This is a genomic window from Paraburkholderia agricolaris (assembly GCF_009455635.1).
GTDB lineage: Bacteria > Pseudomonadota > Gammaproteobacteria > Burkholderiales > Burkholderiaceae > Paraburkholderia > Paraburkholderia agricolaris.
The window spans coordinates 1,831,055-2,292,427 of record NZ_QPER01000002.1 but is presented as its reverse complement, the minus strand read 5'-3'; the positions used below and the strand labels follow the sequence as shown (position 1 = coordinate 2,292,427).

The window sequence follows — 461,373 nt, the reverse complement described above, 5'->3', positions numbered from 1 at the left end:
GTGCGTCTGGTGTGTCGAGAGTCAGTACGTCGGTGCCGAGCACCTGCGACGCTTCATCGAGCGCATCGGTCACGGCGTGGTGCTGCGGCAGACGATGCAGAAATCCGTCCGATTGCGCCCCCTGGCCGGGAAACAGAAGGGCGAGCATCACGCGTCGACGTGAGCGGGCGCCCACGGATCACGAACCAGTTGAGGGCCGCGCGCATGGCGCGCCATCACACGAGCTTTGCCCGCTGCCCACTCTGTCAGGGCAACGCCGCCCGCGGGCGTTTCCAGTTGCGCGTCCACGCGAATGCCGGCGCATTGTGCGATGGCTTGCAACTGGTGCAGCAACTGAATAGCCATGTCGTGCGAGAGTTTGTCCGGCGCGCGGATCAGCAGATCAAGATCGCTCGATAACGTAACGGTGGGTATCTGGGTGGCCAGTTCGAAGCCCGTGCTGCCGGTTGGTCCCCAGACGAATTCAGACAATGCGCCGCCGGCCGCGTCGCGTTGCAAGACGGCAAGGGCCGCAAAAGCGGGCAACGCATTGCGCCCCGCAAGAGGACTGCGCCCGGCTAACGCCTCCGGCGAAATGGCAGTTTCGATATCGTCCAGATGCACCCACGTGCCGTAACGCTGCGGCCGTTCCATACCGCGCACGCCGATCGCCACGAAGCCGTCCGCGGCCAGCGCGCGTCTCACGACCGCGTATGGCGCGCGCTCGAAAGATTCGCGCACCCATGCCGGTTCGTTATCGAAGCGCGGTAAGCGGTTCAGACGCAACAGATCATGCGGCCGCCAACGCGCATCGCACGACAGCGCGTGAGCGGCCGCGAACGGTGGCGTTGCGCAGACCTGCATTACGCAGCGTCCCATTGTTCGGCCAGACGCCGCCGCACTTCGATCGACGCCGCGCGATTCTTCTGCGCCGCTGCCGATTCGAGGCGGTGCGAAAGATCGCGCCGACCTTCGCGGGCGCTGCGAATCTGCCCAGTGAGCACCTGACGCACGTGCTCGATCTGCGCGGCATCCGGTGCATCGGCGTCGACGTTTTCGATCAGTTGATCGAGCAGGCCAAGCTTGGCAAACGACGTCATCGAGTACGACATCGGCACAATCGTTTCGCCGAGCGCGTCGAGGGCTTCGACGGTGCGCCGCGTGACCCGGGCGGCTGCTTCCTTGCCCATCGCATGAACCATCGTGCCCGGCGCGTCGAGGGCGACGATCCGGTTGGCCTGATAGCCGTGCGCGAGGAACGCGCCGGACATGGCGGGCCCGACGATCAGCGCGATCACCGGATGCCCGGCGTCGCGCGCCGTCGCGTACGCATCGACCGCGGCCGCGCACGCGAGGTGAATGCCGAGCATCTCTTCGCGGTAGCCATACGCCTGACTTTTGACGTCGACGATCGCGACGATCGGGCGGCGCGTGCCGCTCGTTTCGTCCTGCGCGATGGCCTCGCGTACCGCGCGCGCGAGCTGCCAGCCTTGTTCGAGACCGACGACATTGTCGGTGGCGCGCGCAAAGCGATTGTCGGGATCGGGGACCACCGCAATGAAGCGCGCGGTCTCACCGCCGAGCGACGCATCGGCGCTCCATACGGGCGCCTTGCTGGACGGTTCGCCGGCCAGCGCATGGAACCAGCGCGCGCCGCGGCTGAGGGAGGTATCGCTCATGCCTGCTCCTTGCGCGCGTTGTTTTGCGCAGATGGGTTGTACACGTCACGCATCGTTTCAGGTGTCACACTGGCCGGGTCGATCTGCGCGAGGCGCTCGAGGAAAATATCGACCTGTTCGCTGCGGTGCGCGGTTGGCAGTCCCTGGCTGAACGCGGCGTGCACGGCTGCGCGCACGGTGTCTGTAGCGTCGTCGACCAGTTGATCGGCGAGCGCGGTCGCGGCTCTTTGTTCGCCGCCGATCAATTGCCACACGCGGCGCCGGTCGCTCGAGTCGAGTTCTTCGATACCGGCTTCCTGTTCGATGACTTCGGGACCGTTCATGCCGAGCCGTCCTTGCCTCGTCACGACCAGATACGAACACAAGGCCGCCGCCAGCGACATGCCGCCAAAGCAACCGACCATTCCCGCGATCACACCGACTACCGGCACATGCCGGCGCAACGCGACGATCGCGGCCTGAATCTCGGCGATTACCGCGAGGCCGAGATTGGCTTCCTGAAGCCGCACGCCACCGGTCTCGAACAGCACGACGGGGCGGACGATCTTGCCGCGTTCGCAGTCGCGCAAGGCCATGGTGAGCGCAGCGGCGATCTTGCTGCCCGAGACTTCGCCGATACTGCCGCCCTGGAACGCGGACTCGATCGCGGCGACCACGGCCGGTTCGCCGTCAATGGTGCCGCGCGCGATCACGCAGCCGTCATCCGCCTGGCAGACGACACCTTGCAGCGGCAGCCATGGCGATTCGATTTTGTCGAACGGTCCGAGCAGTTCGCGGAACGTGCCCGCGTCGAGCAGCGCGCGGGCACGTTCGCGCGCGGGCAGTTCAATGAAGCTGTCAAGCAGCATGGGCGCGGAACGCGCGGTGGCGGCGGTGTTCATGCGTCGTCCCCCTGTTGCGCCGCTTCGATGGCTTCCGCGAGCCGCAGCGCCACGACGCCGGGTGTCGCGCCGAAGTCGTTGATTTCGATTTGCGCGGCACCGTCGTAACGGCTGAAGAAGCGGTCGAGCACGCTCTTCCAGATGTGGCTGTAACCGTCGACGCTGGTCCGCACAACCACATGCGCGCTCAGGGCCGCACTGGTTTCGGCAGGCGACAGCAGGACTTCCAGATCGCCCGAGCCGACTACGCCGACATGCGCGCGGGTCGTGACGGCGCGTTGCGCCGGATAGTCGAAGGTTAGATGTTCCATGAGGCTGAGCTCCCAGCGGCGTCGTGATGCGCCAGCATGTCGAGAAAGAGAGTGGCGGCGAGCAGATCGGCTGCGCCGCCAGGGGATGCGTTGAGCGACAGCAGTGCGTGTTCCAGTGCCACGAAGGCGGCCTGGCCGTCCGGCGTCGAACTTCCGCCGGCCTCCAGCACACGGTGAGCGCCGTGCTGCGCAGCGTGCAAACCAGGCAAACCCGCGCGATGCAGCAGGCAGGTGTCGTCGAGTGAGGCCATGATCGAGAGCAGGGCGTCGATGCGCGCGGCGTTTTCGTCGACACCGTTGGCTCGCGCCGCGTGCAACGCGGGCAAACCGATATCGATGACGTGCGGGAAACCGTCCTGTGCCTCACGGCGCGCGCCACCCACCTGATAGCGCTGCCGCGCGCGTTCGCCGTGACTATCGGTGGGAGCGGCGAAGCGATCCGGGAAGCACGCAATCCGCGCGGCGAGCGTGCAAATCTTGGGCGCGTTCAAACGCGTGGCACTGCTTGACATCGATGCACCTGCCACCAGCAAGCCGACAATCCAGATTGCGCCGCGATGTGCGTTGCTGCCGCCAGTGGCATGCAACATGTTCTGCTCGCCGGCGCGGCCGATTTGCGCGAGTTCGGCACGCAACAGCGCGGAGGGTTCGCGGCGCTGGCGTGCTGCGCGTGCCAGCGCCGCGAAGGTCGGTTCGAGCGTGTGTGCCGAGCGCAGCATGGTGGCGAGATCGAGGTCGCGATGCGCGCCGCTGCCGCGCCGGTCGACTAACGCGGGCTTCGGCGTAAGTTGCGCTTCTTCGATTAGCGCGGTGACGGCGTAGTGCGCAAGTTGCGTATCGGAGAGTGCCGTGCGTATTCCGACGCCGGCCGTCTTTCGGTCAGTCAATGCAGCGGTGCGGGGCATGCATTCAGCTTGCATCGCCGGCATGGCGCCGGCCTCGCGTTCGAGCAAAGCAGCAGGCGCCATTGTTACCAGCTCCTGAAGCGGGCCGGCGGCGCGTACAGGCCACCCGACCACGTCACCAGATCGTCGATGCTGCGTGCCGCCAGCAGCGAACGCTTCGCTTCGCCGCGCCGAATGCCGAGGTCCTCCGGATACGCGACGATGCCGCGCCGACGTAACTCGGCCGTCTTCTCCGGCTTCGCGCGCAACCCGATCGGCGTCACACCGGCCACCGCAGCCAGCGCCGCACGCCGCTCGTCGATTCCTTCGGCCTTGTGCAGATACGCGATGCCTTCCTCCGTGACGACATGGCTCACGTCGTCGCCGTAGATCATCACAGGTGCAATCGGCATGCCGCTTTTCGCGCCGACAGCGACCGCGTCGAGTTCATCGACGAAAGTCGGTTCGCCGCCTTTCTTGTACGTTTCGGCCATCTGCACGACCAGCTTTTGCCCGCGCGAGACCGGACCCTGGTTCTTCAGCAGCTTGAGCCATGCTTCGCTCGAATGACGCCGGCCGCGCGGATCGTGGCCCATGTTCGGCGCACCGCCGAAACCGGCAAGACGTCCGCGCGTGACCGTCGATGAATTCGCGTCCGCGTCGATCTGCAAGGTCGAGCCGATAAACAGATCGACACCGTATTGACCGGCCAGTTGGCACAGCACGCGGTTCGAGCGCAGGCTGCCGTCGTTGCCCGTGAAAAATACGTCAGGACGCGCTTCGATATACGCCTCCATGCCGACTTCGCTACCGAAGCAATGGATGCTGTCGACCCATCCCGATTCGATCGCGGGGATCATGGTGGGATGCGGATTAAGGGTCCAGTTGCGGCAGATTTTGCCTTTCAGGCCGAGCGATTCGCCATACGTGGGCAGCAACAATTCGATCGCCGCGGTATCGAAGCCGATACCGTGATTCAACGAACTCACGCCGTACGGTTCGTAGATGCCGCGAATCACCATCATCGCGGTGAGCACCTGCAGATCGCCGATATGCCGCGGGTCGCGCGTGAACAGCGGTTCGACCGCGAAGGGCCGATCCGCCTGCACGACCACATCGACCCACGAACCCGGGATATCGACGCGCGGCAGTTCGTCGACGATCTCATTGACCTGCACGATCACGATGCCATGCCGGAACGCGGCGGCTTCGGCAATGGTCGGCGTGTCTTCGGTGTTCGGACCGGTGTACAGGTTGCCGTGACGGTCGGCCTTCTCCGCGCACAGCAGCGCGACGTGCGGCGTGAGGTCGACGAACATGCGTGCGTACAACTCGACGTACGTATAGATCGCGCCGATTTCCAGTTGGCCATCTTCGAGCAACTGCGCGACGCGCAAACTCTGCGGCCCGGCAAACGAGAAATCGACCTTGTGCGTGATACCGCGTTCGAACAGTGTTAGATGCTCAGGACGACTGATGCTCGAAATCAGCAGATGCACGTCGTGGATCTTTTGCGGATCGACCTTGGCAAACGAGCGGGACAGGAAGTCGGCCTGTTTCTGGTTGTCGCCTTCGAGTGCGACGCGGTCTCCAGGTTGAATCAGTGTTTCGAGTGCATCGACGATGCGGTTGGTCGGCAGGATGCCGTCTTCCAGCCACGGTGCAATGGCCGCGAGGCGACGGTTCTTTTCGTCGCGGCGGGTCGTCCAGGAGCGCGTGGCGATGGACGCTTCAGTGGCTTCGGCGGGGTGGTTCATCGGCGGATTCAGCTCCCGGTGGTGCGCGTGCGTCTGGCGCGCGGCTTGGGTTGATTCGCAAGCGCGGCTTCCGCTTGCGCGCGTTCGGTCAGAAAACGATGGAGCAGCTCGCCGGTGCCGAGCAGATGCGCGACAACCAGCGACTGTGCAGCAGGAATATCGCGGCGCTGTACCGCATCGAGCAGGGCGACGTGTTCATTGTCCGACTCGCCCTTGTACGACGGCAAACCGAACTTCAGGCGCAGATACCGTTCGCCGCGCCGGTGCAGGGTGCCGATCATGTCCTCGAGTTGCGGACGGACGGCGGGCGCATACAGGCTCATATGAAAGGCCACATTACGCGCGACGTACAGCGACGGGTCCGGCTCGCGCTCGGCGGCGCGGCAGAGCGCGGCGGATTCGCGCAGCGTGGCGGCGGTGTGATTCGGAATCGCGAGGCCGATGGCGAGGCTCTCCAGCGCGGAGCGGATCTCATAGATCTCGCGTGCTTCGTCCGCCGATAAAGGGGCGACGCTCGCGCCTTTGTGCACGGCAGTTCTCGTCCAGCCTTCGCTTTCGAGCTGGCGCAAGGCTTCGCGCACGGGAATTGCGCTGACCGAGAAATGCCGGGCGATCGCGTCCTGCCGCAGCGGCGCACCAGGCGCCAGGCTGCCGTCGACAATCGCCGCGCGCAGCGCCTCCGCGATCACGTGGGACATGCTCTCACGGGGCGCTGCTACCGGTAGAAGCGGGCTGCGCGCCTGGGCGTCCAGGGGAAAACCATCTGTTGCATCGTTCATGATATCAAATATTATATATGAAAATGCGTCATTTACAGGCGGGCAAACCCGGAAAGTTTTTGACCACCGGCCGGCTGCGATGCTCTTCCTGCGTTGTATCTCTCGACGTTATACGAGGCGAATCGAGTCATCGGCAAGCGCACCATCCCGTCGTTTCCTTTATGTCAGACACGTACGTCAACCGCAGGGCTGGAGGAGCATGATGAGTTCACTAACCGACCGCACGTCGGCCGCGCGGCGCCGTACGCCGCTCAATCGTTCGCAGATCGCGGGGTTTTGGGGCGCGTGGGCCGGCTGGACGCTCGACGGGATGGATTCGTTCATCTACGCGCTTGTGTTGACGCCGGCGTTGACCGAACTGCTGCCGCGCTCGGGCTATGCGGCGACGCCCGCGAATGTCGGCCTTGCCGGTTCGATTCTGTTTGCGCTATTCCTGGTCGGCTGGGGGCTGTCGTTCATCTGGGGGCCGTTGGCGGATCGCTTCGGCCGCACCAAGGTGCTGGCGGGCACCATTTTCACCTTCGCCATTTTCACGGGACTGGCTGCGACGTCGCACAACGTATGGGAACTCGCCATCTATCGCTTCATTGCCGGCGTGGGGATCGGCGGCGAGTGGGCGCTGGCGGGCACGTATGTGGCCGAGGCATGGCCGGAAGATCGCCGCAAGATGGGCGCCGGGTATCTGCAAACGGGCTACTACGCGGGGTTCTTTCTGGCGGCGGCGCTCAACTACACGATCGGCGTGCATTTCGGCTGGCGCGCGATGTTCCTGACCGGCGCGGTGCCGGTCGTGGTCGCGATTCTGGTGCTGCTGCGTGTGAAGGAATCGGAGAAGTGGCAGAAGGCCGAGGAGCGCACCGTGCGTGCCAAACCGCTGCGCGAAATCCTCGGGCCGACGTATCGGCGCCGCACATGGGTTGCGTGCATTCTGTTGACGATCGCGATCGTCGGTTTGTGGGCGGGTGCGGTCTACGAGCCCTCAGCGGTGATTCAGCTGGCCACCAAGGCCGGTATGACGAAGAACGACGCAATCAGGACGGCCTCGCTGGCAACCGGCTTGCTGTCGATCGCAACGATTCTCGGTTGTCTCGCGTTGCCGCCGCTCGCGGAACGGATTGGGCGTAAGAAGACGCTGGCGATTTATTTCGTCGGCATGGCGGTAGCGATTGCCGGCAGTTTCGGCTGGGCGTTCTATCTGCCGAATGGACTTGCGCCGTTTATCGCGTGGCTCTTTGTGCTGGGCTTCTTCGGCGGCAATTTTGCGCTGTTCAGCCTGTGGTTGCCAGAGCAGTTCGAGACCCGCGTCCGGGCCACAGCGTTCGCGTTCTGCACTTCGTTCGGACGGTTTATCGGGGCGGGTGTCAACTTTCTGCTCGGCGCAGCGGTGCTGCATATGCATACGCTCGGCGTGCCGGTGGCGCTCACGGCGCTGGCGTTTGTTGCTGGTTTGTTCGTGATTCCGTTTGCACCGGAGACTAAGGGCGAGGTGCTGCCGCAGTGATGCTGGACGAAAAAACCGGGCGCGCTGCCCGGTTTTTCGTTCAACGCATCAACGCATCACAGCGCTCACATATGCCACCTTGCCGACACCGTCAGCGTGCGCGGCGCACCCGGCATGTTGTACATATCCGCGTTACCGTGTGCGGCGATGAAGTACTTGCGGTCGAACAGGTTATCCAGCGTCAACGCCACGTCCACGTTCTTGCCGTGATATCCCGCACCGAGATCGAACGTCACGAAAGAAGGTAGCGTGACCGCGTCGCTGGCCGACGTATAGCGCGCCGACTGGAATTGCGCACCGCCGGCCGCGTAGAACCCGTACTTCAGATCGCGTTTGATCCACACGCTCGCGCTATGCCGCGGCATCAGGCCCGGCGTATTGTTGTGCAGCACCAGCCCGGCTGAACTCGCTTGCGGCGAGCCGTCGACGTTGCCGTTCAGATACGCATAGCCCGCGTACACCGACCACTTCGGCGCGATCTCACCGGTGGTGGACAGTTCCAGTCCGCGTACGTGCTGCGTGCCGATCGGCAGAGCGTAAGTCGGGTTGGACGGATCGGCGATCTGCTGATTGGTCTGCTTCATGTCGAACAGCGCGATGCTCGCGCTCGCGCGGCCCAGATCGAACTTCGAGCCGACTTCGAAGCTGGTGGTCTTCTGGGGCGCCAGCGCGGAGCCGTTCGCGAACGCGCCGCTGCTGATCAACGTATCGGCAAGCGGGGAGAACGACTGACTATACGACGCGTACAGCGACACCCAATCGAGCGGCTCGTAAATCAGACCGACACGCGGACTCCACGCGCGATCCGTGCGATCCAGATTCACGTGCGCCGACGTGTAGTCGTTGCGGGTTTGCGTCAGATAGTCGAAGCGCAGGCCGGCAAGAATCTTCCAGTGCTCGGTCAGCGAGATCAGGTCTTGCGCGTAGACGCCGGCGAGTCCTAGCACGGTGGATGCATTCGTCTTTGCCGCCGTGCCCGGGGTAACACCCGGCAAGTTGACGAGTTGCGGATCGTACAGGCTGTACGTGGCGACCTTGCTGGTCGAGTAGATGGTGTCGAATTTTTGCTGTTGCGACAGCTCGACGCCGTACAGCAGCTCGTGTTTCATGCCGAACAGCGTGGTTTTCTGCGTCAGCTCGAAGAGGCCATCCACGCCATGATCCTGGCGAAAGCGGGTGCTTTGATCGAGTGTGACGACCGGGTTCTGCGCCGTCCTGATCGGCTCATACGTCACATAGTTTTTGCGTTCGAGCGAGAAGTCGTATGCACGCACGGCCGTGTGCAGCGACAGCGAATCGTTGAAGCGGTGATCGAGCGACACGGTCGCGCTCTTCGCGTCCACGTCGTTATAGGACGTGCTCGCAGCGTTGGCCGAACCGTAATACGTGTTGATCGGCACGTTGACCGGGCGGCCGAGATAGGCGGGCAGACCTTGATCCGAAGTGCGGCGGTCGTGCAGATAATCGGCTTCGATATTGAGGATGGTGTCCTTATCGATGCGGAATTGCGCGGATGGCGCCACCGCCTGGCGATTCAACTGGAACTGGTCGCGAAAGCTATTCGAGTTTTCGGCGGCACCGGTAATGCGAAAACGCGCGGCGTCGTTCGCATTCCAGCCGAGATCGAATTCGCCGCGCCGTTCGCCTTCGGTGCCGAGCGTTACGCCTACCGCCTGCTGGGGATTGGCCGTCGGCTTTTTCAGCACGCGGTTGATCAGGCCGCCGGCCGAGCCGCGTCCATAGAGCACGGCCGCGGGACCCTTCAGGACGTCGACACGTTCAACGTTCGACAGATCGCGATAGTAGAGCGCGTCGTCGCGAATGCCGTCGACGTACTGATCGGTGATGTTGTTGAAGCCGCGCAAGGTGATCTGATCGCGCTGACCGTCGCCGACCGAAAAGCCGACGCCGGGCACGTTGCGCAACGCGTCCTGCAGCGAGGTCGCGTTCTGTTCGTCGAGCAGCGCGCGCGGCACGACGTTGACCGTTTGCGGCACGTCCATCAGCGACATGTTCATCTTCGTCGCGGTGTTCGAGGTGCTCGAGTCGTAGGAGCGATCGGCTGCGGCCTGGACGGCGATGGCAGGCAGCGTGTTGTCGGGCGCGCCGGTGGCGGGTGTTGCTTGCTGCGCCAGCAAAGGTTTGGCGCTGGCGAGAGAAGTGGCGAGCAGTAGTGCGCGATACGTATTCTTTTTGACGTTCATGGCAACGTTCTTCGAGTGTGGATCGGTGGTGTTATTGGTTTTTGGGGGGGGGCAGCAAAAGCGGTCATGCAAAAGCGCCAGGCGGGTGCGAGGAGGACGCAGGCTGGCGCGCACGATCAGGCAGAAATCGTGTGGTCGGTCAGGCGAGACGAAGTGATGAATTCCCCTGTTGCTGTCGAATGAATCCGGAAATTGAAACGGCCGGGGCACCATGCGTCAGTGCGCGAAATGCACAGACGTGACATCGGCTGCCTCGGATTGGCATGTCGATGTGGGAACGGGAGGTACAACGAAAGCCGGGTCAATGCCCGGCTTGTAATATTCAGAAATTATAAACGAGAACTATTCGCGATTGTGCGAAATGAATGGAAAATGCGGGGTTTTTGCAGGGATTTTTTCGACGAAATGAAAGCTGAGGTGGTCCGCGAGCCGCCGCTGCGATGGCGGTAAGCGATAAACGGCAAGCGGCGGGCGACTGCTCAGTAAGCAGCCGCCCGCGGCTCAGCGATCAACCGTCAGTCCGCGTGATGCCGCGCACGTCCACCGGGGCGCAACACCGACAGTAGCGGCCAGCCCAGATTCACGCCGAGGCTGGCGATCACGATCAAGGCCATGCCCGCGAGTTGCGGCAGCGAGAGCGCCCGCCCATACACAACGGCATCGACCACGATCGCGGTCAGCGGATAGACGAACAGCAGCACGGCGATGATGGGCGTGGTCAGCTTCGGCAGCGCGCCGTAGATCAGCACATACGAGAGCCCCGTATGCAGCACGCCCATGCCGACCAGCCAGAACCATTGCATCGGCCCGATATGTACGGCAGTGAGGGGCGCAATGAACGGCAGGCACACCACGCCCACTGCGCATTGCGCGAGCGTCAGCAGATGTGGCCGCAGATTGCCGAGTCCCTTGGCGATCAGTGTGACGCTCGCGTATAGCACCGAGCCCACCAATGCCTCGGCGATACCGATCAGATAGCTGGTATGTCCCTGCAGATTCTCGGTAGCCGCAACGCCCGAGGCCAGCACGAGCCCGACGAAGGCCGTCGCGATCCAGCCGAGCCGGTCGGCGCCGAGGCGTTCGTGGAACAGTGCCGCGCCCATCAACACGACCCAGAACGGCTGCACGTGAAACACCACCGTCGCCACCGCAATGCTGGTGCGATGAATTGCGTCGAAGAAACCGACCCACTGCGTGACCATCAGGACGCCGGAGATCAGCGCGAGCGCGACGGTGCGCCGGGTGAAATGCGCACGCGTGAAGAAGCCTTTCCACGAGCAATACGCGGCGAGCGAGAGGAAGCCGAACAGGCAGCGAAAGAACACCAGCGTCAGCGCGCCGAGCCGCGCTTCCTCGACGAAAATGCCGAGCGTGCCCATCAGAAGGCCGCCGCTGGCCAGCGTAATGGCGCCTTGCTGACGTTGGGTGAGGGACATGCGAAACCGCTCCTTAAGGTGGGGTCGCGTAGGTGGAGTCACATAAGGGAGTCCCAGTATTGCGCCGCTTGCCTTGCATCGACAAACGAATTAAATTGAGAAATTCCATAAGCTGGATTGATAAATCATGCACCCCGAATTCGACGTCGATTTGCTGCGCACCTTCGTCGCGGTGGTGGAAACGGGCAGCTTCACGAAAGCTTCGACCACCGTGCACCGTTCGCAGGCGGCGGTCAGCATGCAGATCAAGCGGCTCGAAACCATGCTTGGCACCACGCTGTTCGCCCGCAACACGCGCAATCTCTCACTCACCCGGCCAGGCAATACCTTGCTCGAATACGCCCGGCGCGTGCTGGCGTTGCACGAGGAGGCGTGGTCGGCGATCGTGCGGCCCGAAGTGACCGGGCGCGTGGTGCTCGGCGCGCCGGACGATTACGTGTCGTCGTTGCTCTCGCCAGTGTTGCGGCGCTTTTCGAATCTGTATCCGCACGTGGAGATCGAGATCGTCTGCGCGCAGAGCACATCGCTCGCGCCGATGCTGGCCGATAACAAGATCGATCTCGCCTTCGTCACGCGCGACCGCAAACTGCGCGGTGAATTCGTGCGCAGCGAGCCGATGGTATGGGTGGGGGCGTCGCTGGATACGCCGGTGCTGGCGGCGTCGCCGTTGCCGGTCGGGCTTTATGAGCCGGGCTGTATCGCGCGCCACCATACGCTGGCGGCGCTCGACGGTGCGCGGATCCGCTATCGGGCGGCGTTTAGCAGCGCAAGCTTGATGGGTTTGGTGGCAACCGTGGATGCGGGGTTGTCGGTGATCGCGCTCACGCGTTGCAGCGTGCCGCCGCGGCTCGCGATACTCGGTGAGGCGCAAGGCTTGCCGAAGATCGCACCGCTGGAAATCGTGGTGGCGCGCAGCGCCAAATCGGACCGGCCGACGTGCGATTATCTGGCCGCGCAGATGGTGCAGGATTTGTCGCTGCGTCCGCAAACGCCAATGCGGGGAGCGGCTGCTGCATGAGCGACTGCATGAGCGACTGCATGAGCGACTGACCAGCGCGCCCCGCTCAAGCCCGCGGATAAGCCGTCACTGCGCCATCCACGGCAAGCCGCACGTTTTCGCCTGGCTGTGGCGACAGATACCCCGGCACACGAGCGCGCACCATCGTCTGCGCGCCGGACTGCAATTGCAGCGCGACGCCCGCGTCCTGCCCCTGGAAAATCACCTCGCGCACCACGGCGGCATACGACGCCGCGCCATCCGGCATGGTTTCTTCGGCACGCAACAGACGAATCTGTTCAGGCCGGACCATGACGTCGACCGCGCCGTTGCCCATCGGCTCGCACAGCGGCAAATCGCCGAGCTCGCAGTTGACGCGATCCTGCCTGACCGTGCCCGGCAACAACACCGCTTCACCGACGAAGGAGGCAAGCTCGCGCGTCACCGGCCTGCGGTACAGCGTCTCCGGCGTCGCGGTCTGGATCAGCCGGCCGTTCCACAGCACCGCGACCTCGTGGCCGAGCGACAAGGCCTCCGATTGATCGTGCGTGACGAGCACGGCGGTCGCGCCGGCTGCGGCCAACGCGCTGGCCACCGCCTGGCGCGTTTCGAGCCGCAAAGCCGCGTCGAGCGATGAAAAGGGCTCATCAAGCATCACCAGGGTCGGCGACGGCGCAAGCGCGCGGGCCAGTGCGACACGCTGCTGCTGGCCGCCTGACAACTGCTGCGGCGCGCGTTCGGCAAAGTTCGCCGGCAAGCCGACCAGTTCCAGCAATTCGGCCACACGATGCCGCGCGCGGCGCTGCGTGCGCGGCAGGCCGAATACGATGTTGTCCGCCACGGAAAGATGTGGAAACAGTGCGCCTTCCTGCGGCACATAGCCGATGCGGCGCTGTTCGGAAGGCACATGCAGGTTGTCGCCGACGACGCGGCGGCCGTCGATTTCGACGCTGCCGCCATCCGCGCGTTCGAAGCCGCACAGGAGGCGCAGCAAGGTGGTCTTGCCGCTGCCGGACGGTCCGAGCAGCGCGAGCAGCGTGCCGCGCTCGACGGAGAGATCGATGCCGTGCAGCACCGGATGGCCGTCGAACGATTTTTGCAGTCCGCGGATACGAAGTTCGCTCATGAAAATCCGATGGAAAAAGCGGGCGAGAGTGCGCGAAATTTAGCTACGTTCGCCGAGCAACGCCGACTTGCCGAGCAACGCGAACAGGAGACCGGAGGCGAACAGCGAAATGCCGGTGAGCAGCGCCGCATAGGGTGCTGCGGCGGCGAACGCCATGGTCGAGGTGTCGGCCCAGACCTGGGTTGCGAGGGTTTGCGTGTCGATCGGCGAGAGCAGCAGGGTGGCATTCAACTCGGTAACGACGGAGATGAACACCATCGCCGCTGCCGCGCCGAGTCCGGGACCCGCCAGCGGCAACACTACGCGCAACAGCGTCTGCGTCCAGCTCAGGCCGAGCGCGCGAGCGGTTTCTTCGAGGCGCGGCTGCGCCTGCATGAAGGCCGCCCGCACGCTCACCAGCGCCACCGGCATGAACAGCATCGCGTAGGCGATCACCAGCAGCGTCGCGCTTTGATAAAGCGGTTGCAGCGCATGCACCGCGAGCGACACGATCGCCAGTGCGATCACCAGCCCCGGGATGCCCTGCGCCAGAAACACGGTGCGTTCGAACAGCGTCGCGAAGCGGGTCGGATAACGTACCAGCAGGAAGGCGAGCGGCACGACCAGCAGCGTGGTCAGCAGGGCGGCAGCGAGTCCGAACCCGAGCGACGAGATCGTCGCGTTGAATAGCAGTTCGGGCGACACGTCGGCCGGTGTGACGGCAGCCGCGCCTGGCTGCGTGAGCCAGTAGCCGATCATGCCGAGCGGCACGCCGAGCGTGGTGATCGCCAGCGCGGCGAAGCCGGCGACGACGATCCAGCGCCATGCGCCGAGGTCGTAGCGCAATACCGCGCGACGCGTACCGCGATCGACGCGTTCATAACGCGCCGCGCCGCGTACCCGAAACTCGAATGCCAGCACGACGAGGCAGATCACGATCAGCAGGCACGCGAGCAACGAAGCGCCGCCGCCGTCGAAACTGGTGCGGAACTCCGCGTAGATTTGCGTGGTGAAGGTATGAAAGCGCAGCAGCGTAAACGCACCGAATTCAGACAGCACGCCGAGCGCGACCAGCAGCATGCCGCCGAGCAGCGCCGGACGCAGTTGCGGCAGCACGACGCGCAGGAACGTGGTCCAGCGGTTGCAGCCGAGCGCGCGCGCACTTTCTTCCAGCGCCGGGTCCATGCTGCGCAACGCGGCGGCCACGGGCAGGTAGACGAGCGGGAAATAGGCGGAGCTCAGCACCAGCAGCGCGCCGTTGAAGTCCTGCAAATCCTGACTCAGCGACACCCATGCATAGCTCGAAATGAAGGCGGGCATCGCGAGCGGAGCGGCGGCGAGCACGGCCCAGATGCGACGCCCCGGCAAATGCGTGCGTTCGACAAACCACGCGGCCGCCGTACCGACGACGGCGCAAACGAGTGTGGCCGACACGGTGATCAATAGCGTGTTGATCAGCAGTTCGCCGACGAGCGGCCGGAAGATCAGATCGACCGCTTCACCGAGACCGAAGCTCGCCGCACGCCAGAAGGTAAACGCAATCGGCAGCAACACCAGCAAAGCGCTGAGTGCTGCTGCCGCGAACAACCCGCGCGGCGCGCGCAGACGGGCGCGCGCCGGGGCGGAGGTTACAGCCGGGGGGCCGGCTGATACGGCATCGCTCATTTACAGCAAACCTGCCTGGCGCAGCAGCTTGCCGGCCTGGCTGTCGTCGCCGAGTTGCTGGATGGTCAGTGCCGGCGGGTTCAGTTCAGCGAACGGTTTGAGGATCGGGTCCGGTGCCACGCCTGCGCGCAGCGGATACTCGAACATGACGTGGCTGTTCGCCATCAACTGCTGGGCGCGCTCGCTAACCAGGTAGGCCAGAAACTTCTGTGCGCCGTCCGCGTTGTGGGCCGACTTCAGCACCGCTGCGCCCGACACGTTCACCGTCGCGCCGGCATCGCCGTTGCCGAAGTGATAGATCGCGCTGCGGGTCTTCGAATCGCCGATTTCGGCGTGCAGACGTGCCCAGTAGTAGTTGTTGATCAGGCCGGTTGCAACACCGCCGCGATTGACGGCGGCCACTACGCCTTCGTCGTCGTCGAAAATCTGCGCGTTGGCTTTCAGGCCCTTCAGCCATGCGACGGTTTGCGCTTCGCCCTTCAGGGCGAGCACGGCGCTCACCAGCGGCAGGAAGTCGCCGTCGCTAGGCGCAATGCCGACTTTGCCTTTCCATTCCGGCTTGGCCAGATCGAACAGAGACTGCGGCAGTTGCGACGGTTGCAGCTTGGTGGTGTTGTAGGCCAGCACGTTTTCGCGCGCGGTCACGCCCACCCATGCACCGGTCGGCGAGCTGAAGCGCGCCGGCACGGTGGCGAGCGTCGAGCTGTCCACCTTGCTCAGCAGGCCTTTCTCTTCGAGCAGCATCAGCTCGGGCGAGTTTTCCGTGAAATACACGTCGGCGGGCGTCGCTGCGCCTTCCGCGACGATTTGCGCCGCCATTGCCGGGCCTTCGCCATTACGGATCTTCACCGAAATGCCGGACTGCTTTTCGAAGTCCTTGGCGAGCAGATTGACGACCTGTTCGTGCTGCGCGTTGTACAGCGTGATCGACGCAGCGTGAGCCGCCGAGGGTACGGTTGCGAACGCGGCCAGCGTGAGGGCGGCAGCGCTGCTGACGAGGCGCAGGCGGGTGCCAAACCAGGAATGAGCCATGATCCTAAAATCCGTTAGTAATGTTGTTGTTGGTCTTCAAAGCGCCGCCTGCCTCATGGCCGGCGGCTTGCTGCGCGGCTTGCATTACGTCTCGAACAGCCCTGCGCCGATATACGAACCCGGTTTCGCGCCAGGCGGCACCGCGAATACCGCGCTGCCTACGTGCGTCGTGAACTGGTTCATCATGTCGAACTTCGAGAGCTTTTCGTTGATCGGAATGAAGCCGGTACGCGGGTCGCTCTGATGAGCGAGGAAAATCAGCCCCGCGTCGTATTCGGTTTCCTGACGCCATGGCGGCCAGCGCTCGATGTAGAAGTTCGTGCCGTCGTTGTACGAATAGGAGCGGCGCAGAATCTGCGCACCGTTGTTGCTGGCCTGATTCGACAGACGCACGTGCGAGTTCTCCGGGATCACCGGATTGCCGTCCTTGTCTTCTTCCTTCAGGTTCACCGGATCGAACTCGTTCTTCTTGCCGATCGGCGCGCCGCTATATTTGTGACGGCCGAACACCTGTTCCTGGAAGTCGACTTCGGTGTTGTCCCAGTGCTCGAGCGTGATGCGGATGCGGCGTACCACGGTGTAGGTGCCGCCTTCCATCCACGGTGCGTCGGCAGTGGCGCCGGCCCAGACGAATTCGTTCATCAACTGCGGCTTCGCGGTCGACGGGTTGTTCGTGCCGTCCTTGAAACCCATCAGATTACGCGGCGTCTGACCGCGCGGACCGGACAGGAAACCGGATTGGCCCCAGCGCATCGCGGCGGTGCCGTAAGCGAGGCGCGCCAATTGCCGGACCGCGTGAAACGCGACCTGCTGATCGTTCGCGCAGGCCTGGATGAACAGGTCGCCGCCGGTCTTCTGCTCGATCAACTGGTCGCCGTTGAAACGCGGCAGATCGACGAGCGCAGCGGGGCGTCGCGCGGCGAGGCCGTAGCGGTCCTTGCCGTCCTTCGTGAACAGACCCGGGCCGAAACCGAACGTGATCGTCAGGCCGCACGGGCCGAGACCGAGCACGTCGCCGGAATCGGGCGCGGCTTTGGTGTTGGTCGGGCTGTAGGCCGTGTCGTTGGCCGTGCTGTCGGCGGGCTTGTCGGCGGTGCTGCCAGTCTTCGCATCGGCCTTCGTGCTGACCGGCGTATCAGCCTTGGTGTCGGTCAGCTCGGTTCTGGCCGCGGCGCCGGTCGGCAGCGGGGCTGCCGTGTTGCCTTGCGTCATGCGCGCGGCGGCGTCGGTCCACGCACGCAGCAGCGCGATCACGTCGTCGCGGTTCGCGGTTGTCAGATCGAGCGCGGCCACATACGTGTGGCTCTGCTGCGGGGTGACAATGCCGCCTTGATGCAAGCCGTAGAACGGTTCGACTGCCTGGGTCGGATCGGCGGCGTGTGCCGGCGTCTTGCCAAGCGCGGCCTGGGCGACGCCGGTCGCACCCAGGCTCGCGCCCGCTGCGACCGCCGCACTGCCGGCCTTCAGAAAACCGCGCCGGGAGGGCCGCGGGGGTTGATCGTTTGCCATGGTTACTTCACCTTCAGTTGGCCGTGGGGTGTGCCGCAAGCGCGTCCGGCTCGCCGGCCGGATTTGCGCCTGTCTGATTTACTTCGCGAGGACCAGCGTGTTCACGTCGTCCTGCACGTAATAGAAACCGTCGCCTTCGGGCGTCAGGGCGAGACCGAACAGGTCGCCGTTGCCGGGGGGCGATTGGGCCTTGTCAGTGTCGATCCAGCGCGCGTAGATCTGCTTGCCGCTGGCCGGGTCGATTTCGACGATCTGGCCGTTCAACGCATTGGTGACGAGCAGGTGGCCATTCGGTGCGGTGACCATGGCGAGCGGGCGATGCAGCAGACCGTCGGCGGTCAGCTGGCGGCCCACGCCGGCGCTGGTGTCGCGCGTCATCGGTTCGTCGATTTCGGTGATGCGGTTGCCGATTGCATCGGATACGTACAGCAGTTTCTGATCGCCCGACAGCGCGAGGCCGGTCGGACCGACGAGGAACACGCCCTTGTCCGCCTGCGCGCCGAAGCCGCTGCCGATCACCGTTTCCTTCTTCACGACCGGCGCCTTGCCGGCCGGCACGTCGAGGTCCAGACGCAGGACGGTGGCCTGCTTGAACACCGGCGGATTGCCTTCCGCACCGCCCACGCCGAAACCGGCATTGCTGACGAACAGCGTCGCGCTCGTGCCGTTGTCGACGACCGCCATGTTGCCCCACGGATCGTTGATGTTCGGGCTGGTGATGGTCGATGCGATCTTGCCGTTCGGATCGATCACGATCAGGCAGCCGGCGCCCTTCGTGCCGGTGGTGCCGTCATTGCTCGGCGTGCTGCCGACGATCACGTAGCCCGATTTGAGCATGGTCATCGCGGTCGACAGTCCGATGCCGCCCGGACATTCCTTCAGATCGCGCGGCACCGTCGCGAACACCGTCATCTGTTTGGTGTCCGGATGATAGTTGATGATCGTGCTGCCGGTGCCTTGCAGATTGGTCGAGTTATTGAAATTCCCGACCAGCACGTCGCCTTGCTTGACGGTGCCTGCCGTGACCGGCGCAACCACTACCGCGTACGGATTCTGGTCGCCGTTCTCCGGCACGGTGTTGATCAGCGTGGTGTGATGCTTGATGGTTTCGAGGAACCCTTGCGGCTCGGCCTGTGCAACGCCGGCCGTCACGAACGCAGCGGCGCTGACGGTTGCGGCAATCAGGGCCCGCGCGGTGCGCGGCGAAAATTTGCGCGTGGGATAGTTCATGAGTGTGCCTCCGTGCCTGAGCACAAAGCGGTAGTTGCGGTCATGATCGAAAGCATGGAGTTCGATTTAACTTGGGTATGCGAATCTGCGTGGGTAGTCATGGCGAACGGCATCAGAACGTGATGTTGGTCCGCAGGCCGACCACGAACGTATTGCGCAGCGGTTGCGTCGGCGCGCTCGGGTTCTGGCCGGCGCCGGCATTGAACGTGTATTGCGCATCGGCTTGCAATTGCCACCACGGGTTGACCTGATACTGGTAGGTCGCTTCAAGTGTGGTTTCGCTGGTGCGCACGCCATAGGGGCCGCCACTGAATACCTGGTTATCCTGATCGAGGCCGTTCGCGTGGTTGCCGATCTTGATGTAGGTGAGCGCGATGCCGGCGCTGTCGTTGTCGCGGCCGGCGAACGGCGCTTTCAGCACGATGCCGAGGTTGGCGGAGAGACTCACCAGATTGCGGTCGCCCGGTGCGCCCATCACTCGTCCGAAAACGCTGAGGCTGCGCGGCTCGTCCGGATCCGGGCGCCAGATCATCTGGTCGGCTACCGCGTAGATGCTGTAGTCGCCGTGATGGTTCTGCGCGACGCCGGTGCTCGCCGGGTTCGCAAGCGAAAGGCCGGTGTTGTCGAAGCGCTGATCGGCGAAGCTGCCGTTGTTGTACCAGAGGCCGAGCTTGTAGGTGCCGGGCAGACCGCCGCCGCCCGCGCCGACCATTTCACCGTCGGCCGGCTGATTGATCGCGTACTGCAGCTCGCCGATGTACAACGTGCCGTTATGCAGGTTGAAGTTGGTGCCGCTCTTGTTGTTCGGATTGTTGCCGAGCGGATCGCCGTCAAATACGCCGACGAGCGCCGTCAACGAAGGTGTGATCTGTCCGCGCACGCGCACGCCGAGATCGGACAGCGGATAGGCGGGACCGCCGGAGGGCATGTCGTATGACGGCAGGGCGGGCCAGCCGAACATCGTGTTGACGAACAGTGCCGCGTTCGAACTGGTGATGAACTCCTGGTCGATACTCTGCTGACCGATCTTGATGTCGACACGCTTGTTCAGGAACGATTGCTGATACCACAATTCCCACAGGCGGGTGGCGTCGTCGGCTTCGATACCGCTCGCCGTGTTCAGCGTACCCAGCTTGTTGGCGCTGAGGTTGGCGCCGTGGATCTGCAACGCGCTAACGTTGAACAGGCCGCCCGGCAAACCGAACGCCTTTTGCGTATCCATCTGCAAGGTCGCAGTCGTGAGGCCGTCGTAATCCGCGCCGCGCGCAAGGCCGCCGCGCAGGTTGTCGAGCACTTCACTGGTTTCGGTGAGCGCGAACGTCACGCCGTATTTGCCGAGCCAGGGGCGCAGGCCGCCGATGTCGCCGAGCAACGTCGCGCGATTCCACACGCCGGTCCATTGATTCGTTTGAGTCGCCTTGATGTTCAGGTCGGCTTCGGGCGCTTCCGGTGCGGCATCGGGATTGGCGTCGGCCATGGCTACGCCGGCGGTCAACGAGGCCCAGGCGAAAGCGGTGCAGAGCGCAAGGCGCCGCATCGAAGGCAAACGCGAACGGCGCGCGGTGCCGGCGTCGCGAAGCCAACGCACCTGGCCGGTGCGTTCAGTTGATTGGGCGAACTTCATCGAAATCCTTATTTGTGTTGTATCGACTGATCTAACCATCGCGGCATTACGTTGCCGTAAGCTTGCGAGTTGCCACATCGGTTCGCGACGCCGGATGCAGCAGATGGCGAGATCGTACGCACGCGGCATAGGTGCGTCAACACAAATGAGAACGATTCGCATCAATATTACTAGGGTGTAATTTCGAGCTTTACGGACTGCTACTAAAGGTTGTTTGTATGTAAATTAAACCGAATAAATATGTAATGCTTTAGTATGAATTTGGTCATATCGAATGGCTGCTGGGCGGAGCGGGGGCGAAGAGCCGGAGTAACTCGAAAGCTCAATGTCAGGAAGCAGATATGAACAGGCAGGCGGCGAGTCGTGGGATTCGTGTTCCGTCGAGCGGGTAACAAAAGAAGCTATGATCATCTTCCGATGTCGCGCCATGGCGCGAAGCACTTCTCAAGCGCGCACCAGGTGCACATCAGGCGCACAATTTCCAAACCCTACCGGGACGACACCGATGTCACATACCGTGAATCTGGAAAATTACTTCACCCGCATAGGCTACCAAGGGCCTCGCGCGGCGACGTTGGAAGTGCTTCAGGAACTCCATAAGCTGCACCCCCGATCGATCCCTTTCGAGAACCTGAACCCGCTCACGCATCGCGCGGTGAAACTCGATCTCGAATCAATCGAACACAAGCTGATTACGCAAAAACGCGGCGGCTATTGCTTCGAACAGAACGCACTGTTCGCGAATGTCCTGATGCAGTTGGGCTTCGACGTAACGCCTTTGCTCGGCCGGGTTCTTTGGGGCCGCGAATCCGGCGCGATTCCGCCGCGTACGCACATGGTCCTGCGTGTCGACATCAGGAACGAAGCGTGGATCGCCGACGTCGGTTTCGGCAGCGTGACGCTGACCGCTCCGCTGCGGCTCGTCGCCGGCAGCGCGCAGCCCACGCAGCTGGGCACGTTCCGTCTGGCCGATGCGGCGCGCGGTGCGCTCTATCTCGAAGTGCAGTCTCGCGATGAATCCTGGGCTCGCGTCTACCGTTTCGACCTGCACCCGGTCGAATGGATCGACTACGAGACGTCGAACTGGTACACCTCGACCGCACCGGAATCCGTGTTCCTGAATCACCTGATCGTTTGCCTCGTCCTGCCGGAATCGCGCCTGACCTTGCTCGACAACCAGTTGAACGAACGCGCGGCGGATGGCCAGGTCATCAGCGAGCGGCAACTGAAGAGTGCGGACGAACTCGCGGCTTGCCTGCACGATCAATTCGGCCTGAACACGGGCGACATCGACATTGCGGACGTATTCGGGCGCGTCAGTTCGGCTTCCGCCTGAGGCCGGGGCATAACGAGCGCCCAGGCGGCGCTCCTTTCACCCACAACCACTTACAAGCGCCACGACCCAACCATGATCACGCGCCTCATCCTCCAAACGTCGCTCTGGCTGGCATGCATGGGCGCGCTGCTGTTCGGCGCCGCGGGCACGTTCGCCTGGCCTGCGGGGTGGTGGTATCTGATCGAGACAGGCGGGCTGAGTCTGTGGGTTGGTTTGTGGCTGGCGCGCCACGACCCTGGTCTGCTTGCCGAGCGTCTCGCGCCGATCGTTCAGGCGCAACAAAGCCACTGGGATCGGATTTTCATGATGGCGGTGACGGTGGCCTGGGGCGCCTGGCTCGTCCTGATGGGACTCGATGCCATGCGTTATCGCTGGTCGGCGCCGTTTCCGGTTTGGCTGGTGAGTCTCGGCTCGCTGTGCATTCTCGTTTGCCTGCTCCTGTGTGTGATCGTTTTCCGGGCCAATAGCTATGCCGCACCGGTTGTGAAGATTCAGACAGGCCGCGGCCATAAAGTCATCGACACCGGCCTGTATGCCCATGTCCGTCATCCCATGTACTCGGCCGCGTTGTTGCTGTTCATCGGCACGCCGTTGCTGCTTGGTTCATGGTGGGGGCTTGCCTGCGTGCCGGTGATGGTGATCGGTATCGGCTGGCGCGCGGTACGTGAGGAGCGCGTACTGGCGGAACAACTCGACGGCTATACCGGCTACATCGCACGCGTGCGTTACCGCTTCGTGCCGTTCATCTGGTAGGGCGCGCAACGCGCCGATTCGAAGTGCGCCAGCACTTCAGACGCCAACCTGTCTAGACAAAAGAAATCGAATTGGTGCACCCGGCTACGCTCGGTGCGCCATCTTCGTGCGGTCGAAGCACCCTTTAAAGCCTTGTCACACGGCATCTTATAGGGGCTTACCCGATGATCTGCGTGATTTCAAACAAATCCTCTTGCGATGGCTTTTTGACTCATGCAGACTTGTCTATACAAATTAAGGTGCAGTTAGAAGATCCAGTTCGACGGTTTCCCCAATCCAAGGAGTTTCGACGTGAAAGTGAAGCGCACGACGTTAGCAAAAGCAGTGATGGGTGCCGTTCTCGGTGCCGCGACGATTTTCGCGGCACCGGTGCAGGCCAAAGACTGGAAGACGGTGACGATCGCCCTGGAGGGCGGTTACGCACCATGGAACCTGACGCTGCCGGGCGGCAAGCTGGGCGGCTTCGAACCTGAGCTGGTCGCCAATCTGTGCGAGCGCATCAAGCTGCAATGCAACCTCGTGGCGCAAGACTGGGACGGCATGATTCCCGGTCTGCAGGCGGGCAAGTTCGACGTGCTGATGGACGCGATTTCGATCACGCCGGAACGCGAAAAGATCATTGCGTTCTCCAGGCCCTACGCCGCCACGCCGGCCACGTTCGCCGTGACCGACGCGAAGGTGTTGCCCAAGGCTGCGCCGGGCGCGCCGGTCGTCAAGCTGTCGGGCGATCCGAAAACCGATCAACCCACCGTCGACGCGTTGCGCAAGCAACTGAAGGGCAAGACCATCGGCATTCAGTCAGGCACGGTCTACACCAAGTTCATCAACGACGGTTTCAAGGACGTCTCCACGATCCGTGTCTACAAGACCTCGCCTGAGCGCGACCTCGATCTGGCCAACGGCCGTATCGACGCCTCGTTCGACGACGTGACTTACTACGCCGCCAACATGGACAAGAAGGACAACGCGTCGGTCGTCATGGCCGGCCCGAAGATCGGCGGCCCGATCTGGGGTCCGGGTGAAGGTCTCGCGTTCCGCAAGCAGGACGCTGACCTGAAAGCGAAATTCGACACCGCGATTGGCGCCGCGCTTGCAGACGGCACCGTCAAGAAGCTCTCCACCAAGTGGTTCAAGACCGACGTCACGCCTTGATTCGCTCCTGATCTGCTTGAGCGTTCAGAAGTAACGGCCTGCGCGGTGTGAAGAAACCGGGCAGGCCGGCTGGTTCGATCCGTCGCAATGGATGAGGGGTAGGGAATGGCTCTGATAGAGATGCTCGGCTTCGGGCCGGAGGGCTGGGGCGGCGTGTTGCTGCTCGCGGCATTGATGACGGTCGCGCTCACGCTGGCAGCGCTCGCGGTCGGCGCCGTATTCGGCGCGCTGGTCGCGGCGGCCAAGCTGTCGCGGTTTCGCACGCTGCGCGTGATCGGTGATACGTACACCACGGTGTTTCGTGGCGTACCTGAGTTGCTCGTCATCTATCTGTTCTATTTTGGCGGCTCGACGCTTGTAACCACGATCGGTCAATGGTTCGGCGCGGACGGCTTTGTCGGCGTGCCGCCGTTCGTGGTGGGCGCGCTCGCGGTCGGCATGATTTCCGGCGCGTATCAGGCCGAGGTGTACCGCTCGGCGGTGCTCGCGGTATCGCGCGGCGAGCTCGAAGCGGCGCGTTCGATCGGCATGCCCACCATGACCATGGCGCGCCGCATTCTGATTCCGCAAGTGCTGCGTTTCGCGTTGCCGGGCATCGGCAATGTCTGGCAATTGAGCCTGAAAGACTCGGCGCTGATTTCCGTCACGGGGCTCGCCGAATTGCTGCGCGTGAGCCAGGTGGCGGCGGGTTCGACGCATCAATACTTCACGTTCTTCGTGGTGGGCGGCGCGTTGTATCTGCTGATGACCAGCATTTCGAACCGGGTCTTCAACCGCGCCGAAGCGCGCGTGGGCCGATCCTTCAAGCGCAACTTCGCGCGCAACTGACGAGGACCGGACATCATGCATTTCGACTTCGATTTCCTGCTCGATACGCTGCGGCAACTGATCGCGGCCGTGCCGACCACACTCGGGCTGTTTTTCTGCTCGCTGATTCTGGGTGGCCTGCTTTCGCTCGTGATCGTCACGATGCGCGTGTCGCCTCACTGGCTGCCGAACCGCTTCGCGCGTGCTTATATCCTTGTGTTCCGCGGCTCGCCGCTGCTGATCCAGATGTTCCTGGTGTACTACGGCATGGGCCAGTTCGGCGTGATTCGCGAGAGCTTTCTGTGGCCGGTGTTGCGCGAGCCGTACATGTGCGCGGTTTTGTCGTTGGCGCTGTGCACCGCTGGATATACCGCCGAGATTATTCGCGGTGGCTTGATGGCCGTGCCGGTCGGCCAGATCGAAGCGGGCTATTCGATCGGCTTGTCGGGTTTCGCGCTGCTGCGCCGTGTGATCGGTCCGATTGCGTTGCGTCAGTGTCTGCCCGCGTACTCCACCGAGGCCGTGCTGCTCGTCAAATCCACCGCGCTCGCAAGTCTCGTCACCGTGTGGGAAGTGACCGGTGTCGCGCAGCAGATCATTCAGCAAACGTACCGCACTACGGAAGTATTCATCTGCGCCGCGTTGATCTATCTGTTCCTGAATTTCGTCATCGTGCGGTTGCTCGGTTTCCTCGAGACGCGCCTGTCGCGCCATTTGCGTGCGGCGCCCGCGCAAAGCGCGCCGAGCCGGCCGGTTTCGACCACGACCGAAGCGCGCCGCGCTACGCCCTGAACGATCGCACTTCTTGCAGAATCTGGAGAACCCTATGAATGCTACGGCACCCGTTGCACTGTCGGTCAAGAACATCCATAAGTCGTTCGGCGACCACCATGTGCTCAAAGGCATTTCGCTGGACGCCCATCAAGGCGACGTGATTTCGATTCTCGGCGCGAGCGGTTCCGGCAAGAGCACCTTCCTGCGCTGCCTGAATCTGCTCGAAACGCCGGATGACGGCTCGGTCGCGCTCGGCGGCGAAGAACTGAAAATGAAGCGGCGCGGTGACGGCAAGCTGCAACCGAGCGACCGCCGCCAGGTGGACCGGGTGCGTTCGCAACTCGGCATGGTGTTTCAGAACTTCAACCTGTGGTCGCATATGACCGTGCTGGAGAACCTGATCGAAGGGCCGATGCGTGTCCAAAAGCGCAGCCGAGCCGAATCGGTTGAAGAGGCGGAAGCGTTGCTCGCGAAAGTCGGCCTGGCGGAAAAGCGCGGCCACTATCCGGCGCATCTGTCCGGCGGCCAGCAGCAGCGCGTGGCGATCGCGCGCGCTTTGGCGATGCATCCGAAGGTGATGCTGTTCGACGAACCGACCTCGGCGCTCGATCCGGAACTGGTTGGTGAAGTGCTGCGTGTGATGCGCTCGCTCGCCGAAGAAGGCCGCACGATGCTGGTCGTCACGCACGAGATGGGCTTCGCGCGGCACGTGTCGAATCGCGTGATGTTCCTGCATCAAGGTCAGGTCGAAGCCGATGGTACGCCGGACGAAGTGTTCGTCGAGTGCAAGTCGGACCGGTTCCGCCAGTTCGTGTCGAGTCACCAGGATCGCACGACTAATTAATTCATCAGCATTCGCTGCTTATTCCTTCGTCACTTCACCGCACCGGGCACTACCATGGCTGTGATCCGCTCCGATCGTCCTCTCGACTGGGTTCAGGTGGCGGCGATCGCCGCCGGTGAACCGCTCGAACTTTCCGCTGAAGCCCGTTCGCGTATCGCGGCGGCGCGCGTGCTTGTTGAACAGATCGTCGAGCGCGGGATGCGCGCGTATGGCGTGAATACCGGCGTCGGCGCGTTGTGCGATGTGATCGTGTCGCCGTCCGAACAACGCACCCTGTCGCGCAACATTCTGATGAGCCACGCGGTAGGCGTGGGCGCGCCACTCGGTGTCGCTGAGACGCGCGCGATCATGGCGGCCGCCGTCAACAACTTTGCGCACGGGCATTCGGGGATTCGCCTCGAAGTTGCGGATCGACTGGTCGCATTGCTCAATGCCGATTGCCTGCCGGAAGTCCCGGCGTTCGGCTCGGTCGGTTATCTGAGTCATATGGCGCATATCGCGCTGGTTTGTATTGGCGAGGGCCATGCGCGCTATCGCGGCGAACGCATCAAAGGGCGTGATGCTTTGCAACAACTCGGCCTCGAACCGCTGGTGCTCGACGCGAAAGAGGGCTTATGCCTCGTCAACGGCACGCCGTGCGTGACGGGCCTCGCCGCGTTGGCGCTGGCGCGTGCCGCACGCCTGCTCGACTGGACCGATGTGGTCGCCGCGATGAGCTTCGAGAACCTGCGCGGCCAGATCGCGGCTTTCGATGAAGACTCGCTGGCGTTGCGCATTTCGCCGGGCCTGAATCTGGTTGGAGAACGGATGCGCATCGCGCTCGCCGACAGCGGCATTCTCGCCGCAGTGATCGGCCAGCGCACGCAAGACCCGTTGAGCATGCGGACCATTCCGCACGTACATGGCGCCGCGCGCGACGTGCTCACCGCGACCGCCGACGTGGTCAATCGCGAACTCGCATCGATTACCGATAACCCGATCGTCGCCGGCACGCCTGAAGCGCCACGTGTCTATTCGCAGGCGCATGCGGTGGGGGCGTCGATCGCACTGGCGATGGACAGCCTTGCCACCGCGATCGCGCAAGTCGCGGCGATGGCCGAGCGGCGCCTCGACCGCCTCGTCAATCCGCTCGTGAGCGGCTTGCCGGCGTTTCTCGCGGAGCCGGGCGGCACCTGTTCCGGCTTCATGATCGCGCAGTACACGGCGGCTTCGCTGGTGGCGCAGAACCGGCGCCTCGCGATGCCGGCGAGTCTCGACGGCGGTATCACGTCCGGTTTGCAGGAGGACCACCTGTGCCATGCCACGCCTGCCGCGCTCAAGGCGCTGGAGATTCTCGACAATGCCGGGCGCATTGTTGCTATCGAATTGCTGGCGGCGGCACAGGCTTACGATCTGCAGAGCGTCGATGCGCCGCGCGCGCCGCACACGGATGCGCTCTGGCATCGCGTACGCCGTGTCGTGCCGACTTACCGCGACGACCGGCCGCTCGCGGACGACATGGCGATTGCGTTTCGCATGATCGCCGACGGAATGCCGCCACCGCTGCCAAACCCGGGTAATATTCGGCCCGGGCCGGATGCTTTGACCAGCGGCGCGAGTCTTGCTGCTTTGGCAAGTGTGACGAGTGTTGCTGCCGCGGACCGGCTCGGCGCCGATCCGGCGGCCAATGATGGCAGCGCGGCCGCCCATGCAGGTTGAAGGGCCGCTTGCCGGGCCCGAATCGATGGGCCCGGAGTTGACAGACTGGACAGGCTGGACTGGCAGATTGCATGAACGGATTGCATGAACGGATTGCATGAACGGAGACAGAGCCGGTGAGCGGGCTACCCGCCAGTGAGCTGGCCAAAAATGTGTACCACCCGCGTACCACCCACGAGGTCGACGTGAACACTATTACAAACACACACCCGCAAACCGCAGAGACGCAGGACCCGCCTGGCCGTACCCAGCAGACACCCGCCAAGGCGATGCCCGCCTACGAGCAGATCAAGCGCTATGTACTCAGGCGCATTAGCGAAGGGGACTGGAAGCCGGGCGGCTTGATTCCATCCGAAACGGAACTGGTCAAGGAATTCGGCGTCGCGCGCATGACCGTGTCGCGCGCTTTGCGCGAGCTCACCACCGAACGCGTGCTGACGCGCGTGCAAGGTTCCGGCACGTTCGTCGCGCCGCAGCGCTACGAATCGACGGTACTGGAAATCCGCAATATTGCCGACGAAATCGCCGCGCGCGGTCATCGTCATTCAGCGCGTGTGCTGATGCTCGAACCCAGCGACGATCCACACGCGCTCGAAGCGCTCGGCCTCGCCAGCGGCCCTGCGTTTCACTCGTGCATTGTGCATAGCGAGGAGGGCGAGCCGATTCAGTACGAAGATCGCTACGTCAATCCGAAGGTGTTTCCCGACTACCTGCAACAGGACTTCACCGTCGAGACGCCGAATCATTACATGGTGCGGCTCGCGCCGATCCAGCGCGCGGAGTTTCGCATCTATGCGCAGAAGCCCGACGCATATGTGCGACGGCATCTGATGATGGATATCGGCGAGCCATGCTTGCAGCTATGGCGCCGCACCTGGGTGGGCGACGATGTGGCGACGTCGGTGCAGTTGTGGCATCCGGCATCGCGTTTTCATCTGGCGGGCAACGTATAAGCCGCGCAATAAGAGCGAGGGCGGGCGGCGTGTGCGCCGCTAGCCCTGGCGCTGCGACAGGTCCGGCGTGAACCGGCAACCCAGCCGGTACCGCGAACCCGGATGCACGAAGCGTGCGAACGTGACCGCAACGCCGCTCGTCCAGGTGCGGCGCATCAGCGTCAGGCACGGTTCGTCGGCGTGAATTTCCAGCAATTCGGCCTCAGTGCGCGTCGGCAGGCCCGCGTCGACGACATGCTCGACGTCGTGCGCCGGCACCGTCACGAACAGATACTCGGACGGCCTCGTCGTGGCGAAGTCCTGCTTCAGGAAGTCGGGCGCGGTTACCGGATTGACGTAACGGTCTTCGAGCTGCACCGGCAAGCCGTTCTCGCGATGCACGCAAATCACATGAAACACGGACGCTCCGGGCGCCAGCCCTAGTGCGTTCGACACAGTCACCGGCGCGGTTTCGCGTTGCGCGAGAACCGTGTCGTAGCTGTATTCGTGACCCCGCGAGCGGATTTCGTCGCCGATATGGGCGATCATCAGCAGCGTGGATTGCGGCTTGGTTTGCGCGACGAAGGTGCCGACGCCGGACACGCGGGTGACGAGGCCTTCATCGGCCAGTTCGCGCAGCGCGCGATTCGCCGTCATGCGCGACACGCCGAGTGTCGTGACCAGTTCCTGTTCGGACGGCAGCCGTTCGCCCGCTTGCCGGCCGCCCGATTCGATGATCTGGCGGATATGGTTCTTGACCTGTTCGTAGCGGGCGGCGGGCGGCTCAATCGCCGTGTGCATGGTCTTCATTGCGGTTCCACGTCGTCAGGGCCGCGTGTCCAGAACGCATTGCGGTCGAAATAGTTTTGCAGGAACTGCCGCAAACGCGGCTGCCCCGCATCGTGAAAGACTTCGCGCGGCTTGCCTTGCACGGCGATATGTCCCTGGTCGATGAACATGACCTTGTCGGCCACCTGCGCGGCAAAACCCATTTCGTGCGTGACCACGGCCATCGTCATGCCGTCGCGCGCAAGCTGCTTCATTACCTGCAACACTTCGCCGACCAGCTCGGGATCGAGTGCCGAGGTCGGTTCGTCGAACAGCATGATGTGCGGCTCCATCGCCAGCGCGCGTGCAATCGCAACGCGTTGCTGCTGGCCGCCCGAGAGTTTCGCAGGATAGGCGTCGCCCTTATGCGCGAGGCCGACGGTTTCCAGCATCGCATTGGCGCGGCGGCGCGCTTCGTCATGCGACAGATGGCGCACGCGCAGCAAGGCTTCCATCACATTGCCGAGCGCTGTCATGTGCGGCCACAGATTGAATTGCTGAAACACCATACCGACGTTGCGCCGCACGCGATTGATCTCGTTCTGCGACGCTCGCACGCGTTTTCCATTGCGCTCGCTATAGCCTAGCAATTCGCCTTCGATGCGCACGTCGCCCTGATCGTAGGTTTCGAGCGCGGCCAGGCAGCGCAGCAGTGTGCTTTTACCCGAACCCGACGGGCCGATGATGCAGACCACTTCGGAGCGGGCGATCTCGAGATCGACGCCGCGCAGCACCTCGACTTCGCCGAAGCGTTTTTTCAGGCCGCGCACTTCGATGAGCGGCGCGCCTGTCGGCGTATCGAAGGCGGCGGTGGACGCGGAGGAGGGCATGTCGGCGATAGCGTTCATAGGGAGGTCCGGATTGCGTTCATGCCATGAAGCGCGCGATGCGGGTTTCTGCCCACATACCCACGCGCGAGGTCAATTCAACCAGCGCGAGATAGCACACGCATAGCACCAGCAGCGTCTCGACGAAAGCGAAGGTGGCCGAACCAATGCCGGTCAGCACGAAGGTGAGTTCGGGGACGGTGACGATCGACAGCACGGCGGTTTCCTTGCTCAGCACAATAATCAGGTTGGTGAGCGCGGGCACGATCAGCACCAGCATTTGCGGTACCTGAATGCGCAGGATCGCTTGCCAGCGGGTGAGCCCGAGACAGGAGGCCGCTTCGAGATGACCCGGTGGCACCGATTGAAAGCCGGAGCGAAACGCCTCGGCGAAATACGCGCTGCCGTAGAGACCCAGGCCGAGTACGCCGGCCGTCATCGGTTCGAGCGTGAGGCCGAAGGAAGGGCCGCCGTAGTACAGCAAAAACAGTTGCACCAGGAATGGCGTGCCGCGGAAGAGTTCGATATAGAAGCGTAACAGGCCGCGCACCCAGCGTCCGCAAAAGAGTTGCAGCACGGCGATCAGAAAGCCGATCAGGATGCCGATCACCACGCCGGCAGCCCAGGTGCCGAGCGTGGTCGCGAGGCCGGCGGCAATCGGCTGCAGATTGTGCGTGATGACGGTGGGGTCGAGCGTTTGCATGACTTATTCGATCTCAGGCTCAGGGGCGTTCACGCATGCTGCAAACGGTATTCGGCGGCGTGCGCAACGAGCGCGAGGCAGCCGCAGATCACGAAGTAAATCAGCCCGGCGGCGACGTAGGCTTCGAGCGGCCGATAGGTGCTGGCCGCAATGTTCTGCGCGGTACGCGTCAGTTCGGCCACACCGACCACCGAGATCAGGGACGAAGCCTTGATCAGCAGCACCATTTCATTGACAAGCGAGGGCAGCGTCAAGCGAAACGCCTGCGGCACCAAAATGCGCCGCAGCATATCGAACGGTGAAAGACCGAGCATGCGCGCGGCCTCGAGATGACCCGGCGGAATACTGAGGAAACCGCCGCGCAGAATCTCGGCGATGTACGAGGCGGAGCATAGCGACACGGCGCTGATCGCCGCAACGATGGGCGAGACATTGATTCCGGCGAACGGCAGCAGGTAGTACACCAGCAGCAGTTGCACCAGCATCGGCACGCCGCGGAAGAAAAACACATAAGCGCCGCCGAACATGCGCGCGGTGCGCCTCGCCGAGAGGCGCGCGGCACATACGCCGATCGCGACAAAAAAGCCGATCAGCAGACCTGTCAGCGAAATGCCGATGGTGGCGAGTGCCGCGTGCAATAGCAGCGGCAAACCCTGGAGGAAGACGGTCGTGCTGAACATAGGCGGCCCCTCCGTGCGTCAAACCGTCAATAGTTCGGCGACGGCATCGTGGTCGGCGCGTCCATCGCGACACCGAACCACTTCTTCTGCAACGCCGCGAGGCGCCCGTCGTTGTGCATCTTCACGAGCGCCGCGTTGAAGGCATCGGCAAGCGGCTTGCTATCCGCGTCTTTGCGCAGGCAATAAGCAAAGTACACCTTCGCGCCGAACGGCGGCTGTACCACGGCGAAGGCCTCGGGACGCTGTTTGGCGACATACGCGATATTCGTCATCGAATTCGCGACCGCCGCGATGCGGCCGGCGGCAAGGTCGGCGTAAGCCTGATTGTTGTCGACGTATTCGCGGATTTCAGGCGGCTTCGGCAAGGTGGCGACGTACGCCTTCAACTGGTCGAGTTGGGCCGAGCCTTTGCCCGCGCCGACAGTCTTGCCGGCAATATCCGACGACTGCTTGAGCGCGGTGTCGTTGGCGCGCTTGAGCAGCGCGTCGGTGGCGTCCGCGACCGGCAGCGTGTACGTGTAGCGTTCCATGCGCGCCTTGGTGACTGTCAACGGCCCGCCCACCATATCGAACTTGCCGGCTTCGAGACCCGGCAGCACGCTTGGCCACGGCAAGTCGATGAAGTGCACCTTCACGCCCAGTTCCTTGCCCACCTCGGCGAACAGATCCTTATTGAAGCCCGCTTGCTGGCCGTTTTCAAGGAAGTCGAAAGGCGCGAACTGCATCTCGGTGCCGACCACCAGTTCGCCGGCTTTCTTCACTTTGGCGAGTTGATCGTCCGCGTGGGCGGTGATGCTTGCCGCGCACAACGCCAGCATGACCAAACGACACTTCCATCCTGCAAGGATGCTCATGGGATTCTCCGGTTGGCAAAATGGTGTCGCGCGAAAGCGGTTCGTCAGCAGACTCTGCGCGATTCATTCGAGGCAGTATATACCGCAGTTTTCGCGCGAAATAAATAAACGCGCGAGTAGAGAAAAGCCCTTATGTGAGGCTACGCGAAGCAACTTGCGGGAGCGCTTTTGGCGGTATATACAACGAAGAAGCAACGAAGAGGCACGCGAGCGTGTCGCGAGTGGAGCGATTCGCAAGCCGACTCACAAGTCTCTTTTATCAGTTGAATCGACCGGCCTTCCAGGGAGCAGCGCAATGCCCGTGACCCGTATTCCGATCATCGATCTTGCCGGCGTTCGCGCGGGCGACCCGCGGGCCTTGACCCGCGTGGCACATGAAATCCGCGAAGCGTGCACCACGATCGGCTTCTTCTATATCGTCAATCACGGCGTGCCACAAACGGCAATCGATGCAGCCGCCCAGGCGGCGCGCACGTTCTTTGCGTTTCCTGTCGAGACGAAGCGGCGCGCGGCGGTCAATCATCGGCATCGAGGTTTCAACGCGCTCGGCGACGCCACCATGTATCAGGCGAAGCGCCCCGACTACAAGGAGTTCTTCAGCATCGGCCTCGAATTGCCGGAGGACGATCCCGATGTGCGCGCGGGTCAGGCGTTGCGTGGACCGAACAACTGGCCGGATTTCATGCCTGAATTGCGGCCCGCGCTTTATGGTTATTACGAAGCGGTGGCCGCATGCGGCGCCGATCTGCTGCGGGCGGTGGCGGTGAGTCTCGGCGTCGACGAGCATTTCTTCACGCCGCGCTATACGAAGCGGATGCAGCGCACGCAGATGGTCTACTATCCGCCGCAGCCGCCTCAATCGGACGCGGATCAGTTCGGCGTTGCACCGCATACCGACTACGGCTGCATTACCCTGCTATGGCAGGATCAGGTAGGGGGCTTGCAGGTGCGCGAGATCGCCAATGACACGTGGGTCGACGCGCCGCCGATCGAGGGCAGCTTCGTGGTGAACGTTGGCGATCTGCTGGCGCGCTGGACCAACGATCGCTTCCGCTCCACCTTGCATCGTGTGATCAATGCATCGGGGCGCGAGCGCTATTCGATCGCGACGTTTTATGATCCCACTTACGGCGCGACGGTCGATCCGCGTGAACTCGGTACGAGCGACGCCGACCTCAAGTATCAGCCGGTCGCCGCGGGCGATTACATCCTCGGCCGGATCAACGATTCGATGGGTTATCGGAAGAAAACGGCCGTTTAAGGAATGCAAGGAACCACTGCATGACAGATAAGAGTTTGGCAAATGGCGCAGCGAGCAGCGCAACCCATAGCGTCGCACCGCTTTCGGCTACGCTCGATGCGCTACGTGCCGCGCTCGGCGCCGACGCGGTGCGCACCGGCGAGCAGATCGGCGAACATGCGATGTCCGACTGGACACGCCACGATCCAACGCGTCCCGCCGCGCTGCTTTTGCCTCGCAGCACCGAAGAAGTCTCGCACGCGCTGGCGATTTGCCACGCAGCGTATCAGCCCGTCGTGCCGCAGGGCGGTATGACCGGACTCGCGGGTGGCGCGATTGCCCGCGCGACCGATATCGCGCTGTCGCTCGAGCGGCTCACCGGCGTTGAAGAAATCGATGCCGCCTCGGCCACGCTCACCGTGCGCGCCGGCACCACCTTGCAAACCGCACAGGAAGCCGCCGCCGAAGCCGGCTTCGAACTTGCCCTCGATCTGGGCGCACGCGGCTCGTGCCAGATCGGCGGCAACCTCGCGACCAATGCGGGCGGCAATCGCGTGATCCAGTCAGGCACCGCGCGCGACCAGGTGCTCGGCCTCGAAGTCGTGCTCGCCAACGGCGACGTGCTGACGTCGCTCGGCAAGATGGTCAAGAACAATACCGGCTACGACCTGAAACACTGGTTCATCGGTTCGGAAGGCACGCTCGGCGTGATTACGCGCGCGGTGCTGCGGCTCCATCCGCCGCGCGCGGCGCGTCACACGGCGCTCGTCGCCCTCGACGGTTACGACGCGGCCGTGAATCTGCTGCGCCGACTGTCGACGCGCTTTGGCAACGACATTGGCGCGTTCGAGATCATGTGGCCGGATTTCTACGATTTCGGCGTGAAACTGACGGGCACGCGTTCGCCGTTCGCCGACCCGCACCCGCTTTATGCACTGATCGAACACGCGAGTTTCGACGCGGGCGACGACGGCGAACGCTTCTCCGCCGCGCTGACCGAAGCGCTCGACGCAGAAGCGATCCGCGACGCGGTGATCGCTCAATCGGTGGCCGACGCGCGCGCGTTATGGGCGATTCGCGAATGCACCGCCGAATTTCCGGTGCGGCTCGATGCGATCAACTTCGACGTGAGTTTGCCGATCGGCGAGATCGGCGCTTTCGTCGACCGTTGCCGCGCGGCGCTCGATCAACGCTGGCCGGGCAACGCGTCGTATTTCTTCGGCCATATCGGCGATTCGAATCTGCACGTCACCGTGGATGGCCATTCGATCCCCGGTGTCGATCACGGTACGGTGTATGCCTTCGTCTACGAGATGCTGGGGCCCTTGCACGGCTCGGTGTCGGCGGAACACGGGATCGGCTTGCTCAAGCGCGAGTTCTTGCCGATCTCGCGCTCGCCGGCTGAATTGGCTGCAATGGCCGCGATCAAACACGCTTTGGACCCGCATGGGATCCTGAATCCCGGCAAGCTGTTCTGAGCCACGGCGGGCCGCGCGATTTAGCGCGGTGCCTCTTCGGCGTGCGTCAGCAGTTCGTTGGCGTAGCGGCGGTACAGCCACGAAAGCGAGGCTGCGGCGAACACGACGAAAACAGCATTGAGCAGCGCCTGAATAATCGCGAAGACGGCGAGGCCCTGGGTCTGGTGCGCGGCCATCATCTTCGGGCCGACCAGCATGAATATCAGGGCGGTGACCACAAAGAGCGGCACATAAGTCACGAAGCCCACGCCGATGATGCTCCATACGTGTCCACGGCTGTCCCGCCACGCTGCCCGCAGCGCAACCCGGCTGCCGAGCGCGATGGACGGATAAAGCAGGCTCAGACGGATAAGCACGAACAGATAAACGAGCAGCAGCGGCACATAGATCAGGAACCCCATCTTCAGCGCGCGCATGGCGAAAAAGGTGAATCCTGTAATCGCCAGCGCGATCAGCATGATGGCGAGCCATACCAGCGCATAGCGCAAGAGCGGCTTGCCGTTGAGCGGCACGAGCGGCTGCGTGCCTTCGCCAAGCAGCACGAAACGATGAACCTTGATGGTCAGCGTGCCGGATACCGCCAGTTGCAGAAAGAACCAGACCAGCGAGAGCAGGCCGTGGCCGACACGCGTCGTCGCATCCATCGTGTCAGTGACGGCGGGGCGTTGTCCTGTCAGTAGCGAGGTGCAGGCCAATACGATGCAGACGCCGAGGAACAACCAGGGCATCTGTGTGACGGCTTGCCACGAACTGATCCAGCCTTTTTTGACGCAAGCCCCGAAGGTCAACTGTTCCATAGTTTTCTTTGAAATCGTCCTGAAGTGTGAAGGCCACAGCCCTGCTTCTATTGATGGTGAGGGTTGCTTATGTCTGGCCGCGCAAAGTGGACGGGCTGGCCGGACGCGTTTTCCGGCCAGCCCGAGGCCGCTTCGTCAATGCGTTGCGACAGAATCCAGGCCGGTTGACGTTACCACGGGCTGTACGGCGGGTGAGGCGAGATAGTCGAGCAATGCCTTTGCTTCTTTCGGATGTTCGGCGCCCACCGGGATGCCGGCAGCAAAGCGCGTAACCGATTGCACCGACTCCGGAATCTTTCCGACGAAGGTGGCGCCCGGCACCGGCAGCAACTCACTGACCTGCTGGAATCCCAGTTCGTAATCGCCATTGGCAACCACCGATGCGACCGGAATTTTCGGAATCATCTTCGCCTTGCTCTTTACCTGAGCTTCGATGCCAAGCTTGCTGAAGAGCTCGCGCTCGATATAGACACCGCTCGCGCTGTCCGAGTAGGCGATCGATCTGGCATGGAGCAAGGTCTCCTTTAGCGCATCGACCGAGCTGATATCCGGTTTCGGCGCGCCGTTGCGCACGACCATGCCAATGCGGGAAGCGGCAAGCTCGACGCGCGATCCGGGAATCACCTTGCCTTGCTTGATCAGCTCGTCGAGCGCGTAGCCGACCATGATGACCACGTCCGCGTGTTCGCCCCGCTCGAGGCGGTTCGGAATGGCTTCCGGCGATTTGCCCATCGACGGTCCGAGGATCGTGTCGAGCGTGTTGCCGGTTGCGGCCGCGAATTTGGGGCCGAGCAATTTATAGGCGGCGGTGAAGCCGCCCGACGTCATCACGTGGAGTTCGGCGGCCTGTACGTTTGCTGTTGCAACGGTGCTGGCCAGCAGTCCGGCGGCCAACGTAGTCAGAAAAAAGGTTTTCATCCGGATAAGCGTGGCAGTTCGATGTGGATAAGGGCGTGATGGACTCACGGCGCCAGGTGCGCTGGCCGCAACCGCGGCGACCCGCCCCCTTATACATACCATACCTGAACAGCAGCCCGAATAGCGCGCGGCGTGCAACCCGGGTACGCTGCCGCCGGATTCTCCGATCCTGTAGCGGCGGCGCGTTGCGGCATTCGTCAATGCGCGTTCAGATACCGTGCAATCACCGGATACACGTCCACCGCCGAGTTCTTGCCGAAGATACAGTCGATATGCCCGTAGCCGGGAATCAGATGGCGCTCATATGGCTGCTCGGGGAAGTGCCTGACCAGCAGGTCGAATGTGAACTCGGTACTCTCCGGCAGATAGGTTTCATTCTTTTCGCCGTGGATGAAGCCGATCGGCAGACGCATGCCCTCCAGACCTTTCATGCCGTCCGTTCCGGTGAGGTAAACGTCTTTGCCGGCCGCATCGACAACCTTGCCCGCTCGCACCATGGCGGCCAGATGCCTGAATACCTCGATGTCGTGCACGCCGAATAATTCCTGCAGGTTCGAGTGAAGCGTCTCGCTCAGTTTGTCATGCTCATAGAGCAGGCCGTAAAGGAAGGTTGTCCGGTGGCAGATCGGGCTGCCGCAACCCTGCTTGTGATTGAGCGGGTAGAGCCGCAACGCTTCATCGAGCAGATTTTCAGGCCATGCCCCGCGTTCCGTGAAGGCCGTCAGATCGTGTACGCCGAGATGCGCCATGATGTCCGGGATATGCAGCCCGCACTTGATCTTTTCCAGCGTGCCCGGCACCGGATGCGCCGAGACCTGCGAGATGACCGCCGAGCGCACGCCCTCGAGGCCACCTAGCAGCGACATGGTCAACGCCATGCCGCCCATGCAGTGGCCCAGCACCTGAATCTCCGGCAGGCCGGTCAACGCGCGCACTTTGGCGACCGCGGCCGGAATGTCCTCGCGAGCGACCTTGTCGACATTGGTCGGCACCAGCACGCTCGGCATTTCGATGCTGACGCGCAGATCGACGAGCCACACGTCGTAGCCGGCCGCACAGAGATATTCGACCAGATTGGTGCCTGTCAGATCGGTGGAAAAGATCCGGCTCGACACGCCCGAACCGTGAATCAGCAGCACGGGGCGCAGGGGTGCATTGGACGGCCCGGCGTAGCGCGTGAGTCGCAGCGTGGTGCCGTCGGGCGTGTCGAAAAAAACTACTTGCGGCACCGGTGCGCGCAGCGCGCGCTTCAGGCGCGGCGACGCTTGCGGATCATAAAACTGCAAGGGCGCGGCCACGCCGCCGTATTCGGTGAACAGCACACCCGCGAAAAACTTGCCGAACTTCAGGGTCCATTCAAGGCGCGTTTCCAGATCGGGTGCGTTGGTGACTTCGAGCGTGCGTTGCTGCTTGAGGAAATTCTCGGGTGTGATGATCAGCGTTGCCGTACCGATCGGCGGTGCATCCGCTTGCGCCGACTCGCGGATTTCTGCGTAGAGCGTGTTGGTCTGTTCCCACAGGTTGATCGGCGAGGTCCGGGTGATGATCTTCTGTCCGCTCAGGTAGTGCGTCTTGCCTTCGGTGGCGTTGAGCGTCATGTGGTAATTCATGTTGCGCTCGTCTACATCCGATTGATTGACCACGAACAGGTTGAAGGTGCCGTCGGCGATCGTCATGGGTTGCGCGCTGAGCGCGAGGCAAGTCAGCGTGCCGGTGGTGTGGGCGAGATGCTGTGGATTGCTCAGCATATCGGCCAGATTGTCCGATTCGACCGTGAGTGTGAATTCGATCGGACTGGCGGTGGCATCGCCCACGACGGTCGGCGTATAGGTGCCGATCATCGTTTCGGTGAAGCGCAGGCCGATCTGCTGGGGCGCCGGGGCGGCGGCCGCACCCTTGGCCTGGTAGTCGATGTTCCAGCCTCGCGCCTTGGCGAGCAGCGCGCAATTGCGTTCCGCCAGCGCGGAAATCGTCAGCAGCGGATTGACGCCGAGCGACATCGGCATCACAGCGCCATCCATCACATACAGGCCATCGTGCACGGCATTGCCTGCGGTATCGCTGAAAACGCGGCCTTGATGGTCGACGACACCGCGCGTTGCGTCCTCACCCATCCCGCAGCCGCCGAGCGGATGCACGGTGACGATGCGGTTATCGAGCAGGCTGGTGGAGATCGGGTTGCGCAGGTATTTGCCGCCGAGCGGTGCCTGGGCTTTCTTGAGCGTTTCTTCGACGGTCTGGAAGATCGGCTGCTTGCCGGCGTTCGGCCAGTCGATGCGCGGCCTGCCTTTATCGCCTACGGTAATCTGGCCGCTTTCGTCGTCATGCGCCATCACCAGGTAGGTTTGCGTGTGGTTGAGGGCGCCGTGATAGGGACCGCGCAGGAAGCTCTCGATCACGCGCGCATCGTAGCCGAGCGGTTCCCCGGCGGCGCGCGGCGCGGGAATGTCGACGCCTTCGAGCGGCGCCGCGCCGCCGAGCAGGGCGACCATCGCGGCGCCGACCGCCCCGGCGAGCGAGCCTTCTTCGATCACGAAGCCGTCTTTCACCTCGGGCGTATTGCGGTGGTCGATGATGCCGGTAATGGTCGGTCCGACAGCAGGAATCTCGCCTTGCTCGTGCGCGCCCCAGCCGATGCCGTTGATCGCTTCCTCGGTGTTGTACGCGAAGGCGAGGACGTCGCCGTTGCCGGTGAAGTGCTGGCCGAGCCTGCCCGAAACGCTCAGACCCGCCTCGCGCGAACGCAGCAGCAGGGCGGTCGAACCGATCGTGCCGGCCGACACGATGACGATATCGGCACTCACGAACAGATCGGGCGCGTCATAGCTCTCACGGCCCAGCGAGACCTCCTGAAAGCGCACGATCCACTTTTGCGTGGCGGTGTCGCGCAGCACCGAATGCACGGCCGTGCCCGTGAAAATATGGGCGCCGTGCGCGACGGCATCGGGCAAATAGTTCATGTGCGTGGAATTCTTCGCGTCGTAATTGCAACCCGAGTTGCAATCGCCGCAACCGACGCAGGCCTTCTGTTCGACGCCCGCCGCGTTCACGCGGTCCTCGAAGGTGACGGTGATCTCCGGCGGGTAAAAGCGATCTGCCATGCCGAGCGCCTGCGCGGACTGTTTGAGCGCCTGCAGTTTCGGCAACTGCAAAAAATCGCCGGACACCGCCGACGGCTGCAGCATCGCGTGGGCGAGTTCGTAGCCTTTGTCGCGTCCCGCCTGGTCGGCGCGCAGCGCCTCGGGCCAGCGTTCGTCATCCCATAGGCGCGGGTCGGCCTTAAGCGCGACGTTCGCGTTGATCAGCGAGGTGCCGCCCAGGCCGCAGCCGACCACCGCATTCACGTCGTCATTCACGTGGACTTCGAGCAGCGCGAGCGGCGAGCCGATTTGCGCGAGGGCGGTGTTGTATTGAATCTGCGCGGCGCCTTCGATTGGCGTGCGCGGATACTCGCCGGCCATGAATTCGCGCCCGCGCTCCAGTACGCACACGCTTCTGCCGGCGCGCGCCATACGGCTCGCGGCGATCGCACCGCCATAACCCGAACCCACCACCACGACATCGTAATGCGGCTGCATGGCTGTCAGGACGCTCGATAAGCGGTTCATCAGGACCACCTCGTCAGGAAGGAGATGCCGGGTAGGGGAACCCGGACTTCGGAAGGAAGACGGCGTGCGGCAGCGGCTTTTTTATCGCAGGCGGTGCGCGATGTCAAAAAAAGGCGCATCGTACGAGGCGCGTGCGTGGAGCCGGCCCCGATTTCCGCAAGCAAGAAGAAACCCGCCGCCGCCCCACGCCGGTCCGTGAAGAGGCTATTAGGCGGCTACTTCATTCATTTCGCTGTCGCTCGATTCGGCGGCGAGCAGGTTCAGGGCGAGCAGAATCACGGCGCGATTGTCGACGTCGATTTCGATGCCGAGCGCGTCGGTCAACCAGCGGCCGATCTTGGTATTGGAAAATTCGGCGGCGCCGGCCGTCTTTTTCATGGTGACGCCAAGTTTGACGGCGCGATAGTGATATGAGGGCACCCGATGCTGAGCTGCGACTGCCGACAAGCCACCTTTGCCTTCCGAGCACCAGCCGAGACTGCCGGCCAGCACGATGCGCTCCGGCTCGTCGAGGCTGTCGATGAAGGCGCGCGCCGCGAGCCGCACGCCGTGTTCGTCGAGACCGTATTGCAGCAACACGCTTTCGACCGGGTCTTCCAGTGCTTGCGCGTGCAGATCGATTTCCTGCGCCATGCCTTCGTTTTCCATCGACACATTGCGTTGATGGCCGGCGCTGCGCAGGCAGTCGATCAGGTAACGGCGAAAATACGCGCACAGTGCGTAGCCGTTGGACGGCGCGCTGTCTGCGCAGGCGTTGGTCTCCGTGTGGCCGGGTGCGAGGCGCAGTACTTTCGCGTAGATAAACTGCGCGACCAGTTCTTCCTTGTCCTCGCCGAGGGCCTGGAGTTCAAGCGGGTGATAGGTACGCAGCGCCCGCTTGACCAGATCGACCATCGACACCATTTCGTCGCCGGACAACTGGGTGCGGCGGCGCCACAGGTCGGGCAGGATCGCATCGTCGAGATTGCGGACGAACGCGTGGCTCGGAACTGCGCCCATGAAAACCTCCATAAAGGGAAAGACCAGGAGCGCGGGGAGCCTCGACTGCAGGCAAGGAAGGCAAGCTGGAATTGTTAAACCGCGCTTGAAAGTGACGTCAGTATGGTTTCCGGCGACGGCTTCGCCTATATGGATTAAGTGGTAGCTGATGGGTAAACTGTCGGGTAAACCATTCGTACGTCCGCCGGGTTTTGCCTGTTTGCCTTCTGAAAGCCGTGGGTTGCACCGAAAGGCCGCAACGGCGCGGTCGAGTACCGCAATACCTGATGCGGCACCTTCCGCGCGCCGGGCCTGCACGATGCCCGCGTCGCTGAGCTTCCGTCCAACGTCATCGAATCTGCCGTGCCCGACCAAGAGGAGACCGCATGATGCGGGCCGCACCCATCCAGCGTGCAATCGACGAAGACCTGGTGCGCGTGCTTTACGCGCAAGATCCGATCGCCTTCTTTTCCCACTGGTTCTCGATCGCGGTGCTGGTGGCGATCTACTGGCCGAACATCCCGTCGCCGCGGCTGTTCGTGGCGTGCTTCGGGTTTTATGCGGTGGCCAATTGCGCCGGCCTCGCGTTATGGATCTGTCATCGCCGCTACCCGCAGCTGGTCACGCCGCGCGGCTGGATCAACCTGCATGCGGTGCGCGGCATGTTGCTGTATAGCGGGCCGGGGCTGGCGGTGTGGTTCGCGTTCCAGAGCCCGCAAACCGACTTGCCGCTGCTGCATACGGTGATGCTCGTCACGCTGGCCGCCGGTGTGTTCATGTCGAACGGCTTCGATCTGCTGAACTTTTCGACCTCGATTCCGTTTCTGCTGCTTCCCTCGATCGTGCTGCACTTCGGCACCCATACGTTCGACCGCACGGTTCTCGCGGTCGTCCTCGCCTTCTTCTTCGGCGCGATCAACGTCTACGCGCTGAGCTACCGCAAGCTGTTCCATCAGGTGGTGCAGGCGCGTGTCGATCAGCAATACCTGGCCGAGTCGCTGGCGGCGCAAAAGCGTGTCGCCGAAGAGGCGAGTCTTGCCAAAACGCGATTTTTTGCGGCCGCGAGCCACGATTTGCGCCAGCCGCTGCATGCGATCGGACTGCTGGCGGCTTCGCTCAACGACACGGCGGCGACGCCCGTGCAGCATGCGAAGACGGCCCAGCACATCGTTTATAACGTCGAAGCGTTGAACCAGTTGTTCAACCAGGTGCTCGATCTCGCCAGGCTCGAAAGCGGCGTGACCCAGGTGATCCGTCTGCATTTCCGGCTGTCCGAACTGTTCGAACGGGTCGGCAGCCAGTACCGCCCGCAAGCCGCGGCCAAGGGCCTGGCGTTGCGGATCGCGCCGGCCTCGGCGGTCGTGCACGACGATCCCGTGTTGATCGAACGCGTCCTGAGCAATCTGCTCTCGAACGCGGTGCGCTATACCGACGAAGGCGCGATCTGGGTGGGGTACCGCCGCGCCGGGCGGGCTTCGGGCGGCTATATCGAGGTACGCGATTCCGGTGTCGGTATTCCGGCCGAGGAACACGAACGCATCTTCGAAGAGTTCTATCAGGTCGCCAATCCGCAGCGCGACGCGCGCCAGGGGCATGGTTTGGGCTTGCCGACGGTGAAGCGCCTGGTCGAGATGCTTGGGGGCGAGTTGCAATTCCGCTCGGCGCCGGGCCGTGGTTCGACGTTTCGTTTTCCGGTGCGGCCGGGCGACGCCGGCGGGATTGTCGCGAGCCTGAACGAGACGGTGGGGGGCGGCACCTCGGCGCAAGGGCGGCACGTGCTATGTATCGACGACGAACCGTCGATACTCGAAGGTCTCGCGAGTCTGCTGGGGCGCTGGGGGTGTATCGTGCGTGGCGCGCGCGACGAGGTCGACGCGCTGGTCGCGCTGGAAGACGGTTTCGTGCCGGATGCCGTGCTATGCGACTATCAGCTGGCCAATCACCGGACCGGCGCGCAAGCGCTCGCGGCCGTGCGCCATGTGCTCGCACGGGCGGGGCACGAAAGCGTGGTGACGCTGTTGATCACGGGCGATATGGCGTCGGCGGAACTGGCGGCGCTGGCCTTGCAGGGGATTCCGGTACTGCACAAACCGGTCACGCCGGCGCGCTTGCGGCGCACTCTGGAAATGCTGTGGCAGCAGGCGGAACTGGATAAGGGGCGGGCGGCATAAAGGACGGGCGACATGCAGGGCGGCCCGAGCGCCGCCCGTCGATCCGTCGATCCATCGTTACAGGGTTTTCCCAGCTTCGAGCCAGCCGTTGATCACGGCGATCGCCATGGACCGGTTGTGCACGCCGAGCGCCCGGAAGATCACCGACAGGTGGACCTTGACCGTCCCTTCCGCCACGCCCAGTTCGCGCGCGATCATCTTGTTGGTCCAGCCGCGGTGCACGAGCCGCATGATGTCCTGCTGCCTGGGCGACAGGTTCTCCAGCAAATGCTGCTGGTGCGGTTGCAGCGCATGGAATTGCGCGATCGGCTCGGTGAGTGTGGCGCCGCCTTGAGCCGGGGCATGGATCGCGCCCGGAGCGGCCAGTTCGGCCGCCGCGTCGGCATGCACAGGGGCGGGCGTCTCGCGCGAGCCCAGCAGGCTGAGCGCTTCCATCGGCACATAGGCCCCGCCTGACAGAACCAGTTCGATCGCCTTGAGCATCACGCTGGCGGGCTGCCGCTTGGGCACGAAGCCGAGCGCGCCGGCGGCCAGCACCGCGCGCATTTCGTCGGGCGATTCTTCAGCGGAGAGGACGACGACCGGCAGCGCGGGGTTCGCCTTCAACAGCATTTCCAGCGACGAAGCGCCGCCCATGCCGGGCATGTGCAGATCGACGATCGCGAGGTCGTGGTCGGCGTCGGGCCGCGCGGCGGCGGCAAGTGTTTCCCAGCTATCGGCTTCGTCGAATTGCGCGTCGGGATCGAGACCGCGCAACAATCCTTTGACGCCTTGCCGGATCAGTTCATGGTCGTCGGCCACAAGAAACTTCATAATGTCTCCGCGAGTCGGACCTGCGCGTTGTGGACTACCACCGCCGTGCTTCTGGCTGCTCTTCCCGTTTTACTTCTATTTTCGTTTGGCGTCATTGCCCGTTACCCCGCGATCATATGCCGATCGATGGCGCGGCGGGCGTTGCGGCCCGCCGCATAATTTGACAGTCTATTTATATGATCGCCGGCTGGTTCGATGCACCAGCTTATTGTGTAAGGCAGGTCTCCCGCGCATAGGTTCCGGCTTGGTAGGAAGACGAGCCGAATGACACAATTTTGAAGCGTTCTACACAGGAACCCGCAGGTTATGCGCACCGGATTGGATCACACCAATACATGATTCATTTGACCGCAAATAACGTCGCATTCATCAGAAGCTTGAACGCGAAGCCGAGCGACACCGCCGAGCCCACGCCGAAGCACCACAGCGCGACGAACCACAGCCAGCCAGGCAGCCGGCGCGCGGGCGGGTGAGAGGCGTTGCGGGCGGTGTCGGCGCCCGTGTCCTTAGTGATAATGATGTTGGTCGCCATGACGCACCTTGCCACGAAATACCCAATAACCCATCGTCGTATAAGCGATGATGACCGGCAGAATGACCGCCGCGCCGACTAGTGTGAACATCTGGCTCGAACGTGGCGCGGCGGCTTCCCAGAGGGTCATGCTCGACGGAATCGCATACGGCCACAAGCTCACCAGCAGCCCGGCATAGCCGAGCAGCACCAGCAAAAGCGCCAGCACGAACGGCGTGTTGTGATGCCGCGCGCGTACCGCGCGATGCATGAAGAACGCGCAGACCGCGACAAGGAACGGCACCGGCAGCAGACGGTAGAACAGGTTGTCGTGGAACCAGCGTTGCGCGATATTCGGATCTTGCAGCGGTGTCCACAGGCTGACCATCGCGATGAACCCGAGCAGCACGAGCGTCAGCGGCCACACCACGCGATGCAGGCGGCGTTGCAGATCGCCTTCGGTTTTCGCGACCAGCCAGCAGCAACCGAGCAAGGCGTAGGTAATCACCAGACCGAGGCCTGTCAGCAGACTGAACGGCGTGAGCCAGCCGAAGGCGTCGCCCGCATAGCCGCCGTCGATCACCGGGATGCCTTGCAGGAACGCACCCAGCACGATGCCCTGAAAGAAGGTGGCGCCCGCCGATCCGCCAATGAATGCCAGGTCCCACAGATGTTTCGTGCGCTTGGCCTTGGCGCGAATCTCGAACGATACGCCGCGGAAAATCAGGCACACGAGCATGAAGATCAGCGGCAGATACAGGGCGGACAGCACGGTCGAGTAGACCACCGGAAACACCGCGAACAACGCCGCGCCACCCAGCACCAGCCAGGTCTCGTTGCCGTCCCACACGGGCGCGACGGTGTTCATCATCAGGTCGCGTTCCTTCTCGTCGGGGAAGAACGGGAAGACGATGCCGATGCCCAGATCGAAGCCGTCGAGCACCACGTACATGAAGAGGCCCAGTGCGATGATCGCGGCCCACGCTACGGTTACGTCCATTTTCTTTCTCTTTCTGGCAAGTGAAGTCAGGCGGCGTCGATCATCTGATCGGCGGCGGACAGCGGGCGGCGCGCGGTTTGATCCGGTGTGTGTTCCGGTACGCCGTGCGGGGTGTGTCCCGGCAGCGCCGGACCCGCGCGCATCAGCTTGAGCATGTAGTAGATGCCGGTGCCGAACACGAGGAAATAGACCACCACGAACGCCATCAGCGAGATACCGACCTGCTGCGTGGTGAGCGGTGACACCGCCTGCGAGGTGCGCATCACGCCATACACCACCCACGGCTGACGGCCTGCTTCCGTGGTGACCCAACCCGCCAGCAACGTGATGAAACCGCTCGGGCCCATTACGACGGCCACGCGCTGGAACCACTTCGCTTCGAACAGGCGTTGGCGGCGGCGCAGCACCCATGCAGCCACCGACATCAGGATCATCAGCACGCCGAGCCCGGCCATGATGCGGAAGCTCCAGAACACCACCGTCGAGTTCGGCCGGTCTTCCGGCGGGAATTCCTTCAGGCCGCGAATCTCGCCGTCCCAGCTATGCGTGAGGATCAGGCTGCCGAGGTGCGGAATCGACACGGCATAACGCGTGGTCTCCGCTTGCATGTCAGGAATGCCGAACAGATTCAGCGGGGTACCGCCTTTCTCGGTTTCCCACAGACCTTCGATCGCGGCAATCTTGGCCGGCTGATACTTGCGCGTGTTCAGACCATGCTGATCGCCCACGAAGGCCTGAATCGGCGTGAGGATCAGGAGCAGCCAGAGCGCCATCGAGAACATCTTCCTGACGGCCGGATCGCGCCGGCCGCGCAGCAGATGCCATGCGCCCACCGCCGCCACCACCAGCGCCGCGACGATGAACGCAGCCAGCGCCATATGTGCGAGGCGGTATGGGAACGAGGGATTGAAAATGATCTTGAACCAGTCGAGCGGCACCACATGGCCGTTCACGACTTCGAAGCCTTGCGGCGTTTGCATCCAGCTATTGGACGCGAGAATCCAGAAGGTCGAGATCAGCGTGCCGATCGCTACCATCAAGGTGGCGCCGAAGTGGGCGCGTGGACTCACGCGCTGCCAGCCGAACAGCATGATGCCGAGGAAGCCCGCTTCGAGGAAGAACGCGGTCATCACCTCGTACATCAGCAGCGGTCCGGTGATGGGCCCGGCGAAACTGGAGAAGCCCGACCAGTTGGTACCGAACTGATAGCTCATCACGACGCCGGAGACGACACCCATACCGAAGGCGACTGCGAAGATCTTCGACCAGAACAGGCAAAGATCTTTGTAGTACGCCTTGCCGGTTTTCAACCAGCGCCATTCAAGGACGGCGATGAAGCTGGCGAGGCCGATGCTGAGCGCCGGAAAAACAATGTGGAACGAAACGGTGAACGCAAACTGAATGCGGGCGAGATCGAATGCCGAGATTGCGGAGTTCATGAGCGTGAAGTGGCTTAGGTGCGTCGTGCCCGAAGGCGGACTACGCGCGTCGACCGTTGTCGGTGCGCACTGCGCTGGGCAGATGGCGCAAGAGTAGGGGAAGGCGAAGTTTTTTGCTGCGACGCGACGTGCGTCAAAAAACCACCTTGTTTCACGCGAATTTTCGATTTTGAGACGGCAAATCATTGATAGGTATCAAGTTTTCCTAATTGCGTGCTTGCCTGCGTTTCGCGTGGTTGTTACGAAACTGCGGCAATAGACCGCGCTGCAACAATGGGCGCGGCGCCTTTGTAATCGATGGCAGCGATACGGTGTTGCCTCGCAAGCTGCTTGACTTCAATATTTTCTGAGCATAAAGTTTTATTCATGTGCAGGAATAAACGGCCGGAGCATATGCTTCGGCCACTCAGGAGACAAGCCTTGCTCAATCTCACACCCGGTTCGCTCGCGGGGCTCCGCATCATCGATCTGTCACGCGTGCTGGGTGGTCCGTACTGCACGCAAATCCTCGCCGATCACGGCGCCGAGGTCGTCAAGGTCGAACCGCCTAACGGCGACGAAACCCGCACCTGGGGGCCGCCGTTCGACGGCGATACGGCCTCGTATTTCGTCGGCGTGAATCGCAACAAGCTCGGCGTCACACTCGATCTGACGCAGGAGCCGGACCGTCGGAAACTGCTCACGCTGCTCGAGACGGCCGACGTGCTCGTCGAAAACTTCAAGATCGGCACCCTGGAACGCTGGGGGCTTGGCTATGACGCGTTGCAGGCGCGTTTTCCGCGGCTCGTGCATTGCCGCGTGTCCGGCTTCGGCGCGGATGGCCCGCTCGGCGTGTTGCCGGGCTATGACGCGGCGGTCCAGGCGCTCACCGGTTTGATGAGCGTGAACGGCGAGGCGGGCGGCGCGCCGTTGCGCATCGGCGTGCCGATCGTCGATCTGGTCACCGGACTGAACGCGGCGCTCGGTATCCTGATGGCGCTGCGCGAACGCGAGACGAGCGGGCGCGGTCAGTTCGTCGAGTCGACCTTGTTCGATAGTGCGCTGTCGATTCTGCATCCGCATACGCCGAACTGGTTTTACTCGGGCAAAGAGCCGCAACGCAGTGGCAATGCGCATCCCAACATCACGCCGTACGACATGTTTCATACCGGCAGCGTCGATATTTTTCTGGCCGTGGGCAACAACTCGCAGTTCGCGGGACTGTGCGCCGTGATCGATGCGCAGGCGCTCGTGGACGATCCGCGTTTTGCCAGCAACAAGGAGCGCAGCGCGCATCGCCGCGAATTGCGCGCGGAACTCGAGAAACACTTTGCGTCATGGGAAGGCGAGTTGCTCGCCGACACGCTGATTCGCCGTGGCGTGCCGTGCGCGCCGGTGCTCGGATTGGGTGCGGCGCTGGAGCATCCGCATACGGCGCATCGCGGCATGCGCGTGGAGATGGGCACGTACAGAGGCATCGCGTCGCCGATCAAGCTGAGCCGCACGCCGGCCAGTTACCGCAGCACGCCTCCGACGCTCAATGAGCACGCCGAGCAGGTCTTCGGCAAGCCGGGTGCGAACGACTGACGTTTTCGGAGCACCTCGCTCAATCTGGATTCACCCCGTCGATACAACCAAGAGCGGCCGCGTGCCGCCAAGGAGACAGTATGTGCATTGATCGCGCAGGACGACGCTCGCCGTCGGGTTTTACGTCTTGTTTCATCAGGGCCGATGAGTGGACGCACAGCACGCAAGGAGCCACGCAATGCTCGCGCTGATCGGCACGGTTGCCATTGTCGCGTTGTTCGGGCTGATCATCACGAAGCGCCTTTCGCCGCTGGTCGCACTGATCGTCGTGCCGATCGTGGCGGCGCTCGTCGCCGGCTTTGGGCTGTCGACGGGCAAGTACATCGTGCACGGCGTGCAGAACATCGGGCCGGTGGCCGGTATGTTCGTTTTTGCGATTCTATTCTTCGGCATCCTGACGGATGCGGGCATGCTCGATCCGATCATCAACGGCGTATTGCGCGTGGTCGGCTGCCATCCGACGCGGATTGTGATGGGCTCGGCGTTGCTCGCGCTACTGATTCACCTGGATGGTTCCGGTGCGGTGACGTTCCTTGTCACGTTGCCCGCGATGCTGCCTTTGTACACACGCCTCGGCATCGACAAGCGGATTCTTGCGTGTGTGGCATCGATGGCGGCGGGTGTCAATTTTCTGCCGTGGGTCGGGCCGATGCTGCGCGCCTCGGCCGCCTTGCATATTCCCGGCACGGTGATTTTCTATCCGATGATTCCGGTGCAGATCGTCGGCCTGATTTTCGTGTTCGGCACTGCATATGTGCTCGGCAAACGCGAAGAAAAACGCCTCGGTCTCGATCGTGCGAGTGCGGCAACGGTTTCGGTAACGCCTCGCGAACTCACGCCTGAGGAACTGGCGCTGCGCCGCCCCGGCCGCTTCTGGATCAACCTTGCGTTGACGCTGATCGTGCTGGTCACGCTGGTGTCGGGCATTGTCGACCCGATGGTGATGTTCATGCTGGGCACGGTTGCCGCGTTGATCGTCAACTATCCGGACGTCAGGCAGCAGCGCGAGCGTATCGACGCGCACGCCAAAGCCGCGTTGATGATGGCGAGCGTTCTGCTCGCGGCGGGCGCGTTCACCGGCATCATGTCCGGCACCGGCATGCTCACGGCGATGGCGCAGGTCGTGGTGCAGCACGTGCCGGTCGACCATGCGCGCCATATGCCGTTCGTGCTCGGGCTCGTCTCGATGCCGTTGAGCCTGTTGTTCGATCCCGATTCGTTCTACTTCGGCATTCTGCCGGTACTGGCCGAGAGCGCAAAGATACTCGGTGTGCCGCCGGTGCAGATGGCGCAGGCCGCCTTGCTTGGCCAGATGACGACCGGTTTTCCGGTTAGCCCGTTGACGCCCGCGACGTTTCTGATCGTCGGCCTGACCGGCGTCGAACTCGCCGAGCACCAGAAATTCACGATTCCCTTTCTGTTCGCCGCCACCATCATCATGGTGTTGACCGCGGTGCTGGTTGGCGTGTTTCCGCTTTGAATGGGCTTTGAGCGCGTCTCGCAGATGGTTGGCGAGGCGCAGGTACTAAACAGTATTGATCCAGCAGTAACGACCCAGGACGTAGATATGAATTTCGATCTCACCGAAGACCAGCAATCGATCCAGGCCGCGATCGAAAAGATCTGCGAAAAATACGACGACGAGTACTGGCTCGCCCGTGATCGCGACGGCGGCTTCCCGCACGACTTTCATCGCACGCTGGCCGATGCCGGCTGGCTGGGGATTGCGATGTCGCCGGAATATGGCGGCTCCGGTCTCGGCATGACCGAGGCCGCGCTGATGATGCGCACGATCAGCGGCTCGGGCGCAGGCTTGTCGGGGGCCTCGGCGGTGCATATGAATATCTTCGGGCTGAACCCGGTGCAGGTATTCGGCAGCGACGAACAGAAGCGCCGTTTTTTGCCGCCGCTGATCGAGGGCCGGGACAAAGCCTGCTTTGCGGTAACCGAACCGGACGCCGGGCTCGATACCACGCATCTGAAAACCCAGGCCGTGCGCGACGGCGACCACTATGTGCTGACCGGCCGCAAGATCTGGATCTCCACGGCGCAGGTTGCAAGCAAGATGCTGATCATCGCGCGGACCACGCCGCTCGAGCAGGCCGCCAAACCGACCGACGGCCTTACACTGTTCTATACCGACCTCGACCGTGAGCACGTGGAGGTGCGCGAGATCGAGAAGATGGGCCGCAAGGCGGTCGATTCGAACATGCTGTTCATCGACAACCTGCGCGTGCCGGTGCAGGACCGTATCGGCGACGAAGGTGCGGGTTTCCGCTATCTGCTGCACGGGCTGAACCCCGAGCGCATCCTGATTGCCGCCGAAGCCATCGGTCTCGGCCAGGCGGCTTTGAGGCGCGCGACGCAGTACGCGAAGGAACGTGTAGTGTTTGGCCGGCCGATCGGCCAGAACCAGGCCATTCAACATCCACTGGCTCAAGCCTGGATGCAACTCGAAGCGGCCAACCTGATGGTGTTCAAAGCCGCCTCGCTCTACGACGCCGGCCAGCCCTGCGGCGCCGAAGCCAACGCAGCCAAGTACCTCGCCGCGGAAGCCGCCTTCCAGTCATGCCAGACGGCGATCGCCACGCTTGGCGGGATGGGCTATGCGAAGGAATATCACGTCGAACGTTATCTGCGGGAGTGTATGATTCCGAGGCTCGCGCCCGTGAGCCCGCAGATGATCATGTGTTTCATCGCGGAGAAAGTGCTGGGCCTGCCGAAGTCGTACTGAGCATTTCACCTCGCCGCCATGGATGTCAAACTCGTTGCCCGCACCTTAGACCTGTTCGAACTGTTCGCCGCCGAACAACGGCCGCTGCCGCTCACCGAACTCGCGCGTTTGCTGAACGTGCCGGTGTCGAGTTGCCTCGCGCTCGCCCGCACGCTGGTGAGCCGCGGCTATCTGTACGAGGTCAGAAAACGGGGCGGCTACTATCCGACGCGTCGCTTGCAGTTGCTTGCAAGCGCGATCAATGCGGTCGATCCGATTGTCGAGATGGTGCATCCGCGTCTCGTCGAATTGCGCGACGCGAGCGGCGAGACGGCGGTGCTCGGCAAGATTCACGGTACCGCCGTGGTGTATCTCGATGTGGTCGAGTCGACCAAGGCGATTCGCTATACGCGCGCGCCCGGCGAGTTGCGTCCGTTGCATGCGAACTCGATCGGCAAGGCGATTTTTGGTGAACTGGATGCCGCCGCGCAGCAGTCACTCGGCACGCAACTGTCGTTCGAACGTTTCACGGCTGCGACCGTTGCCGATCTGCCTGGGCTTGTCGCGCAAGCGGCGGCAGCAAAGGCGCTAGGCTGGTGCGCCAATCTCGGCGAGAGCGCGCCGGAGTTGTCGGCGATCGCGGTTGCCGTGACGATAGGTGGAGAGTTGTACGGCCTTTCGGTGGTGGGCCCCACCGAGCGCATACAGAAAGATCAGAAAGCCCATGCGGTCGAATTGATGCGCGTGAAGCAGGCGATCGAGCTTCAGGAGCAGCAGGAGCCGCAGGAATAAGACGCCGCTCAGGCCGTCGGCCAGCCGATGCGCGCCGCCCGGCGCAACGATGAGCGAACCACCAGGCGGTGGAACGGGGCGATGGCGAGGATATAGAAACGACCGAGCCCGTTGTGGCAATGCACGACGGTAGACAGGATCAGATAGCGCGTGCCGCCCTCGTGCGTATCGCGCGTTTGCTGCAACAGCGAAAGCCTGAAGTCGAGATGGCTGTCGTTCTCGCCGAGGATGATCTCGCGCGCGCTGCGCGTGTAGATTCTGAAGATGTCGACGCGTTCTCTCGTGCTGGACGAACCAGCCGCGCGCAGCTCCTTTGCCGTCTTGATTCCGAAATGGGCGACTAGCGCATCGCGCAGGCTCAGGAGTTTCGCCACCCATCGCGGCTGGTGCGCAAACAGAAAACGCGCGAGTAATTCCGGGTCGTCAATGGTGCCGTCCGGCAAGCGGACGGCGTACGCATCCGCGAGGTCCGGGGCATCGTAAAGGCGGCCTACGCCGGATTCGGCCGGCACAGCGACGCAAAGCACGGAACGGCTGGTATCTGGCATGGGAAGCGGCGGAGCTGAAGATAGATCGTGATAAAGGGACGGCGTCGCTGCGGGCTCGCCGCGGTTCGATCGCGCGAATACGCGCCAAGTCTACGCGCGTCGGCCGGCGCGCGCTCGAGCACCGGTGTCATTCAACCTACCGGGCATCTTGTTCAGGTGGCGTATGAGTTCGCGTCAATTCACGCGAAGTGTTATATGACGTCATATAAATAGAGGCGGCAACACGTCTTTGATTGCTAACAATAATTTACCATTTATCGAGAATTACTAGGGGTAAATGCCTGGTTGAAATCCATCCGCAGATTGTAAATAGTACGTTATCGTACAACCAAGGGATCAATCCGGTCCCATGCCGTCGCGGCTCCTCTGCTTGCCGTCCTCCGGCTCAATCGCGCGCAGCGCTGTAAAGGAATCTTATGAAGAAAATTGCCCTGAGTGGGGCCGGTGGCCAACTCGGCTCCGTAGTGCGCGCGGCATTGATCGCACGCGGGATCCCCTTGCGGTCGGCCGCGGGTTCAAAGGCTCTGGTGCCATTGGTGGAAGGTGAGGACGTCATGCATGGCGACCTGCGCGATCCCGCCGTCGTCGATCGCTTGCTGGCCGGCGTCGATATGCTGATTCATTTCGCCGGCACGAGCGTGGAGCGCCCGCTCCCGGAAATCATCGACAACAACCTGCGCGCGCTGGTCGAAGTGTACGAAGGCGCGCGCCGGCAGGGCGTTCGCCGTGTGGTGTTTGCCAGCTCGAATCACGCGATCGGCATGTATCCGGTCACCGAACATCTCAGTCTCGATTGCGCACTGCGCCCGGACGGTTTCTACGGTCTGAGCAAGGTGTGGGGCGAAGCGCTTGCGCGCATGTATTGGGACAAGCACGGCATCGAGAGTATTTGCGTGCGCATTGGTAGTTGCCTCGAGCGGCCGACCGAGCAGCGGCACCTGAGCACCTGGTTCGGTCATGACGACCTGCTGCATTTCCTCGACCGCTGTGTCGAAGCAGAGGACGTCGGATTCATCACCGTGTGGGGTGTGTCAGCCAACCAGCGTAGCTGGTGGGACAACAGCGGTGCCGAGCGTTTGGGTTATCGGCCGACGCAGGACGCCGAGGTCTACGCCGAGGCAATCCTGGCGCAGCCGAACCCGCTCGATGCATTGGGTCAGCGTTACCAGGGCGGCAGCTTCGTCGGCATCGATTACTCGCGCGACGACGGCGTCGCCGTCGCCGCGGGCCGGCCGTCCTGATTGGTTAAGCAATACGAGGAGACGCAGTCATGAAAATCAAAGGCATCCGCTGGTGGATGGTCAGCCTGGTCGCGGCCGGCCTGATCATCAATTACCTTGCGCGCAATACGTTGTCGGTGGCCGCGCCGACGTTGATGAAGGACCTCAACATCACGACCGCGCAGTATTCGCACGTGGTGGTGGCGTGGCAGCTTTGCTACGCGTTCATGCAGCCGGTCGCGGGCTATGTGCTCGACACGGTCGGCACCAAGCTCGGCTTTGCGGCGTTTGCGCTGGCCTGGTCGCTCGCCTGCGCGGCGGCGGCCTGGTCGACGGGCTGGCGCAGCCTGGCGTTGTTTCGCGGCGTGCTTGGCATTGCCGAAGCGGCCGGCATCCCGGCCGGCGTCAAGGCGACGAGCGAGTGGTTCCCGGCGAAGGAGCGCTCAGTTGCGATTGGCTGGTTCAATATCGGCTCGTCCGTGGGGGCGCTGCTGGCGCCGCCGCTGGTTGTCTGGGCGTTGCTGCACGGCCAATGGCAATGGGCGTTTCTGATCGTCGGCGTGGCGGGGATTGTCTGGAGCGTGCTATGGATGCTGCTGTACAAGCACCCGCAGAAACAGAAGCTGTTGAGCGACGCCGAGCGCGAATACATCCTCAGCGGGCAGGAGGCGAAGCACAGTGAATTCGGCGCGGTCAAACGCAGTTGGACTGCCATGCTCGGCAGCCGCGATTTCTGGGCAATCGGTATTCCGCGGATTCTCTCCGAGCCGGCGTGGCAAACCTTCAACGCGTGGATTCCGCTCTACATGATGACCGAGCGGCACATGAACCTGAAGGAAGTCGCGCTGTACGCGTGGATGCCGTTTCTGGCGGCGGATATCGGCTGCGTACTCGGCGGCTACCTGAGCCCGCTGTTTCATAAGTATGTGAAGGTCTCGCTGTTCACGTCGCGCAAGCTGGTTTTCGTGGTTGGCGCGCTCTGCATGATCGGCCCGGCCTGCGTCGGGCTGGTGGCGAGTCCTTATGCTGCCGTTGCGTTGCTGTGTGTCGGCGGCTTTGCCCACCAGACCCTGTCGGGTGCGCTGTACGCGATCACCTCCGACATGTTCGGCAAGAACGAAGTCGCTACCGCCACCGGCATGGGCGGCATGGCGGGTTATCTGGGCGCGGCGGCATTCACAGCGCTGTTTGGCGTGCTGGTCACGCAGATCGGCTACAGCCCGTTGTTTGTGGTGCTGGCGGTGTTCGACATCATCGCGGCGGGTGTGGTGTGTCTGTTGGCCCGAAGCAGCGACAAGACACCCGAGCCGCGCTGGACGGCAGTGAGTGCGGTGGCCAAGTGAGTAGCAAAGTGAATAACGTTTAAAGTCGGCTCGCGAAGCACGCCGGTTAATGAAAAATGGCGGCGCCCGAGGGCGCCGCCATTTGTTTTACCTCCCGCCTATCCGTCAGCCAATCAGCGAGCTGTTATACGTGACGCCGCCAATCACCACGTTGCTGAGCGTGATGGCTTTTACGTTGTTCACGAAGACCGGTCCCGGCGTGTTTGTGGTTGCCGGTCCCGTGCAGATCGGCGTCCCCAGGTTGCAGTTCGAGATCGTCACGCCGGTAATCGGCTGTATCGCCGGTACCGGCAGCGGGCCGTTGTAGTCCGCTGCCACGGGACCCTGCGCGACGATCGCCTGGAAGCATGAAGCCGACGTCGCGGAGAAGCCTGCGGGCATCGCGTAGCTCACCGAACCCGAGGTGTTGGTCGCGTTCACATTCGAAATGTTCACGTTGTTGATCGTTGCCGGGTTCCAGCGGACCGCATCGCCCGAGGGGCTGTAGTCGCAGTCGAACGTGATCAGGCCGCCCTGGCCGGTGGACGGGTTGGCCGTGAGGCCGACCGTGCCGGTGCCGGGAACCGAGCCCGGAACGCTCGCGCCCAGCGCGCCGCCGCCGTATTTGCCCGCCAGGTTCACGCCGTTGGGCAGCGTCACACCGTTGATCCACACGTTATTGATGAAGCCGCCACGATTCATGTTGGTCTTGAAGCGCAACGCGATGTTCAGCGGATTGCTCGCCCAGTTCTCGTTTTGCATCGTCAGATTGCGGGCGTAGACGTTTTCCACGCCCGCGCTCATTTCGCTACCGATCGTGAGCCCGCCATGACCGCTTTGCATCGTGCAGTTCTGGACCACGATGTTCTGCATGGGGCCATATTCCGTGTCGAGGCATTTGCCGGACTTGATCGCGATGCAGTCGTCGCCGGTATTGAACTGGACGTTCTGCACCAGCACGTAGTTACATGCATCCGGATCGAAGCCGTCGTTGTTCGGGCCGATGCTGTCCGCGAACACGCCGTCGATCACCACGTTCGTGCAATCGGTCGGGTGATGCTGCCAGAACGGTGTGTTCTGTGTGTGGTAGTTCTGCAGCAGCACGTTGGTGCAGCCGATGAATTCGACCATGCACGGACGCAGAAAGTGACCGAGGCCGAAGACGCGATTCATAACGGGCACGCCGAGTTCAGACAGGGCGGGCAGGTAGTTCTGATCCTGATTCCAGCCCGAAACCGTGAGCAGATTCATCAGCGTTGTCGTCGTACCGTCCTGATTCGTGAACGACACATTAGCCTGCGGATTCGTGACCTGGGCCGCGGGCAGACTCGTCAAGGCAACGCTGGCCGGGTAGGTGGCGGAGTTGGCCGGATAGGCGGAGGTGCCTGTGTTCGCGTCGGCCTGCGAAACCGGCGCGCCTCCGGAAGCCGGTTTCACGTAACCGTACTCGTTGCTCGAGCCTTTCCATGTCCACCAGCACGAGGTCGGCGCCCTGGTGCTCAACTGCATCGGTGTCATCGCCTGGCCGTTCAGGACGCAGGTGTTGTCGTCGGCGGTCAGCGCGATGTTGTTCTGCTGGTACGCATAGATCGGCGAGCCGAAGTTCAGGCAGTCGTTCGCCTGCCAGCGCGTCCAGTACAGATTCCCGTTCGCCGTCGCATACGGGCCGTTCTTCGCGTAGTCGGCCGGGTTCGGGCTGAAATAGATCGTGCAACCGGAACTCAGATGAAAATTCACATTGCTCAGGAGTACGATCGGGCCGCCGCAATACCAGTTGCCGGCCGGCACCACCACCCGGCCGCCACCCGCCGCGTGCGCGGCCTGAATCGCGGCATTGAATGGCGAGCAGGAATCGTACACCGTGTCCGTCATATCCCACGGCACCATCACGTTCGAGCCGGGGCTTTGCGGCGACGTCGCGGCTTGCGAGCCGGTTACCCATGAGATCGTGCCGCCGGGCCACGCGCTCGCCTGGATCAACGCAGACGCCGGCAGCGTGCGCGCGCCGTAGCTCGTCACCTGAAAATCAGTAGCCGGGAACGTCGACGGGGTGATGGCGGCAAGCCTGTTGATGATGGCCGTTGCCTGGCCGGTAGGGCCCCAGATCGGGTCCGCCGCCGCGGTGGGTGGCGTCGACGCCGGCGGCGTGGCGTTCACGGAGCCGCTGCCGCCGCCGCACCCGGGCAAGGTGCCTAGCAGGGTGGCGCCCGCGGAGGTTCCTGCGAGCAGGATAAACGCTCTGCGTTTAGGTGAATTCGGTTCGCTTCGGCCGGCGGTTCTCGATACTGCCTGCCTGCCGTTGTTTTTATCGTGGGTTGCCACGGATGTCTCCTTTCCCTTGGCGGGAGTTGTGAATGATCGTCAGAACTCTTCGGGGCGCGGTGGAACGCGGTTCTTCCATCCGTCGCCTGAATCAGCGATGAACTTAGGAACGATCTTTCTATCTGTCAGTCATCCTTAATATTTGTAATAAAACTGCACCGACAGTGAAGCTGTTGCTGATAAGACTCGTTGGCTCAGGCCGTGAACGTGGGGAAGCGCCGCTCCCACTTTTCTATTTGCATAGAGAGTGGGGCGGCGCTGGGAGCCGGGTCGGTTGGGTTAGGCGGTTTGCTGGCCGATTTCGTGATTGGCGAGTATTTCGAGCGCACGAACCATGGCCGAGTGATCCCATGCTTTACCGCCATGCGCCACGCAGGCGTTGAAGAGCGCCTGGCAGGTGGCCGTATTCGGCAAGGAGACGCCAAGTGCCTGAGCAGTCGAGAGCGCGAGATTCAGGTCCTTCTGGTGAAGCTCGATGCGAAAACCCGGGTCGAAGGTGCGCTTCGTCATCCGTTCGCCGTGTACTTCGAGAATGCGCGAGGACGCAAAGCCGCCCATCAACGCTTCGCGCACGCGTGCCGGATCGACGCCGGCCTTGGAAGCGAGCAACAGCGCTTCGCCGACAGCTTCAATCGTCGCGGCGACGATCACCTGATTGGCCACCTTGCACACCTGGCCCGCGCCGACGCCGCCGATCAGCGTGACGTTCTTGCCCATCATGTCGAAGAGCGGCTTGACGCTCTCGAAGGTGGCTGTTTCGCCGCCTACCATGATGGTCAGCGAGCCGGCCTTGGCGCCGACCTCGCCACCGGAAACCGGTGCGTCGAGATAGTCCGCGCCGTGCTCACGCACGCGGGCCGCGAAGTCGCGCGTGGCCATCGGCGAAATCGAGCTCATGTCGACCACGATCTGTCCGGGGCGCAACGCATCCGCGAGTCCCTGTTCGCCAAACAGCACGCGTTCGACGTCCGGCGTGTCCGGCACCATGACGAAGATCACGTCGGCATGCGCGGCCACGGCGGCCGGGCTGTCGCATGCGATCGCGCCGGCTTGGGTGAGTTCATCGGGCACGCCGCTGCGCGTGAACGCGGCAAGGGCGACGCCGTTCTTGAGAAGGTTGGCGGCCATGGGCTTGCCCATGATGCCGAGTCCGATAAAGCCTGCTTTTTGCATGGAATGCTCCGTGGATGTCATGGCGGCCGTCTTTACTTGCGGTCCGCCTGTTTCTGCATGAAGTGTTGTTGAACCGTCTGTGCGGCGGTTTTTAGCAGCCCCATATCCGCACAGACCGCGACGACGCGGCAACCCATCGAGAGATAGCGCTCCGCGTCGGCCTGCACGGGGGCGAGGATGCCGCTCGGCTTGCCGGCCGCCTGAGCGCGTTCGAAGACGTGCGCGATTGCTTGCTGCACGTCGGGGTGGTTCGGGTTGCCGATATGGCCGTAGGCGACCGCGAGATCGGACGGTCCGACGAAAACGGCATCGACGCCGTCCACGGCGAGAATCTCGTCAATGTTGTCGATGGCCTTGCGGCTTTCGATCTGAACGATCACGCAGACGTTGTCGTTGGCGACGTCGAAGTAGTTGGCGACCGTTCCATAGCGGTTGCCCCGGTGACTCACCGAGACGCCGCGGATACCTTGCGGCGGGTAACGCGTCGCGGCGACGGCGCGCTGCGCGTCTTCGGCGCTATCGACGAATGGCACCAGAAAATTCGAAAAGCCGCTATCCAGCAGCCGCTTGATGAATACGCTGTCGTTGGCAGGCGGCCGTACCACCGGCGCGCTCGGGCTGTCCTTGAGCGCCATCAACTGGGGGATCAAAGTGAGAACGTCGTTCGGCGCGTGTTCCGCATCGAGCAGCATCCAGTCGAAGCCGATGACGCCGAGCAGTTCCGTGACAATCGGGCTGGCAAGCGAGGCCCAGCAGCCGATCAGGGTTTCGCCGCCGCACACGGCGTGGCGAAAGCTATTGGGTAGGGGCTGATAAGGGGTGGCGGCTGTCATGGGGATGATGTCTCCTTGAACTGCGATTAAGAGGGGCAAGCACCGACAGTTGCTGAAGCGAATGTTATAAGTTGTCGTACGTCTTGGCAAAGATTAGCATCGGCCCGTTCGCTTGTAACTGCCACGTAAACCCGAATTCCTCATCTGACAAGGGTTTCTGGTTGCGCGAGGGGTACTCAATGTTGTAGGATGACCTATATCTGAGACGTCCATCCAAGGAAAGCAAAATGTCTATTACCGGCGAAATGCTGATTGGCCGCAAAGCAGTGCGCGGCGAGGAAAAACCCTTGCGCGCGTTCAATCCCGCCACGGGCGCCGAGATCGCCGAGCCGGTGTTCGGCAGCGGCTCGGTCGCGAATGTCGAACGCGCCTGCGAACTCGCGCAGCAAGCGTTCGACCCCTACCGGCATCTGCCGCTCACGGTGCGTGCCGAGTTTCTCGAGCGTATCGCGGATGGCATCACGGCGCTCGGCGACACGCTGATCCAGCGCGCGCACGAAGAATCGGGCCTGCCGAAAGCGCGTCTCGAAGGCGAGCGTGGCCGCACGACGGGCCAGCTCAAACTGTTCGCACAAGTCGTACGCGCCGGCCAATGGCTTGCCGCCACGCTCGATTCGCCGTTGCCCGAGCGCAAGCCTTTGCCGCGCTCCGATCTGCGGATGCAAAAAATCCCGCTGGGCCCGGTCGCGGTGTTCGGCGCAAGCAACTTCCCGCTCGCGTTTTCGGTGGCGGGCGGCGATACCGCAGCGGCGCTCGCGGCGGGTTGTCCGGTGGTGGTGAAGGCACATCGCGCACACCTCGGTACCTCGGAGATGGTCGGCCGTGTGATTCAACAGGTCGCAAAGGATATGGACTTGCCGGAAGGCGTGTTCTCGCTGATCGTCGGCGCGGGCAATTCCGTCGGTGAAGCGCTGGTCGCGCATCCGGCCATCAAGGCGGTGGGCTTCACGGGTTCGCGCGCGGGCGGTACGTCGCTGATGCGCGTCGCGGCTGCCCGGGCCGAGCCGATTCCGGTTTACGCGGAAATGAGCAGCATCAACCCGGTGTTTCTTCTGTCGAATGCACTGTCGAAACGCGGCGATGCCATCGCGCGTGGCTTTGTCGATTCGCTGGTGTTGGGCGCAGGGCAGTTCTGTACCAACCCGGGGCTCGCGATCGCCGTGGATAGCGACGCGCTCAAAGGCTTCATTGCCACGGCATCCGAAGCACTGAGCGGCAAGCCGGCGCAGACCATGCTCACGGCCGGCATTCACGCCGCTTATGAGGAGGGCGAGGGCAAACTGGCGGCAACCCGCGGTGTCGAAACGCTTGCGCAAGGCGTTGATGCAACGGGTCCCACGCAGGCGCGCGCGGCGTTGTTCGTGACCGATGCGCTGACGTTCCTCTCTACACCGGCGCTGGAGGACGAGGTTTTCGGACCGGCGTCGACCATCGTGCGTTGCAAGGACGAGCAGGAATTGCTCGCGGTGGCCGAGCACTTTGCTGGTCAGTTGACCGCCACGGTGCAAATGGATAGCGCGGATCTGCCGGCGGCGAAGAAGCTGGTGCCGATTCTCGAGCGCAAGGCGGGCCGGATTCTGGTCAATGGTTTCCCGACCGGCGTCGAGGTTTCGCACGCGATGGTGCACGGCGGGCCGTTCCCGGCCACCTCCGATAGCCGTGCGACGTCAGTGGGGACGACCTCGATCGAGCGCTTCCTGCGGCCGGTGTGCTATCAGGATTTCCCGGCCGATCTGCTGCCGGTGGCGCTGGCCGACAGCAATCCGCTGGATTTGTGGCGTCGTCGCGATGGCGAGATTACGCGCAGTTAAGTGGCGCAGTTAAGTGCTGTAGTTAAGTGGCATAGCTAAGTGATGTGTGAGCGGCGCCTGAGGAGTGGGCGCCGGCGCGCAAGATAAAAAAATGGACGGGATATCCCGTCCATTTTCTTTTACGTGCAGCGCAACGTTTCAGCTATTTGCTTCCGCGTTTTCATTGGCGCGCCGCAGCCGCTCGCGGCTATTGGACAGATGCATGCGCATCGCGGCACGCGCGCCTTCGGCGTCGTGGCGCGTGATCGCTTCGAGAATGCTCTCGTGTTCCAGATTGACGAGCGACAGATACGCATCGGGTTCGGCCCGCGCGATTCCCGCCGAATCGAGCCGGTTGCGCGGGATCAGCGCGCTGCCCATTTGCGTGAGGATGTCGACGAAATACCGGTTGCCGGTTGCGCGCGCCACGGAGATATGGAATTGCAGGTCGGCGTCGACGCTATCCAGCCCGTTGTGGCGGGTGGCTTCGATCGCGTCGAGCGCGGTGCGCATGCGCGCGAGGTCGTCCGGCTTGGCCCGTTGAGCGGCAAGGCCGGCGCATTCCGTTTCGAGGCTGATGCGCAGTTCCAGGATCGACAGCACGTCGCGCAAGGTGGTGGCGGGCACCATGTCGATGCCCAGCTTTTCGCGCTGCGGCTCCAGCACGAAACTGCCGATGCCGTGACGCGTCTCAATGATCTTGCCCGCCTGCAAGCGTGAAATTGCCTCGCGGATGACGGTGCGGCTCACGCTCAGCGTGACCATCAGTTGCGACTCGGTCGGCAGCTTGTCGCCGGGCTTCAAGGCGTTGGACGCGATTTGCTCGGTGACGTAGCTGACGACAAACTCGGCAAGATTGCGCGCGCGTCGTGGCGGTGCCGCGGATGCCAGTGGTGTAGCCATCGAAAACGCCCCTCGAATCAGATAGTTGCAGATACTTCCTGCGATTCATTATACCGTCGTCTGACGACTGATTATATAAATGCCGGATCATTTTCGGCATCGGCGTCAGACGCGTTGCCGATGCCCGGTTTCAGACGCCGGGCGGCCAGGCCGCTTTGTCTGCACTGCACCGGGAAGTACGATAACAGCCTGAGCGCTAGCTCAGGCGCAGTTCGACCCGTTTGATGTCTTTCACGATCACGAGGTAGCTGAACACCGTCAGCAACGCATTCAGGCCGACGAAAACCAGCGCGCCGTTGAACGAGCCGGTCTTCGCGACGAGGTAGCCGATCACGATGGGCGTCACGATGCCGGCGACGTTGCCGAACATATTGAAGATGGCGCCCGACAGACCGAGCGCTTCCTTCGGCGAAGTATCCGCCACGACGGCCCAGCCGAGCGCGCCGATGCCCTTGCCGAAAAACGCCAGCGACATGAGCGCGACGACGATCCAGTCGGTCGACACGTAGTTGCAGCCGATAATGCACACCGACAGCAGCATGCCGCCGACAATCGGCACCTTGCGTGCAATGGTGAGCGAATGCCCGCGCCGGATCAGCCCGTCGGACAGAATGCCGCCGAGCACGCCGCCAGAGAATCCGCAGATCGCAGGCAGCGACGCGACGAGACCCGCTTGCAGAATCGTCATACCGCGCGCCTGGACGAGGTAGATCGGAAACCACGTCAGGAAGAAGTAGGTCAGCACATTGATGCAGTACTGCGCGAGATAGACCCCGAGCAGCATGCGGTTGCCTAGCAGTTGACGCACCAGCGACCAGCCGCCGGCGCCGGCGATGTCCTCGGTCTGGACTGCTTTCCTGTGCCCGTTCACCACGCCGCCGCCCTGTTCGATGTAGTCGAGTTCGGCGCGCGAGACGCGTGGGTGGTCGGCGGGGTTCTTCATCACCTTCAGCCAGGTGAGGGCGAGCAACAGGCCGGCCGCGCCCATCACGAGATAGACCGTATGCCAGCCGAACGCGTGGGTCAGCCATGCCATCAGCGGCGTGAAAATAACCGCCGCGAAGTATTGCGCCGAATTGAAAATGGCTGAGGCGGTGCCGCGTTCGTTGGTCGGGAACCAGCTGGCCACGACCTTCGCATTGGCCGGGAAGGCCGGCGATTCGGCCGCGCCCATTGCGAAGCGCAGCACGAACAGCGCGATGACGGCGGCCGCCGCGCTGCCCAGCAAACCGATCGAGCCTTGCAGCAGCGTAAACAACGACCACAGGAAAATGCTCGCCGCGTAGACGCGCCGTGCGCCGAAGCGGTCGAGCAGCCAGCCTGCGGGCAGTTGCGACAGCACGTAGGCCCAACTGAATGCGGAGAAGATGTAGCCCATCCGGATCGCATCGAGCCCGAACTCGGCGCGCATCGCGGACCCGGTGACCGAGAGCGTGGCGCGGTCCGCGTAATTGAATGTCGTGATCAGAAAGATCAGCAGCAGAATCGCGTAGCGGACTTTGGTGCGCTTTGCGACATGCGCAGCGCTCGCGGTGCGGCTTATTTCCATCGCCATCTCCAGAATTTTTATCAGTGAAAAAGCGCCCGGCGACGTTGCCGTCCCGGGCGCTCTTTGCGGTGCCTTGTGCGCGATCCGGCTTCACACGGCCTGGCGCCTTACTGCGTCATTGCAGTGCGCTGCTGCATGCGTTACTGCATGTGCAACGCGATGCGCGGCTACATACGTTATTGCGCGCCGAGCTTCTTGATCAGCACGTCGAGTTGCGCCATTTCTTCTTCGGTCAGATCGGTCAGCGGCGCACGCACCGGACCCGCGCTGTGACCGACGAGTTTCGCGCCGGCCTTTACGATGCTGACCGCGTAGCCCTGGCGGCGGTTGCGGATCTTCAGATACGGCAGGAAGAATTCGTCGATCAGCTTGCCGACGCTCGCGTGGTCGTCCGCGGCGATCGCGCGGTAGAAGTCCATCGCGGTCTTCGGGATGAAGTTGAACACGGCCGACGAGTACACCGGCACGCCCAGCGCCTTGTAGGCCGCGGCATAGACTTCAGCGGTCGGCAGGCCGCCGAGGTACGAGAAACGGTCGCCGAGACGCCGGCGGATCGACACCATGTTCTCGATCTCGCCCACGCCGTCCTTGAAGCCGATCAGATTGGGGCAGCGCTCGGCCAACCCTTCGAGCATGTCGGCGTTAAGCTTGGAGTTGGCGCGGTTGTAGATGATCACGCCCATGTTCGGCACCGACTTGCAGACTTCTTCCGCGTGCGCCGCGATGCCTTCCTGACAAGCTTCGGTCAGGTAGTGCGGCATCAGCAGAATGCCGTTTGCACCGTGGCGTTCCGCTTCCTGGGCGTAGGCGATCGCCACACGGGTCGGGCCGCCGGCGCCGGCGAGAATCGGCACCTTGCCCTTGCAGACTTCAGTGGCAGTGCGCACGACATTCGAGTAGTCGTTATGCGTGAGCGAGAAGAATTCACCCGTGCCGCCGGCAACGAACAGTGCCGAAGCGCCGTACGGCGCGAGCCATTCGAGGCGCTCGGCATAGGTATCGGCGCGAAAATCGCCTTGTTCGTCGAAGTCGGTAACGGGGAAGGACAGAAGGCCTTCGGAAACGATCTGCTTCAGTTCCTGCGGTGTCGTCATGATGAATATCCAGGGCGTCGAATAGGGGCCGTAAGAGGGGGCCGTAAGAGGTTGTACTTGGAAATTGAGATTTCTTATACGTCATCGTACAACAACGAATCGACTAACTCAACGGGGTTTTCACGGCATAATGCTCGTCATAGGGTAAATACGGAACTCTGGGCAATCTTTCGTGTTGTAGGATGACGTATGAATGATTGCCGTAGCAGGCGTGAAATCGCCACAAGGATCGATGTAATGGAACAAACCCCGCTCTACATTCGCGTTCACCCCAATGACAATGTCGCGATCGTCGTCAACGACGGCGGTCTGGGAGAGGGCGCCGTGTTTCCCGATGGCCTTGCACTGCGCGAGCGTGTTCCGCAAGGGCACAAAGTCGCGCTGGCCGATTTCGCGGAAGGCGACGAGGTCATCCGCTATAACGTGGTGATCGGTTATGCGCTCAAGGCGCTGCCGAAGGGCAGCTGGATCAACGAGCACGTGATCCGCATGCCGAGTCCGCCCGGGCTCGAAGATCTGCCGATCGCCACCATCAAGGCGCCGGACATGCCGCCGCTGGAAGGCTTCACCTTCGAGGGTTATCGCAATGCCGACGGCTCGGTCGGGTCGCGCAACATTCTGGCGATCACGACCACGGTGCAATGCGTGGCCGACGTGGTTCAGCATGCGGTCACGCGTATCAAGGCTGAACTGCTGCCGCTCTATCCGAATGTCGACGATGTCGTGAGCCTCGGGCACACCTATGGCTGCGGCGTCGCGATCGACGCGCCGGACGCGATGGTGCCGATCCGTACCGTACGCAACATCAGCCTGAATCCGAACTTCGGCGGCGAGGTGATGATGGTCAGCCTCGGTTGCGAGAAGCTGCAGCCCGAACGCCTGATGCCGCCGGGTACGATTCCGATTGCCGCGGCGGCGAATGTCGCCGAAGTGGCCGACATCGGCGACGTCGAAGCCGACCTGAACGGCGGCGTGGTAGTGCTTCAGGACGACGCGCACGTCGGCTTCCAGTCGATGATCGAGTCGATCATGAGAATGGCCGATGGCCATCTGAAGCGGCTCAACAATCGCCGCCGCGAAACCTGCCCGGCTGCCGATCTGGTGGTTGGCGTGCAATGTGGCGGCAGTGACGCATTTTCCGGGCTGACCGCGAATCCCGCTGTGGGTTTCGCCACCGATCTGCTGGTGCGCGCGGGCGCGACGGTGATGTTCTCCGAAGTGACCGAAGTGCGCGACGGGGTCGATCAACTGACCGCGCGCGCGGCCAACCCGGACGTGGCTGCCGCGATCATCCGCGAGATGCAGTGGTACGACGATTATCTGAAGCGCGGCGGCGCGGACCGCAGCGCCAACACCACGCCGGGCAACAAGAAGGGCGGCTTGTCGAACATCGTTGAAAAGGCGATGGGCTCGATCATCAAGTCGGGCAACTCGGCCATCTCCGGCGTGTTGTCGCCCGGTGAAAAGGTCCGGCAGAAAGGCCTGATTTACGCCGCCACGCCGGCCAGCGATTTCATCTGCGGCACGCTGCAGGTTGCCGCGGGCATCAACCTGCATGTGTTCACGACTGGCCGCGGCACGCCGTACAGCCTCGCGGAAGTGCCCGTCATCAAGGTCGCGACGCGCTCCGATCTCGCGCGCCGCTGGCACGATCTGATGGATATCAACGCCGGTACTATTGCAACCGGCGCAGCGACAATTGAGGACGTGGGTTGGGAGTTGTTCCGCCTGATGCTCGACGTCGCAAGCGGACGTAAAGAGACTTGCGCGGAGAAGCTCAAGCTCCACAATGCGTTGACGCTGTTCAATCCGGCGCCGGTGACCTGATAGATCCGCCAGACCTCATCGTACTGCTGGCAATCACGACAAAGACTGAGATATGACTGACTCGAACCCTGACCGCACGGCGGCGCAAAAGCCTTTCCGCCGTCTTCTGCTCACCGGCGCTGCCGGTAATCTCGGCCAGCAAGTGCGCGGCGCGCTCGCCGCGTGGGCCGATATCGTGCGCGTTACCGATATCGCGCCGCTGGGAGACGTGGCGGCGCATGAAGAGGCCTCGATTGTCGACCTCGCCGATGAAGCCGCGGTTCACGCGCTGCTCGAAGGTGTGGACGCGGTCGTTCATCTTGGCGGCATTTCCGTCGAGGCGCCGTTCGAAGATCTGCTCGAAGCGAATATTCGCGGCCTGTACAACCTCTATTCGGCCGCGCAGAAGCAGGGCGTGAAGCGCATCGTGTATGCGAGCTCGAATCATGCCGTGGGTTTTCATCCCACCACGTCGGTACTGGATATCGATGCGCCGCTGCGTCCCGACAGCCTGTATGGCGTGACGAAGTGCTTCGGCGAATCGTTGTCGCGCTATTACTTCGACCGCTTCGGTCTCGAGACGGTGTGCTTGCGGATCGGCTCGTCGTTCGAGCAGCCGAAAAATCCGCGCATGCTCGTCACCTATCTGAGCTTTCGTGACCTTATCGAACTGGTGCGCTGCTCACTGTTCACCAACCGGGTCGGGCACGCAATCGTTTATGGCGTTTCCGACAACCGGACCAAGTGGGTCGACAACACCAAGGCGGCGTTTCTTGGTTTTCGCCCGCAGGACAGTTCGATCGAATTCGAGCATCTCTTCCCGGTCGCGGCGCCCACTGCCGAGCTCGACGATCCGACCCAGCGTTTCCAGGGCGGCCCGTTTGTGCTGGCGGGCCCGATGGAGCCTAAGCGATGAGCGGCGTGGCAAACCCGCGCGTGGAGCGTGTCGAAGCGGCAAACCAGGCGCCCGCGTCGGTCGGCGAGAGCCCGGTGTGGCGCGCGGCGGAGCAGGCGCTCTACTGGGTGGATATTCCGGCGCAAAAGATTGTGCGGCTGCGGCCCGATTCGGCGGAGCGCACCGAGTGGCAATTGCCGGAGAAAGTAGCCTGTCTGGCGTTCGATCGGCACGGTACGGTGCTGGCGGGCTGCGAGACGGGGCTTTTCGCGGTCACGCTAACCAAGGGTGCGTCCGGTACCGAACCGCTGGCCGTGACGCCAAGGAGGCTTGCCGCACCGGTCTTCCCGTTTGCCGATATGCGTTTCAACGACGGCCGGTGTGATCGGCAAGGGCGCTTCTGGTCCGGCACGATGGTGCAGGACATGGCAGCGGCAAATCCCGCCGGTGCGCTTTATCGCTTCGATGAGCGCGGCGTATTGTCGGGGCCTGTTGTCGACGCCTTGATCACGCAAAACGGTCTGGCGTGGTCGCCCGATGGGACCACGATGTATCTGTCGGACTCGCATCCCCTGCGCCGGCAGATCTGGGCATTCGACTACGACATCGAGACGGGCGAGCCGCGCAACCGGCGCGTATTCGCCGACCTGCACGATTACGCCGGGCGTCCCGACGGCGCGGCGGTGGACGCGGATGGCTGCTACTGGATCTGCGCGAACGACGCGGGCCTGCTGCTTCGCTTTACCCCGCAAGGCAAGCTCGATCGGCAGATTGCCGTGCCGGCCATCAAGCCGTCGATGTGCGCATTCGGCGGCAACAACCTCGATACGCTGTTCGTGACGTCGATTCGTCCCGCGACCGGCGCGAGCGAACACGACGGCCATCTGTTCGCCGTCCGCCCTGGTGTGGCGGGGTTGCCCGAGCCTGAGTACGCAGGCGAACTGTGAAGGAATGACGTCCATGTGACTGGGCGCCGGGGTATTAGCACGTCGGTGCCCAACAGTAGTCATTATTTATTCATCGCTTGTCGTACAACATAGTGGCATAAATGCCACTTTCGAGTCATCTTCCCCTCTACGAAAAATATAAACCCACAAGATATGGGATCGACTCGAATCCCTTTCTGTATTGGCTTTGCGACGAATTTAAATTCGGAAACTCTTACGTTCAAGTCGCCTTCGTGCGGGTAAATACCGGCTGTACAACTTAGTTTACGTTTTATAGACTTCATATGTCGTCGTACAACATGTGAGGCCAAACAAATTCATTTCGAGACACGTTTGGCCGCTGCACAAGGAGAGCGGCGTTCTCCCCGCGCGCGATCGACGCGCGCGAGGTTCACGCCGATGCAGTTGAAGCAAGGAAGTCTGATTGTCAGAGAGGAGTGCTGAGTATCTGTGCCGGGGAAAAACGCGCAGATCCACACGTTATCACTCTCTCCCCGAAAGTGGGGTGATCGTACGGCAGAGAAAAAGCGCGGCATTTTTTGAAGCCGGGAGACGCATTAAAACCATGTCGCAACATCCGCACGCGGCCCGCCGCAATCGATTGGATGATCTATTTTTCAAGGAATGTCACGATGAACAAGAAGTTTGCCTCTTCCCGTGTCTCGATGATTGTCGCGGCCTCCGTGCTGGCGTTCAGCACCGTGTCGGCACACGCTCGCGTGTTCCGCGTGTCGGACGTGCATGGCGACACCTATCCGACCAATATGGCCGTGAAGTACATGGGCGAAGAAATCAGCAAGGCAACCGGTGGCAAGGATTCCGTGAAGGTCTTCGGTAACAGCGCGCTGGGCTCCGAAAACGACACGATCGATCAGGTGCGTATTGGCGCACTGGATATGGCACGCGCCAACGGCGCCGCGTTCAACGAGATCGTACCTGAATCGATGATCCCGTCGCTGCCATTCCTGTTTCGCGACATCGACCATTTCCGCAAAGTGATGTACGGCCCGGAAGGCCAGAAGATTCTCGACGCTTTTTCGGCGAAGGGCATGATCGCGCTGACGTTCTATGAGAGCGGCGCGCGTTCGATGTACGCGAAGAAGGCGATCCATTCGCCTGCCGACATGAAGGGCCTCAAGGTGCGCGTGCAGCCTTCGGACCTGATGGTCGACGAAATCAAGGCGATGGGCGGCACGCCGACGCCGATGCCGTTCGCCGAAGTCTATACCGGCCTGAAGACGGGCCTGGTGGATGGCGCGGAGAACAACCTGCCGTCGTACGAAGAGACCAAGCACTTCGAGGTCGCGCAGGTCTATTCCGAAACCCAGCATTCGATGACACCGGAAGTTCTGGTGTTCTCCAAGAAGGTGTGGGACACGCTGACGCCGCAGGAGCAGACCATCATCAAGAAGGCTGCGGCCGACTCGGTGCCGTACTACCAGAAGCTGTGGACCGCGCGCGAAGCTGACGCGGCCAAGACGGTCACCAAGGGCGGCGCGACGATCATCCCCGCGTCGCAGATCGACCGTCCGGCTTTCGTGAAGGCGATGCAGCCGGTCTGGGCGAAGTATGAAAAGACCCCGCAAATGAAGCAGCTCGTCGACGAAATCCAGGCGATCAAATAAGTTCGGAAGTAACGCGGTGGCGAAAGACCTGGCAGCACGTGCTGCGGGTCTTTCGTGCCGTGCGGTTTCCCGATCTGTCTCGTGACAGTTGGCAGGATTCCTGAAGATTAAAACTAGGTCCGATGTAGGCAAGGATGGGGTCAATGAGTTTCATGAAGCGCCCAAATGATGTTCTCTTTCGCGTGCTGGTTGTCGTGGCGTCGGCGAGTCTCGCCACGCTGTGCCTGCTGGTGATCTATAGCGTTGTGATGCGCTATGTTTTCAGCGATGCACCGGATTTCGTCGAACCCATTGCGCTCCTGCTGGTGATCGTGATCGCCATGTTCGGCGCCGCGCTCAAGGTTCGCGAAGGCGGCCATATCGGGCTTGACTCGCTAGTCAAGAAATTGCCGCCGAAAGGCCAGGTGGTCGCCCATGCGTTCCAGCATCTTTGTCTGATCGTGCTGGCCGTGGCGATTTTCTTCGGCTGCCTGCAGATGGCGGAGACGACGATGGACGACAAGATTCCAATTCTCGGTCTTCCGGAAGCGCTTCGTTATGTGATCCCGGTTATCGCCAGCGCCTGCATCGCTCTGTTCTCGCTTGAGAACCTGCTGGGGCTTTTCGCACAGAAACACAAATAGAAGAATCATGGAACTTGCCATCCTCTCAGTTAGTTTCCTCGTTTTCCTCGTATTCGGGGTTCCTGTTTCGTTTGCGCTGGGACTTTCGTGCGTCCTGACTTATCTGTATGAAGGCTTGCCGGCGGCCACCGCCATGCAGTCGATGATTTCGGGAATGAATGCGTTTTCGTTTCTCGCAGTCCCATTCTTCATTTTCTCCGGCGAGTTGATGTTGCACGGCGGTATCGCCGACCGCATCCTGCGTTTCGCGCAGGCCACCGTGGGCCATTTCCGCGGCGGACTGGGCATGGCTAACGTGGTTGCGTGCACGTTGTTCGGTGGCGTGTCCGGTTCGCCGACGGCAGACACGTCCGCGATGGGCGGCGTGGTCATTCCGCTGATGAAGCGTGAAGGCTACAGCGCGGCCTATGCGGTCAACGTGACGACCCATTCGTCGCTCGCAGGCGCGTTGATGCCCACCTCGACGAACATGATCATCTATGCGTTCGCGGCCCAGGGCATTACCGGCACGTTGAACGGTCAGCAGATGAGCGGCGTGTCGATCGGCGACCTGCTGTTCTCCGGTCTGTTGCCGGTGCTGTGGGTGATGGGTTTCGTGCTCATCGCCGCGTACTGGCAGGCGGTCAAGTTCGGCTATCCGCGCCGTCCTGACGGCTCGACCGAATTGCAGCGTTTTCCCGGCTGGTTCGCGGTGGTCCGCACGTTCTTCGGTGCGTTGCCGGGCTTGATGGTGATCGCGATCATTCTGTTCTGCGTGGCGAGGGGGATTGCCACCGCGACGGAAGCGGCAGCCATTGCCGTGGCTTATTCACTGGTGTTGACCATCGTCGTGTATCGCACGATGACGAGGCAGAAGCTCTTTCATGCGCTGTCCAAGGCGGCTAAAACAACCGGCGTGGTGCTGCTGCTGATCGGCGTGTCGAACATGCTGCGCTACCAGATGGCCTATCTGGAGATTCCCGACGCAATCGAACACATGCTCGACGGTGCAACGAGTCACGCCTGGCTGATGCTGCTTTACATCAACATCATCCAGATCTTCCTCGGCACCTTCGTCGACATGGCGGCGCACATCCTGATCACGACACCGTTGTTCCTGCCGATGGCGATGCACGCCGGCGTGGGCCCGGTGCAGTTCGGGATCATGATCCTGCTGAACTGTGCGTTGGGTCTCGTGCATCCGCCGATTGGCTCGGTGCAGTTCATCGGTTGCGCGATCGGCAATGTGTCGATCGGTGAAACGACCAAGGTGGCGTGGCCTTACTACCTGGCGATCTTCAGCGCGATCAACATTGTGACGTACGTACCGATGTTTTCGACGTGGTTGCCTAGCCTGATCAATGGCCACCCGGTGTTTTAACGCTTGATCAAGAGTCGGCGCCGGTAAAGGACTGCCAGACACAAAGAATAAGTTTTTTTACAGAGGAGCAGAAATGAAAAAGGCAATAGCAACCTCGGCCCTTGGGTTGGTCGCCCTTGGCGCGCACGCTCAGAGCAGCGTGACGTTGTACGGTATCGTCGATACGGGGATCGGCTATCAGAGCAGCCAGACGTCGCTTGGTTCGACGACGGGTGGCCGCTCGGCGGTCAAGATGGTGAACGGCATCTGGGCGGGCAGCCGCTTCGGCCTGAAGGGCAGCGAAGATCTGGGCGGTGGCACGAAGGCAATCTTCCAGTTGGAAGAAGGCTTTAACAGTGCAACCGGCGCGCAGTCCGTTTCCGGCCTGGCGTTCAATCGGCAAGCGTATGTCGGTGTGGCCAATGCCAGCTACGGTACGCTGACGGCAGGCCGCCAGTACACCTCGTACTACACGCTGCTGTCGCCCTATAGCCCGACCACGTGGCTGACGGGCGCTTACGGTGCACACCCGGGCGATATCGATTCGCTGGATACGCTGTACCGCGCGAATAACTCGCTGGTGTACACCTCGCCGAACATGCATGGCCTGACGGTGAGCGGTTCGTATTCGCTGGGCGGTGTGGCAGGCAGCACGAATGCCGGCTCGACGATTAGCGCGGCGGTTCAGTACCTGAACGGTCCGTTCGGGATCGCGGCAGGCTATCAGCGCATCAACAACTCGACGCCGGGCGGCGGGGCATGGGGTGCTGATTCCACGACCTCGAATGCCGGCGCGCAGACGGCTGTGTCGGGTATCAACAACGGCTACCAGACGGCACAGGCGCAGCAGCGCGTGGCGGTGACGGGCGGCTATGCGTTCAGCTCGCAATGGGACATCTCGTTCTCGTACTCGAACGTGCAATACATCCCGGGTGTGAACTCGGCGTTCCACAACGAGGCGATCTTCAATACGGCTGGCGCCGTGCTGCACTACAAGCCGCTGACGGCGCTGGACCTGGCTGCCGGCTATAGCTACACGCGCGCAACGCAGTCGAATGGCATTACGAGCGCGGCGAGCTATCAGCAGTTCAATCTCTCGCAGTACTACAGCCTGTCCAAGCGGACCGGCCTGTACGCGCTGGAAGCTTACCAACGTGCGGGCGGCCAGACTTTGGCTCCGAACAAGGCGGGTACGTCCACGAGCATCATCAACGCAACGGCCGACATCGGCGACGGTCAGAACGGCGCACCGTCCTCGTCGCGCAGCCAGTTTGCGGCAGGTGTGGGCATCATCCACCGTTTCTGATTGGTCTGGTGGCGTGGCGGCGTCTGCTGACGCCGCCACAGCGACGCGTGTCGAATACGCGTCGCCGGAATGACCTGCTGCGCGTGCAATGCGCGCAGCATTGGTGTTTATCTCATGCGTCCGCGTCGGACCACAAACGCCCACCTGTTGCCCAGTTCTCGCGCTTGACGTCGGTCAGAATGATGTCCACTGAGTTCGGCTCGACGCCGAGCGATTCGCAGGTTGCCCTGGTAATGGCTTCGACAAACTGACGTTTCTGTTCCAGCGAGCGGCCTTCGAAGAGTTCGATATGAAACGTGGGCATTGCGTGACTCCGTGGTGAGTAGCGTTGAAAAATGAATTTAATCCCGGTACGTACGATCGAGCCGGTCGAGCTTGCGTAGCAAGGCGGGCCATTCCAGCGCGCCTTCGATTGCGCCGCCGTCAAACAGTTGCTCGGCTGTGCGAGCGGCTACGGCATCGCTCGGCACGACGAGTTCGCTGCCGCACGCCTGTGCCTGCAACTGGATTTCGCAAGCCTTGATCAGCGTCGCCATCAACACATAAGCTTCGGCAATCGTGCGGCCGGTGGTGAGCGTGCCGTGATTGCGCAACAGCATGGCCGGTTTGCCGGCGAGATGCGCGACGAGTCGTTCGCCCTCGGTCGGCGTAAAGGCGAGGCCTTCATAATCGTGATACGCGAGGTGGCCGTAAAAGCGCAGTGCGTGCTGCGACGCCGGCAGCAATCCGGCCGGTTGAGCGGAGACTGCCACGCCTGCGGTGTTGTGCAAGTGCATCACGCAGAACGCGTCGGCGCGGGCCGCATGCACGGCGGCGTGCAGCGCAAAACCGGTGGCGTTGACCGGATGTTCGCTCGCGCCCACGACGTTGCCTTCAATATCGATCTTCACCAGGTTTGACGCGCACACTTCGTCGAACGCAAGACCGAACGGATTGATCAGGAAGTGGCCGGGTTCGCCGGGAACGCTGGCCGAGATATGCGTATAGACGAGATCGTCCCAGCCGTTGAGCGCCGCGAGGCGATACGCGGCGGCCAGGTCGACGCGGGTCTGCTGTTCGGCTTCGGACCTCGGCCCTGCCTCGGTGACACGGCCGGTGGGCGTGTGGGTGAACGACATGTGTGTCTCCTGAGATTGCCTGGTGGGTTGGGGCTGTGGTTGCGCCTAACCCGCGCGTCTGACCGATGCAGACGACGTCCCGGCCGAAGCCGGCAACGTGACACGCCGTCCGGTTCCGCCATGCGCGGCCGGTTCGGGCACTGCCGCGGCACGCGCGAATCGGCCAGCGAGCCACTGCATGCTCCACGTCGCGAGTACGAACGGTGCAGTCATGGCCGGCAACGCATAGTAGGTGGCGGCCATTTGCAGCGCCACGGAAAGCATCACGCCCCCGAGCGTCACCGCGATGCCGGAATCGGCCAGTGCGATCGCCGTTAGCACGCCATTGAATCCTAACAGGCCCGCGTCGAACGAGCCCGGGCTCGCGCCGAGCAACAGATGCGCGGCGCTTGCGAGGGCCGCGCCGGCCAGCGCCCACAACGCATGCCGTCTTGAAGCAGCCGCAATTCCGATCAACACAAGCAAGCCCGGCAGCGCGCCAGACGCAAAACCGGTTTGGGCGAATCCGGCGAGTACGCCGCTGCTCAATTGCGCAGCCCGAGGTGCGTGCTCTGTAAGGGAGGGTGTTTGCTGCGTGACGCGTGTCGCCAGCGGCAACCAGAGCCACGTGACGATCAGACAGGGACTTGAGAAATAGCCGAGCCCACGTGCACGCAGCCAGCGCGACCACGGTTCCAGCAGCCACGCAGCCCCCGTCGCGGCCAGAATCGCCACAGCGGCGGCGGTCGCGTTGTCGGCGATGAAGCTGAATGCGGCGAGACCGGCTAGCGCGCCATTAAAGCCGTGCAGGCCGGCCTGCGTGTCGTCTTCCCGAGAGCCGGCCAACACCGCACTGACGTTGGCCGCGACTGCGCCCATCAACGCCGCGCAGGCGAGGCGCGGATCGCATAGCAGCCATGCAGCCAGCAGGCACGCGCCGGTGAACGCGTTCGGCTGCAGCACGATCTGGCCGAAACTGCGCAACAAGGTGCGCAAAGCGGCGGATTGTGCTTCGGTTGCAGGGGCGAGCATGATCAGGGGCGGCGAATTCGAGGCGGCGTGACGCTGCCGCGTGCGGTTCAGACGCGCGCGGCGAGCCAGGTTGACGGTGAACCGCGAGCATAGGCCACTTGCCTCACATCAGGCATCGTCAGATGTTGATAGTGGCTATTTGCGACACATATGCTGCATGGCGCCATGAGCCGGAAAACTGCGCGTCGGCGAACCGAAAGCTTTCGCGCTAGGATAAGAACCCGGCGCGCATGCCGTTCCGGTTCATTTCATTCCAGAAGGAGACTGACTGATGCGTGAACTACGGTGGGCATCGGAAGAGGGCGACGGTTTCGAACATCTTGCGTTCGACGCGCGCGCGGACGGCTTTGCGGTGGAAAGCGTCGTGGTCGGGCAGCGCTACGGCAAAGCATACGGCCTGCACTACAAGGTACGCAGCGACGAGCAATGGCGTACGACCTATGCGTGGCTGAAGATCGTCGGCGGCGCCGAGCTGGAACTGCACGGCGACGGCGCCGGCCATTGGCGCGACGGCCATGGCCACGTGCTGAAGGCGATTGAAGGGTGCATCGATATCGATATCGCCGCCACGCCCTATACGAACACATTGCCGATCCGCCGTCTGCAACTGGCCGAAGGCGAGCGCGAACCGATTTCCGTCGCCTATATTTCGACGCCGGATTTGCAGGTCACGCGGGCCGAACAGGCGTATTCGTGCATCGAGTTGAATCGGGTGTATCGCTACGAAGGCATCTTCCGCAATTTCACCGCGGACCTGACGGTGGATGAGGACGGCCTCGTGATCGACTATCCGACGCTATTTACACGCCTGCCGCGCGAGCGTTGACCTTCGTCGAGGTGCCGGGACCGCCGCCTTCCGATGGACGCTGGACCCGGTGCAGTTCCACGAAGCGCTCGATGCCTGCCGCGATGCGTTCGGGTTCGCGCAATACGACCCAGTGACCGGCATCGATTTCGGTGCGGCTGTACGCACCGAGCCAGCCTTCGAGCCCCACGGAGAGCTCGGGCCCGACGTAGCGATCGCGCAGCGGCACGATGAACTGCACGGGCGCATGTGCATGGCGTGCGCGTGGGTGCAGCAGCCTGTCGATGAAATTGGCGCGGTAGAGATTCAGGCCGTTGATCGCGTTGCGCATTTGCGCGGGGTCCCGCTCGGGGCGCACCCGTTCCGTCAGGCGCAACCATAACGGCCACATGCGTGCGCCGCCGGTACGCCACACCAACTCCGGCAGCAACGGCAGGTGAAAGAAAAAGATGTACCAGGATTTGAGCGTTTGCCGAAGACCGCTGCCGAATGGGCGCTTCGTTGTCTGATGTATTCCGGGCTGTTCCGCACGCTCAACGCCGGCGGCTGAACTCGCGCCGCGTAAGCCGAACGACGCATGATCGAGGCACGGTCCGGAGATTGACGTATACGACGCAATACGGCCTTTGAAGTCCGGGTCGGTGACGGCTTCCCAGCTTTGAATCGACCCCCAGTCGTGACCGACCAGGTGAAACGGCCGTGTGCCGCAGGTTGCATCGGCGACGGCTGCGAGATCGGCGGCGAGCCGCTCGAGCCGGTAAGCCGCGCGCGTTTCTGGCGCATCGGACGCGCCGGCCCCGCGCACGTCGTAGCTGATGACACGGTAGCGCGCGTCGAGTTGCGCGCGCACCGGTTCCCACACCGCGGCCGAATCCGGATAACCGTGCACCAGCACGAGCGGCGGTGCGTCGCGCGGTCCGCTCACATACACCGCGAGCCGCACGTCGCCGGCTTCGACCGACAGTGTGTCGCGTATCACGCGGCCGCCTGCACGCCGCGCCGGGCGGCTTTGCGGGCGCTCGGCGTAGCCGCGTTGGTGGCGTCGACCGCGGCGATGAGCCCGTCGATGCGCGACAGTTGCGCGCGATTGTCGTGATCCCACGGATGGAAGCCCGGCCGGAAAAAGCTCAGCCATTCACCGGCAATACGCGGAAACACGCCATGACGCGGGCCGTACAGATACTTCACGACACGCCACATGCCGCGGATATGGCCGCCGCGTTTGCGATCGGCGATCAGCAGGCGCACGTGGAAGTCGAACACGATCAGCCAGAAGGTCAGCGTCGTGGCGAGCATCGTGCCGGTGCGCAGCAGATAGCGTCCGAGGCCTGGCTTCAGCACCGTATTCCATACGTCGTACGAAACCGACTTGTGTTCGGTTTCCTCGAGCGCATGCCACGTCCACATCTGCGTATAGCCTTCGACCGAACCGCCGATACGCGATGCGTCCTCCAGCAGCAGGCCCGCCAGCATCGCCGTGTAATGTTCGAGGCAGACCGTGACCGCGAGTTGATACGAATGCGGCAGGATCTTGCGGCCGAAGTTGAGAATCGCCCACAGGCGCTTGTCGAGCTTATGCGCGGGTAAGCCGGCTTCCTGCAGCAGATCGTTGTATTCGATGTGCTCGCGCGTATGCATCGCTTCCTGGCCGATGAAACCGAGCACCTGCTTCTTCAGCACGGGGTCGTCGATCTGGTCGCGGTAGTTGCGCACGCTGTCCATGAAAAAGCGCTCACCGGCTGGGAACAGCAGTGAAAGCGCGTTGAAGAAGTGGGTTACGTGCGAGCCCTGCACGTGCCAATCGCAGGCACGTTCCTGCGGTAAATTGAAACGGAGGTCGCGGCGAACCGGCATCATGGCCTTTCTCCTTGTGATCCTTTATATGCTGCCGAGTGTGCTGAATGTGCTGATCGGACGGTCTGCATGGTGTGAGATGACGGCCTGCGCATCAGGCACGCCGGCCGTCGACTTGCGCGGCGCGGCGCGCGCGCTTTTCCGCAATGCGCTTCATGCGGCGCGTCTGCATCACGACCAGCGCCTGGTAGGCCGCCGGCAACGTACGCGCGAGCCAGTCGGCGGCGCGCGCGTCGCGGCCGATCAGCACGCGCCGCTTGTTCCTGCGCACGCCGTCGAGAATCACGCGTGCGGCTTCGTCGGCGGTGGTGATGAAAAACTTCTCGAAGTCGTCCTTGCCTTGCTGTTCGTTTTCCAGCATGAAGCCGACCATGTTCGACGAGATCCGGCTCGACTGCGCGATGCTCGTGCGAATGCCGCCCGGGTGCACGCAGGTCGCCGACACGCCGCACTTCATCAGATCGAGTTCCTGGCGCAGTGCTTCTGTAAAGCCGCGCACGGCGAATTTGGTCGCGTTGTAGCCGCTCATGCCCGGTTGCGAGAACAGGCCGAACACGCTTGACGTATTGACGATGTGCCCCGCGCCCGACGCCTTGATATACGGCAGAAATGCCTTCGTGCCGTGCACCACGCCCCAGAAATTGATGCCGACAATCCACTCCAGGTCGGCGTACTCCATGCCTTCGATGGTGCTCGACAGCGCCACGCCCGCGTTATTGAACACAAGGTTCACACGCTGATGCTGCGCGGCCGTTTCGGCGGCCCAGTCGAACATCGCGGCGCGGTCCGACACGTCGAGCACGCGCGTGGTGATGCGTAGCGGCGAGCCGACCACATGCGGTGCGGCGGCCTGCGCGAGTTGCGCGGTTTCGGCGAGGCTCGTGGCATTGCGGTCGGCAAGCGCGAGGTGGCAGCCTTCGCGCGCCAGCCGGATCGCGAGCGAACGGCCCATGCCCGAGCCCGCGCCGGTGATGGCGGCCACTCTGTCGGTGAAGTTCTTCATTGGCTTATCTCCTGTCCTCTCTGAACGGTGCCTTGTCGTTATCGTTTTTCAGGTTGCTTCCGCCGACGTTGTAGCCGCATTGCCGTGCGCATGCACTGGCTGCGGTTGCGAGCCCGCGTGTCCGCCCAGCGGCTGCGCCGTGGGCGAATACGCGAGGTAGTCGTCCATGCTGAAGGTGCGGGTTGCCTGGCGGAATTTGTAGGCGAATCCTGGCCACAGCGTGGTGTTCTTGCCGGTCTTCGGATCGAGATACCAGCTCTTGCAACCGCCCGTCGACCAGATCGCGCGGCCGAGTCTCTGCTGGATCTGTTCGTTGTAGGCGCGCTCGACATGTGGGCGTACTTCGATCGCAGCGGCGCGTTCCGTGTTCATCGTCTTCAGCGCGCGCAGCACGTATTCGACCTGCGATTCGATCATGAACACCATCGAGTTGTGGCCGAGGCCGGTGTTCGGGCCGACGATCATGAAGAAGTTCGGATAACCAGGCAAGGTCGTACCGAGATACGCATGCGCTCCATCGCGCCACGTATCGACGATATCGATGCCGCCACGGCCACGCACCACGCCCGCCGGAAACGGATCGGCCACCTGAAAGCCGGTGCCGAAGATCAGGCAATCGGCCGGATGACGCGCGCCGTCGGTCGTGATCACCGCATCTTCTTCCACACGGGCGATGCCGGTGGTTGTCACCGAGACGTTCTGGCGCGACAGCGCGGGGAAGTAGTCGTTCGAGATCAGGATGCGCTTGCAGCCCATCGTGTAGTTCGGTGTGAGCGTAGCGCGCAGTTGCGGATCGGGCACCTGGCGGCGCAAGTGCCGCTCAGCGACTTTCTGCGCGGTCTTCATCAGCGAAGGATGAATCGCGAAGCCGAAGGCGCGCGATTCGAGCATGCAGTAGAGCGCCGAACGCATGATCTTCTGCGTGAAAGGCAGATGCCTGAACAGCCACTGCTCGAACGGCTTCACCGCGCGGTCGGCCTTCGGCATGATCCACGGTGGTGTGCGCTGGAACAGGTTCAGATGCGAGACACGCGGCGCGATCTGCGGCACGAACTGGATCGCGCTCGCCCCGGTGCCGATCACCGCAACGCGTTTGCCTTCGAGTGGATACGTGTGGTCCCAGTGCTGGGAATGGAACGCTTTACCCTTGAATTTCTCGATGCCCGGAATGTTCGGAATGGCCGCGCGCGAGAGTCCGCCCATTCCCGAGATCAGCACGCGGGCGGACCAGCGCTGGCCGTTTGCGAACGTCAGTTGCCAGCGGTGGCGGGTTTCGTCGTAGATCGCGGAGGCAAGTTCATGCCCGAAGCGCAGATGACGCTGAATGCCGAACTGTTGCGTGCACGCTTCCAGATACGCGCGAATTTCCGGCTGACGCGCGAACATGCGGGTCCAGCGCGGATTCGGGGCGAAGGAGAACGAATAGACGTGGGATTGCACGTCGCAAGCGCAACCGGGGTAGTGGTTGTCACGCCAGGTGCCGCCCACCGACTCGGCCTTTTCCGCGACGATGAAATCGGTCATGCCGGCCTGGCGCAGCCGGATCGCCATGCCCAGGCCGGCGAAGCCCGAGCCGATGATGGCGATATCGGTTTCGATGGGCGCGGATGCGGTGGGCGCCGCGTCGTCGAGGGGCATCATGCGTGCGTTCATCCGATCCGTCTCCTTTTATTCGCTCTTAACTGTTACATTGGTTGATGTGACAATAGAGGCTGTCAACGGATGACGCAAGCAGCGGGTTAGACGGGAAACTCTATGGAGCGGAGAAGGCCGCGGCGTAAGGCTCAGGCGGATATGCCGCCAGCCTGGCAGGGAATCGGGACCGACGCGGAAAGGGGTGTTATTCCGCCATGTGAAAAATTCCGGGCGATGGCCGCCCGGCGTGCTGACTTAAGGGGTTACTGCGCCGGGGGTTACTGCACTGGCGCTTGCGGCGTGGCAGCAGTCAAGCGGGCGGCCGCGGACTCGCCGGTGTCGTTGTTCTGCACGATATGCAGTTCACGAGTGCGCACCGGCAAGCCGCATTGCGCGTTGTTGAGCGTTTGACGGACCTGACGAGCGAGGTCCCAGCGCATGTCCCAGAACGTATCGATGTTGGCCCACACGCGGATATTCAGCACCGCGGTGCTGTCGTCGAAACGGGCCACCATGACCTGCGGCGCGGGATTTTCGAGCGCGCGCGGGTCGGCCGCGGCAAGCTTGCGCAGGGCGGCCAGTGCCTGGTCGACGTCGTCACGCACGGAGATTTCCACTTCCAGATCGAGGCGGCGGGTCGGATTGCGGCTGTAATTGCGGATTGAATTGCTCCACAGCGCGCTGTTCGGTACGTATTCGCAGATGCCGTCGGCTTTGGTGAGACGCGTTGTGAACAGGCTGATTTCGTCGACCGTGCCCGCGACGTTACCCGCGCCGCCATCGATGTAGTCGCCCACCTTGAACGGCCGCAGCAGCAGAAGCATGATGCCGGCCGCGATGTTTTGCATCGTCCCCTGCAGCGCGAGACCGATAGCGAGGCCGGCGGCGCCGAGCACGGCAACGATGCTGGCCGTCTGGATACCCAGTTGCGACAGCGCGCCGATGATCGCGACAACCCGAATACTCCACAGACACATATCGCAGATCACCGGGCGCAGCGTGGCGTCCATGCGCGACTGTCTTGTCAGCAGGCGGTTGAGCGAGCGTGCGGCGCGGCGGGCGACCCACCAGCCCACCACCAGGATCAATGCGGCCGCGCACAGGCGCATCGAGATCGTGGTGAGCGCATCCCAAAGGAAAGACCACCGGGAAGGGTGAATCTCTGCGAGTAGATTTTGCATGGCCTTGACGATCCTGATTATTTCAGAGGTGGCGTATTGTTTGCCGTTTGCCGCATGGTTTGTGAAAAGCATGAGACCCGCGCGTTCGCGCAGCGCGGGTGACGAGCGTGACGAGCGGGTATCTGGAGAAGGACGCGATTGACGCGTGCGTAGAAGGGACTGTTTCGTGAAAGGAAAGTTCTACCGATGCAAGCTTTTTGACAGATTGCGTTTCCGGATGCGGAAAGGGCGAGCGGTGCGGGATGGCGGCGAGAGGGGGCGTGTTGTTGTTGTTGTTGTTGTGGCCCCGTCAGGCCTTGAATGACGGGGCCACTGAAACGTAGCGTTGACCCGGGAAATTATTCCTCAAGCCGACGCAGTGTCATAGTGCCTATTTGCTACGGATAGCGAAGCAACGAATCCTTCTTCGTTTTCAAACTGCCAATGCCTATTTTCCCGCAAGACTGGCTGCCACCTCGCGGTTTTGCCAGACGTTGTCCTTCACGGTGATTTTTTGCGGAATCAGATGTGCGCCGTAAAACGCGTCGGCAACGATCTGCTGCGAGCGCACGATTTCGTCAGTCACGGCGGTGGTGCCATACGGATAGCGGCGCACCCAGGTTTCGACCAGCTTCTGATCCAGACCGACCTTCGGTGCGATCAGCGCGGCGGTTTCCACGGGATGGTCGTTGACCCACAGGCCGGTGATGCGCAATTGCCCGAGAATCGCGCCGATCACGTCGGGATGCTGCTGGGCGAACTCGCTCGTGGCTTCATAGAAGTTATAGGGACTGTTGAGCTCCGAGTAATCGACCAGCGCGCGTGCCTTTAGCGTCTGTTGTGCGGAGGCGTAGTAAGGGTCCCAGATCGCCCATGCGTCGACCGTGCCGCTTTCGAAGGCGGCGCGCGCGTCGGCGGGGGCGAGGTACACCGGGCGAACGTCTTCGTAACGCAGGCCGGCTTTCTTCAGTGCCTCGAGTAGCAGATAGTTCGAACTCGAACCCTTCTGCAACGCGACGCGCTTACCCTTCAATTCCGCCACGCTATCCAGCGTCGAATCGCCTCGGACCAGAATCGCTTCGGCATGACGCCCCGAGGGCTCCGCGCCGACGTACACGAAGCGCACGCCGCCGGCCTGCGCGAACACGGGCGGCGGCGCGCCGGTATAGCCGAAGTCGAGGCTGTTCGCGTTCAGCGCTTCGAGCAATTGCGGGCCGGCCGGAAATTCGAACCACTTGATGCTGTAGCCGAGCGGTTTAAGCTTTTCGTCGAGTGAGCCTTGTGCCTTGAGGATCGCGAGCAGGCCCGACTTCTGATAACCAATGCGCAGCACGTTGGCCGGCTCGTTAGCCTTGCCATTGCTGCTCTGCGCGTTCGCGCTCAAGGTGGCGAGCGCCGCCAGCAAGGTGGCGGCGATGTGAAGCGAAATACGGGTATGACGGGCCATCCTGCGAATCTCCATTGCGTTCGATCGATCGAAGATCGTCGCACGGACATCCCGCCGATCAAACGAAGCAATGCAGATTTGAATATGACGCGCGCGCGAACGCGGAGTGACTATTTTCTGGATTTATCTTTCTTCGCCGCGGTGGCTTCGGCCGGATGACCGAGCTTCTTTTCCATGATTGCCGCGACGCGGTCGCCGAGGTAATCGCCGGAAGCCTCTTCCAGCGCGCGGTTCATTTCGCTTTCGACCAGCACCATCGCCAGCGGCCGCACCCGCCAGATTGCGTCGACGAGGGCGGGCACGTCGGCAGGCGGGGGCAGCGCGTCGGCGTCGTAGCGGTCCAGTTGGCGGACCACCAGGTCGACCAGTGCCTTGGCGACCGCATGGAAATGCGGTCTGGCGACGCCCACGGCGTCGAGCAGGTCGGCGAGCGGAATGCCTTCCTTGGCCATGGTCGCGCCGGCGGCAAGCGCGGTGGGGTTGCCGGACACGAAGGAGAGGCCGTCGCGCTCCAGCAAACCGAGATCGACCGCTTTGCCAAGCGCGCTCGGCGAGGCTTTGTCGCCGAACATGTGCAGCAGTTCGAGCAGCGAGTATTTCTTTGGCCGTTCGCGCGACCAGCGTCCGCCGATCGCGGTTTCAAGGCCGAGGATCGAACGCAGATCGTGGCCTTCGTCCACCGCCATGATCAGATCCTGAATGTTCGCGAGCGTGTAGCCGCGCGTGAGCAGATGGTTGATCAGCTTCAGACGCGACACATGCGTGTCGTCATATACGCCGACGCGGCCGCGCTTTTCCGGTGGCGCAAGCAGGCCGCGGTCCTGATAGGCGCGCACGTTGCGCACCGTGGTATCGGTGACGCGCGCGAGTTCGTCGACCGTGTATTCGTTGCGCGGCGCGGCGCCTGACGGGACGCTCGAGGCGTCGGGCAAGGGCGGAAAGGGGGGCGGCGTATTGGGCATGGGGGGATTTTAACGCGGTGGCCAACCCGGCGGCGAGTTCGGCGGCGAGTTTGGCGGGCAACGCGATGGTTTGCATGGCTCCGGCGCGGTGCGCCGCGATATGAATCTTCAGGCGAATTCACTTATATTCTCATTCTCGCCGCTGACCGGCCGCCGGATTTTCGTCCAGAACATGAAAACATCATTGCGTTGTTTCTCCGCGACCGTTGCCGCCAGCCTCGGTTTGTGCGGCGCGCTGATCACGAGCGGCGCGTCTGCGGGCGAGCTGAAGGAGTTCAAGGACTGGGCGGTCGGCTGCGACAATCTACGCAACTGCACCGCCATCGGTTTCGTTGCCGACGAAGCGCAAGCCGGCACATACATCAGGATTTCGCGCGGCGGTGATCGCGATGCGCAGCCCGTGGTACGGATCGCGTCGATGCCCGACAGCGACGTTCATGCGCCGTCGCTGCAACTCTCGCTATCGGGCGTGCCGAACGGCGCCGCGCCGCAACGGCTGGCGGCACACGTCGTTTATGACTTCGTGGATGCCGATCTCAATGGCGGCGCGGCGATGAAGCTGATCGACGATCTGCGCAACGCACAGAGCCTCTCGGTCGAACTGTTCGACGGCGCTTCATCGAAGGGGGCAAAGACGGTTTCGTTGTCGGGCGCTGCCGCCGCGCTTCGTTACATGGACGCTCAGCAGTTGCGCGTCGGCACCGTCACGGCGCTCGTCGCCAAAGGGCCGGCGGCGGCGAGCACGATTCGCGACGTGCTCGCCGTGCCGCACTTCGTAGGCAAGGTCTTGAGCCCTATGAACGCGCCAAAGCGATTGCCGCCGGGCGTCGGTAAGCCGGACGAAACGTGTGATGCGGGCGAAGCATCGGTGATCGCTTTCAAGGCGCCGGACGGCGTCTCGCTGATCGGCGTCTGCCAGTCGTCCGGGGCCTACAACACCAGTTATTCGTTCTGGGTCGTACGTGCAGGCAGCCAGAAAGCCGTGGCCGCCGATTTCGACAGCGGTGGCGGAGAGGTGGTGAATCCGGGCCTGTCGAAAGACGGCCTGACCCTCTCCACTTTCGACAAGGGCCGCGGCGTCGGCGATTGCGGCGACAGCGCGGAATTCACATGGGACGGCACGGCGTTCAGGACACTGACGGAAAGTGAAATGCCGGAATGCCTGGGCGTGCCGTCGGACGACTGGCCGGTGACTTACACCGCGGTGCTGCGCAACCGGCCCTGACCTTGAGGACGTATTGAAACGAAGGGCCGGGCTTCAGTCGCGTTCCTGCGCGATGTCGTCCGGCGCGGTCGAATCTCCGGCCCCCAAGGTCCGCTGCATCAGCGTGGTGTCGAGCCAGCGGCCGTGCTTGAAGCCCACCGCCTTTAACGTGCCGGTCAATTCGAAACCCAGTTGCGCATGCAGGGATAGCGAGCCGCCGCTGCCGCCGTCGGCGATCACGGCGACCATCTGGCGCCAAGGTCCGGTTTCGCAGCGTTCGATCAGCGCCTGCAACAGCACGCGTCCCAGGCCTCGTCCGCGATACGCGTCGTTCACGTAGATCGAATCCTCGATCGTGTTCCGATACGCGGCGCGCGGCCGGTACGGCGTCGCGTAGCAATAGCCGGCGACTTCGCCGTCGATCTCGGCCACCATGTACGGCAACCCATGGCTGCGCACCGACGCGAGCCGCGTGCGCAGATCGTCGACGGAAGGCGGGATTTCCTCAAACGAAGCGACGCCTGTCAACACATGGTGGGCGTAGATCGCCTGGATCGCGGGTAGATCGGCTTCGGTGGCGTCGCGGATCAACGGGGCGGTCAGTGGCGTCGGGGCGGCTGAATCGGTCGAATGGGGTGTGGATGGGGCGGGGCGGGGGGTGCTCATACGTGTTCCTGTCGTGGCCGGTGAATCTATGAATACGTTTTACTATGCCCGCCGCGCGCGCGAATTTGAAGCGCGTCAAAAATCGCCGCGATTTATGGGCAGTATGGGCAGTATTGGCGTATGCATAGGCGACTGGGCGCGATCCGCGCCTGGCGTGGCGTGCCCGGCCATGTGTCGCGGCCGGGCGCGACGGATTTTCGTCGCGAATCTACCTGCGTGCGCCGGTCAGTTGTGCGAGTAGGTATCCGGTTGTTTCACCTGCCCGCGGTAATGCCGGTGGCGCTTTGCCTTGTGCTTTGGCCTGGCCCTGGCGTTGCTTTTGGCCGCGGCATGTTCAGCGGGCTGCGGTTGCTGCTGGGCTTGCATCGGTTGCGGCTGTTGGGCCTGCGTGCCCGGCGTGGGTGCCGGATGGCCATTGCCGGACGGCAGCGTGCTCTGGCCTTCGCCGAAGCGAAAGGTTTGCGATGTTTGCGCGTACGCGGTGGCGGACAGCGTCAGGGCGGCGAGTGCCACGCAAATCGAAAACTTCATGAATCCATCCTCCTTCTGAACGAGCCGCTGAGGATACCGCAATGCGGCCTTTGGCCTCTTCGGCGCGTACAGGCTGTCGCGGCTGGATGCGGTGGGCCGCTGCGCCCGCACATCACGCGTCCGCTTGCGGAAACACCGGTTCGCCAAGCGTGAGCATCAACCGGTTGGCCCACGCAAAGATCGCGATCGCGTGAGTCAGGTCGAGAATCTCCGCTTGCGTCAGGCCATTGGCTTCGAGGCGCCTGATAGCGTCTGCGTCGACATTTTCAGGGTGATCGGTCAATTCGATCGCGTACTGGACGATCGCTCGCTCGCGCGGCGTGGTGCCGGCGCTCGACGGGTCTTCGAAAACATCTTCGATCGCGTCGGTCCGTTTCGCGAGCTGGCCGAATCGTTGCGCATGCACCGAAGCGCAATACACGCAGCCGTTCACGCGCGAGACCACGGTGCTGGCGAGTTCACGCTCGGCGCGCGGCAGGCCGCCCGGCGCATACATGATCGCGTTGAAAACGCCGGAGCGTTGCCGCAGGATTTCCGCCTGCTGGACCAGCAGGAGATAGTAGTCGGAGGTCTTCGCGTGCGGATGGCTTTCTTCGAGCACGGCGATCTGCCCGGGCGTGGCGTTCTCGAGGCTGACCGTGTCGAGCCATGCGCGCCAGCCAAGCGTATCGAAGGTAAAGCCGTTGAACCGGTCAGCCGGCAATGCACTGGTGTTCACCTGGGTCATGCTGCCTCCTGGGCGGCGCGCAATGCCTTCAGGCCCGCTATCACGCGCAATTGATAAGTGACGAATGCAATCAGCTGGGACAACGCGACGATGCCGCGTGTCGTGATCCCGGCTTGTTGCAGCGTCCGCAGATGCTCGGGGCGTGCTTGGACCGGCTTCAGAGTCAATAGCTTAACGTGAGAAAGGATGGCGATCAGGCGCGCGTCGGCGGCGGGGTCGAGCGTACCCGCTTCGATTGCATCGAGCGTCACCGGCTGTGCGCCGGCGGCGATGAGCTTCGCCGTGTAGGCGTCGGCGAGATCGTCGGCCAGCGAGAGACGGGCGGCATACCATGCGGCAAACAAGCGCTCGTGCAGCGACAGATCGGGCAACGCGGGATCGAACAGTGCGTCTTCGCTGCGTTGCGTGTGCAGCGCGACCTTGTCGCGGGTGTGGCGGACCGATGCGAGCGGGCTGCCGGCTTGCAGGCCGGCGAGGGTGTCGACGGTATCGACGGTGGCGGTGTCGGCGACGTCTGAAAGTGCGGACGATTGGGTCTGTGACGCGAGGTCGGTCATATCTGCTCCGGCGGGTTAATCAGTGTTTTCTGCGGTGTTTTCGGCGGGATTGTCAGCGGCGTGCTCTGCTTGCAGATGAGCGCGCGCAGTGCCGGACGATGCATCCGCATCGGTCCATTCATCCCCTTGTAACTCCGCTTTGTCGAAGGCGACCAGCGCCTCGTAGTGGCGCTCGCGATCCGCGTCGAACAGGCGGCTCGCGATGCCGCGTGCGAGGCGCTGCGCGCCTTCGCTGATCGCCGGGATGTCGCCGGACAGTTTTCCATGGCTAAGGCTCGCCGCGTGATTGAAACAATGAATCTGCGTTAGCGCCGCACAGGTGCCGGGTTCGCGCTCCTGAAACGCGAACGCGTCGCCGAGATCCGGCGACTCCGCCAGTTCGTGCGAAGGCAGCGACGGGTCCGCCCGATAGCGGTCTTTCCAGCGCCGTACAAAACCGGCGAACGGCGCAAACTCGGTACGCGTGGCGATATCCGAGTGAAAGCCGGTCGCGAAAATCAGAAAGTCCACCACGTAACGGCCTTTGGGTGTTGTTACCGCGAGCGCGCCGTCGAGTTCCTCGATCGCTGCCACCGGACTGCCGACATGAAAACGTGCATTGGCATGGCGTGAAACCCGCAGCACGCTGTCTCGCGGCGGAGGCGTCTGCTCGGTCTGTGCGTAGTGCAGAAAGCGCCATCTGGATGCGTCGTCAAGATCGGCGAAACCATGCACGAGACCCGGACTGCCGATGCCGGTCAACTTGTTCACGCGTGGAATGTCGTCGCGGCGGATAAACAGATCGACGCCGGCCGCCCCCGCTTCGAGTGCGGTTGCCGCATTGTCGAAGGCGGACGCCCCCGCGCCGACGACACCGACACGTTTGCCGGCCAGCGCAGCGAAATCGATTGCCTCCGCGGAATGGGCCCAGTAGCGGCGCGCAACCGTATTGGCGATAACCGGTACGGATGGGCCGCCCAACCCGTCGCGGCCAGTGGCGAGCACGACATGCCGCGCGAGCACCGTGCGCTGTGCGTCTGCTTTCGAGAGATCGTGCAGATCGAGTTCAAGCAGACCGTCGTCGCGCGGACGCAGCGAGGTGAGCGCGGTGTCGTTTTGCACCGGCAGATCGAGCACCTCGCGATACCAGCGCAGATAGTCCATCCACTGGGTGCGCGGAATCTTGTAGAGCGCATCCCACGCGGGGTTGCCGAATTGCGCTTCGTACCACGCGCGAAATGTGAGGGCCGGCATGCGCAGGGCGGGACCCGTGAGTTGCTTGGGCGAGCGCAGCGTTTCCATGCGCGCGAACGATACCCAGGGACCTTCGCGTCCCGATGGTGCGCGATCGAATATGCGCAGATTGTCGATACCCAGCCAGCGCAGTTCGGCCGCCGCGGCGAGCCCCGCCATGCCGCCACCGATCACGGCGACATCGAGTACGCGTTCGGCAGCGGCGAAACGTGGCGGGACCCAGGAGGGCGCGGGTAATTCCAGCCAGCGCAGATCTTCACGCAAGCGGGTTTCGAGATCGGCAAGGCGATTCATGCTGTGTGTTCCGGATGTTTGGTGCGCGTACGAGGGGCACGCGTTTCGCGTTGCAGCAGTGCGTCGTGTTGCTGGGCCGGATGCAGGACCACACCGTCGAGCAGTTCGCGGGTCGCATGTTCGATGGCTTGCAGCAACGCGTCGACGGCGGCGCGACGCGGTTTGCCCGCCGGCGTGACGACGCCGAAGAAGAAAGGAATCGCGCAATCGAGCGGCCGCGCCGTCACGCCTTCGATAGGCAGGCCGAGTCCGGTGGCGGGGTCGACGATTGCGACGCAGGCGCCCGCGCGAGCGGCCATCACCGCGTTCAACGATGCATTGGTTTCGAGAAACACGTCGGCGGCGATGCGCGCGGCCGCGAACGCTGCGTCGATCCGATGCCGTAGCCGGAAACGGTTCGCCACGGTGACGATGCGCCGCTTCGCCAGATCGCGCAGCGCGATATGGGGCAGTGTGGCGAGCGGGTCGCCGCTCTGCACCAGTGCCACGCAAGGCGCCTCGGCGATCCAGTGGATGTCGAGCTCCGCATGCCCGATGGGCAAGGTGACCAGACCGATATCCGCGGTGCGGGTCAGCACTTCATGCACGACGTGTTCCGCCGACAGGCTGCGTAACTGGAATTGCGGCGCGTGGCCGAGCGGCGGCAGCATCGCGATGGCAGGTGGCACGATCGACGCGGCCAGCGCGGGCGTGGCCGCCACACGCAGCGGTTCCGCTTCGCCGAGACCGATGGCGCGCGCCCGCTGCTCGATGGTCTTCAGTCCGACCAGCGAACGCTCGACTTCTTCGTAAAGCAGAAACGCACGATGCGTCGGCGTGACACGCGGGCCGTTGCGATTGAACAGCGCATAGCCGAGATCCGCTTCGAGCTCCTGAATCTGGCGTGTGACGGCCGGCTGCGAGCGTTCGAGCAAACGTCCCGCACCGGTGATGCTGCCGGCGGACATGACCGCCGAAAAGGCTTCGAGTTGATGCAGCTCCATGACGCGCCCTGGCAATTCGATCTGCGCATTGTAGGGTCGTCTGAATGCACGATTTATATAATGAATTTCGATATCGACAGCAAAAAAAATGCGAAGCGAATCGTTGTGCGAGCGCGTGGCGCCTCGAGTTTTCTTCTCGGTGGCATCTGTCAAAAGCAAGAAAAGTCAATTGCGTCAATGAGATGCCCTGACGCGTCGGCGAGTGACAGCGAACCCACGCTCGCCGCGTCGCCTTGCGCGAGCAGAGGCATGCTCGCCGACGTGATAACCATATTCCCAAAACTTCGTTGGGCCGCCGGAATTCACCGTGGTTACATGGCCTCACTTTGAAGATGACAGTCGGGGCAAACATGAAACACGTATCCAAATCGTCGCGAACCAGCTGGTCGCGCTGGCTGAAAACGCTGCCGGTGCTCGCCGCAGTGATGGGTATCACCGCAAGCTTGCCGGCTCATGCCGGCGCCGCGGCGGGCGAGCCGTATCTGATCGGCGTAAGCGGGCCGCTTACCGGACAGGACGCGCAATACGGCACGCAGTGGAAGCGCGGCTTCGATCTTGCGCTTGAGCAGATCAACAGCCAGGGCGGCATCAAGGGCCGGCCACTCGCCTACGACTTCGAGGACAGCCGTGGCGACCCGCGCCAGGCGGTCTCGATCGCACAGAAGTTTGTCGGCGACCCGCGCATTCTGCTGGAGTTAGGCGATCTCTCAAGCACGACTTCGATGGCGGCCTCGCCGATTTATCAGCGTGGGCAACTTGTGCAATTCGGCTTCACCAATTCGCACCCGGACTTCACGAAGGGTGGCGACTACATGTGGAGCACCGCGCTCAGCCAGGCTGAGGAGCAACCGCTGCTCGCGCACTACGCAACGAAGGAACTCGGCTTCAGGCGCATCGCCGTGCTCTATCTGAATACCGACTGGGGCCGCACCAGCAAGGACATTTTCGCGAAGGCCGCGGCGCAGGACGGCGCGCAGGTCGTCGCCGCAGAAGGCTATCAGCCGACTGAAAAAGATTTTCGCGCGACGCTGGTGCGGGTGAACGAAGCGAAACCCGATTCGCTCGTGCTGATCTCGTACTACGCGGACGGCGCGCAGATCGTGCGTCAGGCGCGTTCGTCGGGTTTGACGCAGCCGATCGCGGCCGTGGGCTCGGTCTATTCGCCGAAATTTCTCGAACTCGGCGGCGAGGCAGTAAATGGCGTGTTCACCGAATCGAATTTCTTCCCCGGCGACAAGCGGCCTGAGGTACAGGATTTCGTGCAGCGTTATCGCGCGAAGTACAACGGCGAGCCCGATACGTTCGCCGCGCGTGCGTACGACGCGATGATCGTCTCGGCGGAAGTCATGCGCCGCTACGGCGTGACCCGTCAGGCGGTGCACGACGGTCTGAAGCAGATCAGGGATGTGCCGAGCCTGATCTTCGGCAAGGTGCAGTTCGATCCGCAGACACGCCGTGTGGCCGGCGCGCGCAGCGTGTATCTGGTCGTCAAGGACAACCAGTTCACGCAATGGGACGGTGCGAAGCCACTGGTCGCTTCGAAATAACACTTCGGCAATGCACAGGCAACGCACAAGCAACGTCTGAGCGACGCTTACGTGTCGGCTTGTGTGTCTGTCTGTTTGTCTGTTTTCACCGGATCTGAATGCTATGGCCTCATGGCTCGACTACACGATCAATGGACTGATCGTCGGCAATATCTACGCGTTGCTGGCGGTCGGGCTCGCGCTGATCTTCGGCGTGTCGCATCTGATCAACTTTGCACACGGCTCGGTGTACATGATCGGCAGCTTCATCGGCTGGCTGTGTCTGACGCGGCTCGGGTTGCCGTTGCCGCTCGCCTTGCTGGCGGTGGTGCTCGGCTGCGGGCTGCTTGGCATCGCGATCGAGCGGATCGGCTTGCGGCCGCTGCAAGGCGCCGCGCGTATCGCTCCGTTGCTCGCCACGATCGGCATAAGCTTCGTGCTCGATCAGTGCGCGCAGTTGCTGTTCGGCGCCGATCCCCGGCCGGTGCCGAGCACGTTGCCCGATTGGCACTTTCGGGTTGGCGGTGCGACGATCGGCTCGCTGGATCTGCTGATTGCCGGCATCGGCGTGACGGCGGCAGCCGTGCTCTATGTGTTTTTGCGTTTCACCCGGTTGGGCTGGGCCGTACGCGCAACGGCGCAGGACCGCGACGCGGCGCAACAGATGGGCGTCAACGTCAATGGCGTCAATCAGGCGGTATTTGCGATCGCATGCGCGCTCGGCGGCGTGAGCGGCTTGCTGGTCGGCATGTACTACAACAGCATCGATCCGGCGATGGGCTTCCAGGCCACGCTCAAGGGCGTGGTGGCCTTGCTGATCGGCGGTCTGGGCAATGTGCCGGGCGCGATTGTCGGCAGCCTGTTGCTGGGCCTGGTCGAGAGCTATGGCGTGGCGATCTTCGGCACCAGCTACCGCGATCTGTTCGCGTTCGTTCTGCTCCTGCTGTTTCTGGTGTGGCGTCCCAATGGACTCTTTAGCGGCAGCCGCCGTTTGCCGCCGGAGCCGATGACCGGCACCTTCCTGTCCGCGGGCAAAGCGGTAAAAGTGCCACGCGCCGTGGTGATTGTTCTCGCGCTGGCTGCGCTTGCGTTGCCGTTCGCCGCCACGTCGTCCTATCTCCTGCAAACACTCACCAATGCCTGGCTGTACGGAATGTTGGCGTTGAGCCTGACCCTGGTGGCGGGCACGGTCGGACAGATTTCGCTTGGCCATGCCGCATTACTGGTGATTGGTGCGTATGCGTCGGCGTTGCTGTCGATGAACCTCGGCTGGTCGCCGGTCGTGACGATTTTTTGCGCCGGTTTGATCACCGCCGCACTCGGCACGCTGCTGGTCTATCCGGCGTTCCGTTTGCGCGGCCACTACGTGTCGATCGCGACGCTGGGCATTGGCGAAGTCGTGAGCCTCGTGATCCTCAACTGGGACAGCCTGACGCGTGGCCCGCTCGGCATCGCGGGCATTGCGCCGCTGTCGGTGTTCGGCTGGACGCCGGACAGTGCCCGCGCGATTTACTGGTTCGCGCTAGGCGTGCTGATCGTGCTGGCACTGCTGCAAACGCGGCTGTTGAGCTCGCATCTGGGCCGCACGCTGCGTGCGATTCGCGAAGACGAAGTAGCGGCGCGTTCGCACGGGATTCGCCCGAACCGCTACAAGGCGATCGCGTTTGCGTTCGGCGGTCTGGCCGCCGGGATTAGCGGCGGGATCGCAGCGCATCTGTATAGCTACATCAACAACCAGACCTTCGACTCGCAAGTGTCGATCCTCGCCTTGACCATGGTGATTCTCGGGGGGCTCGGCAACGTGCTGGGCGGCATTGTCGGCGCGGTGGCGCTGATCGGTTTGCCGGAGATTTTCCGCTGGGCCGCCGACTACCGGATGCTGATCTACGGGCTGGTTTTGCTGCTGCTCGTGCGGTTCAGACCGCAGGGTTTGCTGGGAACGGTATGACGGAGCGCACATGACACAGACTCTTCTCGACGTGCGCGGCGTGACGCGGCGCTTTGGCGGACTGACTGCGGTGAACGGAGTCGATCTGTCGATTTCGGAAGGCGAACTGATCAGCGTGATCGGGCCGAACGGCGCGGGCAAGTCGACGCTGTTCAATCTGATCACCGGGCTCGATACGCCGGACGCGGGCAGCGTGCGTTTCGACGGCCGCGACATCACCGGCGTGCGGCCGGAAAAGCTGGCCGCGCTCGGACTGGCGAGGACCTTTCAACATGGCCGGGTATTCGGCAATCTCAGCGTGCTCGATAACGTGTTGATCGGCGCGCATGCGCGTTTGCGTGTCGCGCGTACGGGTTGGCCGATCGTGGGCGCTATTGCCGAAGTCGCGCGCGCGCTCGTCGGACCGGCTTCGGTTCGCCGTGAAGATGCGGCGCTGCGCGACGAAGTGCGCGAGATTATTGCCGGATTCGGTGAACGCCTGACGCCGCGCATCGATCATCCGGCTCACAGCCTGTCGTATGCGAACCGGCGGCGGGTCGAGATTGCCCGCGCGCTCGCGTTGCATCCGCGCATTCTGCTGCTCGACGAGCCGACCGCCGGCATGAACGAGTCCGAAACCGCCGAAATGCTGGTGCTGATTCAACAACTGAAAGCGCGCGGGCTGACCATCCTGCTGATCGAACACAAACTCGACATGGTGATGCGGCTGTCGGATCGCGTGATCGTGCTCGACAACGGCGGGAAAATCGCCGAAGGCCTGCCACGCGAGGTGCGCAACGATCCGCGTGTGATCGAGGCATATCTGGGCCATCGCAATGTCGGCGGCGCGGCGACCGTGCGCGTGGCCGCCTGAACTTTTGCTGGAATATCGACGATGAGCGATGCTTTACTGAAACTCGAACATATCGAAACGTTCTACGGCCCCGTCCAGGTGCATTTCGACGTCAATTTTCAAGTGCGGCGCGGGCAGATCGTGAGTCTGCTCGGCGGCAACGCGAGCGGCAAGTCGACCACGATGAAGCTGATTCTCGGTCTGCACAAGCCGCGTGCCGGCAGCATCACGTTCGAAGGCGAGGCGATCGGCGGCCTCAGCACGCCGCAGATCGTGAGGCGCGGTGTCGGCTCGGTGCCGGAAGCGCGGCGGCTGTTCGGCGACATGACGGTGCGTGAAAATCTGCTGATGGGCGCCTATACGCGGCGCGACCGCGCGGCGATCGACGAAGACTATGAGCGCGTGCTGGGTCTTTTCCCGCGTGTGAAAGAGCGTCTGACGCAAAAGGCCGGCACGCTCTCAGGCGGCGAACAGCAGATGCTGGCCATGGCGCGCGCGCTGATGAGCCGGCCCAAGCTGATCTGCATGGACGAACCCACCATGGGTTTGTCACCGCTCTACGTCGACAAGGTGCTGGAACTGATCGACACGATCAACCGGCAGGGCGTGACCTTCTTCATGGTCGAGCAGAACGCCAGCCTTGCACTGGAGATCGCGCATTACGGCTATGTGTTGCAGACCGGCCGTGTCGTACTTGAAGGCACGGCCGAATCGCTGCTCGGCGACGAGCGGATTCGCGACGCGTATCTCGGCGGTGAAGCGGCGGCCACGACGGCATCCTGACGGCGATCGAGGTACGCGAGTACGGTGACAGCCGCTTCAAAGATCGAACTGATCGAATTCGCTTTGCAGTTCGCGATTGCGTGCAACACGTTCGTCGATACCCGGCCCGAGCCGTTCGACAATCGCCGAGATCAGCAGGTTGAACAGGCAGGTGAGCGGCGCCAGCGAATCCCAGAACTGGCCGACATCGGTCTTCACCTGCAAAAGATCGCCGTCGAACTCGCGTGCCCACGGACAGTAAATATCGGTGACGAGCGCGAAGGGCAGGCCGCGGCGCGTGGCGGCTTCGCAATAACGGCGCGCGATCATCGAGTAGGCGCGTGTATCGGTGACGATCAGATAGGGCGACTTGAACTCGGAGTTCAGTGAATCGACATACGAACCCGACATGCCGTCGGAATAGAACACGCGTGGGCGGAGGTACTCGAGGTAGCTGTAGAACGCGTTGCTGATGCCGCGCGTGGACTGAATGCCGAGAATATAGACAGCGTCCGCATTCGAAATGCGTTCGGCTACGCGGGCAAACACCGGCGACTGCGCGAGCTGATAGACATACTGGATCGCGCCGATTTCAAGTTCGAGCGATTGGGCGAGAGCCGGATTCGGAGCGAGATGGGCGATGTCGGGCCCGTTTGCCGCGGGTGGCGTTTCGCCGTGCTGGCCGGAGGTGCGGCGAAACGCGTCGAGCCGGTCGGTGATCAGCCACGGGCGCTCCTGGGCGCCGCGCAGTTCGCGCTTCAGATCGTCGAGATTCTGGTAGCCGATGCTGCGCAGGAACCGGCCCACCGAAATGCCACTGGTGCCGGCTTGCTGGGCGATCTGGTCGGCGGTTTCAAGGCCGAGCCGTTCGAGATTCGCCAGCATGTAACTGGCGACACGCTTGGAGGTGGGCGTGAGTTCGGCAAAGCGGGCTTCGACGGTTTGTGCAAAAGCGGTCGGCATCGTAGTCGCGGTGCGGGTAGTGGATCGATCATCGGGATGATGACATATTCAACCCGCATTCAACGAATACCCAGGCGTTGCGCGGTCCTGAAAATGAGGATGCGCACGCGTGGACGAGCCACCGGCGAGACTTCGCTCAGACTGCCGGCCGCACCGGCGTGGCCCGCGAGAAGCGCCGGGCGCCCGCCACACACGCCACCACCACGACGGTCACCAGAATCATCGCGGGCGGTATCTGTTCGTGCAGCAGCAGACCGGCGAGCAGCAGGCCGAAGAACGGCTGCAGCAACTGCAACTGCCCGACCCCCGCGATGCCGCCGAGCGCCAGCCCGCGATACCAGAACACGAAGCCGATCAGCATGCTAAAGAGCGACACATAGGCGAGCCCCCACAGCGCCGCGTGGCTTACTCCTTCAAATGATGCCGGGCGCGTCCACCAGGCGAGCGGCAGCATCAAGGGCAGCGACAGTACCAGCGCCCAAGAAATGACCTGCCAGCCGCCGAGATGACGCGACAGCCGTGCGCCTTCTGCATAACCAAGGCCGCAGACGATGATTGCCGCCAGCATTAGCGCATCGCCGAGCGGCGACGCGTCGAGGCCGTGGCGCAACGCGAACGCGACCACCGCGCCGCTGCCGAGCGCCGAGAACAGCCAGAACGCCGCTTGCGGGCGCTCGCCGCCGCGCAGCACGCCGAAGATCGCGGTGGACAGCGGCAGGAGTCCGACGAACACCACGGCGTGCGCGGCGTTCACGTGGCGCAGCGCGAGGGCGGTCAGGAGTGGAAAGCCGACCACCACGCCGAGCGCGACCACCACCAGTGGAATGAGATCGCGCCTGGCGGGCCGGGCCTCGCGAAACACCAGCAGTAGCAATAGCCCCAGCGTGCCGGCGATGGTCGCGCGGGCGACCGTCAGAAACACCGGATCGAGGCCCTGCACGGCGATGCGGGTGGCGGGCAGCGAGCCGCTGAAAATCAGTACGCCCACCATGCCGCTCACCCAGCCGTTTGTTGTCTTGTCCATTGGAAGAGTCCATGCGGATTGCAAATAATACGCCTAGCATCCGCTTTTGGACGATAAAGGGTAAGCTACGGATCAGTACAATTCGTACAAACTGTACCGAACATGGAGCAGTACAGATGGCGGAAAGTGATAGCAGCCGGATGAGCCCGGGCGCGCCGGCCGGCACGCGGGTCGGCGCGGTGATGGACAGCCTGCGCGAGCGCATTGCCGGCCGTTCGTTGATGCCGGGCGCGCGTGTGCCGTCGATCCGCGCGATGACGGAAACACTCGGTGTGTCGAAGTCGACCGTGGTGGAAGCGTACGACCGGCTGGTCGCGGAAGGGGTGATCGTGGCGCGGCGCGGTTCCGGTTTTTTCGTGTCCGGCCATGCGCCGCCGCTCGCGCTCTCCGATCTCGGGCCGCGGCTGGATCGCGAGGTCGATCCGTTGTGGCTTACGCGGCAGTCGCTGGAGGCCGGTGCAAAGGTGTTCAAACCCGGCTGCGGCTGGATGCCGTCGTCATGGCTGCCGGAAGACGGTGTGCGCCGCGCTTTGCGCGCCCTGGCGCGCGATCCGCAGGCGCCGCTGGCCGACTATGCGAGCCCGCTCGGCCTGCCCGCGCTGCGCCAGCAACTCGCCTGGCGGCTCGCGCAGCATGGCGTGGAAGCGCCGCCAGAGCAGATCGTGCTGACCGACGGCGGCACGCACGCGCTCGATCTCGTCTGCCGCTTTCTGCTGGAACCCGGCGACACGGTCCTGATCGACGATCCGTGCTACTTCAACTTTCAGGCGCTGCTGCGCGCGCATCGCGCCCGCATCGTCGGTGTGCCTTATACGCCGAACGGGCCGGATCTGGCGGCATTCGAGCGGGCGCTGATCGAGCATCGGCCGCGGCTCTACGTGACCAATTCCGCGATCCACAATCCGACGGGCGCCACGCTGGCGCCGGCTATCGCGCACCGCTTGCTGAAACTGGCGGGCGAGCACGATCTGCTGATCGTCGAGGACGATATCTTCGCCGACTTCGAGGACGAACCGGCACCGCGTCTCGCAGCGTTCGACGGGCTCGCGCGGGTGGTCTCGATCGGCAGTTTTTCGAAGACGTTGTCCGCGGCCGTGCGCTGCGGCTACATCGCGGCGCGCAGCGAGTGGGTCGAACCGCTGGTCGATCTGAAGCTGGCCACTTCGTTCGGCAATGGCCAACTGGCGGCGAGCGTGGTGCATCGTCTGCTGGTGGACGGCACGTACCGGCGGCATCTGGAATCGATGCGCGCGAAACTCGCGGACGCCATGGGCGAAACAATCAGGCGGCTGGGCTATGCAGGTCTTGAAGTGTGGACCCGGCCACGGGCCGGTATTTTCGTTTGGGCGTGCCTGCCGGATGCGCTCGACGCCGCCGACGTCGCGCGTCACGCGTTAGCCGAGAGCGTCGTGTTCGCACCGGGTAATGTGTTCAGCGCATCGCAATCGGCGGCCGGCTTCCTGCGCTTTAACGTGTCGCAATGCAACCGGCCCAAGGTGTACGAGGCGCTGCAACGGGCGATGGAGGTGTCGGCCGTATCGAAGGCGCATGCCTGAATGCACAGTTCTCGCCACCAGCACGCGGCCTTACTTGCACAGCAGAAGCAGCCGCTCCTGATCCGTGCAGGCTGAACGCGGTTTTTGCGCAGCCTGCGCTGCGGTCGCGCTGATCGCCGCGCTCCGGTTCGCGAGGCACGCGCGCAAATGTTTCTCCACGGGGCCGTAGTATTTCCATCCCCGTACGAGCGTGGGCAATTCGAGTTTGACCTGCTTCCACTTGGGATGCCCGTGCTCCTGAAGATTGTCGAAGTTGGCGCACAGCGAGTCGGCAAAATGATTCAGATTGCCGACGGTGTCGCGCAGACCATAGTCGTAGGTGACGAGAAAGGCCTTCACCGTCAACGTCGGGACGTCTTCCTTCAGCCAGTTCGGATAGCTGGTGGCGCGGATTGTGGCAGGAAAATAGGTCTGTTTGGCGCGGGCGGTTTCGGGCGCGGCGGGATCGGCCTTCAGCAGGCGGATCTGTTGCAGCAATTCAGGGTTCATTTCGTTGAACAGGTTGGCCGGCTGTCCGACCACGATGATCGCCACATCCACCTTCCTGACGATCAGCGCGGCCAGAGCGTCTTCGTTGCTCAGGTGCTGGATGTTCTGCTCGGGAATGGTCTGTCCAAACATCAGGTGATAGAGGGTCGTGGCCGATTGAGCGGTGCCGCTGCCGATCAGGCCCACGCTGATGCTCTTGTCCTTGATGTCGGCGAGGGTTTTCATCGGCGAGTCGGCACGGACCACGACGTTAATTTCCTCGTCGTACAGCGGCATGATCAGTCGTAGCGGCCGGATTGCCGTGCCGGCGTCGGCGTTGCCCGCGTTGGCCATATCGATGTAAGCCTGATACACATCGGACTGCACCAGCGCGAGCTTCACGCCCGGCTCGAAGCGCATGCGCTGCACGTTTTCGGCCGAGCCTTTCGAGGCCAGTACTTCCAGGTCGATGCCGGCCGGTTGCGCCACCCATTTCGACAGATCCTGGCCGATCTGAATATACGTGCCCCGTTCCGGGCCGGTGACGATCTTGTAGTGCGCGGGTTCGGCACTCGCCAACGATGACATGACCGTCAGCAACAGCCCAAGGCATCCCGCCAAAAGTGTCTTCAGCATGGTCTATCTACCTATCGGTCAAGGTTGAACTGCCTGGCGCGCCGGCACCTGTGAGACACCGGTGAACCCGCCTGCCATCACATGTTTATGCGCTGTGCGTGCCGTGTCCGTCTGTTGCCGCTCAGAGGCCGCTCGATCGCCGGTGAAATCGGTCTGGTGATGCTTCGGGCGGTTTCAAAAACAGCTATGTAATTCGGTATCCAAACGATTGATCGCCGACCGGACTGTCTATCGCAGCGTGCGGCTTGAGCGGTGCCCAACCTGTCTCGCGAATCACGAGTGCGAGGATCGTCTTCGCGGTGTCGTTGCCGGTGTCGATAGAGAGTGCCTCGTTGGCGTGCTGACGTGCGCAGTTCCACGACTGCTGCGCCGCACACGCTTGCGCTGCCTGCAACGCGGCGTCGCGATGCGCGGCGAGGGGTTTCAATTCCGTCGCCAGATCTTGCGCGTCGGCGTTGCCGGGTTGCAATGTTTGCACTGCGCCGAGCGCCGCTTGTGCCGCGGACAGATCGTTGGCGTGGAGCGCCAGACGTGCTGCCTGTAGCGCTTGCGCGGCATCGCGGAACTGCGGCGCCAGTGGTTTTGCGGGCACGGCCATCGGCGGCGCGATTGGTGTGACTGGAATCGCCGGTGCGGTCTTCGAGGGATTGGCAGGATTCGCGAGAGCAGTGGACTTGCTCGCGGCAGCCGGGTTCGTCGACGGTGCAGATGTGGCAGGCGGGGCAGGCGTGTATAGCGCAATCGTGCCGGTCGCCGTTCTGGCGTCCTGGGGATTATCTGCCGTTTGCTCGGTGTTGCCGTTCTGCGATTCGTGGTCGCCGCTGAATAGCGCATAAGCGACATACGCTAGCCCGATTGCGCCAATGACCGCGATCGCGATCAGTACCCGGCGCATCGGGAACATGCCGCGGCCGTCAGAATGCGGCGGCTCGGCGAGTGGCGGGTCGCCGCGCGGGGGCAGCGTCGCCAGTACCGGCGCTTGCATTGGCGCTTGCATTGGCGGCTCGATAGGCGTGGCTTCGTCGGTGAGCGCCGTCTGCGCAGCGAGTCCGGTTCCGCTTGGCTTTGTCGGATCGAAGCTGCTTTTTTGCGCGCTCTTGCTCATCGCGCTGGCGCGGCTGCCGGGAATCACGACGCGTTTGTGCGGATCTGCGTCGAGTGGATGCACCGCGCCGCAATACGGACAATAGTCGACCTGCCGGTACAGAGCGCCGCCACAGCGTCTGCAGGGCATCGGGAAATCCTGGCCGAGTATTGTCTGGGTGGACATGCTGTGGACCCACCTGTGGAAAACAACGTCGTTACGGCATGCTCCAGATCGGTTTGAGGCAGGTGAAACGCCTGCGAAAATCACGATCCACATGCACTGGAGAACCTTGGGGCGCAAGTCCTCGCTTGCGATTCCGCTGCTTGCAATATGTGGCGTTTCGCGGAGAACGTCAATCGACGTTCTCACCTACTTCAGATGCCGGAGCGCTCATTTGTAGGTACGACGAAACACTTCATATGTCGGCAGAACGAACGGGTGGCGTGTTTTTTTCATACGCGCTTGCAAGTTCACGATGTGCAGGCAATGACGCGAAAGCGCGATCGGCAAAAACGGCAGGGGAGATGAAACAGAACGAGGTCGAAGCCCACGGCGTTCGACCTCGTCATCAAGCGCTTGCAGAAAACACGCGCGGCAGACGTGATACGGGATCAGTGCTTGCGCAGCGGATGATCCTTCAGAAGCCACGCGAGCACGAAGGCCAGTACAACCACGCAGGCCGCCGACAGATAAACCGTGTGCAACGCGCCGGCAAACGCCAGCAGATAATCGTCGCGCAACGCTTCAGGCAACTGATGGATGGCGGCCGGCCCGAGCGCGTGCGGCAATTCGGTATTGGGCGGAATCAGCGTTGCCAGGCGCGCGGCCAGGCCGTTCGAAAACACCGCACCAAAACTGGCGACGCCGATCGAGCCGCCGATCGAACGGAACAGCGTTGCGCCCGACGTGGCGACACCCATATGTTTGAACTCGACCGTATTCTGCACGGCGAGAATCAGCACCTGCATCACCATGCCTAGGCCACAGCCGAGTATGCCCATATCGACATACATCACATGAATCGGTGTGCCGATCTGCAGGCGCGCGAGTAGCAGCATTGCCACGGCCACGAGGAACGTGCCGGCGATCGGGAACATGCGGTACTTGCCGATCCTGCTGATCAAACGGCCGGTTACCATCGACATCACGAACAGACCGCCCATCATCGGCAGCATTTGCATGCCGGCCTGTGACGGTGTCGAGCCTTTGACTACCTGCAAGTACAGCGGCAGGAAAGTGACCGAACCGAACAGCGATACGCCGATGATGAAACCGATCAGACTGCTCAACAAAAACGTGCGCTGTTTGAAGAGTTCGAGCGGCATGATCGGTTCGGCGGCAGTGCGCTCTTCGTGGATGAAACCCCAGATTGCCACGAGCCCCATTCCGAGCGTGAACCACAACTGCGGCGACGACCACGGCAGGATCGTGCCGCCCTGGCTCGTAAACAGGATGATGCAGGTGAGCGCGCCGGCGAGAAACGCGGCGCCCATGTAGTCGATGGTGTGCTTCACGTGCCGCACGTGCGGTTTGAAGACTGCGCCGATCACCACCAGCGAAATGACGCCGAGCGGCAGGTTGATGTAGAAAATCCAGCGCCATGACAGGTGCTCGACAAGAAAGCCGCCAAGCAGCGGTCCGATCACCGTTGCGAGACCGAATACGCCGCCGAATACGCCCTGGTAGCGGCCGCGTTCGGCCGGTGGAATCACGTCCCCGATCGCCGCCATCGTGACGACCAGCAGACCGCCGCCGCCGAGCCCTTGCAGCGCGCGCAGCAGAATCAGCTGGGTCATGTTCTGGGCGATGCCGCACAGCGCGGAACCGACGAGGAACACCACGATCGCGGTCTGCAGCACGATCTTACGGCCGAACAGATCGCCGAACTTGCCGTACAGCGGTACGACGATGGTGGAGGTGAGGAGGTAGGCGGTCACCACCCATGACAGGTTGTTGAGCCCGCCGAGTTCTCCAACGATGGTCGGCAGCGCGGTCGAAACGATCGTCTGATCGAGCGCGGCGAGCAGCATGACCAGCAGTAACGCCGGAAACAGCAGGCGGATCGGCGGATGGTCGGCGGCCTGAGGGCCAGACTGCACGTCCGGTTGCGCACCGGGCTGCATGAGCACGGCGGGTTGAGTCGTTGTCGATTGGTTCATGGCACCACGGTGTTGAAATTAATTAATTTGGAGATTAATATATGCGACATTGAGTCAACCGTCAAACTGAATGCAATGGCAAGGATTTCGTCAGATGAACAGCAAGTGAAGCGCGCGCCGCGCAACACGGCGGCCGCGAAGGCGCGCAAGCTTGCGGAGCCGGCCGCGTCAACCGCGTCAACCGCGTCAACTGTTGTGGGCGAACCGGAGAAGGCCGCGCCGGCGCGGCGCCCGGGCCGGCCTTCGGGCTCGGCGCGTGGCCCGGAGCAGCGCAGCCGTCTGCTGGATGCCGCGCTTGCCTTGTTTGCGCGGCAGGGCATCGTCGATACGACGCTTGGGGAGATTGCCCGCGAGGCGGGTTTCACGCCGGCGATGATGCATTACTACTTCAAGACGCGCGAGCAACTGCTCGACGTGCTGATCGACGAGCGTTTCGCTCCGCTACGCGCAACATTCGGCGTGCCGTTTCAGGAAAATCCCGACGATCCGGTTGCGGCCATCACGCAGCTCACGCGGCGTTTGATGCAGGTGGCGCACGAGCACCCGTGGTTTCCGTCGCTGTGGGTGCGCGAAGTGATCAGCGACGGCGGCCTGCTTCGCCAACGCATGCATGAACGGTTCGGCGACGCGAACCAGAAGGCGTCGCTGTCAGCCATCGCGCGCTGGCAGAAGGAAGGGCGCCTGAATGCGGGGCTTGAACCTTCGCTGGTATTCGTCACGCTGCTAGGTCTGACGATTTTGCCGCTAGCCGCCTCGAAGCTTTGGCGTAACGATCCCGTGCGGCGCAACATCGGCGGCGAGGAAATCACCCGGCATGTGGTGGCCTTGCTGATGCATGGCGTCGGTCCCGGCAAAGCGGACTGACACGCCAGCCAGCTCATTCAGATGTCGTTTGCTGCAGTGGCTGAACGCAGCCGCTGCGATTTCGCGCGCACGATGCGGGCGCCGCGCGTGAACGACAGGACTGATGGACCCAATGGGAGCGCTGAGGCACGCCACGTGCTACCTAAGCGGTGGATGCAAACGCCGCGCGGAAAAACGCAACAGGAGCGCAACACGACCGGCGTCGCAAGGAACACGGATATCAGGAAAGACGCCGGATGGGCAACGCGATGCACATGGGTTTGCAGCGGTGGCCACGGCGGATCGGGTGTCGGCATCTATCTGCCGGAGCAGGGGTGTCGAAGGTGGTTTTTTCATCGGCGTGCAATTTTGGCACGTTACCGTGCGCACGCATTGTGCTCAGGTCACGTTTTACAATCGCGGGCCTGCATGCAACTCGACGCACGAAATCGAGTCGGAGCCATGGACAGCAAGATCGCGGCCGCGAAAATCGGCGGCACACAGCAGGACGATACGTTGGCCGCGTCTAACGGCCTAACCGGTTTTATTGAGCAACAACAGAACATGAACGGAGTATTGAGACTCGATCAGGCCACGATCGTGCTCGTCGAAGACGACCCGGCTAGCCGGGAATCGCTGACCTTGTTACTCGAGGGGGAAGGGGCGCATGTCGTCGCGGTGGCGGATGCGGAAGCGGGCGTCGAAGCGGCGCTGCGGTTGTTGCCTGATGCCGTGGTGTGTGACCTGGAATTACCGGCGATGGACGGTTTTTACCTGATCCAGCGGCTGCGCGATCACGAGATTCGTGGCGATCACGCGCCTGCGGTGGCCGTGGCGCTCACGGGCCATACCGACGACGCTTACCGCTTGCGTAGCATTGGCGAAGGCTTCCAGCATTTCATGACCAAGCCGGCGTTGCCGGAAGACCTCGTGACCCTGCTGCACGACGCGATCGACGCCCGCGCGGCGGGCTGATCGATATCTTGGAAGCGGGCGGCAGTTGCCTGCCGCCGGATCTTCGGCGGCGGTTTTTCGCGCGGCAGCAAACCTGCTTGCAGCGACTGCTGCTATTTGGCGGCAACGACCGGTGCTGCGGCGTTGGCACTGGCAGCCTCCGCGGCCTGACAGGCGGAACACAATCCCTTCAATTCGATCTCGTCGCTGGCAAGGCGGTAGCCCGCGTCTTCGATTTGCGCGACGAGCGCCTGGCGCAGTTTGGGCTGATGCAGTTCGGTGACGTTGCCGCATTGCTGGCAGACCACCAGAATGCCGTGCTGGCATTGCGTGAGGTCGTGGCAAACGGTGAACGCATTGATCGATTCGATGCGGTGGACGAGTCCGGCCGAGAGCAGAAAATCGAGCGCCCGGTAAACCGTAGGCGGCGCCGAACCGGGATGGATCTGGCGCATGTCGTCGAGCAACGAATACGCCTTGGTGGCGCGCCCGGAATTTAGCAGCAATTCGAGCACTTTGCGGCGGATTGGCGTGAGTTTCTCGCCGCGTTCGCGGCAATATTCTTCTGCGAGGGTCAGGGCGGCTTCCTGCGATGCACCGTGGCCACCGTGTACGTGCCCCGGCTCATGATGATGAGCGGAGGTGGCAAGGGTGGCTTTTTCAGCAGTCGCGGCGGGCTTGGCGGTCTTCATGTGTCGATTATAAAGGCCATCGTGCTTTGCTGTGCCCGGTGCCGTGCCGGTGTGCGGTGCGCTTGCCGGTCGAGGCAACGCGCCGCCACCACGCATGAGGCCGCCGGACTCAATCGAGCTTCACGGCGAAGCCGCGCTGCACGCCGGGCCGTGCGAACAGTGTCTCGTACCAGCGTTGCACATTCGGATAGGTGGCGAGGTCGACTTTGTGTCGTTCGTGACGCCACGCCCAGCCGAGAATCGCGAAATCCGCCACCGACAATTCTCCCGCCACGAACTCCGTTTGTGCGAGGCGCCGGTCGAGCACGCCGTATAAACGGTTGGTTTCGTCCAGATAGCGCTTGAGACCATAGGCGCGCTCGGTGACAGACTCGAGGGCGGCGAAGTGGTGCACCTGACCCGGTATTGGCCCGAAACCGCCCATTTGCCACATCAGCCATTCAAGCACCGGGACACGTTCGCGCAGCGTCTTCGGCAGGAATTTACCGGTTTTTTCGGCGAGATACAGCAGCACCGCACCTGATTCGAACACACTGATCGGCTGGCCGTCCGGCCCGTCCGTGTCGACGATTGCAGGGATCTTGTTGTTTGGGCTGATCTGCAGAAAGTCAGGCTGGAACTGCTCGCCACGGCCAATGTTGACCGGTTGCACCGTGTACGGCAGTTCCATTTCTTCGAGCGCGACGCTGACCTTGCGGCCATTCGGCGTGCCCCATGCGTAGAGCTTGATCGTCATGTTTTCGGGTGGTAGCCGGATGGGTCAGGTCAGCGCGAAATCGACGTATTTCTTGAAACCCGCGCGCGTCGCAATTCGCGAATACCAGCGTTCCAGATTCGGCAGCGGCGGCCGTTCGATGCCTTCCAGTCCGAACCAGCGTTTCGCGTATGCGCCGATCACGATATCGGCGAGTGTGAACTTCTCCCCTTCAAGGAAGAACCGGCCTTGCAGATGGTTATCCAGCAAGCGCCACAGCAACGTGACCGCCGCAAGGTCGGTGACGAGCTTGCCCGCATTGCGCTCGGCGGCGGGCGTACGCACGAGAGCCCAGAACACCGGTTTTTCCGTGGGTTGCAGCGTGGTGAGCGACCAGTCGAGCCAGCGGTCGATACTTGAGCGCAGTTTCGGCTCGGACGGATAGAGGAGGCTCGATTCCCCGTATTGCAGCACCAGATAGCGCAGGATCGAGTTCGATTCCCACAGCACGAAGTCGTCGTCGACCAGCGTCGGAATCTTGCCGGTCGGGTTCATGGCCAGATAGTCGGGCTCATTATTGCGGCCGAATTGCAACCCTGCGTCGATGCGTTCGTACGGCAGCACCAGTTCGTCGCAACACCACAAGACTTTCTGCACGTTGACCGAGTTGGCGCGTCCCCAGATTGTAATCATCCGGTAAATCCTTTTTAACATTGACAGGTGGCAAGCCGCGCGCGGCGCGCGGCGTTCAGCCAGTAACGATACACGATGCGAGTGGGTTTGAGCGCCGGCAACGCGTGGCCGTTGCGTACAATGGGCGCACCCGAATACGACGAGGCACCGCATGGCCCGCATTGTCCCCGACGACTGGAAGAGCCTCGCCGCCACCGGCGCGGCGGCCCGCGAACGCGAAACCCTCGCATTACTGGAAGAAGCGCTGCCTGACGGCTACACCGTCTATCACGGCGTGCACTGGACCCGCCTGAACCAGAATTTTTCGGTGTTCGGCGAGGCCGATTTTGTGATCGTCAGCCCGGCCGGACGCGTGATGATCGTCGAACAGAAAACCGGTTTCCTGCGCGAAACACCGAAGGGTCTCGTCAAGGTCTATCTTCAAACGGAGCGCAACGTGGCGATCGCGCTCGCGCATACCGTCGAAACGCTGCACCGGCGCTTTACCGCAGCGTTCGGCGCGGGCACTTATTTCATCGAAGAACTGCTGTATTGCCCGGACCACATCGTCAAGGACACGGCCATTGCTGGCGTCAATCCCGCGCGGATCGTCGACGCAACGCGTAAAGACCGGCTGGCCGCGATCATTCGCGAAGCCTTGCCGGCCGACGAACCGCGTCTTGCCTGCGCACCGAAGATCCACCACTTTTTCGCCGACGAACTCGCGCTCGCACCCGACGCCAGCGCGCTGGTCGGCCAGGCCGGCACGCTCGTGACGCGGCTGGCGGGCGGCCTCGCTACCTGGGCGCGGCGGCTCGAGTTTTCGCCGTTCCGGCTGCGCGTGATCGGCACGGCCGGCTCCGGTAAAACGCAACTCGCGGTGCAGGTGATGAAAGACGCGGTGGCGCGCGGGCAGCGGCCTTTGTACGTGTGTTTCAACCGGCCGCTCGCGGATCACATCGCGCGGGTCGCGCCGTCCGAGGCGAAGGTGGCGAACTATCACCAGCTATGCGACTGGGTCGCGCGCGACGCGGGCCGCGAGCCGGATTTTCAGTCCGGCGACGTGTTCAACCAGCTTGAAACGATTTTTGCCGAAACGCCGATCGACGCGCGCTGGCAATTCGACGTGCTGATCGTCGACGAAGGGCAGGATTTCCAGCAGCCCTGGGTGGCTGCCCTCGAGCGGCTGTTGCGGCCGGGCGCCGCGTGGTGGTGGCTCGAAGATCCGCTGCAGAATCTCTATATGCGTGAGCCGGTTGAACTGCCCGGCTGGACCACGTTGAAGGAAACCACCAACTACCGCAGTCCGCGTGACATTCTCGACTACGTGCGCGACGTGGTCGGCACGTCGGTACCGGTCGCGGCGGGACTGGCGTCGGGCAGTCCGTTCGACGGCTCCGATATTTCGCTTTCCGTCTACGACGAAGCGAATGCTACCGAAAGCAGCATCGATGCGACCAAGCGGGCGATTACGCAGGCGTTGTCGCTCGGCTTTCGCAAACAGGACATTGCGGTGCTGTCGTTTCGCGGCCGCGAAGGCTCGGCGATGACCGGGCAGGACCATCTCGGTCCACATCGGCTGCGCAGTTTCACGGGTAAATACGATCTGTTCGGCAACCCGGCCTACCGCGAAGGGGACGTGCTGTTCGAGTCGATCTATCGCTTCAAGGGGCAGGCGGCGCCGTGCGTGATTCTCACCGAAGTCGATTTCGAATCATTCGACGAGCGTATTGCACGCAAGCTGTTCGTCGGCGCCACGCGTGCGACCATGAAGCTGATTATCGTCGCGTCGCAGCGGGCGGCGCGGCATCTGCATCTGCGGGAAGGAAAGGAAATCAGAGAAGCAAAAGAAGTGTGAACGAAGCCCGGCGCGCCATCAGGTCCACGCACGCGCCCCGACCAGCATTCCCGTTTGCGTGAGCGCGTTCCACCAGATCACGCGCAGCAGCGGCGCCTGCTGCGCGATCAGCAGTGCCTGCACCGGGTCGCTTTCGACAAAATGCGTGACGCCGCCGCGCAATGCCGCCGCGGCCTTGTGAGCGGCCGCGCCGGCGGTGCTTTCATCGTGCGTGCCGGGCGTGCGCATCACCAGTTGCATATGACCGAAGTCGTGCCGCGCGAGCCACGCTTCGGTGCGCGCGCGATCCGCTTCCGGCCGGCCGGTGATGATCGTACGCACGCGTTGCAGATCGATGCCCGGCAGCACCTCGAACGGCAGCAGCGCGTCGCGTTCGGCGAGCGCGGCGGCCAGATCCTCGTCGTAGCGCGCGAGCGGCACGTCGGGCAGCAGAATGCCGTCGAGGTCGATTGCGTAGGTGGCGTATTCGTGATCGTTCGCCATGGCGGGCGCGGCGCCCGCTTCAACGCGCTCCCAGTCCGCGCGATAACGCTCGGTGTAGGCCTGGCGCTCCCATGGAAACAGCGCGAAGTAGCCGCGCGCGTCGATTGCATAATCGGGCTGTGTACGGCTCAAATCGTCGACCGCGGCGGTCAGTGTCCGGACCTCGAGTCCCTGTTGCTGAAGGAAGGCGATGCAATCGGTCAGCGTAAAGCCGCGCCCCGCGATGTCTTCGCACAGCAGCACTTTCGAACCCGCGGGCGGGATCGGCAGCGTCGAATCCCAGGCGGCCGTGCGCGACTGACGGTCGTAGCGCAGAAAGGCAACCGGCGTGCCGACCGCATGCGAAACCATCAGCGCAAGCGGCGCGCCGCCGCGCAGAATGCCGATCGCCAGCGTGAACCGCTCCGCCAGCAAGGCGGGTTGCAGCGACTCGATCCAGTGATCGAGTTGTTCGTACGTCAGGGGCAAAACCGGCTTGTTCATGACTCTCAGGGCGCTGCATTGCGCGCGTAGGGCAGATGTCCTGTAGACGGAGAACGGCGCGCGGTGCAGCGCGGCGGCAGATATCCGTTTTTGAGACAAAGAATTTTGGCGATATTATGCATGCGGATCAAAGATCGCGCGTCGGGGTGACACGCGTCGCCGTCCGAAAAAATAACAAACGATGGAATAACCAGGCAGATGACCAAGCTGAGCGGCAGCAAAGGCGGGAACTGGAGTGCATGGTGGGGGCTGGGTCTGCTCCTCGCATGCGTTGCGTGGAGCATGCAGGCACAGGCGCAGGCGGAGCTGTTGCCGTTATCGCTCGACGTGACGGGCAAGATCAGCAAGACCAACGATGCCGCGCACAAGTCGTATCACTTCACCGAGGCGCAACTGCTGGCGCTGCCGGCCCATTCGATTACGACCGCCACCACCTGGACGCCGCGCTCCACCTTCACAGGACCGCTGCTGGCGGATATCCTGAAGATAGTCGGCGCATCCGGCAGCGCGGTCGAGATCCATACGCTCGACGACTATACGTACACCATTCCGGTGTCGGACTGCGCTCGCTACGGCGTGGTCGTTGCGTACAGCATGAACGGCCAGCGCCTGAAGATCAGCGACTTCGGGCCGCTGTTTCTTATCTATCCGCGCGACGCATTCCCCGATGAACTCATGGGCGCGGCGGGCGACTCGAAATTCGTATGGCAGATCAAGGCACTCATCGTCAAATAACACGCCGCCCCTGGCGTCGTGTCCTCTATGTGCTGATCTGGCTGACCGCGCTTGCGGCGCCGGCCGGCGCAATCGGCTATCTGTTGTACGCGAACCTGCTCAATCCGCGCGTGACCGAGCCGCTGACCGGTCAGTACGACGGTTTCTATTGGGACGCCGCGCAACTGCAGATCGCCTACGCCCGTTTCGAGAACCAGTTGCTGCTGTATCAATCGGGCGTCGACGACGACTATCCGCGGCTCATGCTGCGCTATCAATTGCTGCAATCAAAGCTGCATGTGATGGCCGGTTCGACACGCAGGCTGACCACGCAGCTCGCGCTGCTGCAACGGCAAATGGACGAGATCCACTCGATCGATCATTTGCTGGACGGAATCCAGCCTGAAGTCGACGCTTTGCCGAAGGACCGCAGCCGCGCCAGTCAGATCGTCGAGGAGCTGCGCCAGCATTGGAATGAGGTCAACGATCTTGCGTTGAGCCGCCGTTTCGCCGACGTGGCCGACCGTGAGGCGATGAACCGCGATTTCATCGACAAGCGCCGCATGCTGTTTGCGGGCGGCCTGTTGCTGCTGCTGCTCTCGGCAGCCGCGACCACGCTGCTGGTGCTCAACGGCCGGCGCCGTACGCGTCTGATGCGTCAGCAGCATGCCGCACTCGAAGCGGAGCACCAGGCGAGCCGCGCGGCGCGCGAGGCGAGTCTCGCGAAGGACGCGTTTCTCGGCATGATCAGCCACGAACTGCGCACGCCCTTGCACGCGATCGTGTCGTCGATCGAGTTACTCGGTTTCAACTATCACTCCGAGGCCGATCGCAAGGTGATCCAGCGGCTCGAAACCGCGGCGCGGCATCTGGAAGCCCAGATGAAAGACCTGACTGACTATGCGCGCCTTGGCGCCGGCAAGCTCGAGCTGCGTCACGAGCATTTCGAGCCGCGTGAGCTGCTGGCCTCGATCGTCGACGAACACGCGATGTCGGCCGCCGCGCGCGGCCTCAAGCTGGAAAGCGAGGCGAGCGGCATGAGCGGCCTCGTCGATTCCGATCCGCACCGCATTCGCCAGATCGTCAACAACCTGGTCACCAACGCGATCCGTTACACCGAAACCGGCACGGTGCGCGTGCAGTTGAGGCAGCGGCCGGCACTGCTGATCTTTGTTGTCAGCGATACGGGACCGGGCGTGCCGCATGCGCAGATTCCGCTGATCTTCCAGGAGTTCACGCAGTTGGACGCGTCGCGTACGCGCCGCTTCGAGGGCGCGGGGATGGGACTCACGATCGTGCAGGGGCTCGTCAGGCTGTTCGGCGGTACCGTCGAGGTGGCGAGCACCGTGGGCAAGGGCACCACCTTTACGGTGACGATTCCGGTCTCGTCCGTCGCGGCCACCGCGCCGTCCGGCGTGGCGGCGCATGCCGAACCGGTCGGCGCGCGCCCGTGCGTGCTGATCGTCGACGACAACCGGCTGATTCGCGAGTCGCTCAGCGAAATGATCGCGCACATGGATTTCGACGCGCACGCGGTCTCCAGTGCCAATGACGCGCTCGCGTGGCTCGACGCGCATCGCTGCGACGTGGTGCTGCTCGATCTGCATATGCCGGATCGCGACGGCTATACGTTTCTTGCGGATTTCGCGGCGCGTGGCGGGCCTTCGTCGGGTGTGCCGGTGATCGTGGTGAGCGCCTATGCGCCGGAGGCAACGGGTGCGGCTAGTTCAGCCAATGCGGGGAGTGCAGGCAGTGTGGCAGGAGAAGCGGGAGAAGCCGGTACGCAGCCGTTTTTCGACGCGTTATTAAAGCCGGTACATTACGAGGAACTGCGCAACGCGTTGCAGCGTGCTTTGGTTTCCCGGCATACGGTGTGACGCAATATCCAGGAAGAACCCAGGAAGAACTCTGGAAGAAGCAGATGGAGGAGGGCTCAACCTGAGCACACACCTTCAGCCGCTTGCCGGCAAGTCAGGGCCGGTTGAGACGTTTGGACAGATCGGCGACCAGGATCGCCATACGCGCGGGTTTTTCATAACACGCGACATCGTAATTGCGGATGACCTGGCTGATCTCCGATTCGCTGGCCTTGCCGGTCAGTAATTCGCCGGTCAGCACGAAAATCGGCGCATCCGGATTTTCCGACGCCCGCACCGCGCGAATCGCCTCGGCCGAGGTCTGCGAGCCGAATAACCAGTCGATCACAACGCCGTCGAAAACCTGCGTTTGCAGTTGCTCGGCAAATGCCGCAAGGCCGTATATCGCAACCGCTGCGAAACCGCTGCGTTCGAGATAGTCGCGCAGGTTGTCGGCGGAAGCCTGGTCGTCGTCGACCACCGCGATGGTCGGCTTGTCGGTTTCGACGCGGCGCGGATAAATCTCGATCTTGTGGACTTCGTAGGCGCTTTGGTAAAGCGTGCCGTCGTGGCGTGCCACGCGCCATTGGCCGAGCTTCGGGTATGCCACGAATTCAGGGCGGCTGCCCGGTTCGAGCGCGGCGCCGACCCATGCGGTGCAGGCCAGCTCGATCGCGCCGATGCTGAACACCGCTTCCTGGGCGATAGCGCCGACCATGCCCGGATCGAGCGACTGTGCACCGAATAGCTGGGCCGCAGGTTCGCCGAACACCTCGGCGACCTTCTTGATCTGCGAGAGGGTCCATGGGCTGTTGCCACGCAGCTTGCGGTGCCCCTGCGAAAAACTCAGATCGAGGATGCGGCATAGCTCAGTGGTTTGCTGGCGTTTGCCGATCCCATGCCGGCTCATCAACTCGCGCACGCGCTCGGCAACCGCGATGGCGTCAGGTGAGTGTGTTTCGTTGGTCATGCTGCGTGAGAATCTGCCTTATTGAAAGGTGGCTGTAGGGCGTGCGATACGACTTGCGTAGCGCGGCCATGCACGTTGGATGCACTTGACGCGGCGGCGCAGGGGACAGCAAATGTACCGTAAAAAGTATCGCGGCCTGTTTTGTATGACCGTTGCCGAGTGTGTCAGTGCGAGTGCGAACGGAAAAAATCGGCAATCTGTTTTATGCTTTTAGCATTAAGTCAGTCTATTTTACCGATGAAACCGCACGGTATCTGTAAAGAAATATCACCAGGCGGGGTATCCAGTGTATTTCCGGAGGATTCTGATGGATCCTTGATGTGAGCCTAGGCTGACGGCATGGCGTCGAGCCTGGCCGCCGAGCTTTTCAGGCCTTTGAAAATCCGCTCGGCGACCTTGCCCGGAAACCGCTCGGGTAACCCGGCCGAGACCCGCGCGATAACCTCAGGTGTCTGTTCGATCAGCCGCTGGATCAACGGTTCGGCGTTCGCGCCGTACGAGCACCGCAGCGCCATGGCGTTGAAATGGCGCCGCTGTACATCGCGGAAAGCGTCGTGTTTGCTGCGCGACCACATTGCCATGGCGAGTTTGGCCTTGAACCACGACCATTGATTCGGGCCGTTGCCTTCCACCGGCCAGATCGACATCACGTCGTAAAGCGGCGTCAGACGATACTGACCGCCCGCCAGCAGGCGAATGCTGAAGTTCTTCGCGTGGCCGTCAGGCGCCGCCAGCATCCAGAACAGAATCTGGCTTGCCAGCAGCGTTTCGATGTCCTGCTGCGCCGACACCGACTGCTGAAGAATCCGCGCGAGATCGAGCACGCCCGGACCGCCTTCGTTTTCGTACTTGCGATGCGAGGGCACGCCGTACACCTGGCAGAAGTCCTCCTGCGGCAGGCGCAGCAGCCATTGCCCGCCCGAATGCAATTGCCGGTCGAAGCGCTCGACGCTCAGTACCCGCTGCTTGCCGAAGGTCATGATCTCGGTGTTGGCCACCGGCAGGCCGTACGCGCGCAAAATTTGCAGACACAGCCATTCGTTTTCAACCGAGGTGCTGAGGTCGGCGAGCTTGTTGCCGACCAGTCCGAGCGGCAGCTTGAAGATATGTGTGGTGGGCGTGGCGCCATGCGGACGTTGCCACTTGCCGTCGTGCCATAGCAGCGCGGTTTTCTCCTGCGCGCCGGCGAGCGAGATGCGGAAATCGTCCGCTTCGTCGCGCGTGCCGAGCGTGGGGTTGCTGACGGCGCGCGCCAGCATGGCCTCGATCTCGCTGTCAGAGAGCGGCGTGCCTTCAATGCGTTCGACGCCGGCCGGTGCGTCGTCTTCGGCCAGCAACTGGACCGCGCCCACGCAATCGCGGCCGATGGCTTGCAGCAGGTCGAACGCGTCGAGCGTATCGGTCTGGTAGCGTTGGGCGATGCGCTTTCTGATTGCCTCGCTGTCGGGCAGTAGATTGTCGAAATAGTTGAGCACCCGTGGCCCTTTGTTCGCCGCGTTGTTCGGCGCGAACGGCAGCGAGAGCGAAAGCGGCCGGCCCGCGGGCGAGGCGATCCATGCCGGGTCGTAAGCGAATTCCATAGGGCCGCGGGTGGGCAGGCGCCAGACGCCGACGCGCTCGCCGTTGGCCCACACCGAAAGCGCCCGTGAATGCGTTTGCCGGCCCATGCTTACCACTCGACCAGAGGCGCCGGTTCAGGCACCGGCTGGTTCTTGTCGCGCACTTGCAATTGCAGGCCGTAGGCGCCGCACAGCGCCAGCAATTGTGCGAGAGTGAGGGCGCTGGCATCGGTTTCGAGCGCCGAGATGCGGCTTTGGCTGATGCCGATGCGCGCGGCGGCTTCGGCCTGGGTAAAGCCGGCCTGGCGCCGCCCGGCGCTCAGCAGTTGGGCCATCTGGTCCGGCGTGGCGACGAGGTGGATCATGGTGAATTATCCGCAAGACGAATAAATGCACTTTATGCGTCACACAGATATTTGTCAAATATTCGTGTGACGCATATTCGGTAAATATCTGTCTGGCGAATAAATGACAAATATTTGTGCCGCGAATAAATTTCCTCTGCCTGTCTCTCTCACGGATGGCCGTGTAGCATGCGGTCAAAACATCTTCTACCGACCGCGCGAGATTCATGAACTCACCGACGCTACGCCACACCGACGTGCCGTACTACACGCAATGGGGCAGCCCCGACTGGGTGGGCCACATCGTCGAACATCAGGCGGACCCGTGCGACGACCCACACTGGCAGCGCAGCGGTTTCGCCGACCCGGAGCGTTACCGTTTCTGGGCCAAACGCCTGTGCGGTCTGACCTGCCTCGAATCCGCGCTCGATTACTGGGGCATCGAACACGCCCCGCGCGCCGCACTGCTCGATGAAGCATTGCGTCACGGCGTGTACCGGCTGCGCGATGACGGCGGCGTCGACGGCCTGATCTACCGGCCGTTCGCCGATTGGGTCGGCGAGGCATTCGGCATTCAGGTCGAGGTGCTGCCGCAGGCGCCGCTCGAAGAGATCGCCGTGCGCATCGACGGCGACACGTTGGCGATTGCTTCCGTGAGCCCCGAAATCCGCTATCCGGAGCGGCCGAATCAGCACCAGGGCGGCCATCTGATCCTGCTGCACGGACGCGATCGCGATGGCGTATGGTTTCATAACCCGTCGGGCATAGCGCCTCACCAGGCGGATGTGTACCTGCCGTTCGCAACGATGGCGCGTTTCTACGCAGGGCGTGGCATGACGCTCACTCGAGTCGTGCGCAAGGCAGGGCAGCAGGCAAGCGATACGCCCGATATGCCCGATACGCCCGATATGCCCGATATGCCCGATATGCCCGATATGCCCGATATGCCCGATATGCCCGATATGCCCGATATGCCCGATATGCCGGCGAACTGATCGGGCCCGTTTTCTGCTGCGGGACTTGACACCGACCTTAGCGATACTGGAACGAGTCATGAACCGAACCTTCGCCTTGCTCGCCGCGAGCCTTGCCGTGTTCAGCGCTGTCAACGCGGCGAGTGCCGCCACCGAGGACGATCAGGCCAAAGCCTGTCGCGGCGACGCGATGCATTTTTGCGCCGCTGATATTCCGAACAAGGAAAAAATCACCGCCTGCATGAAGCAGCACGTCGACGAACTCAGCCCCGCGTGCCGGGCGATGTTCAAGGGCGGCAAGAAAGACGGCGCCAAGGCTAACGCCGCCTCGCAGTGAACCCGGCGGCGGCGCGCTGCCGCTTGCCGATGAATCACCGCTAACCTCTGCGTTGCGGCCGCGATCCCGCGATCCGGCCCCACGGCGCGCCGGGCGTCGTAGAATCGCTTGTTCCCGATTCCCGGAGTAGCCGCGTGTCTGATCAGCCACACCCGCAGCCACGCCCACCGCGCTTTCGTCTGCCGCGCCGTGCCCGCACCCCCTGGCAGCCGCCGCGCGCCCGCACGCTGTTCACGCGTCCCGCAGCGTCGCCGCAACGCGTGCTGCTGCAGCGTATCTACCTCGTGCTTGGCCTGTGCGTGCTGGCCTTTGCCGTGCTTTATCTCGATCGCGACGGCCTGCGCGATGCCAATCGCAAGGTGCTCGGCATCGTCGACCTGATGTACTTCACGATGGTCACCGTTGCCACCGTCGGCTATGGCGATATCGTGCCGGTCACTGCCCGCGCGCGGCTCATCGATGCCTTCTTCATCGTGCCGATCCGTATCGTTATCTGGTTCGTGTTTCTGGGCACCGCTTATCAGTTCGTCATTCAACGCGTCATCGAGGAATTCCGCATGAAACGCCTGCAAAAACAACTGCGCGATCACGTCGTGGTGTGCGGCTACGGATTGAGCGGTTCGGTCGCGGTGCGCGAGTTGCTGGAAAGCGGCTTTGCGGCGGACGCGATCGTCGTCATCGATTCCCAGCAGGACGCGCTCGAAGCGGCCACCGCGCTGGGCGTGGCGGGCCTGCTCGGCGATCCGTCGCGCGAAGATCTGTTGCAGCAGGCGCAGGTGCGCATCGCCAAGGCGGTGATCATCGCGGTCAGCGACGACGCCATCGCGATCCTGCTCACGCTGACTGTGCGCAGCGTTGCGCCGGATACGAAGATCGTCGTGCGGATTCAGGAGCAAACCTACCAGCGCCAGTTGCGCCAGGCCGGCGCCGACGTGATCGTGTCGTCGACCAAGATCGGCGGCCTGTTGCTCGCCGACGCGGTGGACAGCAACTACATCGTGCCGTTCATCAACGATCTGCTGTCGGCTCGCGGCCGGGTTAATCTGGTGGAACGTCCGGCCACCGCGCTGGAAGTCGGCCGCTGGAGCAATGCGCTGCCGGGCGCGGTGGTGGTCGGGCTGATCCGGGCGGGGCGCATGCTGTCGTTCTATGAAGACGAACCGTGTCCGATCGAACCGGGCGATCTGCTGATGGTGATCCAGTCGGCGCGCCATGTGGACGAAACGTGAACCGCCTACGAGCCGGATCTGAGCGAAATGTCCGGCGGCGAGTGCATGCTGCCAGAAGCACGACAGGGTTCATTCGCTGAAGTTTTCCCTTCTCTACACGCAGGAAGGTTGCCAACATGAAGCTGAACCGCATGATCAGCACGGTCGAAGTGCACACCGCCGGCGAACCGTTTCGCATTGTCACGAGCGGCTTGCCGAAGTTTCCGGGCAAGACCATTGTCGAGCGGCGCGCGTGGCTCAAGGAGCACGCCGATCACCTGCGCCGCGCGTTGATGCTCGAACCGCGCGGCCACGCCGATATGTACGGCGGTTACCTGACGGAACCGGTAAGCGAAAGCGCCGACTTCGGCGTGATCTTCGTGCACAACGAAGGCTACAGCGATCATTGCGGCCACGGCGTGATCGCGCTTGCGACCGCGGCTGTTGCGCTTGGCTGGATCGAGCGCAGCGAGCCGGAAACCCGTGTCGGTATCGACGCGCCGTGCGGCTTCATCGAAGCGTTCGTGCAATGGGACGGCGAGCAGGCGGGGCACGTGCGCTTCGTCAACGTGCCTTCGTTCATCTGGCAGCGCGACGTGACGGTGCACACGCCCAGTTTCGGCGAGGTGCGCGGCGATATCGCGTTCGGCGGCGCGTTCTATTTCTACACGTCGGGCAAGCCCTTCGATCTGAACGTGCGCGAGACTGAGATCGACCGGTTGATCCAGTTCGGCGATGAAGTCAAACGCGCGGCGAACGCGGCCTTCAAGGTCGAGCACCCGCTGATTCCGGAAATCAACCACATCTACGCCACGATCATCGACAACGTGCCGCGGCATGCCGGTTCGACGCAGGCCAATTGCTGTGTGTTCGCCGACCGGGAAGTGGACCGCTCGCCGACCGGTTCCGGCACCGCCGGCCGCGTTGCGCAACTTTATCTGCGCGGCGAGTTGGGCCGCAATGAGACGTTGGTCAACGAATCGGTGATCGGCACGATTTTTCGCGGCCGCGTGTTGTCCGAGACGAAACTCGGCCGCTTCGACGCGGTGATCCCGGAGATCGAAGGCGAGGCGCATGTGCTTGGCTTTGCAAACTGGATCATCGACGAACGCGATCCGCTGACTTACGGTTTTCTGGTGCGCTGAATCGAACATACCAACTTGCCTGGACAGGAAACGCCTGCTTATGACCCACCCGACCATGCCGATTTTCGATGCCGCCGCCACTACGCGGCTGATCCCCTATGCAACGCTTGTCGACGCGTTGAAGCGCGCGAGCATCGACTATGCACAGCAACGCATCGTGAGTCCTGAGCGGCTCGTCGTGCCGCTCAACGAGGGCGGCATCATGCTGTCGATGCCGGCAACCGCGCCCGATCTCGCGATCCACAAGCTGGTCAACGTATGCGCGAGCAATGGGCCGCGCGGCATCCCGACCATCCATGGCCAGGTGATGGCCTTCGACGCCGATACCGGCGAGACGCTTTTCATCCTCGACGGCCCGACGGTGACCGGGCGTCGCACGGCGGCGATGTCGATGCTCGGCGTACTCACTTTCGCGCCGGCGAGGCCGCGTGAATTCCTGCTGATCGGCACCGGCACGCAGGCAGCGAACCATCTGGAAGCGATCGGCGACCTGTTCCCCGACGCGCGCGTGTGGGTGAAGGGCAGTGCGCCCGCGCGCGCCGCGGCGTTCTGCGCCGCCCATCGGGTCCAGGGTGCGCAAGGTTGCAAGGTACGCGACCTGCAGCCACTGGCCGACCCTGAAGCAGCCATCCCCACCGCGATCGACGTGGTGATTGCGCTCACCACCAGCAAGCAGGCCGTCTACGACGAAGCGGCGCGCCCGAACCGGCTCGTGATCGGCGTCGGTGCGTTCACGCCGGCCATGGTCGAGATCGGCGCGCGCACGATCGAGGGCAGCGCGCTGTTCGTCGACGACGAAGCTGGCGCGAGGCACGAAGCCGGTGACTTCATTCAGGCCGGCGTCGATTGGGCACGGGTCGGTGGAATTGCAGCCGTGGTAGGGAACGCTGCATTGTTGCCGGCGGAACAAGCGATTGTTTTTAAAAGTGTCGGCTGCGCGGCGTGGGATCTGGCGGCCTGCCGGGTGGCGCGCGAAGCCTTGTCGGGCGGCTGATCGCAGGCCGTTTGCCGCGCCGGCGGATGATGGCAAGCAGGGCCGGGTTGGCATCTTGCGCCAACCTGCGGCACATGTTGCCGTGCAAACAATCTCAAAACGTTGCACCATAGGCGTTTGCCAGAAAAAAGGCGCCGGTCCGCCGGCATCTTTTGCCCTTTGTCCTTTGACTTGACGCCTATCACGACGCTGCGACCGCGCTATGACGACCCAATCCGCTTCAGCTACTCCCGACCTGCCGCTCGACATGATCATCTTCGGCGGCACCGGCGACCTGTCGTTTCGCAAGCTGCTGCCCGCGCTCTACATGGCGCATCTGCACTGCAATCTGCCGCCGGATACCCGCATTCTCACGATCGGCCGCAAGCCGTGGTCGCGTGAGGAGTACATCACCGAATTCATGGAAGCGAAGGCGAAGCCCTTCATCGAAAAGAAAGCGTTCGATGCCGCCGCCTGGGACAAATTCCTCGCGCTGTTCGAATACGTGCGCATGGACGTCGATTCGATCGAGGACTACCAGCGCCTGAAAGAGACATCGCGCGAAGATGTGCGGCGGGTGTTTTATCTCGCGACCTCGCCGGATCTGTTCACGAATATTTGCGACAACCTTTCGGCGGCCGGACTGATCGACGGGAATTCGCGGGTCGTCCTCGAGAAACCGCTGGGCCACGATCTGGCCTCCGCGCAGGAGATCAACACGGCGGTCGGCAAGCATTTCAGCGAAGCGCAGATCTACCGGATCGACCACTACCTTGGTAAGGAAACCGTGCAGAACCTGATGGTGCTGCGCTTCGGTAATCCGATTTTCGGCCCGCTGTGGCAGGCGCCGTATATCAAGAGCGTGCAGATCACGGTGGCGGAAACGGTCGGCGTAGGCAGCCGTGCGGGCTTCTACGACAAAACCGGCGCGCTGCGCGACATGGTGCAGAACCACTTGCTGCAATTGCTGTGCATCGTTGCCATGGAGCCGCCGGTGTCGCTCGACCCGGATGCGGTGCGCGACGAAAAACTCAAGGTGCTGCGTTCGCTACGGCCCATGACGCCCGAGGACATCGCACGCGATACCGTGCGCGGCCAGTACACCGCGGGCGCCGTGGACGGCGAGGCGGTGAAGGGTTATCAGGAAGAAGACAATGTGCCGGCCGGCAGCCGTGCCGAGACTTTCGTCGCGTTGCGCGCGCATATCAACAACTGGCGCTGGGCTCACGTGCCGTTTTTCCTGCGCACCGGCAAGCGGATGCAAAAGAAGGTGTCGGAGATCGTCATCGAGTTTTCCGAGCTGCCTTTCTCGATCATCCCGAACGGCAATAGCGGGCGCAATTACGGCAACCGGCTTGTGATCCAGTTGCAGCCCGAAGAGTCGATCCAGTTGCAGGTGCTCGCGAAGGAACCGGGTAGTGGCATGCACATGCTGCCGGTGAACCTGAATCTCGACTTGCAGCAGGCTTTCACCGAGCGCCGCGCGGAAGCGTACGAGCGTTTGCTGATCGACGTGATTCGCGGACGCCTCACGCACTTCATGCGCCGTGACGAACTCGAAGCGGCATGGGCGTGGGCGGAGCCGATTCTGGAAGGCTGGGCCAAGTCGGGCGATAAACCGCGTGGCTATACGGCTGGCACGTTTGGACCGGCTGCATCGACGGCGCTGATGGCGCGTGAAAACGCGGTGTGGGCGGAAGAATCGCAGTAAGCGGGCAGTGCTGAAGCGTCGGCGGGTAGGTCGACGCTTTGAAGCGTTTGTCTGGCATTAAAAAAGGCGGTCCGTTTTGCGGACCGCCTTTTTTTCTTCAAGTGCAGCCGTCCTGATTTACGGCAACGAAATCGTCAACGTGGCCGATTGCGGGCCAAGCTTGACCACCTGCGAATACGGCGCGAGTGTGCGCAACGTCTGATCGCGCAGATAGGTGTTCAGCCCGAGATAGGCGAGCAGGCCGACCAGAGCGAACACCGCGCCGATCGACCACAACGGCACCTCGCGTTTGAGGCGGTGAGCGACCTGATCCGGCAGCGGCCAGTGCGGCGCGAACGGCGCGCGCTTGCCCTTCATATGCGCGATTTCGTCGCCGATGCGCGCGGTCAGATAGGCGAGCTTCTCCGGTCCTTCGAGCAGATACTTGCCCTGGAAGCCGAGCAGCAGGCACATGTGGAACACTTCGAGCGACTGCAAACGCGCGGCACCCTGTGCGCGGCATTCCTCCAGATACTGGAAGAATTTCTCGCCCGCCAGTTGCTCGCCGAACAGCACCAGTTGCAACGGCCGGCGCTCCCATTCAGTGCGGATCTTGAAGGTCGACGACAACACTGATTCGTCGATGGCCGCGCAGAACGCAAACTTGGATGCGTAGACGTCTTCCGCCGACGCATTGAGTTTTTTCGCGCCGCGCTCGAAGTCGCCGAGAAACTGCTGGATACGCTGGCTGAACTCGTGCGCGTCGCCGGGCTCGCGGCCATTCTTCAACAAAAACAGCATGAAGAAGCCGTCGTACAGCAGATCGAGCAGCGAGCGGACCTGGTAGCTCGGCTCGGTCATGGGGGCGGGCGTCGCGGCAGGCGTGCTGCCGCCAAACAGGGAAGGCGCGTAGCTCATGATGTGACGGCGATCAGTTCGAGTTGAAGATCGTTGATGCCCGACGGCGTGTAGATCATTGCCGATTGGGCCTGCAACATACGGTCATACAATGCGCCGCGCGATTCGCACGAGAAGTAGCACGCACCCGGGCGCACCGGAATGGCGGGCGGTACTTGCGGGGTGTAGACGAGACGCACGCCGGGCATGGCCGAGAGCACCAGCTTGTCGACGTCGTCCGGCGCACCGACCTTGAAGCGGGCCGGTACGGCTTCGACGAGTTCCGCGGTCGGCATGTCTGCGGAGACCGCGATGTAGAACTGGGTCTTGTCGTCGATCTTGCCCGAGTCGAGGCGGCCCGCATGGAACGACGGACGGACTTCTTCGAGCGCGATCGCGAAGTAGCGCGTGGAGATCACGGTTTCGAGCAGATCGCGCAGGATCGTGTCGAGGCGCGCAAAACCGGGGCCCGGATCGTCATGCCGGTAAGCCGGCAGGTCGGACAAGGCGTAGCCCTTCGAAAACGTCATGAGCTGGCCGGCCAGACGCAGCAATTCCTGAAACAGACGTTCCGGATGCAGCGCCGAATGCTGATAAAGATGCGCAAGCGAAGCAAACGCGGCGCTCGCGGTATGCAGCAGCCAGAACGAAGCGATGTCGCCCGAACGGAACTCGATGATGTTCTTGGTCGGCTCGCGGTGAAAACCATACAGCGCGTTGACCTTGGCTTGCAGCGCGTCGATCAGCTGACGCAGCCGTTGATGCAGGATCGGCGACGCGTCGATCGCGAGGCAGGGCGGCACGAACGTGTCGTCGATTTCAAAACCGGACGTGGCGGTGCGGCGCACGCGCACGAGCGGCACCGACAGCAACTGGTCGCGCGGCTCACTATGCGCAATGAGTTTGACGCTGGTCTTCAGGAAGGTGATGTCGGCTTCGGCGGCGTCAGTGAAATGATCGGCCACCGGTGTCTGCTCGCTGACGTAGCGCGACACGAAGCCCGCGTTGCTGTCTTGCGAATAGTTCGCGCCGGTTTCTCGCAGCGGATGCAGTGCCAGATAAAACGTGAATTCATTGATGCCGTCGGGCAGCGTGTCGAGCGCGATCGGCGGCGGCAGGTCGTCGGCTTGCGGCGCGGAGTAGAGCGCCCCGTCAGGAAACACCAGCGAGAGTTCGCTCACGCGCAGCACGTTGCTGCCGAGCGCGTCGCGGTCCAGACGCGCCGACCGTACGCCCCAGTTGTATGGCTGGATCGCCTGGATCGATTCGAACAGGCGCGCCTCGTGATAGGCGTCCTGACGCTGAAAATGCTGCGGCCTTAGAAACAGGCCTTCCCCCCAAAGCACTTTTGCGGAATAACTCATCTCAAACCTGTTATATGCGTTCAGCGTGTGGCGCGCCCGGAGATAACCGATTCGAGCGCCGCATTGTTAATTCTCTAAAAACTGTTAAATCGTATATGCCCGGCATCTTTAACCACAACTTACCGAAGAAAGCATATTCAGCGGCTGGGCGGGCAATCCCTGTTCAGGTGGGATCACGGTGCCGTTAGTCACCGTCATTGCACAGTTATGCAGGCCAATCATTATGCCGGATTTCTCCGACTTCGCCGGGTCGAAGGCGAATTTCCAACGCTGCATGGCCGGGTCGCGGAATAGCGCGACGATACCGAATGCCTGAGCTTCGCGCGAGACTTTTTCGGTGACGGTGTAACGTTGACCGGGGATCAGCGTCACTTCGCGCACGCCCAGCAGATCGCCGCCCAGAGTGGTCTTTTCCTTGGCCGGATCGGTAAAGGCGTCGAATGGCGCCTGCTGGAATGAGGTGGGGTCTTTCAACACATAAAGCCGCACGATCAGCGCCAATGGGCGGTTGTCATTGGCGGCATTCAGATTCTGCGCCGCGTATAAGGTCAGGCCGACATTGCGGGGCGGTTTCTGGGCGTCCGGCACCTCGGGTTTGCCGAGCCCGCTCGCCTGCAAAACCGCGTTGGCTGCGGCTCCCAGCGCCGGCACGGCGGCCGCGCAGCCGCCCAGCAGCGCGCACACCGCGAGGCTGGCAATCAATACCGATGCATGGCGAACAAGACGCGAATTCATATACATCGACCGGCTCGGCGCCGTCCCCCGTCAGAACATCAATAACGAAATCAATCCGGTAATTTTGCAATCACGCTATAGCGCCTAATGCCGTTTGATGCAAAGCGCATTGCGCCCCGGCACTCACGCGTCCGCATGTCTTGCGCGCGGAAATTTTTTCCGCTTCTCGCATTTCCACTATTGCACCAGGAAACAATTTCTGCATGTTTCGTTTAAATCATCCACATGCATTTTTTTTGTGCAATGCTTCTTCACACGAAAGTTGAATTATCGAAAATTGGCCTGTACTATACCCGCGCAGTTGAAGCAAAGCAAAACCCGGTTTCTCCTTGAATTAAAAAAATCGCACGTCGGTGAAAAACGATGAATCAGCGTCTGTTAGTAAAACTATCTGGGGTAGTGTTGGCATGCGGCGTGATTGCCGGTTGCGCGACACAGGGCAACAACGTGGCGACCACACCGGAGGCTTTTAATAAGCAACTCGCGGACGCGGACACCGTCGCGAAGGGTGGTGACCAGGACCGCGCCATCTCGCTTTATCAGCAATTAGCCAAATCCGATCCGACGCGTGAGGAACCGTGGTCGCGCATTGCGCAGATCCAGTTCACGCAGGGTCATTACGGCCAGGCTATTGTCGCCGCGCAAGAAGCGCTGCAGCGCGACCAGACCGATCGTCAGGCCAAGAGCGTGCTGGCTGTCGCCGGCCTGCGCGTGGCTACGCAGTCGCTTGGCGAACTGCGTCAGGATGCGTCGCTCGCGGGCGATGCGAAGTCGGACGCGCAAGCGCTCGCCAAGCAGTTGCGCGACACACTCGGCGAAGCCACGTTGTTCCCGCCTGACCCGAACGACAAGCCCGTCGTGAAGAAGAAGCGCGTTATTCACCGCGTCGCCAAGGGTAAGACCACGGATACGCCGGAAGCAACCCCCGGCGCCGCGGCTCCGGCCGCCACGGCGGCAGCTCCCGCCGCGCCGGCACCGGCCGCGCCTGCCGCGCCCGCCAAAGCAGCGCAAAGCGGCGGCGCGTCCGATCCGTTCAGCGCGCTGCGCTGATCCACACGCCTGATCTATCTGCATCCGGGAGCCGACGATGGCGAAGAAAGAAAGTATTCAAAAACGTTTGCAAAAAGTGCGGCCGCCGCGCGTTCAACTCACGTATGAAGTTGAGCGTGGCGATGCGATCGAGGTGAAAGAACTGCCGTTCGTCGTCGGCGTGGTTGCCGATCTGGCCGGACAGTCCGAAGTCGAGCAGCCGAAGCTGCGCGATCGCAAGTTCGTCAACATCGACCGCGACAATTTTGACGACGTGATGAAGGCGATCGAGCCGCGCGCCGCATTTCAGGTGGAAAACCGCCTGAGCGAAGTGGGTGGCAAATTTGCGGTCGACCTGCGTTTCAAGTCGATGGCCGATTTCAGTCCGGATGAGGTGGTCGCACAGATCGAACCGCTGCGCCGTCTGCTCGAAGCGCGTTCGAAGCTGGCCGATCTGCGCAACAAGCTGGCCGGCAACGACAAGCTCGAAGACCTGTTGAGCGAAGTGCTCAACAACACGCAGCAGTTGCAAACGCTGGCGAAAGACCAGGGCAACGCAGCAGACCAGCACGCCGGCGCGCCGGACCACGACAAGCAGGGCGAATAAGTACGCACGGGGTGTGAGATGAATCAGCAAACGGCAGCAGCCCAACTCGCCGCCGCGCAGAGCGGCACGGAATCCACGCTGCTCGACGAGATCGTCGAGAAAAGCCGCGTGGCCAAGTCCGAGTCCGAACACGCGCGCGCAAAAGACCTGATCGGTGAACTCGTACACCAGGTGCTCGACGGCACGGTGGTGGTGTCCGACAACCTGTCTGCCACGATCGACGCGCGCGTCGCGGAACTCGACCGCCTGATTTCCGCGCAACTGAGCGCGGTGATGCATGCGCCGCAATTCCAGCGCATGGAAAGCACGTGGCGCGGTCTGGACTATCTGTGCAAGGAAAGCAATACCGGTTCGACGGTCAAGATCAAGGCGCTGCACGCGCCGAAGCGCGACCTCGTGCGCGATTTCAAGAACGCGATTGAATTCGATCAGAGCGCGCTCTTCAAGAAGGTTTATGAGGAAGAGTTCGGTACGTTCGGCGGTGCACCGTTCGGCACGATCATCGGCGACTTCGAGGTGACGCGTCAGCCTGAAGACGTGTATTTCATCGAACAGATGGCACACGTCGCGGCTGCGGCGCATGCCCCTTTCATCGCCTCGGCGTCGCCTGAACTGATGGGCCTTGAAACGTTTGCCGACCTCGGCAAGCCGCGCGATCTCGGCAAGGTGTTCGACACCGTCGAATATGCGAAGTGGAAGTCGTTCCGCGATTCCGAAGACTCGCGTTATGTTGGTTTGACCCTGCCGCGTTTTCTCGGCCGCCTGCCTTTTAATCCGAAAGACGGCGCCACCGCGGAAGGTTTCAACTTCGTTGAAGACGTGGATGGCACGGATCACAGCAAATATCTGTGGTGTAACGCAGCGTGGGCATTTGCCGCCCGCCTGACGGCCGCCTTCGACGATTTCGGCTGGTGCGCGGCGATTCGCGGCGTGGAAGGCGGCGGTCTGGTAGAAGACCTGCCCACCCACACGTTCAAGACCGACGACGGCGAAGTCGCGCTGAAATGCCCAACGGAAATCGCGATTACCGATCGCCGTGAAAAGGAGCTGAGCGACCTGGGTTTCATTCCGCTCGTGCACTGCAAGAACTCGGATTACGCCGCGTTTTTCGCCGCGCAATCGGTGCAAAAACCCAAGAAATACAGCACCGATAGCGCGAATGCGAACGCCGTGCTGTCCGCGCAGCTGCAGTACATCTTCTCGGTGTCGCGCGTGGCGCACTACCTGAAGGCGATGATGCGCGACAAGATCGGTAGTTTCGCATCGGCACAGAACGTCGAAGTTTTCCTGAATCGTTGGATCTCGCAGTACGTGCTGCTGGACGACAACGCGACTCAGGAGCAGAAAGCGCAGTTCCCGCTGCGCGAGGCATCGATCCAGGTCTCGGAAATTCCGGGCAAGCCTGGTTCGTATCGTTCGGTCGCTTTCCTACGCCCGCACTTCCAGCTAGACGAGTTGTCGATCTCGTTGCGGCTTGTTGCTGACCTGCCGAAACCGGCAAATTCATAAACGAAGTCAGAAAACCCGTGCGGGCCGCACGGGTTAGCTGTTAAAACCACCTCTTTGGGGAGTCGATGAGTTATGAAGGACATCTATTTAAAATTCGGCAATCCGGCGATCAAAGGCGAGTCTGCCGATAAGGATCATGCTGGCTGGATCGAAATCGATTCATGGAGCCACTCGATTACGCAACCGCGTTCGGCAACGGCTTCGACGGCGGGCGGTCACACGTCCGAGCGTTGCGAGCACGCCGACATGCAGTTCACGAAAGATATCGACGTGGTCAGCCCGCTGATCTATCAACACGCATCGGGCGGCACGACGTTCGACGAAGTGACGATCGACTTCATGCGTTCGGACGGCGAAGGCAACCGCATCAAGTATCTGGAAGTGAAGCTCAAGTACGTGATCATCTCGAGCGCTACGCCGAGCGTGGTGGGCGAAGGTCTGCCGACCGAACAGTTCTCGCTGAAGTACGCTGCTGTGCAGTGGAAGTACACGCAGCAGAAGATCGGCGGCAACCAGGGCGGCAACGCGCAAGGCGCGTGGAGCCTGACGAAGAACGACAAGACGTACGCGGTCTGATGCCGGGGTGCACGCGCGGCGCGCGGCCTGCAAGGGCTGACGCGCGCCGCGTGCGCTTCGCGTCTAACCGGTTTTTCGGACGCTGATGAAACGCTTCGAACCCAGCTTTCTCGACAAGCTGTTCGACGACGAACCGCATCTGCCGGCTTCCCCGGCAATGCGGCAATTGTCGTTGGACGAGTTGAAGGCCACCGTCGCGCGCGACGTCGAGGCGATCCTGAACACCCGGATCGCCCTGACCGAACATGAACTGGCGGCGCTGCCGGAATGTCAGCGCTCGTTGCTGACTTACGGCCTGAACGATTTCGCGGGCTTAAGCCTTGCGAGTCACTACGACCGTACGTTTATCTGCAAATCGATTCAACAGGCAATCGCACGTCATGAGCCGCGCTTGCAGCAAGTGGCGGTTACGCTCGAATTGAACGAACAGTCCACCAATGCGCTGAACTTTGCGATTCAGGCGTTGCTGGTCGTGCACCCGGCGGAAGAACCGGTGAGTTTCGATGCAATGCTGCAGCCATCCACGCTGCAATACTCGGTGTCGCGCGCACGCGCGAAGCTTTAGCACCTGATTATGGTGGCTGAGTTGTAGTACCTGTGTTTTAGTATCTTGAGTACCGCTTTGCCGCCGCTTACGCGCAACGGTGGCGATGAATCAAGCGGAGAGGGTTCAGGTCCGGGGATAGATTGATGGAAGAATTGCTGCCGTATTACGAGCGCGAATTATCATTTCTGCGGCGCTATTCACGCGATTTCGCTGAACGCTACCCGAAAATCGCGGCGCGCCTGGCGATGTCCGGCGAGCACTGCGAAGATCCGCATGTCGAGCGGATGATCGAATCGTTCGCGCTATTGGGCGCGCGCATCAACAAGAAGCTCGACGACGATTACCCCGAATTCACCGAAGCGCTGCTGGAAGTGCTGTATCCGCACTACCTGCGGCCGTTCCCGTCGTGCTCGATCGCACAACTGGGCACGTCGGCCGCGCTCAGTCATCTGACCGAACCGGTTCTGGTCGAGCGCGGCACCGAACTCAAGTCGCGCCCGATTCGCGGCGTGCAATGCCGTTTCCGAACCGCCTACGATGTGACGCTGGCGCCGATCCGTATCTCGGAGGCGAAATACACGTCGGTAGCCATGGCGCCGAGTGCGACCGTTCTGCCCGGCAACGCCACGGCGATCGTGTCGATCACATTCGAATCGACCGCCGCGCAACTCGATCTCTCCGCACTGAAGGTCGGTACGTTGCGCGCGCACCTGCACGGCGAGCAATCGTTTATCGCGGCGCTGGCGGACTGCCTGTTCGTCAACGCGATGGCTACTTATGTCGAAGCCGACCGCCGCGGCGTGTGGAAGCAACTGCGCGAGCCCGCGGTCGTACAAGCCGGGTTCGACGAAGACGATGCGCTGATCGACTATCCGGCCAAATCGCATCCGGCGTACCGCTTGCTGACCGAATACTTCGCGTTCCCCGAAAAATTCAATTTTGCCGATTTCGATCTGACCGCAATGACGCGCGCGAGCGGACGTTGCCAGCGCCTGACCTTGCACGTCGTGCTCAAGGAAGTGCGTAGCGATTCGCACATCGCGCGCTTGCTGGATTCGTTGTCCGCGCATCATTTCCGTCTGTTCTGCACGCCGGTCGTGAATCTGTTCGAACAGCACGGCGAGCCGATCCGGATCAGCCATCAGGCGGTTTCGTATCCGGTGATCGCCGAAGCGCGCCGCGCATTCGCGTACGAGGTTTATTCGATCGACTCGGTGAAACTCGTCCGGCAGCAGGCGCATGAAGAATCGGTGATCGAGTTCCGCCCGTTTTATTCGCTGCATCACGGCGAAGCGGCGCGCGCGGGGCACTACTGGTTTGCGCGGCGCAACGATTGGGTTGCGCAGAAAAGCCCCGGTTACGAGACCGAAATCTCGATTGTCGATATCGACTTCGAACCGGCCGCGCCGCAAACCGATACGCTGAGTCTCGATCTGACGTGTACCAATCGGGACCTGCCTGCCGGCCTCGCGGTGGGTCTCGAAGGCGGCGATCTGTTTCTGGAGGGCGGCTCGCTGACCGGCAGCATCACAATGCTGCGGCGGCCGACACCCAGTGTGCGTTTCGAGCGCGGGCGCGCTTCACACTGGCGGCTGATTTCGCATCTGGCGTTGAATCATATGTCGTTGGCCAGTAGCGGTCTGTCGGCGCTCAAGGAAATGCTGGTGCTTTACGACTTGCGGCGCACGGCAGTGTCGGCACGGCATATCGACGGCCTCGTGGGCATCGAGCAGCGTGCCGCGGTGCAATGGCTGCCGGGCAAGCCGTTCGCGACTTTCGTGCGCGGCATCGAGATTCGTTTGACGATCGACGAGGAGCATTTCGTCGGCACGAGTCTCGCGTCGTTCGTGCGGGTGATCGATACGTTTTTCGGGCTGTACGTGCATCTGAACAGCTTTGTGCAACTGGTCGTCGTGTCGAAGCGCACTGGCGAGGAGATTTTGCGATGCAAACCGCGCAGCGGCGAATCGATCCTGGCGTAGTCGAGCAACTTCTCGACGAACCGCATCGCTTCGAATTTTTTCAGGCGGTGCGGATTCTCGAGAAGTGGTTCGCGCAGCAGGCACCGTCGAGTAACGGACGTCCCGGCGAAATCGTCGCGCAGCGGATTGCTTTTCGCAATTCGCTGTCGATGTCGTTTCCGCCCAGCGAAATTCACAGCGCGCAGTCCTATGACAACGAAGGCGCGGCGCTGAAAGAGAAGCCGCAACGCACCGCCGCGCTCGCAGCCGGTTCGCTACACAAGGTCGATATCACGCCGGCGTTTTTCGGTTTACTCGGCGGGCAGGGCGCGTTGCCGCTGCATTACACCGAGCAGATCATTGCGCGCGAGCAGATCAAGCGCGACCGCGCGGCACGCGAATTCTTCGATGTATTTTCGAATCGCGCGACCGCACTGTTCTACGCGGCGTGGAAGAAGTACCGGCTGCCGTTTCATTACGAACTGGATCGCGACGAACGCTATCTGCCGCTGTTGCTCGCGCTGGCAGGCGTTGCCGACGACGACACGCGCAACAGTCTGCAAAGCGGCGATGGCGCGCTGTTCGACGAAGCGATTGCCGGCTACGCATTGGCCGCGCGGCACCGGCCGGTTTCCGCGGCCTATCTGCAACGCACGCTCTCCGAATACTTCAAGGTGCGGGTGCGCGTCGAACAGTTCGTCGGCAAATGGTACGACGTGCCGCGCGATCAACTGACCGTGCTCGGCGGTGTCAATGCCACGCTCGGCGCCACGGCGCTGGCGGGCGAGCGGGTCTGGCAGCGCGACATGCGTGCGCGGCTCGTGATCGGACCGCTCGACAAGGCCGACTATGAAGCGTTTTTGCCGGGTGCCGACCGCGCTGTGGCGCTCGAACGCATGCTGACGCTGCTTGCCGGCGTGACGCTCGAATATGAGGTCTCGCTGGTGCTGCGCCGCAAGGAAGTGGGGCCAAGCACGCTGAGCGGCGGCGCACGCCTCGGCTGGGACGCATTTCTGTGCACGAGAGAAGCCGACCATGATCGGGCTGATGCCCGCTACGAATTGCACGTGATTCACTGACCATAACGATAGAACCAGGACCCGGATCGCACGACATGAGCACGTCCCTCAATACCCTGATCGCCAAACTGAATCCGACCTGCCGTCAGGCGGCTTTGCTCGCGGCCAACAACTGTCTCGCGCGCGGTCACTATGAGGTCGACCTCGAGCATCTGTTGCTGGCGCTGCTCGAAGAACCGGCGAGCGACGTCACACTGGCGCTGCGCGCAAGCAGGGTCGATGCGCATGCGTTGCGTGCGGATGTCGAGCGCGAATTGCAGCGCTTGAAGACCGGCAATACGCGTACGCCGGTGTTCTCGAAGCACCTGATCGATTTGCTCGAGCAGGCATGGTTGATCGCGTCGCTCGATTCGCGGATTGGGCGGATTCGCTCCGGGCATCTGCTGCTCGCGCTGTTGACGGCGCCGGATCTTGCCCAGTTTGCCGAGCGTATGTCGCCGCTGCTGCGCGACGTGCGGGTGACGGATCTGAAGCACAAGTTCGACGAATTGACCGCGGGGTCGCGAGAAGTCGAGCGGAGTAACGACGCGGAGAACGAAGCAGAAGGCGCGAGTGATGCAGCCGCTGCCGACTCGGCACCCGGCGCGCCCTCGAAAACGCCCGCGCTCGATACCTACACCAGCAATCTCACGCAGCGTGCGCGTGAAGGCAAGATCGATCCGGTGATCGGCCGCGAAGGCGAGATTCGCCAGACGATCGACATTCTGATGCGCCGCCGGCAAAACAATCCGATCATGACGGGCGAGGCGGGTGTCGGTAAAACGGCGGTGGTGGAAGGCCTCGCGCTGCGCATTGCGGCTGACGACGTGCCTGCGCCGCTAAAGGGCGTCGCGCTGCATGTACTCGACATGGGGCTGCTGCAAGCCGGCGCGAGCGTCAAGGGCGAGTTCGAGAACCGCCTGAAAAACGTGATCGACGAGGTGAAGAAGAGTCCGCATCCGATCATTCTGTTTATCGACGAGGCGCATACGATCATCGGCGCCGGTGGCCAGGCCGGCCAGAACGACGCGGCGAATCTGCTGAAGCCGGCGTTGGCGCGCGGCGAATTGCGCACCATCGCGGCGACCACGTGGAGCGAATACAAAAAGTACTTCGAGAAAGATGCGGCGCTGGCACGACGTTTCCAGGTCGTGAAGATCGAAGAGCCGAGCGAGACGCTCGCCGCGGCAATGTTGCGCGGCATGGCCGCGTTGATGGAAAAGCATTTCAACGTCCGGGTGCTGGACGATGCGATCACTGAAGCGGTGCGTCTGTCGCATCGCTACATCAGCGGCCGTCAACTGCCGGACAAGGCGATCAGCGTGCTCGACACCGCCTGCGCGAAAGTCGCGCTCGCGCATAGCTCGACCCCTGCCGCGATCGACGACACCAAGAAGCGACTGGAGCGTATCGACGCCGAAATTGCCGCATTGGAGCGCGAAGTGGCGAGCGGTGCGCTGCACGACGAACGGCTCGCGGCGCTGCGCGACCTGCGCGAAGAAGATGTGAAAGACCTCGCGGAAGATGAAGCGCGCTACGACAAGGAGCGTGCTCTCGTCACGGAGATCGTCGGACTGCGCGCTGAAATCGACGCAGCGCGTGTGAGCAGCGCGGATGCCGCGCAAGCCGACAAGGCGCAGCAGGCACGCGACACGCTGGCCACGCGCGTGGCGGAGTTGCACGCCTTGCAAGGCGGCCAGCCGATGGTCCCGTTGCAGGTCGACGGCCACGTGGTTGCCGAAATCGTCGCTTCATGGACCGGCATTCCGCTCGGCCGCATGATCAAGGACGAAATCCAGACCGTGCTGAATCTGCAGCCGTTGCTGGCCGCCCGCGTGATCGGGCAGGACCACGCACTCGATGCGATCGCGCAACGCGTGCGTACCGCCAGCGCGAATCTCGAGGACCCGAACAAGCCGCGCGGCGTGTTCATGTTCGTCGGGCCGTCGGGCGTCGGCAAGACCGAAACCGCGCTGGCGCTCGCCGACGTGCTGTACGGCGGCGAACGCAAGATGGTCACGATCAACATGAGCGAGTACCAGGAAGCGCACAGCGTGTCGGGCCTGAAGGGTTCGCCGCCGGGCTACGTCGGTTACGGCGAAGGCGGGGTGCTGACCGAAGCTGTGCGTCGCAATCCGTATTCGGTGGTGCTGCTCGACGAGGTGGAAAAGGCACACCCCGACGTGCTGGAAATGTTCTTCCAGGTGTTCGACAAAGGCACGATGGACGACGCCGAAGGGCGCGAGATCGATTTCCGTAACACGCTGATCATTCTGACCTCGAACGTCGGCTCGCAGGCGGTGATGCAGGCCTGCCTGAACAAGAGCGCGGAAGAACTGCCGGATGCGGATGAACTCGCGGAGACGCTGCGTCCACAGTTGTACAAGGCGTTCAAACCAGCGTTCCTCGGGCGCATGAAAGTAGTGCCGTACTACCCGATCACCGACGACGTGCTCGCCGAAATCATCGACTTGAAGCTGGAGCGGATTCGCCGCCGCATCGAATCGAATCACAAGGCGGTGTTCGAGTGGGACGAATCGCTCGTCGACGCTGTGCTGGCGCGTTGCACCGAAGTGGATTCCGGTGCGCGCAATGTCGACCACATTCTGAACGGCACGCTATTGCCCGAAGTTGCGCAGCAGGTGCTCGAGCGCATTGCCAATGGTACCGAGATCGAACGCATCACGGTGCGCGCGAGCGAAGCGGGCGAGTTCGAATACAACGTTGTGTGAGCAGGTATGCCCCAGCTGCTTGCCGATCTGTTTTAATGCCGTACCGGAACCTTATTGCTTTCTGTCATGCCGACTAACCTGAACACGCTGCTGGCGCCGATCAGCGAAACCTCGCCTTGCGGCGAAGACCTGCTGTTTTCAGCGGATTTCGACGCGATCCAGCACGCGCGCCGTTTTGAAGACCCGTCGCTGGATCAGGGCGAATGGGTCACGGATATCAAGGAAGCCGACTGGCCGTTCGTGGTCGAACGCTCGAGCAGCCTGCTGCAGACGCAGACGAAGGATTTACGTCTCGCGGTCTGGCTCACTGAGGCGCTTGCCATCGAGGAAGGCGTAACCGGTCTCACGCAAGGTTATGCGCTGCTCACGGGGCTGTGCGAAAAGTACTGGGATCACGTTCATCCGCTGCCCGAAGGCGACGATACCGAGTACCGGCTCGGCAACGTCGCGTGGCTGGTCGGACGCACCGGCGATCTGCTGCGGGCCACGCCTCTCACGTCGTCGCAAGGCAGTTCGTACAGCACGATCGATTGGGACGTCGCCACGCATGTCGCGCAAGCGGTCAAGCGCGATCCGGATCACGCCGACGATATCGCGCGCGGCAAACCTTCCATTGAGCAGATCGACGCATCGAAACGCGCTACCCCGGTCGCGTTCTATTCGACGTTGCTGGCCGATCTGAAAGCATTCGAAGCGGCGATGCTCGCGCTCGAACAGGAACTGGACCAACGCGCGGCCGATTCGGCACCGAGTTTCCGGCAGGCGAAAGATGCGTATGAGAGCGTCTACCGGCTGGCGGAACGCTTCGCCCGCGAACTGGGCGTCAGCGCTGACGCACCGGCGCCGAAAGCGCCGAAGCCGGAAGAACACGAGCGCGCCGAGCCTATCTTCAAGACTTCACCGCAACGCGAGGAACCCGTGTTGACGACCAGCCCGATCAGCCCGACCGTCCAGACCAGTTCGATCGCAGGCATCCAGAGCCGTGCGCAAGCCGTCGCGCAGTTGCGTGCGGTGGCCAGATTCTTTCGCAGCACTGAGCCGCACAATCCGGCTGCATACTTCGCCGACAAAGCGGCTGAATGCGCGGATATGCCTTTGCATCAGTGGCTTTCATCTGTCGTAAAGGACGATGGTTCGCTCGCGCATATTCGCGAACTGCTGGGCGTGAAGCCCGAGGAAAACAGCTAGAACATCTATCGCACAAGTAAAAAAAGCCTGGTATCGATTTCCGATGCCAGGCTTTTTTTTAATCACACGCTCAAGCTCAAACTCAAACTCAGACCAGCGGCAACTCAGGATCCCGCGCGAAACTCAATGCGCCGGTTACGTGCGCGTCCGTCGTTCGTATCGTTGGTCGCAATTGGCTGATCCGGACCGACCCCTGTGGTCGTCATCTGTTCGGGCGGGATGCCCTTGGCGACCAGATAACCCTTCACCGCGTCCGCGCGCGCCTGGCTCAGGGCGATATTCGAGGTGCGATTGCCCGAGTTGTCGGTATGGCCGATGATCGCGACCGTCCTCGTCTGCATCTTCGAGAGGACCGCGGCCATCTGATCGAGAATCGCGCGGCCTTGCGGCGTAAGCGTCGCGCTGCCCGTCTCGAACTCGATCGTGCGATTCGCCAGGGTCTGATCGAGCAGGCCCTGTTCCGATGCGCTCACACGCAGGCCGTTCTTGATCGTGTAGGTCGGATTCAGTGCATTCGCCATATCGCTGGCGAGTTGCTGGCGCTGCGATTCGTTGCGGACTTCGCCTTTTACGTCGATCTGCGTGCCGTCGATTTTCAACTGACCTTTGCTGATCTGCTTCAACTGCGGGCCGATCAGTTTTTGCACGTTGGCGGACCAGTTCGGCGGCGTCGCGACGTCGGCGACTTCGATCTGATCGACCACGTTGGCCGCGCCGTAGGTGTCGCGCAGCCGTGCGAGCACCGCGGCCTTGGTCGCTTCATCCGGCACTTTGCCGCCGACCACGACCTGGCCCGGCGTTGCATTGGCGGGCGGCGGCGACGCGCTGATCGCACCGGTACCGGCGCCCGTGGTGCCGCTGGCGAGTCCGGCTGTATTGACCGCCGGCCCGGCATTGCCCGGTTGCGCTGACGCAGGCGCGGGCAAAACCGTCGTGCGAATCGCAATGCCGCTATTGTCGACCGGTGTGACGCGTGCCGGGCCGTCGTTGTCGGCATGGGCAAACGCACTGATGAGAAGGCCCGCCACAAGTGACGCAATGCGCATAGGTTGGCTCAACATCGTGTCACGCTCCCGTGAATGCTTCGCGGAACGTGTCGATGCTGACACGCAACGACAGTTGCGGTTGGTCGAGATAGCTGACGAGCTTGCTGATGCCATGATCGTTTTGTGCGTGTTCGTCGATCCATTCGGGATCGTCGATATCGATGTTATGCGCCGCGTACGCCTGCGGATCGACCACGCTATGCAGCGTTTTGGCCGAGGCGCCGTTAAAGCCGATGATGAGCCGTTCGCGTTCGGCAATCGTGCCGATAAAAATCGCCAGTTCGAAATCGGCCTGCGAGACGAATGGCGCGATCAGTTCGAGCCAGAATGCCGCGACGAGCGAGCGATAAAACGGATCGTTCGGCAGCGGCAGTGTCAGCCCGCGTTCGAGATGCGATGAACCGCTTTGCATCACCGGACGCAGCAGCGAACCGAGCGCCAGCATGGCCCCGCGCAGGCGCACCGGATGGCCGCTCGCCAGCAGCATCTGTTCGAGGCCGGAGAGTGTCTGGTGCTCGACGAAGTCGTTGAAGGTGCCGTCGTGCGGATTGCCCGGACCACCGCCGATCTCGATCGGCACTTGCGTTTCGCCGAGCGCCTGCAGCGCGCCGGCTGGTTCGCTCACGCCGAGCAGCGGCTTCATCTGCGAGGCGATGCGTGACCACAGACGCGCAAAGGCCAGCGGACTGTGCGCCAGAAACGTCAGCGGTTTTTCGACTTCCAGCGCGGTGGCGGCAAGAAACGGAAAGCGCCGCGACGATTGATCCTGGCTGGCCACCATGTGTCCGGCAATGGCCAGCTTGCTGCGTGAACCGAGGAACGCGAAATGCATCGGCTTGGCGTTCTCGTAGACGATTTTCCAGCGCGGATCGTCGGTGAGCAATTCCATGGCCTCGGCGATCCAGCGGTCGAGCGTGGCCAGCAACTGCGGGTTATGCGCGCTTTTGACGAAGTCGCCACGCGACGGGATTTTGCCGAAGTAGGCGATTTGCGCCTGCACGGTTTGCGTCATTGCGCACCCCCTGTGTTCGAAACCGCGGCGGCGGCCGTCGCCGGCCGTGCCACTGGTAGTGCCGGTGCGGCGCCCGTTGTTCCTGTTGGTGGCGGGCCACCCGCGGCCGTCGCGTTGACCGAATTCGCCGCCGCGCTCACGTCCGCCACCGAGGACGGCAGCCGCAAGCCGCGCAGGCTTTGCTGTTGCGGCGCGTCGCTGCTGCCGCCGCCCGATGCCTGCGAGGTGCTGATGATGCGCATGCTGACCGCCACGGTGATATTGCCTTGGGTCCACGACAGATCGAAAGTGCCATCCGGACGGCGCTTGCGTTGCGCCGAATTGATCAGCTTCTCCAGACCGTAGCGGCCCGGTTCGTTGACCAGTTGCAGCGTACGGCCATCGAAGGTCGTGGCACTCAGCGTCGCGCCCGGCGAGCCCGACGGATTCGGCCACACGAAGTTGGTCCACTGCGGCGGCGTATTGCGGTAACGCATCTGCTGGCCGTCGATCGCGAGCGTGTATTCCGTGGTGCCGCTGCTAGGCTGCGGCAGGATCTGGAACACGGTCTGCGGTTCGGCCGAGCTTTGACCCGACGAGCTCGCCGCGCCGCCGGCAAGCGGCGCCACCCAGCGCGCGAAACCGCTGGTGAAGTCAGGCGTCAGCGCGAGACCCATATCGCCCCACGTGCGCGAGGTCAGCGTGTCGCCGCGGCGCACCGCGAGCGGTCCGAGCGTGGTGCCGACGAACTTGGCGATCGCACCATCCGGCCCGAACACCTGGGCGATTTCGCCGGCGCCGGCTTCGACCTTCGCATCGCTGGCAAACGGATACTTGTTGGCAAGCGAGCTCTGGAAGGTCTGATAGACCTGCGCGTTCCACACCTTGTTGACTTCGACGCTGGCCGGCTGGATCACCACCGCATACGCCGCCATCAGCGGACGCACCAGTAGCGGACGCAGTGCCTTGCGTTGCGAATCGGTGAGGCCCGTCAACATCTGCTCATCGACGTACTTCAGCGAATCGGCCAGCTCGGAGCCGCTGCCGTCGAGCGTCTGCTGCATCAGCTGACGCGCGCCCGGTCCCGGATCGCCCTGGTTCTTGATCACGTTAAAGCGCGTACGAACCTTCGAGAGCGTGTCCATGTAGCCCTTCAGCATCGAGCCGTTGTCGCCGGAGACGACGATGCGGCCCAGCGCCGAGAACTCCTGGCCGATCGGCCCCATCGGCACTTCAACCGGATTGCCGTTGATGTCGATGTTGGCGTTCAACTGGCCCGTCGGCGCACGCGAGAACCAGTTCTTGAACCAGCTGGTCACGCCGGTTTGCGCGCGTTTCAGGTTTGCGTTGAAGAGCGACGGGTTGTCCCACGAAGTCTGGTCGTATGCGGTTTCGAGGATCTTGCGGATCGGCGAATCCTGCGGATCGCCCAGACGGTTCATCGCATCCACGGCCTGGCTGAAACTGCCGAAGTTCTGCACGGCAATGCCTTGCATGAACTTCTGCCAGTGCATTGCGTATTCCGTCTTGTACATCGCGACGAGCGCCTTCTGGATCTGTTCGGGGCTGCCTTCCAGCGTCAGGTCGTCGTGCGCGGAGGTGTTGAGCACCCAGTCCTTGGCCTGCAATTCCTTGGTGGCGGCATCGCGAATCGCCGGTTGCACGTACTGGAACCACGCTTCACGCGTGAAGGTGCCGGGGATCGCGTAGCTGCCGGCCACCAGCGCCGTATTGCTGTCGCCGACAATGCGCGCGATCGTCATCGGCGCGAAACGGGTCGACGCACGCGCCTTGATTTCTTCGTAGACGCGTTGGCGGGCCGGCATGCCGCGCACCACGCGGCGCAGATTTTCACGGGTCTGGTCGACGAGGCCGAGGTTCTGGTCGATCATCGGCCAGTCGTTGTCGGATACGCGCGACAGATAGAAGGTGATCATGCGCTCGGCGCTGCGGATCATCTCGTCGCGAGGCATGTTGCCGCGATTCGTCTCGAGCCAGCCGCGCCAGAAGCGGGCGACCTGGTCGGTCAGGTGAGCGGTTTCCACATGGCGCTTGTCGCTCAGCATCAGGTAGGTCTTGAGCGCGTTGTACGCATCTTCGACGTTGGTCGGCGATGCGTCGCTATACAGGCCGCCCTGGTTGTTTGCCGCCATCGCCGCGTGTGCGGATACCGGAATCGCGGCCGCGTCCGGCGTGCGGTTCAGCGGAGCGAGCTGGTCGGGGTGCGCGTTGACGTCTTTCAGGAACGATGCGAGATTCTGCGAGACAGGGTCGAGCAGGATCTGGCGTACGCCGTTGTAGTACTCGGTGAGCAAGTGCTGTTCGAGACGGTCGCCCTGATACAACCCGAGCGACACCGCAAGCGGCTTGTCGCGGCGGAATTGCTCGAGCTGGTCGATGCGGTCTTCCAGAATGTCCATGGCCTGCAAGCGCGATTGCAGGTCGTTGCGGTTCTGCTGCAGGCGCACCACGTTATCGAGGTCGGCCTTGACGTTGTCGGCGAGCTGCTGATTGCCGATCGTCGACCACGTCCAGCCACCGAGCGCCAACGCCAGCACCGCGACAAAGCCGAAGAACGTCGCATAGCGCATGCGCGTCTTGGCGGGGCTGGCGAACTGCTTGACGGTCTGCCGGTCGGCGAAAATCACCTTGGAGAACAGATCGCGCAGGAAGAAGCCGTTCTTCGAGAACGCGCTGTGCGGCTTGGGCAGGCTATCTGCGGAGAGGCCGAAACGGTTGGCGATGCGGGTGGCGGCGGCGCTGTTGGTTTCGCCTTCCTGCAACGCGCTCGTGAAGTAGAAGCCGCGGAAAATCGGCTTGTGCTGGAACGGGTTGGTTTCGAACAGCGTGGCGAGGAACGCGCGCAACGCGGGCTTGATCGTCGAGAATTCGAGCGGGAAGCTCAACTGGCCCGGCGAAAGCTTGTTGCCGCGGTTGATCGACATCTGTGCAACGCTGATTTCTTTCAGGCCGTCATAGAGCTCTTCAAAATGCTCGTCGAACAGGCCGACCACGTCGCGCTTTTCGTCCGGCTCGTAGGGCAGGGTGGCGCCCCACACACGGTCGTATTCATGACGGTCGCTGCCGCTGAAGAATTCGGTGAAGCCCGTGATCAGGTCGGCCTTGGTGAACATCACATACACCGGCGCGAATACTTCGAGCTTCTCGGTCAACTCCTGCACGCGCTGGCGCAGATTCTTCGCGAGATTGATCGCGAACTCGGGTTTGCTGCCAGTCAACTCAGCAATGCTTGCCGTGACGATGATGCCGTTGATCGGCGCCTTCGGCCGGAAACGCTTGAGCAGGCCAAGAAAGCCGAGCCATTCGGTGCGGTCTTCTTCGTGTACGGAATAGCGGCCGGCGGTATCGAGCAGAATGCCTTCGGTCGTGAAGAACCAGTCGCAATTCCGTGTGCCGCCAATGCCATGAATCACTGCGTTGTTCTTGTCGGCGAAAGGAAACTGCAGGCCGGAATTCAGCACGGCGCTGCTTTTGCCCGCAGCCGGGTTGCCGATCACGATGTACCAGGGCAATTCATACAGCGCCGAGCCGCCGGACATCTGACCGATCTTCGAGGTCTTGATCGTTTTCACCGCATCCACGAGGCGCGTGCGCAGTACGTCGAGTTCGGCCTGGCGCGCGGGCGTGGGCGCGGGGCCGGTTTCGGTCTGCTTCTCGGCCTGTTGCTCGAGCATTTCACCGAGCTTGTTATTCGCGCGCCGCGCGCGCAGGCGGCGCACCACCCAGACCAGCAGCCACAGCGCGACCACCGCGCCGAGCACGATGGCAGGCCACATCAGGTCGATCTGCAAGGTGTCGGCGCCGATGAATAAAACAGCAGCGAGCGCTAGCAAGCCGATGATCGAGAGCGTGCGTGTGTGGGTCAACACGTTAAGAATGCGTCGCATAAGCCGTTCAGGTCTTGGTGATGTGTGTTGTGGCGCGAGTGTGGCAAACAACATGACGCGAGCGCGGGCAAAGTCTGCCCGCGCCGCGTTTGAAACAAAACGAAAGCATATTCAGACGAAGATGAATATGGCCGGATTGTTAAATCCGCCATGGAGTGTTCCGCCGATGGCGTCTGGGCGAATGCCGTTATGCATGCGGCATTGCCGATTCTTGCCGGAAAAATTGATTGAACGCCCCATTGCAACCTCTTTATTACCTGCTTCGCCTTAATGACCGCGCCCCAGGACGAAGCCGGGTTTGTGATATTCAACGTGCCCGAGATCCATCATTTTCCAACGGCCACCCCACGTCAGGCCGACCTGTTCGGCCGTCTGTCCATATAACTGATAGCCTCGCATGGCCCAGGGATCTTTTTCTGAAATGACGAGCTTGCCGTCGCGCAAAAACGCATTGTCCGCGGCAAGACCGTATTGGTGATAGCTCTGAAATGCTGCGGCATTCGTGACGTTGCCCCCCATTTGCGCCAGGCGGTTTTGCCGCTCCGGACTGCGATAACCTTCCAGCAATGCCATTTCATACCCGTACTGCTCGTGCATGATTTTGTAAACGAGCAATAAACGCGTTCTGAAATCGGCGTCGAGCAAATTCCAGTCGCGGCTCGCGTCTTTCAGCGCAGGCCGAATCTGCTCCACTTCCTGCGTTGCAAATACTTCTGGCGGCAGCGGCGGCGGGGGCACAAGCTGTTCGCCATTCAATAACGCGGCAATTTTCTCGTCCGGTACTCGTGCAGTGTCATCGAATTGGAATAATTGCCGGCCGCGTAAAGCCAATGCCACCAATGGCGGCGTCGCAAGAATACCTGTGGTGGTAAAAATCAGCAAGCGCCGCTTTGCCAGTAACTTTTGCATATCGACTGCAGTCGATTGCGAAATTTTTGCCGAACGCGCTAATTGACTTCGAGCACGTGATGCGCCTTGCGATGCCCGACGCATCACGCGGCCATGAATGGCGAGCGCGGCGCCTAATAAAGAGGCGCGTACCGCTGGCAATAGCAGCATTGCAGCGATCACAACGGCGATGGCGAAATAGGCGAGAAGTACTACGGCAATCAAAGTCGACCCCGGAAATTGGAAACAATTGTATTTTGTAATGCTTGCTCTTAGAATCAGGCCTGCTCGGAGAGGAGCCGGAACGGTATTATCACGGCGAAATAATCCAGGATTCAATGAGACAGTGAATGAGTGCGCCGGAAAGTTCGAATTCCAAAGCCCCACCTAGCCTGTTATCCGATAAGGCTAAGGGTGCCGATGGCAATGGTTCGCGAATTCTTGCGAACCTGGAAGGCCGCGTCGCGCCGCCTACCGAAAAACCACGCCGGTCGAAAACGCCGCTTGTGCTGGTCGCCTTGCTGGTGATCGCGGCGGGCGGCTGGGGCGCGTGGCATATGCAGCAGCGTGTGCAGTCGGAGTCTTTGGCATCCGCCACGCCCGCCAACGCCGAGAAAGCCGCCGTGCCGGCGTCCGCCGCCAGCGGCGCGCCTCAGGTCGCGGCGAAAGCGGAAGCGCCGGCTGCAGCGTCGTCGCAGGCGGCCACGATCGTTGCCGACGATAGCGACAGCAAGACACCGGCGGCATCCGCGAGTGCGCCCGCGAGCGGTGACGGGAGCCGCTTGTCGCGCGCGCTCGCCGATGGTGCCGAGCCCAGCAATGCATCTGCACCGGTTGCATCCGCAACGGCTGCGTCGGCGGTCACGGTGCCGGCTGCAAAGCATGGCAAGAGCGCGACGGCTGTGGCCAGCAATGAGAAACGCGAGTTGACGGCGCACGGCAAGAAGGAAAGCACGAGCGCAAGCAATCATCACGCGAGCGCACCGACCGCGGTCGCCCAGGCGAAGAAATCGCGTGCGGCCGGTAATGCTTCGAAAGATGATTCGGATGCCGATCTGTTGGCTGCGCTCGTGGCGCGCACGAAGCCGGCCGATGCGAAAGCGACCGACGGCAAAACGGCCACCAAGGTCAGTGCATCGGCTACGCCTGGCAACGTCAAGCTGGCAGAACGCGTAAAAGAATGCGGGCAGCGTGGTTTCTTTGAAGACCAACTGTGCCGCTGGCGCGTCTGTGACGGGCATTGGGGTAAGGACCCCGCCTGTCCGGGGGCGGCGCCTCAGGCACGCCAGCCGTAAGTCCAAAATGTGCGTCCTGGTGACGCACAATCCCATCAAGCACGACGCCAGGTTGATTTGAGTCAATCCTGCGTCGTGTCTTATCTTGCTGTGGCGCATAGAATCTTTGAATGCGCTCCATCTCCTCCTGGCCTCTCGCCACCAAACTCGCTGCTCTTGTCGCTACGTTGCTTACGTTGGCGCTCGCATCGATTGGTTTGACGCTCTGGATTACCTGGCAACTCGACGGCGGTGCGGCCGCGATCAACGAGGCCGGGCGCATGCGGATGCAAACCTACCGCGTCGCGCTGCTGCTGCGCGATTCCCCGTCTCAGGTCGGCGCGCTCGCCCACCAGTTCGATGAAAGTCTCACGTTGCTTGAGAAGGGCGATCCAGCACGTCCGTTGTTCGTGCCGTGGAACGCCGAGGCGCGCGCGCGTTTTGCCCAGGTGCAAGCGCAATGGCAGGCGTTGCGCCCGGTTTGGAGCGGGCCAAATCCACCCGCCGCTGCTGAGGTGGAACGGCAAGCCAGGCAATTTGTTTTACTGATCGATTCGTTCGACAGTTCGATCGAAGCGCAGCTTGCGCGCTGGACTTCGATCCTCAATGCCGTGCAACTGGCACTGCTGGTGCTGGCGATCGGCAGTGCGCTGGCGTTGCTATACGTGGGGCATTTGAGCGTACTTGCTCCGGTTCTCAGACTAACCGGTGGTCTGTCGCGAGTCGAGCGCGGAGACTTCGGCACGCGTGTCGAAGTTGTGACGCAAGATGAATTCGGTGAGTTGTCCACGGGTTTCAACCGGATGGCGCAGAACCTGCAACAGCTTTATGCCGGTCTGGAGCAGAAGGTCAGCGAGAAAACCGCCAGCCTCGAGACGGAGCGTGCGCGTCTTGCCGCGCTCTATGAAGTAAGCGCGTTTCTCGCGAACGCCAGTACGCTGGATGCACTTGCGCAGGGCTTCGCGCAACGCATTCGCCGGATTGCCGCCGCGGATTCGGTGGCAATCCGCTGGTCGGGCGAGGCCAACGAACGTTACCTGTTGCTGGCGGGAGCCAGCCTGCCGCGCTTCATGGTTGAAGACGAGCAATGTCTCACGTCGCGCAGTTGCCTGTGTGGTCATCCACAGAGCGTGCCTGGCGCGCGAGTGATCCCCGTGCTGGCCGCAGGACCCGGCGCGGCGACACTCGGTCATTGCGCGCGCGCGGGCTATGCCACGCTCGTGTCAGTGCCTGTGATTCTGCATCAGCGCACGCTTGGCGAGATCGACCTGTTCTTTAGCGAGGCGCTTCAGTTGTCCGCCCAGGACCGCGATCTGCTCGACACGCTGGCGAGCCATCTGGCAGGCGCGATGGAGAATTTGCGCGTGAGTGCGCTGGAACGGGAAACCGCGGTATCCGATGAACGCGCGTTGCTCGCGAGCGAACTGCACGACTCGATCGCGCAGTCGCTGGCGTTTCTGAAAATACAGGTGCAGTTGCTGCGTGATGCATTGCCGACCCCTGCCGATTCATCTGTCGCGCGTATCGTCGACGAACTGGACGCGGGTGTGCGCGAAAGCACCGGCGACGTGCGCGAGTTGCTGATGCATTTCCGCACGCGCGGCAACACCGAGGATATCGAACCTGCGTTGCGCACCACGCTGCGCAAGTTCGAACACCAGACGGGGCTGTCCACGAATCTCCTGATCGAAGGCCATGGCCTGCCGCTCGACGCGGACGTGCAGGTGCAGGTGTTGCATGTATTGCAGGAAGCGTTGTCGAACGTACGCAAACATGCGTGCGCGCGTGAGGTCTGGCTGGAGGTGCAGCAGAGTCCGGTATGGAGTTTTGAAGTTCGCGACGACGGCGAGGGCTTCGACGCACAGCAACACTCGCCCGGCGAGACACACGTGGGAATGCGCATCATGCGCGAACGCGCGGCGCGGATTGGTGCGGCAGTGGTGGTCGACTCAGTGCCCGGCGCCGGAACGTGTGTCACGTTGACGTTGGCGCCGTCCCAGCGCGGTGCTCCAGAAGCGGTTCATGAAGATCAGGTCGAAGCTGCCTAGGCATCGGCCCGTAAAGGGGAGCATAGATGATGATTCCAATTCGTTTGCTGGTGGTCGATGACCATACGTTGTTCCGGCGTGGGTTGATCTCCCTGCTGCATGAAGACGCACGATTCCAGGTGGTCGGCGAAGCGGCCGATGCCGGCGAGGCGCAACGGCGTGCCGGTGAACTGCAACCCGATCTGATCCTGCTGGATAACCATCTGCCCGGCGTAAGCGGAATCGATGCGCTCAAGGATTTGCATGAGGCCGCGCCACAGGCCCGGGTGTTGATGCTGACCGTAAGCGAAGACGAACGCGATCTGGGTGCCGCGTTGCGCTGCGGCGCGCAGGGGTATCTGCTGAAGACCGTCGATGCGAACACGCTCGCCGAGTCGATCGTGCGAACCATGCGGGACGAGGCGGTAGTGAGTCCCGAGATGACGGGCAAGCTGGTCTCGGCGTATCGGGCTGCGGCGGCGAACGACACGTCGGCGGCCGTGAGAGCCGCGCCTGAGGTCATGGCGGCGCCACCGGTCGTTGTCGACGCAGCGCAGGCACAGCTTGCGCCGGGTATTGTGCTATCGGCCCGGGAGCAGGAAATCCTTGCGCATATCGCTCTGGGCGCGAGCAACAAGGAGATCGCTCGCGCGCTGGCAATTGCGGAGACCACGGTCAAGATTCATGTACAGCATATTTTGCGCAAGTTGAAGTTGGGCTCGAGGGTGCAAGCTGCTGTGTATGCGACGGTGAATTCGATCGTGGTCGATTAACAACCGACTAACAATCGATTAACAACCGATTCGCAATACTCCGAAAGAACTACCCCTAAGAATCTTCCTACTCCTTCTGCACCCAACCAAACTTCCTTCGGAAGGATACCGAACCCGCGCCTAAAACGGCAAAGTCAGAGTCATGGAAAAGGAGTAGTTCCCATGACAAAGACCGCGGTCGGCATCGGCGCCGCAACCCCACCCAAAGCCTGGTCGGTTCTGATCGCGAGCACCTTCGCGTTTACCGTGTGTTTTATGGTGTGGATGATGTTCGGCGTGATCGGCATCCCGATCCGTCAATCCCTTCATCTGAACGAAACCGAGTTTGGCATGCTGGCCGCGCTGCCGGTCCTGACCGGCTCGCTCGTGCGCGTGCCGCTCGGCATCTGGACCGATCGCTATGGCGGTCGCGTCGTCATGGCCAGTCTGATGCTTGCCACCGTGCCGGCAATCTGGTTGATGAGCTATGCGACTGCCTATTGGCATTTTCTCGTCATCGGTCTGTTCGTCGGGTTGGCCGGAGGATCGTTCTCGGTTGGCACGCCGTATGTGGCCCGCTGGTTTCCGCAGGAGCGCCGTGGTTTTGCCATGGGCATCTTCGGTGCGGGCAATTCAGGTGCGGCCGTCAACAAGTTCATCGCGCCCGCCATCCTCGTTGCCTTCGGTTGGGGCATGGTCGCGAAAACCTACGCGGTTGCCATGCTTGCCGCCGTGGTTCTGTTCTGGCTTTTTACCGCGAGCGATCCTTCACATCGCGTGCCGAACAACCAGCGTTTCGTCGATCAGCTCCGGGCGCTCAAGGATCCACGCGTCCTCAAGTATTGCCAGTACTACAGCATCGTGTTCGGCGGCTATGTCGGGCTCTCGTTGTGGATGGTGCAGTACTACGTCGGTGAGTATGGGCTCGACATTCGCGTTGCTGCTTTGCTTGCGGCGTGCTTCTCGCTGCCTGGCGGTGTCCTGCGCGCGATGGGTGGCTGGCTCTCGGATCGCTATGGCGCGCATCGCGTGACGTGGTGGGTGATGTGGGTGAGCTGGATATGCCTGTTCCTGCTCAGCTATCCACAAACCGTTTTCACGATTGCGACCGTCGACGGTCCCAAGGTATTCCATCTCGGTCCCAACGTCGTCTGGTTCACGGTGCTGATGTTCGTGCTCGGTATTGCTTTCGCGTTCGGCAAGGCCAGCACCTTCAAGTACATCGGCGATGAGTTTCCGAACAACATTGGAGCGATCTCCGGCATCGTCGGCCTCGCCGGCGGTCTGGGCGGCTTCGCGTTGCCGATTCTGTTCGGCGTACTGGTCGATCTCACCGGCATCCGTTCGAGCGCCTTCATGCTGCTTTACGGTGTCGTGTGGGTGTCGCTGATCTGGATGTATCTCACCGAAGTCCGCCATACCGACGTGATGACCGCAGGTGCAATCCCCGCCGACGTCACGCGCAATCAGGCTTCGAATCAGGCTTCGACCCAAGTTTCTTCTCAAGCAGGAACCCCATCATGAATATCTCGACAGCACGCGCGAGAGCCGGCCGTACGCTGACTCTCTGGACGCCTGAAGACAAAGCTTTCTGGAAGCAGGAGGGCGAGTCCGTTGCCAAACTCAATCTATGGATATCGGTGCCTGCGCTATTCCTCGCATTCGCGATCTGGCAGGTGTGGAGCGTCGTGGCGGTCACCTTGCCGTCACTCGGTTTTCGCTATTCGACCAATCAGTTGTTCTGGCTCGCCGCGGCGCCGGCGCTCTCCGGCGCAACGCTGCGTATTTTCTACTCGTTCATGGTGCCGATTTTCGGCGGACGTCGCTGGACGGCGCTCTCCACCGCGTCCTTGCTGATTCCCGCGGTCGGTATCGGCTTTGCGGTGCAGGACAACACCACAAGCTATCCGACCATGTTGCTGCTCGCGCTGCTGTGCGGTTTCGGCGGCGGTAATTTCAGTTCCAGCATGGCCAACATCAGCTTCTTCTTTCCGAAGGAGCGCAAGGGTTCTGCGCTTGGTGTGAACGGTGGATTCGGCAACCTCGGTGTATCCGCGGTGCAGTTCTTGTCGCCACTGGTCATTACGGCCGGCGTGTTCGGCATTTTCGGCGGCGAGCCGCAACTGATGACGAAGTCCGGTCATGTATCTCAGGTGTGGATGCAGAACGCCGCGTTCATCTGGGTGCCATGGATCGCCATCTCCGCGGTCGCCGCATGGTTCGGCATGAACGATCTGGCCGACGCCAAGGCATCTTTCGCCGCGCAAGCAAGCATCTTCCGTAGCCGTCACAACTGGCTGATGTGCACGTTGTATCTCGGCACCTTCGGCTCGTTTATCGGTTATTCCGCTGGTTTTCCGTTGCTCATCAAGAGCCAGTTCCCGGACCTCAATCCCTTGACGTACGCATGGGTCGGACCCTTCGTCGGCGCGGCGATCCGTCCAGTAGGCGGTTGGCTTGCCGACAAGCTAGGCGGCGCGCGTGTCACGTTCTGGAATTTCGTCGTGATGGTGCTTGCGGTTGTGGGGGTTCTGTACTTCCTGCCGAAAACCGGCAGTGCCGCGTTCCCGTGGGGGCCGCATGCAGGGGCGTTCGGTGGATTCTTCGCGATGTTCATGCTGCTTTTCCTGACCACCGGCGTCGGCAACGGCTCCACGTTCCGCATGATTCCGGTGATTTTCCTGAACCTGCGACTGCGCGGCGTACCGCCCAACGACAAGGAAGCGCTCGTCCATGCAAATCGCGAAGGCAATACAGAGGGCGCGGCCGCGATTGGCTTTGCCGGCGCGATCGGCGCATACGGCGGGTTCTTCATTCCGAAAAGCTACGGCAGCTCGATTCTCGCCAGCGGCGGCCCCGAACTGGCGTTGTACGGGTTCATCGCCTTTTACGTGCTGTGTGTCGGACTGACCTGGTGGTTTTACGCGCGGCGCAATGCCGGGATGCCGTGTTGAGCGCGGCGCTGAAAAGCATTAGACAAGGATTGAAATCATGAGTCACTTTCTGGACAGACTGAAATACTTCGCGCAGTCGCGCGAGCGTTTCGCCAAAGGTCACGGCGTAACCACGGGGGAAGACCGCACGTGGGAGGACGCGTACCGTGCGCGCTGGCAGCACGACAAGATCGTACGTTCGACGCATGGGGTGAATTGCACGGGCTCATGCTCGTGGAAGATTCATGTGAAGGGCGGCATTGTCACCTGGGAAACGCAGCAGACCGACTACCCACGTACGCGTGCCGACCTGCCGAACCATGAGCCGCGTGGTTGCGCACGCGGCGCGAGCTATAGCTGGTATCTGTACAGCGCCAATCGCGTCAAGTATCCGCTGGTGCGCGCACGCCTGCTCAAGCATTGGCGCGCAGCGCGCGCGGTGGCCGCGAGCCCTGTCGACGCATGGGCCAGCATCGTCGAGAACGACGCGCAACGCCGCGACTACCAAAGTCAGCGCGGTTTGGGTGGTTTCGTGCGGGCCGACTGGAACGAGGTCAACGAGATTGTCGCGGCGGCCAACGTTTATACGATCAGGAAGCATGGACCCGACCGCGTCGTCGGCTTCTCGCCGATTCCGGCGATGTCCATGGTCAGCTACGCGGCGGGGAGCCGTTATCTGAGTCTGATCGGCGGCGTCTGCATGAGTTTTTACGACTGGTACTGCGATTTGCCGCCGTCGAGCCCGCAGGTATGGGGAGAGCAAACGGACGTGCCGGAATCGGCGGACTGGTACAACTCGAGCTACATCATTGCGTGGGGTTCGAATGTGCCGCAAACGCGCACACCCGACGCGCATTTCTTCACTGAGGTGCGCTATCGCGGCACCAAGACGGTTGCGGTGACGCCGGACTATTCAGAAGTCGCCAAGCTCGCCGATCTGTGGATGCATCCGCGCCAGGGCACCGACGCGGCGCTGGCAATGGCAATGGGCCACGTGATCCTGCGCGAGTTCTACTTCAACAAACGCAGCGCGTATTTCGACGACTACGCACGCCGTTACACCGATCTGCCGCTACTCGTGCAATTGAAGCCGCGTACGCTGCCGGATGGCCGCGAGGTGCTGGTGCCGGACCGCTATGTCCGTGCCGACGACTTCAACGGCAAACTCGGGCAGGACAACAATCCCGACTGGAAAACAGTGGCCTTTGACGAGCACGGCAAGGTTGTTTTGCCGCAGGGCTCGATCGGCTTCCGCTGGGGGCCGGACGGCCGCGCCGATGCCGGCCGCTGGAACCTCGAAGCGAAAGAAGGGCGCCATGGCGACGCCGTGAAGCTCAAGCTTTCGGTGCTGGAAGACGGCGCGCAGCAACATGAGGTCGTGACGGTCGGTTTCCCGTATTTCGGCGGCATCGACACGCCGCACTTCACGGCCAGCAAGCAGGACGACGTGCTGGCGCGCCCGGTGCCCGCGGTACGCATCCCGTTGGGCAAGGCCGGTGACGAGCGCGAGGTGCTGGTCGCCACCGTATTCGATCTGCTGGCTGCGAACTATGGCGTGGATCGCGGTTTCGGCGGCGCCGTGGACTATCACGACGACGTGCCGTACACACCTGCATGGCAGGAAAAGATCACGGGCGTTTCGCGCGACCAGGTGATCACTGTCGCGCGTGAGTTCGCGGAGAACGCGGACAAGACGCACGGAAAGTCGATGGTAATCATCGGCGCGGCGATGAACCATTGGTATCACGCCGACATGAACTACCGTGGCGTGATCAATATGCTGATGCTGTGCGGTTGCATCGGCCAAAGCGGCGGCGGCTGGGCGCACTACGTGGGCCAGGAGAAACTGCGGCCGCAAACCGGCTGGACAGCGCTTGCATTTGCGCTCGACTGGATTCGGCCGCCGCGGCAGATGAATTCCACCAGCTTCTTCTACGCGCACACCGATCAATGGCGCTATGAAAAGCTGGGCGTCGACGAAATTCTGTCGCCGCTCGCGGATAAACAGCAATACAGCGGGTCGTTGATCGATTACAACGTGCGCGCCGAGCGCATGGGGTGGCTGCCTTCAGCACCTCAGTTGCAAACCAATCCCTTGCAGGTAGCCGCCGACGCACAAGCCGCGGGACTCGACGCGAAGGATTACGTGGCGCGCACGCTGAAAGACGGTTCGCTGAAGATGAGTTGCGAGGATCCCGATCATCCGGCCAACTGGCCGCGCAACATGTTCGTATGGCGTTCGAACCTGCTGGGCTCGTCGGGCAAGGGTCACGAGTACTTCCTCAAACATTTGCTCGGTACCAGCCACGGCGTGCAAGGCCGCGATCTCGGCGACGACGATGCCAGGCCGCATGAGGTCACCTGGCATGACAAGGCGCCCGAAGGCAAACTCGATTTGCTGGTGACGCTCGACTTCCGCATGAGCACCACGTGTCTGTACTCCGACATCGTATTGCCGACAGCGACCTGGTACGAGAAAAACGATCTGAACACGAGCGACATGCATCCGTTCATCCACCCGCTTTCGAGTGCGGTCGATCCGGCATGGCAGGCGCGTAGCGATTGGGATATCTACAAAGGCTTCGCGCAGAAGTTTAGCGAAGTCTGCGTTGGCCATCTGGGTGTCGAGAAAGAAGTGGTGCTGACACCGCTGATGCATGACACCCCGGCTGAACTTGCGCAGCCCTACGACGTGCGCGACTGGAAGCGTGGCGAATGCGAACTGATTCCAGGCAAGACCGCACCGCAAGTCAATGTGGTCGAGCGTGATTATCCGAATGTGTATCGGCGCTTCACGGCCTTGGGGCCGCTGATGGACAAAGTCGGCAATGGCGGCAAGGGTATCGCATGGAACACCCAGACGGAAGTCGGGCAACTGGCCGAACTAAACGGCACGGTGCGCGACGCCGGCGCGACCCAGGGCATGGTGAAGATCGACAGCGACATCGACGCATGCGAAGTGCTGTTGATGCTCGCGCCTGAAACCAATGGACACGTCGCGGTGAAAGCATGGGACGCCCTGTCGAAAATCACCGGTCGCGAGCATACCCATCTGGCGATGCATCGCGAGGACGAGAAGATCCGCTATCGCGACGTGCAGGCGCAACCGCGCAAGATCATTTCGTCGCCTACATGGAGTGGTCTGGAAAGCGAGAAGGTGTCGTACAACGCCGGCTATACCAACGTGCACGAGCTGATTCCATGGCGCACGCTGACGGGCCGCCAGCAGTTCTATCAGGATCATCCGTGGATGCGCGATTTCGGCGAAGGCTTCGTCAGCTATCGGCCGCCGGTCGATCTGAAGGCTGCGTCGCCAATGCATGGCCGCAAGCCGAATGGACACAAGGAAATCGCGCTGAACTTCATTACACCGCATCAGAAATGGGGTATTCACAGCACCTACACCGATAACCTGATCATGCTCACGCTCAACCGCGGCGGGCCGGTGATCTGGCTGAGCGAAGACGATGCGAAAGAGGCGGGTATCGAAGACAACGATTGGGTCGAACTGTTCAACATCAACGGTGCGATCGCGGCGCGTGCGGTGGTCAGCCAGCGCGTCAATCCGGGCATGGTGATGATGTATCACGCGCAGGAAAAGATTGTGAACGTGCCGGGCTCGGAAATCACCGGCACGCGCGGCGGCATTCATAACTCGGTGACGCGCATCGTGCTCAAACCCACGCACATGATCGGCGGCTATGCGCAGCTTAGCTACGGTTTTAACTACTACGGAACCATCGGCACCAATCGCGACGAATTCGTCCTCGTGCGCAAGATGGCGAAGGTGGACTGGCTCGACGATGAGCCGGTGCTCGCAGCAAACGGAGGTCGGCAATGAAAATTCGCGCACAGATCGGCATGGTGCTCAATCTGGACAAGTGCATCGGCTGTCACACCTGTTCGGTGACGTGCAAGAACGTCTGGACCAATCGCGAAGGCGTTGAGTACGCGTGGTTCAACAACGTCGAGACGAAACCCGGCATTGGCTATCCGAAGCAGTGGGAGAACCAGGACAAATGGAACGGCGGCTGGAAGCGGAACGCGGACGGCTCGATCGAGCCGCGCCAGGGCAGCCGGATGAAGGTGCTCTCGCGCATCTTTGCGAATCCGAATCTGCCGCAGATCGACGACTACTACGAACCGTTCACGTTCGATTATGAACATCTGCAGGCCGCGCCGGAAAGCAAGGCGCCCCCCGTCGCACGACCGCGCAGCCTGTTGACCGGCAAGCGGATGGAGAAGATCGAGTGGGGGCCGAACTGGGAAGAGATTCTTGGTGGCGAGTTCGAGAAGCGCAGCAAGGACAAGAATTTCGACGATGTGCAGAAGGACATCTACGGCCAGTTCGAAAACACCTTCATGATGTATTTGCCGCGGCTTTGCGAGCACTGCCTGAATCCGGCCTGCGTTGCGAGTTGCCCGTCGGGCTCGATCTACAAGCGCGAGGAAGATGGCATCGTGCTGATCGATCAGGACAAGTGCCGCGGCTGGCGCATGTGCGTTTCCGGCTGTCCGTACAAGAAGATTTACTACAACTGGCAGTCCGGCAAGGCCGAGAAGTGCATTTTCTGCTACCCGCGTATCGAAAGCGGTCAACCGACCGTGTGTTCGGAAACCTGTGTGGGCCGGATTCGCTACCTCGGCGTGTTGCTGTACGACGCGGATCGTATTGAGGAAGCAGCATCTGTCGAACGCGAAACCGATCTGTATCAGGCGCAGCTCGATGTATTCCTGGATCCGAACGACCCGAAGGTGATCGAGCAGGCGCGGGCCGACGGTGTGCCGCAGGCATGGCTTGATGCGGCAAAAAATAGTCCCGTCTACAAGATGGCGATGGAATGGCGCGTCGCCTTGCCGCTGCATCCGGAGTACCGCACGCTGCCGATGGTGTGGTACGTGCCACCGCTTTCACCGATCACCACGGCGGCGAGCGAAGGGCATATGAGCCTGAACGGCGAAATTCCGGACGTCACGCAGTTGCGTATTCCCGTCAAGTATCTGGCGAATCTGCTGACTGCCGGTGACGAGGCGCCCGTGATCAGCGCACTCGAGCGGATGCTTGCAATGCGCACCTATCAGCGTGAGAAACATGTGGACGGTCGTGAAAACGCGGCGGTGCTCGCACAAGTGGGCATGACCCAGCCGGAAGTGGAGGACATGTACCGCGTGATGGCGCTCGCGAACTACGAGGACCGCTTCGTGGTGCCGAGCACGCACCGCGAATATGCGGAGAACCTGTACGACCTGAAGGGCGGTTGCGGCTTTTCGTTCGGTAACGGTTGCTCGGATGGCGCGAGCGAAACGAGTCTGTTCGGTGGGAAGAAGCGCCGCACGATTCCGATCAAGGCAAAGGTGTGAGAGGTGGAATGATGAACAACGAGCCCATTTATGAACCCCACAGCACGGCGGCACGTGTACTTGCCGCGTTGCTGAGCTACCCGGATGCCCAGTTGCGTGCATTACTGCCGGAGCTGGCAATTACCTTGCTTGGCGACACGGCGCTGTCGGCTGAGCGTCGCGCAGCGGTCTTTGCGCTGACAGCCGATTTGCAGCACAGCGATCCTCTCGAAGCGGAAGCTCGCTATGTCGATACGTTCGACCGCAGCCGCCGCACGTCGCTCCATTTGTTCGAGCATGTGCATGGCGATTCGCGTGAGCGCGGCCCGGCAATGATCGATCTTCAGCAAACCTATGAGCAGCAAGGATTGTTGCTTGCGCCCGGCGAGTTGCCGGACTACCTGCCCGTGGTGCTGGAGTTTGCGTCCACGCAGCCTCACGAAGTCGCGCGCGAATTCCTTGCTGAGATGGCGCATCTGCTGCAATCGATTCATGCCGCGCTCGCGCGCCAGGACAGCCCTTATGCGGCAGCCGTTGCTGCCGCGCTCGATCTCGCGGGCGAACCGGTGCAAGCGCCTGAGACCGTACCGGAGGCACCACCCGAGGCTCCGCTCGACGAGCAATGGGCCGAGCCTGTGGTTTTCGACGGCTGCTCCGTGGCAGGCCAGTACGCCGCGCCTGCTGTGCAACCCATCCAGATCGTTCGGCGCAACGCTGCATCGCCACGCCGACCTAAGGAGGTCACGGTATGAACTACCTCGATACGTTCTTATTCGGCATCTACCCGTACCTATGTCTGGTGGTGTTCCTGGTCGGCAGTCTGTTGCGTTACGACCGCGATCAGTACACCTGGAAAAGCGATTCGTCGCAGATGCTGCGCACCGGTACTTTACGTTGGGGCAGCAATCTGTTTCACGTCGGTGTGCTGTTCCTGATGTTCGGCCATTTCTTCGGCATGCTGACGCCGCACGTGCTCTACGAATCGTTCATCAGTGCCGGCGCGAAGCAGGTCGTGGCGATGGTGTCGGGCGGTATGGCGGGCACGCTGGCGTTTGTCGGCGTAACCATGCTGCTGGTCCGCCGGCTCGGCGACGCGCGCATTCGTGCTAATTCGAAAACCAGCGACATCGTGCTGCTGGTGTTGTTGTGGGTGCAACTGGTCCTGGGCCTCGGCACGATCCCGATGTCAGCGCAGCATCTGGACGGCAGCATGATGATGAAACTCGCCGGCTGGGCACAGCACATCGTCACCTTCCAGGGCGGCGCCGCTGTGCTCATCGCTGAAGCGAGCTGGGTGTTCAAGGCCCACATGTTCCTTGGCATGACGCTGTTTCTGGTGTTTCCGTTCACGCGCCTCGTGCATGTCTGGAGCGGTTTTGCATCGTTGGCGTATCTGGTACGGCCGTGGCAGGTGGTGCGCGATCGGCGTCTGAACCTGCCGGCGGGGCAGAATACGCCGCCGCGGCGTTCGTGACTTTGCCGTCCGGGTTGCGGGCGATGCGCGTCAATCGACGCGCATCCGTTCCACCAGAAAGTCGAGCAACGCACGCACGCGGGCGGGCAGGTGGCCGCCCTGGCCCAGATAAAGCGCGCTGACCGGTTCGGTTTCACCGGGATCGAATGCTTCGAGTAGCACGGTGAGGCGGCCGGCGGCCACGTCGTCGCGCACCTGAAAAGCGGCCAGCCGCGCCAGGCCCACGCCGGCGAGCGTGAGTTGGCGCAGCGTTTCCCCGTCGCTGACCTGCGCATTACCTTCTACAGGCACGTCGATCCGGCGTCGCGCTTCATCGAGCAGCGGCCAGCCGCTCGCCGCCCTTGCAAAGCCAAATCCCAGCCGGTTGTGCGTTGCCAGATCAGCCGGTGTTTGGGGCGTGCCGTGGCGGGCCAGATAGGCCGGTGCAGCGACAATCACCATCTTCGCGTCACCCAGCCTGCGCGCCACCAGTTGCGAATCCTTGAGCGGACCGCTGCGCAGCGCGACATCGGTGCGTTGTTCGAGCAGGTCGACCACCTGATCGGTCAACACGATATCGAGTGTAATTTCGGGATGGGCGGCGAGAAATTCAGGCACGAGCGGCAACAGATAGTGCCGACCGAGCGGCACATTCGCATGCACACGCAGGCGACCGCGGGGCGTTGAGCCAGTGGCCGCGCCGCGTTCGGTTTCGTCGAGCTCGGCGAGCACGCGCACACCGCGTTCGTAGAACACGCAGCCTTCCGGCGTGAGTTGCAGATTGCGCGTCGAGCGGTTCACCAGCCGCGCGCCCAGCCGGGCCTCAAGACGCGACACCAGCTTGCTGACAGCCGAAGGCGTCATTCCCAGCGCACGTGCCGCTGCCGAAAACCCGCCTAGCTCGACCGCGCGGACGAACACTTCGAGTTCGCCGGAGCGGTTCACATCCAAACGTGCCATCGTGAGTTCAGTTCACAGGTGATATGCCATCCGGCAGTCTACCGAAAGCACTGTCGCGCCGATATCTTTCAGTTACCGGACGGCGTGGGCCGTCGCAACGAAATGAGCGATGGGAGCATGGTCATGAACGCAGTAAAGAAGGTGGCTTTGGTGGTCGGCGCACAGGGTGTGATCGGCCGCAATCTGGTCGATCATCTCGCCACGCTTGACGATTGGACGGTCATTGGCCTCGCGCGCCGTGGCGGCGAAGCCAGGGAGCGGGTGCAATACATCGCGGCCGACCTGCTGGATGAGACCGACACCCGATCGAAACTGGGTGCTTTGAATCACGTCACGCACGTGTTCTATGCCGCGTATCAGGATCGTCCGACCTGGGCCGAACTGGTGCCCCCCAATCTGGCGATGCTGGTCAACGTGCTCGACGCCATCGAGCCGGCCGCGGCGGGCTTGCAGCATGTGAGCCTGATGCAGGGCTACAAGGTCTACGGCGGCCATCTCGGGCCGTTCAAGACCCCCGCGCGCGAAGATGACGCGCACTTCATGCCGCCTGAGTTCATGTTCGACCAGCAGACGCTCCTGAGCTCGCGCCAGCAGGGCAAGCGCTGGACCTGGTCGGCGATCCGCCCTTCCGTGGTGGGCGGTTTTGCATTGGGTAACCCGATGAATCTGGCGGTGGCGATCGCCGTGTATGCATCGATGTCGAAAGAACTCGGCTTGCCTTTGCGCTTTCCCGGCAAACCCGGTGCTTACGACAAACTGCTGGAAATGACCGACGCCGGTTTGCTTGCGCGCGCAACGGTGTGGGCCGCGACGGAGCCGCGCGCCGCGAATCAGGCGTTCAACATCAACAATGGCGACCTGTTCCGCTGGAACGATATGTGGCCGAAGATAGCCCGCTACTTCGCGCTCGACGTGGCGCCGCCGCTGCCCATGTCGCTCGATACGATCATGGCCGACAAAGCTTCGTTGTGGACGGGGATGGCGGCCCAGCACGGCTTGCAGCCGGTTCCCTATCAGGACGTTTCTGCATGGCGCTTTGCGGATTTCGTTTTTTCGTGGGATTACGACATGTTCGGCGACGGCTCGAAAGCTCGGCGTTTCGGTTTTCACGAATTTGTCGATACCGAGGCGATGTTTACCGCCATTTTCGATGACTTAAGAAGCAGAAAGCTGATTCCATGAATTACGCATTAAATCTGACGATTTTATTTCATTAAGTTTACGTCTATGATGAGCCTCCTTATTCGAGCACTACGATTGCATATAAAAGGAGACATCGGTGAAGAGGCTTTTTGTGGCATTGACATGCGTGGCAAGTGTGGCGGCCGTCTCGGTACTTTCGGCGTGTGGCGGGAGCGATCTCAATGCGCAGACGAATCCGCCCAAAGTAATTATCGACAGTGACTACAACACGCTGAGCGACGACGGCCAGTTAGGCGTAATGGCTGCGCAATTGCAGGCGCAAGGCTCGTTGAAAGTATTGGGCATTACGGTGGTGTCCGGTAATCAATGGTTGAAGCAGGGCGTATCGGACGCATTGAAATCGGTTGAACGCCTTGGCGTTGAAAATCAGATTGGCGTCTATGCGGGCGCCAATTACGCGTTGTCGCACGATTTCGCCACGATCCAGGCCGAGCAGAAGCAATTCCCCGGCGGCGACGGTTATCTCGGCGCGTGGAATACGCCCGAACCGAAATCGGACAGCGACCTGATCGCGCCGCCGGACGGCTTCGCCACGCATACGAAGGTGCAGAGCAGGAGCGCGGTGGATTTCATCGTCGATTCGGTGAAGCAGTATCCGGGCGAGGTGACGATTCTGGCGATCGGCCCGCTGACGAACATTGCGCTCGCCACGCGTCAGCATCCCGAGATCGTTCCGTTGATCAAGCAGATCATTTACATGGGCGGTGCGATCGATGTGCCTGGCAACACCACGCCGACAGCCGAATTCAACTGGTGGTTCGATCCGGAGGCGGCGAAGACCGTGCTGCGCCTGCCGATCAAACAGGTAGTGATTCCGCTCGACGTGACCGATACCGTGAAGATGGACAAGGCGTTGTACGACCGCGTCGCGCACGATCCGACGAAGCAGACCATCATTACGCAACTGTTCAAGACGCTGAACGGCTATGGTTTCGACGGCAAGAACGGCTTCGAAACGAATCCGAACTACACCACGAACATCTGGGATACGTTGACGCTCGCGTATCTGATGCATCCGTCGTTTGCCACGCAGACGGTGGACGAATGGGTGGACGTGGATACGAGCTTCGGCGCCAATGACGGCAAGTCGACGGGTTACACCAGTTCACCGCCGGCGGGTTTGCAGAAGATGACGATCGTCAAACGCTTCGATAACCCGAGTTTTTTCAATTTTTACGTTGACCTGCTGACACGTCCGGTGCCGGTCACGCTGCCGAACTAACGCTTGCTGTGTGTTGCGCGCCTGCGTGAAACCCGCCTCAGGCGGGGTGCAGGCCGCGCAACAGTTGGCGAACGCGCGACAGGTCCTGATCGACGTGTTCGGTTTGCTCGAACAGCTCTGCGAGCCAGTCGACGAAGGCTCGCACGCGGGGCGACACCCGGCGATTCTTCACATACGCGACCGAGACCGGCATCGGCACGGGTTTCCATTGCGGCAGCACTTCGCGCAGCAGTCCCGAGTCGAGGTAGGGTTGCGCGGCGATTCGCGCGGGCTGGATCAGACCGAGGCCTTGCAATCCGCAGGTGAGGTACGCCTGCTCGTCGCTCACTTTGACGAAGCCTCTGACCTTGACGTTTTGCGCTTCGCCGTCCACTTCGAAATCGAAGTCGACTTCGCGGCCGTTGTGCGGCGACATGCAGTTGACGGCAGCGTGTCCGCGCAAGTCGTCCAGGTCGAAAGGCGTGCCGTGGCGGGCCAGATATGCCGGGCTGGCGCATGTCACGTGCTCGAGCGTGCCTAACTGCCGCGCGACCAGGTTTGAATCCGGCAATTCGCCTAGCTGGATACTGCAGTCGATGGCTTCCGAGATCAGGTCGACTGTCCGGTTGCTGATGCCGATCGCCAGGTCGAGATTCGGGTAGCGGGTGTGGAAGTCGTCCAGTGCCGGCAGGACGATGGCGCTCGCTACCGCGCCGGGTATTTCAATGCGCAGGCGGCCGGTCAGGTTATCCGTCGAGTGACGGAGGCTGGCTTCCATTTCGTCGATGTCGGCGAGGATTTGCGCACAGCGTTCATAGTAGGCTGCGCCTTCTGGTGTGATGCTCAGACGGCGTGTTGTGCGTGTTAATAGGGCGGTGCCCAGTAAGGCCTCCAGGTTCTGGACGATCGTTGTCGCTGTCGCGCGGGGGATGTTGAGGGATTCCGCTGCGCGGGTGAAGCTGTTTGTGTCCACGATTCGGATGAATGTCCGCATTGCCGTTATTCTGTCGATCACGATTTGGACTCCACGTTGGTGTTAAGAGTTGGGTTTTGGCCTGCTCGGCGGTTTTGTTGTTGGTCTGGGTCTTTGGCCTTTCCTTGCTGTGTTAGTGGTCTATTAGCGTTGCCCCTGTGCGGGGCGGCACCTACTTTTCTTTGCCTGCCGCAAAGAAAAGTAGGCAAAAGAAAGCGGCTCACACCGCTAGCTCATAAGCGGGTCCCCCGCACAGCCACGGTAGTGGTGCATCTGGAATCTGTGTTCTCTCACATTTCGCCTCAGTGACAAGGCCGTCATACCTCCGGCGGCGCTGCGCGCGCCGACGCCTGGTTCATAAGGCATCCGATGGTTTTGTGTCCAGGTACTTCGCAACGTGCGGGTGGCAAGTCATACTGCGGCACTCCACGAACTGCATGTCGTACTCAGTGTTTCGGCAGTTCTCCGAACCGCCTGCGGTATTTGATTTTCAAGGGCGTCAAAGGGTTGATTGTCGTTTTCAGCGCCGGTCGCGCTTATCGCGTCACTAGTTAGTAGTTATATTTCGCCTCGCAGGTGCTTCGAAGCGCTGGCTCTGCCGGCACTCGCGGAGACGAGACCAACGCCTCCCACCGCGCCGGGCGAACACCCGCGGGTTTGCAGATGGTCCCTTCCGGCGAGCACGTAGTGCGGGGCGGGAGGTATGACTGCCTTGTCGCTAACGCGGAGTGTGCGAGGCGACAGATTCCAGATGCACCACTACCGCGGCTGTGCGGGGGACCCGCTTATGAGCTAGCGGTTTAAGCCGCTTTCTTTTGCCTACTTTTCTTTGCGGCAGGCAAAGAAAAGTAGGTGCCGCCCCGCACAGGGGCAACGCTAATAGACCACTAACAAATCAAGGAAAGGCCAAGAAAACCCAGATCAACAAAAAAAACCGCCAACCAGGCAAAAACCAAAAAAATCACTTCCGTAAGGAATCCAGATCAACCACAAACCGATACTTAACATCACTCTTAAGCATCCGTTCATAAGCCTCATTAATCCCCTGCATAGGAATCACCTCAATATCCGAAGTAATCCCATGCTCGCCACAGAAATCCAGCATTTCCTGCGTCTCAGCAATCCCGCCAATCAGCGAACCAGCCAGGCGGCGACGCTTGAAAATCAGATTGAACACCTGCGGCGACGGATGATCGTGCTCGGGCGCCCCAACCAGCGTCATCGTCCCATCGCGCTTGAGCAGATTCAAAAACGGATTCAAATCATGCTGCGCAGCAACCGTATTCAGAATGAAATCGAAGCTATTGACATGCGCGCCCATCTCGTCAGCATTCTTCGAGATGACAACCTCATGCGCACCAAGCCGCCTGGCATCTTCGATCTTCGACGGCGACGTCGTAAACAGCACCACATGCGCGCCCATCGCACGGGCCAACTTCACGCCCATGTGACCCAGACCGCCAAGACCGACGATCCCGACCTTCTTGCCAGGACCGGCACCCCAGGTGCGCAGCGGCGAATACGTCGTGATACCCGCGCACAACAAAGGCGCCACGCCCGCCGGGTCGAGATTCTCCGGCACTCGTAGCGTGAATGCCTCATCCACCACCAGTTGCGTCGAATAACCGCCGTAGGTAATCTGACCGTCAACCCGGTCCACACCGTTATACGTGCCGACAAAACCGTTTTCGCAATACTGTTCGAGATTTTCTTCGCAACTCGCGCAAGTGCGGCACGAATCGACCAGGCAGCCCACGCCCACCAGATCGCCCGCCTTGTATTTGGTCACGCCCGGACCCACCGCCGTCACGCGGCCGACAATCTCATGGCCGGGTACCACCGGGAACACCGTGTTCTTCCATTCGTTGCGTGCCTGATGCAAGTCGGAATGGCACACACCGCAAAACAGGACTTCCATCTGCACGTCATGGGCGCGCAGTTCGCGGCGCTGGATTTCGAACGGGGCGAGCGGCGCGGTAGCGTCGGTCGCTGCATAGGCATAAGTCGTGCTCATGGGTAACTCCAGCAAAGAGGGTGATGTCGCAAGGCGCCGGCGATGGGCGACGCGCGTCGCCGATACGGCCAAACCTTGTAATGAACCAGGATCACGGCGCAGGCGGTGGCTGACATATTCACGAAAGCAGTGAACGGACAACCGCGCCCGGCGCAGCGCGGAAATAGATGATCCGGTAGGGTTCCCATAGTAGAAGCCGGGAGCGAGCCGGGGAATACCTGAATGTCTTGAAGGTTTGCCTAAAACTCCTGATGACGAGCGCAGTAGGTCGTTTGGTGCTAAATTTCAAGCATTATTCTCTTGCTCGTCACTATATCGTCATGTCAACCCGCTTCGTCGAACCCGCACCGGCCGATCATGGCCCGGTCCTCGATAGCCTCGCCGATCCCGCGCAGCAACGCCTGGTCGAATTGTTCGACAAGCTCGCACCGAATCCGGGCATCACGCGCTCGAGCTTCGAAGGGGTCAATCTGATGCGCGCCAACAGGCCGATGCCGCGTATGCCGGTGATGTACGAGCCGAGCATCGTGATCGTCTGCCAGGGGCGCAAGCGCGGTTATCTCGGCGATCAGGTATTCCAGTACGACGCGCAGCAGTACCTGGTGCTGTCGGTACCGCTGCCGTTCGAATGCGAAACCGAGGCGAGCCCGGACAAGCCGTTCCTCGGCATCTCGGTGCGCGTCGATCTGAGCATGGTGGCTGAGTTGCTGATGGCGTTGAATGAAACGCAGGGCACCGCGCAGAACGAGCCGCTCGGCATCTATTCGACGCCGCTCGATCCGGCCTTGAGCAACGCCGTGCAGCGTTTGATGGACGCGTTGGCCTCGCCGCTCGACGCGCGCATTCTCGCGCCAGGGGTGGTCCGCGAAATTTGCTATCGCGTGTTGACAGGTGAGCAGGGCGACGCGATTCGCGCGGCCCTCACGCATCAAAATCATTTCGGCCGCATTGCCAAGGCGTTACGGCGGATTCATGCCGACTACCATGGGCAACTCGACGTCGATACGCTGGCCTCAGAGGCGGGGATGAGCCTCGCCGTTTTTCATGCGCAATTCAAGGCGGTGACCGCGACTTCGCCGATGCAGTACGTGAAGACCACGCGTTTGCATCATGCGCGTTTGCTGATGGTGCAGGATGGGCTGAATGCAGGTGCGGCCGCGGCGCGCGTCGGTTACGAAAGCGCGTCGCAGTTCAGCCGCGAGTTCAAGCGTCTGTTCGGCCTGAGCCCGGTCGATGAAGTCAAACGCATGCGCACGGTGTACGATGCGCCGCCACCCCGCGTGGCCAAGCCGGCCGCGCGCTACGTGACCGCGGTGTAGGCGCGCTCCAACCGCAAGCGTTATAGCCCGCTAAACCAGTTGTACCCCTGGTCTTCCCAATAGCCGCCGGGGTTCGTGTTGGTCACGAAGATCGCCGCGATGTGCTTCGGATTCTTGAAGCCCAGTTTGGTCGGTACGCGCAGCTTCAGCGGGTAGCCGTATTTGGCCGGTAGCGGCGCGTCGCGGAAATCGAGTGTCAGTTGGGTTTGCGGATGCAAGGCCGTGGCCATGTCGAGGCTCGAGTAATAACGGTCCGCGCATTTGAAGCCGACATAGCGTGCGTTCAGATCGGCGCCGACGCGTTCGAGGAACGTGCGAAACGGCACGCCTCGCCATTGCCCGATCGCGCTCCATCCTTCAATGCAGATGTGCCGCGTAATCTGCGAAGCCTGCGGCAACGCGCGCAGCTGGTCGAGCGTCCAGGTGCGCTTGTCCGACACCAGGCCCGACACTTCCAGCTGGAACGTCGAACCGTCGATATCCGGCGCGTCGAACTCCGGATAGAACGCGTTGAACGGGAACGGGTCGGTGATCTGGCTCGCCGAATAGGTTGGCGCGAGCTTGTTGCGATCGAATAACCATGCTTGCACGCGATCGTTCCAGCGCGACATGGCCCACAACACCTTGTCGACGGAATCGCCGTCCTGCATGTTGCAGCCGGAGAGCATCGCCAGCGCGCCGATCGAAAGCGACGAGCGCAGAAACAGACGCCGTTGCAGGCGCTCGATTTGCGGTTTGTGGTCGGCGAGAACAATATTCGTGTTGCGCGAGTCCCGGCGCTTTGATTCGCTCATGCCTCGTTCCTTTCGTGCGCGGTGATACGGGCGCGGCCCGTTAGCATCGGCAGTAGCGTGCGCGGCACCAGCAGCACCAGCGCTAGATGCACGACGACAAAACCGACCACGCCCGCCATCGCGACAAAATGCACGCGACGTGCGAAATCGAAGCCGCCGAAGAGCGCGGTCAGCCACGAGAACTGCACCGGTTTCCAGATCGAGAGTCCCGACGCGACCAGCAACACGCCAAGAAAAAATACGAAGAGATAGAGCGCGCGCTGCACCGCGTTGTATTTGCCGGTGTCGTGCGGCAGTTTGAACTGCATCGCGAGAGCAGCATCGTGAATGACGTCGCGCGGATGGACGGGCAGCAGTTTGCGCCGGAAATGTCCACGTCCGATGCCATACGCCAGATACAGCAGGCCGTTCGCGCACAGCAGCCACATCGCCGCGAAATGCCAGGCAATCGAGCCGCCCAGCCAGCCGCCGACGGTGGCCCACACCGGAAATCTGAACGGAAAGAAGGGCGACGCGTTATAGATCGCCCAGCCGCTCATCACCATGCACACCATCGCAAAGGCGTTGATCCAGTGCGTGATTCGTACGACGAGTGGGTGGACGATAAAGCGTGCTGGCGGTTTAGGCATGGTGAGCGGTGATGAAACAGGCAGAAATCTGCAAGCCGCGTCGTTGAGGCACGCGGCTGTCCGGATGGCCGGGAAAGCGCGCGGTTGAAACGCGCCGCCTTACATCAGATCACATCGGCGGCGTGACACCGTGCTCGCCGGCGGAGATGAAATTCGCCGCCATCGAACCGTCGGCTTCCTTGTGGGCGAACAGTACGACCTTCGCGCCCGGCACCAGCAGCGAGCGGTCACCCGGTTCGAGCGCGACGATGGGCACATCTTGCGGAATCACGATTTTCTTTTCGCCGTCCTTGTACTTGACCGTGATGGTGCGGCCGTTGCTGACCACGAGCGAGCCCACCGTGCCGTTGGTCATCGTGCTGTTCGAGCCGAGATCCCACGGGCGATGACCTTCGCCGGAGCCACGCATGCTGGCCGGGAAGACGTGCACTTCCAGCGCTTTCAACGTGCCGTCGGGCTGCGGAATCGCGGCGGTGCCGACATAGCTGTCCGGCTTGATGTCGTTCACATTGGCGAGCGTAACGCCACGAATCGGCGTGTCCTTCGCAAGTTTCACATCGACGTCTTTACCGTCGCGCGTGTGGACTTTGAGCAGGTCGCCCGAAAGCGCGGTCACGGTGCCACGTACGCCCGTGGGCATGGAACTTTGGGCTTGTGCGGCGGATCCTGCGGCAAACAGCGAGACAGCAACGAGCGCGGGGGCGACGACGGCGCGAATCGCATTGGCGGAAACGATCTTCATGAGTCTGCTCTGGGTGGGTGAGGGATAGGGGCAGATTAGGCGCGCGAGTGGCTCCGGCGGGTGACAGACGGATGACAAAAACGTAATGAACGGCGCGGCGCGGCCACGTAGAATGGCCGCCATACCCACGTCCATATTCATGACCCGCGCCCATGGCGGCGCTCGGGTCGGAAACCAGGCACCATGAGCATCCTCGTCATCGAAGACGATCCGAAAACCGGCGATTACCTGAAAAAAGGGCTGCGTGAAAGCGGCTACGCGGTCGACCTCGCGCGCACCGGCACCGATGGCCTGCACATGGCGCTCGAACATGCGTACGACCTGGTGGTGCTGGACGTGATGCTGCCCGGCATCGACGGCTGGGAGATCATGCGTGCGCTGCGCGCGCGGCGCGATCTGCCGGTCATTTTCCTGACCGCGCGCGATCATGTCAGCGACCGCATTCGCGGCCTCGAACTCGGTGCCGACGATTACCTCGTCAAACCGTTCTCCTTCACCGAACTGGTGTTGCGCATCCGCACGCTGCTGCGCCGCGGCGTGATCCGCGAGCACGACGTGTTCGAAATCGCCGACCTCAAACTCGACGTCCTGCGCCGCAAGGTCACGCGCGAAGGCGTGGAGATTCCACTGACCAACAAGGAATTCATGCTGTTGCATCTGCTGGTGCGCCGGCAGGGCGAAGCGTTATCGCGAACGCAGATCGCCTCGGAAGTGTGGGACATGAACTTCGACAGCGACACCAACGTGGTCGACGTCGCGATCAAACGGCTGCGCGCGAAGGTCGATCATCCGTTCGAGAAGAAGCTGATTCATACGGTGCGCAGCATCGGCTACACCTTCGGCGACGGCTCATGAAGCTGTGGACCGACCGTTCGTTGACCGCGCGCACCACGGTGCTGTTCGCCGCGATCGCATGCGTGGTGATCGGCACATTGGGCGCGTATTTCTATCACTCCGCGCAGGTGTCGCTGGAGCAGCGTGCTGACGTGGTGCTTACCGCCCGGGTCGAGCATTTCAGCCGCATCGTGCGCGATCTCTACTCAGTCAGCGAATTGAAGAACCGGCCTGTGCTGTTCGAGAGCATGCTCGGCGCGGAGGAAGACGTGCTGTTGTTCCGCCGTCCGGGCGAGGCACCGTTTATCGACGTGAACCCTGCCGGCATTGCGGTGCCGGTCCTCCAGGCCGGTGTCCAGAATCGCTTGCCGACGCTCCCGGACATCCGCCAGACCCTGTTGCCCGACGGCGTGCCGGTCCATTGGGCGATCGCCACGGTCAAGGCGCGCGAGGACGGTAGCGAGGTCGAAGTGATCGCCGCGCATCCCATGACCCAGGAAGTGCGGATGCTGGCCGCGTACCGCAATCGCATCGTGCTGGCCACGCTGACCGGCATGCTGGCCGCGACGCTGCTAGCGTACTACGTGCTGCGCCGAACCTTCCGGCCGGTGCGCGAGATCGCCACGCGGGCAGCGCAGATCAGTCCGGCAAGTTTGTCGGTGCGGCTCGACAGTGAGGCTGCGCCGGTCGAACTCCGCCAGCTCACGCACGCTTTCAACGCGATGCTTGACCGTCTTGCCGACGGCTATCAGCGCCTCTCGCAGTTTTCCGCCGATCTGGCGCATGAAATTCGCACGCCGGTGGGCGCTTTGATCGGCCAGACCCAGGTGACGCTCGCCAAATCGCGCGACGCCGATGAATATCAGCAAGTGCTCGAATCGAATCTCGAAGAGCTGAGCCGCTTGAGCCACATCGCGGAAAACATCCTGTTTCTCGCGCACGCGGACCACGCCGCGTTGTCCATCGACCGTGAGCCGGTCGATCTGCGCGATGAACTCGTCAGGATTGCGGACTATTTCGAAGGCCCCGCCGACGAACGCGGGATGTGCTTTACCGTCGACGCTCAGGGCATGGCGTCGGTCAATCCGATGCTGTGCCGGCGCGCGATCAACAATCTCGTGGTCAACGCGGTGCGATACGGCGCGAACAATACGGTGGTGCGCTTGAGCGGCACACAGGACGAACGGGGCGCGACGGTGGTGGTGGAAAACGACGGTGCGCCGATTCCTGACGAGCAACTGAACCGTCTGTTCGATCGCTTCTATCGCGCGGATGCAGCACGCAGCGCTTTCACCGAATCGAGCGGGCTGGGGCTCGCAATCGTCAGGGCGATCATGCATCTGCACGGCGGCACGGCGCGTGTGGTGTGTCCGGTGCCGGGCGTGGTGCGCTTCGAATTGCGCTTTCCAGGTGTCTAGCGGGCGGCCTGCGTGCTTGAGTTCGGGTCCGGCTCATGGCAACACACACAGAGCTTGTTGCCGTCGGGATCGCGAAAGTACGCGCCGTAATAGTCCGCGTGATAGTGAGGGCGCAAACCCGGTGGGCCTTCACAGACACCGCCGTGAGCGAGCGCCACAGCATGCGCTCGATCGACCGTGGCGCGGTCTTTAGCGAGGAGCGCCAACATCTGGCCGTTGCCTGCGGTGGCGGCCCGGCCGTCGTAGGGCCTGCTGATGACGAACAGGGGCCGTGGCGCACCGGCCGGCATCCAGCCGGCCCAGCACGTATCGTTGTCGCGGAACTTGAGCCGCAGCTCTAACGTCTCCATCAGCACGCTATAAAAGCCGAACGCGCGCTCGAAATCCGAAATGCCGACGAATACGTGGGAAAGCATCAGAATCGCTCCTCGTTTGCACTGCACGCACAGGCCGGTGAGTATAGCGAAGCCTGGTCTGGCCGCATTCATCTTGCGCGCGGCAAGCTGTTTTAGCGCAAACCGGTAATGGCGATACCGGGATGATTGCGCAACTGGTTACGGCGGTGCTTCGCCGATACGATGAAAACACCTCATCCTCATCCTGACTGTCAGGACAACCGCTATGAAACGTTTCCATATTGCTTTGGCCGTCGCTAACCTCGACGCGTCCGTCGAAGATTACACCCGCCGTCTCGATCAGCCGCCCACGGCGGTCGTACCTGGCCGTTACGCGATGTGGCGCACGGATCTGCTCAACTTCTCGATCAACGAGATGCCGGAGAAAGCGGGGCAGCTTCGGCACGTCGGCTTCGAGGACGATGCGGTAGAAGGGTACTCGAGCAGCAAGGACGTGAACGGGCTCGAATGGGAGCTGTTTTCGGTCGAGGAGCAGGATCGGCGGATCGTCAGCACCTACGGCGAGGCACTGCGGACCGATAAAGGCTGAGCCGGGCAGATCGCCTGATCGAGCTTGTAACCGCGCGTCTGGCGCAGCGTCTAATCCGCTGCCGCAACGCGGCCTTTTCATAATCGAAACGCGCCGCGCCAACGTGTGGCGCGCTGCAATGTCAGTCGCCCGGCGTGTTCGCAGCCGGAAGGTTCGCATAGTGCGCGCGCTTTTCTTCATACATCAGCAGATCGGCGCGTTGCACACCGGCTTCGAGCCGGTCCCCGCGCTGACAGGTCGCCGCGCCCATCGAAAAACTCAGCAGCGAACCCGGATAAAACTGGTTGTTCAGTTCGACCAGTTGGCGGATCGCATCGACCATCGCGGCGCCGCCGCGCTCGTCGGTGTCCGGCAGAAGGATCGCGAACTCGTCGCCGCCGATGCGCGCCGCATGAAAGGGCGCGTCCATCGCCTTGGCGAGGACTTCACCGGCGCGTCGCAGCAAGGCGTCGCCGGCCGCATGGCCAAGCTGGTCGTTCACGCGTTTGAGGCCGTTCAGATCGGCCATGATGATCGTCACCGGCCATGGACCCTTGCGTTCCAGCCGGTTCAGTTCGTCCACGTAGAACGAGCGGTTGCGCAGCTTGGTCAGTACGTCGTGCTTGCCGAGGAACTCCAGGTACGCTTCGGCCTTCTTGCGCGCCGTGATGTCGGTGAGGGCCACCAGCACCAGGTCCCAGTTGTGCTCATGGCCCGGCAGAACGGAAAACTGCAGATGTACATGCACCTCGTTGCCGTCGAGCGAGTAATTGAGCACTTCGCGCTGCTGAAACAGCTTGCCGTCCCACAGGTCGAGCAACTGTTCGCGGAAATGTGCTCGCATGTCGTCGCGGAACACGTCTGCCAGGTGAGCCAGCAGCGTTATTTTGTTTTTCGCCCCGAACATGTCGAGGGTGTGCTGGTTCACGTCGAGCACGTGAATTTCCTGCATGCAGCGTTCGACAAACTCGGGATGCACGTCGGTGAACACCCGAAAATCGCTGATGCCGGCCGAGCGTGCTCCGTCGAGCAGACGCTTGACCGCGCTGAAATCCTCCACCCACAGCGATACCGGCGAATATTCGAACAGGCCGCGCGCATATTGTTCAGCAAGTGTCACGCGATGCCGCGCGCCTTCGAGTTCGGTAATGTCTTCGACCGAAACGAGCACGCGGTCCCAACGGTCTTCATGGCTGGGCAGTACGGCGCCCTTGAGCAGCACATCCAGGCGCCGGCCGCCGAGCGTGTAGTTGACCGTCTGGCTCGTGAACTGGGTTTGTCCGGCCCATAACTGACACAGCTCTTCAAGATGAGTCTTGAGCATGTCGTCGCGGAACACGGCGGCGAGATTGCTGGTGAGCGCGTCGAAATCCGCGGCCTCGAATTGCGTCAGCGTTTTCTGGTTGACCTTGATGACGCGGATGCTGTGCGCGCATTCGGCGACCAGCGCCGGATACTCGGCAAAATGAGCGCGCAGGTCAGTCACGCCTTGCGTGCGCCACCTGTCGAATAGCGTGCGCACGCCGCTGAAGTCTTCGAGCCATAGCGACACAGGCGCAAGTTCGAACATCTGGGAATCGTCCCCGGATCCCTCAAGGGGACTTCCTTCGGGGCGAGAGACTTCCTGCGGGTCGTCGTTAGCGGGCGCTGGGCCGCGCGGGGGGGTGTCCAGCATGGGATTTCCGTGGTCGGCGTTCAGGCTATTCTAAAGCGGCTTGGATCGGGCTCAAAAGAAAGACGCATGGCGCATGGTATTTGCGTCAGTCCATTCACGAAGATAACGGCGTGGCTCGGGTGGACTTTAGGCCTGGCGGCAGCAGGTTCGCAACAGGACTTTTCGCTCACGGTTGTTTTTCGGCCGTTTTTTTCGTCCGTTTTTCGTCCGTTCGCGACGGCGCTCACGATCGTTTGCGATTGCTCACGATTGCTCGCCAGCAGGGCTGCACGCGGCTTGCTACACTCACTCGTCGTGTCTTCCGCCCATCACCGCCTTAAGAAAAAACGCCCGTCATGAAGCCTTCCCTGCTGGTTTTGATTCCCTTGAAAGATGCAAGCCGCGCGAGTGTCGAGACCGCCTTCGACGTCGTCCATGCGCCCGATGCCACGGCGCGGGCCGCCGCGATCGCGGGGCATGGCGAGACGATCCGCGCCGTGCTGACCAATGGCACAACCGGGCTGACGGCCGCTGAAATCGACCGGCTGCCGAAACTGGAGTTTGTCAGCGTGCTTGGCGCGGGCTATGAGAACCTTGCCGTCGACCACGCCCGCTCGCGCGGCATTGTGCTCGTCAGTGGCGCCGGCACCAACGATCATTGCGTGGCCGATCACGCGTTCGCGTTACTCCTCGCGGTGGTGCGCGACGTGCCGCAACTCGATCAGGCTACCCGCAAGGGCGCCTGGCGCGACACCTTGCCGATGCGCCCGAACGTGTCCGGCAAGCGGCTCGGCATCGTCGGGCTCGGCCATATCGGCGAGAAGATCGCGCGGCGCGGCGCCGGATTCGAGATGGAAATCGGTTACCACAACCGCAAACCACGCGACGGCTCGGCGCTGCGCTATTTCGACAGCGTGCAGGACCTCGCGCAATGGTGCGATTTTCTGCTGGTGGCGACGCCCGGCGGCGCCGGTACGCGTCATCTGATCGACAAAGCGGTGCTGGACGCACTTGGGCCGAACGGCTTCGTGGTCAATGTGTCCCGCGGCAGCGTGGTGGATACCGCCGCGTTGGCCGGCGCGCTCACGGCCGGCACGATCGCCGGCGCGGCGCTGGACGTCTACGAGAGTGAGCCGCATCCGCCCGAAGCCTTGCTGGCGTTACACAACGTCGTCCTGACGCCGCATGTGGGCGGGCGCTCGCCGGAGGCGATCACGGCTTCGGTCGACAATTTCCTCGCTAATGCCTCGCGCCATTTCGCAGGCGAGGCGGTTTTGACGCCGATCTGAGCGCCGAAGGCAAGCAAAGCCAACTGAATATAACTGAAGGCAAACTGAAACTATCGGCACAGCGGATAGTTTCAGTCGTAAATCGTGATTTCCCTTGTGGGCCGGCGACGAATAGGATGATCGGTATCGAACCCACATCGCTTCGACATAGCCGGAGCCGCGACGGAGATCCCGTATGGAACACCACGCCCGCACGCAGGACGAACGGCTCGAAATCAAGACGACCACCTGCTATATGTGTGCCTGCCGCTGTGGCATTCGCGTGCATTTGCGTGAAGGCGAGGTGCGCTATATCGACGGCAACCCCGAACATCCGCTGAATCAGGGCGTGATCTGCGCCAAAGGCGCCTCGGGCATCATGAAGCAGTACTCGCCCGCGCGTCTGACCCAGCCATTGATGCGCAAAGCGGGCGCGGAGCGGGGCAGCGCGCAGTTCGAGCCGGTGTCGTGGGAGGTCGCGTTCGACGTGCTCGAAAAGCGTCTTGCGACGATTCGCGCCACGGACCCAAAGAAATTTGCGCTGTTCACCGGCCGCGACCAGATGCAGGCGCTCACCGGCCTGTTCGCCAAGCAGTTCGGCACGCCTAATTACGCGGCCCATGGCGGCTTCTGTTCGGCGAACATGGCGGCCGGCATGATCTATACGATCGGCGGCTCGTTCTGGGAGTTTGGCGGCCCGGATCTCGACAGCGCCAAACTCTTCTTCATGATCGGCACGGCGGAAGATCATCATTCGAATCCGCTCAAGATCGCTATTTCGAAGTTCAAGCGCGCGGGCGGCCGCTTCATCGCGATCAATCCGATTCGCACCGGCTATGCCGCGATCGCCGACGAGTGGGTGCCCATCAAGCCCGGCACCGACGGCGCACTGTTCATGGCGTTCCTGCATGAACTGATCGCCGCCGACGCCTGGGATCATGAGTTCGTGCAGCGCTATACCAACGCGGCGGAACTCGTGGACCTGGACGAAGCCAGCGAAAACTTCGGCCTGTTTGTGCGCGACCCGGATCGGCCGGTGGGCAATCCGCTGTTTCCGCAAAATCATCTCTGGTGGGATGCCGCGACCGCGCGCGCCGTGCCGCACCATGCCGCTGGCGTGACCCCGGCACTCGAGGGCCGCTATACGCTTGACGACGGCACGCCGGTCACGCCGTCGTTCGCCTTGCTGCGCGAACGCGTGGCCGATTGCACGCCCGAATGGGCTGCTGGGATCACCGGCATTGCAGCCGACACGATTCGCCGCCTCGCCGCGGAAATGATCCAGACGAGCCGCGACCACCGGATCACGCTGCCGATCCCCTGGACCGACGCATGGGGCGAGAAGCACGAGACCGTCACCGGCAACCCGGTTGCCTTTCACGCGATGCGCGGGTTGGCCGCGCATTCCAACGGCTTCCAGTCGATCCGCGCGCTCGCGGTGCTGATGTCGATGCTCGGCACAATCGACTGCCCGGGCGGTTTTCGTCATAAATCGCCGTTCCCCCGCGCGGTGCCGCCGTCGGCCAAACCGCCGAACAGTCCCGACGCCGTCAAGCCGAACACGCCGCTCGCCACCGGGCCGCTCGGCTGGCCCGCCGCGCCGGAAGATCTGTTCATCGACGAAAACGGCGGCCCGGTGCGGATCGACAAGGCGTTCTCCTGGGAATACCCGCTTGCCGTTCACGGCTTGATGCATAGCGTGATCACCAATGCATGGCGCGGCGATCCGTATCCCATCGACACCTTGCTGATTTTCATGGCCAACATGGCCTGGAATTCGTCGATGAACACGGTGAAGGTGCGCGAGATGCTCGCCGACAAGCACGCGAATGGCGAGTACAAGATTCCGTTCCTGGTGGTGTGCGATGCGTTCCAGTCGGAGATGACGGCGTTCGCCGATCTGATCCTGCCAGATACCACCTATCTCGAGCGGCACGACGCGATGTCGATGCTCGACCGGCCGATCTCGGAGTTCGATGGCCCGGTGGATTCCGTGCGCGTGCCGGTCGTGCCGCCGACGGGCGAATGCAAGCCGTTCCAGGAGGTGCTGATCGAACTCGCTTCGCGCCTCAAGTTTCCGGCCTTTACCACGGCCGAGGGCACGCGGCGCTTTCGCGATTACCCGGACTTCATCATCAATCACACGACGACGCCTGATTCCGGCGTGGGCTTTCTGATTGGCTGGCGTGGCAAGGACGGTGACAAGGCGCTCGTAGGCGAGCCGAATCCGCAGCAGTGGGAACAATACGCAAAGAACAACTGCGTGTTTCATTACCGCTTGCCGGAGACGCTCCAGTACATGCGCAACTGCAACGGACCGTATCTCGACTGGGCGGTAAAAAACGGCTTCCGCAAATTCAGCGAACCGATCCTGATCCAGTTGTACTCCGACGTCATGCAGAAGTTCAGGCTCGCCGCACAAGGCCGCACGAGCGGCAGGCAACCGCCGGATCACCTGCGTGCACGCGTCGAGAAGTATTTCGATCCGCTGCCGTTCTGGTATGCGCCGCTCGAAAGCGACTCCACCGATCTCGCGCGTTTTCCGCTTGCCGCGGTGACGCAGCGGCCGATGGCGATGTATCACTCGTGGGATTCGCAGAACGCGTGGTTGCGGCAGATTCACGGCGAGAACTACCTCTACATGAATCCGCTGATGGCGGCGGAAAACGGCATCGCCGACGGCAGCTGGATCTACGCCGAATCGCAATGGGGGCGCGTGCGTTGCATGGCGCGCTTTAGCGAGACCGTCGAGCCGGGCACGGTGTGGACCTGGAATGCGATTGGCAAGGCCTCGGGTGCGTGGAATCTCGGCGCCGGCGCGAACGAATCGCAGCGCGGCTTTCTGCTCAACCACCTGATCACCGACGAGTTACCCGGCAGCGACGAAGCGGCCGCGCGCCTCTCGAACTCGGACCCGGTGACGGGCCAGGCCGCGTGGTACGACGTGCGCGTGCGCCTCTATCCGGCGGAAGCGGACGCGAACCATACGCTGCCGCAGTTCGACGCGATGCCCGCTTTGCCGGGATCGAACGGCGTGATCTCGCGGATCGTGCAGACCTACTTTGCGGGGCGCGGTGAATTCGCGGCGCGCTTACGTGGCGCGACGGGGCGAAAGTGACACACGGCGAAGCATGCGAACAACGCAATAAAGCAGTAAGGAGCCTTTGATGACTCAGATGGCATTGGTAATCGACCTGAACGTCTGCGTAGGGTGCCAGGCTTGCGTGACGAGTTGCAAGGAGTGGAACACGTCGGGCGAATCGGGCAGTCTCGCCGACCTGAATCCCTACGACGCGGACCCGTCCGGCACATTCTTCAACCGTGTCCAGAGCTTCGAGGCCGGCAGCTACCCCAATGCCGACACGATTCATTTCCCCAAGTCGTGCCTGCACTGCGAAGACCCGCCGTGCGTGCCGGTGTGTCCGACCGGCGCGAGCTACAAGCGCAAGGAAGACGGCCTCGTGCTGGTCGATTTCGACAAATGCATTGGCTGCAAATACTGCGCGTGGGCGTGCCCTTACGGCGCACGCGAACTCGACGAAGCGCGCAAGGAGATGACGAAATGCACGTTGTGCGTCGACCGTATTCATGACGAAAACCTCTCCGCGCGCGATCGCCAACCGGCATGCGTGCTCGCGTGCCCGACCTCCGCGCGGCTGTTTGGCGATATCCACGATCCGGAGTCGGTGGTGTCGAAGGCGATCGAGGAGCGTGGCGGTTATCAACTGATGCCCGAGTGGAACACGCGGCCGGCGAACCACTATCTGCCGCGCATCACGACATCGGCCTCGGGTTGCGGCAGCGGTTCCTGCTCGTGCAAGGACACGGGTACGGCTCTGGAGGCGCACGAATCGCTCGAATCGCGGCTCGAGCGCGGCGAACTGCATCTTGCGTCGATGGCGACGCGCATCTAAAGGACCTCGCGATGAATCCGGCATTTTCGGTGGTTTTTCTCACGACCTTGAGCGGCGCGGCGCAGGGCCTGCTGATCGCGCTCGTCGGCGTGGAGACGGCGGCGCATCTTGGACTCGTCACTGCGCCGGCGGATGCGTTCTATATGATCGGCGCGGGCGTGTCGGTCGTGCTGGGCCTGCTGGGGCTGATCGCCTCGTTCTTCCATCTTGGGCATCCGGAGCGCGCGTGGCGCGCAATTGCAATGTGGCGGACCTCGTGGCTGTCGCGCGAGTGCCTGTGCCTGCCGGCGTTTCTCGCCTGCGCGTTTTTCTATGGCGTCGCGCACGGCTTCGGCTCGCCGTGGTCGCTTGCGATCGGATGGCTTGGCGTACTGGCAAGCGCGACGCTGTTCGTCTGCACGGCGATGATCTACGCGTGCCTGCGTTTTCTTCAGGAATGGGCCACGCCGCTCACGCTGGTCAACTTTGTGCTGCTAGGCTGCGCGTCCGGTTTCACGCTGGCGACGGCGCTGACCGCGTGGTTCGCGCCGGGGTTGACCGCGGAGCTTGCCGTCTGTGCCTGCGTGCTGACGCTCGCCGGTTGTGCAAGCCGCTGCGCGTCGCTGATGCGTAACGCGCGGTTGCGGCCGAAGTCGACTGTGCAGAGCGCAACCGGCATCAACAACCCGAAGCTCGTGCAGGTTTCGCGCGGTTTCACCGCCGGGGCGTTCAATCTGCGCGAGTTCTTTCACGGTAAATCGGCGGGGACGCTACGCGGCATCAAGTGGGCTTTCCTCGTGGCCGCGTTTGCCGTGCCGGTTGTGCTGATCGCGCTGGGCGCGGGCTTGCATCCGATTGGCGCGTCGCTCGGCTTGCTGGCGGCCGCCTGTCTTGTACAGTACGCCGGCCTTGTGGCGGAACGCTGGTTCTTCTTCGCCGAAGCGAAGCACCCGCAGAATCTGTATTACGCGAGAGTCGGTTGAGGGGCGCCCTGCGTTGCTGATACGGGTAGATCCTGCAACCGGGCAGGATCGACCGGAACACAGCCGCTCCGGTGGTGGCGTCTAGCCACTCATCCGCACGCGCCGACTTCGCCGCACGCGGTACAGAAGTCACACCCATCCTTGCGAATCACCGCATTCGCTCCACACGAGCCACACTTGCGTCCGAGCATGGTGTGCAAGCCTTGCATGCTGCCGGGCTGCGTCAAGCTGGCGGCGTCAGCGTCGCCAGGCGGCGGACGGATGCCGAAGTCTGCCGGCAACGCGGTTTCGGCCTTCATCTGCCCACGCGGCAAACGCGCCAGCAGGCGCGACGGCACCTGGTTGCCTTCGGCGTCCAGAAAGCCGCGCCGATGCAGAATCTGCTGGATCGCAAAGGCGAGCGCCGCCACTTCGGAATCGTGCCAGCGCGGCGTGCGATGACCGTCGAGACGCTGCACCTCGCCGAGCCGCACTTGCCCGCGATCCCATGACACCTTGCGCATATCCTGCAGGTTGCGCGCGACAAAGCCGCCGCGTGCCGCCAGCGACAGCGAACGCATGGTCGCCGTGATCCATTGCTGCGACTCGTCACGCTGACCGGTCGGAATGAAGAACTCGATGGGGCGCTCGATCGTGACGTCTTCGCCGCCGAGTCGTCCGGTCACTTCGATGAACGACACCGCCACGTAAAGCGACTTCTTGCCCGCTTGCGTCAGGTACTCGACTTTCTCGATGATCGCCGGCAATTCGCCTTTGGGCCGATGATCGATGGCGATCCGCAGCGGATCCTGATCGGTTTCGGCCAGCGTATCGTCCGCTTGCGGCGGCGGACTCACACTCAGCACCGCGCCGAGCGTTTCATTGGGACGGTAGGTGGCGAGACCCTTGAGACCGTTTTTCCACGCGTCGAAGTAGAGGCTTTCGAATGCTTCGAACGGATAGTCGGCCGGCACGTTCACCGTCTTCGAGATCGACGTGTCCACGTATGGCTGCACGGCGGCCATCATGTCGAGGTGATCGCGCGCCGACATCTCGAGCGCGCTGACGAAGTAGTCCGGCAGCTTGTCCACATCGCCGCCGAGCTCGCGATAAAGACGGTACGCGTAGTCTTCGACATCGAACGATTCGCGACCGCCGTCGGCCATCACCTTCATGCGGGTGTAGGTCCATGAGAAGGCCGGCTCGATGCCGTTCGACGCGTTGTCGGCGAATGCGAGGCTGACCGTGCCGGTCGGCGCGATCGACAGCAAATGACTGTTGCGGATGCCGTCGCGGCGGATCGCCTCCTTGATGTCGTCGGGCAGGCGCGAGGCGAACGTGCCCGCTTCCAGATAACGCGCGGCGTCGAACAACTCGAACGCGCCGCGCTCGCGAGCCAGTTCCACCGAAGCCCGATAGGCTTCGTCGCGCATCAGCCGCGCGATGCGCACGGCGAAGTCGCGGCCTTCCTGCGAGTTGTAGCGCAGACCGAGCATCACCAGCGTATCGCCGAGGCCGGTGAAGCCGACGCCGATGCGCCGCTTGGCGCGCGATTCGTCATATTGCTGCGGCAGCGGCCACAGCGTGACGTCGAGCACGTCGTCGAGAAAACGGACCTGGATGCGGGTGCGTTTGGCGAGAGCGTCCCAGTCGAACGAAGGCTTGCCGCCCTTCATTTGCGCGAATGGATCGAGCACGAAGCGCGTGAGGTTCAACGGCCCGAGGTTGCAGCAGCCGTAGGCCGGCAGCGGTTGTTCGCCACACGGATTGGTGGCGCGGATGGTTTCGACGGCGCGTAGGTTGTTGTCCTCGTTCATGCGGGAAATGAACACGATGCCGGGCTCGGCAACGTCGTAGGTGGAGCGCATGATGCGCTCCCAGATCTCGCGTGCGGGCCTTTCGCTGTAGACCCACAGACCGTCTTCGCGTTGCCGCACGTCGCCTGCCGCGCGCAGCGCCGGCGACGGTTCGGCGCGGTGCACGAGCGGCCAGGGCTGATCTTCTTCGACTGCGCGCATGAATTCGTCGGTGACGCCGACCGATACGTTGAAGTTGTTCCAGCGGCCCTTCGAATGTTTCGCCTCGATGAACTCGATCAGATCGGGGTGACTGCAGTCGAGCACGGCCATTTGCGCGCCGCGCCGCGAACCGGCGCTTTCCACGGTCCGGCATGACGCGTCGAATACGTCCATATAGCTGCACGGTCCGGACGCCGCCGAACTGGTGGTGTGAACGCGCGCGCCCTTGGGCCGGATCGCGGAGAAGTTATAGCCGACGCCACCGCCGCGGCGCATGGTTTCGGCGGCTTGCAGCAGCGCCACATAGATGCCGGGCAGGCCTTCTTCGTCAACGCCCTGAATCGCATCGCCGACCGGCTGCACAAAGCAGTTGATCAGCGTGGCGGCGATACCCGTGCCTGCCGCGCTCATGATGCGCCCGGCGCCGAGCGCACCGTGCCGCAGATTGTCGACAAAGAGCGCTTCCACCGACTCGCGCAGGGCCTCCGGTTCCGCCTGAGCGACGCCGTGGGCGACGCGTTTGAACACCTCGTCCGCCGATTGCTCGCCACCTTTCGCATATTTCTCGAGTAGGACGTCCAGCGAGAATTGCTGCGGTGCAACTAATTGATCCGGAAGAGCTGCTGTGACGCGAGTGCCGGGGGTGTCTTCTGCCATGGTGTCGCCTCTCGTTTGCCGCCAGACGGGCTGCGGCGGGTTCGATGGGAGTTGAGGGCATTCATTTAAGCGTGCGCGTTTGGCAGGCGCGGTGACCTGGCGCAACGAGGATCACCTTAGCGCACGTGGCGAAGGGCCGCAATCAGGCTTTTGAGGACCGGGCCGCCGATTGAAGGCACGCGCCGCCGCGGCCTTTTGCCGTGGCTTGTATCAGGCAGAAAGCCGGCGAGCGCTGCAGGGCGTGAGTGGGTGCCGATGGGGAAGAGGGGCGCGGCCGCAGGGAGCCGGAGCAAACAAATCGCGAGGGGGCAAACAACAATAAACGACGGCAAACGTTTCCGGCGTATTCCAGGCATACGTCAGCAACGTGCCGTCCAGGCAAGAACCTCAGGCTTCAACCAGTTCGCCCAACACCTCGGCACAGATCATCGCGGAAGCATTCGAAGGCGCCGGCCGTTCAGCCGGTTTGAAGACAGCGTCGCCGCGGCGAATCTTGCGACGCGTCACCGCGCAGGTGCCCGACGTATGCGCCGAGCGTCGCCGCCACCGTTGCTCGCCATAATGGCAGCGCCCCGGTTCGACCCAGCGGATCACCAGCGTCGTGTCGGAGCGCTCGAGAATTTCGATACGTACGCCATTGGTTCCGTCAAGGGGGATGGACTCTAAGGTCATCATCGTCGGCTCCGTATTGTGGTGTGCCGAATGTAGTCCCGCGAGCGCTGGATAGCCATTGTGCCGCAGTTGAAACACTGTTCTCCAAATAGCAACAATGAAACTTGACATTCACGACGGTACGAAACGACGGGGCTTTGCGGGCGATATGCGCCGTGAATTTGCGATAGCGTGGATTTTTGCAACGCAGTGTTGTACGCAGTGAGACAAGCATGCCGCCTGCGAAGGGCGCCGGTGCTTCCTTTAAGATGTGGTTATTGATGAGCGACCGTGCAGCGTAAGTGTAGCGGGTTTGCATTTTTCTGGACGGCTCGCGCACATATCCACAAGATCCTAAGAGCCTTCATGATTTCACGCCCACCCGAATCGCCAAGCGCGCCTGATTGCCCCAAGAAGCAGAAAGCGGCATCACTCGTCCTGTATATCGCACTCGTGCTGCTGGCGCTGTGGGTCGTACGCGATTTCATTGCGGCGATAGCCTGGGCAGGCGTCGTTGCCATCGCCCTGTGGCCGCTTTTGCAAAAGGTGGAGGGCAGCCGCTGGTTATCGGGCCGCACCACGCTGATCGCCGTGGTGCTGACATGCGCGGTCGCGTTGCTGGTGGTGCTGCCGTTCGGGATCGGCATTTCGCAGGCACTGCATGAAGCCCATGACATGAACGAGTGGTTCAAGACCGTGCAGGAAAACGGCATTCCGATGCCGGACTTCATTCAACGGTTGCCGTTCGGCGTGCAACAGATTTCAGCCTGGTGGCAGGCCAATCTCGCTCAACCGCTGCGCGACTCGGCGGCAATGAAGGGGCTGCACAGCACCACCGTGATGACGCTCGGCCGCCACTTCGGCGCGCGCGCGGCGCATGGCTTGATGGTGTTTGCCTTCATGCTGGTCACGCTGTTCGTGATCTTTCAGGCCGGGCCGCGTCTGTCCGGCTCGCTGATGACCGGCGTGCGGCGCGGCTTCGGCAACGACGGCGCACAGTTGCTCGAGCGCATGGCCACCGCTGTGCGCGGCACGGTGTCGGGGCTGGTCGTGGTCGGGCTTGGCGAGGGCGTGTTGATGGGCGTGGCCTATTTCGTGACCGGGTTGCCGCACGTCGCGCTGCTCGCGTTCATCACGGCGATCGCGGCGATGCTGCCGTTCTGCGCACCGATCACATTCGGCCTCGCGGCCTTGTGGCTGTTCTCGCAAGGCTCGGTGGCCGGGGCCATTGGGCTGGCGGTGTTCGGTTCAATTGTGGTGTTCGTCGCTGAACATTTCGTGCGGCCGGTGCTGATCGGCAACTCCACACGACTGCCTTTCCTGCTGGTGCTATTCGGAATTCTCGGCGGGGCGGAGACGTTCGGTTTGCTCGGCCTCTTCATCGGACCCGCGCTCATGACTGTGCTGGTCGTACTGTGGACTGACCTCGTGCAATAGTTGCACGCAATGTGCCGGCGAAATCAGGACTGCTGATTCGCCGGTCCACTCGTTCTGATTCACTTGTCCTGATCGTGCGCCGTCTGTTTGACGCAGCCCAGCGTATATTTCAGCGCCGCGGGCAGCAGCGCGCTCCAGACCTCCCAGGTATGGCCGCCGTCGATGATGCGCAGCGCCGCCGGATTCCCCGCCAGCCGAAGATGCGTATAAAGCGAAGACGCGTCGGCCTGGATCGTGAGGTCGTCGTCGCCGGCAGCGATGAACATCGGCAGACGATACGGCCGGCTCATGTAACGCTCCCATTGCGCTGGATAGTTGAGCGCATGCCAGACGTGCGGATCGAACTGCCGGTCGCCGAACACACCCACGCGACGTGCCGCCGAACCGGGCGGCGGCTCATTCGCATAGACCGCGGGACTCAGCAGGAGCGCGCCGCAAAAAAGCTCGGGTTGCGTCATCGCATAGCGCAGCGCGCCGAAACCGCCCATCGAAACGCCGCCGATCATCCGTCCGCCACGCTGCGTCGCGACCGCATAGTGCGTTTCGATTTCGGGCAGCAGGTCGGTGAAGAACGCGGTCTCCATCTTCTCCTTGCGATCGACATACCAGTCGGTACCGCCTTGCGGCATCACGATTGCGACCGGTGGTATCTCCTTGTGCTCGATCAGCGTGTCGGCGGCGGCTTGCAGGTGGCCCTGCGTGAGCCAGTCATTGGCGTCGCCGTTGTTGCCGTGCAGGAGGTAGAGCACGGGAATGCGAGGGGCGTCGTGGCGATAGCCGGTAGGCAGATAGATCGTGTAGGACCAGTCGCGGCCGAGTGCTTCGGAATGGAAGCTTCGGCTGATGACCGTGCTGGCGCTAGCCGTCGTGCCGACAGCGGCGCACAGCGCGAGGAGTGCGGAATGTAGGAATAGACGCATGTCAAAGTAAGAGGCCGCCGCGCAGGTCGCGCGCGGCCGTCATGCTATCAGGATCGGCAGTGGAAATCGGCAGGCACCGCGCGTGCATCCGCACGCTGCTCCCTCAGGGCGACGTTCTGAGGCGCAAGCTCCAGATACGCGTGGTGAAGCGCTTGAGCGGCTCGGAGGCTCTCGCGACCGCGAACAGTGCGCCGACTGCACAGGCATCCGCCACCAGGCCGAGGGGATAGTTCAGATAGCCGTCGGTCGCTGCATACAGCACCGAATCGACGACCAGCGAAATCACCGCGCCCGCGATAAAACACAATAACCCTTGGCGGCCGATCATGCCGACCCATGGCAACCATTGCGCGAGTTTTTTTGCCCAGCCGAGCTGGATCAGGTTCGCGACGAGCCAGGCAATGGCCAGAAAATTGACCGCGCGCAGGTAAGAGAGATTTTGCTTGAGGCTGCCATCGAGCGGCTCGCGTTCGATAAACAGCTTGTAGTAGGCCGCGGCAGCGACGACGGCGAACGCCAGCACGCTGATCAGCCAGCCGAGGCGGTGTGCGCTGATCCGCTGATAAACCGGCTGGCAACGCGCCAGCACGCCGAGCACGAACAGCAACTGCCAGGCAAACGGGTTGAAATCCCAGTGCATGTCCGGCGCGGCGGGCAGATAGGCGTCGATAGCCGGCGCGCCTGCCCACAACGCGACGCTGCCGGCCAGCAACAGCCATGGCTTGCGGCGTGCGAGCGGCAGGATCATGGGCACCAGCAGGGCGAAGAACGTGTACATCGGCAGCACGGACGCGAGGTATGGCTGACGGCGGAATAACAGGATGTCGCGCAGGGCGGCCACGGGGGTGGCGATCAGATCGTCGAGGTCGGTGGTGGCGAGATTCGGGCCGTCGATACTGAACGCGCTCAGCACGGCGCTGACCAGCAGCATCAAACCGGCCGTGATGAGGAACGCGCGATAGATTTCGAGCGAGCGCCGCAGGAAGCGGCTACGCGCGGTCGCCTCGTTGCGCCGTTCGGCGAGCGCCGCGTACGCCGTTGCAGTGGCGAAGCCGCCGAGGAACACGAAGACTTCAGCCGCGTCGCACAGCGCATACGCATGCAGCGTGACGCGCGAGAGAATGCTGCCGCCGATATGGTCGACGACAATGATCAGAAGGACCAGCCCACGAAAAAAATCGAGTTCAATCAGGCGGGATTGCGACTTTTGCATTGTGTGGTGTCAAAAGCAGCCCCGTGCGACGGCGCGCTAGTCCAGCGCGGCGGCGTCTCACAAAGCTATTGAAATTGGATTGGGTGCGGCGGCGGCCGGCTGCCCCCGCAGGGGACCGGCCGTGGATCGCAGCGTGAACCAGCCATGCGAGGCTCGGTTGTAGAGGCCAGTAAAAATGACCCGTTCGACGGCGCGGAGTTCCGCTGCGGCGCCGCAAAAGCTTTCAATTATATTTCCTTTTATGACAAAGACGCCACGGGACGGGCAGGGTCGCCGTGGCCGATGCGGCAGCCGGCCAGGGGCCGGGCGCCGCTGCGCGGTTTACCTGAAACGGCGCAGCGAAAAAAGGGGCTGCCCCACGCAGTGGAGATTTCGCAACGTTTTGAGATATGGGCGTGACACCCGATGGACGGCGACGTAACGGCGTGTGAGGATTTCCTCAAAGCGCGTCGGGGTCGATAAACGCCTTGAGAAGCGCCAAGAAGAAAGCGGTCGGATCGAGTTGTCCCATTACTCGAGCTCAGGGAGATCTTCATGAACAAGCAAGTGTTCGCGCTGGCTGTCTCCACCGTTTTGTCCGCGACTTCGCTAGCCATTTTCTCCCCACCCGCGTGTGCCCAGACGAGTGTCACGCTGTACGGCGTACTCGATGAAGGTATCAACTACACCAACAATGTCGGCCGTGGCCATGTCTATGAACTCGCAAGCGGCGATGCGCAAGGCAGCCGCTGGGGCCTGAAAGGCGACGAGGATCTGGGCGGCGGCCTGAAGGCGATTTTCCAGTTGGAAAACGGTTTCGACGTGAGCTCCGGGCGGCTTAATCAGGGCGGCCGGATGTTCGGCCGTCAGGCGTTCGTCGGCTTGAGTTCGGCGCCATACGGCACATTGACGTTCGGCCGCCAGTACGATTCGGTGGTCGACTATCTGGCGCAGACCACGGCCAACGGCAACTGGGCCGGTGCGCTGTTCTCGCATCCCTACGATAACGACAACACCGACAACTCATTCCGTCTCGACAACAGCGTCAAGTACACCAGTCCGTCGATTTCGGGCTTCCAGTTCGGCGGTGTCTATAGTTTCAGCAACGACACGAATTTCGCCAACAATCGCGCGTACAGTTTCGGCGGCCAGTACGCCTATGGCGGATTGCTGGTGGCCGCGGCGTATCTGCAGGCCGATAACCCTGGCAACGGCTCAAACGGCGCGATCACCGCGAACGACGCCAGCTTTATCGCCGCCCGCATGCGCGTGTTCGGCGGCGGCATCACCTATACCTTCGGTCCGGCCACGGCCGGCTTCGTGTACACCAATTCGAACTACCTGGACCCGACCGGCAACGGCTATCTCGGCGTGACGCCGCTCGTGCCGCCCGGCATCTTGCTGAACTCGCTCAAGTATCAGAACTTCGAGGTGAACGGCAAGTATCAGATTTCGCCGATGCTGTTCGTCGGCGCGCAGTACGTCTACACCATGGAAAGCTACGATGCCTCGAACGGTGGCGTGAAACCGAAGATTCATTCGTTTGGTTTGATGGCGGACTACAACCTGTCCAAGCGCACCGACGTGTACATACAGGGCGAATATCAGCAGGTGAGCGGCGACTCGACCTATACGATTCTGGACTACGCCTTCACGCCCGGTACCCAGTCGCCGTCATCGACATCGAAGCAGGTCGTGGTGCGCGCGGCGATACGGCATAAGTTCTGAATACGCCGCGCCGAAATTGCGCGGTTGTGCTGGGGCGCCGCGAGTGGCAAGGAATAGTCGCCGCGGCGCTGAGTATCATGAGTTGTGAACTCACGTGGTTCCGTGTCAATTCATCACGTAGTTCTGAATCAGTATTCCGATTATCACGCCGGCCGGAATGCCGCACGTTCTGCCGCGAATAGTTGCGGTCAGATCTTCATCGAGTACGAAGCTGCAGCGGCGTTCACGCCAGACGGTTTTATAGGCCAACGGTTTTGCATCGACAATAACAAGGGCAATGAGCGCGCTCAGAACGACCTGCTCCAAAGCATGCAGCTTTGCGATAAACGGCGAAAATTCACCGGCATTGCACAGCGACACCATGACGACGGCAGCGATCAGGGCGCCGAAAAAGAAACCACCCATGAACCTGTTCGCTGAATTAAGAGAATCCACTTAAACCTCAAATCATTCGCCGACTTTATCGAGCGGGCGAAATAAAAAAATACACTGACGGAGATGGCTTTCCTGTTTAAAAACCCGCCTTACTTTGGCTGCTAGGCAAACAGTCTTCAAAAGGACCCGTAAGGATATTTTTTTGACCTTCTTCAACCTATCGTCTTTTTCCTAATGTGGCGTGGGATCAGTCAGAAATGGCTGGCAGATGACGAAGCCGCCGACAGAATCGCTGTCGCGGCGCGGCCATAGCAGCGGCAGGGCGCTTGCCGCATCTGGCGTGCGCCGATGCCTGCTCCAATCGATCTCGCCCAACGACCTGCGAAGCTGCCGCTTACGCGCCGAACAGATTCAACGTGGCGTACTGCAACAACATGATCGTCTTCCCGTCGACGATCTCGCCGCGCTCGATCATCGCCAGTGCTTCGTCCACCGGCAGTTCCAGCACTTCGATATCTTCGCCTTCGTCGACAATCCCGCCGCCCGCGCCGACCTTGGCCACCGCATCGTATTCGGCGACGAAAAAGTGCAGCTTTTCCGTGACGGAGCCCGGACTCATGAAGGCTTCAAATACCTTGCGCACGTCATGCACGCGGTAGCCGGTTTCCTCTTCGACTTCGGCGCGGATGCGTTCCTCGGGTGAGGCCGCCTCCAGCAGGCCTGCCGGCGCCTCGATCAGCATGCCGTGATGACCGTTGACGAACGCCGGCAGGCGGAATTGCCGCGTCAGCACGACCGTACGGCGGCGCGCGTCGTACAGCAGCAGCGTCGCGCCATTGCCGCGATCATAGGTTTCGCGGCTCTGACGTTGCCAACTGCCGTCCGCACGTTGGTAGTCGAAGGTGGTCTTCTTCAGCACGTACCAGTCGTCCGATAACACTTTCACGTCGATGATCCGCACCCGTTCGGCGATTTCGTTCATGACTCGCATCCTCTTTTATTGGGAACCGCGGCCTGCACCGCATGCGATTCATGGTATCGTGCAGTATCGTGTAAAAACAAGAAATTTCGTGCAAATGGTCAAATCAACCGGAACACTGACAGGATCGGCGTCGTGCTGACATCGCAAAGAAAACAGTTGATTCTCGACACGCTCGAGCGTGACGGGCAGGTCATTGCCAAGACCTTGAGCCTGACGTTCGACGTCTCGGAGGACACCATCCGGCGCGACCTGCGCGAACTTGCCGCCGAAGGGCAGCTTCAGCGCGTGCATGGCGGCGCGTTGCCGGCCTCGCCGGCGGCGGTGGATTTTGCCGGGCGCGAACAGATTGAATCGGCGTCGAAGGCGGCGATCGGCCGGGCAGCGGCAGGGCTGATCGGGCGCGGCCAGATTGCCTTCATCGACGGTGGCACCACCGCCGTGCAACTGGCGCGTCACCTCCCGCGCGACTTGCAGGCGACGATCGTCACGCACAGTCCGAGCATCGCCGTCGAACTGGCGGAGCACGCGGCGCTCGAGGTCATCATGATCGGTGGACGCCTGTTCCGCCATTCGATGGTCAACGTGGGCGCGGCCGCGATTGAAGCGCTCAGCCACATTCGCGCCGACCTCTATTTCATGGGCGTCACCGGTGTGCATCCGCAAGCGGGTCTGAGCACCGGCGATATGGAGGAGGCTTACGTGAAGCGCGCACTCGTGGAGCATGCGGCGGAAACGGTGGTGCTGGCGTCGGCGGAAAAACTCAATGCGGCGTCGGCGTACAGGATTGCGGATGTGTCGGCGGCCAGCACGATCGTCGTCGAGAAGAACACGCCCGAGGTGCTCACTGCGCCGTTCGACGCACTGGGCATCACGATCCTGCGGGCCTGATAAAGCGCTATAAAGCGCTCGCCATAACGATTTATATGCAATCCGTTATTTTCGAGATAGAGAACAAAAATTGACGCACCCTATTGCGATTCAGCGCGATAATCCCTCGCCTTTGCTCTATGTAGGGCAGGAAGAAGGCAACTCACGGTAGTTCAAGGTAAATCAGATCGACTGCGGCATGGACGAAGTGATGGCCGCCGCACGTCGCCGGTACACCCGGGCGCACGCCAGCGCCTGCGGTTCGAACACCTCCCTCGTGGTTTACAGCCGTTGAACGCAGGTCCGCCACGTATAAGCTGATAGGCAGGCGTGCCGCGCCGGCCTGTGTTCCGCGTTCGTTCTGCCAATGGGTTGCCGCCGTGTTCACTAAAGGAGAAGTCCATGGGGAAACTCGACCTTTCGCGTCGTAGTTTTCTGAAGGCCAGCGTATTGGCGGGTGTGTCGGTGTATATCGCGCCGATGGGCAGCCGCGCATTCGCTGCGTTGTTCGAAGAAAAAATTCTGACGCCGGTTCAGTGGGATGCCGCCCGCGGCCAGGCGAAATTCCGTATCGACGGGATCGCCAAAGTGACTGGCTCGAAGGTGTTCGCGCGCGACGTCCGCGCCACCGACATGCCGCACTGGCCGCAGCAACAATCGCACGCCTTCATCCTGCGCACGACGCAAGCCGATCGCAGCTACGAAGGTTTCGACCTGAGCTTGCTCGGCGACGAGTTGAAGCCTGACCGGGTGGTCACGGCGGCGGACCTGACGCGCGACGGCCTGATCTTCCCGGCCTTCTATGGCGACGACATGTTGTTGCCGCAGGGCAAGACGCCCGCGTATCTCGGCCAGGCGGTCGCGATCCTGATCTATCACGACTTCGCGCGCTTCCGCTTCGCGAAAGACAAACTGAAGTTCCAGGATCAGATCATCCGTTACGGTGCACAAACCGGGCCGCTCGAACGCGACCCGTGGGGCACGTTCCGTTTCGTGCGCGTCGGCGGCAAGACGCCGTACGACGACGACATCTTCTCCAGTCTGAAAGACGCACCGGTGTTTCCGAGCATGATGCGCAAGCATCAGCCGGTATGGCCGGACGGCGTCGAACACGGCAAGCTCGACGAGCAGGGCATGTACCACGCGGGCGAGATCCAGCAGGAACTGGATCATCCGTCGGCGGACTGGCTTGTGATGCAGCGCGAATACAACACGCAGTCGATCGACACGGCCGCGCTCGAACCCGACAACGCGAACTGCTGGTACGACGCGGCGACCCAATCGCTGCACATGGTCGTGCCGACCCAGGCGCCGTCTGAAGTTGCCGACAGTGCTGCCGGCATGGTCGCGAAGTGCGCGTTCCCGGTGAAGAACCTGTTCATTCACCCGTGCTACACGGTCGGCTATGGTTCGAAGGACCACTTCAACGTGCCGTTCTACGGCCTCGTCTGCGCAATGTATGCGGACGGCCGTCCGGTGCGTCTTGCCAACGACCGCTACGAGCAGTTCCAGACCTCCTTGAAACGCCATGCGTTCAAGATGAATTACCGGATCGCCGTCGATAAGAACACCGGTTTGATGCAATCGTTCAAGGCCGAGATGGAAGCGAATGGCGGCGGGCGCTGCAACTTTTCGCCGTCGGTGGCGATGGTGGGTGCGACGGCCGCGCAATCGATCTATTACTTCCCGAAGAACGATCTGTCGTCGGTGGCGATTGCCTCGCGCGCGATCGACGCCGGTTCGGCGCGCGGCTACGGCACGCTGCAAAGCATGGCCGCGACCGAGATGATGGTCGACGAAATTGCCGCGCAACTGAATCTCGATCCGATCGACTTCCGCCTGAAAAACGCGCTGCGTTCGGGCATGAAGAACACCCAGGGCGCGGTGCCCGCCGGCGCGATTCGCGTCGACGACGTGCTGCAGAGGGCGAAGGTTCATCCGCTATGGGTGAATCGCGCGAAGCGTAAGGCCGAGTTCGAAACCGCGCATCCGGGTACGCGTTATGGCGTTGGTTTCGCGTGTGTGCAGAAGGACTTCGGTACGGGCGCGGAAACCTCGTTCGCGAAGGTCGAGTTCAGCGCCGACGGCAAGATCGGGCTGCAACACACGGCGGCCGAAATCGGCACCGGCATGTCGACCTCGCAGGCGGTCGCGGTTGCGAAGTGGCTCGGCATGCCGGCCACCGACGTGCATGTCGCGATCACCGATTGGCCCGATCTGCCGGTCGTCACGAGCGGCGATCCGTACATGATGTCGCAAGCGGACCAGGACAAGCTGGCCGCGAATCCGCGCTGGTCGCCGGGTTATGCGTCGCCGTCGAGCGCGACGAATTCGGCGTTCTACTTTACGCACAGCACACGCGAAGCGGCCCGCGTCGTCTTCGCGCACGGCTTGTGGCCGGCGGCGATGGCGATCTGGAGCCAGGGGCTGGGCGGCGGTCAGGCCGCGCCGCTGGTGGTGCGCATGGAGGACGCGCGTTGGGTCGACGGCAAGCTGTCCGCGGCCGGGCTCGAAGCGCTGCCGTTCGAACAGCTCGCGAAGAAGGCGCACGAGTTGGGTCTGGTCACGGGTGCGACCGTGCACGTGTTCAATCGCTGGCAATGGACCGAATCGGACTTCGAGATCGACGGCAGCGTCGAGCGTCTGCCGCTCGACGGCCTCGCGCTGCGATATGGCGACAACGCTTCGGCCGACAAGAAGAAACTGCAAACCACGGCGAACCATTACCGCGTGCTCGATCGTCAACGCGTGTTCTATCCGCCGGTTCAGCGTAACAACGCGGCGGTGACGTACTACAGCGCGGTCGGCACCCTGGTCGAACTGTCGGTGCATGAAGCGAGCGGCAAGGTGAATGTGCTCGCGCATCACTCGATCATGGAGTGTGGCAATCAGCTCTCGCCGCAACTCGTGTCGGGGCAGTTGCAAGGCGGCCTCGCAATGGGTATCGGCCACGCGCTGCACGAGTATTTGCCGCTTTACGAGGACGGCCCGGGCAACGGCACGTGGAACTTCAATCGCTACCATTTGCCGCGCGCGACGGACGTCGCCGTCTGGGCCCAGACCGGCGAAGTGCTGCCGCCGCTGACCGAGACCGACCCGCCGAAGGGCATCGCCGAAGTGGTGATGATTCCGGTGGTCGGCGCCATCGTGAACGGTATCGCGCATGCGATCGGCCATCGCTTTACCGACCTGCCGGTCACCCCGCAACTTATTCAGAAGGTGCTCGCATGACGGCCCCCACTCAAACTTCCGCTAATGCCGCGAGCGGTGCGGCGAGCGCTGCCGTTGCTTCAGGCAAAATCTCCGGCGCCTCTGCCGCAGCGGCATCCGCTACTGTTGGTGCTTCGGGCGCTGCCGCCGCTAACCCGGCTTCCGCGGCCTCCGGCGCGACAGCATCCGCCGGTGTTCCGGCCAGCGCGCCGGCTGCACCGGCGGTCGAGCGTCCATTGACGCATTTCCGCACGCTGCCGGTTTCGGTCAAGGTGAATGGCGAGATCGTCGGCCCAACCGACGTGCCCGCCGGTCTGATGATGATCGATTATCTGCACGAATACCTGCATCTGACCGGCTCGCGCCTCGGCTGCGGCCAGGGCATCTGCCACGCGTGCGTCGTGATCGTCGACAAGCCGGACGGCACCAGCGAAGAAGTGCGCACCTGCATCACGGGCGCGAACTTCTTCAACGGCAAAACCATCCGCACGATCGAAGGGCACGCGAAACGCAACGAAGCAGGCGAGGTCGTCGAACTGTCGCCGATCCAGCAGAAGTTTCTCGAGCACTTCAGTTTTCAGTGCGGCTACTGTACGCCCGGGTTCGTCAATGCGGCGACGGTGCTGATCGAGCGGCTGAAGCGCCAGCCGGTTGCGAAGAATCAGGTCGAGCAAACCATCACCGATGCGTTGAACGACCATATCTGCCGTTGCACGGGCTACGTGCGCTACTACGAGGCCGTGAAGGAGGTCGTGATGACTACGCCGGGTCTCGTAAAGGACGCCGCATGATGAGCGCTTCCATGAATGTGCGCCGCGCGCTGCTGTTGCTCGGCACGGCGGCTTTGCTCAGCGCGTGTGGCAAGCAGGACGACTCCGCCGCTGCGATGCAGGCTGCCGCCGCACTGGGCCCGCAAGCCACCGCCGCCGATCCGCTCGCGCGTGGCCGTTACCTCGTCAAGGCCGCCGACTGCGCCGCCTGCCACACCACGGCGGATGGCGCGCCGTTCGCCGGCGGCGTGAAGCTGGCTTCGCCGTTCGGCACTTTCTACGGCACCAACATCACGCCGGACAAGGACCACGGTATCGGCAACTGGAGCGCGGACGATCTCTACAAGGCGCTGCACGACGGCGTTACGCCGACCAAGCACCTGTATCCGGCCATGCCGTACACGTCGTACCGCCAGTTGTCGCGCGCGGATAGCGACGCGATCTACGCGTATCTGATGGCGCAGAAGCCGGCCGCCGTGGCGAACCACGAACCGGAGCTGTCGTTCCCGTTCAACATGCGTTTTGGCGTGCGCTTCTGGGACTGGGTGTTCCTGAAGGACGTGTTGCCCGATGCGTCGAAGGGACAATCGGCTGACTGGAATCGCGGGCGCTATCTGGCGAGCGCACTCGGCCATTGCGCCGAATGCCACACGCCGCGCGGCACATTCGGCCAGCTCGACGGCGCGAAGCCATTGACCGGCGCGGCGCTCGGCCGGATTGCCGCACCCGACATCACGCCGCATGGTTTGGCGGCGCGTGGCTGGACGGCTGCGGACCTGCAGACCTTCTTCGCCACCGGCATCGCGCCGCAAGGCTCGGCGTTCGGCGAGATGTATCCGGTTGTGCATCTGAGCAGCCAGTACATGACGCATGACGACCTGCGTGCGATGTCGACCTATCTGCTCGGCGACGCGGCCCCGGCGCCGCAACCCTTGCAATCGGTCTCGGCCGATGCGGCGCAACTCGAGGCCGGGCGCAATGTGTATCTCGCGGTGTGTGCCGGCTGTCACGGCCTCGGCGGTGAGGGCAAGCCACACGTCGCGGTGCCGATGCACGGCAACTCGACGGTACGTCAGAGCGACGCGCATAACCTGATCGTGGCGATGCTCGACGGCATCGGCGCACAGGATTTCCCGGGCCTCGAGCGGATGCAGGAGATGCCGGGCTTCGCCACGCAACTCAGCGACACGGAACTCGCCCAACTGGCGAATTATCTGCGCGCGACGTACGGCGGCCAGGCTGCCGACGTGACGGCCGATGCGGTGAAAGCGCTGCGATAAGACCTGCCCTGCGCCGGGGGCGCTGCCAGTCCGGCGCCCCGTCTCTCCAGTGAATGGCGCGCAATGAACTCGCGCGTGCTGGCTGGCTCAAATGGTATCGCGCCGTTGCGCCCTGGCGGCGCGCGCTACGTTTCGCCGTAGACCCATCTGATTGTCTTCCCGGAGATTTCATGAGTAATCGCGCGACGCAAACCGTTCCCCAACCTCCTGCCGCGCAGTCGCAGAGCGCGCCGCTCGCTTGCGTGCAAGGCACGATCAGCAAGGTGTTCCTCAACCCGGAGTTCCACAACAACGCCAATCATCAGCACTTCGTCATCAGGATCGACAAGGTGCTGAAGTTCGAAGGTACGCAGAATCTGGTCGGCACGGAGGTGTTCGTCGCGGTGCGTTTCGGCGACAGCGAAGGGTTGGCGCATGAAATTCCCGGCTTGCAGGCGGGCCAGCCAATCGAGGCTCAAGGCGAATATATCTCCGACGCCAGTGCTTATCCGACCCAGGACAACTCCAACCCCGTCCTGCCGGTATTGCACTTCACGCATCATCCGGTCGGCTACGTGAAGTATCAAGGCCAGACCTACAGCTAGTCGTCACTCAGTCTTATTGAACGGATGGGCATGGCGCCTGTCCGCTTGCCCACGCGTTTTTCTCCTACGCTCGCCGTCGCGGCGAGCGCTCATTCAAGTTTTGACCACGCTTTGCCGTTAAAGAAAACGTTACCAGCCGATTGTCCGGCGGCGTAGCCGCCGGCGGATTTTCGCGGGTCTTTGCGACCGTGCGTGTAGCGGCCTCAGGCCAATACCACGCATGAGGCGCGACCCGGGTCTGCATCACCGTGCGTAATGTTTGTATCAGAGTGTGTGATGCGGAGCGTTTTTTGCAAAACGCACTTTACAATTCCGCGTGAATTTTAATCGGCAATCTGGCCCTTTTCGCGGAAGATCGCCTGTTTGTCGGGCATCTGGGCATCCGGCAGCGCGCAAGGGATTGGGTTGGACGGCAGGACCTGGGTGAGCGCCGCACGAGGCGGCCTCGCTGTGTCGCGAGAGAAAGCAGCGCTTCGTCAGAATGCGCGCCTCGCACGCGACAAGGCAGCACTCGGCCTGCCAATAAAAAAGCAGGAGTCGAACATGTTGGGAAAGCGTTTCGACAGAACACTGATGGCCAGTCTGGCTGGCGTGTCGGTTGCGCTGGTGGTCAGCGGCTGTGCGAATGTGGGACAGCAGGGCGGTCAAACTGGCGCGGCAGCGGCGACGCCGGCTGCCTCGGCTGCGTCCGGTGTGCCGGCAGCGGCTGCAGCGCCGGCCTCCGACGCGCTCGCAGTCCCAGCGGTCAAGCTAGCCGCGGACGACGGCACGCCGCTTAAGAACGCTCCGCCTCTGGTGTATCGCGTCAGGCGTGGCGATACCCTGGCGCGCATCGCCCAGCGTCATCATTGCAGTGTCAGGCAGTTACAGGCGTGGAATGGCCTCAAGTCTTCCTCGCGGTTGAAGCAGGGGCAGGTGCTGCACGTCGCTTCGCCGGAAACGGTGCGCGCGGTTAATCAGGCCAACGCGGCGGCGAAGGCTGCGGCAGCGGCCGCGCCGGCTGTTCCGCTCGCCGCGCAGCAAGCGCCGGTGGCGGCCAATGCGCAGGCAAGCGCGCAATCGCCCGCGCCCAGCGCGGCCGAGGTGCGTGAAGTTGCGCATGAGACTTCGCGACATGCGAACGGTGTGTCGCTGGTATGGCCTGCGGGTGGCCGAGTCGTCGAGGCGTTCCAGCCGGGCGAAACGCGCGGCATCGAAATCGGCGGCAAACCCGGCGATCCGGTGCGGGCCGCGGCCGACGGCAAGGTGATGTACGCCGGCACGGGTCTGAACAGCTACGGCAGCCTGATCATCGTCCAGCACAACAAGGACTTTCTGACTGCCTACTCGCATAACCGCAAGCTGTTGGTGAAAATCGGCGACATCGTGCGGCAGGGGCAGCAGATTGCCGAAATGGGCGACGAAAATAACTCGCGCGTCTCCGTAGGCTTCGAGTTGCGCCGTGACGGCAAGCCGGTCGATCCGATGCCGTATCTGCCGCAAGGCCGCGGCTAGCTAACGCGCGCCGTCAGTCGAGCCAACGCAGCGCTGCCGCGACGATCGCTTCAGGCGCGTCTTCCTGCATCAGATGACCGGCCTTTGGCACGGGCTGAAAGCGTGCCTCGGGGATGACGGCCGCCAGTTGCCGCCCGCGTTCGAGCGGAATCCACTGGTCGTCTTCACCCCACAGAATCTGCGTTGGACACCGCATCTGCGCATAACGCGCTTCGACCTCGTCGGTGTAGCGCTGGTCCATCTGGGCGATCTGGCGATAGAACGCGGCTTGTCCCGTTGTGCCGAGCCATGGCGTCACATAAGGCGCGAGTTCCTCGTCCGGAATGTCGCGGGCAATCGCGCCGCGCACGTAGGCCTTCACCACGGCTTCGTGGATATACGGCGGCAGGCCGGCGAAGGCCGCGCCATGTTCGCGCACGTGCCGCACGAACGGCGAACCCCACGGCGCGACGGCGACCGGATCGATCAGCGTCAGACTGCGATAGTCGCATCCCTCGATCAGATGCGCGCGCAAGGAGGTTGCACCGCCGAAATCGTGTGCGATGACGTCCGGGCTCTTCAGTTGCCAATGCGCGAGCAATTCCGCCAGCAGCACGTTCTGCACGCCAAGCGAAACGTCCTGAGCATCGCGTTGCTCGGACTGGCCGTAGCCAAGCAGATCGTAGTAATAGACGGTGCGAATCTGCGCGAGATGCAAAGCGATGCGATGCCACACATACGACGAAAACGGCGTGCCGTGAACCAGCACCAGTGGCGGACCGTTGCCCGTCACGCGAAAGCGCACGGTTTGATCACGGAACGTATAGCTTTCCGGAAGTGGCCAGTTTTGCATAGCGAAGGGGCGTTTTGAGTAAGTCCGCTTACCTTAGCAGGGCGCGCTAAAGCGTGCTGTCCGGCTTCTCGTGGCATCTTCCGAATACCTCCCGCAAAAGCTCACCTTTGTTTTATTCAGCAAAGCCAGGCAAATTCAAAAGATCGCGACTCATGGTGTTGCCGGATTGAGCGGCGAGTAGGGCGCACATCGCGCACTGTTGCGAAACGTGCATAAATCACCTTGAAATAAGGTGTCGTTGTGTCGGCTGAATTCGGAAAGCCTGGTAATCGCCGGGGTGCCGCAGGGAGGCGTCAATTCGGTATTCAACGAATACGACGTGTGAATGACCGAAATTCACGGCTGGCTATGGTGAGGGAATTCGGGAGCCGAAGACGCAACGCTCACCGGAGGCCGCGCTTAACCTCAGCGACGCCGTCCGGCTAACATCAACGAAGCCTGCGAACTAAAGCGCCGCCAGCTACTTCGACTCAATACCGCGCAGCAGTTGGGAAACCTGACCGTGATGGTGCAGGATCGCCGGGTCGGCTTGCAGAAGCGGCAAGTAGCGCGGCAGAAACGCATTGTCGGGTTGGTCGGAAGAAAACAGGCCGGTAATGGCTTCGGCCGCGGCAAGCCGGTCGGCCGCGTCCGCTTCCTTGTCGTCGAGAATTTCGTCGACGTTCGCGATCACGGTGGAGAGCGGCGTGAGCCAGCGGAACGCCGAGCCGTTGATGAGCACTTGCAGGAAGGCCGCCGGCGTCACGGGGCCGAATTCCTTTTCGTACGACGCGCGCTCGTGATCGAGTATCGACTTATGCAGTGCCAACAGCGGCTTGCGAATTTCCGAAAGGAATTGAATGCATTGCTGGTCGTTCATCTTGCCGCTCCTTCGGGTAGTCATGCCGGATCAAGCCAACGCGGCAATGGTAGCGCATCGGTTTGACTCCCGTTTCACTTTTCCGGCGGCCGCCGTGGCTGGGTCGTCCCCGTCGTGCGGATACGCTGCGGACATGCCCGCTTGGTCTGCGGACTTCTTTATGCAAGACTACAATTTCCACGTCCCTTCCAGCGCGCTCGCGCTGCGCACTGCCTGCTGCACCCATTGAACTGTAGCCGCATCGCGTATTAGCACGGCTTGTCGAATAAACACCGCAAGTTTTTGCGTTTTGGTTCGACGTCTCAGCCCAAACAGTCTGACTGAGCAGCCTGATAAGCAGTCTGACAAGCAGCTTGTACAAGCATCCCGACAAACAATAAACCCCACTCGGAGCCGCCTATGACAACGTTCAACATCAACGGCCAGACTCATACTGTCGACGCACCCCCCGATATGCCTCTGTTGTGGGTGTTGCGCGATCTCGTCGGCTTGACCGGCACCAAGTTCGGTTGCGGCATCGCCCAATGCGGCGCATGCACCGTGCATCTCGACGGCGTCGCGGTGCGCTCGTGCGTACTGCCGGCGGCGGCTGTCGGCGACAAGAAAATCACCACTATTGAAGCGGTCGGCGACACACCCGCCGGGCAAAAGGTCCAGCAGGCATGGCGCCAACTGGACGTTGTGCAGTGCGGCTACTGTCAGTCGGGGCAGGTCATGTCGGCGGCTTCGCTGATCGCGGGCAATCCCAGTCCGACCGACGCGGACATTGACGCCGCCATGGCCGGTAACATCTGCCGCTGTGGGACGTATAACCGCATCCGCGCGGCGATCAAGCAAGCCGCGAAGGGGGCCTGACATGTCCCAGGGATTGCTCGATGCACAAAACGGCGCGCAGCCTCCGAAGCGTGGCAAAAGCGGCATCACACGCCGCACGTTCCTGAAGTTCAGCGTCACGGTCGGGGCGGCAACCGGCGGCGGCTTGCTGCTCGGTTTCAGCATGCCGGCAGCCAGTCAGGATCAGAAGGCCGGCAAATCGGTGATCGGCGGCGATGGAGATGAGGCGCCGCAGAACGGCGTGTTCGCGCCGAACGCCTTCATCCAGATCGACACGGCGGGCAAGGTCACGCTGGTGATTCCGAAAGTCGAAATGGGGCAAGGCGTCTACACGTCGATCCCAATGCTGATCGCGGAAGAGCTTGAAGTGCCGCTCGACTCGGTCACGCTCGACCACGCTCCGCCAAACGAAAAGCTCTTCATGGACCCGCTGCTCGGCGGCCAGCTCACCGGCGGTTCGACGTCGATCCGCTATGCGTGGGAACCGATGCGCCGGGCCGGCGCGGCCGCGCGCACGCTCCTGATCGGCGCCGCCGCACAGCAATGGCAGGTCGATCCGGCAAGCTGCCATGCGCAAGCCGGTCAGGTGATTCATGCGGCGAGCAATCGCAGCATCGGTTACGGACAGTTGGCGAGCGCCGCGGCGAAGCTGCCCGCGCCGCAGAACGTGCCGTTGAAAGATCCGAAAGATTTCAAGGTGATCGGCACCGCGGTGAAGCGTCTCGATTCGCCCGAGAAGGTCGACGGCACGGCCATGTTCGGACTGGACGTGCGTGTGCCCGATATGGTCTACGCGGCCATTGCGAACTGCCCGGTATTCGGCGGCACGCTCGCCAGCGTCGACGATACCAACGCGAAGAAGATTCCCGGCGTGCGCCAGGTCGTCAAGATCGACAACGCGGTTGCCGTGATCGGCGACCATACGTGGGCCGCCAAACGCGGTTTGCAGGCGCTGGATATCAAATGGAACGAAGGCGCGGGCGCGCAGATCGGCATGAAGCAGATCGTCGACGATCTCGCCAACGCCTCGCAACGCAACGGCGCGGTGGCGCGTAAAGAAGGCGACGTGAGCAACGCGTTTTCAAACGCGAAGACACGGGTCGACGCCGTGTATCAGCAACCGTTCCTCGCGCATGCCACGATGGAACCGATCAACTGCACGGTACACGTGCGGCCCGACGGCTGCGATATCTGGCTCGGCTCGCAAGTGCCGACGCGGGTGGTGGATGCGGCGGTTGCTGTAACCGGTTTACCCGCGGACAAGATCGTCGTGCATAACCATCTGATCGGCGGCGGCTTTGGCCGAAGGCTCGAATTCGACATGGTCACGCAGTCGGTCAAGATCGGCAAACAGGTGTCGACGCCGGTAAAGGTGCTGTGGACACGTGAAGAAGATATCCAGCACGACATGTACCGGCCGTACTACTACGACAAGATTTCCGCCGGGCTCGACGCGAACGGCAAACCGGTCGCGTGGCAGCATCGGATTGTCGGCTCGTCGATCATGGCGCGCTTTGCGCCGCCCGCGTTCCAGCATGGGCTCGATCCCGATGCCGTGGAAGTTGCCGCTGATCTGCCCTATGACCTGCCGAATCAGTTGGTCGACTACGTTCGCCAGGAACCACATGCCATTCCCACCGCATTCTGGCGGGGCGTAGGACCGACACGCGGTACCTTCGTAGTCGAGAGTTTTATCGACGAACTCGCCGCGCAGGCGAAAGTCGATCCGGTCAAATACCGCCAGGATCTGCTGGGCAAAACACCCCGCGCGCTGAACGTGCTCAACACTGCCGCGCAGGCGGCGGGCTGGGGCAGTGCGGTGCCGAACGGGCAAGGGCGCGGGGTGTCGGTGATGCATGCATTCGGCAGCTTCTTCTCGATGGTCGTCGACGTTGCCGTCGAGCAGGGCGAGGTATCGGTCAAGCGCGTGGTGTGCGCGGTCGATTGCGGGATGGTGGTGAATCCGAACACGATCGAAGCCCAGGTGCAAGGCGGCATCATCTTCGGCATCACGGCCGCGCTCTATAGCCAGATCACGATCAAGGACGGCCGCGTGGAGCAGAACAACTTCACCGACTACCGGATGCTGCGGATCGATCAGACGCCGCCCATCGAGGTGCATATCGTGAAGAGCAGCGAGGCGCCGGGCGGTATCGGCGAGCCCGGCACGGCAGCACTCGCGCCAGCTCTCACAAACGCGATTTACGCGGCCACCGGCAAGCGGCTGCGCCAGTTGCCGGTCGGCAGCCAACTGCAAACCGCCTGACTGAAGGGAGCCCAACATGAAAAACACACTCAAGGGTTTCGGCGCGGCGCTCTGCATGGCTTTGCCGTTCCTGACACAGACCCAGGCGCAAGCCGCGGATCAAGACCTGGTGCAGCGCGGCGCCTATCTGGCGAAGGTCGGCGATTGCGTTGCTTGCCATACAGCGCCGAAGGGCAAGCCGTTCGCCGGCGGCCTGCCGATGGTCACGCCGATGGGCCGGATCTACACCACCAACATCACGCCGGATCAGCAAACCGGCATCGGCAACTACACGGAAGAGGACTTTGCCAGAGCGATGCGCGAAGGCGTCGCGAAAGACGGTCACAACCTGTATCCGGCGATGCCGTACCCGTCCTATGCGAAGGTCAACGACGACGACATGAAAGCGCTGTACGCATACTTCATGAGCGGCGTCGCGCCGGTGCAGCAGGCGAATCGCGAGCCGGACATCAAATGGCCGTTGAACATGCGCTGGCCGTTGAAGTTCTGGAATATGGTGTTCCTGGAGAAGGGCGTCTATCAGGACAAGCCCGGCAAGGAGGTGGCGTGGAATCGTGGCGCGTACCTCATCCAGGGCCTCGGGCACTGCGGCTCGTGCCATACGCCACGCGGCATTGCGTTCCAGGAAAAGGCGCTGGATGAAAGTGGCAGCGCGTTCCTGACCGGCGGCCTGCTCGACGGCTGGTTCGCGGCAAACCTGACGGGCGAGCACAACCTCGGCCTCGGTCGCTGGAACGATCAGGACTTGCAGGCGTTCCTGAAAACCGGCGCCAATCGCCATGCATCGGCGTTCGGTTCGATGACCAGCGTGATCAACAACAGCACGCAAGGCATGAACGACACCGACATCGCCGCGATGTCGACGTACCTGAAGTCGCTGCCGCCGGCGGGTGGCAGTGGCGCGCCGCCTTACTCGTACGATCCACAGGCGACGAAAGTGTCGTTGAACCGTCCCGCGAACGATGCCGGTGCGCGCGTTTATACGGCGTATTGCATGCACTGTCATGGTGTCGACGGACGCGGTTTTGCGCCGATGCTGGCGCCGCTGGCCGGCAATCCGAACGTGCTGGAAAAGGATCCGTCCTCGCTGATCAACGTGACGTTGAACGGCACGGAGGACCTGGTGATCGGTGGCATTCCCGCGCCGTATCCGATGCCGAAGTACGCTCCGGTGCTCAACGACCAGCAGATCGCCGATGTGCTCACCTTCGTGCGCGCCGGGTGGAATAACGGTGGACCGGCGGTTACGGCGGCCGACGTGGCGAAGCTGCGCAAGTCGACTCAGGCGGCTCGCTAGCGGCGTCGCGCTCAAGGTTCGCAACGAAAAAAAGCGGCAACCGTTTTGCACGGTTGCCGCTTTTTTATCGACCAGGGGGAAGCCTCAACGGTGCTGTCCCACCTTCTGCCGTTTCTCCAGCACGCGGGCGTACCACGTCAACGGGAAGCACATCGCGAAGTAAATCATCGCGACCATGCCGTAGATTGGAAACGGGCGGAAGGCGGCGTTGGTGATCATCGTGCCGGTCTTTGTCAATTCCGTGAAGCCGATGATCGACGCCAGCGCCGTGCTCTTTACCACCTGCACGAGGAAACCGACTGTCGGCGCGACGGCGATTTTCAGTGCCTGCGGCCAGACGATGTAGCGCAGTTGCTGGCCGAACGTCATGCCCAGACTCGCCCCCGCGGACCACTGGCCGCGCGGCACGGCTTCCACGCAACCGCGCCAGATATCGACCAGATACGCGCTGGTATAAAGCGTCAGCGTAACGGTTGCCGCGACCCAGGGCGACACATCGACGCCCAGCAAGGGCAGGCCGAAAAACGCCAGAAACAGTTGCATCAGCAGCGGTGTGCCCTGAAACACTTCCACGTACACCACCACGATGCGCCGCAGCCACGGCAACGGCGACACGCGCATCGCGAGCAGAATCAGCCCGACAATGCCGCCGCCGACAAACGCGATCAGCGACAACAACACCGTCCAGCGGGCGGCGAGCAACAGATTGCGGGCGATGTCCCACAGCGTGAATTCGACCATGATCAACGCTCCGTCGGCAGGGTGCGGGCGCCGCGCCACATCAGGCGGGTACGCCAGTTGCGCGGCGCGCTGCCGCTATTGCCGCCACGAGCCACGCGGCCCGCAAAGAGATTGCGGCCGAGCCGGTTCATGAGTTGCCGCAACACGATCGACAACACCAGGTACGTCGCGGTGATGATCAGGTAGCTCTCGAACGAGCGGAAGTTGCGCGACTGGATGAAGTTGGCCGCGTAAGTCAGATCGGGGACCGAGATTTGCGAAACCACCGCCGAGCCAAGCATCACGATCAGCACCTGGCTCAACAAGGCGGGAAACACGTTGGCGAGCGCCTGCGGCAGCACGACGTAGCGAAACACCTGGCGCCCATGCAGGCCGAGCGCCTGCGCCGCCTGCACCTGGCCGCGCGAAATCGAATCGATCCCGGCGCGCACGATTTCGATCGCGTAGGCGCCGAGATTGACAGTCATCGCCAGAATCGCGGCCTGTACCTCGTCGATATGAATGCCGAGGCTCGGCAAGCCGAAGAAGATGAAGAACAACTGCACGATGAAGGGCGTGTTGCGGATCAATTCGACGTAAGTCGCGACCACCCAGCGCGCCCACTTTGGCCCGGCCACCGCGATGCTCGCGCCGCCAATGCCGACGACACCGCCGAGCACGGTGGACACGGCGGTCAGTCCCAGTGTGACGGCAACGCCGCGCGCGAGCAGCCCCGCATAGAGGCCGAAGCCGCTGAAATCGAACGCGTAGGTCATGACGTGGCGCTCATCGTGAGGTCAAACTCCGGCGTGGACGTTCCGAAGGCGTCCGTGCAATAAGGGTTTAGAGATCGGCCGGCAGGGGCGCGCGCAGCCATTTCTGCGAAATCGCGTTCATGGTGCCGTCCTTGCGGGCCTTGGCAATCGTTTCGTCGACTTTCTGCTTCAGACGCGGCTCGTTCTTGTTCAAGCCGACGTGATCCGGCGAGCTGAACAGCGAGAACTTCTGCTCGGGATCGTTCGCCGGATGACGCGCGAGAATGGTTGCGCCGACGTCGTTGCCGACTACCATCAACTGTACCTGACCAGAAAGAAACGCCGAAATTGCGCCGTTAGGATCGTCGAATCTTTTTATGGTCGCGCTGGGCGGCGCGATTTTGGTCACACTCAGGTCTTCCAGCGTGCCCCGCGCGACCGAAATCGTCTTGCCGGCGAGGTCGGCGGCGTTCTTCACGGGCAGTGCCTTCGGGCCGAAGACGGCGAGGTAGTAGGGCGCGTAGGGCTGTGAGAAGTCGATCACCTTTTCGCGCTCCGGCGTCTGGCCGACTGAAAGCAGCATGTCAGCCTTGTGGTCGGCGAGGTAGGCCATGCGGTTGTCGCCCGTCACCTGCACGAGTTCGACCTTCGCGTTGAGCGCACGGCCGATCAGGTTGGCAACGTCGATGTCGTAGCCCATCGGCTTCATGTCCGGGCCGATCGAGCCGAACGGCGGATAGTCCTCGAATACGCCGATGCGCACCGTGCCGGTCTTGGCGATGTTGTCGAGCGCGTCGGCATGCGCGGCCGGCGACGCAAGGGCGCACAGTGCGCCGAGGCCGGTGAAGGCGAGCGTGGCGGCAAGGGTGGCGAAGACGCGGCGCGCGTTCGATCGGGCAACTTGGGGCTGATTCATGGTCTTTCCTCTGTCGAAAACTCGGTGCTGGAATGTTTTTTCTGGATGAGCGTTTCAATGCGCCGCGCGGGCAGCGATCAGTTTGCACGCGTGCGGTGGCAATTCCGCGAGCACCGGCATGCCGAGCGCCAGTCCCGGCGTTTCTCGCGGGGTAGTGGCGGCCGTCAGCGTGAAACCCGCGCAATCGATCGTCGCTTCGAGTGAGGCTCCCACGTCGCGGATAAAGGTTACCGTGCCCGCGAGGCGGTTCGGCCCTGCATGGTCGGACGCCGATTTGACGCACACATCTTCCGGCCGGATCAACAGACGGATGTCGCTGCTGGATTGCGGCACGCGTGCCGGCTGCGCCACCGCAATGCGCCTGCCCCCCGGCAGGCTGACGCCCCCCGCGCCGTCGTAAGTGACCGGCAGGATATTGCCGAGCCCGATGAAGTCAGCGACGAATTCGCTGACCGGGTCGCGATAAATATCGAGCGGTTTGCCGACTTGCGCAATCCGGCCTTTCTCCATCACGACGATTTCGTCGGCCATTGTCATCGCCTCGCGCTGGTCGTGCGTGACCATGATCGTCGTGATGCCGAGACGCTGTTGCAGCAGGCGGATCTCCACCTGCATCGCTTCGCGCAGCTTGGCGTCGAGCGCGGAGAGCGGTTCGTCGAGCAGCAGCAGTTTCGGTTGCGATGCGATTGCGCGCGCAATCGCCACGCGTTGCCGCTGGCCGCCGGAGAGTTGCGTGACGGGCCGGTTCGCCATATGCGGTAACTGGATCAGATCCAGCAACTCAGCGACGCGGCGCGCTTGCGCATCTTTCGCGGTCTTGCGCAGCTTGAGCGGATACGCGACGTTTTGCGCCACTGTCATGTGCGGAAACAGTGCGAGCGACTGGAACACCATGCCGAAGTCGCGCTGGTTCGCCGGCAGATGCGTGATATCGCGGCCTGCAAAATTGATGCTGCCCGCGCTCGGCGTTTCCAGCCCTGCGATCATCCGCAGGAGCGTGGTCTTGCCGCAGCCGGACGGCCCGAGAAAGCACACCAGCTTGCCGTCGGGCACGCTCAGATCGACGCTGTCGACGGCATAGGCCGCATTGAAGCGCTTGGTCACGGCCTGCAAGGTCAGATGGGTCATCGAATGCTCCAGCAAAAAGGCATCAGCGCAGCGCGGATCGAAAGGCAAAGGGCGGTCAAAGCGCCACCCCTTCGTCGCCGATCAGCTTTTCGAGCAGCCAGATCAGCGCGAAGTCGATCGCGACGATAAATACGGCGAAGCAGAATACAGTCGGATCGAGCGACGACACCGTGCGGCTATAGAGCCACACGGGCAGCGTCATCGTGTCGATGCCGTACAGAAAGAACGTCACTGTGAATTCGTTGAACGAGACGATGAACGCGAACAGCATGCCGGCGAGAATACCGGGGCGCATCAGCGGCAGGATCACGTCGATCAGCGCGCGGCCTGGGCTTGCACCCATCACACAGGCCGCTTCCTCGAACTCCGGGCCGATCGACGCTACCGATGCCGCGCAGTTCTTCACCGTGAACGGCAGCGCCAGAATCACGTGCGCGATGATCAGGCGAAATACGCCGAGCTCGACCGGCAGCACGTTGAATACCAGCAGCAGCGACAAGCCGAGCATCACCAGCGGATAGACGAGCGGCAGCGCGACCAGTTGTTCGACTGCCGGTTTGCCGCGAAAACGGTAGCGGCTCAGTGCGTACGCGGCCGGCACCGAGACGAGGGTGGCGATAACCATCGTCGAGAGCGCGACGATCAGGCTTGTGCTGAGCGCGGCGCCCATCGAGAGCGAGTCGCTCGCATCCGGCGAGACAAAGCTGTGCCATGCCGCGCGGTACCAATGCAGGCCGTAGGCGTGCGGCGGGAATTCGAGCGTGTCGGCCGCGCTGAACGACATGGTGATCATCGTCAGGATCGGCAGCGCGGCGAGGAACAGCACGACGGCGGCGAGCAGCGCGGTGGCCTTGCCGAGCTGGCCGGGCATGGTGGTCGGCAAACGCGGCAGGCGCGGCGAGCGTGGCAAACGCGGCAGGCGCGGAGTCCGGATCGGCGTGCTCATGGGTGCGGTTCCTCGGCGAGACGTTGCGTACGGCGTACGAGCCGTTGCGACAGCGCCATCACGGTAAGCGTCGCGATCATCAATACGACGCCCGACGCGGATGCTGCGGGCCAGTTCAGCAGAGGCGCGACTTGATCGTGAACCAGTACGGCCAGCATCGGCACGCGACGTCCGCCGAGTAACAGGGGTACGGCGAACGCACTGGCGTTGTAGGCGAACACGAGCAACGCGCCGGACACGAGCCCCGGCATGGCAAGCGGCAGCAATACGTGACGCAACGTTTGCCAACGCGTCGCGCCGAGCGTGGCCGCGGCTTCTTCATACGAGCTCGAGACCGCACGCATCGCGCTCGACAACGGCAGCACAGCCAGAGGAAACGCGGTCTGAATCAAGCCGAGCAACACGCCGTGTTCGCGATACAGCCACATCACCGGGCGCTCGACCAGGCCGCTGCCGAGCAGCGCGTGATTGAGCAGGCCAGCCGGACCAAGAATGATCAGCCAGCCGTAACCTTGCAGCAGCAGATTGACGAGCAAGGGCAGCAGCACGCCCGCGAGCAGCAGCCGCCGCGCGAGCCGCGACTTGGTGCGCGCCATCGCGAGAGCGACGGGAATCGCCAGCAGCACGGCGCAGACCATGCTTTGAAATGCGAGCTTCAGCGTGAGCCACAGCGACTTCAGGAAGTAGCCGTCGAGGAGATCGGCGTAGTTCTGTAGCGTGAAGCCATGCCATTCGTTGCCTTGCGTACCGAAGCTCATTCGCAGTACGACGAGCGCCGCCGCGCCGAGAATGGCGAGAAACAGCAGGATTGGCGCGAGCAGAAGCCAGGGGCGCGCTTTCGCGAGCGCCGTGGACGCCGGCTCGCCCGGTGCACCGGAGGCCGCGCCGGGCGAGCCGGGTGCTGTGTCCGGCGCGTCACCCGACCCAGCGTCCGACGCCGACGATGCACGCCGCGAAAACCGCGCGAGCATCGCGGTCATGCCGAGAAAATTTCGGTGTAGCGCTTGATCCACGCCGGCTGCACGACGGCGAGCGCCTTGTCGTCATGCAGGATCGCTTTCTCGGCGATCTGCTGCGGGCTCGGCACGAACGCGCGGCTCTCCGCCGGAATCACCGCTTTCGAATTGACGGGGCCGTTCAGCACGTCGGCAGCCATGCGGCCTTGCACGCCGGCATCGAGCGAATGGTTGATGAAGGCGTGGATCAGATCGCTGTCGGCGGGATGCGACTTCGGGATCACCGTGAACATCAGCTGCGTGGCGAAGCCTTCCTTCATGCCGTAGGTCACGCCCATCTTGTATTCGGGCTTGCGGATCTGGTCGGGGAAAAAGGCCGGCGAATAGATGCCGCCGATATCGAGCGAACCGGTGCGGAACAGATCGGCCACCTGATTCGGGTTCTCGCCGAGCGTCATCACGCGGTCTTTCAACTGCATCAGCTTCTTGAAGCCGGGTTCGATATTCTGTTGCGAGCCGCCGTTCATTTTTGCGGCGATGATTGCGAGGTCTACCGCTTCGGCCCATTCGGGCGGCGGCAGGAACAGGCGTCCGGCGTATTTCGGATCCCACAGTGCTTCGTACGAAGACGGCGCCGTCCTGACTGTTGACGTGTTGTAGATCAAGCCGTCCGACCACAGCAGATAACCCACGCCGAAGCCGTTCGCGCCCGTGCGGTATTGCGGTGCGACGTCCTTCAGGTTCGGTAGCTTGTCGAGATCGGGCTTCATGAGCAGGCCCGCGTCGCCGAGGCCCGCCGCGCCGACGCCGGCCAGGGTGATGACGTCGTAAGTGGGGCGATCACTCGCGGCCTTGACCTTGGCGACCATGCCGGACGTGCCGTCGGCGCGGTCGGCGATCACCTTCGCGCCGGTCTTCGCCGTGAACGTGGCGGCGATATTGCGCAAGGCAGCGGCGCCGGTGTCGTCCGACCAGGTCAGCAAGCGCAGTGTTTTGCCGGAGAAGTTGTGCTCTTGCGCTCTGAGATTGATAAACGGCATCGGCAATGTGGACGCCGCGAGTGCCGTGCCGATCGCCTTGATGGCCTGCCTTCTACCCCGTTTGATCTCTTGCATGGCGGTCTCCTGTGTTGAACGCCTGTTGCCTTGTGAGTTTCGCTCTGACCGCTGCCGTTGCATCGCCCATTTGCGCTGCTTGTGGTGCCCAACCTTTTGTTCCCGACCTCACGCGATACCCGATGCGTTGCGTGTGGATGCACTCTAGATTTGCCAAAATCCCCCAACAAACGAAATATGCGCATGGAGCGCATGACAGAATCTCATGGGTTGGCTGCCGCGCGACGCTAGCGGAGGCTTTGCTTCGATCCTTGCGAGCCCCAATCCAGTGGCGTATCGGGGTTAACGTCCATGATTTTCTGGCGTAGAGGGGCCTGAGGAGGTATGAGGAAAGCTCGGTTCTGGTGCGATGTCCGGCAGGATTTGCCCTGAGTCGGTGCAAGCGGGTGTGCCAAGGCTTGAATTGACGGCCGGGTCATGAGTGAAATGCATGCGGTTTGCCCGAGCGCACCGCGTGCGAGAACTTCTGATCGCGTATCCTGTGGGCTCACAGGGCGTGACGGCGTACAACGCCGCCATCCACGCAATGATTTTTCCTGATTCCGGATTGGACTACTCCGATGCGACGTCTCCCTCCGCTCAACGCGTTGCAGATTTTCGAAACCGTCGCACGGCATCGCAGCTTCACGCGTGCCGCGGATCACCTATGCCTGACGCAAGGCGCGGTGAGCCGGCAGATCATCGCGCTCGAGGACTATTACAAGTTTCCCCTCTTCAAACGCCACGCCAAAGGTCTGACGCTGACCGCCGAAGGCGAGTTGCTGCTGCCGGCCGTGAAGGAGAGCTTCGCGCGTATCGAGGAGATATCGCTGCGCCTCACGCGGCAGCGCACCGACCTCGCACTGAAGGTGCCGACCTGCGTGATGCGCTGGATGTTGCCGAAGATCATGCGCTTCCAGGCCGAGTATCCCGAGCTGCACGTTCAGATCACGACGACCTGGCAGCACGACGTCGATTTCCAGCTCGAGCCGTTCGATGCGGCGATCATCTATGGTTCGTCTCCGGGTGTGGGCGTGCAGGCGGTGCCTCTGTTCGAGGAGCGTTTGACGCCGGTGTGCGCGCCCGATCTGCTGAAAGACAAACCGCTCGACCAGGTCGCGGATCTGGCGCGCCACACGCTGCTGCATCCGACGCGCGATCATCGCGACTGGAAGATGTGGCTTGCCAGAGTGAGCGAGGTAGATGCAGCGAATGCGCAAGCTATCGACGCCGAGCACGGCCCGAGCTTCGACACGCTCGACATGGCGACCAACGCCGCGCTGCAGGGCTTCGGTGTCGCCATCAGCGACCTTGCGTTGATCGACGAAGACGTCGCGGCCAGGCGCCTCGTGCGGCCATTCGAGACAGTGCTCAAGACCGGCTGGCGCTATTACTTTGTGTATCCGGATTCAGTCGCGCATCAGCAGAAGCTGAATCTGTTTCGCAACTGGATCGCGGCGCATTGGGAAGAGTAGGACGAGCAGGCGGCGCCCGGTGTCTGGGCGGGGCGCAAGGCCCCAGACCTTAGACCCGAGACCCACCGTCAGGGCGCGAAGGACAGAAACAGATACGCCGCGAACAACGACAGATGCACGGCGCCTTGCAGGATCGTCGTGCGTCCGGAGCTCAGCGTCAGGGTGCCGACTACCAGCGTGAGCATCAGCAGTACGGTTTCTTTGCCGTCGATACCGAGGATGAGCGGCTGGGCGGTCCATAAGAACACGGCGGCAACCGTTGGAATGGTCAACCCGATACTGGCCAGCGCCGAGCCGAGCGCGAGATTCAGGCTGTTCTGCAAACGGTCGGCGCGCGCCGCGCGCACGGCGGCAAGTCCTTCCGGCAGCAGCACCAGCGCGGCGATGATAATGCCGACCACCGCCGGCGGCGCGCCCGCGTTCTTCACCGCGGTTTCGACCACGGGCGAGAGCACTTTCGCCAGCAACACGACAGCGACCAGGCACACCACCAGCAAACCGCCGGCCGCCAGCGCGACACCGATGCTTGGCGGGGCGGCATGGACGTCCTCGTCGGGGACGTCGGCGAGAAAGTAGTCGCGATGCCGCACGGTCTGGACGAACACGAACACCCCGTACAGCACCAGCGACGAGACACCCGCGAACGCCAGTTGCGACGACGACAGAAGCGGGCCGGCGCTGGTCGTCGTGTAATTCGGCATCACCAGCGTCAATACAGACAAGGACGCAAGCACTGCCAGCGCGGCCGCGGCGCCACGGCTCTGAAAGTCCTGCTCGCGATGCCGGATGCCGCCCACCAGCAGACAAATACCCACGATCCCATTGCAGACGATCATGACCGCGGCAAACACCGTGTCGCGTGCGAGACCGGCTTTTTCCGGACCGGACGTCAACATCACCGAAACGATGAGGGCAACTTCGATCACCGTCACGGCCACCGCCAGCACCAGGGTGCCGAACGGTTCGCCGACACGATGCGCCACCACTTCCGCATGGTGCACCGCTGTGAACACGGCAGCGCACAGTGCGACCCCGATCAGCGCGAGCAGCAGCCCATTACCCGGAAGGGCATACGCGGCGCCCAGCACGATCCAGGCGACGAAAGGCGCGGCGATGGTCCAGCGGGGCAAGGCGGTCGCGGTCGTGGTCATTCGGGGCTTCCTTTCGTTGCGGGTTCTTGTTGCCTGTAGCTGACTGGCGCGAGATGAACAGGTGGGCGCCGGCAAGACCTGCGAGCGAGCGTAAGTTGCTAAACCATCCTGTCAACAACGCGTCCTAACGCATTAAATTATAAAGGATAGTTTGCGGCGGGCGAGGCTTTGTGAGCCCGCGGGACGGATTGTGCCGACGCAGTGGCGAAGGTGCGCAACCGCCGGATTTGGCAATTGCGGGGAAATTCAGGGGAAACAGGCTGGATGTTTCAGTCCGGACGCGCCGCCTTGCGAGAAGCATTGCGCCCGGCGTAGCACTAAGGCTGCTTGATGCGGTTTTACTGTCCGACCGGACGGATCGATAGTGCGTTCTTGACCGACGTCACGCCCGGCACGGCTTGCGCGGCCTGAGTGGCCAGGTCGACTTGCGGCTGTTCAGGCACCGTGCCGGCCAACGTCACTGCACCGCTACGTGCGCGCACCGTGATATTGGTCACCGTCAGGCCCTTGGTCTTCGACAGCGCGCTGCGCACTTTGCGTCCCAATGCACGGTCGGCTTTCTTGACCGACTTGGCGTTAGGCGCCGCCGAAGCAGCCGTGGGGGCTGCCGTAGCCGCGGCATCGCTGGTTTGCGCGTACGCACTGACGGATGCCAGAACGATCAGCGCGCCGCCGACCATCTTGATTGCCTGGAATGCTTTCATTCAACTCTCTCCTATTGTCATGAACACGACGGCCCGTGGATGGGCCGGTGTACTACGCCAGCGGTACTTCGGGATCAAATCTGAATGGAACGTTGCTGCGGATCGTGCGACTTCTTGCAAACTGTAAGTTGATCAGGTGCGCTTGAACACACGCATGCCGGCAAGGGCTGTGCTGCAGGCCGGAAACACACGATACTCCAATTAGTGCCATGGTGATTGCGCCGCTGCCCGGAAGTGAGGTTTTGGTACAACGAATGGGCGGATGAATGCGGGCCGATGGCGCTTTATGGCGCTTTATCGCTTGATGCGGCGCGGCGACACGCTCGTGCGTGTCCGCTGAGTGCCCAACTCGCGCCTGCGTCGACCTTGCGCCTCGCGCCTAAAGATCCATCCGGACCGCATGCAGAAACAACCGCTACCCATCTTCCCATTGCTTCGTGACGATTTGCCGCCGGATGCAACCGCGTTGGCGCGCTTCATGGTTGGCAAATACCTGGTGCACGATCTTCCCGAAGGCCGTATGAGCGGCCGGATTGTCGAAACCGAAGCGTATCCGGTCGGCGACTCGACCAGCCACGCGTTTATAGGCCGCCGTCCGTATAACGGCTCGATGTTTCTTGCCCCCGGCCACGCTTATATCCGGCTCACGTACGGGCTCTCGTACATGCTGAACATGTCCGCGGAAGCGGAGGATATCGGCGCCGGTATTCTGCTGCGCGCCATCGAACCGCTGGAAGGCTTGCCGCTGATGGAAGCGCGGCGGCCTGGCGTGCCGCTGCGCGACCTTGCGCGCGGCCCTGGCCGGCTCACCATGGCCCTGGGCATCGGTCAGTCGTTCGACGGCCGCGATCTTTGCACCGGGCGTGACCTGTGGATTGGCGTGATAGAGAAGGATGTGCCGATCGGCGTGACGACACGCATCGGCTTATCGCGCGAAATGCATCGGCCATTGCGGTTTTTTGAACCAGGCAGTGCGTTCGTCAGCGGACCACGAAAGCTTCTGCTGCCTCCGCATGCCGAAACGTTGACCCACGCGCCGGATTGATCACTAGCGACATGCGATGCGGTGAACATGCGTAGTGGGTGAAATTGTCGGAACATCAAACAGAAGGGTTACGATCCCGACAATTATTACGGCAAGAACGGGACTTCAATCGCGCTCATGCGTAAGTTCCGCTGCATTCTTGCGAATCGAACAATTATGTATCTCGTAATTAAGGGTTTTCCCTCGATGATCGGGTGACTAGACTGGAATCACTCGCTTCTCACATGGTGTGGCAAGCGAAGCAAAAAACCAGATCTGGAGGTAAATCATCATGAACTCGCTCATCAAGGCAGTCGCTATTGCGGCCATTCTGGCCGCCCCGGTCGCTTCGTTCGCTCAATCGAGCCAACAACCCCTGACCCGCGCGGAAGTTCGCAGTCAGTTGATCCAGCTGGAACAGGCGGGCTACAACCCGGCCACCAGCAACGACACAAACTATCCGTCTGACATTCAGGCCGCCGAAAGCCGTGTGCAGGCGCAAAATCCGGCCGTCGCGCAGACGCAGGAACCGGTCGCGAATACCAGTGGTTACGGCGGCGCGGTGAGCGGTTCGTCGCAAGCGGGTGGCGTGGTCCAGCCGATGTCCGGCCCGAAGTCGGTTTATTTCGGTAACTGATTGATTGGGTGCAATGAGGGGCTGCAGGTGCGTAGCCCCATGAGTTTGGCCGAGCGTGCGTCGAACAAATGCACGCTCGGCAATCAGCAAGCAGTCAGCAGTTCGCCAGGAATATGACAATGCGCGCCGTATGCGGCGCGCATTGATGAAACAGGAACCTCCGCTGCCGCAAGGTAGCTTCGCCCAACCTCTTTCAAGGATTGGGCTTTTTTTGCGCCCGCTTGTGCCCGGTTACGCCCGGTTACGCCCGGCAGCGAGTCACACCCGGCGTGCGGCGAATCTCAGGGCCGTTCGCCGTGGATATAGAACTCCAGTTGCTGGATGGTGAATTGCTGCTCGGCGATGATGTTCTTCACCAGGTCGCCGATCGATACCATGCCCACCAGCCGGTCGTTTTCGATCACCGGCAAGTGGCGCATACGCCGTTCGGTCATCAGCGCCATGCAGTCGTCGGTGCTCTGGTCGGGGCGGACGAAGCGCACGGCTTTGCTCATGATGTCGCGCACTGGCGTGGCCTTCGACGAACGGTCCATCAGCACGACCTTGCGCGCATAGTCGCGCTCCGTCACGATCCCGGCGATGCTGTCGCCCTCGGTCACGACCAGTGCACCGATGCCTTTTTCAGCCATTAGCTTGATCGCGTCGTAGACGGAATCGTCGGCCTCGACAGTAAAAACGGTGGTGTGATTGGGTTTTGTTTTAAGAAGCTGTGCAACGCTTGTCATGGAGCGGCTCCGTTTCGCAGTGCAGCACGCCGATGCGGCGCGCTGTCGTGAGGGACAGGCCATTCCAGTATAGGCGCGCAGCGCCGCTGGAAGTACTCCGGGAATACCTGTGGCGTGCAGCATGTCCGGCATGGGTTAGCGTTCGGGAGCGGCGCGGCGCCACGGCGGTTCCTTGCGCGGCGCATGGACATCCGGGTGCGTTGCGCCGATTAGCGGTAAACTCCCAGTCCGTACTTGTCCGTACCTTATCCCCGGTTTGATCGGGTTCATGTCAGCACCATTGTCCAACGCCATGCTCACGTCTCACGATCCGTCGCCAGCAGCAGACGGCGCAATCAACGGCGAATGCGTCATCCTCGACGCTACCGCCACGCTCCCCACGCGCTACGGCACGTTCACCTCATACGTGTTTCGCGTGTGTGAAAGCGGCGCCGAACATCTCGCGCTCGTGATGGGCGACGTCGCCAACAAGTCGTCCGTATTGACGCGCCTGCACTCCGAGTGCCTGACGGGCGACGTGCTCGGCTCGTACCGCTGCGATTGCGGCGAGCAGCTCGATCTGGCGCTGCGTTATATCGCGGCCGAAGGCTGCGGTGTGCTGCTCTATCTGCGTGGCCACGAAGGGCGCGGCATTGGCCTGTCGAACAAGATTCGCGCGTATGCGCTGCAGGAGCAGGGTCGTGACACCGTCGAGGCCAATCTCGATCTTGGCTTGCCCGACGACTCGCGCGAATACGATTCGGCGGCGGGCATTCTGCGCACGCTCAAGGTGACCTCGGTGCGCCTGATGAGCAACAATCCGGAGAAGTTCGACACGCTGTCGAAGCACGGTATTCCGGTATGCGAGCGGGTTGCGCTGGCGATTCCGATGCGCGAGGAAAACGAGCGCTATATCCGCACCAAGCAATCGAAGTTTGGGCACTACTTCGACGAAAACGAATGAGCGACGCATAGACGCCGGCCGCCTCCTGCAAACGGCGGCCGGCGCTAACACGTCGTTTTCGTCAATAGAGTGCGGCCTCAGGTTGGCTGGCTTCGCCGGAGCTGCGGCGCGCCCACGGCGCGCAGGTGGTTCGTCGGGGCCGGTGAGTCAGAACAAACTGAAGTCGTCGTTACTGTCGGGAATCGCGTTGAGCACGTCCTGAAGCGCTCGCCAGCCGACTAGTCCCGCAAGGCCAGCCGAAATCTCCAGAATCGCCGTCCAGTCGCGGCTGCTCGTCGTTCCGCGCGCGTGCAGTGGACGCCGCACGGCGATTTTCCGCGATTTCATCGATGCGCGCAGCAATGGGCAGGTATGCATGCCGTTTCTCCTATCGCGAGTGCCGTTCAGCGTGCGGCGGCGCTTGCCGTCGACGTTGCGGCGACGCGTGCCAGGATCGCCGCGAAGACGTCCGCGAGCGCGGTCGAGCCGAAGCGCCGCTCGCTGATCCCGGTTTCGACGTCGATGCGGCCCGCGTTGTGTGCGTCGTACAGATCCGTGATGAGACGCGCGTGATTCTCGCCGAGTCCCGCACCCTGGAGCATCGCGGCCCATTCGCCGCGGGGCACTTCGTAGGCCGTAATCTGACGGTGCGTCAATGCACCGAGCGTATGTGCGAGGTCTAACGCGCTGACGCGCGTTTCGCCTTCGATACTGACCACACGCGGCGCCTCTTTCGCTGGCCTCTCATCGAGCAGGAATTCGGCGGCCAGCAGTCCGACGTCCTCGGCGGCGACCGTCGGAAACAGCTTGGTCAACGGATGATGCAAGCTCGGCAGGACGCCTCTCGCGAGCGCGACAGGTAAGATGCGGGCCCAGTTATGCATGTGTTCCGCTGCACGCAGAAACGTCAATTGCGCGGGAATGGGCGCGAGCCGCATTTCGAGGGTGTGAAACAGCGTCGTAATGCCCGTGCCGCTCGGATGTTCCGCGCCGTAGTCCGAGAGCGCGAGCACGCGTTGTGGCGGGTCGGCGCGCAATACGTTTGCGCTCACGTCGATCATGCGGCGCATCGTGGTTGCGGGATCGGCGTCGGCGCGCGGCACCGGGCACAGTATCTGTACCGCGTATGCGCCTTCGATAGCGCGCGCGACCGAGGCGGCGTCGAGCAGATCGGCAATGGCGATTTCGCAGCCGATTTCCTCCAGCACCGCACCTTGCTCGGCGCTACGGACTACCGCGCGCACGTCACAGCCCGCCCGGCGCAATGCCGCCGCGCTCACTCTACCTACATTGCCTGCTGCTCCAAAGATCACAAACACGTTCGGCTCCTGGCTGGATCGGTATGTCGTCATCTTAGGGAAGCGGGGCGCGAGAAACGCGCGGGCGCGGATCGTCGTGCGCAGATTCGGATGATTGTTTTCTGCTGCGGCGACGCAGCATGCCGATTGTGGCAGCGCGAGCTCAAGCAAAGCGGCGAAAAACGCAGCACAATGCACACACGTTGGCCGTCATCCACGAGGGAAAGCAATGAATGCCGTGACACCGATACTGCAACCGCACAGTGGTTCCCGCCTGGTATTGCGTTCCAGCAAGGCGCTCGGCTGGCAGGGTTTCGGTGCGGAACTGGTCAATGTGTCAGCCGGACTGCACCGGATCCCGGCGCTCAAGCATCATCGCGTGGGCGTGCATGTTGGCGCGCCGGTCAAGGCGCGTTGCATGTGCAGCGAGCGGCGCTACTCGCGGATTCAGGCGCATGGCGACGCCGATGTGATTCCCGCAGGCGTCGACGGGCAGTGGACCGATGAAGCCGCCTGCACGATTTTCAGCGTGTGGATCGGCGAGGACTTCGCGCAGCGGACCGTCGAGCAACTGGAACTGAAAACGAGCGAAGCGCGGCTGCGTCCGCAGCTCCAGATGCGCGATCCGCGCTTTCAGCATCTGGCCTGGGCTTTGCGTGCTGAACTCGAAGCGGATGATGCGTCCGATCCGCTTTACGCTGAAAGCCTGTGTACGGCGATGGTGGTGCGGCTGATCGGCAGCGCGCCGATACTCGACAAGCTCGAAAACAAACGCCGTACGCTTGCGCCGAAAACCGCCGCGCGCGTGATCGAGTTTATCGAAGCGCACCTGGATCAACGTCTCACGCTTGGCGAACTGGCCGCGCACGCCGAGTTGAGCGTGCCGCATTTCAAGGTGCTGTTTCGCGAGACGCTCGGTATGCCGGTGCATCAGTACGTGGTGCAGCGGCGCGTGGAGCGGGCCCGTGCGCTCCTGCTTCAAGGCCGGTTGAGCGCGAGTCAGATCGCGCTGGAGACGGGCTTTGCGCATCAGAGTCATATGGCGCACTGGATGGGGCGGTTGCTGGGGGTGACACCGCGGGAGCTGGTCAAGTCAAGCGCGAATCCAGACAGCATGATCGAACTCGAACTCTTCAATGCCCGCCGCATCGCAACGCTGCGATAGAGCTTGGCAACGCACTGCAGCATAGCCAGTTTGGAGTTCCCGCTCTATTGCCCTCAACCGATTTCCATAGCTAAATGCGGACTTCGCAACCGGAGGCCGTCATATGTCGAAATCGAAGGGTTCTCGCATCGTCGCCTGGGCGATCGCTGCTGCTGTTGCCAATGCGCCGCTCGCCGTGCTTCTGACACTCGCCACGCCGACCGGAATCGATCGCGCGGTTGCCGCGACATCGAACACCGCCGGCGACGACTACGCGGCAACCCGCTATCCGATCATCCTTGTGCATGGCCTTACCGGCACCGACAAGTATCTCGGCGTGCTCGACTACTGGTACGGCATTCAGTCGGATCTCCAGCAGCACGGTGCAACCGTGTATGTGGCAAATCTTTCTGGTTTTCAAAGCGATGACGGTCCGAACGGCCGTGGCGAACAGTTGCTCGCTTACGTGAAGCAGGTTCTGGCGGCAACCGGTGCGCAGAAGGTAAACCTGATCGGTCACAGCCAGGGCGGCTTGACGTCGCGCTATGTCGCGGCGGTCGCGCCGGAACTCGTCGCGTCGGTGACCACCATCGGCACGCCGCATCGCGGCTCGGAGTTCGCCGACTTCGTGCAGGACGCGTTGAAAAAAGACCCGACCGGTCTTTCGACGCCGATCATCGGTGCCTTTGCGAATATCTTCGGCATCCTGACGAGTAGCAATCACAACACCAACCAGAACGCGGTAGCCGCGCTGCAAACGCTGACCACAGCGAACGCCGCCGCCTACAACCTGCGCTATCCGAGCGCGGGTCTCGGCGCACCGGGTTCGTGTCAAACCGGCGCGGCGACTGAAACCGTCAACGGCAACACGCATCTGTTGTATTCGTGGGCGGGCAGCGCGATTCAACCCACGTCGATACTGGGCATTCCAGGTGCTACCGACACCAGTGTCGCTCCGCTCGATGCCGCCGACGTCCTCGATCCGTCGACGCTCGTTTTATACGGCACCGGCGCTATCATGCTGAGCCGCCAGTCGGGACAGAACGACGGCCTCGTCTCGGTGTGCAGCGCGCTCTACGGCAAGGTGCTCAGTACCAGCTACAAGTGGAACCACCTCGACGAAATCAACCAGTTGCTCGGCGTGCGCGGCGCGAATGCAGCGGATCCGGTTGCGGTGATCCGTACGCAGGCTAACCGGTTGAAGACGCAAGGCGTGTGAGCGGATGCGGCGATTGGGGCGATTGGGGCGGCAATGGGGCAGTGCGCGGAGCCAGTGGCTGGCTTTCATCGCGGTGGGCGTGCTGTCGGCGGGCGCCGCGTTATGGCTGAGCCGTACGCCGCTCACGCATGAAGCGTCGGCACAAAAAACTGGGCGTGCCGCGAGTTCTGCGCAACAGGCGCCTGCTGTGAGTAAAACCCCGACCGCCGACGCATCGATGGCCGGGGCATTGCCCGCTTCGCTCGACGGGTCATCGCCGCCGCGCTTGCCAACCGATGGCCATGGCCACCTCGCGCGTACGCGTGCGGTACGCGATTTCTTCGATTACTTCCTGACGACGCAAAATGAAATTTCAGCGGCGACGCTCGACGCAGTGGTGCGTCGTCAGATCGCGGCACAACTCGACGGCACGTCGGCCGCTGACGAAGCGCTGACCGTCTGGCAGCGCTACAACGCGTATCTCAAGGCGCTCGCGCAATTACCGGACAGTTCCCCGACCCAGAGCCAAAGCCAGAACCCGGGCGGCGCAAAGCCGAACTTCGACGCGCTGCAACTCTCGCTCGATCAGCGCGACGCGTTGGGCGCGCGATTGATGGGAGACTGGAACGAGCCGTTCTTCGGCACTGAATCGCAGCGGCAACACACCGATCTGGCACGCCTGCGCATCGCTTCGGATAACTCGCTCAGCGACGCGCAGAAAGCGGCCCGCCTCGCCGCGCTGGACGCCGCACTCCCGCCGGAAGTACGCGCGGCCCACGAGCGTGCACGCCAGCAGCAGGCCGCGCTCGACGCGATCGCTCAGGCGCAGAAGCAAGGCGGTTCGCTCGATGCAACGCGTGCGCAGATCACACAAACACTTGGGCCTGAAGCAGCGGAGCGCGTCGTGCAGATGCAGCAAGCCGACGACGCCTGGCAAGCCCGCTACGCGGACTACGCAAGCCAGCGCGCGCAGATCGACAAACAGGATTTGCCGCCTCAGCAACACGACGCGCAGGTCGCCCAACTGCGTCAGCAGTTCTTCAGCAATCCGGGCGACGCCATGCGCGCGGCGTCGCTCGATCGCGGCAGCGGTTCAGCCAACTGAGCCCGCTATTGCAGTTCGGCGCGGCCTCTCAACCCGGCGCCACGCCCGTCAACTGCGAATACACGTCGTGCGAGAGTTGCAACAGCACCTTGCGATCGATCCCGCCCGACACGGCATAACCAAAGTCGCCATCGACCCAGTAGAACACGTTCACCGGCCCGTCCTGATACAGCTTGAACGCCGTGGTGTTCGAACTCACCTGACGATGCGAAATGCACAGCGTCACGCGTTCGCCGTTTGGCCCGCGATACATGAATTGGGCAGTCGGCCCGTCGGCGCCCGGCAACAGGCGGCCGCCCGACAGGTTGAAACCGCTCTTCGACAGCATCGGCGGATGCACGTTGGTGCCGAGCCGGTTGGACAGCCATTGCACGAAATCCTGTTCGTGATCCGCGGTCATGTCGGCCGGACGGTCGATAGCGGGCATATAAACCACATGCGCCAGCGCGGCTTGCCGTGCAAACATTTCCGAACTGTCCGCACTGACGGGGCGCGTGTCCGCTTGACCTGCAATCGGCGCGACGACGTCCCGCCCCATGTGCGTGCCCATGCCGATGCCCACACCCATCACCAGCGCCGCTGCCATGCCGGCAACCTGCGGCCAGTTGGCAGCAATCTGCCAGCGGCGCTTGCCGGCCGCCGGCGTTTGCAGACGTTTGGGCACGGGCTCGCTCAGCACGCGGTCATAGCGTTCATGGAACATGTTGTTCAGCGAGAAATAGTCGCTGACGCGGGCGGCCAGCTCGGGGTTCTGTTCGAGCGCGCGCTCCACCTCGACGCGCCGTTCGTCGGACAGGGTTCCGTCCACGTAGGCGTGCAGGTCTTCTTCGCCGATCGGCGTATGTTGGTCGCTCATCGCACCACCTGTAATTTTGCACCGGGCTGCGTGCCCGCCATCAACGCCCGAAGCCGCTCGCGTCCGCGCGAAAGACGCGACATCACCGTGCCGAGCGGAATGTTCAGTGCGAGGGCCACGTCGGCATAGCTCATTTCCTCAAGACCGACCAGCAACACGACTTCGCGCTGCTCGATGGGCAGGCGCTGCAACGCATAATCAAGGTCACGCATTTCCAGCGAACGGGTTTGATCGGACGGCACCGCAAATTCGCTTTCGTGGACGCTGGCATCGTCGACCGCCACGTGGACGGCGCGTGCCGAGGCCTTACGCGCCTGATTGGCGAACACGTTATGCATGATCGTAAACAGCCATGCGCGCAGGTCGGTGCCGGGCTGGAACATGCCGGTGCGGCCGAGCGCGCGTTCAAGCGTGTCTTGCACCAGATCGTCGGCGAGATCGCGATTGTTGATCAGCGCTCGCGCATAGCGCCGCAAGCGCGGCACATGCTCCATCAACTCGTCACGGACATCCATTTTTCATCCCGATCGTGGGGCTTCTCGTGAGGCGCCGGGTGGGCGGCGGTCGATTGAACCGCCACGCGTATTCAAAGTGCGAACACGCGTGGGCGCATTTTATTCCGATGTTTTTTGCAGCGTGGCGAGAAAAGTCAGCGCACGGCTTAGCGCGTGGTTTAGCGCATGGTCATCACGTCGGCGGCACGCATCAGGCGACGAGTACGAGCGTCGCCCGCGACGACAAAGTGCTGGCGCTGCGCCGTCCACGTCAGCAACCGGATCTCGCCGATACGACGGGCGATCCACTGCGGCTGCGCCTGTGCAAACAGTGCCAGGGTGGACATCACCACGACGGGCTGGTTGTCTTCGTTCAGATAGACGAATTCATTGGCGCGTTGGAACGGGCCGAGCGATAGGGCCCTTTGATCCACGAGCCGCAGGCCTATCGCGGCGAGTCTGGGTGCGGACCCGTCGGTTCGCGTCGGCGACGCGGCGGAATACGGCGCGGCGGCGATTTCCGCCAACGCCATCACGGCGGCATTGTTGAGCGCCTGGCCGGACACCTGGGTGGCGGCAAGCCAGCCGCTCGTGGCCGTCAGCGCCAGAACGAGCGCCGCGAGCGTATTGAATACCTTGCCCGGACGCTGCGCGGCCTTTAGCCGGCCGGGCGCGCCGCGCGCTCCTTCTGCGCGGTTCGAAACGGGTTCGCCGGTTGTCTGGAAGGCTTGCTGCATCTGTGCGTTCAATCTGCCGTAGAACGCCACCCGGCGTGCCTCCGCCGGATCCTTGCCCAGATAGTCCCGCAGAAACGCCGTGCGTTCCGGCGTTAGCGTGCCATCGGCGTAGGCCTGAATGTCGGCTTCGGAAAGCGGCGAGTCGGAGGGGGCGTCGGTTGAGGTCATGGTGTCGGCGTGCGTCGGATTTCAGCTAGCAAACGGCAAACACGCGCTGAGGCGGGTTTATTCCACGTTTGAAGTTTGTTTTTTTCGAAGCGTCAAAGCAGGAATAAAAACCGCCGGCCCGTGGTTTTCCCTCATGCGAACCCGCACAAAACTCTCTGGAGTTCATCATGAAGAAGATCGCTTTTGCCGCATTGTCCGTTGTGATTCTTGCCGCTTCATCGAGCGTTTTTGCCGAAGGCAAGACACGTGCTCAGGTGTACCAGGAATTGATCGAAGCCCAACAGAACGGCCTTGACTACGTCACCGATGCATCGTACCCGGATGTGAGTCCCGTCTTCGCCCAGCAGGTCGAGCACAACAAGCAGGCACTTGCCGCAAAGGCGGCCGCCGCGAGCCACGTCGCGGGCGGCAGCGCGGCGACGGGTAACGTCAATTGAAGGGATCGATATCCGGCGCGAACGGACGCGCCGGATATCGAATGGAATAGATCGCTGAATTCGGTGTTCACCGATGAGTGCATCTTTCCGGGCGTCAAGGAGTCGTTGTGACAAAACCATCCGTTCCCAATTCTGAACCCTTATGCGTGCCATGCCGGCTCGCCGCGATCGGCACGGTCGTCGCTGTCCTTGCCGGTGGCTTCGCTTATACCGCGGGCTGGCTGACGCCCGCACGGCTCACAGCGCCGCGTTTCATCAATACCTTCGAGGCGGTGGCCGGGCAGCCCCATCCGGGCTACCGCCGCAACCATGCAAAAGGCCTGTGCGTGGCAGGCTATTTCGACAGTAACGGCAACGGCACGGCGCTATCGCGCGCCGCCGTGTTCGCCGCCGGCCGCACGCCGGTCACGGGCCGCTTTGCGGTGCCGGGCGGTAACCCGTCGGCGCCCGACACCAGCTCTCCGGTGCGCAGTATGGCCTTGCTGTTTGAATTGCAGAACGGTGAGCAATGGCGTACGGGAATGAATTCCACACCCGTATTCGCGGTTCATACGCCCGAGCAGTTTTATCAGCAACTGGTCGCGGCGAAACCTGATGCCGCGACCGGCAAACCGAATCCAGCCACCCTGAAAGCGTTTTACGACGCGAATCCGGAAACCAGGCCCTTTCAGGCGTGGGTGAAAGCGCATCCGCCGTCATCGAGTCTGGCGAACGCCGCGTACTACAGCATCAACGCATTCTGGTTTGCCGACAGTGCCGGCGACAAGCGTGCCGTGCGTTGGGCCATGGTGCCCGAAACACCGTATGAGCCGATTACCGATGCACAAAAGGCTGGGAAGAATTTTCTCGCGGCCGACCTCGATCAACGCCTGCAAAACGGACCGCTGCGCTGGCATCTGATCCTGACAGTCGCGCAGCCGGGCGACCCCATCGACGACGCGACGATGCAATGGCCCGACGATCGTCAGCATATCGATGCCGGCACGCTGGTGATCGATCGTTCGACGTCGCAGGAAAACGGTACGTGCCGCGACGTCAATTTCGATCCAACCATCTTGCCGACGGGTATTCGTCCCTCGAACGATCCGCTGCTCGCGGCACGCTCGGCGGCTTACGCGTTGTCCTATAAGCGACGCACGCTCGAAGAAACGCTGCATCCCGCGATCCATCAAACACAGAAAAACGGAGGCCAGTCATGAAGCAGACGCACGCACATTTCAGTCCGCTCGCGCGCGTTCTGCACTGGACGATGGCGCCGCTGATTGTCGCGATGCTGTTTATCGGGGTGGGGATGGTCGCGACGGTGTCGCATGCGCATAACACGTTGATCGCAATTCACAAGCCGCTTGGCATTGCGTTGCTGCTGCTGGTGGTGCTGCGCGCGAGCGTGCGTATGAGGCGCGGCACGCCACCGCTGCCGCAGGATATGCCGGCGCCGCAGCGCATCGCCGCCAGGCTGTCGCATCTCGTCCTCTATGCGCTGATGGCGGCGATGCCATTGATCGGCTGGGCGATGTTGTCCGCAGCGGGCTATCCGGTCACGCTATATGGCCCGCTGCATTTGCCGCCGATCGCGCCGCACAACGTCGAACTGTTCGCGGTACTGCGCGCGTTGCACACGTGGCTCGCATTCGCGCTGTTTGCCACCGTGCTGCTGCATCTCGCGGCAGCGCTGTTGCATGGGTTGATCCGCCGCGACGGGGTGTTCTCGAGTATGGCGCGCGGCGGGCGTTAGCCCTTCACCCGTTCCGAGCGCGGATCATAAGGCGCCTTCAGATGCACGGTGGCCGGCAGCAGATCGCCGGCGACGTCGATCATGTATTGACCGCCGTTCAGATACGCCGCATCGGCGACGCCGTCCGGATTGTTGATGTAGCCCATCGCAACAGGACAGCCGAGCGTGTGCCCGAACGCCGCCGAACTGACGAAGCCGACGGGCTTGCCGTCACGCAGAATCGCTTCGCCGCCCCACAGCATGCGATCGGCGGCGCCATCGGCGGTGAGCACCACCATACGGCGGCGCAGCGGTTCGGCGCGTAATTTCAGCAAAGCATCGCGGCCACGGAACGGAATGTCCTTGTTCAGCTTGCAGGCAAACGAAAGACCGGCTTCGAACGGATTGGTGTCCGGCGTCAACTCGCGGCTCCACGCGCGATAGCCTTTCTCGATACGCAGCGAATCGATGGCGTAATAGCCTGCGTTGACGAGACCGAACGCGTTGCCCGCGGCGTGCAGTGTTTCGTAGACGCCCACCGCGAATTCCACGGGCACGTACAACTCCCAGCCCAGTTCGCCGACGTAGGTGAGACGCGTGGCGCGCACCGTCGCGTAGCCGAGATCGATCTCGCGGCTCTGGCCGAACGCAAACGCCTCGTTGCTCCAGTCCGCCTTCGATACGCTTTGCAGCAGTTCGCGCGAGCGCGGGCCCATCACGGCCAGCACCGCGTACTGGCCGGTGACGTCGACCAGCGTGCAGTGTTTGTCGTGGGGGATCGACTTCTCGATGTAGTCGAAATCGCGCGTAGTCTGCGCCGAGCCGGAGACGATCAGATACTGGTCGTCGGCAAGGCGGCTCAGCGTGAAGTCGGACTCGTACGTGCCACGCTCGTTGAGCATGCCGGTATAGACGGTGGTGCCGGGCGGTACGGCAACGTCGTTGGTGAGGATGCCTTGCAGCACGCTTTCCGCGTCGCGTCCCTTGACCAGAAATTTGGAGAACGACGTCATGTCGAACAGCACGACGCCTTCACGGCACGCGCGATGTTCGGCGCCGCTCCACGGCAGCCAGTTCTGCTGGCCGAACGCGTAATCGATCTGAGCTTCCGCGGGTGTCGGCGCGAAGAAGTTGGCACGTTCCCAGCCCATCTTGCTGCCGAAACAGGCGCCATTGTCACGCAGCAGCGAATACAGGGGCGAGCGGCGAAATGGCCGCGCGCTGTCGAGTTCACGATTTGGCCACGGCATTGCGTAGTGCAGGCCAAGCGTTTCCTTCACGCGATCGTGCAGCCACGTGTCGTTGCCGTTAAAACGCGCAAAGCGGCGGATGTCGACCGGCCACAGGTCCATCGTAGGTTCGCCTGCGACGATCCATTCGGCGAGCGCCATGCCCGCGCCGCCCGCCGACGCAATTCCCATCGAATTGAAACCCGCGCCGACAAAAAAGCGCCGCAATTCGGGTGCTTCGCCAAGCATGAAGTTGTTGTCCGGCGTGAACGACTCCGGGCCGTTGTAGAACTGTTTAACCTGCGCTGTCTGGAGCGCGGGCACGCGTTGCAGCGCATTTTCCATCAGGATTTCGAACTGATCCCAATCATCGGGCAGCAACTGGAATTCGAAATTCTCCGGGATGCCGTTCATGCCCCACGGCTTCGCATTCGGCTCGAAACCGCCCATCACGAGGCCGCCCACTTCTTCCTTGAAGTAGATGAAGCCGTCCGGGTCACGCATCACCGGCAGGTCCGGATGCACGCCGGCAATGCGCTCGGTGACGATGTAGTAGTGCTCGGCCGAATGTAGCGGCACGGTCACGCCGCACAGGCGGCCAACCGCCTTGGCCCACTGGCCCGCGCAATTCACGACGATATCCGCGCTGAGCGTGCCTTCTTCACCATCCTTGTTACGCCACGCGAGGCCGCTGACTTCGCGTGCACCGGTTGTGCCATTGGCCTTGTCTTCGAGCGCGGTGCGCGTATGGATCGCCGTGACGCGGGTGTTCTCGACGATGCGTGCGCCGCGTGTGCGCGCACCGCGGGCGAGGGCCTGGGTCAAATCGGTGGGGTTCGCTTTACCGTCGCCTGGCAGCCAGACGGCGCCGAGCAGGTCGTCGGTGCGCATCACCGGCCATAGAGCGCCGGCTTCCTGTGGGCTGATCACGTCGCACGCCACGCCGTAGGCGCGCGCGACGGCGGCAGTGCGCTTGAGTTGCGTCATCCGCTCGGCCGTGCGGGCCACCGAGAGCGAACCGCATTGCTTCCAGCCGGTGGCGAGACCGGTGTCGGTTTCGAGTTCGGCGTAGAGCGCAGTCGAGTAGCGGATCAGTTTGGTCATGCTTTCCTGCGCGCGCAGTTGGCCGACGAGGCCGGCCGCGTGCCAGGTCGTACCGCACGACAGTTGACCCTGTTCCAGCAGCACCACATCGGTCCAACCCAGCTTGGTGAGGTGATAGGCGACCGAACAGCCAATAATGCCGCCCCCGACAATGACGACGCGAGCGTGGGTGGGGATGGGTGTGGACATATGTGGAAATTGGTTGAATTAACGCGCGTAGATTGCAACAAATCTTGGCAAAAAGCAACGATCAATTTGGCTTACAAGGGATCAAAGGATGCGGGTGATGCGTCGGTAATAGACAGCAAAACTACCCTTTAATAACCAAGTAGGTTAATATCGATTGGAGGCGAGATTGGAAAAAAGTACGCCTCATTGCAAGTTGGCCGAGGTTCAAAGCCTCGCGCGTGCGGGGAACATCAGAATCACGAAATCGGCCGTGATTGGAGCTGCAGCACTTGGCCTCGGGCCTGCGGCAATCATCGAGACATTGCTGTCGCTTGAGCGCGGGAATTTTCGAAAAAGCATGACCACGTACGCGGACCATCGGGTCTGGCAGGACGTCTACTGTGCCGTCACGGAAGCAGGCATGGTCTATTTGAAATTGACGGTGATCGACGACGTTCTTGTCGTGTCATTCAAGGAGTGGTGAGCATGAAATGCCCGACCTGCGGCGCGGCCGAACTGGTGCGCGATACGCGCAATATGCGCTATGTCTACAAGGGCGAGACGGCTGTATTCGAAGCAGTCACGGGCGACTATTGTCCGGCGTGCGACGAGGCGGTGCTCGACATGGACGAAGCCACGCGCACCGGGCAAATGATGCTGGCTTTCAACAAAGAAGTGAATGCCTCGCAAGTGGATCCTGCATTCATTGCCGCTGTGCGCAAGAAGCTCGATCTGGACCAGCGTGAGGCAGCGGAGATTTTTGGCGGGGGGGTGAACGCCTTTTCGCGTTACGAAAATGGCAAGACCCGGCCGCCGCTCGCTCTGATCAAACTGTTGAAAGTGCTGGACCGGCATCCGGAGTTGCTGGAAGAAGTCAGGGCGAGTTGAGCGTTGCCATCCGGATTGTGGGTTTGTATGGAAATGCGTTGGGTTTTCTTGGCGAATAATGAGGGTGTTTGCTAGACTGGGCGCTGCCATCCCGATCCGTACCCTATGTTCTCCACCCAACGCCAAGCCGAAATACTGCGACTCGTCCGCGAGCAGCGCACCTGCACGATTACCGATCTCGCCGGCCGTTTCGAGGTTTCCGATGAAACCATCCGCCGCAATATCAAGCCGCTGATCGCCGACGGCCTGCTCATCAAGGTTCATGGCGGCATCATGGTGCCCGAGCGTCTCGACGAGCCGCCGTTCCAGCGGCGCATGGTGGCAAGCCGCGAAGGCAAGCACGCGATTGGCGCGCGCATTGCTGAACTGGTGCGGGACGGTGACTCGCTGATCCTTGAGGGCGGCACCACCTGTCTGCATATCGCTCAGGCGCTCACTGCGCGTTCTCGCCTCACGGTGGTGACCAATTCAATCGAAGTGGCTCGCGTGCTGGCGCCGCGCAACGGCAACCGTGTGTTCATCGCGGGAGGCGAACTGCGTCCCGACGACTCCGCCTCCTTCGGCGACAGCGTGCTGGCGTTCCTGCGCCAGTTCCACGTGCGCTACGCGATCGTCTCGGTCACGGCGATCGACATGCAGGGCCGTTTCATGGACGCGCTGCCAGGCGACGTCGCGTTTTCGCTCGCGGCCTTTGCGCAGGCCGAGCAGCGCGTGGTCGCGGCGGATCACGCGAAATTCGGCCATAGCGCGCTAGTGCACGCATTCGGCGCAGACACGGTCGATCTGCTGGTGACCGACGAGGCACCGGCGCCCGCACTCGCTCAGGTGTTCGCGGCGGCGGGCCTGGAGGTCCGTATCGGGGCGTCAATCGATCCCTCGTGCTAGGCGAAGCCAGGCCATCGGCCCTTCGCGCCGCGTTCAAAGCCGTCTCCACAGCCCATTGCCGTCAACGCGTAAAATGGCCGGTTATCACGGGCAATCGTGCCGGGCCGCGATCGCGCCGGCAGGCGCCGTACACCGTCTGCCGCGTCCGCGCATGGTTGCCCCCGCCGGCTTGAATAGGGATGGGTCCTGATGTCGTCAGTTTTCTTTGATCGGGAAAGGATTACGGAATGGCTGGGTGACCAGACTGTCGCGAAGGCGCGTTCGGTCGGCGCCGTCACGAACGTGAAATGGAACGGCGCCACGCTCAGCGGCTACGTGCAAGGCACCCGTGTGTTGCCCTATCACACGCGGGTGCGGTTTCGCACCGATGGCAGCAAACCATGGGCGCAGAGCGACTGCAGTTGTCCGGTCGGGCGCAACTGCAAGCATGTCGCCGCGCTGCTGCTCGCCGAGCTCGAGTATCACGACGAGATGGACCACATCACCAATGTCGAGATCGACGCTGGCGTCGACATCGATGCACACCCGTCCACCAGCTACCCGCGCTCGCCGCAGTCGTGGTCTGGGCCCGCAGCGCAGTCGCCATCCGGCGTGCGCCCCGAACTGGTCAGCTGGCTGGAGCGTTTTCGCGCGCGCGCCGAGGCCGCCGATGCGGTCGCCCAGAAGTCGGGCGGCACGCGTACCCAAACCCTGGCTTATCTGCTGAACTGGTCCAAATTCCACATGCGCCATGAGGTCGTGTTGTACCGGGCACGCTGCACGCCCGACGGCACGATCGTCGAAGTCGACGAGCCTTGGGGCAACGTGGAAGCGGCCCTGCTCAAGCAGCCCCGATTCGTCTCCGACGAAGACCTGTCGATCCTGCGTGGCCTGTGGCTCGGCCGTTCGCGCGAGGACTTCGGCCAGTTCGTTCTGCGCGGCACGAGCGGCGCGGAGATGCTGCAAAAACTGATCCTCACGGGCCGCCTGTTCTTCGAGCTCAAGCCGGCGCCGGGACAGGACGGGCCGACGCCGCTGTCGCGCGGTGCCGACCGGCCCGGCCGGATCGAATGGGAGCCACTCGCGGACGAACGCCTGCGGCCCGTGCTGTGCACCGAGCCGCGCGCCAGCATGGTGCTCCCCACCGAGCCGGTCTGGTACGTGGACGGCGTCGCCAATGAAGCGGGCATCGTCGAGTCGTCGCTGCCGTTCCAGCAGTTGCCCGATTACCTCGCGATGCCGCCGATCTCGCTCGCCGAAGCACCGCTTGTCGCCTCGGTGCTGCGCGAGATCGCGCCCGACCTGCCGCTGCCGCCCACGCACGAAGCGTCCGCGATCCGCGTGATCGATGTCGACCCCGTGCCGGTGCTCACGCTCAATAGTCACGCGCTGCCGTCAAGCGGCAAGGCGGGGCAGCGCAAGTCCGAGGCTGTTGAGCTGGCCGGTGTCAGCTTCGATTACGACGGCGTGAGTATCAATGTCGACAGCAGCGTCACGCTGGTGCCGATGCCGGGTGGCGACGTCATCCATATCCGCCGGCGCTATGACGCCGAAAAGAAGCGCTTGCTCGAACTGCGCAAGACCGGGCTGCAGAAAGTCCCGACCAGCCGGGTCTACGCATCGCGGCTTTTGCCCGATACGATGCTCGGCCTGCCCGACGCCGACTCCTGGTCGGCCTTCGTCAACGACGCCGTGCCGGAGCTCGTGAGCCAGGGCTGGCGGGTGACGATGGCGCCGGAGTTCCGCTACAACATCATCGAGATCGACGCGATCGACGGCACCGCGCAGCAGGCGGGCGACGGCTGGTTCGATCTGGAGATGGGCATCCGCATCGGCGAGCGGAATGTGCGGCTCGAGCCACTGCTCGCCGATCTGTTCCGCCGCGACCGGCGCTGGCTGGGCGGCGCGCTCGAAGCCATCGCCGACGACGAGCCGATCGAGCTGAAGACGGAAGAAAACAAGCGTCTGCGTCTGCGCGCCGACCGCCTGAAGCCGGTGGTGCGCGTGCTGGTGGACCTGTTCGACGCGCTCGGCGGCACGCTGGCCGAAGGCGCGCCGCTGCGCGTGCCCTCGGTCGACGCCGGCCGGCTCGAAGCACTGAATAGCACGGGCCGCTGGCAGTTCCAGGGCGACGACTCGATTCGCCAACTGGCGCAGCGTCTGCAGGCCGGCCCGGGCTTGCACGAGGTGCCGGTGCCGCGTGGCCTGAAGGCGGAGCTGCGCGCGTATCAGCAGCAGGGACTGAACTGGATGCAGTTTCTGCGCGAACACGATCTGGCCGGCGTGCTCGCCGACGACATGGGTCTCGGCAAGACCGTGCAGACGCTCGCGCACATCCTCGCGGAGAAAGAAGCCGGGCGGCTCAAGCGGCCTGCGCTGATCGTCGTGCCCACCACGCTCGTGCACAACTGGCGCGAGGAAGCGCGCCGCTTCGCACCCGATTTGAAAGTGCTGGTGCTGAACGGCCCGCAGCGCAAGGAGCGCTTCGAGCAGATCGGCGAGCACGAACTGATTCTCACGACCTACGCGCTACTGTGGCGCGATCAGAAGGTACTCGCCGAGCATGACTATCACCTGCTGATTCTCGACGAGGCGCAGTATGTGAAGAATGCAACGACCAAAGCCGCGCAGGCGATCCGCGGCTTGCGCGCCCGGCATCGGTTGTGTTTGACGGGAACGCCGCTGGAGAATCACCTCGGCGAACTGTGGTCGCAGTTCGATTTTCTGCTGCCGGGCTTTCTCGGCAGTCAGAAAGATTTCACTAAACGCTGGCGCAATCCCATCGAGAAAAATGGCGACGGCGTGCGCCGCGCGCTGCTGGCGCGCCGCATCCGGCCGTTCATGCTGCGCCGTCGTAAGGACGAGGTCGCCAAGGAGCTGCCGGCCAAGACCACCATCATCTGTTCGGTCGATCTGGAGGGCGCGCAGCGCGACCTCTACGAAACCGTGCGTACGGCGATGCAGGAGCGGGTGCGGGCGGCAGTCAGCGCGCAGGGTCTCGCGCGCAGCCACATCATCGTGCTCGATGCGTTGCTGAAGCTGCGCCAGGTTTGCTGCGATCCGCGTCTCGTGCGGAAAGTCCAGCTTGAGGGAAAAGAGGGCGAACCGGACGAGAAGCGCGGCAAGCCGGAAAAAACCGAAAAGGCGACGCGCGTGACGCGCTCGGCCAAGCTCGATTTGCTGCTGTCGATGCTGCCCGAATTGATCGAGGAAGGCCGGCGCGTGCTGCTGTTCTCGCAGTTCACCGGCATGTTGGCGCTGATTGCCGAAGCGCTGGAGGAGGCCGCGATTCCCTATGTGATCCTGACCGGCGACACGGCGGACCGCGTCACACCGGTCGAGCGTTTCCAGCAAGGCGAAGTGCCGCTGTTCCTGATCAGCCTGAAGGCGGGTGGCGTGGGCCTGAATCTGACTGCTGCCGACACGGTGATTCACTACGATCCGTGGTGGAACCCCGCTGCCGAGAATCAGGCAACCGACCGTGCGCATCGGCTGGGGCAGGACAAGCCGGTGTTCGTCTACAAGCTGATCGCCGCGGGCAGCATCGAAGAAAAAATCGTGGAATTGCAGGAACAGAAGGCGGGACTTGCCGACAGCATTCTTTCTGAAGACGCCGCCGGCGCCGCCAAGTTCTCGGACGACGATCTCGATGCGCTATTCGCGCCGATGCCGGAGATTGAAGGCGGGCGGTGAGGTTTTAGAGCCGGCGCATCCACTCCAAAGTGCCGGATTCCTCGCCAATCAGGCAAAAGCCGGGTTTCAATCAATCGATCTAACAATCTTTAAACGATTTATTTTGAGACTGTTCCTATACTGACTCGCAAATTGTCAAATCGCTGGGGGCGGGGCCACCTACGACGAAGAGCAGACGGGGCCAATCACCGTGCGAGCGAGACCAGCCGACCCGAATGACGATCCACCGAGGTCGATTTTAATAGCGGGCGGAACCTGAGAGACCTTTGGGGAAAATCCCATTGAACGGTTCGCAATGACCGAACCGTGCCGGATGGATAGCCGCATGATTGCATCCGGGAAAGAGCAGGGTCGTTTTCGATTATCATGATCTACCCCCTCAATAATTAGCGCGCTAAAGCCAAAAATACGCGCTAATTTTGAGACAGTAAGACAGCAGAACGAACGGGGTGCGAGGCAAGGGACCATTAATCGAAAAAATGTGCAGCCGAAGATGAAGACTGGAAGCTGGATCGTCGGTGCTAGCGCCGTCATCCCGGTCATCTGCCGGTTCACCGGCCGTTAGTTACCAAGGACCATGTCGCGTTGCGGGGTTTTATGAGAATTGCAGTTCTGGATGACGATTCGGCGCAAGCCGATCTTGTTTGCCAAACGCTGTCGGCGGCCGGCCACGTCTGTCACGCTTTCGGAGCGGGCCGCGAACTGGTGCGGCAATTGCGGCGACAGACCTTCGACCTTCTGGTGCTGGACTGGAACGTGCCTGACATGTCGGGCGAAGAGGTGTTGCGCTGGGTGCGCGAAAGCCTCTCCGAGCGTTTGCCGGTGCTGTTCATGACGAGCCGCGGCCGCGAAACCGATATCACCTCGATCCTCAACACGGGCGCGGACGATTACGTCGTCAAGCCGGTCTCCGCGGCGGTTCTGCTGGCGCGCGTCGGCTCATTGCTGCGCCGGGCCTATCACCTGAAGCCGCCGGCGTCGAAAGAGGTTTTCGGCGAATTCGAATTCGATCTGGGCGCGAAGCACGTGGTGGTGCGCGGCGCGACCGTCGCCGTCACGCAGAAGGAGTTCGAACTCGCGCTGCTGCTATTCCAGCACCTGAGCCGGCCTTTGTCGCGCGCACATATTCTCGACGTGATCTGGAAGCAGGCCACGGATATTCCGTCGCGCACCATGGACACGCACGTGTCGATGCTGCGCAGCAAGCTTGGCTTGCGCCCGGAGCACGGCTACCGTCTGACACCGATCTATGGCTATGGGTACCGGCTCGAGCGGATCGAATCCGGCACGCCGCCGGCGGTGGCCGAACAGCAGCGCCCCGAATTGGGGGACGCGTGACGGTTTCTTTCGAGGCGGTAGCGCCCGGTTGCGCAGGCTTACCGGGGCGCCGTGCCGGCGCGCTGCTGGCCGCGGCCGGCCTGATCGCGCTGACGTGCTTTGCGCCGCTGTCGGCGGATGCGCAATCGTCCCGCGCGCCGAAGCAACGCGCCCGAACGACGGCGCCGGTTTACGTGTCCTACGTGACCCACGAGGGTGACACACTGTATGAAATCGCTGGCCGCTATCTACGCGACGCCGGCGATTGGGCCATGTTGAGCCGTTTGAATCATGTGCCCGCACCACGCCGCATGCCGGCCGGAATCTCGCTGCGGCTGCCGGCCGACCGGCTCAAACAGGATCCCGAGTCGGCCCGCGTGATCGCGACGAGTGGTCCGGCCGAGCGCGCTTCTGGCAATAATCCTTACACACCGCTCGCAGCCGGCACGACGCTTGGCGAGGGGGACCGCATCCGTACGGGCCACAACGGTTTTGTCACGCTGGAGTTGCCGGACGGCTCGCACGTCACCATGTCGCCGGACGGCCTGCTCGACATCGACAAGCTGCGGCGCACAGTACTGACCGGCTCGGGAGATCGCGTACTCGGTCTGCGGCGCGGCGAAGTCGCCAGCGAAGTCACGCATGCCACCAAAAAGGACGACCGCTTCCAGATCCGTTCGCCGTCGGTTGTAGCCGGCGTGCGCGGAACGCGTTTCAAGGTCGCCTACGATGGCGACGAGCAAACCACCGCAGTGGAAGTGCTGGACGGCGCGGTCGGCGTCGATCCGGCCGCAGCCGGCGGCGAGGCCTATGCGCCGCCACCCGGCGTGCCGCTGCAGGCGTCCGCGCAACTCGTCAAGGCACGCTTTGGCAGTGTCACGCGGGCAGGCAGCGCGATTGGCGCGCCGGTGCAATTGCTGGCCGCGCCGGCGCTCGTCGACCCGGCCAAAGTACAGGACGGCAAAACCGTCGCTTTCGACCTCGTACCCGCCAGCCCCGCCGTGGCTTATCGCGTGCAGATTGCGCGCGATGCCGATCAGCTCGATCTGATCCGCGATCTGCGCGTGAGTGCGCCGCATGCGGACTTCGGCGAACTGGCCGACGGCACGTATTTCGTCCGGATTGCCGCGATCGATGCGAACGGTCTCGAAGGCCTGCCTCAGGTATATGGTTTCGAGCGGCGTCAACTGGGTCTGGCTGCGTCGGCGGGACCGCGTGCCGGCAGCCGCGATTACGAGTTCCGCTGGTTCGTCAGCCGTTCCACGGTCGAAACGCGCTTTCGCTTCGTGCTGGCTACGAGCGCCGATCTGCACCATCCGCTCGTCGACCGGACCGATCTGAGCGGCGGCGAGATCGTGGTAAGCGATCTGTCGGCCGGTGTCTACTACTGGACGGTCGTCGCCGAGCAGTTCGAGAACGGCCGCTTCTACGAGAAGAGCAGTTCGGTCCGCTCGTTTACGCTTGCACGCTGACGCTGGTAGATTCACGGGACCGCGCCGGCAACCCGCCGGTCCCTTAGCCCTCAACCACGCCACGCTTTGCCGAACCCACCCACGCGCCTGAGTCTCGACCCGCGCGCCCGCCTCGGGCGGCGCGCCGGGCGCCGCTTCCTGCTGGAATGGGCCGGTATCGGTTGCCTCGGCATTGCGGTGATTCTGCTCAGCTCGCTCGGCCGTTTGACCGCCAGCGTCGACAACCTGGTCTACGACCGCTTTCTTAGCCTGCGCGCGCAACCGTTGCTGCGCGACATCGTGGTGGTCGAAATCGACAACGCCAGCATCGCGCAGCTTGGCCGCTGGCCATGGCCGCGCAGCGTCCACGCGCGGCTGCTCGAACAGATCGCGAAGGCGAAGCCCGCCGCGGTGATCTACGACGTGCTCTTCACCGAAGCCAATCCGGAAGACGACCAGCTCGCCCGCGCGATCGCCCTGAGCCCCACCTATCTGCCCATGCTGCTTACACCGCCGGACAGCACGGGCCGGCACGCCGTGGTCGAACCGGTGGCGCCGCTTGCGCATGCGGCGGCCGGCATGGGGCATATCAATCTTGAAGTCGACAACGACGGTATCGTGCGCAGCGTCGCCCGGTTCGAGGGCGATGCCGATTCACGCTGGCCGCAATTGATGGTGCCGGTCGCACGGGACGTCGAGCGTGGCACGCTGCGCGTCGACGACTGGCCGCGCAGGCAGTCGTCCGGCGAGGCGGCGGCCTCATCCAGCAACGATGACAATGATGAAGGCGAAGGCCGCTTCCTGATCCCCTTCGGTCCGAACGCGCAGAATTTCGCGAAGCTGAGTTTTGCCAGCGTGCTCGCCGGCGACGTGCCGGCGGACAAGCTGCGCGGGCGCATCGTATTGATCGGCGTGACCGCCTCCGGCCTGTACGACCGCTTTGCGACGCCGGTGTCCGGCGAGTTAGGGCCGCTGCCCGGCGTCTATATCCACGCCAACGTGCTCGATACGCTGCTGACCGGCCGTGAGATCGAGCCCGCCGAGCCGTGGATGCTGTTCGCGGTGTCGCTGGCACCGCTCGCCGCGCTGCTCGCCGGCTTTCTGGTGTTGTCGCCGCGCCGCTCGTTGCTGCTGACCGTGGCGTTGGGCATGGTCGCCACCGCCGGCAGCGCGGTCTTGCTGTACGGCGCGCGGCTCTGGATGTCGCCGGTACCGGCGATCTTCAGCCTGCTCGTGGTGTATCCGATCTGGAACTGGCGGCGCCTCGAAATGACGATGGCGTATCTGCGCGGCGAACTGCAACGCCTTGCGGACGAGCCTCACCTCCTGCCGGAAACGCCGCAACGCCGCCGCGAGTTCGGCGGCGACGTGCTGGAACAGCATATGGCGCTGATGGCGCAGGCCGCGCAGCGCGTGCAGGACATGAAGCGCTTTGTGTGGGACAGCCTGGACAGCATGCCTGAGCCGATTCTCGTGAGCGACGTGCAGGGTATCGTGCTGATCGCGAACCATGCGGCCAAGGCGCATTTCGCGCGCCTCGGTGCGCCGTTGCCGGAAGGCCGGCCGATGCGGGAGGTGCTGGGCGGCCTGACGCTGGTCAAGACCATCGACAGCGGCACGGCCTCGGACGCCGAAAACAATCTGCTGGCGCATGCCCAGTGGCCGGCGCTGCTCGATCCCGCGCGCCGCGAGTTCGCCGCGCTGATGGCGCAAGGCGTCGAGGTGCGCGATACCCATGCGCGCGACCATCTGCTGCGCTATGCGAACTGCACGAACGAGCAAGGTGAGACCACAGGGTGGATCGCGGGTCTGGTCGACGTGTCTGCCTTGCATGCAGCTGAGCGCCAGCGGGAAGACGCGTTGCGGCTGCTGTCGCACGATATGCGCTCGCCGCAGGCTTCGATTCTGGCGCTGGTGGAGATCGAACGGGCGCGCAGCGAGCCGGTGCTGGCGCGTGGCCTGCTGGAGCGCATCGAGCGCTATGCGCAGCGTGCGCTGACACTCGCCGACGATTTCGTGCAGCTTGCGCGCGCCGAATCGCAGACTTACGCGCTCGAACCGGTGAGCATGACCGAGCTGATGATCGACGCCAGCGACGAGGTCTGGCCGCAGGCGCACGCCAAACGCATCACGCTGCAAACCGATACGCACGGCGAGGCGGCGGGCGCGGAGGACGACGGTCACTGGATCTGCGCCGACCGCTCGCTGATGACCCGCGCACTCGTGAACATTCTGAACAATGCGGTCAAGTACAGTCCGCCGGACACGCGAATCACGTATAGCCTGACGAGTCTCAATGCAGCAGGCGGGCAGGTTCGGGCGGGTGCGCCCGGCGCGGCGAAGCGCGTGTCGTGTACGATTCGCGACGAAGGCTACGGTATTCCGAAGGAGCAGCAGGCAGGTCTGTTCGAGCGCTTCCGGCGCTTTCACGAGACGGAGCGGCCGGAAGTGGGTGGTGCGGGATTGGGCATGGCGTTCGTCAAGACGGTCGTGACGCGGCATGGCGGCGATGTCGAAGTGGTCAGCGCGCCTGGCGAGGGCACGGCTTTCACGATTTCCCTGCCGGCGCTCGACGACGCGCAGTCCGAGTTCGCCGCAACCGGGCGCTGACGACCTATGAACATTGACCTTATCGAAGCGAGAAGCTGGTGAAAGCGATATTGATCTGTGCCGTGCTGGCCGCGGCGAGTCTGACCGGATGCGCGGGTCTGAACGCCAACGTGCACACGGCGAACCCTTCAGCCGCGCTGCAGGGTGAGCGTACTTATACGATTGCGCGGATGCCGTCGCAGGACGCCGGCGCGGATCATCCGCAATTTGAAACCATGCTGCACGATGAGCTGGCGAAGAACGGCCTTGTCGATACGGCGGACAAGCCCGCGCACTATTTATTGTCGATTGCGTATGACACGCGGCCGGCAGCGGTCGGCGTGGGCACGAAGGATTGCGCGCCGGGCGTGTGCGAACGCTCGCCCGAAGCGCCGTTTTCGCTGTTCGGCGGACGCGCCTATCAGCACACGTTGACGCTGCGGTTTTTCGAGCGATCGAGCGGACGGGAAGTCTACAAAGTGAGCGCGGCCAGCAGCGATCGCGATGCCGATCCCTTGCACGCCATGCCGCTGCTCGTGAAGAGCGCGCTGGCTAAATTTCCGTTCGATGCACCGCCCGAATGGCGCGTGAAACTGCGTACCGAGAAGACGGGTGGCGTGCCGGAGGTGGTTTCAGTCAAGCCGCTTCAGCCGTAAAGCCTGGCGTTATTCCGGCGTTTTATCGTCTTGCGGCCAGCGGTTTTCAAACACGCAATCGGCGAGCGGCATGCGGCTTGCCCAGCGCTCGGTTTCCAGCATCGGCTCGCAATAGAACTGATCGACGTGGCCGAGACACAGGATGGCCACCGGCCGCGCGCCCTCGGGCATATGCAGCAATTGGCGCACCGCGTCGACATCGAATAGCGACACCCAGCCCATCCCCAGACCTTCCGCGCGCGCGGCCAGCCACATGTTCTGGATCGCGCATGCCACGGACGCCAGGTCCATCTCCGGCAAGGTGCGGCGTCCAAAGATGTGCCGCTCGCGGCCGTCCATCAGTGCCATCACCAGCAGTTCGCCGCACTCCAGCATGCCTTCCACTTTCAGCTTCATGAACTCTTCGCGACGCTTGCCGAGTGCGTCGGCGGTAGCGAGCCGTTCGCTTTCGACGGTCGCGTGCAAGGCCGTACGCAAGGCCGGATCGGTGACGCGCGCGATACGCCAGGGCTGCATGAAACCGACGCTCGGCGCGTGATGTGCCGCGTCGAGCAAGCGTTGCAGCACGGCAGGGTCGACCGGGTCGCGCACGAAATGGCGCATGTCGCGCCGTTCGTAAATCGCGCGGTAGACGGCTGCGCGTTCGGAATCGTTAAAAGGCTTCGCCATGGAACAGGGCGGCCGTGAAGGCCGGGTTGGAGGGCCAATAAGTGTGCATATAGGTTGCCACGATCGACCCGGCGCGGAACACGGCCTCGCCCGGGGCATCGCCGGGTGGCCGGGTGGCCGAGCGCAGCGGCGTGAGCGGTGTGGTCAGCTTCGAGTAGTGAAACGTGTGGCCGGTCATTGGACCATGCAGGCTGTCGATCTGTTGCATGCCGAGCGCCGTGAAGCGCTTTTGCATGCTTGCATGGCCGGGCATCAGGCCGAGCATTGGCGTGCTGGTACCGTGCGTGTCGGTGAGCTGCTCGAGCAGGTAGAGCATGCCGCCGCATTCGGCGACGATCGGTTTGCTGGCTGCCGCGTGCGCGCGAATCGTTGCGGCACTGCGCGTGTTGCCTGCCAGCAAGGGTGCATGCAGTTCGGGATAGCCGCCTGGCAGGTACAGGGCGTCGGCATGCTCGGGCAGCGCTTCGTCGGCAAGCGGTGAGAAGTAGTCGACGTGCGCGCCGAGCGTTTCTAACAGTGTGACGTTGGCCGGATAGATGAACGAGAACGCGGCGTCGCGCGCAATGGCGATACGCTTGCCTTCCAGAATACGCGGCAGTGCTTCCGGCGCTGGCGCGCCGAATTCGACCGGCGGCGGCAGTTCCGCCAGCGCGGTGTGCGCGAGCGCATCGGCGGCGCGCTCCAGACGCGTGTCCAGATCGTCGATCTCGGCGGCCTGATGCAAGCCGAGATGGCGATCGGGCAACTCGATGCCGTCATGACTGGTGATGTGCCCGCACCAGCGCAGCGCTGGCGGTAAAGCCTCTTCGAGCATTTGCGCGTGTCTTGGCGAGCCGACGCGATTGGCGAGCACACCGTAAAACGGCACTTGCGGCCTGAATTGCGCGAGACCGAAGGCGACCGCGCCGAAGGTCTGCGCCATTGCTTTCGCCGAAATCACCGCGAGTACCGGCACGCCGAACGTGGTGGCCAGATCGGCGCTGCTCGGCGTGCCGTCGAACAGACCCATGACGCCTTCGATCAGAATCAGATCCGCTTCGGCCGCCGCCTGCGCGAGCAGGTTCCGGCAGGCCGTCTCGCCCACCATCCATAGATCGAGCGACAGTACCGGCGCGCCGCTGGCTCGCGCCAGAATCATCGGGTCGAGAAAGTCGGGACCCGTCTTGAAGACGCGCACGCGTCGCCCCAGCCGCCGGTGGTAGCGCGCCAGACCCGCGGTAATCGTGGTCTTGCCTTGACCCGACGCGGGCGCGCTAATGAACAGGGCGGGGCACGCGGACATCGCCTAGAACTCCACGCCGCGCTGCGCTTTCACGCCTTGCTCGCGATACGGGTGCTTGACGATGCGCATTTCGGTGACGAGGTCGGCGGCTTCGATCAGCGCATCGGGCGCGTGGCGGCCGGTTACCACCACGTGCAGCATCGGCGCGCGCGCGTTCAATACCGACAGCACTTCGTCGAGCGGCAGGTATTCGTACTTGAGAACGGTGTTCAGTTCGTCGAGGATCACCATCTGATAATCGCTGCTCTCGATCATCCGGCGCGCTTCGTCCCAGCCCTTGCGCGCGGTGGCGATGTCGGCGTCGCGATTCTGGGTGTTCCAGGTGTAGCCGTCACCCATCGTGACGAAGTCGCATTGGGCGATCGCACCGAGGAAGTCGCGCTCCGAGGTATGCAGCGCGCCCTTGATGAATTGCACGACGCCAAGGCGCATACCGTGCCCGAGCACGCGCACGGCCATGCCGAATGCCGCAGTGGTTTTGCCTTTACCGGTGCCGGTGTTGACGATCAGCAGACCTTTTTCGACGGTAGCGTTGGCCTGTTTTTTTTCGTGGCCTTCGCGCCGGCGTTCGGTCATGCGTTGATGCGATTCGGGATCGGTCTTCATTGCAGGTCCTGTTCTGGAGAGTCGTTATTTGTCTGTTCGCCGACGGCCTGGGCGCTGCCCGAGGAGGCTATCGCCACCGTGACGCCACTGTGTACGGTTTTACGCACGAGCAGCCGCGTGTTGTGGGCATCGGCCACATCGGCCACATCGAACGCGCCGGCCGCAGCGAGCAGCGCGCATGGCTCGCAGACGCCGTCTATGCCGAGATGTTCGCGCACCGCCGCCGACGGATCGTCCACGGATATCGCCGCAATTTGCGCGCGGCTGAACAACTTCAGCGGCAGCGCGTGGCGTGTGCAGAATTCGAGCAAACCGGCTTCGTGGGCTTTGGTGTCGACCGAGGCAATCGCAGCGATTTCGCCGAATGTATGCGAGCGGAGCGTGGCGCGCACAGCCGCTTCGATCTGCTCAGCCGAACTGTGCAAGCGACAACCGATGCCGATGCTGAGTGTTTTCATGAAGGGTCTGCGAGAGTTGCGGTGGTCCAGGCGGCCCGTAGGGGCGGGCACCCAACGCGCGCATACAATAGCACACGGCAGGTCGCGCCGGCATGGCGAAAAGGCCCTGCTACACCCCGTGTTTCCTTGACGGCATGGGGCTCTCGGCCTAAACTCGCACGCACTTTGGTGCTCGTGTGCGCGCTCGTGCGCATGCAGTTAAACGGGAAACAGGGTGCCCACCTGCCATGGACCGGGCTAACCTGTGCTGCCCCCGCAACGGTAAGCGAAATGCGGTTCCAGATTGATTGTCTGGCGCCGCGGAGCCGGCTTCGATGTCCACGCGCAAGGCCGCGTCGGCATATGACCACTGGACGAGAAACCACTCGTCCGGGAAGGGGAAGCGGCGCTTTCGCCAGCCCGGATACCGGCCAGACGACGAAGAACGACCCCGCGGGGATGCGGCGGTGCGTTCATGACCGCATTTCTGTTTTCTGTTGCCCCGGCAACGCCGTTGTTCGTCCCCGTGTTTTGCCATTGTTATCGTTATTGCCTGCAGGGCGCGGCCCCGTTTGCATGACCGATACAGACAAAACGCGCAAACGCGCCGGCGTGCACCTGCAACTCCTACGGATGGACCTCACGATGCAAATTCAAATGCGCAAGATTCCCGTCACCATCGTCACGGGTTTTCTCGGCAGCGGCAAGACCACGCTGCTGCGGCACATTCTTCAGAACGCGGGCGGCAAGCGCATCGCGGTGATCGTCAACGAGTTCGGCGAACTCGGCATCGACGGGGAAATCCTCAAGGGTTGCGGCATCGGCTGCGATGAAAACGGCGTCGAAACCGAAGGCCAACTGTATGAACTCGCGAACGGCTGCCTGTGCTGCACCGTGCAGGAAGAGTTTTTCCCGGTGATGGAAAAGCTGGTGGAGCGCCGCGAGCAGATCGATCACGTGCTGATCGAAACCTCCGGTCTCGCGTTGCCGAAGCCGCTCGTGCAGGCTTTCAACTGGCCGCAGATCAAGAATAGCTTTACCGTCGACGCGGTCGTTACCGTGGTTGACGGGCCGGCCGCGGCGAGCGGCCAGTTCGCCGACAATCCGGTTGCGGTGGACGCGCAGCGCAAGGCCGATCCAAACCTCGATCACGAATCGCCGCTGCACGAACTGTTCGAAGATCAATTGTCGGCGGCCGATCTGGTGATTCTGAACAAAACCGACCTGCTTGACGAATCGCATCAGGCTTCGGTCGAAGCGCTTATTCGTGAAGAAATTCCGGCGCAGGTGAAGATCGTACGCGCGCAGATGGGCCAGCTCGACCTGCATACGCTGCTGGGTCTCGAAGCGGCCTCGGAGGAAACGATCCACTTGCGCCACGATCACCATGGTTCGGCTGACGACGCCGATCACCACCATGACGAGTTCGATTCGGTGGTGGTGCAGGCGAATGTTTCGTCGCGTGAGGCGGTGATCGCCGCGTTGCAAGGGCTGGTCGAAACGAACACGATTTACCGCGTCAAGGGTTTCGCTGCGCTGCCGGGCGCGGCGATGCGCCTCGTGATCCAGGGCGTGGGCCGTCGTTTCGATAGTTACTTCGACCGCCGCTGGCAAGCCGGGGAAGTGGGCGAAGGTCTGCAAAGCCGCTTCGTGCTGATCGGCGAAGACCTCGACCAGGCCGCGCTGCAACAGGCACTCGACGCCGCCCTGGGCGTCGCAGCGAGCGTCCAGCCGCAACAGGCGTAAGCGCTCATGCATCTGCTGCGCACCACGCCGGGCGGTTTTGTCGACGATACGCAAGGCGTGATCCGTATCGATCAGCAGCCTGCCGATATCGTGGTGCTCAGTTCTGCCGATACCACGCTGTCGCTGCTGGCGAGCGTGTTTCCCCGCTTGGGCGATGGGTTTCCGAGTGTACGGCTTGCGAACGTCACGTATTTGCGGCAGCCGGCTTCGGTCGATTTCTATATCGAAGACGTGCTGCAGCATGCGCGCGTGGTGGTGGTCGATCATCTTGGCGGCGAGGCGTACTGGCCGTACGGAATCGAACAGGTCGTCGCTCTCGCTGAGCGCAAGCAGCAGACGCTCGCGATGTTTTCGGGCGATCTGCAGGAAGACCCGAATCTGCTCGCGCGCAGCACCGCCGACGCCGATTTGTGCCATCAGCTATGGCGCTATCTGCGTGAAGGCGGCCCGCAGAATGCCGAAGCGTTCCTGCGCTGCATTGCGTACCGCTCATTTGGCTGGGGACGCGAACCTGCGCCGCCGCGCGCGTTGCCTGCCGCGACGCTCTACCATCCGGAACGCGACACGCCTACGATGGCCGACTGGCAGTCGCGCTGGCGCGAGGGCGCGCCGGTTGCCGCGATTCTGTTCTATAAGGCACATCTTCAGGCGGCCAATACCGCCGTATTCGACGCGCTAATCGATGCGCTCGAAGCGCAAGGCCTGAACCCGCTGCCGATCGCGATTACGTCGCTGAAAGATGCAATGAGCCGCGAAGTCGTGCAGCAGTTGTGCGCGCAACACCACGTCGCGCTGGTGCTGAATACGACCGCATTCGCCGCATCCGCGATCGACGACCCCGAGCCGCTTGCGCTGGCCGGCGACGCGCCGGTGATGCAGGTGATCCTGAGCGGCGGCAATCGCGACGATTGGCTCAAGGACAATCAGGGCCTCAACTCGCGTGATATCGCCATGCATATCGCGCTGCCGGAAGTGGACGGCCGCATCATCACGCGCGCGATCAGCTTCAAGGGGCTCGCGTATCGTTGTCCGCACACGCAGGTCGATGTGGTCCGTTATCAGCCGGACCTGGAGCGTGTCGGCTTTCTGGCCGAACTGAGCCGTCGCTGGTGCCGTCTGCGCACGCTCGATAACGCGCAGAAGAAACTCGCGCTGATCCTCGCCAACTATCCGATGAGCGAAGGGCGGATTGGCAATGGCGTGGGGCTCGATACGCCGGCCTCGGTGGTCGGCATTCTGTCGATGTTGCGCGACGACGGATATCGCGTCGCAGACTTGCCGACCGACGGCGACGCTTTGTTAAAGCAGCTCACCGAAGGCGTGACCAACGATCCGGTCGTGCGTGACTTGCGGCCCGCGTTGCAAAGCCTCGCGCTCGACGACTACCTTCTGTACTTCAACGCGTTGCCCGCGGAGGCCCGCCAGGCGCTGAACGCACGCTGGGGCTCGCCCGAACAGGATCCGACGTTGCGGCGCGGCCGCTTCATGATCGCAGGCTGGCGTTGCGGGCAGGTGTTCGTCGGTATTCAGCCTTCGCGTTCACGCGAGCAGGGCGATTACGCGAGCTATCACGATGCCGAACTCGTGCCGCCACATGCGTATCTGGCGTTCTATTTCTGGTTGCGTCATCAGTTCTGCATCGACGCGGTCGTGCATGTCGGCAAGCATGGCAATCTCGAATGGCTGCCGGGCAAGAGTGTCGCGTTGAGCGATGCCTGTTGGCCCGATCTGATTCTCGGACCGATGCCGCATCTGTATCCGTTCATCGTCAACGATCCGGGCGAGGGCAGTCAGGCCAAGCGCCGCGCGCAGGCGGTCATCATCGATCACCTGATGCCGCCGCTTACACGCGCCGAAACTTACGGACCCTTGCAGGATCTCGAGCGCCAGGTCGACGAATACTATGAGGCGCTGATGGTCGATCCGCGCCGCTCGAAGCTGTTGAGGCGCACGATTCTCGAAACCATCGTCGAGCACCGGTTGCATGACGAACTGAGTCTCGCGGAACCGAACGGTCAGGACGATGAAGATGTGCTGCTGACGCGTGTCGATGCGTGGTTGTGCGAGTTGAAGGAAGCGCAGATTCGCGACGGCTTGCACACGTTCGGGCAATCGCCCGCAGGGGTGCAGCGGCGCGATACGTTGCTGGCTTTGGGGCGCTTCCCGGTCGGCGATGGCCAGGGCGGCAAGGCCGGATTGATCGATGCATTGGCGCGCGATCTGGAGATGGATCATCTGTTCGACCCGCTTTCGGTGGATTGGTCGGCGGCGTGGGACGGTCCTCGTCCTGACGTGTTGCAGCAGGTCAGCGATGCGCCCTGGCGGCACTGTGGCGATACACGCGAGCGTCTGGAACTGCTGGCCTCTGACATGTTGCGTGAGGTATGCGGCGATGAAGCGTCCAATATGGCGCTCGTGAACGGGACGTTGCCGCAGGCCGAGCGTGTGATCGAACGCCTGCGTCATGATGTATTGCCGCGGCTCGACGCTTGCGGTCCGCAGGAAATGCTTCATCTGAAGCGTGGCCTCGAGGGCCGTTTCGTGCCTCCGGGGCCGAGCGGTTCGCCATCACGTGGACGGCCCGACGTATTGCCCACCGGCCGCAACTTTTATTCCGTCGATACGCGCGCCATTCCGACGCAAGCGGCGTGGTCGCTCGGGTTGAAATCGGCGCAACAGTTGATCGAACGGCATTTGCAGGAGAAGGGCGACTATCCGCGTGCGATTGGCCTCTCGGTATGGGGCACGGCCACCATGCGCACGGGCGGCGACGATATCGCCCAGGCACTCGCGCTGCTCGGCGTACGGCCGAAGTGGGCGCCGGGCAGTCATCGCGTGACCGACTTCGAGATCATGCCGATCGAGGTATTCGACAGGCCCCGTATCGACGTCACGTTGCGCGTATCCGGCTTTTTCCGAGATGCCTTCGCGAACGTGATGCATCTGTTCGATGCTGCCGTGCAGGCGGTGGCCGAACTCGACGAGCCCGAAGACCTGAACCCGATCCGCGCGCGTGTGCTGCGCGAACGCGACGCGCTGATTGCGCGCGGCATGGACGCCGCCGAAGCGCGCAAGCGTGCCGGCTGGCGCGTGTTCAGCGCGCGTCCCGGTGCCTATGGCGCGGGTCTGCAAGACATGATCGACTCGCAGCAATGGCAAACCGACGCCGATCTCGCCAACGCGTATCAGGCGTGGGGCGGTTATGCCTACACGCAGAAAAGCGCCGGCGAGGAAGCGCGCCACGCGTTCGGCACACGCCTCGCCGCGATGGATGTCGTGCTGCAGAACCAGGACAACCGCGAACACGACCTGCTCGATTCGAACGATTACTATCAGTTCCAGGGCGGCATGGTCGCCGCGGTGCGGCATCTGGCGGGCAATCAGCCTCAGGTTTATCACGCCGACCACAGCAATCCGGCAGCGCCGCGCGTGCGTACGCTGCATGAAGAGATCGCGCGGGTGATCCGCTCGCGCGTGGTCAATCCGAAATGGCTCGATGGCGTGAAGCGTCACGGCTACAAAGGCGCGGCCGAAATCGCGGCGACGGTCGACTATCTGTACGGCTACGACGCTACCGCGCGCGTGGTCGCCGATCATCAATATGCGCTTGTCACCGAGGCTTATCTGAACGACGCCGATACGCGCGAGTTCTTGCAGCGACACAATCCGCACGCGCTGCATTCGATCTGCGAGCGTTTGCTCGAAGCGATGCAGCGCGGATTGTGGCAGGCGCCCGGCGATTATCGTGCGCAAGTCGAACAGCATCTGCTTGCAAGCGAGCAGCAGATCGAAGGGATGCAAACATGAACGCTGCGATCCAACGACCCATTTTTCCTTTTGCCGCGCTGATCGGCCAGACGCCGTTGCAGCAGGCGCTATTGCTGGCCGCCGTCGATCCGGGTTTGGGCGGGGTGCTGGTGAGCGGACCGCGCGGCACGGCGAAATCGACCGCGGCGCGCGCGCTTGCCGAATTGCTGCCGGAAGGGCAATGGGTGAATCTGCCGCTTGGCGCGAGCGAAGATCGTTTGATCGGTACGCTCGATATCGAAACCGTACTGCGCGATGGTTCCGTGCGTTTTTCACCTGGCCTGCTGGCGAAAGCACATCGCGGCGTGCTGTATGTCGACGAAGTGAATCTGTTGCCCGACGCGCTCGTCGATGCGTTACTCGATGCCGCCGCCAGTGGCGTGAATACGGTCGAACGCGATGGTGTTTCGCATAGTCACGAGGCGAACTTCGTGCTGATCGGCACGATGAATCCGGAAGAAGGTGAGTTGCGGCCGCAACTGATCGATCGTTTCGGTTTGATGGTCGAGTTGCAGAACTGTTTTGAGCCGCAGGTGCGTCAGCAGATCGTCAAGGCACGGCTGGGGTTCGATCTCGATCCACAGGGTTTTCGTGCTCGCTATACGCAGCAACAGGAAACGTATGTCCAGCGGATTCGTGCGGCGCGTGAAGCGTTGCCGCGACTGGACTTCGACGACGCCGTGCATGCGCATGTCAGCGCGCTATGCATTGACGCGGTGGTCGATGGTTTGCGTGCCGATCTTGTGATGCTGCGCGCAGCGCGGGCATTGGCGGCGCTGGAGCAGGCGGCTGCGGTCACGACGGAGCATGTCGGGCGGGTTGCGGAGGCGGTACTGGCGCATCGGCGCCACGATCGCGAGACGCGTGCGGGTGGCGAGACACCAGAGCGCGAAGTGCCGCAGCAGGCTGCTGACAATGCGGATGCTGAGCCTTCGCGGTCCTCGCAAGAGGCAATGCCAGGTGTCGCTGCCGTCGATAACGATTGGGGTTACTTGCCACCGGAGCCCGCGGGTGTCGCGCAGGTCAAAGGCGTCGTCCCGCTCAACGCAAAAAAATGCTAAGCCATCGGAAGGGTGCCGCCGCTGACTCGCGCAGCGGTTTTCGATGGCGGCAAGGTGCTGGCGCAGGTTTGCGTGGCCGTTTGCAAGGCACAGCGGGCAAGCGTATTGCTTGGCTGCCGACGCTTGCCGCGAGGCGCCAGGACGCGCTGCGCACGGAGCATCTGCGCTTCGTGCGCGAGGCGCCGCGGGGCGGCGTGCTGCATTGCTTCGTGCTCGATTGTTCCGGGTCGATGCTTGGCGGGCAGCGCCTTGCACTTGCCAAAGGTCTGCTGATTGCGTTGTTCGATCGCGCCAGTGCCGCGCGCGCCGAGGCGGCGCTGGTGTGTTTTGGCGGTGCCGGTGCCACTCTGCGTTTCGGTCCTGCCGTGCCGCGCTGGTGGAACGAGCGGTGGCTAGGACCGGTGGGCGGAGGCGGCGGCACGCCGCTGGCGTCCGGTGTGCGCGAGGCTGCCCAGGTGCTGGCGCGCAGCGCCCGGCGCAAGCCCGCACAGCAGCGCTGGTTGTGGATTCTGAGCGACGGCCGCAGTGGCGATCAGCCGGCGCGGCCGCGTCACGCGGACGAGGTGGTGTTCGTCGATTTCGAGCGTGAGGCGATACGGCTGGGCCGCTGCCGCGCGCTTGCCGATGCGTGGGGGGCGGCGCTGCTTACGCCGGACGAGTTGATCGCCTGACTGCCCTCATTGCCTGAGTAGCACACACGCGCCGTGCGGCGCGTTTTCGTGCGTTTATTTCAAACTGTTGGACCAGTACTGCACGTCGTCCTGGCGGTCGAATACGAAGACCTTCATCGCCATCTGTTGCGCGACGTCGAGTTGGTCGAATTCGAGGCCGTGGGTCGAGGGCTCGCCTGGCGTACTGCCTTTCTGCACATTGCGGATCACGGCGGTCGTTTCGATCTCGGTCGGCAGCACCGCCGATCTGAGGCAGAAAGCGACGCGTAGCCGTTCACCGACTTCACCCAGCGTCCACGGAGTGGTCAGCGACATACCTAATGCGCTGATGCTTTTGGCGAGGCCCAGACCTTCATATGAATCGCCCGTTTCGCCGATGCCGAAGCGCACCGCGAGATGCGCATGGACGCGGATCGATTTGCGTTCGCGCAGGCGGCGGATCACGCCGGGTTTCGATAGCACCACGTAATCGAATGGGGCACGGCAAACTGACTCGACCGTGCAGACAAAACGAAAAAACGGCATGGCTTGCTATGGCGACGATCTCGATGTTTTCACCGAGGCGCAGCGGCAGGATGCGGCCATCCTGTAGCGGCGGCGTGACGAAGAGCGCGTGGTTGGGTGCGAAGCCGATGATGCGGCATGGATGCATCGGGGCGCCGCTGCCGAGTTGGGAGCGTACGCCGATTAATGCACCTATCGTTAGGTGCATGTCTTTCAGGGTGAGGTTGTCGGCGGTGTTGGCTGGGTGATCGGTTGGCGGTTCGGGTTGCGTGGCCGTGTCCAGCAGGTCGCCGCGGTGCGGGTGGAAGTTGTCGAACAGGAATTTGCGCTCGTCCGTGGTCGCCAGGATGGTGCCGGCGGCGAAGAGGAGTGTGCCGTCGGAGTCGGCGATCGGCCAGTCCAATGGGCTGCCTGTGGGGACTGCTTCTAACGTTAGAAGCGGCGACTGGCTTTGGGGTTGAGATTCTGCTTGGGCCTCTGGCTGGTCTTCTGCTGGGTTTTCCATGGTCGGCTGCTAAATATGTGGCTGGATTGCTTGTTTACGGCTGCGCCGGGTGGGGGCTTTAGGGTTTGTGCTGGTCTTGGCGTTCTTTTATGTTGGTTGCATGGTGAGAGGGGCGGTTTTGCTTTTGCTTTGGCCTTTCCTTGCTTTGTTAGTGGTCTATTAGCGTTGCCCCTGTGCGGGGCGGCACTTACTTTCTTTGCCGCCGTGTATAGACCGGAGACATGGTTGACAAACGTGCGGAGACATCATTGACACTTTATGGTCAGTGATTGTCGCTCCTCAGGTCAAGGGTGAGGATGCGGTGATGGGCAAACCAGAATTCAAATACGCCGTCTTCGCCCGGCTTTGCGCGTGCCGCAACCGGCAGTCCATAAAGTGCATTCGAGACCTTGAGGTGCCGTCCTTCAAAGCGTAGCCGGCCATCCGATTTAACCAGCAGCACCACGTCATCCGGGCCGTACTCCGGCTCCGGCAGGATCGATGGATACGCCCGGGGGCTCGGCCGGTAACGGCTGATGGGCGTGTCCATGCCGATCGCCTCATGCGGGCGCTCGCAGTTATATACGGTGCGCCAGCGGTCCAGTTCCTGTTGCACGTGCTGCTGGGTAGCGAAGCTTCGTCCGTTCAGTACTTCAGCCTTCAGCGTACGGTGAAACCGTTCGTCCTTGCCGTTGGTCTGCGGGTGATAAGGCCGGCTGTAACTGATGCGGATACCCAGCCGGATCAGCCAGACGGCCAGTTCGGTGAGTTGCCCCGGACTGCCAGGCGAACCCCACGGCGAGCCGTTATCGGTATTGATGCGTAACGGCAGGCCATAGTGTCCAAACGCCTCCCGTAATCCTGTCTGCACGGTAGCGGTGTCGGTGGGTCCACAGGCGCGCAGCAGGATGCTGAAGCGCGAGTGGTCGTCGAGTACCGTCAGGGGGCTGCAGCGCTCCTTCCCGAGGGTCTCAAAGTGCCCCTTGAAGTCCATCTGCCAGAGTACGTTAGGCTGCTCGTGCTCAAAACGCTTCCAGGGTTGGCTCATCGCTGAATCGGCCGGCAGGATCAGGTTGTGCCGGTGCAGGATGTCGGTCACGGTGCCGGGCTGCGGCACCGCCTCAAGGCCCAGATCACGCAGGCGCCGGCTGATCTTGCGGCCGCCCCAGCGCGGATGGGCCTGGCGCAGTCGCACCACTTCCTGCTCCATCGCAGCGGGGGTCTTCGACGGACTGCTGAGCGGGCGTCGGGATTGATCTGCCAGCGCATGCTCGCCGCGATTGAGCCATTTGTAGCCGGTCTGCCGGCTGATGTTAAAGCGCTGGCACAGCTCGGTCATCGTCAGCGTGTCCTGACTGGCCAGATGAACAAATTCCTGTCGGAGGCTCATGGTGTCTCTTGCGTTCCAGGGCATGGTCGGGACCGGGCGTTTTAGTACCCGGAAGTGTCAACCATGTCCCCGCACACCTGTCAGCTATGTCTCCGGTCTATACACCGCCGCAAAGAAAGATAAGCAAAGAAAGCGGCTCACCCCGCCAGCTCATAAGCAGGTCCCCCGCACAGCCGCGGTAGTGGTGCATCTGGAATCTGTGTTCTCGCACATTCCGCGTTAGTGACAAGGCCGTCATACCTCCGGCGGCGCTGCGCGCGCCGAAGAGCATCTCTTGAAACCACTCTTCGTATTCACACTTGGTGGTGTTCTTTCGTTGCCGGTCTTTTGTCGGGTTCTTGCTTGTCTTTATCGGTTGTGTTCCGTTTCTATCGTGCAGGCTCTGTTCGCTTGTTTCTTCTGCTGCTTTCGTGTTCCCGCGTCTCGGTGTTTCTCTCGGTATCTCTCGATCGAGATTGCGTCTCTCGCTTGCAAAAAGTTGCGATCACTGGTATTGCCCGTTTATTAGATCGGATGACTAAGTATTTTTCGATGCCTGGACGGAGCTGTTTTGGGGAGGCTCAGCTTTTTGAAAATAATTGCGCAAGGGGGATTGACGACAGGCGGGCCGATCTCCATAATCTCGTTTCTCTGCTGCTGATGCAGCGACGCAGAACGAAGCGGTACCGGTGGTTGAGCAGGTGGGCGACACGGTGCGGATTCGGTGGTGAATGCGTATTTGATCTTTAAAAATTAACAGCCGATAAGTGTGGGCGCTTGATGCGCGACGCGCGGTGGACTCTTCGGGGTCTGCCGGAAGCGAAAGTATCAAGTCTCACACGAGTATTAAAGGAAGGTTTTCCTGTCGGGGTGGATTCACACCGGCAGGTTAATCATTCGTCAGTACGTTGAGTGAGCGACCGGTTTCGAAAGAGACCGAAAAACAGTAACAGGTTTGAACTGAAGAGTTTGATCCTGGCTCAGATTGAACGCTGGCGGCATGCCTTACACATGCAAGTCGAACGGCAGCACGGGGGCAACCCTGGTGGCGAGTGGCGAACGGGTGAGTAATACATCGGAACGTGTCCTGTAGTGGGGGATAGCCCGGCGAAAGCCGGATTAATACCGCATACGCTCTACGGAGGAAAGGGGGGGATCTTAGGACCTCTCGCTACAGGGGCGGCCGATGGCAGATTAGCTAGTTGGTGGGGTAAAGGCCTACCAAGGCGACGATCTGTAGCTGGTCTGAGAGGACGACCAGCCACACTGGGACTGAGACACGGCCCAGACTCCTACGGGAGGCAGCAGTGGGGAATTTTGGACAATGGGGGCAACCCTGATCCAGCAATGCCGCGTGTGTGAAGAAGGCCTTCGGGTTGTAAAGCACTTTTGTCCGGAAAGAAAACGCTCTGGTTAATACCCGGGGCGGATGACGGTACCGGAAGAATAAGCACCGGCTAACTACGTGCCAGCAGCCGCGGTAATACGTAGGGTGCAAGCGTTAATCGGAATTACTGGGCGTAAAGCGTGCGCAGGCGGTCCGCTAAGACAGATGTGAAATCCCCGGGCTTAACCTGGGAACTGCATTTGTGACTGGCGGGCTAGAGTATGGCAGAGGGGGGTAGAATTCCACGTGTAGCAGTGAAATGCGTAGAGATGTGGAGGAATACCGATGGCGAAGGCAGCCCCCTGGGCCAATACTGACGCTCATGCACGAAAGCGTGGGGAGCAAACAGGATTAGATACCCTGGTAGTCCACGCCCTAAACGATGTCAACTAGTTGTCGGGTCTTCATTGACTTGGTAACGTAGCTAACGCGTGAAGTTGACCGCCTGGGGAGTACGGTCGCAAGATTAAAACTCAAAGGAATTGACGGGGACCCGCACAAGCGGTGGATGATGTGGATTAATTCGATGCAACGCGAAAAACCTTACCTACCCTTGACATGTATGGAATCCTGCTGAGAGGTGGGAGTGCCCGAAAGGGAGCCATAACACAGGTGCTGCATGGCTGTCGTCAGCTCGTGTCGTGAGATGTTGGGTTAAGTCCCGCAACGAGCGCAACCCTTGTCCCTAGTTGCTACGCAAGAGCACTCTAGGGAGACTGCCGGTGACAAACCGGAGGAAGGTGGGGATGACGTCAAGTCCTCATGGCCCTTATGGGTAGGGCTTCACACGTCATACAATGGTCGGAACAGAGGGTCGCCAACCCGCGAGGGGGAGCCAATCCCAGAAAACCGATCGTAGTCCGGATCGCACTCTGCAACTCGAGTGCGTGAAGCTGGAATCGCTAGTAATCGCGGATCAGCATGCCGCGGTGAATACGTTCCCGGGTCTTGTACACACCGCCCGTCACACCATGGGAGTGGGTTTTACCAGAAGTGGCTAGTCTAACCGCAAGGAGGACGGTCACCACGGTAGGATTCATGACTGGGGTGAAGTCGTAACAAGGTAGCCGTATCGGAAGGTGCGGCTGGATCACCTCCTTTCTCGAGCTAACGTGTCGAACGTTGAGCGCTCACGCTTATCGGCTGTGAAATTAGACAGTAAGTCAGACAGACTGAGGGGTCTGTAGCTCAGTCGGTTAGAGCACCGTCTTGATAAGGCGGGGGTCGATGGTTCGAATCCATCCAGACCCACCATTGTCTTGTCTGCGATGGCTGCGCTAGTCGATGAACCCCGAGGTGTGATGATGGTCTGTGCATGACTGGGGGATTAGCTCAGCTGGGAGAGCACCTGCTTTGCAAGCAGGGGGTCGTCGGTTCGATCCCGTCATCCTCCACCAATCTTCAATGCCGGTTTTACTGCGGCAAACCTTGAAAGGGGTTTGCGGTGTAGTGAAACAGGCATTGGCGATTGAGCCAGTCAGAGTGATACGCGGTTATAGCAACTGCGATATCGGCTGTCGTTCTTTAACAATCAGGAAGAAGTAGTAAAGAGATTCACGAAAGCGTGTCTAGAGATGGGCATGTGAGTAGGTGAATCAGGGTTGTGATTGTATCAATGTATGAAAAGGTGATCGAAAGATTGCTTTGGAATACGGCGCAACACGAATACTCAACCTGTAACGATGTGACTGAGGTCCAGGCATTCCCTGTGAATGTCCCTGTCCCCTTCGGGGATGGGACCAGAGTAAGCGCTAAAGCGCTAACTCTGGGTCGACAGAGACACACCCGTTATAGGGTCAAGCGAACAAGTGCATGTGGTGGATGCCTTGGCGATCACAGGCGATGAAGGACGCGGTAGCCTGCGAAAAGCTACGGGGAGCTGGCAAACGAGCTTTGATCCGTAGATGTCCGAATGGGGAAACCCGGCCCGTATGGGTCATCCGTAACTGAATACATAGGTTACGAGAAGCGAACGCGGTGAACTGAAACATCTAAGTAACCGCAGGAAAAGAAATCAACCGAGATTCCCAGAGTAGTGGCGAGCGAAATGGGACCAGCCTGTACTCTTTATCTTCATTGTTAGTCGAAGGCTCTGGAAAGTGCTGCCATAGCAGGTGATAGCCCTGTAGACGAAAACAGCGAGGAAGAACTAGGTGTACGGAAAGTAGGGCGGGACACGTGAAATCCTGTCTGAAGATGGGGGGACCATCCTCCAAGGCTAAATACTCGTGATCGACCGATAGTGAACCAGTACCGTGAGGGAAAGGCGAAAAGAACCCCGGGAGGGGAGTGAAATAGATCCTGAAACCGCATGCATACAAACAGTCGGAGCCTCGCGAGGGGTGACGGCGTACCTTTTGTATAATGGGTCAGCGACTTACATTCAGTGGCAAGCTTAACCGATTAGGGCAGGCGTAGCGAAAGCGAGTCCGAACAGGGCGATTCAGTCGCTGGGTGTAGACCCGAAACCAGGTGATCTATCCATGGCCAGGATGAAGGTGCGGTAACACGTACTGGAGGTCCGAACCCACTAACGTTGAAAAGTTAGGGGATGAGCTGTGGATAGGGGTGAAAGGCTAAACAAACCTGGAAATAGCTGGTTCTCTCCGAAAACTATTTAGGTAGTGCCTCGTGTATCACCTTCGGGGGTAGAGCACTGTCATGGTTGTGGGGTCCATTGCGGATTACTACGCCATAGCAAACTCCGAATACCGAAGAGTGCAATCACGGGAGACAGACATCGGGTGCTAACGTCCGGTGTCAAGAGGGAAACAACCCAGACCGCCAGCTAAGGTCCCCAAATATTGCTAAGTGGGAAACGAAGTGGGAAGGCTAAAACAGTCAGGAGGTTGGCTTAGAAGCAGCCATCCTTTAAAGAAAGCGTAATAGCTCACTGATCGAGTCGTCCTGCGCGGAAGATGTAACGGGGCTAAGCAATATACCGAAGCTGCGGATGCACATTTATGTGCATGGTAGGAGAGCGTTCCGTAAGCCTGCGAAGGTGCATTGAAAAGTGCGCTGGAGGTATCGGAAGTGCGAATGCTGACATGAGTAGCGATAAAGGGGGTGAAAGGCCCCCTCGCCGTAAGCCCAAGGTTTCCTACGCAACGTTCATCGGCGTAGGGTGAGTCGGCCCCTAAGGCGAGGCAGAAATGCGTAGCTGATGGGAAGCAGGTTAATATTCCTGCACCATTGTTAAATGCGATGGGGGGACGGATCGCGGAAGGTTGTCCGGGTGTTGGAAGTCCCGGTCCTTGCATTGGAGAAGGCGCTTAGGCAAATCCGGGCGCGGAATTCAAGGGTGCGAGGCCATTCACCTAGGTGAAGAAGCAATCGGAAGTGGTTCCAAGAAAAGCCTCTAAGCTTCAGTTTAACAAGACCGTACCGCAAACCGACACAGGTGGGCGAGATGAGTATTCTAAGGCGCTTGAGAGAACTCGGGAGAAGGAACTCGGCAAATTGGTACCGTAACTTCGGGATAAGGTACGCCCCTGTAGCCTGACTGGCCTGCGCCAGGAGGGTGAAGGGGTTGCAATAAACTGGTGGCTGCGACTGTTTAATAAAAACACAGCACTCTGCAAACACGAAAGTGGACGTATAGGGTGTGACGCCTGCCCGGTGCCGGAAGATTAAATGATGGGGTGCAAGCTCTTGATTGAAGTCCCGGTAAACGGCGGCCGTAACTATAACGGTCCTAAGGTAGCGAAATTCCTTGTCGGGTAAGTTCCGACCTGCACGAATGGCGTAACGATGGCCACACTGTCTCCTCCCGAGACTCAGCGAAGTTGAAGTGTTTGTGATGATGCAATCTCCCCGCGGCTAGACGGAAAGACCCCATGAACCTTTACTGTAGCTTTGCATTGGACTTTGAACCGATCTGTGTAGGATAGGTGGGAGGCTATGAAGCGTGGACGCCAGTCTGCGTGGAGCCGTCCTTGAAATACCACCCTGGTTTGTTTGAGGTTCTAACCTTGGTCCGTTATCCGGACTGGGGACAGTGCATGGTAGGCAGTTTGACTGGGGCGGTCTCCTCCCAAAGTGTAACGGAGGAGTACGAAGGTACGCTAGGTACGGTCGGAAATCGTGCTGATAGTGCAATGGCATAAGCGTGCTTAACTGCGAGACCGACAAGTCGAGCAGGTGCGAAAGCAGGTCATAGTGATCCGGTGGTTCTGTATGGAAGGGCCATCGCTCAACGGATAAAAGGTACTCTGGGGATAACAGGCTGATACCGCCCAAGAGTTCATATCGACGGCGGTGTTTGGCACCTCGATGTCGGCTCATCTCATCCTGGGGCTGTAGCCGGTCCCAAGGGTATGGCTGTTCGCCATTTAAAGAGGTACGTGAGCTGGGTTTAAAACGTCGTGAGACAGTTTGGTCCCTATCTGCCGTGGGCGCTGGATATTTGAAGGGGGCTGCTCCTAGTACGAGAGGACCGGAGTGGACGAACCTCTGGTGTACCGGTTGTCACGCCAGTGGCATCGCCGGGTAGCTATGTTCGGAAGAGATAACCGCTGAAAGCATCTAAGCGGGAAACTCGCCTTAAGATGAGATATCCCCGGGGCTTCGAGCCCCTTGAAGGGTCGTTCAAGACCAGGACGTTGATAGGTCAGGTGTGGAAGCGCAGTAATGCGTTAAGCTAACTGATACTAATTGCCCGTAAGGCTTGATCCTATAACAGGTGTGTGTCGGCAGCCGTGAGTGCTTCAGCACTTATGGATGCCCCACCCTGCGCCACGCGCAGGGTCTTATGCAGACCACACACAGGTTGAGATCAGTGTTGTGCCAGAAACAACACAACCCCCGAATCTCCCTCTGGTGAGCATCACCAGAAACTACTTCTTCCAGATTGGTTGTGCCGCCCCCCAGGGCGACACGACAACAAGTCATGCCTGATGACCATAGCGAGTCGGTCCCACCCCTTCCCATCCCGAACAGGACCGTGAAACGACTCCACGCCGATGATAGTGCGGATTCCCGTGTGAAAGTAGGTAATCGTCAGGCTCCCTAGCAGCAACAGAAACCCCGCCCCATCAAGGTGGGGTTTCTGCGTTTACGCACCCCCGGAAATCCCCTCAGGCACGCCGCTCACTCCTTGCCGATCCGCAGCGCGTTCGCGTAACCCGTCAACTCCAGATACGCACGGCCCACGTCCGCACCGTCGCGGCTCACCCGCACTGCACCTTCCCAGTACACCGCGCCGGTCGACTCGCGCGAATCAAGTTCCTGATCGTCCATCAACGGATCGAGGCGCCACGTAAGCTCGCCGGTTTTGACTGTCATAGAGACGGGATAAGACGTGTTCGTGCGTGGCGACCGCCATGTGAGAACCGGAATGAAGTCGACCTGATCCTGATTGAATGTCGTCACTCGACCATCGCGATTTCTGAGTGCCGCATGTGCCCATATCGCATGTCCGTCGCGACTGCGAACCTTGAAAGCCATCAAGGCCGAACCATCCGTCAAATTGGCGCCGAGCCAATCCCATCCGACTGCGTCGCTATCGAGCAGCGTGCTCGACCATTCGTGATCGAGCCACGCCGCGCCGGTCACGACCGTTTCCCCTGTCGATTTGCTGCCTGCCGCGACCGGTCGAACGACGCTGCCGGTCACGCGCAATTGCGGCTCGCTGTAGTAGTAGCTCGCCTGCTCGGGCCGCGGACCTTTGCGGGAATAGCCGCGCTCACCCTGGATTAGCGGTGCCTGGGTCGGCGTCAGCGCGAGGTGCAGCGCGAATCCGTTAGCGTCCGCTGTAACGTCGTAGTGGCCATCAGCGGCACGGATGATTTTCCAGGCGTCGAGTTTGGCATCGGTATTGTCCGGCTTTGCATACGCCAATCCGAAGCCCTGGCGGGCAATACGCTGATCGTGGGCAAGACGACCGAGCGCGGGATCGCTCAACGCGGCATGCGCAATGATCAATTGCGATGGCGCGAACGCACTCGGATCGGCAGGGTCGTGACCGGTTGCCGAACGAAAGAAGGTGATCTGGAAACCGAGCGGCCGGTTGTCCGGCGTAGTGAGCCAGCCGGTTGCGTACCACCATTCGGTGCGAAAAGCCGGGTGTGCGCCGGTGTCTTGCGGAAAGACGATCGGATGATCCGGCGTGACCGCAGTGAACCCGGGTGCCGCGGCGAACGCCGGCGCGATGGCCAGAAGGCCCATGCAAAGCAATGCAGCGCGCGCCTTGGCGCTTAGCCGCCGCGCACTCACAACGCGAGCCGTCATCTCACGCGGCAATCCCTTCATCACCAATCCTCCTTCACCGCGCGCACCGCATCCACCGATACCGCGCCGCGTCCCGCAATCACCGCCGTCGAACACGACGAGGCCAGCATCACCAGCGCGACCGTGCCGAGCACGGTCCATGGAACGTGTAATGACATGCTCCAATGAAACGACTGCGGATTGACGACGAATACGAGGATCAGACTGATCGCGAATCCAAGAACAAAACCCATCGCGATACCGCAAGCGGTGAGCATGCCGCCTTCGAGTGCAAGGATCGCGAGAACCTGCGAGCGGGTCACACCTACGTGTCGCAGCATGCCGAACTCGCGGGCCCGTGCGAGCGTCTGCGCGGAAAACGTCGCCGCCACGCCGAACAGGCCGATAACGATTGCGACTCCCTCGAGAAGATAAGTGACGGCAAAACTTCGATCGAAAATAACCAGCGTATGCGCGCGAATTTCACCCGGCTGCGACAGCTCCAGCGATGCACGGAAGGGCAGTGCACGCAGGCCGCTCATCACGCGCTCGACACTCGTCCCCGGTTGAACCGTGACAGCCACATCCGTCGCATTCGTGTCGCCGGTCAGGCGCCGGTAATCCGCAAGCCGTATCTGGATTGCGCCGGTCTGGCGCGCGTAATCACGCCAGATACCGGCCACGACAAACACGTGGCCGCGCTCGCCGAGCGGCAACTGCAAGCGCTGGCCAAGCTTATATCCATACAGATCGACCATTGCTTCGGAGACCCAAACAGGTGTTTCCCCGTCATGAAGTTGGGAGGGGGGCAATACCGCTCCGGTCATCTGCAGATTCGCGCCCGGATCGGCGGCATCGATTTTACGCGCGAGCAGGGCGACGTCAGGGCGTGCCGGGTCGAGCGTGAGATGCGAGAAGCGCGCGAACGCAGCGGTCCTGATGCCGGGCACACTGGCAAGCAGCGTCTGTTCGTCCGGGCGCAAGCCGCCTGTGTCGCCATTCGGCGCCACGCGAACGTACAGATCGGCGGAGAGCAAGTGGCCCAACCAGTCTTCGACAGAAACACGGAAGCTGGCCACCATGATCGCCATCGCGACGATCAGCGCAAAGCTCGACAGCACGCCGCCCATTGCGATCGATGCGTGGCCCGGCGCATTCGCGAGACGCGCCAATGCCAAAGTGTTCGCCGCGCCGGCGCGACGCCGCGCGCCAAGCGCACGGTTCGCTGCACCAAAGATCAAAGCGGTCACGCGCGGCATCAGCGCAATCCCACCGATCAGTAGTAGAGCAACGGCCAGATAGCCGCCGATCGGCGTGTCGAGCAAAGGCGGCGCCTGCGTGAGAGCGCCGGCAACCAGCAGACAGCTCAGCGCGGGCCACGGTGTAGCCAGTTGCGCCAAGGCGCCTTCTTCGGCACCGGCTTTGAGCGCCGCCGCGGGTCGCGCACGCGCGGCCTCCAATGCGGGGGCAAGACTGCCTAATACCGACACGGCGACGCCGAGCGTCAGAAACAGTGCGCTGGCCAGTGGTTCGAAGCCGACGTGCGGTTGCACGCCGGGAAAGTAGCCGCCGCCCAGGTCGCTGCCGAAAAAACGCAACGCGCCGCTCGCCAGCGCATAGCCGAGCGCAAGTCCGGACAGTGAACCGAGCAGGCCGAGCAGCGCGCCTTCCATCAGGATCTGGCGCAGCAACCGACCACGCGTCAAGCCAAGCACCCGCAGCATCGCAAACTGTGCGCGGCGCCGCACGACACCCAGCGCCTGCGTCGAAAACACGAGGAACGCGCCAGTGAAAAGCGCCACCAGTGCGAGCACATTCATGTTGATCCGATAAGCGCGCGACAGACGATCGGTGCGGCTTTCGGCATCGCGTGTCTCGCCGATCACCCACCGGTTGCCGAGTCGCACCTGCAGATCACGCTTGAAGCGTTCGCGATCGACACCGCGTTCGAGTTGCACGTCGACGCGCGACAGCTTGCCGAGCTTGCCGAACTGCCATTGCGCGGCGGCAATATCCATCACAGCGAGCCGCTGCCCAGGCCGGGTTCTCACAAGGCCGCCGGCCACGCGCAAGTGCACGATCGACGTGCCGTTTTGCAGTGCCACGTTATCGCCGATCCTCACCTTCAGCCATTGCTGCGCCGCGGTCGAAAGAAATACCGTATTAGCGGCGAGCGTATCGAACGGCCGCTCCGGCGCCGGCACGCCGATCAGCTCAGGCGCAATGCGGCTTGCCTTGAACACGTCGATGCCGAGCACGGGTAGCGCGGCATTCCGATCCGGCACCGTGACATCGAGAGCGAGTACCGGACTCGCCAGCGCGACACCCGGCTCGGTCGACAGGCGCGGATAGATGGACTCGTCGATTAAGGGCTGGGCGCCGCGCACCTGCAGATCGGCCTCGCCCGAGAGACTGCGGGCCGCCGCCGAGAATTCATTGAAGGCCGCGCTGTTGATCAACTGAACGGCATAGCCCAGCGCGACACCGAGCGCGATCGTCGCGATTGCAACCAGGGCGCGGCCGCGATGACTGCGCCACTCGGCGCTCAACAGCCAGCGCGCGAGCAGGCGATGGCCTCGAATTCGCTGTAGCGGGCGTGGATCAGCGTGCATCGTCGGCTGAACGCGCGGTGGATCGAGTAGCGGGTGGCGAGCCGGAAACGGTGTTGCGTCCCGGTGACGCGTGCAAACCGCCGTCGCTCAGAATCAGGATGCGGTCTGCGACGGCCGCGGCTGCTTCCGAGTGCGTGACCATGATAGTGGCCGCACCCGTAGCTTTGCTTTGCGCGCGGAACAGGCCGAGCACGTCGTGGGCGGTATCGGGATCGAGGTTGCCGGTGGGTTCGTCGGCGAGAATCAGTTTCGGATGATGCACGAGCGCCCGCGCAATGGCGACGCGCTGCAACTCGCCGCCCGACAGCTGCCGTGGAAAATCATCGCCACGGCCACCCAGGCCGACGGCCGCGAGCATATCGAGCGCGCCGGCCGTGGGCAGGTCGTTTAGCAGCAACGGCAGCGCGACGTTCTGCGCCAGCGTCAGATGGGGCAGAACATGAAACGCCTGGAACACGAAGCCCAGCTTTTGCCGGCGCAGACGCGTTGCCGCGTTGTCATCCAGTTGCGAGACCGTGCTGCCGTCGATGATCACGTCGCCGCTATCCGCGCTGTCCAAGCCCGCAATCAGATTGAGCAGCGTCGATTTGCCGACGCCTGAGTCTCCCATGATCGCGACGAATTCACCCGGTGCGAGCTTGAAATCGAGGTGCGCCAGCACAATGCGGCCGGCGCCGTAGGTCTTGCCAAGTTCGCGGCATTCGAGCGCGGGAACGACACCTTCATCACAAAGCGGCATGCGGTATCCGATAGGTCTGACCGGCGAGGGCGGCATCCAGCCGTGCGAAGAAACTGCGCTGCTGCGCACGTATGCCGGCCCCTGAACCGCCGAAGTATATTCGGGTTCTGTAAGGCTCGCAGGCTACGTTGCCATCGCCTGATACCTGTCTGAAAGCAGGCGGGCGAGTGGGCCGTGCAGGCCTTTTTGAGCGCATACCGGCGTTTCTTTAGAGTGCCGGATCAAAAAAATTTTCTGTTCGCGGCCGCGCTAAATTTTTGCCGGCGGCTCGAAATCAGGCCTGAAGGCATGTTATGCGCTTGCATGAACTATTCCGGTGCAAGCCTCGCGCGGAAGCGTTCCTGCAAGAGTGCTTAATTGGCAGACTATTGCTTTCTTCTGCATGCAAAAAGCATGGCGAATAACCTGTTGGAACGAATTTGTGCGTTTGCACATTTCCCGCTATTTCGCAAGCGTGGACGTGACAACAATGCATTGCCAAGGGCGTTGCAGCGTTGTTGCGCTGCAAAAGTATTCTTATCTTGGTAATCTCCCACCCTTGGTCATTCGACTGCGGGTAAACGCGAGGCGGGCAGCACCGCTTCGGCGTCAAATTCAGCGAAATCCAGCCTACAGATCCATTTCAATGCTTTCGTTTTCGAAGGCGTTGGAGCGGCGTTTTGTATTTCAAGTTTTCAACAGAACACATGCCATTGCCTCCGCTTCTTAGCCTACTCATCTGGATCCCTATTGTCGCCGGCCTGGTGGTTTTGCGTGCCGGATCTGACGCGGCACGTAGTCGCACGCGATGGCTCGCGCTGATCGGCGCGGTGGCAGGCTTCCTGCCGGTGATCCCGCTCGTGTCGAACTTCCGCAATGACGTGACGTCGATGCAGTTCGTCGAGAATGTCCGCTGGTCGCCTACGTTCGATATCGCATGGCATGTGGGCGTGGACGGGATTTCGCTGTGGCTCGTCGCGCTGACCGCGCTGACCACGATCATAATCGTGGTCGCTTCATGGGAGTCGATCACCGAGCGTACCGCGCAGTATTTCGGCTCCTTCCTGATGCTGTCGGGTTTCATGCAGGGCGTATTCACGTCGATGGACGGCATGCTGTTCTTCATCTCGTTCGAAGCGACGCTGATTCCGCTGTACCTGCTGATCGGAACGTGGGGCAATTCGAACCGCTCGTATGCCGCGGTGAAGTTCTTCTTTGTCTCGTTCCTCGGCTCGCTGATGATGCTGATGTCGATGCTGTACCTGTACAGCCAGACGCATAGCTTCGATCTCGCGCTGTGGCGCGAAACGCATCTGGGCACCTGGGCGCAGGTGCTGGTGTTCCTCGGTTTCCTGGCCGCGTTTGGCGTCAAGGTGCCGATGTGGCCGCTGCATACGTGGCTGCCGGACGTCCACCTCGACGGCCCGACCGGCGCCGCCGTGATGATCGGCATGCTCAAGCTGGGCGGTTACGGTCTGTTGCGTTTCGCGTTGCCGATCGCCCCGCAGGCCAGCCATTTCTTCGCGCCGATGATGATCACGCTCTCGCTGGTGGCGGTGATCTATTCGAGCCTGCTGGCGCTCGTGCAGACCGACATGCGCCGCCTGCTCGCGTATTCGACGATCGCCCACATGGGGCTCGTGACGCTCGGCCTGTTCGTCTTCAACCGCATCGGCCAGGCGGGTGCAATTGTGCAGATGCTGTCGTACGGCGTGGTTTCCGGCGCGATGCTGCTGTGCACGGGTATGCTCTACGACCGCACCAAGACCGCTTCGATTGCGGAATACGGCGGCGTCGCCAATACCATGCCGCGCTTCGCCGCCTTCGTGATGCTGTTCTCGATGGCCAATATCGGCCTGCCGGGCACCTCGGGTTTTGTCGGCGAATTCATGGTGTTGATGGGGGCGATCCGTTTCAATTTCTGGATCGGCGCAATCGCGGCCACGACGCTGGTGCTGAGCGCGGCCTACACGCTGTGGATGTACAAACGCGTGATTTTCGGCGCGATTGCCAACGCACGTGTCGCGAAGCTGCAGGACCTCGGCAAGCGCGAGTTCGTGCTGCTCGGCGCGATGGCTTTGCTGGTGCTGGCCATCGGTATCAATCCGAAGCCGTTCACCGATGCGATCGATCCGTCGGTCGGTACGCTGCTGGCTCAATCGGAACGGAGCGCACATCCTTCGGATTCCGTACCGGTTGACGGTGGCGAACACCTGCAGGCGGCGGCGCCCGCAACCGTGGCGGCACGCACGCCAGGCTGATCAGGATGGGCGATTGAGCAGGTGCAGCATTCGTTGCATGAGTGCGGCCTTTTCCTGACGCGTTCTTCGCTCCGATAAACGTCCCTTTTCGAGCATCCGGCGCAGCACGATCATTCAGATCGTGCTGCGTTTTATCGCTTGTTTAAAGGGACTTTCGTGATCCGGCGACTTCGCCGGCAGCGTGCGATTGAGCATGGCAGATCACCACGTGCACTTGGACCTGCGACAACATGTCGCGCGGTGCTGCGACGCAATAGATTGTTGCAAAACTGTGTGTTTATATCCCCTCGACGACCCCTTATTATGCGATCGCTTATAAAAAGGAGAGCGGTCGAATGACGTTCGTTGAAGTCGTAGAAAGAAGGCAATGGATATGAAAGGAAAGACTCTGCGAGGGTCGACAAGTTTCCTTTCCACCGGCCTCATGTTGTTGCTCTCGGGTTGCAGCAACCTCGATATTTTGAATCCGAAGGGGAGTGTGGGGCTGGCCGAACGTGAGCTGATCGCCACGTCGACCTGGGCCATGCTGATTGTGGTGGTTCCGGTTATCGCGCTTACGCTGCTGTTCGCATGGCGCTACCGCGCTTCGAACAAAAATGCTGAATACCGTCCGGGCTGGGTGCATTCAACCGGTATCGAAATCGCCATCTGGACGATCCCGACGCTGATCATTCTGTTTCTCGCCGTGCTGACGTGGAAGAGCACGCATGAGCTCGACCCGTACAAGCCGCTCGAGTCGCAGGTGAAGCCGATCAACGTCGAAGTCGTCGCGCTCGACTGGAAGTGGCTCTTCATCTATCCCGACCTCGGCATTGCCTCGGTGAACCAGCTGGCGTTCCCGGTCGGCACGCCGGTCAACTTTGTCATCACGTCCGATACGGTGATGAACTCCTTCTTCATTCCGCAACTCGGCGGCCAGATCTACGCGATGGCGGGTATGCAAACGCGTCTGCATCTGATCGCCGACGAAGCCGGCAATTACGCGGGCACTGCGGCGAACTTCAGCGGCCGGGGATTTTCGGACATGAAGTTCCGCGCGCTCGCCACCTCGCCTGAAGAGTTCAATGCGTGGGTCGCCAAGGTACGCGCCTCGTCCGACCGTCTCGACATGGACCGCTATCACGCGGTATCGGCGCCTACCGAGAAGGAGCCGGTGCGGTACTTCTCGTCGGTCGATCCGAAGCTCTTTCACAACATCGTTGCCCGATACAACAACGGTAACGTCCTCGACAACATGAAAGACGCTAACTGTGCGCCAAAGGGTAAGGGGTAACGCATGTTCGGAAAACTTTCACTAGACTCGATTCCGTACCACGAGCCGATCATCATGGTGACGGCTGCCGGGATCGCCCTCGGCGGTGCGCTCGTTCTGGGTCTGATCACCTACTTTGGCAAGTGGCGCTACCTGTGGACCGAATGGCTCACCTCGGTCGACCACAAGAAGCTGGGCGTGATGTACATCGTGGTTGCGCTCATCATGCTGTTCCGCGGCTTCGCGGACGCGATCATGATGCGTACCCAGCTGGCGCTGTCGTATAACGCGCCAGGCTTCCTGCCGCCGCACCATTACGACCAGATCTTTACCGCGCACGGCGTCATCATGATTTTCTTCATGGCGATGGCGTTCATGGTCGGCCTGATGAACATCATCGTGCCGTTGCAGATCGGTGCCCGCGATGTTGCGTTCCCGTTCCTCAACTCGTTGAGCTTCTGGATGACCGCGATCAGCGCGATCCTGATCAACATCTCGCTGGTGATCGGTGAATTCGCGCAAACGGGCTGGCTGGCTTATCCGCCACTCTCCGAATTGCAGTTCAGTCCAGGTGTCGGGGTCGATTACTACCTGTGGAGTCTGCAGCTATCCGGTATCGGTACGTTGCTGACTGGCGTGAACTTCTTCGTGACCATCGTCAAGATGCGCGCGCCTGGCATGACCTGGATGAAAATGCCGGTGTTCACGTGGACTGCCCTGTGCACGAACGTGCTGATCATGGCCGCGTTCCCGATCCTGACCGTCACGCTCGCGCTGCTCGGTCTGGACCGCTACCTCGGCATGCACTTCTTCACGAACGACGGCGGCGGCAACGCCATGCTGTACCTGAACCTGATCTGGGCATGGGGTCACCCTGAGGTGTACATCCTGATCCTGCCTGCGTTCGGTATCTTCTCGGAAGTCGTCGCGACGTTCGCCAAGAAGCCGCTGTTCGGCTACAAGACGATGGTGTGGGCAACCTGCGCGATCATGGTGCTGTCGTTCCTCGTGTGGCTGCACCACTTCTTCACGATGGGTTCGGGCGCTGACGTCAATGCGTTCTTCGGTATCGCGACGATGGTCATTGCGATTCCGACCGGCGTGAAAGTGTTCAACTGGCTGTTCACGATCTACAAGGGCCGTCTGCAGTTCACGACGCCGATCCTGTGGACCCTCGGCTTCATGGTCACCTTCACGATCGGCGGTATGACCGGCGTGATGATGGCGATTCCTGGCGCGGACTTCGTGCTGCATAACAGCCTGTTTCTGATCGCTCACTTCCACAACGTGATTATTGGTGGCGTGCTGTTCGGCTACCTGGCCGGTTTCAACTACTGGTTCCCGAAGGCCTTCGGCTTCAAGCTCAATGAGAAGTGGGGCAAGGCGTCGTTCTGGTTCTGGCAGATCGGTTTTTGGGTCGCGTTCACGCCGTTGTACGTGCTGGGCTTCATGGGCATGACGCGTCGTCTGAATCACTATGACAATCCGGATTGGCATCCGTGGCTGATCTTCGCGTGGGTCGGCGCTGTGCTGATCGCCATCGGTATCGCTTGCCAGGTGCTGCAACTGGTCGTCAGCATCCGCGATCGCAACCTGCCGCAAAACCGCGACGTGACGGGCGATCCGTGGGACGGTCACACGCTGGAATGGGCAACGAGCTCGCCGCCGGCGTCGTACAACTTCGCGATCATTCCGGACGTGCGTGAACTGGACGCATTCGCTGAAATGAAGTTGCGCAAGAATCGGCCGAAGCCGGTGTATCGCGACATTCACATGCCGTCGAACACGTCTGCGGGTCTGGTTGTGGCGATGTTCTCGCTGGTGCTGGGTTTTGCCGCTGTGTGGCACATCTGGTGGCTCGCGATTGTCGGTCTGGTCGGTTCGATCGGTACTGTGATCATTTACAGCTTCCAGAAGAACGACGGCTTTTACATCCCGGCTGCCACGGTAGCGGCGATTGAACAACAACGCTCCGGCGCCGGTGCGCAGGTCGCGATTGAAGAAAAACGCTCCGGCGCCGATGCGCAGGTCGCGTTGGAGGTGGATTGATGTCAAACAACACTCTTGCGGCGAGCCTGCATCATCACGATGCGCATCATGCCGATCACCCGCCGTCGCATTCGGTATTCGGCTTCTGGCTGTACCTGATGACGGACTGCATCATCTTCGCGTCGCTGTTCGCGGTGTTCGCGGTGATGCAGCACCAGTTCGCGGGTGGTCCGACCGGCAAGGATCTGTTCGAGATCCCGGGCGTCGCGCTTGAAACGTCGATGCTGCTGCTGAGCAGCATCACGTATGGTTTCGCGATGCTGGGTGCGCACAAGAACAGGAAGGGCGTGCTGCTGTTCTGGCTCGGCGTGACGTTCCTGCTGGGCCTCGCGTTTCTCGTGCTGGAAATGCGCGAGTTCTCGCATCTGATCGCGCAAGGTGCGGGCCCGAGCCGCAGTGCGTTCCTGTCGTCGTTCTTTACACTGGTCGGCACGCACGGTTTGCACGTGACGTGCGGTCTGATCTGGATGGCGGTGCTCGCCGTGCAGGTGATGCGTCATCGCGATCTGACCGAGCGCGACATGATCCGCCTGACGTGCCTGAGCCTTTTCTGGCACTTTCTGGACGTCGTGTGGATTGGCGTCTTCACCTTTGTCTACCTTGCGAGCGTGATCTAAATGGACCATAGCCATCACTCACACCTGGCACATCCGGATAAAGGTCATAGCGGCGAAAGTCACGGCAGCTTCGGCAGCTATACGGTGGGTTTCATTCTCTCCGTCGTATTGACGGCGGCCGCATTCGGCCTCGTGCTAACCGGCACGTTGACGGGCGAGAACGCATTGCTCGCGATCGCGGGTCTCGCATTCGTGCAGATCGTCGTGCATCTGATTTTCTTCCTGCACATGAATGCCTCGTCGTCACAGCGCTGGAACGTCATGGCGTTCGGCTTCACCGTACTGACGGCCGTGATTCTGATCGTCGGTTCGTTGTGGATCATGCATAACGTCAGCATGCACATGATGTCCCGCTAGCCGGATAACGCAGCAGATTGAGAAAAACCCCCGCAAGGCGAAAGTCTTGCGGGGGTTTTTTCATCTGCGCCCAGGACATGCCATGCCGGCACTATCCGGCGATTCGCGATTGACCCGCCTCGAAACAGACGGTAGCATCGTTTCCATGATCGCTTCTATCCGTTCCCGTTCGCATTCTTTGCACGCATGCTGTTGCAGCCTGCCAAGGGGAGCCCGCGTTTAGCGAGTCGATCTGTACCGTCCGTATCCCTGAGGCCACCCGTCACAAGACCGGTGGCTTTTTTGTTTTGGTTTTTTTGTTTTGGCCGTTCTGCTCTGCATTTTTACGCGTTTAACACCACGGGAGTTCACATGCCGCTCGTCCTGTACGACACCTGGTCGCGCACCTTGCGCGCTTTCTCGCCGATTCAGGCGGACCACGTCGGTCTGTATTGCTGCGGCCCTACCGTGTACGACCACGCGCACATCGGCAACCTGCGAACCTACGTATTCGAAGACGTGCTGCGACGCGTACTGGTATTGAACGGCTACAGCGTGCGGCACGTTGTCAATATCACCGACGTGGGTCATCTGGTCTCCGATGCCGACGAAGGCGAAGACAAAATGGAGAAGGGCAGCCGGCGCACCGGCGAGTCGGCATGGGCAATCGCGGAACGCTATACCGCGGCGCTCATGAACGACTGGCGCGCGTTGAACCTGCTGGAACCCTCCCTGTGGTGCCGGGCGACCGATCACATAGCCGAACAGATCGATTTCATTGCCGGGATCGAGCGCAACGGCTATGCCTACCGCACGGCCGACGGCATCTACTTCGACACGAGCAAACAGGACGATTACGGCTTTCTCGCGCGTCTCGATGCAGCGGGGCTGCAACCGGGCAAACGCGTTGCACCAGGCGAGAAGCGGCACGCGACCGACTTCGCACTGTGGAAATTCAGCCCTCCGGATACCGAGCGGCAGATGGAGTGGGATAGTCCATGGGGCCGGGGCTTTCCGGGGTGGCATATCGAATGCTCGGCAATGTCGGCGAAATACCTGAGCCCGTGGTTCGACATTCATTGCGGCGGAGAAGATCACATCGCCGTGCATCACAGCAATGAAATCGCGCAAACTCTGGCATGCCATGGAACCCGTCTCGCCAACTTCTGGATGCACGGTCATTTCCTCATGCTGGATGCCGGCAAGATGTCCAAGTCGGGTGGCGACTTCGTGCGCCTCGCGACATTGACCGGGCGGGGCATCGATCCGCTTGCGTATCGTTACTTATGCCTGAGTGCGCATTACCGCAGCAACCTGCGTTTCAGCATGGAGGCGCTCGATGCTGCGCAAGCCGCGTTGGACCGTTTGCGCCGCGCGTACGTGCAATGGCCGGAAGGGGGAGCACCCGATGACGTCTACGTCGATCGTTTCAAGCTCGAGGTCGATCAGGACCTGAATCTGCCACGTGCGCTCGCCGTGCTGTGGGACGTGGTGAGAAGCGATCTTCCGGCGGCCACGCGGCGGGCAACGGTCGATTGCTTCGACGCCGTGCTCGGACTTCGGCTTGCCGACTGGAAGGAGGACGTGTCGGCGATTCCCGCCGATATCGGGCGTCTCGCCGCTGAACGCGAAAGGGCCCGCGCGGCTAAGGACTGGAACGCGGCCGACCGTTTGCGCGACCGTTTGAAAACCGAAGGCTGGCAGGTGGAAGACAGCGCGAGCGGGCAGGTACTGCGTCGGCTGGACAAGGCGCAATAGGAACAGGCGTGCGTTGACAGCCCTCCATCGCGCGGGCACACTTCATCGTCATGCGAAACTTCACGTCAACCGCGATTACGATCCACCGTCATGCACAAGCCCATTCGGCTTGGTCATCGGGGGCGTGTACGCGTTAGGAGTTCGCAGGAGCGCAAGTCACATAGCCCCGCCGGCAACGGTTGGGGCTTTTTTGTTGGTAGCGCCTCTTCCGCCCGCTGGCTCACCCAAGGAGCAGCACATGACGGACACGATTGTGATCGACTGGTCGACGCTACCGGTACCCATTGACGATGGTGCAGCAAACCATCTGGAAGGGACAAGCCTGCCGGATTTCGCATTGACCTCGACGAGCGGCGAGGCGGTGCATCTCAGCAGCCTTGCGGGGCGAACGGTCATCTACGCCTATCCGTGGAAGAAACGGCCGGACGCCCCGCTTCTGGATGGCTGGCTCGCAATTCCCGGCGCCCCGGGATGCACGCCGCAATCCTGTGCCTTCCGTGACTATGCGGATGAACTCCGGGAGGCCGGGGCGGAGTATCTGTTCGGACTTTCTACCCAGGACCCGGCCCGTCAGCGCGAGGCCGTGGAGCGCCTTCACCTGTCGTTTCCGTTATTGTCCGACGTGGATCTGCGCTTCACCGAGGCACTGTCCTTGCCGACCTTCGAAACGGCCGGCATGACCTTGCTTAAGCGGCTCGCGATGATCGTCAGCCACGGTGTCATCGAAAAGGTCTTCTATCCCGTGTTTCCGCCCGATCGGAATGCGGCCGACGTGCTCGCGTGGCTGAAAGCGCATCGGCAGGATTGAACGCCGGTCGGCGCATGACAGGCGTGTCTTCAGCCCTGCACGCCGTGCCATCCGGCGAGCAGGGCGGGCAATTCGGCCATGTCCCGAAAGACGTGAACCGCGCCCGCGCCGTGCAGCGCAGTCGCGCTGCTGTGGCTCAATTCTTTCGGGCAGTAGCCGAACACCGTGGCGCCGGCGGCCACACCGGCCGTCACGCCCGTGACCGTATCGTCCACCACGGCGCAACGCTGCGGGTCTACACCCAAGCCTGCGGCTGCGGCGAGATAGACATCGGGATAGGGCTTGTTGCGCGGCGTTTCGTGACCACTGGAAATACGCCCTGTGAAGCAGTCGAGAATACCGGCCTTGGCCAGTTGCAACTCGACCTTGACGCGATCGGCGCCTGAAGCAACGGCAATGCGGCCGTCGAGTGTCGCGTAAAGCGCGCGCACGGCCGAGGCCGCGCCGTCAATCGCCACCAGTTCGCGGTCGAGCGCCTCATTGCGGCGCGCGCGAAACTGCATGAGCCAGTCCGCGGTAATTGCGAAACCCGTGCGCGCCTCGATGAGTGCGGCTTCATCTCGAACGGCCTTGCCGACAAAAATCTGCATCGCCTCTTCGACGCTCAATTGCCAGCCCAACTCGCCGAGCATTTCGGTGAGCACGCGGTTGGTGATGGGTTCGGAGTCGACGAGCACGCCGTCGCAGTCGAAAAGTACGGCGTCGAAAGGGAAATCAGCCATCGGGCAGGGTACGGAAAGTGGTCGCGGAGCCGGCAAGGATACCTCACCGGCTCGCGCGGCGCCGCGCAAGCCGCCGCGCAAACACTATGCAAGCGCTACGCAACCGTTGCCCCTAAGCGCTCAGGAACCGGACTTGTACCCGTCACTCAGCGTTTTCATAAACGCAATGATGTCCTGAATATCCTGATCCGTCATGGCCGGCTGATCGCCGAATTTACGATCGAACGGCGCGTCGGCGACGTCGACATTGGCGTGATACTGCGGCGGCAGATCGTTGTATTTCTGTACCTTGCCCGACGCATCCCGCGGATAGATCTTCTCGGGCGCCGTATTGCGCAGGTTGTAGAAATCCATGACCTGTTTGAGGTCGTGATAAACGCCGTTATGGAAGAACACCTTGCGTTCGGCAACGTTACGCAGGGTCGGCGTCAGGAACATCCCACAGTACTGCGTCTCCGTCTTCATGTCGTCGCGGAACGGCCCGCACACGCCCATATCGAAGAACTTCGGATCCTTGTTGATCGGAATGGCCGGATTGCGCGGCACACCAAGCGCCTCGTACTGCGTATCGGTAAACACCGGCGGCAGACCGTCCTTGCTGGGCTGACTCAGGTGACAACCGGCGCAGTTAGCCTTGTCCTTATCGTTGAACAACTGCAAACCATGCAACTCCGCATGCGTCAGGCGCGCCTTACCTTCGAGCCAGTAGTCGTACTTGCTGGTAAAGGCATGAAACGACTGGTCCTCGGTCTGATACCGTCCCACTGCGAACATGGCTTCCGAAATCAGCAGACTCGGATTGCTGACGATGCCCGGCCCGAAGATCTGTTTGAACTGGTCCAGATACTTCGTTTGCAGCAGCTTGCGCGCGACATCTTCTTGCGTCGCATTGGCCATTTCCACCGGATTCATCAGCGGACCGATTGCCTGGATTTGCAGCGTATCGGCGCGGCCATCCCAGAACAAGCCACCTTGCGGCACCATTGCCGGAGCGGCCGGCGCGGCGAGCGCCGTCTTCTGTGCACGCTGTACGCCGGCGGCCTGTGAGGCCAGTTGCGTCATATCCACCGGCACGTCGGTATCGCCCTGATCCGGCCCGATGCTGAACGGGGCCTGGCGATACAGATAGGCCAGCGACGGCGGCGGCCGGTAGCCGGCCTGATTCATGTGCGCGCCGCCCAGTTGCACCGGAAACGCGTTATCCGGTGCGTACGAATGCTGTGGCGAGTGGCACGACGCACACGACTGCGTACCCGAAGCCGATAGCGACGCGTCGAAAAAAATCTGTTTGCCGAGCAGCGCAACCGCGCTCAGCGGCGCGTCTTGCGGACGCATCAGTTGAACCGGATTCGGATTCGCGCCGGTGATTTCTTCGACGATCGCGCCGACGGCGGGCGGCATCCGTTCCGGATAGACGAGCGCGTACGCGCAAACCACGACGAGCGCAAACACGATGCCGGCAGCGCTCCACGCGAGCAGCCGGAGCCACGAGCGACGGGTAATGACGGGACCCGGCTCACCGCCGGCAGGCAGGTGCGAGGGCAGGACGGCGTCTGAAGGATGATTCATGGCGGTAGTGACAAATAATTCGATCGGGTGCGATCAAAAAGCAAATCGAGCCAGCACGTTTGCACTGGCTCGACGCCCAACTACAGCTTGATGTGCTTCATACCCTGCTGGTGCCTTGCTTCGTCAGGTCACGCACGAACAGCGCGCGTGCATGACCTGAGGTTGAATCCATCAGAAGCGCACCAGAAGAGCCATTCACACGTGTCGCTCAGCTCGCCGGCGGAGCCGACAGCCTGGTACCCAGGTTCTGATCCAGATACACCGTCGGATTGTTGCCGGAGCCCGAGAAGTTGAACATGTTCATGATGCTGCCAGCGGCTGCATCGAACGAACCGTTGCCAAGGCGTTGACCGCCAAGCCAGTTGTCCTCGATGAACTTGACCACGGAGGCCTGGGTGATCGGCGTATCGTCGACGAAGTTGACCTTCGCCCACGGTGACACCACGATAAACGGCGTACGCGTACCCGGGCCGCAACGGCCGTTCACTGCGCCGCCATTCACACCCTGCGGTTGAACCGCGCCCGTTGCCGTGCACTGACCCGTACCGCTCAGGTTGTCGGTGCCGGCCACCGTCACGCCGCCCGCGGATTGCGCCGTGGTCGAATCGAACGACGAGTTCTTCGGCGCCATGAAGCGGTGATCGTACCAACCGTCCGAATCGTCGTAAGCGATGATCACGGCGGTGTTCTTCCAGTCAGGCTGTTGCTGCAGGAAGTTGATCACCTTCGTGACGAAAGCCTGCTCGTCGATCGGGTCCGAGTTGCCCGGGTGACCGTCGCTGATCGCCGGCGCCTTCAGGAAGCTCACCGACGGATAGTTGCCGGCCTTCACCGCGGCGAAGAAGTCGTCGGTGTCGTACTGGTGGTGAACCGGCGTAGCCGAGTTGTCCAGCGGATCGGTCATGCCGATCACTGTCGTCGACGTCGGACGCGTGTGCGCGAGGTTGGCCGTGGTCGGGTAGTACTGGAACCAGTTGTGATGCTGCACGTAGTCGGCCTTGGTCGCGTTCAGCACTTGCGAGAAGGTCGAACGTGCGCAGCCGGTGGTGCCGTTGGCGTTCACCGTGCTCAGGTTGAAGCCGCCCATGAAGCCGCCCCACGAGAGACCCTTCGCGTTGAGCAGGTCGCCGATGTTCTTGTTGGCAGACGACATCGCGGCCGTCGGCGAGCTCTTTGCCGCGATCGTGCAGGCGTCGCCGGTCGGGTCCAGGTCGCCGACCAGCGTGAAGCCGCCGGTCGAATCCGGAATCGCGTTGGCCGAGGTACCGCCCGTCACCACCACGCCGTTGTTCTGGCCCGAGACCACTTCAATCGCGCCCGGCGTCGACGGACCATACGTGTCCGTGTACGCGTTCTGGTTCAGCGCGAAGTTCTGCGCGTAGTTCCACATTGCCGTGACCGTGTTGCCGTCGAAGTAGCCAAGCACCTGGCCCTTCGTGGCGAACGCGCCGGTGCTGCCGGCAATCGTCGAACCTGCCGCCGTGAACAGCGGGAACGAATCCATCGCGCCGTTGTTATACGCGAGCTGTTCCGCGGCATACGCGTGATTCTGGCTCGACGTATTGGCTTGCGAACGATCGAGACGGAACGGCAGCAGATCGGCAGCCGGCAGACCAAGGCCCGCGACCGCTACGGAGCCGACCGTGCGGCCTGCCGTGTTCGGCGAGGTCGACAGCGCGTTCGGGTTCGCGGTGATCAGGTTGTTGTTGGCGAGGTTGTTGACCGTGGGCGTGCCCGCCGCTGCGGTGAACTGCGGCTCGCCGACCGGGTTGGAGGCCTGCGGGTAGGTGGCGAAGTAGTGGTCGAACGAAACGTTCTCGCCGAAGATCACCACCACGTGTTTGATCGGCGTGGCCGTCGTGACGGCATCCTGCGCCGATACCGTTGCTGCCGGCGTCGAAGCGGTAGCCGGCGAGGACGCCGGCGTGCTCACGTTATTGTTGCCGCATGCTGCGAGCGCAAGCATCGCGGCAAACGGGATGGGTAAGAGGGTTCTACGGAACATGTGACTGGCTCCAGATTCGACTTCGCCGTTCAGCGTTTCCAGTGATGCACGTGTGGATGTTCGCTGGGGATATTGTTAGAAAGTTAGAAGTACAGCTGAGACGTCTTACCGCTAGAAACAGCGCGCATTGAAACATCGGCTGATTAAGATTTCGGGGCGCGAACATTACGTTGCCTATCGGTTGTCATTCATTTGAATAACTTTTGCTGTCGTTCTACTTTCTGCGAGTCGCAAAGTGAGGGCGGTGCTGCCGGTCACGACTCGCACGTCACATTGCGTTTCTTTCAGTGCAAATCAAAACGACGGATTTCTCCGGCTGTTGCGTTCAAGAAGAAACGCAGCCGCTTCTGGCTTCGGCACTTTTCGGCACTTAGGGAGAAACCAGCATGACATCGACCAAACCGGTCCGCCTTCTGACTTCCGTTCTCGCTGCGGCGCTCACGTGTGTTGCAGCGCTGACGGCCGTGCCCGCTTTGGCGCAAGCGGTGATCGTCGCACCCATGGCGCCGCCGCCGCCGCGCGTCGAGGTGATGCCGGCGCCGCGTGCCGGCTACGTCTGGGATCAGGGCCGTTGGCGCTGGGATCACGGCCGTTACGTGTGGGTGCCCGGCCACTGGCAGCCGGTTCGGGTCGGCTATCGCTGGGTCCCGGGGCATTGGGTGCAGCGCGGCCCGAACTGGCGCTGGGTCGAAGGGCATTGGGCCTGAACGTCGAGCGCCGTGGCGCGCTTTGTAATCCAACCGGACAGGTTGCCATGAAAACGCTTGTGATCATTCTGCTGGCGGCTACACTCGCCGGTTGTGTCGTTTACCCGGCGCGGCCGGCCTACTATCGACCGGCGGTCGTCGTATATTGAGCGCAATGCACCCTGCCATCCGCCCGGCGCGCACTGTTCGTAGCGGTGCGCGCACAACCGATCGATCCGCGCTTCGCATCTTGCGTGCGCCGTGGAGCCGCATGCCTTGAGCGAACGCGATCCTGATGCGGAGCTGCTGGCGGGAGTTGCCCGGCAGGACCCGGCCGCCGTCCGTTCGCTCGTCGCGCGCAAGCTGCCGCGTCTGCTCGCGCTCGCCACGCGCATGCTGGGAGATCGCATGGAAGCGGAAGACGTGGCGCAGGAGGTCTTCGTGCGGATCTGGAAACAGGCCCCGCGCTGGCGGGAAGGTGAGGCGAAGGTCGATACGTGGGTGCACCGCGTAGCGCTCAATCTTTGCTATGACCGGTTGCGCGGCCGCCGTGAAGTCCCTGACGACGACCTGCCCGACGAAGTCGACCCCGCCGCATTACCCGATGCCACCCTCGAAGCGCGCGCCCAGGACGAGCGCGTTCGCGAGGCGCTCGCCGCATTGCCCGCACGACAGCGCGAGGCACTGGTGCTCAATTATTACCAGGAGATGTCGAACATCGACGCTGCCGCCCTGATGGGCATCACGGTCGATGCGTTGGAAAGTCTGCTGGCACGTGCGCGCCGCAATCTGCGCGCCCAACTGGCCGGCAGCGGCCTTAGCAAGGACAAGTCATGACGCCCGAAAGATTCCATCAGATCGTCGAGGCCTACGGCGCCGATCCGCGCCGCTGGCCGCAACAGGAACGCGCAGCGGGGCAGGCGTGGGCCGCGGCGCACCCTGCCGAGGCCGATGCGATGCTGGCGGACGCGGCCGGCATCGATGCGTGGCTCGCGGCCGACAAGGTCGATCCGCCGGGTGCGGCATTGCAGCAGCGCATCATCGGCAGCGCGCCGGCGCGGCGGCCCAGTGTGCCGCGCAAGCGGTTATGGTGGTCGGGCGCGGCGGTGGCGGGCGTCGGACTGCTGGGCGGCGTGGCCGGCGCTTTTGCGGTGTCGTTCTTCGTGTTGACGTGGACGGCTCCGCCTGTGCATGAGTCTTCTTATTTAACTTCGAGCTTCGGTGGTTCATCCGCCGATTGGAGCGGCGAATGAACGGCCGGTCATGGAAAATCGTGCTGGTGGCTTCGCTGGTGCTCAACGTGTTCCTGGTGGGTGCGATTGTCGGTGGTGCTTATCAATGGTTCGCGGCACATGGTGCGATGACGCCGGTGCAGGCGCAGCAGCGCACAGCGTTGCGTTTTGCGGCCGAAACGCTGTCGGCCGAGCGTCAGAAGGCCTTTCTCGACGGCTTGAAGAAAGCGCGCCGCGAGGGCCGCGATTTTGCCCGCGATGCCCGCGAAGGGCGACACGAAGTGTTGCGGCTGCTCGCCGCGCCACAGTTCGATCGCGCGGCGCTGGATGCCGCGCTGGCACGCACGCGTGAAGCGGACAGCAGCTTGCGCGCGCAAGTGGAGGGCAGTGTGGCGGATTTTGCGGCCACGCTGTCGCCCGAGGAGCGCGTCGAATTCGCCGACAGCCTGAAGCTGCGCGGTCAATGGCGTGAACCGCAAGCGGCCGCCAATGCGAAAAAACCGCCGCAGCCGGCGGCCTCCAGGCCGACCTCGAGCGATGCTTCGAGTACAGCATCAGGTGCCGCTTCGGGTGGATAAAAATTTCTGGGCGAGCGCGACGGATTTCATCGTCGCACTCGTTTAAAGAAATATCCAACGCCGAAGAGGACGGTATGTCTACCTCACCGAACATGAATGCCGCGGCGATTGCACTGAACCGCTTTGGCCTTGGCGCGCGTGTCGACGACACGCCGCCCGCCGACCCGAAGGCGTGGCTGCTCGCGCAGTTCGAACAGTATCAGGCGCGGCCTGCCGCATGGGCGAACCAGCCTGACTCGGTGACGCTGTCCACCGAACTGATCCAGCAGCGCATGGAACTGAACCAGATGGTCCGGCAGAATCCGCAGAACGCCGGCGTGGGTGCGCCCGCTAGTCAGACGAATGCGCAAACGAGCACGTCAACCACCGGACAGGCTGCAACAGAAACTCCGGCCCAAACTGCTAAGCAAGCCGAACGAAAAGCGCTGCGCGGTGAGATTGCCGCGATGTACCGTGCCTCGGTGAACGCGCGTGTCGCAAGCGCGCTGACCACGCCGACGCCTTTCGTCGAGCGGTTGGTTCATTTCTGGGCGAACCACTTCGCGGTGTCCACGGAAAAACCCGGCGTCGCGGCGCTGGCCGGCTCATTCGAAGCGGAAGCGATCCGTCCGCACGTGCTCGGCCGTTTCGAAGACATGCTGGTCGCGGTCGAACGTCATCCGGCCATGCAGCTGTTTCTCGACCAGACGCGCTCGGTCGGACCGGACAGCGTAGCGGCGATGCGCGCCGAGCAGCGCAATCCAAACGTCAAACGCGGGCTGAATGAGAACCTCGCGCGTGAAATCATGGAACTGCACACGCTCGGTGTGCGCAGCGGCTATAGCCAGGACGACGTCACCGAATTCGCCCGCGCGCTGACCGGCTGGAGCCTCGCTGGCAATCCTGGCAGTCCCGGTAATGCGGGTAATCGGGGCCGGTTTGGCACGCAGCCGGACGCGGCCCCTGGCACCTTCGTGTTTCGCGTCGCGCTGCACGAGCCGGGCTCGCGAACCATCATGGGCCGCCGCTATGACCAGCCCGGAGAAGAGCAGGCCCTGGCGGTCCTGCACGACCTCGCGAGTTCGCCGGCGACGGCGCAGCATATCGGCGGCAAGCTCGCCCGTCACTTCGTCGCGGACAATCCGCCGCCTGAAGTGAGCGAGCGGCTGGCGAACGCATTCGAGCGCAGTGGCGGCGATCTGCCGACCGTGTACCGGACGCTGATCGACATGCCGCAGGCGTGGTCGCCCGTTGCCGCGAAGTTCAAGACGCCGTGGGAGTGGACTATTTCTTCGATGCGCGGGCTCGGCTGGCAGGACCTGGGCAATCTGCAGACTGCCCCCATCCTGACGCAACTCGGCCAGCCGGTATGGCGACCGGGTTCACCCGCCGGTTATGACGACATTGCCGCGAGTTGGGCGGCGCCCGATGCACTCGTGCGCCGGGTCGATGTCGCGCAGCGCTTCGCGGCCCGGGTCGGCGACCGGCTCGATGCGCGCTCGCTCGGCCAGACCTTGCTGGCCGGCTCGCTCAGCGCGCCGACCGCCACGGCTGTGTCGCGCGCCGACAGCGCGTCGACGGCGATCGCGCTGCTGCTGGTCTCGCCGGATTTTCAACGGAGATGAATGCCATGCTTTCACGCCGCAAGTTTTTGAGCATTGCCGCCGCAGGCGCGGGCGCGATTCTGGTGTCGCCGCAGATCGCTTTTGCAAGCGTTGCAACCGACCGCCGCTTCGTATTCGTCATCCAGCGCGGCGCGGCTGACGGCCTGAGCATCGTCATGCCGTACGCCGAGCCCACCTACGCGTCGTTGCGCGGCGCACTCGCGCTCGATACCAGCAACGCGACAAAGCTCGACGGCACGTTCGCGCTGCATCCCGCGCTTGTGCAGACCGCCGCGATGTATGCGAATCGTCAGGCGCTGTTCGTCCACGCGGTGGCGTCGCCGTACCGCGACCGCTCGCACTTCGACGGGCAGAACGTGCTGGAGACCGGCGGCACCTCGCCGTATCAGATGAAGGACGGCTGGCTGAACCGGCTCGTCGCGTCGATGCCGGCCACGCGCGAGAACGCGATTGCCTTCGCGCCGACCGTGCCGATGGCGCTGCGCGGCAAGGCGGCGGTGACGTCGTATGCGCCCTCGGGGTTGCCGCCCGCGCCTGACGATCTGCTGATGCGAGTCTCGCAACTGTACGACCAGGACGCGCAATTGCGCCCGCTGTGGGAATCGGCCATGACCGCGCGCGGGCTCGCGGGCGAGGCCGGTGCGCGTCAGGACCCGGCGAGCCTGGGCAAGCTTGCCGCTGGCTTTCTGTCGCGCGACGACGGCCCGCGGATCGCGATGATCGAAACCGGCGGTTGGGACACGCATACGGCTCAAAACGCGCGTCTTGCCAATCAGTTGAAAGCGCTCGATACGATGCTCGCGGCGCTGCGTGACGGCATGGGTCCGCTGTGGAACAAGACCACCGTGGTGGTGGCCACCGAGTTCGGCAGAACTGTCGCCGTCAACGGCACGGGCGGCACCGATCATGGCACCGGCTCGGTGGCGATGGTACTGGGCGGATCGGTGGCGGGCGGACGCGTGCTGGCCGACTGGCCCGGCCTGAAACCGGGCGACCTCTACGAAGCGCGCGATCTCAAGCCGACCATTTCGCTGGATGCGCTGATTGCCGGTGCCGCCAGCGAAAGTCTCGGACTCGATCCGCAGCGTACGGCGAACACGCTGTTCGGCCAGATCGCGGGAATGCGGCCAACTACCGGGCTCGTGCGTGCATAACTTGAAAATTACCAGGGAGAGCATATGAAAATCAGATCGACTATTCGTGCCGTATCGCTTGCAGGTCTGAGTGCTGCCTTGTTGTCAGCCTGCGTCGTCGAACCGGCGCGGCCGCCGCAGCCCGCTCCGCTCGTCGAAGTGATGCCGCCGGCACCCGCGCCGGGTTATCACTGGGTGAAAGGCCACTATCGCTGGGAAGGCAATCACTGGGCGTGGGTGCCGGGACACTGGGCGGGTTGAGCGAGCGTTGCCGGCGCGCAGCGCGTGCCGACCCGATGAAAACTGCGGCCGTAGTAGATCAGCGCATCGCCGCCGACATGCGTATGCGCGGCCTTCACCGCGCAAAAGAACACCGTATGCGTGCCGACTTCGGTGACTGATTCGATCTCGCAGTCGAGCGAGGCAAGCGCGCCGAGCAGGACGGGCGCGCCTGTCGCGAGCGTGTTCCATTGCGCGGCGGCAAAGCGCTCGGTCATGGGCAGCGAGCCCGTGGCGAAATGCGCCGCAAGGGCTTGCTGATCCGCGCTCAAGACGTTGACGCACAGCGCGCCGTTGGCGCGGAAGGCCGCGTTGTTGCGGCTGCCGCGATTGATGCAGACGAGCAGGGTAGGCGGCTCGTCCGTCACGCCGCATACCGCGGAGGCCGTGCAGCCTGCGAGACCTGCGACGCCGTCGCTGCTGATGATGTTGACGGCGGCGCCAAGGCCGGCCATGGCGTCGCGAAAGATGTGCTTGTCAAGCATGGGAATCCGCGCCTCCGCGAAACCGGGCCGCCGTGTGGCTGGCAGGCAAACGCGCGTGGCCGAATAGTTTTTCGCGCAATGTGCCGTCGCGATACGCGTGTTTATAGGCACCACGTTCCTGCAGAATCGGCACCACGAGTGCGATGAAATCGTCGAAGCATTCCGGCGCGACGGTGCGCGAGAGATTAAAACCGTCCACGCCGGTTGCTTCGGTCCATGCGATGAGTTCGTGGGCAATGTATTCAGCCGACCCGACGAGCGGCGCCTGACGGCTGCCGAGCACCATCTGTTCGAGCAGCTTGCGCCTGGTCCATTGCGGGCCGGCGGCGCGCGTCATCGCTTCGACGTTCGAGACGATGGCCTGGCTCTTGCCGGTGTCGATCGGCTCGTCGAGGTCATAGCGCGCGAAGTCGATACCGAGCGACGCCGCCGCATGCACGAGCGCAGCCTCGCTGCTCACATAGCGCCGGTACTCGGCGTACTTCTCCTGTGCCTCGCGATCCGTCCGGCCCGTGATTACCGTTTGCCCGAGCAGCACCTTGATATCGTTCGCATGGCGCCCGTGCGCCACGGCGTGAGCGCGAACGTCGTCGACGATGGTTTTCACGGCGGGCTTCGCCTGGCCGTTGACGAACACGCACTCCGCGTGCGCTGCGGCGAACTGCTTGCCGCGCGCTGACGAACCCGCCTGGTAGAGTACCGGCGTGCGTTGCGGCGACGGTTCGCTCAGATGCATGGCGTCCACCCGATACTGCTTGCCGTGATGATGAATCACGTGGACTTTCGATGCATCCGCATAGATGCCTTGGGTTTTGTCACGCAGCACCGCGCTGTCTTCCCAACTCCCTTCCCACAGTTTGTAGACGAGTTCCATATATTCGTCGGCGAGATCGTAGCGGTCGTCATGGGCCATTTGCCCGGACAGACCGATCGCGCGCGACGCGCTGTCCAGATAGCCCGTCACGATGTTCCAGCCGACCCGGCCGCGGGTCAGATGATCGAGCGTCGACATGCGCCGCGCGAACAGATAGGGCTGCTCGACGGTGAGATTGGACGTGACGCCGAACGACAGGTGACGCGTAACGGCGGCCATGGCCGGAATCAGCAGCGTCGGATCGTTCACCGGCACCTGCACCGCACCGCGAATCGCCGCGTCAGGATTGCCGCCGTAGACGTCGTAGACACCCACCACGTCGGCGAAAAAAATGCCGTCGAACAGACCTGCCTCGAGCGAGCGCGCATAGTCGGTCCAGTACTGAAGATCGGTATAGCGGATGGACTGATCGCGCGGATGGGTCCACATGCCTTGCTGGATGTGGCCGACGCAGTTCATGTCAAAAGCGTTGAGAACAATTTCCTTCGGCATGGTGTCTTCCGGCTGAGGTGGACGGATGCTTGCGGTTGCAGTTCAGAACAGGCGATCACGCAGTGAGGTTGTGCGGGAATCGTTCGTTTAATATAGTGGACGAAAAATCACTATGCAAGACATTGATTCTGGCCTTTAATGAGGGCTCAAAGTGGACGTGCTCACGGTAAGCTCACCTTTTTCCGGTTCCGATCCTTTCATGTCCGAATCCTCTGCTATCGATTTGACCGAGGCGATTTCTTCACGCGTGAAGACCGAGCGCGAAGCGCGTAACTGGTCGCTGAGCGAACTGGCGGAGCGCTCGGGGGTGTCGAAGGCGATGATCAGCAAGATCGAGCGGGGCGAGGCGAGTCCAACGGCGACCGTGCTCGGCCGTCTCTCGGGCGCCTTCGGTTTGACCTTGTCGACCCTGCTGGCGCTTGCCGAACAGAGTGGCGAGCGATTGGTGCGGCGGGCCGGGCAGCCTGTGTGGCAGGACCCGGAAACGGGTTATACGCGGCGGCGGATTTCACCGCCCACCGGCGGGGTGCTCGAGTTGCTGGAGATCGAGTTGCCGGTGGGCGTGCGGGTGCCTTATCCGCCGGATGCCTTTGCGTTTCAGCATCAGCAGATCTGGGTGACGCGAGGGGTCCTGACTTTTCGTGAAGGCCGGCAGGTGTATCAGCTTGCAGAAGGGGATTGCCTGCAGCTCGGCGCGCCGCTCGAGTGCGAGTTCTTCAACGGCTGGAACACAGTTTGCTGCTATGTCGTCGGCCTGGTTCGACGCTGACGGTTTCGTCAAATACCAGAGCGGATCGGGACGGGGCGGGACGACAGGCAGCGCCGCAACTTGACGCTTGCGACGCTCTCTATCGCAACCTGCCGCCGCTGATCAATTGCGCGGCGCGATCAACCCCCACCGCCGCCCTGCGTGCCGAGTGTCAGCTTGTTGTTCACCGATTTCACCCCGGCAACACCCTTGGCGACGTCCTCCGCTTGCGAAATCTGTCCGCTGTCGGGCACCGTTCCAGTTAGCGTCACCGCGCCGCCACGCGCGCGGACAAACACGTTCGACACATCAAAACCCTGCGCTTTCGACAAAGCCCTGCGTACGTCCAGACCCAACTTGCGATCCACCTTCTTGACGGTTTTAGGGCTGGTAGCCGGGGCCGCCATGCTGCCGGATGCCATCGCATCGCTCGCCTGGGCATAGGCGCTGGATGCCGTCGCCACACACAATGCGATGCCGAGTACCTTCAATAGATTGACTGTTTTCACGTTTTCTCCATTCCTCGAAAAGTTGATGTCGCATCGTTGCATGCAAAAAACACGCGCCTGCAAGCACTTTTCCGCCTGCACGGAGCCCCCTGTCTTGTAGAAGAGTGACGTCGTGAAGCTCCCAGCGCGTTTAAACAATACTCCAGCAAACGCGCAAGTGCTGAAAAAACTCACCCGGCGGCCCGTTGCCGGTTGGCCTATCATGGCGGCTTCGATCATCAAAGGCGCACCGCAGATGTCTGATGGCGTACAGCAACAATTACACGAAACACGCACGGAACCTGCCAGATCGTCGATCGATTACGGCTTGTGGGCATTGACCTTCAGCTACGTGCTCAGTCAGTTTTTTCGCAGCTACATCGCCGTGATTTCCACTCAGCTGATCGGCGATTTTCATTTCTCGCCGCAAATGTTCGGCTGGTTCGCGGGTTCGTTCTTTCTCGTGTTCGCGATCGCGCAACTGCCGGTCGGTCTGATGTTCGACCGCTACGGCGTGCGCGGACCCACCGCGCTTCTGATGGGCATCGGTGCCGCGTGCGCCGGCGTCCTTTCGATGACAACGAGCGCAACCGTGGCGCTTGTCGCGCAAGCCGGCATCGGGCTCGGTTGCGCGCCCATCTTCATGGGACTGCTCAATTACGTGCTGCGTAGCGGCCACGGCACGCGCAATGTGCGCGCGGTCACGATGGCGAGTGCGATCGGCATGGCGGGTGCGTTGCTGGCCGCGTTTCCGCTGAGCCGGGCAACGGCCAGCTTCGGCTGGCGTCCGGTTATGGTCACCGCCGCGCTCGCCATGCTATGCGCAACGCTGGGTGTCGTGGGTTTCGTGCAGCGGCGCGACGCCGCCGAGCATGAGCGAAGCCTCGCTGCACCGCAGCACGCGGCAGGCGCGGTGAAACGGCGCACGGGTTTCTGGACCTTGATGCCCGCCTGCCTCGCGCTCTCGGTCGGCAGCACGTTTCGCACGTCATGGGGTGGACCGTATCTTGCCGACGTCTACGGCTTCGACGTCATTGCGCGCGGCAACGCGATGACCGTCACCAGCGTGATCGGAATCGCCGCGTCGTTTGGCATCCCGCTCGCCGTGCGATTCTGCGCGCCCAAGCTGATCTCGTTGCTGTGGCTGATCGCCGGCGTGCTGGCGGCACTCGTGCTTGCGCTCGTTCCGGACGGCAACTGGGTACTCAGTGTCGCGTTGATCTGCGTGTTGTTCTCGGTCGGCTCGATCCATCCGCTCGTGATGTCGCAAGCGCGTGCCATCATCGCGCCGCGCCGGCTCGGGCTTGGCCTGGGCTTGCTCAATAGCCTGGTTTTTCTCGGCGTAGCGCTAACCAGCAGTTGTTTCGGCTGGATCGCGGGCGCCGCAAAACGGGCGCATCTATCGGACGCGGGAACCTACTCGGCGCTGTTCGCCGTGACCGTCGCGCCGCTTGCGATCGGCGCGATCGTTTATTTCTTCAGCCCAGTGGTGGCTGCGCCGAAAGAAGAGGCCTGAGCGGCGGCTTGCGTTTGTCTATAATTCCGCAGCCCGGATCCCTCGCGATCCGGGCCACGGTTTGTCTTTCAGATGGTGCCGTTTCGCAGGAGCGCGTTTCATTTTGAGCAAAACCAATCAGAGCCCAATCGATAATCCGGCCGAAGACCTGCGCGCCGGCGACACTGCGCCATCGCCCGCGGCATCCGCGAGGACAAATTCAGTCCTCGCGAGCCGGACGGCACACGAGGCGCATAAGGACGACCGGCATTTCGTCACGGCGCTCGCGCGTGGACTCGAGGTGCTGGCGTGTTTCCGCTCGGGCGACAAGTCACTGAGCAATCAGGAACTCGCCTTGCGTTGCAAGCTGCCGAAATCGACGGTATCGCGCCTCACTCATACGCTCACGCTGCTCGGCTATCTGATTCATCTGAAAGAGAGCGGTAAATACCGGCTTGGCACGGCCTCGCTTGCGTTGGGCAGCGCGATGCTGGCGCGGCTCGATGTGCGCAAGATTGCGCGGCCGGTGATGCAGGAATTGGCCGAGACCATCGGCGCGAGCGTGTCGTTGGGCACGCGCGATCGACTCTCGATGATCTACGTGGAAAATTGCCGGGGCTCGGTAGCGCTTGCGTTGACCCTGGAAGTCGGTTCGCGTATTCCGGTCGCCACGTCGGCGATTGGCCGTGCATGGCTTGCGGCAATTCCTGAACACGATCGTCTCAGCTTCATGGAGCAGGTGCGTGAGCTCGATCACGTGGCGTGGCCGAAAACCCGCCGCGGTATTGAGAGCGCGCTCGAAGATTACCGCACGCTCGGCGTTACGACTTCGTTTGGAGACTGGCAGAAAGACGTGAACGGCATCGCGCGCGCTTTCCAGCCGGGCGGAGAATTGCCGATCATGGCGATCAATGTCGGCGGCCCCTCATTCAAGCTCTCAAAGGAATTCCTGCTTGAGGAGGTGCGCCCACGCCTGATCGACGTGGTGACGCAACTGGAAAGCGCACTGTCGCATTGAGCAAACGAAGGCGTTCAGAACCACTGGGGCGCCATGCTGAGCGTCGTATCGTCGAGACCGCGCAGTGTGGCAAGCATTAGCGACACGCGCGGCAATTCCCAACGGAAGAACCACTGGCACGCATGCAGCTTGCCGCGATAGAAGTCGCCGTCAGTCTGGTTCTTCGCTTCAGCTTCTGGTAAGGCCGCGCTCGCAACGAGCGCCTGCCGCAACCATGTCCACGCAAGCACGATATGACCGAACGCTTCGAGAAAAGCGTTTGCGTTGGCGAGCGCGCGTTCGCTTTCGCTCGCCAGGGTGGGCAATAACGCTTCGACGGTGCCGGTCAACTCGCTCCATGCGTTGCTGAGTGAATCCGCGTGCGCTTGCAGCGCCGGATGAGCGCGCGCCACCTCGATACTGCGCTGTATTTCACGCCCCAGCAGTTTGAGCGCCGCGCCTTGTTTCATCACGACTTTGCGGCCGAGCAGATCGAGCGCCTGGATACCGTGCGTGCCCTCGTGAATCATGTTCAGGCGGTTGTCGCGGTAGAACTGTTCGACCGGATATTCACGCGTATAGCCGTAACCGCCGTGAATCTGGATCGCGAGGCTATTCGCTTCGAGGCACCACTGTGAGGGCCATGACTTCACTATCGGCGTCAACAGATCGAGCAGCAGGCCCGCTTCGGCGCGCGCGGTGTCGCTCTCGCCAGTGTTCTGTTCATCGACGAGGCGCGCCGCGTACAGGCACAGCGCGTAGGCGCCTTCCACATACGCTTTTTGGGCGAGCAGCATGCGGCGCACGTCGGCATGTTCGATCAGCGGCAATTGCGGATCGAGCGGGTTCTTGTTGTCCGGGCGCCGTCCTTGCGGCCGTTCGCGTGCGTAATCGAGCGAGGCGAGGTAGCCGCGATAGCCGAGCATGACCGCGCCGAGGCCGACGCCGATGCGCGCCTCGTTCATCATGTGGAACATATACGCCAAACCATGATGCGGTTCGCCCACCAGTTCGCCGATGCATTCGCCGCGTTCGCCGAACGACAGCATCGTCGACGTGGTGCCGCGCCAACCCATCTTGTGAATCAGCCCCGCCAGCGCGACGTCGTTGCGCGCGCCGGGACTGCCGTCGTCATTCACGTGGAATTTCGGCACCGTGAAGAGCGAGATCCCTTTGACGCCCGGCGGCCCGCCAGGAATGCGCGCCAACACCAGGTGGACAATGTTCTCGCTCAGCTCGTGATCGCCGCCCGAAATAAAAATCTTGTTGCCGCGGATCGAATAGGTGCCGTCTTCATTGGGCACCGCACTCGTGACGAGATCCGACAGGCTCGAGCCTGCTTGCGGCTCGGTCAGCGCCATCGTGCCGAACGCGCGGCCTTCCAGTAATGCCTGCAGATACTTGCGCTTTTGCGCCGCGCTGCCAAACCGTTCGATGACGTTTGCATTCGCCGTGGTCAGCATCGCATAAGACGAGGTGGCGATGTTGGCGCTCTTGAAGAGCGACAGGCACGCAAAGGAAATCACCGCGGGCAACTGCATGCCGCCCCATTCGTAATCTTTGCCGGCAGCAAGAAAGCCTGCGGAGCGGAACGCGTCGAGCGCTTCCTTTACCGCGGCGGGCATCGTCACGCGCTGACCGTCGAATTGCGGTTCATGTTCGTCGGAGAGGCGGTTGTGCGGTGCGAATTTTTCGGTGGCGACCGCGTGCGCTGTTTCGAGCGCCGCGTTGAAGGTCTCGCGGCTATGGTCGGCGTGGCGCGCGCGCTGTGTGAGCGTCTCGGCCTCGAGCACTTCAAACAGCTGGAATTCCAGATCACGCGAGTTGATGATCAGCGCATCTTGCATGGGAGAAGACCCGTCCAGAAGTGAGCCACTATGCAGAACAACTACGCCGCACGCGTGTCAACACGCACGGGTCGCATGGGCGCGGCTCGATTGAAAAGTGCGGTATTCGGGTAAGTCCCGATGATCCGCCCATCGGCGATGCGTGTCAGTTTAAATCAAAAGTGAATGAGCGTGCTTTTATTTACACGGCGAATTTCGGCACGTATGATGGTTGAAAAATCTGGAATGAAAGTCTGCATTGCAGAACAACCTGGAGGAGCGGCGTAATGTCTGTGAAAGACCTGTTTCAACTGGACGGCAAGGTTGCACTGATCACCGGCGGCTCTCGCGGGTTGGGCCTGCAAATGGCCGAAGCGCTGGGGGAAATGGGTTGCCGTGTGGCGATCACCGCGCGCAAGGCCGACGAACTCGCCGAGGCGAAAACGCATCTGCAAAGCCGCGGGATCGAGGTGCAGACGCTGGTCAACGACCTGCAGCGCTTCGAGGGTATCCCCGGCCTCGTGGAAGAAGTGATCGGCGCGCATGGCCACATCGACATTCTCGTGAACAACGCGGGCGCGACATGGGGCGCACCGGCTGAGGACTATCCGGACGAAGCGTGGCACAAGGTGATGAACCTGAATGTCCATGCACCGTTTTTCGTCGCTCGCGAAGTCGGCAAGCGCAGCATGATTCCACGCCGTGCCGGCAAGATCATCAACATCGCTTCGGTGGCAGGGCTGAAGGGGTCGCCGCCCGGTATGAACACGATTGCGTACAACACGTCCAAAGCCGCGGCGATCAACTTCACGCGGGCGCTCGCGGCGGAATGGGGCAAGTACAACATCAACGTCAACGCGATCTGCCCGGGATTCTTCCCCTCGAAAATGTCGGCAGGACTGCTCGACAAACTCGAAGGCGCCATCGTGGCGCGCACGCCGTTGCAGCGTCTCGGCGGCGAGGAGGATCTCGAAGGCCCGGTCGTGTTCCTCGCGAGTGAGGCGTCGCGTCACATCACAGGCCAGTATTTCGCGGTGGACGGCGGCTCGATCATCGTCTGACTCATGGTCCAACGGAGCGGTTCCGAGGCACTGCGCGTGGGTTCAGGCGCGCCGGGCCCACGCACACAACAGCTTTGCATGAGACAGGAGACGCCGCATGGATTTTCAGCACTCGGACAAAGTCAAGAATTTGCAGCAACGCCTGAACGCTTTCATGGACGAATACGTGTATCCGGCCGAGGCGGTTTTCGACGCGCAGATGGATGCCGCGCGTGAATCCGGCAACCGTTGGCAGCCCGCGCCGGTGATCGAGGATCTGAAAAAGAAAGCGAAGGCCGTGGGTTTGTGGAACCTGTTTCTGCCCGAGTCGAAATACGGGGCTGGGCTCACCAACCTGGAATACGCGCCACTGTGCGAAATCATGGGGCGCTCGCATATCGGCGCGGAGCCGTTCAATTGCTCCGCACCCGACACCGGCAACATGGAAACGCTGGTGCGTTACGCCACGCCCGAGCAGCAGGAGCAATGGTTGTTACCGCTGCTCGACGGCACGATCCGCTCGGCCTTTGCGATGACCGAGCCGGAAGTCGCCTCATCGGACGCGACCAATATCGAAGCGCGCATTGAGCGCGACGGCGGCGACTACCTCCTCAACGGCCGCAAATGGTGGACCTCGGGCGCCAACGATCCGCGCTGCACGGTGCTGATCTTCATGGGCAAGTCCAATCCGGATCACCCGAACCGGCATCAGCAGCAGTCGATGATCCTCGTACCGATCGACACACCGGGCGTGAAAGTGCTGCGCCATCTACCGGTATTCGGCTATGACGACGCTCCGCACGGCCACGCTGAAATCGCTTTTGAAAACGTGCGAGTACCGGCCGGCAACATGCTGCTCGGCGAGGGGCGCGGCTTTGAGATCGCGCAAGGGCGGCTCGGACCGGGCCGCATCCATCACTGCATGCGTTTGATCGGGCGTGCTGAGCGCGCACTCGAGGCGATGTGCCGCCGCTCGCTGGAACGTGTGGCGTTTGGCCGGCCGATCGCCGATCAGGGGGTGACGCGTGAGCGGATCGCGAATGCCCGCATCATGATTGACCAGACGCGTTTTCTGGTGCTGAACGCGGCGCACAAGATGGATACGGTCGGCAACAAAGATGCGCGCCAGGAGATCGCGATGATCAAGGTGGCCGCGCCGAGCATGGCGTGCCAGGTGATCGATTGGGCCATGCAGGTGCACGGCGGCGGCGCGGTCAGCGACGACTTAGGCCTCGCGCGCGCGTACGCGAGCTCACGCACGCTGCGTTTTGCGGATGGGCCCGACGAAGTGCACCGTAATGCGATCGCGAAGATGGAGCTTGGGCGTCACCTCGGGCGTTTGTGACGCCACCGGCGGCCACCTCTGATTCACCGGATTCATCAGTTGGTCGCATCCGTCACGCGGCGGATGTGAACGAAGCGCGTGCTCAGTGAAACGCGCACAGACAGTCAGGCAGGAGACGCCTATGAACGAACGCCATTATCCGAATTGGCCGCCGCACGTGCCAAAGCATCTGACGCTGCCCGAAACCAATATCTTCTACAACGCCGAGGTGTCGGCGGCGCGTTTTCCCAACAAACCGTTCATCGTCTTCTACGACACGCCGGTCACGTTCGCCGGGTTCAAGGACGAAGCCGAGCGCGTTGCGGGATTTCTGCAGCAGGAGTGCCATGTCAAGGCAGGCGACCGCGTGCTGCTCTATATGCAGAACAGCCCGCAATGGATCATCGCCTACTACGGCATCTTGCGCGCAAACGCCGTCGTGGTGCCGGTCAACCCGATGAATATGAGCGGTGAACTGGCGCATTACGTCGAGGACAGTGGCGCAACCACGATCTTTGCACCGCAATGTCTGTTCGCAAACGTCGAGCCGCTGATCGGCACAGGCCCAGGTCGAGGTATCGAGCATGCAATCGTCGCGACCTATAGCGATTATGTGAAGGGGCCATCGTCGATTCCCGTGCCGGAACTGGTGGCCGCGCCGCGCAAGACCGTCAATATTCCGGGCGTCACGCCGTGGCGTGAGGCGCTCGAAAAACATCTCGCGCCGGGCCCGCTCACCACCGGTCCAGACGATCTGTGCGTGATGCCTTACACCTCCGGCACTACCGGTAAGCCAAAGGGCTGCATGCACACGCACCGCAGCGTAATGAGCACGCTGCTGGGCGGTTGCGTGTGGTTCTCGGCGCCGTCGGACGGTGTGTATCTATCGGTATTGCCGTTGTTTCACGTGACCGGCATGCAAGGCGGCATGAACAGCGCGGTGTTCTCCGGGGCAACCATCGTTGTATTGCCTCGCTGGGATCGGGAAGCGGCGGCGCTATGCATGCAGAAATATCGCGTGAGCGCGTGGCAGTCGATCACGGCCATGATGGTCGATTTTCTGTCCAACCCAAAACTGGACGAATACGATCTGTCGAGCCTGACAGGCGCGCGCGGTGGTGGTGCGGCGATGCCGGAGGCCATCGCCAGAAAGCTCAAGTCACTTACCGGGCTCGATTATGTCGAAGGCTATGGCATGTCCGAGACGATCGCCGGCACGCACATCAATCCTCCACATCGGCCGAAGCCGCAGTGTCTAGGCATTCCGGTGTTTGACGTGGATTCGCGCGTGATCGATCCGGTCACGCTGCAGGAACTCCCGCAAGGTGAAACCGGCGAGATCATCGTGAACGCGCCGCAGGTGATGCAAGGCTACTGGCGCAATCCCAAGGCGACGGAAGAAGCGTTTATCCAACTCGACGGCAAGCGTTTTCTCCGCACCGGGGATCTCGGTCATATCGACGAGGACGGGTATTTCTTCATGACGGACCGCCTTAAACGTATGATCAACGCATCGGGCTACAAGGTCTGGCCGGCGGAAGTCGAGGCGCTGATGTACCGGCATCCCGCGATTCACGAAGTGTGCGTGATCGGCGTGAAGGACGCTAAACGCGGAGAAACCGTCAAGGCACTGGTGGTGCCCGCTGCGTCTCATGCCGGTGCAATCAGCGAGCAGGAGATCATCGACTGGTCGCACGAACAGATGGCGTCTTACAAGGCGCCACGCATCGTCGAATTCGTGACGTCGCTGCCCAAGTCGGGTAGCGGCAAGATTCTGTGGCGCAAGCTGCAGGAAGAGGATGCGGCGCGCACGGCCGCGGCCAGTCAGAGCAGCGCAAACACCGGTAGCGGTGGCGGCACGGGAGGCACGTCGTCATGACATGGCTCGAAACGCTAATGGACGAACCGTTCGTCTGCATTACCGACATGCTCCGCCGCTTCGCCAAAGAACGCGCTGAGCACGCAGCGCTGATCTGCGACGGCGAGATCGTGACTTACGCCGCGCTGGACGCGCGAGTCGATCGCTTTGCCGCCGCCTTGCAGCGCGACGGCGTCAAACCATGCGATGCGATTGCGTTGTGCGCGGCCGCCTCGGTGGAGTACGTGGTGGCGTTTCTCGGTGGCCTGCGGGCAGGGGCCGCGGTGGCGCCGCTTGCGCCGTCGTCGAGCGCGGCGAGTCTCGTCAGCATGATCGGCAACTCGGGCGCGCGGCTGCTGTTCCTCGATGCCGACGTCAAACGTTTGCTTGAACCGGTGGCCGGCGAGATCGACGCCATTCCCATCGCGCTCGACGCGCATGCAGGCAGCACCCCGCTTGAAGCGTGGCTCGCCCCGAAGGGAACCACGCCTGAAACCGTGACGATCGATCCGGCGTGGCCGTTCAACATCATCTATTCGTCGGGCACCACGGGTACACCGAAGGGTATCGTGCAGCCGCATGGCATGCGCTGGGCCTATGCGGCGCGCAGCATTCAGCGCGGCTACGGTCCTGACGCCACGACGCTGATCTCCACGCCGCTGTATTCGAACACGACGCTCGTGAGTTTCATGCCGACGCTGACATTCGGCGGCACAGTTGTGTTGATGCCGAAATTCGACGCCATACGCTATCTCGAACTGGCGCACCAGTACCGCGTCACCCACACGATGCTGGTGCCGGTTCAGTATCAACGCCTGATGGCGCACCCGGACTTCGACCGTTACGATCTTTCCAGCTTTCAGGCCAAGTTCTGCACCAGTGCGCCGTTCGCGGCGAGCGTGAAAGCGGACGTAGTGCGTCGCTGGCCCGGCAAGCTCACCGAGTACTATGGCATGACGGAAGGCGGCGGTTCGTGCCAGTTGGAGGCCGATGAATTTCCGGCCAAGCTGCATACGGTCGGCAAACCGGCGGAAGGTCACGATATCCGTCTGATCGACGAACTCGGCAACGAGGTCGCTGCAGGTGAAGTGGGCGAAATCGTCGGCCATTCGCCGGCGATGATGACCGGCTATTACCGGCAGCCGGACAAGACTGCCGAGGCGGAATGGCATGACCCGAGCGGTAAGCGTTTTATCCGTACGGGCGACATGGGGCGCTTCGATGCAGACGGATTTTTGACGCTGCTCGATCGCAAGAAGGACATGATCATTTCGGGCGGCTTCAACATCTATCCCAGCGACCTCGAGGCTGAACTGGGTTCGCACCCCGATGTCGCGGATGTGGCCGTGGTGGGTATGCACTCGGCGCAGTGGGGCGAGACACCGGTCGCGTTCGTGGTGCGCCGGACCGATGCATCGATCGGAGCCGAGACGCTGCTTGCCTGGGTCAACGCGCGGCTGGGGAAAATGCAACGGCTTTCCGCGCTGATCTTCGTCGATGCGTTGCCGCGCAGTCCGATTGGCAAGGTGCTGAAAAGGGAGTTGCGCGAGCGGCACGATCCTGCCGCGCGCTAACGCGGTGAATATCGGGGCGTAACAGCGTCGCGCAGGCGAGCCACGACATCTGACTGGACGTACCAACTGGAAACGGGACAAGGCATGGACAATTTTGCAGGCAACGTCGCGGTGATCACCGGTGCGGGCTCCGGATTTGGCCGGGAGTTTGCACGGCTCGGCACGAAACTGGGTATGCGCCTCGTACTCGCCGACGTGCAGCAGGACGCACTCGACGAAACGTTCGCCGAGGTGAGCGCGGCCGGCGCGCAGGCTATCGCGCGCCGTGTCGACGTGGCGAGAGGCGAAGAGATCGACGCGCTGGCGCGCGCCACGCTCGACGCTTACGGCGGCGTGCATCTGGTCTTCAACAATGCGGGCGTGGGCGGCAGCGGCGGCCTCGTGTGGGAGAACACCGAGCGCGACTGGCAATGGCTGCTCGGCGTCAACCTGTGGGGGGTGATTCATGGCGTGCGGGTTTTCACGCCGCTCATGCTCGAAGCGGCCAAACGCGATCCGGACTATCGCGGGCACATCGTCAATACCGCGTCGATGGCCGGCATGCTCAATCCGCCGATGATGGGCCCGTACAACGTGTCGAAGCATGCGGTGGTGTCGTTGACCGAATCGCTGTATCAGGACCTTTCGCTGGTCACGCAGCAGGTGGCGTGTTCGGTGCTGTGCCCGTACTTTGTGCCGACGGGGATTGCGAAGGCGCATCGCAACCGGCCGTCCGAACTTGCCAACGACACGCCGCCGACCTTATCGCAACGGGTGTCGCGTGTGATGAGCGAGAAGGCAGTGAGTTCGGGGAAGGTGAGCGCGCAGGAGGTCGCGGACATGGTGTTCGATGCGATCCGCGAAGAGCAGTTCTATATCTTTTCGCATCCGCACGCGTTAGGCGCTGTCAAAACGCGTGCCGAGGATATCGTCATGCCGCGTAATCCGACGGACCCGTTTGCGGAGCGGCCTGAAGTGCGTGCGCAGATCATCGAAGCGTTGAAGGGGTAGCCGGGCGTCGGCGGACGCTTCACAAAGAGGTCTGGGATACGCAAGGCTTCGAAAATTCAGGGCGCCGTGAAAATCACGGCGCCGTTCTTGAATCCTTCTTTATTACTATTGCGTCATTGCTTCGCCGCGGCCAACGAACTCAATCCCGCCGACTTCAACTGTCCGCCCTGAACCACCGCCGCCAGCGGATTGCCGAGCACAAAGCCGCCGTGGTCGTCGACCCCGCTCACGCCGTTCGGATTGGCCTGCGGCGGCAGCGCCTTCACGGCCTTGTCGAACTGATTGCGGATCGCGGTCGCGTCGCTGACCGTGCCTGCCAGCTTCATCGCGAGGGCCGTTGCGTAAACCGCGGTGTAGTTCAGCGAGACCTCCTGGCTCGGATCACGGCCGCCGTGGCTCTTGCGGAAGCGTTCCACAAACGCCTTGGCGTTTGGCGTCTCGTCGTTGGCTAAGGGCAGTACCCCGATCGCGCCGTTCAGTGGCGCGTAGCCGCCGGTGACCTTGGCCACTTCGTCGAGCTTGGCCTGGTCCATCACGATAAAGCCGCCCTTGAAGCCCAGTTCGCGCGCCTGCTGCGCAATCAGTCCGGTCGGTTCGGACGGGCCGCCGATAAACATCACGTCGGGTTTGGCCGCCAGTACGCGGCTTACGCCGCTGTAGAAATCGGTGGCGCGGTTATACGACATTGCATTGTCCGCGACGACCGTGCCGCCGGCCGCCTCCCACGCGGGTTTGAATGCGGCGACCCAGACCTTGCCGTAGTCGGTATCGGTGGCGGCGAGCGCCACTTTCTTGCCGTACGTCGCCATTTCGTATTTGATGAACGAGTTCAGATACGAGGTGAACGCGGGCGGAATACGCACGGTGAGCTTGTTGCCGCGCTCGCTGATCTGCGGCACGCTGGTGTAGGAGAGCAGCAGTAGTTTCTGCTGTTCGTTGCTGGTCTGCACAGCGAAGCCGCCACCCGAATGCGGTACGAGCACGACCGCGGCCTGCTGCTCCTGCGCGAGACGCCGTGCGTTGATCGCGGTTTCGGCGGGGTTGTACTTGTCGTCGAGCGGCACGATTTCGAACTTGATCTTCTTGCCGGCCACTTCGATGCCGGCCTGATTGACATCGGCCGCCGCCATCTGCATCCCGTCGAGCACTTCTTGACCGTACTTCGCCGCGCCGCCGCTCAGCGGGCCCGAGTAGCCGATATGGACCACCTGTTGCGCCATTGCGGTGCCCGCGCTCAGTAGCGCAGTCGTCGCGACAGCCGCGCACAGAGCCGCCCGTGCGTACAAGCGTTTGATCGTCATGCGTGTCTCCTTTGGGATTGTTCGAATCGGCCTGGCGCATGATCTTCATACGGCGGGCCATGCGTCAATTTCGTTCAGCCGCCGACGTAAGCGCGCCGGATCGCTTCGTTGTTCATCAGACTCGCGTGATCGCCTTCCAGCACGATGCGGCCGTTCTCGATCACGTACGCACGGTGCGCGATTTTCAGTGCCGCGAATGCGTTCTGTTCGGCGAGCAGCACAGTCGTGCCCGCGCGATTGATCTGCTGGATGACCTCGAATACCTGTTTGACCACGAGTGGCGCGAGACCGAGGGAAGGTTCGTCGAGCAGCAGCACCTTGGGCCGCGCCATCATCGCGCGGCCGATCGCCACCATCTGTTGCTGGCCGCCCGACAGCGAACCCGCCGGATGGTCCTTGCGTTCGGCGAGAAGCGGGAAGAGTGCGAACACCTGATCCAGATTGCGCTGATTGCCGGCTTTGTCGCCGCGATGCACGTATGCGCCGAGCGTGAGGTTCTTCAGCACCGACATACCCGGGAACAGCTTGCGGCCTTCGGGGCATTGGATCACACCGTTCTTGACGATCTGCGCGGGCGTCATGCCGAGCAGCTCGCGCGTGCCCAGGCGCAGGCTGCCGCTCGCGGCGCGCCGCAGGCCGCTCGTGGCGAGAAAGATCGAACTCTTGCCCGCGCCGTTTGCGCCAAGCAGCACCACCAGCTCACCGTCGTTCGCGTGCAGATTGATGCCGTCCAGTGCGCGGAAGCTGCCGTAATCGAGCGAGACGTTGTCAAACTTCAGCATGCTCGCTCCCCAGGTAGGCGTCGATCACGGCCGGGGTCGCGCGAATTTCGGCGGGCGTGCCTTCGGCGATTTTCTTGCCGTAGTTCAGCACCATGATGCGGTCGGCGAGCTTCATGATCATATTCATCTTGTGCTCAACAAGGCACACCGTCACGCCGTGTTTCACCAGCTTGCGGATCAGTTCGGCAAGCCCTTCGGTCTCTTCCGGATTCACGCCGCCCGCCGGTTCGTCGAGCAGCATCAGACTCGGTTCAGTGGCAAGCGCGAGTGCCACGGCCGCGCGTTTGCGCTCTTCCTGCGAGATGTCGCCCGCCATCCGTTCCGCGATCGCCGACAAGCCGACGAAGTCCAGCGCCTCGCGCGCCTTGTCGCGGCAGATGCGTTCTTCCTGCTTGAGCCGCGCCGAATGAGTCAGTACGTCCCATAGCCCCGAGCGCGTACGCAGCCGGTGACCGACGATCAGGTTGTCGAGCACGCTGGCCCGATCGAACAGCGCGGTTGATTGAAAGGTGCGCGCGACACCGAGGCGCGCCATCCGATCGGCGCCCAGCTTTGTTACATCCTGGCCTTTGAAGAGGATGCGTCCTGAACTCGGCAGATGGGTGCCGCTGATCAGATTGAAGAAGGTGGTTTTGCCCGCGCCGTTCGGCCCAATGATCGCGTTGATCTTGCCGGCTTCGATATGCGTGCTGACGTCGTCCACCGCGACGAGGCCGCCGAAGCGTTTGCTGAGCGAGTCGATTTCAAGCATGGCGGTCTCCGCGCGCGGCTTGCGGTTGACGTGCGGCCATGCCGTTCTTCGGCGAAGCCGATTTCGCATGCCGGTTTTTTCTTGCGATATACAAACCGACGATACCGTTCGGTAGAAAGATCACCAGCAGAATCAGGATCGGCCCGAACACGACGAAGCGGTACGCCTGCAGGAACTGCAGATACTGTGTGAGCCATGGTATGGCGAGCGCACCGAGCAGCGGGCCGGCGAGGGTGCCGATACCGCCTACCAGCATGTACATGGTCATGTCGAAGGTGTGCTCGACGCCGGCCAGATCCGGGCCGAGAAAGCGCACGGCGCCCGCATAGAGACCGCCTGCGAACCCGGCATAGACGACCGACAACACGAAGGCCAGCACCTTGTTGCGCATCAGATTGATGCCGAGCGATTGCGCGAGGCCGTCGCTATTGCGGATCGCCATGAAGGTCCGGCCGAGCAGCGAATTGACGATGCGATGCATCAGCCATACACCGAGCACGAGGAACGCAAACACCAGGTAATAGAGCGGCAGCGGGTTCTCAAACGACACGATGCCGAAGCCCGACGGCGCCGGAATGCCGACGATGTCCGAGACGCCATGCGTGAGGCTGTCCCATTTCTCGATCACGAGAAACATGATGTAGCCGACGCACAGGGTGAAAATGGAAAAGTAATGACCACGCAGACGCAACGAAACGAGACCGACCAGCGCGCCCAGTATCGCGACAACCACACCTGAGGCAATGAACGCGAGCCAGAATGGCACCTGATGGTCGACCGTCAGAATGCCCGCGGTGTATGCGCCCACCGCCATGAAGCTGCCGTGCGCGAGATTGAACTGTCCCGTATAGCCGGTGATCAGATTCAGCCCGACGGTGGCCAGCGCGAAGATGTAGGCGGTGGACATCACCGTGAGCATGTAGTCGTTGGTGGCCAGAAACGGGAACACGAGGCCCAGCACGAACAACAGCGTCCATCCACGCTTGCCCTCGAATATTTTCATGACTGATTTCACGATGCGCGCAGTTCCCTGGTGAACAGTCCTTGAGGACGAACCGACAGAATCACCACCAGCAGCACGAAGGCGATGATGTCCTTGTAGTCGGTCGAAATGTAGAACGCGCCGAAGCTCTCGGCCATGCCGATGATCAGGCCGCCAACGATCGCGCCCGGCACGCTGCCCATGCCGCCGAGAATGATGATGACGAAGGCCTTCAGGATCACCAGTTGACCCATCGCCGGATAGACGAGGTTGATCGGCGCGTACAGTGTGGCCGCCACGGCGGCAAGCAGGCCCGAGATGCCGAAGGTCAGCATCGTCACCTTGTTGGCGTCGATGCCCATCAGCGACGCGCCTTCGCGGTCCTGCGCCATCGCGATGATGCTCGAGCCGATCACCGTGTATCGGAGGAAGAGTTGCAGCAGCACCACCAATGCGAACGCCGCGCCGATGATCAGCAGACGCTGCAACGGTGCGGTTACGCCGCCGAGGTCGACGATCCCGGCGTAGGGCGTGGCCATGCGATGAAAATCCGCGCCCCAGATCGCCTGCGCACCCGCTTCGAGAAACAGCAGGAGGCCGATCGCGGCGATCATCGGATGCAGTTCGGAAGATTTGCGCAGCGGATGGAACACCAGTCTCTCGGCGAGGATCGCGAGTACCGCGACCGCGAGGCCCGAGCCGATCATGGCAAGCCAGTAGTTCCAGCCGAGCCGGCTCATCAGGTAGAACGAGACGAACGCGCCAACCATGTAGAACGCGCCGTGGGCGAAGTTCGGCACCGCGAGAATGCCGTAGACCAGCGTGAGTCCGAGCGCGACGAGGCTGTAAATGCCGCCCAGCGTCAACCCGTTGAGAACCTGCTGCAAAAACATATCCACGCTTTTACACCCTCCAACGGAAGGCGTGCCGCGCAATGCTTACCCTGGGTTCAGGGGATGCATCGCCACACGCCTGACTACGGACGGGACAACAGCCGCTGCCTGAATCCGGCGACCGGTATCGACGTTTGTCGACGTTTGTCGCCGTTTGTCGACGGTTTGAAACACGCGCGCATCGGCGTAAATTGCAAAGGCGGCGCGAGAGAAATTTGGCACGGGCGTTCGCTTTTCGTCAATAGGTTTTTCCATTTGATTGTTCTGCAATGCAGATTATTAGGGAAGTCACTTAGATGGCACATGCACTGAGCCAGTGCGTTTGACGAAGCCGTGAACATCGCCCGGGAGCCGCGCCGTTACTTGTATTCGGCATAGATAGAAGGTTTATCCGCTGCGCTCACGAGCAGCGTTGGTGAAAAGGGAAGTCAGCTTGACTTCGCTTTGTGCGGCCCAGTATTCTGCAATGCAGAAATCATTCCACCGCTAATGCGCTCCCCACATCCGCGCGTGAATGCTTCACAAAGCGGCCGTCAACATGATGTTCATCGCTTGGCTCAAGGTGTCCTCCATGAACTCCGCACTTGATATCCCCAGCGTTCGTCAGATGGTGTCGCCAGAAGAGTGGCAGGTCCGTGTCGAGCTTGCTGCTGCCTACCGGCTAGTCGCGTTGTTCGGTTGGGACGACCTGGTGTTCACGCATATTTCGGCACGTGTACCAGGCCGCGAGCATGAGTTTCTGATCAACCCGTACGGCCTGTTCTTCGAAGAAATCACGGCATCGAGTCTGGTCAAGGTGGACCATGAGGGGCAACCTGTCATGCCGACCCCGTTCGACGTGAATCCTGCCGGCTTCGTGATTCATAGCGCCGTGCACGAAGCGCGGCCCAACGTGAACTGCGTGCTGCACACACATACGGCGCATGGCATCGCGGTCGCCGCGCAAGAGGCCGGCTTGCTGCCGTTGTCGCAACAATCCGGTTTCGTGCTGACGAATCTCGCCTATCACGACTATGAAGGCGTCGCGCTGCGCGATGCGGAGAAGGCGAGGTTGGTCGCCGATCTCGGTGAGGCCAATTACATGATGCTGCGCAATCACGGACTACTGACCTGTGGACGCACCGTCGCCGAAGCATTTCAGGCGATGTATCTGTTCGAAACGTCATGTCGTATCCAGATTCTCGCGCAAGCAGGCGGCAAGCTGATCGAAGTACCGCAATCGATTATCGAAACGATGGGTGAGCAGGCGCGTCAAGTGAGCAAAGGCAAGGGCGCCGATCTGGTGTGGCCCGGCCTGCTGCGGCGTCTGACACGGCGCAATCCCGGCTACGATCTGTAGTGCATCGCTCCGCATGATCCGTCCGGCGCACCGCTTCGCGCGGCACGCCGGCCTCTCTCGTTGCGCACCTGCGTGCTAGAACATGTGCCGGATACCGAGGTTCACACCGGCAGTTGTGCCGGTCGCTTCGTTCAGCGCATTGTTGACGGACAAACCGGTGTGCATCGCGCCGTGGTTGGTGACGAAGCCCGCTTGCCCATACACCACGGTAGCCTTCGACAACGAGTAATCGAGCCCGGTGGATGCAAGTATCGAATTGTTCGACGAGTTGTTGCCGTCGCGCGTGACCCACACGCCCGCATCGACGGTCAGCGCGGGGGTGATGCGATAGCTGGCGCCGCCTGAATAGACTCGATCGTTGAACGAGCCCGCCACCTTGTACTGCACGTAGGACGCTTTCACGGTCAGGTTGTTGAACACGTAGCTGGCGCCGATTGCGCGGCCGTCGAATTCGACCACGCTCGGAATGGCGATCGATGCCGCGCTGCCGCCGGCGTTGCCGCTGTAAAGCGCGGCATCGACGGTCAGCGAGCCGAGGTGATAACGCAGGCTCGCCGAGTACTGGCGGCCCGCCTGAAAATCCCCGGCTGTGCCGCCTAGCGCCATCATCGCGCTGGCTTGCAATCCAGCGATTTCCGGCGACGTGTACGAAATGCCGTTCGGGTTGAACAGGCCGGTCACGTAGACGTTATTGAGGTAGGTGACCAGACCGCTGCCGAAATACGACATCTCGCGCGGATCGAAGTCGTACACCGCGAGGAAGAAGGGCGAGAATTGCAGGCCGGCCTTGACCGTACCGTAGCGGCTATCGATGCCGACCCATGCCTGACGGCCGAATTCGTTGCCGTTCGAATTGCTGAGCGAGCCGTTGGCGATGCTGATGCCGCTTTCGAGTTCGAAGATCGCGCGCGTGCTGCCGCCGAGATCTTCCGCGCCACGCATGCCGAAGCGCGAACCAGACAGGCCGCTGTCGGTAAACGAGTACTGATGCCCGGCGCTCTGGCCGGTCGCCGGGTTGAGTGTTTTGCTGGTGTAGAGCAGGGAGCCGTCGACGATACCGTACAGCGTGACGCTGCTTTGCGCATGGGCGCTTTGAGCGGCGCCTAGCGCGCATGCGCCGACTAATCCAAGAATGGTTCCAAGCCGATTGCGATAACTTGCCTGCATGCTTCGTGTCTCCTTGTTTATTGGAATCGGGTGAACGGGCGAAGTAATGCGTGTGCTGCAAGGTTCTGGCGATCTGTTGCGCGATACGATTTCAATGGGCGACGAAACGCCTTCGCAATCTGCTAAGGATTGCAAAATAATAGATCTGCTGGAGGGCACCTCGAGTCCGGTTGCCTGCTGGCTTGTCTCCTGATCTGTGGGGCGGCTCGGCGCGGCTATGAGTTCATTGGTCGCGTGCTTGCGCACAGGATGCAGGCGCAATTTGGCACGACCGTTCGTTCTGTGTCAACGGGGGAAATCGCTTGATTGGACTGCAATGCAGGCCAGACTAGGGAAAACACCAGGCGTTTTCGGTGTGCTTGATTCGCGCCGTAAGGCTATGTAATACAAGGAAATTGCGGGAATTACCCGGTTTGAATTGTCACCTGTCCGCTTGACATAGATGTTCTGCATTGCAGAACTAGCCGGAAATCGATTCAGCGCGCACCGAGCGCCTCGATCAGCATGTCGACGAATGCCTTGACCCGCGCGGTCATTTGCAACTGTTGCGGATACACCGCGTAAATATCGGCGCCCGGTGTGCGGTATTCCGGCAGGACGTGGATCAGGCGGCCATCGGCGAGATACTCCGCGATATCCCATTCCGCCCGCATCAGAATGCCGTGGCCGTCCAGCGCCCACTTCACTGCGATCTCGCCGTCATTGGTGGTGAGGTTGCCTCGCACGCGAACCGTCTCGGTTTTTTCGGCCGAACCGCGTCCGCTGGTTAGGCGCCATAGCCCATAGCCGTCGTCGCCCTGACGGATGCCGATGCAGTTGTGTTGCGATAACTCCGCCGGACTGCGCGGCGTGCGCCGTTTGGCGAAATACGCGGGCGATGCGCAAAGCAGCCGCCGATTGGACGCAACCCGCCGAGCAATCACGCGAGCATCCGGCGGTTCGCCGAAACGCACGCACACGTCGAATGCATCGTCGCTGATCGGCGGTGGGTCGACGGAGAGTTGCAGTTGCACGTCCACTTCGGGAAAGCGCCGCACGAACTGCGAAATCAGCGGCGCCACGTGACTGCGGCCAAAGCCGAGGGTCGCGTTCACGCGCAGCAAACCTTTCGGCGCGGCCTGCGAACCGCCGAGCAATTGGGCCAGGTCGTCCATTTCACTCAGGATGCGCCGTGCGCGGGTCAGATAAAGTTCGCCCTCCGGCGTGAGACTCATGCGCCGCGTTGTGCGGTTGACGAGCGACACGCCCGCACGCGATTCCATTTGCGCCAGATGCTTGCTCACGGCCGCGGTGCTCAAACCGAGTTCGCGCGCAGCCGCGGTCAGGCTGCCGCTTGCGGCGAGCGTGGAGAAGAAGGCGAGGTCGTCCGGGTGTATCGCTGAGGTCATCTTGGTTGGGCAATGAACTGGCTAGTGAGCAGACCAATGAGCCGCTCTGACCGGAGTCCATTGTTAACTTCAGGTTAAGGATGCTTTGAGTCTAGCAGCGTTTTCGCGAGCGGTCCTCGTTCTAGGATGCAGTCAACCATTCAACATCCAGGAGACGCCAGTGAAGACCTACCGCATCGCAACCATTCCCGGCGACGGCATCGGCAAGGAAGTCGTGCCGGCAGGCCAACGGGTTCTCGAAGCCATCGCCGCGCGCAGCGACGCCTTCCAGTTCGAGTTCGAGAACTTCGCCTGGGGCGGCGATTTCTACCGCGAACATGGCGTGATGATGCCGGCTGACGGGCTCGACGCCATCCGCAATAAAGACGCCATTCTGTTCGGCTCGGCGGGCGACCCGCATATTCCCGATCACGTGACGCTGTGGGGGCTGCGCCTGAAAATCTGTCAGGGCTTCGATCAATACGCGAACGTGCGTCCCACCCGTATCCTTGCCGGTATCGACGCGCCGTTAAAGCGCTGCGGGCCGAAGGATCTCGACTGGGTGATCGTTCGCGAGAACTCGGAGGGCGAGTACTCCGGCGTAGGTGGGCGCGCGCATCAGGGCCATCCGATCGAAGTGGCGACGGATGTTTCGATGATGACCCGCGCGGGTGTCGAGCGCATTCTTCGATTCGCATTCCGCCTCTCCCAGTCGCGGCCGCGCAAGCTGCTGACGGTAATTACCAAGAGCAATGCGCAACGTCACGCGATGGTGATGTGGGACGAGATCGCGCTCGAAGTCTCAAAGGAATTTCCCGACGTCAAATGGGACAAGGAACTGGTCGACGCCGCCACCGCGCGCATGGTCAATCGTCCTGCAACGCTCGATACGATCGTCGCGACCAACCTTCACGCGGACATTCTTAGCGATCTGGCCGCGGCGCTGGCCGGCAGCCTCGGCATTGCGCCGACCGCGAATCTGGATCCCGAGCGGCGCTATCCGTCGATGTTCGAACCGATTCACGGCTCCGCTTTCGACATCATGGGCAAGGGGCTCGCCAATCCGGTCGGCACGTTCTGGTCGGTGGTGATGATGCTCGAGCACCTGGGCGAGGCGGCCGCCGCGCAGCAATTGATGAGCGCGATCGAACGCATCACCGCTGATCCGGCGTTGCACACCGGCGACCTTGGCGGCACGGCGACGACTGTGCAGGTGACCGATGCCGTCTGCGCAATTCTCGCAGCGGAACCGGCGGCGCAGTTCAAGGCAGCCTGAACCCGGAACCCTGCAACGCGCAACGCGCAACGCACAACACGCAACGCACAACACGCAACGCACAACACGCAACGCACGCATTTCACAAGAACATAACGCCCGGACGAGCACGTCACGGGCGATTCAAAGAATGGAGACTCGCATGGCCAATGAATTGCAAGCCCGTGTGGTTCGCAAGCTGACGTGGCGCATTTTGCCGTTCGTCATGTTGCTTTACTTCGTCAGCTTTCTCGATCGTGTGAACGTCGGTTTCGCCGCGCTCACGATGAATAAGGATCTGGGCCTTTCGCCGACCATGTTCGGACTCGGCGGCGGCATCTTCTTTCTTGGGTACTTCCTGTTCGAGGTGCCGTCGAACCTTATTCTGAACAAGGTCGGTGCGCGTATCTGGATTGCGCGCGTGATGGTGACGTGGGGGCTGGTGTCGGCGGCGTCCGCGTTTGTCGTTGGGCCGAACTCGTTCTACGTGCTGCGGTTTTTGCTCGGGGTCGCGGAAGCCGGTTTCTTTCCCGGCATCATTCTCTATCTCAGCCAGTGGTTTCCCGCGCGTCAACGTGCAGTCGCGGCCGCGGCGTTCATGGCGGCCGCGCCTCTGTCGACGGCAATCGGTTCCCCCATCTCAGGCGCCATCATGCAGATGCCGGCGCTGCTCGGGCTGAAAGACTGGCAATGGCTGTTCATCATCGAAGCGATTCCAGCCGTCATTCTCGGTTTCGTGGTGTTGAAAGCGCTTACCGATTCACCTGAGAAAGCGGCATGGCTCGCCGCGGATGAGAAAGCGTGGCTGATCGCGACCTTGCGGGAGGAACGTGCGGGACGTGAGTCGCAAGCAGGCCACGCGGCAGGCGCACTTGCCGCGCTGCGCGACCCGCGTGTGTGGATCATGTCGATGATTTACTTCGGCACGTCCGCGGGTCTTTATACGCTCGGCTTATGGGCGCCGCTGATCATTCGTCAATTTGGCTTTAGCGCACTCGGCACGGGTGCATTGAATGCAATTCCCAGCGTGCTGGCCGTGGTCGGCATGGTGATGTGGGCGCGCCACTCGGATCGCACGGGAGAGCGCACGTGGCATGTGGTGATTCCATGCGTCGCGGCAGGTGTCGGGCTCGCATGGGCTGGTTTTGCGGACACCGTCGTCGCGGTGGTACTTGCGCTGATCGTCGTGAACGTGGGCATTAGTGCGGCCAAGGCGCCGTTGTGGGCCATGCCGAGTACCTTTCTCTCGGGCGCCGGCGCGGCGGCCGGTATCGCCATGATCAATTCGATCGGCAACCTCGGCGGTTTCGTCGGGCCGTTCGCGATCGGCTGGCTGAAGAGCGTGACAGGAGGATATGCGGCCGGACTCTATGTCGTGGCAGCGAGTCTCGCGGTGTCGGCCATGCTCGCTCTGGCTATCGGCCGGCGCGGATATCGGGCGGCGCCCGCGCCGCAATGAACTCGCGGGTGCTCATGGGCGTGTCAATCTCGTGACAGCAGCGTTGGGGCGGGAGCCGATATGGCTAACCCGAAGTGACGTCGGCCGCCCTTAAGACTAATGTAATGAAAGTCGTGCACCATGGATCGTGTGCACGGCTCGTTTTTCCTCTGTCGGGTGCAACCCTCAGCATTTTTCGGCCTGAACCGGCAACTTGTAGCCAGATCGCGCCATTTCGAATTTTTGCCGACGAACCTCCACCCTGGGCGGTCAATGCAATGAGCTTTTCTGCTGAGGTTTGGTCGCTCGCGCGCTTGTGCTGCATGTATCCGGTGCTGGGCGGCCTTGCGATCTGGTATTTTTCGCGGGCGGATCGTCTGTTGCACGCGATCTTGAGCATCGAGCATTGATCATCGGGGACGGCCACGGCTGCGCAATCGCGCCCGCTGAGCGGCAGTGTGCTTGCTGCATCGCCGCAAGTTTGCCGGCAACGTCTTCCATGCACGTCTTTTTTCCACCGGAGCACGCCCACTTGCTCTGGCGCGACACGCCCGGCTGATCCCTCCGACACCTCGCAAACCCTTGCCCAACAGGGCTTTGATCGCCGCTTGCCGGCATCCGCGCGAGAGCGGTGTCGTATTTCCACATGTGGTTGTCGCAAATAGTCGGCTAGGCGTACTTTTTTCTGGCAACTATGTATGCACAGCGCGGACAGACGTCCGCCACTGCAGCAATTGGCTTGCATGGGACCGGAGTAGGCGCTAAAGCGCTAACTCGGGTCGACAGCTTTGCATGGGACCACAGTAAGCGCTGAAGCGCTAACTGCGGTCGACAGCTTTGCATGGGACCACAGTAAGCGCTGAAGCGCTAACTGTGGTCGACAGCTTTGCATGGGACCGCAGTAAGCGCTAAAGCGCTAACTGCGGTCGACAAAGGAGAGCGTTCAATGAATTCACCCAAGGTCGTGGTTGAAGGGCTGTGCAAGGTGTTCGGCACCAGTCCGAAACAGGCGCTCGGCATGCTGGCAGGTGGCGCAACCAAAGAGGAAGTGTTCGCGCGCACCGGTCAGATAGTCGGTGTCCACAACGTATCGTTCGAAGTCAAGGAAGGCGAGATCTTCGTGCTGATGGGCCTGTCCGGTTCCGGCAAGTCGACGCTGATTCGCCTGATCAACCGGCTCGTCGAACCGACCGCCGGCAAAGTCCTGATCGACGGCCGCGACGTGGCGAGCGTGCCGCGCTCGGAACTCACCGCGTTGCGCCGCAAGGACATGAGCATGGTGTTCCAGTCCTTCGCGTTGATGCCGCAGCGCACGGTGCTCTCCAACGCGGCGTTCGGGCTGGAAGTGGCGGGCGTCGGCAAGAAGGAGCGCGAGAAGCGCGCCATGGCCGTGCTCGAACAGGTCGGCCTCGCGCCGTTTGCGGAAAAGTTGCCGGCCCAACTGTCCGGCGGCATGCAGCAGCGCGTGGGTCTGGCACGGGCGCTGGCAGTCAATCCGTCGCTGATGATCATGGACGAAGCGTTCTCGGCGCTCGATCCGCTCAAGCGCAAGGAAATGCAGAACGTGCTGCTCGATCTGCAGCGCGAGCAGCAACGCACCATCCTGTTCGTCTCGCACGATCTGGAAGAGGCGATGCGCATCGGCACCCGGATCGCGATCATGGAAGGCGGCAAGGTGGTGCAGATCGGCACCCCGCAGGAAATCATCACGAACCCCGCCGACGACTATGTCCGCGCGTTCTTCGAAGGCATCGACACCAGCCGCTATCTGACAGCGGGCGATCTGATGCAAACGGATGCGGTGCCGCTCATGCAGCATTCGCCGCAGATCGACGCCTCGAGCGTGGCCGCGACGCTCAACGGCAGCGCGGAATACGCGTTCGTGCTCGACGCCGAACGCAAGATTCGCGGCTTCGTGTGCCGCGATGCGACGGGTAGCGCTTCGCCACAACTCAATCACGTTGAATGCATCCGTCGCACCACGCCGCTGGACGACGTCGTCGAGCGCGTAGTCGCGAGCCGGGCGCCGCTGCCGGTTGTGGAAGCGGATGGCTCCTACTGCGGTTCGGTCAACAAGACGAACGTGTTGCATGTTCTCACGCGCCATAGAGGTTCTCATGTCTGAAATCATTCCACTTGGCGCCTGGGTCGATCACGGCGTTCACTATCTGCTCGACCACGACGCGAAAACCTTCGACTCCATCGGCAAGGTCATCGAGAGTTTTGCCGCGCTGATCGAACACAGCCTGCAAGCAGTGCCGATGTGGGCGTTGATGGCGTTTTTTGTCGGCGTCGGTCTGTGGCGAGTGGGTTGGCGTTTCGCGCTGTTCACCTTGCTCGCGATGCTGCTGATCTACGGCACCGGGTTCTGGGATCAGATGGTGATTACACTCGGCCTCACGCTCTCGTCGACCTTGATCAGCTTGCTGCTCGGCGTGCCGCTGGGCATCTGGACCGCGAAGAGCCGCACCGTGGAAACGATCGTGCGCCCTGTGCTCGACCTGATGCAGACCATGCCCGCGTTCGTCTACCTGATTCCGGCCGCGATGCTGTTCGGTCTCGGCCGCGTGCCGGGGATTCTCTCCACGGTGATCTTCGCGATGCCGCCCGCCGTGCGTCTCACCTCGCTCGGTATCAAGCATGTGAATCGCGAGATCGTCGAAGCAGGGCAGGCGTTCGGCTGCACGCCGCTGCAATTGCTGTACAAGGTGCAGTTTCCGAATGCACTGCCGTCGATCATGACGGGTGTGAACCAGACCATCATGATGGCGCTCTCGATGGTGATCATCGCTTCGATGGTGGGCGCCGGCGGTCTCGGCAACGACGTGCTGGCGAGTATTCAGCGGCTCGATATCGGTCTTGGCTTTGAAAGCGGTCTCTCGGTGGTGATGCTGGCGATCATTCTCGACCGCATCACGGAGAGCTTCGGCCGCTCGCCGGGCACGGTGCGCGCACCGTTATTGTCAGGTCTGCGCAGCGTCATGAAGGTGCGCCGGGCACCGACGGCGCAGCACAGCTGAGCCGCCTATGAAGCGCGATGCGATTCCTACTGTCGAGGCCCCGGCCGATTCGCAGTTGTCCGGGCTCGCGCACTTCGGCTTTCTGACGCTGCCGAACTTTTCGATGATCGCGTTCACGAGCGCGGTCGAAGTGCTACGCATGGCCAATTACGTGGGCCGCGCGCAGCACTACACATGGTCGGTGATTACACCGGACGGCGAGCCGGCGCGAGCGAGCAACGGCATCACCGTGAAGCCGACCACGACGCTCGCCGAAGCGGGTATGCCGGATGTACTGATCGTCTGCGCCGGCTGGCATGTGCGCGATTACGTGAACGATACGGTGATCGCGTTGCTGCGGGACGTTGCGTCCAAAGGGATTCCGCTTGGCGGACTGTGTACCGGGCCCTACGCGCTGCTGGCCGCGAACCTGCTCGACGGTTATCGCTGTACCGTGCATTGGGAAGATATGTCGCCGTTGCACAAAAGTTACCCGCATGTGCGTTTCGCCGACGAGCTGTTCGTGATCGACCGCGACCGGCTGACTTGCACGGGCGGTACCGCGCCGCTCGATCTGATGTTGAACCTGGTGGGCATGCGCCTCGGCCATGCGGTCGCGGCACAGGTGTCCGAGCAGTTCATTGTCGAGCGGATTCGTGGTTCGACCGACTATCAGCATATTCCGGTCGATGCGCGGGTGGGCTTCTCACGGGCGGAATTGATCGAGGTCGTGCGCTTGATGGAGGCGAATATCGAAGAGCCGTTATCGCTCGATGAACTTGCGCGGCTCGTGCATCTGTCGCAACGTCATTTGCAGCGCATGTTCAAGATGTTCCTGAGCGTATCGCCAACGCACTACTACCTGACCTTGCGCTTGCGCCGTGCACGCGAACTGCTGCGCAACACGGACGCATCGATTGCACGCGTAACGGCCGTGTGCGGCTTTCATTCGCCGTGTCATTTCAGCAAGGCCTATCGTGCGCAGTTTGGTCACGCGCCGAGCGTCGAGCGGCGGCTGTCGGCGTGAACAGGTTGGCGTAAATGAGTTGGCATCAAGAAAGTCGGTGCGATTAATCGCGCCTGGAAAATCCGGTTGATAAAACCAGTCTAGCTTCAATCACCCTGAGGGAACGCCATGAAACGTTTGTGGGCTGCGTCGTTGTGCGCGCTGTCGGTGTCGTCTGTCTTTGCCGTGGAACCTGCCACTTGCCGGGACGTCCGGTTCGCCGACGTCGGCTGGACCGATATCGCGGCAACTACCGGTCTCGCTTCGACGGTGCTCGAAGGGCTCGGCTACAAGCCGACCAAAACCATCGCCTCGGTGCCGATCACCTTTGCCGGCGTGAAGAGCAAGCAGATCGACGTGTTTCTCGGTTACTGGTCGCCGACCATGGATCCGATCATCGATCCGTTCAGGAAGGCCGGTCAGCTCACCGTGCTGCCCACGCCGAACCTGACCGGCGCGAAATACACGCTGGCGGTGCCGGATTACGCGTATCAGGCGGGCATCAAAAACTTTGCCGACATTGCGAAGAACTACGACAAGCTCGACGGCAAGATCTACGGTATCGAACCGGGCAACGACGGCAATGCGCTGATCAAGAAGATGATCGACAGCAACCAGTACGGCCTTGGCAAGTTCAAGCTGGTGGAGTCGAGCGAGGCGGGCATGCTGGTCGAAGTGAATCGCGCGATTCGCGACAAGAAGCCGATCGTGTTTCTCGGCTGGGAACCGCATCCGATGAACGTGCAGATGAAGATCGACTATCTGTCCGGTGGCGACGACGTGTTCGGGCCGAACTACGGCGAAGCCAAAGTGATGACGGTCGTCCCGACCGATTACTCGACGCGTTGCCCGAACGTCGCGAAACTCGTATCGAACCTGCACTTCACGACCGATATCGAGAACCACGTGATGCTGCCGATCATGAACAAGACCGATCCGAACAAGGCGGCAAAGGATTGGCTGAAGGCGAATCCGGGCGTGCTCGACAAGTGGCTTGCCGGTGTCAAGACGTTTGATGGCAAGGACGGCTTGCCGGCGGTGAAGGCGTACGTGGCAGGGCAGTAAGAGGGACCCGGGCCGTGATCCTGAGCCGTCATGTAGCCGGGTCTAGATCGCCTGGGCCCGCCCCGGAAACGTCTCGTCGTATCCCGAGCCGTCATCCACTTCCGCCGCCGTGCCACGTTGCTCGCGGTACATCATCGGCGGCAAGCCGAACTGCTTGCGGAACTCGCGGCCCAGATGCGAGGCGTCGGAAAAGCCGCAGCTGGAGGCAATGTCCGCCACCGTCTTATCCGAACTCGTCAGCAGCCACGCGGCGGTGCGCAAGCGCACCTGCTTCGCGTAGGCCTGCGGCGCCTTGCCGGTTTCCGCCTTGAAGAGCCGCTCGAGTTGACGCGGCGACAGATCGAGCTTGCGCGCCAGTTCATCGAGCGACAGCGAGCGGCCCACGTGCTGTTCCATTAGCAGAATCGCGCGCTTCACCTTCGGATGCGCGGCGGGTGCAAGTCCGGGCGGATGCGGCTGTGGCGCATTGCCTTTCTGCATATCGTCGACCAGCAGAATCCGCAGCGCCTTCTGTACCGTGGCCGTTTCAAAGTGGCGCAACAGGATCGCTGCCGCCACGTCGATCGACGCCCGTCCACCCGAACACGTAATGCGCCGGCGGTCGATCACGAACAGCCTGTCTGCTACCAGCGTCTCCTCATTGACCGCTGGAAAGCGTTCAATGAAATCCCAGTAGTGAAACCAGCTCACGCAGATGCGGTGGCCGTCCAGCACGCCCGCGCGCATCAGCGAAAACACACTGGTGCACATGCCGACCAGGGTTGCATCGGTGGCGGCGGCGCGGCGGATGAAGGCCAGCGTTGCGTCGTTCGCGGCCGGCCCGGAATGCAGCAGGCCGCCTACCACCACGACGTAATCGAACGGCTCGGCCTTGTCGAAGGTTTCCCACGGCGTGATCTGAATCCCGCAACTCGCGCGCACGGGGGCGAGGGTTTCCCCTATCACGCTCCACGAACAGCGCACGGGTTTGCTGAAGTCGCCTTCGTCAGCGGACAGGCGCAACAGGTCGACGAACCCGGAGAACGCCGTCAGCGTGAAGTTCGGCAGCAGGATGATGCCGAAGCGGATGCGCTGCTTCGAGGGGCCGTCGATCGATTGAAGGGGACGCGGTTCAGCGGAATTCATGCATGCAGCCAGCAAAAGAAAAGAGTTGAATCAAGCATAGCACCGGGGCTAGCGAGCCATTCAGCGTTGTTTCGAGCATCGCGAGCCGCAAACCCGGCGCCTGTCGAAAATGCGTCAGAAGTCATCGCAAATCCGCCGCTGCGCGTGACCGGCGCTCCGCTTGACGCCACTATCCCACTGTCATGCCGTTTTTATTCTATCGGTCCAATTTGACGTGCGGTGCAATAGCGGCTAGTTCAAGCCAAACCCGGCAACCCAGCTAATGCTGGTATCGCAACGTACAAGGCACACCATGAACGTCAGCGTTTTCGATCTGTTCAAGATCGGCATCGGTCCCTCCAGCTCGCACACCGTCGGGCCGATGATCGCTGCGTGCCGCTTCGCCTCGCATATCGAGGACGCCAATCTGCTTGGCTTCGTGCGCCGCGTCAAGGTCGAACTGTTCGGCTCGCTTGGCGCGACCGGCAAGGGGCATGGCACGGACAAAGCGGTGCTGCTCGGCCTCGAAGGCAATCTGCCCGATCTGATCGACCCGGACGTGATCGAACCGCGCTTGCGGGCGATTCGCGAAACAAAGCAACTGATGCTGCTCGGCAAGCACCCGGTCAAATTCGACGAGCGCGAACAACTGGGCTTCTTCCGCAAGCTGATGCCTGGCGCGCCGGGTTCGAGCATCGTGCATCCGAACGGCATGCGTTTTCAGGCTTTCGACGAAAACGGCCAACTGCTGGTGGAGAAAGAGTATTACTCGATCGGCGGCGGCTTTGTGATCAATCGCGAAGGCGATCGCGTCAACGGACTGCGCGCCGGCGTGGACGTGCCGTATCCGTTTCGCACCGGCGACGATCTGATGCGGGTGTGCCGTGAAACCGGCTTGTCGATCGCGGAGGTGACGCTGCGCAACGAATGCGCGTCGCGCTCCGAACAGGACGTGCGCGAAGGCTTGCTGACGATCTGGCGCGTCATGTCGGCGTGTGTCGAGCGTGGCTGCAAGGTGCGTGGCGAACTGCCGGGTCCGATGCACGTAAAGCGCCGCGCCGCCGATCTCTGCGCGCAATTGCGTTCGCGCTCGGAAGAGTCGTTGCGCGATCCGCTGTCAATGCTCGACTGGGTCAATCTCTACGCGATGGCCGTGAACGAAGAAAACGCGGCGGGCGGGCGCGTCGTCACGGCGCCGACCAACGGCGCGGCCGGCGTGATTCCCGCGGTGCTGCATTACTACGTGAAGTTCATGCATGCATCGAACGACGAAGGCATCGTCACCTTCCTGCTGACGGCTGCCGCGATCGGCATCATCTACAAGGAAACCGCCTCGATCTCGGGTGCGGAAGTGGGCTGCCAGGGCGAGGTGGGTGTGGCCTGTTCGATGGCCGCGGCCGCGCTCGCCGCCGTGATGGGCGGCACGCCGACGCAAGTGGAAAACGCTGCCGAAATCGGCATGGAACACAACCTCGGCATGACCTGCGACCCGGTTGGCGGCCTCGTGCAGATTCCCTGCATCGAGCGCAACGCCATGGGCGCGATCAAGGCGCTAAACGCCGCGCGCATGGCGATGAAGGGCGACGGCCAGCACTATGTGTCGCTCGACAACGTGATCAAGACCATGCGCGAAACCGGCGCGGATATGAAGACCAAATACAAGGAGACGTCGCGCGGCGGTCTTGCCGTGAACGTCATCGAGTGTTGAGCGAATCAGGAATCAAAGAGTAACAACAGGACCCAAAGGACCAACGATGAGCCGCTATTCGATATTCAGCCTGTTGCGCAACGGGATGTCGTATCACGAGAACTGGGAGCGTCAGTGGAAGAGCCCGGAGCCCAGGCGCGAGTACGACGTCGTGATCGTCGGCGGCGGCGGGCATGGTCTCGCCACTGCCTATTACCTCGCGAAAGAGCACGGCGTGCGCAATATCGCCGTGCTGGAGAAAGGCTGGATCGGCGGCGGCAACACTGCGCGCAATACGACGATCGTGCGCTCGAATTATCTGTGGGACGAATCGGCCGCGCTCTACGAAAAGGCGATGAAGCTGTGGGAGGGTCTGTCGCAAGACCTCAACTACAACGTGATGTTCAGCCAGCGCGGTGTGATGAATCTTGCGCATACGCTGCAGGACGTGCGCGATACAGAACGGCGTGTGAATGCAAACCGGCTGAACGGTGTGGATGCCGAGTTCCTGACGCCGGAGCAGATCAAGGAAATCGAGCCGACCATCAATCTGAATAGCCGCTACCCGGTGCTCGGAGCGTCGATCCAGCGGCGCGGCGGTGTGGCTCGGCATGATGCGGTGGCCTGGGGTTTTGCACGCGGCGCGGATCAGCATGGTGTCGACATCGTGCAGAACTGCCAGGTCACGGGGATTCGCCGCGACGGCAGCCAGGTGGTCGGTGTGGATACCACCAAGGGCTTCATCAAGGCGAAGAAGGTCGCCGTGGTGGCGGCAGGCAATACGTCCACGCTCGCCGACATGGCCGGCATCCGCTTGCCGCTCGAGAGCCATCCGTTGCAGGCGCTGGTGTCGGAGCCGATCAAACCGGTCGTCAATACGGTGGTGATGTCGAACGCGGTGCATGCCTACATCAGTCAATCCGACAAGGGCGATCTGGTGATCGGTGCGGGCGTCGATCAATACACGGGCTTTGGTCAGCGCGGCAGTTTCCAGATTATCGAAGGCACGCTCGAAGCGATCGTCGAAATGTTCCCGGTGTTCTCGCGCGTGCGGATGAACCGCCAGTGGGGCGGCATCGTGGACGTGTCGCCGGATGCGTGCCCGATCATCAGCAAGACCGACGTCAAGGGGCTTTATTTCAATTGCGGCTGGGGTACGGGCGGCTTCAAGGCGACGCCCGGCTCGGGTTGGGCCTATGCGCACACGATCGCGAAAGATGAACCGCATCCGCTGAATGCGCCGTTCTCGCTGGACCGGTTCTACACCGGCCACCTGATCGACGAACACGGCGCTGCCGCTGTTGCCCACTAACGCTGACGCCGAGGAAAACCAGATGCTGCTGATCGAATGCCCATGGTGCGGGCCGCGCGCCGAAACCGAATTTTCTTGCGGCGGCGAAGCGGATATTGCCCGTCCGCTCGATACGGAAAAACTCACCGACAAGGAATGGGGCGACTACCTGTTCATGCGCAAGAATCCGCGCGGCGTGCATCACGAGCAATGGATGCACGCGCAAGGATGCCGCCGCTGGTTCAAGGCGCAGCGCGACACGGTGAGCTACGAGATTCAGGGCTACGAGACCTTCGAGCGTCCGCTGCTCACGCTGGACGTCAATGAGGCAAACGCACAAGGCAAGGCAAACGAGGGCAAGGCACCATGAGCCAGCAAGACCGACTCCCCAGCGGCGGGCGCATCAACCGCGCGATCGTACTGAACTTCACGTTCAACGGGCGCAAATACCAGGGCTATCAGGGCGACACGCTCGCCTCCGCGCTGCTCGCGAACGGTGAACACTTCGTGGCGCGCAGCTGGAAGTATCACCGGCCGCGCGGCATCGTGACGGCGGGTGTGGAAGAGCCGAATGCGATCGTGCAGCTCGAAACCGACGCGTATACGGTGCCGAACGCGCGTGCGACCGAAGTGGAGCTGTATCAGGGACTCGTCGCGACCAGCGTGAACGCGAAGCCGAGCATCGAGAAAGATCGCATGGCGATCAACCAGAAGTTCGCTCGCTTCATTCCGGCGGGCTTCTACTACAAGACCTTCATGTGGCCGCGCAAATTCTGGCCGAAGTACGAAGAAGTGATCCGCGATGCGGCCGGCCTCGGCAAGGCGCCCGAGCAAACCGATGCGGATCGTTACGACAAGTGCTTTGCGCATTGCGACGTGCTGGTGGTCGGCGGCGGCCCGACGGGTCTGGCGGCCGCGCATGCGGCGGCATTGTCCGGCGCACGCGTGACGCTGATCGACGATCAGCCGGAACTCGGCGGCTCGCTGCTGTCGTGCCGCGCGGAGATCGACGGCAAGCCGGCGCTGCAATGGGTTCACAAGATCGAGGACGAACTGCGGCAGATGCCCGACGTGAAAATCCTGTGCCGCAGCACGGCATTCGGTTATCAGGACCACAACCTCATCACCGTCACGCAGCGGCTCACGGAACATCTGCCGGTTTCGCAGAGAAAGGGCACGCGCGAACTGATGTGGAAGATCCGCGCGAAACGCGTGATTCTCGCAACCGGCGCGCATGAGCGGCCGATCGTGTTCGGCAACAACGATCTGCCGGGCGTGATGCTGGCTTCGGCGGTGTCGACCTACCTGCATCGCTATGCGGTACTGCCGGGCCGCAATGCCGTCGTGTTCACGAACAACGACGACGGTTATCAATGCGCGCTCGATCTGAAAGCGGCCGGCGCTCAGGTGACGGTCGTCGATCCGCGTCCGGGTGAATCGAAGGGTTCGTTGCCCGCGCTCGCGCGCCGCTATGGCGTCAAGGTGATGAACGGTGTGGCCGTGACCGCGGCGCACGGCAAGCTGCGGGTCGCCTCGGTCGAGGTGGCCTCGTATTCGAACGGACAGGTTGGCGCGAAGCAGAGCGATCTGCCTTGCGATCTGCTGGCGATGTCCGGTGGCTGGAGCCCGGTGCTGCACCTGTTCGCCCAGTCGGGCGGCAAGGCGCACTGGCATGACGGCAAGGCCTGCTTCGTGCCGGGCAAGGCGATGCAGGCGGAGACGAGCGTCGGTGCATGTGCCGGCGACTTCACACTGGGACAGGGCATCCGCTTTGCCGTCGACGCCGGTGTCGAGGCGGCGCGTGCGGCGGGCCATATCGTTGCGCGGCCGAATCCGGTGCAGATCGCCGAGATTACCGAAGCGAAGATGCAACCGCTGTGGCTCGTCGGCGGCCGCGAGCTCGCAACGCGCGGACCGAAGCAGTTCGTCGACTTTCAGAACGACGTCTCGGCAGCCGATATCTTTCTGGCTGCGCGTGAAGGCTTCGAATCGGTCGAACACGTGAAGCGCTACACGGCGATGGGCTTCGGTACCGATCAGGGCAAGCTCGGCAATATCAACGGCATGGCGATTCTCGCGCAGGCGCTCGGCAAGACGATTCCCGAAACCGGCACGACGACCTTCCGTCCGAATTACACGCCGGTGACGTTCGGCACATTCGCCGGCCGCGAACTGGGTGAGTTTCTCGATCCGGTACGCAAGACGGCAGTACACGAATGGCACGTGGAGAACGGTGCGGCGTTCGAGGACGTCGGCAACTGGAAGCGCCCGTGGTACTTCCCGAAACCGGGTGAGGACATGCATGCCGCCGTGGCGCGCGAATCGCTGGCGGTACGGACAAGCGTGGGGATTCTCGACGCCTCGACGCTCGGCAAGATCGACATTCAGGGGCCCGATTCGGCCAAGCTGTTGAATTGGGTCTATACGAATCCGTGGAGCAAGCTGGAAGTCGGCAAGTGCCGCTACGGTCTGATGCTCGACGAAAACGGCATGATCTTCGACGACGGCGTGACCGTGCGACTCGCCGACCAGCACTACATGATGACCACCACCACCGGCGGCGCGGCACGCGTGCTCACGTGGCTCGAACGCTGGCTGCAAACCGAGTGGCCGGACATGCGCGTGCGGCTTGCTTCCGTGACGGATCACTGGGCAACTTTTGCCGTGGTCGGTCCGAACAGCCGCAAGGTCTTGCAGAAGGTGTGCCAGGACATCGACTTCGCGAATGCGGCCTTTCCGTTCATGAGCTATCGCGAAGGTACCGTGGCGGGCGCGGCGTCGCGCGTCATGCGGATCAGTTTCTCCGGCGAGCTGGCTTATGAAGTGAACGTACCCGCGAATGTGGGCCGCGCGGTGTGGGAAGCGCTGATGGCTGCCGGCGCGGAGTTCGACATCACGCCGTATGGCACGGAAACCATGCACGTGCTGCGTGCGGAGAAGGGCTACATCATCGTGGGCCAGGACACGGACGGTTCGATGACGCCGTATGACGTGGGAATGGGTGGGCTGGTCGCGAAGTCGAAAGATTTTCTCGGCAAGCGTTCATTGACGCGAACGGACACCGCAAAGGCGGGGCGCAAGCAACTGGTCGGGCTGCTCCCGGACGATCCCTCGTTCGTGATTCCCGAGGGCTCGCAGATCGTCGCCGGTCCGTTCCAGGGCGATACCGCGCCGATGCTCGGCCACGTCACGTCGAGCTACTACAGCCCGATTCTGAAGCGCTCGATTGCCATGGCCGTGGTGAAGGGCGGTCTCGACAAGATTGGCGAAACGGTCACGATCCCGCTCGCCAGCGGCAAGCAGATTGCAGCCAGAATCACCAGCTCGGTGTTCTACGACAGCGAAGGAGCACGTCAACATGTGGAATGAAACAAGAGGAACGGTGTCGGCGGTGAGCCGCGCTGTCGGCGAGCAAACGGGCGTGTGGCAGGAGTCGCCGCTGGTGGGTGTGGATGCGCTGCTGAAGAAGCATCAGGCAACGGCGTCGGCTGCGTTCCGCCTGAATGAGCGGCCATTCCTGGAACTGGTGAGTGTGCGTGGCGACACGCGCGACGCGGCGTTCGTGAGCGCGGTGGAAAGCGTGCTCGGCTGCCGGCCGCCCGAGAAGGCGAACACCCTGGCGCGCGGCAATGGCTACGACATGCTGTGGCTCGGTCCGGACGAATGGCTGGTGCGTTCGGCGACAGCGCACGACGCAACCCGCACCGCACCCTTGCAGGCTAAGCTCGGCTCGGCATTCACGGGCGTGTTCGCGTCGGCGGTGGATATCGGCAGCGGCTATACGGTGCTCGAAATCAGCGGCACGCGCACGCGTGAAGTGCTGGCACGCGGTTGTCCGCTCGATCTGCACCCGAAACTGTTCGATGAAGGGCAGTGCGCGCAGAGCCACTATTTCAAGGCCTCGATGACGCTGTTGCCCACCGGCGCCGACAGCTTCGATATCGTTGTGCGCCGCAGCTTCGCGGACTATTTCGTCAAGATGATGCTCGACGCGGCTGAGCCGCTCATGTCGTGATGTGCGGCGAACGGTGTCTTATCAGGGCACCGTTCGCGGTTCTTCCGGACACCGACTGACATGACGTCGACACGTCTAGCCACCGCGCGTCTCACCGAGCGCGCGTGTCAACAGGGCGATGCCCACGCCGCACTCGCGCTGCTCGATCAGAGTATCGAGTTGCGGCACCGGCGCATCGCCTTGATCCGTTATCTCCTCGCGCAGCAACTGGGTGCGCCGCTACAGTCGCGGCATCACGAATACGTCGAGAAAATTGCCGCTCGCCTGAGTGCGGACGTGCTCGCGCGTATTGCCGGCGCAGCGCGTGCACGGCTTCGGCCGTAGCGGGCGCGCCTGCACCCCCGTGCCTGAACGCACGCATTGAGCGGACGTATTGAGCGGACGTATTGAGCGAACGACGTCCCCGTTCCATCCCGATGACGTATTTCTTCTATGTGGCCGAATTATGTCGGCGTCTACTGAAATGCACTGATCGGAACGTCCACGCGGCAACTGCCGCATCAACGAGGGGATGACATGTCTACCGCTTTTCAGCCTCGCGCGAGCGCAGCCGCCAGACTCGAGCGACTGCCGTTCTCCGGATATCACCGGACCATCTTCATCATCATCGCGATCGCATTCTTTTTCGACTCCGTCGATCTCGGCACGATGACCTTCGTGCTCGGCTCGATCAAAAGCGAATTCCATTTGTCGAGTGCGACGACAGGGCTGGTTGCGAGTGCGAGCTTCTTCGGCATGGTGATCGGCGCGGCCGTCGCCGGATTGCTGGCCGACCGCTTCGGCCGGCGTCCGGTGTTTCAGTGGAGCATGGTGCTGTGGGGGCTGGCGTCATATCTGTGCTCGACCGCGCAGAGTGTCGAGGCACTGATTTTCTATCGCGTGCTGCTGGGCTTTGGCATGGGCATGGAGTTTCCCATTGCGCAGACGCTGTTGTCCGAGTTTGTGCCGGCAATCTCGCGGGGCCGGCTGATCGCGCTGATGGATGGCTTCTGGCCGCTTGGTTTCATCACAGCGGGCGTGGTGTCGTATTTCGTGTTGCCGACGTTCGGTTGGCGTACCGAGTTCGCGTTGCTGGCGATTCCCGCCGTGTTCGTGCTGATCGTGCGCCGCGTCGTGCCGGAATCGCCGCGCTGGCTCGAACATCGCGGGCGCCTCGCCGAAGCGGACAAGATCCTCGCCGAGGTTGAAGTAAAGGTCATGAAAGCGGCCGGCCTGAGCCAGTTGCGCGCGCCGGTGATGTTGCAGGAACCGCCGGCCGCGAAGGGCACGAGCGCGTTCCGCGAGATCTGGAGCGCGGCCTACCGGCGCCGCACGATCATGGTGTGGACGCTATGGTTTTTCGCATTACTCGGATTTTATGGGCTCACGTCGTGGCTCGGCGCCTTGATGCAACAGGCAGGCTTTGCAGTGACGAAGTCGGTGCTGTATACGGTGCTGATTTCGCTCGGCGGGATTCCCGGCTTCATCTGCGCGGCGTGGCTGGTCGAACGCTGGGGAAGGAAGCCGACCTGTATCGCGTCGCTGGCCGGCAGCGCGGTGATGGCCTACGTCTATGGACAAACCGCGCTGCACGCGCAAACGCCGACCTTGCTGATCTGTGCCGGTCTTGCGATGCAGTTTTTTATGTTTGCGATGTGGGCAGTCCTTTACACCTATACGCCGGAGCTTTATGGCACGGGCGCGCGGGCGACAGGTTCAGGCTTTGCATCGGCGATTGGTCGCGTGGGGTCGCTGATCGGCCCTTATGTAGTCGGCGTGGTGCTGCCGATGTTCGGGCAAGGTGGCGTGTTCTCGCTTGGCGCGATGTGCTTCGTGATCGCCGCGGCGGCAGTGTGGATCATGGGCATCGAGACGCGTGGGCTGGCGCTGGAGACGCTGGTGTCCGAAGCCGAAGAGGCGGACGCGCAGGGGATGTTGAGTCCTGCGCGCGAGTGATTGATTGTCCTGGCGGGGACTAAACCACCGCAGCTTCGCGTTTTCTCGACGCCACGCCGCGAGCCACGAAGTACGGCGTCTCCACCCGCGCTAGCGCATCCCGTCCGCGAATCCGGTCGGCGATCTTCTCCGCCAGCATGATCGTCGGCGCGTTCAGATTGCCGGTTGTGATCTGCGGCATGATCGACGCGTCGACGACGCGCAGCGCTTGCATGCCGTGCACGCGGCCCTCGCTATCCACCACGGCCATATCGTCATAACCCATCTTGCACGAGCACGACGGATGAAATGCCGTCTCCGCCCGCATCCGCACAAACGTGTCGAGTTGCTCGTCGGTGGTCAGCTCCGCGCCCGGATTCAGCTCGCGGCCGCGGTAACGATCGAGCGCCGGCTGCCGCATGATTTCGCGCGTAATGCGGATGCCGTCGCGGAATTCACGCCAGTCGAGCGGATCGGCCATGTAATTGAACAGAATACTCGGATGCGCGGCAGGATCACGCGATTTGAGCTTCACGCGGCCACGGCTTGGCGAGCGCATCGAACCGACATGCGCCTGGAAGCCGTGCATCCTGATGGCGTTCGAACCGTTGTAGTTGATCGCCACAGGCAGGAAGTGATACTGGATGTTCGGCCACAAATCGTCGTCGCGGGTACGGATGAAGCCGCCTGCTTCGAACTGATTGCTCGCGCCGATACCCGTGCCGTTAAGCATCCATTCAAGACCGATGGCGGGCTGATTCCACCATTGCAACGCGGGATATAGCGAGACCGGTTCCTTGCATTCGTACTGGATGTACATCTCCAGATGATCTTGCAGATTTTCGCCGACGCCAGGCAGATCGTGCACCAGCGGCACGTCGAGTTCGCGCAGCCACGTCGAGCGGCCAACGCCTGAGCGTTGCAGCAATTGCGGCGAAGCGATCGCGCCGCTGCATACCAGCACCTCGCGGCGTGCGTGCGCAGTGACGGCATTGCCATGATGCAGATACGCTACGCCAATCGCACGCTTGCCCGAGAACAGCACGCGATCGGTCATGGCATGCGTCACGATGGTCAGATTCGGACGGGTCTTCGCGCGATCCAGATAGCCGCGCGCGGTGCTGGCGCGTCTGCCGTTCGCCGTAACCGTGCGATCCATCGGGCCGAAGCCCTCCTGCTGATAGCCGTTGAGGTCGTCGGTACGCGGGAAACCCGCCTGCACGCCGGCTTCGACCATCGCGGCGAACAAGGGATTATTGCCCGGCTTGCTGGTCGTCACATGGACCGGGCCGTCGCCGCCGTGATACGCGTTTGCGCCGACATCGCGCGTCTCGGCTTTGCGGAAATACGGCAGACAATCCAGATAGGTCCAGTTTTCCAGTCCGGGGCGTGCTGCCCAGTTGTCGTAATCGAGCGCATTGCCGCGGATATAGCACATGCCGTTGATCAGCGACGAACCGCCGAGCCCCTTGCCGCGCCCGCACTCCATGCGCCGGTTGTTCATATGCGGCTCGGGATCGGTTTCGTACGCCCAGTTATAGCGCCGGCCCTGCAACGGATAGGCGAGGGCCGCGGGCATCTGCGTGCGAAAATCGAAACGGTAGTCGGGGCCGCCTGCTTCGAGCAGCAGCACGGTCACGTCCGCGTCTTCGGTCAGCCGCGAGGCGAGCACGTTGCCCGCCGACCCTGCGCCGACGATGATGTAGTCGTATTCGTTCGAAGCCATTGCCACCTCTCCTTAGAACACCGGTTGATACGGGCCGAGTTCGACCTGCACGGACTTGGTGCGCGTGTAGTGTTCGAGCGTGGTGATGCCGTTCTCACGGCCCACGCCCGACTGCTTGTAGCCGCCCGCCGGCATTTCCGCCGGCGACTCGCCCCACGTATTGATCCAGCAGATACCCGCTTCGAGACGATGAATCACGCGATGCGCGCGCGCCAGGTTCTCGGTGACGACGCCCGCGGCAAGACCGTAAGCGGTGTGGTTCGCTCGCGAGATCGCTTCGTCTTCGTCGTCGAAAACGAGAATGCTCATAACGGGGCCGAAGATTTCTTCACGCACGATCCGCATCTCGTCATGGCAGCCGGTGAACACCGTCGGCTCGACATACTGGCCGTTGCCGAAATGGCCTTGTGTGAGCCGCTTGCCGCCGGCAAGCAGCCGCGCGCCTTCCTGTACGCCGCTTTCGATGTAGCCCAGCACTTTCTGCAATTGCGCGGCGCTGACCAACGGACCGAAGTTGGTATCGGCGTCAGTGGGCGCGCCGACGCGAATCCGCTTGACGCGCTCCAGCACCAGCGCTTCGAACCGTTCCAGCACGCTGCGCTGCACGAAGACACGTGTGCCGTTGGTACACACCTGACCGGAGCTGAAAAAGTTGGCGCTCATTGCGATGTCGGCGGCGCGTTCGAGGTTGGCGTCGTCGAAGACCAGCAGGGGGGATTTGCCGCCCAGTTCCATCGTCACCTCTTTGAGCGACGAGGCGCCTGCCAGCGACATCACTTTCTTGCCGGTTTCAACGCCGCCGGTGAACGAGATCTTTTCGATGTCGGGATGCGCGGCGAGCATCGCACCCACGCGTCCGTCGCCTTGTACGACGTTGAAGACGCCGGCCGGTACGCCGGCCTCGGTATAAATCTCGGCGAGTTTCAAGGCGGACAGCGGCGTGACCTCACTCGGCTTGAAGATCATCGCGTTGCCGGCCGCTAGCGCGGGTGCCGATTTCCAGCAGGCGATCTGGATCGGGTAATTCCATGCGCCGATGCCGGCGCATACGCCCAAAGGTTCACGCCGCGTATAAACAAACGACGACGGCCGCAACGGAATCTGCTGGCCTTCGATCGCGGTAGCCAGGCCCGCGTAGTACTCGATCACGTCCGCGCCGGTGACGATATCGACCGCCAGGGTCTCCGCGATCGCCTTGCCGGTGTCGCGAGTTTCGAGCATGGCGAGTTCGTCGTTGCGCTCGCGCAGCAGTTCGACCGCGCGGCGCAGAATGCGCGAACGCTGCATTGCCGTGAGCGCGGCCCATTCGCGTTGACCGGCACGCGCGGATTGCACGGCGCGATCCACGTCGGCTGCCGAGGCCTGTTGCACGGTCGCGAGCGTTTCGCCGGTGGCGGGGTCGACCGTATCGAAAGTTTCGCCACCGGTCGCGTCGACGTAGCCGCCGCCTATGTAAAGACGTTGCGTTGCGAATACCGCCATGACTTGCTCCTTTTCTGAAAATGTCGCCGCTCTGGACGTGTGCTAGTCGCGTGCTTCCAGCAGCAGATCGATGTAGTCGTTTGCCACGCGCAGCGCGGCCTTTGTATCGAAGGGCTCGCCGGACAACGCGCCGCGCAGCCATAGCCCGTCGATCAGCGCCGCGAGGCCGCTTGCCGCGCGGCGCGCCGCCGGACGGGGCAACGCCTTGGAAAAGTCCGCGCACAGGTTCGAATTCAGGCGCCGGGTGTTCACGTATTGAAGCCGCCGCAAGTGCGGCTTGTGCATGCTCTCGGACCAGAACGCGAGCCAGGTTTTCATGACCGGGCCGCTGGTCTGTTCGGCGTCGAAATTCGCCGCAACGACCGCGCGCAGTTTCGAGCGGGGATCCGCCTTTGCCGCACTGCGCCGCCTCGACGTGGCTTGCCACAGATCGCGCAGCACATGGCGCATGGTGGCTTCGAGCAAGCCGTCCTTGTCGCCGAAGTAATGGCTGACGATGCCGGTGGAAATGCTCGCGCGCTGCGCAACCGACGCGAGCGTGGCGCCGGCCAGACCGGTTTGGTCGATGGTCAGCAGGGTGGCGTCGATCAGTTGAGCGCGGCGGATTTCGCGCATTCCGAGTTTGGGCATGGTGCTGGAGGCGGCGGGCGCAGGCAGCCCACCCAGGTATTCGATTGGGGCATGTTAGTTTTTTTATATTGAACGGTCAATCAATAAAAAACGGGTTGCATCAGCGCGCGCACGGGTTGCGCCCGGCGTGTCGGTTCCAGCCAAACCCGTGTCGCGTTCGGTACATGTCCTTTGTTTCAGCGGGCGCTACGCTCGTTGAACGGCGCGCCACATCGAATCGGGCGCGCCGCTCACAGAACATGGAGACAGGCAAATGAGCAGCAATCGCGGTGTCGTGTATCTAGGGCAGGGCAAGGTGGAGGTGCAATCGATCGACTTTCCGAAGATGGTCGATCCGCGTGGCCGGTCAATCGGCCATGGCGTGATCCTGAAGGTGGTCAGCACGAATATTTGCGGTTCCGATCAGCACATGGTGCGTGGCCGCACGACGGCCGAGGTCGGCCTCGTGCTCGGTCACGAGATCACCGGCGAGGTGATCGAGGTGGGCCGCGACGTCGAAACCTTGAAGGTCGGCGATCTGGTGTCGGTGCCTTTCAACGTTGCTTGCGGACGCTGCCCGACCTGCAAGGCGCAACATACCGGCGTGTGCCTGAACGTGAATCCGTCACGGGCCGGCGGCGCCTACGGCTACGTCGACATGGGCGGCTGGATCGGCGGCCAGGCCGAGTACGTGCTGGTGCCGTACGCGGACTTCAATCTGCTGAAATTCCCCGACTACGCGCAAGCGATGTCGAAAATCCGCGATCTGACGTGCCTGTCCGACATTCTGCCGACCGGCTATCACGGCGCGGTGATGGCAGGCGTGAAGCCTGGCGCGACCGTCTACATTGCGGGTGCCGGACCGGTGGGCATGGCGGCGGCCGCTTCCGCGCGTTTGCTGGGCGCGGCCTGCACGATCGTTGGCGATATGAACGAGGCGCGGCTCGCGCATGCTCGCAAGATGGGTTTCCAGACCATCGACCTGTCGAAGGACGCTACGCTCGGCGAGCAGATCGAACAGATTCTCGGCAAGCCGGAAGTGGACTGCGCGGTGGACTGCGTCGGCTTCGAGGCACACGGTCACGGCAGCAGCGGTTCGCATGAGGAAGCGCCGGCCACCGTGCTCAATTCGCTGATGGAAATCACCCGGGCCGCGGGTGCGATCGGGATTCCGGGCCTTTACGTGACGGACGATCCGGGCGCCACCGACGCCGCTGCGCGCAAAGGCAGTCTGAGCATCCGCTTCGGTCTCGGCTGGGCCAAGTCACACTCGTTCCACACGGGGCAGACACCGGTGATGAAGTACAACCACAATCTGATGCAGGCGATCTTGTGGGACCGCTTGCCGATTGCGGATATCGTCAACGTGACGGTCGTTTCGCTCGACCAGGCCCCGGACGGTTACCGGCAATTTGATGGCGGTGCGCCGAAGAAGTTTGTGATCGACCCGCATGGGCTGTTGAAAGCGGCCTGACGTCGGCGTCGCGGTGTATGCCTTGTTTGTTCTTCAACGCATGCACAACGACGGCGATACGATCCGGCGCGCACGTCTGGCCAGCCGTGCCGCCTTTAACTGAAACGCCGACCGCGAATCACGCCGCCATGACAGGCGCGGCGGCGAGGGAGGGGGCCTGCTTGCGCCGTTCGCGCGTCGGCGCGGTGCCGAACGCGTCGCGATAGCTCTTCGAGAAGTGGCAAGCCGACTGGAAGCCGCAAGCCATCGTGATATGCATGATCGACATGTCGGTCTGCAGCAGCAATTCACGGGCGCGCCGCAGGCGCAGCGTCAGATAGTAATGCGTGGGAGTCATGCCCAGATGCTCGCGGAACAGGCGCTGCAATTGCCGTTGCGACATGCCGGCGAGCCGTGCGAGCTCTTCGCGCGAAAGCGGCTCTTCGATATTGTTCTCCATCAGCGCGATCACTTCGAAGAGCGACTTGTTGGCCGAACCGAGCCGCGCCACCAGCGGCATTTTCTGTTGTGCGCTCGTATCGCGCACATGTTCGACGATGAACTGCTCGGCGATCTGCGTGACCCGTGCCGTGCCGACGCGCGGCGCGATCAGGTTGAGCATCATGTCGAGCGGGGCGACACCGCCCGTGCAGGTCACGCGATCGCGATCGATCACGAACAGTTCTTTCAGAAAGCGCGTGTCGGGAAACTCCTCCTTGAGCGCCGACATGTTTTCCCAGTGAATCGCACACGCGTAACCGGCCAGCAAGCCGGCACGCGCCAGCGCGTAAGTGCCGGTGCACAGGCTGCCGAGCACGCTGCCCATGCGGGCGAAGCGGCGCAGTGCGATCAGATGCTCGGCGGTGGTCGCGCGCTGCACGTCGATACCGCCAACCACGAATACGATATCCGGTTGACCGACGCATTCGACCGGTCCGGTATCGACCGCGAGGCCATTGCTCGCCGTCACCGGGCCGCCTGTGGGGCTCACGATCGACCAGCGGTAAAGTGTTTGCCCTGTCAGGTAGTTCGCCATGCGGAGAACTTCGATCGCGTTGGTAAACGCGATCATCGTGAAGTTCGGCACCGGCATGAATGCAAAGTGCGACAACGACGCCGTGCGATCGGTGGACATGGGGGAAATGATTCCTTCGAATCTGTAATGTCGCGTCGCCGTGGGGAGCAGCGACTGCTGCAATTTTGAGGACGGGCGCAACTAACGTGCCATCAGGCTAAACCCTCAGTTGCCCATCAATAAAGACGGATAGCTAAACAAACGGCACCAGAACGGAGCCGTCAGCGCCCGCCTACGCACCCGAACCGCGCACGACGGTCAGTTGCAGTGCAGCAAAAACGCGAATCGCTAACGACCGTTCGAAACCTCTCATCGCGACTTGTCGAAAAAGGACGCGAATGGCGGAAAAGGCAAAGAACGCGTCTGAATTCGTAAATTGGCGCGCGGGGCTAACGTCAAGAATAGACCCAATGCAGAGCGGTGACAGCAGGGCTTGTTAGCCCGCCCGAGAGCCGCTTGCGGCCCATCGCCAACCTCCTCACGGACCTACCATGTCGAACCCGAATCCTTTCTTCGAAGAATCGCTCGCCACGCGTGATGCGGCGGTGCGCGGCGCCATTTTGAAAGAGCTGGAGCGCCAGCAGTCGCAAGTCGAACTGATCGCGTCGGAAAACATCGTGTCGCGCGCGGTGCTCGAAGCGCAGGGTTCGGTGCTGACCAACAAGTACGCGGAAGGGTATCCGGGCAAGCGCTACTACGGTGGTTGCGAATACGCCGACGTGATCGAAACGCTGGCCCTCGACCGGATCAAGCAACTGTTCAACGCGAAATTCGCCAACGTGCAGCCGCATTCGGGCGCCCAGGCTAACGGAGCGGTGATGCTCGCGCTGGTCAAGCCCGGCGACACGGTGCTCGGCATGTCGCTCGATGCCGGCGGCCACCTGACCCACGGCGCCAAGCCGGCGATGTCGGGCAAGTGGTTCAACGCGGTCCAGTACGGCGTGAATCGCGACACGATGCTGATCGATTACGAGCAGATCGAGGAACTCGCGCAGCAGCATAAACCGGCGCTGCTGATCGCCGGCTTCTCGGCTTATCCGCGTGAACTGGATTTCGCCCGGCTGCGCGCGATCGCCGACGGTGTGGGCGCGAAGCTGATGGTGGATATGGCACACATCGCCGGGGTGATCGCGGCCGGGCGTCACCAGAATCCGGTCGAGCACGCACACGTCGTTACGTCGACCACGCACAAGACGTTGCGCGGTCCGCGAGGCGGCTTTGTCCTGACGAATGACGAAGAGATTGCCAAAAAGATCAACTCTGCCGTGTTCCCCGGCCTGCAAGGCGGCCCGCTGATGCATGTGATCGCCGGCAAGGCGGTGGCGTTCGGCGAGGCGCTGCAACCGGGCTTCAAGACCTACATCGACAACGTGCTGGCCAATGCGAAGGTGCTCGGCGAGGTGCTGAAAGCGGGCGGCGTCGATCTGGTGACGGGCGGCACGGATAACCATCTGTTGCTGGTCGATCTTCGTCCAAAGGGCCTCAAGGGCAATCAGGTCGAGCAGGCGCTGGAACGCGCGGGCATCACCTGCAACAAGAACGGTATTCCTTTCGACAGCGAGAAGCCGACCGTCACCTCCGGCGTTCGCCTCGGCACACCGGCGGCCACGACGCGCGGCTTCGGCGTGAGCGAGTTCCGCGAAGTCGGGCGGCTGATCGTCGAGGTGTTCGACGCGCTGCGAGATCACCCGGAAGGTCATGCCGCCACCGAACAACGCGTGCGCCGCGAGATTTTCGCGCTGTGCGAACGCTTTCCCATCTACTAAGCACGCCTGGAGCAAACGATGAGCACTCTGCACGACAACAGCATCATCATCGACGGTCTGAACATTTCGAAGTTCGAGCGCTCGGTGTTCGAAGACATGCGCAAGGGCGGCGTGACCGCGGTGAACTGCACGGTGTCGGTCTGGGAAAGCTTCCAGAAGACCGTCGACAACATCGCCGAGATGAAGCAGCAGATCCGCGAGTTCGGCGAAATCCTGACGCTCGTGCGCACCACCGACGACATCCTTCGCGCGAAGAAAGAGAACAAGACCGGCATCATTTTCGGTTTTCAGAACGCGCATGCGTTCGAAGACAACCTCGGCTATATCGAGGCGTTCAAAGACCTTGGCGTGAACGTGGTCCAGCTTTGCTACAACACGCAGAACCTGGTCGGCACAGGTTGCTATGAACGCGACGGCGGTTTGTCGGGCTATGGCCGCGAGGTGATTCAGGAGATGAACCGCGTCGGCATCATGGTCGATCTCTCGCATGTGGGCGGCAAGACGTCGTCTGAGGCGATCGCGGCCTCGAACAAGCCGGTGTGCTACTCGCATTGCTGCCCGTCGGGGCTGAAAGAGCATCCGCGCAACAAGAGCGACGAGCAGCTGAAAGAGATCGCCGACGCAGGCGGATTCGTCGGCGTGACGATGTTCGCCCCGTTCCTGAAGCGCGGCCCGGACGCGACCGTCGAAGACTATATCGAAGCAATCGAATACGTGGTGAATCTGATCGGCGAAGATCAGGTCGGTATCGGCACGGACTTCACGCAAGGCTATAGCACCGAGTTCTTCGACTGGATCACGCACGATAAGGGCCGTTATCGCCAACTGACGAACTTCGGCAAGGTGGTGAACCCGGAAGGCATTCGCACGATTGGCGAGTTTCCGAACCTGACCGCCGCGATGGAGCGTGCCGGCTGGAGCGAAACCCGCATCAAGAAGATCATGGGTGAAAACTGGGTGCGGGTGTTCGGCGAAGTGTGGAAGGTCTGATTCTTCATTCACCGAACTTGAACCTATAAAAACGGAGCCCCCACATGCAACCCCAACTGCCTATCGACGTCGATCCGAACACCGGCGTCTGGACTACTGATGCGCTGCCGATGCTGTACGTGCCGCGCCACTTCTTCACGAACAATCACACGGCCGTCGAGGAAGCACTCGGCCGCGACGCGTACGCCGGGATTCTCTACAAGGCCGGCTACAAGTCCGCATATTTCTGGTGCGACAAGGAAGCAAAACAGCACGGCATTGCCGGCATGGCGGTGTTCGAGCACTACCTGAACCGTCTGTCGCAACGCGGCTGGGGTCTCTTCAAGATCACGGAAGCCGATCCGTCCAGCTCGCGGGCCCGCATTGAATTGCACCACTCGTCGTTCGTGCTCGCGCAGCCGGGCAAGGAGGGCAAGCTTTGCTACATGTTCGCGGGCTGGTTCGCGGGCGCGATGGACTGGGTCAACGATACCGCGCCGGCTGGGCAGCGCAAGGGTCCGCCGTCCCATTCGCAGGAAGCGCGCTGCGCGGCCGAAGGCCACGATCACTGCGTGTTCGAAGTGGCGCCGCTCGCGTCGTAACCGCAACGCGCACCAAGCCGCACACTGCCTATTCATTCCGAGGTCGATCGCGATGCGTTACCCGAACCTTTTCAAGCCTCTCACGCTGAACCAGCTGACACTGCGCAACCGCATTGTCAGCACCGCGCACGCGGAGGTGTATGCGGAGCCGGGTGGTCTGCCCGGCGACCGTTATATCCGTTACTACGAAGAGAAGGCCAAGGGTGGCGTCGGCCTTGCCGTGTGCGGTGGTTCGAGCCCGGTGTCGATCGACAGCCCGCAAGGCTGGTGGAAGTCGGTGAATCTCTCGACCGACAAGATCGTCGATCCGCTCGCGCGGCTGGCCGAAGCGATGCACCGGCATGGCGCGAAGATCATGATTCAGGCGACGCATATGGGCCGCCGTTCGGCGTTTCATGGCGAACACTGGCCGCATCTGATGTCGCCTTCCGGCGTGCGCGAGCCGGTGCATCGCGGCAACGCGAAGATCATTGAAGTGGAAGAGATTCGCCGCATCATCTCGGACTTTGCCGCGGCCGCGAAGCGCGTGAAGGACGCGGGGATGGACGGCATCGAGATTTCGGCGGCCCACCAGCATCTGATCGATCAGTTCTGGAGTCCGCGCACGAATTTCCGCACCGACGAATGGGGCGGCTCGCTCGAAAACCGTCTGCGTTTCGGCACCGAAGTGTTGAAGGCCGTGCGCGAAGCGGTGGGCGCGGATTTCTGCGTCGGTCTGCGCATGTGCGGCGATGAATTCCACGAGGACGGTCTCGATCACGAGCAACTGAAAGAGATCGCCCAGGCGATGAGCGAAACCGGCCTGATCGATTACCTCGGTGTGATCGGTTCCGGCGCGGATACGCACAACACGCTGGCGAACTGCATGCCGCCGATGGCGCTGCCGCCCGAACCGTTCGTGCATCTCGCGGCGGGGATCAAGTCGGTGGTGAAATTGCCGGTAATGCACGCGCAAAGTATTCGCGACGCGGGTCAGGCGGAGCGCCTGCTGGCGAGTGGCATGGTCGATCTGGTCGGTATGACGCGCGCGCAGATCGCCGATCCGCATATGGTCATCAAGATTCGCGATGGCCGCGAGGACGAGATCAAGCAATGCGTCGGCGCGAACTATTGCATCGACCGCCAGTACAACGGACTGGACGTGCTGTGCGTGCAGAACGCCGCGACCTCGCGTGAAGAAACCATGCCGCACGTGATCGCGAAGACGCGTGGGCCGAAGCGCAAAGTGGTCGTGGTCGGTGCGGGGCCGGCCGGACTGGAGGCGGCGCGCGTGGCGAAATCGCGCGGTCATGACGTGGTGCTGTTCGAGAAGAACGACTACGTGGGCGGCCAGATCATGCTGGCGGCGAAAGCGCCACAACGCGAGCAGATGGCAGGCATTGTGCGCTGGTTCGATATGGAGACGAAGCGTCTTGGCGTCGATCGCCGCCTCGGGGTTGCCGCCGACGAAAAAACCATCATGGCCGAGAAACCGGACATCGTCGTGCTGGCCACGGGCGGTTCGTCGTTCACGTCGCAAGTCGCGGCATGGGGTGTCGAAGAGGGGCTCGCGGTCAGTTCATGGGACGTGCTGTCGGGCAAGGTCGAACCGGGCAAGAACGTGCTGGTGTATGACGGCGTCAGCACCCACGCCGGTGCGGGCGTCGCGGATTTCATGTCGAGCCGCGGCTCGAACGTCGAGATCGTGACGCCTGACGTGAAGGTCGCCGATGACGTCGGCGGCACCACGTTCCCGATCTTCTATCGCCGCCTCTACGCGCAAGGCGTGATTCATACGCCGAACTACTGGCTCGACAAGGTCTACGAGGAAGACGGCAAGAAGATCGCCGTGATCCGCAACGAGTACACCGAAGAGCAGGAAGAGCGCGCGGTCGATCAGGTGGTGATCGAGAACGGCAGCACGCCGAACGACCAGCTCTACTGGGCGCTCAAGCCCGAATCGGTGAATCGCGGCCAGGTGGATGTGCACAAGCTCTTCGCGTCCGAGCCGCAACCGTCGCTCAGCGAAGAACTCGGCAACGGCCGCTTCCTGCTGTTCCGCGTCGGCGACTGCATTTCCATGCACAACATTCACGGCGCGATCTACGACGCGCTGCGCCTTTGCAAGGATTTCTGACGATGAGCCCCGTGTTTGTCATCACCGTCCTGTTGTGGTTGTCGGTGGCGGGTCTGGCGTTCGCGCTCGTCAAGCGCGCCGCGTACTGGCGCGAAGGCCGCGCCACGGCGGCGGGCGCGTACGGCTGGACCAATCTGCTGGCAATTCCGAAGCGTTACTTTGTCGACCTGCACCATGTGGTTGCGCGCGACCCGTACATCGCGAAGACGCACGTGGCGACCGCGGGCGGCGCGATCCTGGCGATGGCGCTGGTGTTCGTCAACTATGGTCTCGCGATCTATTCGCCGTGGCTCGACAAGCTGATCTTTCTGGCGGCGCTGGTGATGCTGGTCGGCGCAGTGTTCGTCTGGCGCCGGCGGCATGGTGCGAAGGCCGTGCCGGCAAGACTCTCCCGCGGACCCTGGGATCATCTGCCGCTGCTGCTCGGGTCGTTCGCGCTCGGCTTGGCGTTGTTTATCGCGCTGCCGGCCGCGGCGATGTCGGGAGCGCTCGCAATTATCGTCGCGCTGCTGATCGCGGTGGGCGCGTTCACGATGACGTTCGGCGCAGCACGCGGCGGCCCGATGAAGCATGCGCTCGCCGGTCTGCTGCACCTCGCGTTTCACCCGCGTCAGGAGCGCTTCGCCGAGCGTAACGACAACGACGTCGTGCCGCCGACCGCATTGAAGGTGCCGCAGCTTGACGCGAAGGAATACGGCGTGGGCAAACCGGTCGAATTCCGCTGGAACCAGTTGCTGAGCTTCGACGCCTGCGTGCAGTGCGGCAAGTGCGAAGCGGCATGCCCCGCGTTTGCCGCTGGGCAGCCGCTCAATCCGAAGAAGCTGATTCAGGATCTGGTCACCGGCATGGTCGGCGGCACGGACGAGGCCTACGCGGGCAGTCCGACCCCCGGCATTCCCGTTGGCAAACACGGCGGTGCGCCGGGCAAACCGCTCGTGTCGAGCCTGATCGAAGCGGATACCTTGTGGTCGTGCACCACCTGCCGTGCCTGCGTGCAGGAATGCCCGATGTTGATCGAGCACGTCGACGCGATTGTGGATATGCGCCGCAACCAGACGTTGGTCGAAGGCAACGTACCTGGCAAAGGCCCCATCACGCTCGCGAATCTGCGTGAGACCGGCAGTTCGAACGGTTATGACATCGGTGCGCGTTACGACTGGGCCGTCGATCTGCAAGTCCAGGTCGCGCAACCCGGGCGCCCGGTAGATGTGCTGCTGATCGCCGGCGAAGGTGCGTTCGACATGCGCTATCAGCGTACGTTGCGCGCGCTGGTCAAGGTGCTGAATCGGGCGGGAATCGACTACGCGGTGCTCGGTGGCGTCGAAACCGATACCGGCGACACGGCCCGGCGTCTGGGCGAAGAAGCCACTTTCCAGCAACTCGCAGCGAAACTGATCGGCACGCTCTCGCAGTACGCATTCCGCAAGATCGTTACCGCCGATCCGCACGTGCTGCACAGCCTACGCAACGAATACCGCGCACTCGGTGGTTTCTACGAGGTGCAGCACCATACCGCGCTGATCGAAGAACTGGTGGCGAGCGGCAAGCTGTCGCCCAAGGCGGTTGCCGCGTTCGCGGACCGCAAGATCACGTATCACGACCCGTGCTATCTGGGCCGCTATAACGGCGAGACCGAAGCACCGCGCCGGTTGCTGAAGAGCATCGGCATCAAGGTGGTCGAAATGGAACGCAACGGCCTGCGCGGACGGTGCTGCGGAGGCGGTGGCGGTGCGCCGTTGACCGACATTCCCGGCAAGAAACGCATTCCGGACATCCGTATCGACGACGCCCGCACGATAGGCGCCGAGATCGTTGCGGTGGGCTGCCCGAATTGCACGGCGATGCTCGAAGGCGTGGTTGGCCCCCGTCCGGAAGTGCTGGACGTCGCCGAACTGGTTGCGGCAGCGCTGGAGTAACGCCATGAACATGCTCAAACGAATCGACCCGCGCCGGCCGTTCACGATCACAGCCGACGGACTCAGGCGCATCACGCTCGGCATGACGGGCGTCGCCGGCGCGACGGAATTTGCGGTGCACGGCGCCTCGGGGCCGGCGCATCGCGAGCATGCGAAGCCGCGCCGTACGACGGCTGTGGCGCAGCGCGTGCTGCTGGTCGCCGCGCACGCGGATCGCGGCGCACTGGACGATCACGCACGCCAGGCGCTGGCCGCCGCCGCGCTGATCGCGAACCCAACGACCGAAGTCGTGCTGCTTGTATTCGGCGAATTCACGGGTGATGCCGCCGCGCTCGGCGCAGACAAGCTGATCGAGTTACCCATGTTCGATCGCCGTGTTTTTGCGCCGCTGGACGAACTGAACGCACTGGCGGCGTGTGTCGCGGCCTATGCGCCGGCGCACATTTTTCTGCCCGACAACGTCACCGGCGACGGCGATCTTGGCCGCCGCTATGCGGCAGCCGCGAACGCGAGCGTCGCGACGCATGTGGTTGAAATCGATGCCGCACATGTCGCGGCTTATATTCAGACGAATACGGCGTTCGCCGTGCGTGCGTTGCCTGAGGTTGTGCTGCTCGCACCGAATGCGGTCGATCCGAAGTTACCGTTCGTCGGCGCGGGCGAGCGCGTGGTGTGGCGTTTCGATGGCGAAGCGGCTTCCTCGAAAGGCATCGTGCGCGATCTTGGAATCGAGGAGATGGACGCGGCCCAGCTCGCGCTCGAGGAAGCGGATTTCATCGTCTCGGCGGGCAATGGGGTTAGCGATGTGCCGGCCTTCGAACGTCTGGCGGCTACGTTGGGCGCCGCGATTGGCGCAAGCCGCGTCGCCGTGGACGACGGCAAGTTCACCCGCGACAAGCAGATTGGCGCGACCGGCAAGACCGTCGAGGCGAGCGTCTATATCGCGTTCGGTATTTCCGGCGCGGTGCAGCATCTGCAAGGCATCAAGGATTGCCGGCATGTGATCGCCGTGAATCTCGACGCCAGTGCGCCGATCGCCAAACGCGCGAATCTGACCGTTATCGGCGACGCGGGGGAAACCATCGCGGCGCTGAATGAAGCCGCGGCGGCCGCGCGTAGCGCACGCGGCACCGGTGCGGCGATATTGAATTCAACGGCTGTTGCGGAAGGAGCACTGGCATGAAGATCGCCGTACTGGTTTCCGTGGGGCGGCACCCGGTCAGCGGCACCGCGCGTTACAGCCGTAACGACGCCGCCGCGCTGACAATGGCGCTTGCCCTCGCCAGAACGCACGGCGCGACACTCGAGGTGCTGCATGCGGGCGACCCGGCCAATCCGGCGTTGAAGGAGTATCTCGCGCTCGGCGCACACACGGTCGAGGTGCTGGAAGTGCCTGCTTCTGCTGGACTGCCAGGTGACGCGACAGCGCCACTTGCCGCGCGGCTGCGCGGTTACGACCTTGTGTTGACCGGCACCCGCGCCGAAGGCGCATTCGACAGCGGCATGCTGCCGTATCGCGTCGCCAGTGCGCTGGAGATGCCCTTGGTCGGTGCCGCCGTCGATCTGACACTCCGCGACGGCTGCGCGGAAGTCCGGCAATTCATGCCGAAAGGCCTGCGCCGGCGCGTTGAAGTGCGGTTGCCGGCTGTGATCGCCGTGCACCCGATGGCCAACGCGGCACCCACCTACGCCTATGCAAGGTTGCGCGAAGGCACGATCCGTCCGATCGTGGAGAAAACACCCGGAAGCCCGGACGCTGCCAATGCCGACGCGCTCGCCTGGGCGACCCGTCCCGCGACCGCCAAACCGGTGCGCCTGGCCGCTGCCGAGAAGCGCTCGGGGCATGCCCGCATGCTCTCGGCGACGACCACGGAAAGCCGTGGCGGCAGCGTCGTAATTGAAGGGAGTTGCGTCGAAAAAGCACAAGTGATCCTTGCGTATTTGCGCGAGCATCAACTCGTGGATTACTGATTTCCGGTTCGGGCGAACATGCGGCCAGGAGGGCCTGGCGCGGCGCCAGACGTGACATGCAACGGAGCACACAATGAAAGTTTCGGCAGACGTTCGCGCGATGATCGAACGCCGCAAAAGGAATCACACGCTGGAAGCGCCGTTCTATACGGGCGAGGAAATTTTCGCGCTCGACATGGAAGCGATTTTCCGCAAGCACTGGATTCAGGTCGCGGTGGAACCGGACGTACCGGAACCAGGCGACTACATCACAGTGGAAATCGGCAGCGATTCGATTCTGATCGTGCGCGACGACGACATGCAGGTGCGGGCGTTCCATAACGTCTGCCGCCATCGCGGCGCGCGCCTGTGCAATACGGACAAAGGCTCGCTCGGCAATATTGTTTGCCCGTATCACAGCTGGACCTATAACCTGAACGGCGATCTGATGTTCGCCGAGCATATGGGCGATCAGTTCGACCGCTGCAAGCACAGCCTGAAAGCGGTGCGTGTAGAGAATCTGGCCGGGCTCATCTTCATCTGTCTCGCGGACGATCCGCCCGCCGACTTCGCCGTGATGCGCGCCGCGATGGAACCGTACCTGTTGCCGCACGATCTGGCCGGCTGCAAGGTCGCGGCGTCGATCGACATCATCGAAGAGGGTAACTGGAAGCTCACGATGGAGAACAATCGCGAGTGCTACCACTGCGTCGCGAACCATCCGGAGTTGACGATTTCGCTTTACGAATACGGTTTCGGCTATCAACGCACGCCCGCCAATGAAGAAGGCATGGCCGCGTTCGAAGCAACCGTGGCGCGCCGTACCGCGCAATGGGAGGCGATGAAGCTGCCGTCGGCGGAGATCGACCGGCTGGCGGATCTGGTGACGGGTTTCCGCACGCAACGCTTACCGCTCGATCGCGACGGCGAGTCGCAGACGATGGACGCGAAGGTGGCATCGAAGAAACTGCTCGGCGGTTTTGAGCAGGCCGATCTGGGTGGTCTCTCGTTCTGGACGCAGCCGAATTCGTGGCATCACTTCATGAGCGACCATATCGTCAGCTTCTCGGTGATTCCGTTGTCGGCGGGTAAAACGCTGGTGCGTACCAAGTGGCTCGTCCACAAGGATGCGCGTGAGGGCATCGATTACGACGTGAACAATCTTACGGCCGTGTGGCGCGCCACCAATGACCAGGACCGTGCGCTCGTGGAGTACTCGCAACGCGGCGCGACCAGCAGCGCCTACGAACCGGGTCCGTATTCGCCGTTCACCGAAGGCCTCGTCGAGAAATTCTGCGAGTGGTATATCGGCCGCATTGCGGAGTACAGCAATGCACCCCAAACCCATGATGCCGGCGATGCGCCGGTTTCGCACGGCGAAAAAGTCGTGTCTTTCATGCGCTGAGCGCGATACCGCAACCAGGAGCGGGAGAAAACAATGATGCGCGATCAGGCGACGCTTCAGCTCAGTCCCGAGCCGGCTGCGAACCGTGAAAATTCAGGCGGCGAGACTTCAAGCCGCGTGACGCAGCCGCGGTTCTGGGAGACCTTGCCGGCGCGCTGGAACAGCGATACCGACGACACGCTGGTGTGCTGCCTGGTCCGCCAGGAAACGCACGACGTCAAGAGCTTTTTCTTTCGTGCACCGTCCGAACGGGCGTTTGTGTTCGAACCCGGGCAGTTCATTACGCTGGAACTGGAGATCGATGGCGAGGCCGTGAATCGCTGCTATACGATCTCGTCGCCGCCCACCCGTCCGCACACCATTTCCATCACTGTGAAGCGCGTGCCGGGTGGCACCGTGTCGAACTGGCTGCACGACAATCTGCACGCGGGCATGCAGGTTCGCGTGCTGGGGCCGTCCGGCGAGTTCACCTGTGCCCGGCATCCGGCTCGTAAGTTTCTGTTTCTGTCGGCAGGATCGGGCGTGACGCCGCTGATGTCGATGAGCCGCGCGCATCATGAACTCGGCGAAGATAGCGACATCGTATTCGTGCACAGCGCCCGGACCCCGGACGACATCATCTTCGCGCGCGAGCTCGATCTGATTGCATCGAATCAGGCTAATTTTCGCACCGCGTTCGTCTGTGAACGGCTTGGTGCACGGACCAATTGGCCAGGCATCACCGGCTTTCTGAGCTTGCCCTTGCTTAAACTCATTGCGCCAGATTTCCTGGATCGCGAGATTTTCACCTGCGGTCCCGCGCCTTATATGCAGGCCGTCCGAAACCTGCTGGCCGAAGGCGGCTTCGATCGCAGCCATTACCACGAGGAAAGCTTCTCGTTCGAGACGATCAGCGAGGTGGCCGCGCAACTGACAACCGCGCATGTCGCGGACGCGTTACAGGCACCGACAGTCGCCGCGGAGCGTTTTGCCGAAACACGTGAACAGGCGACCGGGTTCACGCCGGCAGCAATACCGCTCGAGACGGAAACGAAATTCAAGGTGAGCTTCGTCAAAAGCAACCGCGAGATCGAATGTGGCAGCGGCCAGCACGTACTGGATGCGGCAAAAAAGGCGGGCGTGCGGCTCGCAGCCTCGTGCACGCAAGGCATGTGCGGCACCTGCAAGGTCAAGCTGGTGTCGGGCGAAGTCGCCATGAAACACGCGGGCGGCATTCGTCAGCGCGAAATCGATCAGGGCATGGTGCTGCTGTGTTGCAGCAAGCCCCTGAGCGATCTCGTCGTGGATAAGTAAGACAAGAGCAGGGCTCAGACTCTGACTCTCGCCCAAAGTCGCCTGCGGACAACTGGATGTCGGAAAACGACGCTACCTGGCAATTCTGGCTGGCGATTCTAAATGCTCAATGGGTACGGGTTGTTTGGATGGCAAACGGGAGAACGGCGATGAGACTGGTCAGAAAGATATTCATGTTGAGTGTGTTGAGCACGGCGCTGGCGGCGAGCAGCGTAAGCGTGTCGGCCGATACCAAGCCGACCATCAAGATCGGTTACGTGGAGGGTTGGGACGACAGCGTCGCGACCTCGAACGTGGCCGCGCGCGTGATCGAAAAGCGCCTTGGCTATCAGGTGCAGCTCGTGCCGGTCGCGGCCGGTGTGATGTGGCAAGGCGTGGCGCGCGGCGACCTCGATGCGACGCTGTCCGCATGGTTGCCGGTCACGCACGGCGCGTACTGGAACAACTTCAAGGATAAGGTCGTCGACCTCGGTCCCAACTTCAACGATGCGAAGATCGGCCTGATCGTGCCGGAGAACGCCGACGTGAAGAGCGTTGGGGATCTCGAAGCGAAGAAAACGGAATTCGGCTCGCGTATCGTCGGTATCGACGCCGGCGCCGGCGTGATGCAGAAAACCAGCGAAGCAATCAAGGCATACGGGCTCGACTATCAGTTGATGCCGAGTTCGGGCAGTGCGATGACTGCCGAGCTGGCTCGTTCGGAGGCGGCGAGCAAGCCGATCATCGTAACGGGCTGGAAACCGCACTGGATGTTCGCAAAGTACAAGCTCAAATTCCTCGACGATCCGAAAAAGGTGTTCGGCGAGGCGGAGCATGTGGATAGCGTCGTCAATCCTCAACTGGAGACGAAGGCGCCCACGGTCGTCGCGTTCCTGAAGAAGTTTCAATGGAAACCGGGCGAGATCGACAGCGTGATGCTGGCCGCGCAAAACGGCGAAAAGCCGACAGCCGCCGCCGATGCCTGGATCAGTGCGCATGGGGATCGTGTGGATAGCTGGCTGAAGTGATTTCGTGCTTTGTATGAATGAGGCGCCGCTCACATTGAGCGGCGTTTTCTTTGGCGACTATGGCGGCTATTGCAGTACCACGGTCCGATCGCCGTTGATGAATACCCGCCGCTCGATAAATGCCTTCACGGCGCGTGCAAGCGTGATGCATTCGACGTCGCGTCCTGTCGCGAGCAGGCGCTCCGGGCTATATGAGTGATCGACGCGCTCCACGACCTGTTCGATGATGGGACCTTCGTCGAGATCGTCGGTAACGAAGTGCGCGGTGGCGCCGATCAGCTTCACGCCGCGCGCATGCGCCTGGTGATAGGGCTTCGCGCCTTTGAAGCCGGGTAGAAACGAATGATGAATGTTGATCGCGCGGGCTGCGAGCGCGCGGCTCGTCTCGCCAGAAAGAATCTGCATGTAGCGGGCAAGGATCATCAATTCGGCGCCTGAGGTGTCGAACAGGTCGAGCAAACGCGCCTCCTGCTGCGGCTTGGTATCGGCACTGATCGGCAAATGATGGAACGGCAGGCCGTGCTGTTGCGCGAGCGGCTCCAGATCGCGATGGTTCGAGCCGATACCGACAATATCCATCTTCAACTCGCCCATTCGCCAACGGAACAGCAGATCGGCGAGACAATGTTCGAGCTTCGACACCATGATCAGCACCTTCGGCCGCGTGCCGACGTCATGCATTGCCCAGCTCATCCGGAAACGCTCGGCGATCGCTTCGAATTCGCGCTTGAGTGCCGCGATGTGCAGGGTCTCTTTGGTATCGACGCCATGAAACACGCAGCGTACGAAGAAGCGCTCGCTGAGGTCGTCGTCGAAAACGGTCAATTCGTCGATATAGCAATGATGCCGGTCGAGAAAACCGACGACGGCGGCAACCTGGCCGGCCGCACTCGGACAGGCGACCGTGAGAACCAGTTGATCGGGACGGGAATCGACGGACATGCGCACTCCACTTGGGGCGATAGGGGCACGCCGCGGGGCGCGGCATGCATCATCGCAGTAGAGCAAATCGGCGGGGTACGCGGATAGAAGCTAAACGCCGTCGCGCTGGAATGGGAGCGTCAGAGGTGGGCGGTGGAGGCCCGGAACGCCCCGGGCACAAGTCAATTTCAGGCGTGAGCAGGCGCCGCGTGCAACTCCAGACCGAGGGCGCGGATCACCTTGATGATCGTCGCGAAGCTGGGGTTGCCATCTTCGGACAGTGCCTTGTACAGGCCCTCGCGCGAGATCCCGGTATCGCGGGCAAGTTGCGCCATGCCACGCGCACGCGCGATCACGCCCAACGCATGCGCGAGGAATGCAGGATCGTCGCCGCCTTCGAGCAGACAGGCCTCGAAATATTCTGCCATGTCCGTTTCGGTCTTCAGGTGTTCGGCCGAATCCCACGACCGGGTTTTGATTTTTTCCATTGTTCACTCCGATTCAAGGTTCGCCAGCATCTTGTGTGCGGCTTTGATATCTGCGGGTTGAGTCGACTTGTCACCACCACACAGCAGGATCACCAGCACTGCGCCGCGCTGCACGTAGTAGACGCGATAGCCGGGACCGTGATCGATCCGCAGTTCGATAATTGGCGCACCGGCGGAGTTCGTGTCGCCGGGGTTGCCCATCGCCAGACGGTCGATGCGGGCCTGAATGCGGCGCCTGGCGATCCGGTCTTTCAAACCGTCGAACCAGGCGTCAAATGTCTCAGTGGTGCGGATATTCAACATTCAGAAAGTGTAATCCATGGACTACATATGTGTCAACCATGGTTCACGCCCCGTCTCCGGCTCCCTGAGGCTCGGCCCTCATTCTGCGTCGAGCCCGCATTCACCGATTAACCATTGGCGGAATGCGCTGACCGCCGGTGTCGCCGCGCGCTGTGTGACGAGCAGATAGCCGCGCTCCGTGACCACGGGTGTGTCGAACGGTTCGACGAGTTGGCCGGTGGCGAGCAGTTCGTCGATCAGCGGCGCCCAGCCGAGCGCGACACCCTGGCCCATGATCGCTGCATGGGCGACCAGCGTAAAGCTGTTGAAGGTGATGCCGCGATGCGCGGCGGGCGCATCCAGGCCGTGTGCCGTAAACCAGTCGGCCCACGACAGCCAGCGCGCCGGCTGGGTGGGTTCGAGATGCAGCAGCGGCAAGCTCGTCAGATCGGACGGCGTACGCAACTGCGGATGCGCCGCCAGAAACGCCGGACTGCACACCGGCGTGACACGTTCCGGAAATAGCTTGAGCGCGCCTCGCGCGGTCCAGTCCGCATCCTCGTCGCCGAACGCAATCACAACGTCCGCCTGATCGTGTGAGGGATCGAATACGGTTTGCGACGTGATGATCTTGACGTCGACGTCCGGCATCAACGCCTTGAACTGCGACAGGCGCGGCATCAACCAGTAGGTAGCGAAACCGAAATCGGTGGAGAGCGTGAGGGTTTGCGGCGTGCGCCGTGCGCGGATCTCGGCGGTGGCCACGCGGATAGTGTCGAGCGCGTTGCGTACTGCTTCGAAGAGGCACGCGCCGTCTTCCGTCAGCGTGACGCCACGATGGCCGCGTTCGAAAAGCGGTGCGCCAACGGCTTCTTCGAGTTGCACCACGCGCTGACTGACCGCCGGCTGCGTCGAGCCGAGTTCGCGCGCGGCCGCCGTGAAACTCGCAAGCCGCGCGGCGGATTCGAACATTGTCAATGCCTGCATTGGCGGCAAACGATCCTGCCTCGACATAAGGCCCCCTTATAGGCACATAACGATTTGCCGTCTTCACAGCTTCGAATTGGACAGCAATAGTGGTGTTCATGCGGGGCCGGCGTGCCGGCTATTCCGCTTGCAACGACACCTGCATCCGCATTTGCGATTCTATTCGAGGCGCGCCCCAATGCTTGAAACGAAACAGAATATCCTCATTCTGATGGCCGATCAGATGACGCCGTTTGCGCTGGCCGCATATGGACATCGTCTGACGAAGACCCCCAATCTCGATCGCCTCGCCAAACAGGGCGTGGTATTCGACTCGGCGTATTGCGCCAGTCCTCTATGTGCGCCGTCGCGCTTTTCCTTTTTGTCGGGCAAGCTGCCGTCCGCGATCGGCGCCTATGACAATGCAGCAGAATTTCCGTCGCAAACGCTGACGTTCGCGCACTATCTTCGCGCCGTTGGGTATCGCACGATCCTGTCCGGCAAAATGCATTTCTGCGGGGCCGATCAGTTGCATGGTTTCGAAGAACGGCTCACCACCGACATCTATCCCGCCGATTTCGGCTGGACGCCGAACTGGGACGATTTCGAAACGCGTCCTACGTGGTACCACAACATGAGTTCGGTGATCGACGCCGGCCCCTGCGTGCGTACCAATCAACTGGATTTCGACGATGAAGTCACCTTCACCACGCGCCAGAAGCTTTTCGATATCGCGCGTGAGCGCCATGCAGGCAAAGATGAGCGGCCGTTCTGCCTGGTCGCTTCGCTGACGCATCCGCACGACCCTTACGCGATTCCTCAGAAATACTGGGACCTGTATGCGGATGAAGACATCGAACTGCCCACGCATCGCGATTCGCTCGATGAAGCCGATCCGCATTCGAAGCGTTTGCGGCATGTGTGCGAAACCGACCGCACGCCGCCAACCGACCAGCAGATCCGTCATGCACGGCGTGCTTATTACGGCGCGATTTCCTACGTCGACGACCAGTTCGGTGCGATTCTCGACGCGCTCGAACAAGCGGGGCTTGCCGAAGATACCATCATCGTGGTGACGTCGGATCACGGCGAGATGCTCGGCGAGCGCGGACTCTGGTACAAGATGACGTTTTTCGAAGGCGGCTGCCGGGTCCCATTGATCGTGCATGCGCCGCAGCAGTTCGACGCGCATCGGGTACGCGAGTCGGTCTCGCACCTCGATCTGTTGCCCACACTGGTGGAAATGGCGCGCGGCGAACAGCCGGCGCTCTGGCCGGATTCGCTCGACGGTCAGAGTCTCGTCCCGCACCTGCTCGGCACCCAAGACACCCATGATGGCCACGACGAAGCGATTGGCGAATACCTGGCGGAAGGCGCCATTGCGCCGATCGTGATGCTGCGGCGCGGGCGCTTCAAGTTCATCCATACACCGGCCGATCCTGATCAGCTCTACGACGTGGCAGCGGACCCGCTCGAACGCGAGAACCTCGCGACGCACGCCGGCTATGCAACCCAGGTCGCGGCATTGCGCGAGGAGATCGCGCGACGCTGGGATCTCGCCGCGCTGCACAACGAAGTACTCCGAAGCCAGCGCCGCCGCCGTTTCCATTTCGAGGCTACGACACAAGGCACCGTCGCATCATGGGACTGGCAGCCGCATGTCGATGCGAGCCAGCGCTATATGCGCAATCACATCGATCTCGACACGCTCGAAGCAATGGCCCGTTTTCCCGCTGTGACGCGTTGATTCTCCATTTACGATTCAATCCACTTATCCTCCCAGCACCCTCTCAGCTACAGGAAGCCGACATGATGAAAAAGCTCTTCAAACAGGCTGTATCCGGAGTTGCGCTGCTATGCGCGGCGGCCACCTTCGCCATGGCGGCCGAGCCGCAATCCTGTACGCAGGTGAACATGGCGGGGCCTGGCTGGACCGACATCGACGCCACCAATGCGATGACCGGCGTGCTGCTGAAGGCGCTCGGTTACCATCAGAACGTGGCGAACCTGTCAGTGCCGATTACCTATCAGGGCCTTAAGAAAGGGCAGATCGACGTGTTTCTCGGCAACTGGATGCCGGCCCAGGCACCGCTCGTCAAGCCGTTCGAAGAAGACAAATCGATCGAAGTCGTGCATCCGAATCTGAGCAATGCGAAGTTCACGCTCGCCGTGCCCGATTACGTCGCCGCTGCGGGGGTGCATTCATTCGCGGATCTCGCAAAGAACGCCGACAGGTTCGATAGCAAGATCTATGGCATCGAACCGGGTGCGCCGGCCAATCAGAACATCAAGAAGATGGTCGACGACAAGGCCTACGGGCTCGGCAACTGGAAGCTGGTCGAATCGAGTGAGACCGGCATGCTCACGCAGGTCGAGCGCGCCGTGCGGGACAAGAAGTGGATCGTGTTCCTTGCATGGGAGCCGCATCTGATGAACACGAAATTCAAGCTGACCTACCTGGACGGCGGCGACAAGTACTTCGGGCCGAACTACGGCGGCGCCACGGTCAATACCGTTGCGCGTAACGGGTACGCCGAGCAGTGTCCGAATGTGGGCCGCCTGTTCAGGCAGCTCACATTCAATGTCGATCTGGAGAACGGCGTGATTACCGAGGTGCTGGAAAAGAAGACCGGTGTCGATGCGGCCGCCACCGAGGCACTCAAGCGCCACCCCGAATTGCTGAAATCATGGCTCGACGGCGTGAACACTGTCAGTGGCGCCAATGGCTTGCAAGCCGTGCAAACCGCACTCGGCGTGAAATAAGCGCGGTGTTTCACACTTCGAGGTCGCTACTCGACAGATTCATGTCGCATCCGGTCGAATCTTCATAAATCTGGACTCGTATTCTTGAGCCGTCGATGCAGACATGACAGATCGTTACATGCATTGCCGATAGCTTCAATTCGTTTCAACCAGTCTCAGCCGATTTCGAACTGCCCGTCATGCGAGAAGCGCTGCGCGTTGCAAGACAACGCGCGGCGGGGATCGCTTTATCCAACGAAATACGCAGGCAAAGAGCAGGGGAGAATTAGATGAAGAAGAGAAATGCCGTTAGTCTTTCGGGACTTGCTCTCGCGGCAAGCGCGGTATGTGCGCCGACGGTGGCCCATGCGCAAAGCAGTGTCACCCTGTACGGGATTCTGGATGCCGGCATCACGTACGTGAACAATGCCGGGGGCGCACATCAGTTCAAATTCGACGACGGCATTTCCTACGGCAACCGGATCGGCTTTAAAGGCGTAGAAGATCTGGGCGGCGGTTTGCAAGCGGTCTTCGTACTCGAATCGGGTTTTCACCTGGGCAATGGCCAACTGGGATTCGGCGGTGCTGAATTCGGACGCCAGGCTTACGTGGGTATCAAGAACGGCTGGGGCACTTTCTCGTTCGGCAATCAGCTCGATATGACGGAAGAGTTCGTCTACCTGTACAACATTTCCGCATGGGCGAGCGGTTACGCGATTCACCAGGGCGACTTCGACCGGATGAACGGCGACCGTCTGCCGAATTCAGTGAAGTTCCTGTCGAACGATTTCTCCGGCTTCACCTTTGGCGGCATGTACTCGTTCGGCAACACCGCTGGCGACTTCCATCAGAAGAGCGCATGGAGCGTCGGCGCGCATTATGACCACGGTCCGTTCAACATGGGCCTCGCGTATACGCAGTTGAACAATCCGTACGGTATCTATGGTTTCGACCCGTACGCGATGATCGGCACGCGAACCTTCCTCGGCCAACCGACCGTGTCCGTCGATCCGGCCACGGGTGCTGTAACCGATCTGTATAGCGCGTCGGCATTCCCGGTGGATAAGCAAGGTGCGTTCGCGGTCGGCGCCGCCTATACGATCGGCAACCTGATGCTCTCGGGCGACTTCACCTATACGACGATCAAGGGCTTCGGGCAGACTTCGCATATGCAGGTGTATGAAGCGGGCGCGTCGTATAACTTCACGCCCGCGTTGTCGCTATACGGCGGCTATCAGCACACGAGCTTCGAAGGCAATCACTGGAACCAGGGCTCGCTCGGGTTGCATTACCTGTTGTCCAAACGTACCGATGTCTATGTTTCCGGCGACTATCTGCGCGCCTCGAATGGCGTGAACGCGGTGATCGGCTACAGCTTCGCACCGTCGACGTCGAATACGCAATCCGACGTGCGGATCGGCATGCGGCATTCGTTCTAAGGGTTTTCAGCGGATTGACGCGGGCGGCTTCCCGGATGGCGGGAGCCGCCCGCTGTCGTTTCGGCGGTCAATGAGGTGGCCGCCGTTATGCATCCGCGTTTTCCTTACTCCAGAAATCCGGCCGCGCGCCGATATGCAGCCAGCCACCGCGAATCGATCGCGTCTTGTCGGGCGGAAAGTATCGGGAGAATGGAGTGAGGCGTCTCAGTTTGAACACCAAGTTATGGCTGGCGCTGCTGATTACGTGGCTGGGCCTGCTGTTCCTGGGCGGCTGGGCCGCGTGGGAGTCGCGTGAAAGAACGATGGCGGATCGTCAGAGCGCAGTTCGGAACGTTGTGGAGTCGGCGGCCGGAATCGTTGCGGATTACGCCGGGAAAGTCGATGCTCACCAGTTGACGCTCGAGCAGGCGCAGGAGCAGGCAAAGGCGAGACTTTCCGTCATGCGCTATCCGGGCAATGGTTACATGATCATTACGACGGCGCACCCGGTGGTCATCATGCATCCCGTGCTCGCGGACCTGCGGATGAAAGACGTCAGCGACTACAAGGACACGGACGGCAAGCTGCTATTCGTGGAGATGGTGAAAGTCGCGCAGGCACAGGGCCAGGGTTTTGTACGCTATATGGGCCGCTTGCCCGGCAAGCCGGACCGGCTGGAGAAAATCAGCTTCGTTAAACGGTTTGTCCCCTGGGACTGGTATCTGATCTCAGGGGTATACGTCAACGATATCAATGAGGCATTCAAGGCCGATCTGCTGCGCTACCTGATCGTCGTTCTGTTGATCGGCGCCCTCAGTTCAACGGCACTGATCCTGATCATCCGCAATGTGACGCACAGTCTCGGTGGCGATCCGGTGTACGCGGCCGCTGTCGCCGAGCGTATCGCGAACGGCGATCTGTCGCGCGAGGTAGCGTTGCAGCGGACAGACGCCGACAGCATGTTGTCGGCGATGGAGCGGATGCAGCGCCGTCTGGTGGACACGCTGCGCGCCATTCGCGGGGGAACCGAAACGATTACCGTGGCGGCGCAGCAGATCGCGGCCGGCAATCAGGATCTCTCGGCGCGCACGGAACAGCAGGCAGCGTCGATCAGCGAAACCGCCGCCACCATGGAACAACTCACGGCGACCGTGAAGCAGAACGCGCACAATGCCCACGAGGCCAGCAGGATGGCCGCGGACGCGTCCAGTATCGCGGGTGAAGGCGGCGTTGCGGTGCAGCAGGTGGTGACGACGATGCAAGGCATCGCGGCCAGTTCGTCGCGCGTCGTCGACATCATTTCGGTGATCGAAAGCATTGCGTTCCAAACCAACATCCTGGCGCTCAACGCCGCGGTGGAAGCGGCCCGCGCGGGCGAGGAGGGCCGGGGGTTCGCCGTCGTGGCGGGCGAGGTGCGCAATCTGGCGCGCCGCAGCGCGGAAGCGGCGAAGGAGATCAAGTCTCTGATCGAGGATTCGACCGGCAAGGTGGATAGCGGCAAGCTGCAGGTTGAACGCGCGGGCACCACGATGGCGTCGCTGGTCCAGTCCGTCAGGCGCGTAACGAGCATCATCGCGGAGATTTCGTCGGCATCCGAGGAGCAAAGTCGCGGCATCGAGCAGGTGAACGTGGCGATTGCCCAGATGGACCAGACGACACAGCAGAACGCCGCAATGGTCGAACAGGCCGCCGCGGCCGCCCAGTCGATGCAGGAGCAGGCGCAAAGCCTGCGCGATGCGGTCAACGTGTTCCAGTTCTCGCACGCGGCAACGGACTGAGCGCTCCTGTGGACCTGCGCACATCTCGGTACTGACACGCATTGCGTCCGCTCGTGAATATGTGCGAGATTGCCGTCCAGATCCCGGCGATGAATCGAGTTGCGGACCGGTTGCCGCAGCCTTATACGAAAGTGCCGGGATTTCAACGCCGATGGTGCGGATAACGCAAAGCGAGAGATCCTATGTCCCAGCAGAAAGCAGCCGAAATTGCCGCGCGGCTCGACCGTTTGCCGCCATCGCGCACCATCTGGACGATGGTGATCCTGATCTCGCTTGGCGGCGTGTTCGAGTTCTACGACCTGTTCTTTACGGGTTACGTTGCGCCGGGTATGAACGAGTCCGGGCTTTTCAAGCCTGAATCGCTGGGATTTCTCGCCTCGCTTCAACCGCTGGCCGTGTCCGGCTTTGGCACCTTCGTGTTCGCGACGTTCGCCGGTCTGTGGGTCGGCACGCTGATGTTCGGTTATGTCGCCGACCGGTTTGGCCGCCGCCTGATCTTCACGTGGTCGCTGATCTGGTACATGGTGTGCACGATCATCATGGCCTTCCAGTCGTCCGGGCTGGGCCTCGATATCTGGCGTTTCGTTGCCGGAATAGGTATCGGGGTCGAGCTGGTGACCATCGATACTTATATTTCCGAGCTGATTTCAAGCGGGCAGCGAGGCCGCGCCTACGCCGTCAATCAGTTCATCACGTTCTCCGTTGTGCCGGTGGTGGCATTCCTTGCCTTCGCCTTGAAAGGCACCCGGCCGCTAGGGCTCGACTACTGGCGCGTCGTGATCCTGATTGGCTCGGTAGGTGCAATCGTGGTCTGGATCCTGCGGCGCCACATTCCTGAAAGTCCGCGCTGGCTGGCGCGGCATGGAAAGGTCGACGAAGCCGAGCGCATTGTCGCGGATATCGAGCGCCGCGTGGTCGCGGAGAAAGGCATTCAACTCGCCGCACCGCAGGCCGTCATGCCGGAGAGTCAGGCGGCAGGCACGTTGGGGGAAATTTTTACGTCCCAGTATCGCCGCCGCACGATCATCCTGTCGATTTTCAACATGGCTCAGGTGATCGGCTTCTACGGCTTCGCGGCGTGGGTGCCGACGCTGCTGATTCACCGCGGTATTCATGTGACTGCCAGCCTCGGCTACGCCTTCGTCATTGCCATTGCCAACCCCTTCGGCCCGCTGCTCGGCACCTGGTTTGCAGACCGGGTGGAACGCAAGGTTCAGATCATTGGCGGTCTCGTCGTCATGGGCGTGGTGATTGCGGTGTTCTCGCAAGCTTCCGAACCCTGGCTGCTGATTGCGCTCGGCGTTCTATTCACGCTGTCGTCGAACATCATGTCCTACGCGTACCACGGTTACCAGGCCGAGCTTTACCCGACTCGGGTTCGCGCGCGCGCCATCGGGTTCGTCTACTCGTGGAGCCGGATTTCCGCGGCTTTCGCCGGTCTTGCGATCGGGGTTTTGCTGCACGGCTATGGCGTACCCGGCGTCGCGGTCTTTATCGGTATTTCGATGATTGTCGCGATCTGCATGATTCTGCTCGGACCGCCCACTCGCGGGCTGGCTTTGGAGGCGATTAGTCACTGAGTTTCGGGCACTTTCCTCCTGGAGGGGCATCCCTGCGTCGTCTCGCGGCGTTCGCCAAGGGTTTGTCTCTAGACATATCCGCACCGCCCATGTCGATAAACAGATCGGGTAGCCGTGTTCAGGCAACGGCTCGCCGGTCCCTGGGGCGCAGCAGCACGGCCGTAACGAGACCTGGGGCGAACCCTCGATAGCGTTGTGGAGCGTGCATGCACCGATTCAGTTTCACGCAAAAGCTCTGGCTGCCTCTGATCGTCAGTCTGATGGCACTCCTCGTGGTGTCCGTGTCGGCAGCATGGTTGTCCCGTCAGACCCGCATCGAAGAGCGCAAGAACGATCTGGTCAACGTCGCGCATGTAGGGCTCAGCATCGTGAAGGAATACGCGACACTTGCGCAGAGCGGCGCGCTCCCCGAGGCGGATGCCCGCAAACAGGCACTCGAGCGGCTGCGCAATATCCGCTATGGCGAAGACGGTTATTTTCTCGTGATCGATTCCAAACCGCGGATGGTCATGCATGCGATGAAACCCGCATTGAATGGAAAAGACCTGGCGGGGGCCGCCGATGCCGATGGCCGCCATCATTACGTGACCTTCGCTTCGGTCGCGCAGGCGCCGAACGGTGGTTTCGTCGATTACGTGTTCCCGCATCCACACGATCCGGCCAATGCAGCGGTCGACAAGATCGGCTATGTTGTGCGATATGCGCCGTGGGACTGGATTATCGCTACGGGCGCTTATGTGGACGATATCGACGCGGCGTTCAAAGAATCGCTCTATCTCGTGGGCGGTATATTTGCCGGACTGGCGGTGCTGCTGTCCACGCTGGTCTCGTTGACCAACCGCAGCATCCAGCGCACGATCGGCGGCGATCCGGCCTATGCGGTCCAGGTGGCCGGCGAGATCACGTTGGGTAACCTTGCCATCGACATCGACACCCGCCGGGCCGACGATTCCAGTCTGCTGCATGTCATGCAGAGTATGCGCGACGGGCTCGCCGACACGATTGGACAGATCAAGGACGCCGCCAGCAAGGTGGCGATGGGCGCGGGTGAGATTGCCGAGGGCAACGCCGATCTGTCCGCGCGTACCGAGAATCAGGCCGCCTCGCTCGAGGAAACCGCTGCCAGCATGGAGCAAATGACCGCGATGGTCAGACAGACGGCCGAGAACGCTCAAACGGCAAGTGAAATGACGGCGAATGCGGAGGAAATCGTCAATCGCGGTGGCGAGATGGCAACGGCAGCGGCGTCGACCATGCAGGAGGTGTCGAGCGAATCGCACAGGATGGTGGAGATCATTTCAGTGATCGAGGGCATTGCATTTCAGACCAATATCCTCGCACTCAATGCCGCGGTAGAGGCGGCGCGGGCAGGAGACGAGGGACGCGGTTTCGCTGTTGTGGCCGGTGAAGTGCGTACGCTGGCGCAGCGCAGTGCGAGTGCAGCAAAAGAAATTCGGGTTCTGATCAATCGCGCGGTGGGAAAGGTGCAGAACGGCGTTGAACTCGTCGATAAAACCGGGCAGACAATCGAGGCTGCGCGCGATGCGATCGCGAGAGTGTCAGGGGTCGTACACGAGATCACGGCGGCCGCCAAAGAGCAGAGCGCCGGCATCAATCAGGTCAACATTGCTGTTACGCAGATGGATAGCATGACGCAGCAAAACGCCGCGCTGGTCGAACAGGCAGCGGCAGCGGCGCAGTCGTTGACCGAGCTGGCGCAACTGCTGCATGTCTCGACAGATAAATTTCATCTGCGGGAAGCGCCTGGCGGGGTAAGTCGGCCGGAGATGAAGGTTCGGACGGAAAGCCGCGCGTCGCGCGGGCTGTCGGCGGTGTCATGATTGCGGCGTCACGGCACAGGACGTGCTTCGCATATTGGCAAACCACGCCAGCGTGAGTCCTGCGTTCTGGGCTGCGCTCTGGCCGGCGCCTTCTCAGGAGAGAAGGGCTGCATGACAAACGCTCACGAGTCCGTGCCCGCAGCGCGTCAGCGTTTGTAAATGATGCGCGCAGCGATGTAAGGTTTTCCGCCGAGGTTCGTCGTGCATCGTCGAGCAAGACGATGCTTGCGGGCACACAGCTTCGCAAGCAGGGAGTCATATGCGATACGAGCGGCAGATAGAACGGGGATATTACGAAGCGTTCACGCTGGCGCCACGCGACTGGGTGCCGAACAACAGCAAACTCGCCGTAGCGATATACCGAACGGCGATACCGGGTGCAGGCGGCGATCTGGTCGCCGAATTCGAAGCGCTTTTCGAGCATAACCAATGGCCGCCGCAATGGCGCGACGGTATCTTCGACTACCATCATTTTCATTCGACCGCGCACGAAGTGCTGGGCGTCGCGTCGGGTTCGGCCGATGTCATCATTGGCGGCCCGGGCGGATGCGTGGTCACCCTGCATCCGGGCGACGCGCTGCTGCTGCCTGCCGGCACCGGACATTGCCTGCAGGCGTTCAACGGCAATCTGCGCGTGGTGGGCGCGTACCCGGCGGGGCAGCAATGGGACATCAGGCGCGACAAGCTGACCCCGGAAGAACTCGCTGCAATGGAGTCGCTGCCGTTTCCGCCCAGCGATCCGGTGCTGGGTGAGCGTGGTCCCGTTATCGAGCAATGGCTCGGCATGGCTTGAGCCCACAAGTCTTACGGCGGTCTCCCCGGAAAGAGCGCGACGCGCTGGAGATCGCGCGGCAGGGAAGGATTTCGCGAGATGGCAACGGACGCTAATCACTCAGCGGGTCACACCACGCAAACGCTGATACCAGTTCATCAACGGCGTTGCGGAGACACCGTGCACGATCACTGACGCGGTTACCACCGCCAGTGCGAGTGGCACGAGAGGCAGCACGTCGGCGCGCGGGCCATGTTCGAGTGCGTACGCGAGGTAGTAAAACGAGCCGATCCCGCGAATCCCGAACCAGCTCATCAAGCGCCGCTGCGCGGGTGAGGCCGGTGAGCCGATCAGCGACGCTTCGACGGCGAGCGGCCGCACAAGCACAAACAATACGACAATAAGCGCCGCGCTCGACCAGGTGAAGAGCGCCACAGGGAGCGACGAAAGGACGTTGCCGATGATCATCATCGTGGCCATTTCGGCGATCCGTTCGAGTTCGATCGTGAAGCCCAGCACCGATTCGGCGATATATGCATGCGCTTTGCGCGGATGCGCGGCAGTCGCCTGGATATCGCCCGGATCGACGGCCCCGATGGCGGCGGGTGCCGAGCGCTTGCCGCTCGCGCGGTGTTCGGCCCGGCGCATCGCGACACCCGCCGCGAACACGGCGAGAAATCCGAACGTGTGGAGCAGTTGCGCAGCGCCGTACGAGAGTGCGATCAATCCAAGCGCAAAGAAACCTTCGAGGCCAAGGGCCTGGGCGTGATGAGTACGCAGCCAGGCTACCGCGTGCGTAGTCGTCCAGCTCAGCAGTGCGCCCACGGCTATTGCGCCGACGATACCCCATACCGTCATGCCCAGAAAACCGATCGAAAACACCTGCTCGACGCCTGCTCGCGGGTCTGAACACAGCGCGAGGCCGGCGAGTACGAACGGTAGAGCGACGCCGTCGTTCAGACCGCCTTCACCGGAGAGTGCGAAGCGCACCCGGTCGAGATCGCCGGAATGGCGGACTTGCACATCGTGCGCAAGCACTGGATCGGTCGGCGCCAGAATGGCGGCAAGCAGCAGCGCGGGTCCCCAGCCAAGCTTCAATATGCCGACGCCAGCCAGCGTCAGGAGCGGCACGGTGACGATCATCGCGAGCAATCCGAGCCGCAGCGGCAGGCTCCACATCGCGTCGAGCACCGGCACCCTCAAGCGTAAGCCGATCGCGAACAGCGACACCAGCAGCGCGATCTGCGTGAGGATGCGCAGCAGGGCGGCGTCGTGGGGAAGGGACAGCGCAAGCAGCCCGACGCCTGTCGGGCCGAGCACGAAGCCAGCAGCCAGATAGAACATCGCCGTGCTGCATGGCAGGCGCTCGAACATTGAACTCGCAATGCCCATGGCGACGAAGATGCCGCCGGCGATCAGAAAGGACGCTGTCTCGTGCATGCCGCTGAACCAGGATGGTCGTGTCAGCGGTACGCGCAATGCCTATGCCTGGGCTTTATTCGAGTAATCGTAGCGTCGCAAAGCTTCTGCGAGGCGAGGGGATAGCAGATCTACGGCTGCTCAACTGCCACCGGTGAGCACGCCGGATTCTGTCTGGTGACGACGATACATTTCGAGCGTCAGCGCTTCGGCGTCGTGTGACAGAAACGTCGCGGCGCCTTCGGCCGAACCTTCGGCGGACTCGACGACACGCACGAACATCAATGTTTCATACTCCGAAATAGCGTCGTCCCACGATGAGTGCGTAGCTAGCAGCCGCGCAAGTTCGGCCGCGTCGAGCATCGCATTGTTCACGCCTTCGCCACCGAATGGCGACATCACATGCGCCGCATCACCGATCAGCGTGAGGCCAGTGCGGTGCGTCCAGCAATGCCCTACAGGCAGGGCATGAATCGGCCGTACGGCAAATTGATCGTTGCTGGCGCGAAACAGATCCAGGATGCCGTCGGCGAAGCCCGCGTATTCGCGTATCAAGCCTTCCCGGACCGCTTTCGGCGAGGTGAAATCGAAGCGCCGTTCCACCCAGCCAAGCGGAACGCGGAAGATCGCGTAGCCGCGCAAATGCGCGTTACCGTTGCGCTGGACGATCAGCCCCTTGCCGTCGCTTTCCACGCCCATCTTGCCGCGACCGACCAGGCGCGCCAGAACGGGATGAGAGCGGTCGACGTCGTCGATGCCGAATTCGACGAAACACAGACCGCTATATTGAGGCATGTATGGCGACAGCAGTGGCCGTACGCGTGACCATGTGCCGTCGGCACCGATCACAAGATCGAATGGACCTTCAATACCGGCGTCAAACAGCAGGTTCCAGCGTCCGTCGCCATTGTCCAGTACTTCGCGCAGCGGCCGGTTCCACTGAACCATGCCGTCCGGCAGGGCACCGAGCAGCATGGCGCGCAAGGCCGTGCGGTCGACCTCGGGGCGATTCCCGCTCGCGGTGTCGGGATCTTCAAAAAGTACCTGCCCGTGTTTGTCTAGCAGACGTGTGCCTTGATCCTCATAGCGGGCGAACGCCTGGAATGCATCGGTCAAGCCGGCACGTTGCAGCGCCAGCAGACCGGACTCTTCGTGCAGGTCCAACGTGCCGCCTTGCGGTCGTTCGAGCGGATGCGTGTCGCGCTCGAATATCGTGGCGGCAATCCCTTGAAGATGAAGCAGACGTGCAAGCGTGAGTCCCGCGGGCCCACCGCCGACAATGGCAATTCTGGGGTTTGCATTCATGAGAGATTTCATTAATATAGGCACCTATGCAATATATATAGGTACCTATTGATATGTCAAGCGAATCGCACGCCGAAGATCCGGGTCGGCCCATGAGGCTGATCGGCCAGGTGTATCGAAGCTTTGCGAGGCTGGTCGACACGCCGCTGCGTCAGTTGGGGTTTGCTTATGGCCAGTTGCCCGTTCTGGTGACGCTGAAAAAAGCCGGCGCCCTGTCTCAGGCAGAGTTGGCGCGTACGGCGCAGGTGGAGCAGTCCAGCATGGCGCAACTTTTGAGCCGGATGGAACGCGACGGGTTAGTCAAACGCGTGCCCGATCCGGCCGATGGCCGAAGCAGGCTCATCTCGCTGACTCCCCATGCCGCGAAGCAGATGCCCAACGGCAAGCGGGTCATGGACGAGGTTTGCGAAACAGCCTTGAGCGGCTTTACTTCCGAAGAACGAACGCAATTACTGGAGTTGTTGCTGAGGATCGACGCTAATCTGGAACGGTCGCTCATCGATAGGGATAATGGCTGATACGCAGACGTATCGGGAGAGGGCGATGATAGAACGGCATAGGGTTACAACAGCGTTTGAGCTTCCGGGGCACCGGATCGAGCGGTCCTTCGGCGTCGCTCGTGGGATCGTCGTTCGGTCCCGATCCATCGTTGGCTCGCTTGGCGCATCGCTGCAGACAATTTTCGGCGGCAACATCTCGCTGTACACGTCGCTGTGTGAGCGAACGCGGCAGGACGCTTATGAACGGATGCTTGCCCAGGCCGCGGAGTTGGGGGCGAACAGCATCATCGGCATGCGATACGACGCGACCGAGATTGCGAGAGGTATTACTGAGGTGCTGTGTTACGGGACCGCAGTCGACGCAACCGTGCTGGACTGACGCGTATGTGACGGGCGAGGCTGACGGCCCGGACACGCGGTTATGTTTAGCGCGCGGCGTGCCGTAGCGAAGAGACGCCCGCTGCAGCCCGCATCTGGGTCAGCAGCGCTTCGCCCGACCATGACGGCCGCAGGTCGCTTCGCTCGGCCTCGCGCACGAGCTCGCATAGCCGTTCGTTCACCGGCGCCGTCCGGCCAAGGCGGTCAGCGAGGCGCACGACTTCGCCATTGATCCAGTCGATTTCCGTGGTGCGGCCCGCGGCCAGATCGTCGGACATCGACGAGCGCGCGAGCGGATCGATCGTCAGCATCGTGCGGCCGAGCCGTTCGAACAACGCGTCAGGCACGCCGAGAACACGCGGTATCCAGGTGGCGGGAAGCGGCGTCACTTTGGCCGGCCGTATGTTGGCCAGCTTCAGAAGCACGAGTGCTTCTTTCTGCGCCATGCCGAGGCAGATCCGGTAGGCGCGCTGCGAGAGTTCCTCCTTCAGCGGCCGGTTGGACAGCGCGTTGATCGCGTTGTTGAGATTGAGCAGCAGCTTGGCCCACTGCACCGGCAACATGTCGGCGTGCTGGATCAGCGGCAGATCTGCATTTCTGAAATCGTCGACGAACGGCTGCAAGGCCGGTGTTTGCCGGACCTCCAGTTTCCCCGCCGAACCTTGATGAAACGCAGCTGGGCTGCGTTCGACAACATTGAATGGCACCATCCCCTCCAGCACTGTGTGATGCGGCAGCGCCGCGCGCAGCACCTCCGCATTACCGACGCCGTTCTGGAAGCTGACGACCACGGCGTCCGGACGAAGCACGCTCGCCAGTTCCACCGCGGCGGTGGGTGTCGCGGCGGACTTGACGGTCACCAGCACGAGGTCGGCTGCGGCTGCCTTTACTGCCTGCGTGGATATGTCGATCCGCTCTGGCGGTACGAACCAGTGTCGATTGTCGTAGTGCGACAGGGTAATGCCTTGCTGCTGCAACAGATCGGCGATACGGGCACGCCCGACAAAATCCACCTCGCTGCCGGCGGCAAGCAACCGTCCACCGATATAGCAACCAATGGACCCCGCGCCGTAGATACAGATTTTCGCCATGTAGATTCTCGAGTGATCCGTCCGATTACAACAGAATCGCTACAGGAAGCGAGTCGTGGCAAGTACTTTTCTCTGTCACCGGGCAGTCGGTGAGTGCCGGCATTGACCGCATCGGCGTCGTCAATCCGCCCCGCGTGAAGGAAGTGGGGGAACCAGAGCTTTCTTCATTGATGGCGCGGCGTGTAGCACATAGTTCTCGCGCTCATAGAACGGAATGGCGTCCGGCCGCGCGTCAAGAAAAATCGCGCTCATACCGCGAGCACGGGCGTCGGCTTCGGCATATTCCATCAAGGATCGACCGACGCCGCTCCCTCGGCCCGCCGCATCGACCACGAGGTCATCGATATGCAGATGCGCCCCGCGCGCCAGAGTGTGAACGGGCCGCATGCCCATTACCCCGACAATCTTCCCATCATCGAATGCGGCCACAAGCTCATAGCCCGAATGCGATTGCCGGCCGGCTCGCTCCATGAATTCGGCCTCTTCAAGAGACCGAAGTTGAGTGATGACAGGGTATGCGTGCATCCATTCCGGTGGCGATAGTCTTCTAATTTCCAACCTGCTGCGGCTCTGGTCAGTCATGGCTCAAGTCGATCCTCACTCGAAAAAATCAGATTGTTGCATGGAGCATGCGTAGCGAGGTTTTTTGATGGGGGTGGTGGACGTGGAGGTGCCTGCAGCTCACACGCAGCGCTCCGCCGCCCGACATTGGGTTCTCGGGACATTCCCTGGTTAGCTTTTGAAAAAGTGGATACAAAAATCCAGTTTGGTTATATTCGGGACTCGTGTCCCTGTGTCCCAACAGACTTCCATGCCGAAATCCGCCGCATCACGAATCCCTGACCTTGGTGCAACGGCCGAACAGGAGGCCTACCGCTTCCTGTTCGAAGCGATTTGCCAAGGCCGTTTCGCTACGGGCCAACGGATCGTCGCCGAGACTATCGCTGCGGAACTCTCCATGAGCCGCATGCCTGTGCGGGAAGCGTTGCGTCGCCTGCACGCCGAGGGCCTGGTGATCCTCCGTCCGAATCGAGGTGCGATTGTCCGGGGCCTGAGCATCGAAGAGGTCCAGGACATCTTCGACATGCGCGTCGCGCTCGAAGGGCTGGCGATGCGCGTGGCGGCTCCGCGCTGTACTGACAAACACCTGCTCACCCTGGAACGTCTGCTGGACGACATGGACGCTTCGGTTGGAAACACCGAACTGTGGGTTCAGCGCCATTGCGCATTTCACGAATGCTTGTGCGGCATCAGCGGCCGCACGCGCCTCTACGAGCAGATCTGCTCGCTCTATGCGCTGATCGAGGGCCCAATGCGGCTGTGGATGGAGCAGGCAACCTTCAAGCGCAAGCGTGCCCGCGACGCTCATCAGGAACTGCTCGACGCGCTTCGCACCCGGGATCCGGAACTCGCGGAGCGCGCGATGCGCGAACACATCGAGTCGACGGTGCCGCGGCTGATCAACATCCTCGGAACCCCAAACCCTCGCGACTGACGGTTGCACGCGTGCCAGTCACGTCACCGTGCGGGCGACGCACCAGCTTTGTCCCGGTTAGAGGTCGCTTTTCACACTAGGAGCAGTCCGATGTCAGGAAAGAAGATCATGCGTTTTCGTCGCGCCGCCTTTTGCGCAGGCGTATCGATGCTGTTGCACGCAGGGATGACGTTCGCGGCGGATTCGCAACCGGCAGGCCTGCTCAAGCGCGGCACGCTCGTCTATTGCTCGAGCATGGACGCGCCGCCGCTCGCTTTCTACGACGAGCAGCAGCAACCGCAGGGATTCTCGGTCGACGTCGCGCGTGATGTCGCAAAGTCGCTGGGCAACCTGAAGGTCGAATGGCGGAACGTGCCGTTCAGCGGCCAGATTCCCGCGCTAAAGGCGCGGCAATGCGACCTGATCATCGGCCAGTTGTTCGATAAGCCGGAGCGGCGCGAAATCATCGACATCATCGACTACATGTATTCGAGCCAGTCGATCATGGTGCCGCGCGGCAATCCCAGGAATGTTCATTCGCTCGACGATCTGTCCGGCCTGAAGGTCGCGGTGATCAACGGGTCGACGATCCGCTCGCTGCTGGAAAAGGAAAACGACAAGCTCACTGCCGCGCATAAGCCGCCAATGAACATTGTTGTCTACGGCACCGATGCCGACGCTTTCCAGGCATTCCGGCTGCAGCAGGTCGACGCATACGGCACCACAGCCGAAAGCGCCGCTCAATTCCAGAAGGTGTCCGGAAACATGTTCCAGGAAGCCGTGTCCGGATTCAGCCGGATCGCGACGGGCATCGGTGCGCGCAAGAACGAACCGCTCAGCAGCGCTGTCGCGAAGGTCACTGCTGAACTGACGAAGAGCGACCGCTACACGCGCATGCTCGAAAAGTGGAAGCTCGAGAACGAACGCTACTAAGCGGGATGACGCCATGAACTTTAGTTGGGAGATTTTCCGGCGGTTTCTGACGACGCCCAGTCCGGCCTATCTGCATGGACTGTGGCTCACCTGCGGAATCAGCATCTCGGCAGTTCTGCTCGGCACGGTGCTTGGCCTCTTTATCGCATTGCTACGACTCTCGCCAAACCGTCCCCTGCAGTATGTCGCACGCGCCTACATCTGGGTCGTACGCGGCACGCCGCTGCTGGTGCAAATCGTGTTCCTGTACACCGCGTTCGCGGCCGCCGATCTCTTCCGCTTCCACGATCTCGACTTCGGCGTGTTTATCCTGCCGGGCAACATCCAGGCAGCCGTGCTGGCGCTCGGGATCAATTCCGCCGCGTACATGGCGGAAATCATTCGTGCGGGTCTGAGTGCCGTCGATCGAGGCCAGTATGAAGCGTCGCGTTCGCTCGGCATGTCATCGGTGTTGCTGATGCGGCGCATTGTGCTGCCGCAGGCGCTGCGTGTGATCGTGCCGCCGATGGGTAACGAGTTCAACGTCATGCTGAAGAACACGACGCTCGTTAGTGTGATCGGCGTTCCAGAGCTGATGCTCAGCACCCAGATGATCACGTCGGTTAACTTCCGGGTGTTTGAGCTGTACCTCGTCCTCGCGATCTACTTCCTGTTGCTGACAACGCTGTGGGGGTTCGTCCAGCGCCGCCTCGAGGCGCACTATGACCGCGGTGAAGTCAAGGTGACTGCCGGTAACCGCCTGTTCGGTGCGCAAACCATGAAGCTTCTGAGGGGGCGTTGAGGTGAATCAGACAGATGAAGTCATTATCGAGGCGTCGAATGTCCATAAATCGTTCGGCACAACGAAGGTACTCAACGGCGTATCGCTGAGCGTGGCGAAAGGCGAGGTGGTGGTGCTGATCGGCTCCTCGGGTTCCGGGAAAACCACCTTCATCCGCTGCCTGAATCTGCTCGAAACCTTCGATTCCGGCCGCGTGCGTGTGAATGGGCGCCTGCTCGGCTACGTCGAGCGCGCGAACGGCAAGGTGGTACGCGATTCCGCCCGCGAACTCGCGCGGCAGCGGCGGGACATCGGCATGGTATTCCAGCGTTTCAACCTGTTTCCGCACATGACGGCGCTCGAAAACATCATCGAAGCGCCGACCCATGTGCTGAAAACACCGCGCGGCGCTGCGATTCAGGAAGCGAAGCGCCTGCTGGCCCGTGTCGGGCTTGCGGATCGCGCGGATCACTATCCGTCCCAGTTGTCCGGCGGCCAGCAGCAGCGCGTCGCGATTGCTCGCGCGCTGGCGATGCAGCCGAAGGTTCTGCTGTTCGACGAGCCCACCAGCGCGTTGGACCCCGAGACCGTCGGCGAGGTGCTGCAGGTGATGAAGGAGTTGGCCCATGACGGGATGACGATGGTCGTCGTGACGCACGAAATGGAGTTTGCGCGGGAAGTCGCGCACCGCGTCGTTGTACTCGATCAGGGCGAACTGATCGAGGAGGGGCCGCCGGAGCAGATATTCACCGCGCCGACGCATGCGCGTACCCGCTCGTTCCTGCGCCGTGCGCTGAAGCCCGCGCCCGTGCTCGCGCCACTGTCGCCGACCTGACCTTAGACTGGAGAACCTGCATATGCGTAACTTCGAGATGCCCGGCCGTTCACTCGCGTTCGCCCGCAATGGCATGGCCGCGACCTCACACCCCGCGGCAACGCTTGCGGCGCTCAACGTGCTGGCCGCCGGCGGTAACGCGATGGATGCGGCGATCGCCGCATGCGCGGTGCAATGCGTCGTCGAGCCGGGATCGACCGGGGTTGGCGGCGATTGCTTCGCGCTGTATTCGCGCGGTGGCACGGATGATATCGTCGCCTACGACGGGGCGGGCTGGGCGCCTGCGGAGGCCACCGTCGAACGGATGCAACAACTCGGCGTAGACGCCATTGCGCGGCATTCCGCGCATGCGGTGACGGTGCCCGGCGCCGTGCATGCGTGGACGACGCTACACCGCGATCACGGCCGCCTGCCGCTGCGCGACGTCCTCGCGCCTGCGATCCGTCACGCGGAGGAAGGCTACGCAGTCACGCCGCGGGTTGCAGCCGACTGGTCGAAGGAGGTCGAATTACTGTCACGCGACAGGGAGACTCGCACAACGATGCTGATCGACGGTGCCGCGCCAAAGCCCGGCGTCGTGCACCGGCAACCGCGCCTTGCCAGCACGCTGCGCGCGATTGCCGAGGAGGGGCGTGACGCCTTCTACCGCGGTCCGCTCGCCTCTCGAATGGTGACGCATTTGCGCACGCACGGTGGCCTGCATTCGCTGGACGATTTTGCGGACTACCACGGCGAATACGTGACTCCGATACGTTCGGCGTTTCGTGGCTACGAGGTTGTCGAGTGCCCGCCGAGCGGACAGGGTGTGGTTGCGCTGATGATCCTGAAGATTCTCGAGAAACTCGCCGCTGACGGCGACCCGCTCGATCCTGATCGCATCCATCGGGAAATCGAGGCGGCCAAACTCGCCTATTCGATGCGCGACGCGGTATTGGGCGACCCCCGGCAACATGAGGTCGACGTTGACTGGCTGCTATCCGATACACTCGCCGACGAATTGCGCGGCCGAATCGATCTCGACCGTGCGTTGCCGCCTGCGCCGGCGCTCACGCCAGCCGAACATCAGGACACGGTGTATATCACCGTGGTCGATCGCGAGCGCAACTGCGTGAGCTTCATCAACTCGCTGTTTCACCCGTTTGGCAGCGGTCTGATGGCACCGGATTCTGGCGTATTGCTACACAACCGCGGCCAGAGCTTCGTCGTTGAGCCGGGACACCCGAACGCCATCGGACCACGCAAGCGACCGCTGCACACGATCATCCCGGGCATGGTGACGCAAGGCGGTCGCGTACGTATGAGCTTCGGCGTAATGGGCGGCCATTATCAGGCAATGGGCCACGCACACTTCCTGTCGAAGGTGCTTCACTATGGATTGGATCTCCAGTCGGCGATGGACTTGCCGCGTATCTTTCCACGCCCAGGCACGGACTCGGTCGAGGTCGAAGCAACCATGCCCGCGCCGGTTCGTGCGGCGCTGCTGGATCGTGGCTTCAAACTGTCTGCGGCACCGTCCGCGATTGGTGGATCCCAGGCGATCTGGATCGACTGGGAGGAGGGCGTGCTGGTTGGTGCGTCTGATCACCGAAAGGACGGCTGCGCGTTGGGTTATTGAGCGGATGCCGCTGTCGCGACACAGCTTAGGAAGATGCTGCCGATGCGTTGTCGAGACAGGTCTGTCTGATGCAATGGAAGAAATGCGCGGCGGCAGCGGTAGGGGGCTGCTCTCGCCTCGTCAGCAGACTGTGCATCAACTCAGGCAGTGCCTCCCTGACCGGTACCGCTTTCAGTCCGTATCGGCTGAACTCCTGCGCCGCCATGGGCGCGGCAAACAGTGAAACGAAGTCCATGCTTTGCATCAGCGCGAACGCCGTCAGCGTCGACTGGCATCGCATGATGAGTTTGGGCGCACGAAAACCGTGACGCTCGAAGACCTCGGCAAAGCGTGCGGCCGAGCCGGGCGCCGGCCGTCCCGGCAATAGCCAGGTGGCATCGACCAGGTCGGCAAGCGAGCGGCTTTTGAGCAATGGATGCGATTTGCGCGCGCCAATCACTAGCGGGAATGCAATCAACGGCATCACTTCGACGAACTCAGGATAGGAAAGACTCTGCGGCGCCTGGACCACCGCAAAGTCCGTGACGCCCTTTTTGAGTTGATCAAGCGCCTCGAGCCAGGTTGCTTCGTTCAATTCCACCGCGACATTCGGCATGCTCTGCCTGAAACGCGCCAGTGCCTCCGGCAGGAAAACACGGGCGGCCGTCGATGACAAGGATACCGAAACACTGCCGGATTCCCCGTTCTGCATCTGGGCAATTTCCTCGCGCGCGCGCCGCATATCCTCCACCAGTGCCCGGGCACGCACAGCGAAGGTCTGGCCGTATTCGGTCAATTCAATGCCGAGGCTGCTGCGCCTGAATAGCGGTGCACCGAGCATCTGTTCCAGCCCGCGAATAACGGCCGAAACTGCCGGCTGCGATATGCCGAGCGCTCGTGCGCCCGCATGAATGCTGCTGGTTTCGACGACGGCGAGGAAGGTGCGCAACTGGTTCAGTTTCATGATGATTTCACGATCGGTTGAGGGATCAAAATGAGTTATCACTGAGAGCGATTTCTTATCTTTTTTTTATTTCATGCCAGTTTCACAATGGTCGCACACTCCATGAGGAAGGCCATGAAAGAGTTGAGCGAATTCTCGGATACCGCGCCAACCGTCGCCGCGGTGAAGAACCAGGGAGCCAGCGCCGCGCGCGTTATCACGGCGATCACGATCGGCAACGCGCTGGAGTTCTTCGATTTCACCATCTACAGCTTTCTTGCCGTCACCATGGGGGAGCTGTTTTTTCCAAACTCAACACCGTATGGCCAGTTGCTGATGTCGACCGCGGCCTTCGGCGTGGGTTTTGTCACGCGTCCGATCGGCGGTATCGTGCTGGGCAGTTATGCCGACCGGGCGGGCCGCAAGGCAGCGATGATGATGACGCTGGGTTTGATGGCGCTTGGCGCGGCAATGATCGCGTGCGCGCCGACGTACGCGCAGATCGGAATTGCGGCGCCTGTCATCATCGTGATTGCCCGGTTGATCCAGGGCTTTTCGGCGGGCGGTGAAGTTGGCGCGACCACCGCCATGTTGCTCGAGTACGCCACACCCCGGACACGTAGTTTCTATTCGAGCTGGCAGTTTTCCAGCCAGGGCCTGGGCGTCGCGATCGGTGCGATGCTCGCCACTGCCTGCAGCGGCATGCTCAGCCACAGCGAGTTCATGCGGTGGGGCTGGCGGATTCCTTTTGCTGTCGGCATTCTGGTCGCGCCGGTTGGCCTGTACATTCGCCAGAAGCTGGACGACACCGTGCAGCCGAAGCCAGCCCACGTCAAGGCGGCCAGCCCGCTGCGCGTTGTCCTTCGCGATCATTGGCGGGTCATCATGATGGGCTTGCTGCTGATGATGGGCAGCACCGCAAGCGTGTATCTGATCACGTTCTACATGCCGACGTACGCGATCCACGAACTTGGCATCCCGATGTCGAGTGCTCTGCCGGCGGGCATTCTGGTTGGTCTGGTGCTCTTTGCCGGCATGCCGCTGACCGGCATGCTCGCTGATCGGTTCAACCGGAAGAAAATCAGCATTGCAGCCCGCGTGGCCATCGTTCTGGCGATCTATCCCGCGTTCATCTACCTGACTGCCGCGCCAAGCGCGTCCCGTCTCCTGCTCGTGGTGGGCCTGTTGAGCGTCCTGCACGTCATGTCGATGACAAGCATGGCAATTGTGCCGGCGCTGCTGCCGAAGGACATTCGAGCCACCGGAGTCGCTTTCATCTATGCGATCGGCGTTGTTCTGGTTGGCGGTTCATCGCAGTTCATTACCACGTGGCTGGTACACGTCACCGGCTCGAAACTCAGCCCGGCACTCTATCTCCTGGCGTGCACCGCCATTACCGTTGCGGCGCTGATCAAGATCGAAGATCGCTCCGCCCGGCCTCTCATATAAAGGAAACCCACGATGACCGGCAAGATCAATGCACTCTTTTCCGCCAGCTATGCCGAAGCCCGGATCAAGCTGCACCAGGCGGCGGAAAGCCTTGGCGTCACTGTCGAGAGCAGTGTGCTCGACACCTATGTCGGCGCCGACGGCGAAGCGCTAGCCATCGACCATTTGCTGGTGTCGCCGCCTGGCGCGCAATCCCTGCTGGTCATCACGTCGGGCACGCATGGCGTCGAGGGCTTTGCGGGGTCGGGATGCCAGATTGGTTTGTTGCGCGACGAGCACCTGCTCGCGGCGGCGACCACCAACAAGGTGGCGCTGCTTGTCGTCCATGCGGTCAACCCTTATGGTTTTTCGCATCTAAGGCGGGCCAACGAAGACAACATCGACCTTAACCGCAATTGCGTGAACTTCAGCCAGCCGCTGCCGCACAATCCCGACTATAAGGACATTCACTCGCTGCTGCTGCCGCGCACATGGCCGCCCACCGAGCAGAACCGGCGCGACATAGCCGACTACTACGCAACGTACGGTGAAGAACGTTTTCGCAAGGCGTTGGTCACCGGACAATACGACGTGCCCGACGGCCTGTTCTACGGTGGCGCATCGCCAAGCTGGAGCCATCGCAGTGTGCGAGCCATATTCAGGCGTCACCTGAAGGGCTTCCGGCACGTTGCCATGATCGATGTTCATACCGGCCTCGGTGCGCATGGGCATGGCGAAAAAATTTTCGTCGGCCAGTCGTCTCCGCAGGAACTGCTTAGGGCGAAGGCCTACTGGGGCAGTGACGTGCTGGCGCCGGCAAGCATCGGCTCGGCGTCCATTCCGGTGTCCGGGCCAATTGTTGCGCTTGCCTATGAGGAAGCGGAACACGATGCGGATGTGACCACGGTGGCACTCGAGTTCGGTACTTTGCTGTCGGACGATGTCAGGTATGCGCTGCGCGGCGATCACTGGCTGCACAACCAGGTGAGCGCCGCGCCCGGGCAGGCGTACACGATCAAGCGCGCGCTGCGTGATGCGTTCTATTGCGACAATGACGCGTGGAAAGGCATGCTCTTCGGACAGTTCAAGGCCGCTGTCCTGCAGGCTCTGATCGGTCTCGGCAACAGTCGCACGGCGCATTGACGCGGCGCGACCGTGAAAGAAACCGGGTTTCTGTCCGTCCGGCAGTAATCGGCAAGTCATGCCGCCCCGGCATGACTTGCTATCGATAAAAGGTTTTTGTCAGCGAGCGTCTCCACAGGCAAAGTGCTGGAAAAATGGAGACGCAACGTGAATACCAACTCGGTCATCGCCCTCTGTCGTTCTGGCTGAGAGCTTACTCCCCCTTCTTCGCGCGACACGCGTGCGGCTCACGTATTTCGTGAGGCCGCGACGTCAGGTTGTCGATTCGCGCCGGCTGCCGGCCTGTTCAAGCCACTCGGTATCGATGTGGTTGGAAGACGCTCGTCTGTGCGCGGCAAGCGCCTGACTTGTATCACCGATTTTCGTTTCATCCACACCTACAAAACCTCGGAGAACCAGATGAAAAAAACCTTGCTCGCAGTTGCCGTCGCGGCGACCTTGCCGCAACTCGTATATGCACAGAGCAGCGTGACGCTGGCAGGCGTGATCGATGTCGGCATCAATGACGTGACCAATGCCGGCGGAGCGCATCAGTACATGATGTCGAGCGGGGTGAACAATGGAAGCCGGGTCATTTTTCGGGGTGTCGAAGATCTGGGCGGCGGTCTCAAATCATTGTTTTTCCTCGAGAACGGCTTTAACGTCAACAATGGCGGCCTGGGGCAGGGCGGTCTGCTATTCGGGCGGCAGGCCTATGTCGGTCTGGCGAGCGGGCAGTTCGGGTCAATAACGCTGGGTCGTCAATACGATTCGGTGGTGGACTATGTCGGCCAGATCGCCGCGGCGGACAACTGGGGCGGCTATATCTCGGCGCACCCGGGCGACCTCGACAATTTCAACAATAGCTACCGCACCAACAACTCGATCAAGTACACGAGTCCGGCTTTCGGCGGTTTCACCTTTGGCGGCGTGTACAGTCTGGGCGGCGTGGCCGGCGATGTATCGCGCAACCAGGTGTGGTCGCTCGGTGCAGGTTACGCGAACGGGCCATTGAGCCTCGGCGTCGCGATGATCAATGCCCGCAATCCCAACCTCAGTTTCTTCGGCAACAACTCGCAGACCACGCTTACGGCGGCGACTGCAAACGGCACGGTCACGCCGGTGTATAGCGGCTTTATGTCGGCACGCAGTTATACGTCGATTGGCGCTGCTGCCGCCTACACGATCGGCAACGGGACGGCGGCGCTCACCTACTCGAATGTGCGTTTCAGCAACATGGGCGACACGGGTTCAGGTCCAAACCCGGCTCACTACACGGGCACGGCCATGTTCAACAACGCGGAGGTCAGCTTCCGCTACCGCCCTACACCTGAGTGGCTGCTGGGCGCGGCGTATGACTTCACGGACGGCAACGGCGCAGGCGGAAACGAGGGCGCACGCTACCACCAGGGAGAGATGAGCGCGCAGTACTTTCTGTCGAAGCGGACAACGCTGTATGTGATCGGCGTCTACCAGCATGCGGCAGGCGTCGATTCGACCGGCAAGCGCGCCGTCGCGGCGATCAATCTGCTGACGCCGTCGTCATCCGACTCGCAAACCGTGCTGCGCGTGGGCTTCCGGCACAAATTCTGAGCGAGTCCTGCCCGTCTGGGCGAGCGGGCGTGCGGGCGTGCGGGCGGCACTCGGTTACGCTTCTTCGACGATCTGAGTGTTGTCGCCGAGCCAGGTGACGTGATCTTTCCATGCCCCGACCGTGGCGAGGTCGTGCAGCTTTTCGGCGACCACGTCCGACATGGTACGTACCAGCCTCGATGCGCGTTGCTCGCGCAAAGTGGCTAGTGCGACAGTCGATCGGATGCTGGGGCGTTCGATGGGCAATGCTTGTAAATCGCCGCGCTGGACCTCCTCCTGGATTGCCGTGTAGGTGAGCAGCGCGTATCCCAGACCGCGGCGCACGAGTGCCTTCGTCAACGTCACGCTATCCACTTCCAGAACGATGCGCAGATGCACGCCATGCTGTACGGCCGCCTGTTCGAGAACGCGCCGGTTTGCGTGTGGAAAGCCCGGAACGATCAGCGGCAGTTCGGCGAGGTCGCGAATCCGCAGCGGCTCGCCGCCACGTTCCTGAATCACGGTGTCACCCGGCGGCCCGGCGATGACCATGGCTTCGCTGCATAGCGGCAGTACGTCAAATGCTTCCAGCGGCGGCTGGTTGTAGACGATCGCCAGATCGACGCGGCGATCGAGCAGCCATTCCTGCAGCGAACTGCTCAGACCTTCGCGCATGTGCAGCGAGACTGCGGGCCATCGCTCGCGAAACGCTTCGACAATCGGCGCGGAAACCCACACGCCGACCGCCGGCGGCAAGCCCAGCGCAATATGGCCACTCAGACGATCGGCCGATGCGCGGACCTGTTCGCTCGTTTGTGTGACGAAATTGATGATCATCTCCGCGCGTTCGAGCAATTGAGCACCTGCGCTGGTGAGCCGCACGCCGCGTCCATATCGCACGAACAGCGGCGTGCCGAGCTCGGCTTCGAGCTTCGCGATCTGTCTGCTGAGCGCGGGTTGCGCGATGTAAAGCTCGGCGGCCGCGCGGCTGACGCTGCCTACGCGCGCGATATGCACGAAGGACCGCAGTTCCCTGATTTCGATGATCGTCTCCAATGATTTGTTTCGTCGGCTTGATCCATGCCTTGACGGCATAGCTTCCCATCGTAAAAAGGTTTTTGTCAATGGCACGCGTAACGCGCACAGTATCGAAAAATGGAGAAAAGCAGTCTTGAAGCTAATTTCGAACGATATCGGCGAAGCTTCGCCGACAGATAGCAGAACGGCATGGATGGAATTGTCGAGCGGCAATCTACGCTACGCGCTGAGCGGATCAGGCCTGACCGGCGCGGTGATGATTCACGAACTGGGCGGCAGCATCGAGAGCTGGGAGGGGGTCGCGGCGGGGCTTGAACCCTCGACGCGACTGCTTCGCTACGATCAGCGCGGGCAGGGGCAATCGGACAAGGTCCACTCGGCCTTTTCGTTGATGGACCAGGTCGATGATCTCCGCGAACTGCTTGACGCGACCGCATGGCCGCAGCCTTGCTGGCTGATCGCGGCGGCAGCCGGCGCGGCAATTGCCGTGAGTTTTGCTGCTCGCTTTCCCGGCGACATTGCCGGTATCGTGCTGTGCGCGCCAGCGCTCGACGTCGATCCGGCGCGTCGGCACTATCTCCACGAACGCGCGGAGCTTGCCACGCGCGAAGGAATGGCGGCGATCGTCGACGTGACGCTCGACAATTCCTGGCCGCCGGTGCTGCGCCGTGATGCATCGGCGTTTAACCGGTACCGTGAGCGGTTCATCACACGAGACCCCGCAGGTTACGAGTTTGCCAGCCGGGCGTTGAGCGGCATCGACCTTTCGGACGTGCTCGGGACGTTGGTGTGCCCGTGTCTGGTTCTTGCCGGCGAACACGATCTCCAGCGCCCGCCCGAGCGGCTCGCACAGCAGGCGGCGCGCATGGTGCGGACCCGCTTCGAGATCGTGCCTTCCGCGGGTCACCTGATGGCTTCGCAACAGCCAGCGGAAGTGGCGAAACATATCGGTGCGTTTATCGGAAGGGGGCGTGCATGAACCGGATCAAGCTTCCAGCGATTCTGATGGTGTGGATGGAACCACCAGCATCCCTCGAAGAGGAGTTCAACGACTGGTACGACACCGAGCATTTCCCGCAGCGTCGTTCGCTGCCTGGATTCAGGAATGCCTCGCGGTGGGTCTGCCTCGACGGCTGGCCTCGCTGGATGGCACTGTACGACCTCGAGTCGGAGGATGCTTTGGATACCGATGCTTATCGGGCTGTATCGGGCGCGCATTCCACGCCTTGGAGCCGGCGCATCCTGCCGCGTACCGTCGGACGCTCACGCGTCACCGCCGTCGAATTGAAGCCTTCGGGACCGCTCGCGCTGGCCGTTCCCGCGGGGGCATCCCGATTGCTCGTGATGGGGATTCAGCCGGGACCGGACGGCGCATCGGCGCAGGCCATCTCCGGCGCGATCGAAGAGGCGCTGTCGGCGCGCGCGGACTTGCTGCAACTGCGCGGGTTCCTCGAACAGGACGGCACACTCTGGATGCTCGCCGCTTTCGATTCGCCTGTCACGTCATCGGCCGTCGCGTCGCAGATTGGACGGCCTTGCGGTTGTGGTATCTCGACACTCAATCTGTACGTGCCCTATCTGCGCAGTGCTTATTGAACGAATCAGACGATGTACGGCTCGCGAGAAGCGAATCGACGCACTACATAAGAAATGGAGACATTGATGAGACAACTCAAGAAATTGCACGTTCAGGTGCTGATCGCACTGCTGCTGGCCGTGCTGCTTGGCATATTCGCCCCTGCGACGGCGATCGCGATGAAGCCGCTCGGCGACGCCTTCATCGGATTGCTGCGGATGCTGTTGGCCCCGATCGTGTTCTGCACGGTTGTGCATGGACTTTCGCATGCTCAGGACATGCGCCGGCTCGGTAGGCTGGGTGCGAAGACGCTCATCTATTTCGAGGTGGTCAGCACGCTGGCGCTTTTCGTCGGCCTCGTTCTCGTGAACGTAGTCAAGCCGGGCGTTGGGCTGCATGCCACGCACATCGAGAGCACGGCAAAAGTGGCGCAATTTGCCGAATCGGCCGCGCACATGACGGTCACCGACTTCTTGCTGGGTATCGTACCGTCGACACTGGTCGGCGCCTTCGCCGCCGGCAACATCCTGCAGGTTCTGCTGATCGCCATTCTGGCCGGCATCGCCTTGAATATCGCGGTCGGGCGGGATTCGATTCTGTTGCGCGGAATCGGCGAGGGCCAACGCGTGCTTTTCACGATTCTCGGTTTCATCATGCGTCTCGCGCCACTCGGTGCCTTTGGCGCGATGGCCGCAGCCGTCGGCAGTTATGGCGGCGCGACGTTGTTGTATCTGATGAAGCTCGTGCTCCTGTATTGGGCAGGTTCGATCATGTTCATCGTGGTTGTGTTCGGCGGCATCCTGGCGAGTTGCGGCCTGTCGCTGTTCGCGGTTCTGCGCATGATCCGCGAAGAACTGCTGCTGGTATTCGGCACCGCATCGGGAGAGGTGGCGTTTCCGCGGCTCGTGCAGAAGCTGCAGCAGGCGGGGTGCGACGAGATGGTGGTCGGCTTCGTGCTGCCGGCGGGCTACAGCTTCAATCTCGATGGCACCGGCATCTACATGGCGCTCTCGGTGGGCTTCATCGCGCAGGCAACCGACACACCGTTTTCGCTTGGTCAGCAGATCGCGTTGCTGGGGGTACTGATGCTCACTTCGAAGGGCGGAACGACTGTCGCCGGCGGAGCGTTCATCAAACTGGCCGCGACGATGGAGTCCGTGCGTGCGTTGCCGCTCGGAGGCCTCGGATTGCTGTTCGGGATCGATCGGCTGATGGCTACCGCAACCGCGCTCACCAACATGATCGGCAATACGGTGGCCGTCTTTGCGATTGCCCGCTGGGAAGGCGCATTCGATATCGAACGCTTTCGTGCCTACCTCAAGGAGCAGGCTCGGCCGCTGGAGGTGCAGGAGGGGAACCACACCACGGCCAGCAACGTTGCCCTTGCTCCGAGTGAATCATCCGCTAAATGACATGGCCGTGTTTTACATGACAGCCATTTCGCCGCCACGCCAAAGGAAATACCGATGAAACGAATTGCCGACCTCGACCCTGACCACATGACGCCGGCACAACGCAGCGTCTACGACACGATTGCGAGCGGTCCTCGCAAAGGCGTGCGCGGGCCGCTCGCCGTGTGGCTGCATCGCCCCGAACTGGCGCAGAACGCGCAGGCGCTCGGACGCTACTGCCGCTATGAAACATCACTCGAACCGCGTCTTTCGGAACTTGCCATCCTGGTCATTGCGCGTATCTGGGGATCCGAATACGAGTGGTACGCGCACAAACCGATCGCGCTGGAAGCAGGCGTCAGCGCTGACGTGGTCGAGGCGATCCGCACCGGCGCCGTGCCTGCCTTTGCGCATGCCGACGAGGCAACGATCCACACATTCCTTCTGGAATTGCATCGCGAGCGCAAGGTGTCGGATGCCACCTATGGCGAAGCGGTCGAACAGCTCGGCGAGACGGGTGTCGTGGACCTGGTTGGTCTCGCGGGGTATTACACGCTGATCTCGATGACGATCAGCGTGTTTCAGGTTTCGCCGCCGGCCGGCGCCGCGAACGAACTGGGAGCATGAACGTGACAACGGGGCGACTCGACAACAAGGTGGCTGTCGTGACGGGGGCGGGGTGCATCGGTCCGGGCTGGGGCAACGGACGTGCCGTCGCCGTGCGATTTGCCGAGGAGGGCGCGAAGATCTATGCCGTCGATCGTGACCTCGATGCGATGCATGAGACCGTCGAGCGGGTGCGCGCGGTGGGCGGCGACATTGCCGCTGTCGCCTGCGACGTAACCGATGGCGAAGCAGTGGCGCTGATGGTCGACGGGTGCGTGCGGCAGTACGGCCGCGTGGATATTCTCGTGAACAACGTGGGCGGATCTGCGCACGGCGGGCCCGTTACGCTTGACGAGGATCGCTGGGACGGGCAGATCGCGCTGAATCTCAAGAGCGTCTACCTGACCTGCAAGTATGTGCTGCCGGTGATGGAACAGCAGGGCGGCGGTGCAATCGTCAACATGTCGTCGACATCCGGCATCCGGTGGACGGGTGCCGCGCAGGTTGCCTATGCGGCATCGAAGGCGGGCGTTATCCAGTTGTCGCGCGTGGTTGCGGTTGAGTATGCGAGCAGGGGCATTCGCGTGAACACGGTCGTTCCCGGCCAATTGCATACACCGATGGTCGAGGCGCGCCTCGCGGGGCAACGCGCCGGCGGCGATGTCGATGCGCTACTGGCGCAGCGTCTCGCACGCATTCCTTTAGGTTTCATGGGCGACGGACGCGATACGGCTAACGCAGCCCTTTATCTCGCATCCGATGAAGCACGCTTTGTTACGGGCACGGAGGTGGTCGTAGACGGCGGCATGACGGTTCGCTGCGACTGAGGTATCGAACATGACGAATACATTGATTCAATCCGCACCACCTCTTGCTGATCCGCGCACGCCGAAGCTCGCTATTCCGACGGGCAGTTGCGATTCCCATTGCCATATCTTTGGTCCCTTCGACAGATATCCTTTGCCGGAGGAACGGAGCTTTACCCCCCCTTCGGCACCCGAAACCGCACTCCGGCATTGGCATGAACGCTTCGGCTTTGCACGTTCCGTGATCGTGCAGAGCCAGGGGCATGGCTACGACCACCGCCCGCTGCTGGATGCACTTCGAGTGGGTGGCGGACGTTACAAAGGCGTGGCGCTGGTTCGTGCAACGGATTCTGACGAAGTCATCGCGGCCTACGACGAAGCCGGCGTGTGCGGCGCGCGCTTTCATTTTCTGGCGCATCTGGGTGGGCGTCCGGATCTCGACGCGATACGCCAGGTTGCCACGCGGGTTAAGCCGTTTGGCTGGCATCTGGCCATTCACGTTGCGGGGGACAATATCGTGGAGCACGCAGCGTTCATCGAATCGCTGGATGTGCCCGTGGTCATCGACCACATGGCGCGACCCGATATCGCAACTGGTCCGGAAGGCGCCGCCATTGCGACGTTGCGTCGCCTGATGGATACGGGGCGCGTCTGGGTGAAACTGAGCGGCGCCGATCGTCTTTCAAGGACGGGCGCGCCTTTTCATGATGCTTTACCGATCGCGCGCAGTATTGCCGCTCACGCGCCTGAGCGCGTGCTGTGGGGCAGTGACTGGCCGCATGTCAATCTTCATGGCCCAATGCCCGACGACGGCGATCTGGTCGATCTGATTGCCGATATCGTGCCTGACGAAGCCGCACGACGGTTGTTGCTGATCGACAATCCGGTGGAGTTTTTTGGGTTCGAATAGTGCAGTGCGCTGAATGGCTCTTCGAAGCTCCCAACACGAGGCAGGACGTCCAGCCAGGAACTCATCTACTTTCAGCTTTGGAATGCACTACGACGCGATGTCATAGCCTCAGCAATCCAAAATAGTTTACATCTGATTCTGGCGTTGGCATGCCCGCAGGATCTGTTGAACCGCAAATGCGTCTCTCACGTTCTGCACATTCTGCAGGACACACACGTGATACGACTGTTCGCGAGGCAAAAGCAGTTCGCCGTTTTTTTTAAAGCGCTTCGCACGAGCGTCTGATCGCGTCTGCAGCCGTACTGCTTTGACTGTTCCTCAGCGATTGCAGGATGCATTGATCGTAGTCTGGATTGGAGAAGCCGAATGCCAGGACCGGGAGCGGCGAGGCGAGCGTGATCGAGAGAAGCAAACAGGCGAGCTTGCGCATGGACTCTGGGCGAAACGTAGGGATGAAGGCGGATAATCGTATCCATCACAGTTGGATGTTCTCGCTGCAATGACCTGCTGAAATCAACCCCCGAATTCCCGTAGTACTGAGCCATGTTCGGCACACATTCAGGTGTTCAGTCGGCCTCGACACAGGTCAAAAATTGCCCGGTTTCCGCTGCAGTTCGCGATACCGCACTACTCAAGCAGCGTAACTTCGATGCGCTCTTTTCCCTTACCCGTATTTTTACGCTTGAGTCTTAGCGGACCGATCTCGGCGGTCGATCGTGGATGAGTGCCACCGCATGCCATCCGGGCGAAGCCTTTGACTTCCCAGTACCTGCGCTCGGCTGGCTCGTCGCTAAACGCAGTAACAATTGGATGGTCGTCTTTTGTCAACAGTGCCACCTCTTGCTCGATAGTCGGGAAAAGTGGCGCAAGGCTAACTTCATTGGCGAAATCGATCCGGGCCTTATCAGGTGATATGTGAGCGCCAATGCGCTCTATCCCAGGTCGATGTTTGTACACCAATTGAAGGACCATCTCAGCTGCGAAGTGAAGTCGCATGAGCCGGTAGCGCCTATCCCAATCGATGCGCAAAATCACCCGGTCTCCGATCTTCAGCGTGTGCTCCGTTGGCAATGTATAAATGATGTCAATGCCGCGGTTTTCTGCAAGGAGAACTGCGTAGCCACCCAGCGTGCCGGCGTCACTCTCCTGTCCGCCAGAAAAGGCGAAGAATATAGTCTCTTCGACTTGCACTCGATCACCAACCACATGGGTCACCACCGTATCGAGTTCAGTCTGATAGGGGGCGCTCCAGAACATTTTCTGAGTCATGGTTCGTTTTAAATGTCAAGAACAGTTGGCCAGGAGTGGAAATTATACTGATGGCGAACTTCTGCCACTTGTACAAAATTGCGGTTCCGGCGATACGCATCGCGTTTATCGTGACCGGCTGCTTTGGGAAATTTTGTGCGGCCGATGAAGGCCTATATCGCTCCATTCGAAATATAAATGAGGGGCTCCGTGTCGAGTTGAATATCTCTCACATGCGCCTTGAAAAAAGGTCGTTGGACGAGGGACAGTGAGCTCCTAATAATGTGAACACGGTGGCTAGCGGCCATTGATTTCGCAGCACCGGAGCTCAGCACCTGATACCGAATCGACGGGCGTCTTGCGAACTGATTTATACAGACGTAAGCCGATTCTCGATTGTAAAGACACAGGAATGCTGGGTATACCTCACGAACATACATCACATGTTTTAGAAAGGAGCAAGTCATGGGTCACGGCGTCGACTACAACAAGATCAGCATCAAAACTCCCGAACAGATTGCAATGTTGCGAGCGGCGGGCCGGATAGCAGCGAAAGTTCTTGAAGATCTCACTCCGCACATTCAGCCTGGCATTACCTCGCGGCAAATTAACAGCATTGCGTATGATCTCATCGTTAACAAGTACGGTGCCGAGATCGACCGTGAGGACCTGGCGGGTTACGATTCGAGCCAGTATGCTTGCATTTCAATTGCACACAATGAAAACGCCTTCAGCGGCGAACCGAGCGACCTCCCGCTGAAAAAGGGAGATCTTTTCGGTGTAGATGTGAGCATCAAGAAAGAGGGCTGGTGCGGTGACACGCAGCGTATGTGGATCGTTGGCGAGGAAACCAGTTCTGCAGCGCGTCTGCTTATGTCGGTCGGCTATCAGGCAATGTGCCTGGGCATCAGTCTGGTGCGTCCCGGTGCAAAGCTGGCGGACATTGCCGAAAAGGTCCAGGACTACGTAGAATCGTTTGGCTTCTCGATGCTTCGCGTGCCCAGCGGAACGGGTCATTCTATTGGCCAGGTGCATGCGGACGGTTGGCTGATTCCGTACTACCGGTCGTCGATGAATGAAGGTCGCGTTCTTGAAAAGGGGATGATCATCACGGTAGAGCCATTCATTTGCGCTGGAAGCGGTGAAGGCATTCGACTGCCGAACGTAACGCGCGCTGCGCAGACTGCCGACAAGTCGCTGGCTGTGTATTGGGAACATGTGGTCGCAGTGACTGACACCGGCTGCGAAGTGCTGGATCTGCGCGAAGGTGAAGACATTACGTTCTACGATGGACGCCGAGGCAATCACGCAGAAGATCACGCATAAGCTCGCGGTCTGAGCGCTCTGCTCGAGGCCCTTCGTGTCGCGTAGTTCTTCGAAATTGGAGGCTACGCGGTCGACCGTCGGGGAAGGCAATCGCAGATGAATTGCAGGAGGCACCAGCCGGACCCCGCTGGCAGCGCTTTGTACCCAGTTCAGTTGAGAATCAAGGCTCGTCAATGTGATGTCGAAGCCACTCGGCAAAGCGCAAGATTGCCCCCTCCCGTGGGCTTTCTTCCCGCCAGGTCATGTAGTAGTCAAGGTTGGCCTGGATGTGAGTGTCTCCAACCTTCACCAATGCACCGCTACGCAAATATGGTCGTACAAGCCGCTCCCGGAGCATGGCTACTCCTTGTCCCGCGAGAGCAGCATTTAGCAATGATGCTGTGTCACTGAATGTTGGACCATGTTGGGGTTCGCCGTGCTTCAACCCTGCTGCCTGAAAAAATTCGTTCCAGGACCGTGTTTCGAATCGAAGCAGCGGAACGCTAGCCAATGTGTCTAAAGACACCAGCGAATGCCTGGCTTGAAATCCTGCGCTGCAAACGGCAATCACCCGATCCTGAAGCAATCGTATCGAGCGAAAACCTCCCTCTTCGATTCGGCGGTGCCATATTCCAATGTCTGCAGAGTTCGGATCCGGTGGGTTTAGCTCGGTGTGCACCTTGAGCGATAAATCAATGTCGGAGTGTGCCTGCGAAAAGTCTTCCAGACGAGGAATTAGCCAGGCGTTCGCAAAATCACCCATCACGCTAAGTTGCAACCGTTGGCGGGAAGGAATACTGTCGGAACGTGCCTCATCGAGCGCGAGATCTATGTCTGCCAGACTCTGCCTCAGTCTTGCTGTAAGTCGAACGCAGACTGGAGTAGGCCGCATTTCCTGTCCAACTCTCGAAAACAGGACCATTCCGAGCAAGGTCTCAAGCTGCCTGATCTGGTGGCTGATTGCACTATGCGTTACACAAAGTTCATCTGCTGCCGACGTGAAACTGCGACGTCTCGCCGCCACTTCGAGGGCACGCAGGGCCGTGAGGTTAGGGCGTATTTTTGAAATCACTTTTGACTCACATTGAGGCCCGTGGCAGAGCGTAGATTGCGCAGGGCGGAGGCGAACATAGCCCTGTTCCTGTGGCCTGCCTCCGATCGAGGGCGGCAGGAGCCGCCCCAATGGTTCAGCTGAATCTCCGATTTGGGATATTGATGGCGATATCTTATTCGGAGATCTCGCGCGTGCATAGTCGATACAAAGTGGTTGCGTTCGGGCAGGATTAAGCGGAACCCCTTACGCGGAAACGATTTCGGAGATGTATAGAGAAAACGGATATCTTGATATAGAAAATATGCGGGTGAATGGCGACGGTCGGGGTGGCGGCATTAAGGGGCTCTGTCGCGGTAAGGAAAGCAGGTCAAGAAAAGGTGATATGCGAAGGATAGCTTAAGAAACCAACGAGTAATCATGTGCATCAATTCGATGCCACTCAGAATGACTCGCGCGCAGTTGAAATCCTTGAACCAAACCGCTGGATGGGATGCAACGATACCCATGCCCAGAAACGGCTTGCGGCGTTGTTCAATCTGCGAACGCGATACTCAAAAAGCAAGCCACCTGCCTTGGATTTGACACGATGGTGAGGTGGTGTGCCGACGCGGTGCAAGATGCTTCGTATACGTACGCATTGTGTTTGATGCCGTTGTGCGACGGTATCCGGCTGAAGTCTGGGGGCGACGCCAGAACGCCTTTCCCATTCTGGACATTGCGGCCGACAAGCGGTGGCAATACGCCTCACTGGCCGATGCTGGTCCATGGCTGATCGGTTGCGAAATTGCGCCCCCGCAAGTCCGCGCCTCTCTCGCCGTGCACGCGGCAGGAGACACCGGCGTTTCCTGGCTGGTGAGTGCCTATTCCTTCGGGGCGCTGGCCAGTGAACTGTGCGAAAGACTTAACGTCCGCCTGCCTGACGGACGAGTCGCATTGCTTCGCTTCTATGATGCCCGGGTCATGCCTCACATGGCATCGCTATTCGAATTGACCCAACGCGTGCAGTTTTTCTCACCGACCTATAACTGGCTTGTCGAAACCAACGGGCAACTGACAGGGGTGCATCCGCATGCTTGAATTCACCGCGGAACAGGTGGCAGGCCTCGCGCAGATCGATGCGCGTGGATTCGTGGAAGGGGTGAGAAAGGACCTCGTACAAGAGAATGCAGGCCTGGGAGACCGCGTGTGCGCGAAGAGCCGATACGATCGACCTCGTAATCGACGACTCCAAAAACACGTTCGCCATTCCGAAACGCGGCGCAAACATCAAGGTAGCGATCGGATGGGTCGGCGAGCCGCTTGTCGAAAAAGGGACGTTTTCCGTCGACGAAGTCGAGCATAGCGGCACGCCTGATATTCTGACGATCCGCGCGCGGTCGGCGTCGATGACAAACCAGATGCACGAGCGGCGCGAACAGAGCTGGCACGGGCTGACTATCGGCTCGATCGTGCGCGCCATTGCCGGGCGCCACTCTCTCAAAGCTGCGGTTTCCGATGTGCTCGCCAGGATCGTGATCGCCCACATCGACCAGACGCACGAAAGCGACATGTCTTTTCTGACACGGCTTGCGAAGCGTTACGACGCCGTGATGAACGTCAAGGATTTAAACCTGCTGTTCATGCCGATAGGTAGCGGCAAGACGGCGAGCGGCAAAGCGCTTAGTGTGTTGAACCTGACGCGCGCTGACGGCGACTCACACCGCTATCACGTCGCGCAGCGTGAGAGCTATTCGGCCGTGCGGGCGCACTACCACTCAAACACGAAGGGAAAGCGCAAGTCCGTCATCATCGGCGGCGACAACAACAAAAACGTGAAAGTACTGCCGGAGGACTATGCGACCGAATCCGAAGCGCGGGCGGCCGCCCAGGCCGAGTTTGCGCGCACGCAGCGCAGGCAGGCGACGTTCTCTTACCAGCTCGCCCTTGGTCGGCCGGAGATTTTCCCGGAGCTGCCCGTGAACGTCGCCGGTTTCAAACCGGAGATCAACGAAACGCCCTGGCTGGTGAAACAGACAACGCATACGCTTAACGGCGACGGCGGCCTTACCACGTCGCTCGAAATGGAAGTACGTGACGACCCGACAACCGACCGGCACCGGTCGCATTTTCGGAAGGGCGGCTAACCCTTCCATGCGAAATCCGGCTTTATCTTATGTTTTTCGTTGCATTATCTTATAATTGACTTATAATTATTCGCATGAACGCGATCGACTGGACACCCAAAGCAACGAAGCAGGCCGCGAAACTGGACAGGCCAGCGCGACTCACCATTCTCGATGCGGTCGACGAGCTGGCCACGATGCCGAACTGCCAGAACGTCAAGGCTCTCAAGAACCACGAGTACGGCTATCGCCTCAGAGTGGGCAATTACAGGGTACTTTTCGATTGGGATGGCTCAATCAGGATTGTCGAAATTCAGGAAGTGAGGAAACGCGATGAACGCACCTACTAACATTCAAACGATCATGGGGCCGGACAACAAGCCGGCCTTTGTGGTCATTCCCTACGCTGAGTATGTCGCGCAGTACGCAAAGGCCAACGATCTGATACCGCATGAAGTCGTTCGGCGCGCGCTTGCCGATGACGTGCCGCCTGTGCGTGCATGGCGCGAACACCTGGGCTTTACACAGGCCGAGATTGCAGAACGCCTTGGCGTCAGCCAATCGGCGTATGCGCAGCAGGAAGCAAGTACCCGGATGCGCAAAGGCACGCGCGAGAAGATCGCGGCCGCGCTCGGCATCACTGCTGCACAACTGGATTTCTGACCCGCTGGAAAAGCTCGGAAGGACTTTTGATAGAGTATTGACGGTCCGATTCGACCGAAAATTCATCCCGCATAATTGCCGTTGATGGTGGCTTGTGCGGCTACTCAAAGGGAAGTGAATACAATGCCGATAGCATGCACCGGGGCGGGCTTTTACAGAGCCTTTAAAGACAACATGGACGCGCTTGGTCTGGACGTTCCTGCGAGCATTTCAACCGCGCCTGCAAATGTGCTCGCCCGGATCGGCGCGATGATCGCCGCAGCTGAGAAGCTTGGAAAAACCGCAACGGTCGGCGAAATCCTAGGCGCAACTACAGCAAGCGAAAAGCTGCTTGCGTTCGGCGCGATGTACGCATCGTTCTGGCTAGGTGCAGCTGTCGGCAGTCTGATGGTCGCCACCGACGCATATCTCGATTGTGGTACTACGCCAAACGCAACGATGAAGAGCGTTCTGAAATTCACGTTCGACACGGGCATCCGCGTTCCGCCACATGTGCTATTCGTCATGCAAACGAACCCCGAAATTTTCGCGATCGGCGCGCCCGGCCGTAGCGCGTTCGTGCGCAAAGCGGCTATCCCGGCCGGACGACTGCAAGCGGTGGACGTGCAATGAAGATTGGCTCGAAAGAATGGTGGATTGACCGGGCCGCGCTGATCGCGGTGGCAATCGGATGCGCTGCACTCGTGTGGCTGTTTTCTGTCGCGGCGGGAAACTATGCGACCGAGATTCTGCTCGCGGTCGTCTTCGTCGCCCTGATTCTCGATAACAGGCGGATGCGCAAGATTCTGAAGGAGCGCAACCCGCCAGCCTGATGCAAGCTACCCTAGGCGCAAGGTGATTTGCATGTAATGCTGCTCCAGCTCAGAAGTGCCCATATGACCGGCGATCGCCTATGATGAAACGGTGTTGCGCAACACGTCACCCCTTCGGAGGCACTATGGATCTACCTCAAGCAGACGACGCGGACCCCGCTACTGTCTTTACTGCCGCGTTGAGCGTTCTGTTCCAGACCCACCCCGACAAGGCGGCGCTACTGCGAGCGTGGGAGCCTATAGCGGCCTCGATGCCCCTCATGATGCTAAAAAACGGCGCAACCGAAGTATCGAAGAATGCCAACGTCGTGATCGCGCAAGGCCTCCTGCATATTGCACGCAGTGATACCGTCTAGACGGCAAAGAAACGATCGACCTCGAATTGATGGGAAGCCCATTGCGGGTGTTGGACACAAGGTATGTAATCAAAAAAGCCCGCGTTTTGCGGGCTTTTTTGATTACTGCTGCGGACATCTATGTTCTAGGATTGCAATCCCGGATGATTGGGCTTCCGATGATTTTTCCTGCGCCGACGCAAACCCACGCTATCTTCTGCCCCTTACGCAGTGAGGCTGCAAGCGATTCATGTTCCTTGTCCAAGTATGCGTGGACGGGCATAAATTCGTTCTTTGTCCGCAGTGCGACGACGATGTTATCAAACGCATCTTTGTCAATGCTTTGTACTGTGCCCGCGATAGCAAGCGCTTTTCCTTTGTACTTCTGGTCCGCGGCGACCTCATTGCTATCGTAATCGTCGAACAAGACGCCGGTCGCGACATTGATCGGTGCAACGGGCACCGCCGCCGAAGTCGCAGTAGCAGACTGCTCGCGTGCATTCGCGTTGGAAGCCCCCGTGCTCGTCTCAGTCGCGGATTGTTTGGGAGCAAACACGCCAACCAGAATAACAAGCGCCACCAGCCCGCCGCAAATAATCCCGATCCACTTGAACAGCTTTCTCATACACACCCCTTGTTACGCCAAAATGCGCTCGTTAGAAATATTACAATCGCGAAAGGCGGCATTATAGCCAGAGACAGTGATAAGTCAGACAAAAGAAGGGTTATGGCTCGGGTTTATCATGTACGTATGCAGGTGGCCCTATGCCCGCGAACATTCGGCCTGAGCGCCACATTCGCGGCAGCTCGACTGCAAGCGAGCGCCAACGCGCGAGTACGGCCGCGAACGTGCCTTCACGCTTGGCGCGCCGGATTTTGTCGACTACGTTCCAGCCACGTACATATAGCGCAAAGCTGCGCCTGCTCGAAAGGAAGTGCGGGGCGTGGACTCCAACCCACGCGAGCATTTCTGCAGGCGGAACGTCTGGAGCTGTGGGATCGGGCTCGATATTGGCCACTACAGGAGTTTCGTCGGCCGAAGTTTCACCGCTGGAATTGCCTTGCATCGCGGAAGTCTCAAGCGCGAGCAGGCGGAGCATTTCAATGCGATGCCACGGTATTGGCGACCGGCCGGCGACGTAGTTGCGGATCGTTCGCGAGCAACAGCGCAGTTTTCTGGCGACTTCAGCGATCGTACGGCCGCCAGTCAGTTCCAGAAACTCATGCAGACAGCCGTGTCGTTGCTCTGCGAACACCTGAGAACCCTCTGAAGTCTGAAGGGCGCGTAAACTAACGTAAACATTACAATCTCGCAAAAATCGCTACAGATTGTAAGCAACGAGGAGTTGGTGTTAGCAAGCCTATTTGACATAAGATAAATTATCAACATATTGGATGTAGAGGCTAAGTTGTAATGTCGTGTTCTGGCTCATTAGAAATGTCCGGTTCCCGGCTCCGGGCCGGCTGCTGTGGCGCATGCTGCGGCATTACAGCCAGCCCGGAGCCCGACCATGAACGGACGTGGATTCATCACGATCAGCATGCACGAGCTCGAGCGCGTGAAGATCATCGAAGCGGTCGCCCAGCGGCGGCTGACGGTCGTGCTGGCGGCCGAGCGGCTGGCAACTGTGTGAGCGTCAGGTCAGCCGGCTGGTGCGGCGCTACGAGGCTGCAGGACCGACCGCGCTCGTTTCGGCTCGGTGTAGGCAATCCAGCAATCGCGAACGGCCGGCCGCCATTCCTCACCCTGGCCAGATGCGCCGAAAGCAACGACGTGCGGTAACGGCGGCCGAAAGGTATTCCAGGCTGGCATTGGCAACCGTTCATGTCAGGTTCATTTACTGCGGATGAATGTCATGCGCGATCAGGGCGCTGTCCCGCACTGCCCTGCACTCCGCGATGCTGAGCATCGAGTAGACCATCAACTTTAGCGGCGGCACAGTGTGGAATACTGCCCGACCAGCTTGATTAGACATCCTCTCTAAAATAAAAATTTCATCCTGCTCGCCTGTTTGCACCACACAGCATCCACGTTGCCAGACCGTATTTGCGACGAACCTCTGCCAAGGGTAAGTACTGATTTTACGATTAGTGTATCGATATACTATATCGATACACCAAATAAACGCGCGCCATTGACGGCGTACCAGGAGACATACATGGTTTCTATTTCCAGGCGAAGGTTTCTCCAATCCGCCTCCGCTGCGTCCGTCGTGGCGCTCGCTACGTTTCCTGCCGCAGCGAGCGCCCAGCAGCCGGTCACACTGCGGCTTTCGTCGTCAATGCCCGTGAACGAAAACGCCTCGCTCCACGTGTGGTACGAACAGTTCGCGGCAAACCTGAAGGCTCGCGTTGGCGACAGCATCCAGATCGCCTACTTTCCGAACAGCCAGCTTGGTCAGGAACGGGACGTAGTCCAGCAGGTGAAAATTGGATCGGTCGACATGATGGTCTCCGGGTCGTCCATATGGGCAACGATTTTTCCGGAGATAGGCATGCTCGATCTGGGCTTTCTGTTCGACAGCTACGCGCACGCCGCTCGCACGCTGGACGGCCCCGTGGGCGCAAAATTGACTCAACTGTTACAGGAGCGTTCCGGCTGCCAGATCCTGACGTGGGCGTCACAGTTCGGCGCACGCAACGTCTTCACAAGAAAGCCCCTTCAATCGCTTGCTGAGTTTAAGGGGACCAAGCTCAGAGTATTGCCGACCCCGGTGTTCGTCGACACGTTCAAAGCGATGGGCGCGGTCCCCACACCCATCCCGTTCGGGGAGCTCTACATGGCTTTGCAGACCGGCGTCGTTGACGGTCTCGAACACGATGCCCCCACGGTGCTGTCCAGCAAGTTCAACGACGTTACCCATTCGTGCTGGCAAACCCGGCATGTATTCAGTCCGCTCGTCGTCGTGATGGGAAAGCGCACGCTGGACAAAATTCCGCTCAACCTGCGCCCCGCATTTCTTCGGGCAGTCAAGGAGACGAGCATCAAACAGAACGCGATCGCACTCGGCAAAGCTACGGAAGCGGAACAGGCACTCGCGCAACGCGGGATGGCATTTTTCCCGATGGCGCAGGCCGAGCGTGATGCCATCCGGCGCCAGCTCCAGGACAATCTGTATCAGACCTTCGCGAAGCAATATCCGGTGACGGCACCGCTTCTCTCTTCCATTACTGCCGCGAAAGGGTGAGCCGTGACTGCTCTGACAGCCTCTACATCGGAAGCCCCAGCCGCCGTACCGGAATACGGTCGGAACACAGTCTTCGGTCGCTGGCTCAACCGCTTGCTCAGTTCCACGGAATGGCTCTCCGGGATCGTTCTGGCCGTGGATGTGTGTGTGGTCTTCATATCGGTCATCTACCGGTACTTTCTCCACGACCCGGTTGACTGGGCGGAGGAAGCTGCAAGTGCCCTGATGGTCCTGCTGGTTTTCTTTGGCGCCGCGTCGTTGCTTGGACGCAGCCAGCACCTGGGCGTCGACGTGTTACGGGGCCTCCTACCCAGTCGATGGCAGCCACTGCTGATTCACATGGGACACTGGATTATCGCCAGTGTCTCCGCCAGCCTGTGCATCTCATCCTTCCTGTTACTTGCCGATTCCTATAGTCAAACAACACCAAGCGGTCTGCCCGGGTGGATCAATGTGTACCCGATTGTGATCGGCAGCCTGTTCATGACGCTGTTTGCTATCGCAAATGCGTTGAACGGGGCGACTTACCTGGTGGTGGGAAGTTTTCTGACAAGCGCCGCCATGGCGGCGGGGGTTTTCGCCTGGAACACGTTCCTGCCGGAGTACAGCCTCACCCCCGGCGTTCTGCTCTGCGTTGGCTTTGTAGGCGGTTTAGCGCTCGGTATGCCGATCTGCTTTGTGTTAGCCCTGTCGTCACTGCTCTTCTTTCTCGCAGAGCCGAGCTTGCCAATGCTCGTCTATTCGCAGCAGGTCCTGGCAGGAACGGGGCACTTTGTCTTGCTGTCCATCCCGTTCTTTGTAGTGGCAGGCCTGTTGATGGAATCAAACGGCATGTCTTCGCGTCTGATCGAACTGCTACTGCGCCTGTTTGGACGTGTGCGTGGTGGCCTCGGACTCATCACGATTCTGGCAACCGCATTCTTTTCCGGAGTGTCCGGCTCGAAACTCGCTGACATTGCGGCGGTGGGTGGTGTCCTGATGCCGGCCGTGCGAAAAACCGGTGAAGACCCGAACGAGACGGCGGCGTTACTCGCCTGCAGCGCGGTGATGGCGGAGACGATTCCACCTTGCGTCAACATGATCATCATGGGGTTCGTGGCGAATATTTCGATCGCCGGACTCTTTCTCGCAGGGATCGTCCCGGCCATCGTCCTCGCGCTATCGCTGGGTATCGTGGCTGTGATCTACGGCCGCAAGATCGATTCTGCACGCGCCTTCGCGCAGCGCAGACGTTGGCTGCCGCTGCTGGGGGGCGCGCTCGTAGCGTTGATCATGGTCGGCATGATCGGCAAAGGCGTGACTTCCGGGGTCGCGACGTCAACTGAAGTATCCGCATTCGCTGTCGTCTATGCGCTGGTGGTCGGTTGGCTCGCATTCCGGGAGTTGACGGTGCGATCCGTCGCGCGGCTGTTCGTGCAGGCGGCGTCCATGTCGGGCGGCATCCTGTTCATCGTGGCGTGCGCGTCCAGCGTGTCCTACGCCTTGAGTCTTGAACAGATCCCGGACTTGCTATCGGGTACGATGCTGGCAATTGCGAATCACTATGGCGCCACGCTGTTCCTGCTGGTCTCCGTACTGATCATGACGGTATTTGGAGCGGTACTCGAAGGTGCGCCTGCCTTGATCATTTTTGGTCCGTTGCTGGTTCCTGTCGCGCAGCAACTCGGCATCAACCCGCTACACTTTGGCACAGTCATGGTAGTTGCAATGGGGCTGGGTCTGTTTGCGCCTCCGGTCGGCCTGGGTTTATTTGCCACATGCGCCATTACGGGTACGCAACTCCGGGCAGTCGCGCCTGCCATGCTGAAATATCTGCTGGTCCTGTGCATCGCACTCATCGTGCTTGTGCTGGTTCCATCTTTCTCCCTATGGCTACCAAACCATTACGGCTTGTAACTACTTTAAAGAGGATCCTGTGAGTACGATACAGGACGTGGCCCGTCAGGCCGCTGTCTCAGTGAGCACAGTGTCCAACGTGCTGAACGGCCGCACGGACAGAATGCGGCCCGAAACCCTGCTGCGCGTCGAGGCGGCAATCGCCGAGCTCCAGTTTCGTCCCAATTCGCTGGCACGGCAGCTCAAGACCGGCCAGACCCCATTGCTCGGACTTCTGGTGCCTTCCATTGCCAATCCGATGTACGGCATGATCGCGCGAGCCGTCGAAACTTTCGCGCAGGAGCAATACGGTTATCGGGTCATCGTCGGTAATACCTATCGCGAGAAGGACAAAGAAGCCGCATTCCTCGAGGACTTGCTGGCGCACGGCGTGCGACGTGTCGTTGTGATCTCATCGCTGGCTGACGAGCATCATCTGACGCAAGCGGTCGAGCGCGGCATGGTGGTGGTGAGCTTCGATCGCCGGGCAACGCCAGGGGAAGCGTCGGGCATCGATCACGTTACCCCCGATAACTTTGAGGCCGGCCGTCTCGCGACCCGGCATCTGATCGCCTACGGCCACACACGCCTTGCGTTCGCAACCGTTGCGGGACTGACCGTGGGCCGTAGCGACAAGATCCGCGGCTTTCTTGCGGCAGCGGCGGAAGCCGGACTGCAACAGCATGCCCGCGTTCTGGAGGGCGGCCCGATGAACGAGTACGGCGACGCGGCGATCGGTGAAGTGGGTCGCGAGCTTGCTAAATTGGCCGCCAGGGATCCTCATCGGCCCACTGGCGTGGTGGCCGTGAACGACATGATGGCACTGGGATTTATGGCCGGTTTGCGTGAAGCGGGGCTGCGGGTGCCGCACGACATGTCGGTCGTTGGCATGGACGGCCTGTTTCTTGCCGAGATTGCCAATCCTGCGTTGACCACCTTGCAACTCCCCGTGACCGAGATGGCTCGTGCCATGGTCGAACGCGCGATGAGCCGCCAATCCCATCTGGAGCCAGCTGCAGAGGAGCAGGTTTTTCCGTTCACCCGTTTGATCGAGCGCGAATCAGTGGGGCCACCTCCGGTGAGCGGAACGAAGGTGCCGATAACGCGATAACGCGACGGAAGCCCCGGCAATAAGCGCTGCTTTCGCCGGCGGCTCGTCGTGCCAGCATTTGAAAAATGAAACAGTCCCATCCGGTCTGCAAATTGCCGGAGGGCCGCTTGCGCCCTCTTACGTACAAGAAGCATCAAGGTTAACCAATGAAGAACGTTTTCGTTTCTCATCCCCGCCATTTGCTGCAACAGTACTATGGCGACAAGGCGATCGATGCATTGCAATCGGTCGCCAGCGTCACGTTTAATTCCGAGTGCCGCGAACTCACGATCAATGAACTTTCTGCCGCCGCTTGCGATTCAGACATCATCGTCGCGTATCGGCAAACCCCGGCGCCCGAGTCGCTGTTTAGCGCGTTGCCAAGGTTGGCCGCATTCGTGCGCTGCGCAGTCGATATCCGCACAATCGACGTCGATAGCGCGAGCCGGCATGGCGTACTCGTCACACACGCCAGTGCGGGTTTTATCCCGGCGGTCTCCGAATGGGTACTAGGGTGCATGATCGATATGGCCCGCAACATCAGCACGTACGCCGAGTGCTATCGCCGTGGCGAACCGCCTGCGTCTGTGATGGGCCGGGAGTTACGGGGCGCGACGGCGGGGATCATCGGCTATGGGCAAATATCCCGTTACCTGTGCGATCTGCTTGTGGTGCTCGGCATGCGGGTGCTTATCGCGGACCCACATGCCTCCATCGAACATCCGTCGCGGCAACAGGTTCCGTTGGCCGAGCTTTTGGGCAATGCCGATTTCGTGATTTGCCTCGCTGCGCTCAATGCGGAGACCGAGAACCTGCTTGACCGGAAAGCGTTTGCTTCGATGAAACAAGGCGCATGGTTCATCAATGCGGCGCGCGGTGAACTGGTGGATGAAGTGGCGTTGCTCGACGCACTGGACTCCGGTCGTCTCGCCGGGTGCGCGCTCGATGTGGGCCTGGCGCCCGACCAGATGCCGTCACCGATTGTGGCCCGACATCCGCGGGTGATCGCAACACCGCACGTGGGCGGGCTGACTTCAGCGGGCATCGAACACCAGGCGCTCGAAACCGTCGAGCAGGTTAAAGCCATTCTACAAGGGCAGATTCCGATCGGGGCCGTCAACGCTACGCATGCGACCCGGCTGAACACATTCAGGCAGCAAATAGCGCATCGCACGACCACGACGGCCATCTGACCAATCATCTTCCTACATTGAACAGCTATGGATGCTCATCATCTTGACGGCGCGTGCGATTGCCATATCCACATCTACGAAGACAGTTACCCACTCGCCCCCAGCGCCACCTTCCGTCCCCCTCCTGCGCCGGTCGCGTCGTACCGCCAGGTACAGGCATCGCTCGGTCTGACACGGGTAATCGTCGTGCAGCCTACGGGTTACGGTTTCGACAATCGATGCACGCTATCGGCGCTCGCGCAGTTTGGCAACACAGCGCGCGGTATCGTCGCCGTACCGCCCACCGTAACCGACGCGGAGCTTGAGCGTTTACATGAGGCCGGTGTGCGAGGTATCCGGTACATGATGATACCTGGCGGCGGCGGCCTCATGCAGTGGGATAGCCTTGAGGAAATGGCCGCGCGTATTGCCCCATTGAACTGGACCATCAACCTGCAACTTGACGGACGTGATATTCCTCAGTACGAGGCTACCCTTCGGCGATTGCCTGGCAGACTGGTCATCGACCATACCGGCAAGTTTCTCGAGCCGGTACGAACCGACAACGAGGTCTTCATGGCGTTGCGCCGCGTTCTGGAGCGCAATCAGTGCTGGATCAAACTTTCTGCGCCGTACGAAACATCGCGCTCCGGTCCGCCGCATTACGAAGACGTGTCGATCCTGGCACGTGCCCTGACCCGCCACTATCCGGAGCGTTGCCTCTGGGCCAGCAACTGGCCACATCCGAATGCCAATCCGGCACCGTCAAACATCCGTCTACTCGATTGGCTCACGGATTGCGCCGGCAGTGATTCCGTGACACGAAAGATCCTGATCGACAACCCCGCCGGGTTATATGGGTTTTAAGGCGGTGATGCACGTTGGGAGACGTTAGCTATCCGCATGTCGGCCAACGTCTACCGTCGACATGTGCTGGACTATCGCGCGATCACAGTCGTGAGACGGTAAACGGCTAGGGTTAGATATCGATGATCGGCCGAAGCAAAGCTTGTCCTTCATACAGATACCGCAGATACCGCTCACGGATATCCGTCGGCGTCATCGATGACACCTGCATCGTGATCGTCAGGCTCGCCCGCATCTCACCGTCCCGGTTAGTCAGCGGCACCCCGAGAATTCTCATGCCCACTTCGTATTCCTGATCCAACTCCACGTAGCCCTGCGCGCGGACCTGGGCGATGGCGGTCTTGATGTCGTCGACCGACTTGAGAGTGAACGGCGTCAGCGGCTGCAGATCGACTCGGCTCAGATACGCGTCGAGCTCGTCGTCCGGCATCGACGCCAGCCATAGACGGCCGCTGCCGGTGCAGTACATGGGCAGTCGAAATCCCTGACGGATCGACAGCGACGATACGTTTGCGACTAGGCTACGGACGATATGCACGACCTCGTCGCCATCGCGCACTGCGACTGACACATGTTCGCGTGTTTCGGCCGCCACCTTTTCCACAATCGGCCGGAGCATCCGCGGCAGCCGCGCGGAATCGACGTAAGCCTGTCCGAGGCGCAGCGTCCTGGCCGTCAACCAGTAATGCCGGCCATCGGTTTGCGCATACCCGTCGTGCACCAGCGTCAACAGGAAACGCCGCGCGGCGCTCTTCGTCAACCCACCTAGCCGGGCGGCGTCGGGCACGCTGAGCCGGGGTGTTTCGTCGGTAAAAAGTTGAATCAACGCCAAGCCCTTCTGAAGGCCGACGATCAGATCGCGTTCATGGATCAGCGGGGCTTTCATCGATTTCGACCGTTAAACCATAAGAATGACGCGATTATCGCATCGAAGTTGCGATGATTGGGCTATCTGCCTGATTCCGGCGTTGCCCGGACTCGCTCGTGGTCGCATCATCGGCGCTCGCTTACAACGTTATCCGGTGCAATTCATGATCAGCGGCACGACCGAACTATTGGCCATCGTAGGGTCTCCTATCGCACAGGTGAAATCGCCGCATAACTTCAATGTCTGGTTCGAACGGCATGGGAAGGACGCTTCGATGATTCCGATTGATCTCGAAAGCGGGTCGCTGGATCAGTTCATCGAGGCAATGCGCGCATGGCGCAATCTGCGCGGCTGCGTTGTCACCGTGCCGTACAAGCAGGACATGGCCACGCGCATTGACCTGCTGAGTGATCGGGCCCATGCGCTCGGTTGCGTGAACGTTATTCGCCGCGAAGCGGACGGCACGTTGATTGGCGACATGGTCGATGGCGATGGCTTCATGAACGCAGCACACGGTCACGGTTTCGAGCCGAAAGGCACGCACGCGCTGGTGATCGGCGCCGGCGGCGTCGGCAGCGCGATCGCGTGGTCACTGTGCGAACACGGCGCCGCGGCGATCACGTTGACGGACCTGGACGCCTCGCGCACGCAGCGGTTGCGCGCGTTATTGGCGGCGCACTACCCGGGTGTCGCGACCAGCTCGGATTTCGACTCACTGGCGTCATTCGATCTCGTCGTCAATGCCTCGCCTGTCGGCATGACCGGTAATGAAACATTGCCACTGCCGCTAGACCAGATAGCGACGCTGAGTGCCGGCATCCTTGTCGCGGACGTCGTCACCTCGCCCGATATCACGCGCTTTCTCGAGGTTGCGCGCGACGCGGGGTGCCGGATCCAGACCGGTGCCGAGATGGCGTTGGCGCAATTCGGCAACCTCGGCGCGTTCATGAATATGACGCCGCTGGAAGCCTGATCGTCGGCGGCTCACTTACATCGCACGACGCATGCGCGATCCGGCGCCCGGACCGAATGGCATTTCGCAATGCAGCGGCGACGCGCGGAAGGCCGCCACGGCGGCGCTGTCCGCCATAGCAGCACATTAAAACCAATCAGGAGACACAACGATGCCAACTCACAACGAAGCACAGAATCCGTCTGCACAGCAGACCCGGCGCGCAACGGCCAGCGGCTGGATCGGCTCGGCACTCGAGTACTACGATTTCTTCATCTACGCGCAGGCAGCGGCGATGGTTTTTCCGCAACTGTTTTTCCCGGCCGGCAACCCTAAGCTGGCGATTGTCGCGTCTCTTGCGACCTACGGTGTCGGTTACGTTGCGCGGCCGATCGGCGGCTTCGTGCTTGGGCGACGCGGCGACACGCACGGGCGCAAGCATCTGCTATTGCTGTGTATGTTCCTGATGGGCGTCTCGACGTTCGTTGTCGGGCTATTGCCGACCTACCATCAGGTCGGCGTTCTCGCACCGATCGCCCTCGTCGTGCTACGCCTGATCCAGGGCTTCGCGGTGGCCGGCGAAATTTCCGGTGCCAGTTCGATGATTCTCGAACAGGCGCCGTTCGGCCAGCGCGGGTTTTACGCCAGCTTTGCGTTGCAGGGTACGCAAGCCGGTCAGATCTTCGCCGCCGCGATTTTCATGCCACTCGCCTATTACATGCCGGCTGACCAGTTCGCGTCATGGGGCTGGCGTATTCCGTTCCTGCTTAGCGCGCTCGTGCTCGCGGCCGGCTTCGTGATTCGCCGCAAGGTGTCAGAATCGCCGGCATTCATTCAGGCGGATTCGAACGGCGGCGTGCCCGCATCACCGATCGCAGTCGCACTGCGCGAGAACTGGCGAGATATCGTGCGGATCGCAATCATGGCGCTTGCCGCGGTGATCGCGATGGTGGCAACGATCTTCGGTGCCGCGTACGCGGTGCAACCGTCGTACGGGATCGGCTTCCACGCGAACACGTATCTCGTGATCCCGCTCGTCGGCAACCTCGTTGCCGTGCTTGTGATTCCGTTTGTCGGCAAACTGTCCGACCGGATCGGACGGCGGATTCCAGTGATCGTCGGTTCGGTCGGCGCGGGGTTGCTGTCGTACGTGTATCTGTACGCAATCAGCGCGAGAAATGCACCGGTGGCGATTGTCACGTCGGTTCTGATGTGGGGTGTGATCTATCAAGGATTCAATGCGGTGTTTCCGAGTTTCATGCCCGAGTTGTTCCCTACGCGTACGCGAGTGTCGGCCATGTCGATCGGACAGAACATCGGGATGGCGTTAACGGCGCTGCTGCCTTCGCTGTTCGCCGCGATCGCTCCGCCCGGATCGAAAGATATCCCGCTTGTGATCGGCACCGCGACGCTCGCGATTACTGGCCTCGCGGCGCTCGCGGCCTGGACCGCGCGAGAGACGTATCGTACGCAGCTGGATGAACTCGGTGCGCCTGGTGCTTCCGCGAATACGCAGTCGGCGGGTTCGGCGCTGCGCGGAAATTCCGCTCAGCACGCGGCTGCTGTCAGCCGTCCACGCTGACGCCCAGAAACGTTTGGCGTTTGTTGCGGGCGATTTCGGACAGGTGGTCAAAGTTGCGCCCGAGGAGAATCACGAAGCTGTTCGACTGGCGGCTAACGGCACTGACCTGTCCGATCTCGCTCCGGGCGACTAGGTATCTCGCACGAAGCACTCACCGTCACCCATGTGAAAGTGGGTGCAGAGAATCTTCATGAAAACGCGTTCCTTCCAAACTCTCTGAATCGCTTGAACCAGTAGTACGCCCCACCCCACGGGGCGCCTTGATACTGCTGTACCTTTTCCGCCAGCCATTCGCCGTTCTTTCCGTTATCCGCCATGCGATGTATCTGGTACGGATCGCTACCCGGAACGTTGCGCCGGGTGTTGCGCGTTGTATAGAGGTACTCGAACCCGGCCGCTTGCGCGGCGGCGATATAGTCATCGTCGTAGTAACCTTCTGGCCAGCACAAATGGGTCGATGCCACACCCATTTTCTCGGTCAGAATCCGCTTTGACATCTCGATGTCCGTGCTGATGTGGCGAAATTTGCTGGCCGCATCAGTACACGCCAGATCCCAGCGACGGTGGCTGTGCGTATGACTATGAAACTCGAAAGTGCCGGCTGCGCGCATCAGGTCGACCTCACTCCAGCGCACGGCGACATCGTCTGCCTGCCCGCCAGGAATGAGGCGTTCGCACTCCGGGTGCGAACGCTCCGCACCTGTGCCGCGAGTCGGAGAAGACGGAAAGGATCGCGCGGGACCGTCGTGAACGCGACCCGTTACGAGAAACATGATGGCGTTGAGGCCATAACGTTCAAGACACGGATGAGCGTGAATATAGTTGTCCAGATACCCGCCGTCGAACGTCAGCAGGATTGATTTATCGGGCATTGCCGCGCCGTGTAGAAAGCGCGCGAATTCGTCTGCCGTTAGCGTCACGTATCCGTTACGCGCCAGCCAGTTCATCTGCGAATCGAAGTGCTCCGGGGTGATGCTAAGTGCCCCGGGCGTTGGTGAAACGTGGTGGTACATCACTACCGGTACCGAGCGGGCGTACGATTCCATCGATGGCCTTACCTACCATGAATATCAAAATACTCTGCGGTGCCTGCCGCGAGCAATTCAGCCGTTCTTGCCAGACGCTTTGGTGTACTAGCCAAATGCGTTTCCCTTCCATCACGGCACAACGTATTTGCGATGCTAATCACCCCCACTTCAAATGACTGTCGATTTGCTACCGCGATTGTGGAGTTTTGTCGCTGGATATTTCGACCTATTACTTAGTCGAAGCGCGCCCTCGCATTGTCTTCGAAAGACGGAATCCGGAATGGCAACCGGCGAATCGTGCAGGGCTGGTTGTTTCAATAGCGGCAAGCAACGGCGGGACAATCCGGCTCGACGCACGGCAGGGTCGATGCGTCGCTCATCTTGCGGCGCGTAGACAGAACTCGACAAACGTGCAAGCAATTCGACCAGTCGTAAGCGCTCAGGAGCCCGACACCGCCCAACGGATACGCGACCGGCGAGCGCATCGGATGTCGAATGGGGACCCGCATCAGACCGCGGCTCAACCATCACGTGACCAGCTCACCCTACAGGTCTGTAATATGTGTAAACGACGGCCACGTGCCAATCCGGTCAAAGCAGTCGTTCCCGTAGCATTCCCGGCGCTAGCTCCACCCAACCAGGCCACCATGGAACAACAGAATTCCTATCGTGCTCTTCTCAAGATCCCCAGCCTGTTCTCGCTCATTCTTGCGGCGACTCTTTCGCGCCTCGCCGGGCGCATGTTCACCCTGACATTAGTGCTGTTCGTGCTGACGCGATTTTCGTCGCCGGCGTTGGCCGGATGGCTGACGTTCGCCGCGATTGTTCCGGGTCTGGTGGTCAGCCCGATCGCGGGTGCGCTGCTTGACCGTATGGGCCCGACAACGGCATTGAGGATCGATCTGATCGCGAGCGCGATCTACATCGCCGCCATCAGCATGGCCAGTTGGGTTGGCTGGGCCAGCACGCCGGTTCTGTTTGTGCTGGTCGTGCTGTTCTCGCTTACCGGTCCGTTGGGAGCGGCGGGAACGCGAACCCTGCTGCCGCGCCTGGTGCCGGCTCACGCGCTCGATCGGGCCAATGCGCTGGACACCGCGGTCTATGCCGTGGTCGACGTGGTGGGGCCCGGTTTGGCCGGCCTGATCGTTGCTTCGTTCGGACCTGAATCCGCGCTGTCCGTCATCGCCGTGGCTTACGCGGGTGCGGCGATCTGTCTGTCTTACGTCCAGAATCTGCCAGGCCTCGCCTCCACCCAGACATCTCTGCTGCGCCAGACGATCGAGGGCATCCAGATGGTCGCGCGTCAGCCGACGCTGCGGGGACTCGCCATTTCCTATTCGTTGTATCAGGCGACCTGGGGCGTTCTCGTTGTGGTGGTTCCGGTATTCGTGGCTAACCACTACGCCAGTGCGGTGGGCAGTTCAGTAACCGGTTTGCTGTGGGCCGCGATGGGTATGGCCGGTGGCCTGGGAGCGCTTCTCGCCGGCCATCTGCGGACCACGGGCCGTGAACGCCTCATCATGGCGGCCGGAATGATCGTTACCGCCCTGGCCGCATGGCCGGTTGCAGCGGAATTTGGCTTTGGCGGCTTAGCCATCGGTTTGATGCTTGCCGGGGTGGCGTCCGGTCCAATCGACGTCGCGCTGCTGACCTTGCGTCAGCGACGCACCGATCCGCGTCAACTCGGCCGGGTGTTATCCATCTCGATGAGCTTGAATCTCGCCGGCTTTCCGCTCGGATCGGCCATTGCGGGGATGGTGATCACAACCTCCCTGTCCGCGACGTTCGTGATGGCCGGCATCGCTTCAATCATTGCCGCCATCGCGACTGCGTCCATACCTCGCGACCTTGATCGAACGGCGGTTTAGCTTCCTGCCGCGGGTGCCCCGCTTTCAGTTGGTGATTGGACTCCAGTTCAGCCGACTGGAAGCGATCCCGATCGGAACGCACTCTTCCCCACCCTACGACCCACCAGGGAAAAAACCAGTGGACTGGTCTTTCTCATGGTGTAGCATCCAATCGTTACATCATTAAATGTAACAATAAAAAATGTCATCGTGATGGGCTGCTGTACGCCTGTCAGACAGGATATTGGGAGGCAGGTATGGGTGAGAAGGCCATTCCACACGTCAACGTGGACGAGTTGGCGCAGTTCCGTGAAGTCCAGCAACTGGCGTACCGGTGTGTCGAGAGCATCGGCGACATGCTTCGACCGGGCATGACGGAAAAAGACGCCGCCCGGCTGCTGACCGAATGGTTGCAGGACCATGGCGTGCATGACTGGCTGCACAAACCCTTCGCCTGGTTTGGCGACCGTACCGCTTTTGAGGGCTTCTCCGGGTTGTCGCACATGGCCGGCTTCAATCTTGCATTCTTCCCGGGCTCACGCCGTCTGGAAGAAAACATGCCGGTCATTCTCGACGTGGCACCCGTGTTGAACGGGGTGATCGCCGATGTCGGCTACGCGACCTGCGTCGGTACGAATCCGATTCTCGAGCAACTGAAAGACGATCTCGCGGAACACCGCGAACTGATCGTCAGTATGGTCAAACAGCGGCGCACGCTTGCCGACGTGGCGCGCGCGGTCGACCTGCTATGCAGGAAACAGGGCGTGGAGCCGCGTCATAAGGCCTATCCGTTCAAGGTGCTGGCGCATCGGGTCGCGAAGCTGCACAACCCCGCCAAGCCGCGCTTCGTGGCGCGCTTCGGCCTGAACGCCACGCGCAATCTGGTCCTCGACCAGGTGAGCGCGGGCAGGAAAGAAGGCTGGTCGCCGCTGTGGTCGATCGATCGCCGCTCCGATCATGCCCCGACGCCCGGCTTGTGGGCCGTCGAGCCGCATCTCGGCTTTCAGGGCGTGGGCGCCAAGTTCGAAGAACTGCTCGTCATCACCGAAGACGACGCCTACTGGCTCGACGACGACCTGCCGCATGTGCGCCGCTGGGCGCAGCGCGGACGGGCGTTAGCCGCGGCATGACGGAGGCGCATATGCAGCTTTTGACCGAACCCGTGCCGCCTACGCTGTACGAGGCGCCGCCCGCGATGCATCGCACGAGTTTCACGGTGCGCTCGGGCGACGTAACCTTGGCCGCCAGCGCATGGGGCGACCCCGCCCGGCCGACCGTGATCCTGGTGCATGGCTACCCCGACACCAGCGAAGTCTGGAACGCTTTAGCCAGCCTGCTGGCGCAGGATTTCCACGTGGTTGCCTACGACGTGCGGGGTGCCGGGCAATCCACTGCGCCAACCCGCACGAAGGCCTATCGCTTAGGAAAGCTCACCGACGATTTCGTTGCCGTCATCGATGCCGTTAGCCCCGATCGTCCGGTCCATCTGGTCGCGCACGACTGGGGCTCGATTCAGGGATGGGAGTTCGTTACTGAAGAGCGCTTGCGTGGCCGCATTGCATCGTACACGTCATGCTCGGGCCCTTGCCTCGACCATGTTGCGTACTGGATGCGAGCGCGCCTGCTACGTCCCACGCCGCGCTCTATCGGCAAGGTATTGGGCCAGTTGGTGCGCTCCTGGTACGTACTGCTGTTTCACCTGCCGGTGCTGCCGGGATTGACGTGGCGCTTATGGCTCGGCCGCGCGTGGCCGCGGGTGTTGCGTCGGGTGGAAAAGACCGAGGTCACGCCCAGGCCGACCCAAACCCGCGACGGCATGCGCGGCGTATCGCTGTACCGCGCCAACTTCATCCGCTGCCTGTTCATGCCGCGCAAGCGTTACGCGCACGCCCCGGTCCAGGTGATCGTGCCGACGCTGGACAAATATGTCAGCCCGGCGCTGTCCGAAGATCTCTCGCGATGGGTGCCGAAGTACTGGCGCCGTGAACTGACCGCACGGCACTGGGTGCCGCTCACCCATCCCGAACCGATGGCCCGGATGGTGCGTGAGCTCGTCGAACACACCGAGGGCGGGGATGAACCGCAGACGCTGCAGCGCGCCCGCATGGACTCGGCACGCCAGGCGCTCAGCGGCAAGCTCGCGGTGGTGACCGGCGCGGGCAGCGGCATTGGGCGATGCATCGCGCTGGAATTCGCGAAGCAAGGTGCGGCCGTGGTCGCCGTCGATATCGACACCGTAGCCGCGGAGCGCACCGCCACGCTGGTCAGGCTATTGGGAAATCACGCCTACGCGCGCAAGACCGACGTCGGCAGTGCCGCGCAGATGGAAGCGTTGGCCGACTGGGTCGGGACGGAACTCGGCGGCGCTGACATCGTGGTCAACAACGCGGGCATCGGCATGGCAGGCGGCGTACTCGACACCTCGGCACAAGACTGGGAACGCATTCTTCACGTCAACCTGTGGGGCGTGATCCACGGCTCACGCCTGTTCGCGCGCCAGATGGTGAAGCGCGGCAATGGCGGCCACATCGTCAACACGGCGTCTGCCGCCGCGTTCGCCCCTTCACGCGATCTGCCCGCCTACGCGACGACCAAGGCCGCCGTGCTGATGCTCAGCGAGTGCATGCGAGGAGAACTCGCGAGCGAGGGTATCGGTGTCAGCGCAATCTGTCCGGGGTTCGCCGAGACCGGAATCATGGCTGCCACACAGTACGTCGGCGCCAGCCCGCAGGACCAGGACCGCATGCGCCAGAAGGCCACCAGGCTTTATCAGTTGCGCGGACTGAAGCCCGAGGCGGTTGCGAAAGCCGCGCTTGGCGCCGTGTTGCGCAACCGGCCTGTGGTCGCCATCGGCATCGAGGCGCATTCCATGCGGTTTATCTCGCGCTACCTGCCCGGGTTAGGCCGCGTGATCGCCCGCATCAACATGATGCCGCGCTGAGCTCAGTGAGCTCATCAATCAGACGCCGGAGACCGTTATGAACCAAGAGCAAACCCAGCACAAGATCAAGGCCCGCCACGTGAAGTTCGACTGGAGCCAAACACCGATTCAGTGGATTCCGGGCGATCCGTCGAGCACGCACATCATCAATGTGCTGAACCTGCTGTTCCCCGCCGGCGAGCTATGGTTCTGCCGCGTCTACAACAAGGCGCTGCCGCTCATTACCGACCCGGCCTTGCGCGACGACGCCGAGGGTTTTCTCCGTCAGGAGGCGGTGCATTCGCGCTCGCACGGTGGTGTGCTCACGCATTACTACAAGGCGCACGGCATCGACACGCAGCCCTTCACGAAACAACTCGACTGGCTGTTCGGCAAGCTGCTCGGCGAACAGCCGCTTGGGCTGAAGATCGGCAAAACACGGTTTTGGCTGCGTCAGCAGCTTGGCGTGATCGCCGCGCTGGAGCACTTTTTCGGCTACCTCGGCAACTGGGTGCTCAATGCCGACGGGCTCGATGCAGCCCACGCCGACCCCACCATGCTCGACCTGCTGCGTTGGCACGGTGCCGAAGAGGTCGAACATCGCACGGTGGCCTTCGACATCTTCCGGCATATGGGCGGCACCTATTTCGAACGCTGCTTCCATATGCTTTCGACCGTCGTGCTTCTGCTGTACTTCCTGACGCGCGGCGCACGCTTCATGCACCAGCGCGATCCTGCTGCCGGCAGGTACTACGGCTTTATTCTCGCGTGGCGCGCCGGAGCGCGGCGCCGTTGCCTGCCGTCGTTCTGGAAAATGATTGCGGCGGCGTTACGCTATTTCAATCCGCGTTACACGCCGCATCACGAAGGCTCCACTGAACAGGCGCTGGCTTATCTCGCGATCTCGCCGGCAGCGCAGGCCGCGGCACACGGGGGCAACTGGGTTCGTAAAGCCGGCTAATGCGTGAGTTGACGTCTTTCCACCTTACATTTTGACATGTTATGATGCGAATCATTCTCATTTACAAAGGCGTCGCATCCACGGATCTGACGCGCCCGGTGGGCCATGGCGGCAAACGAATCGGCGCTGCATCACGAGATGCAGGCGCTCTACAGCAATCATCACGGCTGGCTCCACGCATGGCTGCGTAAGAAGCTCGGCTGTGCGCATCGTGCGGCCGACCTCGCGCACGATACGTTCCTGCGTTTGCTCGCCCGTGATGAACCGCTGGGTCTGGAAGAACCTCGCGCGTTTCTGACCACGGTCGCGCAACGCGTCATGGCCAATTACTGGCGTCGCGAGCAGATCGAGCGTGCGTATCTGGAAGCGTTGGCGCTCGTGCCCGAGAATTTCGCGCCCTCACCTGAGGAGCGCGCGCTGCTTCTGGAAGCGCTGTGCGAGATCGACAGTCTGCTGGAACGGCTGCCGCTCGCCGTCAAACGTGCTTTCCTTCTGGCCCAGCTCGACGGATTGACCCACGCCGAGATCGCCGCACAACTGAAGCTTTCCATCTCGACCGTGAAACGCCATCTGGTGCGCGCCGGCGCACAGTGTTTCTTTGCGCTGAACGTGGCCTGACGGATCGACGGATGAACGCGAGCGCGAGACCCGATAGACCCGATATTCCGCAACACATCGCCATGCGCGCCGTGCAGTGGTGGATGGAATTGCAATCCGGCAAAGACACGCACGCCCAGCAACTCGCCTTGGCGCGCTGGTGCGCCGAGCATCCCGATCACGAACGCGCGTGGCAGCACATCTGCAGCGTCAGCAGTCGATTCAGGGGACTCACTGAAGCAGGCACGGGCGTTGTGGACGCAGGCGGCGCAGCGGCCGCTCGCGCTGCGCTGACGCGTACCGGGGCGGCCAGACGCCGCGCGAGTGTCAAAGTCCTCGCGACCCTGCTGTTCGCCGGCGGTGCGACATGGCTCGCCGGTGAACACGTGCCGTGGCGCGCATGGAGTGCGGATGCGCACACCGCGCCCGGCGAACGCCGCGCCCTCACGCTCGCCGACGGCACCCGCGTCACGCTTAACACCGACAGCGCCATCGATATCGGTTTTAACAGCACCGAACGGCGTGTGCGCCTGATCAAAGGCGAAATCATGATCGCGACCGGCCATCTCGCCGGTGAACAGCGGCCGTTCATTGTCGAGACCGCGCAAGGGCGTTTGCAAGCTTTGGGAACACGCTTCGCCGTCAGGCAGCAGAGTGCGCTTAGCCGCCTCGATGTGTTCGAAGGCGCGGTGCGGGTCAGCCCGCGCGACGCAGCCGGCCTTACGCCGGTGGTCCGTGCCGGACAACGCGTCCGCTTCACGCACGACAACGTCGGCGCGGTCGAGCCGCTCAGCGAGAACGACGCAGCGTGGACGGATGGTCTGATCGTCGCCAGCGGCATGCGGCTCGGCGATTTCGTAGCCGAGCTGGATCGGTACCGCACGGGGCATCTGGGTTGCGATCCATCGGTGGCCGATTTGCGGATCTCGGGCACCTTCCCGCTCGCCGACACGGAGCGTGTGCTCGACACGCTGGCCACAACCTTGCCGGTCGAGGTGGTATTCATTACGCGCTACTGGGGCACCGTGCGCGCGGCGCGCGCCTGAAACCGGCGAGCCCTGGCATCGCTGAAAATTTTTTCGTCTGTTGTGAGCTGTTTTCGAATCTCGCGTGACAAGGGAGATGAGAGCAACACATCGTCACCCTTCCAGCGAGCTTTGAACATGGGACAGTATCGAAAGACCGGCGCCGGCAATGGCCGCCGTGGCAGTCGTGGCGCTATGCGCGCGCGGCACATCGCAACGGCCGCACTGATCTCCGCCGGACTGCCGTTCAACGTGGCGCTGGCGGCCGATGCGCCGTCTTCCGCCGAAGCGCCGGCGCGCAAGAGCTACGACATTCCGGCCGGGCCGCTCGAAGCGGCGCTCAATCGCTTCGGACGCGAAAGCGGGCTGTTACTGTCCTTTCCGGCGGCACTGACAGACGGGCGCACGAGCGCAGGCCTGCACGGCGATTACGACGTCAGGCAAGGCTTCGAGCGAATCCTGCGCGGCACCGGACTCGGCGCGACGCAGCAGGCCAATGGCGGCTATACGCTCGTCCCGCGCACTGAAGCGGCAGCGGACGACGGCGACCCGCACGGCACCACCCTCCCCGCCGTCACGGTCAGTTCGACGATGGTGAAAGCCGGCAGCTACCGGCCCCCTGCCGACTCGGTGGTAACGCGTTCGGACACACCGGTGCTCGACACCGCCCAGGCCGTCAACATCGTGCCGTCCCAGGTGCTGCACGACCAGCGTCCGCGTAATCTCGACGATGCGCTTGCGAACGTGAGCGGCATCGTGCAAGGCAACACGCTGGCCGGCACGCAGGACACCTTGCTCAAGCGCGGTTTCGGCGGTAATCGCGACGGTTCGATCATGCACAACGGCATGCCGCTGGTGCAAGGGCGCGCGCTGAACGCGGCGGCCGACAGTGTCGAAGTGCTCAAGGGCCCGACCTCGCTGCTGTACGGAATCATGGACCCGGGCGGCGTCGTCAACGTGGTGAGCAAGCAGCCCTTGCTCCAGCCCTATCACGCGATCTCCGTGCTCGGCTCGACCTACGGACACGGCCGCAACGGGGCCGCCGCCACGCTCGATACAACCGGGCCGATCGGCGACTCCGGTCTCGCCTACCGGCTCGTGGTCGATCAGACCGACGAGCAATACTGGCGCAACTTCGGCGAACGCCGCGAGACGCTCGTGGCGCCGTCGCTCGCGTGGTACGGACGCGATACCCAGGTGGTGGTGTCGTACGAATATCGCAAGTTTCTCTATCCGTTCGACCGCGGCACCGCGCTCGACCCGAAAACCAACCAGCCGCTTGCGATTTCGAGCCGCGAACGTCTCGACGAACCGTTCAACGAAATGGACGGCGAATCGAACCTCGCGCAAATCAGCGTCGATCATCAGATCAACGCGAACTGGAAGGCTCACTTCGGCTATAGCTACAACCGCGAGACATACGACGCGGGTCAGTTGCGCGTGCAGGGTATCAACAGCACGACCGGCGCCGTGTCGCGCAGCAACGACGCGACGCATGGGGCGCTCAGCACGGACAGCTACGCGATCGCATACGTGGACGGCCATTTCAACCTTGCGGGTTTGCGCAACGATTTGCAGGTCGGCGTCGACAGCGAGTACCGCCGCATCTATCGCAAGGACCTGCTGCGCCAGGCCACGAAATATTCGTTCAACTACTTCAATCCGATCTACGGCCGCGAGAGCCCGTCGACCACCGTGTCCGCAAGTGACAGCGATCAGACCGACACGCTGCACGACCGCTCGTTCTTCTTCCAGGACAATTTGCATCTCACCGACAAGTGGATTCTGATCGGCGGCGCGCGTTTTCTGAGTTACAACCAGATCGCGGGAAAGGGCCGGCCGTTTGTCGTCAATACGGACATCAACGGCAGCAAATGGCTGCCGCGCGCGGGCGTGGTCTACAAATGGACCGACACGGTCTCGCTATACGGCAGCTATACCCAGTCGCTCAAGCCGACCTCGACGATCGCGCCGCTTGCCACCGGCGTGGTGATCGATTCGTCGGTGCAGCCTGAAGAAGCCACTTCATGGGAGCTCGGCGCCAAGATTGCCATGCCCAATGGCCTCAGCGGCACGCTGGCGCTTTTCAACATCGACAAGAAAAACGTGCTGGTGCAGCAGTACAACGACGCCACCAGACAGACCGACTGGCGCACGGCCGGCAAGGCACGTTCACGCGGTGTGGAGCTCGACGTGGCCGGCCAGATCGGCCAGCACTGGAGCGTGATCGCAAGCTACGCGTACATCGACGCGAAGACCACCGAAGACCCGTTGTATGCCGGCAAGCGCCTGTGGAACGCGCCGCAGAATACGGCATCGCTTGCTGCGGTCTATGACTTCGGCACGATCTTCGGCGGCGACCAGTTGCGGGTGGGCGCCGGTGCGCATTATGTCGGCCCACGCCCCGGCGATTCGGCCAATAGCTTCACGCTGCCGGCCTACACCGTCGCCGATGCCTTCGCCACTTACGAAACGAAACTCGGCAATCGCCATCTGTCGTTCCAGCTCAACGTGAAGAATCTGTTCAACAAGACTTACTACCCGTCGAGCGCGAACCGGTACTTCGTCGCGGTGGGCGACGCGCGCCAGGTCTCCTTGCTGTCGACGCTCGAGTTCTAGGCGTGCGCACCGACACCGTGCGCACGAAACGTGGGTTCAATGGATCAACAGAAGATGGGAGTCACTATGAAACTCTGGAACCGTCGCGCTAACAAGGGCGTGGCGCCTGCCCGCAAACGCCGGACCTTTCTCACCACCGCAGCGAGCCTCGGTGCGTTGCTGGCGGTCACGACACCCGTCGCGCGCGCCGCAGCGAGCGATCCGCGCGCGGGCAAGAAAGTCGTGATGCTCGTGCAACTGAATGGCCCGAGCGTGCCCGTCGACCAGAAGATCGCGGCGCACCTGAACGCGCGCGGCTATAGCGTACGCATGCTGGATCAGGCGCAACCGCCCGAGGCGGTGGGCGACGCGGACCTGGTCGTCATTTCATCGACGGTCTCCTCGAAACAGGTAGCGGGAGGCTGGCGCTACCTGGCCAAACCGTTATTGACATGGGAAAACGATTTGCTCGACGACTTCGCGATGACGGGCAAGCGTCACGACGTCGATTTTGGCGAAGCGGAAAAGGAGCGTTACCTGTGGCTGGTCAACGCGCCCCACCCCATTGCAGCCGGCTTGCCGGCGGGTGTGACGAACGTCTACGTCAAGCAGGGCGCGATGAGCTGGGGCAAACCGGGCTTAGGCGCGACGACCATTGCAACGCTGTATGGCCAGCCGGAAAAGGCGGCGATCTTCGCGTATGAGAAAGGCGCCACGATGGACTACGAGTCGCTGGCGCCGGCCCGGCGCGTGATGTTCTTCCTGAACAACGACACCTTCGGCAACCTCTCGCCGGCGGGTAACAGCCTGTTTGATGCAGCGGTGGATTGGGCGCTGGGTTTGGCCTGAATGAAGCCTTGCCCATTCACGTTGAATGCGGGGCGATAATAATACCTTGCCTCGCGCTGTAGCCCGTCGTCAGTTCTTAATCCGACCAGGCCAGATACTCTGGCCGAGTCGTTCTCGCCATTTTTACCAAAGCCACTTATACTGAGCGGCAACAATTCTCTTAGCACGACCGCTACCGCACCTGACGCAATACATAATCGCTTTGATAACAAAGACTTTATTGGCGGAGCCACGCGTATCAAGCCAATGGGCCGTTAAAGTTCTATGTAAAGATCATAAAATTTTACAGAAAAGCCGTTTCAATTCGTGCGACTCCAGGTCTTCTTTGGAATGATCAAACTTGCGCTGTCTGTTGCCCGGCCTGCTTCATTTAGCTGGAATATCCCTTTCAGGCTGCCGCGAGAACCTTTGATAAGTCGGATAGGCTTTTATCTTTAAGTACCGATTCGTCAACTCACGGATACCTGAATACCTGACAAGACGCCGCAAGAAAAAACGCGTTCGCGGACGTATCGCGTAGCTGACAAGGGTGAACAACAAGCCAGTCGGTGCGAAGCCTGGCGCGTCTGTTACGGGGATCGACAATCATGAGCTTACTGCTGCTGCCAGGAAACGCCCCCTTCGTAACCGCGATCGGGTTGATGATTGTGATTGGCTTACTGGAGGGCCTCACACTCCTGTTCGGAATGAGTGTCACCGAGCATGCAGGCAGTCTTCTCGTCACGCATTTCGGCCTTGACCATTCCGGTGCAGATGCCGGCGTGGGTATCGTAGGCCAGTTTCTCGGCTGGCTGCACGTCGGCCGGGTGCCCCTTCTGGTTCTGCTCATTTTATTTCTGCTGAGTTTTTCGGTCGTCGGCTTGCTCGTGCAATCGCTGCTGCATGCACTCGCCGGGTTCATGCTGCCGCCGGCACTGGCGAGCGTGATCTCCGCACTTGGCTCGCTGCCCCTCGTCCGGCAAACCGGCGGCCTTGTCGCCCGCTTTGTGCCGCAGACCGAATCGTCCGCCGTATCCGAGATCGATTTCATTGGGCTGCCGGCGCAGATCGTGACCGGTGAAGCCTCCGTCGGCACCCCCGCGGAAGCGCGCCTCGTGGATAGATTCGGTCAGCCGCACTACGTTCGCGTCGAGCCGGATAGGGCCGGCCAGTCTTTTGTCCGGGGCACGACAGTGGCGATCGTGTCGCATGTCTCTGGGTCGCTGTACCGCGCCGTAATCATTGGCCGTTCGGATCTGCTTTAGCTGCCTGTCGGGTGACCCGCGCAACGCGCGCGGGCTCCCGCTGTTTTGCAATGCCCATCTTTTTTAGGGGAGTTCGACAATCAATATGGATTCGATCATTTTTTGGGGCGGCATTGGCCTCGCCGTGGTGGTTGGCCTGTGCGTCATTGGCCTGATCTTTGCGCGCCTTTATGTCCGCGCCTCGGCTGAACGCGCATTTGTGCGAACCGGCCTCGGTGGGCAGAAAGTGATCATGAGCGGTGGCGCAGTCGTGCTGCCCGTGTTCCATGAGGTCATTCCGATCAACATGAACACGCTGAAGCTCGAGGTCAGCCGTGCGACGCGCGACAGCCTGATCACCAAGGATCGTATGCGCGTCGACGTCGTGGTTGCGTTCTTCGTGCGCGTGAAGCCGACGGCCGAGGGTATTTCGACCGCCGCGCAGACGCTCGGTCAACGGACACAGGCTCCCGAAAACCTGCGCGCGCTGGTCGACGACAAGTTCGTCGACGCGCTGCGCTCCACGGCCGCGCAGATGACGATGCAGGATCTGCAGGACGCCCGGGAGAAATTCGTGCAGGGCGTACAGAACACCGTCGCGGAAGATCTGACCAAGAACGGTCTGGAACTGGAAAGCGTATCGCTGACCAACTTCAACCAGACATCGAAAGAATTCTTCGACCCGAACAATGCGTTCGACGCGGAAGGCCTGACAAAGCTCACGCAGGAAACGGAGCGCCGGCGCAAGGAACGAAACGAAGTCGAGCAGGATACCGAGGTCTCGGTTCGCGAAAAAAATCGCGACGCGCTTGCGCGAAAGCTGGAAATCGAGCAGCAGGAATCGTTCATGAAGCTCGAGCAGGAACAGCAGGTGAAAACGCGCACCGCCGAACAGAGCGCGCGGATCGCCGCCTACGAGGCCGAGCGTCACCAGGAGGCCGAGCAGAGCCGGATCGTGGCGGAACGGCAGGTGCAGGAATCGGAGATCCAGCGTGAACAGGCAGTCCGTACACGCAAGGTAGAAGCCGAGCGCGAGGTTCGCGTCAAGGAGATCGAGCAGACCAGGGTGACCCAGATGGCCGCCATCGAGCAGGCCAAGGTGACCGAAATCGCCGCGCAGGACAAGGCCATTGTGATCGCCACAAAATCGGAAGCGCAATCCCAGGCTCAGGCGCGAGCCAACGAGGCGCTTGCGGAAGCGGTCAAGGCCGAGCAACTGGTGGAAACCACCCGCCGGACCGCGGAGGCTGATCGTGCCAAGCGGGTTGCGCTGATCGAGGCAGCGCAGGAAGCTGAAACCAATGCCGTGCACGTCACGACCCAGGCGCGCGCCGAGCGCGAGGCCGCGCAGATGCAGGCCACCGCGATTGTGGAACTGGCTGAAGCCGCCCGCAAGAAGGGGCTCGCGGAAGCTGAGGCACAACGTGCGCTCAATGACGCTATCAACGCGCTGTCGTCGGATCAGGCAAGCCTGAAGTTCAAGCTCGCGCTGTTGCAGGCGCTTCCCGGCGTGATCCAGCAGACCGTCGAGCCGATGAAGGCAATCGAAGGGATCAAGATCATTCAGGTAGACGGATTAAACCGCAATGCCGGCAACGGCGGCGCCGACGGTGCGTCGGGTCCGGTGTCCGGACACAATGGCAACAATCTGGCTGAGCAGGCGATGTCCGCGGCGTTGTCGTACCGGGCGCATGCACCGCTCATCGACTCGTTGCTGAACGAGATTGGTTTGTCAGGCGGATCGCTGCAAGGACTGGTGCCGGGTCTCGCGGCCGCGCCGAATCACGCAGCAGAGCATCCGGCAGCGGCGGGCTCGGTGGACGGCGCTACGCTGGACACCCTGCACAAGCGCGCAGCCCAGCAGTAACGCGGTCTTTAGTAGGACCACCAGGGCCACCCAGGGCCACGTCGCGCGGCGTGGCCCGCTTGATCGCATGATTGAGAGCAGTACCCCGCACGGGGCGGCGCTGATAAACCAATAAGAAATCAAACAAGCCCACGCCGTAGGGAAGCAGACCGGGCATCAGTTAGAAGCCGACCCAGCATCCGCAGCAGGTACCCCAGCTGTATTGACCGCGCCAGCGCCATCCGTGTGATGCTGAATGGCATAAAGCTCCCGATTGCGCGCAATCTCCGCTGCCGTAGGTGGGTAGTCGTTATTGGGCGCCGGCACGAGCCCTTCAGCCTGAGCCTGCTGCAACTGAGCCATAACCTCAGCCCGCGTGAGTCCTGACGGATTGGATTGCGCAAACGCATTCGCGCCAAACGGCAAACTAAGCGCGGCAACAGCAATAGCGGTAAGCAGTTTCATGATGTCTCTCCGGTGAAGTGCAAGAAATGAGTGGCCTGAACCACGTTTCCTATTCTTGTCATTTCAGCTGTCGGAGCACTGACCCGCGGATTACCGTTTTGTTATCTATGCGTCGCGCTTAAACCAAAGCACTCAAAAGAAGAACCGCAGATAACAGAACGGTAATCTACCGGACCGCCCCCGGTAAGCGCCCCTCCCCCACACTCCTGACTCATCAAGAAGCCCGCGTCGCGCGCCGCCAGGCGCTCCAGCAGGACGCTCGCCTCCCTCCGCCTCTTTTCAGGAAACCGTCATGTGGATCGTCAAGCTCGCGCTGCGCCGCCCATATACCTTCGTGGTTCTCGCGGTGTTGATCTTTATCGTCGGGCCGCTCGCGATACTCCGCACGCCGACCGATATCTTTCCGAACATCAACATCCCGGTGGTCAGCATCGTCTGGACGTACAACGGCTTTTCTGCCCAGGACATGGCCAACCGCATCACGTCGAACTATGAACGTGCGCTCACCTCCGACGTCGACGATATCGAGCACATCGAGTCGCAATCGCTGAATGGTGTCTCGGTCGTAAAGATCTTCTTTCATCCCGGCGCGGACATCAATCGCGCGATCGCCGAGGCGGCCTCCAATTCCGCATCGATCCTGCGCGTGCTGCCGCCCGGCACCCTGCCGCCGAACATCATTACGTACAACGCGTCGACAGTGCCGATCCTGCAACTCGGACTCTCCAGCAATACGCTGTCCGAACAGCAGCTCTACGACCTCGGCAACAGCCAGATCCGCACCCAACTGGCGACGGTGCAAGGCGCATCGGTACCGCTGCCGTTCGGTGGCAAGGTGCGCCAGATCATGGTCGATATCGATCCGCGCGCCCTGCAAGCCAAAGGTCTTGCCCCGCTCGACGTGGTTAACGCCGTCAACGCACAGAATCTGATCCTGCCGGGCGGCACCGCCAAGATCGGCACGAAGGAATACAACGTCCAGATGAACGGCAGCACCGACACGGTGGCCGCGCTGAACGACCTGCCGATCAAGACCGTGGCCGGCGGCGTGGTGTACGTGCGCGACGTCGCCCATGTGCGCGACGGCTACGCGCCGCAAACCAACATCGTGCGCAGCGACGGCAAACGCGCCGCGCTCCTCACCATCGAAAAATCCGGCAGCACGTCGACGTTGACCATCATCCAGCAAGTCAAGGCGATGCTGCCGCATATCGCCGCCGGTTTGCCGAGCGCGCTGCATATCACCGCGTTGTCCGATCAATCGGTGTTCGTGAAGTCGGCGGTGGTGGGCGTGGCGCGCGAGGCCGTGATCGCCGCCGCGTTGACCGCGTTGATGATCCTGCTGTTTCTCGGCAGTTGGCGCGCCACGCTGATCATCGCGGTGTCGATTCCGCTTGCGGTCCTGACCTCGCTGATCGCGCTGTCCGCGCTCGGCCAGACCATCAACATCATGACGCTCGGCGGGCTCGCGCTCGCGGTGGGGATTCTCGTCGACGATGCCACGGTCGCGATTGAAAACATTACCCATCATCTGGAAAACGGCGAGCCGCTGCACGACGCGATTCTGAACGGCTCCGGCGAAATCGCCGTGCCGACGTTCGTCTCGACACTGTCTATCTGCATCGTGTTCGTGCCGATGTTCCTGCTTTCCGGCGTGGCGCGTTATCTGTTCGTGCCGCTCGCCGAAGCGGTGGTATTCGCGATGATCGCGTCGTACTTCTTCTCGCGTACGCTGGTGCCGACCCTCGCGATGTACCTGATGCGTGCGCGCAGTAATGCGCCGGTCACGGGTAACGGCCCGATTGCGCGCCTGATCCGCTTCCAGGCTGCCTTCGAACATCGCTTCGAGAGGTTGCGCGAACGCTATCGTGGCGTACTCGGCTCGGTGATCGCGACGCCGCGCCGGTTCATCGCCATCTTCCTGTTGCTGTGTATCGGCTCGCTGGCTCTCGTGCCATTCGCCGGCCGCGATTTCTTCCCTGCTGTCGATACCGGCGAAATTCGCCTGCATTTGCGTGCGCCGACCGGCACGCGCATCGAAGATACCGCGCGCATCACCGATGAAGTCGAAGCCCGCGTGCGCAGCGTGATCCCGAAGCAGGAACTCGCAGCCATGCTCGATAACGTCGGTGTGCCGGTGAGCGGCATCAACCTGACCTACGATTCATCCGATCCGATCGGCCCGGAAGACGCCGACGTGATGATCACGCTCGCCGCCGGACACAAACCCACGGCCGCCTATGTGGCGACGCTGCGCAGCGTGCTATCGAAAGATTTCCCCGGCGTTACGTTTGCGTTCCTGCCCGCCGACATCGTCAGCCAGATTCTGAATTTCGGCCTGCCCGCGCCGATCGATATCCAGATCGTCGGCAACAAGCTCGACGCCAATCGCGTCGTGGCGAACCGCTTGCTCGAACAACTGCGCGGTGTGCGCGGCCTCGTCGATGCACGCATCCAGCAACCGGGCGACGAACCCGCGATCAACGTGAATGTCGACCGTACCCGGGCAATTCAGGCCGGCCTGTTGCAACGCGACGTGTCGCAGAATCTGCTGATCGCGCTTTCCGGCAGTTCGCAAACCACGCCGAATTTCTGGCTCGATCCGCACAACGGCGTCAGCTATCCGCTGATGGCGATGATGCCGCAGTACGACATCAACTCGCTGCAGGCGCTCGCCAATATTCCCGTGGCGCAGAGCGGCGCCGCCAGTACGGGCGCGGCGGCAGCGTCCATTGCGCCGACCGGCAACGGCCCCGCGCCGCAGAACCTGCTCGGCGCGCTGAGCACGCTGACGCGCGGCACGCAGCAAGCCGTCGTCTCGCACTACAACGTGCAACCGGTGCTCGATATCTTCGCGTCGGCACAAGGGCGCGATCTCGGCGGTGTGGCGGCTGACGTAACCCGTCTGGTCGATCAGATCCGCCCGCAATTGCCGCCCGGTGCATCGATCGTGGTGCGCGGGCAGGTGCAGGCGATGCACGATTCCTTCAGCGGACTCGCCAGCGGTCTGGTGTTCGCGATCGCCCTCGTCTATCTGCTGATGGTCGTCAATTTTCAGTCGTGGCTCGATCCGCTCATCATCATCAGCGGTTTGCCGGGCTCGCTTGCGGGCATTGCGTGGATGCTGTTCAGCACCGGCACGAGCCTGAGCGTGCCGGCACTGACCGGCACGATTCTGTGCATCGGCATTGCCACGGCCAACAGCATTCTGGTGATCAACACCGCGCGTGAATTCCACCACGGCGGCAGGCCGCCGCTGCAAGCCGCGCTCGAGGCTGGTTTCAGCCGCTTCCGGCCGGTCCTGATGACCGCGCTCGCGATGCTGATCGGCATGCTGCCCATGGCGCTCGGCCTCGGCGACGGCGGCGAACAGAATGCGCCGCTTGGCCGCGCCGTCATTGGCGGCCTTGCGCTCGGCACGGTGTCCACGTTGCTGTTTGTTCCCGTCGTCTACGGGGCGGTGCATGCGTGGCTCGACAAACGCCGCGCGGCTCGCACCGCCGCCCAGGAATCCCGCGTTCCCGCCCGCACACTTTGACTCTACGACGAGAGCCCGCTCATGACCAACTCATCACTTCCACCCGACCGCGGCGACGGGGTTGAACCGGCCGTCGAGGCTGATCGCGTCGCCAAGGCTGCCGGGGGCAGCGAAGCGCCCCGCGCCGCCGACACCGCGCATGCCGCTGGGTCGGCTCAGCCGGCGAGCGCCAGCGAAGACCCGCGCGCCGCCGACTTGCCTGCCAGCCCGAAGCCGCGCCGCCGCATGTGGCCGCTGGCATTGACCGGCCTTGCCGCGGCGCTGCTGATCGCCGGCATCGTGCCGCGTTTGCATACAAGCGCTGCGCTCACGCAACAGACGCAAGCGCAAAGCGTGCTCAGCGTGTCCGTGGTCTCACCGCGCCCCGCGCCTGCTGTCCACGAATTGCTGCTGCCCGGCGCGGTGACGCCGTTTGCCGAAGCATCGATCTATGCGCGCACGAGCGGCTACGTCGCGCACTGGAGCGCCGACATCGGCACCCAGGTGAAAGCCGGTCAGACGCTCGCCACGATCGACGCCCCCGATCTGGACGCACAGTTGCGCCAGGCGCGTGCCGACGAAGCCACCGCGCAGGCCAACTTCGACTTCGCGAAAACCACGGCGCAGCGTTGGCAGGAGATGCTGAAAACCCAATCGGTCGCGCAGCAGGATGCGGATACAAAGCTCAGCGACATGGAAGCACGGCGCGCGATGCTGGCGTCGGCGCAGGCCAACGTCGCGCATCTGGCCGAGCTGGTGTCCTACGAAAAGATCACCGCGCCGTTCGACGGCACGATCACCGCGCGCAACGTCGATGTCGGCAGCCTGGTGACGGCGGGCGGCACGCCCGGCACGCCGGGTATGTCAGGCGAGCTGTTTCACATTCAGCAGACCGGCGTGCTGCGCGTGTTCGTCGACGTGCCGCAGAACGACGCGCCCTACGTCACGCCCGACACCGGCGTTTATCTGAGCGCCCAGCAGTATCCAGGGCGGCACATCGCGGCCAGGGTAGCCCGCACGAGCGGCTCGATCGATCCGTCGAGCCGCACATTGCGCGTCGAGGTCGACGTCGACAACAAGGACGGCGCGCTGCTGCCCGGCGCTTACGCGCAGGTGCATCTGCAGTTGCAATCGACCACACCGGCGCTCGATCTGCCGGTGAGCGCGCTGCTGTTTCGTCCCGATGGCGTGACGGTTGCCGTGGTCGACGGCAATGGCCGTGCGGTGCTCAGGACGGTGCACATCGGCCGCGATTTCGGCACGCATGTGGAGATCACCACGGGCCTCGCCGCGACCGACCGTGTGATCGACAACCCCGGCGATTCGCTGAGTACCGGTCAGCTCGTACAGATCGCGCCGGCCGCGCATGGCTGAGCGCCTGTCATGGAAAGGATGAGCCGAATGTCTTCAAACTGCCTGTCACGTCCGTTGTCACGTCCGCTGTTACGTCCGCTGTTACGCCGTTCGTTGGCGGCCGTGCTGATCGGCGCGCTGCTGAGCGCCTGCTCGACGTTGCCGCCGTACCAGCGTCCCGCCGTCCAGGTGCCCTCGCAGTACGCTGGCACGGCGCCGGGTTGGGCCCAGGCCGCGCCGGCAGACACCGCACCGCGCGGCCCCTGGTGGACGATTTTCAACGACCCGGTGTTGAATCAACTCGAAGCCCGCATCGACGTCTCGAACCAGACCGTGCGCAAAGCGGTTGCGCAGGTCCAGCAGGCGCGCTCGATGGTGGATTATCAGCGCGCCGGTTTTTTCCCGACGATCACGGCCGGCGTCGCACAGGATCGTTCGCGGACCTCGCAGAACGTCGAGGGCAAATCGCTCGCGGGCAAGACCGTACCGGATTATTCGGCTGGCGTATCGGCGAGTTGGGAACCTGACCTGTTCGGCCGCGTGCGCGACAGCGTGACCGGCGCGCGGGCCGATGCCGCTGCGAGCGAGGCCGATCTCGAAGCCGTGCGTCTGTCGATGAGCGCCGATCTCGCCGTCGACTATTTCTCCCTGCGCTCGCTCGACACGCAAAAGAAGCTGCTCGACGACAGCGTAACCGCCTACGCCGCCGCCCTGAAGCTGCTGCAGCAGCAACTGAAAGACGGCGCGATCGATGCCTCCGCGGTCGCTCAGGCCACCATCCAACTCGAAGCGACCCGTACGCAGGACACCGACATCGACGTCACCCGCGCGCAGATGCAGCATGCGATTGCCACGCTGATCGGCGAGCCGGCCTCGAGCTTCACGCTGCCTCCGAACGACTCGGCCGCGACGCCGCCGGCGATTCCCGTCGGCGTGCCGTCGCAACTGCTCGAACGCCGCCCTGACATTGCAGCCGCCGAACGGCGTGTGGCGGCGGCGAACGCACAGATCGGCGTGGCGCACGCGGCGTTCTTCCCCGATCTGGTGCTGTCGGCGAGCGCGGGCTTGGAAAGCACCTTCTTCGCGCCGTGGTTGAGCGCGCCGAGCCTGTTCTGGTCGCTCGGTCCGCAACTGGTCGGCACGCTGTTCGACGGCGGCAAGCGTACCGCCAGCCTGCATGGCGCGACGGCGCAGTACGACGGCGCGGTCGCGGACTACCGGCAATCGGTGCTAGTCGCCTTCCAGCAGGTCGAGGACAATCTGTCCGCCCTGCATTCACTTGCCGACGAAGCCGCCAGCCAGCAGCGCGCGACCACGGCCGCCGATCTGTCGTTGCGGCTCACGACGAATCGCTTCAATGCGGGTGCGGTAAGTTATCTCGACGTGGTGACGGCGCAGACGATTGCGTTGACGAATCAGCGCACCGCGGATCAGATCGCGGCGCGACGGCTGGAATCGAGCGTGTTGTTGTTGAAGGCGCTGGGTGGGACGTTGCCAGCCCTTAAACCCGCCGGAACGTAAGCACGAAGCGCGTGCTCTGCGCGTCGCTTTCCGCATGCACGGCGCCGCCGTGTAACTCCATGATCGTGCGGACGATAGCAAGCCCGAGCCCCGTCGAACCCGGCGAGCCTTGCGACACGCCGGACGAAGGCAAGGAACTGCGCGACGGGTCGACGCGATAGAAACGGTCGAAAATCCGTTCGAGATGCTCGGAGGCAATCGGCTGCCCCTGGTTCGATACGGTGACGCGCACCTTATCATCGGAAGCGTGGACATCGAGCGCGATTTCGCCGCCGCGTGGCGTATAGCGAATCGCGTTGGCAAGCAGATTGCTGACCGCGCGGCGGAACAGTTCGAGATCTGCCGTCAGCATCGCGGAACCGGAAACCTGCACGCTTACATTCGCGTCGTCGGCAAGACCCTCGAAGTATTCGGCGATCCGCGTCAGTTCCTGCCCCGCATCGAACTCGCGCATATGTTTGACGAATTGCGGATGCTCAGCACGGGCCAGAAACAGCACGTTTTCGATCATTCGCGCGAGGCGGTCGCATTCCTCCAGATTCGATGCGAGCAGCGACTCGTATTCCTCGGTGGAGCGTGGCCTGGCGAGCGCGACTTCGGTGGCGCCACGCATATTGCCAAGCGGCGTGCGCATGTCGTGCGCAAGATCGGCCGTGAACCGCGACAGGTGCTGGAAGCCACGGTCGACGCGTTCGAGCATCGCGTTGAGTGCGTTCACCAGGGCTTCAAGTTCGCTCGGTACGCGCGCCACCGCGATTCGCGTATTCAGACGATTGACCGTGACACCGGCCGCGCTCGCCGCGATATCGCGCAGCGGCCGCATCGCAGCGCGAATCAGCAGATAGCTCAGCAGCACCGCGAGAATCACACCCACCGCGCCGGCGACGTTGAGCTTGTCGCGATAGCGGTCGAGCAGCCGCCAGCGGTCGCTCATGTTGCGCGCGATCAGCACGGTCGCCGTGTCGCCGTCATGCAAGCGCGCATCCGCGAGAATGCCGCGGATCGGCGCACCGTGACGGCCGGTCCAGGTGCCGATGTCCGCGTCGGTAATGCGCGCCGAAGCGGCAATGCGCGTGAGTGGCGGCAACGCGTCGATCGTCTGGACGCCGCCTGGTTCGGCGGTCTCGCCGGGATCCTGGAGATCGCTTGCCGCGCTCGCTTCGTCCGGCTCGCTTGCCCCACCAACTGCTATGGGAGCACTCGATGCATTTGAAACAGCGGAAGCCGCGCTGCCGGCCGTGCCGCCCAGCGCCGGGAAGGTCTCCCCAGCATTGTGTTCGATCGCCATATGCCCATCGGGACCGAACACCTCCATCGACATCGCTTCATTGCCCAGCACGAGACTGGTGAGCCGGTCGCCGTGCTCGCGAATCCCCTTCGCCGTGTCGAGCTCCTGAGCGAGCCGCCGTGCGTGGCGTGCGGCGAGCACGATGTCGAGATCGTCTTGCGCCTTGATCTGTTTTTCCAGCGCAAGGTACAGAAAGCTCCCGACGAGCACGAAGACCGCGAGCGTGGTGACACCGAAGGCAAGCGCGAGCGTTGCGGCGAGCGAGCGGCCACGCATCAAGCGGCGTCCTTCAGTTCGAGTACGTAGCCGACGCCGCGCACCGTGTGAATCAGCTTGACGGGAAAGTTATCGTCGATCTTGGTGCGCAGCCGGCGAATCGCCACCTCGACGACATTGGTATCGCTGTCGAAATTCATGTCCCACACATAGGACGCAATCTGCGTGCGGCTCAGCACTTCACCCTGACGGCGCGCCAGCAACTGCAACAGCGAAAACTCGCGCGGCGTGAGATCGATCCGCGTGCCGCCGCGTTTCACGCGCCGGCGATTGACGTCCATTTCCAGATCGCCCACCTTGATCAGTTCGCTTTCGCGCGGCGGCCCCCGGCGTGCCAGCGTACGCACGCGGGCCAGCAACTCGACGAAGGCGAACGGCTTGACGAGATAATCGTCGGCGCCGAGTTCGAGACCGCGCACGCGGTCGTCGACATCGTCGCGTGCGGTGAGGAACAACACCGGCGTGGTCCGCGTGCTGCGCAAGGTCTTGACGACAGTCCAGCCGTCCATGCCGGGCAGCATCACGTCGAGCACGATCACGTCGTACTCTTCTTCCTGTGCGAGGATCAGCCCTTGTGGGCCGTCGTTCGCGACATCGACCGCGTAGCCGGATTCTTCCAGGCCTTTCTTCAGATAAGCCGCTGTTTTGAGCTCATCCTCGATCACCAGGATTCGCATGGGGAGTGCTCCGCTGTGCTTGACCGCTAAATCATACCGGCAAGCGGAGCGCGAGATGATTACGATCCGGTAATGTTGACGGCAGCACGCTGCCATGCGGCACAACGCCGTTTTCAAGCGGGCAGCGCCGGCCGGTGGAGGCTCCAGCCAGACACGGTAAGATGGGCGGCAGCAGCTGCTGCCGCCCTACTCGCGCGCTACTCGCGCGCTACTCGCGCGATCCCCCGCGATTCGTTGCGGCGCCGGAATACGGCCAGAAGGAGCCAATCGTGTCTAAAAACCAATCTTGCCGCCGCCCCCTGCTCGCGCTGGCGCTGCTGTTATCGCTTCTGCTGCTGGCGCAGCCACGGCCCGCGTCGGCCAGCGAGGACAGTGCCAACGCCAGCGCGGAAGCCGCAGGCCAGCGTGCCCGCTTCGACCAGGAATTCTGTGGCGTCTCCGCGCAGGAGGTGGCCGAGTACAAGGAGAAGCTGAGAAAGGTGCTCACCGAGGCCAGCCAGTTCGATACGCGCTGGCAGAACGGCTGGCGGCGCGGCGATAGCGATACGATCCAGATGCGCTCGCTGCAACTCAACACCCCGGCGGAGTTCGCGGCGCGGGTCAAAAGCAATTGCGAACGCATCAAATGGCAGGCCAACAACGCATTGCGAGTACGCGCACCCAGGTAGTCCGCCTGCCGAAACTGTTATTCTTCCCTCTCTCCCGACCGCCACCTGGTCGCCTGCCGCCTTCGGGCGGCATTCCCAAGCGGCGCGCTCACGCGTCCGGTATCAGCGAGACAGGAATTTGAATGTTCGGTTTTCTGCGTGGCTATTTTTCCAACGACCTGGCAATCGACCTCGGCACGTCGAACACCCTTATCTACATGCGTGGCAAGGGCATCGTGCTGGACGAACCCTCGGTGGTGTCGATTCGTCAGGAAGGCGGCCCGAACGGCAAGAAGATCATTCTGGCCGTCGGCAAGGAAGCGAAACAGATGCTCGGCAAGGTGCCGGGCAATATCGAGGCGATCCGCCCGATGAAGGACGGCGTGATCGCCGACTTCAACATCACCCAGCAGATGATCAAGCGCTTTATCCAGATGGCGCACGAGTCGCGAATGTTCGCGCCGTCGCCGCGCATCATCATCTGCGTGCCGTGCGGTTCGACCCAGGTCGAGCGCCGCGCGATCAAGGAAGCCGCGCATAGCGCCGGCGCCTCGCAGGTCTATCTGATCGAAGAACCGATGGCCGCGGCCACCGGCGCCGGCTTGCCCGTCTCCGAAGCGACCGGCTCGATGGTGGTCGATATCGGCGGCGGCACCACCGAAGTGGGCGTGATCTCGCTCGGCGGTGTGGTCTACAAGGGTTCGGTGCGCGTAGGCGGCGACAAGTTCGACGATGCGATCGTCAACTACATTCGCCGCAACTACGGCATGCTGATCGGCGAACAGACCGCCGAGGCGATCAAGAAGGAAATCGGCTCCGCCTTTCCGGGCTCCGAAGTCAAGGAGATGGAAGTCAAGGGCCGCAATATGTCTGAAGGCATTCCACGCAGCTTTACGGTGTCCAGCAACGAGATTCTCGAAGCCCTCACCGACCCGTTGAACCAGATCGTCTCGGCGGTGAAGATCGCGCTCGAACAGACGCCGCCGGAACTGGGCGCCGACATCGCCGAGCGCGGCATCATGCTCGCAGGGGGCGGCGCACTGTTGCGCGACCTCGATCGCCTGCTTGCCGAAGAGACCGGCCTGCCGGTGTTCGTCGCCGAGGCGCCGCTGACCTGCGTGGTGCGCGGCTCGGGTATGGCGCTGGAGCGGATGGACAAGTTCGGCGGCGCGTTTTCGTACGAATGAGAGGGGCGTGGCAGTTGCTTTGCCACGCATCGCGCTACCTGCGTCAAGCGCATCAAGCGCGTCGTGGCCCTCCAGCGCCTCCAGCGCACCGGCGCACCGGCGCACCGGCAAACAGACCATTTCACGCCACCTTCTAAGAATCGACCAAATACTTGGTTGCTAGGCCCTCATCCCCTCCCGTACCGTTCCCAGTTTGCGGACCCGTATTGGAGGACTCATGCCAGCATCAGAATCGCAGCGAAACCAGAATCCAGATCAACTTGGCGCAGACGCAGCAGAACTGTTCGCTGAAGACGAGCTGACCCGGCGTTTCATTCCCGTCTTCACCCGCATCGCCGAAGGCGCGGTAGAACGCGAGCAGAATCGCGAACTCCCGTACGCTCCCGTGGAATGGTTGCGCGAGGCCGGCTACACCAAACTGCGCGTGCCGAAACAGTACGGTGGCGAAGGCGTTACATTCACGGCGTTCCTCGCGTTAGTCACGCGGCTTGGCGAGGCCGACTCGAACCTTCCGCAAATCCTGCGCGTACACGGCGGGTTCATCGAAGCGCTGCTGGAAAGTAGCGACGAACCGCTGCGCGACCGCTGGTTCACGCGCATCGCGCAAGGACAGATCATCGGCGGCGCCGTATCCGAGCGCACCGGCACCACCAACAACAGCGTGCGTCTCACGCAAACCGACGGCGCCTGGCATCTCGACGGCGAAAAGTACTACACCACCGGCACGCTCTACGCGGACTGGGTCGACGTCACCGCACACGACGGACAGAGCGACGTGCGTGTGCTCGTCAGGAGCGACACGCCAGGCCTCTCGCGAATCGACGACTGGGATGGCTTCGGGCAGCGCCTGACCGGCAGCGGCACGGCGCGTTTCGAGCATGTGCCGGTCTCGCTCGACAATCTGTACCGCCGCTATAGTGCGGCCGAACCTCGCCGCAACAGTCTGCTGACTGCGTACTATCAGGCGTTGCATATCGCCAATCTGGCCGGCATCAGCCGTGCGGCGCTGCGCGATGCCGTGACGTTCACGCAAGCCAGGACGAGAGCCTTCGGTGTTCCGGGTGAATCGAGCCCGCGCGACAATCCATTGGTGCATCGTGTCGTCGGCCGTCTCGCGAGCCTTGCTTACTCGACACAGAGTATCAGCGCATCGCTCGCCGGCGCGATCGATGCGGTATCCGTGGCGCGGCAGGAAGGCCGGGCCGACGAGCAAACCTATATCCGCCTCGATATCCAGACCTTCCAGGCGCAGCAGATTGTCATCGAGCAGACCCTGCAAGCGGCAACGCTGCTATTCGAAGTGGGCGGTGCATCGGCAACCAGCGAAACGCGCCGCTTCGATCGCTACTGGCGCAATGCGCGAGTGCTCGCATCGCACAACCCGGCGATCACCCGCGAAGCCGCGATCGGTGACTTCTACCTGAACGGAAAAGCACATCAGGAAAGGTTCGGTGTGGCCCGGAACCCGGAAGCTTCCACTGCTGCGACGCAGTCTTAAAAGCACGCGCTAAAACGACTAAGGCCGCGTAAGCGGCCTTAAGAGCGTTGGCGGAAAGGAGGAATGGCGGGAAATCCTGCGCTGAGCGTCAGCAGGCCGAAGCTGATTACTCAGGCGTAAGGCGTGTCGGCCATCGCCGCTTTCAGGCCGATGGTTCCTTTATCGACAATAGCCAGAAAAACGGCATTCGCTTCATCAGTATCCCGCTTCTCCCGAAAGGTCCGATGCGCCTCGATAAAGGCGACGGTCCACGTCGCGAGCAGCACACTGGCCGCCAGACGCGCATCGGGATCGGCCGTCTCCCGCCCCGCACATTCGGATAACGCCAGCGTTACGGCCTGTGCGAGTTCGTCGCGTATCGCTCTCGCCCGCGCCTTGAGGGTTTCGCTGCCCTCGATCGTCTCGATGAAGCCCCGGCTCGCGTCAGAAAACTCGACGAACGGGCTCCGTTCCGCAACCAGCCTGTGAGCGAGCAGACGCAGCGTTTCGATCGGCGCGACGCGCGGGTCGTGCCGCCGCAAGGCTTCGCGCAGAAGCTCGCGCCCCTCCTCGTCGCGATCGAAGAACATGTCCTCCTTGCGGGGAAAGTGATTGAACACCGTCATTCGCCCGACGTCGGCGGCTGCCGCAATCTCGTCCACTGTCACCTGATCGAAGCCCCGCGCGAGGAAGAGGCGCGTGGCGGCATTGGAGATACCTTGCCGCGTGGCAAGGCGTTTACGGGATCGGAGGTCGGTCGGCATTGACATGTCGCTAGTTTATCGCATATTTTATGTACTGAGTACACATTGAGACTTGGTATATGAGTGAATCGATTGATGTTGTCGTTGTGGGCGCCGGTCCTGTCGGGCTTCTGAGCGCCATTGAGCTGACTTTGGCCGGCGCGCGCGTCCTCGTGCTGGAGCGCCTGGCGGCTCCGAGCATGGTAGCAAAGGCATTGGGGATCGGACCGCTGGGGAGCGAAGCGTTGCAGCGCCGCGGCATGACCCAGGCTATCAGCGCCGCCGAAGAGCTTACCTTCGCGGCCATGAAGAAGTTCACCGATCAGAACGGACCGGACGTGCGGGGTCGGGGCTCCAGGTTCAGTGGCCATTTTGCCGGCCTGTCCCTGATCCGGAAGGATGCACAGAAGGAACCGGAGCGGCGTCCCCACCCGGTAGACCAGCGCGCCGTGGAAGCCATGCTGGCTGACCGGGTGCACGCGCTAGGGATCGAGGTGCGCCGGGGGTGTGACGTGACCCGTCTGGTCCAGCAGGAAGACGGCGTCGAGGTGGAGTGGACTTCCCCGGCCGACGAAGGCCCAGGCCGTATTCGCTGCACCTACCTGGTTGGTTGCGACGGAGGGCGCAGTTCGATCCGCAAGATGGCCGGTTTTGACTTTCCCGGTACGGCTCCAGGCATGACGATGTACCAGGCGGTCGCCGAGATCGACCATCCCGAACACCTGCTGCCCAGCGGCTGGCGTCGCACATCGGGGGGCGTGTTCTCTTATGGGCCGTTTCCGGGCCGTTTGGCCATGCTCGACTTCAGCGGTCCGCCCGAAGATCGGCAGGCTCCCGTCACACGTGAGGAGATCGAAGCCGTACTACGGCGTATCAGCGGCAAAGATGTCCGTGTGAAAGCGCTCGAAAGCGGCAGCCGGTGGACGGACAATACGCGGCTCGTCGATACCTATCGCCGGGGCCGGGTGCTGCTTGCCGGCGACGCGGCGCATGTCCACTCGCCGTTCGGCGGTCAGGGCCTGAGCCTCGGGCTCGCGGACGCCGCCAACCTCGGCTGGAAACTCGCCGCGGTTATTCGGGGCGAGCAGCCCGACAGCCTGCTCGACACCTACACGGCCGAGCGGCGGCCCGTCGCCGAAACCGTTCTGGCCAACACCCTTGCCCAGATGGCCATCATGCGGCCCGATCCGCAATCCGGCGCGATGCGTGAGCTCGTCGCGAACCTCATGCAATTCGATGACGTCAACCGGTTCATCGGCGAGATGATGAGCGGCCTTGCCACCCGCTACGATCTCGGCTCGCAACGCGACGAGGTCGGACGGCTGATTGGCAACCGGCCGATCAGCCAGGGCGATGACGGCGTCTCGCTCTACGATGTCATGCAGGATGGCATGGGCGTTCTTCTCGACGCGTCAACCGGGCAGACTGTTTCCAGGCGCGTTGCGGCAACCACGCAGAGGATACGTTGCGTCGCCGTCGAGACAGGACCTTCGATGCTGATCCGCCCGGACGCCTGCGTGGCCTGGGTCGCTGAAGAAAACAGCACCGACGGCCTGGAAGAAGCGCTGCGTCGCTGGTTTATCCCACACTGAATGTCGGATCGACGGCGTGATCCGGATACGTGAATCACTTCGCCGGTGGCGTCCAGATACGGATGTCCGTCGCTTTCAAGGCGGCGGGAATCAGCCCGGCCGCACGATAGGTGTCGGCAATGCGCTGCTGCTCAGCCAGCTGATCGCGTTTCACCGGCACGATCTCATAGCTGCGACGGCTATTGGCCAATTCGACAGTCGGCCCCGGAATGTTGCCCCACACCGGGCCGAGAATCTGCGCCGCTTCCTGGGGATGCGCTTTGACCCACTTGCCGGTGGCGTTCAATTCATCGAATACGACGCGCAGCACGTCCGGGTGCTTATCGGCGAAGGCCGTTGTCGCCGTGTAAAAGCGGTTGTATTGAGCGACCCCGCCGCTGCCGTCCGCCACCACGCGAACGTGCGCGTCACGCTGCTGTGCGGCGAGGAACGGGTCCCAGATGGCCCATGCATCGATGTTGCCGCCACGGAATGCGGCGAGCGCATCGGGCGCCTCCAGATAGCGCACCTGGATGTCGTTGATCGTCAACCCTGCTTTAGCCAGAGCGCTCAGCAACAGGAAGTTGCATCCCGAGCCTTTGGATACCGCCACGCGCTTGCCCCTGAGGTCAGCCACCGAATGAATCGGCGAATCCGGCGGCACGATGATCGCCTGGGCGGTGGGCGCGGAGGTTTCTTCGGCGTAGTACGTAAGCGGTGCGTTGGCAGCCTGCGTGAAGAGCGCAAACGCATCCGCGACATCCGCATGTAAATCGACGCTGCCGGCATTCAGCGATTGCAGCAGGCCCGTCGAAAACTCGTGCCAGCTCACGTCATAGCCGAGCGCGTTGAGTTTCTTTTCCAGCGCGCCGGTTCGTTTCAGCAGGATGAACAGCGTCGACGACCGCTGGTAGCTGATCGACACGGTTTCGTTAGCGCTTGCCACGCCGGCCGACAGCACGCCGCCGATCAAGGTCAGGCACACGCAGAGGCGTCGCAGGATTCGGGAGCGGGAGAAAACGGGTGGCATCGATCAACGTCCATGTGCATAGGCGGAATCGACGAATATATAAAAGAACGACGCATGCCCAAAGACCGATTTCATCGATCGATATGGGCAGAAATTGGAACGCGTGACGGTGGCATCGCTCATCATTCGAGGTTTGATGCGAATTGACGAACACGCTTTCCCGTGGAGATTTCTGCATGACCTCGGCACTCCCTCCCCGCTTCGGCATCTGGGCATTGGTTCACGGCAGCCGTGCCGCGTTGCAGGACCCCGATGAACCGTACGACGCGTCATGGGCGAGAAACAAGGCCCTCGTTCTCGAAGCGGAGCGGCTCGGCTATGACTCCGTGCTGGTCGCGCAACATACGATCAATCCGCACAATTCCGATTTCGATCAACTCGAAGCGTGGACTGCATCGGCCGCGCTCGCGGCACTGACCGGGCGCATCGAAATCATCGCCGCGATCAAGCCTTATCTGTATCACCCTGTGGTGCTGGCCAAGATGGCGCAGCAGATCGAACACATCAGCGGTGGGCGCTTCGCCATCAATCTTGTCAACGCATGGAATCGCCCTGAACTGGAGCGTGCCGGCATTGGCTTCGCGGAGCACGACGCGCGTTATGCCTACGGGCGCGAGTGGATTACGGTGGTCGATTCCTTGCTGCGTGGCGAACGCACCCGGTTTCGCGGAGCGCATTTTAATGTGGATGACTATCTATTGCGGCCCGCGGACCCATTTCGCAGCCGTCCGCGCATCTATGTCGGCGGTGAATCGGAACCGGCCCGGGAACTGGTCGCGGACAAAGGCGACGTCTGGTTCATCAACGGCCAGCCCCTCGCCGATGTCAAAGCGCTGATTGCGAATGTCGCGGGGCGCAAGCGCCCTGAGTCGCATGAGCCGTTGCGTTTTGGTTTGTCGGCGTTCGTGATTGCGCGCCAAAGCGATGAGGCCGCCAATCGGCACCTCGATCATCTTTTCACGTTGGCCGCGAAAGACGCCCCGTTGCGTGAGCAACAGAAATCGAACATCGACCCGAAGGCGGTGATGTTCCAGACCTTCGCGCAAACCCCGCGCGTGGGCTCGAACGGCGGCACGGCAGCTGGCCTCGTCGGCAGCTACGACACCGTTGCGCAGCGGATCGCCGCGTTTCATCGCGCGGGAATCGAACTGTTCATGCTGCAATTCCAGCCGTTCGAGACCGATATGCGTATTTTTGCCGAGGAAGTTATTCCACGGGTGCGCCGTCTGCTCGGCTGATCCACCGCGCCGGTTGCGCGGCGATCAGTTCGTTGCCCGCATGTGGCACAGTATCGTCAAACCCATGCGCTACGCTTGGCGACACTGAAGAGCCCCGACGAGCCCCATGAAAAACCCGACTGCCTACGAGCCCCCGGTCGACGAAGACCAGCTTCTGTTGAAGTGGATCCGGCGCGCGCGCGAATCCCAGATGAGCCATTACGACATGGCCGACCTGCTCTGCGCGCGAGAACGCGGCATCGGCTGGCTGGTCACCGTGTTGACGGCCTTTGTGGGCACGGCCGTGTTTGCGTCGTTGAATTCGACGGCTGTGTCACCGGCGCTCAGGATTTTCGTGGGCGTCGTCAGCGTGGCAGCGGCGGTCTCCGCCGCGCTGCAAACATTCTTCCGATACGCGGAGCGGGCTGAGAAGCATCGTGCGGCCGGCGCGCGCTATGGCGCGGTGCGGCGCCGGCTGGAAGCGATCTTCGCAGGTGACGCGGATGCCCGCGACGGCCACTATCTGGCCGCGATTCGTGACGAACTCGACAGGCTGGCTGAAGATTCGCCGAACGTGCCGCCACGGGTCTTTTACCGTACGCAGCGAACCCTCGCCGACGAACCGCGCAGAAGCCGCGACGCCTGAGCGGTCATCCCTTCGCCTTAAGGCTGGCGTATCGCGGACACCAGCAGCATCATCGGTCGCTCGCGCTCTTCCGCCAGTTCAGGCCGCGCGGCAAGATCGGCCTCGGTCGGCCCCCACTCGTCGACATGGGCGATAGTGAGGCCCGCGCCGATCAGGTGATTGAGCAAGGTGCCGATGGTGCGGTGCTGCTTGACGACCCCGTCGGCGAGCCAGTTCGTCACGCGCGGTCCTTCCAGCTGATAGCTGTCGAGCGGCCAGTGCTTATGGCCATCCGCATCGACCGACCAGCCTGGCTGACGCGGCGCCATAAAAATCGGGTGTTCGATCGAGAACACGAGGCGCCCGCCCGGCACCAGCGCGCGGTGCACCATGCCGAACAGGCCGCGCAGATTTTCGATGTAATGAAACGCGAGCGAGCTATAGACGAGATCGAAACCGGCCTCCGGCAAGTCGAGATGTTCGAGATCGACTCGGGCATAGGTCACGGCGGGATCGTTCGACGACGATTCCGCCCGCTCCAGCATCTTCTGCGAAACATCGAGGCCGAGCACCGTGGCGGCGCCCGCTTCGCGCGCCCACCGGCAGAACCAGCCATAGCCGCAGCCAAGATCGACCACCTTCAGGCCACCCATCTCCGGCAGCATCGCGCGCAACGCCGGCCATTCGGCGGCGCCGGCAAGGCCTTGCCTCGAGCGACCCAATTGGCTGTAGTTCTCGAAGAAAATGGGGTCGTCGTAAATGTTCTGTGTCATTTGTAAATTGGCTTAACTCAAATTGAAGCAACGGCGCCGCCTGCTGTATACCTGCCAAACCCGCGGGCGTGCGATTTGCCAGTGAGAATACCCCTATTCACGAGCACGTTTTTCGATCGGCGCCTCGCAACACAATACGGCCGCTGAGGCCGCCGGTATTTACTTCTTTCGGGACCTTTACGCCGGTCCGATTATGGTATTGTCCGACCTGCGCTTTAAAGCGCAGTGCCACACTCAATCGGGAAGCGCAATCGCTCCCTAAAAAAAATATTATGGAAGTCCAAAACGCCCGTCGTTGGGCACCACGGGGAACACGCGCCTGGCTCACCGCGGCCGCCGCATTGGCGATCGCCAGCGGCGTGCGCATGTTGCTCCATCCGCTACTCGGACCGATCATGCCGGGCACCGCGTTCTGCATCGCGGCGGCCCTGGTCGAGTATTTTTGCGGGCTGGCGCCGGCGCTCGCGGTCATGCTGCTCGGCCTCGGCATCGCCGACTATCTGTTCGTCCCGCCCTACGCAACCATCACCGTATTCAATAGCGCCGACCTGGTTCTGCTGATCTCGTATCCGCTGGTGACGCTGCTCGTCATCTTCCTGATCGAACGTCTGCGCCGGTCGCAGTTTCGCGCCGAACTGATCGCCTCGGTCGCGCAGTCACGCTATGAAATGCTGCTGCGCCACGACAACGAACGCTTGCTCGCACGCCGCGCCGTCGACGAAACGCACCGGCTGCTGCGCCATCTGTCGCACCATCACCGGACCTTCGTTTTCATTCAGGCGCTCGAACGCGACGCGCTGCAGCAAGTGGACGACATCAAGACGCAAGGCCTGTTGCCGCGTCTGCCCAACGAAATTGCACCGGGCCCGCGTTTTGCCGACGTCGATACCGAAGACATCCAGCGGCTCAGCAAGGCGCTGTGGCCCGGCAGTCATCGCGTCCGCATGAAAGGCGCCGACGGCGCGTCGAGGCTGACCGAGTGCATGTGCGAACGCTTCACCACGCATGCTGGCGAGTTTCTCGTGCTGCGGATCGGAGACTGATCCATGAGCCAGCCTACGAGCCTGTTCTTACCCGGCGACGATCATGCCGTGCTGATGCTGCACGGACTGTCGAGTTCGCCACTCGAATTACGCTTTCTCGCGCGCTATCTGAATGCCGAGGGCTTCACCGCTTGCGCACCGGTCCTGCCGGGCTATAGCGCCGGTTCCGAAGAAGCGGCGATGGAAGCGTGGCTCGACGCCGCCGTGCGCGAGTACGACGCGCTGGCCGCGCGCTTTGCGCACGTCTCGATCTGCGGGCTGTCGATCGGGGCGGCGCTGGCGCTGGCGCTCGCGCATCGCCGTCCCGCGGCGCAGTCGCTCGTGCTGTTGTCGCTGACGCTCTCTTACGACGGCTGGGCGATCCCCTGGTATCGATTCCTGCTCAACTGGGCGTACTTCACGCCACTGCGCAAACGCTGGCGCTACCGCGAGGAAGCACCGTTCGGCTTGCGCAACGAAGCGCTGAGGGCGAAGATCGCCCGCGCCATGCAGCGCAGCGACTTCAGCGAAGTCGGTCCGTCGACGATTTCATTGCCGGCATTGCACGAGGCAAGCCGCCTCGCCGCGAGTGTGCGCACGCAGGTGCGCGACATCAAGACCGATTGCCTGATTGTTCATGCAATCGACGATGAGACGTCGAGCCCGCGCAATGCACGCTTTGTCGCCGCGAATATCGGCGCCGCCTTTTTACGCACAATCTGGCTGGACGATTCGTATCACATGATTACGTCGGACAACGAGCGCGAAATCGTCGCGCGTGAAACCGCGCTGTTTCTGCGCGAGAGTGAAGTGGCCCATGGCGGCGGCGACAGCGGCAAGCAACCGGTGGTCTCGAAGGCCCTGGCGCGGCGCCTCAGGCAACTCGCGGCACTTGGCAAGGAGCGCGTATGACCGCGCCGGCCAAGGCCACGCGCGCGTCGCAGCGCAGTACGCCCAGATTCGGTCAAACCGCACGCCGGTCGCTGCTGCTCGCCGTGGCTCTCGGCCTGTGCGCCGCGCGCGCGGCCTACGCGGACGATGCAAGTCCGAATGCGGCATCTGAGGCGGGCACCAGCGCGGCCACCGACAGCAAATGGAAAATCGGCGTGGGGCCTGGCCTTGTGATTACCCCCAAATACCCGGGGTCGCGACAGCTGAACTTCTTCCCGTTTCCCTCGCTGGACATCTCCTACGACGACCGGATTTTCTCGCAGGGTCCTGACGTGCTCGGTGTCAACGTGCTGCGCGGCCCGGCCTATCACGTGGGCGCGGCGTTCAGTTTCGACTTCCAGACTCGCAAGGAGTCCGACGACCCGCGTCTGCATGGACTGGGCGACGTGCATGGCGGGCCAAAACTGAAGCTTTTCGCCGACTACACGTGGTGGGCGTTTACCGGCTCAGTGGCGTTGTACCAGGATATCGCCGGCCATCACCAGGGGACTACGGTCAGCACGGATTTCGTGGCGTCCGCGCCGGTTGGCGGCTGGCTGTTCTCCGTGGGTCCGGGCTTTACGTGGGCGAACGGGACTTATACACGGACTTTCTTCGGCGTGTCCGGACAGCAGAGCGCGGCCTCGGGATTGCCCACGTATGGCACCAGCGCCGGCGTACGGGACATCCACATGAACGCCATGGTGACGTACGACTTTTCCAAACACTGGAATGGCTCGGTTTCCGCGACTTTCGGGCGACTGGAGCACGACGCGGCCAATAGTCCGATTACCGAAAAAAGATTCGAGCTCAATACGCTCGCTTCGGTGAACTACAAGTTCTAGTTTCCGGCCGCTCGCGCGCTCACTCGCAGCGCACGAGCAGGTAATCGGGCTTCAGTCTCCCGTGCCAGACGCTTCATCGATTTCAATGCCCAGTTCAGCGGCCATGCGCTGTACCACCGCCTGAAGCCGGCTCAGCTCATCGGCAAGCCGTTTCTGCTCGGCTTTTACCGCCTCGAACGCCGACAGCGGCACCACCTCGTCTTCCCCGCCCGGCTGAGCGAGATCGCTCGCGCTGACTTCGCCGCACAGCAGATGCATCCAGCGGTTTTCGCGTTCGCCCGGTGTGCGGGCCAGTTTCACCACGCGCGGCGGATCGTTGGCCGCGAGTTCATCGAGAAACGCCTCGACCGACGAAATGTCGGCAAATCCATGCAGGCGCGCGCTGTTCAGGCGCAATTCGGCGGCGGTCTGCGGACCGCGCAGCAGCAACGTGGTCAGCAAGGCCGCCGACTGACTCGGCAAGCCCAGGACACGATTCATGTTGTGCTCGAAGCGCGGCACGCGGCTGCTGCTGCCTTCCATTACGAGGCTCAGGCGCTTCAGGCCGTCAACGGCGGTCAGCACTTCGGCTTCGGTCGCGTTGATCACGGGCGATCGGCCGGTCTTCTGGTTGCAGCCCAAGGTCAGTGCGTTTAGCGAAAGCGGATAGCTGTCCGGCACGGTGTGCTGCTTTTCGACCAGCACGCCGAGCACGCGCCCTTCAAGCAAGGTCAATGCGCGGATGGAGGGGCGGGAAACAGCGTCGGGAGTGGAGTTCATAGAGGATGTCGCGGCAAGCGCCGCCGGGTCTCGTGGACGGTGTGCGTGATCGATGCACAGCCCCGTTGCGCAACCGGGCGGCGGGTTTTAGTTGGTGGGCACCATCATAAACGCCCAGGCCACGCGCGGTGTACGAATCTCTGCGATGCCCCGGCCGTCCTGAACGCGTTCGCGTCCCTTTGAGTGTTTTTTTCTCGTTGACGCATTCCCGCATTAGAGATAATTTCCCGAATATGGAAAACACACCCTCCGACGACAACGCCATCGACCGCCGCATCGCCCAGCGTCTGCGAGCGCTGCGCGCTGAGCGCAACTGGTCCCTCGACGATCTCGCAAAACTCAGCAACGTCAGCCGCGCCACGCTGTCCCGCCTCGAAAACGCCGCCGTGAGCCCCACGGCCAGCGTGCTGGGCAAGCTGTGCGTCGCCTACGGCTTGCCGATGTCGCGCCTCATGCACATGGTCGAAGAAGACTTCGCGCCGCTGGTCCCGCGCAATGCGCAGGCCGTCTGGACCGACGCGAGCAGCGGCTTCCGGCGCCGCTCCGTGTCGCCGCCGGCTCAGGCGCTGAGCGGCGAGGCACTGGAATGCGAACTCGATGCCGGCGCGCGAATCGATTACGACGCGTCGCCGCGAGCCGGCATCGAACATCATCTGATCCTGCTCGAAGGGCAATTGCAGATCACCGTCGACGGCCGGAGTCACGATCTGCAAGCCGGTGACTGTCTGCGCTATCAGTTATTCGGCCCCAGCGCTTTCGCCACTCCCGCGCACAGCGCGGCCCGCTACATCCTCTTCATCGTCTGAGTTCCAGCCAACATGAGCGCCACCACTATCACGACCTTCTCCGCCGACGAGCTCGTCCGGCATCTGCCCGAACTCGGCGCGCTGCTGCGTGCCTGCGTCCATGACGGCGCGAGCGTGGGATTTGTGCTGCCGCATAGCGTTGCAGAGAGTGAGGCGTTCTGGAGCGGCAAGGTGTTGCCGTCGCTGCGTGCGGGCGCGCTGGTATTGTTCGTCGCGCGTCATGGCGAGTCGATCGCGGGCACCGTGCAACTCGATTACGACACGATGCCCAATCAACGCCATCGCGCCGAAGTGCGCAAGCTGCTGGTTCACCCGGCGTTTCGCCGCCAAGGCATTGCCAAAGCGCTGATGGTGGAGCTGGAGCGCCGTGCGCGGCAACTGCAACGCAGCTTGCTAACACTCGATACGCGCACCGGCGATAAAGCGGAGCCGCTCTATACCGCGCTGGGTTATCAAACGGCCGGTGTGATTCCGCAGTTTTGCCGCGACACGCGGGAGGAGCGGCTCGATTCGACCACCATCATGTACAAGGCGTTGTGACGAGCCGGCGCGCAAGACAGCGCTGAAGATTCGCGCGCGTCTTCAGCGCGTGGCTTAACGGCGCGCGTCGAACGCGATCCGCACGGCCAGGCCGGCGAGCACGGTGCCCATCAGCCAGCGTTGCACCAGCAGCCACACCGGGCGCCCGGCGAGAAAGCCGGCGATCGAACCCGCCATGCTGGCAATCAGCGCATTGACCGTGACCGCAATGACAATCTGCACGCAGCCGAGCGCGATCGATTGCGACAGCACGCTGCCGTGCCCCGGCGAAATGAACTGCGGCAGCAGCGACAGGTACATGACCGCGATCTTCGGATTCGCGAGGTTCGTGACGAGGCCCATCGTAAAGAGCTTGCGGCGGCTGTCGTGCGGCAGGTCGCGCACCTGGAACGGTGAGCGGCCACCCGGTTTGACCGCCTGCCAGGCCAGATACAACAGGTAAAGCGCGCCGCCGAAACGCAGCGCGTCGTACGCATAGGGCACCGTCAACAGCAGCGCCGTGATACCGAACGCGGCACAAAACATATAGAACACGTAGCCGAGCGCGACGCCGCCGAGTGACACGAGCCCGGCGCGCCGCCCCTGGCAGAGCGATCGCGAGATCAGGTAGATCATGTTCGGACCCGGCGTAAGCACCATGCCGAGTGAGACCAGCGCGAAAGCGAGCAACGTTGTAGCAGTGGGCACGGCGGCTCCTCTGTCGATTGAAGGCGGGCACTATGCCGCCGAATATAGCCGATGTCATAGCCGATGTCATAGCCGATGTCATAGCCGATGTCGCCCACGCCAACCCAATCGCCGTCCTGCCGATGGGGCTTTTCAGCCTGCCCCGCGCAAGGGGTCGCCGGATCGATTGGGCGCGGCATCACACGAAACACTTGCGGCGAAATTTTTTGCCCGGTATTGTCGAGCCGTTCTGCAATGCAGTGCGGGAGAGATCGTCAGAGGCTTGTGACGACGCCGACGGAGCAACCGCCCCGGAAACTCTCAGGCAAAAGGACCGCGCAGCAGGAACATCTGGAGAGCGGCGCCGTGCGCGCCCACCGAAGGGGATTCCCGGCATGGCGCCTAGATCGCGCTCCTCTGCTTGCGGGAAGAAACTCTCAGGTACATGGACAGATGGGGCATCGACGCCGGTTTCGACACGAAATCGACACCGGTGATGCCCAACTACTCTGGATCATGTCATGTCACGAATCGCCATTATTGGCGCCGGCATTACCGGCGTCACGACTGCTCACGCCCTCGCGCAGCGCGGCCACCACGTCACCGTGTTCGAACGTCATCGCTATGCTGCGATGGAGACCTCGTTCGCCAATGGCGGGCAGTTGTCCGCCAGCAATGCCGAAGTCTGGAACAGCGCCGCCACCGTACTGAAGGGCCTGCGCTGGATGCTCACGCGCGACGCCCCGCTGCTGCTCAATCCCATGCCCACGTGGCACAAGTATTCGTGGATGGGAGAGTTTCTGCGGCAGATTCCGCATTACCGCGCGAACACGGTCGAGACCGTCCGGCTCGCGATTGCGGCGCGCGAACATCTGTTTTCGATTGCCGAGCGCGAAGGGATTGACTTCGATCTGGAGCGGCGCGGCATTCTGCACATCTACAAGACCCGCAAGGAATTCGACGCGGCGAACAAGGTGAATGCGTTGTTGCGCGAAGGCGGTCTCGATCGCAATCCGGTGACGGCCACGGAGTTGCAGCAGATCGAGCCTGCGCTGCAGGGCGATTTTTTCGGCGGCTTCTTCACGCCTTCCGACTCGACCGGCGACATTCATAAATTCACACGCGGCCTCGCCAGCGCCTGCGCGCGGCACGGCGTCGAGTTTCATTACGATGCCGAGATCACAGCGATCGACCAGCCGGCCGAAGGACGGTTTTCGATGACGGTCAATCTCGAGGGCGAGTTACAGCGCTTTGCCTTTGAGCGGATCGTCGTGTGCGCCGGAGTGAAGAGCCGCGACTTTGCGGCGATGCTGGGCGATCACGTAAACGTCTATCCGGTGAAGGGCTATTCGATCACCGTGTACCTCGACGATGAAGTCAGCCAACAGCGCGCGCCGTGGGTCAGCTTGCTCGACGATAGCGCGAAGATCGTGACGAGCCGGCTCGGTGTTGATCGTTTCCGGGTGGCGGGCACGGCGGAGATCAACGGCTTTAACCGCGATATCCGCTCGGACCGGATCGCTCCGCTGGTGGACTGGACGCGCCGGCATTTTCCAGAGGTGTCGACGTCGCGCGTGATTCCGTGGGCGGGCTTGCGGCCGATGTTGCCGAGCATGCTGCCCAAGGTGGGCCGCGGCAAGCGGCGTGGCGTGTTCTACAACACCGGCCACGGGCATCTGGGGTGGACGTTGTCGGCAGCCACGGCGCAGGCGGTAGCCGGGGTTATTGAATAGGCCCGCGCACGCACGGGCATGCCGTTACCAGAATGCCCGCTTGAAAAGACTGAGCCGGTTCACCCGGAAAAGACGAGCCGGACGCTGATTGCCGCCCTGAAACTGGTCGGTCGCAATCAGAATGTCCGCCTCGTCAGCCGCTTCACCCGGCGTAAGTTCTCCCACCTTGATGCCCAAACGCGACCGGAACGTACCGCGCGACACGGTCTCGCCAAAAATCTGTTCGTAAATGCCCTGAAGCTGCGTCAACGTGAACAGTTCCGGCAGCAGCCAGCACGGCAGCGTGGAATAGCTTGCCTTGTTGCGCACGCGCTGCACCGCCTCCTGAACCTGCCCGGCGTGGTCGAAGACGAGTTCCGGAAGCTCGTCCACGTCGTAGAAGTGAAATACCCCTGCCCCGGCCTCGCTCAGTTCGGCGTGCGGAATCAGCGCGACGTGCGCGACGGCAACCGACCAGCCGCGGGGATCGCGATCAGGGCCGCCGAAGGTTCGCAACTGTTCGAGGTAACGCGGTACGAGCCCGGTTTTGTCCCGCAGCACGCGGTAGGCCGTCGCTTCCATGGAAGCATCCTCGTCCACATGCACGTAACCGCCCGGTAGCGCCAGACTGCCTTTCCCAGGCGAGCGCTCGCGCCGGTGTAGCGCAACCTTCAGCCGCCCATCGTCCAAAGTCAGCAAAACAATGTCGACGCTTACGTCCGGCGTGGTGTGGCTGTGTTTCATTGGAAAATCCCCTGCCGAATATGCGGCACAAGTATTTTTCCATACTTAGTTGCAAAACTCAACTAAGTCGGATTATACTTGAACCAAGTTAGTCGAACATCTCGACGAAGGTCCATGGAGGATAGCAATGATTCAGGTTTTTGCGGTGTCACGCGATCGGTCCGAACAGGTGCTGCCGATACGCAAACTGGTCTTCCCAGGTGGCGAGGTCAATGTCGCCGTGGAACTGGATCTGCCCGCCGAGGCGCTGCGCATTCAGGCCCACCTGCCCGACGCAGAGTCGGTCATGACGCTGCTGCTGGTCACGGATGCACTGCGCCGCGGCTATCCGGGCACACCGCTCCGGTTGTCGATGCCCTACGTGCCATACGCTCGCCAGGACCGCGTGGCCAATGCCGGCGAGGCGCTGAGCGCCCGGGTATTCTGCGACCTGATCAATGCGCAGAACTACACGCAAGTCGAAATTCAGGACCCGCACAGCGACGTCGTGACGGCCTTGCTGAACCGGGTCGTGATCGCTGATCCGTTGCCGTCGCTTCGCCGGGCGCAAGCCGCCCTGGGACGCGTCGCACTGGTCGCGCCGGATGCCGGCGCACGCAAGCGGGTGATGTATCTGGCTCGTGCGCTGGAACTCGAAGTCGTTTTCGCCGAAAAGGTCCGCAATACCCAAACTGGCAAGATCACCGGCACTCAGGTGGTGGGCGATCTGCCCGATTGCCCCTTGCTCGTCGTGGACGATATCTGCGACGGCGGGCGCACATTCACCGAACTGGCGTCGGCCCTGCGAACGCGGCAGGCCGGGCAGCGTCAGAATCACCCGCTCTATCTGTACGTCACCCACGGTATTTTCAGCAAAGGCCTCGGCCCTCTTCTCGAACACTACCAGACGGTTTTCACACGCAACAACTGGACCAGCGACACCCGCTGCCAGGTGGTCTGAACCCATCGCAGGAGACTTTCATGAACGCCCCCGAACGCACAGAAGTCCTCGAGAAAAACCAGCTCGTCCCGTTCAACCTCGCCGATTTCTACAAGACCGGCCACCCGTCAATGTACCCGGGTTCGACCACGAAACTCGTCGCGAACTTCACGCCCCGTTCGGCGAAGTACGCGCCGGTGTTGCGTGAGCTCTTCGACGACAAGGTTGTCTGGTTCGGTCTGCAAGGCTTCATCCAGGAGTTCCTGATCGACCTGTTCGACAGTGAGTTCTTCCGCAAGCCGAAGACCCAGGCCATACGTAAATACAAGCGTCGCATGGACACGGCCCTGGGTCCGGGCGCGGTTCCGGTGTCCAGTCTCGAAGACCTGCATGATCTGGGCTATCTGCCGCTTGAGATCCGCTCGCTGCCGGAGGGCTCGCGGGTGGACATCAAGGTGCCGCCGGTCATCTTCATCAACACCCATCCAGACTTTCCGTGGGTTTCGACGTACTTCGAAACGATCTTCAGCTGCGAATCGTGGAAGCCCTCCACGGTGGCGACCATCGCGTTCGAGTTCCGCAAACTGCTGATCTACTTCGCAAACCTGACCGGCGCGCCGCTCGAATTCGTGAGCTGGCAAGGCCATGATTTCTCGATGCGCGGCATGAGCGGCGTGCACGACGCGATGCGTTGCGGTTCCGGCCACCTGTTGTCCTTCACAGGCACGGATACGATTCCAGCGATCGACTACCTCGAAGACCACTATGGCGCGAATGCGGACCGTGAACTGGTCGGCGGCTCGATTCCGGCATCCGAACACAGCGTCATGGCGCTGCGCATTCTGCTGACCCTGCAACGCCTCGCGCGCGATCCCGCCCACGCGATGCTCGACCCCAAAGCGCTGCGCCGCAAGGCGGAACTGGAAGTCATCCGCGAGTTCGTGACGGAAGGCTACCCGCAAGGGATGGTCTCCATCGTTAGCGATACGTTCGACTTCTGGAACGTCATGACCAGCATCGCGAACGAACTCAAGGCGGAGATCCTCGCACGCAAGCCCGATGCGCTCGGCAACGCCAAGGTGGTGTTCCGTCCCGACTCGGGCGACCCGGTGAAGATCCTGACCGGCTATACCGACGCGGAGTTGGTTCAGGGGAACGGCCAGCCAGCGGTATCGGAAGACGGCAAGTACACCGTCAAGGAGAGCGGCGAGCCGATTACCGAGGCGGAGCGCACGGGCGCCGTCGAATGCCTTTGGAACATCTACGGCGGCACCACAACGGCCAAGGGTTACAAGGTTCTGGACTCGCATGTCGGGCTCATTTACGGCGACTCGATCACGCTGCCCCGCGCTCGCGACATCATGCTGCGTTTGGCGGCGAAGGGGTTTGCCTCGTGCAATGTGGTGCTCGGTATCGGCAGCTATGTGTACGGCATGAATTCCCGCGACACTTTCGGCTACGCGTTGAAGGCGATCTATGCCGAAGTGGGCGGTGAAGCAGTCGATATCTACAAAGACCCGGCGACGGACGACGGCACCAAGAAATCCGCCAAGGGGCTGTTGCGCGTCGAAAAGGAAGGCGACCGCTTCGTGCTGTACGAACAGCAGACTGTCGAGCAGGCTGAACACGGCGCGCTGGCTCCGGTGTTTCGCAACGGCGAATTGCTGGTCAGGCAGTCCCTCGCCGAGATTCGCGAGCGCCTGCAGTCATCGTGGGTCTGCCCGGAGCCGGGATCGATCATCTGGCGCTAAGCAGTTGGACCGTGTCGGTGCGCTCGCGCGCCGGCACGGCCGAGCAAAATCAGCCGTTGTCTCTCTCGCACGGCCGAGCCTTGCGACCTTGCGGCCGTATGAGCAGGCAGGTGACGACCTCGCCGGTTTTCACATTGCTGGCGTGTCCTTCTACGCGGATATCGCCGCCGGCCGTCCAAACCAGGTCGGTTTGACCTTCGCTCGAAAACGCATAGTCACCGACCCGGGTTTCCGGGTAATAGGCGCTGGCTGACCACTGCTTCAGTGCAAGCGTCGCACTGTAAGTCGCCTTCATTTCCCTTGCCTTGAATCCGAAAACGTTCGCAAGCGGGCGGCTCCCATCGCGAGCCGTTTGCCACGACAACTTCCAGTCGCCATTGTCGCGTTTCATGACTTCGGTGAACACGGGCCAGTTCATCCCGTCGATCGTTCCCGGCGCGGCAAACATACAGCCCCGAAAACTGGGTTGCGTTGCCGTCAAACTCATTTCAGCTACCGAGTCGGCGCCCCCGTGACATTGCCACCCCTCGATTGTCTGATCCCGGCTCAAGACCACGATCAATGTGTTCGCGTGCTCCCGCCAATACATAAGCTTGGTGATTTCCACTGATCCGGCCATGACTGGCTTATCGCTATGAGCAAATATCGGACGATTGTGCCAGTACCCGCCCCCCAACTGCTCGTAACTTACCACGCTGCCTGCCGGGAACGTTACACCCGCTATCACGACGGGCCGTTTCGCAAAAGCGGTGAAGGTCCTGCCCGCCTTCCCAAGAATCACTTGCCCGCCACCCAGAACGAAAAAACAAAGTACAGGCGCGAGAAAGAACAGCACGGTCAGGCCGGCACGCCTACGACTGGGCAATCGACGATGCCGCCAGAAAAATACGCCCGTGATCGCCAGCCAGGGTGCCATAAAAACAGCAAGGTAAAGCAACAGTTCCGGGATGCCGCCGAGGCTGACCGTGTCGACCGGACAGGCACCCAATAGCAGAAAAAATATCAGTGAACAGATAATGCGCCTGGCAGATTTCATGAGTGTCGATTCGCTTTTTATTGTTTGACCGGTTTGCCATTCCACAGGATTCTAAATGCGTCATGCACCCTGTCCTACTCGCGCAGAACACAGATTGCCAAGACATTTCCGGAGAATGCAAACAGAGGCCAGGCTAACATGACGGCTTCCGTCCTATACCTTTAGCCTGACGCTGAAGGGACAACAGAATGAAGCCACTCTATATGCGGTTTGCTCCTCTTGTCATTGCAGCCCCGCTTCTTCTGATGAGTGCCGTATCTGCCGGCGCGGGATCCTGGGCCGACGGAAAATCCGATCCGTCATTCGCAAAATCGAAACAGATCTGCAAATCCGTGGCAACGGTAGACATTGCCGAGCCTGGTCCGCTGGACAAAGCGACTCCGTGCGATTCCGAGGCGCTATATTACGGCATCGGTATGAAGGCCGACCCCGCCGCGGCCCGGCGTTGCGCCGCACGTGAGGCACGGGGACCGGACGCAAACGAGGTTCCCTTCGGGGGCAATGGTCTACTCATGATGATGTATGCCAATGGCATCGGCGTGAAGCGCGACTTTAACCGCGCCATCGCACTTGCTTGCCAGCTCGATGGTGCGGAAGCCGAAATGGACGGCCGCGTCCAGCATCTGGCCAGGTTGCGTGCCGAAGGGTGGACCGGCAACGATTTCAGCGTGTGCGACGACGCGACGAGCGGATTGCTCGCCGGTATTTGCGAGGCTCATGCCTCTCGTATCGAGAATATTCGACGCAAGCAGACGATCACCACGCTCTCCAAAGATTGGAGCGAGCCGCAGAAGGCCGCACTCGCTCGCCTTCAGACCGCCTCGGCGACCTACGCGAATGCCGTGGGGAACAACGAAGTGGATCTAAGCGGCACACTTCGCGCGGCGCTGCAGATCGACGCGACGGACGCAGTGAGCAAGGCCTTCCAGAACGATCTGCGCCAACTCGTCAACGGCAAGCTCAAAAAATTCTCGACGCAACAACTTGCACAGTCGGATGCCGTTCTGAACACGACCTACCAGAAGGTGATGCACACGAAGGACTTCTCCTATGGCACGGTCAAGCAAAGCGGTATTCGCGATACCCAGCGTGCATGGCTCGCCTATCGGGATGCTTTCGCGACCTTCGTTGGCGACGCGTTTCCGGATCGTTCGGCCGATGACATTAAAGGTGCGCTCGCCGTTGAACGCACCGCGGCACTACGCGAGTTTCTGCCGTAATTCCGGGCTCAGATGAGATGTGCACCGAGCCTATTCGCCGATAGTGAAACAAACAGGAGAGCGTCATGCCTCGTGGCCACCTCGCCGTGCGCGGCACCGGCAGCCCACGCTTTAGCGATGACCGGATCGCGGCAGAAGCCGTGAGGCGGCTATCCTGGGACGCGGCTGTCCCCAAAGAGACGGTGAAAGTAAAAGTCGAACGCGGCAGAATCACCTTGCGAGGTGTACTCCAGGACGCTCATCAGAAAACCGCGGCGCTCGAAGACGTATCCCGCCTGTTCGGCGTCGCGGGTGTCACCGATCGAACCAGAATCAAACCCAAATAGCATCAACCGGCTTGCAACAGTGCCCGGCAATGCCGTGCAATCTGCTTTTCCTCCTCGGTGTGAATCGCCCTCACCTTCCCCGCCGGATCGCCCTCCACGAGGCCCATGAAAGCCAGCCCATCGCAGACACGGCGGCGAATTTCCGCGCTGTGCTCGCCGATGCCGCCCGTGAACACCAGCAAGTCGATCCCGCCTAGTAAGGCCGCATAAGCGCCGATCGTCTTGCGCACGGCGGTAGCAAACGCCTCCAGTGCCAGCGACGCATTCGCATCCCCCGCCGCGGCGCGCTTCTTCAGTGCCTGCATATCGCTTTCGCCATCGGCGTAGCCAGCCAGACCGCTCTGGCGGTTCAACAGCGTCTCCAGTGCATCGGCATCGAGATGCTCCACGCGCATCAGATACAGCAGCACGCCTGGGTCGAGATCGCCACTGCGTGTGCCCATCGGCACGCCGCCGGTCGGCGTCAGCCCCATCGAGGTATCGACGGACTTGCCGTCCTGCAGCGCACACAAACTCGAGCCGTTGCCCAGATGCGCGAACACCGCTCTCGGCGGCAAATCGGCGCCAAGCCGCGTGACCAGCGATTCGTACGAAAGGCCGTGAAAACCGTAGCGAATCACGCCCGCGTCCACATAGCGGCGCGGCAATGCAAGCTGCGCCGCACGCGGCGGCAGTGTCGAATGAAACGCGGTGTCGAAGCAGGCAAAATGTCGCGCGTCGCTGAAGATCGACAACGCCTCGTCGATCAAGGCGAGCGCCGGTGGAATATGCAAAGGCGCGAAATGCACGGCGTCCTGCAGACGCTGACGCACTTCGGGTGTCAAGCGCTGATGCGCCCGCAGGTGCGGGCCGCCATGCACCACCCGATGCCCCACCGCCGCAGGCCGCGCGTGCTTCTGCTCCGCAAGGACGCGCGCGAGCACCTGCAACGCGTCGGTCTGCGATTCCAGCACGCGCTCCTGCTGCACCAGCACGCGGCCGTCGGGCGCGGTGATGCGCAAGCTGCCGTCGCTGCGGCCAATTCCTTCCGCACTGCCGGCGAGCAGCAACGATTCATCGCCGCCCGCGTGTGTAAACAACCCGAACTTCAGCGACGATGAACCACTGTTCAGCACCAGAATCGTCGCAACCTGGGTGGCATCTTGAGTATGCATGGCCCGCCTCGCTCAGCCTTTCCATGTCCAGTTGCGGATCTCTTCCTTATCGATGCCCTCGGCATGTGCATAAGCCAGATGTTCGATGATCTGCCCACGCAGCCATTCCTTCGCATGATCGCCGACACCGCGCAACACCGGCACACGATCGATCACGTCGATAGCGAGCGAGAAACGGTCGACCTGGTTGATGATCGCCAGTTCGAGCGGCGTGTTGATATTGCCTTTCTCGCGATAGCCGTGCACGTGCAGATTGTCGTGATTGGTGCGGTTGTACGTGAGCTTGTGCACCAGCGACGCGTACGAATGGAAGTTGAAAATCACCGGCTTGCTGGCGGTGAACAGCGAATCGAAATCGCGGCTGGACAGGCCGTGCGGATGCGCATGATCGGGCATCAGGCGGAACAGATCGACCACGTTGACAAAACGGATCTTCAACTCGGGAAAGCGCTCCTTCAGAATCTGCACGGCGGCGAGCGCTTCCATGGTCGCGATATCTCCCGCGCAGGCCATCACCACATCCGGTTCGACGCCCTGATCCGTCGAGGCCCAATCCCAGATGCCGATGCCCTTGGTGCAATGCGTAACCGCGGATTCCATGTCGAGATACTGCAAATGCGGTTGCTTGTCGGCCACGATCACGTTGACGTAATCGCGCGAGCGCAGACAGTGATCGGCGACGCTCAATAGGCAATTCGCGTCCGGCGGCAGGTAAATACGCACCACGTCCGGGCTTTTGTTGGTCACGACATCGAGAAACCCCGGGTCCTGGTGCGTGAAGCCGTTGTGATCCTGACGCCATACCAGCGACGTGATCAGCAGATTGATCGACGGCACCGGTTGCCGCCAGCCGAGATCGCGCTTCGCTTTCTCCAGCCACTTGGCGTGCTGGTTGAACATCGAATCGATCACGTGGACAAACGCTTCATAGGTAGCGAGCAGCCCGTGCCGGCCAGTCAGCACGTAACCTTCGAACCAGCCTTCGAGGGTGTGCTCGCTGAGCATTTCCATCACGCGGCCGTCCACCGAGAGTTCGCCGCCGTCGGCGTCGCTGGCCATCGTTTCGGCCAGCCAGGTTTTCTCGGAGGCCTGGTAGATGGCGGTCAGCTTATTGCTGGCGGTTTCGTCCGGGCCGAACACGCGGAAGTTCGTCATGTTATTGCGCATCACGTCGCGCAGAAACGTGCCGAGCACCTCGGTGGGCGACGTGTACGAGCCAGCGGGCTTTTTCACCGCCACCGCGTAATCGCGAAACGCCGGCAGGTCGAGCGTCTTGCACAGCGAGCCGCCATTCGCATGCGGATTGGCGCTGATGCGGCGCGTGCCTTCAGGAGCGAGTTCGCGCAATTCCTCGAGCAGCCGCCCTGCTTCGTCGAATAGCGATTCCGGCTCATAACTGCGCAGCCAGTTCTCGACGAGCTTCAGGCTCTTAGTGTTGGTGACCGGATCGAGCACCGGCACCTGGTGCGCGCGCCACGAGCCTTCCACCTGATGACCGTCGACTTCCTTCGGCCCGGTCCAGCCTTTCGGCGAGCGCAGCACGATCATCGGCCAGCGTGGCCGCGTCGCATCATTGGACTCGCGTGCGTGCTGCTGGATGGCGCGGATTTCGCCGACGCATTGTTCGAGCGTCGCGGCCATCTGCTGATGCATGGTGTCCGGATCGCTGCCTTCGACAAAGTACGGCTTATGGCCGTAGCCGATCAGCAAGGCTTCGAGCTCCTCGCGGGGAATTCGCGCGAGGATCGTCGGGTTGGCGATCTTGTAGCCGTTCAGATGCAGAACCGGCAGCACCGCGCCGTCGCGAATCGGATTGAGAAACTTGTTCGAGTGCCAGGAGGTGGCGAGCGGTCCGGTTTCCGCCTCGCCGTCGCCGATCATCACCGCGACGATCAGGTCGGGGTTGTCGAACGCGGCGCCGTAACCATGCGACAGGCTATAGCCGAGTTCGCCGCCTTCATGAATCGAGCCCGGCGTTTCGGGCGTGCAATGCGAACCGATGCCGCCGGGAAACGAGAACTGCCGGAAGAAGCGCCGCATGCCGGCTTCGTCCTCGCTGCGATCAGGATAGATTTCCGAGTAATGGCCTTCGAGGTAGCAGTGGGCCAGCGTGGCAGGTGCGCCATGACCGGGGCCGGCGAGATAGATCACGTTCAGATCGAGCTTCCTGATCAGGCGGTTCAGATGCACCAGCAGGAAGCTTTGCCCAGGGTCCGAGCCCCAATGGCCCAGCAGGCGGTTCTTGATGTGTTCGGGTTTGAGCGGTTCGCGCAACAGCGGGTTGTCGCGCAGGTAGATCATGCCGGCCGAGAGGTAGTTGCAGGCGCGCCAGTAGCGGTCCATCTTGCGCAACGTGTCGGGATCGAGGGTAGTCGGCGGGGTGGGACGGGAGGTTGCTTCGGCCATGGCGTCACTCCTTGAAAAGGACTGTCAGGCAGGTTAGCGGGTGCTGCAGCGATTGTTCGTGACGCGGCCGATGAAGAAAACCCGCAACACCAGCCGTTCTGTCATGCGCATGACATAGCGCGGAGGTATCGGCAAAGGTCCGTTGCTTACGGCTTTCGGGAATGGGGCCGGGAATCGTCAGGGGTGTGACAGGAAGCGCGCGTCATGGTTCGACGCGATTGTCCAACGTCTGATCTTGCGACGGATGTGCGTCGCTTTCGTGTATGCGCGGTGTATGCGTGGACAGGAAGCATGGTGAGTGGAACGGCCGATCCGATTGCCGGCCCGAACACCGGCTGGCGCCGGTTCGCTGGTATCCAGCCAGACGCTTTACGCCTGCTCTTTCTCTTTGCGTTGAGGTGGCTGGTAGCGCCATTTGCTGGCATTGGGATCGTTGCGTGCGTCGTCGCGTTCGCGTTGTTCGGCGCGCGCTTCGTCGGCCCGGCCGAGTTCGGTGCGCCGGTCGCGTACGGCGCCTGGCGAATCGGCTTGACGCAACGGCGACGGTGAACGCCGCTGAGAAGGTAGTGACATACAGCCTCCCTTTTCGAGGATGTGGGGCGAATCAGTGTTTTTTTCCTGTCCAGCGGCGGTCCGGGCGGTGCAGGAGACGAAGCTCACGCAGGTACAGTGAAGCGCCGAACATCAACGCCATGCCACCCACGATGCCCAGGATTGCCGATACCATGATTTCCCCCTGGCGGGCCCGCCCGCCGCACAGCGTTTGATCGCCGGCGACGTGAAGATGGGCACCCGGTTGAGCGCGCGGCTGATTCTGAACCAGCCTGACAAAAATGCACGCCAAGCAAGGATCATGCGCTCAATTGGCCGCCGTGTCTGTAAGCCATTGTGCAGCCTTGCCGTTGGCGTGCCAGAGACTGTGGCTCTTGCGCTAGACTTTAAGCGCACATTAAGTGAAGGCGCTTAAGCTTCGGGTGCTAAATGCGCTACGGCGGATCGCATCTGGCGCGTCCTGTACTGCTCGCCCCTCATCTAAACGGTCACCATGTCGACAACCAGCCGCTTCAAAACGCCCCTGATTCTTGTTCTCTCGCTCGTGCTGCTGTGCGCCGGCGTTGCCGTCCTGGTCGGCGTGTTCGGCTTGCTGGTTAAACTGTTCGGCCTTGGCTAGCACGCCACCGGCTGGACCGGCCCTAACGGGAGACAACCTAAGCGCCCCCTGCCGTCCCTGCGCCCAGCAGCATATCGACGTCGATATCGGCCAGTTCCCCAATCCTCTCGATCGTCACGTCCGCGGGAGGATTGCTGGAGATCTCTTTGGGATCGAAAGCGTAATGCCCCTGGCGAGGAAAAACCGTGGTCAGCCGCTCGCCCCAGGCCTTCTTCATGGCCGTCAGGATCCTTAGCTTGTCATCCACCATCACATACTGCCGGGCCGGATAACATTCCATCACCTGATCGAGCATCTGCTCCTTATGGATGTAGATCAAAACCCGGCCCTCGACCTCGTCCCATAAGCCCGAGCGGGCAATCTTGCGCGGCTGGAACACCACGTCGCCGTCGGACAGAATCACCGACGGGCCGTATCTGGACACATGTTTGATCGTATCCAGCGCCCCCGGATACAGCCGGTTCGCAAACGGATAATCGATCAGGAACGACGACATCAGCAGCAGACGCGTGTCCCGCGGATGCTCCAGCCGGTAGCGCTGCAACGCCCCAAGGTAATCGGCGTAGCCCAGCTCCGCGCGCAAGCCTTCGAAAATTTCCCAGTAGCGCGCGCTATTCTGTTCGCCGAACTCCCGCACCATATGCGCGCGCAAATCCGCCAGCACATGATCGTTGTCCAGCAAGGTGTTATCGCAGTCGAACAGGAACACGACATCGTGAGACGTGGCGTTAGCGGTTTCCATAACGGCTCCCGTGAATTAGCTCTTGTGCCCGTCGACCGGCGTGGCCGCTTTTTCAACGTGACCGCCGAAGTCGTGCCGCATGGCCGATAACACCCGGTTCGCAAAGTCCGCGTCGCCCCGCGAGCTGAAACGCGCGAATAACGCGGCGCTCAGCACCGGTGTCGGCACGCCTTCGTCGATTGCCGCCGCGACGGTCCAGCGCCCTTCGCCCGAATCCGATACGCGTCCCGCATAGCTTTGCAGATCGGCGTCGCCGACCAGCGATCCCGCTATCAGGTCCAGCAGCCACGAACCGATCACGCTGCCGCGCCGCCAGACCTCGGTGACCTCGGCGAGATTCAGTTCATATTGGTAAAGCTCGGGGCGGCGCAGTGGCGACGTTTCGGCATCGGCTTCGCGCGCGTGTTTGCCGGCGTCGGCGTGGCGCAGAATGTTCAGGCCTTCGGCATACGCGGCCATCATGCCGTATTCGATGCCGTTGTGAACCATCTTCACAAAGTGCCCCGCGCCCTGTGGACCGCAATGCAGGAAGCCCTGATCCGCGGTGCTGGCGCCGGCTGTGCGGCCCGGCGTGGCGGGCGCCGCGCCCGCACCCGGCGCGAGTGTCGAGAAAACCGGCTCGAGCCGCTTCACGACCTCGGCCTCCCCGCCGATCATCAGACAGTAGCCGCGCTCACGTCCCGCCACGCCGCCGCTGGTGCCGACGTCGACATAGTGAAGCTGACGCTTCGCCAGATCGGCGCCGCGGCGAATGTCGTCGTGGTAATAGGAGTTGCCGCCGTCGATCACGATGTCGCCGGGTTCGAGCAAGGGCACGAGGTTATCGAGCGTCTTGTCGACCACCGCGGCGGGCACCATCAGCCACACCGCGCGCGGTTTTTGCAATTGCGCGACCAGATCTTCAAGCGACGTTGCCCCGGCGATGCCCTCCTGCTTCAGCTTGTCCACCGCGGCCGGTTGTACGTCGTAAGCGATGCATTGCTGACCGCCCTTCGTCAGGCGGCGCACCATGTCCGCGCCCATGCGTCCCAATCCAATCATGCCTAGCTGCATATCTCGCTCCGGAAAATGTCTCGTTGCGCGTTCCGATCTGGTTCGGCGTGCCGGGGTCTTACCGCACGTTTCGTGCACGGTAAGCGACTTTCCTAACTGTAGTTGCGTTTTACGTGATCCGACGGACACACGGTAGCAGCCCAGGATCGTCCGTGCAGTGAATCGGGCCCCGCATGCGTCAAACGACGATACGCTTCTTTGCAGAGGTTTTGCGCAGCCTAAAGTTCCGGAGTTCCGGACGTGGGTCGGTAAGACGCCGTCGTCGCGAGACAGGCTTCGATTTTGCCAACTATCCTCTTACACTTTCATTGGGCGCTAAAGCGGGATAGTGTCGCGACCGCCCTGGCGGCATTGGAATAGTCTGAGCGACGCGACGCGCGCGCGGATGCTGGCGTACAGCCTGGAGCCTTAACGCCGCCGTTCCTGAATCTTCCGGTACTGTGTGCGCGCAAAGCGCTGCACCGCGCGCCACATCTGCGGATAGCGCTCACCCGGCACGGCGAACAGCACCAGCGCGCACAGCGCCAGCAAACCGCAGAACAGGAACGTGCCGCGATAGCTGAACGCCTCCACCAGCAAACCGGACAACACGCCGGATAGAATCGAGCCGACCCGCGCCGCATTGAAGAACAATGCGGTCGCGCGGCCGGGCGACTGCGGCATCAGGTCCTGCACATAGGTCATGCCGAGGCACGAGGTGACCGCGACCACGAAGGCGTTGAGTATCTGCATCGGAATCAGCACATGGACGCTGCCCGCCAGCGACATCGCGACGAAATACACCGCGTGCACCGCCGCGCAGGCGGCCAGCCAGTTGGGCTTGTGCAGCGTTGACGACTTCGCCCCGAGCGCGAGCATCATCGGAATCTCCGTCAAGGCGCCGAGGCCAAGCATGACCGACACGTCCAGATGCGTGCCGCTTAAGCCATGCACGATGTAAAGCGGCAGCACGATCATGGTGGCGTTCGCGGCGAGCCCGAGCAAGGTCAGCGCGGCCACGGCCCGGCGAATGTCGTTCGCCGAAGCAACACCCGGCAGGTCCTCGTGCGCATCTTCACCGGGCGCGGTCAGCGGTGGGACCGTAATCGAGGCCGACGGCTCGGAAGCCGTGTCTTCCACCGTGTGATCGCCCAGATGGCCTTGCGGCTCCCGCATGCGCCAGACGATGCTCGCGCAGGCCGCGAAACTCGCCGCCGCGAACAGGAAGAGCCCATAGAAGCCGGCGCCGGCCAGCACCAGTGCCCCCACCGACGGGCCGAACACCCACGCCGCCGACAGGATGGTCCGCAAGGTGGCGCTGGCGAAGGCGCGCTCCGCGGCACTCGATACCGGCAACGCCGCGCGGCTAAACGAAAACACCAGCGACATGGCCGAGCCGCCCGCGCCGATAAAAACAATGCCGACCATCAACAACAGCCGGTAGTCACGCACCACGCATAAGCACAGATAGCCCAGTGTGGTCGCCACCAGTGCTGCCAGCAGCAATGGCCGGTGCCGTCCGCTCGCATCGCTCCAGCGGCCGGCGAAGGTGCTGGCGAGCACCCCGCTGGCGGCAATCAGCGTCATGAAGAGGCCGAGCTTGAGCGGCGTCATGCCGGCGCGTTCAACGCCGAATAGCGACAGATAAGGAGCGGTGAACGACATCGCCACACCGAGCATGAGGGTGGCGGCGGCCAGTGGCTTGAAGCCTGGGATGTGCAGCAGGTCGAAAAAGCGGGAGGTTTTCAACGCAAGTGGCGGTGGGTCAGGGAAAACAGGTTCGCGGCGCACAACGCAAACCGCAGGCTTCGTGGCCGGAACAACCGGGGCATTATCGGCTTAGCTTGCGGGAACGTAAACCTGCGCGCCTCACATCCCACATTCGGGCGGAAAAAAATCGCGGCGGAAAAGCTGACGCCACAGGCGCAGCTACTTGCCCTCGCCCGTTTGCTGCATGACCACGTAGCCGCGTTTTTCGAGCGTCCAGCGGTGCCACTGGTTGCCGTAGACGCCACAGGCAACGCCGAACAGCACAGACAGCACCAGTCCGATCGTGCCAATCGTGTCGCCCCACAAACCACTAAGAAACAGGATCGTGCTGACCCCCAGCATGACGAACGTGGCAAACCACATTCTTTTCGACATGGCCCAGACGAAGCCCAGCAGCAACGCGCCCCAACTGAAGCCCGTGGCAACCGAGACGACGTCGTCCTGCCCGGGGCGCTGAAGATAGATCCTTTCTGCCATGTCCTTTCCTGAATGCGATGATGCAGCTAGAGCGAATCATGACGTTTAACATGTCAGGCTGGCAAGCGTATGCGCTTGTGTGAAATCTTCGGGACGGCGCAGCCGGAGGCCGCCCGCAGGCCGCCCTTAAAGTAGCTCAACACAACGCAACTGCTGCCGCCCGATTCGCGCCGTTAAATTTTAGTTGCCTTGCTAACCATCTTGCGTTTCAATAGCAGCCATGTTCGATCACTGCCTTTACTTCAATTCGTCCGCCTTGTCGCGGCTTGTCGAGCGCGAATGGGGCGCCGTGTACGCCGGCTTCGGGTTGACGCCGCCGCAGGGTTTCGTGCTGCGCGTGGTGCTTGCCACGCCCGGTTGTCTGAGCAGCCAGGTGGCCGATCTGCTGGGCATTGCGCGCCCTACCGCGACGCGGCTGGTCGACAACCTGAGCGACAAGGGGCTGGTGGAGCGCCGCCAGGGTGAAACCGATGGCCGCGAATGGCGGGTGTATGCCACCCGCGCGGGTAAGGCGCTTGAGCGGCCCATCAACGAGGCCAGCGCGCAAATTGCGAAGAATCTGCGCGCCAAGGTGGGCCCGGAGTTGTTCGAAGCGGCCGTTACGTCCATGCATAACGTGCGTAAAGCACTCGGATGAAGCGCCTGGATAAGGCGTTTTTTTTAATCAAATAGTTGTCTTGCTAACCATATGCCGGGAGAGAATCGAATGAACCATCTGGCGAGTCAGCGCAGCGCGGCAGCCCGTAAGGTTAGGGCAAGCGTGTCAGGCGTCACGCAAGTCCAGGCGAACTGGATATTCGGCGCGGCGATCGGGTTGTCGCTTTGCATCCTGCTGGGTATTGCGATTGCCTGCGCGCCCGCAGCGGTGCGCAGCAACAATGAGCGCTGCTTGCAAGCGCTCGCGAACGAGCAGCATGTCAGTGTCGAAGATTTTTTTCAGAACCCCGCCAAACAGGATGCTTTGGCTCTCGCGGCCGAGCAATGCGCGCGATGACAGGTTTGCGTTCCATTGCGTTGCCCTCGCCACTGACGATCCCGGCCATAGCTGATACTCTTTCCCTAATCCACCCGCGGCAGCGCCGGGCGCAAGCGCAAACCGCTGTCCGCGAAGGGAAAAAAGTATCGGAGCATTTATGGCAAGCCCAATCCCCTATTCTTCCCACGCCCCCTCTCGAGCCGAGATCGACGCCCTGCCGGGCGCCACGGTTATAGAATTCGGCACGAACTGGTGTGGTTTCTGCCAGGGCGCGCAAGCGTCGATCGTCAAAGCCTTCGAGCCCCATGCCGGCATCCGGCATCTCAAGGTCGAAGACGGCCCGGGCCGCCCGCTTGGCCGCTCCTTCAAGGTCAAGCTCTGGCCCACGCTGGTCTTCATGCGCGATGGCGCCGAGGTCGCACGTATCGTGCGCCCGACCAGCGCCACGGATATCGCCGGGGCTTTCGCTTCGCTTTGATGCAGGATTTCGTCCGCAACCCGGATTAAAGGAATCACACCAAGGAAGCACACCAAGGGAGCACACCTCATGGACACCCGTAGCGAGCTGCAAGCCACCGTCAATGCAATGGTCCAACCCGGCAAAGGTCTTCTCGCCGCCGACGAAAGCGGCCCGACCATCGCTAAACGCTTCAAGACCATCGGCCTCGAATCCAGCGAGGAAAACCGCCGCGCCTACCGCAACCTGCTGCTCACCACGCCGGGGCTCGGCGCCTTCGTGAGCGGCGTGATCCTTTACGAAGAAACACTCGGGCAGAAAGCGGACGACGGTACGCCGTTTGCGCAACTTGCCGCCAGCAATGGCATCGTGCCCGGCATCAAGGTGGACCTCGGCAAGATTCCGCTCGCACTCGCGCCCGGTGACGAAATCACCGAAGGCCTCGACGGTCTCGCGAGGCGCTTCGCCGACTACAAGCGGCAAGGCGCGCGCTTCGCAAAATGGCGCGCGGTCTACAACATCACGGCGAGCCTGCCGAGCCGCCTTGCCATTGAAGCCAATGCCGACTCCCTCGCGCGCTACGCGGCGATCTCGCAGGAAGCGGGCATTGTGCCGATCGTGGAACCGGAAGTGCTGATGGACGGCGACCACACGATCGGGCGCAGCGCGGAAGTGACCGAGGCCGTCCTGCACGAAGTCTTTAACGCGCTGCACCGGCACCACGTCGTGCTCGAACATATTCTGCTGAAGCCCAGCATGGTGCTGGCGGGCGCCGAACATGCGCAGCAATCATCGGTTGCGGATATCGCCGCGCATACCGTGCGGGTACTCAAGCGTACGGTGCCGTCGGCGGTGCCTGGGATCGTGTTCCTGTCCGGCGGCCAAACGCCGGAAGAGGCAACCGCCAATCTCGATGCGATGAATCGCCTCGGGCCGCTGCCGTGGAATCTGAGCTTCTCGTATGGCCGGGCGTTGCAGGAACCGCCGCTGCAAGCCTGGCGAGGCCAGCCGGGCAACGTCAAGGAAGCGCAGGCCGCCTTGCTCAAGCGCGCCCGTCTGAACAGCGCGGCGGCGCTCGGCAAATACGACGCAGCGCAGGAAAAGGGCTAGGCTCTACGTCTCCAGGTCTCTACGGCTTCTCAACGATTCGTGGTGGTGGCGCGCGCAATCTTGTCGAGCAGCGCCTGCAGCGAAACCGGTTTGCCGAGGTGGCCGTCGTAGCCGGCGCGGATCGCCCGCGTGGCGTCCTGCGGCCGGCCGAAGCCCGTTAGCGCGAGCGCCGGCACCGAGGCGGTGGCCGGCAGTTTGCGCAGCGCCGCGATCAGTTCATAGCCGTCCATGCCGGGCATGCCGATATCCGAGAGGATCAGATCGAACTGCTGGTGGGCGGCAACGGCCAGCGCGTCGGCGCCATTGGTCTGGGGCCAGACTTGCGCGCCTTCGAGTTCGAGCAGGCTTTGGAACGCCTGCAGACTTTCGACGGCATCGTCGATCAACAGAATCCGCATGCCTTTGAGCAAGCTGACGTCGCCGGGCATTTCGCGGGTTTCGGGCTGCGCCGCCGTACTGTCGGCCGGCAGCCAGACGCGAAACCGCGCGCCCTTGCCCAGGCCGGCGGATTCCGCCTGCACATGGCCGCCATGCATTTCGGCCAGTTGCTTGACGAGCGCGAGCCCGATTCCCAACCCACCGCTATGGCGCCGATGTGCGCCCTCGGCCTGGCTGAACATATCGAACACATTCGGCAGAAAGCTTGCTTCGATACCGCGCCCGGTATCCTGCACCTCGATACAGGCATGGCCGCCTTCACGCGAGAGGGTCAGGCTCACCTGCCCGCCTTGCGGCGTGAACTTCACCGCGTTGCTCACGAGGTTCCACAGAATCTGCTCGAAGCGCACCGGATCGGCGTCGATAAAGAACGGTTCGGCCACGCCGTGCACCGTCACCTTCACGTGATGCGCCAGCGCATCGGCCTCGATCGCGCTGCCCACCAGCGCCGTGATCGCCGCGACGTCCACGCGCGAGCGTTCCAGCGCCAGTTTGCCGGTCCGCACGCGCGACAGATCGAGCAGATCGTCGATGATCTTGGCGAGGCTGATCACCGAACGGCGAATCGCATCGGCCGCGTCGCGTACCACAGGCAGCCCCTGTGTCGACGGTGCGCGGTCCAGCAGGTCCGCTTTCACGTGGATCAGGTTCAGCGGGTTCTTCAGTTCGTGCGACAGCACCGCGAGGAATTCGTCCTTCAGACGGCTGGCCGCTTCCACCTTCTGGCGCATCGAGCGTTCAAGAGAAATCTTGCGCTGCTCGAGTGCCTCGGTGCCTTTACGCTGCGTCAGATCGCGCACGATCTTCGCAAAACCGCTGAAACTATCCGATGAAACCGGCGTGATCACGCCGCTGCAATAAAGCCGCGCGCCGCTTTTGTGAACGTACCAGCGCTCGTCTTCGACACGGCCGTCGCTGCGTGCGCGCTGCCGCTCCGTCAGGGGTTCGTTCGCTTCGCGCTCCTCCGGCAGATAGAGCCGGTCGAGCAACTGGCCGCCCATCTCGCTCTCGCTGTAGCCGAAGATCCGCTCCGCGCCCTTGTTCCACGTGACCACCCGGCCATCCAGATCCTGCACGATGATCGCGAAGTCGTTGGTGCTTTGCGCGGCCAGATGCAAGCGCGCTTCACCCTGGCGCACCAGTTGCTCGGCACGCCGCAATGCCGTGATATCGACAATGGTCAGCACCGCGCCGTGGATATGATCGTCGGTGGTGCGGTACGGCGCGAGCCGCGTCAGGAAATGGCGGCCGCCGACGCCGCGAATCTCACGCTCGATCAGTTGCAGCGACTCGAAGACAGCGGCCGTGTCGTCGGCCATTTGCGGGTAGTCGAGCCGGTGGGTAATGTCATGCAGCGGGCGGCCCACGTCGGAGGGAATCACGTTGAACAGTTCGGTCGCGGCGGGCGTATAGCGCTTGATGCGCATTTCGCGATCGACGAACACCGTCGCGATGCCGGTCGAGGCGATCACGTTCTGCAGATCGTCTTTGGCCTTGCCGGTTTCCTCGATCTTGTCCTGCAACTCGGCGTTGACGGTAAACAGCTCCTCATTCAACGACTGCAGTTCTTCCTTGCTGGTCTCGAGCTCTTCGGTGGCCGCGCGTAGTTCCTCGTTAATCGCCTGCAATTCTTCGTTCGACGCTTTCAGCTCTTCGGTCGAAGCCTCCGACTGCTCGACCGTCGAGCGCAACTCCTGCTTTGTGCGATGCAGTTCGTCTTCGAGGTGGCCCAGCAGCGAATCCTGCGCGGCAGGGCCGGCCGGCTCAATGACCGGTACAGCCGTACCGGCTGCACGCTCTTCGAACAACACCAGCGCGAATTCCGGTGCATCTTCGGCACGCCGGTACGGGCGCACGATAATTCGCACCTGCGCCTCGGGCGTGAATTCGATCGGCGCGGTCACGACCTCGCTGTTACTGCGCATTGCCTGGAAGAGCACGCCGCGCAGTTGCAGACGCAAAGCCGGGTTCACCAGCATGATCAGGTTGTACGACGGTTCGCCGCGCACGAAGCGCAGGAAGCGGCCGGCGTGCTCGGACATATGCAGGATGTTTGCATCCGTATCGACCACGACACTCGGCGGCGCATAGAGTTCGAGAATGCGCTGATGCAAGGCCGAAAACGGCAAGCTCTGCGGCAGCGGCGGCGTGGGCCCGGCACTCGCGGTGGCGGTCGTGCCGCCGCTTTGCACGACCGGCATGCTGATCGGCGGGCGCACCGTGCTGGTCACCACGTTGGCCCGGTAGATGCGATTCTTCTTGTCGACCGGCGTGAACAGATCGCCCGCAGCCTCCGCGGATTCCGAACTGCCGAGCAGCAGATAGCCGCCAGGTTGCAACGCGAAGTGAAACATTTGCAGCACCTGGCTCTGCACGCTGCGGTCGAGGTAGATCAGCAGATTGCGGCACGACACCAGGTCGACACGCGAAAACGGCGGATCGCGCAGCACGTTGTGCACGGCGAACAGCACCTTTTCGCGGATGTCCTTGGTAACACGAAAATGCGCGCGTTCGGGCGTGAAGAAGTGGCGCAGGCGCTGCGCGGAAACGTCCGCGGTAATCGACTCGGGATAGATGCCCGCACGCGCGAAAGCAATCGCACGTTCATCGATGTCGGTCGCAAACAACTGGACCGGTATGCCTTCTGGCCGCTCAGGATGATCGGCGAGCAGCATGGCCAGCGAATAGGCTTCTTCTCCGGTCGCGCAGCCGGCGATCCAGACTCGCACCGGATCGTCCTGGGATTTCTTCTGGAACAGTTTCGGCACGATTTCGTGCTCGACCGCCTCGAACGTTTCACGATCGCGAAAGAAATTGGTTACGCCAATCAGCATGTCCTTGAGCAACGCCGGGGTTTCTTCGGGATGCGTGAGGACGTAGTCCTGGTAAGTCTGCAGATCGGCAATACCGTTGACCTGCAAACGGCGTTCGATACGCCGCAGGATCGTGGCGCGCTTGTAGTGACGGAAATCGTGGCCGGTGCGCGCGCGCAAGGTGGCGAGCACGCCGAGCAAAGCCCGCTCGGCAGTGGACACGGGATCGGGCCGCGCGGCCGGCGTTTCGGGTTCGTCTTCCGCGGGCGGCAAGCGGATCGCGCGGGCGTTGTCGGCCAGTTCACGAAGTTTGCGCGGCATCTGCGCGGCCGGCAGCGCGAGGTCGACCATGCCGGTGGCGATCGCGTTCTGCGGCATTTCGGGGTATTCGGCGTCCGCCGGGTCTTGCGCGATAGTCAGGCCACCCCGCTCCTTGATGCGGCCGATGCCGGTCGCGCCGTCCGCGCCGGTGCCCGACAGCACGATGGCAATCGCGCGTTCGCGGTGCGCATCGGCGAGGCTGCGGAAAAACAGGTCGATGGCAATCGGGCGGGCGCGCGGCCGGTCGGCTTCGATGGGTGTCAGATGACCGTCGTCGAGCGACAGATCCTTCGACGGTGAAATGACATAGACGTGGTTTTTTTCGACCTGGACACGGTGCTGCACCTGCAGCACCGGCATGCCGGTAGCGTGTTGCAGAACCTGGTCGGCACTGCTGGCATGGTCGGGCGAGAGATGCAGCACGACCACGAATGCCATACCCATATCGGGCGCAGCATTCTCGAAGAAACGCAGAAGTGCCTGCACACCGCCCGCGGACGCACCGATGCCAACCACTGGAAAATCCAGCGAACTGGCCTCCGGGGTACGCCTGCGCACCGCGGAGGTGTCCGCGCTGTCGGTGTTCGTTGCTGCGTTGTCAGTTTGCGTGTCCGTTTGCGCGATTGACTGCGTGTTCGCTGGAGACGCCCCTGTTTCACTACCCGCCATACCCATCCCTTGTGCGCCACGCCGCGTGCCGGCGCCCGCGCAGTTTTGCAGCGTCAGGCCCTCGCTGCTTTTTACCGGCTGCTTCCCGGCTTTTTCCCGGCTTCCTCCGGCATTGTCGCGTGTGTTGCGCCGCATTGCAAAGACCGGTACCCGGGCGGGCCCAGCCTTACGGTTCGCAAACCACCAGGGCGTGCAGTTCGTCGATATTGAAGGGTTTGGCGAGTATCGCCACGCCGAGGCGGCGTGCCCGCTCGAGTTCGTCCGCGTAGCCCGTCATCAGCGCGATCTTCTGCGCGGGCCACGCGCTGCGTACCTTCTCAGCAAGATCGATGCCGTTGAGCCTGCCTGGCATCTGGATGTCGGACAGCACGAGCTCGAATGTCGCGCCGCCGCTCAGCAGATCGAGCGCCTGATCGGCGGTCGGTTCGTGGTGCACTTCGCAGCCAAACGTCTCCAGCACGGCGGCTACGCCGGCCGCCACGTCTTCGTTGTCTTCTACCAGCAGCACCACGCCTTTTGACGCAAGGGCAGGCTGCTGCGCCGTTTCCACCTCCGGCACCAGGGCTTTTTGCCGCTCGCGATGACGCGGCAAGTAAAGTCTGACCGTCGTGCCGCGGCCCTGCACGCTGTCGATTTTGGCCGTGCCGCCGGCCTGTTCGCACATGGCGAGAACCTGGGCGAGCCCGAGACCGGTACCCGAGCCGCGCAGCTTGGTAGTAAAGAGCGGCTCGAACGCGCGACGGGCAACCGTTTCGGGCATGCCCTCGCCGTCGTCGGAACAGGTGATCAGTACATATTCGCCGTCCGGCAGCAAGGTGTCGCTGCCCACCAGGCGGTTATTCTGGCAACGGATCACGAAGCGCCCGCCGCGTGGCATCGCATCGCGGGCGTTGACCGCCAGATTCATGATCGCGAATTCGAGGTCGGTCGGATCGGCCAGCACCGGCCAGATGTTGTCGACCATGTTCAAAGCAAATTCGATGTTGTCGCCGAGCGATGCATCGATCAGCGGAGCGGCGTTCGGCAGCCATGTGGCAAGGTCGACCGGCTGCTGTTTGAGCGGCTGCTTCTTCGCCACGCTCAGGAGCTGCCGTGTCAGCGATTCCGCCGTGGCGGTGGCGCGCTCGATGGCTTGTACCTCTTTTTCGAGGTTGTCGTAACGTTTCAAACGCGCAAGCTCGGTGTTGGCCGACACCACCATCAGCAGATTGTTGAAGTCATGCGCGACATTGGCGACCAGATTGCCGAGCGCGCCCATCCGCTGTAATTGCCGGGTCGATGCCTCCGCGGAAAGACGCATGGCCACTTCCCCTTGCCAGCGCTCCCACGCACGGCGCTCGTCGGCGAGCTGGCGTAACGAGAAAAACACCAGCAGCCAGATCGCGAGGCAAGGCAAGGCCGTGATCCCCGCGACCACCATGAAGTGCTGGCGCCATGCGTCGGCGATCGCGGCGGTCGCATAAGCGCTCATCACATAGAGCGGATAGTCGCCGACCCGGCGAAAAGCCAGCAGCCGTTCGACGCCGTCGACCGAGGACGTCAGACGAATGTGGCCGAACAGCTGCTTGTCGCGCAACGCCGCGCTAAACGCGCTGTGCGGGGTCGGCTTGGCGCCCTTGGGCCACGGGGGATAGCGCACCAGCAGACTGGCGTCCTGGCGGTATAGCCCCAACGAGAGCGACGGATCGCCATTCGTCAGATCGCGATAGAAGCGCGAAAAGTACTCGGTGCGCAGCGCCACGGACACCACGCCGAGGAATTGCCCGTTCTCGCCCGAACGGCCAATCGAGGTATTGAACACATTGGTCTGCGACAGCGGCCCGAACATAGGCTGGGAAAAGTACGGCTGCGGCCGTATCGCCTTGGCGGTAGTGAAGTCGTCGCGTTGACTCGTCGACATGACAGGCGCCGGATAAGCGCGGCTCGACACCAGCAGATCGCCGTTCGCACCAAGCAGGTAAATCGACGCGACCTGCGGAAAGTCGCCGCCGATTTGCCGCAAACGGTCGTGCAAGCCGGCTTCCTGCCCACGAATTCGCGCGTCGTCGTCATTGCCTAGCAGATCGACAATACGCGAAGCCACCTGCTGGTTGAGGTCCATCACTTTGACGGCCTGCTCCTCGGCCACGCGCGCGAGCCGGTCGATCATGTCGTTCGAGTCGGCAATCCGGCGCTGGTAGTCGAAATAGCCATAACCCGCGAGACAGGTCAGCGGGAACACAATCGACACGGCGAGCACGATCAGCAGCACGCGCCGCGTCGCCGCGAAATTACGCGACGGCATGGGGAAGTCGATTGCGGCACGCTCCGCACGTTGCACGGTCACGATCTCCATGAAAGATGAGTGGTCGGGTGGCAGCGCACAACGCCCCCACGTTGTTCGTGCGCTATTTCCTTTCCCCGGAATTTACCGCACTTCCGCCGTTCTCCATAGGGTGCCCGGCCGTGAAAACGTTACACGTGCCGCGGCAGGGATTACAACCGGCTCACGCGAAGGCCACGCCTCGCTCACGTGCCGGCGGGGTGTTCGCCTTCGTCACTGGTCAATTGTTCTTCCAGGCGATCGAACACGCGCTGCGTTGCGCGGCTCGGCGCGTCGAGTGCGAACAGCAGCAGGGACCGGGCGGTTACCTGATAGGCATCGCCCGCGCTGAATTGAGGCAACTCCGGGCGCACCGGCATGTTCGTATCCAGCAGACAGGTCCACTGATCGCCCTCGGGAATATCCGGCAGCGTGAAATTGACCACGTCGTGATGGGCATTGAGCACCAGCAGCAAGGTCGCATCGGACGCGGGACGCCTGATGCCGCTCGCCTGCGCGCGCCCGTCGATCACCAGGCCGAAGCAGCGCATTGCCGGATCGTCCCACTGTTCCTGCGAAAGATCGGTACCGTCGGGCGAAAGCCAGCGCGCGTCGGTCACTTCAAGCGCCTCGTTGAATTCGCCGCTGAGAAAGCGTCCGCGACGCAATACCGGCAGACGGTGACGCAGCGTGGTCAGATTCTTGACGAACTCGGTCAGCGCGCGGCCGTCGTCGTCGATGCTTTCCCAGTCGACCCAACTGATCTCGTTGTCCTGGCAATACGCATTGTTATTGCCCTTTTGCGTGCGGCCGAACTCGTCACCCGCAAGAATCATCGGCGTGCCTTGCGAGAGCAGCAGCGTAGCCAGCAGATTGCGCTTCTGACGCTCGCGCTGCTGGCGGATTTCCGGATCGTCGGTCGGGCCTTCGGCACCCATGTTCCATGACTTGTTGTCCGAGTGGCCGTCCTGGTTGTCCTCGCCGTTGGCCTCGTTGTGTTTGTCGTTGTACGAGACCAGATCGTTGAGCGTGAAACCGTCGTGCGCGCTGATGAAGTTGACGCTTGCCCACGGGCGCCTCCCGCGATGATTGAACTTGTCGCCGGAGCCGGTCAGGCGTGTCGCGAGATCGGCCACCTTGCCTTCGTCGCCCTTCCAGTACTCGCGCACCGTGTCGCGGAAACGGTCGTTCCATTCGGCCCAGCCCGGCGGAAAACCGCCCACCTGATAGCCGCCGGGACCGCAGTCCCATGGTTCGGCAACCAGCCGCACGCTCGAGAGCACCGGGTCTTGGCGGCAACTGTCGAGAAAGCCGCCGCCTTCGTCGAAACCGTGCGTTTCACGGCCGAGAATCGTGGCAAGGTCGAAACGGAAACCATCCACCTTCATCTCGGTCACCCAGTAGCGCAAGCTGTCGGTAACCATTTGCAGCACGCGTGGATGAGACAGATTGAGCGTATTGCCCGTGCCGGTGTCGTTAATGTAGTAGCGCGGCTCGTCAGGCATCAGGCGATAGTAAGACGCGTTGTCGATGCCTTTGAACGAAATCGTCGGGCCGCGCTCGTTGCCTTCGGCGGTGTGGTTGTAGACCACGTCGAGAACGACTTCGAGGTTCGCGCTGTGAAAGCGGTCCACCATTTCCTTGAATTCGCCGACCGGGTCGGTAGACGACGCGAAATAGCGCGGATCGGCCGCGAAGAAGCCGATCGTGTTGTAGCCCCAGTAGTTGGTAAGCCCCTGGTCGAGCAGGTAGCTGTCGTTGACGAAGGTCTGAACCGGCAGCAATTCGACCGAGGTGACGCCGAGCCCCTTGATGTAATCGAGCACGACCTGCTGGCCGAGTCCGGCGAAGGTGCCGCGTAAATTTTCCGGTACGCCGGGATGACGTTTGGTAAAACCGCGCACATGGGTCTCGTAGAAGATCGCACGCTCCCAGGGCAGCGCATTGCGTTCCGGATGACTCCACGAAAAATTGGCGTCCACCACCTTGCACTTCGGCACGAAGGGGGCACTGTCCCGCTCGTCGAATGACAGGTCGCCCTCTTCCGAATCCAGCGTATAGCCGAAGATTTCCGGCGCCCACCTGAGCTCGCCGATATGCGCTTTGGCGTAGGGATCGAGTAAGAGTTTGTTCGGATTGAAGCGATGTCCGTTTTCCGGCTCGTAAGGACCGTGGACCCGATAACCGTACACCGCACCCGGTTTCAGACCCGGCACGAACACGTGCCAGACCTCGTCGGTGTACTCCGGCAG

General features: G+C 62.1%; 391 protein-coding genes, 2 tRNA genes, 3 rRNA genes, 5 pseudogenes and 2 riboswitches (2 of these 403 only partly in view). Of the genes and pseudogenes, 232 read left to right on the top strand and 169 right to left on the bottom strand.

The window, feature by feature from the left end; genetic code table 11:
- The 8 genes in view from mdcH to GH665_RS31525 are tightly spaced (at most 8 nt apart) and all read right to left on the bottom strand, a layout consistent with a single transcriptional unit that may run on beyond the window.
- On the bottom strand, positions 1–148 hold the beginning of the coding sequence (gene mdcH, locus GH665_RS31560) for a malonate decarboxylase subunit epsilon (RefSeq protein ID WP_153141069.1). It extends 782 nt beyond the left edge of the window; only the first 148 of its 930 coding nucleotides appear in the window; it begins with the start codon at positions 146–148; the stop codon falls past the left edge of the window.
- Complete coding sequence (locus tag GH665_RS31555; protein ID WP_153141068.1) at positions 148–843, bottom strand: malonate decarboxylase holo-ACP synthase; 696 nt, start codon at positions 841–843, stop codon at positions 148–150. The genes mdcH and GH665_RS31555 overlap by 1 nt, the downstream gene beginning before the upstream one ends.
- Positions 843–1,658, bottom strand: coding sequence for a biotin-independent malonate decarboxylase subunit gamma (mdcE, locus tag GH665_RS31550; protein ID WP_153141067.1), 816 nt, complete (start codon positions 1,656–1,658; stop codon positions 843–845). The genes GH665_RS31555 and mdcE overlap by 1 nt, the downstream gene beginning before the upstream one ends.
- Entirely contained in the window at positions 1,655–2,539 is an 885-nt protein-coding gene (locus tag GH665_RS31545; protein ID WP_153141066.1) for a biotin-independent malonate decarboxylase subunit beta, read from the bottom strand. The genes mdcE and GH665_RS31545 overlap by 4 nt, the downstream gene beginning before the upstream one ends.
- Positions 2,536–2,850: a malonate decarboxylase subunit delta gene (locus GH665_RS31540; protein ID WP_153141065.1), complete on the bottom strand. Its 315-nt coding sequence runs from the start codon at positions 2,848–2,850 to the stop codon at positions 2,536–2,538. Before GH665_RS31540 ends, GH665_RS31545 begins: the two co-directional genes overlap by 4 nt.
- Positions 2,838–3,818, bottom strand: coding sequence for a triphosphoribosyl-dephospho-CoA synthase (locus GH665_RS31535; protein WP_174771766.1), 981 nt, complete (start codon positions 3,816–3,818; stop codon positions 2,838–2,840). The genes GH665_RS31540 and GH665_RS31535 overlap by 13 nt, the downstream gene beginning before the upstream one ends.
- Positions 3,819–3,820: 2 nt before the next feature.
- Positions 3,821–5,491: a malonate decarboxylase subunit alpha gene (gene mdcA, locus GH665_RS31530; protein ID WP_153141064.1), complete on the bottom strand. Its 1,671-nt coding sequence runs from the start codon at positions 5,489–5,491 to the stop codon at positions 3,821–3,823.
- Positions 5,492–5,499: 8 nt separating this feature from the next.
- The gene (locus tag GH665_RS31525) at positions 5,500–6,270 is read right to left on the bottom strand and encodes a GntR family transcriptional regulator (RefSeq protein ID WP_153141063.1); all 771 of its coding nucleotides are present in this window, start codon (positions 6,268–6,270) and stop codon (positions 5,500–5,502) included.
- A gap of 202 nt (positions 6,271–6,472) precedes the next feature.
- On the opposite strand from GH665_RS31525, the gene GH665_RS31520 reads away from it, so the two are divergent.
- Complete coding sequence (locus GH665_RS31520; protein ID WP_153142387.1) at positions 6,473–7,771, top strand: MFS transporter; 1,299 nt, start codon at positions 6,473–6,475, stop codon at positions 7,769–7,771.
- 65 nt (positions 7,772–7,836) lie between these two features.
- Here the strand turns inward: GH665_RS31520 and GH665_RS31515 are convergent, their stop codons facing one another.
- Positions 7,837–9,975: a TonB-dependent receptor gene (locus tag GH665_RS31515; RefSeq protein WP_153141062.1), complete on the bottom strand. Its 2,139-nt coding sequence runs from the start codon at positions 9,973–9,975 to the stop codon at positions 7,837–7,839.
- Between the two features lie 515 nt (positions 9,976–10,490).
- On the bottom strand, positions 10,491–11,411 hold the full coding sequence (locus GH665_RS31510) for a DMT family transporter (protein ID WP_153141061.1): 921 nt from the start codon (positions 11,409–11,411) through the stop codon (positions 10,491–10,493).
- Positions 11,412–11,538: 127 nt separating this feature from the next.
- On the opposite strand from GH665_RS31510, the gene GH665_RS31505 reads away from it, so the two are divergent.
- On the top strand, positions 11,539–12,429 hold the full coding sequence (locus GH665_RS31505; protein WP_153141060.1) for a LysR family transcriptional regulator: 891 nt from the start codon (positions 11,539–11,541) through the stop codon (positions 12,427–12,429).
- A 46-nt stretch (positions 12,430–12,475) separates the two neighbouring features.
- Here the strand turns inward: GH665_RS31505 and GH665_RS31500 are convergent, their stop codons facing one another.
- The 6 genes from GH665_RS31500 to GH665_RS31475 all read right to left on the bottom strand — a co-directional run bounded on the left by GH665_RS31500 (position 12,476) and on the right by GH665_RS31475 (position 20,573).
- Positions 12,476–13,534 (bottom strand): ABC transporter ATP-binding protein, encoded by a 1,059-nt coding sequence (locus GH665_RS31500; RefSeq protein ID WP_153141059.1) that lies wholly within the window; start codon positions 13,532–13,534, stop codon positions 12,476–12,478.
- Between the two features lie 39 nt (positions 13,535–13,573).
- On the bottom strand, positions 13,574–15,178 hold the full coding sequence (locus tag GH665_RS31495) for an ABC transporter permease (protein WP_153141058.1): 1,605 nt from the start codon (positions 15,176–15,178) through the stop codon (positions 13,574–13,576).
- Positions 15,179–16,210, bottom strand: coding sequence for an iron ABC transporter substrate-binding protein (locus tag GH665_RS31490; RefSeq protein ID WP_153141057.1), 1,032 nt, complete (start codon positions 16,208–16,210; stop codon positions 15,179–15,181).
- Between the two features lie 84 nt (positions 16,211–16,294).
- Entirely contained in the window at positions 16,295–17,719 is a 1,425-nt protein-coding gene (locus tag GH665_RS31485; RefSeq protein WP_167531034.1) for a Dyp-type peroxidase, read from the bottom strand.
- A gap of 78 nt (positions 17,720–17,797) precedes the next feature.
- Positions 17,798–18,949 carry an NHL repeat-containing protein gene (locus GH665_RS31480; protein WP_153141056.1) on the bottom strand — a complete coding sequence of 384 codons (1,152 nt, stop codon included), beginning with the start codon at positions 18,947–18,949 and terminating at the stop codon, positions 17,798–17,800.
- 112 nt (positions 18,950–19,061) lie between these two features.
- Positions 19,062–20,573 carry a carbohydrate porin gene (locus GH665_RS31475; protein ID WP_153141055.1) on the bottom strand — a complete coding sequence of 504 codons (1,512 nt, stop codon included), beginning with the start codon at positions 20,571–20,573 and terminating at the stop codon, positions 19,062–19,064.
- Positions 20,574–21,078: 505 nt separating this feature from the next.
- On the opposite strand from GH665_RS31475, the gene GH665_RS31470 reads away from it, so the two are divergent.
- The 8 genes from GH665_RS31470 to hutC (GH665_RS31435) all read left to right on the top strand — a co-directional run bounded on the left by GH665_RS31470 (position 21,079) and on the right by hutC (GH665_RS31435) (position 28,890).
- The gene (locus tag GH665_RS31470; protein WP_153141054.1) at positions 21,079–21,909 is read left to right on the top strand and encodes an arylamine N-acetyltransferase family protein; all 831 of its coding nucleotides are present in this window, start codon (positions 21,079–21,081) and stop codon (positions 21,907–21,909) included.
- Between the two features lie 72 nt (positions 21,910–21,981).
- Positions 21,982–22,662: a methyltransferase family protein gene (locus GH665_RS31465; RefSeq protein WP_153141053.1), complete on the top strand. Its 681-nt coding sequence runs from the start codon at positions 21,982–21,984 to the stop codon at positions 22,660–22,662.
- 327 nt (positions 22,663–22,989) lie between these two features.
- On the top strand, positions 22,990–23,814 hold the full coding sequence (locus tag GH665_RS31460; protein WP_408275836.1) for a transporter substrate-binding domain-containing protein: 825 nt from the start codon (positions 22,990–22,992) through the stop codon (positions 23,812–23,814).
- A 105-nt stretch (positions 23,815–23,919) separates the two neighbouring features.
- Entirely contained in the window at positions 23,920–24,642 is a 723-nt protein-coding gene (locus tag GH665_RS31455) for an ABC transporter permease (protein ID WP_153141051.1), read from the top strand.
- Between the two features lie 15 nt (positions 24,643–24,657).
- On the top strand, positions 24,658–25,413 hold the full coding sequence (locus tag GH665_RS31450) for an ABC transporter permease (protein WP_153141050.1): 756 nt from the start codon (positions 24,658–24,660) through the stop codon (positions 25,411–25,413).
- A gap of 34 nt (positions 25,414–25,447) precedes the next feature.
- Positions 25,448–26,239 carry an ABC transporter ATP-binding protein gene (locus GH665_RS31445; RefSeq protein WP_028197383.1) on the top strand — a complete coding sequence of 264 codons (792 nt, stop codon included), beginning with the start codon at positions 25,448–25,450 and terminating at the stop codon, positions 26,237–26,239.
- 54 nt (positions 26,240–26,293) lie between these two features.
- On the top strand, positions 26,294–27,937 hold the full coding sequence (locus tag GH665_RS31440) for an HAL/PAL/TAL family ammonia-lyase (protein ID WP_153141049.1): 1,644 nt from the start codon (positions 26,294–26,296) through the stop codon (positions 27,935–27,937).
- Between the two features lie 269 nt (positions 27,938–28,206).
- Entirely contained in the window at positions 28,207–28,890 is a 684-nt protein-coding gene (gene hutC, locus GH665_RS31435; RefSeq protein WP_153142385.1) for a histidine utilization transcriptional repressor HutC, read from the top strand.
- A 39-nt stretch (positions 28,891–28,929) separates the two neighbouring features.
- Here hutC (GH665_RS31435) and hutC (GH665_RS31430) read toward each other — a convergent pair whose 3' ends face one another.
- Genes hutC (GH665_RS31430) through GH665_RS31410 form a run of 5 tightly spaced genes read right to left on the bottom strand, consistent with a single transcriptional unit; the run spans position 28,930 to position 32,761 of the window.
- On the bottom strand, positions 28,930–29,679 hold the full coding sequence (gene hutC, locus GH665_RS31430) for a histidine utilization transcriptional repressor HutC (protein ID WP_153141048.1): 750 nt from the start codon (positions 29,677–29,679) through the stop codon (positions 28,930–28,932).
- The gene (locus tag GH665_RS31425) at positions 29,676–30,545 is read right to left on the bottom strand and encodes an amino acid ABC transporter ATP-binding protein (protein WP_153141047.1); all 870 of its coding nucleotides are present in this window, start codon (positions 30,543–30,545) and stop codon (positions 29,676–29,678) included. Before GH665_RS31425 ends, hutC (GH665_RS31430) begins: the two co-directional genes overlap by 4 nt.
- 19 nt (positions 30,546–30,564) lie before the next feature.
- Complete coding sequence (locus GH665_RS31420; protein ID WP_153141046.1) at positions 30,565–31,227, bottom strand: amino acid ABC transporter permease; 663 nt, start codon at positions 31,225–31,227, stop codon at positions 30,565–30,567.
- A 29-nt stretch (positions 31,228–31,256) separates the two neighbouring features.
- A complete protein-coding gene (locus tag GH665_RS31415; protein ID WP_153141045.1) occupies positions 31,257–31,907 on the bottom strand; it encodes an amino acid ABC transporter permease in 651 nt (216 codons plus the stop codon).
- Between the two features lie 26 nt (positions 31,908–31,933).
- Positions 31,934–32,761 carry a transporter substrate-binding domain-containing protein gene (locus GH665_RS31410; protein WP_153141044.1) on the bottom strand — a complete coding sequence of 276 codons (828 nt, stop codon included), beginning with the start codon at positions 32,759–32,761 and terminating at the stop codon, positions 31,934–31,936.
- A gap of 295 nt (positions 32,762–33,056) precedes the next feature.
- Between GH665_RS31410 and GH665_RS31405 the strand changes: the two genes are divergently transcribed.
- Positions 33,057–34,022 (top strand): isopenicillin N synthase family dioxygenase, encoded by a 966-nt coding sequence (locus GH665_RS31405; protein ID WP_153141043.1) that lies wholly within the window; start codon positions 33,057–33,059, stop codon positions 34,020–34,022.
- 20 nt (positions 34,023–34,042) lie between these two features.
- Positions 34,043–35,479 (top strand): FAD-binding oxidoreductase, encoded by a 1,437-nt coding sequence (locus GH665_RS31400; RefSeq protein ID WP_174771765.1) that lies wholly within the window; start codon positions 34,043–34,045, stop codon positions 35,477–35,479.
- Between the two features lie 20 nt (positions 35,480–35,499).
- On the opposite strand, the gene GH665_RS31395 is transcribed toward GH665_RS31400, so the two are convergent.
- From GH665_RS31395 to GH665_RS31380, 4 genes are all read right to left on the bottom strand, one after another.
- Positions 35,500–36,276 carry a hypothetical protein gene (locus GH665_RS31395; protein ID WP_153141042.1) on the bottom strand — a complete coding sequence of 259 codons (777 nt, stop codon included), beginning with the start codon at positions 36,274–36,276 and terminating at the stop codon, positions 35,500–35,502.
- 135 nt (positions 36,277–36,411) lie between these two features.
- A complete protein-coding gene (locus GH665_RS31390) occupies positions 36,412–37,194 on the bottom strand; it encodes a substrate-binding domain-containing protein (RefSeq protein WP_153141041.1) in 783 nt (260 codons plus the stop codon).
- A 197-nt stretch (positions 37,195–37,391) separates the two neighbouring features.
- A complete protein-coding gene (locus tag GH665_RS31385; RefSeq protein WP_153141040.1) occupies positions 37,392–40,802 on the bottom strand; it encodes an alpha/beta fold hydrolase in 3,411 nt (1,136 codons plus the stop codon).
- A gap of 207 nt (positions 40,803–41,009) precedes the next feature.
- Positions 41,010–41,801 carry a hypothetical protein gene (locus GH665_RS31380; RefSeq protein ID WP_153141039.1) on the bottom strand — a complete coding sequence of 264 codons (792 nt, stop codon included), beginning with the start codon at positions 41,799–41,801 and terminating at the stop codon, positions 41,010–41,012.
- 368 nt (positions 41,802–42,169) lie between these two features.
- Here GH665_RS31380 and GH665_RS31375 point away from each other — a divergent pair, with 368 nt between their 5' ends.
- Positions 42,170–43,951 carry an ATP-binding response regulator gene (locus GH665_RS31375; protein ID WP_153142383.1) on the top strand — a complete coding sequence of 594 codons (1,782 nt, stop codon included), beginning with the start codon at positions 42,170–42,172 and terminating at the stop codon, positions 43,949–43,951.
- Positions 43,952–44,008: 57 nt separating this feature from the next.
- On the opposite strand, the gene GH665_RS31370 is transcribed toward GH665_RS31375, so the two are convergent.
- The 4 genes from GH665_RS31370 to GH665_RS31355 form a co-directional block, all read right to left on the bottom strand.
- Positions 44,009–44,764: a response regulator transcription factor gene (locus GH665_RS31370; protein ID WP_153141038.1), complete on the bottom strand. Its 756-nt coding sequence runs from the start codon at positions 44,762–44,764 to the stop codon at positions 44,009–44,011.
- A 340-nt stretch (positions 44,765–45,104) separates the two neighbouring features.
- Positions 45,105–45,296, bottom strand: coding sequence for a hypothetical protein (locus tag GH665_RS31365; protein WP_153141037.1), 192 nt, complete (start codon positions 45,294–45,296; stop codon positions 45,105–45,107).
- Positions 45,271–46,275, bottom strand: coding sequence for a cytochrome d ubiquinol oxidase subunit II (cydB, locus tag GH665_RS31360; protein ID WP_153141036.1), 1,005 nt, complete (start codon positions 46,273–46,275; stop codon positions 45,271–45,273). Before cydB ends, GH665_RS31365 begins: the two co-directional genes overlap by 26 nt.
- Positions 46,276–46,301: 26 nt before the next feature.
- A complete protein-coding gene (locus GH665_RS31355; RefSeq protein ID WP_153141035.1) occupies positions 46,302–47,714 on the bottom strand; it encodes a cytochrome ubiquinol oxidase subunit I in 1,413 nt (470 codons plus the stop codon).
- A gap of 420 nt (positions 47,715–48,134) precedes the next feature.
- On the opposite strand from GH665_RS31355, the gene GH665_RS31350 reads away from it, so the two are divergent.
- From GH665_RS31350 to GH665_RS31335, 4 genes are all read left to right on the top strand, one after another.
- Complete coding sequence (locus GH665_RS31350) at positions 48,135–49,280, top strand: CaiB/BaiF CoA transferase family protein (RefSeq protein ID WP_246216426.1); 1,146 nt, start codon at positions 48,135–48,137, stop codon at positions 49,278–49,280.
- Positions 49,281–49,458: 178 nt separating this feature from the next.
- A complete protein-coding gene (locus GH665_RS31345) occupies positions 49,459–50,760 on the top strand; it encodes a CitMHS family transporter (protein WP_153141033.1) in 1,302 nt (433 codons plus the stop codon).
- 87 nt (positions 50,761–50,847) lie between these two features.
- The gene (locus GH665_RS31340) at positions 50,848–52,014 is read left to right on the top strand and encodes an acyl-CoA dehydrogenase family protein (protein WP_106353343.1); all 1,167 of its coding nucleotides are present in this window, start codon (positions 50,848–50,850) and stop codon (positions 52,012–52,014) included.
- A gap of 18 nt (positions 52,015–52,032) precedes the next feature.
- The gene (locus GH665_RS31335; protein ID WP_153141032.1) at positions 52,033–52,785 is read left to right on the top strand and encodes an IclR family transcriptional regulator; all 753 of its coding nucleotides are present in this window, start codon (positions 52,033–52,035) and stop codon (positions 52,783–52,785) included.
- An 8-nt stretch (positions 52,786–52,793) separates the two neighbouring features.
- On the opposite strand, the gene GH665_RS31330 is transcribed toward GH665_RS31335, so the two are convergent.
- Entirely contained in the window at positions 52,794–53,333 is a 540-nt protein-coding gene (locus GH665_RS31330) for a DUF2867 domain-containing protein (protein WP_153141031.1), read from the bottom strand.
- Between the two features lie 416 nt (positions 53,334–53,749).
- On the opposite strand from GH665_RS31330, the gene GH665_RS31325 reads away from it, so the two are divergent.
- A complete protein-coding gene (locus GH665_RS31325; RefSeq protein WP_153141030.1) occupies positions 53,750–54,574 on the top strand; it encodes an NAD-dependent epimerase/dehydratase family protein in 825 nt (274 codons plus the stop codon).
- A gap of 29 nt (positions 54,575–54,603) precedes the next feature.
- A complete protein-coding gene (locus GH665_RS31320; protein WP_153141029.1) occupies positions 54,604–55,896 on the top strand; it encodes an MFS transporter in 1,293 nt (430 codons plus the stop codon).
- Positions 55,897–56,001: 105 nt separating this feature from the next.
- On the opposite strand, the gene GH665_RS31315 is transcribed toward GH665_RS31320, so the two are convergent.
- The 3 genes from GH665_RS31315 to garL form a co-directional block, all read right to left on the bottom strand.
- Positions 56,002–58,197: a glycoside hydrolase family 28 protein gene (locus GH665_RS31315; RefSeq protein ID WP_153141028.1), complete on the bottom strand. Its 2,196-nt coding sequence runs from the start codon at positions 58,195–58,197 to the stop codon at positions 56,002–56,004.
- Positions 58,198–58,476: 279 nt separating this feature from the next.
- A complete protein-coding gene (locus GH665_RS31310; protein WP_153141027.1) occupies positions 58,477–59,391 on the bottom strand; it encodes a 2-hydroxy-3-oxopropionate reductase in 915 nt (304 codons plus the stop codon).
- 11 nt (positions 59,392–59,402) lie between these two features.
- Complete coding sequence (garL, locus tag GH665_RS31305; protein ID WP_144193710.1) at positions 59,403–60,203, bottom strand: 2-dehydro-3-deoxyglucarate aldolase; 801 nt, start codon at positions 60,201–60,203, stop codon at positions 59,403–59,405.
- Positions 60,204–60,430: 227 nt separating this feature from the next.
- On the opposite strand from garL, the gene GH665_RS31300 reads away from it, so the two are divergent.
- Entirely contained in the window at positions 60,431–62,014 is a 1,584-nt protein-coding gene (locus GH665_RS31300) for an aldehyde dehydrogenase (NADP(+)) (RefSeq protein ID WP_153141026.1), read from the top strand.
- 138 nt (positions 62,015–62,152) lie between these two features.
- Here GH665_RS31300 and GH665_RS31295 read toward each other — a convergent pair whose 3' ends face one another.
- The 3 genes from GH665_RS31295 to kdgD form a co-directional block, all read right to left on the bottom strand.
- Positions 62,153–62,896, bottom strand: a complete 744-nt coding sequence (locus GH665_RS31295; RefSeq protein WP_028197353.1) for a FadR/GntR family transcriptional regulator — start codon at positions 62,894–62,896, stop codon at positions 62,153–62,155.
- Positions 62,897–63,092: 196 nt separating this feature from the next.
- Entirely contained in the window at positions 63,093–64,445 is a 1,353-nt protein-coding gene (locus GH665_RS31290) for an MFS transporter (RefSeq protein WP_153141025.1), read from the bottom strand.
- A 176-nt stretch (positions 64,446–64,621) separates the two neighbouring features.
- Positions 64,622–65,539 (bottom strand): 5-dehydro-4-deoxyglucarate dehydratase, encoded by a 918-nt coding sequence (gene kdgD, locus GH665_RS31285; protein ID WP_153141024.1) that lies wholly within the window; start codon positions 65,537–65,539, stop codon positions 64,622–64,624.
- Between the two features lie 237 nt (positions 65,540–65,776).
- On the opposite strand from kdgD, the gene garD reads away from it, so the two are divergent.
- From garD to GH665_RS31250, 7 genes are all read left to right on the top strand, one after another.
- The gene (gene garD, locus GH665_RS31280; RefSeq protein WP_153141023.1) at positions 65,777–67,366 is read left to right on the top strand and encodes a galactarate dehydratase; all 1,590 of its coding nucleotides are present in this window, start codon (positions 65,777–65,779) and stop codon (positions 67,364–67,366) included.
- Between the two features lie 52 nt (positions 67,367–67,418).
- The gene (locus tag GH665_RS31275) at positions 67,419–68,261 is read left to right on the top strand and encodes an NAD-dependent epimerase/dehydratase family protein (RefSeq protein ID WP_028197349.1); all 843 of its coding nucleotides are present in this window, start codon (positions 67,419–67,421) and stop codon (positions 68,259–68,261) included.
- Positions 68,258–69,187, top strand: coding sequence for an SMP-30/gluconolactonase/LRE family protein (locus tag GH665_RS31270; protein WP_153141022.1), 930 nt, complete (start codon positions 68,258–68,260; stop codon positions 69,185–69,187). The genes GH665_RS31275 and GH665_RS31270 overlap by 4 nt, the downstream gene beginning before the upstream one ends.
- 632 nt (positions 69,188–69,819) lie before the next feature.
- On the top strand, positions 69,820–70,812 hold the full coding sequence (locus GH665_RS31265) for a TRAP transporter substrate-binding protein (RefSeq protein WP_153141021.1): 993 nt from the start codon (positions 69,820–69,822) through the stop codon (positions 70,810–70,812).
- 143 nt (positions 70,813–70,955) lie between these two features.
- Positions 70,956–71,435, top strand: a complete 480-nt coding sequence (locus tag GH665_RS31260; RefSeq protein WP_030100837.1) for a TRAP transporter small permease — start codon at positions 70,956–70,958, stop codon at positions 71,433–71,435.
- A gap of 7 nt (positions 71,436–71,442) precedes the next feature.
- Positions 71,443–72,795: a TRAP transporter large permease gene (locus tag GH665_RS31255; protein ID WP_153141020.1), complete on the top strand. Its 1,353-nt coding sequence runs from the start codon at positions 71,443–71,445 to the stop codon at positions 72,793–72,795.
- Between the two features lie 73 nt (positions 72,796–72,868).
- The gene (locus GH665_RS31250; RefSeq protein WP_153141019.1) at positions 72,869–74,080 is read left to right on the top strand and encodes a porin; all 1,212 of its coding nucleotides are present in this window, start codon (positions 72,869–72,871) and stop codon (positions 74,078–74,080) included.
- A gap of 112 nt (positions 74,081–74,192) precedes the next feature.
- Here the strand turns inward: GH665_RS31250 and GH665_RS31245 are convergent, their stop codons facing one another.
- The 3 genes from GH665_RS31245 to GH665_RS31235 are packed head-to-tail and all read right to left on the bottom strand — an operon-like array spanning position 74,193 to position 76,209.
- Entirely contained in the window at positions 74,193–74,417 is a 225-nt protein-coding gene (locus GH665_RS31245; protein WP_281357412.1) for a 4-oxalocrotonate tautomerase, read from the bottom strand.
- A gap of 4 nt (positions 74,418–74,421) precedes the next feature.
- Entirely contained in the window at positions 74,422–75,198 is a 777-nt protein-coding gene (locus tag GH665_RS31240) for a class II aldolase/adducin family protein (protein ID WP_153141017.1), read from the bottom strand.
- Positions 75,199–75,243: 45 nt separating this feature from the next.
- Positions 75,244–76,209, bottom strand: a complete 966-nt coding sequence (locus tag GH665_RS31235; protein ID WP_153141016.1) for an urea transporter — start codon at positions 76,207–76,209, stop codon at positions 75,244–75,246.
- 271 nt (positions 76,210–76,480) lie between these two features.
- On the opposite strand from GH665_RS31235, the gene GH665_RS31230 reads away from it, so the two are divergent.
- A complete protein-coding gene (locus GH665_RS31230) occupies positions 76,481–77,035 on the top strand; it encodes a putative glycolipid-binding domain-containing protein (protein WP_153141015.1) in 555 nt (184 codons plus the stop codon).
- On the opposite strand, the gene GH665_RS31225 is transcribed toward GH665_RS31230, so the two are convergent.
- The 7 genes from GH665_RS31225 to GH665_RS31195 all read right to left on the bottom strand — a co-directional run bounded on the left by GH665_RS31225 (position 77,010) and on the right by GH665_RS31195 (position 85,075).
- Positions 77,010–77,993: an alpha/beta fold hydrolase gene (locus GH665_RS31225; RefSeq protein WP_153141014.1), complete on the bottom strand. Its 984-nt coding sequence runs from the start codon at positions 77,991–77,993 to the stop codon at positions 77,010–77,012. The genes GH665_RS31230 and GH665_RS31225 overlap by 26 nt on opposite strands.
- On the bottom strand, positions 77,990–78,871 hold the full coding sequence (locus tag GH665_RS31220; protein ID WP_153141013.1) for a metal-dependent hydrolase: 882 nt from the start codon (positions 78,869–78,871) through the stop codon (positions 77,990–77,992). Before GH665_RS31220 ends, GH665_RS31225 begins: the two co-directional genes overlap by 4 nt.
- Before the next feature lie 91 nt (positions 78,872–78,962).
- Positions 78,963–79,871 carry an SDR family NAD(P)-dependent oxidoreductase gene (locus GH665_RS31215; RefSeq protein WP_153141012.1) on the bottom strand — a complete coding sequence of 303 codons (909 nt, stop codon included), beginning with the start codon at positions 79,869–79,871 and terminating at the stop codon, positions 78,963–78,965.
- A 48-nt stretch (positions 79,872–79,919) separates the two neighbouring features.
- Positions 79,920–81,524, bottom strand: coding sequence for a flavin-containing monooxygenase (locus GH665_RS31210; protein ID WP_153141011.1), 1,605 nt, complete (start codon positions 81,522–81,524; stop codon positions 79,920–79,922).
- 260 nt (positions 81,525–81,784) lie between these two features.
- Positions 81,785–82,687 carry a mechanosensitive ion channel family protein gene (locus GH665_RS31205; protein WP_153141010.1) on the bottom strand — a complete coding sequence of 301 codons (903 nt, stop codon included), beginning with the start codon at positions 82,685–82,687 and terminating at the stop codon, positions 81,785–81,787.
- Between the two features lie 427 nt (positions 82,688–83,114).
- Positions 83,115–84,113 (bottom strand): sulfonate ABC transporter substrate-binding protein, encoded by a 999-nt coding sequence (locus tag GH665_RS31200; RefSeq protein WP_153141009.1) that lies wholly within the window; start codon positions 84,111–84,113, stop codon positions 83,115–83,117.
- 110 nt (positions 84,114–84,223) lie between these two features.
- Entirely contained in the window at positions 84,224–85,075 is an 852-nt protein-coding gene (locus GH665_RS31195; protein ID WP_153141008.1) for a MerR family transcriptional regulator, read from the bottom strand.
- Positions 85,076–85,247: 172 nt separating this feature from the next.
- Between GH665_RS31195 and GH665_RS31190 the strand changes: the two genes are divergently transcribed.
- Positions 85,248–86,300, top strand: coding sequence for a DUF1176 domain-containing protein (locus tag GH665_RS31190; protein ID WP_167531033.1), 1,053 nt, complete (start codon positions 85,248–85,250; stop codon positions 86,298–86,300).
- A 33-nt stretch (positions 86,301–86,333) separates the two neighbouring features.
- Here the strand turns inward: GH665_RS31190 and GH665_RS31185 are convergent, their stop codons facing one another.
- The 6 genes from GH665_RS31185 to GH665_RS31160 all read right to left on the bottom strand — a co-directional run bounded on the left by GH665_RS31185 (position 86,334) and on the right by GH665_RS31160 (position 91,270).
- Positions 86,334–86,945, bottom strand: a complete 612-nt coding sequence (locus GH665_RS31185; RefSeq protein WP_153141006.1) for a GNAT family N-acetyltransferase — start codon at positions 86,943–86,945, stop codon at positions 86,334–86,336.
- 225 nt (positions 86,946–87,170) lie between these two features.
- A complete protein-coding gene (locus GH665_RS31180; RefSeq protein WP_153141005.1) occupies positions 87,171–87,476 on the bottom strand; it encodes a hypothetical protein in 306 nt (101 codons plus the stop codon).
- A 112-nt stretch (positions 87,477–87,588) separates the two neighbouring features.
- Positions 87,589–88,203 (bottom strand): peroxidase-related enzyme, encoded by a 615-nt coding sequence (locus tag GH665_RS31175; RefSeq protein ID WP_153141004.1) that lies wholly within the window; start codon positions 88,201–88,203, stop codon positions 87,589–87,591.
- Positions 88,200–88,760, bottom strand: a complete 561-nt coding sequence (locus tag GH665_RS31170) for a CMD domain protein (RefSeq protein WP_153141003.1) — start codon at positions 88,758–88,760, stop codon at positions 88,200–88,202. The genes GH665_RS31175 and GH665_RS31170 overlap by 4 nt, the downstream gene beginning before the upstream one ends.
- A 15-nt stretch (positions 88,761–88,775) precedes the next feature.
- A complete protein-coding gene (locus GH665_RS31165) occupies positions 88,776–90,287 on the bottom strand; it encodes an NAD(P)-binding domain-containing protein (RefSeq protein ID WP_153141002.1) in 1,512 nt (503 codons plus the stop codon).
- On the bottom strand, positions 90,284–91,270 hold the full coding sequence (locus GH665_RS31160; protein WP_153141001.1) for a LysR family transcriptional regulator: 987 nt from the start codon (positions 91,268–91,270) through the stop codon (positions 90,284–90,286). The genes GH665_RS31165 and GH665_RS31160 overlap by 4 nt, the downstream gene beginning before the upstream one ends.
- Positions 91,271–91,620: 350 nt before the next feature.
- Here GH665_RS31160 and GH665_RS31155 point away from each other — a divergent pair, with 350 nt between their 5' ends.
- The 4 genes from GH665_RS31155 to GH665_RS31140 all read left to right on the top strand — a co-directional run bounded on the left by GH665_RS31155 (position 91,621) and on the right by GH665_RS31140 (position 96,359).
- Positions 91,621–92,817 carry an ABC transporter substrate-binding protein gene (locus tag GH665_RS31155; RefSeq protein WP_153141000.1) on the top strand — a complete coding sequence of 399 codons (1,197 nt, stop codon included), beginning with the start codon at positions 91,621–91,623 and terminating at the stop codon, positions 92,815–92,817.
- A 103-nt stretch (positions 92,818–92,920) separates the two neighbouring features.
- Positions 92,921–94,744, top strand: a complete 1,824-nt coding sequence (locus GH665_RS31150) for an ABC transporter permease (RefSeq protein ID WP_153140999.1) — start codon at positions 92,921–92,923, stop codon at positions 94,742–94,744.
- 10 nt (positions 94,745–94,754) lie between these two features.
- Positions 94,755–95,597 (top strand): ABC transporter ATP-binding protein, encoded by an 843-nt coding sequence (locus GH665_RS31145; protein WP_153140998.1) that lies wholly within the window; start codon positions 94,755–94,757, stop codon positions 95,595–95,597.
- A gap of 21 nt (positions 95,598–95,618) precedes the next feature.
- Positions 95,619–96,359: an ABC transporter ATP-binding protein gene (locus tag GH665_RS31140; RefSeq protein WP_028197326.1), complete on the top strand. Its 741-nt coding sequence runs from the start codon at positions 95,619–95,621 to the stop codon at positions 96,357–96,359.
- A 36-nt stretch (positions 96,360–96,395) separates the two neighbouring features.
- Here the strand turns inward: GH665_RS31140 and sapR are convergent, their stop codons facing one another.
- Complete coding sequence (gene sapR, locus GH665_RS31135; RefSeq protein ID WP_153140997.1) at positions 96,396–97,301, bottom strand: sap1 transcriptional regulator SapR; 906 nt, start codon at positions 97,299–97,301, stop codon at positions 96,396–96,398.
- Positions 97,302–97,437: 136 nt separating this feature from the next.
- On the bottom strand, positions 97,438–98,325 hold the full coding sequence (locus tag GH665_RS31130) for a DMT family transporter (protein ID WP_153140996.1): 888 nt from the start codon (positions 98,323–98,325) through the stop codon (positions 97,438–97,440).
- Positions 98,326–98,441: 116 nt separating this feature from the next.
- On the opposite strand from GH665_RS31130, the gene GH665_RS31125 reads away from it, so the two are divergent.
- Positions 98,442–99,881 carry an aminotransferase-like domain-containing protein gene (locus GH665_RS31125; protein WP_153140995.1) on the top strand — a complete coding sequence of 480 codons (1,440 nt, stop codon included), beginning with the start codon at positions 98,442–98,444 and terminating at the stop codon, positions 99,879–99,881.
- A gap of 30 nt (positions 99,882–99,911) precedes the next feature.
- Here GH665_RS31125 and GH665_RS31120 read toward each other — a convergent pair whose 3' ends face one another.
- The 3 genes from GH665_RS31120 to GH665_RS31110 form a co-directional block, all read right to left on the bottom strand.
- The gene (locus GH665_RS31120; protein WP_153140994.1) at positions 99,912–100,985 is read right to left on the bottom strand and encodes a TAXI family TRAP transporter solute-binding subunit; all 1,074 of its coding nucleotides are present in this window, start codon (positions 100,983–100,985) and stop codon (positions 99,912–99,914) included.
- Between the two features lie 184 nt (positions 100,986–101,169).
- Positions 101,170–102,255 carry a hypothetical protein gene (locus tag GH665_RS31115; protein WP_153140993.1) on the bottom strand — a complete coding sequence of 362 codons (1,086 nt, stop codon included), beginning with the start codon at positions 102,253–102,255 and terminating at the stop codon, positions 101,170–101,172.
- A gap of 428 nt (positions 102,256–102,683) precedes the next feature.
- Complete coding sequence (locus GH665_RS31110; RefSeq protein ID WP_153142382.1) at positions 102,684–104,195, bottom strand: MDR family MFS transporter; 1,512 nt, start codon at positions 104,193–104,195, stop codon at positions 102,684–102,686.
- Positions 104,196–104,306: 111 nt separating this feature from the next.
- Between GH665_RS31110 and GH665_RS31105 the strand changes: the two genes are divergently transcribed.
- Together GH665_RS31105 and GH665_RS31100 are read left to right on the top strand one after the other, a co-directional pair.
- Entirely contained in the window at positions 104,307–105,095 is a 789-nt protein-coding gene (locus tag GH665_RS31105) for a TetR/AcrR family transcriptional regulator (RefSeq protein WP_153140992.1), read from the top strand.
- A gap of 441 nt (positions 105,096–105,536) precedes the next feature.
- Positions 105,537–106,049 carry a response regulator gene (locus GH665_RS31100; protein WP_153140991.1) on the top strand — a complete coding sequence of 171 codons (513 nt, stop codon included), beginning with the start codon at positions 105,537–105,539 and terminating at the stop codon, positions 106,047–106,049.
- Positions 106,050–106,141: 92 nt separating this feature from the next.
- Here GH665_RS31100 and GH665_RS31095 read toward each other — a convergent pair whose 3' ends face one another.
- The 3 genes from GH665_RS31095 to GH665_RS31085 all read right to left on the bottom strand — a co-directional run bounded on the left by GH665_RS31095 (position 106,142) and on the right by GH665_RS31085 (position 108,107).
- Entirely contained in the window at positions 106,142–106,720 is a 579-nt protein-coding gene (locus GH665_RS31095) for a Fur family transcriptional regulator (protein ID WP_153140990.1), read from the bottom strand.
- Between the two features lie 109 nt (positions 106,721–106,829).
- Positions 106,830–107,456, bottom strand: coding sequence for a glutathione S-transferase family protein (locus tag GH665_RS31090; protein WP_153140989.1), 627 nt, complete (start codon positions 107,454–107,456; stop codon positions 106,830–106,832).
- A 24-nt stretch (positions 107,457–107,480) separates the two neighbouring features.
- Positions 107,481–108,107 carry a glutathione S-transferase family protein gene (locus GH665_RS31085; RefSeq protein WP_153140988.1) on the bottom strand — a complete coding sequence of 209 codons (627 nt, stop codon included), beginning with the start codon at positions 108,105–108,107 and terminating at the stop codon, positions 107,481–107,483.
- A 151-nt stretch (positions 108,108–108,258) separates the two neighbouring features.
- Between GH665_RS31085 and GH665_RS31080 the strand changes: the two genes are divergently transcribed.
- The gene (locus tag GH665_RS31080; protein WP_153140987.1) at positions 108,259–109,944 is read left to right on the top strand and encodes an ATP-binding domain-containing protein; all 1,686 of its coding nucleotides are present in this window, start codon (positions 108,259–108,261) and stop codon (positions 109,942–109,944) included.
- 18 nt (positions 109,945–109,962) lie between these two features.
- Here GH665_RS31080 and GH665_RS31075 read toward each other — a convergent pair whose 3' ends face one another.
- Positions 109,963–110,910, bottom strand: a complete 948-nt coding sequence (locus tag GH665_RS31075) for a phosphoribosyltransferase (protein WP_153140986.1) — start codon at positions 110,908–110,910, stop codon at positions 109,963–109,965.
- Between the two features lie 198 nt (positions 110,911–111,108).
- On the opposite strand from GH665_RS31075, the gene GH665_RS31070 reads away from it, so the two are divergent.
- Both GH665_RS31070 and GH665_RS31065 read left to right on the top strand, forming a co-directional pair.
- On the top strand, positions 111,109–111,645 hold the full coding sequence (locus GH665_RS31070) for a putative pterin-binding protein (RefSeq protein WP_153140985.1): 537 nt from the start codon (positions 111,109–111,111) through the stop codon (positions 111,643–111,645).
- Positions 111,615–113,501, top strand: coding sequence for an ATP-binding response regulator (locus GH665_RS31065; protein WP_153140984.1), 1,887 nt, complete (start codon positions 111,615–111,617; stop codon positions 113,499–113,501). Before GH665_RS31070 ends, GH665_RS31065 begins: the two co-directional genes overlap by 31 nt.
- Positions 113,502–113,595: 94 nt before the next feature.
- Here the strand turns inward: GH665_RS31065 and GH665_RS31060 are convergent, their stop codons facing one another.
- From GH665_RS31060 to GH665_RS31050, 3 genes are all read right to left on the bottom strand, one after another.
- A complete protein-coding gene (locus tag GH665_RS31060) occupies positions 113,596–114,450 on the bottom strand; it encodes a helix-turn-helix domain-containing protein (RefSeq protein WP_153140983.1) in 855 nt (284 codons plus the stop codon).
- Positions 114,451–114,776: 326 nt separating this feature from the next.
- Positions 114,777–116,117 (bottom strand): type II toxin-antitoxin system HipA family toxin, encoded by a 1,341-nt coding sequence (locus GH665_RS31055; protein WP_153140982.1) that lies wholly within the window; start codon positions 116,115–116,117, stop codon positions 114,777–114,779.
- A gap of 2 nt (positions 116,118–116,119) precedes the next feature.
- Positions 116,120–116,374, bottom strand: a complete 255-nt coding sequence (locus GH665_RS31050) for a helix-turn-helix transcriptional regulator (RefSeq protein WP_028197309.1) — start codon at positions 116,372–116,374, stop codon at positions 116,120–116,122.
- A gap of 206 nt (positions 116,375–116,580) precedes the next feature.
- Between GH665_RS31050 and GH665_RS31045 the strand changes: the two are divergent.
- The 6 genes and pseudogenes from GH665_RS31045 to zwf form a co-directional block, all read left to right on the top strand.
- Positions 116,581–117,201, top strand: a pseudogene (locus GH665_RS31045) (C39 family peptidase); the annotation flags it as partial.
- Positions 117,202–117,406: 205 nt separating this feature from the next.
- Positions 117,407–117,664 carry a hypothetical protein gene (locus GH665_RS31040; RefSeq protein WP_153140981.1) on the top strand — a complete coding sequence of 86 codons (258 nt, stop codon included), beginning with the start codon at positions 117,407–117,409 and terminating at the stop codon, positions 117,662–117,664.
- Positions 117,665–117,798: 134 nt separating this feature from the next.
- A complete protein-coding gene (locus GH665_RS31035; RefSeq protein ID WP_153140980.1) occupies positions 117,799–118,893 on the top strand; it encodes a potassium channel family protein in 1,095 nt (364 codons plus the stop codon).
- Positions 118,894–119,009: 116 nt separating this feature from the next.
- Complete coding sequence (gene lhpH / locus GH665_RS31030) at positions 119,010–120,017, top strand: trans-3-hydroxy-L-proline dehydratase (RefSeq protein WP_153140979.1); 1,008 nt, start codon at positions 119,010–119,012, stop codon at positions 120,015–120,017.
- A 40-nt stretch (positions 120,018–120,057) separates the two neighbouring features.
- Positions 120,058–121,011, top strand: a complete 954-nt coding sequence (lhpI, locus tag GH665_RS31025; protein WP_153140978.1) for a bifunctional Delta(1)-pyrroline-2-carboxylate/Delta(1)-piperideine-2-carboxylate reductase — start codon at positions 120,058–120,060, stop codon at positions 121,009–121,011.
- Between the two features lie 202 nt (positions 121,012–121,213).
- On the top strand, positions 121,214–122,701 hold the full coding sequence (gene zwf, locus GH665_RS31020) for a glucose-6-phosphate dehydrogenase (protein WP_153140977.1): 1,488 nt from the start codon (positions 121,214–121,216) through the stop codon (positions 122,699–122,701).
- Positions 122,702–122,818: 117 nt separating this feature from the next.
- On the opposite strand, the gene icmH is transcribed toward zwf, so the two are convergent.
- From icmH to tssJ, 3 genes are all read right to left on the bottom strand, one after another.
- Positions 122,819–123,598, bottom strand: coding sequence for a type IVB secretion system protein IcmH/DotU (icmH, locus tag GH665_RS31015; protein ID WP_028197294.1), 780 nt, complete (start codon positions 123,596–123,598; stop codon positions 122,819–122,821).
- Positions 123,595–124,941 (bottom strand): type VI secretion system baseplate subunit TssK, encoded by a 1,347-nt coding sequence (gene tssK, locus GH665_RS31010; protein ID WP_153140976.1) that lies wholly within the window; start codon positions 124,939–124,941, stop codon positions 123,595–123,597. The genes icmH and tssK overlap by 4 nt, the downstream gene beginning before the upstream one ends.
- Before the next feature lie 108 nt (positions 124,942–125,049).
- Complete coding sequence (gene tssJ, locus GH665_RS31005; RefSeq protein ID WP_153142381.1) at positions 125,050–125,676, bottom strand: type VI secretion system lipoprotein TssJ; 627 nt, start codon at positions 125,674–125,676, stop codon at positions 125,050–125,052.
- A gap of 363 nt (positions 125,677–126,039) precedes the next feature.
- On the opposite strand from tssJ, the gene GH665_RS31000 reads away from it, so the two are divergent.
- The 9 genes from GH665_RS31000 (at position 126,040) to tssA (ending at position 136,883) form a co-directional block, all read left to right on the top strand.
- Positions 126,040–126,726, top strand: a complete 687-nt coding sequence (locus GH665_RS31000; protein ID WP_153140975.1) for a tetratricopeptide repeat protein — start codon at positions 126,040–126,042, stop codon at positions 126,724–126,726.
- A 37-nt stretch (positions 126,727–126,763) separates the two neighbouring features.
- Positions 126,764–127,312: a type VI secretion system contractile sheath small subunit gene (gene tssB / locus GH665_RS30995; protein WP_153140974.1), complete on the top strand. Its 549-nt coding sequence runs from the start codon at positions 126,764–126,766 to the stop codon at positions 127,310–127,312.
- A gap of 18 nt (positions 127,313–127,330) precedes the next feature.
- Positions 127,331–128,821 carry a type VI secretion system contractile sheath large subunit gene (gene tssC / locus GH665_RS30990; RefSeq protein ID WP_153140973.1) on the top strand — a complete coding sequence of 497 codons (1,491 nt, stop codon included), beginning with the start codon at positions 127,331–127,333 and terminating at the stop codon, positions 128,819–128,821.
- A 72-nt stretch (positions 128,822–128,893) separates the two neighbouring features.
- Positions 128,894–129,397 carry an Hcp family type VI secretion system effector gene (locus GH665_RS30985; protein ID WP_054036475.1) on the top strand — a complete coding sequence of 168 codons (504 nt, stop codon included), beginning with the start codon at positions 128,894–128,896 and terminating at the stop codon, positions 129,395–129,397.
- 85 nt (positions 129,398–129,482) lie between these two features.
- Positions 129,483–129,962, top strand: coding sequence for a type VI secretion system baseplate subunit TssE (tssE, locus tag GH665_RS30980; protein WP_153140972.1), 480 nt, complete (start codon positions 129,483–129,485; stop codon positions 129,960–129,962).
- A gap of 125 nt (positions 129,963–130,087) precedes the next feature.
- On the top strand, positions 130,088–131,926 hold the full coding sequence (tssF, locus tag GH665_RS30975; RefSeq protein WP_153140971.1) for a type VI secretion system baseplate subunit TssF: 1,839 nt from the start codon (positions 130,088–130,090) through the stop codon (positions 131,924–131,926).
- Positions 131,890–132,984: a type VI secretion system baseplate subunit TssG gene (tssG, locus tag GH665_RS30970; protein WP_153140970.1), complete on the top strand. Its 1,095-nt coding sequence runs from the start codon at positions 131,890–131,892 to the stop codon at positions 132,982–132,984. The genes tssF and tssG overlap by 37 nt, the downstream gene beginning before the upstream one ends.
- A 35-nt stretch (positions 132,985–133,019) precedes the next feature.
- Complete coding sequence (gene tssH / locus GH665_RS30965) at positions 133,020–135,695, top strand: type VI secretion system ATPase TssH (RefSeq protein ID WP_153140969.1); 2,676 nt, start codon at positions 133,020–133,022, stop codon at positions 135,693–135,695.
- A 66-nt stretch (positions 135,696–135,761) separates the two neighbouring features.
- Positions 135,762–136,883 (top strand): type VI secretion system protein TssA, encoded by a 1,122-nt coding sequence (gene tssA, locus GH665_RS30960; RefSeq protein WP_153140968.1) that lies wholly within the window; start codon positions 135,762–135,764, stop codon positions 136,881–136,883.
- A gap of 104 nt (positions 136,884–136,987) precedes the next feature.
- Here the strand turns inward: tssA and GH665_RS30955 are convergent, their stop codons facing one another.
- The 4 genes from GH665_RS30955 to GH665_RS30940 all read right to left on the bottom strand — a co-directional run bounded on the left by GH665_RS30955 (position 136,988) and on the right by GH665_RS30940 (position 143,941).
- Positions 136,988–137,944: an OmpA family protein gene (locus tag GH665_RS30955; protein WP_153140967.1), complete on the bottom strand. Its 957-nt coding sequence runs from the start codon at positions 137,942–137,944 to the stop codon at positions 136,988–136,990.
- Between the two features lie 4 nt (positions 137,945–137,948).
- Positions 137,949–138,941: a type VI secretion system-associated protein TagF gene (gene tagF / locus GH665_RS30950; protein WP_120347076.1), complete on the bottom strand. Its 993-nt coding sequence runs from the start codon at positions 138,939–138,941 to the stop codon at positions 137,949–137,951.
- Positions 138,938–142,828, bottom strand: a complete 3,891-nt coding sequence (gene tssM / locus GH665_RS30945; RefSeq protein WP_153140966.1) for a type VI secretion system membrane subunit TssM — start codon at positions 142,826–142,828, stop codon at positions 138,938–138,940. Before tssM ends, tagF begins: the two co-directional genes overlap by 4 nt.
- A 267-nt stretch (positions 142,829–143,095) precedes the next feature.
- On the bottom strand, positions 143,096–143,941 hold the full coding sequence (locus GH665_RS30940) for a M15 family metallopeptidase (protein ID WP_046570760.1): 846 nt from the start codon (positions 143,939–143,941) through the stop codon (positions 143,096–143,098).
- A gap of 125 nt (positions 143,942–144,066) precedes the next feature.
- Between GH665_RS30940 and GH665_RS30935 the strand changes: the two genes are divergently transcribed.
- The 9 genes from GH665_RS30935 (at position 144,067) to narI (ending at position 157,516) form a co-directional block, all read left to right on the top strand.
- Positions 144,067–145,011 carry a hypothetical protein gene (locus GH665_RS30935; protein ID WP_153140965.1) on the top strand — a complete coding sequence of 315 codons (945 nt, stop codon included), beginning with the start codon at positions 144,067–144,069 and terminating at the stop codon, positions 145,009–145,011.
- 110 nt (positions 145,012–145,121) lie between these two features.
- Positions 145,122–147,038 (top strand): type IV pili methyl-accepting chemotaxis transducer N-terminal domain-containing protein, encoded by a 1,917-nt coding sequence (locus GH665_RS30930; RefSeq protein ID WP_153140964.1) that lies wholly within the window; start codon positions 145,122–145,124, stop codon positions 147,036–147,038.
- 29 nt (positions 147,039–147,067) lie between these two features.
- Positions 147,068–147,790: a response regulator gene (locus GH665_RS30925; protein ID WP_153142380.1), complete on the top strand. Its 723-nt coding sequence runs from the start codon at positions 147,068–147,070 to the stop codon at positions 147,788–147,790.
- A gap of 162 nt (positions 147,791–147,952) precedes the next feature.
- Positions 147,953–149,293: an MFS transporter gene (locus GH665_RS30920; protein ID WP_153140963.1), complete on the top strand. Its 1,341-nt coding sequence runs from the start codon at positions 147,953–147,955 to the stop codon at positions 149,291–149,293.
- Positions 149,290–150,723 (top strand): NarK family nitrate/nitrite MFS transporter, encoded by a 1,434-nt coding sequence (locus tag GH665_RS30915; protein ID WP_153140962.1) that lies wholly within the window; start codon positions 149,290–149,292, stop codon positions 150,721–150,723. The genes GH665_RS30920 and GH665_RS30915 overlap by 4 nt, the downstream gene beginning before the upstream one ends.
- A 37-nt stretch (positions 150,724–150,760) precedes the next feature.
- Positions 150,761–154,543: a nitrate reductase subunit alpha gene (locus GH665_RS30910; protein ID WP_153140961.1), complete on the top strand. Its 3,783-nt coding sequence runs from the start codon at positions 150,761–150,763 to the stop codon at positions 154,541–154,543.
- Positions 154,540–156,063, top strand: coding sequence for a nitrate reductase subunit beta (narH, locus tag GH665_RS30905; protein WP_028197275.1), 1,524 nt, complete (start codon positions 154,540–154,542; stop codon positions 156,061–156,063). Before GH665_RS30910 ends, narH begins: the two co-directional genes overlap by 4 nt.
- 11 nt (positions 156,064–156,074) lie before the next feature.
- Positions 156,075–156,794: a nitrate reductase molybdenum cofactor assembly chaperone gene (gene narJ, locus GH665_RS30900; RefSeq protein WP_153142379.1), complete on the top strand. Its 720-nt coding sequence runs from the start codon at positions 156,075–156,077 to the stop codon at positions 156,792–156,794.
- The gene (gene narI, locus GH665_RS30895; RefSeq protein WP_153140960.1) at positions 156,791–157,516 is read left to right on the top strand and encodes a respiratory nitrate reductase subunit gamma; all 726 of its coding nucleotides are present in this window, start codon (positions 156,791–156,793) and stop codon (positions 157,514–157,516) included. The genes narJ and narI overlap by 4 nt, the downstream gene beginning before the upstream one ends.
- 30 nt (positions 157,517–157,546) lie before the next feature.
- On the opposite strand, the gene GH665_RS30890 is transcribed toward narI, so the two are convergent.
- Positions 157,547–158,455, bottom strand: coding sequence for a LysR family transcriptional regulator (locus GH665_RS30890; RefSeq protein ID WP_153140959.1), 909 nt, complete (start codon positions 158,453–158,455; stop codon positions 157,547–157,549).
- A 123-nt stretch (positions 158,456–158,578) separates the two neighbouring features.
- Here GH665_RS30890 and GH665_RS30885 point away from each other — a divergent pair, with 123 nt between their 5' ends.
- Together GH665_RS30885 and GH665_RS30880 are read left to right on the top strand one after the other, a co-directional pair.
- Positions 158,579–159,637: an SDR family oxidoreductase gene (locus GH665_RS30885; RefSeq protein ID WP_153140958.1), complete on the top strand. Its 1,059-nt coding sequence runs from the start codon at positions 158,579–158,581 to the stop codon at positions 159,635–159,637.
- A gap of 97 nt (positions 159,638–159,734) precedes the next feature.
- Positions 159,735–160,880, top strand: a complete 1,146-nt coding sequence (locus GH665_RS30880) for a nucleoside hydrolase (RefSeq protein ID WP_153140957.1) — start codon at positions 159,735–159,737, stop codon at positions 160,878–160,880.
- Between the two features lie 37 nt (positions 160,881–160,917).
- Here the strand turns inward: GH665_RS30880 and GH665_RS30875 are convergent, their stop codons facing one another.
- Both GH665_RS30875 and GH665_RS30870 read right to left on the bottom strand, forming a co-directional pair.
- Entirely contained in the window at positions 160,918–161,874 is a 957-nt protein-coding gene (locus GH665_RS30875) for a LysR substrate-binding domain-containing protein (protein ID WP_153140956.1), read from the bottom strand.
- 919 nt (positions 161,875–162,793) lie between these two features.
- Positions 162,794–163,846 (bottom strand): NAD(P)-dependent alcohol dehydrogenase, encoded by a 1,053-nt coding sequence (locus GH665_RS30870; RefSeq protein WP_153140955.1) that lies wholly within the window; start codon positions 163,844–163,846, stop codon positions 162,794–162,796.
- A 320-nt stretch (positions 163,847–164,166) separates the two neighbouring features.
- Here GH665_RS30870 and GH665_RS30865 point away from each other — a divergent pair, with 320 nt between their 5' ends.
- On the top strand, positions 164,167–165,165 hold the full coding sequence (locus GH665_RS30865; protein ID WP_153140954.1) for an AraC family transcriptional regulator: 999 nt from the start codon (positions 164,167–164,169) through the stop codon (positions 165,163–165,165).
- Between the two features lie 20 nt (positions 165,166–165,185).
- Here GH665_RS30865 and GH665_RS30860 read toward each other — a convergent pair whose 3' ends face one another.
- From GH665_RS30860 to GH665_RS30850, 3 genes are all read right to left on the bottom strand, one after another.
- A complete protein-coding gene (locus GH665_RS30860) occupies positions 165,186–165,959 on the bottom strand; it encodes a molybdopterin-dependent oxidoreductase (RefSeq protein ID WP_153140953.1) in 774 nt (257 codons plus the stop codon).
- Positions 165,956–166,588: a cytochrome b/b6 domain-containing protein gene (locus GH665_RS30855; RefSeq protein ID WP_153140952.1), complete on the bottom strand. Its 633-nt coding sequence runs from the start codon at positions 166,586–166,588 to the stop codon at positions 165,956–165,958. Before GH665_RS30855 ends, GH665_RS30860 begins: the two co-directional genes overlap by 4 nt.
- 109 nt (positions 166,589–166,697) lie before the next feature.
- Positions 166,698–167,330, bottom strand: a complete 633-nt coding sequence (locus GH665_RS30850; protein ID WP_153140951.1) for a hypothetical protein — start codon at positions 167,328–167,330, stop codon at positions 166,698–166,700.
- A gap of 183 nt (positions 167,331–167,513) precedes the next feature.
- On the opposite strand from GH665_RS30850, the gene GH665_RS30845 reads away from it, so the two are divergent.
- Both GH665_RS30845 and GH665_RS30840 read left to right on the top strand, forming a co-directional pair.
- Positions 167,514–168,185 carry a heavy metal response regulator transcription factor gene (locus GH665_RS30845; RefSeq protein ID WP_028197263.1) on the top strand — a complete coding sequence of 224 codons (672 nt, stop codon included), beginning with the start codon at positions 167,514–167,516 and terminating at the stop codon, positions 168,183–168,185.
- Positions 168,182–169,582, top strand: a complete 1,401-nt coding sequence (locus GH665_RS30840; protein ID WP_153140950.1) for a heavy metal sensor histidine kinase — start codon at positions 168,182–168,184, stop codon at positions 169,580–169,582. The genes GH665_RS30845 and GH665_RS30840 overlap by 4 nt, the downstream gene beginning before the upstream one ends.
- On the opposite strand, the gene GH665_RS30835 is transcribed toward GH665_RS30840, so the two are convergent.
- Positions 169,579–169,998: a VOC family protein gene (locus tag GH665_RS30835; protein ID WP_153140949.1), complete on the bottom strand. Its 420-nt coding sequence runs from the start codon at positions 169,996–169,998 to the stop codon at positions 169,579–169,581. The genes GH665_RS30840 and GH665_RS30835 overlap by 4 nt on opposite strands.
- Positions 169,999–170,203: 205 nt before the next feature.
- On the opposite strand from GH665_RS30835, the gene GH665_RS30830 reads away from it, so the two are divergent.
- Positions 170,204–170,527, top strand: a complete 324-nt coding sequence (locus GH665_RS30830) for a VOC family protein (RefSeq protein ID WP_153140948.1) — start codon at positions 170,204–170,206, stop codon at positions 170,525–170,527.
- 121 nt (positions 170,528–170,648) lie between these two features.
- On the opposite strand, the gene GH665_RS30825 is transcribed toward GH665_RS30830, so the two are convergent.
- Positions 170,649–172,181 (bottom strand): sensor domain-containing diguanylate cyclase, encoded by a 1,533-nt coding sequence (locus GH665_RS30825; protein WP_408272905.1) that lies wholly within the window; start codon positions 172,179–172,181, stop codon positions 170,649–170,651.
- Between the two features lie 335 nt (positions 172,182–172,516).
- Between GH665_RS30825 and GH665_RS30820 the strand changes: the two genes are divergently transcribed.
- The 4 genes from GH665_RS30820 (at position 172,517) to GH665_RS30805 (ending at position 178,304) form a co-directional block, all read left to right on the top strand.
- Entirely contained in the window at positions 172,517–173,449 is a 933-nt protein-coding gene (locus GH665_RS30820) for a 2-hydroxyacid dehydrogenase (protein ID WP_153140946.1), read from the top strand.
- 175 nt (positions 173,450–173,624) lie between these two features.
- Positions 173,625–176,546, top strand: coding sequence for a molybdopterin-dependent oxidoreductase (locus GH665_RS30815; protein ID WP_153140945.1), 2,922 nt, complete (start codon positions 173,625–173,627; stop codon positions 176,544–176,546).
- Between the two features lie 49 nt (positions 176,547–176,595).
- Positions 176,596–177,342 carry a 4Fe-4S dicluster domain-containing protein gene (locus GH665_RS30810; RefSeq protein ID WP_153140944.1) on the top strand — a complete coding sequence of 249 codons (747 nt, stop codon included), beginning with the start codon at positions 176,596–176,598 and terminating at the stop codon, positions 177,340–177,342.
- Between the two features lie 11 nt (positions 177,343–177,353).
- A complete protein-coding gene (locus tag GH665_RS30805) occupies positions 177,354–178,304 on the top strand; it encodes a dimethyl sulfoxide reductase anchor subunit family protein (RefSeq protein WP_153140943.1) in 951 nt (316 codons plus the stop codon).
- 89 nt (positions 178,305–178,393) lie between these two features.
- On the opposite strand, the gene GH665_RS30800 is transcribed toward GH665_RS30805, so the two are convergent.
- Complete coding sequence (locus GH665_RS30800; RefSeq protein WP_153140942.1) at positions 178,394–180,958, bottom strand: adenosylcobalamin-dependent ribonucleoside-diphosphate reductase; 2,565 nt, start codon at positions 180,956–180,958, stop codon at positions 178,394–178,396.
- A 387-nt stretch (positions 180,959–181,345) separates the two neighbouring features.
- Positions 181,346–181,630, bottom strand: coding sequence for a DUF3331 domain-containing protein (locus tag GH665_RS30795; protein ID WP_028197253.1), 285 nt, complete (start codon positions 181,628–181,630; stop codon positions 181,346–181,348).
- Between the two features lie 345 nt (positions 181,631–181,975).
- Here GH665_RS30795 and GH665_RS30790 point away from each other — a divergent pair, with 345 nt between their 5' ends.
- Positions 181,976–183,046, top strand: coding sequence for an AI-2E family transporter (locus tag GH665_RS30790; protein WP_153140941.1), 1,071 nt, complete (start codon positions 181,976–181,978; stop codon positions 183,044–183,046).
- 59 nt (positions 183,047–183,105) lie between these two features.
- Here the strand turns inward: GH665_RS30790 and GH665_RS30785 are convergent, their stop codons facing one another.
- Positions 183,106–183,966: an alpha/beta hydrolase gene (locus GH665_RS30785; protein WP_153140940.1), complete on the bottom strand. Its 861-nt coding sequence runs from the start codon at positions 183,964–183,966 to the stop codon at positions 183,106–183,108.
- Between the two features lie 103 nt (positions 183,967–184,069).
- On the bottom strand, positions 184,070–185,179 hold the full coding sequence (locus tag GH665_RS30780) for an OpgC domain-containing protein (protein WP_153140939.1): 1,110 nt from the start codon (positions 185,177–185,179) through the stop codon (positions 184,070–184,072).
- A 534-nt stretch (positions 185,180–185,713) separates the two neighbouring features.
- Here GH665_RS30780 and GH665_RS30770 point away from each other — a divergent pair.
- The gene (locus tag GH665_RS30770) at positions 185,714–186,886 is read left to right on the top strand and encodes a porin (RefSeq protein ID WP_153140937.1); all 1,173 of its coding nucleotides are present in this window, start codon (positions 185,714–185,716) and stop codon (positions 186,884–186,886) included.
- 105 nt (positions 186,887–186,991) lie between these two features.
- On the opposite strand, the gene GH665_RS30765 is transcribed toward GH665_RS30770, so the two are convergent.
- Positions 186,992–187,291 (bottom strand): hypothetical protein, encoded by a 300-nt coding sequence (locus GH665_RS30765; RefSeq protein ID WP_246216423.1) that lies wholly within the window; start codon positions 187,289–187,291, stop codon positions 186,992–186,994.
- A 364-nt stretch (positions 187,292–187,655) separates the two neighbouring features.
- Positions 187,656–188,243: an NUDIX domain-containing protein gene (locus tag GH665_RS30760; protein WP_153140935.1), complete on the bottom strand. Its 588-nt coding sequence runs from the start codon at positions 188,241–188,243 to the stop codon at positions 187,656–187,658.
- 132 nt (positions 188,244–188,375) lie between these two features.
- Here GH665_RS30760 and GH665_RS30755 point away from each other — a divergent pair, with 132 nt between their 5' ends.
- The 6 genes from GH665_RS30755 to GH665_RS30730 all read left to right on the top strand — a co-directional run bounded on the left by GH665_RS30755 (position 188,376) and on the right by GH665_RS30730 (position 196,448).
- A complete protein-coding gene (locus GH665_RS30755) occupies positions 188,376–189,131 on the top strand; it encodes a DeoR/GlpR family DNA-binding transcription regulator (RefSeq protein ID WP_153140934.1) in 756 nt (251 codons plus the stop codon).
- A 381-nt stretch (positions 189,132–189,512) separates the two neighbouring features.
- Positions 189,513–192,341 carry a xanthine dehydrogenase family protein molybdopterin-binding subunit gene (locus GH665_RS30750; protein ID WP_153140933.1) on the top strand — a complete coding sequence of 943 codons (2,829 nt, stop codon included), beginning with the start codon at positions 189,513–189,515 and terminating at the stop codon, positions 192,339–192,341.
- Entirely contained in the window at positions 192,338–193,111 is a 774-nt protein-coding gene (locus GH665_RS30745) for a (2Fe-2S)-binding protein (protein WP_153140932.1), read from the top strand. Before GH665_RS30750 ends, GH665_RS30745 begins: the two co-directional genes overlap by 4 nt.
- Positions 193,108–194,370: a cytochrome c gene (locus GH665_RS30740; protein WP_246216422.1), complete on the top strand. Its 1,263-nt coding sequence runs from the start codon at positions 193,108–193,110 to the stop codon at positions 194,368–194,370. Before GH665_RS30745 ends, GH665_RS30740 begins: the two co-directional genes overlap by 4 nt.
- Before the next feature lie 170 nt (positions 194,371–194,540).
- Positions 194,541–194,954 (top strand): hypothetical protein, encoded by a 414-nt coding sequence (locus GH665_RS30735; RefSeq protein WP_153140931.1) that lies wholly within the window; start codon positions 194,541–194,543, stop codon positions 194,952–194,954.
- 543 nt (positions 194,955–195,497) lie between these two features.
- The gene (locus GH665_RS30730; protein WP_174771763.1) at positions 195,498–196,448 is read left to right on the top strand and encodes a peptidoglycan DD-metalloendopeptidase family protein; all 951 of its coding nucleotides are present in this window, start codon (positions 195,498–195,500) and stop codon (positions 196,446–196,448) included.
- Positions 196,449–196,461: 13 nt separating this feature from the next.
- On the opposite strand, the gene GH665_RS30725 is transcribed toward GH665_RS30730, so the two are convergent.
- Together GH665_RS30725 and GH665_RS30720 are read right to left on the bottom strand one after the other, a co-directional pair.
- Positions 196,462–197,280, bottom strand: a complete 819-nt coding sequence (locus tag GH665_RS30725) for an alpha/beta fold hydrolase (RefSeq protein ID WP_153140930.1) — start codon at positions 197,278–197,280, stop codon at positions 196,462–196,464.
- A gap of 460 nt (positions 197,281–197,740) precedes the next feature.
- The gene (locus tag GH665_RS30720) at positions 197,741–198,139 is read right to left on the bottom strand and encodes a hypothetical protein (protein WP_153140929.1); all 399 of its coding nucleotides are present in this window, start codon (positions 198,137–198,139) and stop codon (positions 197,741–197,743) included.
- A gap of 399 nt (positions 198,140–198,538) precedes the next feature.
- On the opposite strand from GH665_RS30720, the gene GH665_RS30715 reads away from it, so the two are divergent.
- Genes GH665_RS30715 through GH665_RS30705 form a run of 3 tightly spaced genes read left to right on the top strand, consistent with a single transcriptional unit; the run spans position 198,539 to position 202,536 of the window.
- The gene (locus GH665_RS30715) at positions 198,539–198,994 is read left to right on the top strand and encodes a (2Fe-2S)-binding protein (protein WP_153140928.1); all 456 of its coding nucleotides are present in this window, start codon (positions 198,539–198,541) and stop codon (positions 198,992–198,994) included.
- A 1-nt stretch (position 198,995) separates the two neighbouring features.
- A complete protein-coding gene (locus tag GH665_RS30710) occupies positions 198,996–201,239 on the top strand; it encodes a xanthine dehydrogenase family protein molybdopterin-binding subunit (RefSeq protein WP_153140927.1) in 2,244 nt (747 codons plus the stop codon).
- 16 nt (positions 201,240–201,255) lie between these two features.
- Entirely contained in the window at positions 201,256–202,536 is a 1,281-nt protein-coding gene (locus GH665_RS30705) for a c-type cytochrome (RefSeq protein ID WP_153140926.1), read from the top strand.
- An 84-nt stretch (positions 202,537–202,620) separates the two neighbouring features.
- Here GH665_RS30705 and GH665_RS30700 read toward each other — a convergent pair whose 3' ends face one another.
- From GH665_RS30700 to GH665_RS30670, 7 genes are all read right to left on the bottom strand, one after another.
- A complete protein-coding gene (locus GH665_RS30700) occupies positions 202,621–203,277 on the bottom strand; it encodes an amino acid ABC transporter permease (RefSeq protein ID WP_046570695.1) in 657 nt (218 codons plus the stop codon).
- Positions 203,278–203,279: 2 nt separating this feature from the next.
- Positions 203,280–204,032 carry an amino acid ABC transporter permease gene (locus GH665_RS30695; protein ID WP_153140925.1) on the bottom strand — a complete coding sequence of 251 codons (753 nt, stop codon included), beginning with the start codon at positions 204,030–204,032 and terminating at the stop codon, positions 203,280–203,282.
- 67 nt (positions 204,033–204,099) lie between these two features.
- Positions 204,100–204,927 carry a transporter substrate-binding domain-containing protein gene (locus tag GH665_RS30690; RefSeq protein ID WP_153140924.1) on the bottom strand — a complete coding sequence of 276 codons (828 nt, stop codon included), beginning with the start codon at positions 204,925–204,927 and terminating at the stop codon, positions 204,100–204,102.
- 54 nt (positions 204,928–204,981) lie between these two features.
- Positions 204,982–206,055 (bottom strand): ABC transporter ATP-binding protein, encoded by a 1,074-nt coding sequence (locus GH665_RS30685; RefSeq protein WP_153140923.1) that lies wholly within the window; start codon positions 206,053–206,055, stop codon positions 204,982–204,984.
- A 55-nt stretch (positions 206,056–206,110) separates the two neighbouring features.
- Entirely contained in the window at positions 206,111–207,001 is an 891-nt protein-coding gene (locus tag GH665_RS30680; protein WP_153140922.1) for an ABC transporter permease, read from the bottom strand.
- Positions 206,998–207,981, bottom strand: coding sequence for an ABC transporter permease (locus tag GH665_RS30675; RefSeq protein ID WP_153140921.1), 984 nt, complete (start codon positions 207,979–207,981; stop codon positions 206,998–207,000). The genes GH665_RS30680 and GH665_RS30675 overlap by 4 nt, the downstream gene beginning before the upstream one ends.
- Positions 207,978–209,072, bottom strand: a complete 1,095-nt coding sequence (locus tag GH665_RS30670) for an ABC transporter substrate-binding protein (protein ID WP_153140920.1) — start codon at positions 209,070–209,072, stop codon at positions 207,978–207,980. Before GH665_RS30670 ends, GH665_RS30675 begins: the two co-directional genes overlap by 4 nt.
- Positions 209,073–209,632: 560 nt before the next feature.
- Here GH665_RS30670 and GH665_RS30665 point away from each other — a divergent pair.
- On the top strand, positions 209,633–210,526 hold the full coding sequence (locus GH665_RS30665; protein ID WP_153140919.1) for a LysR substrate-binding domain-containing protein: 894 nt from the start codon (positions 209,633–209,635) through the stop codon (positions 210,524–210,526).
- A gap of 68 nt (positions 210,527–210,594) precedes the next feature.
- Here the strand turns inward: GH665_RS30665 and GH665_RS30660 are convergent, their stop codons facing one another.
- Complete coding sequence (locus GH665_RS30660) at positions 210,595–211,677, bottom strand: calcium:cation antiporter (RefSeq protein ID WP_153140918.1); 1,083 nt, start codon at positions 211,675–211,677, stop codon at positions 210,595–210,597.
- Between the two features lie 338 nt (positions 211,678–212,015).
- On the bottom strand, positions 212,016–212,381 hold the full coding sequence (locus tag GH665_RS30655; protein ID WP_153140917.1) for a BON domain-containing protein: 366 nt from the start codon (positions 212,379–212,381) through the stop codon (positions 212,016–212,018).
- Between the two features lie 400 nt (positions 212,382–212,781).
- On the opposite strand from GH665_RS30655, the gene GH665_RS30650 reads away from it, so the two are divergent.
- Positions 212,782–213,426: a DNA-3-methyladenine glycosylase gene (locus GH665_RS30650; protein ID WP_153140916.1), complete on the top strand. Its 645-nt coding sequence runs from the start codon at positions 212,782–212,784 to the stop codon at positions 213,424–213,426.
- A gap of 271 nt (positions 213,427–213,697) precedes the next feature.
- A complete protein-coding gene (locus GH665_RS30645) occupies positions 213,698–214,042 on the top strand; it encodes a DUF4148 domain-containing protein (RefSeq protein ID WP_153140915.1) in 345 nt (114 codons plus the stop codon).
- A 281-nt stretch (positions 214,043–214,323) separates the two neighbouring features.
- Here GH665_RS30645 and GH665_RS30640 read toward each other — a convergent pair whose 3' ends face one another.
- Positions 214,324–214,767, bottom strand: coding sequence for a CBS domain-containing protein (locus GH665_RS30640; protein ID WP_030100740.1), 444 nt, complete (start codon positions 214,765–214,767; stop codon positions 214,324–214,326).
- Between the two features lie 292 nt (positions 214,768–215,059).
- Here GH665_RS30640 and ribA point away from each other — a divergent pair, with 292 nt between their 5' ends.
- On the top strand, positions 215,060–215,710 hold the full coding sequence (ribA, locus tag GH665_RS30635; RefSeq protein WP_153142376.1) for a GTP cyclohydrolase II: 651 nt from the start codon (positions 215,060–215,062) through the stop codon (positions 215,708–215,710).
- A 147-nt stretch (positions 215,711–215,857) separates the two neighbouring features.
- On the opposite strand, the gene GH665_RS30630 is transcribed toward ribA, so the two are convergent.
- A complete protein-coding gene (locus GH665_RS30630) occupies positions 215,858–216,067 on the bottom strand; it encodes a hypothetical protein (protein ID WP_153140914.1) in 210 nt (69 codons plus the stop codon).
- Positions 216,068–216,093: 26 nt separating this feature from the next.
- Positions 216,094–217,008 (bottom strand): NmrA family NAD(P)-binding protein, encoded by a 915-nt coding sequence (locus tag GH665_RS30625; protein WP_153140913.1) that lies wholly within the window; start codon positions 217,006–217,008, stop codon positions 216,094–216,096.
- A gap of 208 nt (positions 217,009–217,216) precedes the next feature.
- Here GH665_RS30625 and GH665_RS30620 point away from each other — a divergent pair, with 208 nt between their 5' ends.
- The 3 genes from GH665_RS30620 to GH665_RS30610 all read left to right on the top strand — a co-directional run bounded on the left by GH665_RS30620 (position 217,217) and on the right by GH665_RS30610 (position 220,434).
- Positions 217,217–218,152 (top strand): AraC family transcriptional regulator, encoded by a 936-nt coding sequence (locus GH665_RS30620; protein ID WP_153140912.1) that lies wholly within the window; start codon positions 217,217–217,219, stop codon positions 218,150–218,152.
- 103 nt (positions 218,153–218,255) lie between these two features.
- Positions 218,256–219,350: a triacylglycerol lipase gene (locus GH665_RS30615; RefSeq protein ID WP_153140911.1), complete on the top strand. Its 1,095-nt coding sequence runs from the start codon at positions 218,256–218,258 to the stop codon at positions 219,348–219,350.
- Between the two features lie 4 nt (positions 219,351–219,354).
- Positions 219,355–220,434: a lipase secretion chaperone gene (locus GH665_RS30610; protein WP_153140910.1), complete on the top strand. Its 1,080-nt coding sequence runs from the start codon at positions 219,355–219,357 to the stop codon at positions 220,432–220,434.
- 28 nt (positions 220,435–220,462) lie between these two features.
- On the opposite strand, the gene GH665_RS30605 is transcribed toward GH665_RS30610, so the two are convergent.
- From GH665_RS30605 to GH665_RS30595, 3 genes are all read right to left on the bottom strand, one after another.
- Complete coding sequence (locus GH665_RS30605) at positions 220,463–221,290, bottom strand: anti-sigma factor family protein (protein WP_153140909.1); 828 nt, start codon at positions 221,288–221,290, stop codon at positions 220,463–220,465.
- Positions 221,287–221,805, bottom strand: coding sequence for a sigma-70 family RNA polymerase sigma factor (locus GH665_RS30600; RefSeq protein ID WP_028197214.1), 519 nt, complete (start codon positions 221,803–221,805; stop codon positions 221,287–221,289). Before GH665_RS30600 ends, GH665_RS30605 begins: the two co-directional genes overlap by 4 nt.
- A gap of 158 nt (positions 221,806–221,963) precedes the next feature.
- Positions 221,964–222,689: an anti-sigma factor family protein gene (locus GH665_RS30595; RefSeq protein WP_153140908.1), complete on the bottom strand. Its 726-nt coding sequence runs from the start codon at positions 222,687–222,689 to the stop codon at positions 221,964–221,966.
- A gap of 167 nt (positions 222,690–222,856) precedes the next feature.
- On the opposite strand from GH665_RS30595, the gene GH665_RS30590 reads away from it, so the two are divergent.
- From GH665_RS30590 to GH665_RS30580, 3 genes are all read left to right on the top strand, one after another.
- On the top strand, positions 222,857–223,126 hold the full coding sequence (locus tag GH665_RS30590; protein WP_153140907.1) for a DUF4148 domain-containing protein: 270 nt from the start codon (positions 222,857–222,859) through the stop codon (positions 223,124–223,126).
- A gap of 107 nt (positions 223,127–223,233) precedes the next feature.
- The gene (locus GH665_RS30585) at positions 223,234–224,325 is read left to right on the top strand and encodes a catalase family peroxidase (protein WP_153140906.1); all 1,092 of its coding nucleotides are present in this window, start codon (positions 223,234–223,236) and stop codon (positions 224,323–224,325) included.
- Positions 224,322–224,861 carry a cytochrome b gene (locus tag GH665_RS30580; protein ID WP_153140905.1) on the top strand — a complete coding sequence of 180 codons (540 nt, stop codon included), beginning with the start codon at positions 224,322–224,324 and terminating at the stop codon, positions 224,859–224,861. The genes GH665_RS30585 and GH665_RS30580 overlap by 4 nt, the downstream gene beginning before the upstream one ends.
- Here the strand turns inward: GH665_RS30580 and GH665_RS30575 are convergent.
- Positions 224,858–227,362 (bottom strand): GcvT family protein, encoded by a 2,505-nt coding sequence (locus GH665_RS30575; RefSeq protein WP_153140904.1) that lies wholly within the window; start codon positions 227,360–227,362, stop codon positions 224,858–224,860. The genes GH665_RS30580 and GH665_RS30575 overlap by 4 nt on opposite strands.
- Before the next feature lie 166 nt (positions 227,363–227,528).
- Here GH665_RS30575 and GH665_RS30570 point away from each other — a divergent pair, with 166 nt between their 5' ends.
- The 8 genes from GH665_RS30570 to GH665_RS30535 all read left to right on the top strand — a co-directional run bounded on the left by GH665_RS30570 (position 227,529) and on the right by GH665_RS30535 (position 238,799).
- Positions 227,529–227,825, top strand: a complete 297-nt coding sequence (locus GH665_RS30570) for a type II toxin-antitoxin system MqsR family toxin (protein ID WP_030100731.1) — start codon at positions 227,529–227,531, stop codon at positions 227,823–227,825.
- A 2-nt stretch (positions 227,826–227,827) separates the two neighbouring features.
- Positions 227,828–228,229: a type II toxin-antitoxin system MqsA family antitoxin gene (locus tag GH665_RS30565; RefSeq protein ID WP_153140903.1), complete on the top strand. Its 402-nt coding sequence runs from the start codon at positions 227,828–227,830 to the stop codon at positions 228,227–228,229.
- 105 nt (positions 228,230–228,334) lie between these two features.
- On the top strand, positions 228,335–229,114 hold the full coding sequence (locus GH665_RS30560) for a DeoR/GlpR family DNA-binding transcription regulator (RefSeq protein ID WP_153140902.1): 780 nt from the start codon (positions 228,335–228,337) through the stop codon (positions 229,112–229,114).
- 189 nt (positions 229,115–229,303) lie between these two features.
- Positions 229,304–232,786, top strand: coding sequence for a DEAD/DEAH box helicase (locus GH665_RS30555; protein WP_153140901.1), 3,483 nt, complete (start codon positions 229,304–229,306; stop codon positions 232,784–232,786).
- A gap of 597 nt (positions 232,787–233,383) precedes the next feature.
- A complete protein-coding gene (locus GH665_RS30550) occupies positions 233,384–234,124 on the top strand; it encodes a response regulator transcription factor (RefSeq protein ID WP_153140900.1) in 741 nt (246 codons plus the stop codon).
- Positions 234,121–235,575 carry a FecR domain-containing protein gene (locus GH665_RS30545; protein ID WP_153140899.1) on the top strand — a complete coding sequence of 485 codons (1,455 nt, stop codon included), beginning with the start codon at positions 234,121–234,123 and terminating at the stop codon, positions 235,573–235,575. Before GH665_RS30550 ends, GH665_RS30545 begins: the two co-directional genes overlap by 4 nt.
- A 66-nt stretch (positions 235,576–235,641) precedes the next feature.
- Complete coding sequence (locus tag GH665_RS30540) at positions 235,642–238,164, top strand: CHASE2 domain-containing protein (protein ID WP_153140898.1); 2,523 nt, start codon at positions 235,642–235,644, stop codon at positions 238,162–238,164.
- Between the two features lie 35 nt (positions 238,165–238,199).
- On the top strand, positions 238,200–238,799 hold the full coding sequence (locus tag GH665_RS30535; protein WP_153140897.1) for a DUF4136 domain-containing protein: 600 nt from the start codon (positions 238,200–238,202) through the stop codon (positions 238,797–238,799).
- A 9-nt stretch (positions 238,800–238,808) separates the two neighbouring features.
- Here GH665_RS30535 and bluB read toward each other — a convergent pair whose 3' ends face one another.
- From bluB to GH665_RS30515, 4 genes are read right to left on the bottom strand one after another with little or no spacing between them, the layout of a single operon-like run.
- A complete protein-coding gene (bluB, locus tag GH665_RS30530) occupies positions 238,809–239,468 on the bottom strand; it encodes a 5,6-dimethylbenzimidazole synthase (protein WP_153140896.1) in 660 nt (219 codons plus the stop codon).
- Positions 239,452–240,750 (bottom strand): cobyrinic acid a,c-diamide synthase CobB, encoded by a 1,299-nt coding sequence (locus GH665_RS30525; RefSeq protein WP_153140895.1) that lies wholly within the window; start codon positions 240,748–240,750, stop codon positions 239,452–239,454. Before GH665_RS30525 ends, bluB begins: the two co-directional genes overlap by 17 nt.
- A 3-nt stretch (positions 240,751–240,753) precedes the next feature.
- Positions 240,754–241,356 (bottom strand): cob(I)yrinic acid a,c-diamide adenosyltransferase, encoded by a 603-nt coding sequence (cobO, locus tag GH665_RS30520; RefSeq protein WP_153140894.1) that lies wholly within the window; start codon positions 241,354–241,356, stop codon positions 240,754–240,756.
- Complete coding sequence (locus GH665_RS30515; protein ID WP_153140893.1) at positions 241,353–241,814, bottom strand: cobalamin biosynthesis protein; 462 nt, start codon at positions 241,812–241,814, stop codon at positions 241,353–241,355. Before GH665_RS30515 ends, cobO begins: the two co-directional genes overlap by 4 nt.
- A 149-nt stretch (positions 241,815–241,963) precedes the next feature.
- Positions 241,964–242,243, top strand: a riboswitch (cobalamin riboswitch).
- 195 nt (positions 242,244–242,438) lie between these two features.
- Here GH665_RS30515 and cobW point away from each other — a divergent pair.
- Genes cobW through GH665_RS30495 form a run of 4 tightly spaced genes read left to right on the top strand, consistent with a single transcriptional unit; the run spans position 242,439 to position 249,078 of the window.
- Positions 242,439–243,539, top strand: coding sequence for a cobalamin biosynthesis protein CobW (gene cobW / locus GH665_RS30510; RefSeq protein ID WP_153140892.1), 1,101 nt, complete (start codon positions 242,439–242,441; stop codon positions 243,537–243,539).
- A gap of 6 nt (positions 243,540–243,545) precedes the next feature.
- On the top strand, positions 243,546–247,346 hold the full coding sequence (cobN, locus tag GH665_RS30505; protein WP_153140891.1) for a cobaltochelatase subunit CobN: 3,801 nt from the start codon (positions 243,546–243,548) through the stop codon (positions 247,344–247,346).
- On the top strand, positions 247,343–248,407 hold the full coding sequence (locus GH665_RS30500) for a magnesium chelatase ATPase subunit I (RefSeq protein ID WP_153140890.1): 1,065 nt from the start codon (positions 247,343–247,345) through the stop codon (positions 248,405–248,407). The genes cobN and GH665_RS30500 overlap by 4 nt, the downstream gene beginning before the upstream one ends.
- The gene (locus GH665_RS30495; RefSeq protein ID WP_425496058.1) at positions 248,401–249,078 is read left to right on the top strand and encodes a vWA domain-containing protein; all 678 of its coding nucleotides are present in this window, start codon (positions 248,401–248,403) and stop codon (positions 249,076–249,078) included. The genes GH665_RS30500 and GH665_RS30495 overlap by 7 nt, the downstream gene beginning before the upstream one ends.
- Before the next feature lie 54 nt (positions 249,079–249,132).
- On the opposite strand, the pseudogene GH665_RS30490 reads toward GH665_RS30495, so the two are convergent.
- A pseudogene (locus GH665_RS30490) lies at positions 249,133–250,087 on the bottom strand (flagellar brake protein).
- A 262-nt stretch (positions 250,088–250,349) separates the two neighbouring features.
- Positions 250,350–251,480, bottom strand: a complete 1,131-nt coding sequence (locus GH665_RS30485; RefSeq protein ID WP_153140889.1) for an IS481 family transposase — start codon at positions 251,478–251,480, stop codon at positions 250,350–250,352.
- Between the two features lie 912 nt (positions 251,481–252,392).
- Here GH665_RS30485 and GH665_RS30480 point away from each other — a divergent pair.
- From GH665_RS30480 to rrf, 5 genes are all read left to right on the top strand, one after another.
- Positions 252,393–253,923, top strand: a 16S ribosomal RNA gene (locus tag GH665_RS30480).
- 76 nt (positions 253,924–253,999) lie between these two features.
- Positions 254,000–254,076, top strand: a tRNA-Ile gene (locus tag GH665_RS30475).
- A gap of 67 nt (positions 254,077–254,143) precedes the next feature.
- A tRNA-Ala gene (locus tag GH665_RS30470) sits at positions 254,144–254,219 on the top strand.
- 397 nt (positions 254,220–254,616) lie between these two features.
- A 23S ribosomal RNA gene (locus GH665_RS30465) occupies positions 254,617–257,496 on the top strand.
- Positions 257,497–257,713: 217 nt separating this feature from the next.
- Positions 257,714–257,826: ribosomal RNA gene (gene rrf / locus GH665_RS30460) — 5S ribosomal RNA — on the top strand.
- Together the 16S, 23S and 5S rRNA genes with 2 tRNA genes alongside form the textbook arrangement of a ribosomal RNA operon.
- A gap of 84 nt (positions 257,827–257,910) precedes the next feature.
- On the opposite strand, the gene GH665_RS30455 is transcribed toward rrf, so the two are convergent.
- From GH665_RS30455 to GH665_RS30445, 3 genes are all read right to left on the bottom strand, one after another.
- A complete protein-coding gene (locus GH665_RS30455) occupies positions 257,911–258,987 on the bottom strand; it encodes a lipocalin-like domain-containing protein (protein WP_246216525.1) in 1,077 nt (358 codons plus the stop codon).
- Between the two features lie 83 nt (positions 258,988–259,070).
- Positions 259,071–261,641 (bottom strand): FtsX-like permease family protein, encoded by a 2,571-nt coding sequence (locus GH665_RS30450; protein WP_153140888.1) that lies wholly within the window; start codon positions 261,639–261,641, stop codon positions 259,071–259,073.
- Positions 261,631–262,380, bottom strand: a complete 750-nt coding sequence (locus GH665_RS30445; protein ID WP_153140887.1) for an ABC transporter ATP-binding protein — start codon at positions 262,378–262,380, stop codon at positions 261,631–261,633. Before GH665_RS30445 ends, GH665_RS30450 begins: the two co-directional genes overlap by 11 nt.
- Before the next feature lie 686 nt (positions 262,381–263,066).
- Here GH665_RS30445 and GH665_RS30440 point away from each other — a divergent pair.
- The 7 genes from GH665_RS30440 (at position 263,067) to GH665_RS30410 (ending at position 271,440) form a co-directional block, all read left to right on the top strand.
- Positions 263,067–264,620 (top strand): NADH-quinone oxidoreductase subunit M, encoded by a 1,554-nt coding sequence (locus tag GH665_RS30440; protein ID WP_153140886.1) that lies wholly within the window; start codon positions 263,067–263,069, stop codon positions 264,618–264,620.
- A 373-nt stretch (positions 264,621–264,993) separates the two neighbouring features.
- Positions 264,994–265,893 (top strand): ubiquinol oxidase subunit II, encoded by a 900-nt coding sequence (cyoA, locus tag GH665_RS30435; protein WP_153140885.1) that lies wholly within the window; start codon positions 264,994–264,996, stop codon positions 265,891–265,893.
- Between the two features lie 3 nt (positions 265,894–265,896).
- The gene (gene cyoB / locus GH665_RS30430; RefSeq protein ID WP_153140884.1) at positions 265,897–267,921 is read left to right on the top strand and encodes a cytochrome o ubiquinol oxidase subunit I; all 2,025 of its coding nucleotides are present in this window, start codon (positions 265,897–265,899) and stop codon (positions 267,919–267,921) included.
- Entirely contained in the window at positions 267,921–268,538 is a 618-nt protein-coding gene (cyoC, locus tag GH665_RS30425; protein ID WP_153140883.1) for a cytochrome o ubiquinol oxidase subunit III, read from the top strand. The genes cyoB and cyoC overlap by 1 nt, the downstream gene beginning before the upstream one ends.
- Positions 268,539–268,895 (top strand): cytochrome o ubiquinol oxidase subunit IV, encoded by a 357-nt coding sequence (cyoD, locus tag GH665_RS30420; protein ID WP_153140882.1) that lies wholly within the window; start codon positions 268,539–268,541, stop codon positions 268,893–268,895.
- A gap of 351 nt (positions 268,896–269,246) precedes the next feature.
- On the top strand, positions 269,247–270,632 hold the full coding sequence (gene cysS / locus GH665_RS30415) for a cysteine--tRNA ligase (RefSeq protein ID WP_153140881.1): 1,386 nt from the start codon (positions 269,247–269,249) through the stop codon (positions 270,630–270,632).
- A 238-nt stretch (positions 270,633–270,870) separates the two neighbouring features.
- Positions 270,871–271,440, top strand: coding sequence for a peroxiredoxin (locus tag GH665_RS30410; RefSeq protein ID WP_153140880.1), 570 nt, complete (start codon positions 270,871–270,873; stop codon positions 271,438–271,440).
- Positions 271,441–271,469: 29 nt separating this feature from the next.
- Here GH665_RS30410 and GH665_RS30405 read toward each other — a convergent pair whose 3' ends face one another.
- The 3 genes from GH665_RS30405 to GH665_RS30395 all read right to left on the bottom strand — a co-directional run bounded on the left by GH665_RS30405 (position 271,470) and on the right by GH665_RS30395 (position 275,736).
- Positions 271,470–272,162, bottom strand: a complete 693-nt coding sequence (locus GH665_RS30405) for an HAD family hydrolase (protein ID WP_153140879.1) — start codon at positions 272,160–272,162, stop codon at positions 271,470–271,472.
- Between the two features lie 120 nt (positions 272,163–272,282).
- Positions 272,283–273,731, bottom strand: coding sequence for a cytochrome-c peroxidase (locus GH665_RS30400; RefSeq protein ID WP_153140878.1), 1,449 nt, complete (start codon positions 273,729–273,731; stop codon positions 272,283–272,285).
- A 208-nt stretch (positions 273,732–273,939) separates the two neighbouring features.
- Entirely contained in the window at positions 273,940–275,736 is a 1,797-nt protein-coding gene (locus GH665_RS30395) for a phospholipase C (RefSeq protein WP_153140877.1), read from the bottom strand.
- A 386-nt stretch (positions 275,737–276,122) separates the two neighbouring features.
- On the opposite strand from GH665_RS30395, the gene GH665_RS30390 reads away from it, so the two are divergent.
- The 7 genes from GH665_RS30390 to GH665_RS30360 all read left to right on the top strand — a co-directional run bounded on the left by GH665_RS30390 (position 276,123) and on the right by GH665_RS30360 (position 281,230).
- The gene (locus GH665_RS30390; protein WP_153140876.1) at positions 276,123–276,443 is read left to right on the top strand and encodes a YXWGXW repeat-containing protein; all 321 of its coding nucleotides are present in this window, start codon (positions 276,123–276,125) and stop codon (positions 276,441–276,443) included.
- Positions 276,444–276,656: 213 nt separating this feature from the next.
- Entirely contained in the window at positions 276,657–277,259 is a 603-nt protein-coding gene (locus tag GH665_RS30385) for an RNA polymerase sigma factor (RefSeq protein ID WP_281357410.1), read from the top strand.
- Entirely contained in the window at positions 277,256–277,675 is a 420-nt protein-coding gene (locus GH665_RS30380; protein WP_153140874.1) for a hypothetical protein, read from the top strand. The genes GH665_RS30385 and GH665_RS30380 overlap by 4 nt, the downstream gene beginning before the upstream one ends.
- Complete coding sequence (locus tag GH665_RS30375; protein ID WP_153140873.1) at positions 277,672–278,232, top strand: periplasmic heavy metal sensor; 561 nt, start codon at positions 277,672–277,674, stop codon at positions 278,230–278,232. Before GH665_RS30380 ends, GH665_RS30375 begins: the two co-directional genes overlap by 4 nt.
- Positions 278,233–278,306: 74 nt before the next feature.
- Positions 278,307–279,836, top strand: coding sequence for a DUF1800 domain-containing protein (locus tag GH665_RS30370; protein WP_153140872.1), 1,530 nt, complete (start codon positions 278,307–278,309; stop codon positions 279,834–279,836).
- Between the two features lie 5 nt (positions 279,837–279,841).
- Entirely contained in the window at positions 279,842–280,990 is a 1,149-nt protein-coding gene (locus GH665_RS30365) for a DUF1501 domain-containing protein (RefSeq protein WP_153140871.1), read from the top strand.
- A gap of 24 nt (positions 280,991–281,014) precedes the next feature.
- A complete protein-coding gene (locus GH665_RS30360; RefSeq protein WP_028194398.1) occupies positions 281,015–281,230 on the top strand; it encodes a YXWGXW repeat-containing protein in 216 nt (71 codons plus the stop codon).
- Here GH665_RS30360 and GH665_RS30355 read toward each other — a convergent pair.
- Both GH665_RS30355 and GH665_RS30350 read right to left on the bottom strand, forming a co-directional pair.
- The gene (locus GH665_RS30355) at positions 281,194–281,733 is read right to left on the bottom strand and encodes a flavin reductase (protein WP_153140870.1); all 540 of its coding nucleotides are present in this window, start codon (positions 281,731–281,733) and stop codon (positions 281,194–281,196) included. The two genes, GH665_RS30360 and GH665_RS30355, sit on opposite strands and share 37 nt — an antisense overlap.
- Positions 281,726–283,099 carry an LLM class flavin-dependent oxidoreductase gene (locus GH665_RS30350; protein ID WP_153140869.1) on the bottom strand — a complete coding sequence of 458 codons (1,374 nt, stop codon included), beginning with the start codon at positions 283,097–283,099 and terminating at the stop codon, positions 281,726–281,728. Before GH665_RS30350 ends, GH665_RS30355 begins: the two co-directional genes overlap by 8 nt.
- A 199-nt stretch (positions 283,100–283,298) precedes the next feature.
- On the opposite strand from GH665_RS30350, the gene GH665_RS30345 reads away from it, so the two are divergent.
- Positions 283,299–283,868, top strand: coding sequence for a helix-turn-helix domain-containing protein (locus GH665_RS30345; RefSeq protein ID WP_153140868.1), 570 nt, complete (start codon positions 283,299–283,301; stop codon positions 283,866–283,868).
- 119 nt (positions 283,869–283,987) lie between these two features.
- Here GH665_RS30345 and GH665_RS30340 read toward each other — a convergent pair whose 3' ends face one another.
- Complete coding sequence (locus tag GH665_RS30340) at positions 283,988–284,356, bottom strand: BON domain-containing protein (RefSeq protein WP_153142373.1); 369 nt, start codon at positions 284,354–284,356, stop codon at positions 283,988–283,990.
- Positions 284,357–284,591: 235 nt separating this feature from the next.
- Between GH665_RS30340 and GH665_RS30335 the strand changes: the two genes are divergently transcribed.
- Positions 284,592–285,851: an MFS transporter gene (locus GH665_RS30335; protein ID WP_167531032.1), complete on the top strand. Its 1,260-nt coding sequence runs from the start codon at positions 284,592–284,594 to the stop codon at positions 285,849–285,851.
- A gap of 103 nt (positions 285,852–285,954) precedes the next feature.
- Complete coding sequence (locus GH665_RS30330) at positions 285,955–286,848, top strand: IclR family transcriptional regulator (RefSeq protein WP_246216417.1); 894 nt, start codon at positions 285,955–285,957, stop codon at positions 286,846–286,848.
- A gap of 14 nt (positions 286,849–286,862) precedes the next feature.
- On the opposite strand, the gene GH665_RS30325 is transcribed toward GH665_RS30330, so the two are convergent.
- Positions 286,863–288,674, bottom strand: a complete 1,812-nt coding sequence (locus tag GH665_RS30325; protein WP_153140866.1) for an acyl-CoA dehydrogenase — start codon at positions 288,672–288,674, stop codon at positions 286,863–286,865.
- Between the two features lie 266 nt (positions 288,675–288,940).
- Here GH665_RS30325 and GH665_RS30320 point away from each other — a divergent pair, with 266 nt between their 5' ends.
- The 5 genes from GH665_RS30320 to GH665_RS30300 all read left to right on the top strand — a co-directional run bounded on the left by GH665_RS30320 (position 288,941) and on the right by GH665_RS30300 (position 295,439).
- Positions 288,941–289,714: an SDR family oxidoreductase gene (locus tag GH665_RS30320; RefSeq protein ID WP_153140865.1), complete on the top strand. Its 774-nt coding sequence runs from the start codon at positions 288,941–288,943 to the stop codon at positions 289,712–289,714.
- 97 nt (positions 289,715–289,811) lie between these two features.
- A complete protein-coding gene (locus GH665_RS30315; protein ID WP_153140864.1) occupies positions 289,812–291,038 on the top strand; it encodes an acyl-CoA dehydrogenase family protein in 1,227 nt (408 codons plus the stop codon).
- A 121-nt stretch (positions 291,039–291,159) separates the two neighbouring features.
- Positions 291,160–292,896: a long-chain fatty acid--CoA ligase gene (locus GH665_RS30310; protein ID WP_153140863.1), complete on the top strand. Its 1,737-nt coding sequence runs from the start codon at positions 291,160–291,162 to the stop codon at positions 292,894–292,896.
- Complete coding sequence (locus GH665_RS30305; protein WP_246216416.1) at positions 292,893–294,449, top strand: class I adenylate-forming enzyme family protein; 1,557 nt, start codon at positions 292,893–292,895, stop codon at positions 294,447–294,449. The genes GH665_RS30310 and GH665_RS30305 overlap by 4 nt, the downstream gene beginning before the upstream one ends.
- Positions 294,450–294,533: 84 nt before the next feature.
- Entirely contained in the window at positions 294,534–295,439 is a 906-nt protein-coding gene (locus GH665_RS30300) for an SDR family oxidoreductase (protein WP_153140862.1), read from the top strand.
- 113 nt (positions 295,440–295,552) lie between these two features.
- Here GH665_RS30300 and GH665_RS30295 read toward each other — a convergent pair whose 3' ends face one another.
- The 5 genes from GH665_RS30295 to GH665_RS30275 all read right to left on the bottom strand — a co-directional run bounded on the left by GH665_RS30295 (position 295,553) and on the right by GH665_RS30275 (position 300,148).
- Positions 295,553–296,740 (bottom strand): ABC transporter substrate-binding protein, encoded by a 1,188-nt coding sequence (locus GH665_RS30295; RefSeq protein ID WP_153140861.1) that lies wholly within the window; start codon positions 296,738–296,740, stop codon positions 295,553–295,555.
- Positions 296,741–296,814: 74 nt separating this feature from the next.
- Positions 296,815–297,522 (bottom strand): ABC transporter ATP-binding protein, encoded by a 708-nt coding sequence (locus tag GH665_RS30290; RefSeq protein WP_106356596.1) that lies wholly within the window; start codon positions 297,520–297,522, stop codon positions 296,815–296,817.
- Positions 297,509–298,273 (bottom strand): ABC transporter ATP-binding protein, encoded by a 765-nt coding sequence (locus tag GH665_RS30285; protein WP_153140860.1) that lies wholly within the window; start codon positions 298,271–298,273, stop codon positions 297,509–297,511. The genes GH665_RS30290 and GH665_RS30285 overlap by 14 nt, the downstream gene beginning before the upstream one ends.
- On the bottom strand, positions 298,266–299,276 hold the full coding sequence (locus GH665_RS30280) for a branched-chain amino acid ABC transporter permease (protein WP_153140859.1): 1,011 nt from the start codon (positions 299,274–299,276) through the stop codon (positions 298,266–298,268). The genes GH665_RS30285 and GH665_RS30280 overlap by 8 nt, the downstream gene beginning before the upstream one ends.
- Positions 299,277–299,284: 8 nt before the next feature.
- The gene (locus GH665_RS30275) at positions 299,285–300,148 is read right to left on the bottom strand and encodes a branched-chain amino acid ABC transporter permease (RefSeq protein ID WP_425496072.1); all 864 of its coding nucleotides are present in this window, start codon (positions 300,146–300,148) and stop codon (positions 299,285–299,287) included.
- Between the two features lie 571 nt (positions 300,149–300,719).
- On the opposite strand from GH665_RS30275, the gene GH665_RS30270 reads away from it, so the two are divergent.
- The gene (locus GH665_RS30270; RefSeq protein WP_153140857.1) at positions 300,720–301,487 is read left to right on the top strand and encodes a class II aldolase/adducin family protein; all 768 of its coding nucleotides are present in this window, start codon (positions 300,720–300,722) and stop codon (positions 301,485–301,487) included.
- Positions 301,488–301,562: 75 nt separating this feature from the next.
- Here GH665_RS30270 and GH665_RS30265 read toward each other — a convergent pair whose 3' ends face one another.
- Positions 301,563–302,654 carry a porin gene (locus GH665_RS30265; RefSeq protein WP_153140856.1) on the bottom strand — a complete coding sequence of 364 codons (1,092 nt, stop codon included), beginning with the start codon at positions 302,652–302,654 and terminating at the stop codon, positions 301,563–301,565.
- A 476-nt stretch (positions 302,655–303,130) separates the two neighbouring features.
- Positions 303,131–304,042 (bottom strand): LysR family transcriptional regulator, encoded by a 912-nt coding sequence (locus GH665_RS30260; protein WP_153140855.1) that lies wholly within the window; start codon positions 304,040–304,042, stop codon positions 303,131–303,133.
- A gap of 160 nt (positions 304,043–304,202) precedes the next feature.
- On the opposite strand from GH665_RS30260, the gene GH665_RS30255 reads away from it, so the two are divergent.
- From GH665_RS30255 to GH665_RS30225, 7 genes are all read left to right on the top strand, one after another.
- Positions 304,203–305,297, top strand: coding sequence for a tartrate dehydrogenase (locus GH665_RS30255; protein ID WP_153140854.1), 1,095 nt, complete (start codon positions 304,203–304,205; stop codon positions 305,295–305,297).
- A 142-nt stretch (positions 305,298–305,439) separates the two neighbouring features.
- Positions 305,440–306,735 carry an MFS transporter gene (locus GH665_RS30250; protein WP_153140853.1) on the top strand — a complete coding sequence of 432 codons (1,296 nt, stop codon included), beginning with the start codon at positions 305,440–305,442 and terminating at the stop codon, positions 306,733–306,735.
- Between the two features lie 104 nt (positions 306,736–306,839).
- Positions 306,840–307,124: a hypothetical protein gene (locus GH665_RS30245; RefSeq protein ID WP_153140852.1), complete on the top strand. Its 285-nt coding sequence runs from the start codon at positions 306,840–306,842 to the stop codon at positions 307,122–307,124.
- A 536-nt stretch (positions 307,125–307,660) separates the two neighbouring features.
- A complete protein-coding gene (locus GH665_RS30240; RefSeq protein ID WP_153140851.1) occupies positions 307,661–308,839 on the top strand; it encodes a quaternary amine ABC transporter ATP-binding protein in 1,179 nt (392 codons plus the stop codon).
- Positions 308,832–309,734 carry a choline ABC transporter permease subunit gene (choW, locus tag GH665_RS30235; protein WP_153140850.1) on the top strand — a complete coding sequence of 301 codons (903 nt, stop codon included), beginning with the start codon at positions 308,832–308,834 and terminating at the stop codon, positions 309,732–309,734. The genes GH665_RS30240 and choW overlap by 8 nt, the downstream gene beginning before the upstream one ends.
- A gap of 7 nt (positions 309,735–309,741) precedes the next feature.
- Positions 309,742–310,740, top strand: a complete 999-nt coding sequence (locus GH665_RS30230) for a GlxA family transcriptional regulator (protein ID WP_153140849.1) — start codon at positions 309,742–309,744, stop codon at positions 310,738–310,740.
- A gap of 108 nt (positions 310,741–310,848) precedes the next feature.
- On the top strand, positions 310,849–311,784 hold the full coding sequence (locus tag GH665_RS30225) for a choline ABC transporter substrate-binding protein (protein WP_153140848.1): 936 nt from the start codon (positions 310,849–310,851) through the stop codon (positions 311,782–311,784).
- 42 nt (positions 311,785–311,826) lie between these two features.
- On the opposite strand, the gene GH665_RS30220 is transcribed toward GH665_RS30225, so the two are convergent.
- Positions 311,827–312,909: a GlxA family transcriptional regulator gene (locus GH665_RS30220; RefSeq protein ID WP_153140847.1), complete on the bottom strand. Its 1,083-nt coding sequence runs from the start codon at positions 312,907–312,909 to the stop codon at positions 311,827–311,829.
- Positions 312,910–313,201: 292 nt separating this feature from the next.
- Between GH665_RS30220 and GH665_RS30215 the strand changes: the two genes are divergently transcribed.
- From GH665_RS30215 to GH665_RS30185, 7 genes are all read left to right on the top strand, one after another.
- Positions 313,202–314,596: an L-serine ammonia-lyase gene (locus GH665_RS30215; RefSeq protein ID WP_153140846.1), complete on the top strand. Its 1,395-nt coding sequence runs from the start codon at positions 313,202–313,204 to the stop codon at positions 314,594–314,596.
- Positions 314,597–314,642: 46 nt separating this feature from the next.
- Complete coding sequence (locus GH665_RS30210; protein WP_028194427.1) at positions 314,643–315,887, top strand: sarcosine oxidase subunit beta family protein; 1,245 nt, start codon at positions 314,643–314,645, stop codon at positions 315,885–315,887.
- Positions 315,888–315,909: 22 nt separating this feature from the next.
- Positions 315,910–316,236, top strand: coding sequence for a sarcosine oxidase subunit delta (locus GH665_RS30205; RefSeq protein WP_153142370.1), 327 nt, complete (start codon positions 315,910–315,912; stop codon positions 316,234–316,236).
- Complete coding sequence (locus GH665_RS30200; RefSeq protein WP_153140845.1) at positions 316,233–319,235, top strand: sarcosine oxidase subunit alpha family protein; 3,003 nt, start codon at positions 316,233–316,235, stop codon at positions 319,233–319,235. Before GH665_RS30205 ends, GH665_RS30200 begins: the two co-directional genes overlap by 4 nt.
- Positions 319,225–319,881 carry a sarcosine oxidase subunit gamma gene (locus GH665_RS30195; protein ID WP_153140844.1) on the top strand — a complete coding sequence of 219 codons (657 nt, stop codon included), beginning with the start codon at positions 319,225–319,227 and terminating at the stop codon, positions 319,879–319,881. The genes GH665_RS30200 and GH665_RS30195 overlap by 11 nt, the downstream gene beginning before the upstream one ends.
- Before the next feature lie 60 nt (positions 319,882–319,941).
- Positions 319,942–320,205 carry an SET domain-containing protein gene (locus tag GH665_RS30190; protein WP_030100604.1) on the top strand — a complete coding sequence of 88 codons (264 nt, stop codon included), beginning with the start codon at positions 319,942–319,944 and terminating at the stop codon, positions 320,203–320,205.
- A gap of 192 nt (positions 320,206–320,397) precedes the next feature.
- Positions 320,398–321,816: an MFS transporter gene (locus GH665_RS30185; RefSeq protein ID WP_153140843.1), complete on the top strand. Its 1,419-nt coding sequence runs from the start codon at positions 320,398–320,400 to the stop codon at positions 321,814–321,816.
- A 19-nt stretch (positions 321,817–321,835) separates the two neighbouring features.
- Here the strand turns inward: GH665_RS30185 and betA are convergent, their stop codons facing one another.
- From betA to betI, 3 genes are read right to left on the bottom strand one after another with little or no spacing between them, the layout of a single operon-like run.
- Positions 321,836–323,521 carry a choline dehydrogenase gene (betA, locus tag GH665_RS30180; protein WP_153140842.1) on the bottom strand — a complete coding sequence of 562 codons (1,686 nt, stop codon included), beginning with the start codon at positions 323,519–323,521 and terminating at the stop codon, positions 321,836–321,838.
- 12 nt (positions 323,522–323,533) lie between these two features.
- Positions 323,534–325,003, bottom strand: a complete 1,470-nt coding sequence (gene betB, locus GH665_RS30175) for a betaine-aldehyde dehydrogenase (RefSeq protein WP_153140841.1) — start codon at positions 325,001–325,003, stop codon at positions 323,534–323,536.
- Positions 325,004–325,045: 42 nt separating this feature from the next.
- Entirely contained in the window at positions 325,046–325,633 is a 588-nt protein-coding gene (betI, locus tag GH665_RS30170) for a transcriptional regulator BetI (RefSeq protein WP_153140840.1), read from the bottom strand.
- 253 nt (positions 325,634–325,886) lie between these two features.
- Here betI and fdhA point away from each other — a divergent pair, with 253 nt between their 5' ends.
- Positions 325,887–327,086: a formaldehyde dehydrogenase, glutathione-independent gene (fdhA, locus tag GH665_RS30165; protein ID WP_093644447.1), complete on the top strand. Its 1,200-nt coding sequence runs from the start codon at positions 325,887–325,889 to the stop codon at positions 327,084–327,086.
- Between the two features lie 118 nt (positions 327,087–327,204).
- Here fdhA and GH665_RS30160 read toward each other — a convergent pair whose 3' ends face one another.
- Positions 327,205–328,200 (bottom strand): GlxA family transcriptional regulator, encoded by a 996-nt coding sequence (locus tag GH665_RS30160; RefSeq protein ID WP_030100598.1) that lies wholly within the window; start codon positions 328,198–328,200, stop codon positions 327,205–327,207.
- 431 nt (positions 328,201–328,631) lie between these two features.
- Between GH665_RS30160 and GH665_RS30155 the strand changes: the two genes are divergently transcribed.
- The 10 genes from GH665_RS30155 (at position 328,632) to GH665_RS30110 (ending at position 341,164) form a co-directional block, all read left to right on the top strand.
- Positions 328,632–329,906, top strand: a complete 1,275-nt coding sequence (locus GH665_RS30155) for a serine hydroxymethyltransferase (protein ID WP_153140839.1) — start codon at positions 328,632–328,634, stop codon at positions 329,904–329,906.
- Positions 329,907–329,924: 18 nt separating this feature from the next.
- Positions 329,925–330,896, top strand: coding sequence for a dipeptidase (locus GH665_RS30150; RefSeq protein ID WP_153140838.1), 972 nt, complete (start codon positions 329,925–329,927; stop codon positions 330,894–330,896).
- A gap of 44 nt (positions 330,897–330,940) precedes the next feature.
- Positions 330,941–331,477 (top strand): DUF5943 domain-containing protein, encoded by a 537-nt coding sequence (locus GH665_RS30145; RefSeq protein WP_153140837.1) that lies wholly within the window; start codon positions 330,941–330,943, stop codon positions 331,475–331,477.
- 52 nt (positions 331,478–331,529) lie between these two features.
- Positions 331,530–333,593 (top strand): NADH:flavin oxidoreductase, encoded by a 2,064-nt coding sequence (locus GH665_RS30140; RefSeq protein ID WP_028194441.1) that lies wholly within the window; start codon positions 331,530–331,532, stop codon positions 333,591–333,593.
- A gap of 2 nt (positions 333,594–333,595) precedes the next feature.
- Positions 333,596–335,509 carry a (Fe-S)-binding protein gene (locus GH665_RS30135; protein WP_153140836.1) on the top strand — a complete coding sequence of 638 codons (1,914 nt, stop codon included), beginning with the start codon at positions 333,596–333,598 and terminating at the stop codon, positions 335,507–335,509.
- A gap of 4 nt (positions 335,510–335,513) precedes the next feature.
- Positions 335,514–336,692 carry an electron transfer flavoprotein subunit alpha/FixB family protein gene (locus GH665_RS30130; RefSeq protein ID WP_153140835.1) on the top strand — a complete coding sequence of 393 codons (1,179 nt, stop codon included), beginning with the start codon at positions 335,514–335,516 and terminating at the stop codon, positions 336,690–336,692.
- Positions 336,689–337,480: an electron transfer flavoprotein subunit beta/FixA family protein gene (locus GH665_RS30125; RefSeq protein WP_153140834.1), complete on the top strand. Its 792-nt coding sequence runs from the start codon at positions 336,689–336,691 to the stop codon at positions 337,478–337,480. The genes GH665_RS30130 and GH665_RS30125 overlap by 4 nt, the downstream gene beginning before the upstream one ends.
- A 73-nt stretch (positions 337,481–337,553) precedes the next feature.
- Positions 337,554–338,864 (top strand): aromatic ring-hydroxylating oxygenase subunit alpha, encoded by a 1,311-nt coding sequence (locus tag GH665_RS30120; protein WP_153140833.1) that lies wholly within the window; start codon positions 337,554–337,556, stop codon positions 338,862–338,864.
- 33 nt (positions 338,865–338,897) lie between these two features.
- The gene (locus tag GH665_RS30115; RefSeq protein ID WP_153140832.1) at positions 338,898–340,157 is read left to right on the top strand and encodes an FAD-binding oxidoreductase; all 1,260 of its coding nucleotides are present in this window, start codon (positions 338,898–338,900) and stop codon (positions 340,155–340,157) included.
- A gap of 149 nt (positions 340,158–340,306) precedes the next feature.
- Complete coding sequence (locus GH665_RS30110; protein WP_153140831.1) at positions 340,307–341,164, top strand: glycine betaine ABC transporter substrate-binding protein; 858 nt, start codon at positions 340,307–340,309, stop codon at positions 341,162–341,164.
- 66 nt (positions 341,165–341,230) lie between these two features.
- On the opposite strand, the gene purU is transcribed toward GH665_RS30110, so the two are convergent.
- The 4 genes from purU to GH665_RS30090 form a co-directional block, all read right to left on the bottom strand.
- Entirely contained in the window at positions 341,231–342,106 is an 876-nt protein-coding gene (purU, locus tag GH665_RS30105; RefSeq protein WP_153140830.1) for a formyltetrahydrofolate deformylase, read from the bottom strand.
- Positions 342,107–342,273: 167 nt separating this feature from the next.
- Complete coding sequence (locus GH665_RS30100; protein ID WP_153140829.1) at positions 342,274–342,573, bottom strand: addiction module antidote protein; 300 nt, start codon at positions 342,571–342,573, stop codon at positions 342,274–342,276.
- A gap of 3 nt (positions 342,574–342,576) precedes the next feature.
- Complete coding sequence (locus tag GH665_RS30095) at positions 342,577–342,876, bottom strand: type II toxin-antitoxin system RelE/ParE family toxin (RefSeq protein WP_153140828.1); 300 nt, start codon at positions 342,874–342,876, stop codon at positions 342,577–342,579.
- 78 nt (positions 342,877–342,954) lie between these two features.
- Positions 342,955–343,869: a choline sulfate utilization transcriptional regulator gene (locus GH665_RS30090; RefSeq protein ID WP_153140827.1), complete on the bottom strand. Its 915-nt coding sequence runs from the start codon at positions 343,867–343,869 to the stop codon at positions 342,955–342,957.
- 151 nt (positions 343,870–344,020) lie between these two features.
- Here GH665_RS30090 and betC point away from each other — a divergent pair, with 151 nt between their 5' ends.
- From betC to GH665_RS30055, 7 genes are all read left to right on the top strand, one after another.
- Entirely contained in the window at positions 344,021–345,568 is a 1,548-nt protein-coding gene (gene betC / locus GH665_RS30085; protein ID WP_153140826.1) for a choline-sulfatase, read from the top strand.
- Positions 345,569–345,630: 62 nt separating this feature from the next.
- Entirely contained in the window at positions 345,631–346,584 is a 954-nt protein-coding gene (locus tag GH665_RS30080; protein ID WP_246216415.1) for a choline ABC transporter substrate-binding protein, read from the top strand.
- Positions 346,585–346,853: 269 nt separating this feature from the next.
- Positions 346,854–348,002 (top strand): porin, encoded by a 1,149-nt coding sequence (locus GH665_RS30075; protein WP_153140825.1) that lies wholly within the window; start codon positions 346,854–346,856, stop codon positions 348,000–348,002.
- Positions 348,003–348,196: 194 nt separating this feature from the next.
- Positions 348,197–349,759, top strand: a complete 1,563-nt coding sequence (locus GH665_RS30070; protein ID WP_167531031.1) for a methyl-accepting chemotaxis protein — start codon at positions 348,197–348,199, stop codon at positions 349,757–349,759.
- 182 nt (positions 349,760–349,941) lie between these two features.
- Positions 349,942–351,339 (top strand): MFS transporter, encoded by a 1,398-nt coding sequence (locus GH665_RS30065; protein ID WP_153140824.1) that lies wholly within the window; start codon positions 349,942–349,944, stop codon positions 351,337–351,339.
- Positions 351,340–351,545: 206 nt separating this feature from the next.
- Positions 351,546–353,180 carry a methyl-accepting chemotaxis protein gene (locus GH665_RS30060; protein WP_153140823.1) on the top strand — a complete coding sequence of 545 codons (1,635 nt, stop codon included), beginning with the start codon at positions 351,546–351,548 and terminating at the stop codon, positions 353,178–353,180.
- Positions 353,181–353,439: 259 nt separating this feature from the next.
- Entirely contained in the window at positions 353,440–353,973 is a 534-nt protein-coding gene (locus tag GH665_RS30055) for a cupin domain-containing protein (RefSeq protein WP_153140822.1), read from the top strand.
- A gap of 99 nt (positions 353,974–354,072) precedes the next feature.
- Here the strand turns inward: GH665_RS30055 and GH665_RS30050 are convergent, their stop codons facing one another.
- Both GH665_RS30050 and GH665_RS30045 read right to left on the bottom strand, forming a co-directional pair.
- A complete protein-coding gene (locus GH665_RS30050; protein WP_153140821.1) occupies positions 354,073–355,392 on the bottom strand; it encodes a cation:proton antiporter in 1,320 nt (439 codons plus the stop codon).
- Between the two features lie 120 nt (positions 355,393–355,512).
- Positions 355,513–356,676 carry an FAD-dependent oxidoreductase gene (locus GH665_RS30045; protein WP_153140820.1) on the bottom strand — a complete coding sequence of 388 codons (1,164 nt, stop codon included), beginning with the start codon at positions 356,674–356,676 and terminating at the stop codon, positions 355,513–355,515.
- 53 nt (positions 356,677–356,729) lie between these two features.
- Here GH665_RS30045 and GH665_RS30040 point away from each other — a divergent pair, with 53 nt between their 5' ends.
- The gene (locus GH665_RS30040; protein WP_153140819.1) at positions 356,730–357,194 is read left to right on the top strand and encodes a MarR family winged helix-turn-helix transcriptional regulator; all 465 of its coding nucleotides are present in this window, start codon (positions 356,730–356,732) and stop codon (positions 357,192–357,194) included.
- A gap of 25 nt (positions 357,195–357,219) precedes the next feature.
- A complete protein-coding gene (locus tag GH665_RS30035) occupies positions 357,220–357,555 on the top strand; it encodes a YbjQ family protein (RefSeq protein WP_153142367.1) in 336 nt (111 codons plus the stop codon).
- Between the two features lie 46 nt (positions 357,556–357,601).
- Here GH665_RS30035 and GH665_RS30030 read toward each other — a convergent pair whose 3' ends face one another.
- Positions 357,602–358,645, bottom strand: coding sequence for a 2-dehydropantoate 2-reductase (locus tag GH665_RS30030; RefSeq protein ID WP_153140818.1), 1,044 nt, complete (start codon positions 358,643–358,645; stop codon positions 357,602–357,604).
- Positions 358,646–358,765: 120 nt separating this feature from the next.
- Positions 358,766–359,227, bottom strand: coding sequence for a GNAT family N-acetyltransferase (locus GH665_RS30025; protein ID WP_153140817.1), 462 nt, complete (start codon positions 359,225–359,227; stop codon positions 358,766–358,768).
- Between the two features lie 229 nt (positions 359,228–359,456).
- Here GH665_RS30025 and GH665_RS30020 point away from each other — a divergent pair, with 229 nt between their 5' ends.
- From GH665_RS30020 to ggt, 5 genes are all read left to right on the top strand, one after another.
- Complete coding sequence (locus tag GH665_RS30020) at positions 359,457–360,140, top strand: GntR family transcriptional regulator (protein WP_153140816.1); 684 nt, start codon at positions 359,457–359,459, stop codon at positions 360,138–360,140.
- A gap of 90 nt (positions 360,141–360,230) precedes the next feature.
- Positions 360,231–361,052 (top strand): ABC transporter substrate-binding protein, encoded by an 822-nt coding sequence (locus GH665_RS30015; RefSeq protein WP_217361917.1) that lies wholly within the window; start codon positions 360,231–360,233, stop codon positions 361,050–361,052.
- 13 nt (positions 361,053–361,065) lie between these two features.
- Positions 361,066–361,833 carry an amino acid ABC transporter permease gene (locus GH665_RS30010; RefSeq protein WP_153140815.1) on the top strand — a complete coding sequence of 256 codons (768 nt, stop codon included), beginning with the start codon at positions 361,066–361,068 and terminating at the stop codon, positions 361,831–361,833.
- Between the two features lies 1 nt (position 361,834).
- Entirely contained in the window at positions 361,835–362,647 is an 813-nt protein-coding gene (locus tag GH665_RS30005; RefSeq protein WP_167531030.1) for an amino acid ABC transporter ATP-binding protein, read from the top strand.
- 22 nt (positions 362,648–362,669) lie between these two features.
- Complete coding sequence (gene ggt, locus GH665_RS30000; protein ID WP_153140814.1) at positions 362,670–364,262, top strand: gamma-glutamyltransferase; 1,593 nt, start codon at positions 362,670–362,672, stop codon at positions 364,260–364,262.
- A 25-nt stretch (positions 364,263–364,287) separates the two neighbouring features.
- Here the strand turns inward: ggt and GH665_RS29995 are convergent, their stop codons facing one another.
- Positions 364,288–365,205, bottom strand: coding sequence for a LysR substrate-binding domain-containing protein (locus GH665_RS29995; RefSeq protein WP_153140813.1), 918 nt, complete (start codon positions 365,203–365,205; stop codon positions 364,288–364,290).
- Positions 365,206–365,319: 114 nt separating this feature from the next.
- On the opposite strand from GH665_RS29995, the gene GH665_RS29990 reads away from it, so the two are divergent.
- From GH665_RS29990 to GH665_RS29980, 3 genes are all read left to right on the top strand, one after another.
- Positions 365,320–366,633 carry an MFS transporter gene (locus GH665_RS29990; RefSeq protein WP_153140812.1) on the top strand — a complete coding sequence of 438 codons (1,314 nt, stop codon included), beginning with the start codon at positions 365,320–365,322 and terminating at the stop codon, positions 366,631–366,633.
- A gap of 12 nt (positions 366,634–366,645) precedes the next feature.
- Positions 366,646–367,755: a M14 family metallopeptidase gene (locus tag GH665_RS29985; protein ID WP_153140811.1), complete on the top strand. Its 1,110-nt coding sequence runs from the start codon at positions 366,646–366,648 to the stop codon at positions 367,753–367,755.
- A 399-nt stretch (positions 367,756–368,154) separates the two neighbouring features.
- Complete coding sequence (locus GH665_RS29980) at positions 368,155–369,327, top strand: porin (RefSeq protein WP_153140810.1); 1,173 nt, start codon at positions 368,155–368,157, stop codon at positions 369,325–369,327.
- A gap of 54 nt (positions 369,328–369,381) precedes the next feature.
- Here the strand turns inward: GH665_RS29980 and GH665_RS29975 are convergent, their stop codons facing one another.
- A complete protein-coding gene (locus GH665_RS29975; RefSeq protein ID WP_246216414.1) occupies positions 369,382–370,362 on the bottom strand; it encodes a LysR substrate-binding domain-containing protein in 981 nt (326 codons plus the stop codon).
- Positions 370,363–370,477: 115 nt separating this feature from the next.
- Between GH665_RS29975 and GH665_RS29970 the strand changes: the two genes are divergently transcribed.
- From GH665_RS29970 to GH665_RS29945, 6 genes are all read left to right on the top strand, one after another.
- Positions 370,478–371,323: an alpha/beta fold hydrolase gene (locus GH665_RS29970; RefSeq protein ID WP_167531029.1), complete on the top strand. Its 846-nt coding sequence runs from the start codon at positions 370,478–370,480 to the stop codon at positions 371,321–371,323.
- The gene (locus GH665_RS29965; protein WP_153140808.1) at positions 371,320–371,940 is read left to right on the top strand and encodes a DUF4286 family protein; all 621 of its coding nucleotides are present in this window, start codon (positions 371,320–371,322) and stop codon (positions 371,938–371,940) included. Before GH665_RS29970 ends, GH665_RS29965 begins: the two co-directional genes overlap by 4 nt.
- A 66-nt stretch (positions 371,941–372,006) precedes the next feature.
- On the top strand, positions 372,007–373,332 hold the full coding sequence (locus tag GH665_RS29960; RefSeq protein ID WP_153140807.1) for a cation:dicarboxylate symporter family transporter: 1,326 nt from the start codon (positions 372,007–372,009) through the stop codon (positions 373,330–373,332).
- 54 nt (positions 373,333–373,386) lie between these two features.
- The gene (locus tag GH665_RS29955) at positions 373,387–373,938 is read left to right on the top strand and encodes a carboxymuconolactone decarboxylase family protein (protein ID WP_153140806.1); all 552 of its coding nucleotides are present in this window, start codon (positions 373,387–373,389) and stop codon (positions 373,936–373,938) included.
- The gene (locus GH665_RS29950; protein WP_153140805.1) at positions 373,935–374,744 is read left to right on the top strand and encodes an SDR family NAD(P)-dependent oxidoreductase; all 810 of its coding nucleotides are present in this window, start codon (positions 373,935–373,937) and stop codon (positions 374,742–374,744) included. The genes GH665_RS29955 and GH665_RS29950 overlap by 4 nt, the downstream gene beginning before the upstream one ends.
- 10 nt (positions 374,745–374,754) lie before the next feature.
- On the top strand, positions 374,755–375,633 hold the full coding sequence (locus GH665_RS29945) for an amidohydrolase family protein (RefSeq protein WP_153140804.1): 879 nt from the start codon (positions 374,755–374,757) through the stop codon (positions 375,631–375,633).
- A gap of 126 nt (positions 375,634–375,759) precedes the next feature.
- Here GH665_RS29945 and GH665_RS39580 read toward each other — a convergent pair.
- Positions 375,760–376,063: pseudogene (locus tag GH665_RS39580) on the bottom strand (VF_A0006 family four-cysteine protein).
- A gap of 197 nt (positions 376,064–376,260) precedes the next feature.
- Positions 376,261–376,902: an alanyl-tRNA editing protein gene (locus tag GH665_RS29940; RefSeq protein ID WP_153140803.1), complete on the bottom strand. Its 642-nt coding sequence runs from the start codon at positions 376,900–376,902 to the stop codon at positions 376,261–376,263.
- Between the two features lie 444 nt (positions 376,903–377,346).
- On the opposite strand from GH665_RS29940, the gene GH665_RS29935 reads away from it, so the two are divergent.
- A complete protein-coding gene (locus GH665_RS29935) occupies positions 377,347–378,207 on the top strand; it encodes a M24 family metallopeptidase (protein ID WP_153140802.1) in 861 nt (286 codons plus the stop codon).
- 160 nt (positions 378,208–378,367) lie between these two features.
- On the opposite strand, the gene GH665_RS29930 is transcribed toward GH665_RS29935, so the two are convergent.
- Together GH665_RS29930 and GH665_RS39720 are read right to left on the bottom strand one after the other, a co-directional pair.
- Positions 378,368–379,258 (bottom strand): LysR substrate-binding domain-containing protein, encoded by an 891-nt coding sequence (locus tag GH665_RS29930; protein ID WP_153140801.1) that lies wholly within the window; start codon positions 379,256–379,258, stop codon positions 378,368–378,370.
- A 317-nt stretch (positions 379,259–379,575) separates the two neighbouring features.
- A pseudogene (locus GH665_RS39720) lies at positions 379,576–379,776 on the bottom strand (hypothetical protein); the annotation flags it as partial.
- 103 nt (positions 379,777–379,879) lie between these two features.
- On the opposite strand from GH665_RS39720, the gene GH665_RS29925 reads away from it, so the two are divergent.
- The 7 genes and pseudogenes from GH665_RS29925 (at position 379,880) to GH665_RS29895 (ending at position 383,173) form a co-directional block, all read left to right on the top strand.
- Positions 379,880–380,317 carry a DUF4123 domain-containing protein gene (locus GH665_RS29925; RefSeq protein ID WP_246216412.1) on the top strand — a complete coding sequence of 146 codons (438 nt, stop codon included), beginning with the start codon at positions 379,880–379,882 and terminating at the stop codon, positions 380,315–380,317.
- 119 nt (positions 380,318–380,436) lie between these two features.
- Positions 380,437–381,363 (top strand): annotated as a pseudogene (locus tag GH665_RS29920) (phage late control D family protein); the annotation flags it as partial.
- A 74-nt stretch (positions 381,364–381,437) separates the two neighbouring features.
- Positions 381,438–381,692 (top strand): type II toxin-antitoxin system RelE family toxin, encoded by a 255-nt coding sequence (locus tag GH665_RS29915; protein ID WP_153140798.1) that lies wholly within the window; start codon positions 381,438–381,440, stop codon positions 381,690–381,692.
- Positions 381,676–382,005: a helix-turn-helix domain-containing protein gene (locus GH665_RS29910; protein WP_153140797.1), complete on the top strand. Its 330-nt coding sequence runs from the start codon at positions 381,676–381,678 to the stop codon at positions 382,003–382,005. Before GH665_RS29915 ends, GH665_RS29910 begins: the two co-directional genes overlap by 17 nt.
- A gap of 84 nt (positions 382,006–382,089) precedes the next feature.
- Entirely contained in the window at positions 382,090–382,617 is a 528-nt protein-coding gene (locus GH665_RS29905) for a hypothetical protein (protein WP_425496071.1), read from the top strand.
- On the top strand, positions 382,614–382,817 hold the full coding sequence (locus tag GH665_RS29900) for a hypothetical protein (protein ID WP_153140795.1): 204 nt from the start codon (positions 382,614–382,616) through the stop codon (positions 382,815–382,817). Before GH665_RS29905 ends, GH665_RS29900 begins: the two co-directional genes overlap by 4 nt.
- Positions 382,818–382,942: 125 nt before the next feature.
- Complete coding sequence (locus GH665_RS29895; RefSeq protein ID WP_153140794.1) at positions 382,943–383,173, top strand: hypothetical protein; 231 nt, start codon at positions 382,943–382,945, stop codon at positions 383,171–383,173.
- 118 nt (positions 383,174–383,291) lie between these two features.
- Here GH665_RS29895 and GH665_RS29890 read toward each other — a convergent pair whose 3' ends face one another.
- Entirely contained in the window at positions 383,292–383,777 is a 486-nt protein-coding gene (locus tag GH665_RS29890; RefSeq protein WP_153140793.1) for an OB-fold protein, read from the bottom strand.
- Between the two features lie 886 nt (positions 383,778–384,663).
- Here GH665_RS29890 and GH665_RS39500 point away from each other — a divergent pair.
- The 6 genes from GH665_RS39500 (at position 384,664) to GH665_RS29865 (ending at position 391,344) form a co-directional block, all read left to right on the top strand.
- Complete coding sequence (locus GH665_RS39500; RefSeq protein WP_281357357.1) at positions 384,664–384,786, top strand: hypothetical protein; 123 nt, start codon at positions 384,664–384,666, stop codon at positions 384,784–384,786.
- Positions 384,787–385,311: 525 nt separating this feature from the next.
- On the top strand, positions 385,312–386,340 hold the full coding sequence (locus tag GH665_RS29885; RefSeq protein ID WP_153142363.1) for a TRAP transporter substrate-binding protein: 1,029 nt from the start codon (positions 385,312–385,314) through the stop codon (positions 386,338–386,340).
- Between the two features lie 3 nt (positions 386,341–386,343).
- On the top strand, positions 386,344–388,236 hold the full coding sequence (locus GH665_RS29880) for a TRAP transporter large permease (RefSeq protein ID WP_153140792.1): 1,893 nt from the start codon (positions 386,344–386,346) through the stop codon (positions 388,234–388,236).
- Positions 388,237–388,255: 19 nt separating this feature from the next.
- Positions 388,256–389,326, top strand: a complete 1,071-nt coding sequence (locus tag GH665_RS29875; RefSeq protein WP_153140791.1) for a LacI family DNA-binding transcriptional regulator — start codon at positions 388,256–388,258, stop codon at positions 389,324–389,326.
- A gap of 146 nt (positions 389,327–389,472) precedes the next feature.
- On the top strand, positions 389,473–390,498 hold the full coding sequence (locus GH665_RS29870) for a hydroxyacid dehydrogenase (RefSeq protein WP_153140790.1): 1,026 nt from the start codon (positions 389,473–389,475) through the stop codon (positions 390,496–390,498).
- 27 nt (positions 390,499–390,525) lie between these two features.
- Positions 390,526–391,344, top strand: a complete 819-nt coding sequence (locus GH665_RS29865; protein ID WP_153140789.1) for an amidohydrolase family protein — start codon at positions 390,526–390,528, stop codon at positions 391,342–391,344.
- A gap of 112 nt (positions 391,345–391,456) precedes the next feature.
- Here the strand turns inward: GH665_RS29865 and GH665_RS29860 are convergent, their stop codons facing one another.
- The gene (locus GH665_RS29860) at positions 391,457–392,230 is read right to left on the bottom strand and encodes an IclR family transcriptional regulator domain-containing protein (RefSeq protein ID WP_153140788.1); all 774 of its coding nucleotides are present in this window, start codon (positions 392,228–392,230) and stop codon (positions 391,457–391,459) included.
- A gap of 145 nt (positions 392,231–392,375) precedes the next feature.
- Here GH665_RS29860 and GH665_RS29855 point away from each other — a divergent pair, with 145 nt between their 5' ends.
- Together GH665_RS29855 and GH665_RS29850 are read left to right on the top strand one after the other, a co-directional pair.
- The gene (locus tag GH665_RS29855; RefSeq protein ID WP_153140787.1) at positions 392,376–393,185 is read left to right on the top strand and encodes a shikimate dehydrogenase family protein; all 810 of its coding nucleotides are present in this window, start codon (positions 392,376–392,378) and stop codon (positions 393,183–393,185) included.
- A gap of 151 nt (positions 393,186–393,336) precedes the next feature.
- A complete protein-coding gene (locus tag GH665_RS29850) occupies positions 393,337–394,746 on the top strand; it encodes an MFS transporter (protein ID WP_153140786.1) in 1,410 nt (469 codons plus the stop codon).
- A gap of 188 nt (positions 394,747–394,934) precedes the next feature.
- Here GH665_RS29850 and GH665_RS29845 read toward each other — a convergent pair whose 3' ends face one another.
- Complete coding sequence (locus GH665_RS29845; RefSeq protein WP_167531028.1) at positions 394,935–395,693, bottom strand: polysaccharide deacetylase family protein; 759 nt, start codon at positions 395,691–395,693, stop codon at positions 394,935–394,937.
- 728 nt (positions 395,694–396,421) lie between these two features.
- Here GH665_RS29845 and GH665_RS29840 point away from each other — a divergent pair.
- From GH665_RS29840 to GH665_RS29795, 10 genes are all read left to right on the top strand, one after another.
- Positions 396,422–397,642 carry an MFS transporter gene (locus GH665_RS29840; protein ID WP_153140784.1) on the top strand — a complete coding sequence of 407 codons (1,221 nt, stop codon included), beginning with the start codon at positions 396,422–396,424 and terminating at the stop codon, positions 397,640–397,642.
- A 236-nt stretch (positions 397,643–397,878) separates the two neighbouring features.
- Positions 397,879–398,751: a M24 family metallopeptidase gene (locus tag GH665_RS29835; protein ID WP_153140783.1), complete on the top strand. Its 873-nt coding sequence runs from the start codon at positions 397,879–397,881 to the stop codon at positions 398,749–398,751.
- Positions 398,752–398,762: 11 nt separating this feature from the next.
- Positions 398,763–400,562 carry an SDR family oxidoreductase gene (locus GH665_RS29830; RefSeq protein WP_153140782.1) on the top strand — a complete coding sequence of 600 codons (1,800 nt, stop codon included), beginning with the start codon at positions 398,763–398,765 and terminating at the stop codon, positions 400,560–400,562.
- 37 nt (positions 400,563–400,599) lie between these two features.
- Positions 400,600–401,502 carry a metal-dependent hydrolase gene (locus GH665_RS29825; protein ID WP_153140781.1) on the top strand — a complete coding sequence of 301 codons (903 nt, stop codon included), beginning with the start codon at positions 400,600–400,602 and terminating at the stop codon, positions 401,500–401,502.
- A 105-nt stretch (positions 401,503–401,607) separates the two neighbouring features.
- The gene (locus tag GH665_RS29820; RefSeq protein ID WP_153140780.1) at positions 401,608–402,120 is read left to right on the top strand and encodes a sigma-70 family RNA polymerase sigma factor; all 513 of its coding nucleotides are present in this window, start codon (positions 401,608–401,610) and stop codon (positions 402,118–402,120) included.
- Between the two features lie 11 nt (positions 402,121–402,131).
- Positions 402,132–403,145, top strand: a complete 1,014-nt coding sequence (locus GH665_RS29815; RefSeq protein WP_153140779.1) for a FecR domain-containing protein — start codon at positions 402,132–402,134, stop codon at positions 403,143–403,145.
- Between the two features lie 174 nt (positions 403,146–403,319).
- Positions 403,320–405,743, top strand: coding sequence for a TonB-dependent siderophore receptor (locus GH665_RS29810; protein WP_246216524.1), 2,424 nt, complete (start codon positions 403,320–403,322; stop codon positions 405,741–405,743).
- Positions 405,744–405,809: 66 nt separating this feature from the next.
- Entirely contained in the window at positions 405,810–406,571 is a 762-nt protein-coding gene (locus tag GH665_RS29805) for a hypothetical protein (RefSeq protein ID WP_153140777.1), read from the top strand.
- A 587-nt stretch (positions 406,572–407,158) separates the two neighbouring features.
- Positions 407,159–407,815 carry an OB-fold-containig protein gene (locus GH665_RS29800; RefSeq protein WP_153142362.1) on the top strand — a complete coding sequence of 219 codons (657 nt, stop codon included), beginning with the start codon at positions 407,159–407,161 and terminating at the stop codon, positions 407,813–407,815.
- A gap of 85 nt (positions 407,816–407,900) precedes the next feature.
- The gene (locus GH665_RS29795; protein ID WP_217361916.1) at positions 407,901–409,661 is read left to right on the top strand and encodes a flotillin family protein; all 1,761 of its coding nucleotides are present in this window, start codon (positions 407,901–407,903) and stop codon (positions 409,659–409,661) included.
- A 156-nt stretch (positions 409,662–409,817) separates the two neighbouring features.
- On the opposite strand, the gene GH665_RS29790 is transcribed toward GH665_RS29795, so the two are convergent.
- Positions 409,818–410,105, bottom strand: a complete 288-nt coding sequence (locus GH665_RS29790) for a DUF4148 domain-containing protein (RefSeq protein ID WP_153140776.1) — start codon at positions 410,103–410,105, stop codon at positions 409,818–409,820.
- 292 nt (positions 410,106–410,397) lie between these two features.
- Between GH665_RS29790 and GH665_RS29785 the strand changes: the two genes are divergently transcribed.
- The 3 genes from GH665_RS29785 to GH665_RS29775 are packed head-to-tail and all read left to right on the top strand — an operon-like array spanning position 410,398 to position 416,496.
- Positions 410,398–413,643: an efflux RND transporter permease subunit gene (locus tag GH665_RS29785; protein WP_153140775.1), complete on the top strand. Its 3,246-nt coding sequence runs from the start codon at positions 410,398–410,400 to the stop codon at positions 413,641–413,643.
- 21 nt (positions 413,644–413,664) lie between these two features.
- Entirely contained in the window at positions 413,665–414,996 is a 1,332-nt protein-coding gene (locus GH665_RS29780) for an efflux RND transporter periplasmic adaptor subunit (RefSeq protein WP_153140774.1), read from the top strand.
- Between the two features lie 27 nt (positions 414,997–415,023).
- A complete protein-coding gene (locus tag GH665_RS29775) occupies positions 415,024–416,496 on the top strand; it encodes an efflux transporter outer membrane subunit (protein ID WP_153140773.1) in 1,473 nt (490 codons plus the stop codon).
- Here the strand turns inward: GH665_RS29775 and GH665_RS29770 are convergent.
- Together GH665_RS29770 and GH665_RS29765 are read right to left on the bottom strand one after the other, a co-directional pair.
- Complete coding sequence (locus tag GH665_RS29770; protein WP_153140772.1) at positions 416,477–418,060, bottom strand: heavy metal sensor histidine kinase; 1,584 nt, start codon at positions 418,058–418,060, stop codon at positions 416,477–416,479. The two genes, GH665_RS29775 and GH665_RS29770, sit on opposite strands and share 20 nt — an antisense overlap.
- The gene (locus GH665_RS29765) at positions 418,060–418,737 is read right to left on the bottom strand and encodes a heavy metal response regulator transcription factor (RefSeq protein WP_153140771.1); all 678 of its coding nucleotides are present in this window, start codon (positions 418,735–418,737) and stop codon (positions 418,060–418,062) included. Before GH665_RS29765 ends, GH665_RS29770 begins: the two co-directional genes overlap by 1 nt.
- 269 nt (positions 418,738–419,006) lie before the next feature.
- On the opposite strand from GH665_RS29765, the gene GH665_RS29760 reads away from it, so the two are divergent.
- From GH665_RS29760 to GH665_RS29750, 3 genes are all read left to right on the top strand, one after another.
- Positions 419,007–419,405 (top strand): hypothetical protein, encoded by a 399-nt coding sequence (locus GH665_RS29760; RefSeq protein ID WP_153140770.1) that lies wholly within the window; start codon positions 419,007–419,009, stop codon positions 419,403–419,405.
- A gap of 122 nt (positions 419,406–419,527) precedes the next feature.
- Positions 419,528–420,571: a rod shape-determining protein gene (locus GH665_RS29755; RefSeq protein WP_028194510.1), complete on the top strand. Its 1,044-nt coding sequence runs from the start codon at positions 419,528–419,530 to the stop codon at positions 420,569–420,571.
- 217 nt (positions 420,572–420,788) lie between these two features.
- The gene (locus GH665_RS29750; protein WP_153140769.1) at positions 420,789–422,069 is read left to right on the top strand and encodes an acyl-CoA dehydrogenase family protein; all 1,281 of its coding nucleotides are present in this window, start codon (positions 420,789–420,791) and stop codon (positions 422,067–422,069) included.
- 110 nt (positions 422,070–422,179) lie between these two features.
- On the opposite strand, the gene GH665_RS29745 is transcribed toward GH665_RS29750, so the two are convergent.
- Positions 422,180–422,812 carry a TetR/AcrR family transcriptional regulator gene (locus GH665_RS29745; RefSeq protein ID WP_246216411.1) on the bottom strand — a complete coding sequence of 211 codons (633 nt, stop codon included), beginning with the start codon at positions 422,810–422,812 and terminating at the stop codon, positions 422,180–422,182.
- 59 nt (positions 422,813–422,871) lie between these two features.
- Here GH665_RS29745 and GH665_RS29740 point away from each other — a divergent pair, with 59 nt between their 5' ends.
- Complete coding sequence (locus GH665_RS29740) at positions 422,872–424,383, top strand: FAD-dependent monooxygenase (RefSeq protein WP_153140767.1); 1,512 nt, start codon at positions 422,872–422,874, stop codon at positions 424,381–424,383.
- Positions 424,384–424,417: 34 nt separating this feature from the next.
- Here the strand turns inward: GH665_RS29740 and GH665_RS29735 are convergent, their stop codons facing one another.
- Complete coding sequence (locus tag GH665_RS29735) at positions 424,418–425,392, bottom strand: aliphatic sulfonate ABC transporter substrate-binding protein (protein ID WP_153140766.1); 975 nt, start codon at positions 425,390–425,392, stop codon at positions 424,418–424,420.
- 176 nt (positions 425,393–425,568) lie between these two features.
- Between GH665_RS29735 and GH665_RS29730 the strand changes: the two genes are divergently transcribed.
- Positions 425,569–426,630 (top strand): LLM class flavin-dependent oxidoreductase, encoded by a 1,062-nt coding sequence (locus GH665_RS29730; RefSeq protein WP_028194513.1) that lies wholly within the window; start codon positions 425,569–425,571, stop codon positions 426,628–426,630.
- 106 nt (positions 426,631–426,736) lie between these two features.
- Complete coding sequence (locus tag GH665_RS29725; protein ID WP_153140765.1) at positions 426,737–427,255, top strand: SLATT domain-containing protein; 519 nt, start codon at positions 426,737–426,739, stop codon at positions 427,253–427,255.
- Positions 427,256–427,272: 17 nt separating this feature from the next.
- Here the strand turns inward: GH665_RS29725 and GH665_RS29720 are convergent, their stop codons facing one another.
- Positions 427,273–428,007 carry a class I SAM-dependent methyltransferase gene (locus GH665_RS29720; RefSeq protein ID WP_153140764.1) on the bottom strand — a complete coding sequence of 245 codons (735 nt, stop codon included), beginning with the start codon at positions 428,005–428,007 and terminating at the stop codon, positions 427,273–427,275.
- Between the two features lie 272 nt (positions 428,008–428,279).
- Here GH665_RS29720 and GH665_RS29715 point away from each other — a divergent pair, with 272 nt between their 5' ends.
- The 3 genes from GH665_RS29715 to GH665_RS29705 are packed head-to-tail and all read left to right on the top strand — an operon-like array spanning position 428,280 to position 430,804.
- A complete protein-coding gene (locus GH665_RS29715) occupies positions 428,280–429,050 on the top strand; it encodes a DUF4118 domain-containing protein (protein WP_153140763.1) in 771 nt (256 codons plus the stop codon).
- A 3-nt stretch (positions 429,051–429,053) separates the two neighbouring features.
- Entirely contained in the window at positions 429,054–429,941 is an 888-nt protein-coding gene (locus GH665_RS29710; protein WP_153140762.1) for an alpha/beta hydrolase, read from the top strand.
- Entirely contained in the window at positions 429,938–430,804 is an 867-nt protein-coding gene (locus GH665_RS29705; protein ID WP_153140761.1) for a MipA/OmpV family protein, read from the top strand. Before GH665_RS29710 ends, GH665_RS29705 begins: the two co-directional genes overlap by 4 nt.
- Before the next feature lie 51 nt (positions 430,805–430,855).
- Here the strand turns inward: GH665_RS29705 and GH665_RS29700 are convergent, their stop codons facing one another.
- Positions 430,856–431,563, bottom strand: a complete 708-nt coding sequence (locus GH665_RS29700; protein ID WP_153140760.1) for a YceH family protein — start codon at positions 431,561–431,563, stop codon at positions 430,856–430,858.
- Between the two features lie 233 nt (positions 431,564–431,796).
- Between GH665_RS29700 and GH665_RS29695 the strand changes: the two genes are divergently transcribed.
- Positions 431,797–432,369 (top strand): helix-turn-helix domain-containing protein, encoded by a 573-nt coding sequence (locus GH665_RS29695; RefSeq protein ID WP_153140759.1) that lies wholly within the window; start codon positions 431,797–431,799, stop codon positions 432,367–432,369.
- A gap of 12 nt (positions 432,370–432,381) precedes the next feature.
- The gene (locus GH665_RS29690) at positions 432,382–432,909 is read left to right on the top strand and encodes a GNAT family N-acetyltransferase (protein WP_153140758.1); all 528 of its coding nucleotides are present in this window, start codon (positions 432,382–432,384) and stop codon (positions 432,907–432,909) included.
- Between the two features lie 54 nt (positions 432,910–432,963).
- On the opposite strand, the gene GH665_RS29685 is transcribed toward GH665_RS29690, so the two are convergent.
- Positions 432,964–433,596 carry a LysE family translocator gene (locus GH665_RS29685; protein ID WP_028194522.1) on the bottom strand — a complete coding sequence of 211 codons (633 nt, stop codon included), beginning with the start codon at positions 433,594–433,596 and terminating at the stop codon, positions 432,964–432,966.
- 232 nt (positions 433,597–433,828) lie between these two features.
- Positions 433,829–433,922: riboswitch (glycine riboswitch) on the top strand.
- Between the two features lie 174 nt (positions 433,923–434,096).
- On the opposite strand from GH665_RS29685, the gene GH665_RS29680 reads away from it, so the two are divergent.
- Entirely contained in the window at positions 434,097–435,308 is a 1,212-nt protein-coding gene (locus GH665_RS29680) for a D-amino acid dehydrogenase (protein WP_153140757.1), read from the top strand.
- Between the two features lie 24 nt (positions 435,309–435,332).
- Here the strand turns inward: GH665_RS29680 and GH665_RS29675 are convergent, their stop codons facing one another.
- Positions 435,333–436,031, bottom strand: coding sequence for an NUDIX hydrolase (locus GH665_RS29675; RefSeq protein WP_153140756.1), 699 nt, complete (start codon positions 436,029–436,031; stop codon positions 435,333–435,335).
- A 127-nt stretch (positions 436,032–436,158) separates the two neighbouring features.
- Here GH665_RS29675 and GH665_RS29670 point away from each other — a divergent pair, with 127 nt between their 5' ends.
- Positions 436,159–436,971, top strand: coding sequence for a phosphoribosyltransferase family protein (locus GH665_RS29670; RefSeq protein WP_153140755.1), 813 nt, complete (start codon positions 436,159–436,161; stop codon positions 436,969–436,971).
- Between the two features lie 20 nt (positions 436,972–436,991).
- Positions 436,992–438,701 (top strand): nicotinate phosphoribosyltransferase, encoded by a 1,710-nt coding sequence (locus tag GH665_RS29665; RefSeq protein WP_153140754.1) that lies wholly within the window; start codon positions 436,992–436,994, stop codon positions 438,699–438,701.
- A 49-nt stretch (positions 438,702–438,750) separates the two neighbouring features.
- Here GH665_RS29665 and GH665_RS29660 read toward each other — a convergent pair whose 3' ends face one another.
- On the bottom strand, positions 438,751–439,782 hold the full coding sequence (locus tag GH665_RS29660) for a hypothetical protein (protein WP_217361915.1): 1,032 nt from the start codon (positions 439,780–439,782) through the stop codon (positions 438,751–438,753).
- Positions 439,783–439,925: 143 nt separating this feature from the next.
- Between GH665_RS29660 and GH665_RS29655 the strand changes: the two genes are divergently transcribed.
- Both GH665_RS29655 and GH665_RS29650 read left to right on the top strand, forming a co-directional pair.
- Positions 439,926–440,957, top strand: a complete 1,032-nt coding sequence (locus GH665_RS29655; RefSeq protein WP_153140752.1) for a lysozyme inhibitor LprI family protein — start codon at positions 439,926–439,928, stop codon at positions 440,955–440,957.
- A 65-nt stretch (positions 440,958–441,022) separates the two neighbouring features.
- Positions 441,023–441,283, top strand: coding sequence for a BON domain-containing protein (locus GH665_RS29650; RefSeq protein WP_153140751.1), 261 nt, complete (start codon positions 441,023–441,025; stop codon positions 441,281–441,283).
- Positions 441,284–441,285: 2 nt separating this feature from the next.
- Here the strand turns inward: GH665_RS29650 and GH665_RS29645 are convergent, their stop codons facing one another.
- The 4 genes from GH665_RS29645 to GH665_RS29630 all read right to left on the bottom strand — a co-directional run bounded on the left by GH665_RS29645 (position 441,286) and on the right by GH665_RS29630 (position 445,687).
- Positions 441,286–442,437: an acetate/propionate family kinase gene (locus tag GH665_RS29645; protein WP_153140750.1), complete on the bottom strand. Its 1,152-nt coding sequence runs from the start codon at positions 442,435–442,437 to the stop codon at positions 441,286–441,288.
- Between the two features lie 12 nt (positions 442,438–442,449).
- On the bottom strand, positions 442,450–444,843 hold the full coding sequence (locus tag GH665_RS29640; protein ID WP_153140749.1) for a phosphoketolase family protein: 2,394 nt from the start codon (positions 444,841–444,843) through the stop codon (positions 442,450–442,452).
- A 369-nt stretch (positions 444,844–445,212) separates the two neighbouring features.
- The gene (locus GH665_RS29635; protein WP_106354674.1) at positions 445,213–445,416 is read right to left on the bottom strand and encodes a hypothetical protein; all 204 of its coding nucleotides are present in this window, start codon (positions 445,414–445,416) and stop codon (positions 445,213–445,215) included.
- A 31-nt stretch (positions 445,417–445,447) separates the two neighbouring features.
- On the bottom strand, positions 445,448–445,687 hold the full coding sequence (locus GH665_RS29630; RefSeq protein WP_153140748.1) for a hypothetical protein: 240 nt from the start codon (positions 445,685–445,687) through the stop codon (positions 445,448–445,450).
- A gap of 201 nt (positions 445,688–445,888) precedes the next feature.
- On the opposite strand from GH665_RS29630, the gene GH665_RS39495 reads away from it, so the two are divergent.
- The gene (locus GH665_RS39495) at positions 445,889–446,014 is read left to right on the top strand and encodes a hypothetical protein (protein ID WP_281357354.1); all 126 of its coding nucleotides are present in this window, start codon (positions 445,889–445,891) and stop codon (positions 446,012–446,014) included.
- A 37-nt stretch (positions 446,015–446,051) separates the two neighbouring features.
- Here GH665_RS39495 and GH665_RS29625 read toward each other — a convergent pair whose 3' ends face one another.
- The 4 genes from GH665_RS29625 to GH665_RS29610 form a co-directional block, all read right to left on the bottom strand.
- Positions 446,052–446,756, bottom strand: coding sequence for an HAD family hydrolase (locus GH665_RS29625; RefSeq protein ID WP_153140747.1), 705 nt, complete (start codon positions 446,754–446,756; stop codon positions 446,052–446,054).
- 15 nt (positions 446,757–446,771) lie between these two features.
- Positions 446,772–447,809 carry a phosphogluconate dehydrogenase (NAD(+)-dependent, decarboxylating) gene (gene gnd / locus GH665_RS29620; RefSeq protein WP_153140746.1) on the bottom strand — a complete coding sequence of 346 codons (1,038 nt, stop codon included), beginning with the start codon at positions 447,807–447,809 and terminating at the stop codon, positions 446,772–446,774.
- A gap of 408 nt (positions 447,810–448,217) precedes the next feature.
- On the bottom strand, positions 448,218–449,537 hold the full coding sequence (locus GH665_RS29615) for a sugar efflux transporter (protein WP_153140745.1): 1,320 nt from the start codon (positions 449,535–449,537) through the stop codon (positions 448,218–448,220).
- A 180-nt stretch (positions 449,538–449,717) separates the two neighbouring features.
- Entirely contained in the window at positions 449,718–450,035 is a 318-nt protein-coding gene (locus tag GH665_RS29610) for a DUF2628 domain-containing protein (protein WP_153140744.1), read from the bottom strand.
- 220 nt (positions 450,036–450,255) lie between these two features.
- Between GH665_RS29610 and GH665_RS29605 the strand changes: the two genes are divergently transcribed.
- The 4 genes from GH665_RS29605 to GH665_RS29590 all read left to right on the top strand — a co-directional run bounded on the left by GH665_RS29605 (position 450,256) and on the right by GH665_RS29590 (position 452,578).
- Complete coding sequence (locus GH665_RS29605; protein WP_153140743.1) at positions 450,256–450,672, top strand: MarR family winged helix-turn-helix transcriptional regulator; 417 nt, start codon at positions 450,256–450,258, stop codon at positions 450,670–450,672.
- Between the two features lie 69 nt (positions 450,673–450,741).
- Positions 450,742–451,029, top strand: coding sequence for a hypothetical protein (locus tag GH665_RS29600; protein ID WP_153140742.1), 288 nt, complete (start codon positions 450,742–450,744; stop codon positions 451,027–451,029).
- A gap of 139 nt (positions 451,030–451,168) precedes the next feature.
- Positions 451,169–451,489, top strand: a complete 321-nt coding sequence (locus GH665_RS29595; protein ID WP_153140741.1) for a thioredoxin family protein — start codon at positions 451,169–451,171, stop codon at positions 451,487–451,489.
- A gap of 69 nt (positions 451,490–451,558) precedes the next feature.
- Positions 451,559–452,578: a class I fructose-bisphosphate aldolase gene (locus GH665_RS29590; RefSeq protein WP_153140740.1), complete on the top strand. Its 1,020-nt coding sequence runs from the start codon at positions 451,559–451,561 to the stop codon at positions 452,576–452,578.
- Positions 452,579–452,607: 29 nt separating this feature from the next.
- Here GH665_RS29590 and GH665_RS29585 read toward each other — a convergent pair whose 3' ends face one another.
- The 3 genes from GH665_RS29585 to glgX all read right to left on the bottom strand — a co-directional run.
- Positions 452,608–456,954: a CheR family methyltransferase gene (locus GH665_RS29585; protein WP_246216410.1), complete on the bottom strand. Its 4,347-nt coding sequence runs from the start codon at positions 456,952–456,954 to the stop codon at positions 452,608–452,610.
- A 31-nt stretch (positions 456,955–456,985) separates the two neighbouring features.
- Complete coding sequence (locus GH665_RS29580) at positions 456,986–459,154, bottom strand: hybrid sensor histidine kinase/response regulator (protein ID WP_153140739.1); 2,169 nt, start codon at positions 459,152–459,154, stop codon at positions 456,986–456,988.
- Positions 459,155–459,327: 173 nt separating this feature from the next.
- Positions 459,328–461,373 carry the 3' portion of a glycogen debranching protein GlgX gene (gene glgX / locus GH665_RS29575; RefSeq protein WP_153140738.1) on the bottom strand. It continues 171 nt past the right edge of the window, so the window shows 2,046 of its 2,217 coding nt (coding positions 172–2,217); its start codon lies beyond the right edge, outside the window — the gene reads right to left on this strand; its stop codon occupies positions 459,328–459,330.

Bases quoted from the DNA above. Each gene is read 5' to 3' on its own strand.
- GH665_RS31555 (WP_153141068.1), bottom strand. From the start codon at position 843: ATGCAGGTCTGCGCAACGCCACCGTTCGCGGCCGCTCACGCGCTGTCG.
- mdcE (WP_153141067.1), bottom strand. From the start codon at position 1,658: ATGAGCGATACCTCCCTCAGCCGCGGCGCGCGCTGGTTCCATGCGCTG.
- GH665_RS31545 (WP_153141066.1), bottom strand. From the start codon at position 2,539: ATGAACACCGCCGCCACCGCGCGTTCCGCGCCCATGCTGCTTGACAGC.
- GH665_RS31540 (WP_153141065.1), bottom strand. From the start codon at position 2,850: ATGGAACATCTAACCTTCGACTATCCGGCGCAACGCGCCGTCACGACC.
- GH665_RS31535 (WP_174771766.1), bottom strand. From the start codon at position 3,818: ATGGCGCCTGCTGCTTTGCTCGAACGCGAGGCCGGCGCCATGCCGGCG.
- mdcA (WP_153141064.1), bottom strand. From the start codon at position 5,491: ATGAACCACCCCGCCGAAGCCACTGAAGCGTCCATCGCCACGCGCTCC.
- GH665_RS31525 (WP_153141063.1), bottom strand. From the start codon at position 6,270: ATGAACGATGCAACAGATGGTTTTCCCCTGGACGCCCAGGCGCGCAGC.
- GH665_RS31520 (WP_153142387.1), top strand. From the start codon at position 6,473: ATGAGTTCACTAACCGACCGCACGTCGGCCGCGCGGCGCCGTACGCCG.
- GH665_RS31515 (WP_153141062.1), bottom strand. From the start codon at position 9,975: ATGAACGTCAAAAAGAATACGTATCGCGCACTACTGCTCGCCACTTCT.
- GH665_RS31510 (WP_153141061.1), bottom strand. From the start codon at position 11,411: ATGTCCCTCACCCAACGTCAGCAAGGCGCCATTACGCTGGCCAGCGGC.
- GH665_RS31505 (WP_153141060.1), top strand. From the start codon at position 11,539: ATGCACCCCGAATTCGACGTCGATTTGCTGCGCACCTTCGTCGCGGTG.
- GH665_RS31500 (WP_153141059.1), bottom strand. From the start codon at position 13,534: ATGAGCGAACTTCGTATCCGCGGACTGCAAAAATCGTTCGACGGCCAT.
- GH665_RS31495 (WP_153141058.1), bottom strand. From the start codon at position 15,178: ATGAGCGATGCCGTATCAGCCGGCCCCCCGGCTGTAACCTCCGCCCCG.
- GH665_RS31490 (WP_153141057.1), bottom strand. From the start codon at position 16,210: ATGGCTCATTCCTGGTTTGGCACCCGCCTGCGCCTCGTCAGCAGCGCT.
- GH665_RS31485 (WP_167531034.1), bottom strand. From the start codon at position 17,719: ATGGCAAACGATCAACCCCCGCGGCCCTCCCGGCGCGGTTTTCTGAAG.
- GH665_RS31480 (WP_153141056.1), bottom strand. From the start codon at position 18,949: ATGAACTATCCCACGCGCAAATTTTCGCCGCGCACCGCGCGGGCCCTG.
- GH665_RS31475 (WP_153141055.1), bottom strand. From the start codon at position 20,573: ATGAAGTTCGCCCAATCAACTGAACGCACCGGCCAGGTGCGTTGGCTT.
- GH665_RS31470 (WP_153141054.1), top strand. From the start codon at position 21,079: ATGTCACATACCGTGAATCTGGAAAATTACTTCACCCGCATAGGCTAC.
- GH665_RS31465 (WP_153141053.1), top strand. From the start codon at position 21,982: ATGATCACGCGCCTCATCCTCCAAACGTCGCTCTGGCTGGCATGCATG.
- GH665_RS31460 (WP_408275836.1), top strand. From the start codon at position 22,990: ATGGGTGCCGTTCTCGGTGCCGCGACGATTTTCGCGGCACCGGTGCAG.
- GH665_RS31455 (WP_153141051.1), top strand. From the start codon at position 23,920: ATGGCTCTGATAGAGATGCTCGGCTTCGGGCCGGAGGGCTGGGGCGGC.
- GH665_RS31450 (WP_153141050.1), top strand. From the start codon at position 24,658: ATGCATTTCGACTTCGATTTCCTGCTCGATACGCTGCGGCAACTGATC.
- GH665_RS31445 (WP_028197383.1), top strand. From the start codon at position 25,448: ATGAATGCTACGGCACCCGTTGCACTGTCGGTCAAGAACATCCATAAG.
- GH665_RS31440 (WP_153141049.1), top strand. From the start codon at position 26,294: ATGGCTGTGATCCGCTCCGATCGTCCTCTCGACTGGGTTCAGGTGGCG.
- hutC (WP_153142385.1), top strand. From the start codon at position 28,207: ATGCCCGCCTACGAGCAGATCAAGCGCTATGTACTCAGGCGCATTAGC.
- hutC (WP_153141048.1), bottom strand. From the start codon at position 29,679: ATGAAGACCATGCACACGGCGATTGAGCCGCCCGCCGCCCGCTACGAA.
- GH665_RS31425 (WP_153141047.1), bottom strand. From the start codon at position 30,545: ATGAACGCTATCGCCGACATGCCCTCCTCCGCGTCCACCGCCGCCTTC.
- GH665_RS31420 (WP_153141046.1), bottom strand. From the start codon at position 31,227: ATGCAAACGCTCGACCCCACCGTCATCACGCACAATCTGCAGCCGATT.
- GH665_RS31415 (WP_153141045.1), bottom strand. From the start codon at position 31,907: ATGTTCAGCACGACCGTCTTCCTCCAGGGTTTGCCGCTGCTATTGCAC.
- GH665_RS31410 (WP_153141044.1), bottom strand. From the start codon at position 32,761: ATGAGCATCCTTGCAGGATGGAAGTGTCGTTTGGTCATGCTGGCGTTG.
- GH665_RS31405 (WP_153141043.1), top strand. From the start codon at position 33,057: ATGCCCGTGACCCGTATTCCGATCATCGATCTTGCCGGCGTTCGCGCG.
- GH665_RS31400 (WP_174771765.1), top strand. From the start codon at position 34,043: ATGACAGATAAGAGTTTGGCAAATGGCGCAGCGAGCAGCGCAACCCAT.
- GH665_RS31395 (WP_153141042.1), bottom strand. From the start codon at position 36,276: ATGGAACAGTTGACCTTCGGGGCTTGCGTCAAAAAAGGCTGGATCAGT.
- GH665_RS31390 (WP_153141041.1), bottom strand. From the start codon at position 37,194: ATGAAAACCTTTTTTCTGACTACGTTGGCCGCCGGACTGCTGGCCAGC.
- GH665_RS31385 (WP_153141040.1), bottom strand. From the start codon at position 40,802: ATGAACCGCTTATCGAGCGTCCTGACAGCCATGCAGCCGCATTACGAT.
- GH665_RS31380 (WP_153141039.1), bottom strand. From the start codon at position 41,801: ATGGGCGCAGTTCCGAGCCACGCGTTCGTCCGCAATCTCGACGATGCG.
- GH665_RS31375 (WP_153142383.1), top strand. From the start codon at position 42,170: ATGCGGGCCGCACCCATCCAGCGTGCAATCGACGAAGACCTGGTGCGC.
- GH665_RS31370 (WP_153141038.1), bottom strand. From the start codon at position 44,764: ATGAAGTTTCTTGTGGCCGACGACCATGAACTGATCCGGCAAGGCGTC.
- GH665_RS31365 (WP_153141037.1), bottom strand. From the start codon at position 45,296: ATGGCGACCAACATCATTATCACTAAGGACACGGGCGCCGACACCGCC.
- cydB (WP_153141036.1), bottom strand. From the start codon at position 46,275: ATGGACGTAACCGTAGCGTGGGCCGCGATCATCGCACTGGGCCTCTTC.
- GH665_RS31355 (WP_153141035.1), bottom strand. From the start codon at position 47,714: ATGAACTCCGCAATCTCGGCATTCGATCTCGCCCGCATTCAGTTTGCG.
- GH665_RS31345 (WP_153141033.1), top strand. From the start codon at position 49,459: ATGCTCGCGCTGATCGGCACGGTTGCCATTGTCGCGTTGTTCGGGCTG.
- GH665_RS31340 (WP_106353343.1), top strand. From the start codon at position 50,848: ATGAATTTCGATCTCACCGAAGACCAGCAATCGATCCAGGCCGCGATC.
- GH665_RS31335 (WP_153141032.1), top strand. From the start codon at position 52,033: ATGGATGTCAAACTCGTTGCCCGCACCTTAGACCTGTTCGAACTGTTC.
- GH665_RS31330 (WP_153141031.1), bottom strand. From the start codon at position 53,333: ATGCCAGATACCAGCCGTTCCGTGCTTTGCGTCGCTGTGCCGGCCGAA.
- GH665_RS31325 (WP_153141030.1), top strand. From the start codon at position 53,750: ATGAAGAAAATTGCCCTGAGTGGGGCCGGTGGCCAACTCGGCTCCGTA.
- GH665_RS31320 (WP_153141029.1), top strand. From the start codon at position 54,604: ATGAAAATCAAAGGCATCCGCTGGTGGATGGTCAGCCTGGTCGCGGCC.
- GH665_RS31310 (WP_153141027.1), bottom strand. From the start codon at position 59,391: ATGACATCCACGGAGCATTCCATGCAAAAAGCAGGCTTTATCGGACTC.
- garL (WP_144193710.1), bottom strand. From the start codon at position 60,203: ATGACAGCCGCCACCCCTTATCAGCCCCTACCCAATAGCTTTCGCCAC.
- GH665_RS31300 (WP_153141026.1), top strand. From the start codon at position 60,431: ATGTCTATTACCGGCGAAATGCTGATTGGCCGCAAAGCAGTGCGCGGC.
- GH665_RS31295 (WP_028197353.1), bottom strand. From the start codon at position 62,896: ATGGCTACACCACTGGCATCCGCGGCACCGCCACGACGCGCGCGCAAT.
- GH665_RS31290 (WP_153141025.1), bottom strand. From the start codon at position 64,445: ATGGAAATAAGCCGCACCGCGAGCGCTGCGCATGTCGCAAAGCGCACC.
- kdgD (WP_153141024.1), bottom strand. From the start codon at position 65,539: ATGACGACACCGCAGGAACTGAAGCAGATCGTTTCCGAAGGCCTTCTG.
- garD (WP_153141023.1), top strand. From the start codon at position 65,777: ATGGAACAAACCCCGCTCTACATTCGCGTTCACCCCAATGACAATGTC.
- GH665_RS31275 (WP_028197349.1), top strand. From the start codon at position 67,419: ATGACTGACTCGAACCCTGACCGCACGGCGGCGCAAAAGCCTTTCCGC.
- GH665_RS31270 (WP_153141022.1), top strand. From the start codon at position 68,258: ATGAGCGGCGTGGCAAACCCGCGCGTGGAGCGTGTCGAAGCGGCAAAC.
- GH665_RS31265 (WP_153141021.1), top strand. From the start codon at position 69,820: ATGAACAAGAAGTTTGCCTCTTCCCGTGTCTCGATGATTGTCGCGGCC.
- GH665_RS31260 (WP_030100837.1), top strand. From the start codon at position 70,956: ATGAGTTTCATGAAGCGCCCAAATGATGTTCTCTTTCGCGTGCTGGTT.
- GH665_RS31255 (WP_153141020.1), top strand. From the start codon at position 71,443: ATGGAACTTGCCATCCTCTCAGTTAGTTTCCTCGTTTTCCTCGTATTC.
- GH665_RS31250 (WP_153141019.1), top strand. From the start codon at position 72,869: ATGAAAAAGGCAATAGCAACCTCGGCCCTTGGGTTGGTCGCCCTTGGC.
- GH665_RS31240 (WP_153141017.1), bottom strand. From the start codon at position 75,198: ATGTCGTTCACCCACACGCCCACCGGCCGTGTCACCGAGGCAGGGCCG.
- GH665_RS31235 (WP_153141016.1), bottom strand. From the start codon at position 76,209: ATGCTCGCCCCTGCAACCGAAGCACAATCCGCCGCTTTGCGCACCTTG.
- GH665_RS31230 (WP_153141015.1), top strand. From the start codon at position 76,481: ATGCGTGAACTACGGTGGGCATCGGAAGAGGGCGACGGTTTCGAACAT.
- GH665_RS31220 (WP_153141013.1), bottom strand. From the start codon at position 78,871: ATGATGCCGGTTCGCCGCGACCTCCGTTTCAATTTACCGCAGGAACGT.
- GH665_RS31215 (WP_153141012.1), bottom strand. From the start codon at position 79,871: ATGAAGAACTTCACCGACAGAGTGGCCGCCATCACCGGCGCGGGCTCG.
- GH665_RS31210 (WP_153141011.1), bottom strand. From the start codon at position 81,524: ATGAACGCACGCATGATGCCCCTCGACGACGCGGCGCCCACCGCATCC.
- GH665_RS31205 (WP_153141010.1), bottom strand. From the start codon at position 82,687: ATGCAAAATCTACTCGCAGAGATTCACCCTTCCCGGTGGTCTTTCCTT.
- GH665_RS31200 (WP_153141009.1), bottom strand. From the start codon at position 84,113: ATGGCCCGTCATACCCGTATTTCGCTTCACATCGCCGCCACCTTGCTG.
- GH665_RS31195 (WP_153141008.1), bottom strand. From the start codon at position 85,075: ATGCCCAATACGCCGCCCCCCTTTCCGCCCTTGCCCGACGCCTCGAGC.
- GH665_RS31190 (WP_167531033.1), top strand. From the start codon at position 85,248: ATGAAAACATCATTGCGTTGTTTCTCCGCGACCGTTGCCGCCAGCCTC.
- GH665_RS31185 (WP_153141006.1), bottom strand. From the start codon at position 86,945: ATGAGCACCCCCCGCCCCGCCCCATCCACACCCCATTCGACCGATTCA.
- GH665_RS31180 (WP_153141005.1), bottom strand. From the start codon at position 87,476: ATGAAGTTTTCGATTTGCGTGGCACTCGCCGCCCTGACGCTGTCCGCC.
- GH665_RS31175 (WP_153141004.1), bottom strand. From the start codon at position 88,203: ATGACCCAGGTGAACACCAGTGCATTGCCGGCTGACCGGTTCAACGGC.
- GH665_RS31170 (WP_153141003.1), bottom strand. From the start codon at position 88,760: ATGACCGACCTCGCGTCACAGACCCAATCGTCCGCACTTTCAGACGTC.
- GH665_RS31165 (WP_153141002.1), bottom strand. From the start codon at position 90,287: ATGAATCGCCTTGCCGATCTCGAAACCCGCTTGCGTGAAGATCTGCGC.
- GH665_RS31160 (WP_153141001.1), bottom strand. From the start codon at position 91,270: ATGGAGCTGCATCAACTCGAAGCCTTTTCGGCGGTCATGTCCGCCGGC.
- GH665_RS31155 (WP_153141000.1), top strand. From the start codon at position 91,621: ATGAAACACGTATCCAAATCGTCGCGAACCAGCTGGTCGCGCTGGCTG.
- GH665_RS31150 (WP_153140999.1), top strand. From the start codon at position 92,921: ATGGCCTCATGGCTCGACTACACGATCAATGGACTGATCGTCGGCAAT.
- GH665_RS31145 (WP_153140998.1), top strand. From the start codon at position 94,755: ATGACACAGACTCTTCTCGACGTGCGCGGCGTGACGCGGCGCTTTGGC.
- GH665_RS31140 (WP_028197326.1), top strand. From the start codon at position 95,619: ATGAGCGATGCTTTACTGAAACTCGAACATATCGAAACGTTCTACGGC.
- sapR (WP_153140997.1), bottom strand. From the start codon at position 97,301: ATGCCGACCGCTTTTGCACAAACCGTCGAAGCCCGCTTTGCCGAACTC.
- GH665_RS31130 (WP_153140996.1), bottom strand. From the start codon at position 98,325: ATGGACAAGACAACAAACGGCTGGGTGAGCGGCATGGTGGGCGTACTG.
- GH665_RS31125 (WP_153140995.1), top strand. From the start codon at position 98,442: ATGGCGGAAAGTGATAGCAGCCGGATGAGCCCGGGCGCGCCGGCCGGC.
- GH665_RS31120 (WP_153140994.1), bottom strand. From the start codon at position 100,985: ATGCTGAAGACACTTTTGGCGGGATGCCTTGGGCTGTTGCTGACGGTC.
- GH665_RS31115 (WP_153140993.1), bottom strand. From the start codon at position 102,255: ATGTCCACCCAGACAATACTCGGCCAGGATTTCCCGATGCCCTGCAGA.
- GH665_RS31110 (WP_153142382.1), bottom strand. From the start codon at position 104,195: ATGCAGCCCGGTGCGCAACCGGACGTGCAGTCTGGCCCTCAGGCCGCC.
- GH665_RS31105 (WP_153140992.1), top strand. From the start codon at position 104,307: ATGGCAAGGATTTCGTCAGATGAACAGCAAGTGAAGCGCGCGCCGCGC.
- GH665_RS31100 (WP_153140991.1), top strand. From the start codon at position 105,537: ATGGACAGCAAGATCGCGGCCGCGAAAATCGGCGGCACACAGCAGGAC.
- GH665_RS31095 (WP_153140990.1), bottom strand. From the start codon at position 106,720: ATGAAGACCGCCAAGCCCGCCGCGACTGCTGAAAAAGCCACCCTTGCC.
- GH665_RS31090 (WP_153140989.1), bottom strand. From the start codon at position 107,456: ATGACGATCAAGCTCTACGCATGGGGCACGCCGAATGGCCGCAAGGTC.
- GH665_RS31085 (WP_153140988.1), bottom strand. From the start codon at position 108,107: ATGATTACAATCTGGGGACGCGCCAACTCGGTCAACGTGCAGAAAGTC.
- GH665_RS31080 (WP_153140987.1), top strand. From the start codon at position 108,259: ATGGCCCGCATTGTCCCCGACGACTGGAAGAGCCTCGCCGCCACCGGC.
- GH665_RS31075 (WP_153140986.1), bottom strand. From the start codon at position 110,910: ATGAACAAGCCGGTTTTGCCCCTGACGTACGAACAACTCGATCACTGG.
- GH665_RS31070 (WP_153140985.1), top strand. From the start codon at position 111,109: ATGACCAAGCTGAGCGGCAGCAAAGGCGGGAACTGGAGTGCATGGTGG.
- GH665_RS31065 (WP_153140984.1), top strand. From the start codon at position 111,615: ATGGCAGATCAAGGCACTCATCGTCAAATAACACGCCGCCCCTGGCGT.
- GH665_RS31060 (WP_153140983.1), bottom strand. From the start codon at position 114,450: ATGACCAACGAAACACACTCACCTGACGCCATCGCGGTTGCCGAGCGC.
- GH665_RS31055 (WP_153140982.1), bottom strand. From the start codon at position 116,117: ATGGGCCGGCAAACGCATTCACGGGCGCTTTCGGTGTGGGCCAACGGC.
- GH665_RS31050 (WP_028197309.1), bottom strand. From the start codon at position 116,374: ATGATCCACCTCGTCGCCACGCCGGACCAGATGGCCCAACTGCTGAGC.
- GH665_RS31040 (WP_153140981.1), top strand. From the start codon at position 117,407: ATGAACCGAACCTTCGCCTTGCTCGCCGCGAGCCTTGCCGTGTTCAGC.
- lhpH (WP_153140979.1), top strand. From the start codon at position 119,010: ATGAAGCTGAACCGCATGATCAGCACGGTCGAAGTGCACACCGCCGGC.
- lhpI (WP_153140978.1), top strand. From the start codon at position 120,058: ATGACCCACCCGACCATGCCGATTTTCGATGCCGCCGCCACTACGCGG.
- zwf (WP_153140977.1), top strand. From the start codon at position 121,214: ATGACGACCCAATCCGCTTCAGCTACTCCCGACCTGCCGCTCGACATG.
- icmH (WP_028197294.1), bottom strand. From the start codon at position 123,598: ATGAGCTACGCGCCTTCCCTGTTTGGCGGCAGCACGCCTGCCGCGACG.
- tssK (WP_153140976.1), bottom strand. From the start codon at position 124,941: ATGAGTTATTCCGCAAAAGTGCTTTGGGGGGAAGGCCTGTTTCTAAGG.
- tssJ (WP_153142381.1), bottom strand. From the start codon at position 125,676: ATGAATTCGCGTCTTGTTCGCCATGCATCGGTATTGATTGCCAGCCTC.
- GH665_RS31000 (WP_153140975.1), top strand. From the start codon at position 126,040: ATGAATCAGCGTCTGTTAGTAAAACTATCTGGGGTAGTGTTGGCATGC.
- tssB (WP_153140974.1), top strand. From the start codon at position 126,764: ATGGCGAAGAAAGAAAGTATTCAAAAACGTTTGCAAAAAGTGCGGCCG.
- tssC (WP_153140973.1), top strand. From the start codon at position 127,331: ATGAATCAGCAAACGGCAGCAGCCCAACTCGCCGCCGCGCAGAGCGGC.
- GH665_RS30985 (WP_054036475.1), top strand. From the start codon at position 128,894: ATGAAGGACATCTATTTAAAATTCGGCAATCCGGCGATCAAAGGCGAG.
- tssE (WP_153140972.1), top strand. From the start codon at position 129,483: ATGAAACGCTTCGAACCCAGCTTTCTCGACAAGCTGTTCGACGACGAA.
- tssF (WP_153140971.1), top strand. From the start codon at position 130,088: ATGGAAGAATTGCTGCCGTATTACGAGCGCGAATTATCATTTCTGCGG.
- tssG (WP_153140970.1), top strand. From the start codon at position 131,890: ATGCAAACCGCGCAGCGGCGAATCGATCCTGGCGTAGTCGAGCAACTT.
- tssH (WP_153140969.1), top strand. From the start codon at position 133,020: ATGAGCACGTCCCTCAATACCCTGATCGCCAAACTGAATCCGACCTGC.
- tssA (WP_153140968.1), top strand. From the start codon at position 135,762: ATGCCGACTAACCTGAACACGCTGCTGGCGCCGATCAGCGAAACCTCG.
- GH665_RS30955 (WP_153140967.1), bottom strand. From the start codon at position 137,944: ATGTTGAGCCAACCTATGCGCATTGCGTCACTTGTGGCGGGCCTTCTC.
- tagF (WP_120347076.1), bottom strand. From the start codon at position 138,941: ATGACGCAAACCGTGCAGGCGCAAATCGCCTACTTCGGCAAAATCCCG.
- tssM (WP_153140966.1), bottom strand. From the start codon at position 142,828: ATGCGACGCATTCTTAACGTGTTGACCCACACACGCACGCTCTCGATC.
- GH665_RS30935 (WP_153140965.1), top strand. From the start codon at position 144,067: ATGAGTGCGCCGGAAAGTTCGAATTCCAAAGCCCCACCTAGCCTGTTA.
- GH665_RS30930 (WP_153140964.1), top strand. From the start codon at position 145,122: ATGCGCTCCATCTCCTCCTGGCCTCTCGCCACCAAACTCGCTGCTCTT.
- GH665_RS30925 (WP_153142380.1), top strand. From the start codon at position 147,068: ATGATTCCAATTCGTTTGCTGGTGGTCGATGACCATACGTTGTTCCGG.
- GH665_RS30920 (WP_153140963.1), top strand. From the start codon at position 147,953: ATGACAAAGACCGCGGTCGGCATCGGCGCCGCAACCCCACCCAAAGCC.
- GH665_RS30915 (WP_153140962.1), top strand. From the start codon at position 149,290: ATGAATATCTCGACAGCACGCGCGAGAGCCGGCCGTACGCTGACTCTC.
- GH665_RS30910 (WP_153140961.1), top strand. From the start codon at position 150,761: ATGAGTCACTTTCTGGACAGACTGAAATACTTCGCGCAGTCGCGCGAG.
- narH (WP_028197275.1), top strand. From the start codon at position 154,540: ATGAAAATTCGCGCACAGATCGGCATGGTGCTCAATCTGGACAAGTGC.
- narJ (WP_153142379.1), top strand. From the start codon at position 156,075: ATGAACAACGAGCCCATTTATGAACCCCACAGCACGGCGGCACGTGTA.
- narI (WP_153140960.1), top strand. From the start codon at position 156,791: ATGAACTACCTCGATACGTTCTTATTCGGCATCTACCCGTACCTATGT.
- GH665_RS30890 (WP_153140959.1), bottom strand. From the start codon at position 158,455: ATGGCACGTTTGGATGTGAACCGCTCCGGCGAACTCGAAGTGTTCGTC.
- GH665_RS30885 (WP_153140958.1), top strand. From the start codon at position 158,579: ATGAACGCAGTAAAGAAGGTGGCTTTGGTGGTCGGCGCACAGGGTGTG.
- GH665_RS30870 (WP_153140955.1), bottom strand. From the start codon at position 163,846: ATGAGCACGACTTATGCCTATGCAGCGACCGACGCTACCGCGCCGCTC.
- GH665_RS30865 (WP_153140954.1), top strand. From the start codon at position 164,167: ATGTCAACCCGCTTCGTCGAACCCGCACCGGCCGATCATGGCCCGGTC.
- GH665_RS30860 (WP_153140953.1), bottom strand. From the start codon at position 165,959: ATGAGCGAATCAAAGCGCCGGGACTCGCGCAACACGAATATTGTTCTC.
- GH665_RS30855 (WP_153140952.1), bottom strand. From the start codon at position 166,588: ATGCCTAAACCGCCAGCACGCTTTATCGTCCACCCACTCGTCGTACGA.
- GH665_RS30850 (WP_153140951.1), bottom strand. From the start codon at position 167,330: ATGAAGATCGTTTCCGCCAATGCGATTCGCGCCGTCGTCGCCCCCGCG.
- GH665_RS30845 (WP_028197263.1), top strand. From the start codon at position 167,514: ATGAGCATCCTCGTCATCGAAGACGATCCGAAAACCGGCGATTACCTG.
- GH665_RS30840 (WP_153140950.1), top strand. From the start codon at position 168,182: ATGAAGCTGTGGACCGACCGTTCGTTGACCGCGCGCACCACGGTGCTG.
- GH665_RS30835 (WP_153140949.1), bottom strand. From the start codon at position 169,998: ATGCTTTCCCACGTATTCGTCGGCATTTCGGATTTCGAGCGCGCGTTC.
- GH665_RS30830 (WP_153140948.1), top strand. From the start codon at position 170,204: ATGAAACGTTTCCATATTGCTTTGGCCGTCGCTAACCTCGACGCGTCC.
- GH665_RS30825 (WP_408272905.1), bottom strand. From the start codon at position 172,181: ATGCTGGACACCCCCCCGCGCGGCCCAGCGCCCGCTAACGACGACCCG.
- GH665_RS30820 (WP_153140946.1), top strand. From the start codon at position 172,517: ATGAAGCCTTCCCTGCTGGTTTTGATTCCCTTGAAAGATGCAAGCCGC.
- GH665_RS30815 (WP_153140945.1), top strand. From the start codon at position 173,625: ATGGAACACCACGCCCGCACGCAGGACGAACGGCTCGAAATCAAGACG.
- GH665_RS30810 (WP_153140944.1), top strand. From the start codon at position 176,596: ATGACTCAGATGGCATTGGTAATCGACCTGAACGTCTGCGTAGGGTGC.
- GH665_RS30805 (WP_153140943.1), top strand. From the start codon at position 177,354: ATGAATCCGGCATTTTCGGTGGTTTTTCTCACGACCTTGAGCGGCGCG.
- GH665_RS30800 (WP_153140942.1), bottom strand. From the start codon at position 180,958: ATGGCAGAAGACACCCCCGGCACTCGCGTCACAGCAGCTCTTCCGGAT.
- GH665_RS30795 (WP_028197253.1), bottom strand. From the start codon at position 181,630: ATGACCTTAGAGTCCATCCCCCTTGACGGAACCAATGGCGTACGTATC.
- GH665_RS30790 (WP_153140941.1), top strand. From the start codon at position 181,976: ATGATTTCACGCCCACCCGAATCGCCAAGCGCGCCTGATTGCCCCAAG.
- GH665_RS30785 (WP_153140940.1), bottom strand. From the start codon at position 183,966: ATGCGTCTATTCCTACATTCCGCACTCCTCGCGCTGTGCGCCGCTGTC.
- GH665_RS30780 (WP_153140939.1), bottom strand. From the start codon at position 185,179: ATGCAAAAGTCGCAATCCCGCCTGATTGAACTCGATTTTTTTCGTGGG.
- GH665_RS30770 (WP_153140937.1), top strand. From the start codon at position 185,714: ATGAACAAGCAAGTGTTCGCGCTGGCTGTCTCCACCGTTTTGTCCGCG.
- GH665_RS30765 (WP_246216423.1), bottom strand. From the start codon at position 187,291: ATGGGTGGTTTCTTTTTCGGCGCCCTGATCGCTGCCGTCGTCATGGTG.
- GH665_RS30760 (WP_153140935.1), bottom strand. From the start codon at position 188,243: ATGAACGAAATCGCCGAACGGGTGCGGATCATCGACGTGAAAGTGTTA.
- GH665_RS30750 (WP_153140933.1), top strand. From the start codon at position 189,513: ATGGGGAAACTCGACCTTTCGCGTCGTAGTTTTCTGAAGGCCAGCGTA.
- GH665_RS30745 (WP_153140932.1), top strand. From the start codon at position 192,338: ATGACGGCCCCCACTCAAACTTCCGCTAATGCCGCGAGCGGTGCGGCG.
- GH665_RS30740 (WP_246216422.1), top strand. From the start codon at position 193,108: ATGATGAGCGCTTCCATGAATGTGCGCCGCGCGCTGCTGTTGCTCGGC.
- GH665_RS30735 (WP_153140931.1), top strand. From the start codon at position 194,541: ATGAGTAATCGCGCGACGCAAACCGTTCCCCAACCTCCTGCCGCGCAG.
- GH665_RS30730 (WP_174771763.1), top strand. From the start codon at position 195,498: ATGTTGGGAAAGCGTTTCGACAGAACACTGATGGCCAGTCTGGCTGGC.
- GH665_RS30725 (WP_153140930.1), bottom strand. From the start codon at position 197,280: ATGCAAAACTGGCCACTTCCGGAAAGCTATACGTTCCGTGATCAAACC.
- GH665_RS30720 (WP_153140929.1), bottom strand. From the start codon at position 198,139: ATGAACGACCAGCAATGCATTCAATTCCTTTCGGAAATTCGCAAGCCG.
- GH665_RS30715 (WP_153140928.1), top strand. From the start codon at position 198,539: ATGACAACGTTCAACATCAACGGCCAGACTCATACTGTCGACGCACCC.
- GH665_RS30710 (WP_153140927.1), top strand. From the start codon at position 198,996: ATGTCCCAGGGATTGCTCGATGCACAAAACGGCGCGCAGCCTCCGAAG.
- GH665_RS30705 (WP_153140926.1), top strand. From the start codon at position 201,256: ATGAAAAACACACTCAAGGGTTTCGGCGCGGCGCTCTGCATGGCTTTG.
- GH665_RS30700 (WP_046570695.1), bottom strand. From the start codon at position 203,277: ATGGTCGAATTCACGCTGTGGGACATCGCCCGCAATCTGTTGCTCGCC.
- GH665_RS30695 (WP_153140925.1), bottom strand. From the start codon at position 204,032: ATGACCTACGCGTTCGATTTCAGCGGCTTCGGCCTCTATGCGGGGCTG.
- GH665_RS30690 (WP_153140924.1), bottom strand. From the start codon at position 204,927: ATGAATCAGCCCCAAGTTGCCCGATCGAACGCGCGCCGCGTCTTCGCC.
- GH665_RS30685 (WP_153140923.1), bottom strand. From the start codon at position 206,055: ATGACCCATCTGACCTTGCAGGCCGTGACCAAGCGCTTCAATGCGGCC.
- GH665_RS30680 (WP_153140922.1), bottom strand. From the start codon at position 207,001: ATGAGCACGCCGATCCGGACTCCGCGCCTGCCGCGTTTGCCACGCTCG.
- GH665_RS30675 (WP_153140921.1), bottom strand. From the start codon at position 207,981: ATGACCGCGATGCTCGCGCGGTTTTCGCGGCGTGCATCGTCGGCGTCG.
- GH665_RS30670 (WP_153140920.1), bottom strand. From the start codon at position 209,072: ATGCAAGAGATCAAACGGGGTAGAAGGCAGGCCATCAAGGCGATCGGC.
- GH665_RS30665 (WP_153140919.1), top strand. From the start codon at position 209,633: ATGCGACGTCTCCCTCCGCTCAACGCGTTGCAGATTTTCGAAACCGTC.
- GH665_RS30660 (WP_153140918.1), bottom strand. From the start codon at position 211,677: ATGACCACGACCGCGACCGCCTTGCCCCGCTGGACCATCGCCGCGCCT.
- GH665_RS30655 (WP_153140917.1), bottom strand. From the start codon at position 212,381: ATGAAAGCATTCCAGGCAATCAAGATGGTCGGCGGCGCGCTGATCGTT.
- GH665_RS30650 (WP_153140916.1), top strand. From the start codon at position 212,782: ATGCAGAAACAACCGCTACCCATCTTCCCATTGCTTCGTGACGATTTG.
- GH665_RS30645 (WP_153140915.1), top strand. From the start codon at position 213,698: ATGAACTCGCTCATCAAGGCAGTCGCTATTGCGGCCATTCTGGCCGCC.
- GH665_RS30640 (WP_030100740.1), bottom strand. From the start codon at position 214,767: ATGACAAGCGTTGCACAGCTTCTTAAAACAAAACCCAATCACACCACC.
- ribA (WP_153142376.1), top strand. From the start codon at position 215,060: ATGCTCACGTCTCACGATCCGTCGCCAGCAGCAGACGGCGCAATCAAC.
- GH665_RS30630 (WP_153140914.1), bottom strand. From the start codon at position 216,067: ATGCATACCTGCCCATTGCTGCGCGCATCGATGAAATCGCGGAAAATC.
- GH665_RS30620 (WP_153140912.1), top strand. From the start codon at position 217,217: ATGAATGCCGTGACACCGATACTGCAACCGCACAGTGGTTCCCGCCTG.
- GH665_RS30615 (WP_153140911.1), top strand. From the start codon at position 218,256: ATGTCGAAATCGAAGGGTTCTCGCATCGTCGCCTGGGCGATCGCTGCT.
- GH665_RS30610 (WP_153140910.1), top strand. From the start codon at position 219,355: ATGCGGCGATTGGGGCGATTGGGGCGGCAATGGGGCAGTGCGCGGAGC.
- GH665_RS30605 (WP_153140909.1), bottom strand. From the start codon at position 221,290: ATGAGCGACCAACATACGCCGATCGGCGAAGAAGACCTGCACGCCTAC.
- GH665_RS30600 (WP_028197214.1), bottom strand. From the start codon at position 221,805: ATGGATGTCCGTGACGAGTTGATGGAGCATGTGCCGCGCTTGCGGCGC.
- GH665_RS30595 (WP_153140908.1), bottom strand. From the start codon at position 222,689: ATGACCTCAACCGACGCCCCCTCCGACTCGCCGCTTTCCGAAGCCGAC.
- GH665_RS30590 (WP_153140907.1), top strand. From the start codon at position 222,857: ATGAAGAAGATCGCTTTTGCCGCATTGTCCGTTGTGATTCTTGCCGCT.
- GH665_RS30580 (WP_153140905.1), top strand. From the start codon at position 224,322: ATGAAGCAGACGCACGCACATTTCAGTCCGCTCGCGCGCGTTCTGCAC.
- GH665_RS30575 (WP_153140904.1), bottom strand. From the start codon at position 227,362: ATGTCCACACCCATCCCCACCCACGCTCGCGTCGTCATTGTCGGGGGC.
- GH665_RS30565 (WP_153140903.1), top strand. From the start codon at position 227,828: ATGAAATGCCCGACCTGCGGCGCGGCCGAACTGGTGCGCGATACGCGC.
- GH665_RS30560 (WP_153140902.1), top strand. From the start codon at position 228,335: ATGTTCTCCACCCAACGCCAAGCCGAAATACTGCGACTCGTCCGCGAG.
- GH665_RS30555 (WP_153140901.1), top strand. From the start codon at position 229,304: ATGTCGTCAGTTTTCTTTGATCGGGAAAGGATTACGGAATGGCTGGGT.
- GH665_RS30550 (WP_153140900.1), top strand. From the start codon at position 233,384: ATGAGAATTGCAGTTCTGGATGACGATTCGGCGCAAGCCGATCTTGTT.
- bluB (WP_153140896.1), bottom strand. From the start codon at position 239,468: ATGGCGAAGCCTTTTAACGATTCCGAACGCGCAGCCGTCTACCGCGCG.
- GH665_RS30525 (WP_153140895.1), bottom strand. From the start codon at position 240,750: ATGTCCGCGTGCCCCGCCCTGTTCATTAGCGCGCCCGCGTCGGGTCAA.
- cobO (WP_153140894.1), bottom strand. From the start codon at position 241,356: ATGAAGACCGATCCCGAATCGCATCAACGCATGACCGAACGCCGGCGC.
- GH665_RS30515 (WP_153140893.1), bottom strand. From the start codon at position 241,814: ATGAAAACACTCAGCATCGGCATCGGTTGTCGCTTGCACAGTTCGGCT.
- cobW (WP_153140892.1), top strand. From the start codon at position 242,439: ATGCAAATTCAAATGCGCAAGATTCCCGTCACCATCGTCACGGGTTTT.
- cobN (WP_153140891.1), top strand. From the start codon at position 243,546: ATGCATCTGCTGCGCACCACGCCGGGCGGTTTTGTCGACGATACGCAA.
- GH665_RS30500 (WP_153140890.1), top strand. From the start codon at position 247,343: ATGAACGCTGCGATCCAACGACCCATTTTTCCTTTTGCCGCGCTGATC.
- GH665_RS30495 (WP_425496058.1), top strand. From the start codon at position 248,401: ATGCTAAGCCATCGGAAGGGTGCCGCCGCTGACTCGCGCAGCGGTTTT.
- GH665_RS30485 (WP_153140889.1), bottom strand. From the start codon at position 251,480: ATGCCCTGGAACGCAAGAGACACCATGAGCCTCCGACAGGAATTTGTT.
- GH665_RS30455 (WP_246216525.1), bottom strand. From the start codon at position 258,987: ATGGGCCTTCTGGCCATCGCGCCGGCGTTCGCCGCGGCACCCGGGTTC.
- GH665_RS30450 (WP_153140888.1), bottom strand. From the start codon at position 261,641: ATGCACGCTGATCCACGCCCGCTACAGCGAATTCGAGGCCATCGCCTG.
- GH665_RS30445 (WP_153140887.1), bottom strand. From the start codon at position 262,380: ATGCCGCTTTGTGATGAAGGTGTCGTTCCCGCGCTCGAATGCCGCGAA.
- GH665_RS30440 (WP_153140886.1), top strand. From the start codon at position 263,067: ATGCCATTGCCTCCGCTTCTTAGCCTACTCATCTGGATCCCTATTGTC.
- cyoA (WP_153140885.1), top strand. From the start codon at position 264,994: ATGAAAGGAAAGACTCTGCGAGGGTCGACAAGTTTCCTTTCCACCGGC.
- cyoB (WP_153140884.1), top strand. From the start codon at position 265,897: ATGTTCGGAAAACTTTCACTAGACTCGATTCCGTACCACGAGCCGATC.
- cyoC (WP_153140883.1), top strand. From the start codon at position 267,921: ATGTCAAACAACACTCTTGCGGCGAGCCTGCATCATCACGATGCGCAT.
- cyoD (WP_153140882.1), top strand. From the start codon at position 268,539: ATGGACCATAGCCATCACTCACACCTGGCACATCCGGATAAAGGTCAT.
- cysS (WP_153140881.1), top strand. From the start codon at position 269,247: ATGCCGCTCGTCCTGTACGACACCTGGTCGCGCACCTTGCGCGCTTTC.
- GH665_RS30410 (WP_153140880.1), top strand. From the start codon at position 270,871: ATGACGGACACGATTGTGATCGACTGGTCGACGCTACCGGTACCCATT.
- GH665_RS30405 (WP_153140879.1), bottom strand. From the start codon at position 272,162: ATGGCTGATTTCCCTTTCGACGCCGTACTTTTCGACTGCGACGGCGTG.
- GH665_RS30400 (WP_153140878.1), bottom strand. From the start codon at position 273,731: ATGAATCATCCTTCAGACGCCGTCCTGCCCTCGCACCTGCCTGCCGGC.
- GH665_RS30395 (WP_153140877.1), bottom strand. From the start codon at position 275,736: ATGTTCCGTAGAACCCTCTTACCCATCCCGTTTGCCGCGATGCTTGCG.
- GH665_RS30390 (WP_153140876.1), top strand. From the start codon at position 276,123: ATGACATCGACCAAACCGGTCCGCCTTCTGACTTCCGTTCTCGCTGCG.
- GH665_RS30380 (WP_153140874.1), top strand. From the start codon at position 277,256: ATGACGCCCGAAAGATTCCATCAGATCGTCGAGGCCTACGGCGCCGAT.
- GH665_RS30375 (WP_153140873.1), top strand. From the start codon at position 277,672: ATGAACGGCCGGTCATGGAAAATCGTGCTGGTGGCTTCGCTGGTGCTC.
- GH665_RS30370 (WP_153140872.1), top strand. From the start codon at position 278,307: ATGTCTACCTCACCGAACATGAATGCCGCGGCGATTGCACTGAACCGC.
- GH665_RS30365 (WP_153140871.1), top strand. From the start codon at position 279,842: ATGCTTTCACGCCGCAAGTTTTTGAGCATTGCCGCCGCAGGCGCGGGC.
- GH665_RS30360 (WP_028194398.1), top strand. From the start codon at position 281,015: ATGAAAATCAGATCGACTATTCGTGCCGTATCGCTTGCAGGTCTGAGT.
- GH665_RS30355 (WP_153140870.1), bottom strand. From the start codon at position 281,733: ATGCTTGACAAGCACATCTTTCGCGACGCCATGGCCGGCCTTGGCGCC.
- GH665_RS30350 (WP_153140869.1), bottom strand. From the start codon at position 283,099: ATGCCGAAGGAAATTGTTCTCAACGCTTTTGACATGAACTGCGTCGGC.
- GH665_RS30345 (WP_153140868.1), top strand. From the start codon at position 283,299: ATGTCCGAATCCTCTGCTATCGATTTGACCGAGGCGATTTCTTCACGC.
- GH665_RS30335 (WP_167531032.1), top strand. From the start codon at position 284,592: ATGTCTGATGGCGTACAGCAACAATTACACGAAACACGCACGGAACCT.
- GH665_RS30325 (WP_153140866.1), bottom strand. From the start codon at position 288,674: ATGCAAGATGCGCTGATCATCAACTCGCGTGATCTGGAATTCCAGCTG.
- GH665_RS30320 (WP_153140865.1), top strand. From the start codon at position 288,941: ATGTCTGTGAAAGACCTGTTTCAACTGGACGGCAAGGTTGCACTGATC.
- GH665_RS30315 (WP_153140864.1), top strand. From the start codon at position 289,812: ATGGATTTTCAGCACTCGGACAAAGTCAAGAATTTGCAGCAACGCCTG.
- GH665_RS30310 (WP_153140863.1), top strand. From the start codon at position 291,160: ATGAACGAACGCCATTATCCGAATTGGCCGCCGCACGTGCCAAAGCAT.
- GH665_RS30305 (WP_246216416.1), top strand. From the start codon at position 292,893: ATGACATGGCTCGAAACGCTAATGGACGAACCGTTCGTCTGCATTACC.
- GH665_RS30300 (WP_153140862.1), top strand. From the start codon at position 294,534: ATGGACAATTTTGCAGGCAACGTCGCGGTGATCACCGGTGCGGGCTCC.
- GH665_RS30295 (WP_153140861.1), bottom strand. From the start codon at position 296,740: ATGACGATCAAACGCTTGTACGCACGGGCGGCTCTGTGCGCGGCTGTC.
- GH665_RS30290 (WP_106356596.1), bottom strand. From the start codon at position 297,522: ATGCTGAAGTTTGACAACGTCTCGCTCGATTACGGCAGCTTCCGCGCA.
- GH665_RS30285 (WP_153140860.1), bottom strand. From the start codon at position 298,273: ATGCTTGAAATCGACTCGCTCAGCAAACGCTTCGGCGGCCTCGTCGCG.
- GH665_RS30280 (WP_153140859.1), bottom strand. From the start codon at position 299,276: ATGAAAATATTCGAGGGCAAGCGTGGATGGACGCTGTTGTTCGTGCTG.
- GH665_RS30275 (WP_425496072.1), bottom strand. From the start codon at position 300,148: ATGTTTTTGCAGCAGGTTCTCAACGGGTTGACGCTGGGCGGCATTTAC.
- GH665_RS30270 (WP_153140857.1), top strand. From the start codon at position 300,720: ATGAACTCCGCACTTGATATCCCCAGCGTTCGTCAGATGGTGTCGCCA.
- GH665_RS30265 (WP_153140856.1), bottom strand. From the start codon at position 302,654: ATGCAGGCAAGTTATCGCAATCGGCTTGGAACCATTCTTGGATTAGTC.
- GH665_RS30260 (WP_153140855.1), bottom strand. From the start codon at position 304,042: ATGACCTCAGCGATACACCCGGACGACCTCGCCTTCTTCTCCACGCTC.
- GH665_RS30250 (WP_153140853.1), top strand. From the start codon at position 305,440: ATGGCCAATGAATTGCAAGCCCGTGTGGTTCGCAAGCTGACGTGGCGC.
- GH665_RS30245 (WP_153140852.1), top strand. From the start codon at position 306,840: ATGAAAGTCGTGCACCATGGATCGTGTGCACGGCTCGTTTTTCCTCTG.
- GH665_RS30240 (WP_153140851.1), top strand. From the start codon at position 307,661: ATGAATTCACCCAAGGTCGTGGTTGAAGGGCTGTGCAAGGTGTTCGGC.
- choW (WP_153140850.1), top strand. From the start codon at position 308,832: ATGTCTGAAATCATTCCACTTGGCGCCTGGGTCGATCACGGCGTTCAC.
- GH665_RS30230 (WP_153140849.1), top strand. From the start codon at position 309,742: ATGAAGCGCGATGCGATTCCTACTGTCGAGGCCCCGGCCGATTCGCAG.
- GH665_RS30225 (WP_153140848.1), top strand. From the start codon at position 310,849: ATGAAACGTTTGTGGGCTGCGTCGTTGTGCGCGCTGTCGGTGTCGTCT.
- GH665_RS30220 (WP_153140847.1), bottom strand. From the start codon at position 312,909: ATGAATTCCGCTGAACCGCGTCCCCTTCAATCGATCGACGGCCCCTCG.
- GH665_RS30215 (WP_153140846.1), top strand. From the start codon at position 313,202: ATGAACGTCAGCGTTTTCGATCTGTTCAAGATCGGCATCGGTCCCTCC.
- GH665_RS30210 (WP_028194427.1), top strand. From the start codon at position 314,643: ATGAGCCGCTATTCGATATTCAGCCTGTTGCGCAACGGGATGTCGTAT.
- GH665_RS30205 (WP_153142370.1), top strand. From the start codon at position 315,910: ATGCTGCTGATCGAATGCCCATGGTGCGGGCCGCGCGCCGAAACCGAA.
- GH665_RS30200 (WP_153140845.1), top strand. From the start codon at position 316,233: ATGAGCCAGCAAGACCGACTCCCCAGCGGCGGGCGCATCAACCGCGCG.
- GH665_RS30195 (WP_153140844.1), top strand. From the start codon at position 319,225: ATGTGGAATGAAACAAGAGGAACGGTGTCGGCGGTGAGCCGCGCTGTC.
- GH665_RS30190 (WP_030100604.1), top strand. From the start codon at position 319,942: ATGACGTCGACACGTCTAGCCACCGCGCGTCTCACCGAGCGCGCGTGT.
- GH665_RS30185 (WP_153140843.1), top strand. From the start codon at position 320,398: ATGTCTACCGCTTTTCAGCCTCGCGCGAGCGCAGCCGCCAGACTCGAG.
- betA (WP_153140842.1), bottom strand. From the start codon at position 323,521: ATGGCTTCGAACGAATACGACTACATCATCGTCGGCGCAGGGTCGGCG.
- betB (WP_153140841.1), bottom strand. From the start codon at position 325,003: ATGGCGGTATTCGCAACGCAACGTCTTTACATAGGCGGCGGCTACGTC.
- betI (WP_153140840.1), bottom strand. From the start codon at position 325,633: ATGCCCAAACTCGGAATGCGCGAAATCCGCCGCGCTCAACTGATCGAC.
- fdhA (WP_093644447.1), top strand. From the start codon at position 325,887: ATGAGCAGCAATCGCGGTGTCGTGTATCTAGGGCAGGGCAAGGTGGAG.
- GH665_RS30160 (WP_030100598.1), bottom strand. From the start codon at position 328,200: ATGTCCACCGATCGCACGGCGTCGTTGTCGCACTTTGCATTCATGCCG.
- GH665_RS30155 (WP_153140839.1), top strand. From the start codon at position 328,632: ATGTCGAACCCGAATCCTTTCTTCGAAGAATCGCTCGCCACGCGTGAT.
- GH665_RS30150 (WP_153140838.1), top strand. From the start codon at position 329,925: ATGAGCACTCTGCACGACAACAGCATCATCATCGACGGTCTGAACATT.
- GH665_RS30145 (WP_153140837.1), top strand. From the start codon at position 330,941: ATGCAACCCCAACTGCCTATCGACGTCGATCCGAACACCGGCGTCTGG.
- GH665_RS30140 (WP_028194441.1), top strand. From the start codon at position 331,530: ATGCGTTACCCGAACCTTTTCAAGCCTCTCACGCTGAACCAGCTGACA.
- GH665_RS30135 (WP_153140836.1), top strand. From the start codon at position 333,596: ATGAGCCCCGTGTTTGTCATCACCGTCCTGTTGTGGTTGTCGGTGGCG.
- GH665_RS30130 (WP_153140835.1), top strand. From the start codon at position 335,514: ATGAACATGCTCAAACGAATCGACCCGCGCCGGCCGTTCACGATCACA.
- GH665_RS30125 (WP_153140834.1), top strand. From the start codon at position 336,689: ATGAAGATCGCCGTACTGGTTTCCGTGGGGCGGCACCCGGTCAGCGGC.
- GH665_RS30120 (WP_153140833.1), top strand. From the start codon at position 337,554: ATGAAAGTTTCGGCAGACGTTCGCGCGATGATCGAACGCCGCAAAAGG.
- GH665_RS30115 (WP_153140832.1), top strand. From the start codon at position 338,898: ATGATGCGCGATCAGGCGACGCTTCAGCTCAGTCCCGAGCCGGCTGCG.
- GH665_RS30110 (WP_153140831.1), top strand. From the start codon at position 340,307: ATGAGACTGGTCAGAAAGATATTCATGTTGAGTGTGTTGAGCACGGCG.
- purU (WP_153140830.1), bottom strand. From the start codon at position 342,106: ATGTCCGTCGATTCCCGTCCCGATCAACTGGTTCTCACGGTCGCCTGT.
- GH665_RS30100 (WP_153140829.1), bottom strand. From the start codon at position 342,573: ATGGAAAAAATCAAAACCCGGTCGTGGGATTCGGCCGAACACCTGAAG.
- GH665_RS30095 (WP_153140828.1), bottom strand. From the start codon at position 342,876: ATGTTGAATATCCGCACCACTGAGACATTTGACGCCTGGTTCGACGGT.
- GH665_RS30090 (WP_153140827.1), bottom strand. From the start codon at position 343,869: ATGTCGAGGCAGGATCGTTTGCCGCCAATGCAGGCATTGACAATGTTC.
- betC (WP_153140826.1), top strand. From the start codon at position 344,021: ATGCTTGAAACGAAACAGAATATCCTCATTCTGATGGCCGATCAGATG.
- GH665_RS30080 (WP_246216415.1), top strand. From the start codon at position 345,631: ATGATGAAAAAGCTCTTCAAACAGGCTGTATCCGGAGTTGCGCTGCTA.
- GH665_RS30075 (WP_153140825.1), top strand. From the start codon at position 346,854: ATGAAGAAGAGAAATGCCGTTAGTCTTTCGGGACTTGCTCTCGCGGCA.
- GH665_RS30065 (WP_153140824.1), top strand. From the start codon at position 349,942: ATGTCCCAGCAGAAAGCAGCCGAAATTGCCGCGCGGCTCGACCGTTTG.
- GH665_RS30060 (WP_153140823.1), top strand. From the start codon at position 351,546: ATGCACCGATTCAGTTTCACGCAAAAGCTCTGGCTGCCTCTGATCGTC.
- GH665_RS30055 (WP_153140822.1), top strand. From the start codon at position 353,440: ATGCGATACGAGCGGCAGATAGAACGGGGATATTACGAAGCGTTCACG.
- GH665_RS30050 (WP_153140821.1), bottom strand. From the start codon at position 355,392: ATGCACGAGACAGCGTCCTTTCTGATCGCCGGCGGCATCTTCGTCGCC.
- GH665_RS30045 (WP_153140820.1), bottom strand. From the start codon at position 356,676: ATGAATGCAAACCCCAGAATTGCCATTGTCGGCGGTGGGCCCGCGGGA.
- GH665_RS30040 (WP_153140819.1), top strand. From the start codon at position 356,730: ATGTCAAGCGAATCGCACGCCGAAGATCCGGGTCGGCCCATGAGGCTG.
- GH665_RS30035 (WP_153142367.1), top strand. From the start codon at position 357,220: ATGATAGAACGGCATAGGGTTACAACAGCGTTTGAGCTTCCGGGGCAC.
- GH665_RS30030 (WP_153140818.1), bottom strand. From the start codon at position 358,645: ATGGCGAAAATCTGTATCTACGGCGCGGGGTCCATTGGTTGCTATATC.
- GH665_RS30025 (WP_153140817.1), bottom strand. From the start codon at position 359,227: ATGACTGACCAGAGCCGCAGCAGGTTGGAAATTAGAAGACTATCGCCA.
- GH665_RS30020 (WP_153140816.1), top strand. From the start codon at position 359,457: ATGCCGAAATCCGCCGCATCACGAATCCCTGACCTTGGTGCAACGGCC.
- GH665_RS30015 (WP_217361917.1), top strand. From the start codon at position 360,231: ATGTCAGGAAAGAAGATCATGCGTTTTCGTCGCGCCGCCTTTTGCGCA.
- GH665_RS30010 (WP_153140815.1), top strand. From the start codon at position 361,066: ATGAACTTTAGTTGGGAGATTTTCCGGCGGTTTCTGACGACGCCCAGT.
- ggt (WP_153140814.1), top strand. From the start codon at position 362,670: ATGCGTAACTTCGAGATGCCCGGCCGTTCACTCGCGTTCGCCCGCAAT.
- GH665_RS29995 (WP_153140813.1), bottom strand. From the start codon at position 365,205: ATGAAACTGAACCAGTTGCGCACCTTCCTCGCCGTCGTCGAAACCAGC.
- GH665_RS29990 (WP_153140812.1), top strand. From the start codon at position 365,320: ATGAAAGAGTTGAGCGAATTCTCGGATACCGCGCCAACCGTCGCCGCG.
- GH665_RS29985 (WP_153140811.1), top strand. From the start codon at position 366,646: ATGACCGGCAAGATCAATGCACTCTTTTCCGCCAGCTATGCCGAAGCC.
- GH665_RS29980 (WP_153140810.1), top strand. From the start codon at position 368,155: ATGAAAAAAACCTTGCTCGCAGTTGCCGTCGCGGCGACCTTGCCGCAA.
- GH665_RS29965 (WP_153140808.1), top strand. From the start codon at position 371,320: ATGAACCGGATCAAGCTTCCAGCGATTCTGATGGTGTGGATGGAACCA.
- GH665_RS29960 (WP_153140807.1), top strand. From the start codon at position 372,007: ATGAGACAACTCAAGAAATTGCACGTTCAGGTGCTGATCGCACTGCTG.
- GH665_RS29955 (WP_153140806.1), top strand. From the start codon at position 373,387: ATGAAACGAATTGCCGACCTCGACCCTGACCACATGACGCCGGCACAA.
- GH665_RS29950 (WP_153140805.1), top strand. From the start codon at position 373,935: ATGAACGTGACAACGGGGCGACTCGACAACAAGGTGGCTGTCGTGACG.
- GH665_RS29945 (WP_153140804.1), top strand. From the start codon at position 374,755: ATGACGAATACATTGATTCAATCCGCACCACCTCTTGCTGATCCGCGC.
- GH665_RS29940 (WP_153140803.1), bottom strand. From the start codon at position 376,902: ATGACTCAGAAAATGTTCTGGAGCGCCCCCTATCAGACTGAACTCGAT.
- GH665_RS29935 (WP_153140802.1), top strand. From the start codon at position 377,347: ATGGGTCACGGCGTCGACTACAACAAGATCAGCATCAAAACTCCCGAA.
- GH665_RS29915 (WP_153140798.1), top strand. From the start codon at position 381,438: ATGAACGCGATCGACTGGACACCCAAAGCAACGAAGCAGGCCGCGAAA.
- GH665_RS29910 (WP_153140797.1), top strand. From the start codon at position 381,676: ATGAACGCACCTACTAACATTCAAACGATCATGGGGCCGGACAACAAG.
- GH665_RS29905 (WP_425496071.1), top strand. From the start codon at position 382,090: ATGGTGGCTTGTGCGGCTACTCAAAGGGAAGTGAATACAATGCCGATA.
- GH665_RS29900 (WP_153140795.1), top strand. From the start codon at position 382,614: ATGAAGATTGGCTCGAAAGAATGGTGGATTGACCGGGCCGCGCTGATC.
- GH665_RS29895 (WP_153140794.1), top strand. From the start codon at position 382,943: ATGGATCTACCTCAAGCAGACGACGCGGACCCCGCTACTGTCTTTACT.
- GH665_RS29890 (WP_153140793.1), bottom strand. From the start codon at position 383,777: ATGAGAAAGCTGTTCAAGTGGATCGGGATTATTTGCGGCGGGCTGGTG.
- GH665_RS39500 (WP_281357357.1), top strand. From the start codon at position 384,664: ATGAACGGACGTGGATTCATCACGATCAGCATGCACGAGCTCGAGCGC.
- GH665_RS29885 (WP_153142363.1), top strand. From the start codon at position 385,312: ATGGTTTCTATTTCCAGGCGAAGGTTTCTCCAATCCGCCTCCGCTGCG.
- GH665_RS29870 (WP_153140790.1), top strand. From the start codon at position 389,473: ATGAAGAACGTTTTCGTTTCTCATCCCCGCCATTTGCTGCAACAGTAC.
- GH665_RS29865 (WP_153140789.1), top strand. From the start codon at position 390,526: ATGGATGCTCATCATCTTGACGGCGCGTGCGATTGCCATATCCACATC.
- GH665_RS29860 (WP_153140788.1), bottom strand. From the start codon at position 392,230: ATGAAAGCCCCGCTGATCCATGAACGCGATCTGATCGTCGGCCTTCAG.
- GH665_RS29855 (WP_153140787.1), top strand. From the start codon at position 392,376: ATGATCAGCGGCACGACCGAACTATTGGCCATCGTAGGGTCTCCTATC.
- GH665_RS29850 (WP_153140786.1), top strand. From the start codon at position 393,337: ATGCCAACTCACAACGAAGCACAGAATCCGTCTGCACAGCAGACCCGG.
- GH665_RS29845 (WP_167531028.1), bottom strand. From the start codon at position 395,693: ATGAACTGGCTGGCGCGTAACGGATACGTGACGCTAACGGCAGACGAA.
- GH665_RS29840 (WP_153140784.1), top strand. From the start codon at position 396,422: ATGGAACAACAGAATTCCTATCGTGCTCTTCTCAAGATCCCCAGCCTG.
- GH665_RS29835 (WP_153140783.1), top strand. From the start codon at position 397,879: ATGGGTGAGAAGGCCATTCCACACGTCAACGTGGACGAGTTGGCGCAG.
- GH665_RS29830 (WP_153140782.1), top strand. From the start codon at position 398,763: ATGCAGCTTTTGACCGAACCCGTGCCGCCTACGCTGTACGAGGCGCCG.
- GH665_RS29825 (WP_153140781.1), top strand. From the start codon at position 400,600: ATGAACCAAGAGCAAACCCAGCACAAGATCAAGGCCCGCCACGTGAAG.
- GH665_RS29820 (WP_153140780.1), top strand. From the start codon at position 401,608: ATGGCGGCAAACGAATCGGCGCTGCATCACGAGATGCAGGCGCTCTAC.
- GH665_RS29815 (WP_153140779.1), top strand. From the start codon at position 402,132: ATGAACGCGAGCGCGAGACCCGATAGACCCGATATTCCGCAACACATC.
- GH665_RS29810 (WP_246216524.1), top strand. From the start codon at position 403,320: ATGCGCGCGCGGCACATCGCAACGGCCGCACTGATCTCCGCCGGACTG.
- GH665_RS29805 (WP_153140777.1), top strand. From the start codon at position 405,810: ATGAAACTCTGGAACCGTCGCGCTAACAAGGGCGTGGCGCCTGCCCGC.
- GH665_RS29800 (WP_153142362.1), top strand. From the start codon at position 407,159: ATGAGCTTACTGCTGCTGCCAGGAAACGCCCCCTTCGTAACCGCGATC.
- GH665_RS29795 (WP_217361916.1), top strand. From the start codon at position 407,901: ATGGATTCGATCATTTTTTGGGGCGGCATTGGCCTCGCCGTGGTGGTT.
- GH665_RS29790 (WP_153140776.1), bottom strand. From the start codon at position 410,105: ATGAAACTGCTTACCGCTATTGCTGTTGCCGCGCTTAGTTTGCCGTTT.
- GH665_RS29785 (WP_153140775.1), top strand. From the start codon at position 410,398: ATGTGGATCGTCAAGCTCGCGCTGCGCCGCCCATATACCTTCGTGGTT.
- GH665_RS29780 (WP_153140774.1), top strand. From the start codon at position 413,665: ATGACCAACTCATCACTTCCACCCGACCGCGGCGACGGGGTTGAACCG.
- GH665_RS29775 (WP_153140773.1), top strand. From the start codon at position 415,024: ATGTCTTCAAACTGCCTGTCACGTCCGTTGTCACGTCCGCTGTTACGT.
- GH665_RS29770 (WP_153140772.1), bottom strand. From the start codon at position 418,060: ATGCGTGGCCGCTCGCTCGCCGCAACGCTCGCGCTTGCCTTCGGTGTC.
- GH665_RS29765 (WP_153140771.1), bottom strand. From the start codon at position 418,737: ATGCGAATCCTGGTGATCGAGGATGAGCTCAAAACAGCGGCTTATCTG.
- GH665_RS29755 (WP_028194510.1), top strand. From the start codon at position 419,528: ATGTTCGGTTTTCTGCGTGGCTATTTTTCCAACGACCTGGCAATCGAC.
- GH665_RS29750 (WP_153140769.1), top strand. From the start codon at position 420,789: ATGCCAGCATCAGAATCGCAGCGAAACCAGAATCCAGATCAACTTGGC.
- GH665_RS29745 (WP_246216411.1), bottom strand. From the start codon at position 422,812: ATGCCGACCGACCTCCGATCCCGTAAACGCCTTGCCACGCGGCAAGGT.
- GH665_RS29740 (WP_153140767.1), top strand. From the start codon at position 422,872: ATGAGTGAATCGATTGATGTTGTCGTTGTGGGCGCCGGTCCTGTCGGG.
- GH665_RS29735 (WP_153140766.1), bottom strand. From the start codon at position 425,392: ATGCCACCCGTTTTCTCCCGCTCCCGAATCCTGCGACGCCTCTGCGTG.
- GH665_RS29730 (WP_028194513.1), top strand. From the start codon at position 425,569: ATGACCTCGGCACTCCCTCCCCGCTTCGGCATCTGGGCATTGGTTCAC.
- GH665_RS29725 (WP_153140765.1), top strand. From the start codon at position 426,737: ATGAAAAACCCGACTGCCTACGAGCCCCCGGTCGACGAAGACCAGCTT.
- GH665_RS29720 (WP_153140764.1), bottom strand. From the start codon at position 428,007: ATGACACAGAACATTTACGACGACCCCATTTTCTTCGAGAACTACAGC.
- GH665_RS29715 (WP_153140763.1), top strand. From the start codon at position 428,280: ATGGAAGTCCAAAACGCCCGTCGTTGGGCACCACGGGGAACACGCGCC.
- GH665_RS29710 (WP_153140762.1), top strand. From the start codon at position 429,054: ATGAGCCAGCCTACGAGCCTGTTCTTACCCGGCGACGATCATGCCGTG.
- GH665_RS29705 (WP_153140761.1), top strand. From the start codon at position 429,938: ATGACCGCGCCGGCCAAGGCCACGCGCGCGTCGCAGCGCAGTACGCCC.
- GH665_RS29700 (WP_153140760.1), bottom strand. From the start codon at position 431,563: ATGAACTCCACTCCCGACGCTGTTTCCCGCCCCTCCATCCGCGCATTG.
- GH665_RS29695 (WP_153140759.1), top strand. From the start codon at position 431,797: ATGGAAAACACACCCTCCGACGACAACGCCATCGACCGCCGCATCGCC.
- GH665_RS29690 (WP_153140758.1), top strand. From the start codon at position 432,382: ATGAGCGCCACCACTATCACGACCTTCTCCGCCGACGAGCTCGTCCGG.
- GH665_RS29680 (WP_153140757.1), top strand. From the start codon at position 434,097: ATGTCACGAATCGCCATTATTGGCGCCGGCATTACCGGCGTCACGACT.
- GH665_RS29675 (WP_153140756.1), bottom strand. From the start codon at position 436,031: ATGAAACACAGCCACACCACGCCGGACGTAAGCGTCGACATTGTTTTG.
- GH665_RS29670 (WP_153140755.1), top strand. From the start codon at position 436,159: ATGATTCAGGTTTTTGCGGTGTCACGCGATCGGTCCGAACAGGTGCTG.
- GH665_RS29665 (WP_153140754.1), top strand. From the start codon at position 436,992: ATGAACGCCCCCGAACGCACAGAAGTCCTCGAGAAAAACCAGCTCGTC.
- GH665_RS29655 (WP_153140752.1), top strand. From the start codon at position 439,926: ATGAAGCCACTCTATATGCGGTTTGCTCCTCTTGTCATTGCAGCCCCG.
- GH665_RS29650 (WP_153140751.1), top strand. From the start codon at position 441,023: ATGCCTCGTGGCCACCTCGCCGTGCGCGGCACCGGCAGCCCACGCTTT.
- GH665_RS29645 (WP_153140750.1), bottom strand. From the start codon at position 442,437: ATGCATACTCAAGATGCCACCCAGGTTGCGACGATTCTGGTGCTGAAC.
- GH665_RS29640 (WP_153140749.1), bottom strand. From the start codon at position 444,843: ATGGCCGAAGCAACCTCCCGTCCCACCCCGCCGACTACCCTCGATCCC.
- GH665_RS29635 (WP_106354674.1), bottom strand. From the start codon at position 445,416: ATGTCACTACCTTCTCAGCGGCGTTCACCGTCGCCGTTGCGTCAAGCC.
- GH665_RS39495 (WP_281357354.1), top strand. From the start codon at position 445,889: ATGTCGACAACCAGCCGCTTCAAAACGCCCCTGATTCTTGTTCTCTCG.
- GH665_RS29625 (WP_153140747.1), bottom strand. From the start codon at position 446,756: ATGGAAACCGCTAACGCCACGTCTCACGATGTCGTGTTCCTGTTCGAC.
- gnd (WP_153140746.1), bottom strand. From the start codon at position 447,809: ATGCAGCTAGGCATGATTGGATTGGGACGCATGGGCGCGGACATGGTG.
- GH665_RS29610 (WP_153140744.1), bottom strand. From the start codon at position 450,035: ATGGCAGAAAGGATCTATCTTCAGCGCCCCGGGCAGGACGACGTCGTC.
- GH665_RS29605 (WP_153140743.1), top strand. From the start codon at position 450,256: ATGTTCGATCACTGCCTTTACTTCAATTCGTCCGCCTTGTCGCGGCTT.
- GH665_RS29600 (WP_153140742.1), top strand. From the start codon at position 450,742: ATGAACCATCTGGCGAGTCAGCGCAGCGCGGCAGCCCGTAAGGTTAGG.
- GH665_RS29595 (WP_153140741.1), top strand. From the start codon at position 451,169: ATGGCAAGCCCAATCCCCTATTCTTCCCACGCCCCCTCTCGAGCCGAG.
- GH665_RS29590 (WP_153140740.1), top strand. From the start codon at position 451,559: ATGGACACCCGTAGCGAGCTGCAAGCCACCGTCAATGCAATGGTCCAA.
- GH665_RS29585 (WP_246216410.1), bottom strand. From the start codon at position 456,954: ATGCGGCGCAACACACGCGACAATGCCGGAGGAAGCCGGGAAAAAGCC.
- GH665_RS29580 (WP_153140739.1), bottom strand. From the start codon at position 459,154: ATGGAGATCGTGACCGTGCAACGTGCGGAGCGTGCCGCAATCGACTTC.